Source organism: Cystobacter fuscus DSM 2262, assembly GCF_000335475.2.
In the GTDB taxonomy this organism is placed as follows: Bacteria; Myxococcota; Myxococcia; order Myxococcales; family Myxococcaceae; genus Cystobacter; species Cystobacter fuscus.
This window is the reverse complement of the sequence record NZ_ANAH02000064.1, coordinates 115,343-576,715: the sequence shown is the minus strand read 5'-3', so window position 1 is coordinate 576,715 and position 461,373 is coordinate 115,343. Positions and strand designations below refer to the sequence as shown.

General features: G+C 69.3%; 329 protein-coding genes, 2 tRNA genes and 7 pseudogenes (2 of these 338 only partly in view). 165 read left to right on the top strand and 173 right to left on the bottom strand.

Translation table 11 applies throughout. The features are described from left to right. Positions 1–1,243, bottom strand: the 5' portion of a protein-coding gene (gene tilS / locus D187_RS58980) for a tRNA lysidine(34) synthetase TilS (protein WP_281171825.1). Its footprint begins 104 nt before the window's first position; only the first 1,243 of its 1,347 coding nucleotides appear in the window; its start codon is at positions 1,241–1,243; its stop codon lies off the left edge, out of view. A 466-nt stretch (positions 1,244–1,709) separates the two neighbouring features. Between tilS and D187_RS39510 the strand changes: the two genes are divergently transcribed. Continuing rightward, on the top strand, positions 1,710–1,922 hold the full coding sequence (locus D187_RS39510) for a TIGR04563 family protein (protein ID WP_002628981.1): 213 nt from the start codon (positions 1,710–1,712) through the stop codon (positions 1,920–1,922). A gap of 4 nt (positions 1,923–1,926) precedes the next feature. Then, complete coding sequence (locus D187_RS39505) at positions 1,927–2,145, top strand: TIGR04563 family protein (protein WP_002628980.1); 219 nt, start codon at positions 1,927–1,929, stop codon at positions 2,143–2,145. A gap of 22 nt (positions 2,146–2,167) precedes the next feature. On the opposite strand, the gene D187_RS39500 is transcribed toward D187_RS39505, so the two are convergent. Together D187_RS39500 and D187_RS39495 are read right to left on the bottom strand one after the other, a co-directional pair. Next, positions 2,168–3,004 (bottom strand): 5'-nucleotidase C-terminal domain-containing protein, encoded by an 837-nt coding sequence (locus D187_RS39500; RefSeq protein ID WP_043433740.1) that lies wholly within the window; start codon positions 3,002–3,004, stop codon positions 2,168–2,170. Beyond that, positions 3,004–5,844 carry a TonB-dependent receptor plug domain-containing protein gene (locus D187_RS39495; RefSeq protein ID WP_020918585.1) on the bottom strand — a complete coding sequence of 947 codons (2,841 nt, stop codon included), beginning with the start codon at positions 5,842–5,844 and terminating at the stop codon, positions 3,004–3,006. The genes D187_RS39500 and D187_RS39495 overlap by 1 nt, the downstream gene beginning before the upstream one ends. Before the next feature lie 103 nt (positions 5,845–5,947). Here D187_RS39495 and D187_RS39490 point away from each other — a divergent pair, with 103 nt between their 5' ends. From D187_RS39490 to D187_RS39480, 3 genes are all read left to right on the top strand, one after another. After that, on the top strand, positions 5,948–7,498 hold the full coding sequence (locus tag D187_RS39490) for a ChaN family lipoprotein (RefSeq protein ID WP_002631179.1): 1,551 nt from the start codon (positions 5,948–5,950) through the stop codon (positions 7,496–7,498). A 35-nt stretch (positions 7,499–7,533) separates the two neighbouring features. Continuing rightward, the gene (locus D187_RS39485) at positions 7,534–7,992 is read left to right on the top strand and encodes a YaiI/YqxD family protein (RefSeq protein ID WP_043433957.1); all 459 of its coding nucleotides are present in this window, start codon (positions 7,534–7,536) and stop codon (positions 7,990–7,992) included. Between the two features lie 74 nt (positions 7,993–8,066). Continuing rightward, entirely contained in the window at positions 8,067–9,650 is a 1,584-nt protein-coding gene (locus tag D187_RS39480; protein ID WP_002631182.1) for an acyl-CoA carboxylase subunit beta, read from the top strand. On the opposite strand, the gene D187_RS39475 is transcribed toward D187_RS39480, so the two are convergent. From D187_RS39475 to D187_RS39465, 3 genes are all read right to left on the bottom strand, one after another. Continuing rightward, positions 9,647–12,235, bottom strand: coding sequence for a response regulator (locus tag D187_RS39475; RefSeq protein WP_043433738.1), 2,589 nt, complete (start codon positions 12,233–12,235; stop codon positions 9,647–9,649). The genes D187_RS39480 and D187_RS39475 overlap by 4 nt on opposite strands. A gap of 360 nt (positions 12,236–12,595) precedes the next feature. Further along, positions 12,596–13,975, bottom strand: a complete 1,380-nt coding sequence (locus D187_RS39470) for a DUF4785 family immunoglobulin-like domain-containing protein (RefSeq protein ID WP_002631186.1) — start codon at positions 13,973–13,975, stop codon at positions 12,596–12,598. Positions 13,976–13,998: 23 nt separating this feature from the next. Then, on the bottom strand, positions 13,999–15,381 hold the full coding sequence (locus tag D187_RS39465; protein WP_002631188.1) for a hypothetical protein: 1,383 nt from the start codon (positions 15,379–15,381) through the stop codon (positions 13,999–14,001). A gap of 201 nt (positions 15,382–15,582) precedes the next feature. Between D187_RS39465 and D187_RS39460 the strand changes: the two genes are divergently transcribed. Next, positions 15,583–15,798, top strand: a complete 216-nt coding sequence (locus tag D187_RS39460) for a hypothetical protein (protein ID WP_002631190.1) — start codon at positions 15,583–15,585, stop codon at positions 15,796–15,798. Positions 15,799–15,814: 16 nt separating this feature from the next. Here D187_RS39460 and D187_RS39455 read toward each other — a convergent pair whose 3' ends face one another. The 5 genes from D187_RS39455 to D187_RS39435 all read right to left on the bottom strand — a co-directional run bounded on the left by D187_RS39455 (position 15,815) and on the right by D187_RS39435 (position 21,747). Next, positions 15,815–16,633 carry an SGNH/GDSL hydrolase family protein gene (locus D187_RS39455; RefSeq protein ID WP_002631191.1) on the bottom strand — a complete coding sequence of 273 codons (819 nt, stop codon included), beginning with the start codon at positions 16,631–16,633 and terminating at the stop codon, positions 15,815–15,817. A 75-nt stretch (positions 16,634–16,708) separates the two neighbouring features. Further along, positions 16,709–17,188 carry a hypothetical protein gene (locus D187_RS39450; RefSeq protein WP_002631192.1) on the bottom strand — a complete coding sequence of 160 codons (480 nt, stop codon included), beginning with the start codon at positions 17,186–17,188 and terminating at the stop codon, positions 16,709–16,711. A 67-nt stretch (positions 17,189–17,255) separates the two neighbouring features. Continuing rightward, positions 17,256–20,189 (bottom strand): CHAT domain-containing protein, encoded by a 2,934-nt coding sequence (locus D187_RS39445; protein WP_002631193.1) that lies wholly within the window; start codon positions 20,187–20,189, stop codon positions 17,256–17,258. Beyond that, positions 20,189–20,782, bottom strand: coding sequence for an RNA polymerase sigma factor (locus D187_RS39440; RefSeq protein ID WP_245591935.1), 594 nt, complete (start codon positions 20,780–20,782; stop codon positions 20,189–20,191). Before D187_RS39440 ends, D187_RS39445 begins: the two co-directional genes overlap by 1 nt. A 185-nt stretch (positions 20,783–20,967) precedes the next feature. Then, positions 20,968–21,747 carry a class I SAM-dependent methyltransferase gene (locus D187_RS39435; RefSeq protein ID WP_020918584.1) on the bottom strand — a complete coding sequence of 260 codons (780 nt, stop codon included), beginning with the start codon at positions 21,745–21,747 and terminating at the stop codon, positions 20,968–20,970. Positions 21,748–21,860: 113 nt separating this feature from the next. On the opposite strand from D187_RS39435, the gene D187_RS39430 reads away from it, so the two are divergent. Further along, a complete protein-coding gene (locus D187_RS39430) occupies positions 21,861–22,865 on the top strand; it encodes an alpha/beta fold hydrolase (RefSeq protein WP_002631196.1) in 1,005 nt (334 codons plus the stop codon). Positions 22,866–22,877: 12 nt separating this feature from the next. On the opposite strand, the gene D187_RS39425 is transcribed toward D187_RS39430, so the two are convergent. The 4 genes from D187_RS39425 to D187_RS39410 form a co-directional block, all read right to left on the bottom strand. Further along, on the bottom strand, positions 22,878–24,275 hold the full coding sequence (locus D187_RS39425) for a multicopper oxidase family protein (RefSeq protein WP_002631197.1): 1,398 nt from the start codon (positions 24,273–24,275) through the stop codon (positions 22,878–22,880). Then, positions 24,272–25,642: a TolC family protein gene (locus D187_RS39420; RefSeq protein ID WP_002631198.1), complete on the bottom strand. Its 1,371-nt coding sequence runs from the start codon at positions 25,640–25,642 to the stop codon at positions 24,272–24,274. Before D187_RS39420 ends, D187_RS39425 begins: the two co-directional genes overlap by 4 nt. Then, positions 25,639–26,034 (bottom strand): heavy metal-binding domain-containing protein, encoded by a 396-nt coding sequence (locus tag D187_RS39415; protein ID WP_002631199.1) that lies wholly within the window; start codon positions 26,032–26,034, stop codon positions 25,639–25,641. Before D187_RS39415 ends, D187_RS39420 begins: the two co-directional genes overlap by 4 nt. A 106-nt stretch (positions 26,035–26,140) precedes the next feature. Beyond that, positions 26,141–26,521, bottom strand: coding sequence for a hypothetical protein (locus D187_RS39410; RefSeq protein ID WP_002631200.1), 381 nt, complete (start codon positions 26,519–26,521; stop codon positions 26,141–26,143). 91 nt (positions 26,522–26,612) lie between these two features. Here D187_RS39410 and D187_RS39405 point away from each other — a divergent pair, with 91 nt between their 5' ends. Then, positions 26,613–27,878: a TCR/Tet family MFS transporter gene (locus tag D187_RS39405; RefSeq protein WP_002631201.1), complete on the top strand. Its 1,266-nt coding sequence runs from the start codon at positions 26,613–26,615 to the stop codon at positions 27,876–27,878. A gap of 9 nt (positions 27,879–27,887) precedes the next feature. Here the strand turns inward: D187_RS39405 and D187_RS39400 are convergent, their stop codons facing one another. The 5 genes from D187_RS39400 to D187_RS39380 all read right to left on the bottom strand — a co-directional run bounded on the left by D187_RS39400 (position 27,888) and on the right by D187_RS39380 (position 33,223). After that, on the bottom strand, positions 27,888–28,664 hold the full coding sequence (locus D187_RS39400; protein WP_002631202.1) for an SDR family NAD(P)-dependent oxidoreductase: 777 nt from the start codon (positions 28,662–28,664) through the stop codon (positions 27,888–27,890). A gap of 25 nt (positions 28,665–28,689) precedes the next feature. Beyond that, complete coding sequence (locus tag D187_RS39395; protein ID WP_002631203.1) at positions 28,690–29,178, bottom strand: hypothetical protein; 489 nt, start codon at positions 29,176–29,178, stop codon at positions 28,690–28,692. Positions 29,179–29,220: 42 nt separating this feature from the next. Then, positions 29,221–30,228: an alpha/beta hydrolase gene (locus D187_RS39390; protein WP_043433945.1), complete on the bottom strand. Its 1,008-nt coding sequence runs from the start codon at positions 30,226–30,228 to the stop codon at positions 29,221–29,223. Positions 30,229–30,262: 34 nt separating this feature from the next. Beyond that, a complete protein-coding gene (locus tag D187_RS56865; protein WP_020918583.1) occupies positions 30,263–31,198 on the bottom strand; it encodes a uracil-DNA glycosylase in 936 nt (311 codons plus the stop codon). A gap of 213 nt (positions 31,199–31,411) precedes the next feature. Next, positions 31,412–33,223, bottom strand: a complete 1,812-nt coding sequence (locus D187_RS39380; RefSeq protein ID WP_245591934.1) for an NUDIX hydrolase — start codon at positions 33,221–33,223, stop codon at positions 31,412–31,414. 141 nt (positions 33,224–33,364) lie between these two features. Between D187_RS39380 and D187_RS39375 the strand changes: the two genes are divergently transcribed. Together D187_RS39375 and D187_RS39370 are read left to right on the top strand one after the other, a co-directional pair. Then, on the top strand, positions 33,365–34,396 hold the full coding sequence (locus D187_RS39375; protein WP_002623842.1) for an aldo/keto reductase: 1,032 nt from the start codon (positions 33,365–33,367) through the stop codon (positions 34,394–34,396). Between the two features lie 140 nt (positions 34,397–34,536). After that, positions 34,537–35,127 carry a hypothetical protein gene (locus D187_RS39370; RefSeq protein WP_043433730.1) on the top strand — a complete coding sequence of 197 codons (591 nt, stop codon included), beginning with the start codon at positions 34,537–34,539 and terminating at the stop codon, positions 35,125–35,127. Between the two features lie 22 nt (positions 35,128–35,149). On the opposite strand, the gene D187_RS39365 is transcribed toward D187_RS39370, so the two are convergent. Beyond that, a complete protein-coding gene (locus D187_RS39365; protein WP_002623844.1) occupies positions 35,150–36,019 on the bottom strand; it encodes an alpha/beta fold hydrolase in 870 nt (289 codons plus the stop codon). Positions 36,020–36,269: 250 nt separating this feature from the next. On the opposite strand from D187_RS39365, the gene D187_RS39360 reads away from it, so the two are divergent. After that, a complete protein-coding gene (locus D187_RS39360; protein ID WP_020918582.1) occupies positions 36,270–38,174 on the top strand; it encodes a M4 family metallopeptidase in 1,905 nt (634 codons plus the stop codon). 203 nt (positions 38,175–38,377) lie between these two features. Here D187_RS39360 and D187_RS39355 read toward each other — a convergent pair whose 3' ends face one another. Both D187_RS39355 and D187_RS53280 read right to left on the bottom strand, forming a co-directional pair. Then, on the bottom strand, positions 38,378–39,136 hold the full coding sequence (locus tag D187_RS39355; RefSeq protein WP_043433729.1) for a DUF5953 family protein: 759 nt from the start codon (positions 39,134–39,136) through the stop codon (positions 38,378–38,380). A gap of 1 nt (position 39,137) precedes the next feature. Continuing rightward, a complete protein-coding gene (locus tag D187_RS53280; RefSeq protein WP_076606322.1) occupies positions 39,138–40,112 on the bottom strand; it encodes a DUF6310 domain-containing protein in 975 nt (324 codons plus the stop codon). 513 nt (positions 40,113–40,625) lie between these two features. Between D187_RS53280 and D187_RS39350 the strand changes: the two genes are divergently transcribed. The 6 genes from D187_RS39350 to D187_RS39325 all read left to right on the top strand — a co-directional run bounded on the left by D187_RS39350 (position 40,626) and on the right by D187_RS39325 (position 47,171). Further along, positions 40,626–41,939 carry an IS701 family transposase gene (locus tag D187_RS39350; RefSeq protein WP_002623847.1) on the top strand — a complete coding sequence of 438 codons (1,314 nt, stop codon included), beginning with the start codon at positions 40,626–40,628 and terminating at the stop codon, positions 41,937–41,939. Between the two features lie 461 nt (positions 41,940–42,400). Next, a complete protein-coding gene (locus D187_RS39345) occupies positions 42,401–43,450 on the top strand; it encodes a hypothetical protein (RefSeq protein WP_002623849.1) in 1,050 nt (349 codons plus the stop codon). Next, entirely contained in the window at positions 43,447–43,983 is a 537-nt protein-coding gene (locus D187_RS39340; RefSeq protein ID WP_002623850.1) for a hypothetical protein, read from the top strand. The genes D187_RS39345 and D187_RS39340 overlap by 4 nt, the downstream gene beginning before the upstream one ends. Before the next feature lie 29 nt (positions 43,984–44,012). Next, positions 44,013–44,222: a DUF6640 family protein gene (locus D187_RS55965; RefSeq protein ID WP_002623851.1), complete on the top strand. Its 210-nt coding sequence runs from the start codon at positions 44,013–44,015 to the stop codon at positions 44,220–44,222. A gap of 415 nt (positions 44,223–44,637) precedes the next feature. Further along, a complete protein-coding gene (locus tag D187_RS39330; protein ID WP_002623853.1) occupies positions 44,638–46,044 on the top strand; it encodes a family 43 glycosylhydrolase in 1,407 nt (468 codons plus the stop codon). Between the two features lie 134 nt (positions 46,045–46,178). After that, positions 46,179–47,171, top strand: a complete 993-nt coding sequence (locus tag D187_RS39325; RefSeq protein ID WP_020918581.1) for a cyclase family protein — start codon at positions 46,179–46,181, stop codon at positions 47,169–47,171. 254 nt (positions 47,172–47,425) lie between these two features. On the opposite strand, the gene D187_RS56560 is transcribed toward D187_RS39325, so the two are convergent. Further along, positions 47,426–47,608, bottom strand: a complete 183-nt coding sequence (locus D187_RS56560; RefSeq protein ID WP_020918580.1) for a hypothetical protein — start codon at positions 47,606–47,608, stop codon at positions 47,426–47,428. A gap of 108 nt (positions 47,609–47,716) precedes the next feature. Next, on the bottom strand, positions 47,717–47,974 hold the full coding sequence (locus D187_RS56555) for a hypothetical protein (RefSeq protein WP_043433728.1): 258 nt from the start codon (positions 47,972–47,974) through the stop codon (positions 47,717–47,719). Between the two features lie 101 nt (positions 47,975–48,075). On the opposite strand from D187_RS56555, the gene D187_RS39315 reads away from it, so the two are divergent. From D187_RS39315 to D187_RS39300, 5 genes are all read left to right on the top strand, one after another. Further along, on the top strand, positions 48,076–48,351 hold the full coding sequence (locus tag D187_RS39315; RefSeq protein WP_043433726.1) for a hypothetical protein: 276 nt from the start codon (positions 48,076–48,078) through the stop codon (positions 48,349–48,351). A gap of 109 nt (positions 48,352–48,460) precedes the next feature. Then, positions 48,461–50,914, top strand: coding sequence for a YfhO family protein (locus D187_RS39310; protein ID WP_043433724.1), 2,454 nt, complete (start codon positions 48,461–48,463; stop codon positions 50,912–50,914). A 313-nt stretch (positions 50,915–51,227) separates the two neighbouring features. Further along, positions 51,228–51,371 carry a hypothetical protein gene (locus tag D187_RS55955; protein WP_155893909.1) on the top strand — a complete coding sequence of 48 codons (144 nt, stop codon included), beginning with the start codon at positions 51,228–51,230 and terminating at the stop codon, positions 51,369–51,371. Beyond that, positions 51,368–52,012 carry a TetR/AcrR family transcriptional regulator gene (locus D187_RS39305; protein WP_002623859.1) on the top strand — a complete coding sequence of 215 codons (645 nt, stop codon included), beginning with the start codon at positions 51,368–51,370 and terminating at the stop codon, positions 52,010–52,012. Before D187_RS55955 ends, D187_RS39305 begins: the two co-directional genes overlap by 4 nt. Before the next feature lie 85 nt (positions 52,013–52,097). After that, positions 52,098–52,865 (top strand): SDR family oxidoreductase, encoded by a 768-nt coding sequence (locus D187_RS39300; RefSeq protein WP_002623860.1) that lies wholly within the window; start codon positions 52,098–52,100, stop codon positions 52,863–52,865. On the opposite strand, the gene coaBC is transcribed toward D187_RS39300, so the two are convergent. Then, a complete protein-coding gene (gene coaBC / locus D187_RS39295) occupies positions 52,859–54,085 on the bottom strand; it encodes a bifunctional phosphopantothenoylcysteine decarboxylase/phosphopantothenate--cysteine ligase CoaBC (protein ID WP_002623861.1) in 1,227 nt (408 codons plus the stop codon). The genes D187_RS39300 and coaBC overlap by 7 nt on opposite strands. Positions 54,086–54,341: 256 nt before the next feature. Between coaBC and D187_RS39290 the strand changes: the two genes are divergently transcribed. Then, entirely contained in the window at positions 54,342–54,665 is a 324-nt protein-coding gene (locus D187_RS39290) for a hypothetical protein (protein WP_002623862.1), read from the top strand. Positions 54,666–54,705: 40 nt separating this feature from the next. On the opposite strand, the gene D187_RS39285 is transcribed toward D187_RS39290, so the two are convergent. The 7 genes from D187_RS39285 to D187_RS39255 form a co-directional block, all read right to left on the bottom strand. Then, complete coding sequence (locus tag D187_RS39285) at positions 54,706–55,749, bottom strand: M48 family metalloprotease (protein ID WP_002623863.1); 1,044 nt, start codon at positions 55,747–55,749, stop codon at positions 54,706–54,708. Then, entirely contained in the window at positions 55,749–56,333 is a 585-nt protein-coding gene (locus tag D187_RS39280) for a hypothetical protein (RefSeq protein WP_002623864.1), read from the bottom strand. The genes D187_RS39285 and D187_RS39280 overlap by 1 nt, the downstream gene beginning before the upstream one ends. 1 nt (position 56,334) lies before the next feature. Then, complete coding sequence (locus D187_RS39275; RefSeq protein WP_002623865.1) at positions 56,335–58,698, bottom strand: adenylate/guanylate cyclase domain-containing protein; 2,364 nt, start codon at positions 58,696–58,698, stop codon at positions 56,335–56,337. Between the two features lie 22 nt (positions 58,699–58,720). Then, entirely contained in the window at positions 58,721–61,690 is a 2,970-nt protein-coding gene (locus D187_RS39270; protein ID WP_043433934.1) for a carboxypeptidase regulatory-like domain-containing protein, read from the bottom strand. Between the two features lie 96 nt (positions 61,691–61,786). Then, positions 61,787–63,058, bottom strand: coding sequence for a Stp1/IreP family PP2C-type Ser/Thr phosphatase (locus D187_RS39265; RefSeq protein WP_043433722.1), 1,272 nt, complete (start codon positions 63,056–63,058; stop codon positions 61,787–61,789). Positions 63,059–63,130: 72 nt separating this feature from the next. Continuing rightward, complete coding sequence (locus tag D187_RS39260) at positions 63,131–63,646, bottom strand: FHA domain-containing protein (protein WP_002623868.1); 516 nt, start codon at positions 63,644–63,646, stop codon at positions 63,131–63,133. Between the two features lie 48 nt (positions 63,647–63,694). Further along, complete coding sequence (locus tag D187_RS39255; protein WP_002623869.1) at positions 63,695–64,297, bottom strand: hypothetical protein; 603 nt, start codon at positions 64,295–64,297, stop codon at positions 63,695–63,697. A gap of 120 nt (positions 64,298–64,417) precedes the next feature. Here D187_RS39255 and D187_RS39250 point away from each other — a divergent pair, with 120 nt between their 5' ends. Genes D187_RS39250 through cysQ form a run of 3 tightly spaced genes read left to right on the top strand, consistent with a single transcriptional unit; the run spans position 64,418 to position 67,430 of the window. Beyond that, positions 64,418–64,630, top strand: coding sequence for a hypothetical protein (locus D187_RS39250; RefSeq protein ID WP_002623870.1), 213 nt, complete (start codon positions 64,418–64,420; stop codon positions 64,628–64,630). Between the two features lie 18 nt (positions 64,631–64,648). Continuing rightward, positions 64,649–66,607, top strand: a complete 1,959-nt coding sequence (locus D187_RS39245; RefSeq protein ID WP_002623871.1) for an SDR family NAD(P)-dependent oxidoreductase — start codon at positions 64,649–64,651, stop codon at positions 66,605–66,607. 10 nt (positions 66,608–66,617) lie between these two features. After that, entirely contained in the window at positions 66,618–67,430 is an 813-nt protein-coding gene (gene cysQ, locus D187_RS39240; protein ID WP_020918579.1) for a 3'(2'),5'-bisphosphate nucleotidase CysQ, read from the top strand. 12 nt (positions 67,431–67,442) lie between these two features. Here cysQ and D187_RS55950 read toward each other — a convergent pair whose 3' ends face one another. The 6 genes and pseudogenes from D187_RS55950 to D187_RS59655 form a co-directional block, all read right to left on the bottom strand. Further along, on the bottom strand, positions 67,443–67,610 hold the full coding sequence (locus tag D187_RS55950; RefSeq protein ID WP_155893908.1) for a hypothetical protein: 168 nt from the start codon (positions 67,608–67,610) through the stop codon (positions 67,443–67,445). 183 nt (positions 67,611–67,793) lie between these two features. After that, positions 67,794–69,161: a hypothetical protein gene (locus tag D187_RS39235; protein WP_002623874.1), complete on the bottom strand. Its 1,368-nt coding sequence runs from the start codon at positions 69,159–69,161 to the stop codon at positions 67,794–67,796. Between the two features lie 9 nt (positions 69,162–69,170). Next, positions 69,171–69,572, bottom strand: coding sequence for a hypothetical protein (locus D187_RS39230; protein WP_002623875.1), 402 nt, complete (start codon positions 69,570–69,572; stop codon positions 69,171–69,173). A gap of 22 nt (positions 69,573–69,594) precedes the next feature. Continuing rightward, the gene (locus tag D187_RS39225) at positions 69,595–70,641 is read right to left on the bottom strand and encodes a hypothetical protein (RefSeq protein ID WP_155893907.1); all 1,047 of its coding nucleotides are present in this window, start codon (positions 70,639–70,641) and stop codon (positions 69,595–69,597) included. A 96-nt stretch (positions 70,642–70,737) separates the two neighbouring features. Next, a complete protein-coding gene (locus tag D187_RS39220; RefSeq protein ID WP_002623877.1) occupies positions 70,738–72,498 on the bottom strand; it encodes a hypothetical protein in 1,761 nt (586 codons plus the stop codon). A 402-nt stretch (positions 72,499–72,900) separates the two neighbouring features. After that, positions 72,901–73,416 (bottom strand): annotated as a pseudogene (locus D187_RS59655) (hypothetical protein); the annotation flags it as partial. Positions 73,417–73,671: 255 nt separating this feature from the next. Between D187_RS59655 and D187_RS39205 the strand changes: the two are divergent. The 6 genes from D187_RS39205 (at position 73,672) to D187_RS39180 (ending at position 83,533) form a co-directional block, all read left to right on the top strand. Continuing rightward, positions 73,672–73,745: transfer RNA gene (locus D187_RS39205), tRNA-Ile, on the top strand. A gap of 127 nt (positions 73,746–73,872) precedes the next feature. Continuing rightward, positions 73,873–74,442 carry a hypothetical protein gene (locus D187_RS39200; protein ID WP_002623879.1) on the top strand — a complete coding sequence of 190 codons (570 nt, stop codon included), beginning with the start codon at positions 73,873–73,875 and terminating at the stop codon, positions 74,440–74,442. Positions 74,443–74,584: 142 nt separating this feature from the next. Then, positions 74,585–75,232: a class I SAM-dependent methyltransferase gene (locus tag D187_RS51075; protein ID WP_002623880.1), complete on the top strand. Its 648-nt coding sequence runs from the start codon at positions 74,585–74,587 to the stop codon at positions 75,230–75,232. A gap of 104 nt (positions 75,233–75,336) precedes the next feature. After that, a complete protein-coding gene (locus D187_RS39190; RefSeq protein ID WP_002623881.1) occupies positions 75,337–78,093 on the top strand; it encodes a cation-translocating P-type ATPase in 2,757 nt (918 codons plus the stop codon). Between the two features lie 27 nt (positions 78,094–78,120). Beyond that, positions 78,121–79,662, top strand: a complete 1,542-nt coding sequence (locus D187_RS39185) for an MXAN_5453 family MXYO-CTERM-anchored protein (RefSeq protein WP_002623882.1) — start codon at positions 78,121–78,123, stop codon at positions 79,660–79,662. A gap of 418 nt (positions 79,663–80,080) precedes the next feature. Next, on the top strand, positions 80,081–83,533 hold the full coding sequence (locus D187_RS39180) for a CARDB domain-containing protein (protein WP_002623883.1): 3,453 nt from the start codon (positions 80,081–80,083) through the stop codon (positions 83,531–83,533). A gap of 78 nt (positions 83,534–83,611) precedes the next feature. Here the strand turns inward: D187_RS39180 and D187_RS39175 are convergent, their stop codons facing one another. The 3 genes from D187_RS39175 to D187_RS39165 all read right to left on the bottom strand — a co-directional run bounded on the left by D187_RS39175 (position 83,612) and on the right by D187_RS39165 (position 87,489). Continuing rightward, on the bottom strand, positions 83,612–84,883 hold the full coding sequence (locus D187_RS39175) for an ABC transporter substrate-binding protein (protein WP_002623884.1): 1,272 nt from the start codon (positions 84,881–84,883) through the stop codon (positions 83,612–83,614). 200 nt (positions 84,884–85,083) lie between these two features. Beyond that, positions 85,084–86,868 (bottom strand): glycosyl hydrolase family 28-related protein, encoded by a 1,785-nt coding sequence (locus tag D187_RS39170; RefSeq protein ID WP_051256740.1) that lies wholly within the window; start codon positions 86,866–86,868, stop codon positions 85,084–85,086. An 81-nt stretch (positions 86,869–86,949) separates the two neighbouring features. Then, on the bottom strand, positions 86,950–87,489 hold the full coding sequence (locus tag D187_RS39165; RefSeq protein ID WP_002623886.1) for a TetR/AcrR family transcriptional regulator: 540 nt from the start codon (positions 87,487–87,489) through the stop codon (positions 86,950–86,952). A 155-nt stretch (positions 87,490–87,644) separates the two neighbouring features. Between D187_RS39165 and D187_RS39160 the strand changes: the two genes are divergently transcribed. Beyond that, on the top strand, positions 87,645–88,901 hold the full coding sequence (locus D187_RS39160; protein ID WP_020918576.1) for a serine hydrolase domain-containing protein: 1,257 nt from the start codon (positions 87,645–87,647) through the stop codon (positions 88,899–88,901). Between the two features lie 376 nt (positions 88,902–89,277). Next, on the top strand, positions 89,278–90,534 hold the full coding sequence (locus D187_RS39155) for a serine hydrolase domain-containing protein (protein ID WP_051256739.1): 1,257 nt from the start codon (positions 89,278–89,280) through the stop codon (positions 90,532–90,534). 24 nt (positions 90,535–90,558) lie between these two features. Here D187_RS39155 and D187_RS39150 read toward each other — a convergent pair whose 3' ends face one another. Next, positions 90,559–91,806, bottom strand: coding sequence for a nucleotidyl cyclase domain-containing protein (locus D187_RS39150; RefSeq protein ID WP_002631584.1), 1,248 nt, complete (start codon positions 91,804–91,806; stop codon positions 90,559–90,561). 51 nt (positions 91,807–91,857) lie between these two features. Next, positions 91,858–92,094 (bottom strand): hypothetical protein, encoded by a 237-nt coding sequence (locus tag D187_RS39145; protein WP_155893906.1) that lies wholly within the window; start codon positions 92,092–92,094, stop codon positions 91,858–91,860. Positions 92,095–92,299: 205 nt separating this feature from the next. On the opposite strand from D187_RS39145, the gene D187_RS39140 reads away from it, so the two are divergent. The 6 genes from D187_RS39140 to D187_RS39120 all read left to right on the top strand — a co-directional run bounded on the left by D187_RS39140 (position 92,300) and on the right by D187_RS39120 (position 96,607). Next, positions 92,300–93,112 carry a hypothetical protein gene (locus D187_RS39140; RefSeq protein WP_002631582.1) on the top strand — a complete coding sequence of 271 codons (813 nt, stop codon included), beginning with the start codon at positions 92,300–92,302 and terminating at the stop codon, positions 93,110–93,112. Positions 93,113–93,389: 277 nt separating this feature from the next. Further along, positions 93,390–94,661 (top strand): DUF2380 domain-containing protein, encoded by a 1,272-nt coding sequence (locus D187_RS39135; RefSeq protein WP_002631581.1) that lies wholly within the window; start codon positions 93,390–93,392, stop codon positions 94,659–94,661. After that, the gene (locus D187_RS53270; protein WP_076606311.1) at positions 94,658–95,128 is read left to right on the top strand and encodes an NUDIX hydrolase; all 471 of its coding nucleotides are present in this window, start codon (positions 94,658–94,660) and stop codon (positions 95,126–95,128) included. Before D187_RS39135 ends, D187_RS53270 begins: the two co-directional genes overlap by 4 nt. A gap of 22 nt (positions 95,129–95,150) precedes the next feature. Beyond that, entirely contained in the window at positions 95,151–95,621 is a 471-nt protein-coding gene (locus D187_RS39130; protein WP_002631579.1) for a hypothetical protein, read from the top strand. A 22-nt stretch (positions 95,622–95,643) separates the two neighbouring features. Continuing rightward, positions 95,644–96,114: a hypothetical protein gene (locus D187_RS39125; RefSeq protein WP_043433711.1), complete on the top strand. Its 471-nt coding sequence runs from the start codon at positions 95,644–95,646 to the stop codon at positions 96,112–96,114. Between the two features lie 22 nt (positions 96,115–96,136). Beyond that, positions 96,137–96,607 (top strand): hypothetical protein, encoded by a 471-nt coding sequence (locus D187_RS39120; RefSeq protein WP_043433710.1) that lies wholly within the window; start codon positions 96,137–96,139, stop codon positions 96,605–96,607. A 25-nt stretch (positions 96,608–96,632) separates the two neighbouring features. On the opposite strand, the gene D187_RS58975 is transcribed toward D187_RS39120, so the two are convergent. From D187_RS58975 to D187_RS39105, 3 genes are all read right to left on the bottom strand, one after another. Next, positions 96,633–97,598: a 3-oxoacyl-[acyl-carrier-protein] synthase III C-terminal domain-containing protein gene (locus D187_RS58975; protein WP_002631576.1), complete on the bottom strand. Its 966-nt coding sequence runs from the start codon at positions 97,596–97,598 to the stop codon at positions 96,633–96,635. An 11-nt stretch (positions 97,599–97,609) separates the two neighbouring features. Continuing rightward, positions 97,610–99,484, bottom strand: a complete 1,875-nt coding sequence (locus tag D187_RS39110) for a thiamine pyrophosphate-binding protein (protein WP_002631575.1) — start codon at positions 99,482–99,484, stop codon at positions 97,610–97,612. Between the two features lie 105 nt (positions 99,485–99,589). Beyond that, positions 99,590–100,237, bottom strand: coding sequence for a TetR/AcrR family transcriptional regulator C-terminal domain-containing protein (locus D187_RS39105; RefSeq protein ID WP_002631574.1), 648 nt, complete (start codon positions 100,235–100,237; stop codon positions 99,590–99,592). Positions 100,238–100,310: 73 nt separating this feature from the next. Here D187_RS39105 and D187_RS39100 point away from each other — a divergent pair, with 73 nt between their 5' ends. From D187_RS39100 to D187_RS51070, 3 genes are all read left to right on the top strand, one after another. Then, positions 100,311–101,771 (top strand): FAD-dependent monooxygenase, encoded by a 1,461-nt coding sequence (locus D187_RS39100; RefSeq protein ID WP_002631573.1) that lies wholly within the window; start codon positions 100,311–100,313, stop codon positions 101,769–101,771. 263 nt (positions 101,772–102,034) lie between these two features. Further along, positions 102,035–103,690: an ATP-binding protein gene (locus tag D187_RS39095; protein ID WP_081714029.1), complete on the top strand. Its 1,656-nt coding sequence runs from the start codon at positions 102,035–102,037 to the stop codon at positions 103,688–103,690. 41 nt (positions 103,691–103,731) lie between these two features. Further along, positions 103,732–104,238 carry a hypothetical protein gene (locus D187_RS51070; protein ID WP_162159753.1) on the top strand — a complete coding sequence of 169 codons (507 nt, stop codon included), beginning with the start codon at positions 103,732–103,734 and terminating at the stop codon, positions 104,236–104,238. A gap of 66 nt (positions 104,239–104,304) precedes the next feature. On the opposite strand, the gene D187_RS39085 is transcribed toward D187_RS51070, so the two are convergent. Further along, a complete protein-coding gene (locus tag D187_RS39085) occupies positions 104,305–106,167 on the bottom strand; it encodes a gamma-glutamyltransferase (protein WP_002631570.1) in 1,863 nt (620 codons plus the stop codon). 179 nt (positions 106,168–106,346) lie between these two features. Continuing rightward, a complete protein-coding gene (locus D187_RS39080; protein ID WP_002631569.1) occupies positions 106,347–107,762 on the bottom strand; it encodes a pyridoxal phosphate-dependent decarboxylase family protein in 1,416 nt (471 codons plus the stop codon). Between the two features lie 99 nt (positions 107,763–107,861). Between D187_RS39080 and D187_RS39075 the strand changes: the two genes are divergently transcribed. Further along, positions 107,862–112,874 carry a hypothetical protein gene (locus D187_RS39075; protein WP_020918573.1) on the top strand — a complete coding sequence of 1,671 codons (5,013 nt, stop codon included), beginning with the start codon at positions 107,862–107,864 and terminating at the stop codon, positions 112,872–112,874. Here the strand turns inward: D187_RS39075 and D187_RS39070 are convergent. Beyond that, on the bottom strand, positions 112,858–113,757 hold the full coding sequence (locus D187_RS39070; protein WP_002631567.1) for a bestrophin family protein: 900 nt from the start codon (positions 113,755–113,757) through the stop codon (positions 112,858–112,860). The two genes, D187_RS39075 and D187_RS39070, sit on opposite strands and share 17 nt — an antisense overlap. Before the next feature lie 121 nt (positions 113,758–113,878). Here D187_RS39070 and D187_RS39065 point away from each other — a divergent pair, with 121 nt between their 5' ends. Then, positions 113,879–114,991 (top strand): PAS domain-containing sensor histidine kinase, encoded by a 1,113-nt coding sequence (locus D187_RS39065; protein ID WP_002631566.1) that lies wholly within the window; start codon positions 113,879–113,881, stop codon positions 114,989–114,991. Between the two features lie 9 nt (positions 114,992–115,000). On the opposite strand, the gene D187_RS55945 is transcribed toward D187_RS39065, so the two are convergent. From D187_RS55945 to D187_RS39035, 6 genes are all read right to left on the bottom strand, one after another. After that, positions 115,001–116,941, bottom strand: a complete 1,941-nt coding sequence (locus tag D187_RS55945; protein ID WP_162159752.1) for a CBM96 family carbohydrate-binding protein — start codon at positions 116,939–116,941, stop codon at positions 115,001–115,003. 179 nt (positions 116,942–117,120) lie between these two features. Then, the gene (locus tag D187_RS39055) at positions 117,121–117,900 is read right to left on the bottom strand and encodes a dienelactone hydrolase family protein (RefSeq protein ID WP_002631564.1); all 780 of its coding nucleotides are present in this window, start codon (positions 117,898–117,900) and stop codon (positions 117,121–117,123) included. Between the two features lie 86 nt (positions 117,901–117,986). Then, complete coding sequence (locus D187_RS39050) at positions 117,987–119,324, bottom strand: Dyp-type peroxidase (RefSeq protein ID WP_002631563.1); 1,338 nt, start codon at positions 119,322–119,324, stop codon at positions 117,987–117,989. A gap of 14 nt (positions 119,325–119,338) precedes the next feature. Further along, positions 119,339–120,352: a hypothetical protein gene (locus D187_RS39045; RefSeq protein WP_002631562.1), complete on the bottom strand. Its 1,014-nt coding sequence runs from the start codon at positions 120,350–120,352 to the stop codon at positions 119,339–119,341. Between the two features lie 30 nt (positions 120,353–120,382). After that, on the bottom strand, positions 120,383–120,892 hold the full coding sequence (locus tag D187_RS39040) for a hypothetical protein (RefSeq protein ID WP_002631561.1): 510 nt from the start codon (positions 120,890–120,892) through the stop codon (positions 120,383–120,385). Positions 120,893–121,138: 246 nt separating this feature from the next. Further along, positions 121,139–121,705, bottom strand: a complete 567-nt coding sequence (locus tag D187_RS39035; protein WP_002631560.1) for a TMEM165/GDT1 family protein — start codon at positions 121,703–121,705, stop codon at positions 121,139–121,141. A gap of 347 nt (positions 121,706–122,052) precedes the next feature. On the opposite strand from D187_RS39035, the gene D187_RS39030 reads away from it, so the two are divergent. The 6 genes from D187_RS39030 to D187_RS39010 all read left to right on the top strand — a co-directional run bounded on the left by D187_RS39030 (position 122,053) and on the right by D187_RS39010 (position 127,499). Next, entirely contained in the window at positions 122,053–122,295 is a 243-nt protein-coding gene (locus D187_RS39030) for a ribbon-helix-helix domain-containing protein (RefSeq protein ID WP_002631559.1), read from the top strand. Beyond that, entirely contained in the window at positions 122,292–122,453 is a 162-nt protein-coding gene (locus D187_RS55940) for a hypothetical protein (RefSeq protein WP_002631558.1), read from the top strand. Before D187_RS39030 ends, D187_RS55940 begins: the two co-directional genes overlap by 4 nt. A gap of 73 nt (positions 122,454–122,526) precedes the next feature. Then, a complete protein-coding gene (locus D187_RS39025; RefSeq protein WP_002631556.1) occupies positions 122,527–123,435 on the top strand; it encodes an ABC transporter ATP-binding protein in 909 nt (302 codons plus the stop codon). After that, complete coding sequence (locus tag D187_RS39020) at positions 123,432–124,268, top strand: hypothetical protein (protein WP_043433706.1); 837 nt, start codon at positions 123,432–123,434, stop codon at positions 124,266–124,268. Before D187_RS39025 ends, D187_RS39020 begins: the two co-directional genes overlap by 4 nt. Position 124,269: 1 nt before the next feature. Beyond that, positions 124,270–125,379 carry a hypothetical protein gene (locus D187_RS39015; protein ID WP_002631553.1) on the top strand — a complete coding sequence of 370 codons (1,110 nt, stop codon included), beginning with the start codon at positions 124,270–124,272 and terminating at the stop codon, positions 125,377–125,379. Beyond that, positions 125,376–127,499 (top strand): poly(ethylene terephthalate) hydrolase family protein, encoded by a 2,124-nt coding sequence (locus tag D187_RS39010; protein WP_002631551.1) that lies wholly within the window; start codon positions 125,376–125,378, stop codon positions 127,497–127,499. The genes D187_RS39015 and D187_RS39010 overlap by 4 nt, the downstream gene beginning before the upstream one ends. Here D187_RS39010 and D187_RS39005 read toward each other — a convergent pair. Genes D187_RS39005 through D187_RS38990 form a run of 4 tightly spaced genes read right to left on the bottom strand, consistent with a single transcriptional unit; the run spans position 127,416 to position 150,179 of the window. Then, entirely contained in the window at positions 127,416–128,810 is a 1,395-nt protein-coding gene (locus tag D187_RS39005; protein ID WP_051256735.1) for an MFS transporter, read from the bottom strand. The genes D187_RS39010 and D187_RS39005 overlap by 84 nt on opposite strands. Then, positions 128,807–136,030: a non-ribosomal peptide synthetase gene (locus D187_RS39000; RefSeq protein WP_002631549.1), complete on the bottom strand. Its 7,224-nt coding sequence runs from the start codon at positions 136,028–136,030 to the stop codon at positions 128,807–128,809. The genes D187_RS39005 and D187_RS39000 overlap by 4 nt, the downstream gene beginning before the upstream one ends. Positions 136,031–136,070: 40 nt before the next feature. Next, positions 136,071–137,135, bottom strand: a complete 1,065-nt coding sequence (locus D187_RS38995) for a fatty acid desaturase (RefSeq protein WP_002631547.1) — start codon at positions 137,133–137,135, stop codon at positions 136,071–136,073. Positions 137,136–137,159: 24 nt separating this feature from the next. Further along, positions 137,160–150,179 (bottom strand): non-ribosomal peptide synthetase, encoded by a 13,020-nt coding sequence (locus D187_RS38990; RefSeq protein WP_002631545.1) that lies wholly within the window; start codon positions 150,177–150,179, stop codon positions 137,160–137,162. Positions 150,180–150,348: 169 nt separating this feature from the next. On the opposite strand from D187_RS38990, the gene D187_RS38985 reads away from it, so the two are divergent. Both D187_RS38985 and D187_RS38980 read left to right on the top strand, forming a co-directional pair. Beyond that, positions 150,349–151,686: an HAD family hydrolase gene (locus D187_RS38985; protein ID WP_155893902.1), complete on the top strand. Its 1,338-nt coding sequence runs from the start codon at positions 150,349–150,351 to the stop codon at positions 151,684–151,686. 190 nt (positions 151,687–151,876) lie between these two features. Continuing rightward, positions 151,877–152,713, top strand: coding sequence for a GNAT family N-acetyltransferase (locus D187_RS38980; protein ID WP_002631541.1), 837 nt, complete (start codon positions 151,877–151,879; stop codon positions 152,711–152,713). A gap of 85 nt (positions 152,714–152,798) precedes the next feature. On the opposite strand, the gene D187_RS38975 is transcribed toward D187_RS38980, so the two are convergent. From D187_RS38975 to D187_RS38965, 3 genes are all read right to left on the bottom strand, one after another. Further along, positions 152,799–153,830 (bottom strand): LLM class flavin-dependent oxidoreductase, encoded by a 1,032-nt coding sequence (locus D187_RS38975; protein WP_043433705.1) that lies wholly within the window; start codon positions 153,828–153,830, stop codon positions 152,799–152,801. A 6-nt stretch (positions 153,831–153,836) separates the two neighbouring features. Next, complete coding sequence (locus tag D187_RS38970; protein WP_043433704.1) at positions 153,837–154,871, bottom strand: lysylphosphatidylglycerol synthase transmembrane domain-containing protein; 1,035 nt, start codon at positions 154,869–154,871, stop codon at positions 153,837–153,839. 112 nt (positions 154,872–154,983) lie between these two features. Beyond that, positions 154,984–155,193, bottom strand: coding sequence for a DNA gyrase inhibitor YacG (locus tag D187_RS38965; RefSeq protein ID WP_043433887.1), 210 nt, complete (start codon positions 155,191–155,193; stop codon positions 154,984–154,986). A 61-nt stretch (positions 155,194–155,254) separates the two neighbouring features. Here D187_RS38965 and D187_RS38960 point away from each other — a divergent pair, with 61 nt between their 5' ends. From D187_RS38960 to D187_RS53260, 3 genes are all read left to right on the top strand, one after another. Further along, positions 155,255–156,241 carry a magnesium transporter gene (locus D187_RS38960; protein ID WP_002631534.1) on the top strand — a complete coding sequence of 329 codons (987 nt, stop codon included), beginning with the start codon at positions 155,255–155,257 and terminating at the stop codon, positions 156,239–156,241. A gap of 25 nt (positions 156,242–156,266) precedes the next feature. Then, on the top strand, positions 156,267–157,256 hold the full coding sequence (locus tag D187_RS38955; RefSeq protein ID WP_002631532.1) for an NAD(P)H-quinone oxidoreductase: 990 nt from the start codon (positions 156,267–156,269) through the stop codon (positions 157,254–157,256). 128 nt (positions 157,257–157,384) lie between these two features. Next, positions 157,385–158,401 carry an aquaporin gene (locus D187_RS53260; RefSeq protein ID WP_245591933.1) on the top strand — a complete coding sequence of 339 codons (1,017 nt, stop codon included), beginning with the start codon at positions 157,385–157,387 and terminating at the stop codon, positions 158,399–158,401. Here the strand turns inward: D187_RS53260 and dusA are convergent. After that, positions 158,291–159,424: a tRNA dihydrouridine(20/20a) synthase DusA gene (gene dusA / locus D187_RS38945; protein WP_020918572.1), complete on the bottom strand. Its 1,134-nt coding sequence runs from the start codon at positions 159,422–159,424 to the stop codon at positions 158,291–158,293. The genes D187_RS53260 and dusA overlap by 111 nt on opposite strands. 129 nt (positions 159,425–159,553) lie before the next feature. Here dusA and D187_RS38940 point away from each other — a divergent pair, with 129 nt between their 5' ends. Further along, complete coding sequence (locus D187_RS38940; RefSeq protein WP_002631528.1) at positions 159,554–160,591, top strand: agmatinase family protein; 1,038 nt, start codon at positions 159,554–159,556, stop codon at positions 160,589–160,591. 30 nt (positions 160,592–160,621) lie between these two features. On the opposite strand, the gene D187_RS38935 is transcribed toward D187_RS38940, so the two are convergent. Together D187_RS38935 and D187_RS38930 are read right to left on the bottom strand one after the other, a co-directional pair. Further along, the gene (locus tag D187_RS38935; protein WP_002631526.1) at positions 160,622–162,940 is read right to left on the bottom strand and encodes a GH92 family glycosyl hydrolase; all 2,319 of its coding nucleotides are present in this window, start codon (positions 162,938–162,940) and stop codon (positions 160,622–160,624) included. Between the two features lie 344 nt (positions 162,941–163,284). Then, the gene (locus D187_RS38930; RefSeq protein WP_002631522.1) at positions 163,285–163,488 is read right to left on the bottom strand and encodes a hypothetical protein; all 204 of its coding nucleotides are present in this window, start codon (positions 163,486–163,488) and stop codon (positions 163,285–163,287) included. Between the two features lie 261 nt (positions 163,489–163,749). On the opposite strand from D187_RS38930, the gene D187_RS59455 reads away from it, so the two are divergent. The 3 genes from D187_RS59455 (at position 163,750) to D187_RS38920 (ending at position 169,701) form a co-directional block, all read left to right on the top strand. Beyond that, positions 163,750–163,905 (top strand): class III lanthipeptide, encoded by a 156-nt coding sequence (locus D187_RS59455; protein WP_002631520.1) that lies wholly within the window; start codon positions 163,750–163,752, stop codon positions 163,903–163,905. A gap of 91 nt (positions 163,906–163,996) precedes the next feature. Beyond that, entirely contained in the window at positions 163,997–166,654 is a 2,658-nt protein-coding gene (lanKC, locus tag D187_RS38925; protein ID WP_002631519.1) for a class III lanthionine synthetase LanKC, read from the top strand. 251 nt (positions 166,655–166,905) lie between these two features. After that, positions 166,906–169,701 (top strand): YncE family protein, encoded by a 2,796-nt coding sequence (locus D187_RS38920; RefSeq protein WP_043433699.1) that lies wholly within the window; start codon positions 166,906–166,908, stop codon positions 169,699–169,701. Between the two features lie 33 nt (positions 169,702–169,734). On the opposite strand, the gene D187_RS38915 is transcribed toward D187_RS38920, so the two are convergent. Continuing rightward, on the bottom strand, positions 169,735–170,799 hold the full coding sequence (locus D187_RS38915; protein WP_002631513.1) for a bifunctional UDP-sugar hydrolase/5'-nucleotidase: 1,065 nt from the start codon (positions 170,797–170,799) through the stop codon (positions 169,735–169,737). A gap of 191 nt (positions 170,800–170,990) precedes the next feature. Between D187_RS38915 and D187_RS38910 the strand changes: the two genes are divergently transcribed. The 6 genes from D187_RS38910 to D187_RS38885 all read left to right on the top strand — a co-directional run bounded on the left by D187_RS38910 (position 170,991) and on the right by D187_RS38885 (position 175,148). Further along, on the top strand, positions 170,991–171,455 hold the full coding sequence (locus D187_RS38910; protein WP_002631511.1) for a hypothetical protein: 465 nt from the start codon (positions 170,991–170,993) through the stop codon (positions 171,453–171,455). A 27-nt stretch (positions 171,456–171,482) separates the two neighbouring features. Beyond that, a complete protein-coding gene (locus D187_RS38905; RefSeq protein ID WP_081714026.1) occupies positions 171,483–172,319 on the top strand; it encodes an SH3 domain-containing protein in 837 nt (278 codons plus the stop codon). A 354-nt stretch (positions 172,320–172,673) separates the two neighbouring features. Continuing rightward, positions 172,674–173,486, top strand: coding sequence for a hypothetical protein (locus D187_RS38900; protein ID WP_051256733.1), 813 nt, complete (start codon positions 172,674–172,676; stop codon positions 173,484–173,486). 109 nt (positions 173,487–173,595) lie between these two features. Beyond that, positions 173,596–174,300, top strand: coding sequence for a DUF6249 domain-containing protein (locus D187_RS38895; protein ID WP_002631505.1), 705 nt, complete (start codon positions 173,596–173,598; stop codon positions 174,298–174,300). Between the two features lie 12 nt (positions 174,301–174,312). Then, positions 174,313–174,864, top strand: coding sequence for an RNA polymerase sigma factor (locus tag D187_RS38890; RefSeq protein ID WP_002631503.1), 552 nt, complete (start codon positions 174,313–174,315; stop codon positions 174,862–174,864). Beyond that, positions 174,861–175,148 carry a hypothetical protein gene (locus D187_RS38885; RefSeq protein ID WP_002631501.1) on the top strand — a complete coding sequence of 96 codons (288 nt, stop codon included), beginning with the start codon at positions 174,861–174,863 and terminating at the stop codon, positions 175,146–175,148. The genes D187_RS38890 and D187_RS38885 overlap by 4 nt, the downstream gene beginning before the upstream one ends. A gap of 31 nt (positions 175,149–175,179) precedes the next feature. On the opposite strand, the gene D187_RS38880 is transcribed toward D187_RS38885, so the two are convergent. From D187_RS38880 to D187_RS38870, 3 genes are all read right to left on the bottom strand, one after another. Beyond that, on the bottom strand, positions 175,180–175,767 hold the full coding sequence (locus D187_RS38880) for a hypothetical protein (protein WP_002631499.1): 588 nt from the start codon (positions 175,765–175,767) through the stop codon (positions 175,180–175,182). Between the two features lie 172 nt (positions 175,768–175,939). Continuing rightward, positions 175,940–178,243, bottom strand: a complete 2,304-nt coding sequence (locus tag D187_RS38875) for a putative metal-binding motif-containing protein (RefSeq protein WP_020918570.1) — start codon at positions 178,241–178,243, stop codon at positions 175,940–175,942. A 36-nt stretch (positions 178,244–178,279) separates the two neighbouring features. Continuing rightward, positions 178,280–179,197, bottom strand: coding sequence for a LysR substrate-binding domain-containing protein (locus D187_RS38870; RefSeq protein WP_020918569.1), 918 nt, complete (start codon positions 179,195–179,197; stop codon positions 178,280–178,282). 85 nt (positions 179,198–179,282) lie between these two features. Here D187_RS38870 and D187_RS38865 point away from each other — a divergent pair, with 85 nt between their 5' ends. After that, positions 179,283–180,038, top strand: a complete 756-nt coding sequence (locus D187_RS38865) for a sulfite exporter TauE/SafE family protein (protein WP_020918568.1) — start codon at positions 179,283–179,285, stop codon at positions 180,036–180,038. A 96-nt stretch (positions 180,039–180,134) separates the two neighbouring features. Here D187_RS38865 and D187_RS38860 read toward each other — a convergent pair whose 3' ends face one another. Next, on the bottom strand, positions 180,135–180,977 hold the full coding sequence (locus tag D187_RS38860) for a zinc metalloprotease (RefSeq protein WP_002631447.1): 843 nt from the start codon (positions 180,975–180,977) through the stop codon (positions 180,135–180,137). A 415-nt stretch (positions 180,978–181,392) separates the two neighbouring features. Between D187_RS38860 and D187_RS38850 the strand changes: the two genes are divergently transcribed. Beyond that, entirely contained in the window at positions 181,393–182,802 is a 1,410-nt protein-coding gene (locus D187_RS38850; RefSeq protein ID WP_245591932.1) for a serine/threonine-protein kinase, read from the top strand. A gap of 14 nt (positions 182,803–182,816) precedes the next feature. Here the strand turns inward: D187_RS38850 and D187_RS38845 are convergent, their stop codons facing one another. Continuing rightward, on the bottom strand, positions 182,817–186,650 hold the full coding sequence (locus D187_RS38845; protein WP_002631445.1) for a DEAD/DEAH box helicase family protein: 3,834 nt from the start codon (positions 186,648–186,650) through the stop codon (positions 182,817–182,819). A gap of 206 nt (positions 186,651–186,856) precedes the next feature. Between D187_RS38845 and D187_RS38840 the strand changes: the two genes are divergently transcribed. Continuing rightward, positions 186,857–187,861: a Kelch repeat-containing protein gene (locus D187_RS38840; protein WP_002631443.1), complete on the top strand. Its 1,005-nt coding sequence runs from the start codon at positions 186,857–186,859 to the stop codon at positions 187,859–187,861. Positions 187,862–187,888: 27 nt separating this feature from the next. On the opposite strand, the gene D187_RS38835 is transcribed toward D187_RS38840, so the two are convergent. Continuing rightward, positions 187,889–189,370, bottom strand: coding sequence for an amino acid permease (locus D187_RS38835; RefSeq protein ID WP_002631442.1), 1,482 nt, complete (start codon positions 189,368–189,370; stop codon positions 187,889–187,891). A 145-nt stretch (positions 189,371–189,515) separates the two neighbouring features. On the opposite strand from D187_RS38835, the gene D187_RS38830 reads away from it, so the two are divergent. The 6 genes from D187_RS38830 to D187_RS38805 all read left to right on the top strand — a co-directional run bounded on the left by D187_RS38830 (position 189,516) and on the right by D187_RS38805 (position 200,495). Further along, positions 189,516–190,463 carry a glycoside hydrolase family 43 protein gene (locus D187_RS38830; RefSeq protein ID WP_002631441.1) on the top strand — a complete coding sequence of 316 codons (948 nt, stop codon included), beginning with the start codon at positions 189,516–189,518 and terminating at the stop codon, positions 190,461–190,463. 392 nt (positions 190,464–190,855) lie between these two features. Further along, positions 190,856–193,876, top strand: coding sequence for a hybrid sensor histidine kinase/response regulator (locus tag D187_RS38825; protein ID WP_245591931.1), 3,021 nt, complete (start codon positions 190,856–190,858; stop codon positions 193,874–193,876). After that, positions 193,873–196,818 (top strand): ATP-binding protein, encoded by a 2,946-nt coding sequence (locus tag D187_RS38820; protein WP_002631439.1) that lies wholly within the window; start codon positions 193,873–193,875, stop codon positions 196,816–196,818. Before D187_RS38825 ends, D187_RS38820 begins: the two co-directional genes overlap by 4 nt. Positions 196,819–196,941: 123 nt before the next feature. Further along, a complete protein-coding gene (locus D187_RS51065; protein WP_155893901.1) occupies positions 196,942–198,291 on the top strand; it encodes a hypothetical protein in 1,350 nt (449 codons plus the stop codon). 260 nt (positions 198,292–198,551) lie between these two features. Continuing rightward, a complete protein-coding gene (locus D187_RS38810; RefSeq protein ID WP_020918566.1) occupies positions 198,552–199,085 on the top strand; it encodes an HdeD family acid-resistance protein in 534 nt (177 codons plus the stop codon). A gap of 165 nt (positions 199,086–199,250) precedes the next feature. Beyond that, entirely contained in the window at positions 199,251–200,495 is a 1,245-nt protein-coding gene (locus D187_RS38805; protein WP_002631436.1) for a DUF445 family protein, read from the top strand. A gap of 159 nt (positions 200,496–200,654) precedes the next feature. Here the strand turns inward: D187_RS38805 and D187_RS51060 are convergent, their stop codons facing one another. Further along, positions 200,655–202,157 (bottom strand): PPC domain-containing protein, encoded by a 1,503-nt coding sequence (locus D187_RS51060; protein WP_002631434.1) that lies wholly within the window; start codon positions 202,155–202,157, stop codon positions 200,655–200,657. Positions 202,158–202,285: 128 nt separating this feature from the next. Next, on the bottom strand, positions 202,286–202,717 hold the full coding sequence (locus D187_RS51055) for an ester cyclase (protein WP_002631433.1): 432 nt from the start codon (positions 202,715–202,717) through the stop codon (positions 202,286–202,288). A gap of 381 nt (positions 202,718–203,098) precedes the next feature. Here D187_RS51055 and D187_RS38790 point away from each other — a divergent pair, with 381 nt between their 5' ends. The 3 genes from D187_RS38790 to D187_RS38780 are packed head-to-tail and all read left to right on the top strand — an operon-like array spanning position 203,099 to position 205,631. Next, the gene (locus D187_RS38790; RefSeq protein WP_002631432.1) at positions 203,099–204,070 is read left to right on the top strand and encodes a 3-oxoacyl-ACP synthase III family protein; all 972 of its coding nucleotides are present in this window, start codon (positions 203,099–203,101) and stop codon (positions 204,068–204,070) included. Continuing rightward, on the top strand, positions 204,067–204,819 hold the full coding sequence (locus tag D187_RS38785; RefSeq protein ID WP_002631431.1) for a lysophospholipid acyltransferase family protein: 753 nt from the start codon (positions 204,067–204,069) through the stop codon (positions 204,817–204,819). The genes D187_RS38790 and D187_RS38785 overlap by 4 nt, the downstream gene beginning before the upstream one ends. Further along, positions 204,816–205,631 carry an SDR family NAD(P)-dependent oxidoreductase gene (locus D187_RS38780; RefSeq protein WP_002631430.1) on the top strand — a complete coding sequence of 272 codons (816 nt, stop codon included), beginning with the start codon at positions 204,816–204,818 and terminating at the stop codon, positions 205,629–205,631. Before D187_RS38785 ends, D187_RS38780 begins: the two co-directional genes overlap by 4 nt. Positions 205,632–205,820: 189 nt before the next feature. Here the strand turns inward: D187_RS38780 and D187_RS58970 are convergent. Both D187_RS58970 and D187_RS38775 read right to left on the bottom strand, forming a co-directional pair. Continuing rightward, a pseudogene (locus tag D187_RS58970) lies at positions 205,821–206,291 on the bottom strand (class I SAM-dependent methyltransferase); the annotation flags it as partial. A gap of 191 nt (positions 206,292–206,482) precedes the next feature. After that, positions 206,483–210,130 carry a serine/threonine-protein kinase gene (locus D187_RS38775; protein ID WP_002631429.1) on the bottom strand — a complete coding sequence of 1,216 codons (3,648 nt, stop codon included), beginning with the start codon at positions 210,128–210,130 and terminating at the stop codon, positions 206,483–206,485. 293 nt (positions 210,131–210,423) lie between these two features. On the opposite strand from D187_RS38775, the gene D187_RS38770 reads away from it, so the two are divergent. Continuing rightward, a complete protein-coding gene (locus D187_RS38770) occupies positions 210,424–212,238 on the top strand; it encodes a patatin-like phospholipase family protein (RefSeq protein ID WP_155893900.1) in 1,815 nt (604 codons plus the stop codon). 66 nt (positions 212,239–212,304) lie between these two features. Next, positions 212,305–212,856, top strand: coding sequence for a hypothetical protein (locus D187_RS38765; RefSeq protein WP_002631427.1), 552 nt, complete (start codon positions 212,305–212,307; stop codon positions 212,854–212,856). Between the two features lie 17 nt (positions 212,857–212,873). Here the strand turns inward: D187_RS38765 and D187_RS38760 are convergent, their stop codons facing one another. Beyond that, a complete protein-coding gene (locus D187_RS38760) occupies positions 212,874–213,752 on the bottom strand; it encodes an SAM-dependent methyltransferase (RefSeq protein WP_002631426.1) in 879 nt (292 codons plus the stop codon). A 10-nt stretch (positions 213,753–213,762) separates the two neighbouring features. Next, entirely contained in the window at positions 213,763–214,392 is a 630-nt protein-coding gene (locus D187_RS38755) for an RNA polymerase sigma factor (RefSeq protein ID WP_002631425.1), read from the bottom strand. A 189-nt stretch (positions 214,393–214,581) separates the two neighbouring features. Here D187_RS38755 and D187_RS51050 point away from each other — a divergent pair, with 189 nt between their 5' ends. The 3 genes from D187_RS51050 to D187_RS38740 all read left to right on the top strand — a co-directional run bounded on the left by D187_RS51050 (position 214,582) and on the right by D187_RS38740 (position 217,101). After that, entirely contained in the window at positions 214,582–215,178 is a 597-nt protein-coding gene (locus tag D187_RS51050; protein WP_081714024.1) for a response regulator, read from the top strand. A 174-nt stretch (positions 215,179–215,352) separates the two neighbouring features. Next, positions 215,353–216,075: a fibronectin type III domain-containing protein gene (locus D187_RS38745; protein ID WP_002631423.1), complete on the top strand. Its 723-nt coding sequence runs from the start codon at positions 215,353–215,355 to the stop codon at positions 216,073–216,075. Positions 216,076–216,144: 69 nt separating this feature from the next. Next, positions 216,145–217,101: a carbon-nitrogen hydrolase family protein gene (locus D187_RS38740; RefSeq protein WP_002631422.1), complete on the top strand. Its 957-nt coding sequence runs from the start codon at positions 216,145–216,147 to the stop codon at positions 217,099–217,101. Positions 217,102–217,137: 36 nt separating this feature from the next. Here the strand turns inward: D187_RS38740 and D187_RS38735 are convergent, their stop codons facing one another. Beyond that, on the bottom strand, positions 217,138–218,283 hold the full coding sequence (locus tag D187_RS38735; RefSeq protein WP_002631421.1) for a multicopper oxidase family protein: 1,146 nt from the start codon (positions 218,281–218,283) through the stop codon (positions 217,138–217,140). Further along, positions 218,238–218,654, bottom strand: coding sequence for a cupredoxin domain-containing protein (locus D187_RS55930; RefSeq protein ID WP_155893899.1), 417 nt, complete (start codon positions 218,652–218,654; stop codon positions 218,238–218,240). Before D187_RS55930 ends, D187_RS38735 begins: the two co-directional genes overlap by 46 nt. A gap of 189 nt (positions 218,655–218,843) precedes the next feature. Here D187_RS55930 and D187_RS38730 point away from each other — a divergent pair, with 189 nt between their 5' ends. Both D187_RS38730 and D187_RS38725 read left to right on the top strand, forming a co-directional pair. Beyond that, on the top strand, positions 218,844–220,127 hold the full coding sequence (locus D187_RS38730; protein ID WP_002631420.1) for a hypothetical protein: 1,284 nt from the start codon (positions 218,844–218,846) through the stop codon (positions 220,125–220,127). A gap of 148 nt (positions 220,128–220,275) precedes the next feature. Further along, positions 220,276–221,760, top strand: coding sequence for a hypothetical protein (locus tag D187_RS38725; RefSeq protein ID WP_002631419.1), 1,485 nt, complete (start codon positions 220,276–220,278; stop codon positions 221,758–221,760). Positions 221,761–221,779: 19 nt separating this feature from the next. Here the strand turns inward: D187_RS38725 and D187_RS38720 are convergent, their stop codons facing one another. The 3 genes from D187_RS38720 to D187_RS38710 form a co-directional block, all read right to left on the bottom strand. Continuing rightward, positions 221,780–225,205: an nSTAND1 domain-containing NTPase gene (locus D187_RS38720; protein WP_020918563.1), complete on the bottom strand. Its 3,426-nt coding sequence runs from the start codon at positions 225,203–225,205 to the stop codon at positions 221,780–221,782. After that, entirely contained in the window at positions 225,202–227,037 is a 1,836-nt protein-coding gene (locus D187_RS38715; protein WP_020918562.1) for a CHAT domain-containing protein, read from the bottom strand. Before D187_RS38715 ends, D187_RS38720 begins: the two co-directional genes overlap by 4 nt. A gap of 383 nt (positions 227,038–227,420) precedes the next feature. Further along, on the bottom strand, positions 227,421–227,936 hold the full coding sequence (locus tag D187_RS38710; RefSeq protein WP_043433694.1) for a peptidylprolyl isomerase: 516 nt from the start codon (positions 227,934–227,936) through the stop codon (positions 227,421–227,423). Positions 227,937–228,183: 247 nt separating this feature from the next. On the opposite strand from D187_RS38710, the gene D187_RS38705 reads away from it, so the two are divergent. From D187_RS38705 to D187_RS38695, 4 genes are all read left to right on the top strand, one after another. Beyond that, complete coding sequence (locus tag D187_RS38705; protein ID WP_002622319.1) at positions 228,184–228,984, top strand: hypothetical protein; 801 nt, start codon at positions 228,184–228,186, stop codon at positions 228,982–228,984. A 6-nt stretch (positions 228,985–228,990) separates the two neighbouring features. Then, positions 228,991–230,277 (top strand): PKD domain-containing protein, encoded by a 1,287-nt coding sequence (locus D187_RS38700; protein WP_211241624.1) that lies wholly within the window; start codon positions 228,991–228,993, stop codon positions 230,275–230,277. A 42-nt stretch (positions 230,278–230,319) separates the two neighbouring features. After that, a complete protein-coding gene (locus D187_RS55925) occupies positions 230,320–230,496 on the top strand; it encodes a hypothetical protein (protein ID WP_155893898.1) in 177 nt (58 codons plus the stop codon). Positions 230,497–230,569: 73 nt separating this feature from the next. After that, positions 230,570–231,076: a peroxiredoxin gene (locus tag D187_RS38695; protein ID WP_002622316.1), complete on the top strand. Its 507-nt coding sequence runs from the start codon at positions 230,570–230,572 to the stop codon at positions 231,074–231,076. Here the strand turns inward: D187_RS38695 and D187_RS38690 are convergent. Continuing rightward, positions 231,006–231,818, bottom strand: a complete 813-nt coding sequence (locus D187_RS38690) for a L,D-transpeptidase family protein (RefSeq protein ID WP_063725072.1) — start codon at positions 231,816–231,818, stop codon at positions 231,006–231,008. The two genes, D187_RS38695 and D187_RS38690, sit on opposite strands and share 71 nt — an antisense overlap. Positions 231,819–231,940: 122 nt before the next feature. On the opposite strand from D187_RS38690, the gene D187_RS38685 reads away from it, so the two are divergent. Together D187_RS38685 and D187_RS38680 are read left to right on the top strand one after the other, a co-directional pair. Then, positions 231,941–232,549, top strand: a complete 609-nt coding sequence (locus D187_RS38685; RefSeq protein ID WP_002622315.1) for a glutathione S-transferase family protein — start codon at positions 231,941–231,943, stop codon at positions 232,547–232,549. A gap of 3 nt (positions 232,550–232,552) precedes the next feature. Continuing rightward, a complete protein-coding gene (locus tag D187_RS38680) occupies positions 232,553–233,269 on the top strand; it encodes a hypothetical protein (RefSeq protein ID WP_002622314.1) in 717 nt (238 codons plus the stop codon). A gap of 358 nt (positions 233,270–233,627) precedes the next feature. Here D187_RS38680 and D187_RS38675 read toward each other — a convergent pair whose 3' ends face one another. Beyond that, positions 233,628–237,611: a serine/threonine-protein kinase gene (locus tag D187_RS38675; RefSeq protein WP_002622313.1), complete on the bottom strand. Its 3,984-nt coding sequence runs from the start codon at positions 237,609–237,611 to the stop codon at positions 233,628–233,630. A gap of 119 nt (positions 237,612–237,730) precedes the next feature. On the opposite strand from D187_RS38675, the gene D187_RS38670 reads away from it, so the two are divergent. Next, on the top strand, positions 237,731–238,534 hold the full coding sequence (locus D187_RS38670; RefSeq protein ID WP_002622312.1) for a phytanoyl-CoA dioxygenase family protein: 804 nt from the start codon (positions 237,731–237,733) through the stop codon (positions 238,532–238,534). Here the strand turns inward: D187_RS38670 and D187_RS51045 are convergent. The 7 genes from D187_RS51045 to D187_RS38635 all read right to left on the bottom strand — a co-directional run bounded on the left by D187_RS51045 (position 238,517) and on the right by D187_RS38635 (position 245,891). Beyond that, on the bottom strand, positions 238,517–242,125 hold the full coding sequence (locus D187_RS51045; RefSeq protein ID WP_002622310.1) for a PAS domain S-box protein: 3,609 nt from the start codon (positions 242,123–242,125) through the stop codon (positions 238,517–238,519). The genes D187_RS38670 and D187_RS51045 overlap by 18 nt on opposite strands. A 220-nt stretch (positions 242,126–242,345) precedes the next feature. Next, positions 242,346–243,026 (bottom strand): hypothetical protein, encoded by a 681-nt coding sequence (locus D187_RS56550; protein ID WP_162159751.1) that lies wholly within the window; start codon positions 243,024–243,026, stop codon positions 242,346–242,348. A 165-nt stretch (positions 243,027–243,191) separates the two neighbouring features. Next, positions 243,192–243,767, bottom strand: a complete 576-nt coding sequence (locus D187_RS38655; protein WP_155893897.1) for a hypothetical protein — start codon at positions 243,765–243,767, stop codon at positions 243,192–243,194. 123 nt (positions 243,768–243,890) lie between these two features. Next, the gene (locus D187_RS38650; protein WP_002622304.1) at positions 243,891–244,175 is read right to left on the bottom strand and encodes a DUF5985 family protein; all 285 of its coding nucleotides are present in this window, start codon (positions 244,173–244,175) and stop codon (positions 243,891–243,893) included. Next, positions 244,172–244,429, bottom strand: coding sequence for a DUF5985 family protein (locus D187_RS38645; RefSeq protein ID WP_043433692.1), 258 nt, complete (start codon positions 244,427–244,429; stop codon positions 244,172–244,174). Before D187_RS38645 ends, D187_RS38650 begins: the two co-directional genes overlap by 4 nt. Further along, complete coding sequence (locus D187_RS38640; RefSeq protein ID WP_002622301.1) at positions 244,422–244,823, bottom strand: hypothetical protein; 402 nt, start codon at positions 244,821–244,823, stop codon at positions 244,422–244,424. Before D187_RS38640 ends, D187_RS38645 begins: the two co-directional genes overlap by 8 nt. A 60-nt stretch (positions 244,824–244,883) precedes the next feature. Beyond that, positions 244,884–245,891 carry an ATP-binding response regulator gene (locus D187_RS38635; RefSeq protein WP_002622299.1) on the bottom strand — a complete coding sequence of 336 codons (1,008 nt, stop codon included), beginning with the start codon at positions 245,889–245,891 and terminating at the stop codon, positions 244,884–244,886. Between the two features lie 162 nt (positions 245,892–246,053). Here D187_RS38635 and D187_RS38630 point away from each other — a divergent pair, with 162 nt between their 5' ends. From D187_RS38630 to D187_RS51040, 3 genes are all read left to right on the top strand, one after another. Further along, entirely contained in the window at positions 246,054–247,358 is a 1,305-nt protein-coding gene (locus tag D187_RS38630; protein WP_043433690.1) for a trypsin-like peptidase domain-containing protein, read from the top strand. Between the two features lie 49 nt (positions 247,359–247,407). After that, positions 247,408–249,435 carry a serine/threonine protein kinase gene (locus D187_RS38625; protein ID WP_002622295.1) on the top strand — a complete coding sequence of 676 codons (2,028 nt, stop codon included), beginning with the start codon at positions 247,408–247,410 and terminating at the stop codon, positions 249,433–249,435. A 101-nt stretch (positions 249,436–249,536) separates the two neighbouring features. Next, a complete protein-coding gene (locus D187_RS51040; RefSeq protein WP_002622293.1) occupies positions 249,537–250,490 on the top strand; it encodes a hypothetical protein in 954 nt (317 codons plus the stop codon). 48 nt (positions 250,491–250,538) lie between these two features. On the opposite strand, the gene D187_RS38615 is transcribed toward D187_RS51040, so the two are convergent. Together D187_RS38615 and D187_RS38610 are read right to left on the bottom strand one after the other, a co-directional pair. Beyond that, positions 250,539–251,855, bottom strand: coding sequence for a cyclic di-GMP-binding domain-containing protein, MshE-related (locus D187_RS38615; protein ID WP_002622291.1), 1,317 nt, complete (start codon positions 251,853–251,855; stop codon positions 250,539–250,541). A 67-nt stretch (positions 251,856–251,922) separates the two neighbouring features. Beyond that, positions 251,923–252,318, bottom strand: a complete 396-nt coding sequence (locus tag D187_RS38610; protein ID WP_002622290.1) for a VOC family protein — start codon at positions 252,316–252,318, stop codon at positions 251,923–251,925. 30 nt (positions 252,319–252,348) lie between these two features. Between D187_RS38610 and D187_RS58435 the strand changes: the two genes are divergently transcribed. Continuing rightward, a complete protein-coding gene (locus D187_RS58435; protein ID WP_002622288.1) occupies positions 252,349–254,457 on the top strand; it encodes a response regulator in 2,109 nt (702 codons plus the stop codon). Here D187_RS58435 and D187_RS38595 read toward each other — a convergent pair. The 21 genes and pseudogenes from D187_RS38595 to D187_RS38495 form a co-directional block, all read right to left on the bottom strand. Further along, positions 254,441–256,957, bottom strand: coding sequence for an MYXO-CTERM sorting domain-containing protein (locus D187_RS38595; RefSeq protein ID WP_155893896.1), 2,517 nt, complete (start codon positions 256,955–256,957; stop codon positions 254,441–254,443). The two genes, D187_RS58435 and D187_RS38595, sit on opposite strands and share 17 nt — an antisense overlap. Beyond that, positions 256,914–260,507, bottom strand: coding sequence for a hypothetical protein (locus tag D187_RS38590; RefSeq protein WP_002622285.1), 3,594 nt, complete (start codon positions 260,505–260,507; stop codon positions 256,914–256,916). The genes D187_RS38595 and D187_RS38590 overlap by 44 nt, the downstream gene beginning before the upstream one ends. Then, entirely contained in the window at positions 260,504–262,390 is a 1,887-nt protein-coding gene (locus tag D187_RS38585; RefSeq protein ID WP_002622283.1) for an Ig-like domain-containing protein, read from the bottom strand. The genes D187_RS38590 and D187_RS38585 overlap by 4 nt, the downstream gene beginning before the upstream one ends. Before the next feature lie 138 nt (positions 262,391–262,528). After that, positions 262,529–264,082 carry a TolB family protein gene (locus D187_RS38580; RefSeq protein WP_155893894.1) on the bottom strand — a complete coding sequence of 518 codons (1,554 nt, stop codon included), beginning with the start codon at positions 264,080–264,082 and terminating at the stop codon, positions 262,529–262,531. Between the two features lie 258 nt (positions 264,083–264,340). Beyond that, positions 264,341–265,327 carry a FecR family protein gene (locus D187_RS38575; protein WP_002622279.1) on the bottom strand — a complete coding sequence of 329 codons (987 nt, stop codon included), beginning with the start codon at positions 265,325–265,327 and terminating at the stop codon, positions 264,341–264,343. Between the two features lie 208 nt (positions 265,328–265,535). Then, positions 265,536–266,168, bottom strand: a complete 633-nt coding sequence (locus D187_RS38570; RefSeq protein ID WP_002622277.1) for a pentapeptide repeat-containing protein — start codon at positions 266,166–266,168, stop codon at positions 265,536–265,538. 11 nt (positions 266,169–266,179) lie between these two features. After that, positions 266,180–267,862 (bottom strand): SitA5 family polymorphic toxin, encoded by a 1,683-nt coding sequence (gene sitA5, locus D187_RS55920; RefSeq protein WP_020918560.1) that lies wholly within the window; start codon positions 267,860–267,862, stop codon positions 266,180–266,182. Positions 267,863–268,214: 352 nt separating this feature from the next. Next, positions 268,215–268,610 (bottom strand): sigma factor-like helix-turn-helix DNA-binding protein, encoded by a 396-nt coding sequence (locus tag D187_RS38560; RefSeq protein WP_162159750.1) that lies wholly within the window; start codon positions 268,608–268,610, stop codon positions 268,215–268,217. Positions 268,611–268,844: 234 nt separating this feature from the next. After that, positions 268,845–269,258: pseudogene (locus D187_RS38555) on the bottom strand (SitA5 family polymorphic toxin); the annotation flags it as partial. 225 nt (positions 269,259–269,483) lie between these two features. Next, positions 269,484–270,110: a hypothetical protein gene (locus D187_RS38550; protein ID WP_020918558.1), complete on the bottom strand. Its 627-nt coding sequence runs from the start codon at positions 270,108–270,110 to the stop codon at positions 269,484–269,486. Between the two features lie 115 nt (positions 270,111–270,225). Then, complete coding sequence (locus tag D187_RS38545) at positions 270,226–270,858, bottom strand: pentapeptide repeat-containing protein (protein WP_002632739.1); 633 nt, start codon at positions 270,856–270,858, stop codon at positions 270,226–270,228. Between the two features lie 11 nt (positions 270,859–270,869). Beyond that, a pseudogene (locus tag D187_RS58430) lies at positions 270,870–271,631 on the bottom strand (SitA5 family polymorphic toxin); the annotation flags it as partial. Positions 271,632–271,856: 225 nt separating this feature from the next. Further along, entirely contained in the window at positions 271,857–272,489 is a 633-nt protein-coding gene (locus D187_RS38535) for a hypothetical protein (RefSeq protein WP_020918555.1), read from the bottom strand. Between the two features lie 13 nt (positions 272,490–272,502). Then, a complete protein-coding gene (sitA5, locus tag D187_RS51025) occupies positions 272,503–274,185 on the bottom strand; it encodes a SitA5 family polymorphic toxin (RefSeq protein ID WP_020918554.1) in 1,683 nt (560 codons plus the stop codon). A gap of 150 nt (positions 274,186–274,335) precedes the next feature. Further along, positions 274,336–275,259: a DUF2381 family protein gene (locus tag D187_RS38525; protein ID WP_076606308.1), complete on the bottom strand. Its 924-nt coding sequence runs from the start codon at positions 275,257–275,259 to the stop codon at positions 274,336–274,338. Between the two features lie 110 nt (positions 275,260–275,369). Next, positions 275,370–277,526, bottom strand: a complete 2,157-nt coding sequence (locus tag D187_RS38520; protein WP_081714022.1) for a serine/threonine protein kinase — start codon at positions 277,524–277,526, stop codon at positions 275,370–275,372. Positions 277,527–277,593: 67 nt separating this feature from the next. Then, positions 277,594–277,971 carry a helix-turn-helix domain-containing protein gene (locus D187_RS38515; RefSeq protein ID WP_002630439.1) on the bottom strand — a complete coding sequence of 126 codons (378 nt, stop codon included), beginning with the start codon at positions 277,969–277,971 and terminating at the stop codon, positions 277,594–277,596. 1 nt (position 277,972) lies between these two features. Beyond that, positions 277,973–278,395: a helix-turn-helix transcriptional regulator gene (locus tag D187_RS38510; RefSeq protein ID WP_002630437.1), complete on the bottom strand. Its 423-nt coding sequence runs from the start codon at positions 278,393–278,395 to the stop codon at positions 277,973–277,975. An 8-nt stretch (positions 278,396–278,403) separates the two neighbouring features. Then, the gene (locus D187_RS38505; protein WP_002630435.1) at positions 278,404–279,588 is read right to left on the bottom strand and encodes a protein kinase domain-containing protein; all 1,185 of its coding nucleotides are present in this window, start codon (positions 279,586–279,588) and stop codon (positions 278,404–278,406) included. Between the two features lie 282 nt (positions 279,589–279,870). Further along, positions 279,871–281,712: a sensor histidine kinase gene (locus D187_RS58965; RefSeq protein WP_002630432.1), complete on the bottom strand. Its 1,842-nt coding sequence runs from the start codon at positions 281,710–281,712 to the stop codon at positions 279,871–279,873. Continuing rightward, complete coding sequence (locus tag D187_RS38495; RefSeq protein ID WP_002630429.1) at positions 281,709–285,044, bottom strand: response regulator; 3,336 nt, start codon at positions 285,042–285,044, stop codon at positions 281,709–281,711. The genes D187_RS58965 and D187_RS38495 overlap by 4 nt, the downstream gene beginning before the upstream one ends. A gap of 165 nt (positions 285,045–285,209) precedes the next feature. Here D187_RS38495 and lexA point away from each other — a divergent pair, with 165 nt between their 5' ends. Beyond that, positions 285,210–285,872: a transcriptional repressor LexA gene (gene lexA / locus D187_RS38490; RefSeq protein ID WP_002630426.1), complete on the top strand. Its 663-nt coding sequence runs from the start codon at positions 285,210–285,212 to the stop codon at positions 285,870–285,872. A 49-nt stretch (positions 285,873–285,921) separates the two neighbouring features. Here lexA and D187_RS38485 read toward each other — a convergent pair whose 3' ends face one another. Then, complete coding sequence (locus tag D187_RS38485) at positions 285,922–286,665, bottom strand: ABC transporter ATP-binding protein (protein WP_002630424.1); 744 nt, start codon at positions 286,663–286,665, stop codon at positions 285,922–285,924. Between the two features lie 337 nt (positions 286,666–287,002). Here D187_RS38485 and D187_RS38480 point away from each other — a divergent pair, with 337 nt between their 5' ends. From D187_RS38480 to D187_RS53240, 7 genes are all read left to right on the top strand, one after another. Beyond that, positions 287,003–287,269: a hypothetical protein gene (locus D187_RS38480; protein WP_002630422.1), complete on the top strand. Its 267-nt coding sequence runs from the start codon at positions 287,003–287,005 to the stop codon at positions 287,267–287,269. Positions 287,270–287,346: 77 nt separating this feature from the next. Next, positions 287,347–288,543, top strand: a complete 1,197-nt coding sequence (locus D187_RS38475) for an HEXXH motif-containing putative peptide modification protein (protein WP_002630420.1) — start codon at positions 287,347–287,349, stop codon at positions 288,541–288,543. Continuing rightward, on the top strand, positions 288,540–288,992 hold the full coding sequence (locus D187_RS38470) for a PDZ domain-containing protein (protein ID WP_002630418.1): 453 nt from the start codon (positions 288,540–288,542) through the stop codon (positions 288,990–288,992). Before D187_RS38475 ends, D187_RS38470 begins: the two co-directional genes overlap by 4 nt. A 72-nt stretch (positions 288,993–289,064) precedes the next feature. After that, entirely contained in the window at positions 289,065–289,928 is an 864-nt protein-coding gene (locus D187_RS58415; RefSeq protein ID WP_002630416.1) for a hypothetical protein, read from the top strand. A gap of 70 nt (positions 289,929–289,998) precedes the next feature. Further along, on the top strand, positions 289,999–292,443 hold the full coding sequence (locus D187_RS38460) for an ABC transporter permease (RefSeq protein ID WP_002630414.1): 2,445 nt from the start codon (positions 289,999–290,001) through the stop codon (positions 292,441–292,443). A gap of 177 nt (positions 292,444–292,620) precedes the next feature. Further along, complete coding sequence (locus D187_RS38455) at positions 292,621–293,298, top strand: CHAP domain-containing protein (protein ID WP_155893891.1); 678 nt, start codon at positions 292,621–292,623, stop codon at positions 293,296–293,298. Between the two features lie 159 nt (positions 293,299–293,457). Then, a complete protein-coding gene (locus D187_RS53240; RefSeq protein ID WP_002630410.1) occupies positions 293,458–293,625 on the top strand; it encodes a microviridin/marinostatin family tricyclic proteinase inhibitor in 168 nt (55 codons plus the stop codon). A gap of 9 nt (positions 293,626–293,634) precedes the next feature. Here the strand turns inward: D187_RS53240 and D187_RS38450 are convergent, their stop codons facing one another. The 5 genes from D187_RS38450 to eno all read right to left on the bottom strand — a co-directional run bounded on the left by D187_RS38450 (position 293,635) and on the right by eno (position 298,919). Then, a complete protein-coding gene (locus D187_RS38450; RefSeq protein WP_002630408.1) occupies positions 293,635–294,774 on the bottom strand; it encodes a tetratricopeptide repeat protein in 1,140 nt (379 codons plus the stop codon). Positions 294,775–294,793: 19 nt separating this feature from the next. Further along, positions 294,794–295,819 (bottom strand): hypothetical protein, encoded by a 1,026-nt coding sequence (locus D187_RS38445; RefSeq protein ID WP_020918553.1) that lies wholly within the window; start codon positions 295,817–295,819, stop codon positions 294,794–294,796. A gap of 88 nt (positions 295,820–295,907) precedes the next feature. Continuing rightward, a complete protein-coding gene (locus D187_RS38440) occupies positions 295,908–296,795 on the bottom strand; it encodes a peptidoglycan DD-metalloendopeptidase family protein (RefSeq protein ID WP_002630404.1) in 888 nt (295 codons plus the stop codon). 2 nt (positions 296,796–296,797) lie between these two features. Next, entirely contained in the window at positions 296,798–297,607 is an 810-nt protein-coding gene (surE, locus tag D187_RS38435) for a 5'/3'-nucleotidase SurE (RefSeq protein ID WP_002630402.1), read from the bottom strand. A 16-nt stretch (positions 297,608–297,623) separates the two neighbouring features. Next, positions 297,624–298,919: a phosphopyruvate hydratase gene (gene eno, locus D187_RS38430; protein ID WP_002630400.1), complete on the bottom strand. Its 1,296-nt coding sequence runs from the start codon at positions 298,917–298,919 to the stop codon at positions 297,624–297,626. Positions 298,920–299,004: 85 nt separating this feature from the next. On the opposite strand from eno, the gene D187_RS38425 reads away from it, so the two are divergent. Continuing rightward, positions 299,005–300,069 (top strand): ADP-ribosylglycohydrolase family protein, encoded by a 1,065-nt coding sequence (locus D187_RS38425; RefSeq protein ID WP_002630398.1) that lies wholly within the window; start codon positions 299,005–299,007, stop codon positions 300,067–300,069. Between the two features lie 33 nt (positions 300,070–300,102). Here D187_RS38425 and D187_RS38420 read toward each other — a convergent pair whose 3' ends face one another. From D187_RS38420 to D187_RS38405, 4 genes are all read right to left on the bottom strand, one after another. Then, positions 300,103–300,282 carry a hypothetical protein gene (locus D187_RS38420; protein ID WP_002630396.1) on the bottom strand — a complete coding sequence of 60 codons (180 nt, stop codon included), beginning with the start codon at positions 300,280–300,282 and terminating at the stop codon, positions 300,103–300,105. A 366-nt stretch (positions 300,283–300,648) separates the two neighbouring features. Continuing rightward, positions 300,649–301,074: a type II toxin-antitoxin system RatA family toxin gene (locus D187_RS38415; RefSeq protein WP_002630395.1), complete on the bottom strand. Its 426-nt coding sequence runs from the start codon at positions 301,072–301,074 to the stop codon at positions 300,649–300,651. A 52-nt stretch (positions 301,075–301,126) separates the two neighbouring features. After that, the gene (gene glpX / locus D187_RS38410; RefSeq protein ID WP_002630393.1) at positions 301,127–302,092 is read right to left on the bottom strand and encodes a class II fructose-bisphosphatase; all 966 of its coding nucleotides are present in this window, start codon (positions 302,090–302,092) and stop codon (positions 301,127–301,129) included. A 43-nt stretch (positions 302,093–302,135) separates the two neighbouring features. Beyond that, a complete protein-coding gene (locus D187_RS38405) occupies positions 302,136–302,537 on the bottom strand; it encodes an acyl-CoA thioesterase (RefSeq protein WP_002630391.1) in 402 nt (133 codons plus the stop codon). 96 nt (positions 302,538–302,633) lie between these two features. On the opposite strand from D187_RS38405, the gene D187_RS38400 reads away from it, so the two are divergent. Beyond that, entirely contained in the window at positions 302,634–304,259 is a 1,626-nt protein-coding gene (locus D187_RS38400) for an alkaline phosphatase family protein (RefSeq protein ID WP_002630389.1), read from the top strand. 6 nt (positions 304,260–304,265) lie between these two features. Here D187_RS38400 and nadC read toward each other — a convergent pair whose 3' ends face one another. The 4 genes from nadC to D187_RS38380 all read right to left on the bottom strand — a co-directional run bounded on the left by nadC (position 304,266) and on the right by D187_RS38380 (position 310,905). After that, positions 304,266–305,108 carry a carboxylating nicotinate-nucleotide diphosphorylase gene (nadC, locus tag D187_RS38395; protein WP_002630387.1) on the bottom strand — a complete coding sequence of 281 codons (843 nt, stop codon included), beginning with the start codon at positions 305,106–305,108 and terminating at the stop codon, positions 304,266–304,268. A gap of 24 nt (positions 305,109–305,132) precedes the next feature. Further along, positions 305,133–308,594, bottom strand: coding sequence for a valine--tRNA ligase (locus D187_RS38390; protein WP_002630385.1), 3,462 nt, complete (start codon positions 308,592–308,594; stop codon positions 305,133–305,135). Positions 308,595–308,688: 94 nt separating this feature from the next. After that, positions 308,689–309,969, bottom strand: coding sequence for a response regulator (locus tag D187_RS38385; protein WP_002630383.1), 1,281 nt, complete (start codon positions 309,967–309,969; stop codon positions 308,689–308,691). Positions 309,970–310,092: 123 nt separating this feature from the next. Next, positions 310,093–310,905, bottom strand: coding sequence for a chemotaxis protein CheW (locus D187_RS38380; protein WP_002630382.1), 813 nt, complete (start codon positions 310,903–310,905; stop codon positions 310,093–310,095). 48 nt (positions 310,906–310,953) lie between these two features. Here D187_RS38380 and D187_RS38375 point away from each other — a divergent pair, with 48 nt between their 5' ends. Continuing rightward, positions 310,954–312,330 carry a GGDEF domain-containing response regulator gene (locus D187_RS38375; RefSeq protein WP_043433684.1) on the top strand — a complete coding sequence of 459 codons (1,377 nt, stop codon included), beginning with the start codon at positions 310,954–310,956 and terminating at the stop codon, positions 312,328–312,330. Between the two features lie 109 nt (positions 312,331–312,439). Further along, positions 312,440–314,008 (top strand): hybrid histidine protein kinase/response regulator SinK, encoded by a 1,569-nt coding sequence (gene sinK / locus D187_RS38370; RefSeq protein ID WP_002630379.1) that lies wholly within the window; start codon positions 312,440–312,442, stop codon positions 314,006–314,008. Positions 314,009–314,109: 101 nt separating this feature from the next. Here sinK and groL (D187_RS38365) read toward each other — a convergent pair whose 3' ends face one another. Continuing rightward, the gene (gene groL / locus D187_RS38365; protein WP_002630378.1) at positions 314,110–315,750 is read right to left on the bottom strand and encodes a chaperonin GroEL; all 1,641 of its coding nucleotides are present in this window, start codon (positions 315,748–315,750) and stop codon (positions 314,110–314,112) included. A gap of 168 nt (positions 315,751–315,918) precedes the next feature. Then, complete coding sequence (locus D187_RS38360) at positions 315,919–316,275, bottom strand: response regulator (RefSeq protein ID WP_043433682.1); 357 nt, start codon at positions 316,273–316,275, stop codon at positions 315,919–315,921. Between the two features lie 91 nt (positions 316,276–316,366). Here D187_RS38360 and D187_RS38355 point away from each other — a divergent pair, with 91 nt between their 5' ends. The 14 genes from D187_RS38355 (at position 316,367) to D187_RS38290 (ending at position 333,957) form a co-directional block, all read left to right on the top strand. Further along, positions 316,367–317,443 carry a metallopeptidase family protein gene (locus tag D187_RS38355; protein ID WP_051256752.1) on the top strand — a complete coding sequence of 359 codons (1,077 nt, stop codon included), beginning with the start codon at positions 316,367–316,369 and terminating at the stop codon, positions 317,441–317,443. Between the two features lie 47 nt (positions 317,444–317,490). Beyond that, positions 317,491–317,586 (top strand) — tRNA-Sec (locus tag D187_RS55910). 254 nt (positions 317,587–317,840) lie between these two features. Beyond that, positions 317,841–320,162, top strand: a complete 2,322-nt coding sequence (locus D187_RS38345) for a hypothetical protein (protein ID WP_043433678.1) — start codon at positions 317,841–317,843, stop codon at positions 320,160–320,162. Further along, positions 320,159–321,499, top strand: coding sequence for a hypothetical protein (locus D187_RS38340; RefSeq protein ID WP_002630374.1), 1,341 nt, complete (start codon positions 320,159–320,161; stop codon positions 321,497–321,499). The genes D187_RS38345 and D187_RS38340 overlap by 4 nt, the downstream gene beginning before the upstream one ends. A 675-nt stretch (positions 321,500–322,174) precedes the next feature. Then, a complete protein-coding gene (gene grpE / locus D187_RS55905; protein WP_162159749.1) occupies positions 322,175–322,702 on the top strand; it encodes a nucleotide exchange factor GrpE in 528 nt (175 codons plus the stop codon). Further along, on the top strand, positions 322,699–324,378 hold the full coding sequence (locus tag D187_RS38330) for an Hsp70 family protein (RefSeq protein WP_002630372.1): 1,680 nt from the start codon (positions 322,699–322,701) through the stop codon (positions 324,376–324,378). Before grpE ends, D187_RS38330 begins: the two co-directional genes overlap by 4 nt. Before the next feature lie 3 nt (positions 324,379–324,381). Beyond that, positions 324,382–326,352 (top strand): DUF6109 family natural product biosynthesis protein, encoded by a 1,971-nt coding sequence (locus D187_RS38325; RefSeq protein WP_002630371.1) that lies wholly within the window; start codon positions 324,382–324,384, stop codon positions 326,350–326,352. Position 326,353: 1 nt separating this feature from the next. Beyond that, a complete protein-coding gene (locus D187_RS38320) occupies positions 326,354–326,719 on the top strand; it encodes a J domain-containing protein (protein WP_002630370.1) in 366 nt (121 codons plus the stop codon). A gap of 167 nt (positions 326,720–326,886) precedes the next feature. Next, complete coding sequence (locus tag D187_RS38315; protein WP_002630369.1) at positions 326,887–330,690, top strand: fibronectin type III domain-containing protein; 3,804 nt, start codon at positions 326,887–326,889, stop codon at positions 330,688–330,690. Positions 330,691–330,957: 267 nt separating this feature from the next. Beyond that, positions 330,958–331,566, top strand: coding sequence for a hypothetical protein (locus D187_RS55900; protein ID WP_002630368.1), 609 nt, complete (start codon positions 330,958–330,960; stop codon positions 331,564–331,566). Positions 331,567–331,775: 209 nt separating this feature from the next. Continuing rightward, entirely contained in the window at positions 331,776–332,039 is a 264-nt protein-coding gene (locus D187_RS38305; RefSeq protein ID WP_002630367.1) for a DUF2188 domain-containing protein, read from the top strand. 73 nt (positions 332,040–332,112) lie between these two features. Beyond that, entirely contained in the window at positions 332,113–332,628 is a 516-nt protein-coding gene (locus D187_RS38300; protein WP_002630366.1) for a hypothetical protein, read from the top strand. Positions 332,629–332,823: 195 nt separating this feature from the next. Next, positions 332,824–333,060: a hypothetical protein gene (locus D187_RS38295; RefSeq protein ID WP_002630365.1), complete on the top strand. Its 237-nt coding sequence runs from the start codon at positions 332,824–332,826 to the stop codon at positions 333,058–333,060. A gap of 66 nt (positions 333,061–333,126) precedes the next feature. Further along, positions 333,127–333,957, top strand: coding sequence for an ion transporter (locus tag D187_RS38290; RefSeq protein WP_043433676.1), 831 nt, complete (start codon positions 333,127–333,129; stop codon positions 333,955–333,957). A 10-nt stretch (positions 333,958–333,967) separates the two neighbouring features. On the opposite strand, the gene D187_RS38285 is transcribed toward D187_RS38290, so the two are convergent. Together D187_RS38285 and D187_RS38280 are read right to left on the bottom strand one after the other, a co-directional pair. Then, on the bottom strand, positions 333,968–335,131 hold the full coding sequence (locus D187_RS38285; RefSeq protein ID WP_002630363.1) for a metallophosphoesterase: 1,164 nt from the start codon (positions 335,129–335,131) through the stop codon (positions 333,968–333,970). Positions 335,132–335,189: 58 nt separating this feature from the next. Next, the gene (locus D187_RS38280; RefSeq protein WP_002630362.1) at positions 335,190–335,390 is read right to left on the bottom strand and encodes a hypothetical protein; all 201 of its coding nucleotides are present in this window, start codon (positions 335,388–335,390) and stop codon (positions 335,190–335,192) included. A 196-nt stretch (positions 335,391–335,586) separates the two neighbouring features. Here D187_RS38280 and D187_RS38275 point away from each other — a divergent pair, with 196 nt between their 5' ends. Beyond that, entirely contained in the window at positions 335,587–336,810 is a 1,224-nt protein-coding gene (locus D187_RS38275; protein WP_155893888.1) for a fatty acid desaturase family protein, read from the top strand. A 104-nt stretch (positions 336,811–336,914) separates the two neighbouring features. On the opposite strand, the gene D187_RS51015 is transcribed toward D187_RS38275, so the two are convergent. After that, a complete protein-coding gene (locus D187_RS51015; protein WP_155893887.1) occupies positions 336,915–337,622 on the bottom strand; it encodes a hypothetical protein in 708 nt (235 codons plus the stop codon). 73 nt (positions 337,623–337,695) lie between these two features. On the opposite strand from D187_RS51015, the gene D187_RS38265 reads away from it, so the two are divergent. From D187_RS38265 to D187_RS38255, 3 genes are all read left to right on the top strand, one after another. Continuing rightward, a complete protein-coding gene (locus D187_RS38265; RefSeq protein WP_155893886.1) occupies positions 337,696–338,382 on the top strand; it encodes a hypothetical protein in 687 nt (228 codons plus the stop codon). A 110-nt stretch (positions 338,383–338,492) separates the two neighbouring features. Beyond that, entirely contained in the window at positions 338,493–342,419 is a 3,927-nt protein-coding gene (locus D187_RS38260) for a GH92 family glycosyl hydrolase (protein ID WP_020918550.1), read from the top strand. 177 nt (positions 342,420–342,596) lie between these two features. Further along, on the top strand, positions 342,597–343,184 hold the full coding sequence (locus D187_RS38255; protein WP_002630357.1) for a TetR/AcrR family transcriptional regulator: 588 nt from the start codon (positions 342,597–342,599) through the stop codon (positions 343,182–343,184). 66 nt (positions 343,185–343,250) lie between these two features. Here D187_RS38255 and D187_RS51010 read toward each other — a convergent pair whose 3' ends face one another. Then, positions 343,251–344,582: a sensor histidine kinase gene (locus D187_RS51010; RefSeq protein ID WP_002630356.1), complete on the bottom strand. Its 1,332-nt coding sequence runs from the start codon at positions 344,580–344,582 to the stop codon at positions 343,251–343,253. A gap of 211 nt (positions 344,583–344,793) precedes the next feature. Next, the gene (locus D187_RS38245; RefSeq protein ID WP_002630355.1) at positions 344,794–345,459 is read right to left on the bottom strand and encodes a pyridoxamine 5'-phosphate oxidase family protein; all 666 of its coding nucleotides are present in this window, start codon (positions 345,457–345,459) and stop codon (positions 344,794–344,796) included. A 95-nt stretch (positions 345,460–345,554) separates the two neighbouring features. Between D187_RS38245 and pdxR the strand changes: the two genes are divergently transcribed. After that, the gene (gene pdxR / locus D187_RS38240; protein WP_002630354.1) at positions 345,555–347,024 is read left to right on the top strand and encodes a MocR-like pyridoxine biosynthesis transcription factor PdxR; all 1,470 of its coding nucleotides are present in this window, start codon (positions 345,555–345,557) and stop codon (positions 347,022–347,024) included. Between the two features lie 21 nt (positions 347,025–347,045). On the opposite strand, the gene D187_RS38235 is transcribed toward pdxR, so the two are convergent. Beyond that, complete coding sequence (locus tag D187_RS38235) at positions 347,046–348,353, bottom strand: NAD(P)/FAD-dependent oxidoreductase (protein ID WP_002630353.1); 1,308 nt, start codon at positions 348,351–348,353, stop codon at positions 347,046–347,048. Between the two features lie 325 nt (positions 348,354–348,678). Here D187_RS38235 and D187_RS51005 point away from each other — a divergent pair, with 325 nt between their 5' ends. Next, the gene (locus tag D187_RS51005; RefSeq protein ID WP_002630352.1) at positions 348,679–349,617 is read left to right on the top strand and encodes a type VI immunity family protein; all 939 of its coding nucleotides are present in this window, start codon (positions 348,679–348,681) and stop codon (positions 349,615–349,617) included. Between the two features lie 76 nt (positions 349,618–349,693). Here the strand turns inward: D187_RS51005 and D187_RS38225 are convergent, their stop codons facing one another. Then, the gene (locus D187_RS38225; RefSeq protein ID WP_002630351.1) at positions 349,694–349,936 is read right to left on the bottom strand and encodes a YybH family protein; all 243 of its coding nucleotides are present in this window, start codon (positions 349,934–349,936) and stop codon (positions 349,694–349,696) included. 117 nt (positions 349,937–350,053) lie between these two features. Here D187_RS38225 and D187_RS54380 point away from each other — a divergent pair, with 117 nt between their 5' ends. The 5 genes from D187_RS54380 (at position 350,054) to D187_RS53190 (ending at position 378,673) form a co-directional block, all read left to right on the top strand. After that, complete coding sequence (locus D187_RS54380) at positions 350,054–375,601, top strand: hybrid non-ribosomal peptide synthetase/type I polyketide synthase (protein WP_002630350.1); 25,548 nt, start codon at positions 350,054–350,056, stop codon at positions 375,599–375,601. A gap of 70 nt (positions 375,602–375,671) precedes the next feature. After that, positions 375,672–377,204, top strand: a complete 1,533-nt coding sequence (locus D187_RS38215) for a hypothetical protein (protein ID WP_002630349.1) — start codon at positions 375,672–375,674, stop codon at positions 377,202–377,204. Next, a complete protein-coding gene (locus tag D187_RS38210; protein WP_043433673.1) occupies positions 377,204–377,674 on the top strand; it encodes a hypothetical protein in 471 nt (156 codons plus the stop codon). Before D187_RS38215 ends, D187_RS38210 begins: the two co-directional genes overlap by 1 nt. Positions 377,675–377,696: 22 nt before the next feature. Next, positions 377,697–378,167: a hypothetical protein gene (locus tag D187_RS38205; RefSeq protein ID WP_002630348.1), complete on the top strand. Its 471-nt coding sequence runs from the start codon at positions 377,697–377,699 to the stop codon at positions 378,165–378,167. 35 nt (positions 378,168–378,202) lie between these two features. Continuing rightward, a complete protein-coding gene (locus tag D187_RS53190; RefSeq protein WP_076606307.1) occupies positions 378,203–378,673 on the top strand; it encodes an NUDIX hydrolase in 471 nt (156 codons plus the stop codon). Between the two features lie 140 nt (positions 378,674–378,813). Here D187_RS53190 and D187_RS38200 read toward each other — a convergent pair whose 3' ends face one another. The 4 genes from D187_RS38200 to D187_RS38185 all read right to left on the bottom strand — a co-directional run bounded on the left by D187_RS38200 (position 378,814) and on the right by D187_RS38185 (position 383,604). Continuing rightward, entirely contained in the window at positions 378,814–379,386 is a 573-nt protein-coding gene (locus D187_RS38200) for an imm11 family protein (RefSeq protein WP_043433671.1), read from the bottom strand. Positions 379,387–379,504: 118 nt separating this feature from the next. Continuing rightward, on the bottom strand, positions 379,505–381,250 hold the full coding sequence (locus D187_RS38195) for an ABC transporter ATP-binding protein (protein WP_002630346.1): 1,746 nt from the start codon (positions 381,248–381,250) through the stop codon (positions 379,505–379,507). A gap of 16 nt (positions 381,251–381,266) precedes the next feature. Continuing rightward, positions 381,267–382,298: a nucleotidyltransferase domain-containing protein gene (locus D187_RS38190; protein WP_043433669.1), complete on the bottom strand. Its 1,032-nt coding sequence runs from the start codon at positions 382,296–382,298 to the stop codon at positions 381,267–381,269. Positions 382,299–382,338: 40 nt separating this feature from the next. Beyond that, positions 382,339–383,604, bottom strand: a complete 1,266-nt coding sequence (locus D187_RS38185) for an Ig-like domain-containing protein (RefSeq protein ID WP_002630344.1) — start codon at positions 383,602–383,604, stop codon at positions 382,339–382,341. Between the two features lie 149 nt (positions 383,605–383,753). On the opposite strand from D187_RS38185, the gene D187_RS38180 reads away from it, so the two are divergent. Continuing rightward, on the top strand, positions 383,754–385,346 hold the full coding sequence (locus D187_RS38180) for an MBL fold metallo-hydrolase (protein ID WP_002630343.1): 1,593 nt from the start codon (positions 383,754–383,756) through the stop codon (positions 385,344–385,346). A 6-nt stretch (positions 385,347–385,352) separates the two neighbouring features. On the opposite strand, the gene D187_RS38175 is transcribed toward D187_RS38180, so the two are convergent. From D187_RS38175 to D187_RS38155, 5 genes are all read right to left on the bottom strand, one after another. After that, entirely contained in the window at positions 385,353–387,206 is a 1,854-nt protein-coding gene (locus D187_RS38175) for an ATP-binding protein (protein ID WP_245591930.1), read from the bottom strand. Positions 387,207–387,604: 398 nt separating this feature from the next. Then, positions 387,605–388,816, bottom strand: a complete 1,212-nt coding sequence (locus D187_RS38170) for a hypothetical protein (protein WP_002630340.1) — start codon at positions 388,814–388,816, stop codon at positions 387,605–387,607. After that, entirely contained in the window at positions 388,813–389,535 is a 723-nt protein-coding gene (locus D187_RS38165) for an ImmA/IrrE family metallo-endopeptidase (protein ID WP_043433665.1), read from the bottom strand. Before D187_RS38165 ends, D187_RS38170 begins: the two co-directional genes overlap by 4 nt. Further along, entirely contained in the window at positions 389,532–389,909 is a 378-nt protein-coding gene (locus D187_RS38160) for a hypothetical protein (protein ID WP_002630338.1), read from the bottom strand. Before D187_RS38160 ends, D187_RS38165 begins: the two co-directional genes overlap by 4 nt. Further along, a complete protein-coding gene (locus tag D187_RS38155; RefSeq protein ID WP_002630337.1) occupies positions 389,896–390,504 on the bottom strand; it encodes an RNA polymerase sigma factor in 609 nt (202 codons plus the stop codon). Before D187_RS38155 ends, D187_RS38160 begins: the two co-directional genes overlap by 14 nt. Before the next feature lie 278 nt (positions 390,505–390,782). Between D187_RS38155 and D187_RS38150 the strand changes: the two genes are divergently transcribed. From D187_RS38150 to D187_RS38130, 5 genes are all read left to right on the top strand, one after another. Next, positions 390,783–391,580, top strand: a complete 798-nt coding sequence (locus D187_RS38150) for a GNAT family N-acetyltransferase (protein ID WP_002630336.1) — start codon at positions 390,783–390,785, stop codon at positions 391,578–391,580. A gap of 83 nt (positions 391,581–391,663) precedes the next feature. Continuing rightward, entirely contained in the window at positions 391,664–392,377 is a 714-nt protein-coding gene (locus D187_RS38145) for an iron-containing redox enzyme family protein (RefSeq protein WP_002630335.1), read from the top strand. A gap of 88 nt (positions 392,378–392,465) precedes the next feature. Then, on the top strand, positions 392,466–394,205 hold the full coding sequence (locus tag D187_RS38140) for a DUF6119 family protein (protein WP_245591929.1): 1,740 nt from the start codon (positions 392,466–392,468) through the stop codon (positions 394,203–394,205). Positions 394,206–394,526: 321 nt separating this feature from the next. Continuing rightward, complete coding sequence (locus D187_RS38135) at positions 394,527–395,168, top strand: TetR/AcrR family transcriptional regulator (protein WP_002630333.1); 642 nt, start codon at positions 394,527–394,529, stop codon at positions 395,166–395,168. A 17-nt stretch (positions 395,169–395,185) separates the two neighbouring features. Continuing rightward, entirely contained in the window at positions 395,186–396,079 is an 894-nt protein-coding gene (locus D187_RS38130) for a sterol desaturase family protein (RefSeq protein WP_002630332.1), read from the top strand. A gap of 75 nt (positions 396,080–396,154) precedes the next feature. On the opposite strand, the gene D187_RS38125 is transcribed toward D187_RS38130, so the two are convergent. The 4 genes and pseudogenes from D187_RS38125 to D187_RS38110 all read right to left on the bottom strand — a co-directional run bounded on the left by D187_RS38125 (position 396,155) and on the right by D187_RS38110 (position 398,349). Further along, entirely contained in the window at positions 396,155–396,376 is a 222-nt protein-coding gene (locus D187_RS38125) for a hypothetical protein (protein ID WP_002630331.1), read from the bottom strand. Between the two features lie 11 nt (positions 396,377–396,387). Further along, positions 396,388–396,648 (bottom strand): annotated as a pseudogene (locus D187_RS38120) (hypothetical protein); the annotation flags it as partial. A 134-nt stretch (positions 396,649–396,782) separates the two neighbouring features. Next, complete coding sequence (locus D187_RS38115) at positions 396,783–397,559, bottom strand: sulfite exporter TauE/SafE family protein (protein WP_002630329.1); 777 nt, start codon at positions 397,557–397,559, stop codon at positions 396,783–396,785. Positions 397,560–397,572: 13 nt separating this feature from the next. After that, positions 397,573–398,349, bottom strand: a complete 777-nt coding sequence (locus D187_RS38110) for an MBL fold metallo-hydrolase (RefSeq protein WP_002630328.1) — start codon at positions 398,347–398,349, stop codon at positions 397,573–397,575. Positions 398,350–399,152: 803 nt separating this feature from the next. Between D187_RS38110 and groL (D187_RS38105) the strand changes: the two genes are divergently transcribed. Further along, positions 399,153–400,772, top strand: a complete 1,620-nt coding sequence (gene groL, locus D187_RS38105) for a chaperonin GroEL (RefSeq protein WP_002630326.1) — start codon at positions 399,153–399,155, stop codon at positions 400,770–400,772. A 67-nt stretch (positions 400,773–400,839) separates the two neighbouring features. Here groL (D187_RS38105) and D187_RS38100 read toward each other — a convergent pair whose 3' ends face one another. Next, a complete protein-coding gene (locus tag D187_RS38100) occupies positions 400,840–401,892 on the bottom strand; it encodes an NAD(P)-dependent alcohol dehydrogenase (protein ID WP_002630325.1) in 1,053 nt (350 codons plus the stop codon). Between the two features lie 114 nt (positions 401,893–402,006). Between D187_RS38100 and D187_RS38095 the strand changes: the two genes are divergently transcribed. The 3 genes from D187_RS38095 (at position 402,007) to D187_RS38085 (ending at position 405,754) form a co-directional block, all read left to right on the top strand. After that, entirely contained in the window at positions 402,007–402,924 is a 918-nt protein-coding gene (locus D187_RS38095; protein WP_002630324.1) for a LysR family transcriptional regulator, read from the top strand. Positions 402,925–403,064: 140 nt separating this feature from the next. After that, positions 403,065–403,532 carry a (2Fe-2S)-binding protein gene (locus tag D187_RS38090; protein ID WP_002630323.1) on the top strand — a complete coding sequence of 156 codons (468 nt, stop codon included), beginning with the start codon at positions 403,065–403,067 and terminating at the stop codon, positions 403,530–403,532. After that, positions 403,529–405,754, top strand: a complete 2,226-nt coding sequence (locus D187_RS38085; protein ID WP_002630322.1) for a xanthine dehydrogenase family protein molybdopterin-binding subunit — start codon at positions 403,529–403,531, stop codon at positions 405,752–405,754. The genes D187_RS38090 and D187_RS38085 overlap by 4 nt, the downstream gene beginning before the upstream one ends. Positions 405,755–405,831: 77 nt before the next feature. Here the strand turns inward: D187_RS38085 and D187_RS38080 are convergent, their stop codons facing one another. The 6 genes from D187_RS38080 to D187_RS38055 form a co-directional block, all read right to left on the bottom strand. Next, positions 405,832–406,506: a dienelactone hydrolase family protein gene (locus D187_RS38080; RefSeq protein WP_002630321.1), complete on the bottom strand. Its 675-nt coding sequence runs from the start codon at positions 406,504–406,506 to the stop codon at positions 405,832–405,834. Between the two features lie 20 nt (positions 406,507–406,526). Next, positions 406,527–407,222: a phosphoribosyltransferase gene (locus D187_RS38075; protein WP_043433659.1), complete on the bottom strand. Its 696-nt coding sequence runs from the start codon at positions 407,220–407,222 to the stop codon at positions 406,527–406,529. Between the two features lie 97 nt (positions 407,223–407,319). Continuing rightward, positions 407,320–408,852, bottom strand: a complete 1,533-nt coding sequence (locus D187_RS38070) for an aminopeptidase P family protein (protein ID WP_002630319.1) — start codon at positions 408,850–408,852, stop codon at positions 407,320–407,322. Between the two features lie 49 nt (positions 408,853–408,901). Next, a complete protein-coding gene (locus D187_RS38065; protein WP_043433658.1) occupies positions 408,902–409,573 on the bottom strand; it encodes a hypothetical protein in 672 nt (223 codons plus the stop codon). A 49-nt stretch (positions 409,574–409,622) separates the two neighbouring features. Further along, complete coding sequence (locus D187_RS38060) at positions 409,623–410,735, bottom strand: hypothetical protein (protein ID WP_002630317.1); 1,113 nt, start codon at positions 410,733–410,735, stop codon at positions 409,623–409,625. 165 nt (positions 410,736–410,900) lie between these two features. Next, entirely contained in the window at positions 410,901–411,335 is a 435-nt protein-coding gene (locus tag D187_RS38055; protein ID WP_002630315.1) for a hypothetical protein, read from the bottom strand. A 398-nt stretch (positions 411,336–411,733) separates the two neighbouring features. Here D187_RS38055 and D187_RS51000 point away from each other — a divergent pair, with 398 nt between their 5' ends. Beyond that, the gene (locus D187_RS51000; protein ID WP_162159748.1) at positions 411,734–414,262 is read left to right on the top strand and encodes a CBM96 family carbohydrate-binding protein; all 2,529 of its coding nucleotides are present in this window, start codon (positions 411,734–411,736) and stop codon (positions 414,260–414,262) included. Positions 414,263–414,421: 159 nt separating this feature from the next. On the opposite strand, the gene D187_RS38045 is transcribed toward D187_RS51000, so the two are convergent. After that, a complete protein-coding gene (locus D187_RS38045) occupies positions 414,422–417,424 on the bottom strand; it encodes a serine/threonine-protein kinase (protein WP_002630310.1) in 3,003 nt (1,000 codons plus the stop codon). 412 nt (positions 417,425–417,836) lie between these two features. Here D187_RS38045 and D187_RS38040 point away from each other — a divergent pair, with 412 nt between their 5' ends. The 3 genes from D187_RS38040 to D187_RS38030 all read left to right on the top strand — a co-directional run bounded on the left by D187_RS38040 (position 417,837) and on the right by D187_RS38030 (position 420,463). Continuing rightward, complete coding sequence (locus D187_RS38040) at positions 417,837–418,844, top strand: thiamine pyrophosphate-dependent dehydrogenase E1 component subunit alpha (RefSeq protein ID WP_043433815.1); 1,008 nt, start codon at positions 417,837–417,839, stop codon at positions 418,842–418,844. 3 nt (positions 418,845–418,847) lie between these two features. Continuing rightward, the gene (locus D187_RS38035) at positions 418,848–419,909 is read left to right on the top strand and encodes an alpha-ketoacid dehydrogenase subunit beta (protein WP_002630304.1); all 1,062 of its coding nucleotides are present in this window, start codon (positions 418,848–418,850) and stop codon (positions 419,907–419,909) included. 65 nt (positions 419,910–419,974) lie between these two features. Beyond that, positions 419,975–420,463 (top strand): GNAT family N-acetyltransferase, encoded by a 489-nt coding sequence (locus tag D187_RS38030; protein WP_002630302.1) that lies wholly within the window; start codon positions 419,975–419,977, stop codon positions 420,461–420,463. Positions 420,464–420,489: 26 nt separating this feature from the next. On the opposite strand, the gene D187_RS38025 is transcribed toward D187_RS38030, so the two are convergent. Then, positions 420,490–420,852 (bottom strand): TIGR02266 family protein, encoded by a 363-nt coding sequence (locus D187_RS38025; protein ID WP_043433657.1) that lies wholly within the window; start codon positions 420,850–420,852, stop codon positions 420,490–420,492. Positions 420,853–421,040: 188 nt separating this feature from the next. Here D187_RS38025 and D187_RS38020 point away from each other — a divergent pair, with 188 nt between their 5' ends. Next, positions 421,041–421,904, top strand: coding sequence for a hypothetical protein (locus D187_RS38020; RefSeq protein ID WP_043433656.1), 864 nt, complete (start codon positions 421,041–421,043; stop codon positions 421,902–421,904). A gap of 58 nt (positions 421,905–421,962) precedes the next feature. On the opposite strand, the gene D187_RS38015 is transcribed toward D187_RS38020, so the two are convergent. Both D187_RS38015 and D187_RS38010 read right to left on the bottom strand, forming a co-directional pair. After that, positions 421,963–424,632: a phosphoenolpyruvate carboxylase gene (locus tag D187_RS38015; RefSeq protein WP_002630297.1), complete on the bottom strand. Its 2,670-nt coding sequence runs from the start codon at positions 424,630–424,632 to the stop codon at positions 421,963–421,965. 70 nt (positions 424,633–424,702) lie between these two features. Next, the gene (locus tag D187_RS38010) at positions 424,703–427,261 is read right to left on the bottom strand and encodes a DEAD/DEAH box helicase (protein WP_002630295.1); all 2,559 of its coding nucleotides are present in this window, start codon (positions 427,259–427,261) and stop codon (positions 424,703–424,705) included. 198 nt (positions 427,262–427,459) lie between these two features. Here D187_RS38010 and D187_RS38005 point away from each other — a divergent pair, with 198 nt between their 5' ends. The 3 genes and pseudogenes from D187_RS38005 to D187_RS59650 all read left to right on the top strand — a co-directional run. Beyond that, a complete protein-coding gene (locus D187_RS38005; RefSeq protein ID WP_002630293.1) occupies positions 427,460–428,092 on the top strand; it encodes a DUF2378 family protein in 633 nt (210 codons plus the stop codon). A gap of 895 nt (positions 428,093–428,987) precedes the next feature. Then, positions 428,988–429,464 (top strand): annotated as a pseudogene (locus D187_RS38000) (IS4 family transposase); the annotation flags it as partial. Between the two features lie 406 nt (positions 429,465–429,870). Further along, positions 429,871–430,249, top strand: a pseudogene (locus tag D187_RS59650) (Rpn family recombination-promoting nuclease/putative transposase); the annotation flags it as partial. Positions 430,250–430,262: 13 nt separating this feature from the next. On the opposite strand, the gene D187_RS37995 reads toward D187_RS59650, so the two are convergent. Next, the gene (locus D187_RS37995; RefSeq protein ID WP_002627420.1) at positions 430,263–430,571 is read right to left on the bottom strand and encodes a hypothetical protein; all 309 of its coding nucleotides are present in this window, start codon (positions 430,569–430,571) and stop codon (positions 430,263–430,265) included. A gap of 406 nt (positions 430,572–430,977) precedes the next feature. On the opposite strand from D187_RS37995, the gene D187_RS37990 reads away from it, so the two are divergent. Genes D187_RS37990 through D187_RS37980 form a run of 3 tightly spaced genes read left to right on the top strand, consistent with a single transcriptional unit; the run spans position 430,978 to position 434,359 of the window. Next, positions 430,978–431,922 carry an alpha/beta hydrolase family protein gene (locus tag D187_RS37990; RefSeq protein WP_245591928.1) on the top strand — a complete coding sequence of 315 codons (945 nt, stop codon included), beginning with the start codon at positions 430,978–430,980 and terminating at the stop codon, positions 431,920–431,922. Beyond that, positions 431,919–432,596: a hypothetical protein gene (locus D187_RS37985; protein WP_002627422.1), complete on the top strand. Its 678-nt coding sequence runs from the start codon at positions 431,919–431,921 to the stop codon at positions 432,594–432,596. Before D187_RS37990 ends, D187_RS37985 begins: the two co-directional genes overlap by 4 nt. Then, a complete protein-coding gene (locus tag D187_RS37980) occupies positions 432,593–434,359 on the top strand; it encodes a GMC oxidoreductase (RefSeq protein ID WP_002627423.1) in 1,767 nt (588 codons plus the stop codon). The genes D187_RS37985 and D187_RS37980 overlap by 4 nt, the downstream gene beginning before the upstream one ends. Positions 434,360–434,395: 36 nt before the next feature. Here D187_RS37980 and D187_RS37975 read toward each other — a convergent pair whose 3' ends face one another. Continuing rightward, positions 434,396–438,418 carry a protein kinase domain-containing protein gene (locus D187_RS37975; protein WP_051256719.1) on the bottom strand — a complete coding sequence of 1,341 codons (4,023 nt, stop codon included), beginning with the start codon at positions 438,416–438,418 and terminating at the stop codon, positions 434,396–434,398. Between the two features lie 158 nt (positions 438,419–438,576). Between D187_RS37975 and D187_RS37970 the strand changes: the two genes are divergently transcribed. Continuing rightward, entirely contained in the window at positions 438,577–439,545 is a 969-nt protein-coding gene (locus tag D187_RS37970; RefSeq protein WP_002627425.1) for a D-2-hydroxyacid dehydrogenase, read from the top strand. A 4-nt stretch (positions 439,546–439,549) separates the two neighbouring features. On the opposite strand, the gene D187_RS37965 is transcribed toward D187_RS37970, so the two are convergent. Continuing rightward, a complete protein-coding gene (locus D187_RS37965) occupies positions 439,550–439,795 on the bottom strand; it encodes a hypothetical protein (RefSeq protein WP_002627426.1) in 246 nt (81 codons plus the stop codon). Between the two features lie 61 nt (positions 439,796–439,856). Beyond that, positions 439,857–440,216 carry a MarR family winged helix-turn-helix transcriptional regulator gene (locus tag D187_RS37960; RefSeq protein WP_002627427.1) on the bottom strand — a complete coding sequence of 120 codons (360 nt, stop codon included), beginning with the start codon at positions 440,214–440,216 and terminating at the stop codon, positions 439,857–439,859. A gap of 208 nt (positions 440,217–440,424) precedes the next feature. Between D187_RS37960 and D187_RS37955 the strand changes: the two genes are divergently transcribed. The 3 genes from D187_RS37955 to D187_RS37945 all read left to right on the top strand — a co-directional run bounded on the left by D187_RS37955 (position 440,425) and on the right by D187_RS37945 (position 446,207). Further along, positions 440,425–441,813 (top strand): TolC family protein, encoded by a 1,389-nt coding sequence (locus D187_RS37955; protein ID WP_002627428.1) that lies wholly within the window; start codon positions 440,425–440,427, stop codon positions 441,811–441,813. Then, the gene (locus tag D187_RS37950) at positions 441,801–442,979 is read left to right on the top strand and encodes an efflux RND transporter periplasmic adaptor subunit (protein ID WP_002627429.1); all 1,179 of its coding nucleotides are present in this window, start codon (positions 441,801–441,803) and stop codon (positions 442,977–442,979) included. The genes D187_RS37955 and D187_RS37950 overlap by 13 nt, the downstream gene beginning before the upstream one ends. Positions 442,980–443,057: 78 nt before the next feature. Then, the gene (locus D187_RS37945) at positions 443,058–446,207 is read left to right on the top strand and encodes an efflux RND transporter permease subunit (RefSeq protein WP_002627430.1); all 3,150 of its coding nucleotides are present in this window, start codon (positions 443,058–443,060) and stop codon (positions 446,205–446,207) included. A 131-nt stretch (positions 446,208–446,338) separates the two neighbouring features. Here D187_RS37945 and D187_RS37940 read toward each other — a convergent pair whose 3' ends face one another. Further along, a complete protein-coding gene (locus D187_RS37940; protein ID WP_002627431.1) occupies positions 446,339–447,229 on the bottom strand; it encodes an HNH endonuclease in 891 nt (296 codons plus the stop codon). A 207-nt stretch (positions 447,230–447,436) separates the two neighbouring features. On the opposite strand from D187_RS37940, the gene D187_RS37935 reads away from it, so the two are divergent. The 4 genes from D187_RS37935 to D187_RS50990 all read left to right on the top strand — a co-directional run bounded on the left by D187_RS37935 (position 447,437) and on the right by D187_RS50990 (position 451,569). Then, entirely contained in the window at positions 447,437–447,937 is a 501-nt protein-coding gene (locus D187_RS37935) for a MarR family winged helix-turn-helix transcriptional regulator (RefSeq protein WP_043433651.1), read from the top strand. A gap of 48 nt (positions 447,938–447,985) precedes the next feature. Continuing rightward, the gene (locus tag D187_RS37930; protein WP_002627435.1) at positions 447,986–449,179 is read left to right on the top strand and encodes an FAD-dependent monooxygenase; all 1,194 of its coding nucleotides are present in this window, start codon (positions 447,986–447,988) and stop codon (positions 449,177–449,179) included. Between the two features lie 111 nt (positions 449,180–449,290). Beyond that, positions 449,291–450,931 (top strand): SitA5 family polymorphic toxin, encoded by a 1,641-nt coding sequence (sitA5, locus tag D187_RS50995; protein WP_076606306.1) that lies wholly within the window; start codon positions 449,291–449,293, stop codon positions 450,929–450,931. Positions 450,932–450,942: 11 nt separating this feature from the next. Beyond that, a complete protein-coding gene (locus tag D187_RS50990) occupies positions 450,943–451,569 on the top strand; it encodes a pentapeptide repeat-containing protein (protein ID WP_002627437.1) in 627 nt (208 codons plus the stop codon). 67 nt (positions 451,570–451,636) lie between these two features. On the opposite strand, the gene D187_RS59450 is transcribed toward D187_RS50990, so the two are convergent. The 5 genes from D187_RS59450 to D187_RS37895 form a co-directional block, all read right to left on the bottom strand. Continuing rightward, on the bottom strand, positions 451,637–452,548 hold the full coding sequence (locus D187_RS59450) for a DUF2381 family protein (protein ID WP_043433649.1): 912 nt from the start codon (positions 452,546–452,548) through the stop codon (positions 451,637–451,639). Then, positions 452,548–454,455 (bottom strand): serine/threonine-protein kinase, encoded by a 1,908-nt coding sequence (locus tag D187_RS37910; protein WP_002627439.1) that lies wholly within the window; start codon positions 454,453–454,455, stop codon positions 452,548–452,550. Before D187_RS37910 ends, D187_RS59450 begins: the two co-directional genes overlap by 1 nt. 72 nt (positions 454,456–454,527) lie before the next feature. Beyond that, a complete protein-coding gene (locus D187_RS37905) occupies positions 454,528–455,970 on the bottom strand; it encodes a hypothetical protein (protein ID WP_155893883.1) in 1,443 nt (480 codons plus the stop codon). A 56-nt stretch (positions 455,971–456,026) separates the two neighbouring features. After that, positions 456,027–457,148 (bottom strand): DUF819 family protein, encoded by a 1,122-nt coding sequence (locus tag D187_RS37900; RefSeq protein WP_002627441.1) that lies wholly within the window; start codon positions 457,146–457,148, stop codon positions 456,027–456,029. Beyond that, positions 457,145–458,467 (bottom strand): pyridoxal phosphate-dependent decarboxylase family protein, encoded by a 1,323-nt coding sequence (locus D187_RS37895; protein ID WP_002627442.1) that lies wholly within the window; start codon positions 458,465–458,467, stop codon positions 457,145–457,147. Before D187_RS37895 ends, D187_RS37900 begins: the two co-directional genes overlap by 4 nt. Before the next feature lie 290 nt (positions 458,468–458,757). On the opposite strand from D187_RS37895, the gene D187_RS37890 reads away from it, so the two are divergent. The 3 genes in view from D187_RS37890 to D187_RS37880 are tightly spaced (at most 3 nt apart) and all read left to right on the top strand, a layout consistent with a single transcriptional unit that may run on beyond the window. After that, a complete protein-coding gene (locus D187_RS37890; RefSeq protein ID WP_002627443.1) occupies positions 458,758–459,405 on the top strand; it encodes a (2Fe-2S)-binding protein in 648 nt (215 codons plus the stop codon). 3 nt (positions 459,406–459,408) lie between these two features. After that, complete coding sequence (locus tag D187_RS37885; protein WP_002627444.1) at positions 459,409–460,413, top strand: FAD binding domain-containing protein; 1,005 nt, start codon at positions 459,409–459,411, stop codon at positions 460,411–460,413. Continuing rightward, positions 460,410–461,373: the 5' end (the start) of a xanthine dehydrogenase family protein molybdopterin-binding subunit gene (locus D187_RS37880; protein WP_002627445.1), read on the top strand. Its footprint extends 1,241 nt past the window's final position; the window shows 964 of its 2,205 coding nt (coding positions 1–964); it begins with the start codon at positions 460,410–460,412; the stop codon falls past the right edge of the window. The genes D187_RS37885 and D187_RS37880 overlap by 4 nt, the downstream gene beginning before the upstream one ends.

The following is a 461,373-nucleotide window of genomic DNA, read 5'->3' as shown; positions in this document are numbered from 1 at the left end:
GCACACTCCCCCCGGCGTCCGTGACGACCGGCACCCGGTCCCGGTGCTCGCGGGGAACGCGGCCGTCCACCAGCACGTCCTGCAGCTTCCGGGAGCCGGCCGGACCGCGCACCCGATCCCCGGCCCGGCGCGTCCGCACCGTGAGCGGCCACCGGGTGTCCTCCCGCAGGAACAGGGCGAGCGCTCCCAGGGGCGGTGTCCCGGACCCCACCCCGAAGTGCCATTGCGTTCCGGGCTGGAGGCCCTGGCTCCCCTCTCCTTCCAGGACCAGGCAGGCCGCGGCCTCGTCCGCGGGCCCTTCCCGGCGCACGCAGCGCACGCGTCCCCCCATGGCCATGAGCTGGAGGCCCCCTGGCACGTGTCCTCCGCGCAGCGTCACCGTCCCCCCCTCCCCCACCGCGTCCAGCACCCGGGCGAGCGAGGGCCCATCCACCTCCGCCCCCGCTCCAGTCATCAGGCGGACGAGCACCCGGCGGCGCAGCGCGGGCTCCAGGGCGCGCACGCCCACCGCGTCCAGACTCCCATCCGGCAGCAGCAGCCGGCCCCAGGCCTCGTCGGCCATGCGAGCGAGCAGCGCCTCGTCCTCGGCCGCCAGGCGGGTGAAGGCCGCCAGGTGCGGCACCACGCAGAAGCCCACGGCCGCGGAGAGCGCGGGCAGCAGATCGTGCCTCAGCCGCGCCCGGAGGAAGGTCCGATCCTCGTTCATGCTGTCGTGCACGAAGCCCGTGCCCTGCTCGGCCAGGAACGCCTCCACCTCTTCGCGCGTGCGCTCGATGAGCGGACGGACGAGCGCGGCGCGCGCCCGGTGGATGCCGATGGCGCCGCGCAGGGCGGTGCCTCGTACCAGCCGCATGAGCAGTGTCTCCGCCTGGTCCGTCGCCGTGTGCGCCGTGGCCACCGTGCCCAACCCCCGCTCGCGCCGCAACGCCTCCAGCGCCGCGTAGCGGGCGTGCCGGGCCCGCTCCTCCACCCCTGGACCCGGCCGCAGACCCAATTCGCGGACATGACACGGCAGCCCCCATCGAGCCGCCAGCCGGACGACCGCTTCGGTGTCCCGCCGGGCCTCGGGCCGCAGGCCATGGTCGAGCGTGGCCACCTCCACCCGCAGCGACAGCGCCTCACGCACGAGCGCCGTTCCCACCAGCAGGGCGCACGAGTCCGCGCCCCCCGAGACGGCCAGCAGCACCGAGCCTCCCTCCAGGCCGAGCTGGCGGTAGCACCCCGCGAGGTTCCGCGAAAACAAGAGGCTCGTTTCACCCATGACCGGCATCGAACACGCGAAGGAATCAGAATCGCGCGGGCCGGGTTACACCAGATGCGGCTGGTTGAAGCAGCCGAAGACGATTCCTATGCTCTTCCTGGGGGTCGCGACGGTCGGGGAAAAGAGGGCGGGTGGGAATGGCCGGGCGGCTCGAAGGGTTACAGTGATGGATTTTCAACGGAGTTGGGCCTAGGGGTCCCCCCCCTCCCCCTCTGGGCCCACGGGGCCGCTGGGACACGTCCTGGCGGCCCTTCTTTCCGGAGCGCCCCGGATCCTGCCTGCCAGGATCCGGGGCGTTCTCTTTTCGCGGGTTTTTTACGCACACGCGGAATACCCGGCGGCATACGGTGGGGACACACTCCTAAACCGTTGACCCGTCAGGAGGTCTGTCGGATAACGGCTCCAGTGTGTTCAGGTCGTCACCTCGTATCCGTTCCGGAGACCCAGGATGGCAGGCACCGACAAGCGCAAGCAGTCCCTCTACTTCCCCGAGGAGATGCTCAAGGAGATCCAGGAGGAAGCCAACCGCCAGGACCGTTCGCTCTCGTGGGTCGTCCAGCAGGCCTGGAAGATCGCTCGTGACCGCATCAAGTCATTCCCCGCCGTCAACGACGTGACGGGTGACGAGCGGCAGGACCCACGTGAAGAAGGAAGGTCCTAAGTTCATGGCCGCCACTGATCATCGAAAACAAAGCCTCTACTTCCCCGAAGACATGCTGGATGAAATCCAGCGCGAGGCGACGCGGCAGGATCGCTCGCTGTCGTGGATCGTCCAACAGGCCTGGAAGGTGGCCCGGGGCGATCTGCGCAAGATGCCCTCGCCCAACGACGTCTTCGGCGCCCCGCCGCCGCCCCGCCCCGACAGCTCGTCGGACGGGACGTAGCACCGAAGCACCCTTCCCGGCCCTAGCGCACCACGGGCCGGGAGGGTTTCGCGCAGTTCTCGAAGACGATGCGCTCCTCCTCGAACAAGGGGGGCTTCGGCTCGGCATGTTGGCCGCGCATCCAGGCCTCGGTGAGGGTCACGTCCGTGGTCCGCCCCGCGGACGAGCTCGCCGTGACGGGGTTGCGCGTCACGTCGGAGGCCGCGTCCTTGAAGATGGTGCCGTAGCCGTCTCCGCCCAGCGCCAGGAACGACGACATGGCCACCCGGTAATACGGAGCGTTGTCCCGCGGGGACAAGGACACCGGCCGGCCGCTCACGCTCAGCTCCCGCACGCGCTGTTTCACCGGGCGCGAGCAGTCCACGTGCAGCTTGACGTCCTTGGACACCTGCAGGAAGGCGCCCGAGGGCGCGAGGATGGGCTGGCCCACTGGCGAGAGTCCCTCCACCGAGTGCTCGAACATGGCCACGAGCTGCTGCTCGGAGAGGTCCACCGTCACCACGGAGTTCTCGAAGAGCATCACCTCGTGCAGGAGGCCGTTCTTCAGCGGCCCCTTGGGGATGGACGTGCGGGTGACGCACAGGCCCTCGGCCCGGAGCGCGCCTCCGTTGATGATGCCCAGGTGCGCGGGGGCCGGGGAGCCATCCTCGGCATGGCGTAGCGCGTCCGCGGCGAGCTGCCCGAGCGCGTGGTTGTCATGCCGCGTGTAGATGCGGTCCAGGTAGACCGGGTCGCCCAGGTTGCCGAGGACCGTCTCGGGATCCTCCACCAGGGGCTGGCACTGATCGTTGTAGCGCAGGCAGCCCAGGCCCGGAGCGAGGGCCAGCGCCAGCAGCGCGACGGTGAACGGTCGGGACATCACAGGTGGGCCCTCAAGGTCAGGAAGGCGGACAAGCCCTCGCGGGGAAGCAGGTTGGGGATGCGGTCCGGACGGGGCACATCATCGCGCAGGTCGAAGTCGAAGACGTTCTGCACCAGCAGCGCCAGCTCGAAGTGATCGGCGATGGGCTCGGTGCGCACCTGCGCGGTGATGAGGTTGTAGGCGGGGATCCGGTAGCGGCGCACCAGCTCCAGCACCGAGCGCGTGTTGTTGCGCCGCTCGGCGCCCGCGCGCACCACGAGATCGAAGTTGATGACATCTCCAATGGGCATGGAGATGCCGGCGTTGAAGCGCGCCTGGGGCGTGTCGGTGAGGTAGAGGTGGTTGGCGGGCAGCTCCAGGTCCTCGGCGCGGAAGAGGCTCGCGTTGACCCAGGCGGTGGCGCGCTTGCTGGCCTCCAGCCGGGCCTCGCCCTCCACGCCGTACACGCGCACGCCCAGCTCGCGGTTGCGCACCGGGACGATGTTGCCCGAGGTGTCCACCGCGGCGATGGGATGGGAGAAGGCCTCGTAGAAGGCGTTGCCGCGCAGGCGCACGCGCGCCTCGCCCGCCGTCTGGATGAGGTCCGCGCCCAGCTCGATCGTGTCCACCACGGCGGGCTGCAGGCCCGGGTTCCCCACGAAGCGGCCCTGGTTGTAGTAGGTGTTGGGGATCTGCTCGAGCAGCTCCTGGAGCGTGGGCGGACGGAAGGCCCGGCCGTAGAGCAGCTTGAGCACGAGCGAGTCGGTGGCCGAGAAGACCAGCCCCGCGCGGGGGTTGAGGCTCGTCACCAGGTGCGTGCCGGTGATGGCGAGGCTGTCCTTGTCCATCAGGGGCAACTGGGTCACGTCCGCGCGCAGCCCGAGCGTGAGCGTGAGCGGCTCCACCACCGTCCATTGGTCCTGCACGAAGGCGCCGAACGCCAGCCGCCGCGAGGCCGCGCCCTCGGCGATGTCCTGGATGTCCACGAGCCCCGTCGGTGGCGCCAGCTCGCCACGCCTGCGGCTGTCGGAGGTGTAGTTGGTGAGGTAGGAGTAGTCGTCCAGCGTCTGCAACTCCCCCACCGCGCCGAAGGACAGGCGGTTGCCCTCGAAGAGCGACAGGTCCGCGTCCACGCTGGCGCCCAGGGCGCTCACGGTGACGAGCGTCTGCTCGAGCATGCCCTCGGGGAAGAGCTGGGTGAGGTCATCCGGGCCGGTGCGGAAGTTGTCCGGACCGATCTGGAAGAGCCGGTCCGTGTACTGCCGATCCGCGGACAGGCGCGCGCGCACCCGCATCTGCTCGTTCACCTGGCGCTCGTAGGTGATGTCGCCCAGCAGCATCAGCCACTTGAGGCGCGAGTCCGGACCCATGGTGTCGAACAGGCCCAGGAGCGCGGCGCGCTCCTCGGACATCACCCGCACGGACGCGGTGAAGCGGTTGCGCGAGGAGATGGCGTACTCGGCGCCCAGGCCGAGGTTGAGCAGGAAGCGGTCATCATGGGTGTAGCCCGCGGGATCCAATGGCTCGCGCAGCTTCTGCGCGAGCGTGTCCGCGTCGAGCGCGTCCTTCTCGACGGCCGTCGAGCCACCCTCCTGGTACCAGACGTCCCCATCCCCGAAGATCTTGAGGCGATCCAGGCCAAGGGCACCCGAGAGGTGGAGCTCCGCGGCGGGCGCGAGCCCCTGCTCCACCTTCTTGGGCACACCGCCCACCGAGGCGGAGGAGAACAGGCCTTCCTCGCGCAGGGTGACGAGGTTCACCACGCCCAGGAAGGCCCCCGCGCCATACAGCGACGAGCCCGGACCCCGGATGACCTCGATGCGCTCGAGGTTCTCCACCGGCAGGTTCATCAGCGCCTTGCCGTCGAAGAAGTTGTTGAGCCGGTGGCCGTTGAGCAGGAAGAGCACCTCGGCGTCGTTGCGCAGGCCTCGCACGGCCGTGCGGTGGAAGCCCTGGACGTCGCGGCTGATGGACAGCCCGGGCACCACGTCCAGCACGTCCGCCACCGTGCGCGCCCCGAGTGAGCGGATCTGCTCGCGCCCGAACGAGGCGGCGATGGCGGGCACCTTCTTCACCGACTCCTCGTGCCGCGTGGCCAGCGCCAGCGTGTCCTCGGCGGTGTAGAGCGCCAGATCCTCCTCCATCTGCGAGCGCGTCGACTCGACGGGGGCGGGCTCGGCAGCAGGTGGGCGCGAGGGCCGCTCCGGAGCTGGGGGCGCGGCGGCCGGCTCCGTGTCCGCGGGCAGCTCGGCGTTGAGCGCCGCCATGGCGTCATCGGCGTCGGAGTCGGACTTCCGGGCCGGCTCGGGCTTGCGCGCGGGCTCCGGGCGGGTGGGCTCGGACCGGGTGGGCTCGGGCTTGCGCGCGGACTTCGCGGGCTCGGGGGCTCGGGGAGGCGGGGGCGGGGGCTGACGCGGGGCCGCCGTCGGCTCCGGGGGCGGCCGGGCCGACAGGGGCGGCACCCGGGCCGGAGGCTCCGCGCCCTCGACGAGGACCCGGGCCGGACGCGTGGCGCTCTTGAAGAGCGGCACCCGCTCTCCACCGGGCGTGAAGCCCTCCACGTAGTACTCGACCCCGGGAGCGGCCAGGTGCGTGCCCGGAATGACTCCCCGGTAGAGATCGCCGTACTGCAACTCCATGGGCGCCTCGGTGTAGGGCTCGCCGGAGCCGCGGTAGCGCAGCACCACGCGGAGGATGCGCTGGGTGCCGGTGAGCACGCCATCCACCACCAGGGCCTGGCCGGCTTCGGCCTGATCCGGGGGGTTGTGAAGCAGGGTCGACTTCTCCTGCGAGTGGACAGGCAGCGCCACGAGCAGCACGAGCGCGAGGAGGATGGAGCGGGGGCGTGAGCAGACCACGGGGAATCGGATCGTCCACCGTGGGCCCGGACGCGTCAAGGAAGGGGGACGCGGTCGCTGAATTTTTGCCGGTCCCTCGGGTGCGTGCGAGTGGTGACCGCCCATGCGCGCGTCGCTCGCCCTCCACCTCGCCCTGTTCCGCCGCCAGAAGGCCCAGATCGCCCGGGCCGTCGAAGGACAGTCGGCGGCCTTTCGCGCCTACGAGGCCCGCTACCGCCGGCGGACCTCCGACTACCGCCAGATCCTCTCCGCCCACGCCGTCTCCCAGCAGGTGCGCGCCGCGGACGTCATCTACGTGGGCGACTACCATACGCTGCCGCTCGCGCAGGAGACCTACCTGAACCTCGTGGAGGGCGTCCGGGAGGCGGGCCGCCGGGTGGTGCTCGCGCTCGAGTGCGTGGAGGGCCGGCACCAGGCGTCCGTCGACGCGTACCTCGCCGGACGCCTCACCGAGCGCGCCCTGCTCTCCCGCCTGGGACTCGGCGCGGGACAAGGTGCCTGGTCCGGGGCGCGCACGCTGCTCGCCTACGCCCGGCGCCACCGCCTGCGCGTGGTGGGCATCGACCGCCGCGCCCAGGGCGAGCGCTCGCTCGAGCTCCGGGACGCGTACGCGGCTGAGCGCATCGCCCGGGCCCTCCGGTCCGAGGACTCCCCCCGGGTGGTGGTGCTCGTGGGCCAGTACCACGTGGCACCCTGCCACCTCCCCGCCCAGGTGGAGCGGGCACTCGGCGAGGCGCACGGCCACAAGGGGCTCGTGGTGTACCAGAACGCCGAGGGCGTCTACTGGCGGCTCGCCCGCGAGGGCAAGGTGGGCGCGGCGCAGGCGGTGGAGCTGGCGGATGGGGCGCTGTGCCTGCTCAACGCCTCGCCGGTGGTGTGCCAGCAGAGCTTCCTGGACTACCTCGAGGCCGAGTCGGGGGACTCGCCCCTGCGCGAGCGCGGCGCCGCCGAGCGCTTCCGGGAGATGGCGGGCCTCATCGGACGGCTCGCGGGCGTGCCGGTGGGCCGCTGGCTCGACGAGGCCGAGGTGGTGACGGCGGCGGATGGAGACGCGCTCGAGCGCATCCAGCAGCGGGGCCGCTTCACGCAAGGTGAGCTCGTGCAGCTGCGCCGGTACATCCTCTCGCGCGAGAGCTACTACATCCCCCGGGCGCGCACGGCGTACCTGGCGTCGCTGTCCCTCAACCACGCGGCCGAGGAGGCGGCGCACTTCGTGCGGCACTGCGCCGTGGGCGACGCCATGGAGGCGCCGCGCCGGGCCTCGGATGCCTTCTACGCGCGCTGCGTGGAAGAGGCGCTGGGCTTCTTCGGCTCGAAGCTGGTGAACCCCCGGCGCGTCTGCGTGGGGGCCGGCGAGTGGGCCCTGCGCTTCGGTCAGGCCCGGGGCGTGGAGCGGCAGATCGCCGCGTTCGTGCTCGCGCACAAGGCGGCCGAGGTGGAGGTGCCGGACGAGGCGGTGAAGCTCCTGCCCCTGCGCAAGGATCGGCTCTTCCATGGCGTCAGCCACGCGCTGGGCTACCTGCTGGGCGACGCGCTCTACCAGGGCTTCGAGGCGGGCCGGGTCGAGCGCGCCGAGGTGCGCGCCCTGTTCCGGGATCCCCTCGAGGACCCGCGCGCCACCTACTTCCAGTGGGTGCGCCGCCTCTCCGCCTGAAGACGCGCGGAAGACGTGAGAGGATGGGCGGCGACATGAAACTCTGGGTGGATGCCGATGCCTGTCCCGGTCCCGTGCGGGACATCCTCTTGCGCGCCTCGCAGCGCTTGCGGCTCCCCATCGTCTTCGTGGCCAACAAGACGCTCTCCCTGCCCCGCTCGGAGCTCGTCTCCTCGGTGCGCGTGGGCAGCGGGCTCGACGTCGCGGACCAGTACATCGCGAAGCAGGCCCAGTCCGGCGATCTCGCCGTCACCCAGGACATCCCGCTCGCGGCCCTGCTCGTGCCCAAGGGCGTCGTCGTGCTCGATCCCCGCGGCGAACTGTTCACCGAGGACAACATTTCCGAGCGCCTGTCCGTGCGCAACTTCATGCAGGAGCTGCGCGAGAGCGGCGTGGTGACGGGGGGCCCCAGCGGCTTCTCCTCGCAGGACCGCCAGCAGTTCGCCGCCGCCCTGGACCGCGAACTCGCGCGACTGCACAAGCCACGACCCTAGGCGCCCCTCCCCTCTTCCGGCCTGGCGCGCCGCTCTGGCAAGGTAGCCGCCAGTCCTGCCGGGGAGGCCACACCATGAAGATGAAGGAGCGGGTGGAGAAGCTCGAGGAGCAGCGCCGCCGCAACGAGGGCCTGGGGGGACCGGAGCGCATCGAGCGCCAGCACGCCAAGGGCAAGCTCACCGCCCGCGAGCGCCTCCAGCGGCTCTTCGACGAGAACACCTTCGAGGAGATGGGTCTGCTCGCCGGGGCCGAGGGCCACCTGCCCGAGGAGGAGGACCCGTCCCGGCCCTCGCCCGCGGACGGCGTCATCACCGGCGTAGGGGAGATCGACGGACGGTCCGTGGCGGCGGCCATCTACGACTTCACGGTGTTCGGCGGCTCCATCGGCACGGTGGGCGAGCGCAAGGTGGCGCGCATGCGCGACCTGGCCCTCAAGCACCGCATCCCCATGGTGTGGCTGGTCGACTCGGCGGGCGCGCGCCTGGAGGCGGGTGGCGACGTGGACCCCCGGCGCCTCGCGGGCTTCGCGGACACCGGCTACCTCTTCCGCGAGCAGGTGGTGATGAGCGGCGTGGTGCCCCAGGTCGCCGCCATGGTGGGCCCCGGCGCCGCCGGCACCGCCTACATCCCGGCGCTCGCGGACTTCGTGCCCATGGTCAAGGGCACCAGCTCGCTCGCCCTCGGCGGCCCCTACCTCGTGGAGTCCGTGGTGGGCGAGAAGGTGACGGAGGAGGAGCTGGGCGGCTCGAAGGTGCACACCGAGGTGTCCGGCGTGGCCGACGCCGAGTACCCCGACGACGCCACCTGCCTCGCCGCCATCCGCGAGTACCTGTCCTTCTTCCCCTCGCACTGCGAGGAGCGGCCCCCGCGCCGGCCCACGGCGGATCCGTTCGACAGGCGCGACGAGTCGCTGCTCACCGTGGTGCCCGACAGCCCGCGCCAGGCGTTCGACATGAACAAGGTCATCCTGTCGCTGGTGGATGACCGCAAGTTCTTCCCGCTCAAGCCCCGCTTCGCGCGCAACCTCATCACCGGCCTGGCGCGCATCGACGGCTGGCCCGTGGGCATCGTGGCCAACAACTCCATGTACCTGGGCGGCATCCTGGACGTGAACGCGGCGGACAAAGCGGCGCGCTTCATCAACCTGTGTGACGCCTTCCAGGTGCCGCTGCTCTTCCTCCAGGACGTGCCGGGCTTCATGGTGGGCACCAAGGTGGAGCAGCAGGGCATCATCCGCCACGGGGCGAAGATGATGTACGCGGCCGCCAGCGCCACCGTGCCCAAATTCACCGTGGTGGTGCGCAAGGGCTATGGCGCGGGCTACTACGTCATGAATGGCCGGGCCTTCGAGCCGGATCTGTTCATCGCCTGGCCCGGCGCGGAGATCGGCGTCATGGGCGCCGAGGGCATGGTGGCCATCGCCGCGCGCAAGCTCCTGCAGGGCGCCGAAAGCCCCGAGGCCGCCGAGGCCATGAAGAAGCAGCTCGCCGAGGGCCTGCGCCAGCACATCCGCATCGAGCGCACCGCCGCGCTCGCCATGGTGGACGACGTGGTGGATCCCCGCGACACGCGGCGCCTGCTCGCGCGTGCCCTCAAGCGCTCGGCGAACAAGAAGGTGGAGCGCCCCTTCCGACGCCGGGAGATCTCCCCCGTCTAGAGCCCCTCGCCCACCTGATCCAGCGCGCGCTCGATCTGCTGCAGCGCGTAGGGCTTGGGCAGCACCACGGCGCTCAGGCCCTTGTCCAGGCCCTCGGTCGCGTTCCCATACCCCGAGGCGACGATGACGCGCAGGCCGGGAATGCGCCGCACGGCCTCGCGCGCCAGCTCCACCCCCGACATGCCCGGCAGGCTCACGTCGGTGAACAGCACGTCGAAGCGGCTGGTGGACAGCGCCGTGCGGGCCTCCTCCGCGCTCGGGACCGCCAGCACGTCGTGCCCGAGGATGCCCAGCAACTCGTACGCGGACGTGCGGATGTCCTCGTCGTCCTCCACGAGCAGCACGCGCAGGCGCGTCTTCTTCGGGGGCTCGGGGGCACGCGCGGTCCGGACCCGCTCACGCCGCAGCGCCTGCATGTCCCGCGCGTTCTGCCGCTGCTGACGGTTGCGCAGCATCATGCGGATCTTCCGCGCCAGGTCCTCGCGCCGGTAGGGCTTGACCAGCAACGCGACGCCCGGATCCAGCCGCCCGCCATGGACGATGGCGTTCTCCGTGTAGCCCGAGGTGAACAGCACCTCGAGCTCCGGCAGGGCCTGCCGGGCCTGCCGGGCCAGCTCGGGACTGCGCACCGGTCCGGGCATCACCACGTCGGTGAACAGCAGATCCACCGCCATGCCACTCTGGATGATGGCCAGCGCGCTCTGGGCATCCCCGGCCTTGAGCACCCGGTAGCCCAGCTCCGAGAGCATCTCCACCGCCGTGGCGCGCACCGCGACGTCGTCCTCCACCACCAGGATGGTCTCGTTGCCCCCCTCGATGGGCCCCTCGAGCACCTCGGTCGGCGCCGTCTCCGCCTGGAAGGCACGGGGCAGGTAGATCTTCATCGTCGTGCCGTGGCCCACCTCGCTGTAGATCTTCACGTGGCCCCCCGTCTGCTTGACGAAGCCGTACACCATGCTCAGCCCCAGCCCCGTGCCGCGGCCCTCGGGCTTGGTGGTGAAGAAGGGCTCGAACGCGCGCTCGAGCACCTCGGGAGACATGCCGCAGCCCGTGTCGGAGATGGCCAGCAGCACGTACTGGCCGGGCACCACGTCCTGGTGCAGGTGGGCGTAGTGATCGTCGAGCATGGCGTTGCTCGCCTCGATCGTCAGCCGACCGTGGGACTCCATCGCGTCCCGGGCGTTGATCGCCAGGTTGAGGATGACGTTCTCCAGCTGGTTGGCATCGGCGAACGTGTTCCACAACCCGCCGGTGATGACCGTCTCGACCTCGATGTCCTCGCCCAGCGCGCGGCGCAACAGCTCATCCATGCCGCGCACCAGGCGGCCCAGGTTGATGACCACGGGCTCGAGCGGCTGGCGCCGGGCGAACGCGAGCAGCTGCGCGGCGAGCTTGGCGCCGCGATCCACCGCGCCGACCGCCGTCTGCAGACGCCGCTGGCCCCGCTCATTGCCGGCCACCTCGTTCTGCAACAACTGGAGGTTGCCCCCGATGACCTGCAGCAGGTTGTTGAAGTCGTGCGCCACCCCACCCGTCAGCTTGCCCACCGCCTCCATCTTCTGGGCCTGCCGCAGCGCGGCCTCGGTCTCGCGCCGCTCGGCCTCGCTCTGCTCGAGCGCCTGGGTGCGCTCGCGCACCAGCTCCTCCAGGTGCTCCTGGTAGCGGCGCAGCTCGTCCTGGGCGCGCTTCTGCTCGGTGACGTCCTGCCCCTGGGCGAAGACGCCCGAGATGGTCCCATCCGGCTCGATGATGGGCTGGTACACGAAGTCGACGTACACGTCGCTGAGCGGCGCGTCCGGCGTGCGCTGCAGGCGCACCAGCATGCCCTGGCCGACGAACGGCTCCCCCGTCGTGAGCACCTTCTCCAGCAGCGCCTGGAAGCCCTGCTCCACCGTCTCCGGGAGCGCCTCGCGCAGCGGCTTGCCAATGATGTCCCGGTGGCCCACGAGCTGGTAGTAGGCGGGGTTGCTCATCTCGAAGACGAGGTTGGGCCCGCGCAAGACCGTCACGAAACCCGGTGCCTGCTCGAACAGCCGGCGCAGCCGGTTGCGCTCCTCATCCAGCGTGCGGTTGGCATCCTGGACACTGCGCGCGCGGTGGAGCACGCCGGCCTCGAGTTGAGCCTGGGAGGCCCCGTCTTCCTGCGCCACCCGCACGGCACGCACCGTGCGCTTGAGCTCCTGCAACTCCGTCACGTCCACGGTGTGCTGGAGGATGAAGGCCACCTCGCCCCGCTCGTCGAGCAGCGGCGTGTGGGTGGCACTCCAGAAACGATCCCGGACGACGATGCCCTCGGGCGTATGCAGGGGCACCCGGTAGGGAATGAGCGCCAGCGTGTCCGGGGTCCGCCGCTTCAGCACCCGCTCGAACGACTCGCGCAGCATGCGCGCCGGGAGGTTGTCCGGATCGTTCGGATCGTTGGGAAACGCCGCCAGGACGTACTGACCCACGATGTCCTCGAACCGGCTCGCCGTGACGCTCAGGTAGGCCTCGTTGGCCGCCACGTAGCGCAGCTCACGGTCCAGGATCATGTAGGGGTTGGGCGAGAGGTTGAAGATCCTCTGATAGTCAATAGTCACGGACATATTTCCACGAGGGCCCGCGCCCCCCTCTCCCGTACCTGGGACCAACAACTGATCCAGCCCGGTGGCGCTTTTACCCAAACGTGTCGCTCCCATTCCAGAACCCGGCTCTCGGCGGGTGGATCGTTCATCAGTCCACAAAGAGCACACGAACCCCCCGCGAGGGAAAAGCCTTCCAGTCACCACTCGACTCGGGCGCGGGGGGTGGAGGAACATTTCGGGATTGACAGCGCCTGGCCGCGACCGCTCCCCCGCCCGCTCGGACGAGCGAAGCGCGGGGCGGGGTGTCAGACGCTCGATGGGCGGCCGGGCGCCAGAGGGCCCGACCGCTGGCGGGAGGGCCAGCGGCCGGCCGGCACGGGACTACGGCAGGACGTTGAAGTCGCCCGCCTTCAACCGGTGCTCGATGGCGGGCGTCATCACCGGCGCGGCGAACTCGGCGACGCTCGCCGCCGGCATGCGCAGCTCCAGTCCCCGGCCCAGGCGGTGGTACAAGGCGTTGGTGCCCAGCGAGAAGAGCCGCAGCTCGCGCAGGGCATAGGCGCCTTCCATCCGCGACAGGCCCACGTGGCCCGCGTCGAAGCGCAACGTCACGGTGTGCGAGCCCACGCCGAGCTGGTCCGTCACCTGTGCCTCGGCCACCGGCCGCTCACCGCCCTGGCGATCCGTGGCCACCAGCGTGCCCGACACCTCGTAGCGATCGCGTGCCTGGCTCTCCAGCTCCACGTCCACCTCGAAGGCCGCCACCTTGCCGGCCGCGTCGCGCACCAGGCGCGGACGCCCCGCCGAGACGATGCGCGCCGTGGGCACCGCGAAGCCCACCGACGTCTGCGCCAGGCGGTCGAAGTCCTCGCCCTCCGAGCGACCCGTCGCGCGAACCTCGAGCACCCACGCACCCGGCTCATCCCGCTCGCTCAGCACGCGCGAGACGAGCGCCCGGTACTCCTGGCCCACCCGGACCACCGGCACCGCCCGATCCTTCTCGAAGCGCGGGTTGTAGAGCGTGGCCTCGAAGCGCACCTTCTCCAGCCGGGCCGTGGAGCGCAGGTCCACCGTCACGTGGCCCTCCTCGCCCGGGAAGAACTGCATGGCCGAGGCGGTGAGCGACAGCTCGATGGGAGAGGACGGCAGGCGCACCTCGATGGCCATGCCCACGCGGGCCGCCTCGGCGCCCACCCGCACCTGATAGGCGCCCGCGCCCATGTCCCGGCCCATGCGCATCAGGGTGACGGGCCGGGAGATGCCCTCGGCCTTCAGGCGCGAGGCATTCAGCCCCAGGGCGTCCTCGGCGGAGCGCGCCGCGCGCACGTCCGCGCGCACGCCGCGGGGGTCGAACATCTGCATGTCCCGCAGCGCCCGCTCGCCGCGCTGGGCGTCCGTGCCCTTGGGGATGAACATCACCCAGGCGTCCTCGGGCGTGTCGATGGGCAGCGAGAGCTGCTGGGGCGCCGAGCCCGGGGCCACGTGCAGCACGGTGGACTTGGAGCTCCGGGTCTCTGGCGCGAGGGGCGGCGCGAGCGGCTGCTGGGGCGCGCCGGGGTTGGACACCGAGACGAGGCCCGGAGCGAGGGGCTCACGCACTTCGCGCGGGAACAGACGCGCGGGAGCGACATCGCCCGCGACGCGCCGGGCGCTCGTGGCCAGGCTCATGGAGGGCTCGGGGGCCGTCGGGGTGAAGCCGCCGAGGAGCACCACCGCCAGGGCCCAGCCGGAGGACTGAACGAGGGAGCGTGGAAAGGTCATGGTCTTGGACTCTCGGGGGAGCATCAGTGAAGGGCCTCGACGACGGAGTAGTTCTCGCGGTTCAGGGTGTAGTCCCAGGACAGCGCGCCGCAGAAGTTGGAGCCGCCCGGAGGCGCCTGGACACAGTCATTGGCGCCCGTCGAGCCCACGGCGGCGTCGAAGCCATACTTGGCCACCAGGCACGCGTCGCAGATGCCATCGCCCTGCCACGAGTCGGGGCAGACCTCGCCCGCGGTGGAGTAGCTGGCGGCATTGAGGTACGGGTTCCAGCTCGCCGTGCTCGGGATGCGGTAGGAGCTGGAGTAGCCGTAGGCGACGAGGCAGTCCGGCTCGGGGTAGCCGTTGGTGAGATCCGCGCTGGTGCAGCCATACTTCCAGACCGTGTTTCCGGTGGAGTAGTCGTAGGCGTAGCCCGAGTAGTAGTTGTTGCAGGCCTGACCGGCGGCCAGCACGTTGGTCTCCGGGGGCCACGTCTGCTGCGAGGGCGCGGGGATGGAGGCGTTGGCCACCTTCTTGGCGATGAGCGAGCCGCTGTTGTGGCAGCCCCGGCGCGACTGGTGATGGTTGAGGCGCCCGTCGTCGATGATGATGTTGCCGAAGTAGCCCGAGCTGTCCGCGCCAATGAAGCCGTCGGTGCTGGCGTTCCAGCTGCCCCAGCCGAGCAGCGCCGCCGCCTTGAGGCCCACGGCGTAGAGGTAGCCGCCGCAGTGCGCGTCGCTGGAGAAGAGGTTGGCGTAGACCTTGTTGCCGCGCACCACGGAGATGGGCTTGCCGCCCACCGACGTGGCGCCCTGGGCACCGGCGAAGGTGCCGTTGGAGTTGTACAGGCGCATGTTGTCCGTGCGCTGCTGCACCACGGCCGGGTTGTTGTAGCTGCCACCGCCGAAGAACTCGACGACGCTGTTGGCGATGTTGAGGAAGGAGCCGCTGGTGGTCACCTTGTCGGCCAGCGGCGTGCCCGCCAGGTCCGGCGCCGAGAAGATGACCTGGGAAATCTTGCTCGTCACGGCACTGACGACGTTGCCCTGGGCGCTCACCGCGCCGGTGTGGCCGAGCATGTAGCGCACCGGGCTCGAGCCGTTCGAGTGGGTGATGACGGTGAAGCTGGTGATGCCCTTGGCGTTCACCCAGGGGACGATCTGGTCGACGATGGAGCCCCAGCTGCACTGGCTGAAGCCCGCGCAGCTGGCACCGGGATAGCCCACGACGAGGTAGGGCAGACCATTGCTCATCGTGGTGAGGGCGCTCTGCGTCCAGTAGCCCGTCGTCGCCGAGCTGACCGATTGATCGCCTGTCCCATGGATGAAGACCACGCCGGGACCCGCGGCCTGGGCTTCGCCGTTGACGCAAAGCAGCGCCGCGCAGGCCGTGGCGAGCGCCAGGCCTGACCTGTGAAACAAATGCATGGAGAACCTCCTGGAGAGGCCGTCGAGAGCACGGCCCCGCACAGCGGTCGAGAGAGCAAGCGACTTTAACAGAACGGCGACAGGGATTCTCCAGCCTCCCAGTGAAGGGCGATTGCCTCGACCGGGCGCGTCAAGAATTGATCCCGTGCGGCTCGGAATTGATAGGGTTATCTCCGCCTTCCGCCCCCAAGGAGCAATGCGGTGAACGCCCTTCTCATACGCCTGGTGTGTGGTCTGCTCTTCGCCGCGATGGCGCTCGGTGCCGTGGCCCATCCGCCCAAGGATCTCACCCAGGGACTGGGCATGCTGCTGCCCATGTCCATGCTGCTGGGCTACGCCATCAAGGGGTCACCGCGCCGCTCTTTGATTCCCAAGCGCAAGGCGGCCCCGCCCCCTCCGGACGTCTCGGGCACGTGAAGCTCGCCGCCCCGCGTCACGGGGTGCCGCGCACCAGGGGAGAGGGCACGAGCGAGGTGCTCTCCGCCTCGCGCGAGCCCGTGGGGGCGGCGGCCTGCTCGCGGGGAGCCTCCAGCAACGACATCACCACCGGGTGCACCTTGTTCGCGAAGTAGCGGCCCCCGGCCACGGTGAAGTGCACCCCATCCGTCATGCGCAGCCGCATGGGCTTGCGGAAGCCCTCGACGGGGGCCTCGCGCAACAGGCGGCCCCTGGCATCGACGAAGAAGGGCCGCGTCTCCAGGTGCGTCGACGCGCTGTCGCTCCGCACCGACTCGCGCAGCACCCGGCGGATGATCTCCAGCTTGCGCTCGAAGCGGGGCAGGCCGGTGAAGGGCAACTCCACCCAGAGCACCTTGCGCCCCGGAGCCGACAACGTGCGCAGGAACTCCGTGGCCCGCTGCTGATAGGCGGCCTCCCACCCGGACGCGCCCCACTGCACCTGCGCCCTGCCCTGCTCATCCGTGAGCCCCTGCCCGTCGTTGCCGCCCAGGATGACGACGACGACGTCGGGTTGATGGCGCTCCACTTCCTCCCGCCCGACCTTCATCCAGTCGAAGAAGTCGGGACGGGCCAGTCCCGTGGAGGACTTCGCCCGCCGCACCGCGCGCACTCCCGGCTGCGCGTTCAGCAGTTGTTCGAGAGACTCTCCGAAGCTGGTGACGATCAGGCTGTCACCCAGCAGGAGCACGGTGCGGGAGCGGGCGGCGGCATCGGGTCTCCCCTCCTCCGCCCGCACCGTCACGGACCACAGCAGAGCAAGACACACGAGCGCGCGAATCAGGGCGTTGTCCATCCGGCCCGCACGCTACCGCGCCATTGCCCGGAGGAGAAATGCGCTGCCTCCCCTGGTGGGCGGGGAGCCAGGCACTCAGCGCGTGAGCGCCGGGAGTTGTCCGATGGAAATCACCGTGCCCCCCGAATCGACGGCCCAGACGGCCGCGAGGGCGGCCCGGCGCTCCACGTCGGGCAGCACCCAGATGGGCTCCCCACCCGGAGGCTGGGGCGGAATGGGCTTCTTGTACCCCTCGGGAGTCAGGACGATCTTCGTGTCGGACACACTGCTGAACCCCCCGGTCCTGATCCGGATGTCGATCTCCGCCACGCGCTCCACCAGGACCGCGCTCATCCTGGCGCGGTAGTATCGGTAGATGAGCAGTCCCCGCCCATCCCTCGGCCGCACCGCGAGATCGAAGGTCTCGGGTCCCACGCGCTGGAAGTCATCGTCCTCGGCGGCCGCCCGCGTGAACGCGTTCCCCGAGGGCGGGTTTCTCGCCCAGGCAAGCTCCGCCGCTCCCGCGCTCCCCGCCATGCCGCTCAGCAGAACCACCACGAGAAAACCCTGCTTCATGACCCATCTCCCCTGCTGTTCGAGGTGAACGTCCACCCTCTCTACGCCGGGGGGCGCGGATATTCCCTCATTCGAAAAGCACGAGTTCCGACACCCACGGGGCCGGTCTGTCGCGCAGCCAGACGGAGCGCGTCCTCGCCAGGGCCTGGGCGGGTGTCGCTCCCCGCCCTACCTCGTCGAGCAGGGCCTGGAAGAAGGCGCCTCCTTGCTCATCGGGGATGGGCGAGGCGGGAGCCACCACGGACCGGGCACCCGCCTGGATGAACGCCGCGGGCAGGCTCGCCACGGCGTAGTAGCGCAGGGCGCCCCCATTGGCGCGGCACGCAGCGAGCAGCACCAGCGGCGCGCCCCGGAGCGAAATCCCCTGGAGGTCCGAGACCGTCAACGCGTAGCGGCCGTCGGACTCGGGCGACAGCGCGAGGAAGGACGCGTCGGAGAAGCCCGAGCGGATCAAGCCGTGCGCATGGAACTCCACCTCGGTGGCGTCCTCGAGCTCCGCCAGGACCGCGTCGGGAGTGGCCGACGCACCCCGCAGGAGGAACTCTCCCGGTCGCGGCGCGCGGTTCCACGGCAGCAGGCGCGGCAGACCGAGCGTGGCCGGCGGCTCCACATCCGACACCACCACGTGCTTGGGAGGAAGTCCGGCCTCGGGCACCTTCTGCTCGCCGCCCCCGGGGACCAGGTAGCTCCAGGCCCGCTCGGGTCCCAGCAGTCCGGGACGTCCCAGGATCACGGGCTCGGCGAGCACCCGCACGGCGTCACACCCCGCGAGTTGCTCCAACACCGCCGGGGGCACCGCGGGGAAGTCCTCGAGGAGCGGACGGGTGCGCTGCCCCAGGTACTCGCCCCGCACGTCCCCCCGGGCGCCACGCGCCACGAAGAGGACGCGCTCGTCCTGCCCCGCCACCGCGAGCAGGCACGAGGCCGGCGCGGCGCGCTCCTGTCCGGCGGCGAGCACGCGGAGGGCCTCGTCGAACTCCCCCGCCTTCCCGGCATCCATCACCAGCGTCTGGTGGGCGTAGGACCAGGCCTTGCGCGCCTCGATGTCCGTGGCGCGCAGGGGCAAGGCCGCCGCGATGATCTCGCGCAGGCGTCGCTGCCCCTCGCGCCGATCCGTCTCGATGAGGATGCGCGCCCCCATCTGCTCCAGCAGCAGCCGCGCGCCCGGCGTGAACGACGCCTCCTCGCGCAACAACTCCAGCCGCCGCGCCACGTACGCGCGCTCGTCCCCGGTCGTGCCGAAGCGCAGGAGATCACCGTAGACGGCGAGCTCGAACAGGGAAGGCGGCGCCGCGCACTCGCGAGCCCGCGCCACCTCGCGCCGTGCCGCCTCCACGTCCAGCGCCTCGATGGCCAGGAGCGCGCGTTGATGGTGGTAGTCCGCGCGCCGCTCGCAGTGCTCCGGTGCGCGTTGCAGGTACTCGTCCAGATAGGCCCGGGCGAGCGCGGGCTCGTGGCTCAGGCGCGCGCTGGTGATGAGCGCGAGCACGAGCTCCTCCTCGTGGTGCCAATCCCCGAGGCGGCGCGCCACGTCCAGCGCCGCGCGCGCGGGTCCCATCGCCTCCTGACGGCGATCCAACTGGTTGTAGAGGCCGCTGAGCTCCGCCTGGAGCGACACGCACCGGTACTCCAGCCGGGCCCGGTGGCACTCGTCGATCGCCGCCACGAGCCGCTGCTCGGCCCGGGCGCCATCTCCATGCGACAGATCCTCCGCCACCTGGGCCTTCACCAGCGGCGCGCGGTACCACACGGCCTCGCCCGATTCCTCGACGAGCGCGCGCAGCTCCTCCAGGTGCTGGTGCTCGACGCGCAGCAGGAGGATGGCGCCGAGCAGCAACTCCCGCTCGCCCGCGCGGCGCAGGCGCGTGAGGTACGCCTCCGCCGCCTCGCCCGTCAGCGACCGGGCATCCTCCAGCAGCGCGCGGTACGTGCGGGCCAGCGGCGCGCGGCGCGCGAAGTCGGCCCGGGCCACGCGTTGCACGTAGTCGGACGCGGTGGGGTTCCTGGCCTCGGCGTCCAAGGTGCGGGCCAGCGGCGCCAGCGCGAGCACCTGCTCCCGGGACACCGCGGCGCGAATCGCATGGTAGAGGTAGAGCCGCACCAGGTCCGGGTTGCGGCGGACCATCGCGGCGGGCAGCGCCGTTCCCTCCAACGCGAGCGCCATGCCGGCGGCGTTCATGTCCGTCCACGCACGGCTCCGGGACGCGGCGCTCGCGCGCAACCCCTCCGCCAGCCGCTTCGCCTCCTCGCTCCACCCCGGCTCGCGCCGGTCCGCCACGAGTTGGAACTCCATGGCGGCGGCCAGCTCCAACGACATCGCGCGCAACGCGACACCGCGGTTCCAATGGGCGCGCGGGTGCTCCGGCGCCGCCCTCAGCGCGCGATCCAGCACCACGAGGGCCCGCTCGGGCTCGCCCCGCCCCAGCGCCGCCAACGCGCGGTCGCTGTCCACGTCCGGCGAGGGGGGCAGACGCTCCAGGGCCTTCTCGGCGCGCTCGAACTCACCGGCGAGCAGGTACGCCGTCGCCAGGCCGTGGAAGTCCCCCTGCTCCTCGAGCCGCGCCAGCAGCCGCACGTCCAGCTCCGCGGAACCCGAGGCCCCCTCGCGCAACGTGCCGGAGCTCCGGTAGCCATCCAGGCCCGGGTAGCCGAGCCGACCTTCCAGGGAGCGCGTCGGCGCGAGCGCGAGCAATTGGGCCCCCACGTCGGGGGACGCGGGCCGCATCCACCACGCCGCCAGCAGGCCGAGCAGCACGAGGGCCGCCATGGCCACGCCCGCGCTCCACATCCGGGTGGTGCGGTGGGCCCAGGAGGGGCGGAAGGGCTCGCGGCGTGGGGCACGGCGCGAGGCCGCGGCGGACCGCACGGCGAGACTCGCCTGGAGTTGATCCTCCAGGGAGGCCTGACAGTCGGCGCACCCCGCGAGGTGGGCCTGGAACTCCTCGGCCTCGCTCGTGGACAGCTCCCCATCCACGAAGGCGGCGATCCGCTCGCAAGCCATCACTCGACACCTCCGGGCTGCGCCTGCTCGAGAAGGATGTCCTTGAGCCGCTTGCGCGCCCGGAACAGCCGGGTGCCCACCGTCATGGGGGCGATGCCCAGCTGCTCGGCGATGCGCGCGTACGACAGACCTTCCATGTCCTTCAACCGCACCACGTCCCGGAATTCCTCCGGCAGCTTCTCCACCGCGCGCCAGACGTCCTCCAGCGTATAGCCCGCCCACGTCTCCGCCGGAGCCGCCTCCTCGCTGGCAACGTCCAGGCCCTCGGTGAATTCCTGCTGGGGATGGCGCTTGTCCTGCCGGCACATGTCGAGGAATCGCCTGACGAGGATGGAGGCCAGCCACGGCAGGGGGGGCGCGGAGCGGTCATAGGTATGGAAGGCGCGGAACGCCCGCTCGTAGGTGTCCTGGAGCAGATCCTTCGCATCCGAGGGGTTGCGGCCCCGGCACAGGAAGCGGGCGCGCTCCTCCAGTTGCGGCTGGCAGCGAGCCACCAGTTCCTGGAACTCCCGCGCGGACCCGGGAGCGCCGCTCGCGGGGACGGGGGTCCGTACCGGACTCCGGGTGCGGGTGAATCGGAACGGGAATTCCACGGGGGCACTACTTCGCATGGGACGCATCCCGGCGAAAGGGCCGCCAGGGACTTCCTGCATCGCCTGGGAGCCATTCATGCCGTCATCCTCCAGGGGTCCCGAACTCCCCGCCCCACCGCTGGTACGCCGCGGGGAGGGATTATTCCTGGAGGGGCTGGCGGGGCCTCTTCCCCGCGACGTCCCCGCTACCGGGTGGCGGGCTTGAGCGCCCGGGTGGCGCAGAACCCCGACAGGTACTCCGACAGCCGATCTCCCTCGGAGTGCTTGTCCTCGTAGAAGCCGGTGAGCAGGAAGCCCGCGTCGAGCTGCCCGCCGATCTGATCCTCCAGCGAGTGCGCCACGCACAGGGGCTCGCCCTCGTCGGTGTAGCGGCGCCGCTCCTCGTCGGTGAGGCTCGCCACGTCCGAGTACGGCATGCGGTACTTGAGCCGCGGCCCACCCTGCTTGTCCAACTCCGGGTCGAACAGGAAGACGATGGGGTTGGAGAAGCCCGCGAGCAGCACGCCACCGGGGCGCAGCACCCGGAAGGCCTCGTGCCACACGGGGCGGATCTCCGGCGAGAAGCAGTTGGAGCAGGGATGGAAGATGAGATCGAAGCTCTCGTCCGCGAAGGCGGACAGGTCGCTCATGTCGCCTTCCACGCGGCGGATGCCGAGGCCCTCGCGCTCGGCCACCTCGGCATCCCGCGCGAGCTGGGCGGGCGAGTTGTCGAACACCGTGACGCGTGCCCCGGCGGCGGCGAACACCGGACACTGCTGCCCGCCCGCGCTCGCCAGCCCCAGCACGTCCTTGCCCGCCAGCGAACCGAACCACTCGCGCGGCACGGGCTTGCACGGGGTGAGCACCACGCTCCAATCCCCCCGGCGCGCCGCGGCGATCACCTCGGGTCCCACGGGAATCGTCCACCGATCCCCCTTGGCCACCTGGCGGTTCCAGGCCTCACGGTTGTAGGCACGCAGATCCATACCGCGCTTCCACTCCGTCCCCATGACGGCTCCTTGTTGAACACTGAAGACCGGATCCACGCGATATCACGCTTCCGTGCTCGAAGAGCCCACCGAGGCGGTATTCCTCGGGCATGACCTCCGCGATCCGCTCCGTGTTCACCCTCGCGTTGCTGCTGTGTGCCCTGCCCGCCCTCTCCCAGGAGAAGAAAGCCCCCGAGCCGCTCGGCATCGCGCTCGAGGGCTACGCCTACCCCGCCCCCGTCCAGTTCCTCCCGCTGACCGTTCAGGGCCAGGACGTGCGCATGGCCTACATGGACGTGCCCCCGAGCGGCAAGGCCAACGGGCGCACCGTCGTGCTGTTCCACGGCAAGAACTTCTTCGGCGCCTACTGGCGCGACACCATTCGCGCGCTCGGCCAGGGGGGCTACCGCGTCGTGGTGCCGGATCTGCTCGGCTTCGGCAAGTCCTCCAAGCCGGCCATTGACTACAGCTTCCACCTGCTCGCCGCCCAGACGAAGCGGGTGCTGGAGAAGCTCGGAGTCTCCAAGGCCGCCATCGTGGGGCACTCCATGGGCGGCATGCTCGCCACGCGCTTCGCGCTCCTGTTCCCGGAGACCACCACGCACCTCGTCCTGGAGAATACCCTCGGCCTGGAGGATTACCGCGTCCTCGTGCCCTGGCGCGCCACCGAGGAGCTCTACAAGGGCCAGCTCGACACCACCGAGGAGTCGGTGCGCAAGTACCAGAAGACGTACTACGTCACGTGGCGTCCCGAGTACGATGAGTATGTCCAGGTCATCTACCGCCAGACGCTCGGGGGCGAGTACCCGCGGCTGGCCTGGGTGTCCGCCGCCACCGAGCAGATGATCTACCAGCAGCCGGTGGTGCATGAGTTCCCGCAGGTGACGGCGCCGGTGCTGCTCGTCATCGGGCAGGCGGATCGCACCACGATTGGCCGGGCGCGCGTGTCGCCCGAGGCCCTGACGAAGCTGGGCCAGTTCCCGGAGATGGGCCGGCGCGCCGCGAAGGCCTTCCCCCGCGCCACGCTCGTGGAGATCCCCAACGTGGGGCACATCCCCCACTTGGAGGCCCCCGAGAAGTGGCACGAGGCGCTGCTCGGGTTCCTCGGCAAGTGAGGGGATGGCGGCTCAGGCGCCGCCGTCGGTGAAGCCGGGGTCGGCGTTCACGTCGATGCCGTCGCGCAGCATGTCGGCCTTCTGCGCGGTGCTCGCCAGGGTGGCCACCGGGTTGTCGTACCAGCCCGGATCTCCGTAGCCGTCCAGTTGCTCACGCACCTTGAGCACCGTGAACATGCCCCCCATGGTGATGCCGCCGTAGCGGCCCTTGCCGCCCACCATGGGGATGCTGTTGGCCGGCACGGCCATGCCCATGTCCTCCATCTCCCCCATGCCCGTGTGGCCCATGGTCATGTAGTCCGGCAGGAGCTCGCGCACCTTCTCGTCGAAGCCCTCGGGCTTGAGTCCGATGAGGTTGGGCATGCCGTGCCCCATCTGGTTCATCACGTGGTGGGTCATGTGGCAGTGCATCGCCCAGTCCCCGGGCTCGTCCGCCACGAACTCGATGCCGCGCGTGCTGCCCACCGGCACCAGCACCGTGGTGTCCGACCACTGCGCGGACTCGGGGACGCGGCCCCCGTCCGTCTCGGTGATGCGGAACTGGTAGCCGTGCAGGTGGATGGGGTGATGGTCCATGGGGCCGAGGTTGCCCAGCCGGATGCGCACCCGCTGTCCCTTCTTCACCACCAGCGGCGCCGTGCCCGGGAAGGCCTTGCCGTTGATCGTCAGCAGGTTGAAGTCCGTCATCTCGTTGGGGTTGGGCCGCCGGGCCCCCGGGTCCAGGCGCCACTCGTGCAGCATCAGCGCGAAGTCCCGGTCCACCTTCGGCCCCCGCGGCGGCTGGCGGGGGTGGACGATGAACATGCCCGTCATGCCCAGGGCGATCTGCGTCATCTCGTCGTGGTGCGAGTGGTACATCAGCGTGCCCGACTGACGCAGGGTGAACTCGTACTTGAACGTCTCGCCGGGGGCGATGGCCTTCTGGTTGAGGCCCCCCACTCCATCCATGCCATTGGGCAGGAGCAGCCCGTGCCAGTGCACCGTGGTGGGCGCGGGCAGCCGGTTGGTGACGTAGAAGCGCACGCGATCGCCTTCCACCGCCTCGATGACCGGACCATGCACGCGGCCGTTGTAGCCCCAGCACCGCGCCTGGAGCCCCGGCGCGAACTCGTGCTCCACCTCCTGGGCCACCATGTGGAAGACCTTCACGCCGTCCACCAGCTTCCAGGGCAGCTTCGTCCCGTTGGGCACCACCACCGGCGTGTAGTCCCGACCGGGCCGCCCCGGGGGCAGGTGCTTGCCGCTCGCCTGGGGCCTGCCCGTGTCCGCCGCCGAGCCCTCGCGCGCCGGCGTCCCGGAGAACGGCTCCTGGGCCCGCGCCCGCGTGGCCGACAACAGCGTGGTCCCGGCCATGCCCAGACTACTGGCGACGAGCAAGCGCCGCCGGCTCAATCCCTTCGTCTCGCTCATCGCTTCTCTCCCACGTCGTCCGTCAGCCGGCCACCCACCGCGTTCTCCAGGGCGTTCCGGGCGTTCCAGTAATCCCGCAGCGTCTCCACGTACTCCCGATACGTCCGCACCTCCTCTTGTCGGGCCTCGAGGAGTTGGAACGGGCTCAACACCATGGCGTTGTATTGGAGCTGCGACTGCTCCACGACCCGCCGGCGCACGGGCAACAACTCCATCTTGTAGTGCTCCACCAACCGCCGTGCCGTCTGCAGCGCCGCCCTCCGCTGCCGCACCTCGGAGCGGGCATCGACCGACAGTTGCGCCAGCTTCCGCTCGGCCTGGCGCTGCCGCGCCTCCAGCCCGCCGATGAGAGCCTGCCGCTGGTTGAACAGGGGCAGCTCCAACACGAGGCTCGGGCCGATGAGGCGCAGCCCGTCCGACTCACGCTCGGCGTCCACGCCCACCTCCACCGTGCCGAAGAAGCGCGAGCCGCGCGCCAGCGAGACGCCCTTCTCCATCAACGCCACGTCCTTGCGCGCGGCGTCGATGTCCAGGCGGCGCTCGATCGCGAGCCGCTCCAGGTGCTCCAGGGAGGGCTCCTCGGCGGGCGGCTCGGGCAGGGGCTCGCTCACGGTCCACTCCGTGTCCCCGCCCCACAGCCCGAGCATCCGGTTCAACCGCTCCCGGCTCTCCACGAGCGCCAGCTCCTCCCGGGCGAGGCCCACGCGGGCCTCCTGCCAGGCGGCGCGCGCGAGGGAGAGATCCAGCTCGGGGATGTTGCCCGCCTCGTGCTGCATCCGCGCCAGCTCGGCCGCGGCCGAGAAGACGGCCACGAGCTGCGTCTGGTAGCGCAGCAGCTTGTCGGCCGCCTGGACCGCCGTATAGGCCTCGCGCGTCTCGGCCACCACGGCCAGCGCCTCATGGGCGGTGCGCAGCACGTCCGCCTCGAACTGCTGCCGGGCGATCTGCTTGCGCGCCGGGAGCATGAAGAGATCGAGCACTTCCTGCACGAGGGAGAACTCGAGGCGGGGGCCGACACCTGGCGTGTTCGGGAAGCCAACCGCCGCGCCCAGCGTGGGGTTGCGCAACAGCCCCGCCTCCACCATGTCCGCCTGGGAGACGCCGAGCGATTCGTAGGAGGCCTGGAGCCCCGGGTTGTTCACGAGCGCCAGGCGCACGGCCTCCTCGCGCGTGAGTCCCTCCTGGAGGAGGGCGTGGACGCGCTCGCGCACGGCCTCGGCCGGAGGCGTGCCCTTCTCCCAGCCCGTGGACACTTGCACCCGCTCCTGCACCAGGGCTCCGAGCTCCGCGTGTCCCCGCTCGGGAGACATCGTCGCGCAGCCCATGGCGGACAGGCAGACGGCCGCCGTGAGCAGGAGGCGGTTCATGGGGAACCACCCTGCATGGAGGACGCGCCCGGCGCCGGCGCCTCCCGGGAGGCGCTCTCCTTCGGCGCGGGAGGGGCCTGGAGCACGAGCTTCATCCCGCACTTCGGGCAGCGTCCCGGCTCGTGCGAGGTGACGTCCCGGTGCATGGGACACACGTAGAGATCCTTGGACGGCGTTCCGGCATCCGGGGGGGGCTCGGCCTGGGACAGCGTGGCGGGAGGAGGAGCGGCGGCGGGCGAGCCGTGCAGGGCGAGCATGGCCCGCATGGGGGACTCGGACGCCGCGGGGTTGGAGGGATCCAGCAAGGAAGGGGCACGCTCCGCGGCGCCCAGGGCGCACGCGGACAGACCGAGCGCCAGGGCGCCGGTCAGCAGCTTCATCGAAAGAGACATGGAATGTGTTCCGCGAAAGAGATGGGTTGAGCAACGGTTTCTGGAAGCACGCCTCGCGTGTCCGGAGTGGCGCGAGGCCCTCACGGAGACGGAGTCGGAGACCGGCTCAAATCAACAACTGACGCAGGGAGAGGAACAACCGCTCGCGCGGAGGCGGGTCGTGCCCGGAGCGCAAGCGGAGCCCCGGCTGTTCGGGAGGCGAGGGAGCCGCCCAGTCGATGCCTTCGGGCAGCTCCACCCAGTGGACCTGGACCTGCGCGTCGACGAAGGGCAGGCGGCCAGCCATGTCCACGGGATGACCCTGGCGCAGCTCGCAGCAGTCCTGGGCGAGCAGCCGTGCGTCCTGTACCTGCTTCTTGCCGGGACACGCCGCGCATGGGGCGACGCGACGGCCGGTGTAGCGGCACACCCGCTCACTTCCGCCCGCGAGGGCGGCCTGCCCCGAGATGAGCAGGGCGAGGAGGAGTGCGGCGAACCGGGCAATCACGCTCCTAGCTGTATCGCCCCCGCCGAGGCTTCGCAAGATGGGTGCCCCGCCGAGCATGGAAACGATCAGAAGTGATAGGACGGGGGCGCCCATGACCGCTCCCCTCGCATCCGGGGCCCCACGCCGTGCCGCGTTGGCCTTCATCTTCATCACCGTGCTGCTCGACATCCTGGCGATGGGGATGATCATCCCCGTGCTGCCCAAGCTCCTCGTCGGCTTCATGGACGGGGACACGAGCCGGGCGGCCCAGCTCTTCGGCGTGTTCTCCACGGCCTGGGCGCTCATGCAGTTCGTCTTCTCGCCGGTGCTCGGGGCGTTGTCGGACCGCTACGGCCGCCGCCGGGTCATCCTGCTGTCCAACGTGGGCATGGGGCTGGACTACATCCTCATGGCCTGGGCGCCCACGGTGGGCTGGCTGTTCGCGGGACGCATCATCGCGGGCATCACCGCGGCGAGCATCAGCACGGCGAGCGCCTACATCGCGGACGTGACGCCGAGCGACAAGCGCGCCGCGGGCTTCGGGATGCTCGGGGCGGCGTTCGGGGTGGGCTTCGTGTTGGGGCCCGGACTGGGCGGGCTGCTGGGGGGAATCGATCCGCGCCTGCCCTTCTGGGTGTCGGCCGGGTTGAGCCTGCTCAATGCCCTGTACGGACTGTTCGTCCTGCCCGAGTCCCTGCCGCCCGAGAAGCGCAAGCCCTTCCGCTGGAGCGGGGCCAACCCGGTGGGCGCCCTGCTGCGGCTGCGCGCCACCCCCGAGGTGCTGGGGCTGGTGAGCGTGCACTTCCTCAACAACCTGGCCCACATCGCGCTGCCCAGCGTGTTCGTGCTGTACGCGGGCTACCGCTTCGGCTGGGACGAGCGCGCCGTGGGGCTCGCGCTGGCGGGCTCGGGCCTGTGTTCGCTGGTGGTGCAGGGCGGCCTCGTGCGGCCCGTGGTCAAACGCCTGGGCGAGCGGCGCACGTTGATGATGGGGCTGGTGTTCGGCGCGGTGGGCTTCTCCGTCTACGCGCTGGCCCCCTCCCCCACGCTCTTCTGCGGGCTCGGCATTCCGGTGATGGCCCTGTGGGGGTTCTTCTCGCCGGCGTCGCAGGGGCTGATGACCAGCCGCATCCCGCCCTCCGAGCAAGGTCAGTTCCAGGGCGCGCTCTCCAGCCTCCTGGGCATCGCGGGCCTCATGGGGCCCGGGCTCTTCACGCAGACGTTCGCGTACGCCATCGCCCCCGAGCGCGCCATCCATCAGCCCGGAGCGCCCTTCCTGTGCGCCGCGCTGCTGTTGATGTTCGCCCTGGGGCTGGCGATGCGCGTCACCCGCGAGCGCGAGCAGGCCGTGCTGACGACTCCGGGCCCCCTGGCGTGAGGCGGGGCGTCAGGACTCGTGCAGGACGCGGCCTTCCATGCCGCCGGCCACGGTGATGACCTCGCCGGTGACGTGGCCAGAGACGCGATCGGACGCGAGCGTCACCACCACCCGGGCCACGTCCTCCGGACGGCCCAGCTTGCGCAGGGGCATGGTGCGCGTCACCCGGTTGATGAACACCGGGTCGGTGAGCTTGTCCTGGTGGCGCTCCACCCCCGTCCAGCCGGGGCACACGGTGTTCACCCGGCCGAGCGGAGCGATGCGCGTCAGCTCGTTCTTCAGGCTCTTGAGGAAACCACTGGCCAGCGCGCCCTTGGCGGCCGCGTAGTCCGAGTGGCCCGCCTCGCCGAAGAGGCCCGCCGTGGAGGCGATGAGGATGATGTTGCCCGAGCCCGTCGTCTCCACGTGGCGCAGGAAGGCGCGGCAACTCAGGAAGACACTGTCCAGGTTCTCCGCCAGGGTGCGGCGCCAGCGCGCGAGCGGCATCTTCCACACGGGCTCGTCCGCGGGGGGCCACACGCCCGCGTTGGCCACCAGCACGTCCAGCCGGCCCAGGGCCTTCACCGCCGCGGGCACCAGCGCGTCCACGTCGGCTTCCGAGGTGAGGTCCGCCCGGAGCGCCACGCCGCCGAGCTCCCGCGCCAGGGCCTCCGCCTTGTCCGCGCTCTGGTGGTAGTGCACCGCCACCTTCGCCTGCTCCTCGGCGAAGGCGCGCACCACCGCGCTGCCGATTCCACCCGCGCCCCCGGTGACGAGGACGCCCTTGCCCTGAAGCTGCGTGTCCATGCGCTGCCCCGCTCCCGCGTGAGGCCTACTTGCCCTTCTTCGCGGGCGCGGCCTTGGTGTACGCGACGCTGCCCGCGATCTTCTCCACGAGCGGATCGAACTGCTCCCGCTCCTTCCTGTCCATGTGGAAGACGAGCGACCAGGTCGTCTTCCCGTCGCACCCCACGTACGTCACCGTGCGCACCGACTCCGCCCCATCCGGGGTGGTGTCCGAGTCCACGCGCCGCGCCGCCGGGGCCTTGCCCAGCTTGAGCGGCTTCCAGCCCTCGCTGCCGCCCATGGCGGTGAGGATCTTCTCCAGGCACACCTGCGGCTTCATGCCCGCGGTCTGCACGGCGCCCACGTCCACCAGCACGTACGCATCCCCCGACGGGTCGGCGAAGCGCTGGGTGCCATCCGCCTCGGACTGGGTCCAGTCGGAGGGCAGTTGCAGCGTGAGCGTCTTCACCTCGTGCTTCGTGAGCTCCGCCGGCTCCCCGGCCATGAGCACCGCCATCAACAACGAGCCAAACATCGATGTGCCTCCTGCCTGTGCTGAGTTGGATTGAGCGCGCCGCTAGTCGAGCACGAGCCGCTGGCCGATCACCGCCAGCGAGCGCTCGAAGCGGTAGTTGACGCCCATGTGGCCGTCCTCGAACTCCTCGTGGGTCACCTCGACGCCGCCGTTCTTGAAGTCCTCGGCGATCATCCGCACGCCCCAGCGCAGGTTGAACTCGTCGCGCGTGCCGCAGTCGATGAAGACGGTCTTCATCTTGCGGAACGCGTCCACGAACTTGGGCACGAAGCGCACGGGATCGTGCACGAGCCAGCGGTTCCACACCTCCGGCCGCAGCCGGCCCGTCTGCGTGTCGAAGGGCAGCTCCAGGTTGAGCGGCTCACCCTTCTTGGGCGAGTAGGCGGCGGCCATGGCCAGCGCGCTGATGATGGTGAAGTCCTCGCTGCGCGCCTTGGTCTCCCGGGAGCGCTGGACGAAGTTCGTGTACCAGGCCTCCACCCCGCCCGCCTTGAGCAGCGCCGAGGCCGTCTTGGGCAGATCCGGCAGGTAGCAGTACTCGAAGTAGGCGTCGGGCGACTGGGCGCTCAGGTGCGAGAAGAGATCCGGGTGGTAGCGGCCCATCACCAGCGCGCCGTAGCCGCCCGAGCTGTGGCCCACCACCGCGCGCGACAGCGCCTTGGGCAGCGTGCGGTACGTGCGATCCACGAAGCCCAGCACGTCCTTGGCCAGGAAGTCACGGTAGCGGCCGATGGCGTCGCTGTTCACCCACTGGCTGCCACCCATCGACGTCCACCCGTCCGGGAACACGCCGATGACGGGCGGAATGGCGCCCGCCGCGACGAGCGCGTCCAGCCGCTCGGGCACGCTCAGCGAGAAGGGCGAGAAGTTCGTCCACGTCCTGCCGCTGCCACTATAGGCGTTGAGGAAGTACACCACCGGGTAGCGGCGGGTGCCCGCGGCATAACCGGGTGGCAGGTACACCGTCAGTGCCCGCCGCGCCGGATCTCCCAGCGGGTTGCCCTCCAGCGCCGGTGAGTGCATCTCCTGCGTCTCGAGTACTCCCTTCATGTGCGTCCCCTCCCGGAACAAGCCCATCCTGGGTTCAGCCGCGCTGCCCGGATGGCTTGCCGAAGAACTTCATGACTTGTTGGAGATCCTCCCACGCCTTGCGCTTCTCCGCCGGTTGGCGCAGCAGGTAGGCCGGGTGGAAGGTGGGCATCAGCTGGATGCCCTCGTATTGGCGCCAGGTGCCGCGCAGCCGGGTGATGGGCGTGGTGTCACGCAGCAGCGTCTGCGCCGCGAACTTGCCCAGCGCCACGATGGCCTTGGGCTGGATGGACTTGAGCTGCGCGCGCAGGAACGGCTCGCACGCCGCCACCTCGTCCGACTCGGGATTGCGGTTGTTCGGCGGCCGGCACTTCACCACGTTGCAGATGTAGATGTCGTCGCGGCGGTAGCCCATCGCCTCGATCATCTTCGTGAGCAGCTGGCCCGCGGCGCCCACGAACGGCACGCCCTGCTGATCCTCGGTCTCCCCGGGACCCTCGCCCACGAACACCAGCTCCGCGCGGGGGTTGCCCGAGCCGAAGACGATGTTCTTGCGGCCCGTGCACAGCTTGCACCGGCGGCAGTCCCCCAGCTCGCGCCGGATGTCGTCCAGGAGGGGCCGCTCGCCGTCCACCACGCCCGGCAGCGCGCCCGCGTACGGACGCGTCTGGGCCGGCACCTCGATGAGCGCGGGCGGCGCGGGGGTGAGGAGCCGCGGAGCCGGAGGGCGCTCGGCCTGGGGGGCCGCTGCGCGAGGGGGCGGCGGAGGGGCCGCCGGGGGAGGCGCCTGGGGCGCGGGGGCGGGCTTGCTGGCCACCGGGGGGCGCGCCAGGGCCGCTGGCCGGGGGAGACCCGCGGCGCGTGCTTCCGCTGCCACACGTGCGTCCACCTGGAGGAACCGGCCACCCTCCTCCTGCTGCCAGAGGAGGTGACGGCGCAGATCCTCGAGGACTTCGCTCAACGCTTGCGAGGGATGGGGGGCGTCGCTCACGAGGTGGGTTTACGGGTCCGGGTGACTGGATTCAACCGCCTACCGGGTAGGGTGCCCGCACGCTTACCCCATGACCGGGGGCAGCGCTACCACCAAGCTCCCCGCCCGGGCCCACGTCAAGGGCCCCGGGCTTCCCTCTTCAGGGGGCTGGCCCGGGCCCCTTGCGTCGTGCCCAGGGAGGACCCGATGCGGCCTCCGCCGATGCTTCCCCCGTCACTTCTCGCCCAGTGCTCCGTAGCGCACCACGCGGAAGCGCGCGCCCTGCGCCTCGCGGATGCGGGCGGCGAGCACGTCGTGCAGCTCGGGCGTCCACGTGCTCCAGCGCTCGAAGAACTTCGCGGTGGCTGCCTTGTCGCCCGCGTGCTGGAGCGCGAGTACCTCCTCGAGCAGCGAGCCCACGGTGTCCACGTACCTGTCGTATTGAATCGTGAGGCGCGCCGTCTTCGGATCCGCGCGAATCAGGCCGTGGTCCAGGAACCAGTTGAACTGCAAAAGCTGCATGCGCTGGTAGGGCTGGTCCTCGCGCGGGCGCACGTTCTGCAGGGTGCGACGGATGCCCGAGGCCTGCACGGCACGCAGGCTGGCGGCGTCCAACGAGCCGCTCTTGTTGAAGGCGTGCAGCGCGAAGAGGCTCACCAGGTCCGACTTCATCTCCTCCATGGCGTCCGCGTAGTCCTCCAGCGCCACGTCCAGCGTGCGGCCCTTCGCGTCGCGGTCCGGCCCCAGGTAGTGGCCCACCTCGTGCCAGAGCGTGCGCTGGAAGTTGCCCTCGGAGGTGAGATCCTTCGCGTGCGCGTCCACCGTGGCGGTGCGCCAGATGCGCTCGTCCGCGGCGAAGAGTTCCGGGTTCCTCATGATGTTCTCGCGCAGGAGGATGGTGCGGCCGTAGCGGCGCGAGTAGAGCGGATCATTGGGAAGAATCGTCGCCGTGTTGGTGCCGCGCGCCTGGCCGAAGTCCGCCACCACCTCGTACACGCCCACGGGGATGTCCTCGCGAACCTGCTTCTTCGCGGTGTAGGGCAGCGCGTCCTCCACGCCCTGCAGGCCGCTCAGCCGCTTGCGCAGCTCGCGCGTGGCGTCTTCGTTCAGCAGCAGCACGGACACGCCGTAGAAGGCCTTCACGCCGTAGAGCGCGTCGTCATACGTCTCATACGCACCGAAATGCACGTTGAGCTTCTTGAAGCGGCCCGTCACCCACGCGGCGTCGCCACTCTCGTAGTCGTTGCTGAGCATGTCGCGCGCGCGGTTGCGCAGGTAGCGCGCCAGCTCCTCGTCGCTCGCCCGTACATGCTCCGCCGCGCGCATCAGCAGGCCGTACACCTTCACCATCTCCGGCCCGTAGGCCACCGCGTACGGCACCGCATACAGCGCCTTGGCATCCGGCTGCTTCGCTCGCACCTGGAGCGACTCGCGCAGCCCGGGGTGCAGCGTGTCCAGCACGGGGTGCGCCTGGAGCACCTTGAGATCCTGGCGCAGGTTGTCCGTGGTGGCGCGGCGCACCACCGTCAGCTCGCCCAGGAGGGACTCGCGCTGCTCGGGGTGCGCGGCGAGGTAGGCGTCCACCTCCGCGCGTGTGGCGTCCGGCGGGTAGACGTTGCGCGCCGGCACCTGCGGGTCCACGGGCAGGAAGGGCTCGCGCGCATTGGTCAGCGTGCTCGCGATGGGACCCTGGTAGAGCCGGTACAGAGTGAGCAGCTCCTGCGTGCGCTTGGGGCTGCCCAGCTTCCTGTCCAGCGCCTGGAGCTTCGCGTGCGAGGCGAGCGCCTGGTGATGGCGCGAGGTCTCATAGAGTCCCTGGAGGATCTGTCCCGCCTCGAGCAGCTCCTTCACCGCCGCCTGCTCGTCGGCCGTGAGGCGCGAGAGGTCGGGCGCGAGCCGCACCTCCTCCGTCTTGGCGAGAATCTCCGCCACCTTCTCCTCGGGCCAGTAGCCCGGCGGCAGCGAGGGGGCGGCGGGCGCCGCGGCATGGGCCGCGAGCGTCGCGAGGGCCGTGAGTGACAGGGTCAGCGCGTGGGAAAGTCGCATGGTGCGCGAGTCTGCCATGACGGCACGGGTATTCCCCACGACCGCGGTGGGTTACCCCGTGCCCTGGAGTCCTCCCCGTTCGCTTGGGTAGCGTGGGGGCCGCTCCGCACGAACGCGGGCCCCAACAAGCAGGTCTCCTCCATGGAATTCAGACAACTCGGCGCTTCGGGCTTCAAGGTTCCCGTCCTCAGTCTCGGCACGGGGACGTTCGGAGGCAGCAACGAGTTCTTCAAGGGCTTTGGCAGCAGTGACGTGAAGGAGGCCACCTGGCTCGTCGACATCGCACTCGACTCCGGGCTGAACATGTTCGACTCGGCCGACGTGTACTCGGGCGGAATGGCCGAGGAGATCCTTGGCCAGGCGCTCAAGGGCCGCCGTGAGCGGGCGATCATCTCCACCAAGGCCACCCTCCGCGCGGGCCCCGGTCCCAACGACGTGGGCTCGTCGCGCTACCACCTGATCCGCGCGGTCGAGGGGAGCCTGCGCCGTCTGGGCACCGACTACATCGATCTCTTCCATCTCCACGGCTTCGACCCCATCACCCCCGTCGAGGAGACACTCAACACGCTCGACGACCTCGTGCGCGCCGGGAAGATCCGCTACATCGGCTGCTCGAACTTCCCGGGCTGGCACCTCATGAAGTCGCTGGCCGTGTCGGAGCGCCACAACCTCGCGCGCTACGTGGCCCACCAGGCGTACTACTCGCTCGTCGGGCGCGACTACGAGTGGGAGCTGATGCCGCTGGGGCTCGATCAGAAGGTCAGCGCGGTCGCCTGGAGCCCGTTGGGTTGGGGCCGGTTGACGGGCAGGATCCGCCGCGGCCAGCCCCTGCCCGAGGGCACCCGGCTCCAGAACGCCCAGACGGCCGCGGGCGGCCCCCAGATTCCCGAGGAGCACCTCTACCGGGTCGTGGATGCGCTCGACGAGGTGGCGGCGGAGACCGGCAAGACGGTGCCGCAGGTGGCCATCAACTGGCTGCTGCAGCGGCCGACGGTCGCCAACGTCATCATCGGCGCACGCAACGAGGAGCAACTGCGCCAGAACCTGGGCGCGCTCGGCTGGAACCTCACCCCGAAGCAGGTGGCGAAGCTCGACGCGGCGAGCGCCACGCCCCCCGCCTACCCCTTCTGGCACCATCAGCGGTTCAGCGAGAACAATGCCTTCCTGAGGTAAAAGCTCGACATGGCGAGGGCGGCGCCTCCACCGAGGCGCCCACGGCCTGCACGGGTTCTGCACGAATATTCCTCCGAAGCATCGCTTCATCCGCGGCATGGGGCGCATTAGCTTTTGCCAACCTTCACGGAGGCACGGACATGGCAGACGTCTATGAACAGGGTCACGGGCAGCGCACGCGGCGACCGCGGATCTTCGCTTGGGCAGGCGCCGGGGTGCTGATGCTGCTGCCACTGGTCGCCATGCAGTTCACCGATGAGGTGAAGTGGGACGGGGCCGACTTCGCGTTCTTCGGCGCGCTCCTGCTCGGTGTCGGCGGCACCTATGAGTTGCTGGCGAGGAAGAGCGGCAGCGCCGCCTACCGCGCCGCCGTCGGCGTTGCGCTCGCGGGCGCGTTTCTTCTCGTCTGGGCAAACGCCGCCGTCGGGATCATCGGGAGCGAGGACAATGACGCCAACCTGATGTTTGGCGGAGTGCTCGCCGTTGGCATCATCGGAGCCATCATCGCGCGCTTCCATCCGGCTGGCATGGCGCGCGATTTGTGCGCCATGGCACTCGCCCAGGTGGTGGTGGCCCTCATCGCACTGATTGGCGGCGCTGGCGCCGGTGAGCCGATCCGGCCGAACGACCTGCTGCTGCCGACGGGCTTCTTCGCCACGCTGTGGCTCGCATCCGCCCTGCTGTTCCGGCGAGCGGCACGAGAGCAGAAGCCGACAAACGCAGCGGCCTAGCCCACCCAGGGCTCCTCCCGCGTCAACCGGCCAGGCCCTCCACGGTCTCGAGGTGGTTCAGGAGCGCCGCCGCGAGCGGGGGGACGACCGCGCGTGAAATCGTGTGCCCCATCCCGTCGATGGTCACGAGGGTCGAGCGCGGCAGGGTCTCCGCGAGGAACCGCGAGTTGGACTCGGGATTGGTGGGATCCTCCGGGGTGGTGATGACGAGCGTGGGCACGGTGACGTGAACGAGCTCCGCCCCCCGAGCCAGTCCGGAGGAGTCGGCCCGCGCGTGAGCATCCGAGGTGTCATGACGGCCAGCGTGGGCGATGAGGCGCCGCTCGAGTGCGCGGAACTCCTCGGCGTCGAAGGGAATCTTCCTCCCGTTGAGTCTGCGCCAGTTCTCGACCCGCCATTCGATCTGCGCCTCGCGGTCGCGCGGCTCGAACATATGGCTCCAGAACGCGTACAGGTCCGGATCGATGGGGGCTCGCGCCGTCGCGTTGGCGCGGGCGGGAGCGCCTTCGAGGGCGGGCGCCCCGATGACCGTCGCGCTGAGCAGCCGCTCGGGATGCGCGACCAGGAGCCACTGCACCAGGAAGCCTCCCAGCGACAGCCCCACGACGTGCGCGCGTGCGATGCCGAGCGCATCGAGGATGACCAGCGCGTCCTCGGCCATCCGGGCCGCGGAGTAGGCAACCCTGTCGAAGGCCCAGGTGGACGCGCCCGTGTCCCGGTGGTCATAGCGGATGACCCGGTGCTTCCGGGCCAGGCGCTCGACGAGCTCATCGGGCCACACCCGTCCCGAGACGGTGGAGCCCATGATGAGCAGAACGGCGGGTGCATCCTCTGGACCTCGTGATTCGACCCAGAGCGAGACTCCCTCGGCGACCTCGACGAAGCGTTCCATGGTCCCAGCTTCGCAGGACGGTGCCAGAGGAGGGGTCCTCTTTCTGCTCTCCGGCGCGATACGCATGGGGCGAATGGTTGGAGCGCCTCTCGGGAGAGCCGCATGACGCCAAGGGCTGGCGAGTGTAGCTCCGGAAGCAACAAGGGCCGTGAGCCTGTTTTTCCAGCGCTCGCCTTGCTTCAATGTCTGACTCGCATTCATGCTCTTCCGGCTCGACAGCATGCCGCCGTCGATGGGGAGGAAGACCTGGATGCGTACCCGAATGCTCGCAGCTTGTGTCACGTTCGCGCTCACGGCCTGTGGCACGGAACCGTTGGACCCTTCAGCCGGTGAGGCGAAGGTCGACGCCACCGACCTCGGCTCCACCCAAGACATCCAGGCGGCCCTCGCGGCCTTCCCCTCGACACAGGTGCTCGGCACGCACGAGAACGGCGTTCCGTACATGGTTCGCGGCAACTTCGGCTCGACCGCGCTGTCGCCTCGGGGGCTCGTGGCCCGGGACGCCCACGCGCTCGTCAACTCGGCCCTGGCCGGCATCTCGCCCATGTTCCGCCTGAATGCCGCGGACCTCGTCGTGCGCCAGCTCTCCGTGGACGAGCAGGGCCATACCCATCTCCGCTATGCCCAGACGAAGAACGGGCTGCCGGTCGTGGGCCACGAACTGGTCGTCCACGTGGATGACGAGGGCCGCATCTACGCCGCCAATGGCTCGGCCCGCGATGGCGAGCCGCTCACCTCCCGCGCCCGGATCTCCTCCGAGGCCGCGCGTGTCGTGGCGCTCGAGAGCACTCCCGGAGGAGTCTCCACGGAGACGCCGCGGCTCGTCTACGTGCGTTCCCGTGCGGATGGGCGGTTGAAGCTGGCCTTCGAGACCCTCGTGATGGGCAGGCACGAGGGCAAGCCCGTGAAGGATCACGTCTTCGTCAATGCCCTCGACGGCTCCGTCGTGGAGCGCACCTCGGACATCCACGACGCGCTCAACCGCTCCGTGTACTCGGCCAACAACGGCACCTCGCTGCCCGGCACCCTCAAACGCAGCGAGGGCCAGGCGGCCACCGGTGACTCCGCCGTGGACAAGGTCTATGAAAACATTGGCATCTTCTACAAGTGCTTTTATGACAACTTCGGGCGCGATGGGATCAACGGCACGGGTGTGCAGATACGCGTCACCGTCCACTACAGCCACAACTACGTGAATGCCTACTGGGATGGCACCCAGCTCGTCTGCGGTGACGGAGATGGCGTCAACAGTGGTCCGGTGTGCAACGATCTGGATGTCATCGTCCACGAGCTCACCCACGGGGTGACGGAGACCGATTCCGGCCTCGTCTACGCGGGCGAATCCGGGGGCCTCAATGAGGGCGTGAGCGACATCTTCGCCGCCTATTGCGAGAGCTGGACGCGCAACTGGTCCACGGACCTGGACGTGTGGAAGCTGGGCGAGGACGTCTGGACGCCCGCCACCGCGGGTGACGCGCTCCGCTACATGTACGACCCGGCGCTGGACGGAGCCTCGCTCGACTTCTGGACGAGCAGCGCCGGCAGCAACGACGTGCACTACAGCTCGGGCATCGCCAACCTGGCGTTCAAGCTGCTGTCCACGGGCGGCACACACCCGCGCGGCAAGTCGACCACCGTCGTACCGGGCATTGGAGTGCAGAAGGCGGGCGCCATCTTCTACAAGGCCAACCGGGACATCTTCACGCCGTCCACCACCTTCGCCCAGGCGAAGATCTACACCGAGCAGGCCGCGACGATGCTCCACGGCACCGGTACAGCCGAGGTGGCGGCGGTGACGGCGGCCTGGTCCGCGGTGGGCGTGGGCGCGGTGGTGCCTCCCCCGCCGGCCAGCCCGCTGACCAACGGCGTGGCGAAGACGGGCCTGTCGGGCGCCACGGGCTCCGAGACCTTCTACTACCTGGACGTCCCGGCCGGCGTGGCTTCGACCTTCGCCCTCAGCGGCGGCACGGGTGACGTGGACCTGTATGTGAAGGCGGGCTCCACTCCGACCACGTCCTCGTATGACTGCCGTCCGTACAAAACGGGCAACGCCGAGACGTGCTCCATCGCGGCGAGGACCACGGCCACCCGCATCTACGTGATGCTGCGCGCCTACAGCACGTACGCGAGCGTCTCGCTCAAGGGCAGCTACTGAGCCCCTGCCGCTCATCCGCTCCAAGATGCGGCGCGTGACGAACAACAGGACATCGAGGGGGCGCGCGCGCAGCTCGGCTGCCCCTTGCACCCTCGAGCTATGGGAAGCACAGGGGCCGCGCACCTTCACCCTTGGGGACGTCGAGTTCCCCGAGGGCAAAGCGAAGGGGCCCTGAGTATGGCCAGCGCGAGCCGTGCCGAGTCTCAAGGCGTGGAGCGTCCGCCAATCTCCGGGAAGCGCTCGTAGGCCCGTTTGAGCGCGTCCAGGTGAGCGGGGTTGTCCAGGTCGAGCGGCGCATCGGTGAGCCTGACAACCCACCCGCCCGTCGCAGTACGCCGTGCGCGTGACAGCAGCTCCGCGTCGAGGGCGGGTTCCGGGAAGCCGATGGCCCGTGCGGCAGCAGCCGACCAGTAGTTCAGCCATCCGAGGCGATGCGGAATCTCAGGCGAGCGCATGTGCTCTGCGAGCTTGAGCACTGGTAGCCCCCGTGGCGGGATTCCCGGCTTACGAACCGGATCTCTGGTCTGCCGCGAAATCTCAACAGCCGCGTTGGACGGCGTTGCGTGCCCCCAGAAAGCACAAGCACCTTCCCCGATGGCCGCTAGCACATTCGTCGCCGCTGCAATGCCGGCTTCGTCCAGGTGTAGCGATCCATGGATTTCAAAGTGCGGCGGGCTCCTTGCGGCAAGCCCGTTCGGGTTCTCCCACCCCGTAAGCGTCACCGGGCGGTTTTTGTCATCGTTGCAAAGGAACGGAAACCCGCCGTCTATCTTGTTTGCAGTGACCCACTCATCGCGATGAGGCAGTGCAATGAACTCCTCTTTCTCAGAGAGCGTCCAACCCAGCCGCAAGCCGGGAAGTGCGCCCTCCATTCCATGAATGATAGCGAGAGTCCGCCTATCTTCGCCCACGAGAGCAGGTGCATAAACGATGATGCCAAGTTCATCCGAGAAAACCTCCATATCAGCACCAGTCCATGATTTCAATGTTGAGGTTTGGATCTAATTTCTCAAGAGCGGCTTTATGCGCGGCGCTTTTCACGCCAACGACAAAGTTATAACCGCAGAGTTCTGCGAGCCGTTTCTCGCTTTGTATTTCAGGCAATTTGATCCGGGCAAAAAACCTCTGGGAATGTGGTGAGTGTATATCGAAATCATCAGTTTTTACCTCCCAGAGCGTGCGCGTGACCAGTTGTAGCGCGTCGAAGTTCTTCCCATTCACGAACACATCCCCGCCGGGGAAACTGTTGTTCGGAATTCTGTCGGCGCACTTGTTGTGTAGGTTATTACCGCCAAGATGGTACGGCACTGGGATGGGCTCGCACCTGCGGCGATCTCGCTCCGAAGTCTCGGGTGGCTCCAGAGGCGGGAAAAAATCCGGCCCCTTTGGCTCCGGCTTGGGCTTTTTTTTCGGCGAGGGTTTCTGCGGAGCGGGCTTTGTTTCTGGCACGGGGCGCGTTTCAGGCACGGGCTGCGCTTCCGGCACAGGCCGCGTCTCCGGGACCGGCAGCGTAGGCGGCGGCCGAACCTGGGGACGGCCCCTCTTCTCGTAAGCCTCCAGCGCCTCTGAGATCGCGAAGCCCACCACCACCACGCCCGCCACAACTACCGCGCCCACGATGATCTCCGGTGCGGCCAGCACGCAGACTCCGAGCCCCATTGCAGCGGCCCCCGCAGAGGCAATCGCGCATCTTCCCGTGATGTCGTGAAACTCGATCCGGTCATGGTCGAGGGCCTGATAGCACCGCTCCGCCAGCACGGGCCAGGGCTCGGAAGCTTCGCGGACGGCGCACCGCCCCCCGTCCGTCCAAGGCAGCGTTGCCGCTCGCTGGAGGTTGGCATACCTCGGGCCCCAGTCCACGGGCTCTTCCGGGCTCGGCGCTGACGTAGCGCAGGCGGAGACAGAGAGCAGAAGTGCGATGCACGCTCGGAGACGCATGGCCGGGTCCTCCATTGGAGCTAGGACCTAGCGGGTCCTGGTGGGGCCAGTCGGAGCATGACAGCGCGCCCCGACAGCTACGAACGAGCGCGCCGGGGGCACGGCAGGGGGCCAGGGTGCCGCAGCCGCAGCTCGGGCTTGTAGAGGGCTCCCAGGGCGGTAACGGTGCCAGCCGGGCGCGCTCTAACGGACAGTGCCGGGACAGGCGACCACTTGCCCGTAGCCGGGGGATACGGGGCATCTAGTCCGCTCGCGCCTAAACTGGCGGCCCCGACATCGCTCCGGTTGCGCCCTCACAGCCGTTAAGTTCGAGTTTCGCACTTTTGATGCGCTGAGAGAGGAAGAGAAGAAGGGGCTGAAGAGTGGGCTGCTCCTCATGCGAGCTGGCGGCAGGAGGGCGAGCAGTAGGGGCGAGAGGCGCCACAGGACGTTAGAAGTCATCCTCTGCAAGCTGACGGCGGAGGTGGGGAGCGTCGAGTCGAGCTGGCTGTCCCCTCTCGCCAAGGGGACACCATGTTCTTGCCGGATTCCTTCCTCCAATTGCTCCTGGCGCTGGGCGCCACCATGAACGCGCCCACGCGGGCCTCGTGGGTGACGGTGGTCAAAGGCTGGCTGTTCGCTGGACGCCGCACTCTGACGGGGGTCCTGGTGGCCGCTGGAGCCGTGGGCGACAAGCACCACTCGGCCTATTACCGGGTTTTCGCCACCGCACGCTGGAGCCTGGATGCATTGGGCCTGGCGCTCTTCGCCCTGGCCAGGCCCTTGCTTGAACCGGGCGCAGTGCCCCTCACTCTGGACGATACCCTGGCGCGCAAGCGGGGCGTGAAGATGTTTGGCACGGGCATGCACCATGACCCGTTAGCCAGCAGTCGCCAGTGCGCTGTCCTCAGCTGGGGGCACTCGTGGGTCGTGCTGGCCGTGCGCGTGCAACTGCCTTGTATTCCAGGCCGCTATTTCAGCCTGCCGCTCCTCTTCCGCCTTTATCTCAATCGCAAATCCGCAGCGCGCTGGCGCCTGACTTATCGCACGCGGCCCCAGCTGGCTGTCGAAATGCTCAAGTGCATGAGCAAGGGAGTGCCCGAGCGACGCTTTCACGTGTATGCCGACTCGGCCTACGGCGGACAGAGCGTTCTGGCCCATCTACCTGACCGGTTTGACCTCACCAGCCGAATGCCAGTGGATGCCCGGTTGCACGCCCCTGTCCCCGAGCGCCGGACGACGACTCGGGGTCGGCCTCGCCGGCGTGGGCCTCGCTTGCCCAACCCGGAACAAATGTTGGAGAAGCAGAAGGCGCGGCACCTGACGCTGCGACTGTATGGACGTCAAGACAAGGTGCGTGTCGTCGAGGGGCTGGTGTATTGGTACAGCGTTCCCAACCGTCTGCTCAAGGTCGTCGTCGTCGAGCCCCTGACGGGAAATCGTCCCGTGCAAGCTTTCTACTCCACCGTCTCCACACAGACGGCGGAGGAGGTGTTGCAGGGGTACGCCGGACGAGGGTCCATTGAGGAAGCCTTCCAAGGAAGCAAGAGCCACCTGGGTTTCGAGGAGCCGCAGGGTTGGAGTCGCTTGGCGGTGCGGAGAACCGCTCCTATGGCCATGCTGCTCTACAGCCTGACCGTGCTGTGGTTCGCCAGAGAAGGGCACACCCACTACGAGCCTCCCTTCCGCCCCTGGTACCGCCACAAGGTGCGCCCTTCCTTCGCCGACATGCTCACCACCTTGCGCTACGCCTGTTTGCGCTCGGCATTTTCTACGACCCCGCGCGATGAGCAGGGTCAACAAAAACCGCTCCTACTCCTCCTGGGCTCCTCCCAAGCGGCGGCTTGATCCTCTCCAGAAAGTGCGAAACTCGAACTAAGCCGATGCCCCCTGCCGCAGCAGCTCCGGCACAGGTCCCCGGTAGCTGGGGAGCGAGCTGCACGTTCAGAGGGCCCCGCCAGTCGCACACCGCCCGGCGTGGGGAGGGATGCAGGTGGGGAGGTGGGGCGCATGTGCCCCCAGTGTGCCCCGCCAGCGGGGAAAGGGGTGGAACGCGAGGGAACGGGGCGGGACGGGGCGGGATGACGAATCCGAGGAGAATCAAGGCGATAGCGGGTAACAGCGCGTCCTGCTTAGGGTTTTCCATCGCCTTGTTCACGGGTTCGCTTCCCGCCGCCTCCAATCAAGGTTGCCCGCCGGGCCTTGTCCGCCCGGTGCGCGGCCTGCTCCGCGAACAGCCGCTCGCGCCCGGGGCCAATTCCTCCCAATCCCCGCCCGGTGGTACAGTCTGGCCTCGTCGGCTTCCACACGTGCCCTCCCTCCGCCGCTACCTTCCGCTGGCTGCTTCGACGCTGCTGGCCGCCCTCATTCTCGGTACGACCGCGGCCCGCGCGTACACCATCGAGACGCCGGTGACGGAGGGCTGCCACGAGCGGATCACCGCCGCCGCGCTGGCACGGGCGGGCTGGCCGGACGGAGCGCTGCCGCCCGCGCCGACGGCCGGACAGAAGGTCCTCGTGGACAACCTGCCCTTCCACCTGCCGACGGCTCGCGACGCGTGGACGGTGGCGATGCTGGCCGGGGTCCGGGACAACGACCTCCATGGTGCCGCCGCCACGGATCTGCCCGAGCACGTGGAGGTGGACCTCGCCCCCGCCTCGCAGCCCGAGCACTGCCTGCGGACGTCGGACCAGGACTTCGCGGCCGGAGACGTCCAGGCCGCCCAGGCGTGTCACGACTCCATCCTGGAGCAGGTGGCGCTCGCACTGGGGGACGCCGAGGCCGTCGACCTGGACGCCACCGAGCCGGTCCAGCTCGCCCTCAAGTACCAGCGCGCGCTCGTGCCGCTGCCGCGCTACGCCTACCGGCTCGGGCGCGCCCTTCACGCGCTCCAGGACAGCTTCACCCACATCTACCGCTCGCCCGACATGCGGCGGATCTGGAGCGTCTTCAACTACGTCGACCCCGCGCTCGCCCCCGACTACAACCCGGCACGGGATGGCCGGGCGCACATCTCGGCCTTCGACCGCTGCACGGACGAGGACGCGCCCGGTCAAGCACGAGTGGCCGCGGCCACCCAGGCCTCGGCCGACCTGCTGGCCGCCCTGGCCGACGGGAGCGGGGGACGTCAGGGGCGCCTGGCGCGGGCGGACGCCGTGCTCCAGGGCTACCTCCAGGTCGCGCCCGGGTGCTCCATCGGCAATGACTGGTGCGGCGCGCTGGAGAGCTACGCCACGAGCCCCACCCGCTCCGAAGGGTGCGCCGCCGCGCCCGGCGTGCTCTCCGCGGGCACCCTCCTGGCGGGGCTCGGCCTGCTCCGCCAGCGGCAGCGCCGCGGGGGCCACCGGGGACGGCCATGAAACGGCCCCTGCTGCTCTGGTTCGGTCTGGTCGCAGCCACCCTGCCCTCCGCCGCGCCCGCCGGGACGCCCGAGACGTTCGCTCCCCGCCTCCACGTCGCGGCCGGCGTCTCCCTCGACCGCTCCGCCCTGAGCGCGGACGCGGGCGTCCGCTGGGCACCGCTCGCCCACCTCGCGCTGGGGGTGGATCTGGAGTTCAACCCGTGGATTGATCTGCTCTCCGGCCCCTTCGCGCCCGGGGTCTTGAGCCTGGTGGGCTCGGGCATCTACCGCTGGACGCAGGTGGAGGGCGTGGAGCTGCGCACCACGGTGCACCTGGGGACGAGCCTGCTGCTGTTCAGCGCGGTGGGCGCGCCGATGGGCTCCGTGGGGGCGTACCTGGGCCTGGGCGCCCTGAGCGCGGCCGTCCGGGTGGCACCGAGCACCTGGCTCGAGTTCAAGCCGGACATGGTGGTGCCCGTCCCGCAGCTGCGCGGCACCCCGTTCGCCTACCGCCAGTACCGCCTGATGGTCGGACTCGAATGGGGGCCCTGACGTCGCCCGCCTCCGTACTCCTTCGATCCATGAAACTTCCTCTTGGCAGGTGGCTCATTTCCCTCGTCGCGCTCCTCGCCCTCATCGGACCCTACGGGGCGGACTGGAACGAGACGCACCTCTTCAACCCGCACTGGTCTCCCCACGCGAAGTTCCACGACGCCCAGACGATGCTGCTCGGCACCTTCTGTCCCTCTACTTCCTCTGCTCGAAACCCTGGCGGGAGCGGGGTGGCCTGAGGTTCAACCAACTCGTCATGGATGTGCTGTTCTTGAATGAGCGACGGCATCCCCAGCCACCACGGCGACGCTCGTCCACCCCCAATGCCCCGGGCGAGCGCCGGGTGCCCATCTGCCCTCGCTGGCGCCGCCTCCTGTTCAAGGGGCTGGGATTCGTCGCGCTCATCTCAGGGTAGCGTGTCTGGCCTTGATGGAAACCACCCGAAAGCACGGGAAACACATCACCCAAAAGAGGGAGCGAAGCCTGTGAGATGGCGAGATGCGTCATCAACGAGTGGCCGGGCGACTCGTGGATGAAGGACAGGGGTCCGCTCTGGATTATCATTGAGATCCAGTTTGACCCGGAATACCATGTAATTCCCTCCAGAGAGGGATGTGTCTACGGGAGCGGGCGTGCTCCCATCAGGAGCCATCCATGTCCAAGCGTTGCATGCTGTCGCTGGCGATCGCCGGCGTGTCGCTCGCCGTGTCCCCGGCGGTCGCGCAGACCGTCGGCGACCCACAGAACCCGATCTTCCGCAACATGTACACCGCCGATCCCTCGGCGCATGTCTGGGCCGACGGACGACTCTATGTCTATCCATCGCACGACATCGCCCCACCGCGCGGTGCCGACCTCATGGACGAGTACCATGTCTACTCGACCAACGACATGGTCAACTGGGTCGATCACGGCGAGATCCTGCGCGCCTCCAACGTGCCCTGGGGAAGGCCGGAGGGCGGCTTCATGTGGGCGCCCGATGTGGCCTACAAGAACGGCATCTATTACTTCTACTTCCCCCATCCCAGCGGAACGGACTGGAACAACACCTGGAAGATCGGCGTGGCGACGAGCACGCAGCCGGCCGCGAACTTCACCGTGCAGGGATACATCCAGGGACTCGAGTCGCTGATCGATCCCGCGGTGTTCGTCGATGACGATGGCCAGGCGTATCTGTATTACGGCGGGGGAGGCATCGCCAAGGGGGGCAAGCTCAAGGCCAACATGATGGAGATCGACGGCCAGATGCAGACCATGCAGGGCCTGGTCGACTTCCACGAGGCCTCGTGGGTGCACAAGCGGAACGGGCTCTACTACCTGTCGTACGCGGACAACTACGATCAGAATGGCGACCACAACCGCATGCGCTACGCCACGAGCACGAGCCCGCTCGGTCCATGGACGTATCGTGGCATCTACATCGACTCCACCGACAGCTATACGAACCACGGCTCGATCGTGCAGTACAAGGGGCAGTGGTATGCCTTCTACCACACGAGCATGCTGTCGGGGAATGATTGGCTTCGCTCGGTCAGCGTCGACAAGCTGTATTACAACGGCGACGGCACGATCCAACTGGTCAAGCAGACGAAGCAGCACGGCACGCCACACTTCGCCACGCCGCTGGCGATTCCGGGACAGATCCAGGCGGAGGACTACGACAACGGGGCCCAGGGCGTCGCGTACAGCGATGGCAGTCCGCAGAACGAAGGCGGCGCGTACCGGCCGAACGAGGGCGTCGATGTCGGCGCGATTCCCAGCGGAGGCTTCAACGTCGGTTGGGTGAGCTCCTCGGAATGGGTGGAGTACACGGTGAACGTGGCGACGAGCGGCACGTATACCGTGTCCGCCCGGGTCGCGACGCAGACGGCCAATGGCAGTTCGTTGCGCATCCTGTTCGACGGAAAGAAGGTGGGCACCCTCGCCGTGCCGAACACCGGAGAGTGGCAGACCTATACGACGGTGAGCACGCAGGTGAACCTGGAGGCTGGCAAGCACATCATCCAGCTGCGTTTTGGTGACGCGTTCAATCTCGACTACTTGACGTTCACCAGGCAGTGACGAGGGGTGGAGTTCCCCGGGCCTCCCTCTTCAGGAGGCCGGCCCGGTCCCCTTGCGTCGTGCCCATGAGTGGTGGACCCGATGCGGCTGCATTCTCAGTGGGCAACCGTCCTTCCGGGCGTTATCAGGGCGCCATGAACCTGCTCAAGACCGTTGTCCTCACGGGCGCACTGCTGTGGACGCTGCCGAGCGCGGCCCAGAACAGCGCCGTCGCCACGCCCTTCGCGACCGCGAAGGACATCGACACCTGGATGGAGAAGAACCGGAACTGGCAGCGCTGGGGTCCCGAGGATCAGCTCGGCGCCGCGAACCTGATCTCCGCCGCCAAGCGCAAGGACGCCGCACGGCTCGTCCGGGAAGGCGTCTCCGTCTCCCTCGCGCATCCGCTGGAGACCCAGAAGGCCGAGGATGTCCCGTACCCGCTCGGCCACGACATGCTCTTCACGGGGGAGTCCCCGGACTCCACGTACAGCGCCGACTCCCTGTCCATCGGGTTTCATGGCTTCTCGCACACCCACCTCGATGCGCTCTGCCACGTCTTCCATCAGGGCAAGATGTTCAACGGGTACGACCAGAAGCTCGTCACCGCGAAAGGTTGCGCCACGCTCGCCGTGAGCGCGCTCAAGGAAGGGCTCCTGACGCGCGGAGTGCTCATCGACCTGCCTGTCCTCCAAGGCGTCCCCTACCTGGAGCCAGGCACCGCCATCCACGCGAAGGATCTCGAGGCCTGGGAGAAGAAGACGAAGGTCCGCGTGTCCAGTGGTGACGCCGTCATCATCCGCACGGGCCGCTGGGCCCGCCGCGCCGCCGTGGGCCCCTGGGATGTGTCGAAGCAGTCCGCGGGACTGCACGCCTCCACCGCCGACTGGTTCAAGAAGCGGGGGGTCGCCGTCGTCGCCACGGATGTCGGTCTGGATGTGATTCCCTCCGGCGTGGAGGGCTCCTTTCTTCCGGTGCATTTGATGCTGATCAACAGCCTGGGCATCCACGTCATCGACAACGCCGACCCCGAGGCACTGAGCAAGGCCGCCGCCGAGCGCAAGCGCCATGACTTCTTCCTCGGCATCGCCCCCCTGAACGTGGAAGGCGGCACGGGCTCTCCCGTCAACCCCATCGCGGTCTTCTGAGGTTCAGGCGCTCGGGGGGTGCGGAAGAACGCACGCACGTCCCCGGGCAGCAACTCCGGCGGCGCCTGGCCGCTTGCTTCCCCACGGACGGACAAGACCCGGGGCTCGGCGAAGGCGACCGTCGGCGTGGCCCTGGCTGCCCGCGAACTGGAAGCCCGTCACAAAGCCAGACTCGGCTCTCCATCCATTTGGGCCGGTTTTCCAAATCCTCCCTACCGGAGGAGCCCGAGCCCGAACCACCAACCAGGAGGCCGTCATGAAGAACCGTCGCAAGAAAGGAACTCTTCATGAAGCCAGCCTCCATCTCTCCAGCCCGGATTCGTCAGTTCGGCGATCCAGAAGATGCCACCTTCTGTCTTGTGACAAACAGGGAGTTCATCAGCCAGAAAAATGGGGATCGGTTCAGTGAATTGCTCGCGAAGAAAATCCCGGAGCATGCGCACATCCTGGTGATCTCCCCCAATGCGTTCTTCCAGTCTCCGCGCGCCGAGGAGTTGGGCAGTCGGCGCAAGTTACTCGCCATGGCCTGCAACTCGACGCCCACCTCATGGGACATGATCCCCCGCTTCCTGAAGATCGTCGAGGATACCGACCCGGAAGAGCAGCAGCGCTTCACGGACCGGTTCTTCGCACTGGGAGAGGCCTCCGCCTATCTGGAGTTCGTCGACGAGCGGTACGGCACGCGAGCCAGGCTCGAACATCTCGACGAGCGCTACTTGTGGAACGAGCAGGCGGGATTGCTCAACTGGGGCGGCCAGCAGCTCGCCCCCCTCGGGAGAGATCAGCGTCCTGCCGCTGCACATCTGGGACTTCGATTGCCCTGGCCTCACGGTGCTCACCGACAATGGCCAGGTCGTGCGCGGACGCCGCGGGCCCGTCGGAGCCATGCCACGTGTGCGCGCGGATGGTTGTGGAAGTCTTCGCGCTCAGCGTGGGAGGCTTCACGGGGAGCGGCCAGTTCGCCCTGCTGGCGCTGGCCAAGGAGGGTGTTGCTCCCCTGCTGATCAACCTGGCCATCTTCTCCGCGAGCAGCGAGATAGCGGCGGCGCCCGGCCCGGCGCTGTTGGGGCTGGGGATCCTGGGCGTGTTGACGCTGGCACTGCGTACCGTCCCCATCCTGGTGACGCTGATCGCGTCCACCGCCGCTTTCCTCCTGCTCTTCACGGCGCTGAATCGCTGAGGCCCGGGACGTCGGCGGCGTGGTGCACCGCACCGCCGTCAGAGGTGTTCGCCACCGGAAGTTGTCCGGTAGAGTCCCCCGCCCTCTCCGCCCGTGCGACCTGGAGCCCATGTCCTCCGTCTCCCCAGAGCCCCCCCGGTCCGAAGCGCCCCCGCCCCGATGGCTCGTCCCCACCCTGAGCGTGGGACTCACCTTCCTCTTCTTCCATCGGGCGGTCTTCTCCGCCAACGTCTTCTTCCTGCGCGACGTGCAGCAGGTCTATGTCCCACTGTGGGAATACTGGCGCGAGCGGGTGCTCGGGGGGGAATTTCCCCAGTGGTATCCCTTCGATGGGCTCGGGCAGCCCTACGTGGGCATGGTCGTCTCCGGAGCCTTCCACCCGGCCCAGGTGCTGTCGCTGGTGCTGCCCGGGGCACAGGGCCTCAAGTGGCTCATGCTGCTGTGCTTCCCCGTGGCGTTCCTCGGCATGAGCGCGCTGGGGCGGCGGCTCGGGTGGGGGCTCGGGGCCGCGCTGCTCGCGGCGATGAGCTACTCCTTCAGTGGCTACCTCGTCAGCATCACCAACAACACCCTGTACCTCCTGGCGGCCGTCACCGTGCCCTGGGTGTTCTGGGCGCTGGAGGGCTTGCTCAGGGCGCCCTCGGTGGGACGGGGGCTCGGGGTCGCCGTGCTGCTCGGGCTCGTGCTGCTCGCCGGCGACGTGCAGGGCTACGCGGTCTGTCTGGGCGGGGCACTGCTGTGGAGCGTGAGCCGCCCGGCGTCTGGCGGCACGCCCCGCGCGTTGCTGGGAATGCTGGGGGTGGGGATCGTCTCCCTGCTGCTGTGCGCGGTGCAGATCCTCCCGACGCTGGCGGGGCTGGGTGAAGTGCGCGCCTCGAATCAGACGCTGGCGCAGGCGACGGAGTGGTCCGTCCATCCCGTGCGGCTGGTGGAGCTGCTGCTCGGGCCCCTGTTCGCGGGTGAGTCCGGCGAGCAGGTCCAGGTGGCCATCAGTGCGTGGCTGCTGTCCACGTCGAGGACCGAGCTGTGGGCGGACTCGTTCTATCTCGGCACGCCCGCGCTCGTGATGGCGGGCGTGGCGGTGGTCCGGGTGCGGGGGCCACGCGCGGCCTTGCTGCTCGCCGCCGCCCTGGGGGCGGTGCTGCTGGCGCTCGGCAAGCACACGCCGCTCTACGGCTGGGTGTTCGACTGGGTGCCGCCGTGGCGGGCCTTCCGCTACCCCGAGAAGCTGATGACGTTCGTCACCTTCGCGGTGTGCCTGGCGGCGGGCGTGGGGTGGGAGCGGCTGGAGCACGCGCCCGACGTCCGGCGCCGGATGGGGCGCGGCGCGCTCGGGCTGGGCGGACTGGTGCTCGCGGTGGGCGGCGCGGAGTGGCTCGGCCACGTGTTCTCCGAGGGGATGTTGTCCGGCCTGTGGATGGGGCCGCCGTGGCCCGAGGCCCAGCGGCGCATCGGCGAGCACTTCGTGCTGGGTTGTGGGCTGGCGGGCGGGAGCCTGCTCGCGTTGGGGGGCATCCTCGGCGCGGTGCGCTCGGCGGAGGCGCGGGCCGGGCTCGTGGGGGTCGTGGGCTTCGGAGGGCTGCTGCTGGCCAATGGCGACATCTACAAGGTGGGGGAGCCGGAGCTGTTCGACGAGCCGACGCCCTTCGTCCTGCGCATCCAGCAGGAGCTGCGCGAGCAGGTCGGGCCGCCGCCGCGGGTGTACCGGCTGACGGGCCTCTACTACGCGCCGCGCCCCTTGCCGCTGCCCACCCTGGCGGAGACGAACGCGCTCATCATGGGGGCCTCGCTGATGCCGCTCGTGCCAGCGCTCTTCGGCCTGGAGAGCTCGACCGCGTACATGCCCGCCGTGTCGCGGAGGGTGGCGGACGTGCAGGCGGAGACGAACTCCTGGGTGCGGCACACCGCGGGCCTGTTCCACACGCGCTACTTCATCCTCTCGAGCGAGGTCACCGCGCAACTGGCGGCGGAACCGCTCCGGGTGCTGGAGCGGCTGGACGCCTTCGGGCTGTGGCTGGTGGAGGACCCGAACGCGCTGCCGCGCGCGTACCTCGCCCACCCGCGCTGTGTGGCGGGTCCGCGGGAGGCGCTGCGGCGGCTCGGCGGCGTCCAGGCGCCGCGCGAGGTGGTGGTGGAGTGCGCGGCGCCCCTGCCCGAGCCGCCGCTGGAGGCGCCCCGGGGCGAGGTCACCGCCGCCCGGTTCGCGCCGGAGCGGGTGGAGGTGGAGGTGCGGGCGCGGGGCGGGGAGGTGCTGGTGCTCAACGACGCCTACTACGGGGGGTGGACGGCGAGCGTGGACGGGGAGCCGGTGCCCATCCTGCCCGCCAATGGGGCAGTGCGCGCGGTGGCGGTGCCCCCGGGGGAGCATCAGGTGGTCTTCCGCTACCGCACGCCCGGGCTGGCGGTGGGCACCGGGGTGAGCCTGGGCACGCTGCTCGTGCTGCTCGCCGCGGACGGGGTGCTGCGGCGGCGCCTCACGCCAGGGGCCGGGCGGAAGGGGCCGCGGGCAGCGCCCCCAAGCGGGGGCGGCGCCGAAGCCGCCAGAGACGAGCGTGGCGCCTGAGACAGCCCGGAGCGCGGAAAGGCGCACACCCGCGCGCCGTCAGCCACCGCCGAGGCCTGGCGATTGCCCCGCTCCCCCCGTGGCCCAGATGTTGATGCTCTGGGGAATGGCCGAGGGCAGGAGCACCGGCTGGTGAAGAGCGCGCTGTAACCAGACATTGACTCAATCGTCCCGAGCCAGGGCTGACCGTTCAACGCCGGCCTCCAGGCCCGCCTGTCGCACGTCAGGCGCGCATTTAAGTCAATTGACTTCATCAGTCGTTTGACTTAATCCTCCTCGCGAGGGCTCGAGGACGGGTCACTCTCCGGAGGTCATGATGAGTGCCGACGACAGCCAGCAGGTCCATCCGTTGCGAGCGCCCACCCCGCTGGCGCCGCCCGAGGAAGGGGCCGAGGCGCCGCTCCGCCGCGAGGGGCTCCTCCACGGGGGCCTGGAAAAGGTCCGGGTGCGCGGGTGAGTCCGAGCAAATCCGACCGGGGCAGTGAGACCCGCGAACTGATCCTCGTCACCGCGGAGCGGCTGTTCGCCGAGCACGGCGTGGAGGCCGTCTCCAATCGCCAGGTGAGCGAGGCGGCCGGCCAGTCCAACAACTTCGCCGTCGGCTACCACTTCGGCTCCAAGGAAGAGCTCGTGGTGGCGATCGTGCGCCGGCACTCCGAGTCGATCGAGCGGCGGCGGACCGAGCTGCTCGCGGAGATCTCCGGCTCGCCCGACCTGCGCGACTGGGCATCCTGCCTCGTGCGGCCGACCACCGAGCACCTCGCCTCGCTGGGCAGCCCCTCCTGGTACGCGCGGTTCATCGCCCAGGTGACGACCCATCCCTCCTTCCGGGATCTCGTGATCAACGAGGCGCTCTCCTCGAGTTCGATGCAGCAGACCTCCGAGGGCATGTTCCGGCTGGTGCCACGTCTGCCCGAGGAGGTGCGGCAGGAGCGCGGCTACATGAGCCGGTTGATGATCGTGCACATGTGCGCCGAGCGGGAACGGGCGCTGCACGAGGGCACCGCCCCGCCCCGCTCGACGTGGGAAGCCACCGCGGCCGGACTGGTCGACGCGCTCGTCGGCGTGTGGCTGGCCCCTGTCTCCGCCCGGCGGTGACCCAGGCGAGTGAACCACAAGCCCATGCAGTGCACAGTCCGCATCCAGTCGTTGTCCTGAACCCTCCTCCTCAAGGAACTCCTCCATGAAGAAACTCGAAGGCAAGGTCTCCATCGTCACGGGCGCGGCCTCGGGCCTGGGCCGCTCCATCGCCCGGCTCTTCGCCGCCGAAGGCAGCCGCGTGGTCGCCACCGACATCAACCCGGCGGGGCTCGAGTCCCTGTCCGCGGAAATCCGGGACGCGGGCGGAGTCGTGACACCGCTGCGTGTCGACATCTCCCAGCAGGCGGACCTCGACAAGATGTTCGAGACGACCCTGAGCACCCACGGCACCCTGGACATCCTGGTGAACAACGCGGGCGTCATGGATGACTTCAGCCCGGTGGGTGACGTGACGGACGCGATGTGGGAGCGCCTCATGAGCATCAACCTGACGGCGCCCTTCCGCGCCATGAGGAGCGCCCTGCGCATCATGGCCGAGAAGAAGTCGGGCAACATCATCAACATCGCGTCCGTGGGAGGCCTGCAGGGCGCACGCGCCGGAGCGGCCTACACCGCGAGCAAGCACGCGGTGATCGGCCTCACCAAGAACACCGGGTTCTTCTACGCCAAGGCCGGCATCCGCTGTAACGCCATCGCCCCCGGAGGCATGCTGACCAACATCGCCGCCGGCCTGGACATGAGCAAGGTGCCCGCGGCGGTGATGGAGCGGATGGGGCCCGGCCTGGCGCTCAATGTCCGCAACTCCCATCCGGACGAGGTGGCGCGGGTCGCCCTGTTCCTCGCCTCGGAGGAGTCGTCCTTCGTCAACGGCACGGTCGTGACGGCGGACGGAGGCTGGAGCGCCTACTGAGGCAGCGCGGGCAGGTAGCCGCGCACCAGTTCCAACAGGGCGCGAGCCACCTCGTGCTTGGTGCCGGACAGCGCGTGCTCCCCCCCGTCGCGGGTGAGCACCGTCACCTGGTTGGTGTCCACGCCGAAGCCCGCGCCCGGCGCGGTGACGTCATTGGCCACGATGGCGTCCAGCCCCTTGCGCTCGAGCTTCTGACGCGCGTACTCCACCACCCGCTGCGTCTCCGCCGCGAAGCCCACCAGCGCGGGCCTGCGCTCGCGCCCCGCCACCCGCCGCGAGGCCTCGGCGAGCACGTCTGGCGTGCGCACCAGCGTCAGCGTCTCCGGCCCCTCGGTCTTCTTCACCTTGTGCTCCGCGCGCGTCTGGGGCTTCCAGTCGCTCACCGCCGCGGACGCGATGAAGAGGTCCACGTCCTCCACCCGGGCGAGCACCTCGCGCGCCATGTCCTCCGCGCCCACCACGTCCACCACCTCCAGGCCCGTCCGATCCACCGCGCCCACCGGACCGAGCACCACCGTGACGTGCGCCCCGAGGCTCCGCGCCGCCTGCGCCACCGCCAGCCCCATCTTCCCCGTCGAGGGGTTGGAGATGAAGCGCACGGGGTCCAGGTACTCGCGCGTGGGCCCCGCGGTGAGCAGCACCCGCCGGCCCGCGAGCGGCCCCGGAGCGAAGAGGGCCTTCGCCGCCGCGACGATGTCGCCCACGTCCGCGAGCCGGCCCGCGCCCACGTCTCCGCACGCGAGCAGTCCCGCCCCCGGGCCCACGAAATGGAAGCGGGGGGAGGCGCGCAGCGCGGCGAGGTTCTCCTGGGTCCGCTCGTTGTCCCACATGGCCACGTTCATCGCGGGCGCGAGCAGCACCGGACCCCGGAAGGCGAGCAGCGACGTGGTCACCGCGTCGCCGCCGAGCCCCGCGCGGATGCGCGCCATCAGGTCCGCCGTCGCCGGGGCCACCACGTACAGGTCCGCCCAGCGCGCCAGGTCCAGGTGGCCGAAGTTGCCCTCCTGCGAGGGATCGAAATAGTCCGTGAGCACCGGGTGGCCGCTGAGCGCCTGGAAGGTGAGCGGCGTGACGAACTGCTGGGCCGCCTCCGTCATGGCCACGCGCACCTGAGCCCCGGCGCGGCCCAACTCCCGCACCAGCTCGCACGCCTTGTAAGCCGCGATGCCGCCGCCCACTCCGACGATCACCCGGCGCCCCTGCAATGCCGACGCGTTCATGCCGCGTTCCTTACGCGCCACGGCCCGGGCTCGCAACCTTCTCGCGAACCAGGACCCCCTGGGAGTGTCCTCCCGCGGCACCCGGAAGGTGCCCGTGGCGCCGGGGCCGAGCGCCGCGTGGCGTCGAAGTTGGGAGCGCTGGGCGACGCCCTGCTCCGCGCGACCTATCCGTGACCCAGGAGCGCTCGTCGAGGGCCCCCATCCGGCCATGCCCTTCTTCGTTGTCAACCAAGCACATCGAGATATAGCCTGCCCCATGGCCAAGGACATCAATCCCAAGCAAAAAGAAATCGAACGTTTGTTCAAGGCGGCGGCGAGCCACGAAGAAACACTTCTTGATCTCGATGAGGATGATCCCGAGCTGGACGGCATCCTCGAGGATCTCGAAATCGTCTTCAGGGAAATCATCAAACTCGATCCGAAAAACATCGAAGCCCTGACTCGCCTGGGTGAGTTCTTCCTGGAGCGGGGGGAAGCTGAAGAAGAGGCCTTGATTCATCTGGAGCAAGCTCTTCAGCTCGATCCCAAGAACAAGAAACTTCAAAAGCTCATCAAGAATGCCAAGAAGGCCTTGGGCTGAACGAAGTCCGCCCGCGCCCCCATCCGTGGCGCCGGAGGAGTCAGCGCGTGGCGGTGGGGGCGCGTCGGTTCAGCAGCTCATCCCGGAGGGGCACGACCTTCGTGGCGGACAGATCCACGGGCGAGGTGAAGGCGGGGTCCGCCCCTTGTGCTCGCAGCTGCTCCAGGTGCTTGAGCAGCCGGACCTGCCGCTCCGTCTTCGCCGGATGGGGCGTGGACAGCCCTCCCCGCTCTGGCAGCTTCGCCAGGAAGGACACGTACTCGCCGGGCGCGTAGCCGGCCGCCGCCATGAGCTCCACCGCGTGGAGATCCGCGGCGAACTCGTCCTCCTGGCGGAAGCCCTGGCGGTTCATGCGCTCGATGACGCCCCGGGTGACGGCACGGATGAACTCCCGGCCCGACTCGTCGAAGTCGAAGCCCTTGACCTTGCTGCCCGCCCGCGCGAAGGCCTCTCGCAAGGTACTCGCTGGAAGCACCTGGGACAGGTTCTGGAACCCCTGTCCCAGCCGCTGCCCGGCCTTGGAGACCGCCTGCGCCGTCGCCTCCTGGTACGCGCTCCCCTCCTCGACCTTCGCCGAGTTCTCGCACTGGCCCACGAGATAGTCCTGGTACTCGTGCAGGGCGTGCTTGCCCGTGATGTGGGCGATCTCATGCGCCAGCACGCCCGCGAGCTGGGCCTCGTTGTCCAGCCGCGCGAGCAACCCCTCGGACACGAAGACGTAGCCTCCCGGGCCGCTCACCGCGTTGACGCCCTCGGACTGGAGCACGCCGAACACCCAGGGCAGGTGTGGCCGGCTGGATTGGGCCGCGAGGTTCCTGCCAATCTTGTTGAGCTGCACATGCAGCGCCTCGGGATCGCCCCGGGTGGTCAGGCCCCCGCCCTCGCTCACCCACTGGGCGCTCACCGCGTCTCCAAACGAGCGCTCCTCCTCGAAGGTGATGACCCGCTCGCGCAGGGCCACGCACTCCTGGCGCATCTCGCTCGCGCGGAGCCTGGCCTGCTGGTCCGCCTGGATGAATCGGGAGCAGGAGCCGAAGCCGCACAGCGGCAGACAGACGGCGACGAGCATCAGGTGGCGGCGCATCACTTCTTCCCCTTGCGCTTCTTGTTCTGGGTCTTGGCCGGCCGCGGCGCAGTCACCTGGCCCGAGCCCACCACCTCGGGCAGCCCGGCCGCGCGGGCGTACGCGGCCACCTCGGCGTCCTGCACCTGGCTGGCCAGCTCCGACAGGTGGATGAGCTGCTGGACGCTCTCGGAGTGCTCCAGCGTCTTGCCGAACTCGATGGTGCCGGGGCCGATCGCCTTGATGGCCGCGCCCGAGGAAGCGAAGGCCTCGGGAGACAGGGGCTTCTGCGGATCCTTGCTGAGGACCTCCAGCGCGGGGGGCGAGGCGGAGAGGTTGGCCTGGTAGATGAAGCCCTCGAGCGCTCCCTTGTCGGCCGCCACCGACACGCGGTGCCAGGAGGAGGTGCCCTCGCGTCCGAGGTAGCTCACCGGATGGCCCGGTTGCAGCACCCGGAGAGTGTCCGCGGTGGGGCTGCCCGAGTCCTTCAGGTGGGTGTTCTTCGCCTTGACGTACAGCGTGCGGACGGGCTCGCCGGCCAGGGCCGGGCCGCCGAGGGACAGGCCCACGAGGGCCAGCCAGAAGGAGGGTCGTTGGGGCCTCACGTCACTTCTCCAGGTTCGTCACGCCCTCGAAGGGCATGGCAGGGGGATGGAACACATGGTGCGCGCAGCGCGCGAGGAGCGCCCGGCTGGGGCCGTCCTCCGGGTCCGCCGCGAGCGCCGCCTCCAGCACGCGCACCGCCTGCTCGAAGCAGGCGGCACGGTAGAGCGCGAGCGCCTCGGCGTAGCGCTCCACGGTGGCTCGCCGGGCGGCGGGCAGCGCGCCCTTGCGCGCGAGCAGTTCGTAAAGGGTGACCACCTCCACCTTGCCCGCCACCCGCACCCAATCCAGCTCGCGCGCCTCGATGTGCTCGCGCGCCAGGGCGTAGGTGCGCGGGCCGATGAGGATGACCGTGTCGTACGCCTTGTTGGCGCCCTCCAGCCGGGCGGCCAGGTTCATCCCATCGCCGATGGCGGTGTAGTCCAGCAGGTGCTCGCTGCCGAAGTTGCCCACGAACATCTCCGCGGAGTTGAGGCCCATGCGGGTGTAGACGTCGGGCAGGCCCTCCTGGCGCAGCTCGGCGCGCAGGGCGTCCACCTCGTCGCGCACGGCGAGCGCCGCGTGGCAGGCGCGCACCGCGTGGTCGGCCATGTCCAGGGGAGCGCCGAAGAGGCACACCACCGCGTCGCCGATGTACTTGTCCAGGCAGGCCCCGTGCGCCATGAGCACCGAGCTCACCCGGGTGAGGTAGCGGTTGAGCAGCGCCACCAGGGCCCGGGGATCGTCCTTGAAGCGCTCGCTGAAGGTGGAGAAGCCGCGGATGTCGGAGAAGAAGGCGGTGATTTCCCGCGTCTCGCCTTCCAGCGAGGGCAGCCGCTGCTGCTCGACGAGCTGATCCACCAGCGTCTTGTCCAGGAAACGGTTGAAGGACTGGCGCAGCCGCTCGCGCTCGCGGTTGGCGAACATGTGGTTGACGGCCACCGACGCCAGGGAGGCGAACACGCCCGCGTAGATGGGCATGGCGCTGAGCACGTGCACCCGTCCGTGCTCGAGGAACACACCGGTGAAGAGGAAGAAACCGAAGCAGAGCGCCAGCGGCCAGACGATCTCCAGGAGAGGCGAGCGCGCGAGCGTGAGCAGCGCCACGGACAGGAGTGCCACGGCGCAGGTGAGCAGCAGCGACAGCGCGAAGGGCGCCTGGGTGATGAAGCCCCCGGACAGCAGCGCCTCGAGCACCACCGCCTGCTTGACGAGCCCGGGCGCCTCGCTCTGGAAGGGGGTGGCCTTCACGTCGCTGGTGCCCACCGACAGGCCGCCCACGACGATCACCTTGTCGCGGAACGTGCCCTCGGGGAGCACGGGGACGAAGGACGTGCCCCGCTCGCGATGTTCCCGACGGCGTGCCCAGTCCTCCAACACCGCGTAGACGCTGATCGCCTGGAAGCGCTCCTGCCACGGGCCGCCGAAGTCCAGCTCCGCCGTGCCGTCCAGGTTGATGGGCAGCTCCCGGGCACCGAGGCGCAGCCGGCCCGGCGTGAGCTCCACCCGCTCGGCGCCGAGCAAGTCCACCGCCGCGGCCAGTGGCAGCGTGGCGTACGTATTGGCCCCATCCGAGTACGCGAAGCGCGTGCGGCGCAGCTTTCCATCCGCGTCCTCCTCCATCATCACGAGCCCGAAGCCCGGCACGGTGGGCACCAGCATGGGCAGGGGAGGCACGGGGTGGAGGACAAGCCGGGGCCCGCTGCCACCCGGCTTCTGGACCAGCGGGGGCAACCCGAGACCGGGATGTTCCACGGCAAGCGCGAGCGCCCGCGCCACGTCCTCGGAGGCGAGCGGTGGAGGCTCCTGCGGCTCGGCGAAGGGATCCGCGGCTGGCTCGGCCACGGGGAGCGAGGGAGACGGGCCCTCGCGGGCGGGAGGCCGGGGGAAGCGGTTGACGGGCTCCACCCGGGGGAGGGGCGGCTGGCCCGCGTTGACGCTGAAGCCCAGGGTGAGCGGAATGCCGCGCTCCTCCAGGACCTGGACCAGCGCCAGGTCATTGCTCTCGTCGGTGCCCCGCTCGTCCATCACCCCGTCGAAGACGATGGCGCGGGCGCCCTCGTCCATGAGGTGCTCGAAGACGCGGGCCCACAGGTTGCGCGAGTACGGATAGACGCCGTAGTTGCGCACGTAGCGCGCGTTGTCGCGGATGCCCTGCAGCGTCCGATCGTCGATGCCGACGATGAGCACGTCCCGCGAGCGCTCATGGCCGCGGGTGAAGAAGGTGAGCCCCTGATCATAGGCGGCGAGCTCGGCGTCATGAATCCGCAGCCAGCCGTGGCGTTGGCAGAGCGCCGCGCCTGCGGTGGCGAGCGCCGTCACCAGCAGGATGAACTTCCAGCGGTTGCGCAGCCGCAGGGCATGGACGCGCGAGAGGGGCGGGCGCATGCCCGCGACGCTAGCACTTCACTCAGGGCGTGAGGACCACCTCCGACGAGGAGGGCAGATCCACCGTGCGCACCACGGGGGGCTCTCCTTCGGTGTGCAGGCTCGCCCAGATGACGGTGTAACGCCCCGGAGCGAGGCCCTGCAGGAGGACGCGCTCGCCCGTCGGCTGGAAGATGACCTGCCCGTAGGGCACCCGGTTCAGCTCCTGCTGGGGACGGGTCACCCCGCGCATGTCCCCGGCGACGACCCAGAGCACCCGGCCCCGTCCGGGCTGCAGCACCACCGTCAACGGGCTCGTGCCGGGAGCGGGCCCGAAGTTCACCTGCTGCTCCCCCTCCCCCACCTGGATGAGCAGCACGGTCTGGCCGGAGAAATCGTGTTCCGAGCCCGTCATGAAGCGGTAGTTGCCCGGGGCCACGTCCACGGAGTAGCGCCCATCCGGCCCGGTGACGATGCTCAGCGGCTCCGAGCGCTCCGTGTTGATGGCCTTGACCTGGAGGCCCGCGGCGGGCGTGCCGTTGGCCTGGTACACCGTGCCAGACAGCCGCGTGGCGCGCTTGAGCACCAGCTCCAGCGGGCGGCGCTCCTCGGTCGAGAACGGCGCCGAGGCGCTCAGGCGCCCCTTGCGCGCGGAGACGTTGAACTTCCTCACGAAGGAGGGACTGGCCAGGGTGAAGCTGCCATCCGGCCCCGTCATCACCGAGTCATCGCACGCGTCACACCCCACCACCGCGTCCGCCACGGGCCCTCCGCCCTCGTCGCGCACCCGGCCCGTCACCTGGGCCGCTCGCTGCAGCACCAGATCGCCCAGATCATTGGGCTGGGCCGGCTTGTCCACCGTCAGCGGTACGAAGCCCGGCGCCTCCAGGGACACGATGACGCGCTCCTCCACGACGGACAACGCCACCTCGAAGCGCCCGTCCGCGCTCGTCACCTCGTGCTCTTCCAGCTGGAAGTGGCGCACGGGCTCGCCGTCCTCGGCCACCACGCGGCCGCGGAACAGGGCGCGCGCCTGCATCACCAACCGCACCGGCTCGCCACCGGCCGAGCCCTGCGCGCGCTCGCGCTGGTCGTACGCCGGGTGCCGTGCCTCCACGAGGTAGGGACGCCCGGGGTTGAGGGCGCGCATCTCGAACTGCCCCTGGGCATCGGTCGTCACCGCCTCGGACGCGCGGGGCAGCACCGACACCGTCGCGCCCGCGATGGGCGCGCCCTGGGTGTCCACCACCTCGCCGCGCAGCACGGCCCCGGGCTCGAGCGACACCGTCACGCGCTGCGTCTGCCCGTCCTCCACCACCACGCTCTGCCGGGGCGAGGGCAGGTAGTCCGGGTGCGTGGCCACCAGCGCGTAGGTGCCCGAGGGCAGGCCGCGCATGGGCACCACGCCATCGGAGCCCGAGGTGGAGTCGCTGCGGAAGATGCCCTCGCTCTCCACCCACAACATCACGTCCGCGCCCTCCACCCGGCGCCCCTCGGACGTCACCGTCACCTCCAGCGACGCGCGTGGCTCCAGCTCCAGCTTCACGCCCTCGGCCGGAGCCGTCGCCTTCACCTGTCCGCCGCCCCACTCGGAGTGGTGCGCGTGCAGCTCGTAGAGGCCCGGCGTGGGCACGGGCGCCGAGAAGTGGCCCTCCTCGTCCGCGAGCACCGCGTCCCCGGTGGGCTGCACCAGCACCGACACGTTGGGCGCGGGCCGGCCGTACTGATCCAACACCTGGCCGGAGATGAGCGTGGCGCGCGACATCTCCAGCTCCAACGTCGTCTCGCCCGGCTTGACGCGAGCGGGCAGCTGCGCGTCCTGGTAGCCCGGGGCCTTGCCCTCCAGCACGTAGTCGCCCACGGCCAGGGGGCCGAACTGCACCAGCGCGCCCGTTTGCGGCTTCTGCGTGTGGATGGGCAGGGGGCCACGGGAGGTGCGCAGCATCAGGGTCGGCGAGGGCACCGGCTGCCCGGCCTCGTCCACCACGGTGACGAGCAGCGTGCCAGCCTCTTCCAGCTCGAGCGTCACTTGCGTGAGGCGCTCGCTGAGCGTCAGGGTGCGCGGCTCGGCCCCGAGCGCTCCCGCCTCGGCGGACACCACGAGCGAGTCCGGGTACAGGTCCTCGAAGCGCACCACGCCGCGCTCGGCGCGCGCCTCACGGGCGAGGTGATCCGCCCGCAGCCGCACCGTGGCCTCCACGGGCCGGCCCTGGTGGGTGACGTGCACCTCCAGGGTGCGCGAGGGCTCCAGGCGCAAGCGCACGGGGCGCGGACCCGCCTCCACCTGGTGCTCCACCGAGGGCAGGAAGCCCTGGGCCGAGGCCACGACATAGAAGGGCCCCTCGCCCAGGCCGGACAGGGTGAAGGAGCCATCCGGACCCGTCACCGCCTCGGACGGCACGGGCACCTTGCGCGACACCGCGTACACCCGGGCGCCCGGCATGCCCCGGCCCGCGTCGTCCACCACCTGCCCGCCGATGCTCCGGGGCGAGGACAGGTACAAGTCCACCGGCTCCCCCGGGGCCGCGCGCTCGCGCAGGGCGGCACCGAAGCCCCCGGCCCGGGCCCACACGGAGAAGGACACGCCGACGAGATGATCGAAGCGGAAGCGGCCCTGCGCGTCCGTGCGCGTGCTGGCCCGGGCCTGGAGAAAACCCCGGGCCTGCTCGAAGAAGGCCCATGCGTGAATGCCGCTCTCGCGCGCCGGACAGGCCAGCAGCGCCTGTCCACACTCGTCACAGCGTACCGAGGTGAGCGTCTTCTGCGCGCTCGCGGCAAGCGACACCTCCGCGTCCGGCACGGGCCGGCCGGAGGGATCCAACACCCGCCCGGTGAGGGTGAGCCCCTCGGAAGCGCCGGAGGACACCTCCACCGGCTCGAACTCGGGCAGCGCGCGGATCGCGGGAGCCCCCGCGTTCCCGGTGGACGCCGGGACGCCGGACCGAGGCCACAACACCGCCACCGCCACGGACAGCATGGCGAAGGCCAGACCTATGACGAGCCATTTGCGCATGGTGTGGGCGGACGGCGCGGGGACGTTCACCCCGCGACCGGCCTGCCAACGGACATTCCGGGCCTTTCATTCCGGCCCGGAGTTGTCCCGGGGGCCCTATTCCTCGGCGAAGGGCTGGATGGCCTGGGCCACCGCCAGTTCCTGTCGGGCCTCGCTCAGCTCCGAGTTGGTGGCTCGCAGACGATCCGACAGCACCTGCACGAAGCTCCAGAGCATCTTCACCGCCAGGATGGACTCGCGCTTCATCAACCCCATGAGATCCGAGCGGGAGATGACCATGGTGCGGGTGGGCTCGACCGCTCGCACGGTGGCCGAGCGGGGGGCGTTGTCGATGAGGCCCATCTCCCCGAAGTGCCCGCCCGGGCGCAGCTCGGCGATCTCCACCCCGCTCTTCTCGATGACCACCCGGCCGCGGATGACGACGAAGAGCTCCTCGCCCGGCTGGCCCTCCACGACGATCTCCCGGCCGGCGGGGAAGGTGCGCGTGGTGGCGATGGACAACACCGCCGTCTGCTCCTTGTAGGTGAGGTGGCGGAAGAGCGGAATCTTGCGCAGCGCCTCCATGCGGCTCTGCGCCTCGCTCGTCTCCGCCTCCAGCGTGCCCTCGCCGGACACCTTCACCACCACGGCGGTGATGTTGTCCTTGCCTCCGCGCTCGTTGGCCAGATCCACGAAGCGCTTGGGCAGGTCCACCGGGGTGGAGCCCTGCACGAGCGGCAGCACCTCGTCATCGTCCAGGTAGCCGTGCAGGCCGTCCGAGCACAGCAGGAAGAGATCGCCCGGGAAGAGATCGACGATGAGGGTGTCGACCTGGACGGACTCCTGGATGCCCACCGCGCGGGTGATGACGTTGCGGTACTGGGAGGTGGCGGCCTGTTCCTTGGTGATGGTGCCGGCCTTGAGCTGGGCGGCCACCAGGGTGTGATCCTCGGTGAGCCGGTGGCACTGGCCATGGCGCACCAGGTAGATGCGCGAGTCGCCCACGTGGCCGATGACGCCCTTGTTGCCGCTCACCGCGAGGCACACGAAGGTGGTGCCCATGCCGCGCTTGGACGGGTCCGACAGGGCCATGCGGAAGATGTCCGCGCACGCGCGCTGGATGGCCACCTCCATCAGCGCCTGGGCCGCGTTGCGCGCGTCCTGGCTCGTGTTGGTGCTCAGGTCCTTGAGCAGATGGCGGTTGGACACCATGTGCTGGCGCACCACCTCGGTGGCGCGCGAGCTGGCCACTTCGCCCGCCGCGTGGCCGCCCATGCCATCGGCCACGATGAACAGGCCAAGCGGGGCGTCCACGAGCATCGCATCTTCATTGTGCTGCCGCTTCCGGCCCACATCCGTCAGGCCGAACGCCTCTGTGGTCAATGGCACCGCGAACGCTCCCTGCTCCCTCGTCGAGGGGTCCCATCTTACGTTACGAAGCCCCCGCGAGGGCTGACAAGCTCACGGACCTGGTCGCCGCGCGAGCACCTTCGTGAAGCCACTGGCCAGATAGAACGTCAGCTCCACATGACCGAAGCGCACGCGCGCTCCGTCGTTCAGGGCACACGCGCGCCGTGGCAGCAGGCGAACCCCCTCCACGAACGTGCCGTTCTTCGAGCCCGCGTCGGTGAGCAGATAGCCCCCCTGGCTCTCACGCTGGAACCACGCGTGGAAGCGCGACACCGTACCATCTTCGAGCACCACGTCGTTGTTGCCCGTTCGTCCCACCGTAATGCCACGGCCGAACGCATTCTCCCGCGTCTTGATCACCGGGAACACCACCGGCTCGCCCACCCCCATCATGGGCTTGGACACATGGCTCAGGGTGCGGAATTGACGGTCCGAGTCGGCATCGTCCGGCACCCGCTCCGCCCCGATCGCGGGCGTGAACACCAGTAGCGCGGGGGGCAGCGTCCGCTCGTACTCCGTCCGCTCCCGATGGAACCGGCCGATATGCAGGCTGAGAGGCTCGAGCATCTTCAGTACACACTTCACCCCGCCAGGGGGCACAGGATCCAGTGGGGCCTAGCGCCAGTCCGCGTACAGACCCAGTTGCAGGCCCCCGATGAACGGCCGGGAGCGGCTCGAACGTTTGTAGTTGTAGGGATCACCATACCCTACCGTAATCCCCGAGCCAACGGCACCGAAGCGGTAGCCCATTCGCGCGCGGCCTTCCAGCAGGCCCATCCAGGCAGACTCCCGGGCAGGCGAGGTGGTGAAGCGCCCCCGGGCCCAGGTGGGACCCGTGCTCACCTGGAAGCCCCACTCCAGACCGGACTCGGTGCGGTTGGTGTACCCCACGCCGAACAGGAGCGAGTAGAGCTGGAGCGAGGTGAGCGCGCCGCTGGCGTCCGGGATGGAAGCAGGCCGGGCGGCGGCGAAGGCCACCGAGGGCTCGATGAGCAGCCCGAGCGAATCCTTACGGCTGCGAAAGAACAGCAACTGCCACTGCACGCGGGCCTCGGGCAGCACCGCGCCCTCGCGCAGGGACACGCTCAGCGAGGCGGCCCGGGGAAACCAGGGCGGAGTGACGGAGGCCGACAGCTCGGCGGGACGCGGGGGCTGGGCGCTCGCCGTCGTGCAGAGACAGAGAGTGAACACCAGGACGGTGACGAGGCGGCGATTCATGCCGCTTCCTTACCTCGTTTCCAGGCGGGTCATGTCAAGCGCTTGTCAACGAAGTCCTCCGTTGGCTATAGCACGGAACCCCCCTCCCTGATGGGCGGGTTCAAGGAGTCATCAACCCCCATGCCCAGTGCGTCCGTACGTACAGGCAACACCAAGAAGCGCCCCCTGAGAGCCGATCCGCTGGTCCGCAAGGCGGCCGCGGCGGCCACCGGCCTGCTGGATCACAGCGAGCGCGTGCTGGTCGTCTACGACGAGGGAGGGGCGACCCTCTATTACGAGTCGGACGACGCGGAGGATGGAATAGCCCGCCGCACGCTGCCCCGCGCTTCCTGAGCGCGCGCCCCCACCACCATGAATGCCGAGCAGGACATGCCAGGGGGCTTCTCGCTTCCCTCGTGGCGGCCCACCCTTCCCCCCTCGGCGGCTTGGGACATCCACCGGGCATGCTGGTGGTTGCTGCTGCCCGAGCCCCCCGGACCGGAGGGAATCGGGGCCCGTCTGAAGCAGCGCCTCGAGGAGGCCGGTCAGCGCGTCATCCTGCTCACCCCCGGTCCCCGCCTCGCCCAGCTCGGTGAGAACCACTGGTCGCTCCAGCCCGCGGAGGCGGCGGACTACGATCTGCTGCTGCGCTTGCTGCTCCCCCAAGGGCTCGCGCCCGACCGGGTGCTGCACCTCTGGAGCCTGCTTCCCCCGCGGAACGCCGGAGAGCTGGAGGCGGCCTTCGAGCCGGCCCAGGAGGGGGGCTTCCAGTCCCTCCTGTTCCTGCTCCAGGCGCTCGGACGCCAGGCGCCCCGGCCCCTGTCGCTCGTGGTGCTCACCCACCGCATGCAGGCCCTGGGCGAGGAGAGCCCCTGCCCCGAACGGGCCACGGTGCTCGGCGCCGTGCGCGCCGCGTCCCGCGAGTCCCCGCACGTCACCTGCCGCTCGGTGGATGTGAACCTCCCGGCGCCCGGGAGCTGGCAGGAGGCCCGGCTCGCCGACTGGCTCCTGTCCGAGTGCGCCGCGGCCTCGTCCAGTGAGGACGTCGTGTACCGCGGCCAGCAGCGCCACGTGCGCGCCTTCACGCCCATCGAGCTCCCCACCGCCGCCCAGGCCTCCGCGCGTGCGCCGGGCGCGCTGTCCCCGCGCGAGCGAGGCGTCTACCTCGTGCTCGGCGGCTTCGGCACCCTGGGCTCCAGCCACGCCGAGGCCCTCGCGCGGCACGTCCGGGCACGGCTCGTGCTCGTCAGCCGCTCCTTGATGCCCGAGCGCTCCCACTGGGAGGACTGGCTGGCGACCCACGACGCGGGCGATCCGCTCTCGCGGCGGATCCGCCATGTACGGGCACTCGAGGCCCTGGGCGCCGAGGTGCGGGTGATCAGCGCGGACGTGGGGGATCGGGATCAGCTCCAGAGCGCCCTCGAGGAGACGCTCGCCCACTTCGGCGCGCTCCATGGAGTGGTGTTCTGCGTGGGCTCGATGAATGCCTCGCTCTCGCGTTCCCTCGCGGACCTGACGCCCGACGACGTGCGCGTCCTCTTCCAGAGCCGGGTGCGTGGCCTGTACGCGCTCGAGGAGGTGCTGCGAGGCCGGCCGCTCGACTTCTGCCTGCTCGCCTCGTCGCTCGCGGCGGTGCACGGGCGGGGGGCGAGCGCCGCCTATGCCGCGGCCATGAACTTCATGGATGCGTTCGCCCTGCGCCAGGCGCAGCGCTCGCCGGTGCCGTGGGTGAGTGTGGACTGGGACGGCTGGGCCAGCGACGACGCGGACGCGCTCCACTCGACCGTGGCTCCCCTGGGCTCGCGGCCCATCACGGCGGCCGAGGGCGCCGAGCTGTTCACCGGCGTGCTCTCGCTCGGCGACGTGGCCCGGGTGGCCGTCACCCCGCGAGCCCCGTCCGCCCCCGCCACGGCCCAGCCACCGCCGAGTCCCCCGGAGCAGGGCACGCACCGGGCCGAGCCCGCCGCCTTCGATCCGAGCGCCGCGCGCAAGGCGTCCCGTCCCGACCTGGACACCGCCTATGTGGCTCCGCGCGACGAGGTGGAGGAGTCCATCGCGAAGGTGTGGGAGTCGATGCTGGGCATCACCGGGGTAGGCATCTACGACAACTTCTTCGAGCTGGGGGGCGACTGGCGCACCGGGATGACGGTGATGACCCAGGTGCGAGAGAAGACGGGAGTGCCCCTGCCTCCCGTGAGCCTCCAGGAAGGGCCCACGGTGGAGCTGCTGGCCCAGCGGCTCCGGGCCGCGTCCGAGGGGCTTCCAGACAAGTCCTTCGACCGGCCCCTCGTCCCCTCCTCCGCCGTGAAGCCCTCCGGCGAGGACGACTGAGGGAGCGCGCATGAGCCGGACAGAGGAAGCGTTGATGGTCGCGGTGTGCGACGTGGCGCGTGAGGCGGGGCGTGCCACGCTGCGGTTCCATGGAGGGCCGCTGGACGTCGAGCGCAAGTCGGACGACTCCCCGCTCACGGCGGCGGACAAGGCCGCGCACACCCTCATCGTCGACGCCCTGCGGCGGCTGACGCCCGAGCTGCCGGTGCTGTCCGAGGAATCCGACGAGCGGGAGCTGGCCGAGCGGCGCCAGTGGAGCCGCTACTGGTTGGTGGATCCGCTCGATGGCACCAAGGAGTTCATCAAGGGCAGCGGCGAGTTCACCGTCAACATCGCCCTCATCTCCGGGACGGAGCCCGTGCTGGGGGTGGTGCATGTGCCAGTCTCGGGCGTGACGTACTGGGGGCGGCGGGGCCAGGGTGCCTTCCGGGCGGACGAGGGCCAGGCGCCGGTGGAGCTGCACACGCGGCCCGCCGATCCCGAGCGGCTGGTCATCGTGGCGAGCCGGGATCACGCGGGACCGCGCGTGGAGGCGCTGCTCGCGCGGCTACCCACCGCGAGGACGGCCAACCTGGGCAGCTCGCTCAAGTTCTGCCTCATCGCGGAGGGCAAGGCGGACTTCTACCCCCGGTTCCAGCCCACCAGCGAGTGGGACACCGCGGCGGCGCAGTGCGTGCTGGAAGCGGCGGGCGGCGCGGTGACGGACACCGAGGGCCGCCGGCTGGCCTACAACAAGGAGCGGCTCACCAATCCGTCCTTCCTCGCCTTCGGGGACGCGCGCCAGGACTGGCTGGCGCTGCTGGAGGAGCGAGGCGGCGGGTAGTCGCCCGGTGCCTCACGGGCACTGCGCCATCCCCGCGTCGAGCCGCCCCGCCCTCACGAGCAACCCGAGCGCGATCGCGCGGCCATGGACGAGGCCTTGCGATTCGAGTCTGTCCACGACGGATTCGAAGGACGCGTCCTTGTCGAGCTCCACACACGCCGGCCCACTTCCCCCATCCACCGTCCCGCCTCCTCCACCCGTTGGAGATTCAAAACCGCCCTCGACATCGGTGCCAGTCTGTCTCACGGTATGTTCAGCACACCCAGACAGACAGACACCCAGGGACAACACCAGGAGAGTCCAGCATCCCGTCATCACTCCCACTCCTTGTGGGCGCTTCGCTTGGGATCGCGGTTCTCCAGTTCAGGGATTCAGGAAAGGTTCGAACCCGGTGTGTTCATTCTGAAGCCGTGTCAGGAAAACCTCGATACTCCTGGTAATCTTTGCCTTCTCCCGTGCGGATGTGAAGTAACCGTTGATGAAAATTTCCATATCGCTCCGGTATCCAACGACCGGGTTGTGGCCTGGCCAATCCTGTCCAAGGAGTTTCAGGTTCTGGACGTGGACGTCGTCGAGTGTCACCTTGCGAGCCAAGGGATCATACGTGAAGCCCAGGTGGATGCTGTAGCTCACGGGGATACGGTACTTCCGCCCGCGCGCCGAGAGCATCAGCAGGGTCTCTCCCCGCATGTGAGAACCTGGCGCGAGCGCGATCTTCCGCCCCCTCCAGGACAGGGCATTTCCCTGGATGTCGAAGCGCCAGCGATGCAGGCCCTCCGCCGGATTGACGAATGGAAGCGCGGAACGGATGTTTCGCAAGGAATTCTCGAGCACGAACTCCTGGTCCAGCTTCTGGCGGAGTCGCTCGAAATCGAACTTCGAGTTGAGCTGACGGAGACCGAAATGCGAGCCCTCCACCAGGAAGCCCTCTCCGTCCGCGAAGGACTCCTCCGGGTAGAGCCGCAGCCCCAACCCCCTGATCGCCTCCCCCAGGGAGACCTGCGAGGTGCCGGAGTAACGGCGTGCGATGAGACAGGCCTCTCGATGCCACTCGATTTCCACCTGCTCGCAGTTTCCACCCGCCCAGTAGCGCGCCCGGACGGTGTTGGAGAAGGCCTCGGAGAGATACGGGGTCGCCGTCAGCATGAGCTGCGTGGCATAGGCCCGGAGGTAGACGTAGTGCGCCCTGGGCAGATTCTCCGCGGGATTCATCCGTACGGCCCGCGGGTTGAGGAGCGGAATGCGCGTGATTTCCGCATCGCACTGCGGGCTCACCACGGACCCGAGACAGATGACCCGGGCGTCCACGCTTCCCAGCGAGGCGGGGAAGGTCAACGCCTCACGGATTTGACGGACGTCATAGTCCTTGTTGAAGCGGAGCCTGACCGTCACCCTGTTCACACCATACTCGAACCGGACGTCCACCAACGCCGGATTGTCCTGGGTGAAAAAAGACGACGCGAACTCGAGACGGGTGGGAAGCACATCCACCTTCACCACATCCATGTCATGGACGGCCTCCCCATGACGCGCCCGGAGCAGACCGACGGACTCGCTCCAGCTGGTGACGAACTGAATACTCGCCTCGATCTGCGAGCCGTTCTCCCGCACTGAAATGAACTGCCGTCCGTCCTCCTCCACCACGACCAGGGTGTTGGGGAGGACGACCAGGGGCTCCGCGAGGGCAATCGACGAAAGACTCAGCGACAATGCAACCATGAGGCTGCGCATCAAGGTCTCCTAGATCTCCTCCGGAAGCAGGAGGACTTCCCCGTCGGGGAGGATGGTGACCACGGTCCCTCCCTCGTAGGTGTACTGCGTGGTTCCATCATCGAAGACACGATGAAGTTGAAGCTTGTCGAGTTCGAGCTTGAGCTGCTGCTTCTTTCCCAACACCAGGAAGCGGCCCTCCTCGTTCGAGGGCTCCTCCCTCCGCTGGACCACGGCCTCCTGCGCACGGGACGGCGGCGGGCGCTGCGCCTGACCCTCCTGGGGCTTGCTGGCCTGTCGCGGCGAACGCGCCTCCTTCACCCTCCCGGCGGGCGGGTTCTGCTCGGACACCCACGCGTCCCTCCAGGACATTCCGACGAGCACGAGTATTCCCAAGGGCCCGGCGATGAGCCCCAAGCGCTTCTTCGTCATGATTGGCTCCCTCCTCGACACTTCACGGCTTCACGAGAAACCCGAACGGCCCCACCGCGTCGTTGGACAGCGTGAATCTCACGAGACGCGAGCCCACATCCTCTCCGGCTCCGCACCGGTACACCTGCTGCCCATCGACGAGCTGATAGCAGGCCTCCAGAACGACGTTCACGTGACGCAGCCCGGTCGCGAGTTCATTCGTGAGCACACCTCGATCGATATACGCCGCCACGTCGTCGCTCTCCGCCCAGTGACGAAGCGCGCTCAGCGCCAGGAAGGCCGGCTTCGCGTTTTCATCCTCCACGTTCGTGACGAGCGGAAAGCTCTCGAAATAGTCCCGCGGGGTGGCCTTCGCCTTGACCGCGCTCAGCCAGGCGATGAGGTACTCCTGACGCGGAACCTGGGCGAGCGTGCTGCTTCGCGCGGCATTGAAGCTGGGCTTGCTCGGCTCGAGCAAGGTCGCGAAATTCGCGTAGCTCGGGGTGAGCGTCCCATTGAGCCAGCGGGTGACGCCCGTATAGAGAAACGTACCGTTGTCGTCCGGAATCTCGAAGTTCTCGAACCGGGGAGCGCACTGGACGTACTCCTGCCGGAGGTATTGAGCGAAAAGCGGAGCGTAGGCGATCGCGAGCTCCTGCCTGGCCTCCGCCGAGGCCTCACTCAAGCTCCCGGCGAGGACCGTCCGGTTCGGAACGTTGATGTCCGCCTGCGGGAGGGACAGGTACCACGCCTGGAAGCAGGACAGGTAGGCCCTCTGCTGCGACAGGACATGACGGAATTCGATGGCGAGTTGAAGCCCATTGAGCACGTCCACGTTCATGTTCACGAGGGGGCTGGAGGGCACGGAGACACCACTCGCCGCGAACACATTCAACTGCTTCTGCAAGGCGTTCTTCAGCTCCGGAGAAAGACTGTCCGTCACCTCGGCTCCCGCATGCGACACATGCAGCCGGTAGACGTTTTCCGAGGTCGTCGTACGCCGGAGCTTCCCGACATATTCGGGGAGTTCAGCGGCCAAGGCGGCCGCCGGAAACGCGATCACGGCGACCATCACCCAATGCAAGCGCATGTTCTTCTCCAAGGAGATTGAGTCCAACACAAAGCACTTGGCCAGCCCTCGAGGGGGCTGGCCATTGAACGGCATTCGACTCTCAATAGCTGTGGGTCAGATTTCGTCCGGAAGCGAGACCTCCGGAGGAGGAGGAGGAGGGTTCTCCGACTCGATGTTCCCCTGGTCGTCCAAGGGGGCGTCCTGGTTGCGGTGCTCCGCGCACTCCGGCGTCGTATCGTTCTCGTCGCACAGATAGGAATCCCGTGCTTCCGAATAGGCGTCCTCGACGGGCTGGCTCGTGGTCCACTCCGATGCGGTGCAGGCGAGGTACCGCTTCAGGCCAGGGTTCCAGGCCAGACACATGTCGGCCGTCCCCAACTCGACGTTGATCTGCTTGTTCTGGTCGATGACGATTTCCTGCTCGAACTTCACCGTGTTCAGGTGTTGGATGTTCTGGGTGTTGGTGTGCCAGTAGAAGCGCGCCGCGTTGGAGAAGGCCCCGACAATCGTCCCGATGTACCCGAGGGTGCGCGCGCTCCCGAAGAGACTGGACCATCCGTCGTTGGCCCCCTGGTGACGGTGTGCCGCGATGTCCTGCTGGACCTTGTCCCAGTAGGTCAGCTTCTCGTTATAGGAGAGGGAGACGCGCTCGAAGTACAGGTTCGTGAAGCGCTCTTGCAGCGCCACCAGGGCTTGCGCGTAGACGAGCTGCGCCGCGCTGCCATCTCCCCCCTCGACGTGGACCCGGCACGGCTTGTTCGTCTCCGACACCGACTTCGCCACCATCGAGGTGTAGATGTCATCGTTGAAGATGATCAAGCCATCCTTGATGTCCGTTCGTCCCTGGACGGACCAGCCCGTGGTGAAATCACACGAGAGGCTTGCCCTCAACGCGGGCGGGCGGACCGTCAGTTGGGCCTTGAGCCCCACGGGCACGACGATGGGCGGGGGCGCGGAACTGAACTTCTCGGCACCGTCGAGCGTCAGGTCGAAGTTGTACGTCCCCGAGGAGCCATCCCCGCTGCCCTTCATGGAGCGGAACAGCGGCACGCCGATACGCTGTTGATCATTGCTCCCGGTCATGGTCTCCGCGAGCGAGAAGTACGAAATGCTCTGGATGGGGAGCTTGACCAGGCTCACCTGGTACAGCCCCAGGTCGGCCCGGACCTGCTTGTAGAATTTCAGGTACTCGATCTCCTCCGGGGTGAAGCCCGAGTAGACGTTGCCGGAGAAGATACCGCCATTGGACTGGCTGAGATCTCCCAGCTGCTTCGTGCGCACCGACACGTCCTTGACGTCAGCGGACGAGAGCGGGAACCCGGACAGGCCGAAGAGATCCGCCATGCGACCGTACTTGGCGTCCAGCACGTAGGCGGGCAGCTCACCCTCGTTGTTCTGGGCACGGTTCTTGAGTGCTTCCAACTCCGCCGCGAGCTTGGTCCGAGCCGCGTTGATGGTATCGCGCTCTTGTTGGGTCAACTTCGGATCCTGGAGCTTGGCCGTGAGGACCGAGTAGGCCCTGCGGATCGCCATGAACTCCTCGGTGGACAGCAGGCTGATTTCCTTGCTGATGGTGTCGATCTCGCTGCGACGCGCGATGGCCGAATCATTCGCGACCACGGTCGCCGCGCCCGCGGGGTTGGGTGACACCCGGAACGTGGGCGAGTAATAGAACTTCGTCGGATCCGCGTGATCCTGGTAGGTGCCCAGGCTCAGGATGAACTTCAGCGCGTTCTTGCCCTGATCCGTCTCCGCCAACTTGAGGAGGACCCGATTCTCCTGAGGGAGCGCCTCGGTCATCGTCTTGGGCACCGCGAGCGCGGACCCCGCGGAGAGTACGACCCCCAACACCATCAACCCCTGCTTTGCTTTCATGACATCTTCCCCATCCCCATGCCGAATTGACTCACGCGTGTTTCCTTCGTGCGTTCGCTCAACTCGATCAGCAATTCAGAGCGGCAGCCGCCCGCATGACGCGGCAGCGCCTCCGCTCCTCATGCACCATTGAACTTCAACCCACTACGAGAACTCCATTCGCCTACAGCAAGCACACAAGCCCACCCGTCCCTACGACGCACATGGTCGACACAGGGACGCGATGCATCAATTCTGTTCTTCGGTGCCGATGAGTTCTCGGGCTCTGAACAAGAGGGTGAAGGGCAGGCGCCATCTCACACGTTCGCAGGAGAAGCAGCCTTGTCCAGGGGACGGAATCGTCCGGGAGGGTCGCCTGGCGAAGGAACGCTCACCGCCCGGCATACCGTCAGTGTCCACCGTCGCCGTGTTGTCGAGCGCCACCGTGGCCAGCATGGCGAACGCACGCGACGCGTTGCGGCCCATCACCTTGCCGTACCGCTGCGCAGTTCGTTGAACGTGACGGCCCGATCCGCCTCGTCCATCAGCCGCTTGAAGCCCACGACGAGGCCCCAGAAGGTGTCGACGCCCACATAGCAGATGAGGGTGGCGGTCATCACCGCCGCGAGGCCCTTGGAGACCGTCACGTCGGGAATCGAGATGAGGACCATCCGGTGCGCTCGCACCAGCACACCGCGCCTCGACCTCGAACAACTTCCGGGCGGCTTCCTGGGGCCGAGTGGAGGGCCGAACCTCTCTGGCCCGCTTCACCACGGCCTCCTTGAACTCGTCGCCGTTCAACTTCACCGGCTCGGCACCGGGGCGTGGTGTGAAGACGAGAGTGTCGGCCTGGCCCGTGTCCAGGCGCACGACCCGAGAAGCGGTAGAAGAGCGCCCGTGCGTCGGAACAAGGGCCTTGGCGGGCATTGCCGCTGACATGCTGGCTGGTCGGCGAGTTCGTCTTCATCCAAATCCACCCGAGGAGCAGCGGCCTTGGCCTCCTGGACACGGGCCACGCAGGCAGCCGGACCACGCCAGAAGAGGGCCCACCCGGCGAGCGCACCTTCTCGTTGCCCCCGGCGAGCCCTGTGGTATAGAGCCGCCCGTGGTCGCGCCCGAGCCCACCCGCTCGCCCGGATTCAGTAGTTGCATGGCGGCGGGAGGAGAAGTAGAAGGGCGCCGCCATTACCTGATGGCCAGGTAGCTCACCTGGTTAGAGCGGCGGTCTCATAATCCGCAGGTAGTCGGTTCAAGTCCGACCCTGGCCAAGGCCCCGGAGTCACTCTCTGAGTGATTCCGGGGTTTTCTTTTGCCCCGAGCGTCCGGACGGGTTCGGAGCCGCTCGCCGCCGCTACCCGGCTCACCACCTCCGCAGCGGAGGTGGAGGACCCGGACATGCAGCTCGCCCTCCTGCGTCTCGCCGGCCCACGGCTTGAGGCCGCCCTGCTCGGCTTCGCGGATATGGGGCGCTGGCAGCAGCGGCTCGAGCCCGCCATGACGACGCTCTCCTCGCTGGAGCCAGGACAGGTGGAGGCCGCGGCGCAAGTCGTCCCCGTGCTGGTTGGCCACCTTACCGGCGAGTTCACCGCCACCCTCGAGACCGCGAGCAAGGGAGCGGAGAACGTCGCCAAGGTGATGGTGTTCAAGGAGGCCATCGAGGCACTTACCCTGCTCTCGTCGTTGAAGCTCTCGCTGCCCTCGGTGCCTCCGTCCGCTCCCGCCCTGCTTGGCATGGGCCTGGTAGTGGGAGGCAACGGGGTGATGATGGGCACGCGCATTGTGGTTTCCGCCGAGTGGGTGGAGATGATGCGCCACCTGGTGCGGGCAGGCGTCCTTTCCCTGCCCGTCGGCAGTGCCGCCGTGCGGATTCAGGCGGGACAGGTCACGCCGCCGCCTCCCGGCTGGCGCCCGCTCGGCCCCGACGACGAACTCCTGCGTACGCTCCTGCCCGACGAAGGCGTTTGACTCCCCTACGCATGCAGGGAAAAGCCCGTCCGAGGCTCCAACTGTTCAGCAGGCGCAAGTGCCCGAAACAGGACCATTGCCTCGAAACATGCCGGGTCGCCACCGTGTCCGCGCTTCGACCCCGCAGCGGGAGGCATCCACCATGAAGACGGAAACGATCCACCGGGCCTATGGGCAGGCCTCGCAGTACGAGCAGGTCATGAAGACGGAGTGGGAGCCCATCACCCCCCGGGCCCAGACCATGGAGTGGCTGGAGCTCCAGCCGGGGGGCCGCCTGCTGGAGGCGTGCGTGGGCAGCGGCCTCAACTTCGCCTACTACCCGCCCAAGGTGAATGTCGTCGGCATCGACTTCACCCCCGAGATGCTCGCCCTCGCCGCCTCCAAGCTGCCCATCGCGGGACGGAGCATCGAGCTCATGCACATGGACGCCACCCACATGAGCTTCGCCGACGAGAGCTTCGACGCCGTGCTGGAGACCTACGCCTTGTGCGTCGTGCCCAGGCCGCTGGAGGTCCTCCGGGAGATGGCGCGCGTCTGCAAGCGGGGCGGCAAGGTCGTCCTCTTCGACTGCATCCGCTCCGAACTGCCCGTGGTGGCCAGGAACCAGGAGCTCATCAAGCCCTTCTGCATGGAGACGGGCATCCCCGCCGGAGTCATCGTCTGGGATCCCACCCGGGACTATCTGGAGCTGGCCCGGGACATCCCCGAGCTGGAGCTCAGCCGCATCGTCCGCTTCAACCAGGATGACGTCTTCGCCTCCCGCTGCCTCATCCAATTCACCCGGAAGTAGACACCCCGCGTCCACTCTCGCGCGACGAGAACCCAACTCCTGGTAGCACCCGCTCCAGGAGCCAGGGCATCCTCGGGACTTCCCCGGAGTGAGGAGCGCGCGCGATGCAGGATCCCACGACGTCCCAGGAGCAGACGGGCACCCGGCCCCCGCCGGGCACGTCCGGACACTCGGCTCACTGGCATGCCCTCCCCCCCGAGTCCGTGCTGTCCCGGGTGGAGAGCACGGAGGCCGGGCTCACGCACGAGCAGGCCCGGGAGCGGCTCGCCCGCCATGGACCCAATGTGCTCAAGCGCGAGCGGGGCGATGGCGTGCTCACCCTGCTGTGGCGGCAGGTCAACAGCCCCCTCATCTGGGTGCTCATCGCCTCCGCGGTACTCGCCGTCCTGCTGGGCAAGGTGACGGACGGGCTGGTGGTGGCCGCCGTGGTGGTCCTCAACACGCTCGTGGGCTTCGTGCAGGAGTACCGCGCCGGCAAGGCCATCGAGGCGCTCAGCCAGATGGTGCCGCAGACCACGCCCGTGCTGCGCGGTGGGCACAAGCAGTCCGTGCCGGCCGCGGACCTGGTGCCCGGGGACGTGGTGCTCCTGGAGTCCGGAGACCGGGTGCCCGCGGATCTCCGGTTGCTGCACGCGCGCAACCTCCAGATCGAGGAGGCCGCGCTCACCGGCGAGTCCGTGCCCTCGCGCAAGCAGGTGGACGCCGTCGCGGAGGACGCGGAGCTGGGGGATCGCGCGAGCGTGGTCTTCGGCGGCACGCTGGTGACATCCGGGACGGCGACCGCGGTGGTGGTGGCCACTGGCGGAGCCACCGAGCTGGGCCGCATCTCCCACCTGCTGGCGCAGGCCACCGACTTGCGCACGCCCATGACCCTGGCGCTCGAGCACATCGGCAAGCTCATCACCGGCGCCATCATCGTCCTGTCCGGGGTGCTCCTGGGCGTGGGGTTGCTGCGCGGCTACGACATCAGCGAGGCCGTCCTGGTGGCCATCACCCTGGCGGTGGCCGCGATTCCCGAGGGCCTGCCCGCCATCGTCACCATCGCGATGGCCATCGGCGTGCAGCGCATGGCGGCCCGCCGCGCCGTCATCCGCAAGCTGCCGGCCGTGGAGACCCTGGGCAGCACCACCGTCATCTGCACGGACAAGACGGGTACCCTCACGCGCAACGAGATGACGGTGCAGGCGATGTGGACTCCTCGCGGGCGCTACACCCTGAGCGGAGTGGGCTATGCGCCACAAGGGCAGCTCCAGGTGGAGGGCCAGCCGGTGGAGCACCCACCCGAGGACGTGCGCGCGCTGCTGCTCGCGGGCGCGTTGTGCAACGACGCCGCGCTCCACTCCCGGGAGGGTCGCTGGGAGATGACGGGAGACCCCACCGAGGGCGCGCTGGTGGTGGCCGCGGAGAAGGTCGGCCTGCGCATGGAGGCGGAGCGCGCGCGCCACGTCCGCGTGGACGCCATCCCCTTCGAGTCGGAGCACCAGTTCATGGCCACGCTCCACTCGGGGGAGCCCGAGGGCCGGCGCATCCTCCTCAAGGGCGCTCCCGAGGTGGTGCTGCGCCGCTGCGCATTGGAGGGCGGAGCGGAGCCGGTGCTGGCGGAGGTGGAGCGCCTGGCGCGCCAGGGCATGCGCGTGCTCGCGGTGGCCCAGAAGGCCGCGCCCTCGTCCGGGGACGACTTGCGGATGGAGGACGCGGAGGGGGGCTTCACGCTGCTCGGGCTGGAGGGAATGATCGATCCGCCCCGCGAGGAGGCGCTCGCGGCGGTGAAGGCCTGCCACGCCGCCGGCATTCGCGTGAAGATGATGACCGGCGACCACCAGGCCACGGCGGAGGCCATCGGGGTACAGCTGGGCATCCACGCCCCGGATCGGCCGGGGATGACGGGCGCGCGGCTGTCCGCCGTGGATGACGCGCGCCTCACCGAGGTCGTGGCGGACACGAACGTGTTCGCGCGGGTGGCGCCCGAGCACAAGCTGCGGCTGGTGCGCGCGCTCCAGGCGAAGGGGCAGGTGGTGGCCATGACGGGCGATGGCGTCAACGACGCGCCCGCGCTCAAGCAGGCCAACATCGGCGTGGCCATGGGCATCACCGGCACGGCGGTGTCCAAGGAGGCGGCGGACCTGGTGCTCACGGACGACAACTTCGCCTCCATCGTCGCGGCGGTGGAGGAAGGCCGGCGCGTCTACGACAACCTCATCAAGTCGCTCGCCTTCGTGCTGCCCACCAACCTGGGCCTCGCGCTCATCCTCATGTTCGGGGTGGCCTTCTTCCCCATCCAGCACGTCGAGGGGAAGTGGGTGCCGTTGATGGCCATGCTTCCCACGCAACTGCTGTGGATCAACCTGGTGGCCACCGTCACCCTGGCGCTGCCCCTGGCGTTCGAGGTGCGTGAGCGCGACGTGATGCAACGCCCGCCGAGGGCCCCGGACGCGCCCGTGCTCAGCCACTTCGTGGTGATGCGCACGGGCCTGGTGGCGCTGCTGATGGCCGCGGGAGCGATCGGGCTGTTCCTCTGGGCCTACCGCCAGGACGGCGCCGGACAGCCCGCACGGGCCCTGGCCCATGCGCAGACGATGGCGGTCAACACCGTCATCAGCTTCCAGATCTTCTACCTGTGGCTGTGCCGCACGCTGGTGGGCTCCCTGAGGAGCGTGGGCCTGTTCAGCAACCACACCCTCTTCGTGGGCATCGGGATCCTGGTGCTGCTCCAGGCCGCCTTCATGTACGTGCCCTTCCTGCAACGGCTCTTCGGCTCCGCGCCCCTGTCGCTCCAGGATGTCGGCCTCTCGGTGCTCGCGGGAATGGTGGTATTGCCGGTGGTGGGCCTGGAGAAGTGGCTGCGCTCGCGCGGCAAGTGATTTCCCGCACAGGAGAGGTGGAACGCCATGAGACGTGGTGCACTGGTTGATCGGAATCGCCTGTTCGCGGCCCTGGGGACGCTCCTGCTGGCGGGGCCGGCCCTCGCCGCGCTGCCGGAGTACACCTTCCAGCTCCAGGCCCGGACCAACATGCTGGGCAATGCCTCCGGGGCCTACAACCTGGAGCCGGGCGCCCTGCTCTCCGGCAGCTATACGCTTCCCCTCACGAAGGACCGGCGGGTGGGCTTCACCCTGGCCATCACGCCCGAGGGCGCCCCGAGTCTCTGGTATGGCGTGGAGGGAAAGGGGGAGCGGATCTACACCCTGCCGAGCATCGGAGTGGATGCCCGCATGGGGGATCCCAGCCTCGACTCACGAGGCAACGTGGTGTTCGCCGTCACGGGCGCGGACTCCAACGCGGACAATGGCATCTACCTGTTGAACGTGGACGACCCGAAGCAGGTCCGTGTCATTCGCGAGCCGCTGGGCTCCTCCTCCTGGTCGAGCCTCGTGCTCAACGAGGCACAGCAGTTCGCGGCCCGCGTCCGGGTCGGCATCGGCAACGCATACACCCTGTACACCCCTCGGGAGGGGCGCTACGAGGTGACGCTCATCGCCACGGACCGCGAACTCGACGCGGCCAGTCCCTATACCTATCTCTACTCGCCCAACCTCAACGATCTGGGGCAGATCGTGGCCGCGGTGGATCTCCAGCCCTACTCCACCGAGTGGTTCCAGGAGCTGCGCGTGTGGAAGCCGGATGGGACGTCCCACCTCCTCGCGGAGTCCCGCGGACGCAATCCCTCATCATCCATCTTCCGCTTCGCCTCGGTCCAACCCGCGCTCAACAACCACGGACAGGTCGCGTTCCTGGCGACGGTGCTCGATGCGTCGAAGCAGAAATCCACCGCGCTCCTCCTATGGAATGGGGCCGAGTTGAAGACGCTCGCGCAAGACGGTCAGGGGGACATCAAGGCGTTGGAGAGCTTCCCGCCGGACATCAATGATCAAGGGCTCGTCGTCTTCCGTGCCTTCCGCGCCGATGGATTGCGCGCGGTGTGGGTGAGCGACGGCTCGTCGCTCAAGCCCGTGGTGACGGAGCACGACGAGCTCCCCTCGGATCTCGGCCTCGCGCGCGTGGACCAGGAGACGCCCTCGAATCCCGTCTTCGGTGGCTCCCCGATGATCAACAGCCGCGGGGACGTCTCCTTCTGCGCGGGACTGGCCCCGCCCAAGGACGACCAGGAGGAATGGGGCTCCGCCATCTACGTCGCCCAGTCCTCGTTCGCGCCGCCGGGAGAGAGCGATGGAGGCGTGGATCCCGACGCGGGAACGGAGCCGGATGGCGGAGGCAACCCCCCGTCCGACGCGGGAACGGAGCCGGACGGCGGCACCCATGCGCCGGACGCGGGCTCCGGCAATCCCGATCCCGGCGAGCCCGGCTCACCCTCGGGCTGTGGCTGCCAGGCGGCGGCGTCCGCGGCGCTGTGGCCCTGGGCCCTCGTGGGCCTGCTGCGTCTGGCCCGGTCGCGGCGAGCCCGTCGCCAGGACGGCTCGCGGCTCGACTGACCCCTGGGGCGCGGCCCATCGCGCCCCCCCGGAAGGCACCCCCTCCCCTTCGCCGGACGAACGCCCAGACGGGTCTTGAACGATTCAAGACCCGAATGCGCTCCCATGGCTTGAATGTCGACTGCCTGACGACAGGATGAGTTCGACCTCAACGCCTACCGCTCCGACATAAATTTCTCTATCTGCTGGAATTTCATTCATTCCAGTTCTAACTCGTTTAACCCGTAAAAATGATTTATACGCTCTATCGCGCCTGCTGAAGGACACAGGCTGCGTTTCGGACGAGCAACTTTCCAACGCACCCGGTGGATAAAAGCAGGCGTGTGAATTGCCTTACCCCCTGGAGGTCGCGTTGAAAGACAGGTACGCAACGAGCTGGGCCCGCACCGGGCCCGGTGCTGGATTGATTTTGCTTCAGATGCTGACTGCCTGCGGTCCCCAGCAGCAGCCGTCCACTCCTCCCGACACAGGCGTGGTGGCTTCGAAGCTGGACCAGAACGTCGCGCTCGGAAAGAGCATCACGACCTCCGGTTATACACAGGTTTATGTCGCGGCGAACGCGAACGATGGCAACCGGAGCACCTACTGGGAGGGCGCGCCCAATGCCTATCCCAATACCCTGACGGTGAACCTCGGCGCCAGCTACACGGTCAGTGCCGTGGTGCTGCAGCTCAACCCGGACAGCGCCTGGAGCACCCGGACCCAGAACATCACGGTGCTGGGGCGCAGCTCGGCGAGCGGCACCTTCGCCACCCTGGCGGCCGCGGCGAACTACACCTTCGATCCCGCGAGCGGCAATCAGGTGACCATTCCCCTGACCACCACCGCGAGCGAGATCCAGTTGCGCTTCGCGTCGAACACCGGCGCCCCCGGCGCGCAGGTCGCGGAGTTCCAGGTCCTCGGCTCGCCCACCGGTGGAACGGCGACCTATGCCCTGACGGTCAACAACGGCACGGGCGGCGGCACCTACGCGGCCGACACCGTGGTGAACATCTCGGCCAACCCAGCCCCCTCCGGTCAGGTCTTCAGCTCCTGGTCGGGTGGCGTCGCGGCCAACTTCGGCAACATCTACTCGGCGTCCACCACGTACAAGACGACCGCGGCCGCGGCCACCCTCACCGCCAACTACACGTCGACGGGCACGGGCGGCTCCAAGTACGAGGCGGAAGCGGCGACCCTGAGCGGCGGCGCGGTGCCCACCACCAACCACGCCAACTACAGCGGCTCGGGCTTCGTGGAGGGCTACTGGGCCCAGGGCGCGAGCACCCGCTTCAACGTCTCCGTCACCAGCGCGGGCTGGTATGACGTGGGCCTGCGCTACGGCAACGGCTTCACGGACTCCAACATCTCCGTCTACGTGAATGGCACGCGCGGCGCGCAGAGCGCCCTGCCCACCACCGGCAACTGGGACGTCTGGGCCACCAAGGTCGAGACCTTCTACCTGAACGCCGGTGGCAACTCGATCGCCTACCAGTACGACGCGGGCGACATCGCGAACATCAACCTGGACTACATCACCGTCGGAGCCACGGCCGCCAAGAAGGCCGACCTGACCGTGGCCGACATCCAGTGGAGCGCGGCGAGCAACCCGCCCAAGGAGGGCGAGGCCATCACCCTCAAGGCCGTGGTGAGGAACGCCGGCACCGCCGCCAGCCCGAGCGGCGTCCACAAGGTCTCCTTCCGCGTGAACAACCAGGAGATCGCCGCCTCGACGCTGCCCACCACGACGTCCATCGCGGCCGGCGCGAGCGCCACCCTGACGGCCAACGCCACCTGGTCCACCGCCAACGGCACCTACGCCATCACCGCCGTCGTGGACCCGGACAACGCCATCGCCGAGTTCAACGACGCCAACAACAGCGCCACCAAGAACCTCACGGTGACGCAGCAGCCCGGCCCGGACCTCGTGGTGAAGTCCATCTCCCAGAACCCGGCCAACCCCTCCGCGGGCAGCCCGGTCACCTTCAACGTGACCGTCGCCAACCAGGGCCTCGACGCGGCCGGCAGCTCCGCCGCCATCAAGCTGACCATCGACGGAACGACGAGCCTCTCGGGCGTCACCTCCACGGCGCTCGCCGCGGGCGCCTCGGCCGTCGTGAGCCTCGGCGGCTCCTGGACGGCCACCAACGGCAACCACACCCTGGTCGCGACGATCGATCCCGCCAACGCCATCTCCGAGGCCGTGGAGAGCAACAACACCCTGAACTCCAGCTTCTACGTCGGCCGGGGCGCCCGCGTGCCGTGGATCGAGTACGAGGCCGAGGACGGGTCGACCAACGCCCAGGTCCAGGGTCCCAGCCGCGCGCTCGGCACCATCCCGGGCGAGGCCTCCGGTCGCAAGGCCGTGGTGCTCAGCTCGACCGGCCACTACGTGCAGTGGACCACCACCGCGCCCGCCAACGCCATCGTCATCCGCAACAGCATCCCCGACGCGCCTGGCGGCGGCGGCACCCGGGCCACCATCAGCCTCTACGTCAACGGCAGCAAGGTGGACACCCTCACCCTCTCCTCCAAGGAGGCCTGGGTCTACGGGGACGACGCCACCCAGTACAACAACCCCTCGGCGGGCCCCCCGCGCCGCATCTACGACGAGTCCAACAAGCTGCTGAAGACCACCATCCCCGCGGGTGCCACCGTGCGCCTGCAGAAGGACTCGGGCGACGCCTCCCCGTACTACGCCATCGACTTCATCGACCTCGAGCTCGTCGCGGCGCCGCTTCCCAAGCCCGAGGGCTACGTCGACGTCACCCAGGCCGGCAATGGCTGGGAGCCCGCCATCCCCAACGACGGCATCGCCGACGACAACGCCATCAGCCAGGCCATCTGGGCGGTCCAGGCCGGCAAGTTCAAGGGCGTCTACCTGCCGCCGGGCGTCTACGATCAGACGAACAAGATCCAGGTCAAGGGCGTCACCATCCAGGGCGCGGGCCTGTGGCACACCCGGCTCTACAACGCCAGCCTGGCCGAGGACGCGGGCTGGGGACAGACGGGCTTCATCATCACCGGCGATGACTCGAAGTTCCGCGACTTCGCCATCTTCGGCAACACCGACGGCCTGCGCACCCAGGGTGGCAAGGCCTGGGTGAACTCGGCCTTCAAGAACACCGTCATCGAGAACATGTGGATCGAGCACGTCCACTGCGGCTACTGGGTCGGCGGCCCCTCCGAGTCGACGAACCTGCGCATCAGCAACATCCGCATCCGCAACACCGGCGCGGACGGCATCAACCTGTGCAACGGCACCAAGGACAGCGTCATCGAGAACTCGCACGCCCGGAACACCGGTGATGACGCCTTCGCCATCTGGTCCGCGACCGACCTCTACCCGCAGCCGGATCGCAACAACGTCATCCGCAACTGCAGCGTGCAGATCGTCTGGCGCGCCGCCGCCTACGCCATCTACGGCGGCGTCGGCAACCGCATCGAGAACAGCACCGCCGCGGATGTGCTCACCTACCCCGGCCTGACGGTGAGCTCCGAGTTCAACCCCTACCCCATGGAGTCCGCGACGATCGACGGGCTGACCCTCACCCGCTCCGGTGGCACCTACTGGGGTGGTCAGCAGTTCGGCGCCATCTGGCTGCGCGGCGACCAGAACCCCACCAACGGCATCACCATCAAGAACGTCGACATCATCGACCCGACCTACCAGGGCATCAGCATCCAGAACAACGGGGGCGCCTTCACCAACGTGTTGTTCGATCACATCACCATCACCAACCCCACCACCTACGGCGTCCAGGTGCTGTCCACGGCCAAGGGTGGCGCCACCTTCAGCAACGTGACGGTGAACAACGCCCCCAGCGGCAAGGTGGTCAACCAGAGCAACGGTGGCTTCACCATCACCAACGGCGGCGGCAACAACTGGTAGCCTGACGCCTCCCCCTGAAAAACATCGGGCCGCCCCTGGAGACAGGGGCGGCCCTTTTTCTTCACGCCAGGGGCGAACTCACCACTTGCCGTTCTTGCCCATGCGCTCGAGCTTCTTCTGCAGATCCTTCACCTTGGCGTCGGCCTGCGCCGGGCCGCCGGAGAGGATGGAGTGCACGGTGTTGCGGAAGTCCGCGCTCACGCGGCTGTACTTGGCCCCCGTCACCTTCGCCGGCCGGGCGACCGCGTTGGTGAAGGTGTCCAGGAGCGTGCCGAAGAAGGGATTGGCCTTCAGCACGTCCGCGTCCTTGTAGAGGCTGACGATGGTGGGGTTGAAGGAGCCGAGGATGGCGCGGCGCTTCTGCTCCTCGGTGCTCGTGAGGTACTTCACCAGGTCCGCGGCGATCTCCGGGTGCTTGGAGTACTTCGACACCGACAGGTTCCACCCGCCCAGGGCGCCGGTGGACTTGCCGTCCGCGCCGCCCTTGGGGAGCGCCACCACGCCCACCTTGCCGTTGATGGGGCTGTCCGGCGAGTTGGCCAGCGCCCACGCGTAGGGCCAGTTGCGCATGAACACGGCGTTGCCCGACTGGAAGACGCCGCGCGCGCCCTCCTCTTCGTAGCTGAGCACGCCCTGGGGCGCGATGGTGCCAATCCACGAGGCCGCCGTCTTCAGCGCCTCCACCGCCTTCGGGTTGTCGATGGTGACCTTGCCATCCTTGCCGACGATGGCCCCGCCCCCGAAGGAGTCGATCCACTCCAGCGCGTTGCAGGTGAGCGCCTCGGCCGCCTTCGCCTGGAAGACGAAGCCCACCATCTTGTCGTTGCCGCCCTTGCGCTCGGCGTCCTGCACCAGCTTGGCCGTCGTGGCCAGCTCCTGCCAGGTGGTGGGGGGCTTCTGCTTGTGCTTCTCCAGCAAGTCCTTGCGGTAGTACAGCACGCCCGCGTCCGTGAAGAACGGCATCGCCACGAGCTTGCCGTTCACCATGTTGTTCTCCACGATGGCCGGGAAGTGCTGCTTCACCACGTCGTCCGGAATGTATGGCTTCAGGTCGATGAAGTGATCCCCGAGGATGCCGGGCCACACCGCGTCCACCCGGAAGACGTCGATGTCCGGGGAGCCCGCGGACAATTGCTGCTGGAATACCGTCAACTGCTCGCTGGCATCCGTGGAGCCACTGACGAGCTTCACCTGGTGGCCGCTCTTCTTGGCCCAGGCCTCCGCACCCTGTTTGCAGAGCTCGAACTCCTTGCCCACGGTGCCGCAAGAAATGGCCACGGTCTCCGCGGCGGCGACGGTGGGAACAACCAGGGTGGCGGCGACACTGATCGCCATCAGCACGTGACGCATTCGGTTCTGCCTCCTGTGGGGGTAACGCGCGCGGGAGCATCCCCAATTTCCCCGGCGAACCCAACGAATTCGGCGCCAGCCAATGTCAAACAGTGGGCGGAGTTGACCCCGCGTGCAACTTGCCGCCCCGCGTCAAGCACAAGCGGCCCCGCCGGCCCGGCGGAGGGCCGAACCGGGAGGCCGTCCTCTCGGCGCTGGTGCTACCAGCCCATGTTGCCCGAGCGCTTGTCGAAGAAGAGCGCTGGCACGCCCGGGGCGTGGAGGGCGCCCTTCCCGGAGTCCTTCACCACCACGTCCTCGAAGCTCGCCCGTCCCCCGGCCCCGTCGATGACCTCGAGGCCGTAGGTGCGCGAGCCCGTGACGAAGACGTTCTCGAGCAGGATGTTGGAGAACGTGGCGCCCTGGCTGTCCGGGTGGTTCTGGAACTGGATGCCCGCGAACGTCGAATCGAAGATGTCGATGTTCTTCGCGGTGATGTCGTTGACGGGGCCCTGGCGCGTGTAGAACCGGAGCGCGCCGTGGTTTCCGCCAAACATGGGGCCCCCCGCGCGGATGAGGGAGATGTCCTCGAGGGTCGTCGTCGGGGCGAACGGGTGCGCGTCGAACTCGTTGTCGATGAGGAGGCCCGAGTAGGTCAGCACGTCCTCGCACACGCTCTTCTCGATGGTGTTGTTGTAGCCCCCGTAGAGGGCGAAGCAGTTGGCCCGCCAGGGCATCTGCACCGTGTTGTAGCGGTAGACGTTGTCATGGCTCGCGGGATCGCCTGCCCCCTTGTTGGACCACATGGCCATGGCATCGTCCCCGGTGTTGCGGAAGTGGCAGTGCTCGACCACGGAGTTGCGCGTGCCGTTGGCCAGATTGATGCCGTCCGCGTAGAGATTGCGGAAGCGCGAGTGGCGCACCACCAGGCCATCCGTGCCGTAGGGGTCCGCGTCCGTGCCGCACCAGAAGCCCACCTTGACGTGCTCCACCCAGACGTTCTCGATGCTCGTGTTCTTGCCCACCCCGCCGTTGAAGCCGTTGTTCGGGATGTCATCGTCGCGGAAGTCGACCTCGCCGAGGATGGAGAAGTCGGAGAAGCGGCAGCCGCCCTCCCCCCAGCAATAGAAGGTGGCCTTGGCGCCCTTGAGCTGGGTGTACCACATGCCCGCGCCCCGGATTTCGATGCCCTTGAGCGACAGGCCCAGCTGGCCTTGCTTCACCTCGTTGACGAGATAGGTGCCTCGGGGAATCCACAGCCCCTTCTTCCCTTCCCCCACGGCCGCGTCGATGGCGTTCTGGATCGCCTCGCCGTCGTCCACGTTGTCGTCCGGAAGCGCGCCATACTCGGTGACGGACACCAGGTCCGCGGGCTTCTCGAGCGGCGCGGCGACCTGCTCCAGGTCGATGAGGTCGATGACGTAGAACGCCGCGGTGTCCTGGGCGTCCTTCTGGAGCTTCACCTCCGCGCCAGCCGGAATCGGCTCGAGCAGCGCCCGCGTCTCGTCGAAGAAGGCATGCGGCTCGCCAGCGCTGGGCGTGTTGGGAGTGCGCAGCACCTCGCCGCCGTAGACCCATGAGTAGCGCGAGGTCACCTCCAGCGTCTTGACGCGCTGGCCATTCACATAGAGGCCCAGGGTCGAGTCGATGCCACCGCCCTCCGGCGAGTCCGGAATCGACAGCCGCACGACGATGGAATTGGCCGCCTTCTTCGCGGTGATGGCCACGTAGTCGCCCGTCTTGTCCAGGCGGACCGCCTTGCGCCCGATGGCCTCGGCCTCGATGAACGCCTGATCGTAGCGCGTCCGGTTGGGTCCGAGCACCATCGCGTTCGTCTTGCCATCCTCCGCCTCGTACTCCGTCCAGGGGACGTTGGCGCCCCGTCTGCCAGTCGCATCCGTGGAATCGGAGCACGCGCCACTGCCCAGGCAGAGCGCCAGCAGGCCCACCGTCAGGCGCGCGTGGAAGGGAGCGGGGCGGGGTTCAACGCGAGTGTTTCGCTTCATCGATGAATGACCGTCCTTGTTGAACTCCTCCCCCTTTACCCGAAGAGCGAACCCGCTGGGCAGGTCCGACACCTCCACCTGTCACCTCCGGGGAAAGCGCGACAGCGCGAGCGTGACGATCTTCCGCAGCTCCTCCTCGCTCGCGCCGTCCCGGGCCTGCACGGACATGCCCTGGAGGATGGCGCCATAGAACCGGGCGAGGCCCTCGGCATCCGTGGAGGAAGGCAGCTCGCCCTCGGCGATGGCCCGCTGGAACCGGGCCCGGAGCTGCGCCAGCGAGGCATCGCGCAGCCCCGCCACGTACCGGGCCACCGGTTGGTTCTCCGTCGCGCAGTTGAGCACCGCCGTCGAGACCATGCACCCGGGCGGATGCCGAGGGTCGGCGAACGCACGCGCGGCCTCCTCCAACACGCGGGCCATGGCACCCCGCGCCGTCGGCTCCTCCACCAGGGCGGGCGCGCCCGGCGACCCATGCGTCCGCTGGTAGAGCTCCAGGGCTTCCCGGTACAGCTCCGCCTTGGAGGTGAAGGCCCCATACAGGCTGGGGGTGGTGATGCCCATCGCCTCGGTGAGATCCGTGATGGACGTGCCCTCGTAGCCCCGCTCCCAGAACACCTCCATGGCCCGCTCCAACGCGGCACTCCGATCGAACTCCCGAGGCCGACCCCGGCCCCGGCCCCCCGTGGAATTAGCTTTTTTCATAACGATCACTCTGAAATTCCCCCGACCCGCCTCTATTTTCGGAACGTTCACTACGAATATAGGGAGGTTCGTCGATGCGCACGAAGGTTGGAAGCTCATTCACCGCCGTCACGCTGGGGCTCCTGCTGAGCGGGCTGGCTGTCGCCGAGGAACGTTCGGTGTCGGCGCGGTTGGATGCGGTCATCGAGCAAGCGTTGGCCGACAAGCGGGTGGTCGGCACGGTGGTGGTGGTGGCTCGGGATGGGCAGGTCATCTACCACCGGGCCGCGGGAGAGGCGGATCGCGAGGCGCATACCCCCATGCGCGAGGACACCATCTTCCGGTTCGCCTCGATGAGCAAACCCCTGGTGTCCGCGGCCGCGCTGGCGCTCGTGGACCAGGGCAAGCTGGGGCTGGAGGATCCCGTGACGCGGTGGCTGCCCGACTTCCGGCCCCGGCTCGCGGATGGACGCGAGGCCGTCATCACGGTGCGTCAGTTGCTGACGCATACCGCGGGACTCAACTACGGCTTCCTCGAGCCGGAGGACGGCCCCTATCACCGCGCGGGCGTCTCGAACGGGATGGATGCGCCCGGGCTGGGCCTGGAGGAGAACCTGCGCCGCATCGCCTCGGTGCCCCTGGCGTACGAGCCCGGAACGCGCTGGGGGTACTCCGTGGCCACGGACGTGCTGGGCGCGGTGGTGGCTCGCGCGGGAGGCGCCCCGCTGCCCAAGGTCGTCGAGCGGCTCGTCACCCGTCCCCTGGGCCTGCGTGACACCGGCTTCACGGTGAAGGAGCCCAAGCGGCTCGCCACGCCCTACGCGGACGGCAAGCCCGAGCCGGTGCGCATGGGTGAACTCCACGTCGTGCCCTGGGGCGCCAGTAGCATGCGCTTCGTTCCCGGGCGGGTGTTCAACGCCCGCTCGTTTGCCTCGGGGGGCGGCGGCATGGTGGGCACGGCGGGGGACTTCCTGAAGTTCCTGGAGGCGGTACGCACGGGCGGCGCACCGGTGCTCAAGCCCGCGACGGCCACCCTGGTGTCGACCGGCCAGATCGGTGCGCTGGAGATGCCCGGAAGCCCGGGGTGGACGTTCGGCTTCGGCGCCTCGGTGCTCGTGGATGCCACCCAGGCGGGCACGCCCCAATCCGTGGGCACCTGGCAGTGGGGAGGCGCCTACGGGCATCACTGGTTCGTCGATCCGAAGCGGCGCCTGAGCGTCGTCGTGCTGACGAACACGGCCATCGAGGGCCTGCCCGGGGCGTTCCCGGCCGCCATCCGGGATGCCCTCTACGTGGGGCCGCCGGAGCAGGACGCCGCCCAGGTTCCCACGGGAGCGCCCCCCGCCCGGTGAGCGGGGAGGACGGCGCGCCGGGCCTCAGCCCTCGTGGAAGGTGAGCGCCACGCCGGAGACGGTGGCGCTCCTCTCGATGAAGCCCCCCGGTCCACGTGTTCCGCCAGGGCCTCGCTCAGGTACACAGGGCATCTGCACCGTGTTGTAGCGGTGATGCCCATCGCCCCGGTGAGATCGGCGATGGACGCACCCTCGTAACCCCGCTCCCAGAACACCTCCATGGCCCGCTCCAACGCGGCACTCCGCTGGAACTCCCGAGGCCGACCCCAGCCTCGGCCCTCCGTGGGATTAGCTTTTTTCATAGCGATCACTCTGAAAATCCCGGACCCCGCCTCTATTTCCTGAACGTTCACTACGAATATAGGGAGGTTCGTCGATGCGCACGAAGGTTGGAAACTCATTCACCGTCGTCATGCTGGGGCTCCTGCTGAGCGGGCTGGCCGCCGCCGAGGAACGTTCGGTGTCGGCGCGGTTGGATGCGGTCATCGAGCAAGCGCTGGCCGACAAGCGGGTGGTCGGCACGGTGGTGGTGGTGGCTCGGGATGGACAGGTCATCTACCACCGGGCCGCGGGAGAGGCGGATCGCGAGGCGCATACCCCCATGCGCGAGGACGCCGTCTTCCGGTTCGCCTCGATGAGCAAACCCCTGGTGTCCGCGGCCGCGCTGGCGCTCGTGGACCAGGGCAAGCTGGGACTGGAGGATCCCGTGACGCGGTGGCTGCCCGACTTCCGGCCCCGGCTCGCGGATGGACGCGAGGCCGTCATCACGGTGCGTCAGTTGCTGACGCATACCGCGGGACTCAGCTACGGCTTCCTGGAGCCGGAGGACGGCCCCTATCACCGCGCGGGTGTCTCGGACGGCATGGATGCGCCCGGACTGTCCCTGGAGGAGAACCTGCGCCGCATCGCCTCGGTCCCCCTGGCGTACGAGCCCGGAACGCGCTGGGGGTACTCCGTGGCCACGGACGTGCTGGGCGCGGTGGTGGCTCGCGCGGGAGGCGCCCCGCTGCCCAAGGTCGTCGAGCGGCTCGTCACCCGTCCGCTGGGCCTGCGCGACACCGGCTTCACGGTGAAGGAGCCCAAGCGGCTCGCCACGCCCTACACGGACGGCAAGCCCGAGCCGGTGCGAATGGGCGAACTCCACGTCGTGCCCTGGGGCGCCAGTGGCGTGCGCTTCGTTCCCGGGCGGGTGTTCAACGCCCGCTCGTTTGCCTCGGGGGGCGCCGGCATGGTGGGCACGGCGGGGGACTTCCTGAAGTTCCTGGAGGCGGTGCGCACGGGCGGCGCACCGATGCTGAAGCCCGCGACGGCCTCCCTGGTGTCGACCGGCCAGATCGGCGCGCTGGAGATGCCCAACAACCCGGGGTGGACGTTCGGCTTCGGCGCCTCGGTGCTCGTGGATGCCACCCAGGCGGGCACGCCCCAGTCCGTGGGCACCTGGCAGTGGGGAGGCGCCTACGGGCATAGCTGGTTCGTCGATCCGAAGCGGCGCCTGAGCGTCGTCGTGCTGACGAACACGGCCTTCGAGGGCATGTCCGGGGCGTTCCCGGCCGCCATCCGGGATGCCCTCTACGCGGGGCCGCCGGAGCAGGACGCCGCCCAGGCCCCCTCGGGAACGACCCCCGCCCGGTGAGCGGGGAGGACGGCGCGCCGGGCCTCAGCCCTCGTGGAAGGTGAGCGCCACGCCGGAGACGGTGGCGCGCCGCTCGGTGAAGCCCTCCAGGTCCACGTGCCGTGCCAGGGCCTCGCTCAGGTACAACCCGCCCGGGCGGCCCAGGTCCTGCGCCAGCTTCGAGGCGATGTTCACCGGCATGCCCGCGATGTCCCGGCCTCCCGAGGGCAGGTCGAACAGGAGGACCGGCCCCACGTCGATGCCGATGCGGCAGGAGATGTCCTCGCGCGCGAGCTCGCGGCGGAAGAGCTGGGCGAAGCCGAGCGCCGCGGGGATGGCGTCGAACACGTAGATGCCCAGGGGCCCCACCACCTTCACCTCCTCGCCCTGGTGCGAGGAGAGGTGCCGCAGGCCCGTGTCCTTCATCCTCGCGGACAGCGAGAGGTTGTCGAACAGGGCCAGCTCGGGTGTTTCCGCCTGCTGGGCCTCGCGCTCGATGAGCACGACCGTCTTGTGCTGGAGGTACTTGTCGGCCAGGTGCTTGCCGAAGGCCACGTCCTCCAGGCGCGACTGGTAGGCGAGCAGCTCCGCGTGGAAGGCCTGGGAGTACGGGATGGGATAGGGCTCGCTCGAGCGCCGGAGGTCCGTCAGGCGGGGCCCCTCCACCACCCTCCAACACGGGTCGAGCAGCGAGGGCGGCGCCTCCTTGGGTTCCAGGGTGAAGGCGTGCCCCTCCGGCAGCAGCTCGCGCAGGGCCTGGGAGATGACGATCTCCCCGCCCTCGGTGTGGTTCTCCGCCAGCTCCTCGATGGCGTCGGACTGCGCGCCGTACAAGCCCCCGCTCAGGCCGTAGAACTCGCCGAAGTGCGCGCCCAGGCCGATGCGGATCTGACAGCCGCGCTGGACCTCGTCCTGGACCGTCAACAGCATGGACACGAGCGACTCGGCGCGCACCGAGGGCGGGTAGAACATCTGGGTATTGTCGGCCGCCCAGATGCCCACGCCCCGCCCTCCCAGCGAGGTACCCAGCCCATGGACGAGCTGCTTGGGCTGATCGATGAGCGCCAGGATCTCGATGAGTCCCCGCTGCCGGGACAAGCGCGTCAGTCCCGCCGAGTCCGAGACGACGTTGTAGCCCCTGACCTGGAAGGACTGGAGCAGGCGCAGCGCGTCCGCGTGGGTCTGCTCGCTGCCCAGCCACTGCTCGATGAGCTTGATCGGCAGGCCCCCGATGATGTCCTGCGCGACATCGAAGAGCGAGGGGGAGTACTGCCCCTTGGTGCGTCTGGCCATGGTGGGGGACCTCCAGAAGTCGGGGACCCATACCACGCCCGGCCGATGGGATCAGGGGACGCTGGGATGATCAGGGGGCCGACGGTTCCTGGAGATCTTCACGGTGTAGGCCACGAAGGCCGCCACGGCCACGGCGAGCATCACCACCCAGGACCAGGTCAGGGGACTGCGAGCAACCTGCTCGTTCAAGGACTCTTCACCGGTGGAGGCCCCGCTCTGTGCGAAGGCCATCACGGGGGCGAGCAGCAACAACATCCAACCAGGGGCCGTCCGAAGTTGTCGTTCCATGTGTTGGAACCTGGGCATGCGGGGCACCGTTCTCAAGCGCTCCACCGTGTGGACAGGGCATCCGAGAAAACAGGCCCTGGGCGGGCCCACACCCCGTCGCCGGTCAGCTCGTCCTCGAATCTACGAAGGGCTTCGTTGATTTCTACGAAGAAGTTCGTATATTGGACCGGGTCCATCGCGGCGTCCGCCCGGAGGAGTCCGTCCCATGAAAGTCACGTCCCTCTTCTTTTCGCTGCTCACGTGGGTGCTGCTCACCGCCTCCCCCGTGTTCGCCGAGCCGTCCATCACCGGAACCTGGACGGCCGACGTCAAGAAAGACACGCTCGAGCTGTTCCTGCGCACGTCGTCGGAGAAGCCAAAGACAACTCAGCAGTTGAACATGAAGGTGCCCCTCACCTCCTTCCAGGGCCTGTCGACCGCGGATGGCGGCACGGCACCCTTCCGGCTCGAGCGAGAGGCGGGAGTCTTCTCCTTCGAGGGGCGATTCTCCGACGCGAAGGGCGCGGGACACCTGCGCTTCGAGCCCAAAGAGGAATACGTCCGGGCCATGACCGCGCTGGGCTATCCGGCCATCGCTCCGGACAAACACTACCTGCTGGCCGTCTTCGACATCACCCCGGCACGGGTGAAGGAATTGTCGACGCTCGGTTTCAAGGACATTGCCCTGGAGGAGCTCGTCCAGGTGGGCATCTTCCAGGTGACGCCCGGGTACATCCAGTCGCTCGCCCAGCACGGCTACACGAAGCTGACGCTCGCGAAGCTCATCCAGTCGCGCATCCATGGCGTGACGCCCGAGCGCATCCGCGCGCTGGCGGCCGAGGGCTACAAGGCCCTGGAGCTGGAGGATCTCCTCGCCATGAGCATCCACGGGGTGACGCCGGAGTTCATCCGGGAGATGCGCGAGGCGGGGTACGCGAAGCTGACGCCACAGGAGTTGGTGAAGCTGCGCATCCACGGCATCGACGCGAAGTTCGTGCGCGACCTGTCCGACGGGAGAGACACACGTAAGAAGGAGTAGAGTGTGGCCGGGGGCCTTCGCCTCCGTGGCGCTGGGGGGGTGGACCATGAGTGATGACTCGTCGCGGGCCCTGTGGCTACTCGCCCTGGCCCTGCTGTCCACCGGCTGTGTGTCGCTGTCACCACCCAGTAGGGGAATGAGCCTGCGTTACACGGCGCCGCCCATATCGACAGCGGGGTCCAGCATCGAGACTCCCGGCGCCCTCCCCTCACCGTCCGAGCCCGAAGCACCGCTGCGGCCACACCGTCGCCCGGCCTCCCGGCAGGAGTCAACGGCGGTGGGCCTGAACAGTTCCGAGAGAGCCACGCGGCAGAGCGCCCTCGCGGCTCAGCTGGCCTTTCGCCGTGCCCTTCTCGACGTGTCGGGCTCCACCCGCCGCCTCTCCGCCGAGTTCTCCAGACTCCAGGCCCGTGGGCGGAACATTGGCGGCAACGGCGTCTTCGTCCGCTACGTGGATGATGGCGTCCGGCAACTGCGGTGGATGGAGGTCCAACTCGCCGCCGCCACCCGGCTCGCCACCGCCGCCTCGCAGGTGGAGGATCCGGACATGCAGCTCGCCCTGCTGCGCCTCGCCGGCCCCCGGCTCGAGGCCACCCTGCTCGGCTCGCTCCTGCTCTCCGTCTGGCTCGACTTGCTCCACCTCGCCGACGCCGTGTGCACCCAGCACTTCTACAGCGTGGAGCGCATGTTCGCGGACCTGGGGCGCTGGCAGCAACAGCTCGAGCCCGCCATGACGGCGCTCTCCTCGCTGGAGCCCGGGCAGGTGGAGGCCGCGGCGCGAGATGTACCCGTGCTGATGGGCCACCTCTCCGGCGAGTTCACGGCAACCCTCGAGACTTCGCGGAAGGGGGCGGAGCGTGTCGCGAAGGTGCTGGTGTTCAAGGAGACCATCGAGGCGCTCTCCCTGCTCTCGGCGTTGAAGTTCTCGCTGCCCTCGGTGCCTCTGTCCGCTCCCGCCCTGATTGGCGTGAGCCTGGTAGTGGGAGGAGACGGGGTGATGGTGGGCACGCGCCTGGTCGTGTCCGCCGAGTGGGTGGAGATGATGCGCCACCTGGTGCGGGCGGGCGTCCTCTCCGTCCCCGTCGTCAGTGCCGCCGTGCGGATTCAGGCGGGCCAGGTGATGCTGGCACAGACGCACGGCGAGCTGCCCAGGGGCGTGCGAGAGGCCCTCGGCGACGGGCCCGAAGTACGAGGCATGCGCGTGACGGGCAGAGCGGGGGCTGGCATGAACGAGCCCCCGCGACACCACGTCCTGCCCAAGGAGTTCCGCGCGTGGTTCGAGAAGCGTGGCTTCACCGGCGAGATGGACATCGACCAGTTCTGCGTCGAGATGCAGCAGGCACATCACGAGGCCATCCACGGCGGTGGGAACTGGAAGCTGGGCCGCCAATGGCCCGGAGAATGGAACCGGATGATCATGAAGGCGCTGTGGGACGCTGAACTCAGGCTGAACCGACTGTTGACGCGGAACGAGGTGCTGGACATCGTCGCGGAGCGTATGAAGGTGTACAAGCTCCCGATGAATTTCACGCGCTGGGGTGGACGATGAGCGAGGATCGTTCCTGGGAGGGCAATTGGAAAGTCCGCTTGTACGAGCGGGTTCGCGAACGTGGTTACGATTCGCTCACCGCCTTCGCCGAGGCGCGCCCCACCGCTTCGCTGGTGGCATTGGCCGAGGAGCTTGGTCCGGACGATATCGCCGGTGTGCAGGTGTTCAGCGGACTGGTGGCCGAAGCGGAGCGGAACCATCAGGTCACACGTCTTGTGCGCGGACAACTCGTGCGAGAATTGTGCACGTGTCTCCCAAATGGCTGGCCGGCCGTGCTCGACGACGCCAACCGTTTCAAGGTCGCCAAGGCACTCGGATTGTGGAGTTCCTTTACCCCAACAACCCACGAGGAGCGCGTAAGGAGGGCTGGCGACGCGCTCCTTGCAACACCACCTCCTCCAGGCTGGCGACCTCTCGGTCCCGACGACGAGTTGCTGCGCACGCTCCTGCCCGATGAGGAAGCCTGAATTTCACCTCCTGGAGAGGACCATGGGCAAGGAGCGTTACTGGGAAGGCAACTGGAGGGTACGTCTGTATGCGCGGATCCGTGAGCGCGGCTACGATTCGCTCACCGCCTTCGCGAACGCCCACCCCACTGCCTCGCTGGTGGCGCTAGCAGAGGAGCTTGGTGAGGACGATGTCGTCGGAGTGCAGGTGCTGAGCGGGTTGCTCGCCGAGGCGGAGCAGCGCAAGCAGGTCACACGCTTCGTGCGTGATGTGCTTGTACGCGAATTGTCCGAGTGTCTTCCCAACGGCTGGCCAGCCGTGCTGGATGACGCCAACCGCTTCAAGGTTGCCAAGGCGCTCGGCTCGTGGATTGCCGATACCCCAGAAACTCACAAGGAGCGTGTCAGGCAGGTCAGAACAGCCCTCCTCTCCACGCCACCACCCCCAGGCTGGCACCCCCTCGGGCCCGACGACGAGTTGCTGCTCACTCTTCTGCCTGACACGGAAGTCTGAATTTCGCCCCTTGGAGAGAAAGATGAGCAACGGACGTGCCTGGCAGGGCAACGTGAAAGCCCGCCTGTACGAGCGGGTTCGTGAACGTGGTTACGCTTCACTCACCGCCTTCGCTGATGCGCGCCCCTCTGTCCCGCTGCACTTGCTGGCCGAGGAACTGGGCAAGGACGACGTTGCTGGGGTACAAGTGTTGAGCGGTCTGCTCGCCGAGGCCGAGCGGCGCAATCAGGTCACACGTTTTGTGCGCGATGTATTTACACGCCTGTGGACACAGAGCGTCCCCGATGGTTGGCCGGCAGTGCTGGACGACACCAACCGTTTCAAGGTTGCCGAAGCGCTCGGCTCGTGGATTGCCTACACTCCGGAAACTCATAAGGAGCGTGCCGACAAAGCCGGCGACGCGCTCCTTGCAACCCCACCACCGCCCGGGTGGCGGCCGCTCGGACCCGACGACGAGCTGCTGCGCACGCTCCTGCCTGACGAGGAAGTCTGAACTTCACCCCTTGGAGAGGACCATGAGCGACGGAAGTGCTTGGCAGGGAAGCGTGAAGGCGCGCCTGTACGAGCGGGTTCGCGAACGTGGTTACGATTCTCTCACTGCCTTCGCTGATGCTCGCCCTGCCGTGCCCCTGTATTTGCTGGCCGAGGAACTGGGCAAGGATGACGTTGCCGCCGTTCAGATATTGAGCGGGTTGCTCGCTGAGGCCGAACAGCGCAAGCAGGTCACGCGCTTTGTTCGCGACGTGCTTGTTCGCGAACTGTCCGATAGTCTCCCCAACGGCTGGCCGGCTGTCCTGGACGATGAAAACCGTGGAGAAGTTGCCATGGCGCTCGGCACGTGGACTGCTTATGCCCCAACAACCCATGAGGAGCACGTGAGGAGGGCCGGCGACGCGCTCCTTGCAATCCCACCGCCGCCCGGGTGGCGCCCACTCGGCCCCGACGACGAATTGCTGCGCACGCTCCTGCCCGACGAGGAAACCTGAACTTCACCCCTTGGTGACACGGGAATCAGACACGCACGAGCAGGGCGAACTGGTGCGCGCCGATGCCCAGCCCCACCATCACCAGGTACTTCGTGCGCAGTTCGCGATGGAAGCGCGCCAGCGTCACGGGGAGCGAGGCGTGGACCATGTTGCCGAAGTCCTCGTAGGTGTCCAGGTACTCGCGCGGGCGGAGCTGCGCGGCCCAGTGGTCCATCAGCTTGCGCGTGGCCTGGTGGGAGATGAGCGTGACGTCGTCGCGGTGGATGCCATGTCTGGCGAGCAACCGCGCCACGAGCCTCGGCGGCCCGTCCATCCCCGAGGACAGGAAGGCCTGGATGCCCGCGTCCGGCGCAATCCCATACGTGGGATGCTCCACCCCCGAACCAGGACGTGACGCCATGGTCATCGCGCCGTACTCGCCACTGAAGGTGTCCGCCGCCCAGTCCACCAACACCAGGCGCTCGCCCGCGCCCACCACCGCCGCGCCCGCCCCATCCCCGATGCCGATGGCATGGCCCTGCCCATAGTCCACGTTGCGCGTCCACCCCGAGCCCACCGCCACCAGCGCGTGCCGGATGCTCCCCGCCCGCAACGCCTCCCACGCCAGCACCACGCCCATCAGGAAGTTGGCGAAGTCCGCCTGCACCGGGATGACCAGCGCCTCCTGCCCCAACCCCAGCTCGCGGTGCACCGCGTAGAGCGCGTTGGGCGAGATGAACTCCGACACGGACACGTAGCCATACAGCCGCTCCACCGCCTCGGGCCGTACCCCCGCGTCCTCCAGCGCCGCCCGCCCCGCCCGCGCCGTGAGCGCCGCCAGCGACTCCCCGGGCGCCAACACCCGGCGCTCCCGGTTGCCATAGAAGAGCGCATGCTCTCCTCCTCCCCGGACCGCGGCGCGCCGCAACGGCTCGAAAAGGGGATCATCATTGCGGCGCACCTGCTCCGGCACCGCGGCGCCCACACCCAACAGCGCGAAGTCACTCGACATGGTGCGCGTCCCTACCGGCCGTCCGACGCCACCGCGGCGAAACGATCCCCGTACGGCGGCACCTCGCGGTAGTCGACGCGCGCGATGATGACCTGCGGCTGTCCCAGCTCGTCCGCGCGGCGCAGCACCTCGGGCAGCAGCGCCGCGAGCTGCCCCGGCCCATCCACGGTATACGCGCGCGCGCCGAGCGACTCGGCGAAGGCGGCGAGGTCCGGATCCCCCAGGCCGTAGAAGTCGTCCTCCAGCGGCACGGTGGTGTCCTGCGCGTGCTCCCCGTGGTTGACCATGCCGAGGAAGTTGTCATTGAGCACCAGCGTCACCGTGCCCACCCGGTAGCGCGACGCCGTCAAGAGCTCCGTGCCATTCATCAGGAACGCGCCATCCCCGGTGATGGCCACCGCGGCCCGCTCCGGCCGGCCCAGCTTGCCGCCGATGACGGCCCCGCAGGACCAGCCCATGGAGGACAGGCCGCACGGAAAGAAGATGCGCGTGGGGGGCGTGAGCCGCAGCAGGTGCGATGCCCAGCCCGTGCAGTTGCCCATGTCGATGTACAGGTCCATGTTCGGACGCAGGTGCGCGTTCAGCTCGGCCATGAGCTGCTGCGGCTTCACCATGCCCTCGGCCTGGGGCGCGCGGGGGCTCGGCACGGGCTCGCGCGACTCCACCATCCGCGACCAGCGCTCGCGCAGCCGCTCTCCCCCGGGAGGCCCGCTCCTCCGCCCCCGCTCCACCAGGCCCGCCACCACCGAGCCCACGTCCGCGACGATGGGCAGGCGCACCGGCAGGAACTGCCCGATGTGGGCCGACTGGGCATCCACCTGGATGACACTGTCGATGGCCTGCAGGTGCTTGTTGAAGCCCCGGCTGGCCCACTCCCCCATCCGGCTGCCCAGCACGAGCAGCACGTCCACGCCCTCGCGCACATACGCCTCCGCGCGCCGGCTGCCCGCCAGCCCCAGCACGCCCAACGACAGCGGCTCGGTCTCGGAGAACAGCCCCTTGCCGCGCAGGCTCGTGGCCACCGGAATGCCCTGCTCGGAGACGAAGGCGGTGAAGGCCTCGCCGTGGGTGCCCAGGGCCTCGCGCGCCCCAGAGCCCAGGACGATGAGCGGCCGGCGGGCGGCGCGCAGCAGTTGGAAGGTCTCGTCCAGATCCTCGGGAGCCGCCGCGGGCGGGCGCGCGCGGAAGGCGCCACGGGTGGTGGGCAGCAGGGCGTGGCGGATGCGCTGGCGCGCGATGTTGGAGGGGATGCTCAGGTGCGCGGCCCCACCGGGCAGCCCGTGCACCACCCGCAGCACCCGCGCCAGCAGACGCTGGAAGCTCTGCGCGTCCACGATGCCCGCCGACATGGCGCTCGCCTGGCGGAACAGCTCCACCGTGTTCACCCCGTGCGTGCCCGTGCTCTCCTGGATGGCGTTGAGGCCGAAGCGATCCGTGGCCACCTGCCCGCTGATGGCCAGCAGCGGCACGCCGTCCAGGTGCGCCGAGGCCACGCCCGTGAGCGCGTTGGTGGCCCCCGGGCCCGCCGTCACCAGGCACACGCCCAGCTTGCCCGTGGCGCGCGCGTAGCCGTCCGCCATGAAGGCCGCGCCCCCCTCATGCGAGGCGATGACGAAGCGGATGGCGCCATGCCGGCGCAGCGCCTGCTGGAAGGGCGCGATGTTGCCCCCCGGAATCCCGAAGACGGCGTCCACCTCTTCCGCCTCCAGGTGCGCCACCACGCAGTCCGTGACGGACACCTCCTCCACCCGCCGGAAGCCCACGCCCCGCGCCTCCCACTCCCGGGGAACCCCACCCCCCACGCCCGGGGCCTCCACGGCCAGCAAGCCAGGGGGCAGCGCGGGGGACGAATCGACCTGAAACTCGATGTGCGAGGAGAAGGACATGGGCCGGGGGTCGCCTTACGACGGGGGTGTAAAAATCCAGCCCCAATACACCAAGCAGGCACGACCGACAAGCCGCGTCATCATCATTTCGCACTCCTGCTGGAATCAGGACAGAGACGCGCCGGGGAGATCTGCCCGCAGGCCGGTGAGGAGCCGCTCGAGGCCGAAGGCGAAGCGCGTGTCGAGGTCCGTGTCGAAGATGTCGTCGAGCGCCGCGAGCACGTGGGGGAAGCGCTCCTGGGGGAAGGAGGCGAAGCGCGCGCGGCCCCGGGGCAGGTCCACGGGCTCGGGGTTGAAGCGTGGATCCAGCGCCTGTTCCTCCATGCTGAAGCCAATCACGTAATAGACGAGCGAGAAGCTGCCCCAGGCGGCCACGCGGGACGAGGCGCCCGCGCGCCGCAACGCCCCCATCAGGGCCTCGCTCACGCGCAGGATGTTCTCCGTGACGATGTAGGTGCCCGCGAAGACGCGCGCCCCATCCCGGCGCGACAGCAGCGCCCGCCGCAGCTCTCCCGCCACCCGCCGCAGTACCTCGTCCCAGGGCCGCGTGGGCTCCACATCGCGCGCCACCGGCTCCACCAGCGCGTCCGCCATCCCATCCAACAGCGCCTGCTTGTTGGCGAAGTGCCAGTAGAGCGACGGCGCCTGGATCTCCAGGCGCTGCGCCAGCTTGCGCATCGTCACCCCCTCGATTCCCGCCTCGTCCAACAACGCCAGCGCCTCCCGCACCACCTGCTCCCTCTGAATGCGCATGACTCCTCCGGGCCCGCGCTTGACAGCCTAACACCGTTAGTCCACAACTAACGGTGTTAGATTGGAGGCAGCGATGACACGAGAGCAGGTGGAAGTGGCCGTCGTGGGTGGAGGCCCGGTGGGGTTGATGCTGGCGAGCGAGCTCGCCCTGGTGGGCGTGAAGGTGGCGGTGTTCGAGCGGAGGAAAGAGCGGGTCGCGCAGTCACGCGCCCTGTCCGTGCACCCGCGCACGCTGGAGATCCTGGCGCTCCGGGGGCTGGCGGAGCGCTTCCTGGCGCGCGGCACGCCCCTGCCGACGGGGCACTACGCCGGGCTGGACACGCGCCTGGACTTCTCGGCGCTGGACACGACGTTCCCCTATTCGCTGTTCATCCCCCAGACGCTCACCGAGGCGCTCCTGGAGGAGCGCGCGCGGGAGGTGGGCGTGGCGTTGCACCGCGGCTACCGCGTCGGCGGGCTGTGGCAGGACGCCGAGGGCGTGCGGCTCGAGGGGGAGCGGGAGGACGGGACGTTCCAGGTGCGGGCGCGGTACGTGGTGGGCGCGGATGGCGCGCGCAGCGCGGTGCGTACGCTCACGGGCATCCCCTTCCCGGGCACCGACGTGACGAGCACCCAGATGCTGGGGGACGTCATCCTCGCCGAGCCTCCCCCCCGGCCCGTGATGTCGCTCACGCGCCCGAGCGGCGGCGTGATGCTCGTGCCCCTGGGAGACGGCGTCCATCACCGCATCGTGGTGCTTTCTCCCGGCCGCCAGCACGTCCCGCTGTCCGAGCCCGTCACCCTGGAGGAGTTGGCGGGGGCGGTCCGCGAGGTGGTGGGCACGGACTTCGGGATGCACTCGCCCCTGTGGCTGTCACGCTTCGGCAACGAGACGCGCCATGCCAGCCGCTACCGCGAGGGCCGCGTGTTCCTGGTGGGTGACGCCGCCCACATCCACATGCCGGCGGGTGGACAGGGGCTCAACGTGGGGCTCCAGGACGCGATGAACCTGGGGTGGAAGCTGGCGGGCGTGCTGCGGGGCCTCGCGCCCGCGTCGCTCCTCGACACCTACCACCACGAGCGCCACCCCGTGGGCGCGCGGCTCATCCAGAACACGCTGAGCCAGACGGCGCTCATGACCCAGTTGAACCCGGCGGGAATGGCCCTGCGCGACACCTTCTGCGCGCTGCTCACCCAGCCCCCCGTCAACCGCGTGCTCGCCGAGCAGATCTCCGCCTTCGACGTGGCCTACCCGGCCCCTCCCCTCCCGGCCCCGGAGGGACTGAAGGTGGAGCCCGCCGTCTGTGGCACGCGCCTGGCCGATCAGCCCCTGCGCCTGGAGGGAGGCGCCCCGCGTTCGCTCTACTCCCTGCTGCACGAGGGCAAGTGGCTGCTGCTGCGCCGGCCCGCCTCCGCGCGCGTCGAGCTGCCCGCGTCCTGGAGCGGCTGGACGAGCCAACTCACCGCCGAGCTGTCGCGCGAGGTGCCAGGCCTGGGCGCCTGGAGCGCGCTCCTGGTGCGTCCCGACGGGCACCTGGGTTATGTCTCGCGGTGAGGCCACCCGCCGCCCTGTCTCTCCTTCCTCTCGTCGAGCCGCCCACCAGACGGGCAATCCCTGACATCTCGTATAACTCCGCCCGCCCCCGCGTCTGCCATCTCCACCGAGGACACAGGCTTCCTCACGCCTTGTCTCTCCTTGGAGGAGGAACAGGCGGGTCTCGGTTTCCAATCGCGCGAGAATATGCCATTGTGGCCGGATTCTCGCACGAGCACCCGGCGCGGGGCAGCGTATCGATTGAGAGTCGAAGGAGAGGATTGATGGGTACGACGGCGTCCGGAAGCGCTGGGTCCGAGAATCCAGAGGATGCCGTCCGGAGGGTCTCCTCGGAAGCAGCGCTCCAGGTGCTGCTGTCCAGGCGTCGATCGGGCACGGACCCCACGCTCCTGCACGGGCTCGTCCGACATGTCGCCGAAGTTTTCGGCGTCACCAGTGCCGTGCTCGTGCGGCGGAGCCCCGGCGAGGAGCTGCTCCACCCGCTCGCGCTCTGGAGCCGGGGCCAGTCCCACGAGGAGCCCGCCGTCACGCCCCAGGGCAGCGTGCTGGACGAGGTCTTGCGCCAGGACGTCTTTCATTGCCCCGAGGACGCGCACGCGCGGTTTCCCGAGGATGGATGGCTGCGGCGCCTGGGCCCCCAGGGCGTGCTGGGCATGAGTGTGAGGAATTCACGGGAGGAAGTGCTCGGGGCCCTGGTCCTGATGCATGACGCGCCCTTGAAGGTGGCCTCCACGGATCTCGCCTGGCTGAGGGCCTTCACCCTGCTGGCGAGCACGTCCCTGGAGTATCTCCAGACCCGGGCCGAGCTGGACGAGGCCCGTGACTTCCTGCACAAGACACTCAACGCCATCCAGAAGCCTGTCTTCGTGAAGGACAGGCAACACCGGTTCGTCCTCGCCAACGAGGCGTTCCGCCGCTTCATGGGGGTCTCCGAGGAGAGCCTGCTCGGCAGGTCCGACCATGACTTCGTGCCCCCCCACGAGGCGGACGTCTTCCGGCAACAGGATGAACGGGTCTTCACCACCGGCCAGTCCAACGAGAACGAGGAGACCTACACGGACGGCGCGCGGGGCACCCGCACCCTCGTCACCCAGAAGGCGCGCTTCACCAGTGCCAGGGGCCAGCCCTTCCTCGTCGGCGTCATCCGCGACGTGAGCGAGCACAAGCGCATGGAGGCCCATCTGCGGATGGCGGACCGGATGGTGACCGTGGGCACCCTGGCCGCGAGCGTCGCGCACGAAATCAACAACCCGCTGTCCTATGTCAACGCGAGCCTCAACTTCCTGCGCGAGCAGCTCGCCCAGGAGGACGCCTCGCGGCTGTCCCTGGACGAGCTGCGCGAGGCGGTGGCCGATGCGCTCGAGGGCACGGGGCGCGTGCGCACCATCGTGCAGGACCTGAGGACCTTCGCGCGCGCGGATGACGAGCGGGCCGAGCCCATGGACATCCACCAGGTCATCGGCAGCGCGCTGCGCATGGTGCGCCACCAGTTGCAGGAGCACGCGCACTGGGAGCTCGAGCTGGAGTCGGTGCCACAGGTGCTGGGCAATCCGGCCCGGCTGGGTCAGGTGCTGGTGAACCTGCTGGTCAACGCGCTCCAGGCCTTCGTCCAGAGCGCGCCCAAGCGCAATCGGATCCGCATCGCGTCGCGGGTGAGTGACACGGGCCAGGTGGTGGTGGAGGTGGAGGACAATGGGCGGGGCATGGCACCCGAGGTGCTCGCGCGCCTCTTCACCCCCTTCTTCACCACCAAGCCCGCGGGCGAGGGCACGGGACTGGGACTCAACATCTCCCAGTCCATCATCCAGGCCATGGGGGGACGCATCGAGGTGAGCAGTACCCCCGGTCAGGGCAGCACCTTCCGGCTGCTGCTGCCCCGCCTCCAGGAGCCGGACCTGACCTCCGGCTCCTCGACCTGAGCTAGCGTCCGTGACGGCAACGGGGTGTGGCGCGCCGGTTCGTGGTAGTGCCCTACGGCACCACCCGCCGCTACGCGGCCACCTACTTCCCCGAGGTCAACGTGCTGGAGCCACTCCACGGCGTCGCGGACAACAACCGCACGCCCATGTCCAAGTCGATCATCTGGTGGGCCGCGGGAGCCGCCCTGCTGCTCGGAGCCGGTTGCGCCACGCCCCGGGGCACGCCGCCCACCGCCCCGGCGCCCACGGCTCCCGCGAGCTTCATCAACCGGGTCTGGAAGGTCGACACCTCGCCCACCATCCAGAAGGGACAGTTGTACGTGTTCCTCTCGGAGGGGACGCTGGTGGTCGCCGCGACGAATGGAACCCCCTCGCTGGGCACGTGGCGCTACCAGAAAGGGGCGCTCACGATGGTGGAGGAGTCCATCGCCTACCCGGTGGACATTCTGGAGCTGACCGCGGACACGTTCCGCATCCGCGTGCGCAACCCGGGCGAGCCCGTGGAGATGACGCTCGTGCCGGCGGACGACGTGCCGCTGTCGCGGTAGGGATACCAGGACCCCCGCCGGCGGTTATCGAACCCGAGGCAGGTGTTTGAAATCGATTCGCCTGTCTCAGTAGGCCAGGGCCACGCCATCCTTGCGCATCTCCGTGGCCGCGCCGTAACGGCCCGGCCGGCGCTCGATGCACTGGTAGCCGCCAAAGCCCCCGTCCGGCTCGCCCAGCTTCCACCCGAGCGCCACCAGAGCCTTCCTCGTCGCCTCGGGCACGCCCGTCTCCAGCCGCAACAGGCCCGGCGTCTGTTGCGCCTCGCCCGTGGGCTCGGACGAGCCCTCGTGGTGCCAGCGGGGACTGTCCCCAGCCGCCTGCAGGTCCAGGCCGTAGTCCACCATGTTGATGATGATCTGCGCCTGTCCCTGGGGCTGCATGTCTCCCCCCATGACGCCGAACGCCAGCCATGGCTCGCCCCCGCGCACCGCGAAGCCCGGGATGATCGTCTGGAAGGGCCGCTTGCCGGGCGCATACAGGTTGGGGTGCCCGTCGGTCAGTGAGAACAGCTCGCCCCGATCCTGGAACATGAAGCCCAGCGTGGGATGGCCCGTCCCCGTTCCGTCCGGCACCAGACCCGAGCCCATGCCCCGGAAGTTGGACTGGATGAGCGACACCATCATCCCGTTCTTGTCCGAGGTGCAGAGATAGGTGGTGTCGCCCCGGCTCGGCGCGTCCATCGGCATCACGCGCTCCATCACCCGATCGGCGCGGATGAGCCGGGCACGCTCGGCCGCGTAGGCGGGGCTGTTGAGCTGCTCCAGCGGCGCGCGGAAGAAGGTGGGGTCGGCGAAGTAGCGGGCCCGGTCCTCGAACGCCAGCCGCTTGGCCTCCACCTGATGGTGGATGGATTGCGCACTCTGGAATCCCATGCCGCGCAGGTCGAAGTGGCGCAGGATGCCGAGCATCTGCAGGGTGCTCAGCCCCTGGCTGTTGGGTGCCAGCCCGTAGACGTCCACACCGCGATAGTCGGTGGACAGCGGCTCGGTCCACTCCGAGCGGTGGGCGGACAGGTCCGCTCGGGTCATCCAGCCCCCAATGCGGCGGAAGTAGCGCTCGATGGCCTGCGCGATCGGACCCGCGTAGAAGGCATCCCGCCCGCCCCGAGCGATGAGCTGGTAGGTGCGCGCCAGATCCGGGTTGCGCCAGACCTCGCCCTCGGCCGCCGCGGCGCCCGGACCGTAGACGCGCTCGGCATTGGCCGTCTCCTCGACTCCCGAGCCCGGCTTCAGGAAGCGCGCGAGGTTGCGGCCGAGGTAGTAGCCGATCGTCTGCACCTGGGGGACTCCCGCCTGCGCGTGGGCGATGGCCGGCTGGAACAGCTCCGCCCACTTCAGCCGGCCATAACGCTGGTGCAGGGACCACCACGCCTCCACCGCGCCGGGCACGCTGACCGACGTCATGCCCACCCGGGGGACGTGACCGTCGACCGCGCGTCGGCGCACCTCCTCCAGGGACAGGCCTCGGGGCGAGCGGCCCGAGCCATTCAGTCCCACCACCTTGCGCGTCTTGGGATCCCACAGCATGGCGAAGCAGTCCCCGCCAATTCCGCAGCTCACTGGCTCGACGAAGCCCAACACCGCGTTGGCGGCGATGGCCGCGTCCACCGCCGAGCCCCCCGCGCGCAGGATGTCGATGGCGGCCAGGGTGGCCAGGGGATGCGCCGTGGCGGCCGCGCCATTCACGCCCCAGGCGGCCGAGCGGCTGGCGTAGCTCGCCCCGGCGATGCGATCCCCGGAACGCACGTCGGGCCGCTTCAGGTTCGGATTCACGGCTCCGGCGTCCGCCCGGGAGGGAGCCGGCGCGGGAGCGTCATCGGTGGTGCGCGCGGGCGCGGAGGGCGGAGTGGGCCTGGGCTGCTCCGATGTCGCCTGGGCGACGGCCGAAAGACCCACGGGAAGAGCGGCGAGGAAGGTTCGGCGGCGCATGGCGGCTCCCATCAAAAGGTCCACCACTATAGAGGCAGGCAGGTGGACAGCGCCCCGTCCGCCCCCCGGCATCTCTTGCCGTGGGGTGGCAGGGCCCTCCGCCGACGACAAGCCCGCGCGGGACAAATCGCCCCGGGGCGGGTGAAGCACGGGGCGACGGTCCGCGCGCCCGCCGTGGCTCACCTGACAGGCGCCGCACGACCCTGGGAGGCCGTCTCCAGCAGGGCGGACCAAGCGGTCTCGATGTCCCGCTCCGTGGTCCTCCAGTTGGAGAGGGCGGCACGCATCCCCGGCACCCCGTCGAGAGCGGTCGGCGAGAGGAAGACCCGCCCATCATCGCGGAGCCGATCCAGGAAGGCCCGGATGCTCTCCTGGGTCGCGCCCCCCTCCTGGCGCAGGGTGAAGCAGACGATGTTCAGCCGCACGGGGGCCAGCAGCTCGAAGGCGGTGGAGCCCGCGATGCGCTCGCCCAACATGCGCGCGAGCCGGCAGTCGCGCTCGATGATGTCCCGATACCCCGAGCGGCCATAGGCCATCAGGGTCAACCACGCGGGCAACGCCCGGAAACGGCGCGAGTTCTCCGGCCCCTGATCCGCGAACGGCGCGGGCCCCTGCCGCACGTCGAGATAGGGCGCGTTGTTGCGGAAGATCTCCAGCAACAGCTCCGGGTGGCGGGTGAACTGCAAGGCGGAGTCATACGGGACGTTCAGCCACTTGTGCGCGTCCACCGTCACCGAGTCCGCCAGCTCCATGCCGCGCGTCAGATGGGCGAGCTCGGGCGAGCACGCCACGAGACCTCCGAAGGCGCCATCGACATGCAACCAGAACGGATGGCGCTCCTTGAGCCGACCAATCGCCTCCAGGTCATCGTAATCCCCGGTGTTCACCGTCCCGGCGCTGGCCACGACGATGCAAGGCTTGCCGCCCAGGGAGTCGAGCTGGGCACGGAGCGCCTCGACCTCCATGGCCTCTCGCCCCGGCTGGCCGCGCACCCGGACCAGGGAGCCGCGTCCCATGCCGAGCATGGACAGCGCCTTGAGGGTGCTGGAATGAGGCGTGGCGCTCAGGGTGGGAATGGGCCCCAGCGCGTACAGCCCCTGCTCGGCCACGTCCACGCCGAGTTGACGGGCCACCCATTGTCTCGCGCAGGCCAGGCCCACGAAGTTCGACATGGTCGCCCCCGACACGAAACTACCGGAGAAGGTCTCGGGCAGGGCCAGGAGCTGGCGCAGCATTTCGAGCGTCTCCTGTTCCACCTGGGGCGCGGCGGAGCTTCCCGGGTGAGAGGAGTTGAGATCGAACGTGCTCGCCATCCAATCCCCCGCCAGGGCCGCGGGGGTGGTCCCACCCTGGACGAAACCAAAATAGCGGGGCCCCGTGCTCCCACCCAGCTCCTGCCCATACCGGTCCATGAAGAGCCGCAGGGACGGCTCCGCGCCCAGCCCTTGCTCGGGCAGGGACAGGGCGTCCCGAGGCGTGGCCTTCACCGCGGGAGGCAGTTCATCGAGCCGGTTCAGGAAGGAGGCGGCCTCCGTCTTCGTCCGCTCCAACAACGCCTCCAACCCCCGCAGGTCCGCCATCAGGTTCTTGTCCATGGCGGGCTTCTATACCGTCCACCCACGGGGCGGCACGAGCGCATGGGGAGCCCCCCGCTTTCGAGCCGGAGGGCAAACCGTCTAGTCTTGTCCGCGCCCATGCTCTGTCTGACCTGCGCCGAACCCCGCATCGAGGCGCCCGAGTCCACCTGTCCGGTGTGTGGCGCCTCGCTCCAACCCCTCACCTCGGACAGCCTGGAGTCGCTCGTCCAGGAGCGGCTCCAGCGGAAGATCTCCGCCCTGCGCGCCACGCGGCTGATCGATGAGCCCACCGCGACCCGGCTCTCCGATGCCCTGGTGGGCGCCACCGCCGTGAGCGTCGCGGCCCCCCTCCTCGAGGAGCCACCGACGCTGGAACAGAAGGCCGACGCGCTCGCCGACAAGCTCGCGGCGCTCGAGGACTGGCGCCCCACCTGGGGCCGCTCGTTCTTCCAGTCGCTGGAGGACAGGGCCCGCGAGGAGCGCGAGGCCCGGCAACAGGCGCTCCGGCGCGAGCGCCGTGCCCACGATCATGAGGACGGTCTCGACCTCGCCTCGGACTCGGGACAGGCGCTCTTCCACCGCGTGGACGCGGGCGCGCTGGGCGGCCTGGAGGCCATGGCCGCGCTCGATGGCGACACGGCGGACACGAGCGACTCGGCGCCCAAGCTGCACGAGTATGTCTGGTGGTTCCTCGGCGCGGTGCTGGTGCTCGGCGGCTCGCTGATGGGCGTGCGCGAGGCATGGCGGGCACTCGGGGGCGTGCCCCGGCAACTGCTCGTCACGGGCGCCCTCTTCGCCTACCACGCGGCCTTCATCGGGCTCGGCGTGTTCCTCTCCCGGCGCTCGGCCTCGGTGGGACGGGTGCTCGCGAGCATCGGCATCGCGCTGCTGCCGGTCGTCTACGTCGCGCTGTCCTCCCTCGTGGCGCTGGAGCCCCTGTTGGGAGGCGCCGTGGCCGCCGGGCTCACCGGGCTATGTCTCGTCACCCTGCGGCCCACGGCGCGGCTGCTGTACGGAGCGTCCCCGGTGTCGCTCGGGGGGGCGCTGATTCCCTCGCTCCTGGCCGGACTGCCGTTGATGGCGTTGGACGAGGCCCCCGGGGCCCGTACCCTCTGCGCCTTCGTGGGCGTGGCGGCGCTGGCGGGCTCGGTGTGGCGCGTCCGGAAGGAAGCCGCGAGCCGGGCCGCGCTGGCGGTCCTCTCCACCGGCCTCTACGGCGCCGCCGCGCTGGCGCTCTTCACGGTGGCGAGCGCGCCGGAGGGCTTCGCCGCCCTCTCCCCGGGCAATCCGCTCCTGAGTGGCATGACACTCTGGGGCATGGCGCTCGCCACCGTGGTCGCGGGCGCGGCGATCCAGCCGAGGGCGCACGAACTCCATCCGCGAACGGCCCCGGTGGTGGAGACGATCGCATACGCGGTGGTGGCCTGCGGGGCGCTCGCCAGTGCCACCGTGGCCCTCGGCCTGTCGCCTGGAGTGACACCCAACGTGGACCTCGCCTCGGCCCTCTCCCCCCTGGCGGCGTCGCTGGCCTTCTTCGTCATCGGGTCCGCGCGCCCCGCGCTCGTGCATCCCGGGGTGCTGTCCCTGGCACTGGCCAGCGTCCTGCTGGCGCGGTTGGGGATCCCCGGAGTGCCCCAGGCCTGGATGGTGGGACTCGCGGTCGTGGGCGCGGGGCTGCTGCCCGTGGCGCGCGTGAGTGAATCGAGCAGGCTGCGCTCCCGGTTGCTGGGTTGGGGCGTGGTGCTCTCGGTGGCCTCGCTGGCCCTGACCTCGTTCGATGTCCTGGGCGAGGGCTTGGACGATCCGAGGCCATCCATCATGGCGGGTGCGCTGGTGGCCCTCTCCGCGCACCTCACGGGAGGCTTTCGCTGGAGGGGCCTGCACTACCTGGGAGGACTCGGGGCGCTCGTGAGTGGACTGGCGCTCGTCGACATGCTCGGGGTGCCCGGCCCCGCTCCGGCCCTGGGACTGCTCGGCGTGATGGCGGCGCTCTACGCCGGAGCCGGTCTGCTCCAGGACGCGTGGCTGCGTCGCGCGGGCAAGACGGATGAGTTCCTGCCCCTGGATGATCTCTCGCTCGTGGTGGCCGCGCTGGGGGCCCTGCGCTCCACGGTGTTGCTCGACATGGGCGCGAACTGGTTCCCGCCGCACGCGCCCCTCACGATGGACGCGCTCCAGGACGTCGTCCTGGGTTGTGCGCCGGCCCTCTTCCTCTCGGGGCTCCTGCTGCTGCGGGCGAGACGGGATCGCAGCCGGCTCGTCAGCGCCCTGGCGGCCTGGGCGCTCGCCACCGCGGTCTGGCTGCCCCTCTTCCACTTCGTCCCGGTGGGCATGCTCCTCGATGTCCGCGCCCTGCACCTCGCGGGCGTGGCGCTGGGGTTTTCCCTCATCGCGTCACCGCGTCACGGAGAGGCCAGCTCCCGGGAGCCGCGCCCCAAGGCCCGGCGGCTGATCGGATGGTTCCGGCTGCCGTTCCCCGAATCCGGCCGGGCGCTGTACACCGATGGCTTCGCCTCCGTGGCCCTCATGGGGAGCGTGTTCTCCCTCCTGTTGCTGACGACGTGGATGGTGTCTCCCACGGAGCAGGGCCGCCCCAACGTCGTGCTCGCGGGCGCGCTGCTCGTGGCGGGCGCGGCGCTGGCCTTCCTGTCGCGAGGCTTCGTCACGTGGCGTCTGCGCGGCTCGGTGGGAACGCTCGCCGCCGTGGGGCTCTTCATCGCGCTCACCGCGGTGCTCAACCGCCTGGGGCGCCCGTTGCCTCCCGACGTGGTCGCCCTGAAGCTGACGTGCATCGGTGGGGGGCTCTGGTTGCTGGCGCTCGCCACGCGGCGCTTCGGCCCGGCCCTCGGGCTCCTCCTGGAGAACGAGCGCCATGGCCCCCTGTACCAGTACGTCCCCTTCGCGGGAGTGGCCGTGTTGGGGCTGGTGCTCGCGGGAAATCCCCTGCACATGGGCGGGCCCGTCCTGACCCGTGCGCTGACGGTGGTGCCGCCCCTGTTTCCCCTGGGGGCCGCGCTCCTGGCCCTGCTGCTCGCCACGGCCTTCGAGTCGCGGCCGCTCGTGAAGGCGGCCCTGCTGCTGGGTCTGCCGGGCGCCGCGCTGTGGGCCGTCCAGGGCACGCCCCTGGGACATGCGCTCGTGGCGATGGATCCACCGGGAGGCCGGTGGATTCGCGCCGACACCCTGGAGCTCACCCGGGACCTGTCATGGCTCGCCCGTGGGGCGTGGCTGAAGTCCGGAGAAACCATCGCCTCGGTGTGGTACCGCGCCTTCGGGGGCATCGCCGCGGCGGGGTTCGTCTATGCCGGCGTGGGCCAGGTGCTCACCGGGGTGGAGGCGCGGCATCGCTTCCTTCCCAGTCTCGCGAACCTCTTCCAGCGGTGGGCGGGTATCGCCGCGGGGCTCGTCTTCGTGGCAGCGTTCTTCCAGCCCGGGCTGGAGGCGGCCGTGCTCACGCTCGGGGCCGGACTGCTGCTGCTGAGCGCGAGCCGGGCGCGAGCCCTGGGCCGTCTGGTGTGCGCGGGGGGGCTGCTGTTGCTCGTCCACGCCCTGGCGCACCGTGAGCCCCGGTTCGCCGTCTGGCCGGGGCCGGTGCTCGCGTTCGTGGGGCTCCTGGCGGTGTTCCTGAGCCCCCACGTGGCCCGGTGGAGGAAGCACAACCCGGAGCGCTCGCGGGTCCAGGCCCAGCTCGGGGCGCTGTTCTACGGGGTCCATGCACTGCTGTACGCCCTGGCCACCGGGGGAAGTCCGAAGCCGGAAGTGGCCATGCCCTGGGTGCTGATCGAGGCCGTCGTGCGGAGCTGGGACGCGGCCTGGAGCCAGAGCGTGGCCCTGCCCGTGACCCTGGCGCTGCTCGCCACCACGCTGTTCCTCGGCGCGGCGCAGTGGAAGGGCGCCCTGGCCGGCCTGGGCGCGGCGTGGGGCACGATGCTCGCGGGCCTCGCGGCGGTGACGGGACTCTCGGTGGCACTCGTGGCGTTCGTCGCCGGGCTCGGCACCAGCAACGCGTACTCGGCCCTGCTCACCCTGCACGGCCCCGCGCTCACGCTCGGCGTGGCGGGAGTCGCGGCGCTCGCGCACGCCGCGGGCCGCTGGCTGCGCGCCACCCGGGAGGATCTCACCGGGGGGCTCGTCTGGGGCCGGGATGCGTGGCTGGTGCTCACCGGTGCCCTGCTCGCGCTGATGGCGGCGCAGGGAAGCCCGCCGGACGAGAGCGCCCTGCCGCTGGCGTTGGGCGCCCTTGGACTGGCGGTGGCGGTGGCGCTGCACTGCGCCTGGCGCGAGCGGACGGGCCGGCACGTGTACTTCGTGCAGGTGGCGGCGGTGGGGCTGTACGCGCTCGTGCGGCTCTTGTACGCGCGGGATCTGCGCCCCGAGCACGATGCGCTCTTCGCCCTGGTGCTCGGCTTCGTGCTGGTGGGGGTGACGGTGCTGACGCGGCGGGCGGGCATTCCCCCGGTGGCGCGAGCGACGCGCCGGTTCGCGGCGTTGCTGCCCCTGGGCATGGCCCTGGTGCTCCCGAGCGAGGCCACGGGCGAAGCGGCGCTGCTGGCGGGCGGCTCGAGCCTCTTGTACGCGGCGCTGGGCGCGGTGGAGCGCAGCCGCCTGTTCGGCTCGCTCGCGGCGGCCGCCTGCAACGCGGCGCTGCTCGTGGCCGCGCTCTCCATGGACCTGGAGGGCATCGAGGTCTACCTGGCGCCGCTCGGCCTGCTGCTGTTGATGCTGGGCCAGCTCTTCACGAGCAGCCTCCCCCAGGCGGCGAGGAACGCCGTGCGCGTGGTGGGCGGCCTGCTGCTGTACGTGCCCGCGGCGGCGAAGCTGACGCTGCGGCTCGGGCTCGCCGAGGACGGCACGTACGCCGTCCTCTTCGGCGCGGTGTGTCTGCTGGGAGTAATGGTGGGCATGGCCCTGCGCATCCGCGCCTACCTGGCGCTGGGCACGCTGTTCCTCACGCTCGACGTGGCGGCCACGCTCGTGCACGCCGGGCTGAGGGATCACCGTGTCGGCTTCGGGGTGATGACGCTCACGGGGCTCGCCATCGTGGGCGGCCGGGTGCTCGCCACCCTCCACCGCCAGCGGGTGGACCTGCTGTGGCGACGCGCGAGCGTGGCCATCAGGGGGTGGGACTGACCGGGGGCGCGCCCCCTTCGTCGGGCAGGAGCGCCGTCAGGTTCTTCTGGATGGTGTCGCAGATGCGCTCGAGGGGCAGATCGTTGTCGTCGTTGCCGAAGGGATCTTCGATCTCCACGCCGATCTCCTCGATGCCGAAGAAGAGGTAGGCGACGACGAACGTGGCCGGCACCGTGGCCCACCCGAACGAGTCCACCAGGGCCAGGGGCAGCGAGAAGCAATACAGGACGAGCGCTCGGCGCAGGTGCAGCATGTACGCGAAGGGCATGGGCGTCTTGTGGATGCGCTCACAGCCGCCCAGGTAGTCGATGAGCAACTGGACGTTCTGGTCGAGCTGCAACTGGACGTATTCGGCGTAGTAGCCGCGGCGCCGGCCCTCATCGAGCACCTCGCTCATCCGCCGCGCCACGGCGAGCGGCACGTGCTGGGCGCCACGCACCTGGGCCACCTGCTCGGTCGACAGCCCGGCCGCGCTGGGCCCCAGATCGACCGGGCTCCCCCGAAGCGCCGCGGCGGACGCGTACGGGAAGGCCGTGGTCCAGCGCACCAGCGCGCCGTAGAGGGCGGCGTCGCCGCGCAGGAAGACGCCAGCGGCGCGCGCCAGGTTGCGCGTCTCGTTGACGATGCCACCCCACAGCTTCCGCCCCTCCCAGAAGCGGTCATAGGAGGAGTTGGTGCGGAAGACGAGCAGGAGGCTCAACGAGATGCCCGCCAGCGTGTGCACGGTGGCCGGGATGTCCATGGGGCGGACATGCAGATGGACGGCCGTCACCCCCACGGACCACAGCACACAGGCCAGCACCCGGTAGACGATCTCCTTGATCATCGAGCCCCGGAGGTAATGGAGGTACGTCCACCAGCGATGCGGGTCGTAGTCGATCATGCGCGGGGATGCCTATGCCGTGCCGGCTCACGTCAAGGCAAGTGCTCTCCGTGGGTTGCTTTACAGCCCCCAGGCGCCTACCTACGATGAGTCGGCCGAGCGCTCACGGGGGCAAGACATCATGAAAGCGAGCAGTGGGCCCGAGGCGGAGGCGCGGAACTCCTCCCCGGAGGAGGAGCTCTTCGGGGTGCGGGAGCTGCTCGCCCAGGCGCCTGGCTACATGTTCACCTGCGATCTGGACGGGCGCATCCGCTTCATCAACCACGTCCAACCCCAGCTCCCGCTGGAGCGCGTGGTGGGCAAGCCCCTCTACGACTGGCTCAACCCCGAGGCGGCCGAGTCGTGCCGCCGGGCCTTCCTCGAGGTGCGCTCCACCGGGAAGCCCTACCCGTTCGAGGTCCAGAGCCGGTTCGAGGTGGGTTCCGAATGGTACGCGGGACAGGTGGGCCCCATCTCGCGGGACGGCCAGGTGGTGGGCTTCACCGTCATCGTCACCGACATCACCCAGCACAAGGTGACCCAGCAGCGCCTGGAGCGCTCCAGACGGGAGCTGGAGCGCTTCGCCCACGTGGTGTCGCACGATCTTCAGGAGCCCCTGCGCAAGCTCCAGACCTTCGGCGAGCGGCTGACGAAGCTCGCCTCCGGGGCGCTGGGTCCCGAGGGCCGCGAATGCCTCGAGCGGATGCAGGGGACCTCGGCGCTCATGCGCCGGCTGCTCGACGATCTGCTCACCTACTCCCGGGTGTCATCCAGGGCCCGGCCCTTCACCCGGGTGGACCTGTCCGTCGTCGCCCGCGAGGTGCTGGAGGAGCTGAAGACCGCCGTCGAGCAGACGGGGGCGAGTGTCACGCTCGAGGCCCTGCCCGTGCTCGAGGCCGACGCCACGCAGATGCGCCAGCTGCTGCGCCACCTGATGGGCAATGCCCTCAAGTTCCGCCGAGAGGGAGTGACTCCCCTGCTGCGCGTCCACGGAAAGGTGGACGCCCGGGGCCAGTGGTGCGTCCTGGTGGTGGAGGACAACGGCATCGGCTTCGACGAGAAATACACCGACCGCCTCTTCCAGCTATTCCAGCGCCTGCACGGCCGCGAGCGGTACGAGGGCACGGGGATTGGCCTCGCCATCTGCCGGAAGATCGCCGAGCAGCATGGCGGGGGCATCGAGGTGAGCAGCAGGGCTGGAGAGGGCTCGACCTTCCGTGTCACCCTGCCGCTCGAACAACACATTCCCCGGTGACCACGCCCCTCAAGGCGCCAGCCGCAGCCACAGCGAGTCCGATGCCCCCACGGGGGTGTACGTCGTGCCGGCGAACGTCATCGGCCCCTGGAGGGGACCCCCGACGAGCGTCTCGCCCGAGGGCCGCACGCCCAGCAGGGAGAGCTCCCGCCACGAGTCCAGGCTCCGGGACCAGCGGTGCTCGCCGGTGGGGCCATAGCTGGCCACGAAGCCGTGGACGTCGTACCAGGAGGGGCTGATCGCTCCGCCCCCGAGGTCCGCGACGCCCGAGGCGACCCCCATCACCACGAGGTTGCCCGCCGCGTCCGTGGCCAGCCGCCGCGGGTACTCCGAGGCCTCCTCCCCGCCATACCGGCGGGCCCAGCGAGCCGCGCCCTGTGCATCCAGGATGCCCAGCAGGAGGTCCGACGACGGGGAGCTGGACACCGTCTGCTCGTCGAAGGTGAAGGCTCCGCTGAACTGCCCGGTGAAGGCCACCGCGTCCCGGGCCAGCACGGCCAGTCCCTTCACGAGCCCGCTGGCACCATTGAGCGGCCGCGACCATTGCTGCTGGCCATCGGCCGGGGAGAACGAGGCGATGAAGGGGGTCCGCGCGCCCGTGGCCCCCAGTTCGCTAGAGCCGGTGGTGAAGTCCGGGCTCGCCACGCCACCGAGCAGCACGTTGCCCGCGCTGTCCGTCGCCAGCGCATGCCCCTCGGTGCCCAGGCTGCCCGCGTCCCAGGCGCGGGACCAGAGGTGCTCACCCTCCCAGGAGAACCGGGCGAGGAACATCCCCGGAAGCAGGAAGGGCTCGCGGCTGCGGACCCCCGCGTCCAGGGTGGCGCCGCCCAGGTTCATGGCGCCGTGGAAGTACCCGGTGACGAGCAGGCTGCCCTGGGCATCGGTGGCCACGGCGAAGGCGAAGGCGGACGAGGGCGTGCGCCCATCGCCCGTACCGAAGCCCTTGAGCCACACCGGCCTGCCGGTGGGCGTGAACTTGGCGATGAAGAGGTTCGATCCGAGGGCCGCGGGGAGCGGCCCGGTGCCCAGCTCGGGCGAGCCCGCGTAATGGCCCACCACGAGGATGTTGCCCAGGGGGGTGATCGTCACCCGGGAGGGGTTCAGGGACGAGCCGTTCTCGAGGGAGAAGACGCGCGACCACTCCTGGGACCCATCCGCGCGATAGCGCGAGAGCGTCAGCCCCCGCCGGTCCGTGCGGGACTCGCCCGCGATGACGAACCCCCCGTTCGCATCCACGGCCAGGTCCCTCGCCTGTTCGTCCCCCGGACCGCCTTCTCGCGAGACGCCGATGACGGTCCCCCCGCTGCCCTGACGGGTGCAGGCGCTGGTGGTGAAGGTGAGCACGAGCACCGGCTGCAACTCGTACCGGGGCTCCTCCTTCGAGTAGAAGTCCGTGCCATCGCCACTGTCGGGCACGAGGACGAAGGCGTGCGCGCTGCCCCCGTTCGCCACGGCGGCGGTCACGTCGTATTCCACCTGTGCGCCCGCGGTGACGGCGCCCAGGTTGCCCAGGGCCTGTCCTCGTGGAGCCGGGCGCGTATTCCACGTCAGCGCGTTCTCGTTCCAGGTGGACTCGGTGGCATACAGCGCGGGGCCATCGGAGGAACCGTCCGCGACATGGAGGATCAACCGGGCCCGCTGGAAGCCCTTGAAGGCGGTGGTGAAGCGCAGGTACGCCTCCTGCCGGGGATTGGCGTCGGACAGCAGCGTCCGGGACATCCCGAAGAACGAGCGGGGCGCGTCCGCGGTGGCGGAGGTGTCATCCGAGGGATGCACCTGGACATCGTAGGAGAAGGTCTCGGGCTCGCACGCCGGGGTGGGCGTGCCGCTCCTGGCCTGCGCCTGGGACTTCAGCGGGTCCCACGGCTCCTCGGGCGAGGCGCCTTCTCCACACCCGCCCAGCATCGCCAGGCCCCACACGACGCCCACCGCCAGCGACCCTCTGCTCACGTGCACCCGCGCCTCCCGGCTCCTCGTCCGTCCGGCGGCCGATGCACTTGAAGTGCCGGGTGAACCCTCCACCCCTCGCACTGGGAGCGAACAGGGCGAGGGGAAACTCCTTGCCCTGTCGGAAGACATTTCCTACCCACGAAGGGCTCGCGGAGGGAACACGCGAGCCCTCGCGTTCGCTACTTCGCGAAGGCCTCGGCGAAGAAGTTGTTCATCGCGAGGTAGGCGCGTTTGGCCACCTTGGCGTCGTACTGGAACTGACCCGGGGCATTGGCGTCCAGGTCGGTGAAGCTGTGCACGGCGCCGCCGTAGGACACCAGCTCCCAGTCGGCCTTGGCCTTGCGCATCTCCTCCTCGAAGCCCTTCACCTCGGCGGGGGGGACGAAGGGATCCTCGGCCCCGTGCAGCGCGAGCACCTTGGCGGTGAGGGCTCCCTCGGCGGCGGGAAGAGGCGCGTCCAGACCACCATGGAAGGACACCACGCCGGCGACGGGAGCGCCGCTGCGTGCCAGCTCCAGCACCGTGGTGCCGCCCAGGCAGAAGCCGATGGCGCCCAGCTTCTTCGCGTCGAGCCCCACCGCCTTGCCCTCGGTGCGCAGCACGTCCAGGGCCTTGTTCACACGCGCGCGCATGAGCTTGCGATCGCCCTTCACCGCGCCGGCGGCCTTGGCCGCCTCGTCGGGGTTCTTGGGGCGCACGCCCTGGCCGTACAGGTCGGTGACGAAGATGACGTACTGCTTGCCCGCCACCAGGACCGCCTGCTTCACGTTGGGCTCGTTGACGCCCAGCCAGTTGGGCACCAGCACCAGCCCCGGACGGGGGGTCTTCACGGCGTCGTCGTAGACGAGCACGCCCTCGAACTTCGTTCCCTCCAGCTCATACACCACCGGCTTCTGCACGGGCTTGGCCGTCGCCGTCAGCGCCAGCAGGCCGACCATTACACCCAGCACTCGCTTCATGTCGTCGTCTCCTCGGGTGGGGAAAACGCGCGATTGAGTGTTCCGGGCCCCCGCGGTTTGCAAGCGGATTCGTCACACCGGCCTCTTCATGTCCGAAGGTCCGCGAGCCAGCGCAGGGCGCGCAGTCCGGGCATGAAGCCGTACTCACCGCCCCGGGTGACGACGAACCGCGGCAGGCCCTGCAGGCGCCTCGGAATCGGCCGGCGCGGGATGGAGAAGGAGCCCGCACCGTCGCTGGCCCCGACAATGGGATCCTTGATGGTCCCCAGTCCGAGGAAATCACCGCTGTCGACCCACTCCGACTGGACGAACTCGAACTGCCGGCCCAGATGAGCCCCGATGAAGGCGAACATCAGCCCCCGGTCGGCGCCATCGTCCTCGAGGACACCTTCCGGGAGCGCCGGGCCATAGGCGGTTCCGCGGCGGATCATCCGGTGCAAGCGGACGACGCCCGCCACGGAAGCGTCTCGCGGATTCGCCCGCCGGATATGACATCCGGGAGGAGTCACGTATCCCGTCGGGTCCTCCTGCCGGTAGAGGAAGTCATTGTTGCGCCGAGGGTCGGCACCCAGCTCGGGGGCGTCATGGAACGGACAGAGCGCCAGGGGAGCGCCGCTGCGCCAGCGCCCCATCAGCTTGGCCGCGAGGAGTTCCTCATCCTCGGGGCTGGAGGAGTTCGCTCGCAGGTATTGACGGAACGCCGCCACGCGCTGATGCAGCTTGCGGAAGGCGACGTACGTCCCGTTGCGCCCCAGGACCTCGGGCAGGGGCATCGGGGGGAGGCCACCCATCTCGTCGGGGTAGCCGAGGACGAACTCACCGGCCTTCAACGGACTCTCCCGGGAGTTGGTCCCGGGGATGCCGCTCCCCTCGATGGCGGGGTAGCTGATGCCATCCCGGAACCCGAAGGGCTCCCGCTGGGTGGGCAGCGCATGGCAGTCCTGGCGCCAGATCGCCTCGACTCCCTCCAACGCCTCGAGCGCATTGCGCGCGCGCGCGAGCGCCGCTTCCAACCGCCGCGTGTCCGGCGCGAGGGCCACGAGTACGACGTGGACGTCCGGCGTCCCGAGCGGCTTCTCCCAGTGCTCGGGACTGCTCTCGCCCGTGTCTCCCAGCGCCTTGGCGCGCGCGGCCATTCCCTGCCTGAACTCCCACGCGAAGCTCTCGAGTGAAGCCCGCGGGACCCCCAGGGCCTTCAATCCGTGGAACGTGAGCGCGACGCTCAGCCAGGTATCGCCCACCGGGTCACGCGAGTTGCCCGCCGAGGCCACCACGGTGCTCAGCCGTTCCATCAGCTTCCGCCCCGCCTCGCGGTCGTCGATCCGGAGCAGGATGTAGGTCGCCGCATAGGGAGTGGGCCGAGGGCGGAGGGTTCCGCTCTGGATGTCATCCAGCTCGAGAGGTGTGTCCGTGACGTCACGCATGGCCCCTCCTGGCTTCAGTTCGCCGTGGCGAGGTTCCTCCAGAAGCGCTCCAGGCTCTCGTCGTGACCGAACAAGGTGCTGAAGACCGTGGAGTCGGCCACCAGCACATCCCCGCCCCGGTTGCCGCTCGGCGGCATCCAGACGAGCGCATTGAACTCCTGGTTGCCGGCCAGCGTGAACGGATGCGGCCTGGACGTGTCGATGGGCTGCCGGGCCAGGACATGGATGGCCTCCGTCGCTCCGTCCGTCACCGCGTAGTGCGGCAGATGCTGGTGGAAGTTGAAGTTCGTGACTCCCTCGAGCCAGCCGCGCGTATCCAGCTCCCGCATGACCGTCAGCGGAGCAATCCGGCGGCTCCCGGCCATCACCGCGGGACGGAGACCGTGCCGATTCTCGACGGGGATTCCGAGCCCCCGCATCAACGAGCGCGTGTACCGCCCGAACCGCTGCTGGCGGGGCACCAATGCGTCGCCATGGTGGGCGTACTCCATCGCGCGCTCCGCCATCTCCGGCGAGGCCCCGACGTCATGATGGGGACCGATGATGAGGCAGGTGCCCTCCCGCTCGAGGAAGTTCCGGACGGCCTCGATCTCCTCCGTGGAGGCCTCCTGCTCGGTGACCATGTGGTCCAACCCGAAGACCAGCAACGTGTCGGCGTCAGCGAGGACCCGCTCGTCGAGCGGGAGCCTGAAGCCGGCCTGATCGACGCGCTGGAACACGGGGACCCCGTGCCCGGTGGTCTCCTGGATGACCTGTTGGAACCGCACCCAGGCCCAGAAGAACAACTCCAGCGAGCCCGTGATCCCCTGCTGGAACATCGACGGGTCCGCGAACCTCGGTGACTCATACTCGGGCCAGAGCACCCGGCGGACCTCGGTCATGGTCGAGTAGCGGTTGTCCATCTCGGTCACATCCCGGTTGGCTTCACCCGGGTAGCTCCATGAGATGTAGACGCTGACGCGGCGCCGACCCTTGACGTACTTCCGCGGCACATGCTCCTGGTTGTACGTCCGCGCGGGTTCGCTCATGACCGTGTCCTCACTGCGGCGCCATACGCCTCATTGCATCTGTTCGATCATCTCGGAGAAGGCGGCCTTGAGCTTCAGGGCCTTCTTGATTTCGTCGGAGGTGACATACGGATACTCTCCGTATTCCATGAAGCTCGGGCACTGGTGCTTCCGGACGAACTTGGTGAACGCCTCGGGGTTCGTCTTCCAGTCCATCGGGAAGCCCTCGAGGTTCTCGAAGACCGTGTCGACGCCAGCCTTCTTGAAGAGCACGATCGCGTCATCGGTGTACTTGTCGAAGTCGGTATCGAAGATGCCCTGGTACATGAACCGCGTGTCGTCGTCGAAGAGCACCCAGCGCAGGTAGTGGAGCTTGAGTGGAGCGAGCAGCTCGGGGTCACCCTCCAGCGCCTTCGCCAGCTTGTGCCCATAGCCACGGATGGCCTCCGCTCTCCCCGGCTTGACGTTGGCGATGAGGGTGAAGCCGTAACACGCCGGGGTCTTCGGCCAGATGGGGCCGTATTTCCCGACCGCCCACGCGTCATCGTGTTTTGGAATCAAGACCGCCGCTGGTTTCATACAAGAGAACGTGTTGTTCCGGCCCGAACGCGTCAAGGCGTGGCGGCCTCGATGAAGACGCCTGGTCTCCCGTGCTCGTCCGAGCAAGGAAGGCAGGCATTGGTCGGCGGCGTGCCAACGCTCGGCGGAGGTGAGCAGGGCAACCGCGCGAGGGCGGGCGGGAGCCGACGGACCGTGAGCCCCGCCGGCTGCCAGCGTCTCTCGTCCTCTCCCCGGGTGCGGTTGGGCTCAGACGCCCCGCACCGCGGCCAGCAGGGAGACGATGCCGAAGAAGAAGAAGAGCGCGGCGGCCGTCCAGCGCACCCACTTCATCTGGACCTTGGCCGCCAGCTTGTCGCCGAGGAACACCGCCGGACCATTGGCGGCCATCATCCCCAGCGTGGTGCCCACCGTCACCAGCGTGAGCGACTGGTAGCGCGCCGCCATCACCACCGTGGCCAGTTGCGTCTTGTCCCCCATCTCCGCCAGGAAGAAGAGCACCACGGTCGTCACGAAGGGGCCGAAGCGCGCCGGGCTCGTCGTGTCCTCGATGGTGTCGGGCTTGAGCGTCCACAGTCCGAAGGCGATGAAGAGCACCGCCAGGATGCCCGCCATCACCCGCTCCGGGACATACGAGGACACGATGTCTCCCACCGCCGCGGCCAGGGCGTGGTTGGCCAGCGTGGCCACGAAGATGCCCGCGAGCACCACCCACGGCTTGCGGAAGCGCGACGCCAGCGAGAAGGCCAACAGCTGGGTCTTGTCCCCCATCTCACTGGCGGCCACGAGGATGAATGAACCGATAATCGCTTCCATCGCCACGACACTCCTTGTCGCACCACTCGGGCCGAGGATGTCGTTGGGAGCGCTCGCGCGCACGACGGACCTCGGCCAGGTTGAACCCTGTCCGAAGGTCTCGTTCGCCTCGCGCGCTGGCGAGGTGGGGGCCCGGGCCCTCACGGGCCAGTGTGTCGAGCTCCCCGGCGCCGTTCACTCCCGGCGCGAACTACTCCCCTTACTGGAATCGGCAGGTAGCAGGCGGCTCGCGCGGGCGTCAAGTGCGCGCCCGGAGAAGTGGTTTTTTTGACGGCTCCCCTGCCTGCCCCCCTAATGCCGCCCACAGGCCGGTAGTGGCCTGTAGCAGTAACGAGGAGGTAGTTCCGATGCAGGATGCCAGCGCCAGCCCGATGAGCCCCGAGGCCACCCCGGCTTCGGCCGATTCGAACGGTCCCGACGCCTCGGAGTCCGTGGTCTCCACCCACGTGCTCGTCCCCATCGAGCAGGTCCACAAGCTGCGTGAGCTCGCCCGCCGCACCCGGATCCACCAGAGCGAGTACCTGCGTGAGGCCGTGGAGGATCTGCTCGCCAAGTACGTCCGTCCTCCCAACGGGGAAGGCACGCCGTGAGGGCGCCCACGCCGCAGTCGTCCCGTCACCCGGCCATGGGCCGCGACAAGGCCCCGGTGTACGCCGAGGTGGAGCGGCTCTTCGGCGCGCGGCCCCCCTCGGACCGCCCCGGCTCCCTGCGCGAGGCCATCGTCCGCTGGCTCAACGAGGAGCTCTGACCGGCCGTCGCCCCCCCAGCGCCGAGCCCCCCCTGCTCGACAAGCGCCCACGGCCGGGAAAGACTCACGGTCCGTGTCGGCCATCGAAGTGACGGGGTTGAGGAAGAGGTACCGGCGTCTGTTGCGTCCGCCGGTTGACGCCCTGCGAGGGGTGGATCTGAGCGTGCCGGAGGGCAGTGCCTTCGGACTCATCGGCCCCAACGGCGCGGGCAAGACGACCTTCATCAAGAGCCTGCTGGGCATCATCCAACCCACGGACGGCACCGTGCGCGTGCTGGGAGGCTCGCCTCTGGACGCCCACGTCCGCGCGCGCATCGGCTACCTGCCCGAGCGCCTGCACCTGCCCAACTCCTGGAGCGCCCTCGGCTTCCTGGACATGATGGCCCGCTTCAAGGACCTGGTGCCCGACGCCCGCGCGCACGGCCAGCTCCTCGAGCGCGTGGGCCTGGCCGCGGCCGCGCGCCAGCGCATCGGTGAGTTCTCCAAGGGCATGCGCCAGCGCCTGGGCCTCGCCTCCGCGCTGCTGGGCAACCCCGAGCTGCTCATCCTCGACGAGCCCACGGATGGAATCGATCCCATGGGCCGGGTGGAGGTGCGGCGCATCCTCCAGGAGGAGGTGCGGCGCGGGGCCACGCTCTTCCTCAACTCGCACCTGCTGGCGGAGACCGAGCGGGTGTGCGACCGGGTGGCCATCCTCTCGGGAGGCCAGGTGGTGCGGCAGGGCCGGCTGGAGGAGCTGCTGCGCGGCGGGGTGCGCTGGGCGGTGCGCTTCGCCCCGGGCGTGGACGCGGGCGCGCTGGCGGCCGCGGGCTTCGCGCCGGGAGACAGCGAGGGTCTCTACCACCTGGAGGCACCGGGGCTGCCGGAGCTGAACGCGGCGCTGGACCGGGCCCGGGCCTCGGGCGCGCTGATGATGGAATTGCGGCGCGAGGGCCAGGATCTGGAGCAGGTGTTGCTGTCCACCGTGGGAGTCGCGGCATGAGGCACGTGCTGAGAGTGGCGCTGTACGTCCTGCGCGAGGCGGTGGCGCGCAAGCTCATCCTGGCCTTCCTCCTGGGCATCACCTGGGTGCTCATCCTGATGGCCATCGGCCTGCGGCTGGAGGTGGTGGACGGAGCACTGGCCGCCACGCGCCTGTTCGGCGGACCCCTGGGCATCGAGGTGAACGCGGTGGACGTGGCGCTGCGGCCCGTCTTCGTGGCCGCCGCCTACGGCCTCTTCTACTGGGGCCTGCTCTTCGGAATCGTCGCGTGCGCGGACTTCGCACCCTCGCTGCTGTCGCCCGGCCGCATCGAGCACCTGCTCGCCCTGCCCCTGCAGCGCTGGCACCTGATCGCTGGCACCTTCCTGGGCGTCATGACGCTGGCGGTGGGCGGCGCGCTCTACGGAGCCGGCGGGCTCACCGTGCTGCTGGGCTTCAAGACGGGCGTGTGGATGCCGGGCCTGCTCCAGTCGTCGCTGCTGGCGTGCGCGGCCTTCGCGCCCGTGTACGCGGTGATGTTGACCACGGCCACCTTCGCGCGCAGTGCCTCCTTGAGCGCGGCGTTCGGGCTGTTCGCGCTCGGCGGAGGCGTGGTGGCGGGCAAGCGCGACGCGATCGCCCCGATGATCAACGAGGGGCTGCTGCGCGACGGCTTCCTCCTGTTGACGATGCCGCAGCCCCGGCTGTCCACCCTCGCCTCCACCGGCGCGGCGCTGGCCGGAGCCGAGCCCTTCGTGCCCGGCGTGCTCGGGCTGCTGCTCGTGGGGGCCTTCACCTACGCGCTGGCGGTGATGGGGGTGGGCTGCTGGTGGTTCGAGGGAAAGGACTACTGACATGAACCGGCGACGTTGGCCGTGGCTCGTCCTGGCGCTGGTGCTGCTCGCCCTGGGCATCATCGCGATGCGCCTCACGGAGGACACACCCCCGCCTCCACCCCGGCGCCCGGTGCGCTTCGCCGCGGCGAACTCGGACGAGGCGATGCGGCGCAGGCTCGCCCGGACCACCTATGTGCGCCCGGCCGCGCACGACGCGGGCACCGAGCCCCCCAAACCGGTGGATCCCTTCCTCGAGGCCCTGCCGCGCGGCGAGAACCACACCGCCGTCGTCATCGAGGCCAACGCGGTGCGGCACTCGCCCCTGGGGGAGATGTTGCTGGAGTGCCTGCTGATGCAGCCCCAGGCCCGCGAGAAGTTGGAGGCCTTCCGCCAGCACACGGGCGTGGATCCGCTCGAGGGCGTGGACCGGGTGGCCGTCATGGATGATGGGCTCGCCATCTCCGGGCAGTTCGGCCAGGCGCGCATGGAGTCGATGCTGCCCGGGGAGTGGCGGGCCTCGGCGCATGGCGACAAGGGCCGCGTCTACGCGCCAGCCAGGCCCCCCACCCCGAGTCAGGGCGACATGGCGGCGGTGGGCACCTGGGGCGACTCGATGCTGGTGATCGGCCGGACGCCAGAGGAGGTCCACGGCATCCTGGATCGCATCGAGGGCCGGGGCTCCTCGGAGCCCCCGGTGTTCGGCGGCTCGTACGCCTATGGAGACGTGTATGGCGTGGTCTCCGTGGAGCGGCTGGCGGACAGCCTGCCACCGGAGCAGCGGGCCCTGGGGGAGCGGCTGAAGCAACTGGCGCCCCGCGCGCATCTGAACCTGGACGTGAGCTCGGACTTCGCCCTGTCGGTGCGCCTGCAGGGGCCGGACGCGGAGCGCACGGCGGACATGGCGAAGGCCATCGGCGCGGCCATGGCCCTGGCTCGCTTCGAGGCCCAGAGCCAGGGTCAGACGGAGCTCGCCCGCGTCCTGGAGTACGCGGGGACGAGCGCGATGGACGACCACCTCGGCGTCCAGCTCGCGGTGCCCCTGGAAGTCCTCCGCCAGGAACTCTCCTGGTGCCGGGGCGCCAGCGCCTCCGGGAGCACGGACGCGGGCACGCCGGAGCCCTCGCGATGACCTCCGACGCCAGACCCGTGAGGATGTGGCGCGGCGCGAGCATCGGAGCGCTGCTCGTGGGCGCCGGGCTGGCGGTGCTGCTGGGTCTGTCGCTCGACACCGGGCTGGGGTTCCTGGTGGACGCCCTGTTGGGGTTGCTGTGCGTGGCACTGGCCTCCGCGCTGCTGGGAGGCGCGGTGGCCCTGCTGTGGCGCTGGGCCCGTGCCCTCCCCCTGCTCGTGGCGCTCGCCGTCACGGGCCCCGCCCTGACCCTGGCCCTGCTCGACACCGTCGTGGCGGTGCCGCTGATCCTCGCCGGTGCCCTGCTCGGCGCCACGGTGGGCCTGCTCTCCGAGCGGAGGGCGCCCCGGTGGGCCCGGCTCCTCGCCCTCGTGGGCGGGCTCGCGGTGCTGACCCCCACCGTGCTGCTGCTCGCGGGCCCGGGGACCCGGGGGCCCCCCGTCCCCGTGACTCCGCTTCCGGACATCCAGCCCCTCGCGCTCCCCCATCCCGGCCAGCGTGGCCCCCTCTCCTTCCAGTCCCTCTTCTATGGAAGCGGGAGCGGCCGACGGCCCGAGTACGGCGCCGCGGTGGCCCTGAAGACGGCGCCCGTGGATGCCTCGGCACTGCTGCCCGAGTGGAGTGGCGCCGACGGCGATGCGCGCACCTGGTACTGGGGCTTCGACGCGAGCGCCCTGCCGCTCAACGCCCACGTCTTCCTCCCCGAGGGCGCGGGGCCGTTCCCCCTGGTGCTCGTCGCGCATGGCAACCGGTACATGACGGACTTCTCCGAGCCGGGGTACGCGTACCTGGGCGAGCACCTCGCCAGCCATGGCTTCCTCACCGTGCTCGTGGACGAGAACTTCCTCAACGAGTCCTTCTTCGCGGACTTCCAGGAGGAGATCCCCGCGCGGGCCTGGCTGCTGCTCCAACACCTGCGGCAGTGGAAGAGCTGGAACGAGCTGCCCGGCCATCCCTTCCAGGGCCGCGTCGACCTGGAGCGCATCGCCCTGGTGGGCCACTCGCGCGGCGGCGAGGCGGTGGCCCTGGCGGCGGCCCTCAATCGGCTGCCCCACCTGCCCTCGGACGCGCGCGTTCCCCTCGCCTTCGGCTTCGGCATCCAGGCGGTGGCGGCGCTGGCACCCACGGAGCTCTACCGCCCCTCGGCCCGGAGCGTGACGATGGAGGATGTCAGCTACCTCGTGGTGCAGGGCGGACACGACGCCGACATCTCCGCCTTCGCCGGCCTGCGGGCGTACGCGCGCACCCGCTTCACGGACGGACGCTACCGCCTCAAATCGGCCGTCTACGCCTTCCGGGCCAACCACAGCCAGTTCAACTCGGGCTGGGGAGCCCTGGATCGCTACCCCCCCGAGGGCTGGGTGGAGAACCGCGCGCCCCGCCTGGACGCGGAGGCCCAGCGCCAGGCCGCACGCGTCTACGTCACCGCGTTCCTGCACGCCACGCTCGGCGAGCGCCGGGAGTATGTCCCCCTGCTCCGGGACGCGCGGCTGGCGCCGGGCTGGCTCCCGGAGGACGTCTACGTCACGCGCTTCGAGGATTCCACGCTGCGGCCCATCGCCACCTTCGAGGAGGATGTCCGGGCGGATACCGTGACGCTGCCCGGAGCGAGCGCGCTCGGCCAGGAGTTGACCACGTGGCGCGAGGAGCCCCTCACCCTGCGCGACACGCGGCGCACCCCCCAGGGCACCACCGCGGTGGTGCTCGGCTGGAACCACCCCGCGAGCTATGAGCTGCTCCTGCCTCCGTCCGCCGGAGCACTCCTCACGCCCGCTCCCTCCGGACGGCTGTGCCTGTCCCTAGGCACGCGCACCCCGGCGTCCGTCGATCCGATCGTGGAGCTGGTCGACGCGCTGGGGCACACGGCCGCGCTCCCGCTGAGCCGCTTCGGTGCGCTTCCGTCGCCCCTGCCCACCCGGCTCTCCAAGGCCGAGTGGCTGGACGACTTCGGAGCCGCGCCGCGCGCCGAGCAACTCCTGCAGAGCTACGCCCTGCCCTGGTCCGCGTTCACCGCCCGGACGCCGGAGCTCGAGCTGTCACGACTCTCGCGCATCCGCCTGCGGTTGGACGGCGACGGCACGCTGCTCCTGGACGACGTGGGGTTCTGCACCTCGCCGTGAGTCCTCGGGCCGGGCCGGGCCGCCCACCGCCTCGTCATGGAGCGCATCGGGCAGCTCCTGCTCGAGCCGGCGCACGCGCGGGTGCAGCAGCCCCACGGCCGCGGCGATGAACGTATTGAGCCCCAGGAGGATGAAGAGGAACCCGACGCCCCGGCCCGGGCCCACGCCAATCACCGCGCCGACGCTCGAGGCCAGCGCGCCGCCGGGCATGAGCAGGGGCTCGAAGACGCGGTCCGCCAGGGGTCCGGCGACGAGGTACCCCAGGGGCGTGAGCAGGGAGTCCACCATGTCCCGGAGCGCGAAGACGCGCCCCTGGAAGGCCAGCGGCGTCTTGCGCTGCCAGAGGGAGTTGTTGCACCCGAGGATGATGGGGAAGACGAACGAGAAGCCGAACACCCCCGTCGCGGCGACGAGCGCCGAGGGCGTGAGGCCCCCGAGCAGGAACATGGCTCCCTGGACGGGGAACAAGCCGAGCATGCCGGCCATGAGAGCCCTGGGTCCTCCCCAGACGCTCATGAGCACGCTGCCACCCAGCATCCCCACCCCTCCCGCGGTCATCACCACGCCGAGCTGCGCGGGCGAGCCGAAGGACAAGACGAGGGGCGTCAGCAACACCTCCGCCATTCCCAGATTGAAGAAGACGAAGGAGAACACGAGCAGCAGTCCCACCAGTCCGGGCCGGCTGCGCAGCTCGTGCCAGCCCGCGCCGAGCTGACGCCAGATCGACTCCTTCCGCTCGCGCTGGACGAGGGGCTGGGGAATGCGCAGCGTCATCAAGGTGAGCACGGCGACGAGGAACGTGCCCATGTCGATGGCGATGATGGTCTCCAGGCCCGCCAGTCCCAACAGCGAGCCGGCCAACAGGGGGGCGATGAGCTGCGCCGCGGCGTACTGCCCCTGCACCACCCCGTTGACCCGTCCGAGCTGCTCCTTGGGCACGAGCAGCGGATAGGACGCCTTGTAGGCCACCGAGTGCACGCCCCCGGAGGCGGCGCCCAGCATGACCAGGACATTGATGAGCCAGAGGTTCAAGGCTCCGGAGGTCGTGAGCACGCCGTACAGGGCGAGCGTGCACAGCGCCGAGGCCGTGTCGGCCAGCAGCATCACCTTGCGCCGGCTCCACCGGTCCACCAGCACCCCCGCGAAGGGCAGCACCAGGAGCCGGGGGAGCAGAAGACTGAGCGAGATGAACGCGAAGTCATTCACCGCGCCGGTGCGCTGGTAGACCCAGACTCCGATCGCGAAGCGCGTCAACTCGGAGCCGATGGACGACAGGAGCTGGCCGATCCACAGGATGAAGAAGGGCCTCACGCTCCCGCCGCCCGTCCGGAGGACCGTGCCACCCCAGCCTCCTGCTCCGCCTCGTCGAGACACGCACGCAGCCACGCGGCCAACCGCTGGACGTGGGGCGCACGCAGCAGCCCGTAGTGGTGGGTCTCCAGCGTGGAGGCGCGCACCTCGCCCTGGGCCAGCCGCTTCCAGGTTTCCTCCATGGCCGCGTCCGGATCATCCGTCGAGCGCAGCAGGAAGAGCGTTCCCGGATAGGGCCGGGCCACGTACTGGTCGAGCGCCCGGGCATGGGCACGGAAGACCTCGAAGAGGCTCCGCCCCCGCTGCGCGTCCACGCCCACGGCCTCGAGAACCGGCGCGAGTTCCTCCACTCGGCTCACGTCCCCCGGCGCCCAGGCGTCGACCGAGCGCCCCTCCAGCGCCGTCACGTCCTGGAGGAACCCCGTGAGCAGCTCGGCGGACGAGGCTTCCTCCGAGGGCGTGGAACTCAGGTAGCTGTCGATGAGCACCAGGGCCACCGGCTCGCCCGCGCGCAGGAACTGCTGGGCCATCTCGAAGGCCACCACGCCGCCCAGGGACCAGCCGCCCAGGAGATAGGGCCCGAGGGGACGCACCCGGCGGATCTCCTCGACATAGGCCGCCGCCATCTCCTCGATCCGCTCGCGCGGCGGGGCCTCTCCCTCCAGACCCCGCGCTTGCAGGGCCAGGAAGGGACGCTGGGGATCGAGGCTCCGGGCCAGCTCGGCGTAGCAGAAGACGCTGCCCCCGATGGGGTGCACCGCGAAGAAGGGCGCCTTGTGTCCGCCCTCGCGCAACGTGACGAGCGCTCCGCCCTTGGGGGACACGGGCCGCTCGATGCGCCGCGCGAGCGCCTCGACGGTGGGCGCCTCGAAGATGGCCTTGAGGGGCAGTTGGATGCCCAGCGTGTCCCGCAGCGCCGCGAACACCCGGACGGCGCTGAGCGAGTGCCCACCCAGCTCGAAGAACGTCTCGGTGACCCCCACGCGAGGCAGTCCGAGCACCTCGGCGAACACCCGGGCCACGGCCGCTTCCCGCTCGTTGCGCGGAGCCACCTGCTCCTGACGGCGGGGGGCTTCCGGAGGCGGGAGCACGCGCCAGTCCACCTTGCCGTTGGCGGTGAGCGGCAGCGCCTCGAGCGTCACGAAGAACGTGGGCACCATGTACTCCGGCAGCTTCGTGCGCAGGAAGGCGCGCATCTCCTCCACCGAGGGTCCGGGCCGTGCGGCCGGCACCACGTAGGCCACCAGTTGCTTGTCACCCGGGCGGTCCTCGCGCGCGAGCACCACCGTCTCCACCAACGCGGGGTGCCCGGTGAGCACCTCCTCGATTTCCCCCAGCTCGATCCGGAAGCCACGGATCTTCACCTGGTGGTCCACGCGGCCGTTGAACTCGATGACGCCATCGGTGCGCCAGCGCGCCAGGTCGCCCGTGCGGTACATGCGCGCCCCGGGTTGGCGCGCGAAGGGGTCTGGCAGGAAGCGCTCCGCGGTGAGTCCCGGCTTGCGCAGGTAGCCGCGCGCCAGGTTGTCACCCGAGATGTACAACTCCCCGGGCACTCCGGGCGGCACGAGTTGCAGATGCCGATCCAGGATGTAGGCCCGCATGTTGGAGATGGGGCGCCCGATGGGGACGGTGGTGGCCTTGGGATCCGGCACACACGGATGCACGGTGCACCAGACGGTCGACTCGGTGGGGCCGTACTCGTTGAAGAGCAGGGCCTGGGGCACCACGCGGGCATGGCGCTCGAGCAGCGCGGGAGGGCTCGCCTCGCTGGCCACGATGATGAGCCGCAGGGAGCGGAGCTGCTCGGGCGAGGCCAGCTCCAGCACCGCGCTGTAGAGCGACGGCGTGAAGCTCAAATGACTGATGCGATGCCGCTCGATGAGGCGGGGAATCTCCGAGGCACTCTCCCGCAGCGCATCCGGCGGCAGCACCAGCGTGCCTCCATTGATCAGCGTCCAGAAGATGCCGCACACGGACGGATCAAAGGAGAACGGCGCCAACATCAGGTAGCTCTCGGGCCTCGTGGGGAAGGCGATGTGCCGGGCGAACGTGGAGTTGAGCACGCTGGCATGGCTCACCTGCACGCCCTTGGGCTGACCCGTCGAGCCCGACGTGTAGATGACATACGCGCCGTGGCGGCCATCGAGTGCCGGCGAGGTGAAGTCCGCCTCCGGGAAGTCCTCCGGCACATCCAGACACAGCACCTCGCCCGCGAAGAAGGACAGCCGGGGCTTCAGTGCGCGCTGGGTGAGCAGCAGCCGCGTCTGGCTGTCCCCCATCATGTATGCCAGTCGCTCCTGGGGCAGCGCGGGGTCCATGGGCACATAACTGCCCCCCGCCTCGAGCACGCCCAGCAGACCCACCACTCCCTCCACCGAGCGCTCCACCACCAGGCCCACCGTCACCTCGGGCCCCACTCCTCGCGCCTGGAGCGCGGCGGCCACCCGTCTCGCCCCTGCCCTCAGCTCGCGGAAGGTGAGGGACTGCTCCTCGAACACCACCGCCGGCTTGTCCGGCGTGCGCTCGGCCTGCTGCATCACCCACTCATGGATGAAGGGCGCTCGCGGCAACTCCCGCTCTGTTGCGTTCCACCCCTCCAGGATCTCTCGCTGCTCCTGCTCGTCCACCAGCGGTAGCGCCGTGATCGGGCGCTCGGGTTGTTTCACCGCCGCTTGGAGCAGTGCCTGGAAGTGGCGCGCCATGCGCGCGATGCTCTCCTGCTCGAACAGGTCCGTGTTGAACTCGAATGAGCCCTGGAGCGCGCCGTCCACCTCCGTGAGCGCCAGCGTCAGGTCGAACTGCGCCGTCTGGCTCTCCGAGCCCTCCACCTCGCGCAGCGTCAGCCCCTCCACCTGGAGCTGCTCCTCGGGCGTGTTCTGCAACGCGAACATCACCTGGAACAGCGGCGAGACGCTCGTGTCCCGCTCGGGCTGCAAGCGCTCCACCAGCTTCTCGAAGGGCACGTCCTGGTGGCTGAAGGCATCCAGCGCCACCTCCTTCACCCGCTCCAGCAGCCCCCGGAAGCTCGGTGCTCCGGACAAGTCGGTGCGCAGCACCAGCGTGTTGACGAAGAAGCCGATGAGCCCCTCGGTCTCCATCCTCGGCCGGTGCGCCGTGGGCGTGCCCACCACCACGTCCTCTTGCCTCGCATAGCGCGAGAGCAGCAGTTGGAACACCGCCAGCAGGCCCATGAACAGCGTGGCGCCCTGCTGACGGCACACGCCCTGGAGCTCCTGGGTCAACTCCGCCGACAGCCGGATGTCCTGCCGCGCGCCCCGGTGCGTCTGGACCGCGGGCCGCTTCCGGTCCGTCGGCAACTCCAGCACCCGAGGCGCCCCCGCCAGGCGCTTGGTCCAGTGCGCCAGGGCCTCTTCCAGCGCCTGTCCCGACAACTGCGACTGCTGCCAGAGCGCGTAGTCCGCGTACTGCACCGGCAGCGGCGCGAGCTGAGCGGGGTGCCCGGTGCGCTGCTCCTGGTAGAGCGCCGCCATTTCCCGCACCAGCACGCCCACGGACCAGCCGTCCGAGATGATGTGGTGCAGCGTGTACAGCAACACGTGCTCTCGCTCGCCCAGCCGCAGCAGCCGCGCGCGCACGAGTGGTCCGCGCATCAGGTCGAACGGCCGCGAGGCCTCTTCTCGGCGTGCCGTGCGAAGCGCCTGCTCCTTGTCCTCCGCGCTCAGTCCACTCCAGTCACTCAGCGGCAGCGGCACGAGCAACTCGGGGTGGATGACCTGGAAGGGCTTGCCCTCAAGGGAGTCGAAGGTGGTGCGCAGCGCCTCGTGCCGGCGCACGACTCCATGGAGCGCCTTCTCCAGCGCGGCCGCATCCAACTCGCCCGTGAGCCGCACCGCGGCTGGCATGTTGTACGCCGTGTTCCCAGGCTCCAACTGCTCCAGGAACCACAGCCTCTGCTGCGCGAAGGACAGCGGGAGCATTCCTTCCCTGCTCGCCGAGAGGATCGGGGACAAGGCAGCCCGGGCCGAGGGCAGCACCGCGGCCACCCTTTGCGCCTGGGTCTCCACCGTCGAGGACTCGAAGAGCGCGCGCAAGGGCAGCTCCACCCCGAATGTCTGCCGGATGCGGGTGTGCAACTGCGTGGCCAGCAGCGAGTGACCTCCCAACTCGAAGAAACGATCCCTCACCCCGACCCGCTCCAGGTGGAGGAGCTGGGCCCAGATGGACGTGAGCTTCTCCTCGAGCTCATCGCGCGGGGCGACATAGGACTCACTCGAGCCGGCTTCGGGCGCGGGCAGCGCGCGCCAGTCCACCTTGCCATTGGAGGTGAGCGGCAGCGCCTCGAGCGTCACGAAGAACGCGGGCACCATGTACTCGGGTAGCTTCGTGCGCAGGAAGGCGCGCAGCTCCTCGGCGGAGGCTCCGGGCTGTGCGGCCGGCACCACGTAGGCCACCAGTTGCTTGTCGCCCGGACGGTCCTCGCGCGCGAGCACCACCGTCTCCACCAGGCCCGGGTGCCCCGTGAGCACCTCCTCGATTTCCCCCAGCTCGATCCGGAAGCCGCGGATCTTCACCTGGTGGTCCACGCGGCCGTGGAACTCGATGACGCCGTCGGTGCGCCAACGCGCCAGGTCGCCCGTGCGGTACATGCGTGCCCCGGGTTGGCGAGCGAAGGGGTCCGGCAGGAAGCGCTCCGCGGTGAGTCCCGGCTTGCGCAGGTAGCCGCGCGCCAGGTTGTCACCGGCGATGTACAGCTCACCGGGAATCCCGGGCGGCACGAGTTGCAGGTGCCGGTCCAGGATGTAGGCCCGCATGTTGGAAGGGGGGCTTCCAATGGGAACGGTGGTGGCCTTGGGGTCCGGCACGCACGGATGCCGGGTGGACCAGACGGTCGACTCGGTGGGGCCGTACTCGTTGAAGAGCAGGGCCTGGGGTGCCAGGCGGGCATGGCGCTCGAGCAGCGCGGGGGGACTCGCCTCGCTGCCCACGATGATGAGCCGCAGGGAGCGGAGCTGCTCGGGTGTGGCCAGCTCCAACACCGCGCTGTAGAGCGACGGCGTGAAGCTCAAGTGGGTGGCACGGTGCCGCTCGATGAGGCGGGGAATCTCCGAGGCACTCTCTCGCAGCGCATCCGGCGGCAGCACCAGCGTGCCGCCGTTGGCCAGCGTCCAGAAGATGCCGCACACCGACGAGTCGAAGGTGAACGGAGACAGCATCAAGTAGCACTCGGGCGCCATCGGGTAGCTGTGGCGACGAGCGAACGTGGAGTTGAGCACGTTGGCGTGACTCACCTGCACGCCCTTGGGCTGACCCGTCGAGCCCGAGGTGTAGATGACATACGCACTGCTGTGGCCATGGAGTACCGGCGGGGTGAAGTCGGCCTCCGGGAAGTCCTCCGGCACATCCAGACACAGCACCTCGCCCGCGAAGAAGGACAGCCGGGGCTTCAGCCTGTGCTGGGTGAGGAGCAGCCGCGTCTGGCTGTCCCCCATCATGTACGCCAGCCGCTCCTGGGGCGCCGCGGGATCCATGGGAACATAGCTGCCCCCCGCCTCGAGCACGCCCAGCAGGCCCACCACCGCCTCCACCGAGCGCTCCACTACCAGGCCCACCGTCACCTCGGGGCCTACCCCTCGCGCCTGGAGCGCGGCGGCCACCCGCCTCACCCCTGCCCTCAGCTCACGAAAGGTGAGGGACTGCTCCTCGAACATCACCGCCGGCTTGTCCGGTGTGTGCTCGGCCTGCTGCATCACCCACTCATGGATGAAGGGCGCTCGCGGCAACTCCCGCTCCGTCCCGTTCCACCCCTCCAGGATTTCCCGCCGCTGCTGCTCGTCCACCAGCGGCAGCGCCGTGATGGACTTGTCGGGCTGCTGCACCGCGGCCTTCAGCAGGGCCTGGAAGTGGCGCGCCATGCGCGCGATGCTCTCCTGCTCGAACAGGTCCGTGTTGAACTCGAACGCTCCCTGGAGCGCGCCATTCACTTCCGTGAGCGCCAGGGTCAGGTCGAACTGCGCCGTCTGACTCTCCGAACCCTCCACCTCACGCAGCGTCAGCCCCTCCACCTGGAGCTGCCCCTCGGGCGTGTTCTGCAACGCGAACATCACCTGGAACAGTGGCGAGACACTCGTGTCCCGCTCGGGTTGCAAGCGCTCCACCAGCTTCTCGAAGGGCACGTCCTGGTGGCTGAAGGCATCCAGCGCCACCTCCTTCACCCGCTCCAGCAGCCCCCGGAAGCTCGGTGCTCCGGACAAGTCGGTGCGCAGCACCAGCGTGTTGACGAAGAAGCCGATGAGCCCCTCGGTCTCCATCCTCGGCCGGTGCGCCGTGGGCGTGCCCACCACGACGTCCTCCTGCCTCGCATAGCGCGAGAGCAACAGTTGGAACACCGCCAGCAAGCCCATGAACAGCGTGGCGCCCTGCTGGCGGCACACGCCCTGGAGCGCCTGCGTCAGCTCCGCCGACAGCCGCACTTCCTGCCGCGCGCCTCGGTGCGTCTGGACCGCGGGCCGCTTCCGGTCTGTCGGCAACTCCAGCACCCGAGGTGCTCCGGCCAGGCGCTTGGTCCAGTGCGCCAGGGCCTCTTCCAGGGCCTGTCCGGACAGCTGCGACTGCTGCCAGAGCGCGTAGTCCGCGTACTGCACCGGCAGCGGCGCGAGCTGAGCGGGCCGGCCGGTGCGCTGCTCCTGGTAGAGCGCCGCCATTTCCCGCACCAGCACGCCCACGGACCAGCCATCCGAGATGATGTGGTGCAGCGTGTACAGCAACACGTGCACCCGCTCCCCCAGCCGCAGCAGCCGCGCTCGCACCAGCGGTCCGCGCACCAGGTCGAACGGCCGCGCGCTCTCCTCCCGCCGCGCCTCTCGCAGCGCCCGTTCCTGCTCTTCCCTCCCCCACCCGCTCCAGTCACTCAGCGGCAGCGGCACGAGCAACTCGGGGTGGATGACCTGGAAGGGCTTGCCCTCGTGGGCGTCGAAGGTGGTGCGCAGCGCCTCGTGCCGGCGCACGACTCCATGGAGCGCCTTTTCCAGGGCCCGCACATCCAACTCGCCCGTGAGCCGCACCGCGGCCGGCACGTTGTACGCCGTGTTCCCGGGCTCCAACTGCTCCAGGAACCACAGCCTCTGCTGCGCGAAGGACAAGGGGAGCGGGGAAGAAGATCCCGAGCGGGGCAGCAACGCCCCCGGCGCCGCCTGCTTCGAGGCGCGGCGCTGCTGCATCATCTTCTCGAGCAACTTCTTCCGGTTCAGCTCGGACATACGAAAGGCACTCCCTGAAGACAGTCCGGGGGGGTGAGGCTCAGCCGGCGTGGGCCGTGATGGAGACAGAGGCGGGCCGCGAGCCCGGAGTCGACTCCGCATGGGCGATGGCCATGGGGCAACGTCCCCGCCAGCAGTCGACGATCGCGTGCTTCCCGAAGAAGTAGCCGTCACAATGGTGGCTCGACGCGTACCACGGCAGGTTCATGCAGTAGGCGTGAGCCCGAGGCAGGGCATGGAAGGGAATGCGCGGATCCAGGTGGTGGAGCAGGTGATAGCCATTGTTGCGCGGGTGGAAGAAGAGCTTTCCCAGCCCCGAGCGGGGCGAGTTCCGGCTGAAGCCCTTGAGCGAGCCCGGACGCAGGCCGACGTGGTCGGTGATCTCCCGGAACGTGGTGATGAAGTGGAAGACCGTGGCCCTGGCCGCCAGCCACAGGCCCAGGAACCCCGCGGCGCCCCACGGACCCGACACCAGGGCGAGCACCCCCAGCACCACGGCCCACCACGCGCCAATCACCGCCCGCTCCTTCCAGGAGATGCGCGGCAGGTGCCCCACCACGGAGCCCTTCCACGTCGGCCAGGAGAACACGTTGATCGCGAGGATCCTCGGCCAGGACATCTGATGGAACTCGTCCCGGTGGATGTAGTCCGGATCATCCTGGAGCGAGCCCAGGTGGCGGTGATGGGTGCGGTGGCTGTCCCGGTACAGGCCCGTGGCGTTGAAGAGCGGCGGCGCCAGGAAGAAGCGAACCCAGAAGTCGTTCTTGCCGCTCTCGTCGGCCAGGCTCCAGTGGCCGCCATCGTGGAGGAGGTTGCCGAGCGAGCGTTGCCGGTTGCCGATGATCAGCACCGCCAGCGGCGCCAGCCAGGGTGACACGTACAGGCACGCCGCCCAGACCGCGAAGACGAGCGCCCAGTCCACCAGGATGGCCTGCGCCGTCTGGACCGAGGAGCGGGCCTCGAACTGCTTCAGCCCCGAGAGCATGTCCTGCGTCGCGAGCGCGGCGCGGAACTCGGACAGGTCCGCGGTGACGCCCGCTTGATAGGGACAATCGCGCCGTTCGGCGACGGGGGTCGGATCGAAGAATGCTGGAAGTGTTTCCATGGGATTCAACCTCGGGAAAAAGAGCTACTCCGTCCCTTCGCGCTCGGCCTCTTCCATCTCGCGCAGCCGCCGCTCGACTTCCTCGTCCGAGAGCTGGGAGATCTCCTCTCCCAACTCGGCCTCCAACCTCGCCGCTTCCCGCGCGAGCAACTCGTCGATGAGCACTCCCAGCCCGGCCACGGTCGGTGTCTGGAAGGCATCACGCAGTTGGATGGGAACATCGAACCGGGCACGCAACCGGGCGAGCAACTGCGTCGCCAGGAGTGAATGACCGCCCAGCTCGAAGAAGTTGTCGTGGATGCCCACCGACGGCACACCCAGCACCGAGGCGAACATCTCCCCGAGCACTTCCTCGGTGAGCGTGCGAGGCGACACCGGTCCCGTCTGGGTCTTCACCTCGCGCACGGGCGCGGGCAGGGCCGCGCGATCCACCTTGCCGTTGGCCGTCAGGGGCAGCGCCTCCAGGACGCTGAACCAAGCCGGCACCATGTAGTGGGGCAGCTTCGTGGCCAGGAAGGACTTCAACTCCTCCCCGGACAGGGACTGCCCGGACCTGGGCGTGACGTACGCCACGAGCTGCCGTCCACCGGGCAGATCCTCGCGCGTCGTCACGGCGGCGGCGGCCACGGCGGGATGCCGCTCGAGCGTGGACTGGATCTCCTCCAGCTCGATGCGGAAGCCGCGGATCTTCACCTGCTGATCCGCGCGGCCGAGGAAGTCCAGGTTGCCGTCCGGCAGGTACCGGGCCAGGTCTCCCGTGCGGTACAGGCGCGCGCCGGGCAGGCCGCTGAACGGATCCGGTCCGAAGCGCTCGGCGGTGAGGTCGGGCCGGCCCAGGTAGCCCCGGGCCACTCCCGCGCCGCCGATGTACAGCTCGCCCACCACGCCCACGGGGACGGGCCGCAGATGCGCATCCAGCACGTACAGCCGCGTGTCGAGGATGGGTCTGCCAATGGGGATCGCGCCCGTGGACGGATGGTGGGCGGGAACCTCGAAGGTGCAGCAGCCGACGACGGTCTCGGTCGGCCCGTACTCGTTGATGAGCCGGGTGGCGGGTGCATGCTCGCGCCAGAACTGGAGCCCCTCGGCGACCAGGGCCTCGCCTCCGATGACGAGGGTGCGTGCCCTGCCCGCCTCCTCGGGCGTCAGCTCGTGCCGCAGCAGCTCCAGGTGGGCCGGGGTCAACTTCACCAGGCTGAAGGGCTCGCCTTCCCGCAGTGCCCGCAGCAGCCCGTCCACTTCCTGGCCCGCGGGGATGAGCACCACCCTTCGCCCCGCGAGCAGCGGCGCGAAGAGGCTGGTCACGGTGAGATCGAACCCGATGGGCGAGTGGACCGGAGCCCCCGCGCCACTGCCGGGGCCGTAGGCCTCGGCGCACCACGCGAGGTAGTTGGCCAGGCCTCCATGCGTCACCATCACGCCCTTGGGCGCACCGGTGGAGCCCGAGGTGTAGAGGACATAGGCCAGGTTCTCCGGAGAGACGCCACTGGCGACGGGGCGCTCCTCCACTCCCGACGGCGGCGTCTCGGAATCGACGAGAACGACGGACACCGGATGCTCGGCGAGCGCTCCGCCCAGGGCCGTCGACGTGAGCGCGACGGACACCGAGGCCTGTTGGAGCAGGAAGGCCAGCCGCTCGCGGGGGAGGCTCGGATCGAGTGGCAGATAGGCGCCGCCCGCCTTGAGCACGGCGAGCAGGGCGATCACCAGCTCGTTCGAGCGCTCCAGGAAGAGCCCCACGCGGGCATCCGGACCCACGCCCCGCTCGCGCAGCGCGCGGGCCAGCCGGTTCGCGCGCGACTCCAGCTCCCGGTAGGTGAGCCGGGACGCGCCACACTCCACGGCCACCGCCTCCGGCGTGCGCGCCACCTGGGCCTCGAACAGCTCGTGGGCCAGGGGTTGCGGTCCCCGTCTGGCGGGGCCGGAGCTGAACTCGGTGAGGAGCTGGCGCTGCTCGTCCGGGGACAGCAACGGCAGCCGGGACAAGGGCCGCTCGGGCTGGACCAGGGCCTCGGAGAGCAGGGACGAGAAGTGCCCGTGCATCCGCCGGATGGTGGCGGCGTCGAACAGGTCCGTGCGGTACTCCCACGAGGCGAGGAAGCGCCCGTCCTCCTCTTCCAGGAAGAGGGTGAGATCGAACTTCGCCGTGGCGCTGTCGGTGGCCAGCGGGGTGAGCGTGAGCCCATTCACCGAGAGCTCGGGGAGGGGCGCGTTCTGCACCACCAGCATCACCTGGAAGAAGGGCGTGCGCCCCAGGTCCCGGCTCGGCTGGAGCGCCTCCACGAGGAACTCGAAGGGGATGTCCTGGTGGGCATAGGCGCCCAGCGTGGCCTCGCGCGTGCGGGCCAGCAGCGCGCGGAACGCCGGATCGCCGGACAGGTCGGTGCGCAGCGCCAGCGTGTTGACGAAGAAGCCCACCAGTGGCTCCACCTCGGCCCGGTGACGGTTGGCGATCGGCGTGCCGATGACGACGTCCGTCTGTCCCGAGTAGCGGTGGAGCAGCGCGCCGAAGGCCGACAGCAGGACCATGAAGGGCGTGACGCCCTCGTCACGGGCCAGGGCGTGGATGGCCCGGGTCTGCTCCGCCGTCAGCGTCAGCCGCTCCGTGGCGCCCTGGGCACTCGCGAGGGCCGGGCGGGGCTTGGAGGTGGGGAGCTGAAGCACCGGCGGCGCTCCGGAGAGCTGGGTGCGCCAGTAGGACAACTGCCGCTCCAGCACCTCGCCCTGGAGGAGCTGGCGCTGCCAGGCCGCGTAGTCCGCGTACTGGACGGGCAGCGCGGGCAGCGCGGGCTGCTCGCCGAGCGCATGGGCCATGTACGCCCCACCCAGCTCGCGCACCAGCACGCCCATGGACCAGCCATCCGCGATGATGTGGTGCAGCGTCAGCAGGAGGACGTGCTCCTGCTCCTCCATCGCGACGAGGCAGGCGCGCAGCAGCGGCCCCCCCGACAGGTCGAAGGAACGCCGTGCCTCCTCGGCCAGCACGCGCGTCAGGGACTCCTCGCGCGCGCTGTCCGCCACGCCGCGCAGATCCACCCGGTCCAGGTGGACGCCGGGCGTGGGCAAGAGCCGCAATGCCGGCTTGCCCTCCTCGGTCGGGAACACCGTGCGCAGGGTCTCGTGGCGCTGGACGAGCGTCTCGAACGCCCGCTGCAGGGCCGCGATGTCCAGCGCTCCGCGCAGCCGCAGCGCCAGGGGGATGTTGTAGGCGGCGCTTCCCGGCTCGAGCTGATCGAGGAACCACAGCCGCTGCTGGGCGAAGGAGAGCGGTGCCTTCTGCGTCTCCTCGCGAGGCCGGATCACTCCCACCTCCGGCGTCCCCGGCCGCAGGAGCAGCTGGATGCGCTCGCTCAAGCCCGCGATGGTGGGGGCCTCGAAAAGCGTGCGCAGGGGCAATTCCACGCGCAGCGCCTCGCGCAGCCGCGACACCACCTGCGTGGCCTTGAGCGAGTGACCGCCCACCTCGAAGAAGCTGTCCTCGACGCCCACCTGGGGCAGGCCGAGCACCTCGGCCCAGATGCGAGCCACCACCTCCTCGGTGGCGTTGCGCGGGGCGATGAGGGGCCGCTCCAGTGTCTCGCGCTCCAGCACCGGCGCTGGCAGCTTGCTCCGGTCCGCCTTGCCGTTGGGCGACAGCGGCATCGCCTCCAGGAAGACGAAGGAGGACGGGATGAGGTAGTCGGGCAGCGAGCGCCCGAGGAAGCGGCGCAGCTCTCCCACCGAGGGCTGGGTGGCGCCCACGCGGAGCACCAGGTACGCCACCAACCGGGCCTCTCCGGTGTCCATGCGCGGGACGACCACCTTGTCCCGGATGTCCGGGTGGGCCTCCAGCGCGGCCTCCACCTCCGCGGGCTCGATGCGGAAGCCGCGAATCTTCACCTGATGATCCGCGCGCCCGAGGAACTCGATGGCTCCATCCGGGCGGTACCGGGCGAGATCTCCCGTGCGGTACATGCGTCCGCCCGGCCGCGGCGCGTGGGGATCCGGCAGGAAGCGCTCGGCGGTCAACTCGGGCCGGCGGTAGTAGCCGCGCGCCAGGTTGTCACCGCGCAGGTAGAGCTCGCCCATGAGGCCGGGGGGGACGAGGTTCAAGCGCTCGTCGAGGATGAGCGCCTGCATGTTGGTGAGTGCCCGGCCGATGGGGACATGGCGCGCGCCGGGCTCGGGCAGACAGAGGTGCACCGTGCCCCAGATGGTGAACTCCGTGGGGCCGTACTCGTTGAAGAGGACGGCCTGGGGCACCACGCGGTGGTGGCGCTCCACGAGCGCGGGGGGCAGTGCCTCGCCCGCCACGATGACCAGTTCGAGCGTCGCGAGCTGCCGCGGATCCGCCACGTCCAGCACCGCGCTGTAGAGCGAGGGCGTGAAGCTCAGGTGGCTGATGCGGTGGTGCTCGATGAGGCGGGGGATCTCCAGCGCGTTCTCGCGCAGGGCCTCGGGGGGGAGCACCAGCGCGCCGCCCGTCTGCAACGTCCAGTAGATGCCGCAGCCGGCCGCGTCGAACGAGAAGGGCGCCAGCAGCAGGTAGGCCTTGGGGTTGCTCGGCAGCGCGAAGTAGCGGGCGAAGGTGGAGTTGGCGATGTTGCGGTGGGTGACCTGCACGCCCTTGGGCCGCCCCGTGGAGCCCGACGTGTAGATGACGTAGGCGGGCCAATCCAGGTCGATCGTGAGCGGCGGCAGCGGCGCCACGTCATCCAGCAGGCCGGGCTCGTCCAGGCACACCGTCTCTCCCGCGTGCGGGGGGAGCCGCTCCACGAGCTTGCGCTGGGTGAGGATGACCGGCGAGCGCGCGTCACCGATCATGTAGGCGATGCGATCGGCCGGGTAGGACGGATCGATGGGCACGTAGGCGCCACCGGACTTGAGCACGCCGAACGTGCCGATCATCGACTCCAGGGAGCGGTCGAAGAACAGCCCCACGGTGGTCTCGGGGCCGATGCCCCGGGCCCGGAGGAACGCGGCGAGCCGGTCCGAGCGATCCTTGAGCCCGGCGTAATCCAGGCTCTGCTCCTCGAACACCACGGCCGGGGCGTTGGGCGTCTTGGTGGCCCAGTCGTCGATGCGCGCGAAGACGGTCTCTTCCGGCATGGGCCGCTGCGTGCGGTTCCACGCCTCGAGCCGCTCCTGGGCCTGGCCACGCACCCACCGCAGTTGAGCGGGCGTCGCGGCCGGCTGCTCGGCGATGGTCTCCAACAACTCGACGAAGCGATGGAGCATCAGCTCCACCCAGGGCTGGTTCACCGCGGTGAGATCCGCCACCAGGAGGAAGCGCAGCTCCGGTTGCGGGAAGACATAGAGCACCAGCGGGTAGTCGAGCTGGGCCTCGAAGTCCGAGGGCAGCAGCTTCAGCCCGCCCAGCCCGCGCTCGAGGAACTGATCCAGCGGGTAGTCCTCGAAGACGATCACCGTCTCGTAGAGATCGTAGAGCGCGCTGACGCGGGGCACCTCGCTCCAGGAGCGCACCATGGCGAGCGGGGTGAACTCGAAGCGCCGGACCTCTTCCTGCTGCCGCTGGAAGGACTGCAACAGCTCGGAGACGGGCTGCGAGGGTGAGACGCGCACCCGGCGCGGCAGCGTGTTCATGAAGCAGCCGACGATGGACTCGACGCCCTCCAGGGCCGGAGGACGGCCGGAGGTGGTGCTCCCGAAGACGATGTCCCGCTGCCCCGAGTAGCGCGACAGCAACAGCGCCCAGGCGCCCTGCACCAGCGTGCTCAACGTGACGCGGTGCTGACGCGCCACCTCGCGCAAGCGGGTCTGGAGCCCGGCGTCCACCCGGGCCTCGGTCCTGCCCACGGCACCCGTGCCGGCGTGCACCTGGGCCCCCCCCTGCATCAACCGGACGGGGGTGGTGAAGCCCTGGAGCTGCTGGCGCCAGAACGCCTCCGCGGCCTGGAGGTCCTGCTGCTTCTGCCAGGCGAGGTAGTCGCGGTACGGACGGGGCGAGTCCAGCGCCACCGGCCGTCCGGCGGCGAGCGCCGTGTAGAGGACGTCCAGCTCACGGACGACCACCGGGAGCGAGTACCCATCGATGATGAGGTGGTGGTGGCTCCACACCACCTCCCACTCGGAGTCCGAGCGGCGGATGAGGAACAGCCGCATCAGGGGCGGGCGGCTCAGCTCGTAGCCCCGCGTGCGGTCCGCCTCCAGCAGCGCCTGGAGGGACTGCCGCGCCTGCTCGGGCGACTGAGCGCGCCAGTCGAGCCGCTCGATGGGCAGCGCCACGCCGCCGTGGACGACCTGCACCGGATGCGGCAGGCCCTGCCAGTGCACCGTGGCGCGCAGGCTCGGGTGCCGCTCGAAGATGGTGCGCCACGCCTGCTCGAACGCCTCCACGTTCAGCGCGCCGACCACGCGGAACACGGACTGCTCCACGGTGACCGCCGAGTCGGGCGAATAGAGGTGGTGGAAGAGCATGCTCTCCTGCACCGGAGAGAGCGGATAGACGTCCTCGAAGCCCTCGCGGCTCGCTGCGAGCGTCTGGAGCGTCGCGGCCGGCAGCCCCGCGAGCGGGAAGTCCGCGGGATCGATCAGCCGGGACGAAGCCGAGAGCGCCGCCTCCACCAGGGACTCGAGCTCGGAGAGCAACTGCCCGGAGAGGCGGACCAGGGTCTCGCGGTGATGGACGTCGAGCGAGAAGCCCCAGGTGAGCCGGAGCTGTCCCGCCTGCACGGCGCAGTCCAGGGTGAGCGGGTGGGAGCGCGCCGACGTCGGGCTTCGTGGCGAGCCGAGCCGGGCCTCAAGGGGCGTGAACAGCTCCGAGCCTCGCGCATCCAGATCGAGCTGCCCCAGGTAGTTGAAGAGCAGGGACGCTCCACGGCTCCCCTCCCCCACGGTACCGTTCGCGCGCAGCGGGCCGTAACCCCGCCCGCGCTCCGGCACGGCGCGCATGGCCGCCTTGACGTGGGCGAGCAGCTCCAGCGGCTCCTGGACGGGCCCGTCCAGACGGAACGGGAACACGGAGGTGAACCAACCCACCGTGCGCGAGAGATCGATGGACTCACCCACCGGTTCGCGTCCGTGGCCTTCCACGTCCACCACCACCGATGGATGACCGCTCCAGCGCGTGAGCACCCGGGTGAGCGCCGCCAGCAGCACGTCCTGCACGGAGAGCCGGTGACGGGCGGGCACCGCCTGCACGAGCCGCTGGGTGAGCTCGGGGCTCACGTTCACCGTCAGCTCCTCGGCGGAGGACTCGACGTTGGGCCCCGCTCCATCCCGGGGTAGCTCCAGCGTCGCGCCCCGCCACCGCTCGCGCCAGTAGGCCGCCTGGGACTGGACGGACTCCTCGCGCGCATGTGCCTCGAGCGCGCGGCTCCACCGTTGGTAGGACGCCGTGGGCGACGGCAGGTCCACGGACTGGCCCGCCTGGAGCTGACGGTAGGCCAGCGCCAGATCATCCAGGAGGATGCGCCAGGAGACGGCATCGACGATCAGGTGGTGGATGGCGATGAACAGCTCGCGGCCCGCGAGCGCGGCGCCACAGAGCGGACCCCGCGACAGCTCCAACGACGACCGCACGGCCCGAGCCGTCTTCTCGGAGACCTCCGCCTCCTCGGCGTCGAACCACGCCAGCGTGCGAGCCGGCGCGGGCGCATGGAACTGGCGCCCCCCTTCCCCGCTCCGCTCGAACCGGAGCCGGAAGGCGTCGTGCGCGCCCACCACGGCCTCGAGCGCGCGTCGCAGCACGGAGGGATCGACCTGGGGTGACAGACCCAGCAGCACCTCCTGGTTCCAGTGGTGGGGCTCGCGGGTCTCCAGGGCGAAGAAGTCCCGCTGGATGGGCGTGAGCGGCACCTCGCCCTCGGGACGAGGCTCGGTGGCCGGGACAGCCAGCGGCACCGCCACTTCGGCCAGCCGGGCGATGGTCTGGTGCTGGAAGATCTGCGCGGTGGTGAGCCCGAGGCCCACCTGCCGCATCCGGCTGATGAGCTGGATGGCGAGCAGCGACTCTCCGCCGAGATCGAAGAAGTTGTCATCGATCCCCACCTCCTCCACCCGCAGGACGGACTTCCACACCTCGACGAGCGACCGCTCGACGGGGGTGCGCGGGGGAGAGACGGACTTGCGCTCCGTGCGCTCCGGGGCGGGCAGGGAGCGGTGGTCCACCTTGCCATTCGGGAGCTTCGGCAGCGCGGAGAGCACGCCGAAGGCGGAGGGAACCAGGTAGCCGGGGAGCTTGCGCGCCAGCGACTCCTGGAGCCGAGCCAACGAGAAGGTCTCGGGAGCGGCCGGAACGAGGTAGGCCACCAGCCGCGCCGGGCCTCCATCCTGTCGCGCCACCACCACCCACTCGCGCAGCGAGGGCTCCGTGGCGAGCGCGGCCTCCACCTCGGCGGGCTCGATGCGGAAGCCACGCACCTTGACCTGCTGATCCGCGCGGCCCACGAATTCGAGCGTCCCATCGGCGCGGGTGCGCGCCAGGTCGCCCGTGCGGTACATGCGCGCGCCCTCTTCACGTGCGTGCGGATCCGGGAGGAACGACTCGGCGGTGAGATCGGGCCGGCCGAGATAGCCCCGCGCGAGGCCGCTCCCCGAGAGGTAGAGCTCCCCCAGGACGCCGGGAGGAACGAGGTTGAGTTCCCGGTCGAGCACCCGGGCCTCGACGTTGTCGAGCGGTCCACCGATGGGCAGGCCCGTGCCCACGAGCGGAGCGCGGTGCTCATGGGTGGTGGCGGTGACGGCGCTCTCGGTCGGGCCATAGGCGTTGATGAGCCGGACGCCACTCAAGCCCAGCGAGTCCCAGGCCCGCACCCGGTCCGCGCGAACCGCTTCGCTGCCCACCACCACGAGCCGGACGGCATCGGGCCAGGGCAGGCGCTCCTCCACGAGCGCGGTGACCAACTCATGCCAGTAGGAGGCCGGCAGGTTGAGCACGGTCACCCCCTGGGCGCGCACGAAGTCCAGGAACGCGCGCACATCGCCCACGTCGTCCGGACGCACGACGATCGCCGCGCCGCCGAGCAACGTGGGGAAGATCTCCTCCACGGCGACATCGAACGACACCGAGGCGAAGTGCAGCACGCGATCCGTGGGAGAGAGCGCATACAGCCGGCGGACGGCCTCCGCGTGGTTGTGCATCGCCTCGCACGAGACCATGACGCCCTTGGGCCGCCCGGTGGAGCCCGACGTGTAGCTCACATAGGCCAGGTGTTCCGGAGCCGGGGACACATGGGACGCCGCGGTGCTCGAGCCACCCAGGACGACGACGAGCGACTCGTCGACGGGAAGGCGAACGGCGTCGGGCGCATCCAGCGCGCCCACGTGGGCTCCGGAGGAGATGATGACCCGGAGGTCCGCGCTCCTCACGATGTCGCGCAGCCGCTCGGCGGGGTGAGCGGGGTCCAGCGCCACGAAGGCGGCACCCGCCTCCAGCGTGGCGAGCGCGGCGGAGATGAACTCCGCGGAGCGCGGCAGGAGCAGACCCACCCGCTGGTCGGGGCCCACGCCCTGGGCGGAGAGCTGGGCGGCCAGGCGCGAGACACTGGCGCGCAGTCCCTGGCGCGTGAGCACCCGGGCGCTGGAGAGCACCGCGGGCGCCTCGGGCGATTCATCCGCCTGGGCGGCGATGCGCTGCACCAGGGACCCGGCGGGAAGCTCGCGCGGGGCGCCCCGGCTCGCGCGCAGCAGGCGCTCGCGCTGCTCGTTGCGCAGCAGGGGCAGGGCCATCACGGGATCACCCGGCGTGCGCCCCGCGGCCTCCACGAGCGTGGCGAAGCCCTGCAACAGACGATCGACGGTGTCGGCGCTGAAGAGGGCGGTGTCGTACTCCATCACGAGCGAGAGCCCATCGGGCCGCTCCGTGGCCGCCAGGGTCAGCTCGAACTGCGCCGCGCTCTGCGGGAGCGCGAACGGGGTGAGCACGAGCGGACCGAAGGCAATGGGCTGGCCCTGGCCCGTGCCGTGCGCGAGCGCGGTGAGCCCTTCCTCCTCGCGCTGGGGAGCGCGCTGGAGATCGAACATCACCTGGAAGATGGGAGAGCGGCCCGCGGTGCGCGGCAGCTCCAGCTTCGCGGGGAGGAGCGAGAAGGGGTAATCACCCTCGGAGAGCGCGGAGGCCACGGTGGACTTCAGCCCCTGGAGCAGCTCGAAGAACGTCATTCCCTCCGAGAAGCGGGTGCGCATCGGCAGGGAGTTGATGAAGTAGCCCACCACGCGCGACGTCCATTCGCGCCCGCGGCCCGCGAAGGGCGAGCCCACCACGATGTCGTCCTGGCCGCTGTGGCGGTGGAGCAGCAACTGGAAGCACGCGAGCAGCGCCGTGTAGAGCGTGGTGCCAGTGGCCTCGGCGAGGGTGCGGATGGCCTTGGCCACGCGCGGAGACAGCAGCAACGTGCGGGAGTCTCCGGCGAAGGCGGGCGCCTCGGGACGAGGGAAGTCCGTCGGCAGCTCGAGCACCGGCAGGGGGCCGCGCAGGGCCTCCTTCCAGGACGAGAAGCTCGCCTCCCCTTCCCCGGACGCCAGCCACTGACGCTGCCACGCGAGGTGGTCCACGTAGCGGTGCGTGACGGCGAGCAGGCGCGGCTCACGGCCCTCGACCCGGGCGGTGTAGAGCGTGCGCAGCTCGTCGAACACGAGCCCCAGGGACCAGAAGTCGCAGACGATGTGGTGCACGTTGAGCACCAGCAGGGCCTGCTCGTCCCCCAGGGAGAACAGCTTCGCGCGGAGCAGCGGACCGGCCTCGAGGTCGAACGGCTCGGCGGCCCAGGTGCTCGCGCGGCGACGAAGCTCCGCGTCGGCGAGTCCCCGCGCCTGTTCCTGCTCGAGCTGGAAGCGGCCGTGCGGCTGGATCACCCGGCGAGGCGAGCCGTCCACCGCCGGGAAGACGGTGCGCAGCGCCTCATGGCGCGCGATCACCTCCACGAAGGCCCGCTCGAGCGCCTCCGCCTTGACCCCTCCGGAGATCCGCACCGCGCGGCTCACGTGGTAGGCGGTGCTCCGGGGCGAGAGCCGCTGCAGGAACCAGAGCGCCCGCTCACCCTCGGAGAGAAGGACCTCGTCCTCGGGCCTGGCGCGGACGGCCTGGGTCGCGCGGGCCGAGACGATCTCCGCGGCCAGGGCGGAGAGGCTCGGCGCCACCAGGTAGCGCGCCAGGGGAAGCGCCACCCCCAACTCCTGCTCCACGTCGTGCGCCAGGTTGACGGTGCCGAGCGAGTCGATCCCGAAGCTGGCCAGCGGGGACGCCGCGGAGGCACCGGGCGGCATCCGGCCCCCGGCCCGCATGCGCTCGAGCAGCCAGCGGGTGACCTCCGCCGCGTCGAGGACCCGGCGAGGGGCCTCGGCCTCCTCGGCGGGAGGAGCGGCGGCCGGCGCGAGCGTGCCCATGCGCCCCACCTCTTCCAGCGTCGCGGTGAGGTAGCCCTCCTTGCACGCGCGGCGCTGCACCTTGCCGCTCGACGTCTTGGGCAGGGCCCCGGGCGCGAGCAGCACCACGTCGTGGAGCTGGAGCTCGTGCGCCTCGGAGACGGCGCGAAGCACCTCGGGGTAGAGGGATTCGGGCGAGCTGTCGGGCCGCACCTCGGCCGCGACCACCAACCGCTCTTCGCCGCCCACCTCCACGGGAAACGCCGCGCAGCAGCCACCGCGAATGGCCGGGTGGCAGACCTCCACCGTGCGCTCGATGTCCTGCGGGTAGTGGTTGCGCCCGCGGATGATGATCAGATCCTTGAGCCGCCCGGTGACGACCAGCTCCGGTCCCGACAGGAAGCCCAGGTCCCCGGTCCGCAGGAAGGGCCCTTCGCCGCTCGTCAGGGTGGCACCGAAGGTCGCCCGCGACTCCTCGGGCCGTTGCCAGTACCCCTGGGCCACGCTCGGACCCGACACCCAGATCTCCCCCACCCGCTCGGGAGGGCACACGGCGCGCGTCTCGGGATCCACGATGAGCAGACGCTGCTCTCGCGGCGAGGTGCCACAGCCCACCAGCGTCGTCACCGGAGTGCCCTCGGTGGAGGGCCGCACCTCGTTGCGCCGCAGGGCCTCGGCATCGAGCGGCAGGAGCACGGGGGGCTGGCCGCGCTGGGCGCCCGTGATGAACAGGGTTCCCTCGGCCAGACCGTAGCAGGGGAAGAAGGACTCGCGCCGGAAGCCGCTCGGCGCGAACGCCTCGACGAAGGCCTCGAGCGTGCGCGGCCGGATCGGCTCCGCGCCGGAGAAGGCCACCTCCCACGCGCGCAAGTCCAGGCGGGAGCGCTCCTCGGGCGTGGATTTACGGACGCAGAGATCGTAGGCGAAGTTCGGGCCGCCGCTGATGGAGGCCTGGGTGCGCGAGATGGCCTCCAACCAGCGCAGGGGCCGCTCGAGGAACGCCAGCGGGGACATGAGCGTGGCGGGGAAGCCACCGAAGAGCGGCTGCATGAGCCCACCGATGAGTCCCATGTCGTGGTACGGCGGCAGCCAGATGACGAGCCGGGAAGCGGGCCCCGTGCCGAACGCGCGGGAGGTGACCTCCAGGTTGTGCAGCAGGTTGCCGTGGGTCAGCACCACGCCCTTGGGCGCGGAGGTGGAGCCGGAGGTGTACTGGAGGAACGCCACGCTCTCGCGCCCCACCTCGGGGGCCTTCCAGCCCAGCGCATCCCGCTCCGAGACGTCATCCACCGCGAGCCAGGTGGCCCGGGCGAAGACGGATCCGGGCTCGGCCATGCCCATGAGCCCCTCCTTCATCTCCAGGATGGGGGTGGTGGTGAGCACCACCGTCGTGCGCGCGTCCTCCGCGACGGCTTGCAACCGGGGGAGCGTCCGCTCCAGCCGCATGGGGTTGGGGGGGTAGGCGGGAACCGCGGCCACGCGCGCATAGAGGCAGCCGAAGAAGGCCGCGATGTAATCGAGCCCGGGCTCGCACAGCAGGAGGGCACGATCTCCAGGCGCCGCCACCTGGGCGAGCCGGACCGCCACGGCACGCGCACGCGCCGCGAGCTGCGCGTACGTGAAGACCCGCGAATCCTGCTCACCGTCGAGGAGAAACGTGTACAGCGGAGCGTCCGGATGGGCCGCGGCGCGGCGCTCCAGGAGCTCCACCAGGGAGGCACCAACCTGGGCTGAAACCATGGGCTGCTGTCTACAGAGGAGGGCTGACTTTGCCCAGCCCTGCTCTCGGAGCTGTCACGATTTACCAGGTTGACGCGTCGCGTCCGCCAAGCCGGCGAGCGGACGAGTTGCACGGCATGCCGAGGTGGCCCTGATTGATGTGACTCGGGTGGGATTCGACAATGCGCCCATGCCGACTCCCCGCTCCGTTCCCATGTCCGGGCCGCTCTCCCTTCTCGTCCTGGCCGGCTGTCTCGCCAGCGCGCCCCTCGCGTGCACGGGCCCGCAGGGTCCCGAAGGGCCCACGGGTCCCAAGGGCGCTGACGGCCCTGTCACGCCCCGGCGGCTGCTGGATGACAAGCTCGGACGCTGGCTGCCGGACAACCGCGAGCGGCTCAACGCGCTGATTCGGGACGTGGGGATCGCCAGCCCGACGTTCGACCCCAGGAACCGCCCCGTGGCCGTGTTCGACTGGGACAACACCCTGGTGAAGAACGACCTCGGGGACGCCACCTTCTTCTGGATGCTCCGGCACGACAAGGTGCTCCAACCCGCGGGCAAGGACTGGAGCACCACCAGCCGTCACCTGACCGCGGAGGCCCGGGCGGCCCTCACCTCCGCGTGTGATCCGGCCGGCGAGCCGGGGCAACCCCTGCGCACGAGCGAACACGCCGCGTGCGCCGACGAGCTCGTCAGCATCTACTCCAGCGGCAAGACGCGCGCGGCCCAGGCGGCCTGGGACAAGCAGCTCACCCTCACCCTCAATACCTCCTACGCCTGGGTGGCCCAGCTCCAGGCGGGCCACACCCCCGAGGAGGTTCGCGGCTTCGCCCGGTCCGCCTACGCGGAGAACGCATTCAATCCCGTCGGCACCACGCAGACGGTGGGGAGCGTCACGGGGCTCGCCTACCACGTGCGGGTGTACGAGGAGATGGTGGACCTCGTGGAGACGATGCAGGACAACGGCTTCGACGTCTGGGTGCTCACCGCCTCGCCCCAGTTCGTCATCGACGCCGTCTCCGAGCAGCTCATCGGCGTCAAGCCCAACCGGGTGGTGGGCATCCGCTCGGTGACGGACGCCCAGGGCCAGCTGACGGCGCACCTGCAGGGCTGCGGGCCCATGGCCGATGGCGAGGACACCCTCATCACCTACGACCAGGGCAAGCGCTGCTGGATCAACAAGGTCATCTACCACCAGCCCGCGGAGCAGCAGCTCGCGCGTCAGCCGGACGAGCACCAGCGCCAGGTCTTCGCGGCGGGAGACTCGGACACGGACCTGGCCTTCCTGCAGGACGCGACGCGGCTCAAGCTCGTCCTCAACCGCAACAAGGTCCAGCTCATGTGCAACGCCTACGCGAACGCCCGGGGCACGTGGCTCGTGCAACCCATGTTCGTGCGGCCCGCCGCCCAGGCCGCCAACCCGTACCCCTGCACCACCGCGGTGGACGCGGCCGGCCAGCCCCTCGTCGACGAGGACGGCCACCGCTTCACCGAGGACTTCGAGGATCGCGTCTTCCTGTTGCCTTGAGCCGCGTTGAACCCACCTGGGTGCTGGAGCTGTCGCGGAGCGAGGGCTACGCGGCCTTCACGCTCGACAGGGTCGCCGCGCGCGAAGGTGGGAAAGCAGACCATCTACCGTTGGTGGTCCTCGAAGGGAGCGCTGATCGTCACGACAGAGAGCGTGGCCGGTGCACATTGTAGGAGGCAGGGAGCACCCCATGCCCACGCAACCCATTGTCGAAAGCAAGCAGCAAGCCGAGCGCCATGCACTGCACGAGTCCCACGAGCAGCTCTACAAGGCGTGGAGCCATCATGCTCGGCACTGCCCTCACGGCGAGGTAATCGAGCGGCCGGAGGTGTTGATTGCCTCGGCGAACGTGCAGTGGTTCGTGTTCAATACGGCCTTCCTGCCGGCCCCCGCCTGCTCGGAGCAAGAGTTGGAGGAGGCCGTCGCGGCGGCAACCGACTACTTCACGCGACAGGGGCGGAGGTGGATGCTGGTGCTGAGCGAGGACCGGCTGGCCGGAGCGCTGCGGCCGAGGGCCCGGCAGGTGCTCGATGGGCTCGGCCTATCGCCGATGTTCTCGCTCACGGGCATGGTGGCCGAACGGCTAGCTCCGGCGCGGAGGCCACCTCCGGAGTTGGAAGTCCGTGAGATGGCGGACGCGGAGGAGCGCCAGCACCTGAGCGATCTCAATGCGATCAGCCATGAGGTTCCGCTGGCGTGGGGAAGAGAGCTGCTTGGGTGGGAGGGGCTGTATGAGGGCAATGGGCGAGGCTACGTAGGGTACTGCCAGGGTGAGGCGGTCTCGGGCGCGGCGGTGTTCGCGTTGGAGGGCGTGAGCTACGTGGCGGTGGTGGCCACACGGCCGGAGTACCGGCGGCGGGGTTTCGCCGAGGCGGTGCTCCGCCACGGTCTGGCCGAGGCCAGGCGCAGCTGGGGCCTGGAGCGCACCGTGCTGCATGCCTCGGAGGTCGGCTATCAGCTCTACCTGCACTTGGGCTACCGCCCGGTGGCGCGCTTCCAGTTCTATCTCGCCGCGACCCAGGCTTGAGAAGCACCACGTGCTCGACGAGAAGCTGGACGTGGAAGTCATCCACGGCCGCGGAGCCGTGCGCTGGGAGAGGCCCGCGAGGACCTCAGCCGAGCATGTCCCGCACGAGGGGAACGACCTCGCGGCCATACAGCTCGATGCAGCGCATGAGCTTGTCGTGCGGCAGCGGGCCCGCGCTGTACTTCAGGTCGAAGCGAGACAGGCCGAGGGCCTTGGCCGTCGCGGCGATCTTGCGCGCGACGGTCTCGGGCGAGCCGAGGTAGAGCGAGCCCTGCTCGACCTCCCGCTCGAACTCCGCCGCGCTCATCGGGGGCCAGCCGCGCTCGGCGCCAATCCGATCGCGCATCCGCTTGTAGTGCGGCCAGAACTCCTCGCGCGCCGCCGCGTCCGTCCTGGCCACATAGCCGGGTGAATGGACGCCGATCGGCTGGGCGGGGCGCTCGAGCTGTCCGAAGGCACGGTGGTAGAGCTCGACATAGGGCCTGAAGCGCACGGGGTCGCCGCCGATGATGGCCAGCATCATGGGCAGGTCATAGTGAGCCGCGCGCACCACCGACTCCGGACTTCCACCCACGCCGATCCAGGTCTTGAGCGAGCCGGTCTCGATCCTCGGGAACACGCGTTGCCCCTGGAGGGCGGCGCGCGTCGTGCCCCGCCACGTCACGGCTTCCTCGCGCAGCAGCGCCGCGAAGAGGTCGAGCTTCTCCTCGAACAGCGTCTCGTACTGGCGCAGCTCGTAGCCGAAGAGAGGAAAGGACTCGGTGAAGGAGCCGCGCCCGAGGATCACCTCGGCACGCCCCTTGGCCAGGGCATCGAGCGTGGAGAAGCGCTGGAACACGCGCACGGGATCGTCCGAGCTCAGCACCGTCACGGCCGAGCCGAGGTGGATGCGGTTCGTGCGCGTGGCGATCCCCGCGAGCACGACCTCGGGCGCGGAGACGGCGAAGTCGGCCCGGTGGTGCTCACCCACGCCGAAGAAGTCGAGGCCGAGCTCGTCGGCGAGGACGGCCTGCGCCACGACGTCGCGGATGACCTGGGCCTGCGAGAGCGGCTCGCCGTCGGGGCCAAGGGTGACATCCCCGAAGGTGTCCAATCCAAGTTCCAGAGGTCTTGCCATGCGAGCTCAGGCCGAGGGCAGCGAGGAGGCCTGTTGCTCCTTGTTCAGCTTGCCGGCGATGTCCTTGAAGGACTGGTGGCCCGCGTTCATCAGCAGGAGTCCGAAGCCCACCTGCTGCAGCGTCTGGCACAGCCACAGCACGTTCGCGTACGCCAGCCCGCTGCTGTTGACCACCGAGGCGGGGAGGAACAGCGACAGGCCCACCTTGATGGCGGCATGGAAGGTGCCGAGCATGCCGGGTGCGGCGGGAATCATGATGCCCACCACCAGCACGCAGTTGAGCACGTAGGCCTGGAACAGCGTCAGGCTCAGGGCGCCGAACGCGCGCGACAGCACGGCCATGCCCGCGCCGTTGAGTCCCCAGTAGAGGAGCGTGTAGAGGAAGAAGCCCACCATCTGGCGAGGCCCGGGCAACTGCCGCATGGCGCCCACGAACGTGTCCACCACGTCCGCCACCTTGTCCGCGAGGGCCGGAACCACCCGGCCCACCGTCGAGCGCACCAGCCGCACCGCGCGCTCCTGGTGCCACAGCGCGAACAGCAGGAAGACGAGCAATCCGCCGAACCCCGCGAACATCAGGTTGGCACCCAGCTTCACGTAGCGCATCCCCGGCACGTTCGTCGGCACGAAGAAGAGCAGCAGGCGCATCATCACGGCCACGAACATGCCGTCCGTGATGCGCTCGAGCACCACCGAGGTCATCGCCGCGCTGCGCCGGATGGAGCTGCGCTGGGCGATGAGCAGGGGCCGGGCGAACTCACCCAATCGGAAGGGCAGCACCAGCAGCATCATGAAGCCGATGCCCGACGCCTCGTTCAGCTTGCCAAAGGGCACCCGCTCCATCCCCGACAACAGGCAGCCCCAGCGCAAGGTGCGCGCCACGTGGATGAGCGTCAGGATGCCGAAGTACGGCACCACCCACGCGTAGTTGGCCGACTTCAGGACGGACAGCTGTGACTCCCAGTCCGCATCCTGGAACGCCCACCAGAAGAAGAGCAGGGTCACGATCAGACTGGCGACGAGTTTCACGGCACGTTTCACGCCCGCCCATATACCGCCCCCCTCGCCCGGACTCCAGGGGTTCCCCGTCTATTCCCCTGCCAGGAGACCAGGGCCCCGGCCACGGGGCACCCTACGGTCCCGCCGGCAACGCTCAAGCGTCTCCTGGCGTCCGGTCCGGGTGCTGCTCCGTCGGCAGCTCGTCTTCCTGCTCGTCCACCTGACGATCCGGGACCCGGTACTCCTCGCCGAGCCAGCGCCCCAGGTCCACCATGCGGCAGCGCTTGGAGCAGAACGGGAACGCCGGGTTCTCGGCACGCGGAGCGACCGGCTTCTTGCAGATGGAACACTCTCGAACATTCATGGCCACGGCGTACTCATAAGCCTTGGTGTCGCCCACGGCCAGCGCGTTTAGAGTCCCGCGCGTGGACGCCCCCGGTGAAGCGCACTTCCTCCTGCAAGGTGACCGGCTCTCCCGCGACTTCGTCTCGGTGGGCGTCGAGGACACCGTCGCCCAGGCGCTGGAGAAGATGCGCGCGGCGCCCGGCAGCAACGAGATCTTCTACTGCTACGCGTGCGATCCCTCGGGCCGCCTGGTGGGCGTGGTGCCCATCCGCAAGCTCATCCGCGCGGCGCCCGACGAGCGCATCGCCTCGCTCATGTTCACCCGCGTGGTGAAGCTGCCGGTGGACGCGCCGGACTCGCTGGTGGAGGACTTCTTCGTCACCTACCGCTTCCTGGCCTTCCCGGTGGTGGACGCCGAGGGCCGCATCGTCGGCGTGGTGGAGGTGGGCAACTTCGTCGACGCCTTCTCCGACACCCTCTTCGACGAGGTGGAGGGCCGCGTGCGCGACGAGGTGTTCCGCTTCGTCGGTCTACCGGAGAACGAGCTGGTGCAGACGCACCCGGTGCGCATGGCCCTGCGGCGCTTTCCCTGGCTGCTCGTCAACATCGGCGGCGGCTTCCTCGCGGCCACCGTGTCGCGGCTCTTCGAGCAGACGGTGGAGCGGCTCGTCGTGGTGGCCGCCTTCATCCCCATGGTGCTCGTGCTCTCCGAGAGCCTGGGCGTGCAGACCACCGCCGTGTCCGCGTCGATGATCGCCAACCAGCGCGTGGACGTGCCCCAGGTGCGCCGCGAGGTGCTCGGCACGAGCCTCGCCGGGATGATGGCCGCCGGGGTGGTGGCCCTGCTGGGCAGCCTCTACTCCCCGCACCTCGCCTTCCCCTTCGTGCTCTTCATCGCCATCACCCTCTCCACCTCGCTCGCCGCGGGGCTGGGCGCCCTGCTGCCCTTCGCCTTCCAGCGCTTCCGGGTGGATCCGCACCTGGCCTCGGCCCCGCTGGTGCTCGCCATTTCCGACAACATCACCCTGCTCACGTACTTCACCCTCGTCACCCGCCTGCTCGGCTAGAGGCGCGCTCCCGGAGAACCCTTCCATGCAGGTCCTTCGCATCACCCGTCCTGGCGGCCCCGAGGTGCTCGAGTTCGAGGAGCGCCCCGCGCCCACCCCCATCGGCTCGGAGCTGCTCGTGCGCGTGCGCGCCACGGCGCTCAACCGCGCCGATCTGCTTCAAATCCACGGCAGGTACGCCGCGCCGCCGGGAGTCCCCGCGGACGTGGCGGGCCTGGAGTACGCGGGCGAGGTGTTGGCCGTGGGCCCGGCGGTGCGCCGCTTCCAGGTGGGCGACCGGGTGATGGGGCTGGTGGGCGGCGGGGCCTTCTCCGAGCAGCTCGTCACCCACGAGCGCGAGGCCATGCACGTGCCCACTCCGCTCGACTTCACCCAGGCCGCGGCGCTGCCCGAGGCGTACCTCACCGCCTTCGACGCGCTCGTGCTCCAGGGCGGCCTGCGCATGGGCGAGTCCGTGCTCATCCACGCGGTGGCCAGTGGCGTGGGCTCGGCGGCGGCGCAGATCTGCCGCGCCATGGGGGCGCGGGCGCTCGGCACGGGGCGCAACGCCCAGAAGCTCGCGCGGGCCACCGAGTGGGGCGTGGAGAAGACGGTGCTGTGTGACACCCAGCCCCCGCGCTTCGCGGACGCCGTGAAGGAGGCCACGGGCGGGCGCGGCGTGGACCTGGCGCTGGACCTGGTGGGCGGGGACTACCTGCCAGAGACACTGCGCGCCATGGCCCTCCAGGGACGGGTGCTGCTGGTGGGACTCGTGGCGGGCCGGCAGGCGGAAGTGGATCTGGATGTCGTCCTCGCCCGCCGGCTGCACATCACCGGCACGGTGCTGCGCAGCCGCCAGCCCGAGGAGAAGATGGCCCTCGTCCAGGCCGCCGAGCGCAGCCTCCTGCCCCTTTTCCACTCGAGGGCGCTCACCCCCGTGGTGGACGCCATCTACCCCATGAAGCAGGCGCGCGAGGCCATCACCCGCATGGCGCGCAACGAGACGGTGGGCAAGCTCGTGCTGCGGTGGGAGTGAACAGACGCGCACGTCCCGCTTTGATCCCTCCCGGAGCGTGACATACCGTCCGAGGCCTCCCCCCTTGAGCGGAGAGCCATGCCATGGTCTCAGCGAAACCGGCCCTCGCGACCCCCACCGAGGAACACGTGAACAGACCCCGCCGCCTCGTGGTCGAGGCATTGGGCTGTGGACTGCTGGTGTTGGCGCTGGAGGGGGCCCACCATGGCGCCGAGCACCTGGGCATGAGCGCCCTGGCGGGCCGGCTCTTCATGGCGCTGGCGGCGGGCGCGGTGCTCGCGTGCCTCACGCTGGTGTTGCGGCCCTTCTCGGGCGCCCACTTCAATCCCGCCCTCACCTTCGCCGACGCGCTGGAGGATGGCACCCCCTGGAAGGACGTCCCCCTCTACGTGTTCGCCCAGTTCTCGGGAGGACTGGCGGGCCGGTTGATCGCCCACCGCATGTGCGGCGAGCCCCTGCTGCTCACCGCCCTCGCGCCCGCGGCCACCTCGGCGCGCTTCCTCACGGAGCTCGTCTGCACCTTCGGGCTGCTCGTCGTGGTGCGCGGGTGCGCGCGCAACCGCCCCTCGACCACGCCCTTCGCGGTGGCCGCCTACGTGGCCGCCACCGTGTGGTTCACCGACTCGCGCTCCCTGGCCAACCCCGCCCTCGTCCTCGCGCGCGCGGCGAGCAGCCAGACGAGCGCCGTGCACCCGCTGGACGTGGAGACCCTCGTCGTCTCCCAATTGCTGGGCGCGGCGCTCGCGGTCTGCCTCTTCCGCTGGCTCCAGCGGCCCACCCGCGCCTCGCCGCCGGGACCCTGGACGATCCTCTGTCTGTCTCCCCAGGAGGGCGTCGCCGAGCTCGCGGCCTCCCTGCTCAACGGGCTCGCGGCCCCGGCGCGCGTGCAGGCCATCGCCTCGCCTTCCGACGAAGGGTCCGTGGGGGCCCAGGCCTGCGCGCGGCAGGCGATCCTCGTGCTGCGGCTCATTCCGGCGGGGGCCTCGCGGGACGCGGCCCTCCTCGGAGAAGTCTGGCAACTGTCCCCGATCGAGCTACGCGCGGTGCTGCGCGGACGGCTCCAGCGCTTCCTGCGCGAGCGTGGCTGGTTGCGCCTGTACGCCGTCGGAGATCCCTTCGCTCCGGGGCCCGGGGACAGCCGCTGACGGGGGCGGCGTGGCGGGCGCGTCCAGGACGTGGGCCGGCACCTGCGCGAGCGCATCGCGCAGCACCTCCAGGCCCGCCCCGGGCTTGTTGGCGCGCTCGCTCAGCACCCGCCGCCAGCCCCGCGCTCCCGGCAGCCCCGCGAACAGCCCCAGGATGTGGCGCGTGACGCGCGACAGGTACTCGCCCCGCGCGAGCAGCTCCTCCACATAGGGCTGGAGCGACTCGACCACCTGGCGCCGCGTGGGCGCGGGAGCCGTCTCGCCGAAGATGACCGAGTCCGCCAGGGCGAGCATGTAGGGGTTCTGGTACGCCTCGCGGCCGATCATCACCCCATCCGCCCACTCCAGGTGTGCCCGGGCCTCCGCCAGGGACTTCACGCCCCCGTTGAGGGAGAGGGTCAGGTGGGGGAAGTCCGTCTTGAGCTGGCGCACCCACTCGTAGCGCAGCGGGGGAATCTCCCGGTTCTCCTTGGGGCTGAGACCCTGGAGGAAGGCCTTGCGCGCGTGCACGATGAAGGTGTCGCACCCCGCCCCGCTCACCGTGCGCACGAAGTGGGTCAGCAGCTCGTACGAGTCGAGGTCATCGATGCCCAGCCGGTGCTTGACGGTGACGGGCAACCGGGTCGCGCCGCGCATGGCCTCGACACAGCGGGCCACGAGGTCCGGCTTCGCCATGAGGCACGCGCCGAACATCCCGTTCTGCACGCGATCCGAGGGGCAGCCGACGTTGAGGTTCACCTCGTCATAGCCCCACTGCTCGGCGATGCGCACACACTCGGCGAGCTGGGCCGGATCGCTGCCGCCGAGCTGCAACGCCAGCGGGTGCTCCTCCTGGGAGAAGTCCAGGTGCCGGGGCTTGTCGCCGTACAGGATGGCGCCCGTGGTGACCATCTCGGTGTACAGCCGCGTGCGCTTGGAGATGAGGCGCAGGAAGTAGCGGTCATGCCGGTCGGTCCAATCCATCATCGGCGCGACGGAGAGTCGGTGGCTCGGAAGGGTGGACGCGGGCGGGCGGGCGGTCATCCCACCATCCATGCCGGGCTTCGGGCGTCCATGCAAGGCCGCACGGGGCCTGGCGGCCCCTTGGGCGGGCGAAGAGGCCCCACGGGACCGTTGCGCTGGCCACCCAGCCCCTTATCCTCCGCCGCCACCATGCCCGCCGCCTTCGATCCCAGCGCCGCCGCTCCCCAGGACTCCGGCATCTTCGGCCTCCCCCACACGCCCGAGGAGGCCCACGTCGTCCTCATCCCCGTGCCCTTCGAGGCCACCACCAGCTATGGCGGGGGCACCTCGGACGGTCCCTCGGCCGTGCTCCAGGCCAGCCGGCAGGTGGACCTGTTCGACGTGGACACCGGCCGTCCCTACGAGCGGGGCATCGCCCTGCTGCCCGAGCCCGAGCAGTGGCGTGCGTGGAACACCCGCGCCAAGGAGCGCGCCGTGCCCATCATCGAGGCGGGTGGCATCGACGCCTCCCAGCCCGAGCTCATGGCCGCCTCCAAGGAGGTCAACGGCCTGTGCGAGCAGCTCCACGAGGCGGTGTACCAGACGGCGAAGGAGTGGCTCGACAAGGGCAAGCGGGTGGGCGCCGTGGGTGGGGACCACTCCATCTCCTACGGCATCATCCGGGCGCACGCGGAGAAGTATCCCGGCCTGGGCGTGCTGCACCTGGACGCGCACGCGGACCTGCGCGACGCGTACGAGGGCTTCGCCTGGTCGCACGCGTCCATCATGCACAACGTGGCCGAGCGCATTCCCGGGGTGAAGAGCCTCGTGCAGGTGGCCATCCGGGACATGAGCGAGGACGAGCACCGCTACATCGAGGCCTCGGGTGGCCGCGTGAAGGCCTTCTTCGACACGGAGCTCCAGCGCAAGCGCTTCGATGGCATTCCGTGGAACCGCCAGGTGGATGAGATCGTCCAGCAGCTCCCCCAGCAGGTGTACCTGTCCTTCGACATCGACGGGCTGGATCCCACGCTGTGCCCGCACACGGGGACGCCGGTGCCGGGCGGACTGTCCTTCCCCGAGGCGGTGGCGCTCATCTCCGGGGTGGTGCGCTCGGGGCGGACCATCGTCGGGTTCGACCTCACCGAGGTCGCCCCGGATCCCGAGGGCGGCGAGTGGGACGGCAACGTGGGCGCCCGGCTGCTCTACAAGATGATCGGCTGGATGCTGAAGTCCGAGCGGCCGTAGCGGACCGCTCGACCTCCCGACGGCGCCCTGCTACGGCGCCTTGTTCATCGGCCTCGCCTGGGGTTTGGTCGCCCAGGAAGTATTGGGTTTGGCCTGCATGGAGAAGTGCAGGCTTCCTCCCGCCAGAAGCTCCTCGTGGCGGAGGAAGCCGCGCTCCAGCGGGCGGCCGTTCAAGGACACCTTGCCGACATAGACATTGGCATCCGAGAGGCCCTCGGCCGTCACGGTGAAGCGCTTGCCATTGGGCAGGTTCAGCGCCGCGCGCTCCACGAAGGGTCGGCCGATGACATACTCATTCGAGCCGGGCGCGACGGGATAGAAACCGAGCGCAGTGAAGACCAGCCAGGAGGACATCTGGCCCAGGTCGTCATTGCCCGACAGCCCGTCCGGCGTGGGCTTGTACTGGCTGTCGACGATCTGCTTGAGCCGGGCCTGGGTGCGCCACGGCGCCCCGGCGAAGGAATACATATACGCGACATGGTGGCTGGGCTCGTTGCCATGGATGTACTGGCCGATCAGCCCGGCGATGTCCTCGGCGTGCGAGTAGTCCAGCTTCGAGTTGTCGTAGTCGAACATGGTGTCGAGCTTCTTGACGACCGCCGCGTCGCCTCCCATGGCCTTGATCAAACCACCCAGGTCCTGCGGCACGAACCAGGAATACTGCCAGGCGTTGCCCTCGGTGTAATCGCTGCCATAGTTGATGGCGGTGGGATCGAAGGGCGTGCGGAAGGCCCCGTCCGCCCGGCGGGCACGGATGAAGCCGCTCTTGGCATCGAAGGTGTTGCGCCAGTTGCCCGCGCGGGCCTCGAAGGTCCGGGCGATGTCCTCCTTGCCCAGGGCGCGGGCCATGCGGGCGATGGTCCAGTCGTCATAGGCATACTCGACGGTCTTGGACGCGGCCTCCGGCTCCCTGTCGATGGGGACGTAGCCCAGGGACGTGTAGTCCCCGAGCCCGCCATAGGGAGCGTAGGTCGCGCTCTGGACCATGGCGTCCAGCGCGGCGTTCGCGTCGAAGCCCCGGATGCCCTTGAGCCAGGCATCGGCGATCACCGGCACGGCGTGATAGCCAATCATCGTCCAGGTCTCGAGCCCGTGGAACTGCCAGACGGGCAGGATGCCGTAGGGGCTGTGCCGCTGGGAGGCGAGCAGCGAATTCACCATGTCGCTGTTGCGCTTCTCCGGCTGGACCAGGAGCAGCAGCGGGTGCTCGGCCCGGAAGGTGTCCCACAGGGAGAAGGTCGAGTGGAAGGTGAAGCCCTCGGCCTCGTGCACCTGATCATCCGGGCCGCGGTAGCGGCCATCGGCGTCGGCGAACACGCTGGGGGCGATCAGGCTGTGATAGAGGGCCGTATAGACGCTGGTGCGCATCGGCGCGGGTGCGTCGAGCTCCACCGCCCCCAGCGCCTGCTCCCAGGCCGCGCGGGTGGCACCGCGCAGGGCCTCGAAGTCGAAACCGGCCTGTTCGCTGTCCAGGTTGAGCAGGGCGTTGTCCTCGCTGACCGCGGAAATGGCGACCTTGACGATGAGCGGTCCATCCAGCGCACCGAACTCGAAGACGCCCTCCAGCGCGCGGCCCTCGAGCTGCGCCCTGTCCGCTGGGCTCCTCCCCGGCTGGCGGAAGCCCTTGTAGACGATCGCCTCGTCGCGATCGTGCAGGGCGTGGGAGACGAGCGGCTTGTTGAAGCGGATGGCGAAGAAGAGCTTGCGCCCGGGGGCCCAGCCGCGCGTCTCGCGGTAGCCGGTCACCGTGCCATCCCGCGCCACGCGCACGCGCGACCACAGCACCTTGCCCGGGTAGTTGTAGATGGACGAGCGCAGATCCAGCAGCACGCCCGCCGGCGCCTTGCCCTCGAAGGTGTAGCGGTGCATGCCGGTGCGCAGCCCCGCCGTCAGCTCGGCGCGCACGCGCGAGTCCGACAGGGTGACGGCGTAGTAGCCCGGCCGTGCGACCTCCCCTTCGTGGCTGAAGCGCGAGCGGTAGCCCGAGCCCGGCTTGTCCGCCTCGCCCGGATCCAGCTTCACCGCGCCCGAGAACGGGGTGAGCAACACGTCGCCCAGGTCCGAGTGGCCGGCGCCGGAGAAGTGGGTGTGCGAGAAGCCCAGGATCGTCGGATCATCGTGGCGATACCCCGCGGCCCAGTCGTAGCTCTGCTTGAACGGGCGCACGTCGGTGTCGGGGCTGAGCTGCACCATGCCGAAGGGCGCGACCGCGCCGGGAAAGGTGTGGCCCTTGCCACCCGTTCCAATGAACGGATCGACCGCGTCATAGGCGGACGGGGCCGCCGCCCTCGCCTCACCGCTCATCGCCCCCAGCAGGGCACCCACCGCGCAGAACATCCCGAGCCGCATCCGTTCACCCCTCGTCGAAGAACATCGCACTCTCATGCCTAGCACGGCCGGCACGGAAACTGGGACAAGGAGTACCTGGAGGCCCTGGAGCAGACCCAGCCCGCACCGGCGCTGGACATCCTGCTGAACGCTCACATCCTCGAGGTCTACGTCTCGGGACGGGAAGGCACCTGGAACGCGACGCTAACGATTGTCTCGGACACGGCCGGAGTGCAGTGGGTGCGGCGGGACAAGGGCACCTTCTCGTACGTCCGCCCTGGTACGACGACGTTTCGCGTCGAGTATCAGGGAGCCATCACGGAGCGTACCATCACCCTTGCTTGAGAAGGCGCCCCGTCCCGGGGTCAGTGGTCGTGCTTGCGCGCGCCTTTACCCTTGCCCTTGTGCCGACACTGGTCTCCATCCCAGTACTCGCTGGGATGACACTGCGGCCGGGACTGGGAGCGGACTCCCTTCCTGGAGGAAGAAGAATGGGTGGCGTCACGGACGTAGATGCAGCCCGGCAGCACGAGCATGAGGGCGGGGATGAGGCAGAAGATGGGTTTCATGGGGTGCGCAGTCTAGCAGACGTCCGATATCCGCATGAAGGGGAGCCCCGACAGGCCCTCGCGCCCTTCCCTCGTCGCTCGGAAACCCACGAACCCGGCCAGCTCCTCTGGCGACCCCGCCCTGCCCACGGAGATGGAGAAAGGCCAGACTGTCTCCCAATGGATAGTCTCCGGCACCGAAGTACCAGCCGTTGAATTCTTGTTTCCCCACTCATACGCTCAGCATGACTCGCCGTGGTGGCGAGTTGAAAGGATCTGGTCATGAACAACGTACTCGCATTGCAGAAGCTCTCCTCGGATACGGGCGAGGAGGCAGTCGGAGACAACTCAGCGGATGGAGGGCAGGAGCCCGCTGCCTCCAACATCAGCCTGGTTGATTGTGAAATGGGTTCGGGCCTGAGTCTCCTGTTGTGCTAGTGAGCAGGCGCCAGTCGAAGTGTGGCGCCACCTGTTGACAGAGAATCATCCCCCGAGGGCATCTGCCTTCGGGGGTGCTGGGAGAGGGAACATGCGCGGCATCGAGCGGCGGGCACGGGAAAACATCCATCTCTTCACGCTTCTGCATCCAGATCGTTATGGGAGCCTGGATGCTTATCAATCGAAGAGCGCCGGGTTCCGGGAACTCCTGATTCGCCTGCTGCCGGCATCCTGGACGGTCGGAAGGAAGTCGGGGATCTGGTGCGAGGCCCAACCCCCCGAGCCCTCCATCCCAGACACTGGCTTCAAGATCCATGTGTCCACGGCGCACGATCGCGCCCGGGAACTCCTGACGGCGGTCGTCCCCCTGCTCGTCGCCGAGCGGGTGGTCTTCAAGGTCCTCGTCGACGAGCTCGTGCTCGACTTGAGCAATTCACACATGTGGGCACGGGGCGCGAGCGGGAAATTCATCACCATCTATCCCGCGGATGTCGGTCAGATGAAGCGGCTCATGGAGCAACTGCACGGCATCACGAAGGACTTCGTGGGCCCCTATATCCTGTCGGACAAGCGGTACGAAGGCAGCCACGTCCTCTTCTATCGTTACGGTGCGTTCCGGAGCCTGGGGCGCCTCAACGCCTACGGAGAGCAGGTGCCCCACCTGCGGATGACCGATGGCCGCCTGCTTCCGGACCCACGCCCTCCGTTCTTCACCCTGCCCCCGGGCGTGGACGATCCCTTCCCGGATGACGATCGGGGGCCCGCCGAGGAGCCCATCCTCCATGGCCGATACAAGGCGCTCTCGGCCATGAGTTCTTCCTCCAAGGGAGGAGTCTATCGGTGCCTCGATCTGACGTCCCGGGTGGAGGTGGTGCTCAAGGAGGCCCGGCCCCTGGTGAACCGGGGGCGCAAGAACCCCTGCGACGCCGTCGATTGTCTCCAGAACGAGTACCGGATCCTCAAGCGGCTGGAGACAACGGGACTGGCTCCCCGTGCGCTCGACTTCTTCCAGGACTGGGAGCACAGCTTTCTCGTCATGGAGCTCGTGCGCGGCAAGAAGCTCAGTGCCCACATGGCCTCCGGACAACTGTCCCTCCTCGCGTCGCCCGCTCCGAGTGCCGACGAGGTGCGGCGCTTCGGTGAGACCTTCCTCGCGGTGTCCAGGAAGCTCATCTCCGCGCTGCGTACCATCCACGCGCAGGGCGTGGTCATCCAGGACATCTCCCCGAAGAACATCCTGTTCGACCTGGAGCGCGATCAGCTCACGTTCATCGACTTCGAGGCCGCGCTCGACCTCCAGAACCCGGAGCAGGGTCCCGTCATCCGGCTGTTCACCCCCGGCTTCGGGGTGGATAAGCCCACGGGCCCGGTTCCCACCTTCCAGGAGGATCACCAGGCCTTGAGCCGGGTTCTCGGTGATTTCCTCTACCCTCCCACCCCCTTCTTCACGCTCGCCTCCCACCAGCGCGAGCCCATGCTCGAGCACTTCGCCCGGGAGAAGGGCATCCCGGAAGCCTTCGTGCGGCTCATCTTTGGAATCGAGCAGGACTTCCAGCGGGCGGACGAACTGCTGGCCGAGGCGGAGCGCAGCTTGGAGGGCATCCGCTCGGTGCAGCGGCTCCCTCCCCGTCGAGACGACAACGCATTGCGCGACTCCCTCGATGGGATCATCCGATACATCGCCGACCAGATCCACACGGGGACGGATCCCCTGGATCTCCCCACGGATTACCGCCGCTTCACCACCAATCGCTTGAGTGCCGCGTATGGAGCGTCTGGCATCGCGCTCTTCCTCCACCGCGTGGGAAGGCCGCTTCCCGAGGTCTTCCTCGAGGCCCTGCTTCGCGAGTCCTCCCAGGTCGACAACCAGCGCTACGCGCCCGGTCTCTATATCGGCAGTGCCGGAATCGCCTGGACGCTCCTGGAACTGGGGCGGAGGAAGGAGGCCGAGGACCTCCTGGACATCGCTGGGCGCTCTCCCCTGCTCTTCGAGAGCGCCGACCTCTTCTATGGAAGCGGCGGATTCGGGCTCACGAACCTGTTCTTCTTCGACCGGCTCGGGGAGGAGAAGTATCTCCAGCGGGCCATGCATGTCTTCGACACGCTGAAGCCAGGCATCCAGTCATCCGAGCAAGGGGACTTCTTCGAAAACAACGGAGATGTCTACCATGGCCTGGCACATGGCGCCTCCGGGCTCGGCTATTTCTGCCTGAAGCTCCACCAGGCGACCGGGCGGCAGGAGCACCTCGAGGCCGCGATCCGGCTCCTGGACTTCGATCTGTCGAGTGCCGATTGGAAGAAGGGTCATCCACGGTTCCACCGTTCCCGGCGGGAATCGGTGTTCTATCCGTACTGGCACATTGGGAGCGCGGGCATTGGCTGTGTCGCGCTGCGCTTCTACGACGTGCTCAGGGACGAGCGGTACGCCCGGCAGGCCCAGGACATCGCGGCGTCGCTCGCGGGCAACTACTCCGTGTTTCCCACGAACTTCGCGGGCATGGCGGGCCTGGGAGGATTCTTCGTGGACCTCCATCGATATACCGGCGCGGAGGTCTGGCGAACGGAGGCCCGGCGGTTCCTGGATCGGGTCATGCTGTTCGCGCTCGAGCGGCCCGCCGGCCTCGTCTTCCCTGGCGAGGATCTCCTCCGCGTCTCCACGGATTACGGCACGGGTTCCGCGGGGACCGGCTCGTTCATCCACCGGCTTCTCACGGGCGGTGGCATTCCCTATCTGGACTTCTCCGCATGAGCAGATGAGCTTGTCGCGGAAGCCGAATACCTGAGCCGGCCCTCGCTCCGTGCCTGTCGTTGGCCGAGGGCATACGCGATGTCCTCGCTCACCTCACAAAGGGTCCCACTCACGCTAGACAAGCGGCGAGCAGGTGCTCGTTCTTTATTCCCCGGCCTTTACAGAACACCTCGCGACAGCGCACCATCACGGTCATTCTTTTGCCTCGCTGTATCCGCGAACGGGGGATTCGCACTCGGCGTGGAGGTGGCATGAAAGCCAGAGACATGGCGTTGCAGTGTGATGTTTGGAAAGCGTTCTTGGCCGCGATGTTCCTCTTGGGAAGCCTGGTGGGCCACGAGGTGTCCGCGGCGCCCTTCACCCTCTTCGAAAGCGGTCAGGTCCGGCCGCTTGCCCTCTCGCCCTCGGGCACCCGCCTCTTCGCCGTCAACACCCCGGACAATCGGCTCGAGGTCTTCCAGGTCCTGCCCACGGGCCTGCTCCACATCTCCTCGGTGGTCGTCGGACTGGAGCCCGTCGCGGTGGCGGCGCGCAGTGACAACGAGGTCTGGGTCGTCAATCACTTGTCCGACAGCGTGAGCGTCGTGGATCTCTCCCCGAATGGGCACGGCGGCTCCGTGGTGCGCACCCTGCTCGTGGGCGACGAGCCTCGCGACATCGTCTTCGCCGGACCGGGCAAGAGCCGCGCCTTCATCACCGCCGCCCACCGCGGGCAGAACGTGCCCTTCAACCCCCAGTTCGCCACGCCGGGCATCGGCCGGGCCGATGTCTGGGTGTTCGATGCCAACAACCTGGGCACCTCGCTCGCGGGCAACCCGCTGTCGATCGTCACCCTCTTCAGTGATACCCCGCGCGCGCTCGCCGCGACGCCCGATGGCTCGCGCGTCTACGCCGCCGCGTTCCACTCGGGCAACCGCACCAGCATCGTCCACGAGATCCTCGTGCCCAACGGTGGCGAGTCGGTGGGCGGCGTCCCCGGCCCCAACGTCAACTTCGAGGGAAAGCCAGCGCCGGAGACCGGCGTCCTCGTGAAGTTCAACGGCACGGACTGGCTCGACTCGCTGGGCCGCTCCTGGACGGACAAGGTGCGCTTCTCCCTGCCGGACAAGGACGTGTTCGTCATCGATGCCACCGCCAATCCCCCGGCGCAGCTCGCGGGCCCGTCTGGCTTCTACTCCGGCGTGGGCACCATCCTGTTCAACATGGCCGTCAACCCGGTGAGCGGCAAGGTGTACGTGAGCAACACCGAGGCCCGGAATGATCTGCGCTTCGAGGGGCCGGGCACCTTCGCCGGCAGCAGCCTGCGGGGCCACCTGCACGAGAGCCGCATCTCGGTGCTCGGCTCCTCGGGCGTCGCGCCCAGGCACCTCAACAAGCACATCAACTACGCCGCCTGCTGCGCCGCCCTTCCCAACGCCGAGAACGACAAGAGCCTCGCCCAGCCACTCGGCATGGTGGTGACCGCCGACGGTGCCACCCTGTACGTGGCCGCGTTCGGCTCCTCGAAGCTCGGCGTCTATTCCACCGCCGCGCTCGAGGCCGACACCTTCGTGCCCGACACCGCCAACCAGATTCCCCTGAGCGGCGGCGGCCCCACCGGCATGGTGTTGGATGAAACCAACGGGCGCATGTACGTGCTGACGCGCTTCGACAACGCCATCTCCGTCGTCGACACCGCCACGAAGCAGGAGGTCGCCCACCTGCCCCTGTTCAACCCCGAGCCGCCGAGCGTGGTGGCCGGCCGCCCCTATCTCTATGACGCGCGCAAGAGCTCGAGCCATGGCGACTCGTCCTGCGCGAGCTGCCACATCTTCGGCGACTTCGACAGCCTGGACTGGGACCTGGGCAATCCGGATGCGGCCTACAAGCTCAACAAGAACCCCATCGTCACGACGCCGCCCGAGTTCGGCACCGATCCCACCTTTGGCCAGGATCCCAACTTCCACCCGGTGAAGGGCCCGCTGGCGACCCAGAGCCTGCGCGGCATGGCCAACCACGGTCCGATGCACTGGCGGGGGGACCGCTCCGGCGGGGAGCTGGCGACGAGCGCCCAGCCAGACAGCGGCGCGTTCAACGAGACCGAGGCGTTCAAGCAGTTCAACCCGGCGTTCATGGATCTGCTCGGACGCTCCGCCCAGCTCACTCCGGCGGAGATGCAGCGGTTCTCGGAGTTCATCCTCCAGGTCGTCTACCCGCCCAATCCCGTGCGCAACCTGGACAACTCGCTCACGTCGGCGCAGCAGGCGGGCAAGGACTTCTTCTTCAACACCACGAGCTTCTTCCATGGCTCGTGCCAGTCCTGCCACCGGCTGGATCCCAACGCCAACCCCGGCGCGGGTCCCTTCAAGGGCTTCTTCGGAACGGATGGCCGCTCGGCGTTCGTCGCGACGGCGCTCTTCCCCAAGGTGCCGCACCTGCGCAACCTGTACCAGAAGGTCGGCATGTTCGGCGTGGCCTACCCCTTCGGCTTCCTCCCCCCGGACCCCTTCATGGGCGATCAGATCCGTGGCTTCGGCTTCAACAGCGACGGCTCGATCGACACGATGATGCGCTTCAACAGCGGGTTCGACCATGATCCGATCTTCAACTCGGTCGGCATCCCGAACACGCCCGCGGGCCACCAGGCCAAGCTGGACATGGCGGAGTACCTCCTCGCCTTCGACACCAACCTGGCGCCCATCGTCGGGCAGCAGGTGACGCTCACCCCCCTCAACGCGATGGTGGCCGGCCCCCGCGTCAACCTCCTGATGGCGCGCGCGAACGTCGGCGAGTGCGACCTGGTGGCCAAGGGCCGCAACGCCCAGAACGAGGTGGGCTTCGCCTACGTGGGCAACGGGCTGTTCAAGAGCGACCGGAAATCCGATCCCCTCCTGGCCGACGCGGCCCTGCGCCTGATGGTGACCACGGGGCTGGGGGCGCTGACCTACACCTGCACGCCTCCGGGCTCGGGCCAGCGCATCGGCATCGATCGCGACCTCGACGGGCACCTGGACGGCGATGAGCGGCTCAACGGGACCGATCCCGCCAACCCCCTCAGCCATCCCTGAGCGACCCGGAAGACCGCGCGGTGGACGCGCCCGTCAGTGCTCGGGCGCCCCACCCGCATGGAGCTTCTCCACCCGCGCCGCGAGCTCGGGGTCTTCGGCCACGCTCGGCCCGAGCACCAGGGCGGACAGGGAGAAGCTCCGGCCGGTCCGCCCGCGCAGTTGGGTGAGATGGGCCCGTGCCTGGGCCTGGCGCTCCTCGAGACCCTTCTGGGTTTCCTGGGAGACCCCCCGACCACGCGCCTCGGAGAGCTGCTGTTCCAACAGCGCCAGGGATTGCTCGGCGCGGGCGAGCTCCGCGGAGTCCACCAGGGGCCCCTCGCCCGAGAGTTTCAACTCCAGGCTCGCCATCCGCTGTCCCAGCTCTCCGGTGGAGACGACGAAGTTGGCGTGATCGTGCCGCGCCACGGTGGGCCGCTTCGAGTCTCCGGACTGGAGGATGAAATCCACGCGCGCTCCCGCCTCCTTCGACAGGCGGAGCGCTTCCTCCATGGGAAGCGACGCCAGCACGAGGCGCAGATCCACCTGGCCCTCGAGCTTCTCGAGTTCGGCGAGGGCCGCGGGAATCGGGGGAGTGCCCACCAGCCCGGGATGCCCCTCGAGACCGGAGAACGCGGGCCCCACCCCCACCACGCCAATCCTCCAGCCTCCCTGGGTGATGATCATCGAGGGCGCGAAGAGCCGCTTGCCCTTCCAGGTGAGGTTGGCCGACAGCGGCTTCATGTTCGCCTTCCTCGCCGCGTCCTGGAGGAACTCGGGACCCGCCGAGAGCTCCAACCGGCCCACGGCCATCGCGGCGGTCCCCAGCCTTCCCATCGTTTCGAGAATGAAGCGGGCCTTGTGCCTGGACGCCTCATCGGCGGTCTCGTTCTTGAAGAGCGCGTTGCCGGTGTCGAGCAGCAGCAGGGGTCCCCTGGCTCGCGCCTGATCGACCACGATCTTGCGCCGGGCGAGCCCCCCCGCGGGCTGATGATCACAGCCACATTGGGCGATCTCTCCCCGGTTGTCCCCTGTCACCAGAAGGGTCAGCTTCGGCTCCTGGGCGCGCGCCACGAAGGCGAGCAACACCCCCAGCACCATCACCGGGACACACCGCTTCATCACGATTCTCCTCCCGCGCCCGGGCTGCCGGGCACGCCGCGCGACGCCCCGGCACCAGGGCCTCGTCGAAAGGAAGGATACCCAAGGAACGGCAAGCTTTTCTTGTTTTATGATTATTTATTGAATACAGTGTTTTCCACATTCGAGGGGCCCGCGCGCGGGCCTTCCAAGCTCCTCAGGAGAACGCCCCCATGTACCGGCACCTGCTCATTGGCGTGACGATCCACGCGGCCCTGGCCCTCACCGGCTGCGGGCCCACGGACGAAGAGGGCTCGACGGAGGGCTCGACGGAGGGACTGGCGGTGCAGGAGGAGGAGCTCATCAGCTGTGACGGACCGCAGGGGGACGCCTACGGCAACGGTCCGGATGGGCCCGCCGTGGTGCGGGAGATCCGCAAGTGGTTCGGGGACGGGGCGCGCGGGGACACCGCGCTCAGGATCGCCCGCTGTGAGAGCGGGTACTGGGCGAACTGCTGTGCGTCCGGCGGAGGGACTCGGGCGCACTACCAGCAGTCCAGCGAGTACAAGGGGCTCTTCCAGATGGGCGCGGCCGAACGGGAGAAGTACGGGTTCACCTGGTGCGCGCCCGCTCAGGTCAAGGCGGCCTTCCATATGTGGCAGGACCGGGGTTTCTCGCCCTGGAGCGCCTGCCTCTGAACCGGTCTCAACGAGCGAGGGGAACACATGCGTCACGCCCGATACATGATCCTGCTCCTGATGGCCGCCTGCGGAGGGGAGCCGGGAGGAGTCGCGAGCCAGACGCTGGTGGGCTCGGATGAGAGCGCCGAGCTACGAGGCCTGGGGCCCGATGGTTCCACCACCGTCGCGCTCCACACCGAGCTCGGAGTGGGCGCTCCCATCAACCTGCGCGAGGCGCCCGCGCCGGACGCGCGGATCCTGATGGTCCTTCCCCAGGGGGCCACCGTGACCGTGGTGGAGCGGACCACCCCCGACAAGGGCTACTACCGCGTGGAGTACTTCGGCCGGACGGGCTGGGCGTACGGGCACCACCTGGAGCTGGCGCTGGTCGCGACGTCGTCCGCGCTGACGGATGAGCAGCAGGAGAACATCCTGGAGCGGGCGCGCCGGTCGGTCGGCTACTCGTATTGGTGGGGAGGCGGCCGCTTCGGATGTGACCTGGGCAGGGGGGACTGCAATGGCTCCTGCCCCGGCTGCACCCACGTGGGTGAAGGGGGCGCGGACTGCTCGGGCATGGTGGCCAAGGCCTGGGCCGTCCCGGCCTCGGCGCCCGGCACGTGTGTGAACGGCCACCCGTACAGCACCGGCGACTTCTCCGGCGCGTCCTACCATTGGCGCACCATCGAGCGGGCGAACATCGCGCCCGCCGATGCCTTCGTCACCCGGGGGAGCGGCCACATCATGATCCGCGGCAGGGGCGTGAGCAGCGCCGGTTGGCCAAACATCATCGAGTGCTCGGGCTGTGCCGCGGGTTGCATCCACCACTACCGCGCGGTCAGCAGCGACGACTACAAGGTCATCCGCCGCGACGCGGAACTCTGAGGTGATGGACCGACTCGTCCAGCCATGAAGACCGCCGCTCCTCGAAGACGCCTCCTGCTCGCCGCGTTGCTCCTCGTGCTCGCGGTGGGCCTTGCCCTTCTCGGGCGAGGGGTGTTCTCACCAGACGCCTCACCCGCAACGGCGAAGGTCTCCGCACGGGGACCGGACTCCCGTCCGGACGGTCCCGCCGCGGACGCTCCCAGGGCCGAGACGGGGCCGAAGACGGGGCCGGTAGCGGAGCCCGCCTCCCGGCGGCCAAGCCCCGAGGGAAACGTCCTGTTCACCGCGAGCTGGGGCCCGGGCAGGGAGCAGTTGGGCCGTCTGAGCGCCCGGGAATCCAATCCCGAGGCCCCCATGTCGCTTTCGGTGGATCGCCAGGGCACGGTGTACGTGCTGGATCAGGTCAACGGGCGCATCTCCCGCCTCGACAAGGACGGACGGCTCCTGGAGCCCCTCGCCGTGTCGCAGCAGGTGCCCCGCGACCTGGTGGTGTCACCCACGGGGAGCGTGCTCGTGATGGACAACCTGCGCGACAACTCCGTCTCGGTCATGGCTCCCAACGGGGAGTTGCTCGGCGAGCTCCCCATCGTCGGCAAGAATCTCGAGCGGGGCGGCCAGGCCGTGGGAATGTTCGCCGACACGAGCGGTGTCTACGTCGAGCGGGGCGAGGGAATGGCCGTACGCGTGGGCGACGCCGCGGGCATGGCGGATCCGGAGCGGCCCCTGCTGGACGGCCGTCCCAGCCGGGACGGTCAGTCGCTGCTGTCCATGGCGGTGATCCAGATGCCAGCGGGGCGGTTCTGGGTGCGCGCCGTGGATCGCGCGAGTGGCCAGATGAAGTTCATGCGCGAGTACACGCTCCCCACTCCGCTGCTCTACCTCGGCCTGCTGGACAGTGATCTGACGGGCCGCATCTATGTCGCCGCCCATGTCGGGCGCGAGCTGCCCATTGATCCAGCCACGGGCCAGGGCGGCACGTGGGCCGATCAGAGCGTCCAGGTGCTGTGTTTGAGCCCGATGGGCGAGGTGCTCAAGACGCTCTCGCTGCCCCCCAACACCATGGCCGAGGAGAGCGTGCGCGATCTGGCCGTGCGCGAGGATGGCCTCCTCCTCTACATGCACCGCACCCAGGAAGGCGTGCGGATCCTCCAGTACACCTGCGAGTGATCCGTGCCACGGCCCCGCGAGGTGCCGGACGCGAAAAAATCCGGGGTTGAATCCAAGAAACCAGGTCCGGGAGTCCTCCCGTCGATAAAACCGACGAGAGGACGCCCTCATGAAATCCCAGCTGCTCACCCTGTGCCTCCTGGCCACCCTCCCCGCCTGGGCCCAGTCCACACCCGCCCCCGAGGCGCCTGAAGCATCCGAAGCGCCCGTCGCCACCCCTCCTCCCGCCGTGCCGCGGTCTCCTCGGCTCGAGGCCCAGCGGCAGGCGCTGGAGGAGCGCCGGAGCGCCCTCGAGGCCCAACGTCAGGCGCTGGAGGCGGACATCCAGCGGTTGGAGTCCGAGGCCCAGCGGATCGACCCCGAGGGCCGACTCGATTCCAATCAGCTCTTCGAGCTCCTCAAGGAGCGCGAGCGGCGGGCGCGCGAGAGCGAGCCCGACATCGCCCCCGTCATCATCTGCATCTCCCTCTTCAGCTGCGTGCTGATGGGGTTCCTCGCGTGGCTGCTGGCCCGCAACCGCAAGCACCACCAGCTCCACCAGACGGTGCGCATGATGGTGGAGAAGGGGGCGGAGATTCCTCCTGGGCTGCTCGCGCCCGCGCCCAAGAAGCCCTCGGATCTGCGGCGGGGCATCATCCTGTCCACGACGGGCGTGGGGCTGACGATCTTCCTGGCCGCCCTTCCCGACTCGGAGGGCGCCTGGGGCGTGGGGGTGACGCTCTTCTTCCTCGGCCTGGGACATCTGCTCGTCTGGCGCCTGCAGCAGGGCCGGAGTCCGCTCGCGACGCACCTCTCGCCCGAGTCCCCGCTGTAGCCGCCGAGAGCCATGTCCTCGCCTCCTGAAACCCCTTCGGATTCCGAGCTCATCACGCGCGTGCTCACGCGGGATGACCGGAGCGCCTTTGGCGAGCTGGTGGCGCGGCACCAGTCCGCGGTGCGCGGCCTGCTACGGCGGCTGACCGGGGGAGACGTGGCGCAGGCGGATGATCTGGCGCAGGAGACCTTCCTGCGGGCCTACCGGGGGCTGCGCGGCTACCGGGGCGGGGCGAAGTTCTCCTCCTGGCTCTACCGCATCGCCTGCAACGCGTACTTCAGCCACGATCGAAGCAGCCGGAACGAGCCCCTGGCGCTGCCCACGGTGGAGGAGGAACTCCCCTCCGCGGTCCACCTGCCGGACGCGCTCATGGATCGCTACGATCTGGAGCGGGCGCTCTCCACGCTCAAGCCACGCGAGCGGGCCGCGCTCGTGCTCACCTACGCCAACGAGCTGACCCACGAGGAGGCGGCGGTCGTCCTCGACTGCCCGCTGGGCACGCTCAAGACCCACGTCGCGCGCGCGAAGGAGAAGCTGCGCCGACGCTTCGAGGAGAACCCATGAACGGCCATGATGACGAGGCCTGGATCCAATCGATGATCCAGCGGCGGCCTCCGTCCGAGTTGTCCGATGGCGGTTTCCAGCACCGGGTGCTCCAGCGCCTGCCCCGGCGCGAGCGGCCCGTGAGACGCCTGCTCGCCCTGGTCACCACCTGGGGAGTGACGGCCGCGTTCTCTCTGCTGTCCTGGGACGCGGGGGTGTTCTCCGCCTCGGGAGGGGTGGCCCCCGTCGTCTCCTTCAGCCTCGGGACGGCCCTGCTCTGGTATGTCGTCGACGCCCTGACGTGAGCCCGGGAAGCGGGCCCACGCGAGGCGTGGGCTAACGCAGGAAGCGCATGGGCTCCGCGCGAATCACCCGCGCCGTGGGCTCGCCCGCGTCCTCCACGTAGGCCACGCGGGCCTCGGTGCCCTCGCTCAGGGCCTCGGGAGGCAGGGCCTTGCCCGCCTGCACGGTGCAGGTGACCTCATCCGTGCGCAGCTTCACGGGCCCCTTGCCCGGCACGTCGACCACCACCAGCCCGTTGGAGCGGAAGTTGATGATGCCGGAGACCACCATGACCTGCTCGGGGGAGTTCAGCGCGTTGGCGCACAGGTGCTTCTCCTCCGCCGAGCCGCCCGAGCCGCCCACGCCCTCGTCCAGGCTCTTGGGCTGCTCGCGCTCGATGTTCAGCTCCCGGGCCACCTGCTCGTAGAGTTCGTGCTTCGCCCCGGCGGGCTCCGCCACGGTGTTCTCCTCCGAGGGGAACTGCCCCGTGTCCACAGTGGCACTGCCACCGCCGCCGACGCTCACCGCGACGGGAGCGGCCTCGTCCGCGCTCGTGGGCGCGGGTGAACGGGCCAACTGACTCGCACACGCCATCGCGCTCGCGCTCAACACCATGCAGCCCACCCGCATCCAGTGCCTCATCGGTCCCTCCCCATGTGGATTGCGAAGACCTCTCGGAGCCGTCCTGATGAACTAGGCATTCCCTCGCCGAGGGGCTACTCCGCCCCACACCCTGAGCCTTCACCCAGGGCACCGCCCGCTCGTCCGCCCGCCCTGGAGGCGATGTGCTGCGCTGTCCTGTCCCCAACGGGGCTCACTGGGGCCAGTGGTAGCGCTTGCCTTTATCGCCCACGACCCAGATGTCCCCCGGATTGTTCGCCGCGATGTCTCGGAACTGACCGGGTGTTGCCGAGCCGAGATCGAACGCCTTCATCCACGCACTGCCGTTGTAACGGTAGACCCTTCCGAGCAGCGTGGAGATGTAGATGGAACGGCTCCCAAAGGCCACTACCGAGCTGAGATGTTCACCCGGCGGAGCGGGCAAGAACTTGCTCCAGTTGGAACCATTCCAACTGAACATGGTTCCATTGTTGCCCACGGCATAGGCCAGCTTGGGATTCACGACCCAGACACCCAGGAGGCTGCCTGCTGCGCTGGGAATGGTCTCTGGACTCCAGTTCCCCGAGGTTTTGTCGAACCGGTAGATACTGGACGTGTTTGCCCCACCGACGGCGAACAGCGTGTCTTGTGAGAGGCCATGCACGTCCGTCAGTTCCTCGTACATAGACTGGGTGTTGTAGCTGGTGCCTTGGGGCATGAGCATCCGGAACGCACGTCCTTTGTCTGGGCCATACGTGTTGAATCCCACGAAATGGGCTTCGATGTCGTTTCCAACGGGGATGGCGGTGACACCCTTGATGTGCGCATCTACGGACTTCTTCCCGGGGTCTACACACTGCATGTTGCTCGGGTCGTACCGCGCCATGAACCCGTCGTTCCCTCCGAGCAGGGCGTCCCCTGAGCCCGGATTCGCGGCAACGCTGTACACGCTCGCCCCTGCCGTGCAGGTGCTGAGGTCCTGGAAGCTCGCCTCTCCAGGTTTGCGCTGATGGAAATTGTCACCGCCAGCGACCCACACGCCTCCATTTCCATAGAGCGCCACGGAATACCAGGTCTCCAAACCTGACGAGGGATAATTCGTCCAAGCTGGAGTCGCAGGACACACGTCCCCTTCATCCTTCTCGGTGTCGCAATCGTTGTCCTCCAGATCGCACACCTCGGCCGCATTAGGGTGGGTGAACCGGTTGCCGTCGTTGCAGTCCCCACCTTGGGTAACGTATCCGGCACCTGGCGTGCCGCACGTCTGGATGACCGAGTTGTTTTCACCGTATTGATCGAGGTCAGTGTCCGCGTAGTACTGCGTGGGCGGCGTCGTGGGTTTGCACAGACTGCTTTTTCCATCACTCGAACACTGCTTCGTGCCCGTGCACGCATAGCCCGCGTCGCACGTTGCGCCTACATCGAAGCCTTCATCCTTCTGGTTGTTGCAGTTGTTGTCCAGCGTGTCGCAGAGTTCCGAGGCGCCAGTGAAGACGTTGTTCTTCGTGTCATCGCAGTCATCCGAGCTGGCGACGTAGCCATTGGGCGCAGTGGAGCCGCAGACCTTCGTCGCCGCGCCTGTTGCGCCATGGCCATCCTGGTCCCCGTCCGGGTACCAGGTGCTCGTCACGACCTTGCACTCGGCCTGGGTAGTCGTGGCACATGCAACCGTGCCTCCACATCCGAGTTCGCCCACGCAGGATGACCCCGTGTTGAATCCCTCATCGATGAGTCCATCACAATTGTCGTTCACCCCATTGCACAGCTCGACAGCGGCTCGGTAGCGCTCCTTGCGGGTATCGTCACAATCGAAGCTGTTGTTCACGTAGCCCGCCGGGTGGGAGCACTGGCTCAGACCCTGTTGAGGATCGCCTTCACCGTCCCCATCCTGGTCGCGGTACCACTGGGGGATGACCCCCTGGCAGCTCATCGCGCCCTGAGGGTCGCAGGCCCAGGTCTGGCATACGGGCCCCGTGCCACACTGCTCGCCGACCTTCTCGAAGCCCTCGTTCAACTTGCCATCGCAGTTGTCATCCCGGGTATTGCACAGCTCCATCTGTCCGGGGTGCACCGCGGCCTCGTCGTCATTGCAATCGGTTCCGCCAGTGACCTTGGAGACATACCCGTCCTCGTCCGCGTCATCCGCCACGAGTGTCAGCGCCATCGAGGAGTAGCCCTGGCCCACGTTGATGGAATCCGACGTGGTGAACACGGGCCTGTCCGAGCACTGCTGTTCGAACGCCTCCGCGGTGATGGTGATCGTCGGCCCCCACCCCTCCTTCGCGGGGAGCACCGCCACCTTCACCTGCTCGCCACGCTTCTTCCCCGCGAGCGCGTGCTGGATTTCCGACGTGCGCTCCCCGCCCACGCCTTGCTTATCCTTGACGGTCACCCGGATGCAGCCGGGTTTGAAGTTCGGAAAGGAGATGGTGAGCTTCACCCCTCCCTCTCCCTCGTTACGACAGCCAACGCCCATGCAGGCCATCAGGCCCACCAGCAATACGAGACGTGAGAACATGGCCGGGCATCATGCCCTACTTCAACGCACGGCCCATCAAATGGCTCGCCCCCGTCCACCCCGGCTGGACCCGTCCGCCCGGAGTGTCTCGACGAGCAACCGGGCCTGGACGGACAGGGCCGCGTGGTCGCGCACGCACAGGATGAGCCGGCGCGTGGCCCAGGCGTCACTCAACGCCACCCGGCGGATCGCCATCGAGCGCTGGCAGCGCCGGGCCGCCGCCTCCGGAATCACCCCCACGCCCACGCCGCGCTCCACCATGCGGCAGAGCGCGTCGAAGCTGCGCAGGCGCACCCGGTAGCGCGGCCGCCGTCCGAGCCGCGCCGCATGCCACGCCAGGTGCTCCTGGAGCGCGCTGCCCTCGCCCAGGCCCACGAAGGGCTCGTCGAGCACCTCGGCGAAGGCGACTGTCCGGCGCGCCGCGAGCGGGTGCCCTCGCGCCATCACCACCACCAGCCGGTCCTCCTGGAACGCGAACGTCTCCAGCGCGCCGAGCTCCACCGTGTCCGCCACGAGCCCCACCTCGGCCCGCCCCTCGGCCACCGCCTGGACGATCTCGTGGCTGAGCCGCTCCTCCAGCTCCACATCCACCTCGGGATGCGCGGTGAGGAAGGCGCTGAGCGCCTCGGGGAGGAACTCGGTGAGGGCCGCGGTGTTGGACAGCAGGCGAACCTGGCCCCGCACCCCACCCGCGTAGCCACCGAGCTCACCGCGCAGGTTCTCCACCTGCCGCAGCACGGCGCGGGCCTGCTGGGCCAGCGCCCGGCCCGCCGGCGTGGGCCGCACCCCGCGCCGCTCGCGCTCCAGCAGCGCCACCCCCAGCTCGTCCTCCAGGCCGCGGATGCGCGCGCTGGCCGAGGCGAGCGCGAGGTGGGCCCGCTCCGCCCCGTGGGTGATGCTGCCCGCCTCCACCACGAGGAGGAACAGCCGCAGATCCGTCAGGTCCAAGCCCATCGCTCCTCCTGCCTTCGTGGAAAGCGAAGGCTGCCCGCGTTTCTTCCACATTGTCTGGAGGGAGGGACGTCCGCAAGCTCACGCCATGAACCTGCTCTCCACGACCCCCTGGCTCCTCGGCGCGGGCCTGCTCGCGGGGGCCATGAACGCCGTGGCGGGAGGTGGCACGTTCGTCACCCTCCCCGCCCTCGTCCTGGCCGGTGTGCCTTCGGTCGTCGCGAATGCATCCAGTACCGTCGCCCTCTTCCCGGGAGGACTCGCCAGCACCTGGGCCTATCGCGCCGACCTCTCGCCCCCGCGAGGCGTGTCGCTCCGCGCCCTGGTGGCGGTGAGTCTGGCCGGGGGGCTCGTGGGCGCGCTGCTGCTGGTGCTCACCCCCCGAGCCGCCTTCGACCAGCTCCTGCCATGGCTGCTCCTGCTGGCCAGCGGCGTGTTCGTGCTCGGGGCCCGGCCGGGCCTCATGCCTGGCCCGCGGGTCCGCTCCTCTCCCGCCGTGCTGCTCTCGCTTCAATTCCTGCTCGCCATCTATGGCGGCTACTTCGGGGGCGCGGTCGGCATCATGATGATGGCGGTCTGGAGCCTGCTGGGCCGCTCGGACTTGAAGGTCCTCAACCCCCTCAAGGCGCTGCTGGTGACCGCCACCAACACCATCGCCGTGCTCTGCTTCGTCGTGCTGGGCGCGGTGTCCTGGCCCGAGACCCTGCTCGTGCTGGGAGCCGCCGTGGTGGGGGGCTACGCGGGCGCGCGGCTCGCCCGGCGGATGGACTCCCGGCACCTGCGGCTCGGCGTCACCGGGTTGTCCCTCCTGCTGACGATCGCGTACTTCCTCCGGGCCGGATGAGCGGTGCCGCGCCTGGAAACGCGCTCGGGATGAAAAGCAAAACGCCGGAGCGCGTGGAGCGCCCCGGCGTCGGTCCTTCGGAAACTCAGGCTCGAATCACAGACCGCGGTACTGAATCACCAGCGAGTCCATGCGGTCGTTCTGACCGGTGGAGAAGGTGTTCATGCACGAGTCGTCGGTGTAGTCCATGAAGTTGGTGATGGGATCCACGCCCGCGGTGGTGCAGGTGTCGCGGCCGCTCGGGCAGCCGTAGGCGGCGGAGGACTCGGCCGGGGTGTCGTTCACGTAGTCACCCGTGGCGGTGCAGCCGCCCTGGAACGTGTGGTACAGGCCCAGCCAGTGGCCGACCTCGTGGGTGGCCGTGTCGCCCTCGTTGTAGGGGGCCGCGGTGCCACCGGGCAGCGAGCTGTAGAGGATGACCACGCCGTCCAGGCTCGGCTGCGAGGCGTAGCTGGAGGGGAAGGTCGCCCAGCCCAGCAGGCCCTGGCCCATGTTGTTGGAGTAGACGTTGAGGTCGGCCGCGGTGCCCTTGCGCAGCGCCGCCTTCATCTTCTTCTCACAGGCGCCACCGCTGCACGTGTACCAGGAGGAGTTGGTGGTGCGGTCCGTGCCCACCAGGGTGAACGTGAAGGGCGTCGTCTTGTAGGCGGCGTTGAGCACGGAGATCTGGCTGGCGATATCCGCGTCCGAGATGTTGCCCTGCGAGGTGCTGGTGCCGTTGTTGATGACGTGCCAGTAGACCTTGATGTTGACCGAGCCCGCGGCGCGCGCCTGCGCCCGCACTCGGCCGGCCAGGGCCTGCTCCACGCTCTGCTTCTCCTCGGCGCTCAGCTCCTGGGTCGCGCAGCCGCGCACCACTTCCTGCTGCGTCGCCTCCTCCGCGGGCGCCTGCTCCACCTCGGTGCACCCACCGAGCGCCAGCACAGAACCCAGAACCACCGCGAACTTTCCACTCATCGAGACAACGCCACGGAACATTCCAGCTCCTCGGGAAAAGTTGGAAGTACTTATATCTCAAGAAAAGAGAATCAACAATGGAGAATCTGCTCTTACTGAAAAAATCCTCCATCACGGAGAGAGCAGGAAGAAAGGCTGACAGTGAAGAACAGGCGCCGGGGTGTATGGACTACCCTGGCACACAGGGGACGACCTGCCGCGGGTTGGGATTGCCCTCCGGGAAGGTGACGCCCAGCGCCGCGGCGACGGAGCCCTGCCCCTCCGGGATGGGAAGCGGTTCAATGGGCCAGACGGAGGAGGTAAGCTCCCAGGAGCGACTCGGGAGGTGGGGCGAATGCGCGGGGTGATGACGCGGCCCTCGATTCCACCGGAAGCACTGCTCAAGGAGTGTCTGCGCATGAACCCTGGAAAGATGGCCGTGTATCCGGACTCCCTGGAGCCAGGAACGCGAGTGGGCCGTTGGCGCGTGGTGGAGTCCTTGGGCGTGGGCGGCCAGGGCGCCGTCTACCGCGTGGAGGACATGGACCACCCGGGAGATTTCCATGCACTCAAGCTCGCCCTGCATGCGCGTGATGGACGGGCCGAGCGAGAGGTGGCGTTGATGCAGGCCCGGGCCGCGCACCCCCATGTGGTGGGCTTCCACGGCTGTGTGCGCTGGCCCCACCCACACGAGGGCGGCCTGGGCTTCGTCATGGACTGGGTGCCCGGCCTGGCCTTGCACCAGTGGGCCGAGACGGGCGACACCACCTTCCGACAGCTCACCACCGTGGGCGCCACGGTGGCGCTCACCTTGGGCGAGCTGCACGCCCGGGGCGTCCTGCACCGCGATCTCAAACCCGAGCACATCCTCATCCGGGCGTCGGATGGGCAACCGGTGCTACTCGACTTCGGCGTGGGCTGGTACGAGGGCGCCGCTCCGCTCACCACCGGCCCGCTGCCGCCGGCCACCCTATACTTGCTCAGTCCCGAGGCCATTCGCTTCCTCTGGGACAGCCCCCGACGCCCCGGCGCGCACTACGCCTTCCAGGCGGGTGATGACCTGTATGCCCTGGGCGTGAGCCTGTACCGGGCCACCACCGGGCATTACCCCTTCTCCGAGTGGCTGCCGCCGGACCTGTTGCAGTACGCCATCGTCCATCAGCGAGTGCCCGCCCCCATGGACGTCAACCCCCGTGTGCCTCACGCCTTGAGTGAGGTGATTGTGCGCCTGCTGGCGAAGAACCCACTGGAGCGCTACGCGAGTGGCGCGGCGGTCCACGCGGCGCTGGTCGACGCGGCTTCGCGTGCGCCGGGGGAATGGGACGTTCCCATCTTCATCACCGAAGAGGAGCCGCCTGGGCAGGAAGGAGACAAGCCCCAGCGGCGCATCCTGCGGCCCGAGAGACCCAGACCCGCCTGGACGTTCTCGCCCCCTCCGCCCCTGCCCCATGCAGCCCGCGAGGAGAGAAGAGGCCATTGGCCGCGGAGGCTCGCGCTCGCCACGGCGATGCTGCTGGCGATGGTGCCCATGACACTCGCTCGCAGAGACGCCAGGGTCGACGGGAGTTGGGTGGCGGATGTCCATGTTGACCCCGCCGCCGAGCCATCCACGGAGGCCCCCTTGCCCATGAAGAACCAGAAGCGGGCCCCGTGCACGGCGAGGCTCGAAGTGGAGGTCTCCGGCGCGTGCTGGCTTCGGCTCTGGGACAGGCCGCCGAACTGCCCACCCCAGACAGTCGCATATGGCGGGAAGTGTCTCTGGCCCGTTCCAAAACCCCACCCCGACATCCCCACCAGCGTCGACGCGGGGACGCCAGAGGCCCAGTGAGAGACAGAGAAGACCTATCTGACATCGAAAGGAGCGCCGAGCGCCTTCCATGTATCGGAGTCGACGGGCTCAGGAAGAACCCAGGCTCCCTCACTCTCATTCCAGCGTGCAACCCCGGCGTACCTCCAGGAGCCACCAGGTTCCATGCGCGTCAACACGAAGGCGGTCTCCGCTGGATTTCGAACGGAGATGATCGGTTCGAGGCGATCGGGTGTCTTGAGGCGGCCCGGCTGGTCGACGCAGAGGAACAAATGGCCATGGTAACGCCCCGTTTTCGGGGCCGAGGGGAGTCCGAACGCGCTCATGACTCCCTCGTCGTCGAGCAGCACGCCAGCAAAGGGACCCAGTCGCTCTGGTGGAATGACCTCCACGAGCTGCGCGATGGGCTTCACCTCCTCCGTGACCTCGATAGAAGGATGCTCTGGGTTTTCGGAGCGAAGCAGCCAGTGCGTGCCGTGCCGGACGATGCGTTTGACCTGATAGGCATGACCCGAGGTGTCCGGTACCTGGAGGAGCGCGACATGTCCGCTCAGCGCGCCAACACCCATGCCCCGGACGTACCGCATCACCAACCAGTCCCCGTCCCGGATGGGCCGCTCTCCACCCATCATGGAATCGCCCGACGCACGTACGGCGAAGAGGTCATCCGAGCTCGACGTCAGCGGTAGCTGAACGCGTCCCTCCTCCGGTGCGCCCGCCAGTGAGTCATTGGCTGCTCCCGCGGCGGCTTTCAGGCTGGGGAATGCAACGAGAGCCCTCCTGGACAGGAGTGGAGTGATCGATGCACCGAGTGGCTCGAGATGCCAGCCGCTCGTGTCCTGAGTGAACCGCACCTGGAAGGCGGTTCCCGAGGCACCCGCCTTGGGACCAAACCATTGGCGAAGCAACTCTGGCAAACGATTGGTCTCCCTGGCCAGACCCGCTGGCCAGGCCTTGTTGACGGCGATCTTCACGAAGAGGAACTTCCATCGGCTGCCATCAGGCAGTGTGACGATGACCGGCCCCTCCTTCTTGCTGTCGGGGATGCCCGGCCGTCCACTTCGGGAAGGCAGCATCAGGATGGGCATATCGCTGGAGTTGTGGATCACCTTGGCGTCGAAGCCATCTGGATGGGTGTTCGCGTGCCCTTGGCCCACGAACCTCGCCAACCGGTAATCCACCAGCTCCTGGGTCATGGCATGGAAAGCATCCCGTGTTTCCACTCCGATGGGGAGGAGAGGAACAAGACGCTCCCCATCGACACGGAACAAGACCTGGTCATCGAGGGCCTTGACCCCTTCCAGGTCCTTGCCAAGCTCGGGACGCTGTCGGAGCAGGAGCAAGCTGCTTGAGGCCAGCTCCGCGAGTGGCATTCCTCCTTCGAGCGCATGGGCATCCAGGAGCACCTGGAGAACCACCATCTTGAAGCTCTTGCTCATCGGGGTGCTCTCGAGAGCCTCGAACCAGTCCTTGCCTCGATTCTCCAGGGCCTTCGCTTCCGCGCTCGTCAAATCTCCCTGGCTCCCGACGAACTGGAACCAGCCCTGCTTCAGGGCCGACGGTAGATAGCCCAGGCGGTACAGCTCTCCCATCGTGGGTCGTCTTCCCCAGGCGTGCCGAAGCTCGCGATACATCCGCGCGACTTCGCTGCTCCCCTTGGGCACCATCTTCGCCAACAACCTCTTGGCTTCCAACTCCACTTGGACGGAACAGCCCGGCGGAAGGGTGGGCTCCTTGTCATGGACAAGGAAATCCTGGAGCAATGGGGTCGAGGGACCCATCCCAAGGGAGAGCAGGGTTTGGACACGGTCCAGGAACATCCGGTGGTTGCCCACGAAGTCGATGATCGTGACGGACGTCTTCTTGTCGGCCTTGCGCAGACCTCGCCCGAGTTGCTGCATGAAGACCACGGGGGACTCAGTGGGGCGCAGCATCACCACCCGGTCCACGGTTGGAAGATCGATTCCCTCGTTGAAGATGTCCACGGCGCAGATGGCATCGAGGCCGCCGTTGACCAGACTGGACAGGGCCTCCGCGCGGTCATCCGATTCCGCTCCGGAATGGACCGCCACGGTCCGTACACCCTTCTGTCGCAACCAGTCACGGACATACTCGGCATGAGGCACGGAAGCGCAGAACACCAGGGTCCGGGTCGCCGGGTGTTGCTCCCAGGCCTCCCACATCTTCCGCATTCGAGCTTCTGTTTGTACCGCCGCCGCCAATTTCGCTGGATCGAAACGCCGGTTGCGCCACGGAATGTTCTCGTAGGCGACGTCATCCTTCAATCCATGATAGGCGAAGGGCACCAACAGCTCGCGTGAAATGCCTTCCGCGAGGTCGGCCCGGTAGACGACATTGTCCTCGAACAGGCCGAAGATGTCCCCTGCATCCGTCCGCTCGGGGGTCGCGGTCAGCCCGAGCAGGAAGGTGGTCCGCAAGCACGCCAGGATGCCACGGTAGCCTGGCGCCGAGGCATGGTGGACCTCGTCGATGACGACGTAATCGAAAGGCGGAACCCCGCTCAGCCATGCGAGGTTTTCAGGGCGCGAGAGCTTCTGTACCGAGGCGAAGAGCACATCGGCGTCCAGTTCCCTCCGGGCGCCGACGAACCAACCAAATTCCGAGTGCGGGAGGTAGGAGCGGAGCGTCGTCGCGGCTTGCATCAGCAATTCGGAGCGGTGCACGAGGAACAGGACGCGAGCGCGCCGTCCCAACGCGGCCTCGACTTTCGCGATGTCGATTGCCGCCACGAGGGTCTTGCCCAGGCCCGTCGCCATGATGACGAGCGCTCGCCGCCGCCCACTCTGTCGGCTGCTCTCGAGCGCGGCGAGTGCTTCACGCTGAATCCCGTGGGGCTCGCGTGTCCTGGGCACGGGCACCGGCTCTTCCACGAGTCCTTCCGCTTCGGGTGGCGGGGACTGACGCGGTGGTCGTGACTGAGCCGCTTCCCGCTCGTACCGGGTGATCCACGCCGCGTCGAAGCGTCTGGCCCGCAACCACCACGCCTCGAAGGCGTCCACCGCATCCTGGTAGGCCCGGGGGTTCTGATCACGCTCGACGGGAAGGTTCCATTCGACACCTGTCTTCAACGCCGAGTGGGAAACGTTGCTCGAGCCCACGAACGCGACCGCCAGTTCGGGTCCCTCGAAGCGCCAGGACTTCGGATGGAATGCGCGGCCGATGTCCTTCACCTCCACTATCCGCGCTTCGAACACGCCCGCGCCCTCTTCTCGCTGCGCCTGGTTCGCGTTCATCCAGTCCAGGAGTTGGCGAAGAGCGGATGCCCCGGTGATGGACATGTAATCCCCGGTCAGCAGCCGGACCCGCGCGCCTCGCGACAAGGCGTCCTGGACCAAGGCGTACAGCACCGCGAGCCCGCTTTCCTGCACGAAGGCAGCCAATACCGACACATCCGTGGCCTGGGCGAAGAGCGGCTCCAGGTGCCAGAGGAAGGGATCCTTCACGCCTCCCGTGGCCAGTGGCTTCGCCGGAGTCCGGAGATAGTTCCCCTTGCTGGGAATCACATGCCGCACCCCACCCCTCGGGTCCGCCATGTCCCCCTGGTGACGTGGAATCACATGCACATGCAGGTGCGGTACCGTCTGCCCCGCCGCACCTCCCACGTTGATGCCCAGGTTGTACCCGTCCGGCTTCGGGTCAGTTCCATCCAGCCCGCGCTTCACCACATCGACCAGCTCGAAGAGCGCCCGCTGTTCCTCGGGCGTGGCCTCGAACCAGGAGGCCACGAGCCGGCGCGGAATCACCAGCGTGTGCCCCGGACTCACCGGGTACTTGTCCCGGATGGCGAAGGACAGGGTGTTGGACGCCACCCAACTGGACTCGGGCACATCGAGGAAGGGGGAACTCACGCGTGAACCCTACTCCACGTGGTCTGTTCCCCAGAACCACCGCACCAGCTCTCTTCTCGATGACGAGGCCGTGCAGTGGATGGCCTCCGGCACGAGGGACGGGCTCATGCACGCCATGCATGCCGAGCATTCACCCGTTTGATTGGTGCCACGAACGCGAAGGGCGCAGATTCGCGAGCGTCATTCCTCCACCCAGGAAGCGCCACATGCGTCCCCTCTCCACCCTCTGCTTGTCCCTCTGTCTCTCCCTGCTCTCGCTCGCCTGCGGCGACGGCAACCCACCCGGACCCGGTACGCCCCCCTCGGACTCGTCGCGCTGGACCGGGCTCGCTCCCCTCCAGAACGGCCCGCGTCAGGAGCACGGCGTCGTCGCGCTCGGCGGCAAGGTCTACGTCATCGCCGGTGTCGATACGGCGAACACGGGGCGCGTCTCCGTCTACGATCCCCCCTCCAATACCTGGTCCGAGGCCGCTCCCCTGCCCCTGCCGATGAACCATCCGAACATCGCGGTGGTGGGTGAGAAGATCTACGTCGTCGGCGGCATGGTCAGCGACTTCCCCTGGACGGCCGTCGGCAACGTGTTCGAGTTCGATCCTCGGACGAACCTCTGGACGGAGCTGGCTCCCATGCCCGCGGGCACGGAGCGCGGCAGCGCGGCCGTCGGCGTGAGTGGCACGAAGATCTACCTCGCGGGCGGGCTGCGTTCGCTCGCACCCGAGTTCCAGGACACGGTGGCGACCTTCTCGTCGTACGACGTCGCCCAGGACACCTGGGAGGCCCTGCCAAACCTGCCCGAGCCGCGCGATCACGTCGGCGGCGCCGTCGTGGACGGCACGTTCTACGTGCTCGGTGGGCGAGCCAACGGCGTCGAGAACGTCAAGGGCACCGTCTTCGCGTACAACCTCTCGACGGGGACCTGGTCGTCGCGCGCGATGATGCCAACCCCTCGCGGCGGGGTCGCCGCGGCCGCGGTCGGCACGAAGATCTACGTCATCGGCGGCGAGGGCAACCCGGCCCCGGGCTCCCTGGGCGTCTACGCTGACACCGAGGCCTATGACACCGTGAGCGACTCCTGGCAGGTGCTCGCGCCCATGCCGACGCCGCGCCACGGGACTGGCGCGGCCACCATCGGCTCGACCATCTACGTCCCGGGCGGCGCGGTGCAGACGCGGCTCGGGCCGGGCGTCGCCAACGAGGCGTTCACGCCCTGATTGCCCGAGGAGCGTCCCTCCCTCTCCTTAGAGCGTCCCGCCGGGACCGGCCGACGCGGACGCCTCGTGGCCGATGCGCGAGTGCTTGTGGCCATAACCGAAGTAGAGGACGAGGCCGAGCGCCATCCACACCACGAGCCGCAGCCAGGTCGGCAGGCCCAGGCCCAGCATGAGGCTGCCGCACGTGAGGATGCCGAGCGCGGGCACCAGCGGCACGAAAGGCGTGCGGAAGGGCCGGTGCAGCTCCGGCCGCCGGTAGCGCAGCACGAGCACGCCCGCGCACACGACGATGAAGGCGAACAGGGTGCCGATGGACACCAGCTCTCCCAACAGGCCGATGGGGAACAACCCCGCCACCGCCATGGCCACGCCCCCCGTGATGAGGGAGGCGACATGGGGCGTCTGGAATCGCGGGTGCATGTGGCCGAAGAAAGCAGGCAGCAGACCGTCACGAGACATCGCGTAGAAGATGCGCGCCTGGCCCATCAGCATGACGAGCACCACCGAGGCCAGTCCGGCGATGGCTCCCAGGCTCACGATGGGCCGCAGCCACCCCAGCGAGGGCCCCGCCCTGGCGATGGCCACGTACACCGGCTCGGCGACGTTGAGGGTGTGGTAGGGCGCCAGCCCCGTCATCACCAGTGACATCAGCATGTACAGCAGCGTGCAGACGGCGAGCGCTCCCAGGATGCCCACGGGCAGATCCTTCTGGGGATGGCGCGTCTCCTGCGCGGCCGTGGAGACGGCATCGAAGCCGATATAGGCGAAGAAGATGACGCCCGCCCCCGCCAGCACCCCGCTCCAGCCGAACTGACCGAAGGTGCCCGTGTTCTCCGGGATGAAGGGCTTCCAGTTGGCGGGCTCCACATGGGGCGCGCCAAAGCCAATGACGAGCAGCACCACCGCCAGCTTCAGGAAGACGATGATGTTGTTGGCGCGGGCCGACTCGCGGATGCCCGTGATGAGCAGCAGGGTCATCACCCCCACCAGCACCACGGCGGGCAGGTTGATGAGGGCCCCCGTGGCATGGGGGAGGTGCCCTCCTGGCGCCACGTCGAACGGAGCGTTCACCAGTGCATGTGGCAACTCGATGTGCAGGTGGTCACGCAGGAAGGAGGTGAAGTACCCGGACCAGCCCACCGCCACCGCCGACGAGGCGAAGAGGTACTCGAGCATGAGATCCCACCCGATGAGCCACGCGACCAGCTCGCCCATCGTGGCGTACCCATAGGTGTACGCGCTCCCGGCGACCGGAATCATCGCCGCGAACTCGGCGTAGCACAGCCCGGCGAACAGGCAGCCCACCCCCGCCAGCACGAAGGACAAGATGATGGCGGGCCCCGAGTGCTGGGCCGCCACCGTGCCCGTCACCACGAAGATGCCCGCGCCAATGATCGCGCCCACTCCCAGCATCACCAGGTTGAGGCCGTTGAGCGAGCGACGCAGTCCCTGCCCATCACCTTCCTCTTGCTGTAATTGCGCGATGCTCTTCTTCGACCAGATTCCCATGGGCGGCAGTGAACGCGACCCTCCTCGCCTCAGCAACAACGGCCCACGGAGCGCTCTCCGATTATCCGCTGGAGAGCGAATGCCGCCCCGCGTCGAGTGAATCCCCTCGTGGCGGACGAAGCCCTCACGTTGTAGTCATCGCCTCATGCCCATTCGCTACCGCAATCCGGTGTACGACGCCTACTTCGCGGATCCCTTCGTCCTGCGGGTCGGGGAGGGCTATGTCGCCTACGGCACCGGCCGGGTGGTCGACGGGCGCGCCTTCGAGGTGCTCACCTCCTCCGATCTCGTCACCTGGCGCAGCGTGGGGGGCGCCCTCGAGCTGCTGCCCCCGGAGCTGGGCGGCGACTATTGGGCGCCCGAAGTCGCCGAGGCGGATGGCCGCTGGTGGATGTACTACTCCGTGGGCCATGGGGACGTCGGCCACCACCTGCGCGTCGCCGTCGCCGATCACCCGACGGGCCCGTTCGTCGACCAGGGCGTCAACCTCTCCCCGGACGAGCGCTTCGCCATCGACGCGAGCCCCTTCCGGGACGAGGACGGCACCTGGTACCTCTTCCACGCCCGGGACGTGCTCGAGGGCGATCGGGTCGGCACCATGCTCGCCGTGGACGTGCTCGACGGCATGACCCGGCTGCGCGGGCAGTCCCGCACCATCCTGCGGCCCAGTGACGACTGGCAGGTGTTCCTGCGCCAGCGGAAGATGTACGGGCAGCTCTACGACTGGCACACGCTCGAAGGCCCATTCGTCCGCAAGTACGGGGGCCGCTATTACTGCTTCTACTCCGGCGGCGCCTGGCTGGAGCCCACGTACGGCGTCGCCTACGCCGTGGCCGATCACCCGCTCGGGCCCTGGGTCGAGCCGACCGGCGCCCCTCCGCTGCTGCGGACCGTGACGGACCGGGTGATCGGCCCCGGGCACAACTGCGTGGTCACCGGCCCCGACGGGCAGGACGTCATCGTCTACCATGCGTGGAATCCAGAGCGGACGGCTCGCCGGATGTGCATCGATCCCATCCTGTGGAGCCCGGACGGCCCCCGCGTGCTCGGGCCATCCTTCACGCCGACCTGGCTCCCCCGCTCGGACGAATGAGCGGGAGGCGAGAGCCCAGCGGCCACGGGGACAACGTGTCCCACGGGCCGAAGCAAGTCCTGTCACATCCAACGCCCGGGGACCTCCACCCATCGCGGCCATCGAGGGCCGCTCCTCGTGCATGGCAGAGGGGATGGCCTGGCGCTGCTCGTCGGAGGATGAGGCCCCCCTGCCCGCTCAGCGACTGGGGTGCCTTCCGCGCCCCGACAACCCTGGCCAGGCCCTCCTGACAAGACGGAGGGCCTTCGAAGGAGCGAGCAACCTGCCGCTCCTGGAGACTCTCACCGAATGTCCTCGCACGAACACGACTCCCGCGAGAACCCGTGGTTTACAGAGTGGAGGATGAGCACCCTGGCTGGTACTTGACGTCAACGAAGTCACCTCCCAGCGGAATGAGCCAGAATCCCCCAGACTCCCAGGCGCCCGCCACCACTGCGACTGCGGAAGTGTTCGCGGGCGGCGGGCAGATGGGCGCGCTCATGCGCACCATCGACTGGTCGCGCACGGAACTTGGACCCGTGGACACCTGGCCCTCCGCCCTGCGCACCATGGTGGGCGTGGTGCTGGGCAGCCGCTTCCCCATGTTGATGTGGTGGGGAGAGCATCTGGTCCAGCTCTACAACGATGGCTACCGGCCCATCCTGGGAGACAAGCACCCCGCGTCCATGGGCGCGCCGGGCGCGGAAGTCTGGAGGGAGATATGGTCCACGATCGGTCCCATGGCCGAGAGCGTCCTCCGGGGCGGCCCCGCCACCTGGTCCGAGCACCTGCTGCTGCTCATGAACCGCAAGGGCTTCTTCGAGGAGACCTACTTCACCTTCTCGTACAGCCCCATTCCCGATGAAGCCGGAGGGCGAGGCGGCGTCCTCGTCACCGTCCAGGAGACGAGCAGTCAGGTGCTGGGAGAACGGCGGCTGTACACCCTGCAGCGAATGGCGGCGGACTCGTTCCAGGCCCGGAGCGTGGAGCAGGCCGCACGGCTGGCGATGCACGCGCTCGACGGCAACCCGAATGATCTACCCTTCTCGCTTCTGTACCTGTGCGACGCGGAGGGCAGACATGCGTCGCGGGTGGCGGCCCGGGGACTCCGGGAGGAGGGCCTCTCCACGCTCCCGCCCGTGCTGGACCTGGCCACCGCCCAAGAGGATTGGCCCGTGCACGAAGTCTTCACCACGCACCAACCCGTCCAGGTGGCGCCACTGCCCCAGCGCCTGCTCCCGGCGCTCGCGGGTGAGGGCCCCCTGGTGCCCACCCGGGCCCTCGTGCTGCCCGTGGAGGGCGAGACCGGACAGTTCCCGGCGGGCTTTCTCGTGGTGGGCCTGAGCCCCCGGCTCGAATTCGACGACCAGTACCAGGGCTTCCTGCGGCTCGTGGCGAGCCACCTGTCCACCGCCCTCGCCCACGCACGCGCCTACGAGGAGCAGAAGAAGCGCGCGGAGGCCCTCGCCGAGCTGGACCGGGCCAAGACGGCCTTCTTCAGCAACGTCAGCCACGAGTTCCGCACGCCCCTGACGCTGATGCTCGGCCCGCTGGAAGACTTGCTGGCCACGGGCCGGCTGCCGGACGAGGCACGACAGACGCTCGAGCTCGTCCACCGCAATGGCCTGCGCCTGTTCAAGCTGGTCAACACGCTCCTGGACTTCAGCCGCATCGAGGCGGGCCGCGTTCAGGCCAGCTACCAGCCCACGGACCTCTCCGTCCTCACCGCGGGGCTCGCCAGCGCCTTCGACTCGGCCATGGAGAAGGCGGGACTGCGCCTCCGGGTGGAGTGCGAGCCCCTGCCAGAGCCCATCTGGGTGGACCGGGAGATGTGGGAGAAGGTTGTCCTCAACCTCATCTCCAATGCGTTCAAGTTCACTTTCGAGGGGGAGATCGCCGTGCGCCTGCGCTGGCGGGGCGATCACGTGGAGCTGTGCGTGAGTGACACCGGCACGGGCATCCCCCCCGAGGAGCAGTCACGCATCTTCGAGCGCTTCCACCAGGTGCGGGGCGCGCGGGGCCGCAGCCACGAGGGCAGCGGCATCGGCCTGTCGCTGGTGCGCGAGCTCGTCAAGCTGCACGGCGGCGGCATGCGCGTGGACAGCACGCCGGGCCAGGGCAGCACCTTCACCGTGTGCATTCCCACCGGCTCCGCCCACCTGCCGCGTGAGCGGCTCGAGTCCTCACGCCCACGGGAGTCGACCGGACTCGGCGCGACGCCCTTCCTCGACGAGGCCTCGAGCTGGCTCGCCTCCCCTCCCCCTGCCCCCGTGCATGCGTCCACCGCGCCGGAGGCGCCCCCCGGGCGAGGCCTGGCCCCGGGCGGCCACATCCTGCTCGCCGACGACAACGTGGACATGCGCGACTACGTGCGCCGTCTCCTGGAGATGCGCTTCACGGTCGAGGCGGTGGCGGATGGACGGGCGGCGCTCGCGGCGATCCGGGCGCGGCCGCCGGACCTCGTGCTCTCGGACGTGATGATGCCGGGGCTGGATGGCCTGGGCCTGCTGCGTGCGCTCCGGGCGGACCCCAGCACCGCGACCCTTCCCATCATCCTCCTGTCCGCGCGCGCCGGCGAGGAGGCCACGGTGGAAGGCATCCAGTCCGGAGCGGATGACTACCTCGTGAAGCCCTTCAGCGCCCGCGAGCTGCTGGCGCGCGTGGAAGGCGCCCTGCGTCTGGCGCGCGAGCGGGCCGAGCGCGAGCGGTTGGCCCTGGATCGCGCCGAGTTCGAGCAGCACCTCATCGGCATCGTCAGCCATGACCTGCGCAACCCCCTGGCCGCCATCACCCTGACGGCCACGACGCTGCTGCGCGGCACGGTGCTGGAGGAGCGGCAGAGCAAGTCGCTCGGGCGCATCTTCTCGTCGGCGGAGCGCGCCAACCGGATGATCCGGGATCTGCTCGACTTCACCAAGGCCCGCCTGGGTGGGGGCCTGCCCATCCACCCCGCGCCCCTCGACTCCCATGCCCTCGGCCGACAGGTGGTGGACGAGCTCCAGGTCGCCCACCCCGATCGCGTCATCCTGCTCGAGCAGCGCGGCGACGGTCAGGCCCATTGGGATGGGGACCGGATGGCCCAGGTGCTCACCAACCTCATCGGCAATGCCCTGCACTACAGTGCCCCCGGAACCTCCGTCCAGGTGATGGTCCACGGAGAAGCGGAGACCGTCGTGTTCGAGGTGCACAACGAGGGCCCTCCCATTCCGGAGGAGCTGCTGCCCCGGCTCTTCCAGCCCATGCAGCGCGGAGAGAAGGCGGGGGACAACGCGAGCCGCAACGTGGGGCTGGGGCTCTACATCGTGGACCACATCGTGCGGGCGCATGGCGGCACCATCGAGGTCCGCTCGCGCGTGGGCGAGGGAACCACCTTCCGGGTGCGCCTGCCCCGCATGGCCCCGATGTCCCCCGCCCAGGAAGGAACACCCCCATGAGCGACACGGACACGGTGCTCGCGGGTGGAGGCGAGATGGGCGCGATCCTGCGCTCCCTGGACTGGAGCCGCACGCCGCTGGGTCCCGTCGAGGGCTGGCCCGCGTCCCTGCGCACCTTGGTCAGCACCATGCTCGGCTCGCCCTATCCCATCGCGCTGTGCTGGGGGCCCGAGTACGTCATGATGTACAACGACGCCTTCCGTCCCCTGCTCGGAAGCAAGCACCCCGCCTCCGTCGGTGTGCCCGCGCGGCAGGCGCTCGCCGAGGCGTGGGACATGCTGGAACCCATGCTCGAGGGGGCGAGGACCACCTGGACCCCATGCTACATGCGGGACCTGTGCGTCTTCCTGGAGCGCCGGGGCTTCGCGGAGGAGTGCTTCTTCACCTGGTCCTATATCCCGACTCGCGACGAGACCGGGCGCTTCGTGGCCATCTTCACCATCGCGAGCGAGACGACGCGCCAGGTGCTCGGCGACCGGCGCTTCAAGACGATCCGCGAGCTGTCCATCCGCACCTCGCTCGACAAGAAGGAGGAGGACGTCTTCCGCTCCCTGGAGCAGGTGCTCGCCCAGGCCGGCGCGGACGTGCCCTTCGCGCTGCTCTACGCGGTGGAGACGGACAAGGCCCGGCTCGTCGCCAGCACGAGCGTGGAGCGTGGCGGAAGGGCCGCTCCGGTGCAGCTGGCGCTCGCGGAGAATGCGCCCTGGCCCCTGAACGAGGCCCTGCGCTCGGGCCGCGAGGTGCTCGTCGAGGACCTGGGCTCGCGCTTCGGAGCGCTGCCCGGAGGACCCTGGCCCGAGCCGACGACCCGCGCGCTGCTGCTCCCCATGTCCCTGGGCTCGAGCGGAGGCGCCGACGCGGTGCTCGTGGTGGGGCTCAGCCCCCGGCTGCCCCTGGATGAGGGCTACCGCGACTTCCTGCAACTGCTCGCGCGGCAGGTGGCGGCGGACGCGGCCCGCGCCCGGGCCTACGAACAGGAGAAGCGGCGCGCCGAGCAGCTCGCGGAGCTGGACCGGGCCAAGACGGCCTTCTTCAGCAACGTCAGCCACGAGTTCCGCACGCCCCTGACGCTGATGCTCGGCCCGCTCGAGGACGCGCTCGCCGACACGGAGGAAACCCTGACCTCCCGCCAGCGCGAGCGCCTGTCGCTCGTGCACCGCAGCGGAATGCGCCTCTTCAAGCTCGTCAACAGCCTGCTGGACTTCTCCCGGCTGGAGGCGGGCCGGGCGAAGGTGGCCTTCCAGCCCACGGATCTCCCGGCCTTCACCGCCGAGCTCGTGAGCCACTTCGAGTCGGCCGCCCGGCGCGCGGGGCTCCTGCTCACCGTGGACCTGCGGGAGATCGCCGAGCCCGTCTGGTTGGATCGCGAGGCCTGGGAGAAGGTCGTCTTCAACCTGCTGTCCAATGCGCTCAAGTACACCTTCGAGGGAGGCATCACGGTCAGTCTGCGCATGGAGGGCGCCGAGGCCGTCCTGCGGGTGCGCGACACCGGCACCGGCATTCCCGAGCAGGCCCTGCCCCATATCTTCGAGCGCTTCCAACGGGTGGAGGGCGCGCGCGCGCGCAGCCACGAGGGCAGCGGCATCGGGCTCGCCCTGGTGCAGGAGCTCGTCAAGCTGCACGGTGGAAGCGTCCACGCGCGCAGCGTCCTCGGCGAGGGCAGCACCTTCTCCGTCCACCTGCCCCTGGGCACCGCCCACCTTCCCAACGAGCGCGTGCTCGCGGAGGAAGAGGCCGGAGCGACGGCGGCACGCGCCGAGCCCTACGTCGACGAGGCGTTGGGCTGGATGCGCTCGGAAGCGGACTCGCGGCGAGAGCAGCCCTCCGCCCCCACCGGCCCCCGGGCCCGCGTGCTCGTCGTGGACGACAACGCGGACATGCGCGCCTACGTCACGGGGTTGCTGCACCCCACCTTCGAGGTGGTAGCCGTGGGGGACGGCGCCCGGGCCCTGGCGTTGATGCGGGCCCACCCACCGGACATCATCCTCTCGGATGTGATGATGCCCCGGCTGGGCGGCTTCGGCCTGCTGCGCGAGGTGCGGGCGACGGAGTCCCTCAAGACCGTGCCCTTCATCCTGCTGTCCGCCCGCGCGGGTGAGGAGGCCTCCGTCGAGGGGCTCGAGGCCGGTGCGGACGACTACCTGGTGAAGCCCTTCAGCGCGCGGGAGTTGCTGGCACGGGTGCAGTCCCACCTGGAGCTGGCGCGCATGCGCCGGAAAGCCGCGGCGCACGAGGCCCGCGAGGTGGGCCTGCGAGAAGCCGTCCACGCGCGTGACGACTTCCTGTCGGTGGCGAGCCATGAGCTCAAGACGCCCCTGGCCGCCTTGCGACTTCAACTCGAGAGCCTGGAGCGGACGCTGCCCGGCGAGGTGCGGGCGCTCGTGAGCGAGCGGCTCTTCGCGGTGCGCCGGCAGATCCAACGGCTCGCGGGCCTCGTCGAGACGATGCTGGACGTGTCCCTGGTGGCCGCGGGCCGGTTGAAATTGAAGCTGGAGCCGGTGAATCTGGCCGTGCTCGTCGCGGACGGCGTCGCGCAGATGCGCGAGGAACTGGCGCGGCAGGAGTGCCCCCTCTCGCTCGAGTCGGAGGCGAGCCTGCCCGGCCGGCTCGACGTCACCCGCCTGGGGCAGCTCTTGCGCAACCTCCTGTCGAACGCGGCCCGGTATGGCGCGGGCAAGCCGGTGCAGGTGCGGCTGCGCCGGGAGGGACGCCACGCCCGCCTGGACGTGGTGGACCACGGCATGGGCGTGAAGCCCGAGCACCAGGAGCGCATCTTCAACCGCTTCGAGCGCGCCGTCTCCGCGCGTCACTTCGGGGGCCTGGGTCTGGGGTTGTGGGTGTCGCGCCAGGTGGTCGAGGCGCACGGGGGCTCCATCTCCGTGACGGACACGCCCGGAGGCGGAGCGACCTTCACGGTGGAACTGCCACTTCTCGAGGGATGAGGAGCCTTTACGGCATCGAGCCCATGACCGAAGCTGACGCGAATGGCGAAATACACGGTCAAGCTCTCCAAGGCGCCACGCGGTCATGAGGTTCCTCCGCTGCTCGAGGACGTCGGCGACTGGATGGGTCAGCAGCTCCACGGAACGCTGGGCTGGTTCGATGCGCTCGTGGCCGAGGCCATTCCGAAGGAGTGGAACCCCGAGAAGGCGGACCGGCTTCGCCGCGACGCCTTCGCGTTCCTGAGTCTTCCCGACGGTTCGCTGCTCGCGCTCGTGAACACCGGAGCCAAGGCTCCGCACGCGGTGGCGCTGCTCGGTTCGGAGGGCGAGGCGCGGACGGTAGCGAACAGCCTCGAGGAGTTCCTGCTCCTATGGTCTCGGGGGGAGACGGAGATCGCCGAGCTCGACGACGAAGAGGGGGCGTCCGGGCGGAAGGCACTGGCTTCGTGGCTGAAAGCGAAGAAGGTCAAGGCGCCGAAGGCGAAGGACTTCGATTTCGCGGCCTGGCTCGACGGCGACGCCGCGCTCCCTCCCCCGGCGGAGGCGCCGGCCGTTGCCGAACACACGTTCGCGCCGACCCCGGTGATGAAGAAGCTCGGCCCGAAGACGCAGCGGCTGGCGTCACTCCTCGGACGGCGCGCGGATGCCCCCGAGGTCATCGCCTACGTGACCGGGGTGCTCGGCAAGAAGGTTCCACCGTCCACCAGCGAGAACAACGACTCGGTGAACGTCGAGGCGGCGAAGCACGGCGTCGAACTCGTCTTCTCTCACGACATCCTGAACGATGCCTTTCCGCCGATCCCGAAGACATCCAAGACGTTCATCCCCTACGTCTGCTCCGCGTGGGTGAGGGCGGGGATCGGCGAGAATGTCCTGGACGTGCCGTGGAAGGTGACCACGGAAGCGGAGATCACCCGGTTGCTCGGCCCGCCCACCGGTCGCCAGGCCGCCTTCGCGGACGAGGATGAACTCACCGTCGCCTACTGGACCTGGCCGCTCGACACCGCGGGGCACGTGTGGCTCGAGTTGTCGTTCGAGGAGTCCCTCACGGTCACCCTCGCCGTGAAGAGCGCGGGCGCGCTCGTGCGGTATCCAGACGTCACGACCGGGCTCTTCGTCGGTTACGCCGTGACACGAGGCTTGCTCGACACCTCGCGGTTCCCGGCGCATCGTGCGCTGCTCGCGGCGGTCGAGACACGCGAGGCGAAGGGGTCGGAGTTCGTGAAGCAGGCGCTTGCGCGTGGCCTCTGGGATGACCACCTCCGCGATGTGCCGGGGCTGCACGAAGTGGCATGGCGCTGGTTCCACAACATGAACGGTCTCTGGATTACGGCCGACCTCAAGAAGACGTTCGGAAAGCGCGCGGGCCCATTCGGTCACGACGAGCCGAAGCTCGATGACGACAGCTGGGACGCCGTCGACAAGGCGGCTCCACTGCTCGACAAGCGCTTCGCGGCGTGGATTGCGAAATAGACGAGTCTCGATCGCCCCATGGTGGGAGGCAGGCAGGCATCGAGTGAAGCGCATCGGCAGGCAAGAGGTGGAGCCACCGCGCGCAACGCGGCCCTCCCCCCTTCCCAAGGAGCCTCCGCCCTCCCGTGGCCTCTTCCGTCGCTTGTCGGGCCCGCGGAACACTTCCAGATTCGTGGGGGTGAAATCCAACACTCTCCACGAGGCCCATCATGGCAATCACTAGCTCCAACATCGGTTCAGGCACGACTCCGCAACGAAGCATGTCGGGACTCTGGGGGGGTCCCTTCGTCATGGGTCTGTTGATCACCCTGCTTGGCATCGTGGCGCTGGGCGCGGTGGTGGTCACCAGCGTCGCCTCGGTCATCTTCTTCGGCTCCATGCTGGTGGTGGCGGGGGTCTTCGAAATCGTCCACGCCTTCCGCGTCCGCAAGACGGGCCCCTTCCTGATGTTCCTGCTGGGAGGCGTCCTCTCCATCGTGGTGGGAGCGATGCTCCTCTCACGGCCGGGTTCCGGGCTGGTGGCGATGACACTGCTGCTGGCCGGGTACTTCTTCGCCAGCGGGCTCTTCCGGGGCATCACCTCCCTCGTCGACCGCTACGCGGGGTGGGGCTGGGACTTCGCCTACGGCATCGTGTCCGTAGTGCTGGGCGTCAGCATCTCCACCCAGATGCCCGCTTCCACCCTGTGGGCGTTGGGGCTCGTGGTGGGCGTGGAAATCCTCAGCCGCGGCATCTCCATCATGGCGGGTGCGCTCGCGGTGCGCGGGGCGATGCAACGCCTCGCCCACCCATGACTTCCGGTGTGAACGAGCCTCTCTGAACTTTCATCGGAGCGACAATGAACGCTCCCCTGAAGGTCATATCGGGATCCAAGGGATTTCCCTATCCATGCGTTGCGGCAAGAGCATCCCGCTGGCTTGCCGCTTCCGCGGTTCCACCGTATCGGGGGGGTTCCTTCAATGAGCAGCGAAAAGTTCTCAACCCAGGAGCAGCAGGCGATTGGCGAGTCTCTCAAGGAGCGCATCACGGATGCGGTCCGCGAGCGTGTCGTGTCAGCTCTCGAGGATGGTCTCGGTGACGAGATTCGCGAGCGCGTCGGCGAGGCGCTGCGCTGCGCGCAAGCCGAGCGCTCGCCGCTGATGCAGGAACAGCCCGTTCTGCTCGACCCCGAGAACATCTCGGACGCCATCCACAAGCGCCTCTCCGAGGCCATCCGCGATCGCATCAGCTCCGGCGTGCACGAGCGCGTGCGTGAGGTCCTCAAGGATCGGCTGGGGGAGGCCCTGCGCACCGCGCTGGTCGAGCACTGGATGATCGCCCAGCAGGGCTATGGCCAGGTCGACCCCGAGCGCCTCGCGGAGAAGGTCCGCAACCGTCTCGAGGATGCGCTGCGGGAGCGGATCGGCTCCGTCGTACGCGAGCGTGTCCGCGAGGCGCTCCGAGAGCAGTTGGCGGACGCGCTGCGCTCCGCGGTGGCCGAGCGCCGGATGGGGCCGCAGGGCTTCGGCCAGGTCGACCCCGAGCGTCTCGCGGACGCCATCCGCGGACGCCTGGCCGATGAACTCCACGAGCGGCTCGCCTACGCCGTGCGCGAGCGCGTGCGCGAGGCGCTCAAGGAGCGGCTGGCGGACGCGCTGCGCTCCGCGGTGGCCGAGCGCCGGATGGGGCCGCAGGGCCTCGGCCAGGTCGACCCCGAGCGCCTCGCGGACACCATTCGCGAGCGCATCGTGGAGGGGATCCGCGAGAAGGTCCACACCGCCCTGCGCGAGCGCGTCCGTGAAGCGCTCCGGGAGCGGTTGGCGGACGCGCTGCGCTCCGCGATGGCCGAGCGCCGGATGGGGCCGCAGGGCAATGGCCAGCTCCAGCCCGAGCGCCTCGCGGACGCCCTTCGTGGACGCCTGGTCGACGCCCTCCACGAGCGGCTCGCGCGCAACCTCCGCGAGCAGTTGGAAGAGGTGCTCCGGGAGCGGCTGACCGATTCGCTCCGCGACGTGCTGGGCGGGGCTCAGCAACCAGGCATGGGTGAGCCCTGGATGGGCGCCCAGCCCGGCTTCGGTCAGATCGACACCGAGCGCATCGTGAGCGCCATCCGCGAGAGGGTCGGCGAGGAGATCCGCGCGCGCGTGGCGGAGACGGTCGGTGAGCGCGTAGGCGAGGCGGTCCGCCGGGAGCTGAGGAGCAGCGCCCAGCATCCACAGGCCTGACCCGCACCACCTCTGACGGGAGCCAGAGGGTTATGACCGCTCACGCTTGTCGATGATGCGCGGTGACACCCCGCTCCTCGTGCGCCAGGAAGCCATGTCCTTCGTGGTGGGGGCACTGGCCCTGGCGCGGCCGGCCAGAGGGTCCTCGCGACAGTCGGCTCAAGGGCCGTAGACGGCCTTCAACTGGACGCCGGAGTAGTCCGAGTACCCCTTGAGCATCACGTAATAGGTGCCAGGAAGGGGGGAGCCTTCGTAGCAGCGCTCATAGGTCCCGCCGGCCAGGGAACGACAGTCGTAGTTGGACTCGTCGGGCCGCAGGTCCTTGCGGACGTACAGGTCGGCGTCACCCGACCCCCCTTCGGCGGTCACCTCCAGGTAGGACTTGCCGTCCGGCACCGTGATGGTCCAGTACCTGAACGAGCCCGTGGCGCCCGACAGGTTGAGGACCGCCTGGTTGTTCACCAGCACCCCGTTCCCGCCACCGCCGCTCGTGACATAGGTCCCTCGCAACGTCACCCCCGAGAGCGTCCCGGACGAGGACGCGTTGTAGACCCGCACATGCCAGGTGCCCGCCTGCGGGGACGTGAAGGTGCAGGTGGAGGTGCCCGACGTCGAGGCACAGTCATACGAGGACAGCGTCGGCGCGGAGCCCCGCTTCACATACAGGTGCGAGCTTGCTCCAGAGCCCCCGTAGCCCGAGAACGTGAGGCTGGTCGCCCCCGAGGGGACCTCGAGCGTGTAGTCGCAGGAGAAGGTGCTGGCGGGTGCCCCCACGTTGCTCACGGGCGTATTGTTGACGAGCGCGCTCGTGGTGGTGCAGCCGGGATACCCTGTCAGCGAATACAGGCCCGTCAGGCTCGCCCCGGAGAACGTGCCATAGCCATACAGCCGCGCGTAGTAGACGCCCGTGCGCGGCATGTCGATGGTGCAGACCTCATCCGTTCCATAGCCCGTCGACTTGCAGTCGTAGGTGGTGTCGTTCGGCGAGGAGCCGTAGCGCACGTACAGGTCCCCGTCCCCACTGCCCCCCGAGGAGACGAACGTGACGCGGGTCGACCCCGACGGGACATAGAAGCTGTAGATGCACGACCAGCTTCCCCCCGACACGCCGATGTTGTTCACCGGGACGCCGTTGGAGAGCGTCGTCGTGCTGGTGCAGCCCGCCGGACCGCTGGCGAGGAACGAACCGGTCAGGCTGAGCCCGGAGAACGCCTTACTGCCATAGACCTTCACGTGGTAGGTCCCCGCCTGGGCGGTGGGGATGTCGCAGGTCTCGTAGTTGGTGCTCCCATTGGCGATACAGTCATACACGCCCAGGGTCGGCTCGGAGCCGAACTTCACGTACAGGTCCCCATCCCCGGAACCACTGGTCGTGGTGAACTTGAGTTTGGTGGCCCCCGACGGAACACTCAGGGTGTAGTTGCAGGACCACTCGCCCGCCGAGGCACTGATATTCGTCACCGGGGTGCCGCTGACGAGGGTGCTCGGTCCCGTACAGCTCGAGGCGAGTGCCTGCACCTGCTCCGGGAGCGGCGAACCCTTCTCCGCCAGGGGCCCGGCCCCGTCCGTCGGCTCCTCGGGAGCCGACGTCTCGGGACCACACCCCACCAGGGCCAACGTGAGCCATGACGCCGTGAAAGCCTTCCGTGCAAAACGCTTCAAGGGATTCTCCTGACTCCAAGAACTGACTTCGTCTGGTGCACCGCGAAACACGTTGTCGTCGCGGGCGTTCCGACGAAGGGAGATACTAGGAGTCAGGTCTGACACGTACCCCAGGTTTTACCGGGAAATCAGGCCGCCTGTACGGCGGAGGGAAGCGCGCCGAGTTGCTGCAGCAGGGACATCATGTCCAGCTGATCCCAGATTTCGACCACCTTGCCGTCGTGCAGCCGGAAGTGGGGATGGTCGGTGATCTCCACGCGCCGCCCGGTGGGGGCGATGCCCATGAAGCTGCCGGTGTGCACGCCCGTCACCAGCAGGCGCACGGCCACCATGCCCTGATCATACAGGAAGGAATGGATGGTGAATTGAATGTCCGAGAAGGACTCCAACCACACGCGCGCCATGAGCTTCAATCCCGGCACGCCCGCCGGGACGCCAGCGGGCAGGGGTTGCGCCACGACGTCGGGAGAGAAGAAGTCCGTCATGCTCTCGACATCGCGCTGGACATAGAGGCGAGTCAGGTACCGCTCGTAGAGTTCCCGGGCCTGCTGGGCGTTCATGAGATGTCCTTCCGCGTGAGACAGGGGACCGTCATGGTGCTGAACCGCGCGAGAATCTCAATCACCCGAGCGAGAAGGCGTGCAGTAGCGCGCAAGCCATGGCCCTGGAGGGCCGTGCAGTGACCTCTGTCCAACGGCCCGTGCGTGTCTTCGTCAACGGTTGGCCATCACGCCCCCGCACACCGCCAGGCGACGAAGGTGTTGGCGGGTGCCTCCGCCCTCGCCCACCTGTTTTGATGCTGGGGCTGAGCAGAAGACCACACTTGCCCCTTCGTGCGACTGCTAAAGGAGCGCACCTGAAGGAAAGCTGCTCTTCGTGGGCCACACACCAAAGGGGCGACCATGAGGGCAGCGGCGCGGGAGGGCCCGCACGAAGACGTGATGTTGCCGGTGCGTATCCTGGGCACGGCCAGTGTGCTCCCTGAGCGTGCGGTGACCACGGCGGAGCTGGCACGGGCCGTGGGATGCGAGCCTCAGGCGATCGAGCAGAAGACTGGAATCCGCACCCGCCATTGGGCCGCACCGGGCGCGAGGATGGCCGACCTGGGAGTCCAGGCCCTTCGCCTGGCCCTGAAGCGCGCGGGGCTGGCCGCCACCGAGCTGCGTCGCATCCTCTTCGTCACCTCGACCGGTGGAGATGCGCTCGTCCCCGCCACCGCGAACCGGGTGGCCGCCGCGCTCGGGCTCTCCGGCTCGTGTGACGGGTTCGATCTCAACAATGCTTGCATGGGATTCCTGTCCGCCTTCGATATCGCCGCGCGCTCGGTGGTGACCGGACTGTCCCCGGTCGCCATCGTCACGGTGGAGTTCAACTCCCGGGCGCTCGCCCCGACTGAACCCCGTCCCTATCTCGTGTTCGGGGATGCGGCCACGGCCGCGGTGCTGGCTCCAGCCCAGACGCCGGACGAGGGCGTGCTCGCGGTGGCGTTCGGCAACGATGGAACCCTGCCCCCCGACACCCAGATCGACCACCCCCTCCTCACCGGGCGCCCAGAGGGGTTCCGGTTCCATACCTCTCCCCGTGACATGGTTCGCGCGGTCTTCGACGTCCTGGACCGGGCCACCTCGCAGATCACGGAGCGTTCGAGAGTCAGGCTCGACGACATCGAGTGGGTGCTGCCCCACCAACCCAATGGGGCGATGCTCCGAGGCATCGCCGAGCGGTACGGTTTCGAGTCCACCCGGCTCATGCCCGTGGTGGAGGACATTGGCAGCGTGGCGGCGGCCTCCATCCCCTTCAGTCTGGATCTGCTCCTGCGCACCCGCCCGGTGCGCCCAGGAGACCGCGTGCTGATGCTCGGCGTGGGAGCGGGAGTGTCCTATGGCGCCCTCTTGTACCGGGTAGGCGCATGAGGCGCGCCAGCAACCTTCCCCAGGCCGCCTGGCTGGCAGCCTTCGGACTGCTGCGTCACTATCACCGCTACCAGCTCATTGGTCTGGAGACACTGCTCGAGCCAGGAGCACGGCTCATCGTCGCCTACCATGGTCGGCCCCTCGCCTTCGATCAATGCATGCTCACGGTCGTCCTGCACGAGCAACTGGGCTACCTCCCCCACGGCATCATCCACGGGGCCATCGACCAGAATCCAGTGTCGCGCTGGTTCAGGGAGTGCCTCGGCTTCCTGACGCGGGATGAGCCGGAGTTGGAAGCAGCGGTGGCGCGCGGCGAACACATCCTCGTCCAGCCAGGAGGCACGCGCGAGGGCTGCCGGAGCTTCCGTCACCGCTACCGGGTGGACTGGGGCGAGCGGGTGGGCTACCTGCGCCTGGCCATCAAATATGGCCTCCCCATCGTCCCCGTTGCCGGGTACGGCATGGATGACGCCTTCATCGGGCTCAATGATGGGTACGAACTCGGCCATCGCCTCGGTGCGCCCTGGGGGTTGCCCATCTGGTTGGGCTTGGGTGCCACCGGGCTCTGGCCCTTCTCCCTCCCCTTGCCCGTGAGGATGACGCAGTGGGTGGGCCAACCCATCCACCGACACCTGGGGGGACGGATCGCTCCTGATGACCGGGCATCGTTGCTGGACCTGCACCGGGAGGTCCGCGCCGAGGTCCAGTCGCTGTTGGACCGTGCGCGGGGTCTGGGAGGAAACACATGAGCGAGGGTCGGTGGGCAATCATCCTGGGCGCGTCATCGGGAACGGGCGCCGCCATCGCCCATCAGGTGGCGCGGCGGCCCGGACTGCATGTCTTCGGAATGCACCGGGGCCGCTATCCCGAGCAAGCCGCGGAGGTGGAGCGCCAGGTGCTCGCCACCGGTCAGCGCATGGTGATGATGAGAGAGGATGCTGGCACCCCGGAGGGCGCGGCACGGGGAGCGGACGCCTTGCTCGCCGTCGCGGGCCCCCGCTCCCTCAAGCTCTTCGTCCATTCGCTCGCCAGCGGCTCCGTGGGGCGCTTGCTCTCCAACGGAGACGAGAGGCTCCATCCCCGCCAACTCGCACGTACTTTCGAGGCCATGGCCCACTCCTTCGTCTACTGGGCCCAGGCCCTCGAGGAGAGGGAGCTCCTCGCCCCCTCGGCCCGCCTGCTGGGCCTGACCAACCCACTCACCGAGTCGCTCCTGCACAACTGCGGTGCCATCACCGCCGCCAAGGCCGCGCTGGAAATCTACGTGCGTCACCTGGCGCTGGAGCTCGGCCCGCTGGGGCATCGGGTGAACCTGCTCAAGTTCGGAACGGTGATGACGCCCGCCATCCGCCACGTCTATGCACCGGACGTACTGGCGCGGCTCGAAGAGGCCCACCGCCAGATGAACCCGGCCGGGAGGTTATGCACCCTGGAGGAAGTGGCCCGCTTCGTCTCCTCTCTCGTGGGAGACGACACGGAGTGGTTCAACGGGGCCACCATCGACTTCACCGGCGGAATGACGCTGCGCCTGCTCGACATCATCCTCAACGAGCGGCGCTGATCGGCGCGTGCGCGGCATCCGGAAGGAGAGGCAGAAGTAGAAGCGGCTGATCTGCTCCTCGGTGATGTCCACCGCCTCGGAGGGCAGCAACGCCCGGGGGCTGTGCGCCCGCCGCGTGTAGAAGGTGAGCAACCGGAACGCCAGCCGGTCGCGCAGGGTGCGCGCACGTGCGTCGAGTTGCTCGTCCACCACCACCAGCGGGGTTCCGGGCCGAGCCACCCGCGCCATCTCCGCGAGCGCACGCCCTGGATCCCGATAGCCGTTGATCCCTCCAATCTCGAACACCCGGTCGAAGGCATGATCCGGGAATGGCAGGGCATGAGCATCCCCCAGGAGCAGGCGCACGCCGCGGTGACCCTCTCGCTCCAGACGTTCGCGGCAACAGCCCAGCATGCCCTCGCTGAGATCCACCCCCCACACTTCCACCTCGAGCCCCGGAGGCAGCTCCCGCGCGATGAGCGGGAGGTTGGCGCCGGCCCCCATGCCCACCTCCAGGAGACGCAACGGTGGCCCCCCCGGACGTGGCGACAGGGCGCCCAACTCGAGCCGGGACACATAGCCCTCGCGCAGCTCCTCCTCCGAGATGCCCTGCAAGACGGGGGTCAGCAAGGCGGTGAGTGGATCATGCAGGGAGGGCAGCCCGTCGTAGAGGACACGCATCAAGCGATCCTTCCCGCGGACCTCCTGCTCCCGAAACAAGCGGGGCAGCCCGTCCACCACCGGCCAGGAGGCGCGGCAGCCACCGCAGCGAAGCCAACCCACCTCGAGCAAGTCCCCCCGCGACCTTCCGGCCCAGGCCAGCTCTCCCCGGCAAGCGGGGCACGCGAGCAGCGCGACATCCGTGAGCGTCATCACGTTCCCTTCCGGGCCAGTTCCGCCTCGACACGCAGCAGGTCGTCGACCGCGCCAAGCTCCGCGAAGAACTCCCGCGCGCGCAACAGTTGGGTGCGCCGGCCGGGCTCTCCCAGGGCCAGATGGCGCCCCAACTCGAGCCACGCACGGCCCTCCTCATAGGGCATCTCCAATGCCCTGGAGCGCTCGATACAACGCCGCCAGTTCCGGCGAGCGGCCCTGGCCCGCCCGGACAGCCAGGCCTCGAGCCCGTCGAATAGCAAGGAGAACGGCGCTCCAAAGGCGAAGGCTCGGCCGAACGCCCTCAGGGCCTTGCAGGCCTCACGCGCCTCGCGGACCGGCGACTGCACGCCGGGACGTTCCACCGCTTGGTGCTGCTCCCAGACCGTCAGATACACCTCGGCGACCTGGGTCACTCCCGTGAATAGCCAGTACGCGACCGGCTTCATTCCTCGCAGCAATGCCAGCCCCCTGCCCGCCACCTCGAGCGCCCGCTCCTCCTGTCCCTGCCTCAGCAAAGCCAGGGCCAGTGCCCCCTGGATGATGACCGTCTCCGAGGCGCCCGCGTGGGCCTCGAACCAGGGAAGCTCCTCCTGCAGCTCGCCAATGGCCTGCTCCACACGACCCAGGCGCACCAGCGAACCCGCCCGGCACATCGGCCCCCAGTGCCTCGTCTGCTCGGCGCCCCGCTGACGCGCGCTCTGCTCCATCTGGTCCGCCACTTCGATGGCTCGCCAGTAGCGCCCCTGGTATTGCAACGAGAGCGTCATCACGACACGGCTCTCCTCCGATTGCCGGAAGTCCCGGCCGGCATCGGCGATCCTCCGGGCACGCTCCGACCAGCCCTCCACGTCCTTCCACCGGGCATAGCCGATACCGCAGACGGCACAACGCACCAACGTATACGTGAGGTCCGCGGGAGTCCCCACGCGCTCCGCCATGTCCACGGCGCGCGCGCACCAGGACTCGACCACTGGACGCAGCTCGGGGAGGCTGCTCAACCTCGTCGCCATGACGATGTAGCCACGCGCCAGGCACTGCGAGGGTCCGCCAGGCTCCAACACGTTGATCAACCGCAGGCTCGACCAGAAGAGCCGGGTGGCGTCCTGGAGGTAGAAGAGAACCTCACTCAACCGGACCAACAGCCGCCCGGCCTCCAGACGGCACTCCCGCGCCTCTGGCGACGTCTCCACGAAGGCCCGGGGCACGACGGATTGCAGGAACCGCTCGAGCATCTGGCGCGCGACCCCTAGACGCCAGCCCCACCGGCCGCGAGGGACTGCCCAGCCGAGACATGCCAGGGCCCGTTCGGCATGGGCGCGGCATTCCGGCATGTTCCCCGCGAGGTAGTAGGTCTCGGCCAGCCGCGCCTCGAGCAGTCCCAGCCGCCGGGCGCCTTCCGACCTGGACTCGGCGATGGCCAGGGACCGCTTGAAGTACGGAATGGCCACGCTGCAGGCATAGACGGCCATGGCCTGGTCGCCCGCCTTCTCGGAGTAATGCTCCTCCCGGGCCTCATCCCCCACCTGTCCCCAGTGGTAGGCGAGCGCCGCCATCCACGCCCCCACGTCCGGATACACCGACTCGATGGCCTCCGCCGCCTTCTGGTGCAGCGCGCGGGTCACCTCCGGGGCCAGACTGTCCAGCAAGCCCTCGCGCAGCTTGTCATGGGCGAAGCGCCAGCGATTGCCGGCCACCTCGAGCACCACGGCGTCCGAGCACTCTCCCAGCCAACTCCGCACATCCAGCGAGGGCTCGGCCACGCGCAACAGCTCTTCATGGATTTCCCGCCCGAGAATCGCCGCGAGCCGCAGCAACCGGCTTGCCTCCGGCGAGACCTTCTCGAGCCTGCGCTGGACGATGGACCTCATCCCACCGACAAAAGCCTTGTCGGGCAGGGGCTCCCGGCCAATTCGATCCAACCGCCCGCTCTGCTCCGCCAGGGCGCGGATCACCTCGACGAGGAAGAAGGGATTGCCCTCCGTCTCATGCTCGAGCAGTGAGAGCACGCGCGGCTCCCGGCCGCCCGCCCCCATCATTGATTCGCTCAGCGCGGCGATCTCCGCGGGTTCGAGCCGTGGCAGTTTCATCACCTGGAGCAAGGGCACCCGCTGGGGCAACCTGGGGCACTCATCGTCCCGGTAACTGCCCAACAGCAGCAACTGTGCCTTCGAGACGCTTCCGGCGAGCCGCTCCAGTAGGGACAGGGTGGCACTATCCGCCCACTGCAGATCCTCCAGGATGATCACCGTGGGCCGTGGCACCCGGAGGAAGACCTCCACCACGGTGGACATCAGGCGCACGTGGGCGGCGTCCGGGCCCAGCGATTCAAGCTCGGGAATGTCTCGCTGGAGCAGCTCTCCGATGTCGGGCACGAGTGGCCTGAAGATGGCGGCCTCCCGGGCTTCCAACCCGGTGAGGAGGATCAGCCGACGGAGCACCTCTCGCCAGGGATGGTAGGCGCCGCCACCACTGGTAATGGCTTGCCCCCGTAACACCACCGTGCTCCGGACCATCGCCAGGATGCGGAACTCGGCCAACAGGCGCGACTTGCCCACGCCACTCTCACCCGCGATCAACCAGGCACTTCCCTGCTTCTTCGCCTCCACCTGGTCGAGCGCGAGGATCAACCGCTCCATTTCATGCTCCCGCCCGACGAAACGGGCCCCCTGCAAGAAGCTCTCGCGGGTCGCCACGGTCTCGGCCGGCGGGGGATGGCCCGTTGCCTCGCAAAGCGAGGCGATCGCCGCCTCGGCATTCGGGAACCGATCCTTGGGCTCCGGGGCAAGCAGCCCTCGAAGAAATCGGGCGAGCCCAGGCTCGACCGTTTCAGGGATCTCCACGGGCTCACGAGACACCAAGGCCTCGGACTCCTCGATGCCAGGGGTGGACCTCCTGCTGACGAACCAGGCGAGATCCGACTCCAGACTGTCCACCTGGCTGTCCGGCTGGTGGGAGAGGCGGGGAGAGCGCAGCGCATACGGAGGCCTTCCCACGAGGAGTTCATAGGCCATCACACCCACCGAATAGAGATCGGATCTGACGGAGGGAGGCTCGCCTTGAAGCACCTCTGGAGAGAGATAGCCCCGCGTGCCCGAGCAGATGGCGCGGAGCTGTTGTTCCAGGCTGATCGCCAATCCGAAGTCGAGCAGCTTGACGTGCCCATCCACCACCAGGACATTGGCCGGCTTGAGGTCACGGTGAATGATTCCGCGCCGATGCAGATAAACGAGCGCCTGGAGTACTTGGAACAGCAGCGACACGTGCTCGGACCGGGGTCGCTCCCACCCTGCCTCGGTCAGCGTCTGTGCACCATCGAGGAACTCGAGCACCAGGTAGGGCCGCTGCTGCCCATCGACTCCATGGTCGAGCACGCTGATGATGTTCGGGTGACGCAGCGAGGCGAGGATCTCGAACTCGTGTGCCAACTCCAGGGCCGATTTGTAGCCCCTCCCCTTGAGAAGGAGCCCGCTGCGCTCGAGGAGTTCATTCACGCCGGAACTGTAGCGGCCCGAGTGAAGCTGCTTGATGGCCACCAGACCATCGAGCCGATCCCTCGCGAGGTAGACCGTTCCGAACCCACCGCGACCCAGGAGCAGCAGGGGCAGATAGCGCCTGCCCACCTCGGGAAGGTTTGGAAGATCCAAGCGCGCATTCCCAGCGAACGGCGGAGACTGCTCGAATGTCGAGGTCTGTTCAGTCATCCCTATGATCTCAAATTCAGCCGTGACTCATTTCATCTATCAACGACCGAGCCCGCGTAGGTGAGAGCAGGGAGCCGACCCGCGCTCCGGCGGTCTCTGGGACGCACGAGGGAACACCCTCTTCACAAACTCCCGCGCTCATCTCTCTCGACCCAGAGCCATGAGAGGGAGATATGACGATGAACGACATGGGCGTGCAACAGGCTCATTCCAAGAGGACTCACGAGCCTGAGAATGTGAAGAATCCCTTGTTGGAGGAGGGGCGGGCCCTGGCCGCGCTCAGCCGCTCGGAGCTGGGCGGACTCGGGCCATCGCAGCTCTTGCGGATGTACAGATCGGGCCGGGCGCGGTGGTATGCGCCGGGAGAGCGGCTCAGTGAGCAGGGCCCTGGCTTCTGGGTGGTGCTGGACGGCCAGCTGGAACTCTGGACCCGGGACGACAAGCTGCTCGCCACGCTGGGAAGAAGCTCCATCTGTGGCGTGGAGGAGGGTCTCGAGGGAGGAGCGGAGGGCGCCTGGGTACTCTTCGTCGAGAATCACGACGCCCGCGGACGGCTTCCGCGAACCAGGTCCCAGCGCGCCTCCACCATCAACTACCTCCATCTGCCCTCGACCGAGCGCCCTCTCGTGTGCGAGGTAATCCAATTGCGGAGCCGGAAGCGGCTGAACCTGGGCACCCTGCTGGAGCTGCTCGCGAAAACCCTCGTCAACGACTTCAAGGAAAAAGTGGTCATCGTAGGCAAGGGAACGCGCCCGAAGCGTCCTCCAGGCAGGCCGACGCCCCCCTACTTGTTCCACGCCTCGATCGAAGAGGTCAAAAGCACCTCCTGGCTCGAGGAGTTCGACTACGTCTTCGCCGCCGACGAGGAAGCCGCCAGGGTCCTCAAGCAACATCATCACGAGTTCCAGCACACCACCATCGAACTCACCCGAGACCCGCCGACGCGGAGTTCACCACGGCCCGGAGAAGACATCCTCCGCACCCATCTGCTGCCCGTGTCGCCCAGTCCGGTGCACGGTGGTCTGGAGGGCTCGGCCAACCCAGGGGAACTCCTCCTGGGTCAGCGCAGTTGCTGGCTCCACCTTCCAGACGACATCCTCTCGGGAGCACGCACCGAGTTCGAGACGCTGGATGAACGGACGAGGGAGCACCTCTCCCGATGGGCCCGGGTGATCACCCACCGCCAGGTGGGCCTGGGTCTGAGTGGAGGAGGGGCCTGGGGCTTCTACCACTACGTCGTCCTGGAAAAGCTGACGCGCGAGAAGATTCCCATCGATATCATCACCGGCAGCAGCATCGGTTCGGTGATGGGGGCGTACTACAGCGTCCACGGAATGGACGGGCTGGAGCATTTTCGCAACCGGTGCTCGAGAGGAGAGCTCAACCAGCTCACCTGGCTGAACATGCTGTCCACCAGCCCGCTGGAGACGCTGCTCAGGAAGGATCTGAACAATGCCCAGCTCGATCAGTTGTCCCTGCGCATGCACCCGGTGGCCATCAACCTCAGCACGGGTGAAACGACCACCTTCACCCGTGGGCCCCTGAGCCTGGCGGTCCGTGCCAGCAGCTCGGCGCCAGGCCTGTGGGGACCCACGCTCCTCAACCCACGCCACTTCGTGGACGGCGCCGCGGCGGACAATCTCCCCGCCCTATGGCTCCCACACCTGGGAGCGGATCTGACCTTCTCCTGCAATTGCTACCCGGCTCAACTCCGGCCCTATCGCCAGCTCATTCCGGGCCCCATCGGGCGTCTCTTGAAGGAACTCAACCCGGTGGAGCGTTTGATGGATCTGGTCTCCAGCGGCAGCACGCTTCTCCATGCGAGCGGCAGTCTCGGCGCCAGGATGAGTACCCGGGCCTTCCAGAAGTCACCGATGGAGAACTCCCTGCTGCGCTCCATCGACTTCCGCCGGGCGAAAGAGATCATCGAGCACGCGAGGCAAGACCTCGCCTTGAATGAAAGCCTCGAACGATTCGTGGCGGACTGGGAGAAGCTCCGTACCCGGCACAGGCAGGTCCGTGGGCCAGAACTGCAATACGCCATCCATTGATGAGACGGTTGATTAAACGGTGCGGACCCGGGTGTTGATCGAACAAGCCCTCGAGAGGAGGACACGATGCTTGAAGACTCGATCATCCAGCAGTTGACTCCCAAAGAAGAAAGCGGCACCGCCGGTACGGCCCCCATCCAGGGAATCCTCGGAGGTGATGAACTCAAGAACCTTCGCAATCACTTCAAGGAAGAAGAGCTGTGCGACCTGGCAAGGGTCCTCGGCGAGAAGCTCCCGGACTCGAAGTGGTTCGTCAACGGGCTCCTCGACCAGTTCTTCACGCCGGCGGCGCACCCAACCCCCGAGGAGTACAAGCAGGCCGCGATCCAGCGCGAAAGCCAGCTCATCACCCTCTTCCTGGTCTTCTCCCACGGGCAGGGGATCTTCCTGGGCATTCATTTTTATTGGGGGTTGATGATGGGCCTGAGTCCCGAGGATCTCTCGCGGCACGTCATGCTGGTGGGCATGTACGGAGGCATCCAGCTCCTCAACGCCGCGCTGACCACGCTGGAGCGCACGCTCAATCTCTTGAAGAGGCTGGCGTGGTCGAACAACCCCATCCCAGGAGAAGTCGTGCGCGAGATCGAGGGAGGGCTCGGCCCCCCCCTCAACAAGTAACCCGAGGCCCGCGCCTCTCACCTCAAGGGCTTCACGCCGGTGGCGAGGACATAGTCGAACGTGCTCCGCACCAGCCGTGCATACCACCAGGGTCGGCTCACCAACCGGAGAAGGGGGTTCATCCGGTGCACGAGCTCCGGAGCATCCAGACGTCGGCCGAGAAACCGCAACAGGGGCTCGTAGACGTGCTCACGGATGGAGTGGACCTCCACTGCCTCGAATCCCGCGGCCACCAACCGCGCGCGGTAGATCTCCCGGCAGTAGAGGTTCTCCCCGGGAATCTGCCACACGGCCTGGAACAGGCGGCTGAAGCGGTGCCCGGGCAGTGGAAGAATGTCCGTCAGGGCCAGCCTCCCCCCGGGCCGCAGGACCCGCCAGGCCTCGGTGAAGAAGTCCTCGCGCGTATCGAAGTGGAAAGAGGACTCGAGCGCCACCACCTTGTCGAAGCATCTGGCGGGAAAGGGCATCCGCGTGGCCGAGCCCTCCTGGAGCAGCACCCGGCTCGCCAGCCCGGCACGTACCATCCGCTCGCGCGCGACCTCGACATGCAGCGGCATGAGGTCGAGCCCGGTGAGCCGCCGGGGATGGAAGCTCCCGGCCCAGTAGAGGATCTGGTCTCCGAAACCGAACCCCACGTCCAACACTTCGTCCCCAGGACCCAGCCGGGCCGTCTGTCCGAGCAGAGCCGTGAGCGCGCGGCTGGCCTCGTCAAGTGTCCGCACCCCGGAGTCAGCCCAGTACCCCAGGTTCATGAACAGGCTGTGCTCGGACAGCAGGTTGTGGGTGGACAGGAGCGTGTAGAAACGCTCCGGCCGTCCGCTCGATGGCCCCAGAACGAGCCGTAGCAGCGCCGCGCCTTCCAGGACGGCACGGGGCCAGGAGCCCTCGTAGCGCACGGATGTTTCGTTAGAGGGGAGCCTGCTCTTCGGACGAGAGCATTTCCGCTTGTCGTGCGAGTTCCTTGAGCCGCTCCTTGATTCGCCGGAACTGTTGCCGCAACACGGCGGCTTTGCGGTCGAGCGCCTCGCGAGACGGGAACTCGTCCGGGCCGGAGATCGCCCTGGCCACGTCGTGCCACGACATCCGCCGATCCACCCGGAGTTCCAGGAGGGTCCTTTCGTGGGGGGAGAGCTGCTCGCGCAACACCCTGAAACGCTCCTTGACGGAGCTTTGGAGCCAGGGCTTCGGCAGGCTCGGTTCGGGTTGTGCCTCGTCACGCAAAACCCCGAGGCTCGCCGGCTGCTCGCGTGCGGCCGGCGAAGCGATCATGCGATAGGCGACATGGCGTGCGACCTGGTAGGCCCACGTCCGGAAGGAGCAATCCCAGCGAAAGGCTGGGAGCGCCGTCAGCAGACTCTCGGCAAGGGAGCTGTAGGCCTCTCGTGCCTGCTCCCGATCGTGAAGAATGGACCCCATCAGCCGCATGAACTCGGGTCCATAACCCTCCAGCGCGGCCTGGACGGCGAGTCCCGTCTCGCCTCGCATACAGAGCTCACGGATCCGCTGCTCCAGCGCCTGGCGTGCGCTCGGCTCCATGTCTCCCCCCCAAAGAAGATGCGGATGGACCTCATTCGAGGGAAAGCTAGGCACCCCCGCTGGGGATGACGAGTGCCGCGCGGGGAGCAGCTCTCACGTTCACTGAACCGAGCAAGCGTGAAGCCAGCCCTTTTCGCGGGATGGCGTTCACATCGGAGCGCTCACGGACCGATCCAGTTGGATAGCGGCATGGAGCCGTCCGCCCGAAAAGAGAGACCCATGAGCAGCATTCTGCTGATCGATGATGATCCGGATCTGATCGAGATCTACACAGAGTTGCTGGAACAGATGGGCCAGAGCGTCATGAGCGCTCCGGATGGTCAGACGGGATTGAAACTGGCGCGGGAGCACCAGCCCGACCTCATCATCACGGATGTCTGCATGCCTCACATGAACGGGCTCGAGCTGTGCCGTCGGCTGCGCACGGACGCGAGGCTGCGCGCCATTCCACGCATCATCCACAGCAGCGAGGTGAATCTCCTGCTGCCGAAGGGCGAGGTGTTCCTGCCCAAGCCTTGTGAGCCGCGAAGCCTCATGGCCTTGGTGGAACTGCTCCTCGCGAATGCGCGGCCAGCCCGCGGCAAACCTCCATCCCGGAAGCGCTCGGCCGGTGGCTCGTCACCGCCGGTTGGGACCGAGCCCCAGGCCGCCCCGCCTGGGGCTTTCAGATCCCCTTCCAGCCAGAGCCCACCCCCAGCACTTCCTCCAACGACTCCCGAAGCGCCTGATCCAACCCCGCCACCGATACCCCCCTCGGGCAGCGCTCAGAGTTCCGCGAAGAACTGACAGGGCCGGGCCAGGGTGCCACCGCCCCCTCGAGCTGCCCCTCGGTGGCACCCGCCGCGAAGCCCGAGGTTCACCCCGCGCGTTGGTGAGCGGACTCGGGGGCACCGGGGCTAGCGCCCCGCGGTCTTCTTGAGGAGGCTGCGGGGCACGTCGTGCTCATTCCTGGAGGAATCCGTGTTCCCTCGTGCCCTCGGCGGCGGCCTGGCCGCCAGTCTCGTCCTTCTCCCGCTCGCTGCCTGGAGCCAACAAACGGACACCTCGCCACCTCGTCCGGGGACCGTCCTGGATGGAATCGGCATCGACAAGGACGAGCAGGACTACGCCGGCATCCTCCAGAGCGATTGGGGCCAGCCGCCTGGCTTCTCCGATCCCGAGTCGAGCATCATTGGCTATTCGCTCGCCGTCGGTACCCGGCCGTGTGGCACCGAGGTGCGCGGGTTCGAACCCGTCGGGCTGGTCCTGTCGTACACCCTGTACGATCTCAACCTCCTCCCCGGACAGCGCTACTACGTCACCATTCGCGCGACCAACGGCGCGGGACTGGCTACCTATGTGTCCTCGGACGGTGTCCTCATCCTGCCCAAGGACGGAAACACGGGCGAAGCACCCGCGCCGCTTCCCGGCGGGGAGTGCACCCCGGGAGGTTCCACCCCCACCCCCGACGCGGGGACCGATGGCGGTACTCCGGATACTCCGCCGGACGCGGGCACCCCTCCCGACGCGGGCACCCCTCCCGACGCGGGCACCCCTCCCGACGCGGGCACCCCCGATGATGGCGGCACGCTGGAGGCGCCCCTGGGCTGGGGCTGCACCACGGGCGGCCCCGGGGGACTCGCGATGATGGCCCTGTCGGTGCTCGGGCTCGTCATCCGCCTCCGGCGTGTCCAGCCGCGGTAGCCGCCCTTCCCCGCCCTGGAGCAGCCAGGGCGGTAGGACACGTGTCGGCCGAAGAGGTACAGAGGGGCGATGACGACTCCTCCCCGATTCAAGGCCGCGGCCGTGCAGGCCGCTCCCGCGTTCCTCGACCTCGACGCCGGTGTGGACAAGGCCGAGCGTCTCATCGCCGAGGCCGCCAGCCAGGGTGCCTCGCTCATCGCCTTCCCGGAGACGTGGCTGCCCGGCTATCCGTTCTGGATCTGGCTCGGCGCGCCCGCGTGGGGCATGCGCTTCGTGCAGCGCTACTTCGACCAATCGCTCACGGTGGAGGGCCCCCACATGGCGCGGCTGCGCGACGCGGCCCGGCGGCATGGCATCCACGTGGTGATGGGCTACAGCGAGCGCTCCGGGTCCAGCCTCTACATGGGCCAGGCCCTCATCGGCCCGGAGGGCGGGCTCATCGCCGCGCGGCGCAAGCTCAAGCCCACGCACGCCGAGCGCACGGTGTTCGGCGAGGGCGATGGTGGGGACCTGAAGGTGCACGACACGGCGCTCGGCCGGCTGGGGGCGCTCAACTGCTGGGAGCACGTCCAACCCCTGGTGAAGCAGGCGATGTTCACCCAGGGCGAGCAGCTCCACGTGGGCTCCTGGCCCAGCTTCTCGCTCTACCGCGACATGGCATACGCGCTCGGCCCCGAGGTGAACCTCGCCGCCAGCCGGATGTACGCGGTGGAGGGCAGTTGCTTCGTCATCGGCTCGTGCGCCACGGTCTCCCAGGAGATGACGGAGCTGCTGTGTGATTCACCGGACCGGGCGAAGATGCTGCTGCCCGGAGGCGGCTTCTCGATGATCTACGGCCCGGATGGCCGGCCCCTGGCGCAGCCACTGGACGAGCGCGCCGAGGGGCTCTTGTACGCGGACATCGACCTGGGGCTCATCCCGCTCGCCAAGGCCGTGGCCGACCCGGTGGGGCACTACTCGCGTCCGGACGTGCTCCGGCTGATGTTCAATGACACCCCCCGCCGGATCATGGAGCGCTTCGAATAAGGCGCCCGCCGACTTCCATGGCCAACGGCCTCGGCTTCAGTGATGCTTGATCATCACCTTGTTGGGGACGACCTGGATCAACTGCATCATTCCGTGGTCCTCGTGGATGAGGATGTGGCAGTGGAGGACGAACTGGCCGGGGAAGTCGTCGAAACGGGTTCGTACCTTCACATGGCCGGGGACGTCCCCCTTGTCCGTGCCCCGTGCCGCTGGAATCGCGATCGTGTCCCGCCAGACATAAGGTTTCTCGAGGGGTGGTTTGCACGACTTCCAGGTGGAGGGGTCATCGATCTTGTAACACTCCGTATTATTCGGATCCTGCTCTTGGGGGTCGTTGGGATCAAAGACCTCGATCACCTGGAATGGATTGACGTGGATGTGGAAGGGATGCGCGACGCCCGGTGGAGGGCGAGTCGTGTTGACGAGCGTCCATTCCTCCGCGGTGTCCTGAAGCATGGATTGAGAGATCGTCTGGTCCTTGAACAGCTCACCGTTGATCGTTTCATCTATCAGGTCAGGCTTGTCCTGGACTGGCGTCTCCTTGGTGTTGAAGGTGACTTCTCGCGATATGTGGATCGTCGCGGGGTCGATGTCCTTCAGGAAGCTGGGGAGCTTGGGAAAGTCCTGCTCGGAAGGGAACGGCATGTCCACGCTGGGGGCTGCTGAAACCTGGATGGTCAGGAGGATCGGATCATTGACCTTGTCCTGTGGGGTGTTGGTGCTGATGGCATCGGCGAACCGCAGATCATACCTCCCAGCAACCGCGGGAGCCTTGACGAGCAGGTCCACCCGGTTCCCGGGCGACAACAGGAAGGGTGAATTGTCCTTCGCGGCTCTCGCGTAGTTTTCCGGGCTGAGTTGGATGCCATCTCGCGCGGTCTGGCGCCACTCGGTGGTATTCTTGGGGTCATAGCTCTTCGGGTCGAAGAATTGAACGCCACTCACCCAGGCGGCGTTCACGAAGCGCCACAACTGGACCTCGCCCGGCTTCATCTGGATGACGGGCTGGCGCCGGCCATTGATGGACAAAAAGGGCCGGGGGTCTTCCCGCGGAGCAATCAGGCGGGAAGAGACGCCGATCTGCTGGATGACGAGCACCTGTTCCGTCAACCCTCCCTTGGGCTTGTAGAAAGCCCTCAGCGTGTCGTCGTACTCCCCCTCGATGATGAAGGCTCCGGCCATGCCATTGGCGACGTTGAGGGCCGACGAGCCGTGCTTGTGTGCGTGATACCAGTAGGTCCCCGGGGCAGCCCCTGCGCCGATGGGGAGCTCTTTGCATACTCGAGCTCGGTGTCCTCCTTGACTGCATCGGGAGAGAACGCGATGTCGGACGTCGCACCTGGCGGAATCTCATGGGACATATAGCCCATCTTGTCCGGCTGCCCGTTCCGGATCGGAGCCGGCCAGTGAGCCACGGTATCGTTGTTCTTCCAGTTGATGACATCTCCCGCCAGGGCTTCCTGGGGATTGGGAGTGAAGTCGATACGAGAGAGCCTGGAGGCCTTTCTTCTTCTCTTGCTCTTCCTTTCAATCTTGATCATCCAGTCTGGCATGGGGGCTCCTCCTTTGAGCGCCCAAGGAGGTGACATCCATCCGCGAGGAACACCATGGGTGGCCATCGCACAGTGTTCACCCATGGTGAAGGCTGTGCGACCAGGTGTCCCTGGCTCACGAATGCCCTGCCCTCCTGGCCCGCTGGCCGAGTCCTGTTCTCGGGGCGAGATTCGGGCGGGGGTTCATTCATGATTGTCGCTGTCCTGGCACTCGTCATGGCTCAGACGCCAGAGCCATGTCTGGAGCGCTATCGCGCACTGCAACCCATTTGTCCTGGAGCGGCGAGCTGCCCCTCGAATGAGCAGGAGGCCTGTGCCCGCCTGAGCAGCACCTTCGCGGTGGATGAATCGCGCCTCGGGCTTCGCCTCCAGGAGGACGAAGCCGTCGAGGTCGTGAATCGCGAGGCGATTCAACCGGTTCTCGGTGCCGGACTCGCCGGCACGCCCGGCCAGATCGATGCCCCGGCCCAGGTCCAGACGGTCGGGCTCGCGGGGGCCTCGCTGGGCATCGTCGCCACTCCATCCAACCGCGTCGGGCTCTTCTCCTTCTCGGTCAACCCGCTCGCCATCGCGAGCCAGGGCCGAGGCTCCTTCGTGCGGCTCTCGCGTCTCTTCGATGTCAGCGTCGTGCTGCCCGCGCTCTTCATGGAACTGCCCCGCGACGCCTTCCTCGGCTTGAGGGCCAACCTCGACTTCGTCGGCGCCGCGAGGGCCCACCGCGAGTTCGAGACCCTGTCGGCCACGCTGCTCCAGGCCTCGCGGCAGGTGTTCACCACGGAGGGCTGGTTTCGCGAGGACTTGAGGCGCGCGCTCGACACGCTCACTCCCGAGCAGCGTGCACGGTGTCTCGACGCCCTCTTCACGACGCCCGTCACGCTCGACGGGCTCGCCGCCTGCTCCCCGGAGCTTCCCGCCCGCCTCCTGGCCGCGGCGTCCGCGAGAGCCCCGTACCAGAAGGCCCTCGCTGGCTACCAGGACGCGCTCGACTCTTCTCATGGAGGGCTCAACGTGCAGTTGGATGTTCCCGCGACCCGGTCCAGCACCGTGCCCTTTCGAGCGGCGCTCCTGGGCGCCGGGACGTTCGGCCTCGTCGGGGATGCGCGCGCGCCGTGGAGGATAGACGCCATGGCCTCGCTCGGCCCGGACTGCCTGCTTCCGCCTGGCGACAGTGCCCTGGGCCTGAGCCTGGCCGCCGCGCTGGCCGTGAAGGCACGGCTCCCGCGAGGCCTGCCGAGACTGCATTCGAGCCTCGGGTTGAGGGGCCATCTCGGCCAGGACTCACAGGTGCGTGTCCTCAGCCTCGCGAGCCGGCCTGGCAACTACCTGCAGGCCCAGTGGGGTGCCAGCCTTCCCCTCGGGCGGAGCGGGGTGGCCGTGTCCGGCGGCGTGAACTGGACCCTCGTGGGGAGGCAGTCCGGAGAGGTGGCGTTGGCCATGAACCTCCTCTATTCGCTGCCGGGCGGGGAGCGATGACCCCGGGCTCACCCGGTGGGTTTCTTCGAACCGCGGCAGCTCGCCCGGAGCCAGTGTGTTCCTTCCATCCATCATCCAGACATAGATGGAGTTCAGCCCAACGTTGAAGTGACAAGACTCCCAGGGGAAGGCCACCAAGAGAAGCGTCATGGGCACGCCGCAACGTACACCCCCGTCGGAACCACTCCGGGAAACACTCGAACTCCTGCTCGCCAGGGCCGATGATCACCAGCCCAGCCTGCCCTCCGGGCTCGATCCGGCGTCCGTGCAGAGCGCCCCCCGGCCCGAGCGGCTGCCGCGCCGAGCGGAGGTCCCCCTGCTCGACAGACCCGACGCGGACCCCAATGCACTGCCCGAGCAGCGCTGGGGCGTGATCTCGCCCGAGGGGGACGAGGGCGACCGGCTGCTGCGAGCCATTGCCCCACTGGTGGAGCACCGGGCGCGGCAACAGGACGCGGAGGTGAAGATCTACCGGGTGCACCCGGACATGGACGCGGCCCAGGCAGTCACCTGGAGAGAGCGGGTGTATCGGGACGAGCGCGTCCCCGCGGAGGAGCGGCCCAGGTACCTGTTGGTGCTCGGAAGCCCGCAGCAGGTCTCCTTCGAACTCCAGCACGTGTTGGCCCAGGGCGCCTTCGTGGGACGGTTGCACTTCGCGACACCGGAGGGAACACCGGATCTCGCCAGCCATGGTGCCTATGTGGACAAGGTGCTGGCCCACGAGCACTCCTCAGAGCAGGCCGAGGCCGCGGACGTCCTGCTCTACACGGCCTCGGATGGCTCGCGGGCCACCGTTCAGGGCCACCAGCTCCTGATGGAGCCCTGCCGGAAGATGGTGGAGGCGAGATGGCTCCCCAAGCAGCTGGCGAGGCGGCTCGAGGTCCTCCTCGGCGAGGAGGCGGAGGAGCTGCCGAGCGTGGCTGGCACGGTGCGCTCGGGAGTGTTGCTCTCGGTGTCACATGGGTTGGGGGCGCCGAGTGGAGGATGGGCCTCCGCCGAGCAGCAGCGGGCGAGGCAGGGAGCACTCTGTCTGGCGCCCGAGCGGGAGCTCACCGCGGACATGGTCCGGCAGTCGCCGTTCCTCCCCGGGGGCATGTGGTTCTGCGTGGCGTGTTTCGGGGCGGCGACTCCGCGCAAGAGTGCCTTCCACGCCTGGCTGTCGATGATGGCGAAGCAAAAGCGCTTCCCGGGCCGCCCCGAGGCCGTGCTCGACAACCTGCCCCGGCCCGGAGAGCCCCCCTTCCTCGCCGCGCTTCCCCAGGCCCTGCTGGCCAATCCGCTCGGTCCCCTGGCCTTCGTGGGGCACAGTGACCTGGCCTGGAACTTCGGCTTCGCCAACCCGGACAATCTCGCCGAGAGCCGAGCGTCCCGCATCCTCTCGGCGCTCGAGGTCCTGGCGAAGGGCAGCCGGGTGGGGGTCGCGCTCGATGCCCTGATGCGCTCCTTCCGCGACGTGAATGACAGCCTGATGTCCGCCTACCAGGAGCGGCAGGAAGCACTCGAGGAGGAGCGGCCGGACCCCATCGATCCCAAACGGCTCGGCTACCTCTGGATGCTCCGCAATGACTTGCGAGGCTATCTCCTGCTGGGAGATCCGGCGGTCCGGCTCCAGCTCCGGCGAGCCACGAAGTAGAGAGGGGCGCTCCGCGCGATCAGGAGGCAGTGCGGCCCTGGGAGCGCTCGCAGTCGGCGTAACGCTTGCGGGCCCGCGCTTCGCGCTCGTTGAGGTAGGTCTCGCGCAGGTCCGGCGTCAGGCAGTCCTTGTTGTCATGACGCAGATGTCGCTGGAGTTCAGGGATCGAGAGGAGGGTCCAGATCCTCGCGGTCCTGTCAGCGCCGGCTGTCACGAGTTGCCGACCATCCGGGCTGAAGGCAACGAATTGGACCGGCCCGGTGTGTCCTTTCAGGAGAAGGGGCTCGCCCGTCCCATCCGCCCGCCATACCCGCGCGGTCCCATCATCTCCCGAAGTGGCGATGCGCTGGCCGTCCGGGCTGAAGGCGGCGGACCGGATCGGCCCTTGGCGCCCATCCAGCACGAGGGGCTCGCCCGTCCCATCCGCCCGCCATACGCGTACCGTCCCGTCAGCGCCCGAGGTGATGACACGCTGGCCCTCCGGGCTGAAGGCGGCGGAGCTGACCTGTCCCTCGTGCCCTCGCAGCACGAGGGGCGCGCCCGTCCCATCCGCCCGCCACACCCGCACCGTCCCGTCATTTCCCGAGGTGACGATGCGCTGCCCCTCCGGGCTGAAGGCGGCGGAAATGACCACTCCCTCGTGTCCCCGGAGCACGAGGGGCTCGCCCGTCCCATCCGCTCGCCACACCCGCGCCGTTCCGTCGAAGCCTGCCGTGACGATGCGCTGGCCCTCCGGGCTGAAGGCGGCGGAAATGACCACTCCCTCGTGTCCCCGGAGCACGAGGGGCTCGCCCGTCCCATCCGCCCGCCACACCCGCGCCGTGCCGTCCCACGAAGCGGTGACGATGCTTTGGCCGTCCGGGCTGAAGGCGGCGGATTGCACCCGCTCCTTGTGCCCTCGCAACACCACGGGTTCGCCCGTCCCGTCCGACCGCCACACGCGCGCCGTGCCGTCCCACGAAGCGGTGACGACGCGCTGCCCATCCGGGCTGAAGGCAGCGGAGGTGACTGCGTCCGCGTGCCGACGGAGCATCCTCGGCTCCGTCGGGCCGTCGGCCCGCCACACGCGCGCCGTGCCGTCCCACGAGGCGGTGACGACGCGCTGCCCATCCGGGCTGAAGACGGCGGACGTGATCAGCGCCTTGTGCCCCTCGAGCACCACGGGCCGGCCCGTTCCATCCGCCCACCACACGCGCGCTGTCCCGTCAGCACCCGAGGTGGCGACGCGCTGCCCATCCGGGCTGAAGACGGCGGACTGCACCTGCGCCGTGTGTCCCCTGAGCTCCACGGGCTGGCCCGCTCCATCCGCCCGCCACACCCGCGCCGTCCCGTCGGTGCTTGCCGTGACGACGCGCTGCCCATCCGGGCTGAAGGCGGCGGAGATGACCTTTCCCACATGCCCTCGCAGCACTCGGGGCTGGCCCGTTCCATCCGCCCGCCACACCCGCGCAGTCCTGTCCCACGAGGCGGTGACGATGTGCTGCCCATCCGGGCTGAAGGCGGCGGACAAGACTTCTTGCGTGTGCCCCGCGAGCACGAGGGGCTTGCCCCTCCCATCGGTTCGCCATACGCGTGCCGTCCCGTCAACTCCCGAGGTGACGATGCGCTGGCCCTCCGGGCTGAAGGCGGCGGAGGTGACTGTTCCCGCGTGTCCCCGGAGCACGAGGGGCTCGCCCGTCCCATCCGCTCGCCATACCCGCGCTGTCCCGTCGATGGACGCGGTGACGACGTTCTGCCCATCCGGGCTGAAGGCGGCGGACGCAATCGCGCCGGTGTGTCCCTTCAACTCCACGACCTGGCCCGTCCCGTCCACGCGCCACACCCGCGCCGTGCCGTCCCACGAGGAAGTGACGACGAACTGACCATCCGGAGAAAAAGCCACGGAGATGAGACGCGCCCCTTGCCCCTTCAACTCCACGGGCTGGCCCGTGCCATCCGTCCGCCACACCTGGACTGTCCCCTCCTCGCTGGCGGTGACGACGTGCTGGCCATCCGGGCTTACGCGTGCCGCGGAGAGCGCTCCCGAGGCGCGGAACGTCACCTCTGGCGCGCTCTGTGCCAGGGCTCCGTACGCGAGGGTCGCCCACCCCCGGATCCGCTCCGGCCGATGGACTTCTAGCAATAGCTTCATGACCATCGCGGATTGGCCGCGCTCGAGCAGCTCCCGCGACCCCGACATCAGGGACTGGTTGCGGGCCCGCTCCGCCTGTGCACGTGCCCACAGGAACAAGCCCCCCATCACCACGGCCACCGCCAGGGCCACCACGGAGATGAGCCGCAACCGCCGCCAGCGGGCACGCTCCCGCTCGAGTTCCCGTTGGGACGCCTCGTCCCGAATCCGCTCCCGCCGCAGCTCGAAGACCTTCCTCGCCAGCCAGTCGTGGCCGAGCTCGAAGTAGCGGCTGCCGTGGTGCTCTCCGGCCAGCAGCACCGCGGTGCCCTCCAGGGCGGTCAGCACCCGCTCGGCCTGTCCCGGCGGGAGCGCGGCCTGGGCCTGCCGCTCCGTCAGCAACGCCCGGCTCCCATCGCTGGCCACCAGGTGCTCCTCCAGCAGCCGCCGGGCATCCCCCGCCAGGGGCCCCAGCCCCTCCAACGTCGCATCCAGGTAGCGATGCAGGATGGGCTCGGCCGCCACCGGCCCCCGCACCTCCTTCCCAGCGGCACGCTCCTCCCAAAGGGCGCGGCAGACGATCTGCGCGAAGGCGGCCTGGACCTCCGCCTCCTCCGTGGCGTCCTGTCCTGGCACCCGGACCTGAAGCATCAGCTCCAGCAGTTCGGGCGGGAGCCAGTGCTGCGCGGGGGTGCCGGAGGCCGCCAGCCTGCGCGCCACCTCCCCCATTTCGCGCACCGTGAGCGGGCCGAGCCGGCTGCCGTGCTCCAGCAGCTCCGCCGCGCTACGCAATCGCTCCCGGAAGCGCCCCAGGTAGTCCTCGCGCAGCAGCAGCACGAGCTGCAGTCCCCGGAAGGGGCTGCGGACCAGGCGCACCAGGCCCTCGAGCAGCGCGTCCGTCTGCTCCGAGTCGCGTCCGGGCAGGAGGAGTTGCTCGAGCTGATCCAGGTAGAGCAACACCGGCCGGTTCGAGCGCCGCTCCGCCAGCCGCACCGCTTCCTCGAGTGCCTCGTCCGGTCGCATCCCCGCGGGCGGCGCGCCGAGCCGCAGATCCGCGAACATCGCCTGGACGAGCCACTCGAGGGGCCCGTGGCTGGCCAGCCAGCCCTCGACGCGGACCACACGGAACTCATGCTTCTCCTCCAGCAGGGGAATCACTCCGGCCCGCATCAACGAGGACTTGCCTGCTCCCGAGGGTCCGAAGAGCAGGAAGCAGGGCCAGGAAAGGATGCCTTGCACCAGCCTGCGCGTGGACTCCTCCCGGCCGAAGAAGCGGTCCCGTTCGCTCGCGCGGTAGGGCTGGGGTCCCAGGAAGGGATTGGCGGAGCCACTCATCCTGTCCCCCCGGCCGCCAGCGCCTCGAGCCAGGCCGCCAGTTGCTCATCCGTCGATTCGAGCGCCCTCACCCCGGTCCTTCCAGGCAGTCCCCTGCCCTCCTCCCACAACTCCTGCTCGCGGCTTTTGGGATCGAGCACGGCCATGCTGCCGCGCATCAGCGTGCGCCTGCCAAAGAGCTGGTAGAGCAGCATCCGGTGGCTCCAGTCCAACATGGACATCCCGACGAGCAGGAGCGGACGCAGGCTCAGGGCACTCTGGATGGGCTCGACGAGTTCGAAGGGCAGCAGGCTCGACAGGCCGCGGACGCCCAGCAGGTAATCATCCTCGGTGAGCAGTGGATGGCTGAAGAGATGCGCCGGCAGGTAGCCGGAGCAGAGCCGGAGCACCACCACGTCCCGCTCGGTATCCAATTCGCTCGGGACCTTGCGCAACCGCTCCCAGCGGACACCGCCCGCCTCGCGCCGCATCATCACGGCGCGTCCGTCGGCGTTCGAGGAAGGCTGGAGGACGTAGAGCGTGAGCCGTGGATGCAGCTCGGCGATGGCCTGCTCCAGTAGGGGCAGACGCAACAGGGTGATGTGCACTCCGGTCCCGAGCCGCCGTGCCAACAGACGCATCAGGGGAGGCTTGAAGTCCGACTGGCCGAACACCTCCTGGAACTCGTAGTCCAGCTCCTCCTGCCCGATGCGCAGCGCGAAGTGCTCCGCCAGGGTGCTCATGGGCAGTTCCTGTGGCACGGAGAGCGCCTTCTGGATGAGCTCGCCCTGAAGCCGCTCACGCAGACCTCGGAAGTCGGGCGCCTCCTCCTCCCAGCGATTTCCCAACAGCAGCGAGAAGGGCTGCTCCAGGAACTGCCCCAGGACCGGAGGCGGGGGGGACGCCTCCGTCCGCGCGGCCACGAGGGGTGGAGGCGAGACCTTGCGCGCCTTGAAATCGAACAGCACCGGATCGCGTCCGCGCAGGTACAGCACGGGGGAGAACGCCTCAGCACTGCCCTCCAGCTCCGCCAGGACGCTGCGCCGGGCCTCGTTGAGGCTGAGCGCCACGTCTCCCTCCTCCCGGGCCGCCCGCGTGAGCGCGCGGTAGAACACACGCGAGCAGCGCAGGGCCACGTCCATCCTCACCGGCCAGAGGTAGGCGAGGACGGCATCCGCCGCGGTGCGCGCCAGCAGCTCCGCCGCGCTCTCCAGGGCGCCAGGGCTCGCTCCCTCACAGGCCTCCAGGACGATGAGCCGCAGGGGGCCCTGGCCCCACGCCCCATGGAGCTGCTGCGCCAGCAACTCCACCGAGACCCAGCTCTCCTCGTCCTCCTCGTCCGCCAGCCGCAGGACGGGCCTTCCCTCGTGCAGGCCCCCGTGTCCGATGAAGTGGATGATGTGGGGCTCGGGCTGGCGCCTCAGGCGCTCGAAGAGGGCGGCCTTGCGGGACCTCGGTCCCGTGAGGGGCTCGAGCCACTCGACCTCGCCCGAGGCGAGACTCTCGTGAAGCGTCGCCTGCAACCGGGGGAGGGAGTGAGGGTGCAGCGGCGCGATGGCGAGCAGCCGCACCGCGCCCCGCACCTCGCGCGGTTGCCAGGGCTCGGGCGAGCGCACGCCACGCACTGGCAGCAGGCTCGCCGAGTTCCCCAGGAACTCGAACTCCCTTCCGGGCTCGCAAAGGGCCTCCCAGGGGAAGCTTTGAAGGTCCGTATCCTGGAGCATGAAGCGCAGCAGGACGGGCCCTCCATCGGAGGCCTCGCGCAGCCGAGCAAGTACCGACTGGAGATCTCCCTGGAGAAGGGCGCGGTGGAGCGCCTGGACCTGCCGTGCGAGCTCGGGCTCGAGCGGCATGCCTTTCTCGGCCGCTGTCTTCAGACGCCTGGCGAGCGCATGCAGCGCGTCCGCATCGAAGCCGGGGCCGAGCAGGTGCGCGCCGGGCTGCTCCTGACGGCAACCCAGACCCCGGGCCCTCAGCTCGGTACCACTCCGCTCGACGTCGATTTCCAGCCAGTTCCTGGCAGAAATGGAATCCTCCCGGGTGCGCTCCCTTCGTGGGGAAAGGACACACGGGAAACCTGTGTAGCCCTCGAAGCCGACGGAACGGTGTCCAGGGACTCGGCTGGCCGAAGAGCAGCCGATGAATCGAGGCGTGGCCCATGGGGGCACGCCTCCCCGCGGCGGGTGCTGGGAGAAGTCCGGCACCTGCCGCGGTCAGGCGTTGGCGGTAGCGCCGATCAGGCCTTGACGTCCGCCGCGACCTTCATGGAGACGATCTTGTCGGGATCCACGACGGGCTCGCCGCGCTTGATCTTGTCGACGTTCTCCATGCCCTCGATCACCTGTCCCCAGACGGTGTACTGACGGTCCAGGAAGGACGCGTCGTCGAAGACGATGAAGAACTGCGAGTTGGCGGAGTTGGGGTTCTGCGCGCGCGCCATCGAGCACGCCCCGCGGCCGTGTTTGGCGCTGCTGAACTCGGCCTTCAGGTCCGGCTTGGAGGAGCCGCCCATGCCGGCGCGGCCCGGGTTGAAGTCGGGGCCCGTGGACTTGCCGAACTTGACGTCGCCGGTCTGCGCCATGAATTTCTCGATCACGCGGTGGAAGACGACGCCGTCATAGGCGCCCTCCCGCGTCAGTTCCTTGATGCGGGCCACATGGCCCGGAGCGAGATCGGGGCGGAGCTCGATGACGACCTTTCCCTTGGTCGTCTCCATGATGATGGTGTTTTCCGGATCCTTGATGTTCGCCATTTTTCCTTCCTTCTTTCGCGAGGTGGTCATCGGACGCGGTGCGCACGCGGATCGTGGGCGCCGAGTCGGCGACCGTCGCACTTTGTCGATCGCCCTCGGGTTTGTCGACCCGATCCATTCCGTTCGACGCGAGGTGTCAGGAGGAATACCTCCCCGTGCCCCGTGAGGGGTCCCTCGTGCCGCGCGTGGCCGTGCTCGTCCCCCTGCCCTCCATGTAGCATCCACCCTCCTTCCCGGGAGGGTCCGCATGCCACGCAGTTGGAGAACCGCCGTCGTCTCGTTGGGGTTGCTGCTCGCCATGACGGGCACCGCCCGCGCCGACGGCCTCGGACACATCCCCTATGGCGACAACTGTTGGGGAAGCGGCACGGACGCCGATCGCGATGGGCTCAACGACGACTGTGAGGACCAGGTCGCCTCCGGGTTCATGCCGCTCTTCTGGTTCGACAGCGGCGAGAGCGGCCACGCGCGGCGTCCCTACTTCGCGGTGAAGAGCACCAGCTTCGCCACCCGCACGCTACAGATCTTCTACCTGGACACCTTCTTCGACGACACCGGTGTCACCACCGGACACGACGGAGACCCCGAGTTCCAGATCTTCGAGGTCCATTACTCCGCCGGCCGGTGGTACCTCGACTGGGTCTACCTGTCCGCCCATCGCAAGAGCAGCTGTGACTCGTCGGCCTGGTACTCCCACGATCAGCTCGAGTACGACACCGCGAGCGACCCGCGCAATGCCCACCGGGGCTGGCCCACGCTCTACGTCGCCGAGGACAAGCACGCCACCTACAACACCCTGAGCACCTGCGACCAGGGCTGCTTCCTCCAGGACTACTGCAGCCGCCATACCGCGCAGCTCCTCGATCCCACGAACCGGCTCGTCTCGCGCAACGTGGGCTCGACCACGGTGCAGCTGATCAACGCCATCACCCTCGAGGGCAAGACCGAGCGCCTGCTCGACGACGCCGCTTTCAAGGGGTGGGATGACCAGTGGTACCGGCCCAACTCGCAGGGGTATGGCCGCCACCTGACGGAATTCGGCTTCTAGCGTCCCGTGAGCCACGCTCCCGAGCCACCCGGCCCCCGCGCACGTCCCGGCGCCCGTCTGGCCCTCGTGGGGATGGGGGCCGCGGCGCTGCTGCTGGCCTTGCTCGTCCCCGCGTGGCTCCGGCCCGGTGGACCGCGGCCCACCGTGCTGTCCGAACCCGCGGAGCGCGGCGCTCCCGCGACGAAGGCACCCCCCGCGAGACCTCTCGCGGCACCGCCCCCCGCTCCCCACTCCGCTCCGCCCGCCAGCACGCCCGGAGACGCCCTCGCCACGGCCCTGGGCGAGGAGCGGGTGTCGCTGGCCTCCAGCGTCCGCATCGAGGGCATCGAGCTGGAGCGCGAGTGGGTGTGCGCGGGCGAGGTGATGGGCCTGTCCGCCCGCCTCGAGGGGGTGCCCGAGCCGGGCGCGGTCTCCCGGTGGGTCTGGCCCATCACTGGAGGCGGTGCCGAGTTGCACCCTGGCCCGACACTCCAGTGGCGGGCGCCGCCGGTCGCCGGCAGATACCCCGTGCGCTTCCAGGTGTGCACGGATCTCGGAGGCCGGCGCGTCGGCGTGCTGGCCGAGCGGGAGATCACGCTCGAGGTGCGGCCGTGCGCGCAGGGCGAGGGACAGCGGCACGAGCCCCTGCGCATCGGGCTCACCCAGCGAGGCCAGGGCCGCTTCACCTTCCAGGCGCTGTACCAGGGCGGCGAGCGCGTCTCGGCGTACGTGTGGAGCTTCGGCGATGGCTCCAGCGCGACCACGGCCGAACCCGGGATCGAGCACACCTATGCACTCGCGGAGCTCGGTCCCGAGCAGACGCGGAGCTTCACCGTGAGGCTCCAGGCGCGCCTGGAGCGAGGACCCCCGCTGGAGGCCACCGTGTTCGCGCTCACGCGCGGGCAACCCGCGAGCGAACCGCCTCCCGTCGCGCTCCAGGTCTCCCGGTGGCGCCCGAACACCGAGGCGGATGAGGCGGATGGCTGGCGGAGCGACGTGGTGGTGCGCGCTCCGGAAGGCACGGACGTCACCTGGGAGCGTCTCGAGCGCGTGTTCCTGCGCTGGGAGGGCGAGCCCGACATCGACACGCGGCCCTGGCGCGAGCGGGTCCACGTGGAAGAGGAACTCGGACACGGCGGCTGGCGGGGCTACGTCACGGTGAGCGCCGCCGAGGCCGCGCCGGAGATCAAACAGATCCTCGACTCCCTCCACGGACGCGACGCGACGGGCCAGGAGGTAGTGGTGTCCTGGAGCCCCTTCAAGCGCGAACCGTCAGAGCGGCCGACCGGGGCCCCGGCTTCGCCCGTGAAGTAGTTGGAGCACGGCTCCATGCTCATGCGCTAAAGACGCAGGAGGGTGATTCGCCCGCTCGCGAAACTGGGCGTCCAGCGCCATCTGCGCTTCGGACTCTATGTGGGGGCTAAAGACAGCTTCGCTCCCTGTCTTTCCTTCGCCGCGGAGGATCTGGAGTTCTTCGCGCGCTTGGGTGTGGAGGTCGATGTCCTGGGCTATCCCGTGAGCGACGAGGACTGAGTGGATCTCGAGGGCTTGTGGAATCCTCGGGGACGGCCCACGATGTGGACCGTTTTTTCTCTTGGAGCCAGCGATGATCAAGATTGGTGACGCACTGCCCGCGGTGACCCTGCAGGAGTACTCGGAGGTGGAGGGGAATGGTTGCAGCATCGGCCCGAACCCGGTGAACGTGACGCAGGCCGCGGCGGGCAAGACCATCGCGGTGTTCGCCTTGCCGGGTGCCTTCACGCCCACCTGCTCGGCCAAGCATGTGCCCGGCTTCATCCAGAAGGCCCAGGACTTCAAGCAGGCCGGTGTCGATGAGATCTGGTGCGTGAGCGTCAACGACGCCTTCGTCATGGGCGCCTGGGCGCGCGACCAGAAGACCGATGGGAAGATTCGCATGCTGGCCGATGGCAGCGCGGAGTTCGCCAAGGCCATGGGGCTGAGCCTGGACCTCTCCGCCCGGGGCATGGGCGTGCGCAGCCGCCGTTACTCGCTCCTGGCGAAGGACGGCAAGGTGGTCAGCCTCAATGTCGAGGCACCCGGCGAGTACAAAGTGAGCGATGCCGACACGCTGCTGACGCAGATCGGGGCCTGAACGGCCCGCGGCTCACGCGCGCGGGCTGGACCGCATAGGCCCCCGTGCGCGAGTCCACCGTCACCCGGGGGGGGCGGCGGGTCTGCTCGAAGAGGCGCCACCCGGGCTCCAGCCCTCGCCAGAAGGCGCGCAGTTCGGGGGTGGCCTCGGGCAGCGACTCCAGGGCCTCGAGTCCCGCGGCGTCCAGCCGGCGGGGGAAGATGTGGAAGGGCACATCCCGCTTCATGCGCGCGCGCGCCTCCAGCACCATCAGGTACAGCTCCTCGATGGGGCCATCCTCGATGGCGATGCAGCCGATGCTCACGCAGTTGCCATGCACGTAGATGGCCCCGCCCAGCGGCCGCTGCCCCAGCCGCCGGTCCGACTCGTTGGGGTAGCTCACCCGCATGGACAGGTGGAAGTTGCTGTACGGGTTGAACTGGTCGAGCGTGTAGAAACCCTCGGGCACCTGCAGGTCCCCCTCGCGCCGCTTGGGCCCCTCCACCCCCGAGGCCGCGCAGACGGGGTACGTCTTCACCCGGCGCAGGGGCTGGCCCCGGTCGCCCCCCCACACCTCCAATCGGCGCTCGTGCTTGAAGGCGCGCACGAACAGCTCCTCGGGAGGCCAGGCCACCCCCGCGTCGCGGAAGGCCTTGACCACCACGGCCGTCTTGTCGCGCCGCGCTCGCTCCACCCGGTCCGCCGCCCCCGCGGGCAAGGCCCCCAGCACCAACAATCCCCACAGCCACAGTCGTTTCATCATGGCCGCGTGGACACCCGGGGCCGCCCATCCGTTCCACCAAGGTGATTTCCTTCTTGCCGGGTGGTTGGCCCAACTCCTCACGGGCTTGCCCTATGCTGTCGGCGTCACGAACGAGGGTTCCGGTGATCAAGATCCATAACTTTCCGCGTGGAGCACGTGGCCTGCGCGTGATGTGGCTGTGCGAGGAGATGGGGCTGCCCTACCAGGTGGAGAAGGTCTCCTTTCCGACGAGTGAGGCCTACCGCGCCCTCAACGCCATGGGCACGGTGCCGTTCCTCGAGGACGAGGGGGGCGTGGCGATCAACGAGTCCGTCGCCATGCTGCTCTACGTGGCGCAGCGGTATGGCCCCACGCCGCTGTTGCCCGGGAAGGAGGACCCGGCGCTCGCGCGCGTGCTGCAACTCACGGTGTTCAGCGAGGCCACGTTCGGGGCGGGCATGAATCCCCTCATGGACGCGCACTTCGGGGCGCCGGAGGCCGACAAGCGCAATTGGTCGGTGCGCACGTTGGAGGGACGCGTCGCGAAGGCCGTGAAGTTCCTGTCCGATCAGCTCGGCGCGGGCCCCTTCCTCGTGGGCTCCCAGCTCACGCTCGCCGACATCGCCCTGTGCACCGCGCTGGGCATCTGGCGCGGGGCCCTGGACAGGACGCCGCCAGACAATCTCGCCGCCTACTGGGAGCGGCTGAAGGCGCGCCCGGCGTACCAACGCGCGATGCAGGCGAACACCTAGCCGATGTTCGAGTACAGTCCGGCCTGGCCGCACGGAACGCTCGAGGCCGCGTTCCCCGAGGTGTTCGTCGTCGTCGGGACCAACAAGACGTCCCACGCTGGCGTCGACTACCAGACCAGCCGGACGATGACCGTGGTCCGCGAGGCCGGCGAGCTGACGCTGCTGAACACGGTCCGACTCGACGACGACGGGCTGCGCGCGCTCGAGGGCCTCGGCGAGGTCCGCCACGTCGTCCGACTGGGAGCGTTCCACGGCCGCGACGACCCGTTCTACTGCGACCGCTACGGCGCGACGCTGTGGGCGCTGCCAGCGGCGACCCACGCCGACGGCCGCGCGACCGGGTGCCCGCTGGCCGAGAACGGCCCGTTCCCGCTCGCGAACGGCGCGGCGTTCGTGTTCGCGTCGGCGCGCTTTCCCGAGGCCGCGGTCCTGCTCGCCCGCGAGGGCGGCATCTTGATCACCTGTGACGCGATCCAGAACTGGACGCACGTCGACCGCTTCTTCTCGCCGGAGTGCGGGGCGATGTTCGCCGCGCAGGGGCTGATCCGCCCCGCGAACCTCCCGTCGACGTGGCTCGGCGCCTGCGAGCCGCGCGCGGATGACTTCCGCCGCCTGCTCGCGCTGCCGTTCCGCCACCTGATCAGCGCCCACGGCGAGCCGCTGCGCGACGAGGCCCACGCCCGCATCGCCGCGAGCGTCGCCACGGCGTTCCCGGGTTGAGCCATCCACCCAGACGTTGCCCGACCAAGAGGAATCCGGCGAACCATGAACGAGTGCAGTCGCACGGACCTTCAATCGGGTGCGCTTCTTCTCCGGGTGGAACACCAGATAGTGCGCGGGACTGATGGAACTGATGGAGCGGGCCATGGTCCAAAGCCAATGGCCTTTGTTCGTCACTGCTTGCTCAGCCTCGTGGCGGTGGGGTGTCCACCGCTCCTGAGCCGCTAGACGGACAGGCCGATGCAACTGGGAGTGGGCACAGGGCGAGCAGGACGCTGACGCAGCGTCCGCCTCACGTCCTCTTCCGGCTCGGCAGGCCGCTTCCTCTCCTCGCCAAACATTACCGCTGAGCTTCTTTCTACGCCGTGGCTTCGCCCCAGTGCAGGCGGGCCAGCTCCAGCGTCCAGGCGTTCTCTGGCACCTGGCGCAGGAAGCGTTCGCGGGCCTCAAGCTCGGGGATGTCGCTGGCGCGGACCCTCACGCACCGCAGGGCCTTGTGCAGGGCCGCCTTCCCCGCCTCCGGCTCGTCCCCCGCGAAGCAGGCTTCCGCCAGCGCCAGGTGCATGCCCACCGCGTAGACGCCCTCGCAGCCCATCCGCTCCAACTCCCGCACGCCCAGCTCCGCCACCTGTCGGGCCTCCGCGGCGCTCCCCTGGGCTCTCAGCACGGTACTGAGGACCGTGCGCGCGAACACCTGGTGGAGCGGCATCGGCATCAGGATTTCACACGCCTTGCGTGCATGAGACTCGGCTTCGCCCGGTGCACCCCCCGCCGCGATCATCCGCGCCAGCAGGGCATGCCTCATTCCCAAAACGAAGACCTGGGCGCACTCTCCCCCGAGCGCATCGAGCACCGAGGTGTAGGCCTCCTGCCGATCCATCGGCTCGGGACTGTCGGCCAGCACCACGCACAAGAAGAGGGAGGTGCTCTCGGCCAGCAGATGTTGCTCCGTACGTCTGGCCGTGGCCAACGCCTCCCGCAGCAGCCCCACGGCCCTCGGAAACTCTCCCATTGTCGCCAGGCCCACCCCCCACATGAGCTGCAACATGTTCGCGTTGCGCTCCGCGCCGACCGCGTTGAAATCATTCAACGCCTGCTCGGCCAGCTTGACGTGCCGCCAGGGGTGGGGCTCGAGCAGGTACAAGGTGTTGTTCCTCAACATGCCCATCAAACCCCGCGCCATGGGAGAATGGGCCATCACATCGGCGCCTACTTCCATGAGCCGCTCAATCAGTGCATTGACCTTCTGGCGCTCGCCGAGCGAGGTGAACGTGTGTCCCATGATGGGGATGGCCTCGAGATAGGCATCGACCGCTTCGGGCTCCGGCGTGGTGTGCATCAACAACTCACCCAGCCTGAGCGTCAGCTCCGGACGTGTTGAACTGGAGCTCCCAACGATGAGGCCGCTGATCAACCTGCACCACAACGGGCTGCCGGCCTTCAGTCCGGCCAACGCCAGAATGCCCAGCTCCACGGCCTTGGGCACCTGTGCCATCCAGAAGAACACCAAGGCTTGAAGTGCCTGCAACCGGGCGAGGAGCTCGCCACTCACACCACAGGCCCGGGCCGACTCCACGCACCGCATCGTCCCCTGCAGATCATGCCGCTCCAAGAGCCGCTCGGCGGCCCGGGTGTAGAAGGGGGCGGCCCGCTCCGGCTGCTGCCCCAACTGGAAGTGCGCGGCGAGCACCAGCGCATCCGGCTCGCCCATTTGCTCCAGCCAGGCTCCCGCGAGCTGGTGGCCCATGGGCCGGTGGCTCTCGGGCACCAGGCCATAGGCCGCATCCCGCACCAGCTCATGGCGGAAACGGTACTCCGTCACGGTGGGAAAGCGGCTGTCGGGCAGCGGCTCGATGACCTCCTGCTCCACCAGCAGCCGCAGGTGCTGCTCCCACAGCGCCTGCTCCGTCTGGCGGCCCAACAGCGCCCCCACCCCCTCCGGCCAGAAGGCGCGGCCGAAGATGCTGGCGGCCATCAACACCTGGCGCACCCCATGCTCCATCCGCAGCAGGCGGACCCGCAGCACCGCCAGCACCGTCTCCGGTGCCTCCTTCCCGCGCCCTTCCGCCACCATGCGGATGAGCTCCTCCAGGAAGAGGGCATTGCCGTCGGATTGCTCCACCGTCCGCCGCACCACGGACTCGGGCACCCACGGCCCCAACACGTCACGCACCAGCCGCGCACAGGCTTTGTGGCTCAGCCCATGGAGCGACAGTTCTTGCAGGCGCCTCGCCCACAGTCCCGGGAAGAGTTCCTTCACCTCGGGCCGTGCCAGCGCCAGCACCAGGAAGGGCTGCCCGGCCAGCTCCCGCAGCAGCCCGTCCACCAGCCTCACCGTCAGCTCATCACTCCAGTGCAGGTCCTCCAGCACCAGCAGCACCGGCTGCCGGGCACACTCGGCCTTCAGGAAGGTCACCAGGGCCCGGCCCACCTGCGCGCTCATCAACCGCGGGTCGCCACGCGCCGCGCGCAGCCGGGGACTGCCCTCCTCGGAGAAGGAAATGGCGCACAGCTCGCCCAGGAACTCCACCGCTTCCCGAGCCTTCGCCTCGGGCAGGTGCAGGGCCACCCGCTGGTACAGCCGGGCCCGCCGCGCCTCCAGTCCCTCGCCGCCTCCCCATCCGCACAGTCTCCGCAGCGCCTGGCCCAGCAATCCGTACGAGCCTGTCGTGCTCATCGGGTCCCCACGCCCCAGCAGCACCAACGGCGGCTGTTCCCTGCCCTCCACCCGGCGGAGGAATTCGTGGAGCAGCCGGGACTTGCCCGTACCCGGAGGGGCCGTCACCAACAGGGCCCGGGCTGCGGACTCCTCGACACAGGTGGTGAAGGTGAAGTCGAGCAGCGCCAGCTCTTGTTCCCGGCCCACGCAAGGCGTGGGCTTGCCCAACAACGGACGGGAGGCGTCGGCATCGAGCTGCTCGCCTCGCAGCACGAAAGTGCCCGAATCGCAGCGGGAGAGCTGGAAGCCCGGCCCGAGCAGTCCGGCCGTCACATCGTCCATCAACACGCAGGAGGCGGGCGCGCGCTCGAGCTGGCTCAGCAGCCGCCCCGCCCTGTCCATGGCCTCGCCCACCGGCAGCCGCTCGTTGAGGACGCCCAGCCCCGTGGTCAGCACCACCGCGGCTTCGGGCCAGCGCTCCTTCAGGGTGAGGGCACAGCGCGCCGCCAGCGCCGCCTGATCCGTGGCCGTGCCGTGCTCCGGCACCAGCGTGGCCACCAACGAGCCATCCGCCAGCAGTTCCACCCGCGCGCCGGGAAGCGGCGCCAGCTCCAGGCGCAGCGAGTCGCGCAACGCCATGCCCTGGTCCCAATCCGCCGTTTCCTCGGGGGACCTGACACCGAGCGACACCAGCAGAACGCTGACCAGCGTCTGCTCGGCCTGGGTCCCGCTGTCGAAGCGCGGCTCCGTCCCGACCCGCGGCGGCAGCAGGTCGGGGAAGGACTCCAGGGCCCCGAGCGCTTTCAACAGGCTGGAGGCATCCGGCAACCTCCGCCGCGGATCCTTGGCCAACATCTGGTCCACCAGCACCTGCAGGCCCGCGGGCAGGCCTGGGCGCAACGTCTCCAAGCGAGCCGGACTGGCGTGCAGAATCTTGGCCAGCGTGGCCGCGAAGTGCGGCGCCGCGAAAGGAGGCTGGCCCGTGAGGCACTCGTACAGCACGCACCCCAGCGAGAAGATGTCCGCCGCGGGAGGAATCTCCGGCGCACTGGAGGCCTGCTCCGGTGCCATGTACCCCGGCGTGCCCACCACCGTGCCCGTGCCCGTCACCGCCATCCGCGCTCGTGTGACGTAGCGGGCCAGGCCAAAGTCCAGCAGCACCACCTCTTCGGGCCGGCCCCCTCTCAGGAAGAGGTTGGAGGGTTTGAGATCGCGGTGGACGATGCCCTGTTGGTGGGCCGTGGCGAGTGCCTCGGCGGCCCGGCGCAGCAGGCAGAGCGTTTCGGACAGGCCAAGTGGCTGGCGGGCCATGCGCCGTGACAGCTCCTCCCCTTCGAGCCACTCCATGGCCAGGTAGGGCTGACCCGTCCCGGTGGAGCCATGCGCCACGTAGGAGACGATACCGGGGTGACGCAGCTCGGCCAGCAGCACGGCCTCCCGGTTGAAGCGGTAGGCGCTCTCCGAGGAGGAGGCGCCATGGAGCAGCTTGAGGGCGACCGTTGCGCCCGTGGAGGAATCCATGGCGCGGTAGACGAAGCCCATTCCTCCCCAGCCCGCCAGGGACTCGAGGATGAAGCGGCCCGCGATGATCGTTCCCTCGGGCAGCGTTCCGGGTGGGGTGGTGGTTGAGGTGGCCGTCTTGTCGTCGTCCATGAAGGTGCGCCCGCGCTCCGATGGCAACATACCCGAGGCCCCATTCATGCCCGAGCCCGACCTGGGCCCCCCTCCGTGGACAGAGCGGCCTCCCAGGGCACCGACTTCGCCCGTAAAGTCATGGGCGCACGACTATCGAGGGAGACCCCATGCCTCCAGAGCAGAACGCACGAGGGCTGAGCGATGCGCAGGTCCAGCGCTTCATCGATGAGGGGTTCGTCAGGATCGACGAGGCCTTTCCCCGGCAACTGGCCGATGAGGCCCGTGCCATCCTGTGGCGGGACACGGGCTGCCATCCAGAGGAGCCGTCCACCTGGACCAGGCCGGTCATCCGGCTGAACCACTATGGACAGGCGCCCTTCGTCGAGGCCGCCAATACGCCCATCCTGCATCGGGCCTTTGATCAGTTGGTCGGACCGGAACGGTGGGCGCCACTCGGTATGCTCGGCACCTTCCCCATCCGCTTCCCCTCCTCCGCGGATCCCGGAGATGCTGGCTGGCACATCGATGTCAGCTTTGGCACCGAGGAGCCCGACTTCATGTCCTGGCGCGCGAACGTCACGTCAAGAGGACGGGCGCTGCTGATGCTCTTCCTGTTCTCCGATGTTGGAGAGAAGGATGCGCCCACGCGGATCCGGGCCGGCTCCCATTTGGAGATGGCCCGCAGGTTGGCGCCCGCGGGAGAGGCCGGTCTCACCCTGCGCGAGTTGGCCGCCAACGGCTTCGCCGAAACGGAGGCCCTGCCAGAAGTGCTGGCCACCGGGGAGGCGGGAACCGTCTATCTCTGCCATCCGTTTCTTGTTCATTCGGCGCAGCCCCATCACGGGACGCGACCGCGGTTCCTCGCGCAGCCGCCGCTGCTTCCCACGCAGCCGCTGCGGCTCGAGCGGCCGGACGCCGCCTATTCGCCCGTCGAACGGGCCATCCGCGACGCCCTACGAATGACCTCCTGAGGAGGCACAGCCCGGCGGGTGCGTGCTCTCCGGGTGCCTTGGCAGGCGCACGGAGAAGGTGGTGCCCTCCTCCGGCGTCGAGCGCACGTGGATGTCCCCGCCATGGGCGAGAACGATCTGCCGGGTGATGAAGAGCCCCAGCCCGAGGCTGCCCTGCCCCGCCTCGACCTTGGGCCCCCGCCGGTAGGGCTCGAAGAGGGTCGACAGCACCTCGGGGGGGATGGCGCCCCCCTTGTTCTCGTTGTGCACCTCGAGCAGGACGCTCGCGCCCTCGCTCCGGGTGGACACCCGCACGGGTGAGCCGGGTGGACTGTGCTGGAGCGCATTGCCCACGAGGTTGGTCACCACCTGAGCCAATCGGTCCCCATCCCATTCACCCCGCCCTTCTCCGCTGGCGTGGAACCCGATGTACCTGTCTGGATGGGCGAGCCGCACCTCCTTCACCACCCGCAGGACCTGGGCGTGGAAGTCCAAGAACTCGCGGTGGACGGGGACGCCGTTCATGCGTGCCTGGTTGAAGTCGAGCAGGTCTCGGATCATCCGGGTGGCCCGGTCCGCCGCCGAGCGGATGCGGCCGACCGCCGTGGTGGTGCGCTTGTCCAGGTTCTCGCGCTTGAGCAGGGCCGTGGCCGACAAGCTGATGGCATTGAGGGGCGTGCGCAGGTCATGGCTGACAATGGCCACCACGTCCTCGCGTACCCGGATGGCGTCCTGGGCCTCCTGGTAGAGGCGCGCGTTGTCCAGCGCCAGGGCCGCGCGATCGGCCACGCCCCGGGCCACCTCCAGGTCCGTCGTGGCGCACGTGGGGCGGGGCTGGCTCCAGGCGAAGGAGAGGAGGCCGAGCTCACGACCCCGAGCCACCAGTGGGACGAAGAGGAGGGATTTCACGTCGAGCGCCTCCAGGAAGGCCCGGTGCTTCGGGTCGCCAACGAGGTCGTCCAGCCACTCGGGGGAGGGCTCCGGCTCGGCCACGGGCACGCCGCCCTCCAGGATGCGCCGCAACAGGCTGGAGTCCAGTTGGAGGGAGGCGGGCAGCGAGCGGCGGAGGAACGACTGGCGCTCGGGGTCCCGTGCCGCCACCTCCAGCAGCCGCAACTGCTCGTCCTCCCCCAGCAGGGCCACCATGCAGTAGTCGGCCAAATGAGAGACGACGAGCGAGGCGAGGCTCTTGAGCGTGGTGGGGACGTCGAGTGATTGCGACAGCAGCGTCCCCACTCGGACGAACAGCGCCTGGGCCTCCTCGGCGTGCTTGCGCGCGGAGATGTCGCGCACCAGGCAGGTGAAGAAGCGTCCCTGGGACAGGCGGGTCTCTCCAACGGACAACTCCAGGGGGAAGAGGCTGCCGTCCTCACGACGGCCCCGCACCTCGCGCCCGCTGCCGAACGGCTTGCGCGCTCCGGGTTGGATGTTGCCGCTCAGGTAGGGCTCGGGCAACAAGTGGAGGAAGTCCTGACCGAGGAGCTTTTCGGGGGAATGGCCGAAGATGCGCACGGTGGCCGGATTGATGCTCTGGATCCTGCCCAGCTCGTCGATGGTGAGGATGCCATCCACCGCGGTCTCCAGGATGGCCTCCAGGCGCTGGGTGGTCGCGCGCAGCGTCTCCTCGGCTTGCCGACGTGAAGAAATATCGCGGGCAATCATGGCGAAGCCCCGCGGATTTCCCCGCTCGTCGCGCAGGGCGGTGAGCAGGACATCCGCCCAGAAGCGGCTGCCGTCCTTGCGCACCAGGGGCATCTCCGCGCGGTGCTGTCCCTCGGTGGCGGCGAGTTGCAGGGCCTCTTCGGGAACGCCGGCCACCACGTCTCCGGGGAGGTAGAAGAGGGACAGGGAGCGGCCGAGGATCTCCGACGCCTTCCAGCCCTTGATGCGCTCGGCGCCCGGATTCCAGCTCGTCACCCGGCCCTGGGGGTCGAGCATGAAGATGGCATAGTCCTCCACGCCCTCCACCAGCAGGCGGAAGCGCTCCTCGGTCGCGCTCTCGGCGCGTTTGCGCTCGGTGATGTCCAGCGCCACGCTGGCCACGAGGACGACCTCGCCGGCCTGGTTGCGTACCGGGGCGTGGTTGAAGAGCCAGTGGTGGACCTCTCCGCCATTGATGGGGTAGGCGCACGTCACTTCCTGGCCGAGGACGGGCTGCCCCGTCTCCAACACCTGGCGGCGCATGGGCGAGACCAGGGGGGCCAGGACGGGGTGGAGTTCTTCCAGGCAACGACCCAGGATATGCTCGATGGGGCGATTCAAGGAGTTGGCCATCATCTGGTTGACACGCACGTAGCGCAGCTCGCGGTCGAGGAAGGTCATCGCCACCGGCGCGGTGTTGAGCAGGGTGTCCAGGAGCGCCAAGGCCTCCTCCGCCCTTCGGCGCTCACGCACCAACTCCGTCACTTCCACCACATGCGCGAAGACGCCATCCACCGCTCCGTCCGGTCCATGGGTGGGTGTGTAGACGTAGTTGAAGAAAGACTCCTTGGGCGCCTCCCCTTCGAGTGGGACCAACCACAGCGGGGCCTCGTTGGCCACGGCGGGCTGTCCCGTGCGGTAGACGTTGTCGATCAACTCGCCATAGCCCTGCTCCACGAGCTCGGGAATCGCCTCACGCAGGGGCTTGCCCACCAGCTCCCGGCCACCGAGGCGACGGACCGTGAGGGGATTGGCCAGGCTCAGGAGGTGCTCGGGCCCCCGCATCACGAAGATGAAGGCGGGCGAATGTTGGAAGAGCGAGTTCAGGCGCTCGAGTTGGGCTTCGGCCTCGCGCAGCAGTCGGGCGCGAACGGCCTCGGCATCCTTGCGCTCGGTGATGTCGGTGGCGATGCCGCCAATGGCCGCGGGCGTGCCCTCGTCTCCCGGCAGGGGAAACTTCGTGGCCAGGAAGGTGCGCGGCCCGGAGGGATAGTAGACCACCTCCTCGGAGACGTTGGTGTGCCCGGCCAGCGCCTGGGCGTCATTGGCCTGGAATTGCCTGGCGATTTCCTCGGGGAAGAAGGCGAAGACGTCCTGGCCGAGCACTTCCTCGCGCGGGCGCCCTATCAGTGCCTCCACCACGTAGCGGTTGGCGACGATGAATCGGCCCTCGGCGTCCTTGGCGAAGATGGCGACGGGGGCATGGTCCAACAGCGCCTGGAGCCGGAGTTCGTCGAGCCGCTGCGCGGCATCCCGCTGACGGGTGTACTCGTCCACCGCACTGGCGATGCCGTGGACGATGAAGGAGGCGAGCGCACGCTGTTCGGCCAGGGTGACGCGTGAGCCCGTCTGCTCGACCGAGTCGAGGATGCACTCGTGCAGCACGCCGTACTCCCGCACCAGCACCGCCAGGTCGAAGCCGACGCGGAGCCGCTGGCGGCCGTGCTCCCGGGCGGCGGTGCGCTCCTCCGGTACCGTGGCGGCGCCTTCCTGGCCGGCCCGATGCAGCATTGCCGTCAGTTCCCGGAGGTAGTCACCGATGTGATCCTCCAGCACGCACTGGGGACGGGGCGGGGCCAGCTCCGCGCCCAGCCGCTCCACCCAATAGCGGATGATGTCGTCCTGATGGGACTCCAGCACGTCCGCCAGTGACGCGGGCGGGGACTCTGGCCGAGGTGTCTCGAGATTCACGGCGGCATTCCTCTCCCAGCAGTGGAGACAGCGGCTCCATCCCGATGGACCATGCGATGGAGATAAGCAGCGCATGGGAAGAGGACTGCCCCCGAGCCAGCGGGCGGACATGTGAGAGCATTCCCGCTCGACGACGCCGCCCCGGAGGGCAGGTCCCGCGCGTTCCGCCATGCTTCCGGCCGCCCCCTTGCCTGGCGGGGCGGGCCCATGGGGCCCAGCGCTATTCGATGTAGACCGCGACGGTCGCACCGCACGCCGTGTTGGCGGCGCAACCCACCCGGATCTGGTAGTACCCGGCGGAGGGAATGGCGTAGACGATCTCGGCCGCGCTCGAGCAGAGTGCTCCCGCGTTGTCGTTGTTCGCGACCTCGGTCGTGTAGCCGCCGTTGCGCTGCTGGAAGAGCCGCAGGAGGGTGTCCCCACTGGCGCTGGCACCAAAGGCCGTCGTGCCGCAGGTGCTGACGCGGAGGACCTCTCCTCCGTTGAAGTAATACTGCTTGTTGAAGGTGTTGACGGTCGCGTCGTGGGTGTTGCGCAAGCTGGGAGCGGCGAAGGTCGCCTTGCGGCGCGAGAGCGCGACCGTGCCCGAGCAGGCGCCGACGTCGAAGCATCCCGCCCGGAGCGTGTAGATCCCCGCGACCGGGGCCGTATAGACGATTCTGGAGCCCACGGAGTCCAGTCCACAGGATTCGGAGTCATCGTTGGCGGCCACCTGGACCGATGAACCATAGAGGCGAAGGTAGGTGTCGCCCGTGAACGCGCTGTCGGTCAACCCGCAGGTCCCCAGCATGACCGTCTCCCCCTTGGTCAGGGAGATCTCACTGCTCGCCGAGTTGTCGGGGTCCTGCGCGCTATTCGTGTGGGAGGCGCTGTAGTCGAAGAACGCCAATTCGTTCTTCACGGTCCCTGGCCCCGGGTCTTCCTCCTGGGGTGGCGCCACACCTCCCCCACAACCCGCGGCCAGCAGAAACACTTCAAGGATGAGCAGGCGGCGCATCATGACAGTCCCTCGGTGATGGAGAGCCTTTCGGCCCTTCGTTATCAACACCCGTGCGAGGCCAGGGGATCACGGCAGGCCATCGCAGCTGCCTGGGAGCAGTTCCCTGCGGAAGACCTCGGTGCCATTCCACGTGCAGACGAAGCTCCGATTGGGATTGTTCGCGGCGTTGAGGGCGCAGTTGTCCAGCGCGTCCTGGCAGGGGGTATTGTTGGTCGTGATGAAGTTGTGAGAACCGCAGATGTAGCCCCGGTACGTGCCGGTTCCCGAGGAAATCTGACAGACGAGCGGATTGCAGGCCCCGGCGTCCACCTCCTCGCGGTAGACGAGCCGATCATTCCACGTACAGTAGAAGCTCGTCCCAGGATTGGCCTCGGCCTTGCGCGTGCATTTGCGGCGCGCATCCTGACAGGAGATGCGCTCGGTGGTGATGAAGTGGGTCGAACCGCCGCACGTATAGCCCTTGTAGGTGCCCGGGCCCGTGGCGTCCGCGCAAGGATCCGCGAGCGCGGGCGGCTCGGGAATCAAAGCCTCTCCCAGCCTCGCGCCACTCCTTGCCTGATGGTCCAGCGGCACCTCGGAGTCACAGCCCCCCAGGAGGGCGGCCAATGACAAAACGACGGCGGCGCGATGCGGTGTCGGCATGGTTGTCTCCTGGTACAAGGAAATGAATAGCACCAGGCCCCGCGAACACCCCTCTGTCCTGGAGTGCCTGCCGTCGTTGGATTTGAACCATTCACGCGCGGAGCGGCCCGCGCGGTGGGCGCCTCACCTCGCCGGCCGGCGCTTGCCGCGAGGCCTCGCCCAATTCTTGTCCGCGATGGCCACCAGGATGAGCACGAAGGAGAGCAGCCGGATGAGATACACCTTGAGGACGTGCTCGTTCTCGCTGTCCCTCAGGAGCATCATCATCACCCGGTGCAATGCCATCATCCCGAAGGAGGCGGCGAAGAACCCGAAGAAGCGATCACCCGTCTTCCTCCAGAAGCGGAGGAAGAACAGCCCCGCGACGAGGCACAGACCCGAGGTCATGCCGGAGAGGAAGTCGTTCATTCGGAATCCCACACGAGGCCATACACCAGGAGCGCGAGCGCCAGGAACCCGGACAGGTTGCGGAACAACAGCAGATCCCGGCCGGGGAGGATCAGCTTGTCCAGCACCAGCAGCGCGTTGTTCACCGTCAGCCCGACGAAGCACAGGCTGCTCCACAGCAGCAGGCGCACCCGGTTGCGGGCATAGCCGCGCAGGAGCAGCACCGCGCAGGCCAGGCTCGTCGCCGCGCACAAAAGGAAGACCACGTCAGCCATTGTCATCCCCCTTCTTCCGCAGCTGGAAGGCGTCGGCGAAGGTTCGAATCTTGTCGACCGGTTTGGAGAAGATGAGGTTGATGACGGTCACCCGGCGCGTGGGATACGCCGTGGCCAGCCCGCGCACCGCCGCATCCAGCGCGGCACTCTCCGGACCATAGCGATACCCGGCCTCGCTCCCCTCGGCCCGGGCCAGGAACCCGTCGTAGGTCAGGTCCTCCAGCCGTTCACCCGCGGAGATCGGGGAGATCCGCAGCTCGCGAGCCACCGACTCCGCGTTCCAGTTCCTGTCCGGGTGCTGCAACAACAGCAGGAGAATCTCCAGTTGCTCCACGGAGTCGATGTTCTCGGCGATGAGCCGCCGGACATCCTCGGGAAGATCGCCAGCCCGCAACAGTCATCCCACCCTTTCTCCCCACGAACCTGGGGCAGGCGCTCGTGCCACCACCGCCGCTCAGCCCCGGGGCAGGACCACGCTGAACGTCGTGCCCTCGCTGCCCGTGGACTCCACCGACAGCCCCCCTCCATGCAGCCGCGCCAGCTCCGAGGCGATATACAGCCCCAGCCGTCCCGTCGAGCCCTGGGCCCGGAAGGGCTCGAAGAGCCGCTGTCGCTCCTCCTCCGTCAGCTCCGGCCCCTGATCCCTCACCCGCATCGTCACCATCGCGGGAGTGGACTCCACCTCCACCCGGACCTCGCCCCCATGCCGCCCCGCCTGCTCCAGCAGCGCGTCCAGCATGCGCTGTACGCGCTCCGGATCGAAGCGCAGCTCCACCGGCTCGCTCGGCACATGCACGTTCCAGAGCACCCCGGGCTGGCGCTGGCGCGAGGTCTCCCACGCCTGGCGCAACCGGGCACTCAGGTCCGCCATCACCGGCCGCAGCGTCACCGCGTGCGCCGCCAGGTGCGCCGCCTCCTGGAAGTCGCGCGTCAGGCCCTCCAGCGTCCGCAGATGCTCGCCGATCCGGTGCAGCGAGTCGCCGTTCGCCCGCCCCTGCTCCCGCAGCCGCTCCAGCTCGGAGCGCGCCGAGGACAGCGGCCGCGCGAAGCCCTCGGCCACCCAATCCCCCAGCCGCTCCACCGCGGACGTGCCCTCCAGTGGCTTGGGCTTGGGCGCATGCGCCAGCGCCTTGCGCACCAACCCCTCGAAGTCCGTGATTTCGAAGGGCTTGTGGAGGAAGGCGTAGGCCTCGGGCGCTCCGTGCGGAAGCACCGCGCTCAACAGGATGATGGGCACCCGGCCCAGCAGCTCGTCGCCGCGCATCCGCCGACACAGATCCAGGCCGCTCAGGCGCGGCATCATGTGGTCCGTCACCACCAGTTGGGGCCGGCGCGCGCGCGCGAGGCTCCAGGCCTCCTCGCCATCACGCGCCTGGATCACATCGTGACCCAGATCCTCCACCACCTGACTGAGAACCTCGAGCACCGCGGGCTCATCGTCCACCACCAGGACGAGACTCATAGGGCTCCCATCCAGTCAGGCGGCCCCCCCACCCGTCCAGCCCCGTTTTGGGAATGCCGCTATCATTGCGGAGTTCCCGACATTCAACGGGCGGCCCGCCTCCCGCGGGGCGTCCGAGCAACAGAGGAGACCAAGGACGTGAAGACGACCCAAACAGTGCGGATGGGCCTGGGGATGCTCGCGGTGCTGGCGATGGTGGGAGGCGGAGGCGAGGAGGCCCGGGCGGACCTGGCCCGGCGGCGCAACGAGGTGGTGGAGGTGGTGCAGAAGGTGTCCCCCGCCGTCGTCTTCATCGGGACCGAGCAGGAGGTGGAGTCCCCGTTCCGCGGACGGCGCTCCATCATGGAGGAGTTCTTCGGCGCGCCGCCGCAAGCCCAGCGCACCCAGGGGCTGGGCAGCGGGGTGCTCGTGGACGCAAGCGGCGTCATCATCACCAATGATCACGTCATCCGGGGCGCCTCCGCCATCCACGTGGTGCTGGCCGACGGGCGTGAGCTGGAGGCCGAGGTGGTGGGCAGCGACGCCAACAACGATCTGGCCGTGCTCAAGGTGAACTCCAAGCAGCCCCTGCCCGCGGCGAAGCTGGGCACCAGCGCGGATCTGATGATCGGCGAGACGGTGGTGGCCATTGGCAGCCCCTTCGGGTTGAGCAAGACGGTGACGTCGGGCGTGGTGAGCGCCACCGGCCGCACCTTCAAGGCGGACGGGCGCACCTACAACGACTTCATCCAGACGGACGCGGCCATCAACCCCGGCAACTCGGGCGGGCCGCTGCTCAACGTGGACGGAGATGTCATCGGCATCAACACCGCCATCTTCGCGAGCGCCCAGGGCATTGGCTTCGCCATCCCCGCGGACAAGGTGCGCCGCATCATGGACGAGCTCACCCGCTTCGGAAAGGTGCGCCCCGCCTGGGTCGGCCTGGAGGTGGAGGGGCTGTCGCCGCGGCTGGCCCGGCAGCTCGGCTGGGATCGCACCTACGGCGTCGTCGCCCGGGAGGTGGAGCCAGGCAGCCCCGCCGAGCAGGCGGGCGTGCGCCGGGGCGATGTGGTCGCCGAGATGGGCGGCGCCCGCATCTCCGATGCCGAGGACTACGTCACCCGCGCCCGCGGCTACCCCGCGCGCGCCGCCTTCCCCCTCGTCGTCTTCCGGGATGGCGAGTCGAAGACACTCCAGGTGACACCCGTGGAGTTTCCTCCCCAGCTCGTGGAGGCGCTGGGATGGAACCGCCTGGGACTGCGGGTGAAGCCGGTGCGCGGCGCCATGGCGGTGCAGTCGGTGCGTCCCGGCTCGGCGGCGGACGAGGTGGGCCTGGAGCCGGGGGATCTCATCACGCGCATCAACAACCAGCCCACCACCGAGCCCGCGGCCTTCCAGGAAGCGCTGCTGTCGGCCCGGGGCAGCCGCAGCGTGCTGCTGGTCGTGCGACGTGGCCGCTACGGCTACCACGTCACCCTGCCTTTCTAGGCAGGGGCCCTAGCGAAGCCCGGCCCGGGACCTCTAGCATGGGGCTCCAATGAATTCGGTTCGCTACCATTCCCTGGGGCCACTTCTCTCGGGAGAGGGCTCGCGGGCCTTCCTCGGGCTCGCGCTCGAGGAGGGCCGGGCGCCCCGGCCGGTGGTGCTCGTGTGGGCACCGCCCGATGTGGCCCGGGACGCGGAGCTGTCCGTGCAGCTCAAGCGCGAGACCCAGCGCGCCTCCGCGCTCGAGCACCCCAACATCCTGCGCGTGCACGGCCTGGCCCAGCTCGAGCCCGGCCTCGCGCGCATCACCGAGTTCGCCAACGGCGAGTCCCTGCGCCGGGTGCTGGAGGTGCGTCCGCGCATCCCCCCCGCCTTCGCCGCGCTCATCGCCTCGGACGTGGCCATGGGGCTGCACTACGCGCACCTGGCGGGCAACGACGATGGCTCGCCGCTGGTGCACGGGGACGTGCGGCCGGAGACGGTGATGGTCTCCTTCAGTGGTGTGTGCAAGGTGACGGGCTATGGCGCCCTGAGCGTCGCGCCCCGCGAGCGCACGGGCCGGCGCGTGCGCAACCGCCGCAACTACAGCGCCCCCGAACAGCTCAACGGCGGCCGGGGGGCGATGACCCCGAGCACCGACGTGTTCCTCCTGGGGCTGCTGCTGCACGAGTGCCTGTCGGGGCACATGCCCTTCCACGACGCGCCGGATGGGGATCAGGCCGTCCTCACCGCGCAACTGCCCGCCCTGCCGAACGATGTGCCGCGCGCGCTCGCCGCGGTGGTGACGCGCGCCACCGCCAAGCGCGTCCACGAGCGCTACGCCAACGCGCTCGAGTTCCGCGAGGCCCTGGTGGCCGCCGTCGATGGCGTCATCCCCCCGGCCAGTGTCTTCGCCGAGTTCCTCGCCCAGCTCTTCCCGCCGGACCGCGACGCGCGGGCCACGCGGCACCAGATGCTGGAGATGGGGCTGGCGGAAGTGGGACGCCGCGCCTCGCCCGTGAGCTCGGGAGCGATGCTGGCCGTCACGGCCCCACCGCGGCGGCCCTCGGGCGCCATGGCGGCCCCGCTTCCCTCCGCCGAGCCGGAAATCGCGGTCGACGTGAGTACCGACTTCGTGGACGTGCCCTTCGAGAACGAGGACGCGGACGCCGTGGACTCGGTGCTGGAGATCACCGGCCGGCATGCCCGTCCGGGCGTGGCCAAGCCCCTGCCCCGCGAGGAGCCGGAGCCCGCGCCCGTCCGCCCGCGGCAGCGCCCCCCGTCCCCCGCGCCGAAGCAGGAGCAGGCCCCGGCGCCCGCGCCACGCAAGCCCCGCTCGCACCTGCCCCTGATCGTCGGCGCGCTGGCCATCGCGTTCGCCGTCGTGGCCGCGGGAGGCCTCTTCGTGTGGAGCACGCGCGAGCGGGTGCCGCCCGCCGCGCCCGAGGCCCCACCTGTCGCCACCGTCGCGCCCTCCGCGCAGCCACTCCCCCAGACCGAGCCCCCGCCGGAAGCGATGGCCCCAGCGCCCGCCGAACCGGCCCCGGCGCCGGGCGCGCCCTCGGACACGGTCCCCGCCATGGCCACCGCGCCGGACACCGAGGCTCCCGCGACCTCGGACTCCGTGGTGCTCGCCGCGGGCACGTTTCCCTCGCCGCCCGCGCCCGGGGACGCGGAGGCGCCCACGGTCGGGAGCGCCCCGGTGACCACCCGGCTCCAGCTCTTCGTGCTCCCCGAGGTGGAGGTGTCGCTCGGAGGCAAGCCACTGGGCCACACGCCCCTGACGGTGCCGCTGCCGCCCGGTGCCCACACGCTGGAGTTGAGCATCCCCACCAAGGGCGTGCGCACCACCCGCACCCTCACCGTGAAACCCCAGGGCGTGACGACCGAGCGCTTCCTGTTGGGCCGGGGCTCGGTGCAGGTGAACGCGCCTCCGGGCGCCGTCATCCTGCTCGACGGACACAAGGCGGGGCGCAAGCTGTCTCCGTGGGAGGGAGAACACCAGCTCGTCGTCACCTCCGGGGAGGGCCGCTGGGAGAAGACCTTCCGGCTGGAGCCCGACCAGCAGTTGACCTTCGACGCGACGCCCACCCCGCCGTGACGCGCCGAGGCATGGGCGGTGGAGCTGGAAGATTCCGCTCTGTTTGACAATAAACAGATCCCTCCTTTATAGGTTCGAGGACCTACGAGGGGGTAGAGACCATGCGGATGTGGAAGCTCGGCGCGTATGTGCTGGCGCTGATGGCAGCGGCTTGCGGTGGAGCAACGGAAACCGAAACACAGACGCCGGAGACGGAAGGCGCGTTGACGCTTCCCCTGACGGCGACGAGCGCGGACGGCAAGGTTTTCAAGCTGGTGGGCGCGGCGTTCGAAATCATGGGCCCCCAGCAGAACATCCTCATCACGGACACGTCGGCGGATACCGTGAGCGTACCGCTCGCCATCGGGGCCTATTCCATCCGGCTGCATAGCGGGTGGGCGCTGGAGCGCGCGAATGAGCCGGGCCAGCGGGTGCAGGCGGAGTTGATCTCGCCCAACCCCCTGTCGTTCTCCATCGAGAAGGGAGCGACGTCCAAGGTGCGTTTCCTGTTCAAGCTGCAGGGCGAGGGAAGCGCGGACGTGGGCATCCACGTGGACAGCGGAGGCTCCATCTCGGGCGACATCCAGTTCCAGGCCGCATCCTCGGATCCCCAGGATGGCCTCCTGTTCGACTCACTGGTGGGTCAGACGGTGCCCTTCACCCTGAGCTTCGAGACCTCCACGATCACCAGGTCGAGCGATGGATACGTGCGCCGGCTGCACGTGACCACTGGCCCCGTCACCCTGCAGTTCGGAGGAATGCCTTCCGAGGCCCTGACGGGCCGCGTCGCTCCGGCCCTGAATGGCACGACGGCCGAGTTCGTCCTGGAAGCCGCGCCCCATGGGGAGGTTCGCTTCCTGGGCCTTCGCCTCGGGATGGGGAACCCTGGCACTCCCGATGACGATCGCCAGTTCTTCTTCACCCTGCGCGAGCAGGAGCTCCTCGAGTCCGTGCTCGACAGCGAGGGTTATCCCTCCGCGAAGCCCTTCCAGGTGAACTCGTTGGTCTCCATCGAGAAGCCCTACTCGGGCAGCCGGGCGGATGGCCACGGGCTCTTCCGCATCACGCCGTACTAGCCAGGCCGCGGGGGCGAGAGGGGAGCGCCACTCTGCCCCGCTCGCGCCTCACGCGCTCTTGCGGCGGCGGATCATCGCCTCGTACGAGCGGCCCACGCCCTGCGAGAGGATGAGCAACTCGCCCACGTCGGGCGGGGTGAGCTGCCCCGGGCCATTGTCCACGTACAGCATGTGCACCAGCTTGCCCCTCACGAGCAGCGGCAGGATGACGGCCGTCGTCGGATAGTCCCCGGTGAGCAGCTTGTAGAAGAGGCCCGAGGCCGCGTCCCGCCGCACCGGCCCCACGTAGTGCGCGCGCGTGTCGCGCACCAGCCGGAACGTGCTCGGCCCCTGCAGGCCAATGCCCATGCGCCGCACCGCCGCCTCGCGCACCCCCTGCCCCATCCCTCGCCACCCCGTCACCAGGCTGCCCTGCACGCTCAACAACAGACACCGCTTCCACTTGCCCAGCGCGAAGCGCAGCACCGTCGTCGCCACCTGCTCGCGATCCACGCTGCGCGACAGCTCCGCCTGGGCCTCGGCGAAGGTGAGCGGCGTGTACACCTGCTCCGGCGCGGGCACCCTCGGGCGCGGCGTGTCCTCCAGCTCCAGCACCGACATGCGCCGCGGCGCCTCGCGGTGCGGGGACGGCACGGGCTCGGGCGGCGTCTCGGGCTCGGCGAGCGGCTCGGGCTCGAGCACCTCCTCCTCGAGGAGGGTCTCGGCGGGCTCGAGCACGGGCTCGGCGACCGGCTCGGGCGCGACCTCCTCCTCCACCGTCTCCACGAGATCCAACACCGGCTCTTCCTGGCCCGCCGCGCTCCCGCCCTTGAGCGCCTGGGCGTAGAGCGACTGGAACTCCTCCTCGCTGATGAGATCTCCGTTCTGCGCGCGGGAAATCTCCTTCTCCTTCTCCTGCTGCGCCCGCGAGGGCCGCACCGCGTTCATGTCGATGGAACGCATCGCGCGGAACGCCTTGCAGTAGCGCCGCAGGAGCTGGTTCATCCGGAACTCGGGGATGATCACCGGCACCACGCGCTTGCCCGTCTTGAACGCCAGCGCGTCCCGCGTGGCGATGTCCCCCGGGTTGAGCATCGCCACGCTCATGCGCGTGGCATCCACCCGCATGGGCAGGTAGTCCTTGTCGTCCGCGTCGCTCGGGTCCACCAGCGCCAGCGCTCGCGGGTCCGGCACCATCTCGCCCGAGGCCGCGGACACGCCGTGCTGCTGGCCGAGCACGCGCGCCAGCTCCTGCTCGGACAGCAGGCCCAGCTCAACGAGGTTCGTCCCCAGCCGTCCACCGTGGACGACCTGGGACTCGAGCGCTTCCTCCAGCGCCTCGGGGGTAATGAGCTTTTCGTGGAGAAGCAGTTCGCCCAGGCGCATGACGGCCTGGGCTTGTAGCCGCCCGCTGGCGCTCTCCGCAAGAAGCGCCCGTCGGCCATCCGCTTTCTCAGGAGATCGGATCCTCCGGGTGATGACTGAGCGCCACCCGGTTGCCCTCGGGATCCCGGACGTACACCGTCCAGCGCGTTTCGTGCTCCAAGGGGATGCCGGCACGCGCGAAGGTCTCCACCGCCCGGGCCCGCTCGGCCGGGGCGATGCGCAGGGCGAGCAGCAACAGGCCCGGCCGCTCGTGGCGGAAGGAGCCCGCCTCGGGCTCGCCCGCCACCGCTTCCAGGGCGAGGAAGCCGCCGCCGGGAACCCCGACCCACACGCTGCGCAGCGAGCCGTCCGCCCGGAAGTGGCGCTGCAGTTCTCTCAGACCCAGGACGTCCCGATAGAAGGCGGTGACCCGCTCCACGTCGCGTACCTGGATGGCCAGATGATGGAAGCCCTGAACGTCCATGACGCGGATGCTATATGGTGCCCCGCCCCCATGGCGCGACTGCTGATCGTCGAGGATCACCCCGAGCTGGCTTCCCTCATGGTCGCCGCGGCCGAAAGCCGCGGCCATGAGGCCACGGCCGTCCACACCGGCGAAGCCGCGCTGGCCCTCGTGCGTCCGCATGCCTTCGAGGCGGCCGTGGTGGATCTGCTCCTGCCCGACATGCGGGGCAGCGCCGTGCTCTCCGCGCTCCGGGACAACGCCATTCCCGCCATCGCCGTCAGCGGTGTCTTCAAGGGCGATCGCTTCGCCCGCGAGGCCACCGAGGTGTACGGCGCGCGCGCCTTCTTCGAGAAGCCCTTCGAGCTGCTGCACCTGCTGGAGTACGTCGAGCAGCTGTGCGGCCTGGACAGCCCCCCGCCCGCTCCCCCCTCCGACGATGACTCCGACGAGGTCGTCGTCTTCGAGGACGCCACGCTCATGGAGCTGGACGACGAGCCGGGCTTCGCCGTCACCGAGGAGGATGAGCCCCTCTTCGCGCCCGCCGAGCCCTCGTCCCCCGTCATCCCGGGACTCACCGTCATCGAGGAGGCGGGGGATCCGCTGAGCGACGAGCGCCCCCTTCCTCCTCCGCTCCCGCCCGCCCCGCCCCGCTCCTCCTATGTGGAGTCCGCCCCCGCGTTCGTCCGGGAGACCCCCATCACCCTCAGGACGGTGGAGCTCGCGGGGCTCGTGGATCTCTCCTCGCTCGAGTCCCCCGACGCGCGGGAAGAACCCCTCGTCCCGGAGGAGCCGCCCGAGGAGGAGCTGCAGGAGCTGGAGATGCTCGACCCGGAGGACGAGGAGCCACTTCCGGCGACCACCGTCCCCGTCGACGAGTACGCGCCCCTCGAGGAACCCGGGCCGGACACGGCGCCACCTCCGACCCCCGCCATCTCCTCCGAGGAGCTCCAAGCCCTGGAAGCGCTCGGAGCGGACGAGGGGCCGCCTCCGACCCCCAGCATCTCCTCCGAGGAGCTCCAGGCCCTGGAAGCACTCGGGGCGGACGAGGCGCCACCTCCAACGCCCACCATCTCCTCCGAGGAGCTCCAGGCCCTGGAAACACTCGGGCCCGCCGAGCAACCGTCCCACCCCGAGCCCTCCGCCGAGGAGCACCAGGCCCTGGAGGCGCTCGGACCCACCGAGGAGTCGCCCTCCACGTCCGTCGTCTCCGCCGAGGAGCTCCAGGCCCTGGAGGCGCTCGGGCCCGCCGAGGAGCCGCCCTTCCCCGAGCCCTCCGTCCACGATCTCCCCCCACGGGAGACCTCCGCCGAGCCGCTGGAGCCCGAGCCCGGACTCGCCCTGCCCTTCGGGGAGCGCGAGAAGGTGTGGAGCAAGACGCCCAGCACCGCGCCCCGCACGCGCGCGCCTCCCGCGTGGTCGCTCTCCGGAAACCTCAAGGACACCAGCGTCCCCCGCCTGCTCAACGCCTACTACGAGGCGCGCCACAGCGGAGAGCTCAAGCTGCGGCAGGGCACCACCCAGAAGGTCGTCTACTTCGAGGCCGGGCGGCCGGTGTACGCCGCCTCCAACCTCGCCCCGGAGCGCTTCCTGCGCTTCTGCGTGCGCCGCGGCGTGGTGAGCGAGGCCCAGGCCCAGGCGGCGTTCGCGCTCGCCCGGGAACAGAACCTGCGCTCGAGCGAGGCGCTCGCGCGGCTGGGGTTCGTGGACGCCAGGCGGCGCCAGCAGGTGCTCGAGGAGCAGGTGAAGGAGGTGCTCTGGTCCACCTTCCCATGGACGGAAGGCGCCTATGGCTTCAGCGCCCTGCGCCCCCCCAGCGCGGGACGGGTGGCCCTGTCGCTCTTCCCCGGCGATCTCATCCTCGAGGGCATCCAACGCTCCGAGCCCCTGGTGGCGCTGCGCCAGCACATGCCGCGCTCCCGCCGGCTCTTCCCCTCGGCCGCGCCCCCCTACGCCCTGCACGAGCTGAAGCTGAAGGGACAGCAGGCCCTGCTGCTGGCGTACGCGGACGGCACCAAGACGGTGGAGGATCTGCTCACCCTCACGGAGCTGCCCGAGCGCGAGGGGCTCGCCACCCTGCGGGGCCTGGAGCTGCTCGGCGTGCTGGAGGAGCGGCGCGAGGAGCCCGGCAGCCGCCGCCGCATCAGCTTCGGGCTGTAGAGCGGCGGCGCAGGGCCGCTCCCATCGCGGCGAGCACGAAGAGCATCGGCCCCGACTCCGCGCTGGCGCACCCACAGCCAGACGGACGCGGCTCGTTCCCCTCGGACACGGAGAGGCGCACGTCGCCCTTGCTGGCCTCGCCCCACATGCGGCGCTCGCCCACCAGGAGCGGCCGCGCCACGTAGCTGAGCGTCCGGGTGGCGCCGCCCGCCAGCAGCAGCCCGTCCACCTGGAGCGCGTCGCCATTCCAGTGCGTCTCCACGGGCACTCCGTCGAGCGTCGCGCTGCCCTCCACGTAGGCGAGTCCCTCCAGGTGCTCCACGTAGCGCGCCCCACTCACGTCGCACGCCGTGGTGTTGGTGAGATCCACCAGCACGCCCACGAGTCCCGTCTCCGAGGCGACGGGCAGCTCGGAGCGGCGGCCCACCTTCACGAAGGGATCCACGGAGATGGGCACGTCGAACGACAGCTCCGTGCGCGCGGGCCCCTTGCTCGCCGTCACGCCCACCCGCACGGAGCCGCCGAGCAGCGCATCCAGCTCCTTCGCCTTCGAGGCGAGCCGCACCGTGCCATCCGGCTCGGAGAGCTGCTCGAACTCCAGGGCCGACTCATACGTCCAGGAGTAGTCCGGCGTCTGGCAGAACCCCGGCGTGGGGGTGACGAGGGTCGAGAGGGACACGGTCGCGCCCTGGCCACAGACGGCCTTCATCCCGTTCTGGGGTCGAGGCTCCAGGGACACGCCCCGGCCGGGCAGCACCATCGAGCGCTCCTGCTGCTCCACGGAGCTGCCCGTGGCGTCCTCCAGGGTGGCGCGCAAATGGTAGCGCCCGCAGTCCAGATCCGTCAGCGACCACTCGCCCGGCACATCCACCCTCGCCGTCCGGGTCGGCACGTTCGCGTCCTCCGGTTCCAGCCGGAGGTCCGCGCGCAGCCCGCGCTCCACCTCGCACTCGAGGGGCGAGTCCACCCGCAGCGTCTGGGCGCTCTGGCTCAACGACACCTGGAGCGAGTCAGGCTTCAGCGGCGTCCAGACCACCCTCACCGGCATCGTGCGCCGGACCTCGTGCGCCGCCAGGCCATCGGAGGCCGTCAGCTCGAAGTGGCCCGCCTCAGTCGTCTGGCAGATGGGACTCGTGGAGATCTCCATCACCACGGGCTCGCCTGGCTCCGCGGACACCGGCTTCACCTCCCACGAACCCGTGACCGAGTACGAAGTGGTGAGCCGCACCGGATCGCCGTCGGGGTCCTTGCCCAGGAACGTCAGCTTGTAGTTCTTGCCCCTCTCGAACTCCATCGCCGTGACCACCTCGCCGTCCGCGTCCCACACCGAGATCTCGGGGCTCGCGTCATTGGAGTAGGAGAAGACGTTGTGCACCGTCTCGCCCGGAGCGGAGAGGACGCAGAAGGACGCGCCATGACAGGCCACCTGCTTGAGCTTCGCCGTCATGTTCTTCATGACGTCCGGTGGAATCACGCGCGGGCGCCAGACGGTGCCCGCGAGCGCCTTGGTTTGCATGGGCACCGGACTCATCACCTGGAGGCCGCCATCCGCCCGCGCCACGAGCGCCATGCCGAACCCATGGCCTCCATCTCCCCCCTCCCGCACGTTCATGGACAGGGCGACGAGTTCCTCGCCCGCCGCCAGTCGTTGGACCGCGTCGAGCCGAGGGGTCTCGTTGTCGAGCGAGCCCTGGATGAAGGCATGACGCGTGCCCACCATCGCGAAGGGGACGGACGCGCCCTCGACGGGAAACAGCTCCACCGCCTGCACTGGGCCCGCATCCAGAGCGCCGAGCACCCAGCGTCCCGAATCCTTGAAGGGAATGGTTTCCCACCTGCCTTCGGTCGTCGAGCCCAGGACGCCGATGACGGAGTAGACCGAGTCGCCCACCCGCATCACGGCCAACGGGGCGCCCCGTGTCGAGCCCTGCTCCAGGGCCAACACCGGGGAGAAGGTATTCGCTGGCGTGGCGAGCCCCGCGTCCGAGAGGAGGAGCGTGTGTTGGTTGTTGCCGTAGGTCGCCGCGGCGGCGCCGCCCCCCACCGCGTGCTTCACCCGTTGAAGGCCCTCGTCCGAATGGTTGTTGATGCTGGGCGTGCTGGGATTGATGCCTCCACACAGCCCCCCATCCGCTCCGAGCGAGGTGCGCTGTCCGTACTGGTCGACGCTCACGAAGCAGTCCGTGTCCGGCTGGTAGGAGGTCCCCACCGAGGCGCTCGCCTCGAAGGCGTTGAACCTGCGCGCCACGCCACCATCCACGAACAGGTAGGCGCCCCCCCGGCCATCGCCCATGAAGCCCAGCGAGAACGTCCCGTTGCCCCACACGTCGAGCGTCGCGTTGGGCCGCTCCGGCATGGAGGTCACCTCGCGCCATCCCGCGTGCGCACGGGACGCGGCCAGCATCGCCAGCACCCCCGCCGCGGCCAGACACACGAGCCGCGCGCGTGTGCGCCACCTAGTAGGCGAACTCCGCTCGAAGGTAGAGCCTGTCGGACTCATTCTGGGTCTCCTGTGACAAATCCGCTCCGGTGAACCCCAGCAGGGTGTAGCCCACGCCCACCCGCATCCGGTCATCCACCCGCCAGGCGATCTCGCCTCGGAGCGAACCCAGGGATTCATGGTCGGTCGACACCGACCGCCCCACGCCCTCCACCGCCACTTCCAGTCCGCCCACCACTCGCACCGAGGGGCGCAACGAGCCGGTGAGCACCCATATCGCAACCGCGCCCCGGTTGCTGCGGCTCGCGTGCAGACCCGCCGCCAGTGCGAGGCGATCTCCCAGACGCATGGCCGGCAGGAGTGAAATGATCTGCTGCACCCGCTCGCCGAACACCCGGCGCTCCCCGGGCGACAGCTCCCGGTTGATGCCGTAGCGCGCCACCACCGTGAAGGGCCCGGGCCTCCAGGAGAGGGCGGCGTACCCCTCGAGCAGCCGAGCCTCCATCCGCCCGCCTTCCCGCTCGCCCGTGTGGCTGAAGTTCATCCGGCCCGAGAGCGACAGGTCCTCGCGCAGCACGGCCTCCGCGGCGAGCATCGCCACCGTCTGGAGGCGATCCACCGGCGCGCTCGAGCCTCGTCCGGGCGTGCCCCGCTCGAAGCGCAGCTCCAGGTGGCTTCCCAGCCGGAGGCGCTCCAGGACGAGCTGTCCGGACACCCCCGCCGCATCCCGCCGCAGCGTGTCCGGCACGTCGAGCACGCCGCGCACGCCCCGCTCGTAGCGCGCGCTCAGGTCCAGGGCGCCGAAGACGGTGCGCTGGAAGCCCACCGCGCGCGCCAGCCGCATGCCCTGGGTGTCATGGGAGGCGACGTCCTCCACGAAGACGCTCGTGCCATCCGCCAGTTGGGTGCTCGCTCCGCTCACCACGCGGCGCGCGCCGAAGTCCGGCCCGTCCACGTCCACCGAATAGCCGCCGTAGTAGACGTCCTCGCCCCGCTTCCAACCGCCCCGCACCCACGCGAGCGGCCCCAGCTCGGGCCCCCACCCTCCGCGCACCCCCAACGTGGCGTCGCCCGACGTCACGTCCGCGCCCACCGCGGCGAAGGTGTCCGCCACCCGGCCGAGTCCGTCGCCATGCAGGCCCACCGTCTGCTGGTGGCTGGCCGACACCCGCAGCCAGTCATTCACCCGGTAGTGCCCCTCGAGCCCCACCGAGGTCCGTCCTCCCTCGAGCAGGGTGTCCCCGCCGGGCAGCACGCTGGCGCGCAGACGCGCGTCGCGCACCTGCGCGCTCACGCCCCACCGCTCCCACTCGTAGCCCAGCCCCAGCCCCAGCGTGCGCGCCCCCACCTCCCCCGGCTCGAAGGGACGCCGCGGATCCGCCGTGAGGCGATCATCCCCGAGCAGCGTGAGGCGCCACGGCCCCAGGGGCTGCACGGCGCGCAGGGAGAGCTGACGCGAGGACTGGAGATCGGCGTGGGCGCCATCGGAGAACCCCGCGGTGCGCCGGCGGAAGGCCGCGTCCACGGAGCCTCGCCCGAAGAGGCCCGGCCCACGCACGCGCACGCTCAAGGCGTCCCCTCCGGCCGGCGCCCAGGCCAGCGAGGGCCGCAGGAAGGAGAGTCCCCCGTCATCCGAGACACCGAAGGACTCCGGCGGCACCGCCGCGCCCTCGCTGCGCGCCACCTCGGCCAGCAGCGTGTAGGCGCCCAGGGTGGCGCGCCCATGCCCGGTGAGCAGTTGGTAGGCCCGCCCTCCCCGGGGCTCGCGCACGGCCGACACGGACACCCGTCCGCCCTTCCACTCGGCCCAGGCCTCGCCGCCCACCGCGTCCGTGGGCGCGCCGGAGCGCAGCACCGCGTACTCCACGCACAACACGGGCTCCGGCGCGGCCGTCGGAGCGGCGGCGCTCAGCAGCGCCTCGCCCGACACGAAGGACAACGGCCGCGCCAGGAGGATGCGCCCCGACACGTAGTCGATGTCGTAGTCCCGGTGCCGCACCAGGTGCCGCTCGGCGAGCGGCAGGCCGGTGAGGCCATCGCGCAGCTCCACGCGCACGACCTCGGAGCCCTCGGCCATGGGCACCGAGCCCAGGTAGTAGAGGCTGCCGCCGGTGGCGCGCAGCTCCTCGTACGCGGGCCGGGCGGCGATAGCGCGCAGGGGATCCGCCAGTCCCCCGGCGAAGCCCGTCACGCCCGCGCGCACCGGGCCCAGCTCCGCCGCCAGCTCCGCGTAGGGGCCGAACAGGGGACGGTGGTAGCGGCCCACCTCGCCCTCCTCCCACCGGGCCCGGTACGTGCCCAGGCCCACGCGGCCCACGGCGTCGTGACGCAGCTCCAGCCGCAGTCGGCTCTCGGCCGGATTGGGGGTGAGGCCCACGGAGGTGTCACCCCACTCGGGCAGCACCCAATCCGGATCCGGCACCCGGTCCAACCGGGGAAGCTGGGGGCGCAGCGCATCCACCAGCGGGCGTCCGCGCAAGGCGTCCACGTCCGTGTCGCGCACGTCCAGCTCGCCCACCAGGGAGAAGGGCCCCCGGTACGCCTCCACATGGGCCGAGCCCCGTCCCCGCAGGCGCACGCCCCCCGTGGACGGCGAATACGTGGCCTCCACGTCCAACAAGGCCACCGCGAAGTCCCGCCGCACCGCCTCCACGGGCACCGTCATCTTCCAGGCGGGCTCGCCGGGCGGTTGCACCTCCAGGACGACGGGATTGCCGCCCGGGGCGAGCTCCAAGGGCAGCAGCGCGGAGCCGTCGCGGCCCACCGTCACCTCGCCCTCGGACGAGCGCACGCGCGTGCCCGGGGGAAACTCGGCGTTCAACGACGTGGGGCCACTGGCCGGTGGACGCTCCTTGCTTCCCGGCAGCCGCAGCACACCGCGGGGCTCGGGCGCGCGGGGGATGACGAGCACGCCGACCTCGCGGGGCACCACGTCGACGCGCTGCTGGAAGAGGCGCAGCGCGCCCTCGGTGCCGCGCACCACGAGCGGCAGCACGTTCTCCCCGGGCACCAGTTGGACACGGGCGCTCCAGTCCCCCCGGGCGTCCACGCTCGCGCTCACGCCGCCGACCGTCACCTCCTCGTGCGGCTCCACGTGGCCCGCCAGGAGGAACTCCACCCCGCCCGGCACGTTCCGCGCGGCGGGCGGCGACGCGTCATAGGCGAGCCGCAGGGTGGGCAGCGTCTCGCCCTGGAGGCGCACCGCGAAGTCCTGGAGCACCCCGGCGGCCCAGGGCACCTCGAGCGTGACGGCCTCGAGCGAGGGCACGCTGTCGGCGGGCAGGGTGCGCGTGTCCAGGCGCAGCCGCTGACGGCCGGGACGCAGGTGCAGGCCGCCCGTCGCGTCCGGGCCGCGCGCGTCCACCTGGGTGAAGTGGTAGCGGCCCTGGGCGTCCGTGAGCACCTCGCGGCCCGAGGCCAGCACCAGGCGGATGCCGGGCAGGCCCGGCTCGCCGGGAGCACACCGCCCATCCGCGTCCTCGTCGCGACACACGCGCCCGGTGATGGCCGCCGCCAGTTCCGGAGGCTCCTGCCGCGGGAGCTGCGCCCGGACGGCGCCCGGCCCCACCAGCACGCCCACCGCCGCGCCGAAGAGGAGCCTCCGCCTCAAGGACGCACCTCCGCCATCGCCGTGACACCGGTGGCCACGTCCGCCACGGACACGCTCAGGGGGCCCGGGTTCTTCACGACGAAGCTGCCGCGTCCCCCCTCCACCTCCACCGCGCTCTTCTCCCCAGCGGACAACCAGACATGGGCCTCGCGTCCCTCCAGCACCCGGCCCGTCGCGTCCTCCATCCAATACGTCACCCGCGCGCCGTCCACCTTCAACCGCACGTTCACCGGGGCCTCGGGCGCCAGCCGCACCCGCCGCGTCTCCCGGGGGGCGCGCGGGGACGGATCGACGGGGAACACCGGCCCGCCCTCGGCCAGCACGTCGAGGGTGCGCCGCAGTCCCGGCCACCGCTCGTGGAACACTTCCAGCCGGCCCGGGCGCGCGGGGCCGAGCACCCCCGTGCCATCCGCCCCCGTCACGAGCCGCGCGTCGCCCACGCGCAGCGGCTGCTCCGGCACGGGCAGGCCACACGAATCCGTCACGCCCGCGTACAGCACGCCCTCGTCCACCCAGACGCTCAGCCGCGCGGGCTCCGTGCCGACCGGGCCATACGCGAGCACCTCCAGCGTCGTCTCGTGCTCCCGCGCGAGCGGCGGCAGGCTCCAGGAGTGCTCGACGACTCCGGGCGTCTGCTCCCGGGGGGCGGAGAACGTGCCCAGGGGCGAGCGCGGCACCACCACGGCCCCGGGCCTGCGCTGGCCGGCGGCGTCCCAGGCGCGCGTCGTCACGCGCACCGTCGAGCCAAGGTGCACCAGCGGCTCGGCCAGCTCCAGGGCGACCCGCGCCACCGGCCCCTGCTCGAGTTGCAGGGGCAACTCCTCGCGCGAGCCCGCGCCGCGCTCCGGCCACGTGGCCAGCAGCCGCTCCGGCGTCCTGGGTGGAGAGGCTGGCGCGGTGTAGCGCCACTCGAGCAGTCCCCCTGGCGCGTGCGTCGGCCCGCGCAGGGTGCCATGGCGGGCACTCACCTCCACGCGCGCCTGGTGCACCGGTTGGCCCAGCGAGTCGCTGGTGGCGCACAGCAGCCGGGCCTGGGAGACGCCGTCGGGGGGAAGCCGCTGCGGGTGGAGCACGCACGCCAGCCCGTCCGTGGGCGGCAGCCCCAGGTTCATCTTCGTGCGCCGCACGTTGCCCGCCTTGTCCACCGCGCTCGCCTGGGCGGTGTCATGGCCGGGCGGAACGATGACGGGCAGGCGGAAGCGCCCATCCGCGGCGGCCTTCACGGGCCCGAAGTCCACCCCGGCGATGGAGACGGACAGCTGCGCGTTCGGCTCGGTGCGGCCGGGCAGCTCCACCGCGGCGGCCAGCGGCACCAGCACCCGGCCATAGGCGCCGTGGATGGACTGGGGGTGGGGCCACGCCGACAGGGCGACGAGCACGGCCACCTCCGGGAAGCGGGTATCCGGGAGCACGTAGCGGGCCGTCCAGGTGCCCGGCCCCGCGCGCACCAGCTCCTCCACCCGTCCCACGTTGGCCCGCAGCACGGGCGGCGCCCCGGAGTCCTCCGGCGTGCCGTCCGGCTGGAGGATGCGCACCGTGAGCCGCGCCTCCTTGTCCCGTCCCTTCACGGGCGCGGACGGCTCCAACGACAGCGAGACGTGGGTGGCGGGCGGGCCCAGGGAGAAGTCGGCCTCGCTCCTCGCCTCCCCGGCCTGGGCGGACACCCGCACCCGCCGCACGCCCGGCTCCGGGACGACGAGGAACGTGCGCAGCGGCGGCTGCCCGGTGCCGGGCAACAGGCGCGCTCCGCTCGCGGACACGGCGGCGTCCTCGGCGGACACGAGGCTGCCCGAGGCGTCCCGTCGCACCAGGGCGATGGAAAACCCCTCGGGCGCCACGGCCGCCGATGGCCCCAGGATGTCGAGCGTGTCCGCCGAGGCCACCGTGCCCGCGAGCAGCAGGACTGACAGGAAACGGATCAGAGTGTCGGTAATTTATCAGCGTCCATGCCGCGCCCGAAATGCTATCGCCGGGGCGCGGCACGTTTCCCCACCCCCCTCGTGGAGGCGGGCGGCACTCACCTACCGCCAGGCGACTCCGGTCTCGTCCCCCAAGCGCACGAAGTAGCGCGAGCCGCCCATGCGGGCGTACTGGATGTCCAGGCGCTCCGGGCGGCGTGCCTCGCCCTGGCGGACCTCGGTGGGCTGGAAGGTGGCGTCCTGCGCCGCCACCTCGCACACCAGGGAGCCGTAGAAGCGCACCCGGAAGGTGCTTCCTTCCTGCCCCCGCGCCTCGGCGGACAGCGAGCGCGAGCCCTGGAGCGGAACCTTGCGGGCCACGCCCGCCGGCACCTGGGTGAAGTCGTGGGGATCCACCGCCACGCCCTCGCCGAGCCACACCCACCCGGAGGTGGCGGCCGGGCCCCCGTGGCCATTGTCCACGCACACCACCCCCGTGCCATGACCGGAGATGGGGGTGGAGACCGGCGCCGGCTGCCCGGCGGCGTGCGTCACCTGGAGCACCCCCTGCAACTGGCGGTTGCCGGGCGTGGCGCACACCGTCTGCGCGCTCTCGGTCCTGGGCGCCTCGTGACAGTCAATCGGCAGGCGGAACTCGTAGGCGTAGACGTTGTACTCGCCGTTCTGGCGCATCGCCCAGGCCAGGCGCACCTGGCCATTCGCGCCATAGCTGATGTCGCTGAGCGACTCGCTGCCCGGGGTCTCGGTGAGCCGGTAGGTCATCCGCGTGCGCAGATCGTACAGGTGGATGTCGTAGTTGGGCGTCGGGCTGGTCGCCTCCCAGTGCTCGAAGGCGATGAGCGGACCGCTGATGGAGGGGTTGGTGTCCGTGCCGGGCAGGGACAGGCGGTGGGCATCCCCCCCCTCCAGGGACGTCCAGGCGATGTCCGACTCCAACACGCCATTGATCCAGGCGCGGCTCACGTACACCACCACCTCGCCATTGGTGTCCGGCTGCGTCTCCTCCCCTTCGGAGCCGGTGAGCTGACGGATGTGGTAGCCCGCCGACAACTCGCGCGCCGCCCAGATGTCGCACCCATCCACGCTGGTGGCGCACTTCGACCACACCACCGCCCGTCCGTCCTCGCTGACGGCGGGGGTGCGATCCACGCTCGCGTCGGCGGTGAGCCGGGTGAGCGCGAGCGTGTTCTGGTTGTAGACGTGGATCTCCGGGGAGAGGGCGCTCGGGCTGATGGCCACGTCCTGCCAGGCCACCGTGTGCCCACCCACCGTGGCGGTGCGGCGATCCGTGCCGGGCCGCGGCGCGATCTCCTCGGCCACGCCGCCCACGCGCACGTCGAAGCGGTGGATGTGGTTGGTGGCGTCGGTGGGGCGCGTGCGGGTGAACACCACCTGGTGGCCCTGGATGTCGGCGAGCGAGTCGAGCCCTCCCCCGGTGGGCAGGGGCAGATCCGCGCCCGTGGTCAGGTGGTGGTAGCGGATTTCACTGACGTCGCGGACCGGCTGGTTCGTGTAGACCACCCACTCGCCGCTCACGTGGGGATCCGTCTGATCTCCCGGCGAGGTGTTGACCACCCGGGGCGCTCCCACCAGGGCGCCTCCGGCCTCCTGCCCCAACGCCCACGCGGGTATCAGGCACAACAGAGCAGCAACCATCCGCGGCATCGTGAGGGACCTCCGGCTCGAAGAAGAGGGGACTCCCTGTGCCTGGGCTCAACCCCGTGCCCGCCGCTCGCGGCACCGCCCCAACCCCTCCCCTGGAGGACTTCGGCCCCGCGACTCGCGTCTCATGGCCTCGTGCTCCAGGACGCCGACCTGGATTGTCCCTGTGCAGGAATTCCCGCTGAGGTGTTGGATTGTGCAAACTACAGACCACACCACCAGGGGTCAACACACTCATTAGAAGGGCTGCGCTCAAGGCGGTGGCGGAGCGGGGTCATTCCAGAGTCCTGGGTCGACGGTGACCGCCTTGGGCGGCGTGGTGTCTACCTGGAGTGCGCGTTGTTCCTCCTGCCGTAGACCGCCCACGGAGCGGACCTGGACGTGCACGGGGTTGGAGCCCTCCTTGAGGGTGAGGGGGAAGGAGAAGCGGCCCTGGGCGTCGGGAAGCACGCCCTCGCCGTTGGCGAGCACCTGGGTGCCGGGCTCGGTCTGTCCTGAGACGAGGATCTGCCGGCGGGGACGATCGGGCCAGTTCACCTTGAGCAGGAGGCTGGTGGGGATGGGGGTGGGGGCGGAGGGAGCCTGACCGGGGCGGACGACGGACTGCTGGCCCGCGAGGACGAGGACACTGCGCTGCTGGCCGGACAGCGTGGTCTGCCCCTCGAGCGTGGCCAGGGCGACGGTGCCCGCGCCGTTGTTGCTCACGGTGAACGCGCCGCCTTGCGAGCGGGCGACGGCGTCGCTGCCGGTGGCCGTCATCTCCAGGGCATGAGGGGAGCCGGAGTCGGCGCGCACCCGAGCCGTCGTCATGCCCTTGTCGAGCAACAGCCGCGAGAGCTTGTCGGTGAGCTCCGCCACGGTCACCTCGGTGCCGGGCTCCATGCGCACTTCCACGGCCTCGCCGCCGATGAGCACCGCGTAGGAGCCCGCGAGCGTGCGCACCGCGTCGGAGGCGCGCAGGGCCTCGCCCACGCTGGCACCGCGCCACGCGCCGCCGCCCCGGCGCACCTCGACGGTGCCGCGGATCTCCTGCAGCGTCAGCTCCACCAGGCGCGGAGGCTCCGGGGCGGGCGGAGGTGGGGGCGCGCTCACCTCGGGGACGGGCGCGGGAGCGCTGACCGGGGCGGGGGCCGGAGCGTCGTGGAGGAAGAGGAAATAGCCCACGGGCAACGCCGTGAGGATGGCGAGGAGTCCGACCAGGAAGGGCGCGCGGCGCCGGCGAGAGCGGGAAGCGTCCATACGGGGCCGCAAGCTACCTCAGCCGGGGGCGCGCGCCTCACGCCATCGGTGGCCACACGGTCAGGCAGGCGCCCTGCCCCACTTCCGTGCTCGGCTCGAGGGTTCCCCCTCCTCACTGACCACCCGAAAGGGGTCGCTCGCCTCCTTCGCCGTCGAAGGCTCGTTCTTCATCAATTCCGCCGCGCGCCGCGGATCAGACCCTGGGTCGTCAGTAGACGATGCAGTCGAACTTCTCGACGACGGCTCGGAGTTCTTCCGGAGTGGTGTCAAACCGCTTCGCGATGGCGGTGGCATCCTCGGTCAAGGCCACGGTGCCGGGCGGCTGCTTTTGCAGCGTTTCGATAATGATAGGGCCGACTTGTCCAGGCCACTGGACGCTGTTGAGCTCACGGCTTCTGCCAATGGGGTCCAGGAGGGTGAAGCAGGGCCACTTGGGAAAGCGCAGGGTGGCGGGGTCCGCGCCCATGATGCGGCAGCCAGTCATTCGGGCCTCGGTGAAGTCGCAGTCCTCGATGGCCCCGTGCTGATACCACGGCAGGTTCATGTATTCAGGCCAGTACCCGAAGTCACACCCCGTCAGGCGCCCCTTGAAGCGGCAGCCCTTCAGGGACGCGGCCACCCAGCTCTGGTAATTCTTCAACTCCTGCTTCACCTCGAAGGTGCAGTCGATGAAGCGAGGCTGCTTGAGGCTGAGGCGCCGGGCGGACACCTTCAGCACGATGGTGCAGTTCCTCATCGTCAGGCTGGGGCCAAGGATGTAGTTGGCCTTCGTATCCGTCAGCTCCAACCGCTCGTTTTCAATTTCCCGATCTTTGAAGACGATGTTCCCGAGCGAATCCACCGCCGCCCCTTTCAGAAGGTGAGCATCCGGAAGAACTCGCCCGCCATGCGCCGACCATGGCGGGCCAGATTGGACGCCGTTCCGGAGAGAATCTCGTACTTGTAGCCTCCAGCAACTACCACGTCGACGCCCTTGCTCAGGCTGAAGTTGTAGAGGTGCTCGAACTGCGCTTTCACCTTGAGTTGGACGTAGCGCCCTCGAGCCTCTCTTTCGAGCAGTCGCGCCAGCCAGTACTCGCCGTTCTTTTGGGCCTGTTCGATGGCAATTTGCTCTTGGCGGCTGAGCCTATGAGGTCCCCACTCGTTGGCGGCCTGGGTGACGGCCTCCTGGAGCATGTCCCCTACCTTGTCCTCGGCGGGAATGTCCGCGGCCGACTTGCCGCGGGGCAAGTGCCAACGCTGGCCGTCGCTGAGTTCCACTTGCCGGTTGCCGCCCCGGTGGCGGATGACGGTTTCGGCGGAGCGGCCCCCAGGAGCCTGTCCCCCGCTACTACCCTGCCCCTTCTTGAGCAGGACCACGGCCAGGGGGCCCTGCGGGGAGGTGGCCACCGTGTCCACCGCCGCCACCGCCTGGGCCAGGGCGCCCTCCGTCGCGAGCGCCTCCTCCGTCACCTCCAGGCGCCCCATGACGCTGGCGCCGCCCTGCGCCTCGAACTGCTTCCCCGCGAGGTTGAAGCGCGGAAGCGACTTTACCCGCGGCAGCACCTGCCCCAGCGTGTGCCCACCCAGCGTGGCCACGGCGAGAATCATGGCCCGGGCCGCGTCCTCTCCCAGCACCTTGCCGAACTCCGCACCCGCCGCGCGCAACTCCTCGAAGGTGGTGGCGTGGTGCGCCGTGTCGGCCAGGCGAGCCCACCCGTCCATGAGCCCGTACACCGTGCTGAGGCCCAGATAGCCCATCAGCAGGAGCGTCATGCCGGCGGCCAGGGCCTTGCTCGTCGGCTCGGGCACCACCCACATCATGCAGTAAAGGGTGACCGTCCAGATCACCGTGGAGACGAGCATCCGCACGTCCAGCAGCTCATGCACCAGGGCTTGGCGCGTCTCGTCGAGGACGTGGCCGAAGGCCAGCGCCAGAGCGAAGGCCCGCCGGTCGTCCGTGCGCAAGTAGGGCCCGTCGTCCAGCAGGCCCAGGCAGTCGCCGCCTCCACGGGGCACACACCACTGGAGGTACCTGGCCCTCAAGGCTTCATCCGCCGCGGGGGTGAGCACCACCGGGCCCTCCTGGCGCTCGGGCACCAGTGTGTAGGCCTGGTCGCGGTACACCTCCAGCAGCCAGTCTCCCTGGCTGTCCACGGTCTCAACGCCCTTGGGTGGCGGCAGCAGGTGAAGCATCTCCCGAGCTGCCGCTTGTGGAGTCTTCGTCCCCAGGCGCACGTCGCGCGAGAGGCGCAGGAAGGCTCGTTGGAACTCGGCCTTGGGGATGGGCACCGGCCGGGTGGCGATGGCTCCGGGCTCCAGGAAGTCCACGTCGTACACGGTGGCCGACTCGAAGCCGGGCTCTGCCATGGCAGCCACACGCTCCTTGGGCGCCGGTGGAGGCGTCAGCGAGTGGTAGCGGTAGCCGGCAATCCCCCCGTGGGGGATGCCCGTGGCGCATGAGAACTGGAAGAGGACGACGAGGAGGGCCCAGACACCAACGCGGGGGCTCTGACGCGCGTCCTTGGGACGAGCGCCAGGAAGACGGGTAGACACAGCGCACCTCCGGAAGCGACGTGACCGCAAAGCTGTCGCTCTGGAATTACATGGAAATGTGGTTATACCCGTCAAGTCATTGGGTTGGGCAGGGGTTGGAGAATGCAACAGGTGAGTTTCAGGCGCGGCGCCTCCGGTCACGGGGCGACGCTACGGGAACGTCACGTTCTCCAGAATGATTGAGCGCCCGTCTGCATCCCACAGCGTCAGGGTATACGAACCCTGGGCCTGCTGCGTGGTGGCCTCGAGTTCCACCATGACGCGACTAAGTAGGTAGCGAGAAGTCCTCGACACCTACAGGGCCCATTTCCCTCTGGGAATGAGCCCTTTGTGTAAAGGAACTTTTGGTCACCTACTTAGAGAAGCCGGGGAGGATGGAAACCGGTGTCGCGTCCGGAAGTGGCGTCAGTTCCTCGCCCTTGGCCCCACGCAGCATGGCACCCGCGAGCGTCCAGGGCTTCGTCCCCGGGTTCTTCAACTCCAGTTCCACCGCGACACGGCCCTTCTCCACATTCCCGGCGCGAGAGGACCACGCCACCACCTTGCCTTCGTCCGCGAACAGCAGCGCCGTGAGCGCCGCGTCGTCGTCCAGCTCCGGCGGCAGCGGCCAGCTCCTCAGCTTCGCCGCTTGGGCCCGGTACAGGTAACGATTCACCGTGCCCACGCCGATTCCCAGGCTCCGGGCAATCTCCCGCACCGACAGCTTCAGCTCCAACCTCTGCCTCAACAGCTCTCTGAGCTTGCGCATGGACAGTCTCTCTGCCGCCATCAACACCTCCTTCGGGGGGAGGGCAGAGGCGGCGGCTCGTCCAGCACCGTCAACGCTCCACTGTGTCGCCCTTCCTCCGGCCTACCTCCTGGGTGCGTTCCACAACCCCGGAGTCGGTGTTCCACATGGCCGGAATGGGCGTTCCACTTGCTCCGGAATCAGTGTTCCACTTGCCACGGAATCGGTGTTCCACTTGCTCCGGTGCACGCATACGGGAATGTCCGCGGCCGACTTGCCCCGGGGCACGTGCCAGCGCTGGCCGTCGCTCAGTTCCACCTGCCGGTTGCCGCCCCGGTGGCGGATGACGGTTTCCGCGAAGCGGCCCCCAGGCGCCTGTCCCCCGCTGCGGCCCTGCCCCTTCTTGAGCATCACCACGGCCAGGGGGCCCTGGGGTGAGGTGGCCACCGTGTCCACCGCCGCCACGGCTTGGGCCAGGGCCCCCTCCGTCGCCAGCGACGCCTCCGTCACCTCCAGGCGCCCCATGACGCTAGCGCCGCCCTGCGCCTCGAATTGCTTGCCCGCGAGGTTGAAGCGCGGCAGCGACTTCACTCGCGGCAGCACCTGCCCCAGCGTGTGCCCGCCCAGCGTGGCCACCGCGAGAATCATCGCCCTCGCCGCGTCCTCTCCCTCTGGAATCAGTGTTCCACTTCCCCCGGAATCGGTGTTCCACATGCTCCGGTGCACGCACGCAGTGCTGTAGCTGAACTGCCGCACTCCGAGCCAGCAAGGCTCATGCGGTGCGAACGGGGGCCTCGGGCTGTTTCGAGGTGGTGCATGCGGTGACGCCCCTCCCCGCGGCAGTTATTCGTCGCTTCGTGGCCCTTCGACAGGGCGACGTCCCGCACCGTCCCGTCAGTAGGCGATGCAGTCGAACTTCTCGATGACGGCTCGAAGTTCCTCGGGCGTGGTCTCGAAACGCTCGGCAGCGGAGGGAGCGTAGTAGCTCAGGGCCTGGGTGGACGGCGGGTGGGTATGCAGGTTGTCCACGACGACCTCGCCGAAGCTCCCCGGCCATTTGACGCTGCGCAGTTCGGGGGCTCGGCCAATGGGGTCCAGGAAGGTGAAGCAGGGCCACCTGGGGAAGCGCAGGGTGTTGATGTCGCCACCGTGAAACCGACAACCTGCCAGCCGGGCCTCGGTGAAGTCGCAGTCCTCGATGGACCCGTGCTCCCACCCTGTGCCGTACTCGGGCCAGTGGCCGAAGTCGCACCCCGAGAAGCGCCCCTTGAACTGGCAGCCCTTGAGGGCGGCCTTCACCCATTGCTGGTGGTTCTTCAACTCCTGCCTCACCTCGAAAGTGCAGTTGATGAACCGTGCTCCAATGATGATCAAACTCCTGGCGGACACCTTCAGGATGACGGTGCAGTTCCTGAGCGACAGGTTGGGGCCAAGGAAATAGAGCGAGTTCTTGTCCGACAACTCCAGCCGCTCGTTTTCAATCTCCTTGTTCTCAAGGAGGACGTTCTCCAACCACTCCATGATTGCTCCTCTCAGAAGGTGAGCATCCGGAAGAACTCGCCCGCCATGCGCCTGCCGCGCCAGGGTCGACTCCGTTCCGGAACCGTGGGAGAGCCACTATGGTCAGGCGCACGCATCAGTAGACGATGCAATCGAACTGCTCAACGACCGCTTTGAATGCTTCCTCGGTGGTCTCTCGTCGTTTGGCGAGGGCCGGAGCGTAGAGCGTTACGGCCCTTGTGCAGGGAGGATCCCTGTACTGACCCTCCACGATGATCGGGCGAAAACCTCCCGGCCACTGGACGCTGTTGAGTTCGCGGGCTCGGCCAATGGGGTCCAGGAGGGTGAAACAGGGCCACTTGGGAAAGCGGAGGGTGGCAGGGTCACAGCCCATGATGCGGCAGCCATCCAGGCGGGCCTCGGTGAAGTCACAGTCCTCGATGGACCCAAGCTGACACCATGGCAGGCTGCTGTACTCGGGCCAGTGGCCGAAATCGCACCCCGTCAGACGCCCCTTGAAGCGGCATCCCTTGAGGGATGCCCCTATCCAGTCTTGATAGTTCTTCAACTCCTGCTTCACCTCGAAGGCGCAATCGACGAACTGGGCCCTGTCGATGGACAGGCGCCGAGAGGCCACCTTCAGCACAAGGGTGCAGTTCTTCAGCGTCAGGTTGGGTCCGAGAATGTAGTTCGCATCCTTGTCCGTCAGTTCCAGCCGTTCGTTTTCGATTTCCCGGTCCTTGAAGACGATGTTACCGAGCCAGTCCATGACCGTCCCTTTTAGAAGGTGAGCATCCGGAACAATTCGCCCGCCATACGGCGGCCATGCCGCGCCAGGTTCGTTTGTGTGCCGGAAAGAATCTCGTACTTGTATCCGCCCGGTGAGAGGTCAACCACATCGACCCCTTGCTGGTTGAAGCGATAGAGATGTTGGAATTGTCGTTTTAGCTCTTCATGCACGTAGCGCCCCCGGGCCTCGCGCTCCAGCAGTCTCGCCAGCCAGTACTCGCCCTTCTTCAGGGCTTCGTCGATGGCGTCTCGCTCGGCGCGCGAGAGCCTGTGAGGTCCCCACTCGTTCGCGGCCTGGGTAACGGCCTGCTGGAGCATGTCGCCCACCTTGTCCTCGGCGGGTATGTCCGCGGCCGACTTGCCTCGGGGCACGTGCCAGCGCTGGCCGTCGCTCAGTTCCACCTGCCGGTTGCCACCCCGGTGGCGGATGACGGTTTCCGCGAAGCGGCCCCCAGGCGCCTGTCCCCTACTGCTGCCCTGCCCCTTCTTGAGCATCACCACGGCCAGGGGGCCCTGGGGTGAGGTGGCCACCGTGTCCACCGCCACCACGGCTTGGGCCAGGGCGCCCTCCGTCGCCAGCGCCTCCTCCGTCACCTCCAGGCGCCCCATGACGCCGGCGCCGCCCTGCGCCTCGAATTGCTTGCCCGCGAGGTTGAAGCGCGGCAGCGACTTCACTCGCGGCAGCACCTGCCCCAGCGTGTGCCCGCCCAGCGTGGCCACCGCGAGAATCATCGCCCTCGCCGCATCCTCTCCCTCTGGAATCAGTGTTCCACTTCCCCTGGAATCGGTGTTCCACATGGTCCGGTGCACGCACGCGGTGCTGTAGCTGACCTGCCGCACTCCGAGCCGGCAGGGCTCATGCGGTGCGAACGGGGGCCTCGGGCTGTTTCGAGGTGGTGCATGCGGTGACGCCCCTCCCCGCGGCAGTTATTCGTCGCTTCGTGGCCCTTCGACAGGGCGACGTCCCGCACCGTCCCGTCAGTAGGCGATGCAGTCGAACTTCTCGATGACGGCTCGGAGTTCCTCGGGCGTGGTCTCGAAACGCTCGGCAGCGGAGGGAGCGTAATAAGTCAAGGCCTGGGTGGACGGCGGGTGGGTATGCAGGTTGTCCACGACGACCTCGCCGAAGCTCCCCGGCCATTTGACGCTGCGCAGTTCGGGGGCTCGGCCAATGGGGTCCAGGAAGGTGAAGCAAGGCCACTTGGGGAAGCGCAGGGTGTTGATGTCGCCACCGTGAAACCGACAACCTGCCAGCCGGGCCTCGGTGAAGTCGCAGTCCTCGATGGAGCCGTGCTGAAACCCCGGCAGGCTCATGTACTCGGGCCAGTGCCCGAAGTCGCACCCCGACAGTCGCCCCTTGAACCGACAGCCCTTCAGCGACGCCGCCAGCCATTGCTGGTGGTTCTTCAGTTCCTGCTTCACCTCGAAGGTGCAGTTGATGAAGCGCGCTCCATCGAAGAAGAGACGCGGGGCGGACACCTTCAGCACGAGGGTGCAGTTCTTCACCGTCAGGTTGGGGCCCAGGAAGTAATGCGCCTCCTTATCCATCAACTCCAGCCGCTCGTTTTCAATCTCCGTGTTCTCGAAGAGGACGTTACCGAACCGGTCCATGGCACCGCCCCTTTCAGAAGGTGAGCATCCGGAAGAACTCGCCCGCCATACGCCTGCCGTGCCGTGCCAAGTTCGACTCCGTGCCAGCGAGAATCTCGTACTGGCGGTTGTTCGTCAGATCAACCACGTCGACGCCCTGGTGGTTGAACCGAAAGCGACCTTTGAATTGCGCCTCTACCTTGGCATGCACGAACCGCCCCCGGGCCTCGCGCTCCAACAAGCGCGCCAGCCAGTATTCGCCCTTCTTTTTGGCCTGCTCGATGGCGTCTTTTTCGTTCGGCGAGAGTCTATGGGGCCCCCATTCGTTGGCAACCTTGGAGACGGCCTCCTGGAGCATGTCGCCCACCTTGTCCTCGGCGGGAATGTCCGCGGCCGACTTGCCCCGGGGCACGTGCCAGCGCTGGCCGTCGCTCAGTTCCACCTGCCGGTTGCCGCCCCGGTGGCGGATGACGGTTTCCGCGAAGCGGCCCCCAGGCGCCTGTCCCCTACTGCTGCCCTGCCCCTTCTTGAGCATCACCACGGCCAGGGGGCCCTGGGGTGAGGTGGCCACCGTGTCCACCGCCACCACGGCTTGGGCCAGGGCGCCCTCCGTCGCCAGCGCCTCCTCCGTCACCTCCAGGCGCCCCATGACGCCGGCGCCGCCCTGCGCCTCGAATTGCTTCCCCGCGAGGTTGAAGCGCGGCAGCGACTTCACTCGCGGCAGCACCTGCCCCAGCGTGTGCCCGCCCAGCGTGGCCACCGCGAGAATCATCGCCCTCGCCGCGTCCTCTCCCAGTACCTTGCCAAACTCCGCACCCGCCGCGCGCAACTCCTCGAAGGTGCTGGCGTGGTGCGCCGTGTCGGCCAGGCGGGCCCATCCGTCCATGAGCCCGTACACCGTGCTGAGGCCCAGATAGCCCATCAGCAGGAGCGTCATGCCGGCGGCCAGGGCCTTGCTCGTCGGCTCGGGCACCACCCACAGCATGCAGTAGAGCGCCACCGTCCAGACGACCGTGGACACCATCATCCGCACGTCCAGCAACTCGTGCACCAGGGCCTGGCGCGTCTCGTCGAGCACGTGGCCAAACGCCAGCGCCAGGGCGAACGTCCGCCGGTCGTCCGTGCGCAGGTAGGGCCCGTCGTCCAGCAGGCCCAGGCAATCACCGCCTCCCCGAGGCACACACCACTGGAGGTACCTGGCCCTCAGGGCTTCCTCCGCCGCGGGGGTGAGCACCACCGGGCCCTCCTGGCGCTCGGGCACCAGGGTGTAGGCCTGGTCGCGGTACACCTCCAGCAGCCAGTCTCCCTGACTGTCCACCGTCTCCACGCCCTCGGGGGGTGGCAGCAGGTGGAGCAACTCCCGGGCGGCCGCCTGGGGACTCTTCGTCCCCAGCCGCACGTCGCGCGAGAGGCGCAGGAAGGCCCGTTGGAACTCGGCCCGGGGTATGCGCACCGGCCGGGTGGCGATGGCGCCAGGCTCCAGGCAGTCCGCGTCGTACACGGTGGCGGACTCGAAGCCGGGCTCCGCCGTGGCGGCCACACGCTCCTTGGGCGCCGGTGGGGGCGTCAGCGAGGGGGAGCGGTAGCCGGCAAACCCCCCGTGGGGGCGGCCCGTGGCGCATGAGAACTGGAAGAAGACGACGAGGAGGGCCCAGACACCAACGCGGGGGCTCTGACGCGCGTCCTTGGGACGAGCGCCAGGAAGACGGGTAGACACAGCGCACCTCCGGAAGCGACGTGACCGCAAAGCTGTCGCTCTGGAATTACATGGAAATGTGGTTATACCCGTCAAGTCATTGGGTTGGGCAGGGGTTGGAGAATGCAACAGGTGAGTTTCAGGCGCGGCGCCACCCGTCACGGGGCGGTGCTACGGGAACGTCACGTTCTCCAGGATGACGGAGCGCCCGTCCACGTCCCACAGCGTCAGGGTGTACGCGCCCTGGGCCTGCTTCGTCGTCGCCTCGAACTCCACCAGGACGCGACCAGGGAAGCCGGGGAGGATGGAAACCGGTGTCGCGTCCGGAAGGGGCGTCAGTTCCTCGCCCTTGGCCCCACGCAGCACGGCACCGGCGAGCGTCCAGGACTTCGTCCCCGGGTTCTCCAGCTGCAGTTCCACCGCGACTCGGCCCCTCTTCGCAGTTCCAGCGCGGAACGACCACGCCTCCACGAGGGCCAGCGCAGCTCGCGGCCTCGGCTTGAGGTATTTGGTGAGGTGTTTAGCGGGGACACCGATCTCATTGTTCAGGAGGCCCACAGCGTGAAGGCCCCGGAGTCCGCCCGGCCCGCCCTGCTCGGCATGGAGGCGCGCCCTCTCCTCCTCGCAGCGCTGGGCCTTCGACTCCGCATCCCGCGCCTTCTCCTCGTAGAAGGCCACGGGGCGCGTCTGCCGGATGACGTCCACCTGCCGCGCGGCCCGCGCGGGGTGTACCACCAGGAGAAAGGTGACACTCTCCGGGGCCGCTCCATCCGCGAAGTAGACCGTTACCCGCTGCGGCTCCAGGTCGCGCATTCCCTCCGAGGGAACGACCATGAACGAGTCGACCGCCTCCGCCACCCGGCGGAAGTGCTCGCGCCCCTCCAGCTCCACGCGCGCCAGCTTCGCGTCGAAAAGGAAGTTGCTGGTGAGGTCCGGAGTAACGCACAGCGTTGACACCCCAGTCGGCGCGTCGGCTCCCACGTCCAGGCGTACATCACCCGCCTCGCATGGGGGCAGTGGCGTTCGCTCGGAGGCATCAGCGGTCGAGGTGAGCAGTGCCAGGGACAGGAAGCCAGCGGAGGATGCGAGGGGCACGGGAGGTCAACCTCTCTGAGGGCGCGCGGCGGCCCCCTTCGGGGTTGGCCTCTACCACAGCTCGCCATGTGGGGGGCCCGAGCCTCCGTGCTGTCGAGCACCCGGGTGTCCTACTCGAAGGAGGACACGGGATACAGCAGCACTCGGGCGTGGACCTTGACGGCATCCGATCCGGCATCGCCCTCGATGGGCGCGCCCTTCCTTCCTGCCTCCCGAATCTCCATGCACACCGGGTACACCTTCCCTCGGGGCGTTTGCGCCCGCGTGAAGCGGCCGTAGAGGCGCGTCTCCCCGAGGAAGAGTCTCCCAGTAAGCACGGTGCCAATCCTCAACTCGCCATACGTCGAGTTCAACGTGACGGCTGCGTCGCCGGCGCGCACCGTGACGTGCTCCCCTCGGGTGCCGGGTGGAATGTCGACGCTAAGTCCTTCATCAATGGAGAGGTTCAATTCCCCCTCCATGGTTCGCACGGCGCCAGAGGGGCACTCGTCGGGCTCGGGCGTGGAGCGCACCTGGGGGCCGCTGGTGCAGGCGACCAGTACCCAGCCGCAGCTCGCGGCGAGGCACTGCCACTTCTTGCAGCGCCCTCGCTGGGGCCGGGGGGCGGGCTTCTGCTGGGGCGGCAAACGGGACTCCTGCTTGCGAAGAGGCATGGCGGTGGCGAGCGCGGGGGTGGGGGCCACGAGTGGCGCCGCGCTCCCTCCAGCTTCAGCCGCTTCCAGGGAAGCCGCCAATTCAGCGACGGGGCACGCCCGGGAAGTGAGGCATTCTGGCCGGCTCCCTTCAGGTAGGAATGCCGCCGCGGAAGGTGACGCGGTGGGCACCGGGGCAGGTAGCGACACGGGCGCCACGCGCGGCCGGACGACGAAGGCCGCGACCCAGGCCAGCGTCACCACCGCCAGGACAGCCACCACCTGGGCCGCGGGCTTCACCGCCTCCACCACCACGGAGCGCACCGGCAGCGCGCCGACACTGGTGGGCAGGAGGCGGGAGAGGCCTCGCCTCAATGTGCCAGGGGGCGATGGCGCGGCCCTGGAATCAGGGCGGGCAACGTCGGCCACGGGCGGTGGCAGGGCGCCGCCTCGGGGGGCGGGAGGTACGTCCGCGAGGAGTGCCGCGAGGGCCTCCGGAGACGGCACGGGCTCCTCGGCCACCTGTCCCCGTGCGGGCAGCTCGGCGGCCAGGCGCGGAGCCGGAGCCGCCACCCCGGGCGTGCGCTGCTTCTCCCCTTCCGGGCCCGGCTTCCGCCCGGCCTTGCGTCCACGCCGGGGGCGGGCCACGTTCCACTGGAGGACCTCCAGCGCCTCCGCGTCACGCGGCGCCTTGTCGGCATCCCGCGCGGTGGGAGCCCTGTCCGGAGCGTCCGGGTCCAACAGCGGCAAGTCCCAGGAGCCGTCCAGCTCGGCCGAGGCCAGGGCGGCCTCCAGCGCGCGGCACAGCTCGGCGCAGTCGGCGAAGCGCTCGGCGCGCTCCTTCGCCAGCATGCGCATGCAGAGGGTGGAGAGCGCCTCGGGCACACGCGGGTTCAACTCGCGCGGGGCCTTGGGGGTGAGGGTGAGAATCCTGTCGTTCAACCCTCCCTCGCGCCGGGTGCCGAAGGGCAGCACGTCCGTCAGCAACCAGTAGAAGGTGACGGCCATGGCCCACAAGTCATCCCCCTCGTCGGGCCGGTAGTGCGTGCCCTTGTTGGCGGGGTTTCTGTCGTAGCGGATGGCCTCGGGGCCGCGGTACTCGCACGTGCCGGGAGGAAGGGTGTCCCGCGTCACGGTGGGCTCGCCCGCGAGCCACCCGATCCCGAAGTCCACGAGAATGGGCCGCGCGTCCGCGTCGCGAATGAGGAGGTTGTCGCGCTTCAAGTCCCGGTGGAACACGCCCCGCGCGTGCACCGCCGCGAGCGCGAGGAGCACCTCGAGGAGGACACGGGCCACCTGGCGCGCGGAGGGGTTTTCGTCCAGCGCCCAGTCCTCCAGCGTCCGGCCCTCCACGAAGTCCATGACGAAGTAGAGGTAGCCGTACAAGGGCACGGGCCACCTGTCGTAGGCGTGGAAGCCGACGACGTTGGGGTGCGCCAGGTGCCGCAGGATGTTGATTTCCCGCTGGCCCCAGCCCTCCAGCGCACGGGCCCGGAGCAGCTTGAGCGCGAAGAAGAGCCCGGCGCGCTCCACCTTGTAGACGACGCCGAAGCCGCCCTCGCCCAGCACTTCGACGACGCGGTACTCCCCCACCCTGTCGCCTTTTTTCGGGGGAGTGAAGGGCGGGACTCGCATGGGTGGAGACAACCTCCAGGACGCGGAAGCTAATTAGCACGGGCCATCAACCCCACACGCGGCGCCCTCACTCCTCCTCGGGGGCGTTTTCGATGGAGCGGAGAATGCGGTTGAGGAGCTTCACCCGGCCGGCGGGCCAGCCGCGCAACATGCGCACCGTCCGCCGCAGCTCCGGGGGCAGGTTGCCCTCGGGGGTGGGTGCATCCACCGCGGGCGCCACCTGCGCGGGGGTGAGCGCGAGCAGCACGTCGGCGGAGAGGCCGAGCACCATGGCGAGGCGGCGCAGCGTGGGGACGGCGGGCATCATGTGGCCGCGCTCGATGCGGCCGTAGACGTTGGGGGCGAGGCCTGTCTGCCGCGCCACCTGGGCCTGGGTGAGCCCCAGCCGCTCGCGGGCGAGGCGGGCCACCTCCCCGAGGGACTTCGAGAGCCTTTCGTATTCCATGTCAGTGCGCGCGCTGCCTGGCCTCGCGTGGGGCCGATGCGGCTGGGGCAGGCAGCATCGCGCTGGCCGCGCGACTCAGGGCGGCGAGCTGGCGCGGCTTCAACTGGCGGAGCGTGCGCAGCAGGCGGCGCATCGCGGGGGGCTCGTCCACGGCGGGAGCGTCCAGCGTGAGCCATGCGGGCGGCCGCGACGAGGAAAATCCCAGCAGGGGGTTGGCGTCCAGGGCCAGGGCCCGGCACAGCCGCAGCAGGGTGGGAAGGCTCGGGAGCATCTTGCCGCGCTCCAGGCGTCCGTACACATCCGTCGCCAGGCCAATCCGCTCGGCGGCTTCCGCCTGGGTCAGCGCGGCTTTGTGACGCGCCTCGCGAGCCACCCTTCCCAGGTGACGGGCGAGCGCGGCCGGTGTCTTGGGGAGTTGGGTCATGGTGCGCCTCAATCGTCGAACTCGTCGGAGCCTTCGAGCGTCATGTCCGGAGGCAATGGGAGGACGCCCCGCTCGACAATGGGGTAGGCCCCCAACCGCTCCAGGTCCGAGGCTTGATGGAACAGGGCATTCGCCTCCGCCTTCGCCTCCTTCGCGCCGAAAGGTTTCCGCTGTTCCGGGCGGCCGAGGAAGGCGCGCAGCTCGTCGCGCATCTGCCCCGCCGTCTGGTAACGCTCGTCCGGATGGGGGCGCAGCGCCTTGGAGAGAATCCGCTGCAACGGCGCGGGCAGCTCCTCGGCGGCACGCTGTACCTCCTCCGGGCCGAAGTGCAGCACGCGGTTGGCGAGTGTCTCCAGGGGAAGGAGCGAGGAGCGCTCCCCGCGCACCTCGGGCGGAAAGCGCCTCTCCACGTCCAGCCAGAGGGTGTCAGGTGGATCCAACGGGTAGCGGGCCAGCAGCATTTCGAGCAGGACGAGCCCCAGGGAGAAGACGTCGGCCCGTCCGTCCAGCTTCCTGGGGGTGAGCGGATCCGTCTGGCTCGCCTCGGGCTTGCAGAAGCCGAGGAGGATTTCCGGGGCGATGTAGGCCGGGTCTCCCCGGAGCAGGTCCGGGGGCGTGCGGATGCGGCCGAGCAGCTCCGAGTAGGCGGCGCCAAAGTTGGTGAGCTGGATGCGTCCGTCGTCGCCCACGCGGATGCGCATGGGCCCCACGGCCCGGTGCACGAGGTGGAGGGGACGGCCCTCTTCGTCCACGGCGCGGTGCGCGCAGTCGAGCGCGTCCGCCACCTCGGCGGCGACATAGGCCGCGAAGTCGTGCGTGAGCTTCCGGTTGACGGACACGGCGGCGTCCATGAGGGAGAGCAGGAAGCGGCCATGCCCCATGTCCATGACGACGTAGGCCACCTCGTGGTGCACCGCGGAGCCGAGCACGGGGGCGATGTTGCGGTGGCGCAGGGACTTGGAGAGCCGCACTTCCTCCATGGCTCGCGTGCGGGCCTCACGCCCGTGCTCCAGGAGAACGGGCTTGAGGACAACCAGCTTGAAGGGGCCCCCCTTGGCGAGTTGGCGCGAGGAGAGCAGCAGGGTGTCGTAGTCGGGGTGCGACACCAGGGGCCGCTGAATGGAGTAGAGGTAGCCGCCCGACTCGAAAGTGAGTTGAGACGGGGACCCGCCAGAATCCGACGGCTGGGACATGCGTGGCTCCAAGCAATACTCCATGGGTTTCGTCCAGGAGGTGCCCAGACGGGTAACACGGCCCATGGACAAAGGAAAGCCCAATCCAACCGCGCAGGTCATGACTCCGACCCGACTCGCCAGAGCGGCACAAGCGCCTTTTCGGGCGTTGTGCGCCAACCCCGGCGAAATGTGGATGGATGAGTGAGCCAGCACGACCTGACTTCTCAGGTCATGCGTGGACACAGCCGGACGGCACAGCGGAAGAGGCTGGAGGCCAATCAGATCATCATGAGGCGCGCCTCACGCCTTGGGCAGCCACACGGTGAAGCAGGTGCCCTGCCCCACTTCCGTGCGCAGCTCGATGGTGCCCCCCGCCTCGCTCACCACCCGCCAGGCGACGGACAGCCCCAGGCCCACGTTGCTCCACACGTCCTTGGTGGTGAAGAAGGGCTCGAAGACGCGCGAGCGGTGCTCGGGCGCAATGCCCTTGCCCGTGTCCTCCACCTCGAAGAAGCCCTGCCCGTCGCGCTCCCCGGTGCGCAGCGTGAGCCGGCGCTGCTCGGACTTCATCATCGCGGTGCGCGCGTTGGACACCAGCGCCAGCACCACCTGCGACAGGTGCCCCGGATCCGCCCGCACCCGCACGGGCGGGCTCGCCAGCTCCATGGCGAGCTGGATGCCCTCCGCCTGAATCTGGTTCTCCGTGAGCGAGAGCGCGTCGCGCAGCACGCCCCCCAGGTCCACCGGGCGCAGCTCGGGCCGCGCGCGTTGCTGGGAGAAGCGCAGCAGGTTCTGGGTGATGTCCTTGCACCGCTTGGCGCTCAGCTCGATCTTCCGCAACGTCTCGAAGTCCGGATCCTTCTCGCCGCGCTCGAGCATCAGAAGCTGCGTGTTGCCGAGGATGCCGGCCAGGGGGTTGTTGATCTCGTGTGCCACGCCGGCGCCGAGCTGACCCACCGCCGCGAGCTTCTGGGCCTCGAGCAATTGGCTCTGCGCGGTCTTCAGCTCCGCGGTGGCCTCGTCCACGCGGACCTTGAGCTCGTCGTTCCAGCGCAGCATCCGCTCCTGGGCCCGCTCCAGCTCGCCGCCCATGGCATTGAAGGTGGAAGCCAGGTCGCTCAGCTCGTCATCGCCATCCACCTGGACACGCTGGTGCAGCTCGCCCCGGCTGAACGCCTCGGCGCCGGACACCACGCGGGCCAGCCGGCGGTTGAGCCGGCGGGTGAAGAGCGCCCCCACGCCAAGCAGCACCACGAAAGCTCCCAGGATGAACAGCAGCACCGTGCGGCGCATGGCGCGCACCGGGGCCAGCGCGGACGCCTCGTCCAGGGACACCACCACCGCGAAGTCGGGCACCTGGGGCACCCGCGCGGTGCTCACCCTCAGGGCGAGCGGCTCCACCCGGAAGCTCCGCCCCTCCGTGCCGCTCGCGGCCGCCAGGGGCGAGGCCAACGCCGACTCCAATGACTGCAAGCGGCGTCCGGCCTGGGTGCTGAGCAGGATGCTTCCGGCCGACACCTTCACCAGCTCGAGCCGTCCGAGCTCGGGCCGCGCGCGCCGCGCCAGGAGCGACTCCAGCTCGGAGAAGACGACCTCGGCGAGCGCGAAGGAGGAGTTCTCGCCATCGGCGAGCTTCACCGCCATGGCCATCGCCGTCTGGCCGGAGGGCTGGTGCGCGTAGACACCGCCCAGGAAGACCTGGCCCCGCTCCGCCTGGCGCAGCGAGCGCACCGGCACGGCCTGGGCGAGCGCCAGCGCCGCGGTGGGCTCGAACCGTGGATGGTCGTTCTCTCCCTCCGCCTGGTAGAGCGGCGCCCCCCGGGGCTTGCCCTCCGCGTCGACCGCCAGCACCGCGCTCACCGCGTAGGACTGCCCGTAGAGCAACTTCAGCCCGCCCTCGAACTCCGCGGGGGTGATGTGCTCCCAGTCGATGAGTCCCGCCGAGCGCCCGAGCGCCTCCGCCGTCTTCATCAGCTCCCCGGAGAGCGCCTCGGCGGTGGTCTCGGCGATGAGGCCCTGCTCGGAGACGATGCGGCGAGTCAGCTCCGACTCGGCTTCCGACAGCAGCGAGAAGCCCACGGCCGCCAGGGGCAGCACCGAGGCGGCCAGCATGAAGAGGACGAGTTGCTGGTAGAGTCTCATCCCACGCTCGTCCGCACGAAGGCCTGTTCGCGATCACTGCGCAGGTAGACCGAGCCCGGAATGGACTTGGCGCGCTTCTTCAGGTCCGAGGCCCGCCGCGCCAGCTCCGTGAGCGCCTGGCCGGGCACGCTGTCGCCGAGCACCGCCACCACCGACACGCTCATGATGGGACAGCGGCGCGTGTCCCCATAGCGCCCCTGTGTCTCGATGTAGCCGCGCTCCCGGTCCTGCTTGTCGTAGTAGAGCGGGATGAGCCGATCGAAGACCTCGAGCGCGCGCTGGCACACCCGGTCCACGCTCTCGGCGGAGGTGACGAAGACGAAGTCATCTCCCGTCATGTGCCCGAGGAAGTCGCCGGGCAGCCCCTCGCGGGCGAGCACCTCGCGCAGGAGATCTCCCGTCTGGCGGATGACGCCATCGGCCTTCGCCAGGCCGTAGTAGTCCTGGTAGGCCTTGAGGTTGTCCAGGTCCAGGTAGCAGTAGGCGAACGGGGTGCGCTCGGCGCAGCGGCGTTGGATCTCCCGCTCGATGGCGCCCGGGCCGGGCAGTTGCGTGGTGGGCGAAGCGCCGCGCTCGCGCTGCTTGCGGCGCAGCACCGCCTCCACGCGCGAGCCGAGCGTCAACGCGTCGAAGGGCCTGGCGAGCACGTCATCGGCGCCGCGCTTCAGGGCGCGCACCTTGATGGACGTGTCGGCCGAGGGGGCGAGGAAGAGCACGGAGATGGAGCCGCTGGCGCGCTCGGCCTTGATCTCCTCGAGGAAGTGGTAGCCATCGCCGTCGGGCAGTTGCGCGTTGAGCAGCAGCACGTCCGGGCGGTGCTCGCCCAGGGCGCGGTGGGCGAGCGCCAGGGAGGTGGCCACGCGCACCTCGTAGCCGAGGCCGCCGAGCGCCTCGTGGCAGAGCGAGGCCATCTTCTCGTCGGCGTCCGCGAGGAGCACGCGCCCCTGGGACTTGCCGGCGCGTCCGCGCACGAGCGAGTCCGTGGTGGCCAAAAGGCTCTCGGCGCTCAGGGGCATGGACAGGAAGGCATCCGCCCCGGCCCGGAAGGCGCGCGGGCGCTCGTCGAAGGCGGACAGGACGAGCACGGGCAGCAGGCGCGTGCGCGGATCCTGCCGGAGCAGCTCCGTGAGCCGCAGCCCATCGATGACGGGCAGCCGGGCATCCACGAGCATCGCGTCCGGCGGCCGGGTGCGCGCGAGTGACAGGGCCTCCTCGGCGTTGGGCACGATGCGCACCGCGTAGCCGCGCGCGCGCAGCAGCGCCTTGGTGATGAAGGCGATGTTCCGATCGGACTCCACGAGCACCAGGTGGCCGCGCGGCGCGGCGTCCTGCTTGCGCGGGGAGTCCAGCTCCTCGGGCCGGGGCGGCTCGGAGCCGGGCTCCAGGGGGAACACCGCGATGAAGCGCACCCCATCCGCGCACGGCTCGCTCCAGATGTGGCCGCCGTGCGACTGCACGATGTTGCGGCAGATGGCCAGCCCCAGCCCCGTGCCGCGCACGGTGCGGTTGGCCTGGGTGCGCGCCTGCTCGAAGCGGTCGAAGATGCGCTCCAGGTTCTCCTCGGCGATGGGCTCGCCGCTGTTCCAGCACGACAGGGCGAAGTAGCCGGGCACCGCCGAGGTGCTCTTGAGCGCCAGCCGCATCTGGCCGCCCTCGGGGGTGAACTTGGCGGCGTTGGTGAGCAGGTTGTTGAGCACCTGGGTGATGCGGTTGGGATCCACCTGGGCGCGCTGGCCATGTTGCGGCAGGGCGGTGGTCATCGTCACGCCGCGCGCCTGGAACGCCGGGCCGTACTTCTCCACCGCGCGGCGCACCAGCTCGTCCACGTACGTCCACTCGAAGTTCATCCGCAGCCGGCCCTTGGCGAACTTGGCCAGGTCCAGCAGGTCATCCACGATGGCGTTGAGCTTCTCCGTCGAGTCGCGCGCGAGCATGAGGTAGCGCCGCTGCTTCTCGTTCATGTCCGTGGTGAGGAAGTTGAGCACCAGGTCCAACGAGCCGGAGATGGAGGTGAGGGGCGTGCGCAGCTCGTGGCTCACCATGTGGACGAACTCGTCCTTGCGCTCCTCGAGCTGCTTTTGCTCGGTGACGTCGCGCAGCACCACGCACACGCCGCGCAGCGCGCCCCGCCCGTCGTGCACCGGGGTCACCGTGGTGTGGATGGTGCGCGCATCCAGCGTGAGCTCCTCGCGCAGCACCTGGGTGCTGCCCGCCTCCCAGCCGTGCACCAGCTCGAAGGGATCGAACCCGAGCCGCTCGCGCAGCCGCGGTCCGGCGTCCTGGAGGGCGCCGTCCTCCAGCCGCAGCAGGCGGCGCGCGGCGGGGTTGAGCACCACCACCTCGTTCTTCTCGTCGGTGAGCAGCACGCCATCGGCCATGGACTGCACCATGCGCTCCATGCGCTGGCGCGACGCCTCCTCGGAGGCGCGCAGGGACTGGATGGCGGCGGCCGTCTGGTTGGCCAGGGTGTCGAGCAGCGCGCCATCCTCCTCGGAGTAGGCGTTCGCGCGCTCGGAGAAGAGCGACAGGAGCCCCACCGGACGGCCCTCGGCGGTGAGGGCCACGGTGAGCTGGCTGCCCCAGACGATGGGGGCGGCGGTGTCCGGGGACGTGGAGCCCTCGACGTGGGAGATGACGCGGTCCTCGGACAACATCAGCCCCGAGCGCGTGCTCCAGGCGCCCAGCATGGACTCCTTGACGCCGATCAGCGCCTGCTCGCCCACGGCCAGCCCCTGGCAGCGCAGGCGCAGGGTGGCCGTGCGATCCCACCCCACCGCGATGAGGGCCGCCCCACAGTCGTACGGCAGCACGCGCGACACCGCCACGAGCACCCGATCGATGATGGCGTCGTAGTCGAGCGGCTCCCCGGCGCTCGCGCGGCTCACCTCGTAGAGCACGTCCAGCGCCTCCACCCGCTGGTGCAGCTGGCGCAAGAGCCGCTCCTTGTCGCGCCGCAGCTGGGTGTAGTCCACCGCGTTCTTCACGGTGAAGACGAGGTCGTTCAGGTCCCACGGCTTGGTGATGTAGCGGTAGACCTGCCCCCGGTTGATGGCCGCGATGATGTCCTCGGGGTTGGTGTAGCCGGTGAGCAGCAGCGCCGTGACGTCGAGGCCCTCGGCGCGCGCGGCCGTCACCAGCTCGATGCCCGTCATCTCCGGCATGCGCTGGTCGGTGATGAGCACGTCCACGGGGTGGCGCCGCAGCAGCTCCAGGGCCTCGCGGCCCGAGGAGGCCGAGAGCACCTGGTAGCGCTTGTGGAACATGCGCTGGAGGAGATCGATGACATCCGGCTCGTCATCGACCAACAGCAGGGTATGTCGGGTGTCGGACACGGTTGGCCAAGTCTACGCCCAGCCGGGGTGCCCCCTCAGCATCCGTCCTCGGGGGGCCGGAGCACCCTTGAACGCATTGACTCTATACGTATGTTCAGGGAGCATGCGGGAACTGAAAGCCTGTTTCGCAGGTGGGTTGCCCACCAGCCGAGGGAGCCGGGCATCATGGAAGAGCTGACCGAACGTCAACGGGAAATCCTCGCCTTCATCGTGAAGGAGACCGAGTCGCGGGGCTTCCCGCCGACCATCCGGGAGATCGGCGAGGAGATGGACATCCGCTCGACCAACGGGGTGAACGATCACCTCAAGGCGCTCGAGCGCAAGGGCTACCTCAACCGGGGCGAGCAGCAGAGCCGCTCGCTGGTGCCCACCAAGCGGGCGCGCCTGCTGCTGGGACTGGGAGTGAAGAAGGAGTCGGGGATGGTGGAAGTCCCCCTGCTCGGCAAGGTGGCGGCCGGCGCTCCCCTGCTCGCCCAGGAGAACGCGGAGGACTCGGTCCGCATCGACAGCTTCCTGTTGGGGGGCAACGGGCGCGAGGTGTTCGCGCTCCGGGTCAAGGGCCAGTCGATGATCGACGACGGCATCTTCGACGGGGACTACCTCTTCGTGCGCAAGGCGGCGCAGGCGCAGCCCGGCGACATCGTGGTGGCGCTCATCGAGGACGAGGCCACGGTCAAGCGCTACTACCCCGAGGGCGATCGCATCCGCTTCCAGCCGGCCAACGCCACCATGCAGCCCATCTACGTGAACCGGGCGGACTTCCGCTCCACGATGATCCTCGGCCAGGTGGTGGGCGTGTACCGCAAGCTGCCGGGCGGCAAGAACTGAGGCGTCACGGGGCCCCCTCCCTTCGGGGCCCCCCGCTCTTCGAGGCCGCTCAGCGCAGGCGCTCGTCCTGGACGATGCGGCCATCGAAGAGGCTCACCTGACGCGTCCCGAGCCGCGCCTGATTCGGATCATGGGTCACCATGATCAGGGTGGCGCCGCCCTGGTGCAGCTCGGTGAGCAGTTGCATCACCTGCGCTCCATTCTTCGAGTCGAGGTTGCCGGTGGGCTCGTCCGCCAGGAGCAGGAGGGGCTCGCCCGCCACGGCGCGCGCCACGGCCACGCGCTGCTGCTGGCCGCCGGAGATCTGCCCGGGCATGTGCCGCGCCCGGTGGCTCATGCCCACGCGCTCCAGGGCCCGCTCCACCCGGGCATGGCGCTCGTCCGCCGCCATGTCGCGATAGGTCAGCGGCAGCTCCACGTTCTCGTAGACGGACAGGTCGCCAATCAGGTTGAAGCTCTGGAAGATGAAGCCGATGTGCTGGTTGCGCACCAGCGCCCGCTGCGCCGGGGACAGCTCCAACACCGGCTGCCCATCCAGCAGGTAGCGCCCCCGGGAGACCGTGTCCAACAACCCCAGTACCGCCAGCAGGCTCGACTTGCCCGAGCCCGAGGGCCCCACGATGGACACCCACTCGCCCTGGCCCACCGAGAGGTTCACCTCCGAGAGCGCGTGCGTCTCCATCTCGTCCGTCTCGAAGACCTTGGTGAGGCCCTCGAGCCGCAACAGCTCCTTCGCCGGCTCCTCTCGCGGCTGCTCGTCGCGCGCCCGCGTTTGCCCCGCTCCGCTCGTCATCGCCATCTCCCGCGGCAGATCAGACGCCTCCCAGATTCTTCCTCAAAACGATGAACTCTCGAAACAGTGGAGGGACGGGTAGGAGGCTTCACCCGGGGAAACCACAGGTGTCCGCGAGGGGCGTCCAGGAGCCGGAGGGCCCGCGGACCGGATAGTCCCCGAGTCCCGTTCCGGTTGATTTGACAATCATGACGCGAATTACCAAGTGCTGTTGACTGGCAGTAGTTTTGTTTCTATAACTTTCCTCACCGTTTGCGCGGCTGTGACTCAGCCCCCTGAACAGCAGACGCGCCAGGCGGTTTCGTAGCGCCCTCTACCAACGACAAGGGAGTGCCTCATGAAGAAGCTCAACTGCGCCGCTGCCATCGCCTCGCTCGCTGTTGCCGCTGGTCCCCTCGCCATCGACGCGTCCGTCGACAGCGACAAGACCCTGACCCTGAGCGCCGAGCAGTCCGAAGTCTCGTTGGCGTTGGAGATCGAGGGCTACAACGACCTGCTCGCGGCCTCCAGCCAGCAGCAGCAGCAGCAGCAGCAGCAGACCCGCTCGCAGCGCGACAGCGCGGGCATCCAGTTCGCCCCCAGCGACAGCGGCTTCGCGGTCTGATTCTGCTGTAGGGAAAGGCCCCGGGTCCAACGGCCCGAGGCCTTTTTTTTTCACTCCAGCCGTGGGGTGCCTTCCTGATGTTGCAGATCATCTATTCATTGACCGCTGGTGGTTCCTGCCCACCCCTCATTGACAATCAGGTCGAGCACTTCGTCCAGAAGCTCAAGTTCCAGTTCGAGGATCTCCTGTGGTTGACGCGGCTCTCCTCGGCGGAGATGGCGCGGGAGGCGAGCGCCGCCTACGAGGCGCTGAGCGCGCGGGAGCGGTATGCCTTCTTCCTGTCGCCGGCGGTCTTCTCGGAGATGTTCCGTCAGCAGCGCTCGGGCAAGACGCCGGATCTCCGGGGCCTGATCGAGCTGTGCGTGGGTGAGAGCGCCCTCGAGGCGTCCGCCCGGGGCCAGGCGCGAGAGCGTTGGAATCCCCTGTTCGCCAAGGCGGTCCACGCCGGGGGAGTCGAGGGCAACACCTATGCGGCGCCGCTGCTGGGTGGTTCGGTGACGGTGGATCTGTCGAGCCCCTTCTGCCGGCGCTCGGACATGACGAGCCCCGTGTTCTTTGGCGACTTCGTGCCCTTCACCGAGGAGGAGAAGGCCCAGGTCCTGAGCAAGCTTTCCGCGGCCTTCGCCGAGATCGAGGCCACCGCGCCCATCTTCGCGCGCATCATCCGCAACTACACGCGCGTGGCGTGCGTGCGCAAGCGCGAGGGCGCCCTGCCCGCCTCCGAGCAGGTCTCCGATGAGATTGGCGCGATCCGCCTGCTCAACGTGCACAAGCCGGAGTACTCGCACGAGCAGTTGATGGATGATTTGATCCACGAGTCCGTGCACAACCTGCTGTCGACGTATGAGTACCTGGAGCATCCGTTCCAAATCGTCGGAGGCGAGTCGGACGGCGACGCGCGCCCCGTGTCGCCCTGGTCGATGCGCCCCATCCGGGTGCTTCCCTTCCTGCACGCGGTGTTCGTCTATTTCGCCATCCTCCACTACACGCTCAAGCGCATGGAGCGCGGAGAGCTCTCCGCCGAGCAGCAGCGCCTGGCCCTGAAGCGGCGCAATCGCTACGCCTCGGGCTTCCTGATGCCGGGCAAGCTGAGCGACTACGTGAAACCTTTCTCGAACGTGGATCCACGCACGCTGCATGCGATGGATCAGATGCAGCAGATCATCCGCCGGAAGTTCTCGCCCCCGTCCGAGTCCCGCCCGGAGAACGTGGCCGTGGCTCCGGCGGGTGGCGCGCAATACCAACCGCCCGTCCAGAAGGGAGCAACCCCGTGACGACGACCTCCGCGCTGTTCGTGGGTTTTTTCATGCTCGCGTTCGCTCCGGGCGACCCATCCAAGCCGTCCAGTGAGTCCCCAGGAGGCAAACAGGTGAGCACCCGACTGACCGCGCAGACGGACCGGGCCCAGATCCAGGCGGGAACGGCCTCGCTGGTGCTCGAGTCCAAGACGCAAGGCGTGGTCGCCACCCAGTCGACGCCGACGGGGTTCTGGCCATTCCAGGTAGGGGATGTGGTGAGGCGCATCGATGGCCGCGTCATCAGCAGGCCCTCGGATGCCCTGTTCGTCTGGCGGGAGAGCGCCGGCTCGGTGTTCAACTTCGAGGTGCTGCGCAACGGCCAGGTCGTCACCTTCCGGGCCGGCCCCTCGGACTTCCCCGGGCTCAACCTGCCCCCCACCCCCGAGCCCCCCGCCCCGCCGCCCCCTCCGGGGACGATGCGCTAAGCGCCCGGGAAGACCGGGAGCTGGCCAGGAGCCACCGCGCGGGCACGTTCCCGCCAGCCTGCTGGAGCCTTTGTGGAGATTCTTGTCATCTCGGACGATGCCGTCGAAGAGCAGATTTCCCGTTCACTGGAGGCGAGCCCGAGCCTGCCCTGGCGCATCTCGCGCTCGAAGGTCAGTGACTTCCTGCGCGCCAGCGGCGCCACGTTCAGCGACGAGGACGGGCTGTTCCACCACCAGCAGCCCACCGCCGGGGGCTCCGCGTCCGCCCAGCCCATCATCCTCAACCGGGTGGTGGAGATCTCGGATCAAACCCTGAAGGCCCTGGGGGGGGAGAACTCGCTGCTCGCCCGGGGGCTCGTCACCAGCGCGCTCGACCACGTGCTGCGCGGGTACAAGAAGGTCATCGGCGCCCCGGGCGTGTGCTCGCCGGTGGGCCACCTGGTGCCGCTGGTCAGCCAGTGGAAGCTCATCGGGAAGAAGGTCCCCGGGCTGCGCACGCCCGAGTACAAGTACGGCTATGGGCCCGAGCCCATCGACTCCGCCCCCTTCACGCGGCCGATCTGGAAGAGCCCCTTCGACTTCTACTCGTGGAAGGTGTCGGACGCGCCTCCCGCGGTGCATTGGGACTCGTTCGTGGTGAACAGGCCCGAGGGCACGCCGCTGCTGCTGTACTTCTTCGGCAAGGCGTGGGACGCGCAATTGCTGGCCCCGGGCCAGGCGCTGCCCGAGGAGTTGAAGGGACGGCTGCGCGAGCTGGTTCCCGCGCTCCAGGAGACGTTTGGCGCGTTCTCGGGTGAGAGCCTGCTGTTCGTCGATGGCCCGGTGCTCACCTTCGCCTCCTTCTCGCATTACTTCAGCGCGGCCTGCCGCCAGGCCCACTTCCAGAACGTGCTGCTGGAAGGACTCGCCGCGGAGCTGCCACTGGCGCGCGGGTGAAGCAGGCGCCAGCCGCCTGGTGGGGGGGACCCGGGGATTTGCTAGAGTCCAGCGGGACGAGGTGCGACGGGTGCGTTTGAGCAAATGGTGGGAGGACGTCGCGCGCGATCTGCGCTTCGCCGCGCGCATGCTCCGCAAGAGCCCAGGCTTCACGGCCGTGGCGGTGTTGTGCCTGGCCTTCGGCATTGGCGCCAACGCGGCCATCTTCAGCGTGGTGGACTCGGTGCTCCTGCGCCCGCTGCCCTACCGCGATCCCGAGCGGCTCGTGCGGCTCTACGAGACCCAGCCGGCGAGGGATCCCGACTGGAGGGGCTCGGTGTCGTGGCCCAACTACCAGGACTGGACGGCGCAGCTGCGCGGCTTCAGCGGCATCGCCGCCTACGAGATGCAGGGCCGCAACCTGACGAGCCCGGAGGGCGCGGAGCGGCTCAAGGCGGTGGCGGCCACGGCCAACCTCTTCCAGGTGCTGGGCATCGTCCCCAAGCTCGGCCGGGGCTTCTCCGCGGACGAGGACAAGCCGGGCGCCGCGCCCGTGGTGGTGATGAGCGAGCGGCTGTGGCGCCGCCGCTTCAGCGCCAATCCGGCGCTGCTGGGCCAGACGCTGTCGCTGGATGGCCGGCCGCACACGGTCATCGGCATCCTCCCGGACACGGTGCGCTTTCCGGCGGGCTCGCAGGCGGAGCTGTGGCTTGCCCACGTGCCCGCGGAGGGCCGGGTGGACAACCGGGGCTCGCACTACCTGGGTGTCATCGCGCGGCTGGCCCCGGGCATGACGCCGCAGCGGGCCAACACCGAGCTGCGCCAGGTGGCCCAACGCATCGCGGAGGCGTATCCCGCGCAGCAGACGGGGCGCAGCGCCGCGGCCGTGGCGTTGACGGAGACGGTGGTGGGCAAGGTGCGGCCCGCGCTGCTCATCCTCCAGGGAGCGGTGCTGCTCGTGCTGCTCATCGCGTGCGCCAACGTGGCCAACCTGCTGCTGGCGCGCGCGGCCGCGAGGCAGCAGGAGGTGACGGTGCGCTTCGCCCTCGGGGCGAGCCGGGGCCGCATCGTCCAACAGATGCTCGTGGAGAGTCTGCTGCTGTCGCTGCTGGGCGCGGTGCTGGGCTGGCTGCTGGCCGCCTGGGGACTGGGCGCGCTGAGCCCCCTGGTGCGCGACTCGCTCCCGCTCGCCGGGGAGCTGACGCTCCAGGGCCGCGTCTTCGGCTTCCTGCTGCTGGTGGCCGCGGGCAGCGCGGTCCTCTTCGGGTTGACGCCCGCGCTGCAGGCCACGCGCGGCGAGCTGAGCGCCGTGCTCGCCCAACCGGGCACCAAGACGTCCGCCTCACGCTCCCAGCACGCCTTCCGCAACGGGCTCGTGGTGGCGGAGATCGCGCTCTCGCTCGTGCTGCTCGTGGGGGCGGGGCTGCTGCTGCGCGGCTTCGTGAACCTGCTCGGGACCAAGACCGGGCTGAACGAGCGCCATGTGCTCACCGCCCACCTGCCCATTCCGGGCAACAAGTACGCGCCAGAGCAGCTCACCGAGCGCCTGCTCAAGCCGGTGCTCGAGCGCGCGCGCGCCCTTCCCGGCGTCAGGTCCGCGGCCCTCATCTCGCTGCTGCCCATCCAGGACGCCTGGACCAATGGGGACTACACGGTGGAAGGAGAGCCGCCTCCGCCACCCGGCAAGGAGTTCTTCGCCGAGCACCGGGTCACCAGTCCGGGCTTCTTCCAGTCCCTGGGCATCCCGCTGCTCGCCGGGCGGGACTTCGCCGAGGAGGATGGCCAGCGCCGCGAGCAGGTGATCATCATCAACCAGACGCTGGCGCGGCGGCATTTCGCGGGCCGGGACGCGGTGGGGCGGCGGTTGATGCTGGGAGGCGATTCCGCGGAGATCATCGGCGTGGTGGGCGACGTGCGGCAGGCGGGGTTGGATCAAAAGCCGCTGCCCGAGGTGCACCTGCCCTACAACCACCCGCTCTCCCAGCGGTGGTTGTTCCAGGAGGCGACGTTGGTGCTGAAGACGTCGGTGGAGCCGCTTGGCCTGACGTCCGCCCTGCGCGACGCGGTGCGCGGCGTGGACTCGGATCAGCCGATCTCCGAAGTGGCGACCATGGAGCAGATCATCTCGCGTTCGGTCGCGGGGCGGCGGTTGAACCTGGCGCTGCTGGGGACCTTCGCCCTCATCGCGCTGGTGCTCGCCACCGCGGGCCTCTACGGCGTCATCTCGTATGTCGTCGCCCAGCGCACGCGGGAGATCGGCATCCGGATGGCGCTGGGCGCCCAGCCGGGCGACGTGGTGCGGTTGGTGATGCGCCAGGGCGTGGTGTTGGCGTCGCTCGGGGTGGGCATCGGCGTGCTCGTGGCGCTCAGCCTCTCGCGGTTCGTGGAGAGCCTGCTCTACGGCGTGAGCGCCCGGGATCCCCTCACCTTCGGCGTGCTCTCGGTGCTGCTCGGTGGCGTGGCGCTGCTGGCCACGTGGCTGCCCGCCCGGCGCGCGTCGCGGGTGGATCCGATCATCGCCATGCGCGGCGAGTGAGCCGTCCTCGCGCACGAGGCCACGGTCCGTTTCTCGCGTGACGAGCGGATCGTGCCTACCTTGGAAGCGAGAGGAGATGGAGGCCACGCCCTGTTGCCTGATGGACAGGTGGGCGGGACTCGCCGGGACGCGCCGCGTGGGAATGAATCGCCGAAGCGGGGGCTCGTCCAGAACGCCATGACGTGTCGTCCGCTCCTGCTGGCCTGCCTGCTGGGCGTGTTCTTCGCGCCTCCCGTGTTGGGGGCGCCCCGCGCGTCCGCGAAGTCCGCCGCGGCCAGCACCCTCACGAAGAAGTCCACGAAGTCCACGCCCGCGAAGACGAAGCGCAAGGCCGTGCCGCTCTCCCGGGGTCGGCGGGTGGCCCAGCGTGCCGTGGGTCTGGTGGGCGCGTCTCTCTCCTCCTACCGCGTCCCGGATGATTGTTCGGGACTCGTGCGGCTCGCCTATCAGTCCGTGGGGGTGGAGCTGCTCTCGCACGGCACCCGCACGGGAGAGAACGCGGCGAGCGCCATGTACCGGCGCGCCCAGGCCAAGGGGGCGCTGCACCGCAAGACGCCCCAGCCCGGCGACATCATCTTCTTCCGCGAGACGTATGACCGCAACCGCGATGGCCTGCGCAACGACGGGGTGACGCACGTGGGCGTCATCGAGTCGGTGGCCCGCGATGGCACCGTCGTCTTCGTGCACCGGGGTGGCAAGGGCGTGGGACGGGCACGGATGAACCTGCGCAATGCCAGGCACCAGGGCATGGGGGGACGCGTCCTCAACGACTACATCCGCCGGGCCGAGCAGGGAGAGAGCGCGCGCCTCACGAGCGAGCTGTTCGTCGGGTACGCGTCGTCCAGCCGCCTGTAGGTGCGCATTCCCTCCAGGGTGCCCCCAGGTCATCAGACCGCCGTCCAGGCGGGAGAGCCTGTGGAGGCCAGGCGGCGACTTTCCCCGCGTCCCCCCGGGTTCCTCCTTCATCCACCCAGGCCGGCGAGACAGTGAGCCCTCGCCTCACGGAGGCGCACCATGAAGCAGGAGACGAAGCAGAAACCCTTCTTCGCGCGGTTGCTCGAGGGGCAGGGAACCGAGCCCTCCACGAACGGACAGCACGCGACGCGGAAGTACCCCTCGGACAACGACGAGGAGCAGACGCTGAAGTACCCCTCGGACGGAGACGACCTCGGAGGGGCCTGAGCCCCGCCCTCAGGGGCACTTCGTTGGCGTGCCCCCATCCCCCGCGAGGCGCGCGCACGCGGCGCGCACTACGGCCTCGTCCTTCAACTCCCGGGCGAGTGCCGCGGTGCGCCGCTGCAGCTCCGCGTCCCGGGCATGGTCCGGCTCGGCGCTCAGGTTGGTGAGGATGCGCAGCGCATCCGGCTTGCGCCCGAGCGTCGAGAGCAGCCCGGCCAGCTCCATGAGCTCGCGCACGTCCGAGCCCGACACCGTCTCGAGCGCCTTGCCCAGCTCCTCCTCCGCCGCCTCGCGCTCGCCGCGGCCCAGGTGGATGCGCGCGATGGCCACGTGGATGATGGCCCGCTCCTTCACCCGCAGGGACTCACGGTAGGCCGCGAGCGCATCGCCCGGCTTGTCCAGGCGCGTGTAGATTTCCCCGACGAGCTCCCACAGCGTGGGATCCCTCGGCGACCGGCGCGCCGCCTCGCGGTAGGACTCGGCCGCGGGGAGCAGTTGCCCGGCGCGCACCTGCTCGTCTCCCAGCGCCGAGAGCAACGCCGGATCCTTCACACCCTTGGGGCCCGTCCACTCCCCGAGCATCAACAGGGCCTCGGCGTGGCGCCCCTCGGCGATGAACACCTCGGCGGCGCGCAGCACGAGCGGGGCCTTGCTGGCATCCGGGCTCGCGTCGGCCGCGAGCAGGAAGTGCTTCACGGCGGAGTCCTTCTCGCCGCGCTTGAAATCCAACTCCCCGAGCTGCTCCAGGGCGTTGAAGTCCCGGGGGTAGATGGCCAGGGCCTTGCGCAGGGCGCTCTGGGCCTCCTCGGTGTGACCGAGCTGGGCGTGGATGAAGCCCACCCGGCTCCAGTTGGTGGAGCGCTTGGGATCGCGCTGGAGGGCGAGCTGGAACTGGGCGAGCGCCTCGTTGAGCTTGCCCATGGACAGGTAGACCTCGCCGATGGCGGCGGGCAGGCGGGGGTCGTCCGGGGACAGCTCCTTCATGGAGGCGAAGGAGGCCAGGGCCTGCTCGAAGTTGCCCTGGAGGTACTCGGTGGTGCCCTTGATGTAGTAGCCCTCCGCCCGCTCCTTGGGGCCGGGCTTGGGAGGGCCGTCCTCGCAGCCCGCGAGCAGGAGGACGAGCAGGGACAGGACGCGCCAGCGCGGATGCATGGGAGGGTGGGCTCCAGGCTCAGAAGTGCCAGACGATGCCGGCGTTGAGATCGAGGTTGAGGCCACTGCCCAGCCCCCCGTCCGTCAGGCCGAGCGCCGCCTGGGCGATGTTGGTGGAGGCCTCGAGCTGCACGCCGAGGTGATTGAAGAAGAGGTACTCGAGGCCCACGAACCCGATGACGGTGGGCAACGGGCCCGTCTGCCGGAAGATGCCGAACTCGCCGAAGGACAGTTGCACGCCCAGCCCCAGACCCCAGTACGGACGCAGGGGGTTCTCGATGCCGTGGTAGTGGCGCAGCCCGAGCACGCCGGGCACCACGTTGAGGCCGCCCTTGGAGCCCGTCTGCGTGGAGGTGACGAAGGTGAGGCCCAGTTGGCCGAACACCACCCACTCGGGATGGAACTGGTAGCCGAGCTCCACGTCACCGCCGGGGTTGAACGAGGAGAGGTTGGAGATGAGGCTGTTGTTGATGCGCACGCCAGCGAGAAACGAGCCCTGGCTCGGGCGGGATTCCTCGGGTACGGGCGACGTGGCACGCGCGTTGGGGTCCGGCACGAGCGTGGCGAGGATCTGATCCGCCAGGGACACGGCGGCGCGAGGCAGGGCCTCGCGGGCGGCCACCTCGGCGCGGGGCCGGAGCAGGGCACGCCCGCTCTCCGAGTCCACCAGGGTGGCGGTGAGCAGGAAGCGCGAGCCGAAGGCATCGAGCCGGCCGGTGACGACGTAGCGGGCCTTGGTGGCGCGCGCGGCTTCCTGCTCGCACGAGCCATCCGCGCACGCACCCGCGGTGCGCACGGCCTGGACATCCGACTCGGTGGACACCGCGAGGCGGGGGGACTCGGCGAGCCGGCTCGCCATGAGCGCCGTCAGGCCAGGAGCATCCTCGCGTGCATCCGCGTCGGCCTTGAGGGGCAGGAGCACGAGGCGCATGGGCGCGGGAGTCTCCGCCTCGGGGGCGGGAGGCGCCGGGGACTCGGAGGCGGGCCGGGCGTGGACGGCCGGGGCGAGCAGGAGCAGGAGGAGCAGCAGCGGGAAACGGCACACGCGCGCCACTCTAGTGCCAGACGCTTCCGGATGGGGCACGGAGCGAGGCGCCCCGCCCGTTCGGTCCATCATCGGACTCACATGAGACTCACGAGGAGGGTAGCGCGCCCAGGTAGTCGAGCGGATCCACCGGCTTGCCATCCACGCGCACCTCGAAGTGCAGCTGGGGGCCGCTCGTCTTGCCCGACTCTCCCACCATGGCGAGCACCTGCCCGCGGCGCACCTTCTGGCCGGTGCGCACGCGCAGGTCGCGGTTGTGCGCGTAGAGCGTGATGAGGCGCGCGGAGTGCTGGATGATGATGATGAGGCCGTAGCCGCGCTGTTCCCCCGCGTACAGCACCTCGCCCTCCTGGGCGGTCTTCACCGGAGTGCCCACGGGGACCGCCAGGTCGATGCCGTCATGGGGCTCGCGGCCCTTCTTGCCGAAGCGCGCGTAGAGGACACCGCGCAGGGGCCAATCCAGCGTGCCCTTCGTCTCCGGGACGGGCTTGGGAGGCTTCTGGGGCAGGGGTCGACCCGCCGGGCGGCGCGACGGCGACGAGACGAGGGGCCCCCGGGACGACGCGGTGGGGCTGGACGTCGAGGGCGGGCGCGCGGGCGGCGGCGAGGACTCGGTGGCCACGGGAATGGGCCGGGCGGCACCGGGAATCACCAGCTCCTGGCCCACGGAGAGCGTGCGCGGATCCTTGATGCCATTGGCCGTGGCGAGCTGCTCCACGCTCAGTTGGTGGTTGACGGCGATGCGGTAGAGCGTCTCGCCCGGGGCCACCGTGTGGGTGCGCGAGGAGGGCACGGGGGGCTCGGAGACGAGCTCCAGCTCCGGGTGGGGCTCGTGCAGCTCGGCGAGCTCGATGGGAGGCACGGCGGAGGAGCGCGCGTCGGAGGGGCGCACGGACGAGGGCACCACGGCGCAGCCAGAGGCCGTCAGGAGCGCGAACAGCGCGAGCAGTGCCGGACTGGCCGCCGCGCCCCGCAACCTCAATCCCCTCCCCTGCCCGCGCCCGGGAAGCCCTCGAGGGTCCAGCCCGAGAGGTCCTTCAGCATGGGGGTGTCGGTGAGCTCGAAGTTGAGAGGTGTGACGGAGATGAGGCGCTCGTCGTGCACGGCGTTGCAGTCGCTGCCGGGCAGGTCCTCGTGCGCGTAGGTGCTGCCGCCGATCCAGTAGTACTTGCGGCCGCGCGGGTCTTCCTTCTCCACCACGTCATAGCCGTACGAGTGCCGGCCGAGGCGGGTGATGGCGTAGCCCCGGGGCTCGCCCGAGGGCACGTTGACGCTCAAGAGCATCCGGGGGGGCAGCTGGGGCTGGGCGAGCGCGGCGGCCACCAGCGAGCGGGCGAAGCGCGCCGCGTGCGTGAAATCGAACGGGGCGCGCGACACCAGGCTGAAGGCGATGGAGGGAATGCCCAGCAGCGCCGCCTCGCGGGCGGCCGCCACCGTTCCCGAGTAGTTGACGTCGTCGGCCAGGTTGGCCCCGTGGTTGATGCCGGACACCATGATCTTCGGGCGATCATCCTTCAGGAGGTGATGGATCGCCAGATAAGCGCTGTCCGCGGGGGTGCCATCCACGGAGAACCAGCGCTCGCGGATCTCCGTGAGGCGCAGGGGACGCCAGAGGGAGATGGCGTGCGAGGCCGCGCTCTGCTCGCGGTCGGGCGCCACCACCCACACCTCGCCCAGGGGACTGACCGCGTCCACCAGGGCCCTGAGCCCCTCGGAGAAGTAGCCGTCATCGTTACACACCAGGATGCGGGGTTGCTGCGTGCCGGCCACTTCTCCGCCTTTCTTCAAGGTTGTCGACCTGGGCCTACTTGGCCTTCAGACCCTTGATGGACTTCATGCCCGCGTACCGGGCGCCCGCGCCCAGTTCCTGCTCGATGCGCAGGAGCTGGTTGTACTTGGCGATACGGTCCGAGCGCGAGGCCGAGCCCGTCTTGATCTGTCCACAATCGAGCGCGACGGCCAGGTCCGCGATGGTGGTGTCCTCGGTCTCGCCCGAGCGGTGGCTCATCACCGAGGTGAAGCCGGCCTTGTGGGCCATGCGCACCGCGTCGAAGGTCTCCGTGAGGCTGCCGATCTGGTTGACCTTCACCAGGATGGAGTTGGCGGTGCCCGCCTCGATGCCGCGGCTCAGGCGCTCCACGTTGGTGACGAAGAGATCATCTCCCACCAGCTGGATCTTCCCGCCGAGCACGTCGGTGATCTTCTTCCAGCCGTCCCAGTCGTCCTCGGCCATGCCGTCCTCGATGGAGACGATGGGGTAGCGCGACACGAGCTGCTGGTAGTAGTCGAGCAGGCCCGAGGCGTCGAACTCCTTGCCCTCGCCCTTGAGCTTGTACTTCTTGGAGCCCTTGTCGAAGAACTCGCTCGCCGCCACGTCCATGGCGAGGAACACCTGCTCACCGGCCTTGAAGCCCGCGGCGGAGATGGCCTCCATGATGAGCTTGAGCGCCTCCTCGTTGGCCGGCAGGTCCGGGGCATAGCCGCCCTCGTCGCCCACGGCGGTGTTGAGCTTGCGGCCCTTGAGGATCTTCTTGAGCGCGTGGAAGATCTCCGCGCCCCAGCGCAGGCCCTCGGAGAAGGAGGGAGCGCCCGCGGGCACCACCATGAACTCCTGCACGTCCACGCGGGTGTCGGCGTGGGCGCCGCCGTTGAGGATGTTCATCAGGGGCACCGGCAGGGTGCGCGCCTGGGAGCCGCCGATGTAGCGGTAGAGGGGCAGACCGTGGGCATCCGCCGCGGCGCGCGCCGTGGCCATGGACACCGCGAGGATGGCGTTGGCGCCCAGCTTGCCCTTGGTGGGCGTGCCGTCCAGCTCGATCATCTGCTGGTCCACGGCGTACTGATCCGCCGCGTCCATGCCCACCAGCTCGGGGGCGATCTTCTCGGTGATGTGCTCGACGGCCTTGCGCACGCCCTTGCCCAGGTAGCGGCCCTTGTCGCCGTCGCGCAGCTCCAGCGCCTCGTGCTCGCCGGTGGAGGCGCCCGAGGGCACCGCCGCACGGCCCTTGGCCCCACCCGCCAGCAACACCTCGGCCTCCACGGTGGGGTTTCCGCGGGAATCGAGTACTTCACGCGCCACGATTTGAGCGATCTCAGTCATGGCGCGGGGTTCTAGAGGACGTCCCCCAGGCTCGCAAGCAGACTGCTACACTTCGCGGACACTTCACCCCCACCCCTCTCCCGCCATGCCCCCGCGCCGCCCCACCGCCCCCCCTCCCGACATCTACCCACGCCTGCGAGGCCGGGGCGCGCTCCTGGGCCTCGCCGTCGGGGACGCACTGGGCACCACGCTCAAGGGCCGGCGGCTGGTCGCCCCGGCCTTCCCGCGCCTGTCCGACGGAGTCCACCGGAACATGCGCGGGGGAGGCCCGTTCTCCCTCAAGCCGGGACAGGTGGGCGAGAGCGGCCAGATGGCTTGCTGCCTGGCCGGGGGCCTGCGGGAATCCGGCACCTACGACACGGAAGCCCAGATGCGCCGCTACCTGAAGTGGCGCCCGCACGCCGTGGGCATGGACGACTACACCCGGGAGGTGTTGACCGAGATGGCCGAGTCGACCCTGCCCAAGGCGAACGCCGCGCAGCGCCTGTGGCTGAAGGATGGGCGCAAGCGGGCGCTCAACGGCAGCCTGGCGCGCACCGCGCCCCTCGGCGTGTTCTACTCCAAGGACGCCCCGACGCGTGCCATGGCCTCGTTCGCCGACAGCATGCTCACGCACTTCGATCCGCACTGTCTGCTCGCGTGCGCCACCCTCAACGCGTCCATCGCCCATGCGCTCCACGCGGGGGAGAAGCTGACCAAGGAGGACCTGTTCAAGGCCACGCTGCGCGAGCTGGCCGTGATGAGCGCGCAGCTCGGGCGCACCCTCGGCGACTTCGTCAAGGAAATCTCCGCCGCCACCGCCGACGTCCGGGAAGACCTCTCGGTCTCCAACCAGAACGATCCGCTGCTGTACTGGCCGGAGCTGCACATGCACCGCAAGCTGGACCATGTGCGCGTGGCGTTCCGCCTGGCCTACTGGGAGCTGTGGCACGCGCCCTCGTTCGAGGCGGCGCTGGTCGACGTCGTCAACCGGGGAGGAGACTCGGACGTGAACGGCGCCGTCACCGGAGCGCTGCTGGGCGCTTTCTACGGAGAGGACGCCATTCCCGCGCTCTGGCGCCAGGTCGTCCTGGAGGCACTCAACTTCCGGGCCGGGCCGCTGTGGACCCTCTACCACCCGAAGGACATGCTGCTGCTCGTGCCGGGCTGAAGGGCCACCCCGGGGCCTGCCCTGCCCCGGGCATCAGCCGAGCAGATCAATGATGACGACGCCGCGTGGCGGCTTCTCGTCATCCTCGGCGTCCGAGCGGCGCCGGGGGCGCTCATCGGGCCGAGGCAGGGGGATTTCCAGCACGGGACGATCCCGGTCATCCCGGTGCCGTTCCCGGCGCTTGATTTCCTCGATGATGAAGGCGTCGAGCATGGGTTCGGTCTCTCCCTCAACCTACGTACCCCAGTGGACGCTCGTCACTCCCTCGGGAGGGGCCGCCGCCACGGGTGCTTCAACTGCAAAGTAAGGGCCCCACTCACGATTGGAGGACTCCAGGGCTGACAAGCCCGCTTGTCCGTCCTCCACCCGACAGCCGGACCCGGTGGAACGTTCCTCGGTCCGAGGGTCGTCCACCCACGGACATTCAGGACGTGAGGTAGATTGTAATGAACTTGTACGGGCCCGCAAGCGATGCATGGGGCCCCGTTCCGCTCTGCCTGGAATGACAGGGACGACGGGAAGGGGGCCCGGTCTCCCGCTCGCTCCTTGGAGGACCGAGGGGAGGAGCTGGGAGGGGTGCTAGGTGGCCTCGGCGCGGCGCTTGAAGGACTCCAGCATCTTGGGCAGGGACGTCTCGGTGAGGGCGTTGACGATGGCCTTGGGGACGAGAGGCCCCAGGGCGAGTTCCGCCGTGTAGGTGGCCTTGGTGCGGCCCTCGCCGTCGGGCTCGAGCACCCAGCTGCCCTTGTTGTCCTTCATCACCTCCCCCTCGACGAAGGTCCAGGACATGCGCTTGGGGCGCTCCTCGGTGACGAGGATGGTGTAGCGGATGGTCTTGATGACATCCACCTCGTACTGGACCTTGACCGTGTTCTCCTTGCGCTCGAGGACGCGGATCTTCTTCACCTCGGAGAGGAACTCCGGGTACTTCTCGTACTGGGTGATGACGTCGAAGAGCTTCTCGGGGGGAGCGTTGATGACGATGGAGCGGGAGGCGCCAGCCATGGTGTGTGTCTCCGAGGGGTGAAGAGGTTCTCTGAAGAGGTGGAGCGACTGCCTAGAAGTTGTAGCCCGGCTTCTTGTCGAACTTGTGGCGGGACTGGATGAAGCGCACCGTGCCGGTCTTGCTGCGCATGACCACCGAGTGCGTCTCGCACCCGCCGCCGAAGAAGCGCACACCGCGCAGGAAGTCGCCAGAAGTAACGCCCGTGGCGGCGAACATCACGTCGCCGCTGGCCAGATCCTCGGCGGAGTAGATCTTGGACATGTCGGAGATGCCCATGCGCGCGGCGCGGGCGACTTCCTCGGCGTTGCGCGGCACGAGCCGCCCCTGCATGTCCCCGCCCACCGAGCGCACGGCCGCGGCGGCGATGACGCCCTCGGGCGCGCCGCCGGTGCCCATGAGCACGTCCACGCCCGTGTCCTCGAAGCAGGTGGCGATGGCGCCCGCCACGTCCCCGTCATCGATGAGGCGGATGCGCGCGCCCGCGGCCCGCACCTCCTTGATGAGCTCCACGTGGCGCTCGCGCTCGAGGATGATGACGGTGAGGTCGGCCACGTAGACCTTCATGCGCTCGGCGATGGAGCGCAGGTTCTCCGTGGGGCTGCGGCGCAGATCGATGGCGCCCCGGGCGCGCGGCCCCACGGCGATCTTCTCCATGTACGTGTCCGGCGCGTTGAGCAGCTTGCCCTTGTCGGCCATGGCCACCACGGCGATGGCGCCCGGGCGGCCGTAGGCGCACAGGTTGGTGCCCTCGAGGGGATCCAACGCGATGTCCACCGAGGGATCATCCGCGTGGCGCCGGCCCACCTCCTCGCCGATGTAGAGCATGGGGGCCTCGTCGCGCTCGCCCTCGCCGATGACCACCGTGCCGTTGATCTGCAGGGCGTCGAAGGCGCGGCGCATGGCGTCCACGGCGGCCTGGTCCGACTCGTTCTTGCCGCCGCGGCCCATCAGCCGCGCCGAGGCGATGGCCGCCATCTCGGTGACGCGCACGACCTCCATGGCCAGGTTGCGATCCATTGTGGGTTCCTCCTGAGGAAACAGGGTGTGAAGAGGTGGAGACTCAAGCCGCCGTTTGCAACAACCGCACGATCACGGGCGGCAGGCGCGTCGGCCTGCCGTCACGGCCCACGCACGCATGGACGGTCTGTCCGGTGCACAGCAGGGTCTCGGGAGCCCCCTCGCGCCGGACGTCATAATGGAAGGTCAGCGAGGCCCGCTTGAGCTCGCTCACCCGGACGTGCACCAGCAGCACGTCGTCATAGCGCGCGGGGGACTTGTAGGCGATGGAGGCTTCCACCACGGGCAGCATCAGTCCCTCGCGCTCCACGTCCCGGTAGCTGCCGCCCCGCGCGCGGAAGTACTCGCCCCGGGCGAACTCGAAGTAGCGAAAATAATTGGCGTGATACACGACACCCATCTGGTCCGTGTCGCCGTAGATGACTCGGATTCGTGCCTCGACCATGAGTCCCGCCGACCGTAACAAGGCAGTGTCCGACCGGGAAGCAGGAGCCCTGGGAGTTGGTTGCTTCTGAGCACGAGGCGTGGAGGATGAGCGCCCATGTTCCGCCCCCGCGCTCCCCTCCCCCTGCTGCTGCTCCTCCTCGCGCTGCCCGCCTGGGCGAAGCCGCCCCGGTTGACGCTCTTCATCACCGTGGACGCGATGGGCTCGGATCTGCTGCTGCGCACCCGGCCCCGGCTCCAGGGGGGCCTGGGCAAGCTGCTCGACTCGGGGGCCTTCTACCCGTACGCGCGCTACGACTACGCCAAGCCGCGCACCGCGCCGGGCCACGCGACGCTCGCCACCGGCGCCAACCCGTGGCGCCACGGCATCGTGGACAACCGTGTCATCGATCGGGCCACGGGCAAGCCCGCGCGCGTCTTCCCGGACGCGCAGCACCCGGTGCTGGAGGCGCCCCTGTCCGAGGAGGACGTGAGTCCGGCCAACCTCCTGGCGGAGACGCTCGCGGACCGGCTGCGGCTGGCCACCAACGAGCAGGGCAAGGCGGTGGCCCTGTCGGGCAAGGCGCGCTCGGCCATTCCGCTCGCGGGCCGGCTCGGCCAGGCGTACTGGTTCGACGAGACCGTGGGGAAGTTCGTCACGGGCACCTGGTACACGAAGGAGCTGCCCGGCTGGCTCAAGGACTTCAACGCGGCCAACCCGCCCACCACCTGGTTCGGCAAGACGTGGGAGCCGGTGCGCAAGCGCACCGAGTACCTGGGCGAGGATGAGCGTCCCTACGAGGGCGAGTACTACGGGCTCGGGCGCGTCTTCCCCCACCCGCTCACCGGAGGGCTCACGGAGCCGGGTCCCCAGGCCTACAGCGCCTTCGCCATCTCCCCGTTGTCGCTCGACCTGGTGGTGCGCGCCGCCGGGGCCGCCATCGCCGGCGAGGGGCTGGGCAAGGACGAGGTGCCGGATCTGCTCGCGGTGAGCTTCAGCGCCACGGATCGCGTCTACCACCAGTACGGCCCGAACTCCTGGGAGATGCAGGACACGATGTTCCGCCTGGACAAGGCGGTGGGAGACCTGGTGGCGCTCGCCGAGCGCGCCGCGGGGGGCCGCGCGAACCTGCTGGTGGTGCTCTCGGCGGACCATGGCGGCGCGGCGGCGCCCGAGCACTGGACGGCCCAGGGCATGGAGGCGCGGCGCGTGAACCCGAGGGAGCTGTCCAAGGGACTGACCGAGGCGCTGCGCCAGCGGTTCGGCGGAGACGTGACGGCCACCGTCGAGGAGCTGGACGTGTACCTGGGAGGCAAGACGCTGGAGGGCGGCAAGGTGGACGGGGCGGCGGTGCGGCGCGCCGCGGCGGACTGGCTGAGGAAGCAGCCCGCCATCTCCCTGGCGGTGGCGAGCGATGATCTGCCCACACTGCCGGACATGGCGGGGCTCGCGACGGCCCTGCGGCGCGGCTACTACCCGGGACGCAGCGGCGACGTGCTCTTCGTGGTGAAGCCCTTCCACGTCATGAGCGCGGACACCGTCGGCACCAACCACGGCGCGCCCTACGCGTATGATCAACTGGTGCCCTTCGTGCTCGCGGGCAAGGGCGTGCGCCCGGGCACCTACACACAGCAGATCAGCACCACCGACGTGGCGCCCACCGTGGCGGCGGCGCTGGAGATGAACCTCCCCGCGTCCGCCGAGGGACACCCCCGCTCGGAGGCGCTCGGAACCGGACGCTGAGGCGGCTCACGAGGCCTGGAGGATCTCCAGGGACAGGTCCATGGCGCGCGCCGAGTGGGTGAGCGCCCCCATGGACACGAAGTCCACGCCGAGCTTCGCCAGCCGGGGCAGCCGCTCCAGGGTGATGCCGCCGGAGACCTCGAGGGGAATACGGCCGGCCGTCAACTCCACCGCGCGGCTGATCTGCGCGTCGTCCATGTTGTCGAGCATCACCACGTCGGCGCCTTCCTCGAGCGCCTCGGCGAGCTGCTCCAGGTGGGTGACCTCGATTTCGATCTTCACGAGCTGGGGGGCGTTGGCCCGGGCGCGGCGGAGCGCCTCGCGAACCGAGCCCCCCACGGCCGCGATGTGGTTGTCCTTGATGAGGATGCCGTCGAAGAGGCCGAAGCGGTGGTTGAAGGCCCCACCCGCCTTGATGGCCAGCTTGGACAGCGAGCGCATGCCCGGGGACGTCTTGCGCGTGTCGAGCACGCGCAGGCGGGTGCCCTTCACGGTGTCCATGACCTGGCGGGCCATGGTGGCCATGCCCGAGGTGCGCTGGACGATGTTGAGGGCGGTGCGCTCGGCGGTGAGCAGCGAGCGCAGCCGACCATGAACCCGGGCCACGAGCGCCCGATCCTGGACCTCCTGGCCATCCGACGAGAGCAGCTCGATGCGGACGTCGGAGTCCACCCGCTGGAAGACGCGGGCGAAGGCGTCCAGTCCGGCGAGGACGAGCCGCTCCTTGGCGATCAGCTCGGCGGAGCCCAGGGCCTCCGCCGGAACGAGCGCGTGGGTGGTGATGTCCCCCGCCGCCCCGAGGTCTTCCTCCAGGGCGAGCGAGATGAGGCGATCCAGGAAGGCATCCATGCGCGTCGTATCTCCCGTGGCTCTCTACCGGCGAGACTTCGCCGGCTTTCCCTTGGCCTGCTTGCGCGCGGGCGCCTTGGACTTCGCCGGAGCCTTCTTGGCCGGGGCCTTCTTCGTCGGCGCCGACTTCTTCGCCGCCGCCTTCTTGGCCGGAGCCTTCTTGGCTGGAGCCTTCTTCGCAGGCACCTTCTTGGCCGGAGCCTTCTTCGCGGGCACCTTCTTGGCTGGAGCCTTCTTGGCCGACGCCGCCTTCTTGGCCGGAGCCTTCTTCGCGGGCGCCGCCTTCTTCGCGGGCGCCTTCTTGGCTGGAGCCTTCTTCGCGGGCGCCGCCTTCTTCGCGGGCGCCTTCTTGGCCGGAGCCTTCACCGGTCTGGAAGACCCGGACTTCCGGGCGGGAGGCGCCGCGGGCTCCGGCTCCTCCTCGTCGGCAATGGCCTCGACGACGTCGTCCTCATCGTCTTCCTCGGTATCGACGACGGCTTCGACGACATCGTCCTCATCGTCCTCCTCGGTGTCGACGACGGCCTCGACGACGTCGTCCTCATCGTCCTCCTCGACGACCGCTTCGGAGGAGATGACCTCCGCCTGGACGAGCTGGGCCTCGACGACGTCGTCCTTGACGACTTCGGCGGTGACGGGCTGGGACGCGGGAGTGGGAACGGGCGCGGAGTCCCGGCCCTCTAAGTCCGCCACCGTCTGTCCGGAGGTGGGCTCCGCGGCCTGGGGCGAGAGCCGCACCAGGTTGTCCCGGAGCTTGGTCACGCGGGCCTCGAGCTCCTCGACGCGGGCGCGATCCTTCTCCACCACGTCCGGGGGCGCCTTGGCGACGAAGCTGGGGTTGTCCAGCTTGCGCTTGATGCCACCGAGCTCCTGCTCGGAGCGGGTGATCTCCTTGCCCAGGCGCTCGCGCTCGGCGTCCACGTCGATGAGGCCCGCGAGCGGCACGAAGATCTCCATCTGCGCGCTGACGAAGGCCGCGGACAGGGGCGGCTTGGTGCCCGGCGCGGCGATGTGCAGCTCACCGAGGCCGGCCAGACGTGTGACATCCCCGCGCCACCGCTCGAGCAGCTCGCGGGTGCGCGCGTCGGCGCTCTGCACGTGCGCGGTGATGCGGGCCGAGGGCGCCAGGTTGCTCTCGCCGCGGATGTTGCGCAGCCCCTCGATGGCGGTGATGACGGTGCCGATCTCCGCCTCGGCGGCGGTGTCCTCGAGCGACACATCCGGCTCGGGGAACGGGGCGATCATGATGGAGTCCGTCTGCCGGGTGAGGGGCAGCTTCTGCCAGATCTCCTCGGTGATGAAGGGCATGAACGGGTGGAGCAGCCGCAGGATGCGCTCCAGGCAGTACACGAGCACCGCGCGGGTGGTGTCCTTGGCCTGGGCGTCCTCGCCGTAGAGCGAGCCCTTGGCCAGCTCGATGTACCAGTCACAGAACTCGCTCCAGAGGAACTGGTAGAGCGTGGAGGCGGCCTCGGCGAAGGCGTAGGCCTCCAGGGAAGCGCGCGTCACGGCGATGGCGCGCTGCAGCCGCGAGAGGATCCACCGGTCGGCGAGCGTGAGGGGGCGCTCGGTGAGGGGCCGGGAGTCCAGGGTGAAGTCGCCCATGTTCATGAGGGCGAAGCGGCTGGCGTTCCACAGCTTGTTGCCGAAGGCCTTGTAGCCGGCCACGCGGTCCAGCGAGAGCTTGATGTCGCGGCCCTGCTGGGTGAGCGAGGCCAGGGTGAAGCGCAGCGCGTCCGCGCCGTGCGCGGGCATGCCCTGGGGGTACTTGTTGCGCAGGTTCTTGTTGAGCTGCTCGGGGGGCGCGCCGAGGATGATGTCGAGGGGATCGATCACGTTCCCCTTCGTCTTGGACATCTTCTCGCCCTTCTCGTCGCGCACCATGGCGTGCAGGTAGATGGTGCGGAAGGGCACGTCCTTCATGAAGTGCAGGCCGAACATCATCATCCGGGCGACCCAGAAGAAGAGGATGTCGTGGCCCGTCTCCATGACGGAGTTCGGGTAGAAGGCGCGCAGGTCGGCGGTCTGCTCGGGCCAGCCCAGGGTGCTGAAGGGCCACAGGCCAGAGGAGAACCACGTGTCGAGCACGTCCGGGTCCTGCGTGAGCCGCGAGCCCGAGCACTTGGAGCACTTGTCCGGCGCGGTGCGCGCCACGATGGGCTCGGCGCGCGAGTAGTCGATGGTGCCGGTGGCCTCCAGGCGCGGGCTGCACTCCTCGCAGTACCAGGCGGGAATCTGGTGGCCCCACCACAGCTGGCGGCTGATGGTCCAGTCGTGGATGTTGCGCATCCAGTGGAAGTACGTGTTGGTCCACGACTCCGGGATGATCTTCGTGCGGCCCTGCTCCACCGCTTCGATGGCGGGCTTCGCCAACGGCTCGATCTTCACGAACCACTGCGGAGACAGGCGCGGCTCCACCACGGTGGCGCAGCGCTGGCAGCCGCCCACCGACAGCTTGTGCGGCTCCTCCTTCTCCAGCAGGCCCTGCTCGGTGAGATCCTCGACGATCTTCTTGCGCGCGGCGTAGCGATCCATGCCCGCGTAGGGGCCGCCCTCGCTGGTGATGCGCGCGGCCTCATCCAGGATGTTGATCTGCGGCAGCTTGTGGCGCAGGCCCGTCTGGTAGTCGTTGAAGTCGTGGGCGGGCGTCACCTTCACCACGCCGGTGCCGAAGGCGGGATCCACCAGATCGGCGTCGACGATGATGGGGATTTCGCGGCCGAGCAGCGGCAGCACCACCGTCTGGCCCGCGAGCCCCTGGTAGCGCGGATCGTCCGGGTGGATGGCCAGGGCGGTGTCACCGAGCATCGTCTCCGGCCGGGTGGTGGCGACGGTGAGCCGCCGGTCGCTGCCCTTCACCGGGTAGTGGATGTGCCAGAGCGAGCCCTGCTTCTCCTCGTGCTCGACCTCCAGGTCGCTGAGCGCGGTGAGGCACGAGGGGCACCAGTTGATGAGCTTCTGGGCCCGGTAGATGAGGCCCTCCTCGTACAGCCGCACGAAGACCTCGCGCACGGCGGCCGAGACGCCCGGATCCATGGTGAAGCGCTCGCGGCTCCAGTCCAGACTGGCGCCGAGCACCTTCTGCTGCTCGTTGATGCGCTGGCCGTACTTGTCCTTCCACTCCCAGACGCGCTCGAGGAACTTCTCGCGGCCCAGGTCATGGCGGCTCTTCTTCTCCGTCTGCTTGAGCTCGCGCTCCACCACCATCTGCGTGGCGATGCCGGCGTGGTCCGTGCCCGGCACCCAGAGCGTCTTGAAGCCGCTCATGCGCTTCCAGCGCACGAGGATGTCCTGGATGGTGGCGGTGAGCGCGTGGCCCAGGTGCAGGCTACCCGTCACGTTGGGCGGAGGCAGCACGATGCTGAAGGCGGGCTTGTCGGCGTCGGCGTCGGCGCGGAAATAGCCGCGCTCCTGCCAGCAGGCATACCAACGGGCCTCGACCTCCTTGGCGTCATAGGACTTCGGCAGTTCGGTCGTGTCGCTCATAGAAAAAACACAACCGGCCCCACGGGCCGGTGAAAGGACCGGCCCGACGAGGGCCGGTCGGGGTGAAAAACCACGGATGGAGCGGGCTGGACACTCAGTGCTTCGTCTCGCGATCCTTGATGAGCCGCTCCAGCTCCTCGCGGATGATCGTCTCGGCGAGCTGGGGAACGACTTCCCAGGCGATCTTCTCGATGACCTCGCGGGAGGCCTTCGAGAGGGCCTCGCGCAGGAGCGCCTCGCCACCATCGGCGGAAGGCGCGGAGGGGGCTGGCGCCGCGGGCCTGTACTCGGGGGCCGCGACGGGCTCCGGAGCGATGGGCTCATCGAGCGACAGCTCCTCCAGGCCATTGGCCTCGACAGGCTGCGGCGCGACGGGCGCGGGCTGCGGCGCGCCGCCTCCCAGGCCGAAGGGATCCCGTCCCCGGCCCGCGGGGGCACCCGGCAGCGGCGCGGCCCCGGGAGGACGCGGCAGACCGCCGGCCATGCCCGGAGGAGGAGCGCCCGGTCCCGGAGGACCACCGGGCCGAGCCATGCCCGGAGGCGGAGCCCCAGGGCCCGGCATGCCCGGACGCGCACCCGGAGCCATGCCCGGAGGCGGAGCCCCAGGCCCCGGCATACCCGGCCGAGCCATGCCCGGAAGCGGCGCCCCCGGCGCGGGCGGCATGCCCGGACGCGGACCCATGCCCGGAGGCGGCGCACCCGGTCCCGGAGGACCGCCCGGCCGAGCCATGCCCGGAGGCGGAGCGCCCGGTCCCGGAGGACCGCCCGGCCGCGCCATGCCCGGAGGCGCCCCACCAGGCCCTGGCATGCCTGGACGGGCCATGCCCGGAGGCGGCGCACCCGGTCCCGGAGGACCGCCCGGACGGGCCATGCCCGGAGGCGGCGCACCCGGTCCGGGCGGACGCGGCGCGCCAGGACCCGGAGGGGCGGCGGGCGCACGGGGCTGGGCGGCGACGGGACTGGGAGCCGTCACCTGCGTGGCGGCGGACGCGGGCATGGTGTTGGACTTCTGACCCACCAGCGTCTTGACCTTGTCCAGCAGGACCTGGCTCTCGAAGGGCTTGGTGATGTGATCGTCCGCCCGGGCGGCGCGCGAGCGGGCCTCGTCGAAGGCCTCGAAGGTGCCCGCCAGCAACATCACGGGAATGTGCTGCGTGGCCGGATCATGCTTGAGCGCCTCGCAGACCTCGTAGCCGTTCTTGCCCGGCATCATCACATCCGCGAGCACCACATCCGGGCGCAGCTCCCGCGACCGGCTGATGGCGTCCAGCCCGTTGTCGACCGCGGTGACCTGGAAGTCCTCGGTCGCGAAGATCATCCCGATCACCTTGCGGATGGTGAGCGAATCATCGGCGACCAGCAGAGTCTTGGGCATCGGTTCGGGCCTCGGGGGAGCACTCCCCCCTCAGAATTCGGTGAACGGGGGCACGTCACGTGCCACCGGCAGGCCGGGCAGCTTACGGTTGCCTACCCACGCCTTCAAGAAAACAAGCGGGGTTCAGGAAAACATGCGCCACAGGTCCACGAAGAGGATGGGGTCCGGCACACCGGTGACGGTGAACTCCCCCGGGTTTCCGGTGGGATCGAAGCGCGGGTAGACACCAATCACCCGCGAGGCGCACAGGCCCAGGGTACGTCCTTCCACCTCGGCGAGCACCAGGAAGTCCTCCGCGGCGGCCCGGCCCCCCAGCAGCGCCGGCACCGAGTAGAGGGGCCAGAGCACCTGACCATGGGGCATGAGCCCCGCGATGGCGCCTCCCCGTCCGGGCAGCGCGCTGAAGGACTCGCCGCGCATCACCACCTGGGAGATGAAGGGCAGCGGCAGACCGAACAGCCGCCCCTGGGACTCGAAGACGAGCGAGCGCTCGGGGGGAAAGCCGAACAGGTGGAGGGTAGGCAGGGGGGGAGGCGTGACGACGCCGGGCTCGTGGGGCAGCACGTCCGCGCCGAGCTCCAGGTACAGCCGCCCCTTGTGCATGACCGCGCTGTGGCTGAGCGCGGCCAGCGAGTCGCCCAACCCCGAGGGCAGCACGAAGTGGACGGCCCGGGTCACGTCGGCCACCTCGACGACGGAACTCACGCGCACCGCCAACGTGGGGCTCACGTCCAGCACCACGACCATGCCGGGGGTCGGCTCGGGCTCTCCCCCCAGCAGCACCGAGAGATCCTGAACCTCCAGCACGCCGCGCAGGCTCGTCTGGTCGGGGTCCGGTGCGGCCACTTCCGTGACGGAGGTGGCCTCGACGCTGAAGCGCGTGCCGCCCGCTTCCAACAGAAGACAGAGCCGGCGTCCGCTTTCGAAGAGGGGCACCCGGGCAGGCTAGCAGCGTTGGGACCTTGGTGCTAAGCCCCGCGTGCGATGGCGCGTCTCCTCCTCGTCGATGACGACAAGATGGCTCGGGTCCTCTATGGGGACTCCCTGCGGGGAGTGGGCCATGAGGTCTCCACGGTCGCCACCATCGCCGAGGCCAAGGAGGCCCTGGAGCACGGTCGCTACGACGTGGTGGTGACGGACCTGCTGCTGCCCGAGGGCAGTGGCATGGAGGTGCTGCGCTACACCAAGGAGCACCACCCGGGCATCGAGGTGGTGGTCATCACCGGCCTGGACAAGGTGGACCCCGCGGTACGCGCCCTCAAGAGCGGCGCCGCGGAGTACCTCGTCAAGCCCGTGGCCCCCGAGGTCCTCCAGCACGCGGTGAACCGGGCGCTCGCCACGCGCGAGCTGCTGCAGGAGAACGCCGCGTTGCGCCGCTACGTCTCGCTGTTGGAAACCGGACAGCGCATCTCCACCACGCTCGATCGTGGCCGGTTGGTGACGACCACGTGCGCGGCCTTCGTCGGCCTGGCCGCGGCCAGCGCGGTGATGCTCGTGCAGCGCGATGCCCAGGGCAAGGCGCGGGTGCTGGGCACGCAGAACCTGATGGGCTCCTCCCACGAGAACACGCTCCTGACCCGGCTCGCCCCGTACCTGCCGACGTTGAGCGAGGCGCGTCTCTTGGAGGGACTGCCCGGCGCCTGGCCCTGCGGTCTGGCCGTCCCCGCGCAGGATGGGGAGGATCTGCTCGGGTGCGCCCTGCTGCTCTACCCCTCCCGGCCTCCCTCGGACATCGCCGAGGCCACGAGCTTCCTGGCGCGCAGCCTCGCGCTCGCCCTGCGCAACCAGGGCCGTCTCGCCCAGGTGGAGGATCTGGCCTACCTGGACGACCTCACCCACCTCTTCAACACCCGCTACCTGCACCTGGTGCTGGACCGCGAGGTGAAGAGCGCCCAGCAGACCCACGGCGCCTTCAGCCTGCTCTTCCTGGACCTGGACTACTTCAAGACAGTCAACGACACCCTCGGCCACCTCATGGGCTCGCAGCTGCTCGTGGAGATGGCGCACGTGCTCAAGGGGTGCGTGAGGGATCGCGACGTGGCGGTGCGCTACGGCGGGGACGAGTACGTGGTGCTGCTGCGCGGCACCGACTCGAGCGCGGCCCTGAAGGTGGCCGAGCGCATCCGCCGCGCCGTGGAGAAGCACCGCTTCCTCGTCCCCGAGGGCCATGCGCTGTCGCTGTCCACCTGCATCGGCGTGGCCAGCTTCCCCGAGCACACCCAGGACAAGGCCACGCTGCTGGATCTGGCGGATCGGGCCATGTACCGGGGCAAGAAGGGCAGCCGGAACGTCGTGTACCTGGCCGGCGAGAATCTGGAGGCCACGCCTCCGGCACGCCACAGCCAGCCCACCGGCGGCTGAGTCCAGGACGAGCGGCCAGCCAGGGGCCCGCCCCAGGCGACGCCGGGCCTCGGAATCCAGGCCCCCCGCGTTTGCGGCCAGGCCAGCGGCTCGGTCATGCTGAGACGCCATGGACACCCCGGCTCCGCTCGCGCTTCTGCTCCAGGCCCTGGAGGCTGGTGACCTGCGGGCCGCCAGGGCCGCCGCCGCGGAGCTGCAACGCACCCGCCAGGGCTCCACCCAGCTCGCCGCCGAGGTGCTGCACGAGCTGCGTCAGCCGTTGCTCGGCGTGAAGGCCTATACCCAGATGCTCACCGAGGAGATCGGCTCGCGCGGCGCCCTGCGGCAGATGCTCGCCCAGGTGGAGCGGATGGAGCAGATCATCTCCGACTTCACGCGCCTGGCCAGCGAGCGCCCCGCTCCCCAACAAGCCGTGTCGCTGGTGGCGCACGTGCAGGCCGCCACGCGCGCCTTCGCCCTCAACCCCGATTCCGCGCGCATCCACCTCGAGGTGGAGGCCCGCGAGGAGCTCACCGTCCACGGCAATGGCCGGCTGTTGGAGCAGCTCGCCCTCAACCTGCTCAACAACGCGCGCGACGCGGTGACGGGGCGCGGGCTGGTGAAGGTGGTGCTCACGCACGAGGACCGCGCGCCGGTGATGTACGTGGCCGACTGGGGCCGGGGCATCCCGGACGCCGTGCTTCCCCGCCTCTTCGAGCCCTATGTGACGGGCAGCAAGCGCGGCACGGGGCTCGGGCTCGCGGTGTGCCGCCGCATCGCGCAGGAGCACCACGCCCAGCTCGAGATCGTCCCGCCCTCGGTGCTGTCCCTCCAGCCCGCCCCCACCACCGTCTTCCGTGTCCGCTTCCCTCCCCCGGAGCCGACGCCCGCCACCCTCCCGGCGCCCGCGCCCCTCTCGCCCTCCCCCGCCCCGGCCACGCTCCGCCGCCGCCTGCTGGTGGTGGATGACGAGGAGATCATCCGCAGCGTCTTCAAGGACTTGATGGGCCGGGAGTGCGAGGTGCTCGAGGCAGCCCACACCGAGGATGCCCTCGCGCTCCTGGAGCGCGGGCGCGTGGACCTCATCCTCACCGACAAGAACCTGCCGGGCCTGTCGGGCCTGGAGCTCGCGCGACGCGCCCGCCAGCTCGATCCCCACTCCCGCGTCATCCTCATGACGGGCTACCCCTCGCTCGTGACGGCCCAGGAGGCGCTCGAGCTCGGACTGCTCGACTACCTGCTCAAGCCCTTCGACGACATCCGCGAGGTGCGCGTCCGGCTGCGCGAGGCCCTCACCGGCGCCGCCCCGCTCCCCCGGGGACTGCGCCCCGGCAACCGCCGCGTGGACGTGCTCGAGGACAGCCCGGTCTCCGCGCGACGGCTCACCGAGGCGCTCGCCCTGCTGGGGTTGGAGGCTCGGGTGCTCGCCACCGCCCCCGCCGAGCCCGCGGCCGAATCTCCCGTCGAGCCTCCCGCCGCCGTGGTGGTGAGCTGGGACCTCGCCGCCGCCCATGGACGGCAGGCCCTCGCCCTGGCGAGACAGCTGAGTCAGGGGGCACCCTTCGTGGTGCTCGCCGAGTACCTCTCCCAGGAGACGATGCTGGAGTCGCTGCGCGCCGGCGCCTCCGGGTGCCTGCCCCGGGAGCTGGAGACGCCGGAGCTCAGCCGCGAGCTGTCCCGCCTGCTCCGCGCCACCTGAGCGCCCCCAGCGTCCACCATGAAAAACCACGGCCCCGAGCACCTTCCCGTGAGGGAGGTACCCGGGGCCGCGAACCTCATGAGCCCGTGGGGACGAGCGGCTCAGTAGTCCATGTCATCGCCGCCGTAGTCCGGCGTGCCACCGGCCGACGCGCCCTTGCCCTTCTTCTTCGGGCGCTCGGCCACCATGGCCTCCGTGGTCAACAGCAGCGAGGCGACCGAGGCGGCGTTCTGCAGCGCGGTGCGCTCCACCTTCGTCGGATCGATGACGCCGGCCTTCTCCAGGTCCTCGAACACGTCCGTGCGGGCGTTGTAGCCGTACGCGCCCTGGCCCTCGCGCACCTTGTTGATGATGACGGGGCCCTCGAGGCCCGCGTTGCTGGCGATCTTGCGCAGCGGCTCCTGCAGGGCCTTCTTGATGATGTCCACGCCGAAGTCCTGCTCACCGCCCAGCTTGAGCTTCTCCAGCGCCGGGAGGCAGCGCAGGTAGGCCACGCCACCGCCGGGGACGATGCCCTCCTCCACGGCCGCGCGGGTCGCGTGCAGGGCGTCCTCGACGCGCGCCTTCTTCTCCTTCATCTCCGTCTCGGTCGCCGCGCCCACGTGGATGACCGCCACGCCGCCGGCCAGCTTCGCCAGCCGCTCCTGCAGCTTCTCGCGGTCGTAGTCGCTCGTGGTCGTCTCCGTCTGCGAGCGGATGAGCTTGATGCGGCCCTCGATCTCCTCGCGCTTGCCCGCGCCGTCGACGATCGTGGTGTTGTCCTTGTCGATGGTGATGCGCTTGGCGCGGCCCAGGTCGTTGAGCGTCAGGGCGTCGTACTTGTGGCCCAGCTCCTCGCTCACCACCGAGCCGCCCGTCAGCGTGGCCAGGTCCTTGAGCAGCTCCTTGCGACGGTCACCGAAGCCCGGCGCCTTCACCGCCGCCACGTTGAGCACGCCGCGGATCTTGTTCACCACCAGCGTGGCCAGCGCCTCGCCCTCCACGTCCTCGGCGATGATGAGCAACGGCTTGCCCGCGCGCGCCACCTGCTCGAGGATGGGGATCATGTCCTGCATCGACGAGACCTTCTTCTCGCTGATGAGGATGTAGGCGTCCTCGAGCACCGTCTCCATGCGCTCGCGGTTCGTCACGAAGTAGGGCGAGAGGTAGCCGCGGTCGAACTGCATGCCCTCGACCACGTCCAGGGTGGTCTCCAGGCCCTTGGCCTCCTCCACCGTGATGACGCCCTCCTTGCCCACCTTCTCCATGGCATCGGCGATGATGTTGCCAATCGTCTCGTCGCCGTTGGCGGAGATGGTGCCCACCTGGGCAATGGCCTTCTTGTCGGCGGTGCTCTTGGAGAGCTTCTTGAGCTCCGCCACCACCACCTCGACGGCCTTGTCGATGCCGCGCTTGAGGTCCATCGGGCTGTGGCCCGCGGCCACCAGCTTCAGGCCCTCCTCGTAGATGGCGCGCGCGAGCACCGTCGCCGTCGTGGTGCCGTCACCCGCCTTGTCGCTGGTCTTGGAGGCGACCTCCTTGACCATCTGGGCGCCCATGTTCTCGAACCGGTTCTCGAGATCGATCTCCTTGGCGACCGTCACACCGTCCTTGGTCACCGTGGGCGAGCCGAACGACTTCTCGATGACCACGTTGCGGCCCTTGGGACCGAGCGTCACCGCCACCGCGTCCGAGAGGATCCGCACACCCCGCAGAATCGCCTCGCGCGCCGACTGGTGGAAGAAAATCTCCTTCGCTGCCATCGTAACCTCCTGAAAAAATTAATGAATGTACGTCGTGGGCCAGGAGCCCTTGAGTTAGCACTCGACCCAGGCGAGCGCCAAAATAAGAGACGGTCCGGGGTTGTCAACACGGAACGGCTGACATGTGGGGGAGCGGACGGCCGGCGGGACGCCCGGGCGCCCCGAGCGCTACTCGGCGAAACGCACCAGGTTGAGCAGCTGGTTGAAGTCCAGGGGCTTCTCCAGGGTCATCGCCACGCCCTTGCGCAGGCCCTTGTCCTGCACGTTGCCATCGGCGTTGCCCGTCATGAGGATGACGGAGGTGCCCTGGTGCCGGGGGTCCGCCTTGAGCATCCCCGTGAACTGGATGCCGTCCATGTGGGGCATCCGGTAGTCGCTGATGATGAGCCCCACGTCATGGCGCTCGAGGATGTCCAGGGCCTGCAGGGCATCGGACGCGGAATAGACGGTGTACCCGTGCTTCTCGAGGAAGCGCGAGAGCAGGGTGCACAGCTCGACATCATCATCCACGACCAGAATGTTCACGGACCCTTATGAGCGGTGTGCGGAGGGGGCGGAAGGTAACAGCCGAGAGCTACGTTGACAACGCGCGGAAGGGATTCGTATGTCGCCGAGCATGGGGAAGCGGACGTCGAAGCGGGGGGCGCCGGCGGATTGGGAGGCCCGGCTCGAGGGGGTGGCGGCGGCCTTCGACCGGGGCGCCCACCAGGAGGCCCTGGCCGGAGCGGACGCGCTGCTGGCCGAGGACGACTCTCTCACCGAGGCCCTGCACTGGCGCGCGGCGGCCCTCACCGAGCTGGGACGGCTCGACGAGGCCCTGGAGACCTACTCGCGCGCCGTGAAGGTCGCCCCGGATGACATGGAGCTGCTGCTGTCGGCCACTGAATGCCTGGTGGGCCGGGTGGGAGACGATCGCGAGGCGGTGGAGGACGGGCTCGCCCTGTGCGCCCGCGGACGCAAGCTCGCCCAGCGCGCCGGGGACGTTGAGCTGCTCTTCGAGTTCCTCTTGTGGGAGGGCATTGGACTCAATCAGGTAGGGGAATGTGCGCGGGCGCTGACGAGCCTGGAGGCGGCGCTCGGGCATGTGCCGCGCTCGGTGGAGGCGAGGCTGGAGCGGACCATTGCCCTGTTCGAGCTGTGCCGCTTCGGCGAGGCGGACGCGGCGCTCGAGGAGCTGTTGGGCGATGCGCCGGACGAGCCGTGGGCGCACCACTACCTGGGGCTGCTGGCGGAGCGGCGGGGGGATGGCAAGGGGGCGCTCGGGCACTTCGCGAGGGCGCGCGCCCTGGCGCCCGAGGAGTTCCCGCCCCCGGTGGAGCTGGGGGAGGAGGCGTTCGACAAGGCCGTCGAGGACGCGGTGAAGGCACTGCCGAGACACGTGAAGGAGTACCTGGACAACGTGACGCTCGCGGTGGAGGAGATTCCCAAGGACGAGGACTTGATGGGCGAGTCCCCTCCCCTCTCCCCGTGCATCCTGGGGGTGTTCCGGGGCTCGCCGGTGGGCGAGCGCCACAGCATCCTGGGCACGTTCGACCCCTACCCGGCCTCCATCGTGCTGTACCAGAAGAACCTGGAGCGCTTCGCCCGGACGCGCGAGGAGCTCATCGAGCAGATCGGCATCACGGTGATGCACGAGGTCGGACACTTGATGGGGCTCGACGAGGAGGACCTGTGGCAGCGGGGGCTGGACTGAGACGCGGGCGTTGACGGAGCACCGCGCTCGTGGCGGTAATCGCGCGCGGTAGGACCACTGGACCTGGTGGCTGGCCCGGTCTTCAAAACCGGTGGGGGGCGTGGAAGCACGTCCCCGGGAGGTTCGATTCCTCTGTCCTACCGACCCCTCTTCTCCTCTGAAAACGGGCGTTCGCGGTGGGTGAACCATCGGACCCAGGTGTCGAAGAGTGAGGCCCCCTTGCTCCCCCGCTACGATGGTTTCATGACGTCCACACTGCTGGTGCTGCTGTCCCAGGCAGAACAGCCTGCGGCCTCCAGCGCTGGGGTCGTGCCTGCACTCGCGGCTTCAACGGTGGGTAGGTGGAGCAACCTGCTGCAACACCACCTGTCCCTCTCCCTAGGCCTGGGGGTGGACCATGCGCGCTGAGGCCCGGGCGCACGGGTGGGCGGCGCTGCTGGCGGCTGTGCTGCTCTCCACCGGCTGCGTCACACTGGCGCCGCGACAGGGCGGCAGCCTCGCGGAGGACTCCCTCGCCTTCTCCAGGTTGCGAGACACGGCGGCCACCTCGCCCCCGCGTGAGGCGCCCTCGCCTCTCGCGTCTACCGAGCTGGGCGAGCACATCCTCTCCGCCGAGCCGGGCGAGCAGCAGCGGATGCACCGCCGCCGCAGCGCCCGCGGGCTGGGCCCGGACGCGGCCCTAGCAAACTCGGGCGAGGCGCCCGTGTACGAGGTGGCCAGCGCGGGGCCCGCCCGCCAGGAGCCGCCCTCGTGCGGAGGGCAGGCCGTGCCCCCAGGCTGGCCCGACTTGTCCTCCAGCCGAGAGGCGCTGCTGGCCCCCTTCCTCACCTGCACCTCGCCCGGGGAGGTCCTCGCCCTCCAGGAGAGGGTGGACATGCCCCGCATTCTGGAGGCACTGGACGACTGGCGCGCCGTGCGACTCGGCGCCCTGGGCCCACCGCGCGAGGACATTGCCCGCCAGCTCAACGAGAAGCGCAAGTCCCTCCTCGTGAAGGCCCCCGAGGCCTATGGGCGCCTCAACGGGCAGGTGCTTGCCGTCTACAGCGTCGACTCCGCCTATGACGATGACCTGAGGGAGATTCTCTTCTTGCTGGCCCAGGACAAGCGGCTGGCGGAAACCCTCGCGCTGCTGCCCGCGTTTCAGGTGGCATTGGAGAAGCGGGGTCTGAAACCCACGGCCCGCGTGGACCGGGACTCCGAGTTCGGAGACATGGGCCGGGGCCTGGTCCGAGCTGGGAAGGACGTTCTCTCCAGCTCACTCATGGCCGGGGGCGGACGGGACTTCGCCTTCCTCCCCATACGACTCCAACTGCCGCCGGAGTACCAGGAGGCCCTCGCCACGGCCGAGCAGGAGTGGGTGCGCAACGCCTCGGCGGACAGCATGGCGGTGAGTGCTTTTGACGACCTCACCTTTGGTGTGCCGCTGGGCGCCTACCACTCTGTCGCCACCACCCTCCATGGCGGGAAGTTGCTTTGGCGGGGAGAGCTCGAGGAGGGCACGCGCGAGGTGGCTCCGGCACTGGTGCTGGGCCTCATCGCGGGTGGCAAGGGTCTGCGCTACCTCGCCAAGGGAGAAGGCGCCGCGGGTGTGCGCTCGCGCATCGTCTCCGGGGTTGAGGTCGCGGAAGCGCGCCTGCGGGCCCTGACAGAGACGGCACGGCAGTTCAAAGGAGCGATGAGCCTGGAGGGCTTGCGGGAGTTGGTGCGGGAGGTTCGAGCGAGCCGGGAGGCAGGCCGCATCGTCGCCGTGGGCGGGGCCGATGCCGCGTTGGCGCTGCATGAGGCCGGGGGAGATGTGGCCAGGGCTCGGCCGCTCATGTCCAGGGCGAAGCCCGGGGCTACGGGCTCCCAGCCCCTGAAGGCTGGCGCGGAGACCGGTGCCGGGGAGGCCGCACGCCCCTCCGCTACGAAGGCCGGTGCCGCGGGGCGCCTGGGCACACTGGCCTCGCTCGTAGACGAGAGAGTCGGCCACACGCCGGCAGTGGTGGAGGCGAAGCTCGCGGCCGCGGAACTCGAGGCCACGGGCCCGCGTCTTCCCATGGACGTGGGCGTGCTGGAGAAGCACCGTCCCTCCCTCGACGCCCCGCCGCCCGAGGCCCGGGGCAACCCGCGCTGGCGCGAGTACGTCGACTACTACGAGAAGCGCCAGCGGGAGGTGGAGAAGGGCACGGCCACCGAGGGCCCCCTCAGGTGGGAGCCCTACGAGCGGATGCGCGCTTGGTTTGCCCGGGGGATGGCCTTCGAGGCCGACATGGTGAAGCTGCTGAAGGCTGACGCGACGAAGCCTCGGGCCCAGCGCCGCTTCCTCGGGGACTTCGACAAGCCCCGCGTTGAAACGCAGGTGGGCGTAAGGAAGCCGGGCCCCGGCCTGCGCTACGCGGATGTGCTCGTTATTGAAGAGGGCGAACTCGGCGGGCAGCCACGGCGTGTGGAGGCGTTCAGCTTCAAGAGCCGAGATCTCTCGGGGCTGGGGAGAGACGCTTTGACGGCGCAGATGATTGAGGACGCGAGGGAGGCTCTGTCCAAGTACGGCGAGAGGCTGGACATCCGTCGGGACTCCCTCCAGCGCCTTCTCCCAGAGGGCAGCGAGGTGCCCGTCCACCGGGTTCGCCTTATCTATGAAGGGGGCGCGCTCAAGCCCACGAATCCAGACTACTTGAAAGCAGCCGTGATCGAAACCAAGAGAAAGGTTCTGGGAGTGGAGGTGATGTTCCAATGAAGGTGCTAGAGTTTTACGGCGTGAAGCCGGAGGACAGCCTCCTGCTAATCTTCAACGGTGCATTCAATCCACAAGCGGCACTCGAAAGCGAGCTGGAGCCTTTCCTCGACGCGCTTGAGAAGTACGCCGACGGGTGGATGCCGGACGTTGTCAACGGCAAGCGGCAACGCAAATACGCTCGCGCAGCCATTTGGAAGGCGCTGGAAGAGCGGCGCGATGGGGACAGCACGGCCCTTGGTCTCTATCGGACGAAGTGGCCCGCGCTGGACGGTCGGCTTTCGCTGTGGCTCCCACCGCAGTCGCCTCAACTGGACCTCACCATCAACGTGAAGCCGCTCTCCTTCTTCGCGGAAGCGGATCGCTGCCGCCATTTCATGGAGATGGTGCGCGCCTGGGCCTCCCGCTACCCCGTCATTCATGCTTGGGCACACAGCAGTGATGACGCGGTGTTGGCGGGCTCTCCCAATTTCGGCCGCGATGACGAGACATTGTTCAGAGACGGTTTCGACAGAATCTACGAGGTGTGCTGGCTCAACGTCTTCGGCCCCAAGCTGGTGGAAACCGTGGGCCGCGAGCGCATATTGTCCACGCCGGCCCACCGGGTGGAGGAACTGTCTAATGGCTGCGTCCTCCTGGTGACGTGGCCCACCGTGGCGGATTTCGCCAGCAAGGAAGCCCGGCTCGCTCAGGCCCGCGCTCATGCCCATCTCCGGCCGGACCTCGACTTCGACACCGTGCTGCGCGCCTTACATGGGCGCAGTGTCATGCTCACTCCCGTGGAGCCCCGCTTTCACCCGGACCTGGCCACACTCCTCTCGCGCGTGGTGGACCGCGTTCCCAGTCACGAGCGCCAGCGCAGAATCGCTGAGCTCAACGCATGGCGCCCGCCCGAGCCCGAGGAGTGGCGTCCCGCCGACTGCGCCCTCCCCCCAGACGTGGAGGACGTCGGGCGCGCGCGCGAGCATTACAGCACCCTCGCCGAGCATCTCGTGGCGCTGCTGCACTCGGAGGTGCCCTCCGTCTACGCGGCGACACCCGAGTCGATCACGGACGCCGACTTCTACTTCTGGCGGGAGGAATTCCCGAAGAGCCGCCTGCGGGAAGCCATCGAGGAGCACGCGGTGCCCGCTATTGGCGCGTACCTGGGCGAAGTGCTGGTGCGCAACCTCGGCGGCAGGTGGATACCGCGCCAGAAGCTCGAGGAGGCGCAGGTGCTGGTGGGCAACCGAGTCTGGCTTCCCTTCGTCCGGGCCCGCAACTACATGCGCTCGCGACAGTCGCTCCTGGACTACTCCCTCACCTACCTCTACCGCGTGGCCGAGCGGCATCGGGGTTGAAGAGGAACTGAATCCGTGCGGTGCGCTCGTCTCTGCGCCGTATGCGCACCGGCCTGTTCCCCGCGGGAACGTCACGTTGCCGAGGGTGCGGCTCCAGTTGGCTCGTCACCACGTGTGGCGGCCACCCGCCCCTTGGGGACCGGCGGGGGCGTGAGCGAGTGGTGGCGGTAACCCGCAAGGAGGCTGCCGTGTGGGGGTCCGTGGCACGCGAGGATCGACGAAGCACCCCACCCTATAGGGTGGACCAGGGGGGTGACGCCCCAGGTGGTCCTTCAAAGGGAAGGCGAGTTCTGGTTGAAGGTGGGGAGTGAGCACCACCTCGAGGCAGAAGCCGGAGCAAGGGCAGTTGCTGCCGCGGTATGCGGCTTCACTCCGTCTCACTCTCAACAACAGACATCCTTTACCTGTACCCGATCATGGGAGAGGGCGTTCCCAAGGGGGATGAAAGCGAGGAGGAAGTACTGGACATGACGGGCGAGGTCATGCCATGGATCTCCACGGGAGAAGTAGGACCCAGGAATGCCCGTATCGAGAGAAGAATGGGAGACACATCCGCGCGAGCGGGAGGGGTCATCGCGGGCTCCGATTCTGTTTTTCATGGAGCGCCGGTCGGAAACGAGCGGCGTTGATTCGATGTTCACCTGGCTGAGACGCCTGTTCATTGGACGTTCAGGAGTGCCCGGACTCCCCGGGGCCACACGACCTGCCGAGTCGCCTCCCACCTGGGGCACCCTGCTTCTGGATGTCGTCCAGAAGTCCTCCCGGGCTCAGGCCCGTCTGACCCTCCATGTCGAGGATCTGGAGCGCAAGCTGGAAGGGGGACTCGCGGAGCTGAGGGGCTCGCTCTCATCTCTCCGCGGAGCTACGTCGGGCAACTCTCCGGAGCGCGAGCCCCCCTGGGACGAGATCCTGGATGCCCTGGATCTGCTCGAAGAAGCCTCCCGCGTCGCGGCGGATGCGGCGCTCGCATCGGGACTCATGGGTGTGGCGGCTCGGCTCGAGCGCTTTCTGACCTCCTCCGGGATCACGCGCCTGACGTCCATCGGTCACATCCCCGACGGGCGCCTGTTCCGGATTGTAGGCACTCAGCCACACCCCAGCTTCGCCGAGGGCGCCATTGCCCGCGTGGTTCGCGCCGCCGCCCTGCGGGGCGAGCGCCTCATTCGCGAGGGCGAAGCCATCATCGTGAGGAATACCCCTTGAGCCATGTCTTTGGAATCGATCTCGGTACGACCAACTCCGTCATCGCCCACCTGGTGGAGGGCCGCCCGGTGGCCGTGCCAGTGGAAGGCAGTCGCATCGTCCCCTCGGTGGTCCTCTACGAGGACCATCGTGTCGTCGTGGGTCGCGAGGCGCGCAACCTCGAGATGCTGAGGCCCGAACGGTGCATCCGCTCGGCCAAGCGCAAGATGGGGACGCTCCACCGCTACGCCATCGCCGGGCGCGAGGTATCTCCCGAGGAGGTCTCCGCCGAAATCCTGTCCGCGCTCAAGCAGGGAGCCGAGAAGGCCACCGGCGTCCCCGTGCGTGACGTGGTCATTACCGTGCCTGCCTACTTCGATGACGCCCAGCGCCGCGCGACCCTCGAGGCCGGCCAGCGCGCAGGGCTGCACGTGTTGCGGCTGCTCAATGAGCCCACCAGCGCCTCGCTCCTGTATGAGCGCGTGCTGCATCCCGAGGCCCTCCGTGTGGCCGAGCCCGAGATCCTCCTCGTCTACGATCTGGGGGGCGGCACGTTCGACGTGTCGGTGCTCGAGGTGTTCCAGGGGGTGCGCGAGGTGCGCTCCACCACGGGCAACACCCACCTGGGCGGGGACGACTTCGACGACAAGCTCGTTCAGCTCTTCCTCGAGGAGCTCAAGAAGCAGGGCGTGGAGCCTCGCGAGGACGTGCGGGCCATGGCGCGCCTGCGCCAGCTGGCCGAGGAGACGAAGATCCGTCTGTCCGCGGACATCTCCGTGCACGTGAAGGAGGAGTTCCTCACCCAGGCGCAAGGCAGGCCCATCCACCTCGAGATGGAGGTGCGGCGGCGCGTCTTCGAGGTGCTCATCGAGCCGCTGCTCGAGTCCACCGTGGCCCTGACCCGACAGGCCCTGGCGGAGGCCCGGCTCGAGGGGCAATCGCTGTCCAAGATATGCCTGGTGGGGGGCTCGACGCGGATCCCCCGGGTCCGCCAGCTGCTGGAGGAGGCCTTCGGAGTAGACATCCATGAGGAAGTGGATCCGGACCTGGCCGTGGGGCTGGGCGCGGCCATCCAGGCCGGTATGTTGTCCGGCGAGCCGGTGGGACGCATCCTCGTGGATGTGGCGTCGCATAGCCTGGGCATGCGCGTCATCGGAGAGGACGACATCGGGAGCGCCACGCCGGATACCTTTGCCCCGGTCCTCCGCCGCAACACGGTGTTGCCGACAACGAAGGTGGAGGAGTTCTACACCCAGGTGCCCGAGCAGGAGCTCGTCCAGGTGGAGGTGTTTCAGGGCGAGTCGCGCCGAGCCTCGGAGAACACGCGGGTGGGGGCCTTCGACTTCCCGCTCGAGCCCCGGCCCGCGAACTCACCGGTGCGGGTGGAGTTCGCCTACGATCTCAACGGGGTGGTGAAGGTATCCGTCAGCCAGCCCGGCACGACGAACGCCAAGACGGTGGCTCTCTCGGTGGCGGACGTGGGCAAGGCCGTCCCGGCCCTGGCGCCGGGGCAGAGCGCGGTGGAGCGCAAGGGGCACGCCCTGCTCGAGCGGCTCCCTCCCGAACTCCGCGCCGAGTTGAAGCGGCTTCTTGACCAGTACGCTCAGGCCCAGGGCGTGGCGCGCGAGCGCGCGGAGGAGGCGCTCCTGGATTTCTTCCTCGACCTCGAACATGGGTCGCAACCCCTGGAGCCCTGAGCCATGGTGAAGCACGACCGCACCGGGCGCCAGCACCGCCAGTGGCTGGAGGATGCCCGAAAGTACCAGAAACGGGGGGACCTGGAGGGGATGCTGTCCGCGCTACTGCGGCTGCCGCCGCCGCTGAGAGAGGAACTGCTCCCCAGCGGCGCCGCCCTCTTCCGGCAGGCCGTCCGGGAGCAGCACCGCCGCGGATCCTGGAGGATGCTCAGCACCCAGGCCGTGCACGCGGACGCCGAGCCCGGCCTGGTGGAGCGAGGCGCGGCTCCAGAGGAGGCCCGGGCCACGTACTGGCCACTGGTATGGGCAGCGGGCCACGCCCACGATTGGGAGCGCGCGCGGCGGCTGTGGCAACCCCTCACCGACCCGGCGCGAGCGCATGCGCCCCTTCTGGCCAGGGCGATGGATGGCTGGCTCTCCTCCGAGGGGAACCCCGCTCCAGAATTCATCGCCCCGGCGCTCGAGCACCTGCCCCCGGTGGATTCGCTCCTGGGAATCGAACCGCCGAGACAGCGCGTCTCCCTGCCGCCGCCCCGCTCACGGGAGGAGGTGGAAGGGGCGCTGCTCGCCCTGTGCGCGCTCGAGCCCTTCCCCGTCTTCGCCAGTCGCGCCGAGGCGTGGGCACGAGCGGCACCCGTCGAGGTAGCTCGGGCGATATGGGAGCTGGCGGGACAACTGGCGGCGCGAGAGCTGTGGCTTCGGGCGGCGGAGGGCAAGGGGCACGCCGCTCTCTCGGAGTCAGCCTCGCTGTTGGCCCGGGCGGTGCGTGAGGGAGGCGCCCCCGAGGCCCTGTCCGCTCCTACGTTGCAGGCGCTGCGGGTGGTAGCCGCGGGGCTCGCGCGGACGGTCGTCTCGCGCATCGAGGAGGCCGAACCCCTCTGCAGCCTGGCTCGGGCCGCGGCGCTCCAACCGTCAGCCCAGCCCTGGGTGGTGCAGGCGGTGTCCGGGCTTCGCTTCGAGGGGCCGGCCCTGCCGCGGGCGCTGGGCCTCTACCAGGAATTGCTGGCCCGGAGCGCGAACGCGCCCCTCTGGGCTCGGGCCTTCCTGGCCTGGTGTGAGCAGAACCCGGAGGCGCCAAACGCACCCGGGTGGCTCCAGGAAGGCTTGGGCCGGCTGGTCTCCACGGAGGCCCCTTCCCTGCTGTCCTGGCTGGGTGGGGCCATGCCCTCTGAGCGTATGAAGTTGATCGAATGCGTGGCCTCCACCTGCGCACCGGGCCTGGTGGAGTCATGGGTGGATGTCTGCTGGGAGGACGCGAACGAGGAGCTCCGGAGGGAACTCAGCGAAGCCGTCCGTATCCTGCTGGACCGCAGTCGGATGAAGGAGGGAGGACGGCAGTTGGAACGGCTGCTGCGCGGCGCGCGGAACATGGCGGATGCGGAGCAGCTGCTGATGGGGGTGGAGGAAGCGATGGAGCTGACCGGGGACGGCCTGCGCATCTGGCGCCGGTTCGCGCCCAGGGTGCTGACCTATCAAGTGGAGTTCCTCGAGGAGGCGGTGCGCCATGCTTCCTCGGACGCCGAGGCATGGGATGCCGCCGTACGGTACCTGGAGGCCCATCCTGGGAACACGGGGCATATCGAGGCGCTCCGGACGATGGATGTGTCCGGTCGGGAGGCGCTCGCCAGGCGCATTCTGGAACGCTGGCTGGAGCGCCGCGCCGCCAATGTGCTGGCGCTCGCCGAGGCGGTGGTGGCCGCCGGGAGGATGAACACCCCTTGCAAGTACCTCCACCCGGTGCTGAAAGCTTTCATGCTGGCCCTGTTGGAGCAGTTACCCGCTGTCCATGCCCCGGTGGTGGAGCAGGCGCGGGTGTTGGCGCACGAGCATGGGTACCGGCTGCGCAAGCGCGGGGCTTCGCGGAAGAAGAAGGCCGCGAGCGCCACGGCGCGCCGTACCTCACGCTCGAAGAAGAAGTCCGAGAGCAGCCCCCCAAAGGCTGTCTCTCCGGAGGATGGGGAGGAGAGCAGCTGATATGACGCCCGAAGAGCCGTTCGCCGTATTGGGGTTGGCACCTACGATAGACCCGGTCGCCGTCAAGAGCGCATACTTCGACGCGCTGGCGCGGCACCCACCTCACCAGGATCTGGAGGGGTTCCAGCGGTTGCGTCGCGCCTACGAGGCGCTCACCCGACCGGGAGGACTGGCGGTGGCATACCTGACCAGCCCCGTGGACGTACAGAAGCTGGCCAGGGATGCGCGCGAGCGTTTCGATGCACCGCTCGAGAAGGCCGCCGTGGTTGCACGGGCCGCGCGAACAGGAGAGGAAACCGTGGCGCGGTGGGTGGAGCGGTGCTCCCGGATGAGCTGGGATGAGGCGCTCCGGGCTTTTGCCAGGTGATGCGGCCCGCAGAACCCCATGGTCGAGCGACACCACGGCTGAATCCGTCAGATTCCGCTCTTTACCCGAACGATTGCCGCGATGCGGCAAATCCTTTCTCATCAGAAAACGAGAAAAGCCCGGGTGGCTCCACTAGGGTGCGCCTCCTCTTACCCCAGAGGACCCCCATGCATCGAGTGAAGCCGTCGGTAGGGCTCGCCCTGTCGGCACTGTTGCTGTGCGCCACGCCCGCGAGCGCGCAGATCGCCGCCGCCCACGTCTACCACAACCACATGCCCAACTTCTGGGCCTACTACGACCTGAGCCAATACGCGTCCACGCCCACCGGCGGCCCCATCCGGTACATGTATGACGCGCAGGTCATCAACCTGAAGAAGAACCCCCCGTCCAATTACACCTATTACCTGCCATCGGGCGCGCCCATGCCGCACGATGACCTCGTCACCTATTACTCGCACAACGCCAAGACTGGCGCCTACCTGTACTGGCCCCCGAGCGTCGCCTCGGACATGAAGACCAACGCCCCCACCGGCCAGGTGCACGTCACCATGTCCGGCGCCGTGGTGAACAATGTCCAGGATCTCGTCACCCTGAAGAACGTCCCCGGCTACGACAACCCCAACTGGGGCTCCTCCTGGAAGGACCGCTACAGCACGCTGCTCACCCCCGCGGGCAACCACACCCTGGACCTCATCCACTTCACCGGCCACCACTCCATGGGGCCCCTGGTCGGTCCGGACTACTTCCTCAAGGATCTCATCTACCAGAGCGCCACGCTCGCCCAGCCCTACTTCCTCGGCGGCTCCTTCCAGTCCTCCAAGGGCTTCTTCCCCACCGAGCTCGGCTTCTCCGAGCGCCTCATTCCCACCCTCTCCAAGCTCGGCGTGCAGTGGGCCGTCATCGGTGACAACCACTTCTCGCGCACGCTCAAGGACTATCCCTACCTCAACGAGCCGGGCTCCGACACGCTCGTCTCCCCGCCCAACCGCGCCGATCTCCAGAACACCAGCTCCGTGGGCTCCTGGGTGAGCGCGCAGATGGCCCACGAGCAGCAGGTCATCAAGAACAAGTACCCCTTCGCCTCCACCCCCCACTGGGTGCGCTACGTGGACCCCGCCTCGGGCGCCGAGTCGCGCATCGTCGGCGTCCCCGTCAACCAGAACGGCTCCTGGCTCGAGGGCTGGGAAGGCGAGGCCACCGTCGACGTCGTCAACCTCAAGAGCTTCGAGGGACTCGTTCCCCAACGGCAGTTCTTCGTCATCGCACATGATGGCGACAACTCGAGCGGACGCGCCGGCTCCGACTCCACCTGGTACAACGGCCGCTCCGTCACCTGCGCCAATGGTGTGCAGTGCGTGGGCATCTCCGAGTACCTCGTCAACCACACCCCCGCCACCACCGACGTGGTGCACGTCCAGGACGGCTCGTGGGTGGACACGCGCGACTCCTCCTCGGATCCCCAGTGGCACCACTGGAAGCTGCCCTTCGGCATCTGGAAAGGTCAGTTCCCCGCCTTCAACGCCGCCACCGGACTCAATCTCTCCCCCAAGACGAACCTCAACGGCGTCCAGGAGGGCATGACCGTCTCCCTCGAGCACGGCTGGCACTACCTCGAGCGCAACTTCGCCCTGCTCCAGGCCGCCCTCAACCACGCGAAGACCGCCGAGCAACTCTGGCTCGACGCGCACCCCAACCACTGGTCGCCCACCTCCGCGATCGACAAGCAGATCACCCACACCGGCAACCAGCTCAACCCGTGGATGATGTCCTTCCCCATCAAGGGGGACGTGAACAATGACTGGGCGGGCGGCGCCAACCCCGCGGAACTCGCCTGGTACTTCCTGCTGCCCGCCATGGACTCGGGCTTCGGCTACTACGACGAGAACCAGGACGACAACGTCAAGCCCACGCTGTCCTTCAATCAATCCCTCTACTTCTCCAAGCCCTACGTGCAGCAGCGCCTCGCCCAGGACAAGACGGGCCCCTCCGTCTGGTGGGCCCAGCGCTGGCCCTACAACCCCGGCAGCGCCAACACCGACAAGTCCGAGGGCTGGACGCTCCACTTCTTCAACAACCACTTCGCCCTCTACACCTACGCCTACGACGTGAGCGGCATCTCCTCCATCAAGGCCCGCGTCCGCGTGCACACCAACAAGAGCATCGACCCGCTCGACAACACCCCCAAGGTCTATGATCCGGCGGCGCGCAAGGCCGCGGGTGTTCCCAACATCGATCCTTCCCGCGTGGGCGCCTGGGTGGACTACCCGCTCACCCGGCGCGACCTGAAGCCCGTGATGAATGGCGTCTCCTGGCAGCCGGCCTACCTGCCCGTCATGGCCAAGGTGCCCGCGCAGGAGATCGGCGATCTCTACTACGTCTACCTGGGCAACTACCGTGACCAGCTCCTCGACTACTACATCGAGGCCACCGACAGCCGGGGCAACGTCACCCGAGGGGAAATCCAGTCCGTCTACGTGGGCTCGGGCCGGTACAACCTGGTGGGCGGCAAGTACATCGAGGACCCCAACGGCACGGTGCAGGGGACGCATCCCTTCCTCGTGGTGGACACCACCGCGCCCTCCGTCCCCTCGGGACTGACCGCCACGGCGAAGACGGATCGCTCGGTGACCCTGGGCTGGAGCGCGTCCTCGGACAACGTGGCGGTGAGCGGCTATGATGTCTTCCGCGATGGCACGCAGGTGGGCTCGAGCACCAGCACGGCCTATACCGACAGCGGCCTCTCCCCGGGCACCCAATACAGCTACACCGTGCGCGCCCGGGACGCGGCGGGCAACACGTCCGCCCAGGGCTCCGCGCTCAACGTCGCCACCCTTCCGCCGGACACCACCCCGCCCTCCACTCCCTCGGGGCTGACGGCGTCGGGCACGACGAGCTCCTCGGTGGCCCTCGCCTGGACGGCCTCCACCGACAACTACGGCGTCGCGGGCTACGAGGTGCTCCGCAATGGCACCCAGGTCGCTTCCGTCCCGGGCACGACCTACTCGGACACCGGCCTCTCGCCGAGCACCGCCTACAGCTACACCGTGCGCGCCCGGGACGCGGCGGGCAATGTCTCCGCGCCCAGCGCCGCCCTGTCCGTCACCACCCAGACGGGCAACAGCACCACCGTCTATTATTCCAACAACAACTTCACCCTCAAATACATCCACTTCCGCATCGGCAGCGGCACGTGGACGACCGTGCCCGGCAACGTCATGGCCAACTCCGAGGTGCCGGGCTACGCCAAATACACCGTCAACCTGGGAGCGGCCACCCAGCTCGAGTGTGTCTTCAACGATGGCAAGGGCACCTGGGACAACAACAAGGGCACCAACTACCTCCTGCCCGTGGGCATCTCCACGGTAAAGGACGGTGTCGTCACCCGCGGGGCTCCCGCGCTCGACACCACCCCGCCCTCCGTCCCCTCCGGCCTGACGGCGGCGTCCAAGACAGCCTCCTCCGTGTCGCTCACCTGGAGCGCCTCCACGGACGCCAGCGGCATCGCCGGATATGACGTGTACCGCGATGGCGCGCTGGTGGGCTCACCCGTCTCCGCCAGCTACACCGACAGCGACCTGAGTGCCGGCACGGCCTACCGCTACACCGTGCGCGCGCGTGACACCGCGGGCAATGCCTCCGCCCAGAGCACCGCCCTGAGCGTCACCACGAACACCACCTCGGCCACCTCCGTCACCTTCAACGTGACGGCCAGCACCGTCGTGGGACAGAACGTCTACCTCGTGGGCAACCATGCCGCGATCGGCAACTGGAACACCGCCGCCGCCATCCTCCTGTCCTCGGCCAGCTACCCGAAGTGGAGCGTGACGCTCAACCTGCCCGGCTCGACGGCCCTCGAATACAAGTACATCAAGAAGGACGGCTCCGGGAACGTCACCTGGGAGAGCGGCGCCAACCGCGCGACCACGATCCCCGCCTCAGGGACCGCGACCCTCAACGACACCTGGAAGTAGCCGGACCGGGGCCTGGCGCGCGAAGTCACCCGGCGGCTCGCGCCAGGCCTCACCCTGCCCTCGCACGGCCCGCCGCCGCAGTCTCCAGGCAGGCCCATTCCCGCGGGTCACCCCATTCTATTCCCAGCAGCCATTCCGCTCCCCAGGCAGCAAGCCCGCTGGGACGACAGACGGCACCACCGAGCGTGAGGTGTGTCTTCACGACCAATGCACCCTTGCAGAGCCATACCTAGCCTCCTGGGGTCCAACTGGAGGAGAGGAAACGTCATGAAACACATCAAGACGGTGGTGGTGGGTGCGTTGTCCGCGGCTCTGCTCTTCGGCGTGGGCTGTAAGACGGCGGGCGGTGCTGGGGATCAAGGAACGAGCGGGACCGATACATCGCAGGGCGGCTCCACGACCGGATCCGGAACGAGTGGAGGAGGAACAACAGGAACCGGAACGACCGGAGACACCACGGGAGGTGGTGACACCACGGGCGGAGGCACCGGAGGAACGGGTGCTGGTGACATCAGCGGCTCGAGCAGTGGCAGCACCGGCTCGGGCAGTGATCTGGGCGGCTCGGGTGCTGGCGGCACGGGCTCGGACGTGGGCAGCGGAAGCACGGGCTCGGGCAGTGATCTCGGTGGATCCAACTCCGGCAGCACGGGCTCCGGTAGTGACGTGGGCGGCACCGGCGGCTCGGGCGTGAACAGTGAACCGGGCGGTTTCAGCCCCGACCCCTCGGGCGTGGACAGTGACCTGGGCGGCTCCGGCAGTGACGTGGGCGGATCCGACAGCGGAAGCACGAACTCGCGCAGAGACCTGGGCGGCTCCGGCAGCGTGGGCCCCGGCGGCAGCACGAGCGGCACGGGCGAAGACGACATCAACCGCTGATGCCGTGCACCGTGGCTCACGTTGACTCGCTGGCGGAGCCCGTGTGCCGGGCAGGAGGAGTGCTCCGGGGGCCGTTGGAGTCCCCGGGGCCCCCAGCCCACGGCGGGAACCATTGTGGCCGCGACCCGGTGCCCTCCCGGAGGAGCTGAATCCGCGCCCCTGATCCCTGGGACAATGCGACCTCCACTCCGGGTTGACAGTTTGTTTTCATGAGCCTGGCAAGACGCAAAGAGAGCGAGCAGGACGAGGTGGGCTCCGTCACGAGCCAGCGGCGGGTGATCGTGGCGGCGGACGGCCGGGGTTGGTACGTCCGGTTCGAGAGCAGCCGTCAGCTCGGCCGCTACTCCAACGTGACCCAGGCCATTCACGGCGGGCGCAGGCTGGCTCGCCAGCACAAGCCAGCGGGCCTCGTCGTGCGCTACCTGGACGGAGAAGAAGAGGAATCCTGGTACGGGGAGCGTGAGGATCCTTGAGAGGGCCCCATTCCAAAATCAGGGACCACTCCTTATTTCTAAAACATCCCAGTCACGCAGGCAGGAGAGAGCCATGGGGAGAACCTACAGTTTCGAACCCTTCTTGTCGCAGCAACCCGCGCAGACCTACAAAGGCTCGGGTCCCCGGCTCGGCAATGACGAACACAAGATCGCCCTCACCAAGGAGGAGGAGAAGGCGGCCCTGCCCGACGCGCCCACCGGTTATGGACAGGCCCACGCCGAGACCGTGAAGCGCTACCGCGCCCGCGCGGCGAAGAAGCGCACGGAGCCCAAGGCCCCCGCGGCCAAGGCGAAGAAGGCCACCACCCAGGCGAAGCCCGCGGCCACCCAGGCGAAGTCCGCCCGGAAGGTGACAACAGGTCAGGTCACCGCCAAGGCCCCCACCCGTCAAGAGCGGGAGGAGACCGAGACGAAGGCCCCCGCGCGCAAGAAGCTGACCGCCACGGGGCTGGTGAGCAGCATCGGGCGCAAGGTGGTGACCCGGGCCGCGGTCGCGGCGAAGAAGACCGTGGCGCGCGCCGTGAAGTCCGCCACCGCGCGCAAGTCGGCCAAGGCCAAGAAGCGCTGAGCCTTCGGCGGGGGCCGGCCACGAGCCCGGTCCCCGCTGGTGCTCCATGCGGCGAGGGGGACTCCATCAGCCGAGCTGGCAATGGCGGTCGCCCCTCCAGACGCCCGGCGGCCCGCCCGCCCTGCGGAGCGGCGGCACCGCCGAGCCACTCCCGTCCTCCATCCCCATGTTTCCTCCAGGAAACGGAGGTGCCCGATGGCACAGAAGCAGGACAGGGAGAAGCTGCATTCCGACGAGGACAAGGAGAAGTTGTATCCGAAGGTCGACTCGGGTGACGTCTCGGGTCAGGGCCGCGAGCGGCGGCCCGACGAGGAATATCCCAAGCAGCGCAACGCGGGCGAGTTCGGCACCCACGGCGGTCCCAACAAGGGCGGCAAGGAAGACCGGCGGCAACTGCATGCCCCCGGCAGCTCCAAGGCGGGCTCCCAGTAGCCGGCGAGTCGCGGCGGGCGGACAGCATTCCGCCCCCGCCGCGCCGTGGAGGGCTAGAGTGCCCTCGTGCCACATCCATCCGAGCAGAGCGCTCCGTCGGGACTCCGGGCGCGGTTGCACACCATCATCTTCGAGTCGGACACCCCAGCCGGTCGCGCCTTCGATGTGGGACTGCTGTGGGCCATCGTGCTCAGCGTCCTCGCGGTGATGCTCGAGAGCGTGGAGTCCATCCGCGTCCAGCATGGGCAGGCCATCCGCGTGCTCGAGTGGTGCTTCACCGTGCTCTTCACGCTGGAGTACGTGCTGCGGCTGCTGTCGGTGAACCGGCCCCTGCTCTACGCGTCGAGCTTCTTCGGGCTGGTGGACCTGCTGGCCATCCTGCCCTCGGTGCTGAGCCTGGTGCTGCCCGGCATGCAGTCCCTGCTGGTGGTGCGGGTGCTGCGCCTGCTGCGCGTCTTCCGCGTGCTCAAGCTCGCCAGCTTCCTCGGGGAGGCGGACGTGCTGCTCACCGCGCTGCGGGCCAGCCGGCAGAAGATCATCGTCTTCCTCGGGGCCGTGCTGAGCACGGTCGTCATCATGGGCTCGGTGATGTACATGGTGGAGGGGAGCGCCAACGGCTTCGACAGCATCCCGCGTGGGATGTACTGGGCCGTCGTGACGATGACCACGGTGGGCTATGGAGACCTGTCGCCCAAGACGGTGCCCGGACAGTTCATCGCCTCGGTGTTGATGATCATGGGCTACGGCATCCTCGCGGTGCCCACGGGCATCGTGTCCGTGGAACTCGCCCAGGCGACCCGGCAGCACGCCATCGACCCGCGCGCCTGTCCCGGCTGCGGCCTCGAGGGCCACGACCTGGACGCACGCCACTGCAAGCGCTGCGGCAACGTCCTCTGAGCCGCGGCGCCTACGCCGTCAGCACCAGCTTGACGATCTCCGGGGGGCTGCCCACGCGCATCGGCGGGCCCCAGAAGCCGCAGCCCCGGCTCACGAAGATCCGCGAGTCCCCATGCTGGTACAGCCCCGCCGTGTACTCCCACTCCAGGCCGATGAGGAACGTCATGGGCGGCAGTTGTCCCCCGTGCGTGTGTCCGGAGATCTGCGCGTCGATGCCCCGGGCCGCCGCGACGGGGAAGTTGGCCGGCTGGTGCGCGAGCAGCACCGCGGCCCGGTCGGGATCGCGCCCCTCGAGTGCCTGATCGAGATCATAGCCCCGCCGGTTGAAGCGCTTCCCACCGCTCCAGTCGTCCACGCCGACCAGGTCCAGCGAGCCGCCCGCGTCGCCAATCCGCACATGGCGGTTGCGCAGCGCCTGGATGCCGAGCGACTCGAGGAACGCCACCCACTCCACGTCCCCCGAATAGTAGTCGTGGTTGCCGGTGACGAAGAAGCCGCCGAAGCGCGAGCGCAGGGCGCCGAGCGCCGCGACGTGAGCGCCGAGCGTGGGCACGTCCCCATCCACCAGGTCCCCCGTGATGGCCACGAGGTCCGGCCGCAGCGCGTTGGTGCGGCGCACCAGCTCGTCCATGTACCGCCGCTGGATGAAGGGCCCCACGTGGATGTCCGTGAGCTGCACGATGCTCAGTCCGTCCAGCGCCCGGGGCAGCCGGGGAATCTTCAGCACCACCTCCGTCACCTGGGGCGGAGTGAGCGCCCGCCAGCTCCCGTAGGCGGCCGTCCCTCCTCCCGACACGAGCGCACCACCCGCCACCGTGCGCGCCAGGAAGCGCCGCCGCTCCACGTCCACCGGCGGAGCGCGTGACACCCGCCACCCCACCGTCACCAATCCCCGGCCCAGGTCCAGCACCAGCAACGCGAGCACCACGAACAGCGCCGCGCCCATCCACGCGTACAACACCACCGAGACCGGCTCCTCGAAGCTCTCGGGCAGCACGTCTCGCAGCACGCGCCGCAGCAGCATCAGCAGACCCATGGCGCAGAACAACCCCACGATCCCCCGCCGCAGGGCCGGGCTGGCCACCAGGTGCCGCACCAGGCGGCGGTACAGGTACACGTGCCCCAGCACCGCGCCGAGCAGGATGAGCGTCGAGATGAAGGAGAAGCGGATCACCGGGGGACCCCCTCGGAGGATGTCACGTGCGAAGGAGCCCTGAGGGGTAGCACCCGGCTCACCCCCAGGCCAGCGTGTTCAGATCGAACTGGTACCAACCGGTGCCCACGATGGCGTGGAGGATGGAGACACGGCCCACGACGGTGCCAGTCGAGAGGGACTCGCCCGTGGGCAGACTCACGGTGAACTCGCGGGGCTTCGTGAGCGACTCGGCACCGTCCGTGGAGTAGCAGGCCCAGGCTGGCTCGCTCAGCAGCACCTGTCGCCAAGGCCGCGCGCCCAGCCTGGCGGCGGAATGGACAGGTGGCTTGCTGTCCGAGGTGCCGCCGCGGGAAAGGACCGATCCCGGAGCCGAGCGTGTTACGCAAGAACTCGTCACTGAGCTGGGAGATGGAACCGGTGGGGATTCTCCCCGCACTCCATGGAGCCATCGGTGGCCCGAGAGCGGGTGGACGGTGGCGCAGGCGACGAAGGCAAGGTTTCTCGAGGCGGGGCCCTTTCATCAAGCACTCAAGACGCGGGTCGACACCTATCTCCAGCGGAGTGGACGCGCGCCGCGCGACCTGCCGGGCATGTACGCCAAGACGGCGGCCCTGCTCGCATGGTTCGTGGCCTCCTACGTCTTCCTCGCCTTCGTGGCGGCCGGACCCTGGAGCGCGCTCCTCGGGTGCGTGTCGCTCGGACTGGCGATGGCGGGGATCGGCTTCAGCGTCCAGCACGATGCGAACCACGGAGGCTACTCGGAGCGGCGCCCCCTCAACCAACTGCTCGCGGGCACGCTCGACATGCTCGGCGCCTCCTCCTACGTGTGGAGCTGGAAGCACAACGTCTTCCACCACAGCCACCCCAACGTCGTCGGGCTCGACGCGGACATCGACATCCAGCCCTTCTGCCGGGTCGCTCCGGGCCAGCGCCTGCGCCCGGCCCACCGCTTCCAGCACTTCTACATCTGGATGCTCTACGGACTGCTCACGGTGAAGTGGCAGCTCGTGGATGACTTCGCGAACGTGATCAAGGGCCGGGTCGGACAGCAGAAGATGCCTCGTCCCACCGGGCGCAAGCTGGTGGGCATGCTCGGCGGAAAGCTGTTCTTCTTCGCCTGGGCCCTGGGGGTACCCTCCTTCTTCCATCCCGTGTGGAAGGTCGCGCTCTGCTACGCGCTGACCTCGTTCATCCTCGGGCTCACGCTCGCGACCGTGTTCCAGCTCGCACACTGCGTGGAGGAGGCGGACTTTCCCGAGGTTCCCCAAGGCGGTGGCGGCTCCTTCTCGCGCGAATGGGCCGTGCACCAGGTGGAGACGACCGTCGACTTCGCGCGCGGCAACCGCTGGCTCTGCTGGTACCTCGGCGGGCTCAACTTCCAGGTGGTGCACCACCTGTTCCCCAAGGTGTGCCACCTGCACTACCCGGCGCTCTCACGGATCATCGAACAGACCTGTGTGGAGCACGGCGTGCGCTACCGCACCCAGGACAGCGTGCGCGCCGCGCTGGGCAGCCACGTGCGCTGGCTCAAGCGCATGGGCCAGCCCGCGCAGTTGGCCCGCATCGAGGCCGACGTGGCCTTCACCACCCTGCTGCGACGGCTGCCCGGACTGCGCCTGGACGTCCCGCCCGAGTCAGTGCAATGGCGGGCCAACATGATCCTCCGGGGCCTGCAACGGCTCCCCGTCGCCTTCTGACGGGCGACAGGGCCACGCGAGGATTGGGCGGGCGTGCTCGAGAACACGGGAGGCCGTAAGTCCCCGTGCACACCGGTGCGCCAGGGCATGCACACCCGTGCCACTCAGAACAGGCCGCTCAACCCCAGCACCGCGCCGCTCGGGGTGACGGCCAGCAACGGCTGGAGCCTCCCGCGCGCCGCCCACCGGCGCGGCTCGTGCTGGGACAGCTCGTACCCGACGATGCAGCCCGCCATGCCCAACAGTGGAAGGCTGGCCGTGGCCAGGGGCGAGAGTTCCCCACCCTGACCCGAGGCCCGGATCGCGGCAACCCCCAGCACCATCCCTCCCGCGAGCGTTCCCACCAGGCCGCCCGCGAGCGTGGCGAGCAGAGAGCCATTGCCTCCCACCGCCTCCCCCGCCCACCACACGCCCAGGGGAAAGCCAACCGCCACGCCCACGAGGGCACCCAGGCCGGCGGGAATGAGGCAGATGAGCTTGTCCAGGTCGTCGTTGGCGGAGCCCAGGCAGAGCAGACCGCCCGTGAGCCCACCGGCGAGCCCCAGGGCCGCCGAGGTGACCAGTCCTCCCCCCACCTCCGCGAGGATGCGCACCCCCCGGGGGGCTCCCGAACGCACGGGCTCGCCCGAGTCGTCCTCGTACCCCTCCTCCGTCATCAATCGCCGCGGTGCATCATCCTGGCGCCCGGGAAGCGCGCGCTCCTCGGCCGCGATGGGGGGAGCGGACTCCTGGGCGGCCCGACCCACGCCGGGCAACACGAGCCCCGCGCACAACAGCAACGACACGCACCACCTGTAAATCGGAAGGGTCATGGGCTCCAGCAATGTGCAACGCCCACGCCAGGTGGCCAGCATCATCCCGGATGGAATCGGGCAAGCTGCGCGCATGCGAATGACACCCACCGTCCTCGGACTGCTGCTCTCCCTGTCTCTTCCCGCCCTGGCGCAGGAGCCCACTCCCCTCGAGCTCTCCAAGGTTCCCCAGCAGGGGAAGACACCCCAGGACTTCGTTCCCTCGGGCTGGAAGATCGAGGACACCGTGCGTGGGGACCTCGACAAGAATGGCAGCGAGGACGTCGTCCTCCAGTTGGTCGAAGCGGGGCCAGACAGCGACTCCGAGGGAGCGGCGATCGAGCACGCCCGCGCCCTGCTCGTCCTGCTCACCGACGGCGCGACGCTGCGCCGGGCGGGCGCCTCCAACCAGGTCCTCTATTGCACCACCTGCGCGGGCACGCTGAGCACGCCGGGCGCCGTGGGACAGGTGAAGCTGCAGAAGGGCGTCCTCCTCGTCGAGCAGAACAGCGGCTCGCGGGAGATGACCCACTCGCTGCTGCGCTTCCGCTTCGAGCCCAAGGACAAACGCTTCCTGCTCATCGGCGAGGACATCGAGCACGTCGACCGGGCGACCGGCAGCATCGACAAGACCAGCACCAATCTGCTCACCGGACAACGGATCTCCGAGAAGCTCCAGTTCGACGAGAAGAAGAACAAGAACGTCCCCCTCTCCACCAAGAAGGAGAAGGTGCCCGTGAAGAAGGTGTTCCTGGAGGACGTCAATATCTCCAGGTACTGAACCCGAGTGAGCCTGGCCCGGTTTGTTGGCGCTCCCGCGTTTTACGCGGCGCCCCGGAGAGTGTGCTTCGTCTAGGATGCACGGCCCCCCATGCTTCCAAGGGTTCATGCATGATCGGTCGCACTCTCTTGTTCACCCTCGCTGTTGTTTCAACCATCGGCTGCGGCCCCCCGTCCAGCCCCGGGGCCGACGCCGGGAGCGACATCGACGCGGGCTCCGATAACGACGCGGGAACCGATGGCGGGTCCCCTGGCACGCCTCCCCCCGACTTCTACACGTCCTTCGAGGACGAGCAGCCGCAGCCCACCTGGGTCTCCACGGTCGAACTCGACGCGGCGGGGCAGAAGAAGTCCTCCGGGGTCACCGGAGAGCAGGACACGCGGATCCGCGGCAACATCATGGGTCAGGTGACCGAGGTGACCGCCAACGGCGAAAACCCTCCCGACGAGACCGCGGACCGCGTCGCCGACGGCGAGGTCACCTCGAAGTGGTTGACGTTCACGAAGACGGGCTGGGTGCAGTTCAAGCTCGAGCAACCCGTCGCCGTGAAGCGCTACGCCCTCTCCTCCGCCAACGACGCGCCCGAGCGCGACCCCACCGCCTGGACGCTCGAGGGCTCGCAGGACGGAACGAGCTGGACCGCGCTCGACCAGCGCAGCGGCGAGTCGTTCGCCGCGCGCTTCGAGACCAAAACCTACGAGTTCACCAACACCACCGCCTATCCCTATTACCGGCTCAACGTCACCGCCAACCGCAGCGGCAACATCGTGCAGCTCGCCGAGCTCCAGCTCTCCAATGGTGATGACACGCCGCCGCCGGTGACCGACATGAAGAGCGAGGTCGGCAGCGGCCCGGGCGCCTCGTGGAACTCCAAGATCGGCGCCGGGTTCACCGGCACGCACGCGCTGCGCTTCGCGGGCGCGGTCACGGCGAGCGGCCGCGGCTACTCCTACAACAAGCTCTTCGACGTCGACGTTCGGGTCACGCCGACGACGGAGCTGTCGTATCTGCTCTTCGTCGACTCGGCGACCAACAACCCGAACTACCCGAGCACCTACGCGGCGCTCGACCTCGCCTTCGACGACGGCACCTACCTGAGTGAGCTGAACGCCGTCGACCAGCACCACGCGGTGCTGAGCCCCGCGGGCCAGGGCGCCTCGCGCACGCTCTACCCCAACGAGTGGAACTACAAGGTCTCACGCATCGGTGACGTCGCCGCCGGCAAGACGATCAAGCGCATCCTGATTGGCTACGACCAACCGCAGGGGCCGGTCGCGGGTTTCGGTGGCTGGATCGACGACGTGCGGATCACCGCCACGCCCGTGCACGCGAAGCCCACGCATCTGTCGGACTACGTGACCACCCTGCGCGGCACCCACTCGAGCGGCAGCTACTCGCGCGGCAACAACTTCCCCGCGACGGCCATCCCGCACGGTTTCAACTTCTGGACCCCGGTGACCGACGCGAGCTCGGCGAGCTGGCTCTACGCGTACCACCGCGGCAACAACGCCAACAACCGCCCGGCGCTCCAGGCGCTCTCCCTGAGCCACGAGCCGAGCCCGTGGATGGGTGACCGGCAGAGCTTCCAGGTCTTGCCCTCGGTGGCCAAGAGCGCACCGAACGCCAACCGCGCCTCGCGCGCCCTCGCCTTCCAGCACGAGAACGAGATCGCGCGGCCCTACTACTACGGCGTGAAGTTCGACAACGGCGTCCAGGCCGAGCTCACCCCCACCGACCACGCCGCGCTCTTCCGCTTCACGTTCCCCGGCGACGACGCGAGCCTCATCTTCGACAACGTCAACAACAATGGCGGGCTCACGCTCGACCCCGCGGCGCGCACGATCACGGGCTACTCCGACGCGCGCAGCGGCCTGTCGGTGGGCGCCTCGCGGATGTTCGTCTACGCCACGTTCGACCGGCCGGTGGCCACGAGCGGCATGCTCTCCGGCGGCGGCGGCGCGAACGTGACCGGCTACTTCCGCTTCACCGTCCCGGCGGACGACCGCACCGTGACCATGCGCATCGCCACCTCGCTCATCAGCGTCGAGCAGGCCAGGAAGAACCTCGCGCTCGAGATCGCGGAGGGCGACCGCTTCGAGGACGTGAAGGCACGCGCCCAGAAGCTCTGGGACCAGAAGCTCGGCATCGTCGAGGTCCAGGGCGCCAGTGAGGACCAGCTCACCACGCTCTATTCCAACCTGTACCGGCTGTTCCTCTACCCGAACTCGGGCTTCGAGAACACCGGCACGGCGGCCGAGCCCGTCTACCAGCACGCGAGCCCGGTGACGAACCCGAGCGGCACCAGCACCCCCACGCAGACCGGCGCGAAGATCGTGAGCGGCAAGATCTACGTGAACAACGGCTTCTGGGACACCTACCGGGTGACCTGGCCGGCCTACGCGCTGTTCACGCCGAGCACCGCGGGCGAGCTGATCGACGGCTTCGCGCAGCACTACAGGGAAGGCGGCTGGATCGCGCGCTGGTCCTCGCCCGGCTACGCCGATCTCATGACTGGCACGAGCTCGGATGTGGCCTTCGCCGACGCCTACGTGAAGGGCGTGCGCAACTTCGACGCGGAGGCGATCTACGACGCGGCCGTGCGCAACGCCACGGTCCCGCCGACCAGCAGCGGCGTCGGGCGCAAGGGACTCGAGTCGTCGATCTTCCTCGGCTACACCCCGACCTCCCTCGGCTATGGCCTGTCGTGGGCGATGGCCGGCTATCTGAACGACTTCGGCATCGCGAACATGGCGCGCGCGCTCGCCACGGACACGAACCACCCCCGCCACCAGGAGTTCGCCGAGAGCGCGGAGTACTTCCTCGATCGCGCGCAGCAGTACGTGAACCTGTTCGATCCGTCGATCCAGTTCTTCCAGGGCAGGTCGGCGAACGGCGTGTTCGCGAAGTCCAAGAGCCAGTACGATCCGCGCGTCTGGGGCCACGACTACACCGAGACCAACGGCTGGAACATGGCCTTCGACGCGCCGCACGACGGCCTCGGCCTCGCGGCCCTGTACGGCGGCAGGGCCGGGCTCGGCGCGAAGCTCGACGAGTTCTTCGCCACGCCGGAGACCGCGAGCTTCGGAGGCTCCTACGGCGGAGTCATCCACGAGATGGTCGAGGCGCGTGACGTGCGCATGGGGCAGCTCGGGCTGAGCAACCAGCCCTCGTTCCACATCCCGTACATGTACGTTCACGCCGGTCAGCCGGCGAAGACGCAGGAGAAGGTCCGCGACGCACTCGCGCGTCTCTTCGTCGGCAGCAACATCGGCCAGGGCTACCTCGGCGATGAGGACAATGGCGCGACGTCGGCGTGGCACATCTTCAGCGCGCTCGGCTTCTACCCGCTCGGGGTGGGAAGCGAGAACTACGTCATCGGCTCACCGCTCTTCACCCAGGCCGTCATCCACCTCGAGAACGGCAAGGACATCACCATCAACGCCCCGAACAACGGCCCGAAGAACGTCTACGTGCAGGCGCTGAAGGTCAACGGTCAGGCGCAGACGAAGACCTACCTGACGCACGAGCAGCTCACCGCTGGTATCACGCTCGACTTCGACATGGGCCCCGCCCCTTCCGCGTGGGGCACCGGTGCCGAGGACGCGCCGCCCTCGATCACCACCGGGGGCAACGCCCCGAACCCGTTGCGCGACACCGCGACGGGCGGCACGGCCACGTCGAGCGATGCCACGAACATCAGCAAGCTCTTCGATGACACCTCGGCCACGAACGTGAGCTTCACCGCGGCGAACCCCGTGCTGCAGTACCAGTTCGCCTCGGGCGGGCGGCAGGTCACCTTCTACACGCTGACGTCGGGCACCGGCACGGTCGACCCGACCGGCTGGACGCTGAGCGGCTCGAACGACGGGGTGAACTTCACGACCCTCGACCAGCGCGGCGCCCAGACGTTCCGCTGGCGCACGCAGACGCGCGCCTTCCGGGTCGCGACCCCTGGCAGCTACGCGTACTACCGCCTCGAGCTGACCGGCGCGGCGGGCATGTCGCTCGCCGAGGTCGAGCTGCTCGCCAGACCCTGAGAAACAGCCGTCCGAAGGAGGACTCCACCTCATCGCGTTCACACCGTTGAGCGCGATGAGGTGGAGCGTCCCACCCCTTCCCTCGGCGCACGTCCTCTCGGCTCGACCATCGCGGCGCATGTACACAACCGTGTACTTCACTGGACACGACCCGATCGCCGTCATAAGTAAACCGTCGTGTACATACCCCGAGCCCCCGAGCCCAGGAAGCCGACGCGCCCGCGTGATGCCGAGCGCACGCGCACCGCGATCCTCGATGCCGCGCAGACGCTGTTCGCCACGCGAGGCTTCGCCAACACCGGCGTGCGCGAGGTGGCGGAGTTGGCCGGGGTGAATTCCTCGCTCGTCGGCCGCTACTTCGGCTCGAAGGAAGGGCTATTCCGGGCGACGTTGGACCGGGCGCTCTACATCACCCCGCTGCTGCATGGAGACAGGCGCCGCTTCGGCGTGGACGTGGTGGCGCTCTTCTTCGACACGCGGGAGCTGCCAGGCCCCATGGCGATGATGATCCTCTCGGCGGCGGACCCCGAGGCACACGCGGCGAGCGTCGAGCTGATGCAGACGAAGGTGATCGCGCCGTTGGCCAGGTGGCTGGGGCCGCCGGACGAAGAGGGGCGCGCGGCGCGGCTCAACATCCTCTGGGGCGGCTTCCTCACCAGTTGGAAGCTGCTGCCCATCCAGCCGCTCGCCAAGGCGCGCATCGCCTCCACCCGCCGCTGGCTGGAGGCCACGACCCAGGCGATCGTCGACGAAGGCTCGGCCTGAGCGCGGCCCCGTGCACCGGGGAGGCTGGCCCGGGCAGGTGCATGCGGGGGCACCTGCTGGCGCCCCTCACGAGAGGCGAGGCATCGAACCGGTCGGAGGAGACACGGATGTGGCCGGGGACTCTTCCTCCCGCGCCAGAGGCAACTCGACGGTGAAGGTGGCGCCCTGCCCGGGAGCGCTGGACGCGATGATGCCGCCACCGCTCGATTCGACAATCTTCCGGGTGATGTAGAGCCCCAGCCCCAGGCCGCCATAGTGCCTGCCGGACACCGCCCGCTCGAAGCGGTGGAAGATGCGCTCGAGCGCCGCGCTGGGGATGCCAATGCCCTCGTCGCGGACCGTCAGCAGCGCGCGTCCCTCCAGCGGCTCGAGCCGCACGCGGATGGGCTTGCCCGCCCCGTACTTGAGGGCGTTGGACAGCAGGTTGTCGAGCACCTGCTCGAACCGGAAGGGATCCACCCAGGCCGTGAGCGGCTGGGGAGCCTCCAGCTCGAGGGTATACCCGGCGCGGGCAGCCTCTGGCTCGAAGCGCCGCACGACTTCCCGGAGCAGCGCCGCGAGCTCCACCTTCTCGGGGTGCAACTCCAACCGTCCCGCGCCAATGCGCGACACATCGAGCAGGTCGTCCACCAACTCCACGAGCTTCTTCACCTGGCGCTGCGCCATCTCGATGTGGCCCAGGGCGCGCTCGGGAGAGGAGGAAGCAGAGGCCCCCGACAGCTCGCGCCGGAGCGCTTGCAGCTTGAGGCTCAGCGGCGTGAGCGGCGTCTTGAGTTCGTGGCTGGCCACCGAGAGGAACTCGTCCCGGATGGCCACCGCCTGCTCCGCGCGCGCCAGGCTCTGGCGCAGCCGGAGAGCATCCACCCACATCATCCGCAGCATCAGCCCCACGCTCGCCATCTCCGCCAGGGCGATCACCCAGCGCTGGAGCGCTGGCGGGGGTTGCTCGACGAGCGGCGGCAGGAGGACATCCACCCCCACCACCCAGACGACGACGCCGAAGGCGGCGAACATGTAGCGGGCGAGCGCGGGCCGCTCGGCATAGGGCTGCACCAGCACGACCCCGGCGATGGCCATCACCACCAGGGCGGCGAACAGGAAGTGCACGAAGATCGCTCCGAGGGCCACCATCACCAGCAGCGCGTAGCCACTCAGGAGAGCCGCGCGCTCCGATTGCCCTCGGGCCACCAACCGCCGGGAGCGCGCGAGCGCCAGCGTATACACCAGCACCGCCCCCGTTCCGCCCACCAGGGACACGCTGCGCAGCACCACCGCGAAGACGGCGTAGAGCAGGAGGAAGCCCACCGCGATGGGCCACATGAACTGGAGGAACTGTCCGAGCCGCAGGTGCTTCAGCTCTTCTTCGGAGAACTCAGGAATCCGGGATGGGCTCGTCATTCGGCACCGCTCGGGCGACGCAATCACGAATGCCCGCCCCTGTCACCGAGGCCCCCGGGACGATGGTTGATTGATGGATGAACGGGGATACACCCACGCATCAGGCGGAGGCCCAGGTCGCCCAGCGAGCCAGTGGGCGAGGACCCGAGTCATCCGCTCCCGCCCCAGCGAGCCGCTGACGGCTCGTCCCACCCGGTGGTTCATCCGGGTTTCACGAGGACCCCTGCCTGACGCGGTACTCGAGCAGGGCCGCAGAGGGATGGATGCCCTCGCGGAGATCCGGAGCGGGCTCGGGTGGAAGCGTCAGGAGGCGCAACGGGAGCACCCCCGCCCAACACTCCAGTGGCAGATCCTCGTCATCGTCGCGAGGCGGTCCGGTGCGAACCTTCGCCGAGGCCTCGTCCAGGGGCAGCCGCAGCACGGACGTCGCCTTCCTCTCCTGGGCGTTGGGTGGGCGCACCTCGGCCCAGCGGCCGCGCAGGGCGTGATCCGTGAGGGCCTCGAGCGCCCGCGTCTTCTCCTCGTCGTCCGTCACCAGCACCGCCGTGCCGAGTGCCACCACGGAGCGGTAGTTCGCGCTGTGGTGGAACGCGGAGCGCGCGAGGACGAGGCCATCCAGCAACGTCACCGTGAGGCAGACCGGTACGCCCTGGGCGAGTTGCCGGGCCAGCCGGCTCACCGAGGCGCCATGAAGGTACAGGTGCCGTCCGATGCGGCCGTAGATCATGGGAATGACATACGGCTGGCCCTCCACCGCCACCCCCACGTGGGCCACCAGGCCCTCATCGAGGATGGAGTGGATGACGGCCTCCTCGTAGGAGGCGCGCTGCGGGAGCCGGCGGACGGTGCCGCGTTCACTGGGAGGCGGTGTGTTCATGCACCCTTTCATCACTCCGAACTGGTCCGTCCAACAGGCCCAGTTCCTCCAATTCCCATGGACCAGTGCCCGCCGCCTGGTACAGGCTCTTCCCCATGAAGGGCTGGGACCTGACGCTCGACCTCCATGCGCCGTCACCGACTCCCCTCTTCGTGCGCATCGCCCGCGCACTGGAAGAGGACATCCGCCGCGGCCGGCTCCCGCCCGGCGCGTCGCTGCCCGGGAGCCGTACCCTCGCCAAGTCCCTGGGCGTGCACCGCAACACGGTGCTCGCCGCCTACCAGGAGCTGGCGACGCAGGGCTGGGTCACCACCTCGGCGGCGCGAGCCACCTCCGTTTCTCCCACGCTGCCGGACGTGCCCGCCCGCGCTACGACTGGCGCCCCCCGTGCGGCCATGCCCTCTCGGGTGGGCTTCTCCCTCCCCGCCTCCTCCCCCCTTCGCCGCGAGCGCCTCGAGTCCCCGCGCGGCGCGCTCGTCATGGTGGGAGGTGAGCCCGACGTCCGGCTCCTGCCCTCCTCCGCCCTCGCGCGCGCCTACCGCCGGGCGTTGAAGATCGGTGGCAAGCGGCTGCTCGGCTACGGCGACGCGCGCGGTCACCCGCGCCTGCGCGCCGCGCTCGCCGAGATGCTCTCCTCCCTGCGCGGGCTCGCCGTCCACGCGGACGAGCTCGTCATCACCCGGGGCAGTCAGGGGGCGTTGGATCTCGTGGCTCGCACCCTCTTGCGCCCCGGGGACACCGTGGCGGTGGAGGCCATTGGCTACCGTCCCGCCTGGCACGCGCTCCAGCTCGCCGGAGCCCGCCTCGCGCCCGTCCCGGTGGATGGCGAGGGACTGCGCGTGGAGGCGCTCGAGACGCTCTCCCGGCGCACGCCGGTGCGCGCGGTGTACCTCACCCCCCACCACCACTACCCCACCACCGTGACGCTCTCCCCGGCGCGGCGGCTCGCGTTGATGGCGTGGGCGCGCGCCCACCGCGTGGCCCTCATCGAGGACGATTACGATCACGAGTTCCACTACGACGGCCACCCCGTGCTGCCGTTGGCGAGCGCGGATCGGGACGGGCTGGTGCTGTACGTGGGCACGCTGTCCAAGGTGCTGGCGCCCGGTTTGCGCCTGGGTTTCCTCGCCGCGCCACGCCCCTTCCTGGAGCACGCCCTCGGGGTGCGCGAGGCGGTGGACCGGCAGGGAGACTTCGCCGTGGAGCTGGCCGTGGCCGAGATGTTGGAGGAGGGCGAGGTGCAGCGCCACGTGCGCAAGCTCCGAGGCGTCTACCGGGACCGGCGCGATGCCCTGGTGGGGGCGCTCGAGCGGGAGCTGGCGGGGGCGCTCACCGTTTCGCCACCCGCGGGGGGAATGGCCCTGTGGGCACCGTGTGCGCCGGACGTGGATGCCGACGCCTGGGCCCGCGCGGGACGGGAGGCAGGCGTGGTCTTCACCCCGGGGAGCACCTACAGCTTCGACGGGCGCCCCGTGCCCGCCGTGCGGCTGGGCTTCGCGGCCCTGAAGGAGTCCGAACTCGTGGAGGCCGTGCGGCGCATGGTGCGCGCGCGGACGCGCCCGTAAGACTTCTGTATGTGTTCACGCTCAGCCGCGTGGGCTGGAGATGAGCCGACGCAAATCGCCTGTGAGGCCACGCGCCAAGGCCCCGAGAAGAACGCCCGGCGGGGCCCACGCCTCCGGGTCGATCCGGCGCGCGAGCAGAAGAGAGAAGCGCCGCATGTACTCGCTGTCGGTCATCGTCCACCGGAGCACGCTCCGAGCCGCCCAGGAGGGCAGCTCGGTGTAGATCTCCCGCTTCACCCGATCGAGCGTGGCGTGGAACATGGAGCGGGTGGCCGAGAGCGCTTCCCGTTCGTAGCGCTCGATGGCTTGTTCCCAGCTGATGGCTCCCTGCTTCCAGTCGACCAGCGCGGCCGCGAGCAGCTTGCTCTCGAGCAGGGCGTCATAGATGCCCTGCGCATCGATGGAGTCTTTCTGGTGGAAGGCGTCACCGACGAGCACCCAGCCGGGACCACCCGCCTGACGGTACAGGTTTCCCATCCGCTTGATGCCGCGGATGGAAGACACCTGGGTGGCGTGGGCCAGGCGCCGCCAGAGCGCGGGATAGCGGCGGAGACCCTCGAGGTAATAGGTCTGGGCATCACCGGTGACATTGAAGCGGTCCGAGCGCCCCTGGAAGACGACGCCGGCACGGCCCTGGGTGGTCGGCATGACGATCATGCAGAACCCGTCCCCCTCGGTGTGGATCTGGATGCCGGTGGGATCCGCGTCGTAGGGCGCGTATCCGGACCAATAGGCATACAGCGCCGAGGTATCGACATCCGTGCGCTGCTCGGTGACGCGCGCACCGGCCTGGCGCGCGACCAGGCTGTAGCGCCCATCGGCGCCGACGACACAGCGGCCCTCGACCACCTGCTCCACGCCGTCCTCGAGGCGGAGCTTGACCCCGGAGACCCGCCCGGAGGTGTCGCGCTCGAGCGAGAGGACATGGGCGCCCTCGAGCCGCGTGACGGAGTCGAAACGGGCGAGGTGGTTCCAAAGGCAGCCGTCGAGGCGTTCACGATCGACGGTGTAGATGTAATCGCGGCCACCCACCTCGGAGACGGCGTAGTGGGCGCGGAAGTAGTCCTTGTACTCGACGAAGAAGTGGCGCAGGCGCGGCGCGTCGTGTGCGTACTCGGACTCGGGGACCGCGAGTTCGTCGAGCAGACTCATGGAGCTGTTCATGAGGAACGGCACCGAGACGGGCGGCGCGCTGGGGAAGTTCGCCCGATCGATGATCAGGACGCGCATGCCCTGGCGGCCCAGACGCATGGCGAGGCTGGCTCCCGCGGGTCGTCCGCCGACGATGATGGCGTCATAGGTCTCTGGGGTGGGTCGCATGGTGCTCATGGAGGCTCCTGGTGTGCCGAGCATGGGTTCGCGCGACCTGGACTGTCAAAGCGATCCGCGCGGCACGGTGCGCCAGTCGCTCAGGCCGGGGGGCTCATGGGCCGAGCGTGCCACGTATCCCCTGCCAGTCACCTCCCCTTCCCGAGTTCCTTCCTTGCCGCGGCCCCAGGCGCTACGCTCGCCTCGCTCCAAAGGGCCTCGACTCCCTCGAAGAATGAACGCTCCCTATCCACGCATCCGTCATCGCGGCACTGCGCTCATTCGCCGGAGGCTCTCCGAGGAAGCTCCGCCTCGTGGGAGGAGAGAACTTCTCGCGCGAGACGTGGTGCACCTCGCCTTCTACCTCCCGCACGATCATCCGGACATCGCATCTGGAGTGAATCATGCGGTCGAGAGCTATCTGCGTGCAGTCGGGCAGGGTCCCGGAACGCTCCATCATGCCGTCATCAATGACGACGAAGGCGACGCACTCACCGAGGAGCGCTGGAGCTACATCCGCGAACTTCTCCTTCCCGAACGACCGTTCCGCTTCATCGAGGAGTTGGACGAGGCGACTGCTCGCCGGCTGGAAAAGAGGGGCTACGCCACTCAACTGCTTCTGGATGGAGGATTGCGTGGTCGCAACGGCTACCAACTTTGGTACCAAGCCCGCCTTCCCTGGCGTATCCCCTCGCCAGACTCCGTGAGCCTCCTCACCGCGACGCTCCCCACCGAGTACCTGGAGTCGCATGGCCCCATGAAGGTGCGCGAACTGGCCCTGGACATGGCGTCTCAGCTTCGATTCGCCTCGGGTCACGTGGGCCTTGCTCTCCACTTCTACTGGATGCTGAGTGCCATGGACGAACCCCTCCGCGCCGAACTCGCCCGATACCCGGGGATTGATCTGCGCACGGCCTGGCTTCCTCCGACGCGTCTCGGCACCCGAGTCGATGGCGTCCATTGGCTCAATTTCCTCGCGCAGCCCGTGCTCGGCCAGCTCGGTGGAGCCGCTGCCCTTCGTTCCCGCCTCCATGCTCCGGAAACGACCGTGCACGAACTCGATGGGGAGCGCGTCATTGTCTCTCTGGGCGAGCGCCCCGAGGCGGGAGACCTGTCCATCGGACAGACCCTTCCCGCGTACCGCGACCTCGCGCGACTGCTGGAGCCCTGGCTCGAGCCCCTGAGCTTGTCGGAAAGGACCTTGTCCGATAAGCCGCCGCGTTACTCCGACATGCGCTTTACCGCAGACGAGGCACGTCGCTGGTGGAGGCGATTACTGGACTGAACGAGAAGCATCGGTAGTCGCCAGACTTCGCGCGGTTGAGCAGCGATTGGAGGTTTGTTTGAAGAACCACCAGGACTCAGGGGGAGGCCGACAGGGGAACGCTGTGGGCGAGAACCATCCGCCATCGTCCTCCGCGTCTGAGAGCGATATCCGTGAAGGTGCCTACATCGTCCACGATCGTGCCGTCCTCCAACCGCACCCGGGCGTGCTGCCGGCCCGTGAGGACTCCGACGTCTCCGTAGACATGGACTCGCAGGTCATCGGACTCGACGGACAGGATGGTGCCAGGAATGGCGAGGATGTCCTCTCGGTCGGCCATTCTACCCAGACGAGAAGCCAGGCCCAGGGCTCCTGCCTCGCCGATGTCACCCCGAAGTGACGTAGTCTTCACCCCCAGATACGTCCGCTTCGACACTCCAGCCCCCGCCCCCCGCTCATGTCCCAGCCCCGCTCCCTCGTTGATCTGCTCGAAGAGCGCAGTTCCACCCGTGCCGAGCAGCGCCTGTACACCTTCCTGGATGACGAGGGAGCAGACGAAGCCGCCCTGACCTACGGCGAGCTGTTCACCCGCGCGCGGCGCATCGGGGCCGCCCTCCAGGAGCTGGCTCCCCCCGGCGAGCGCGCCGTGCTGCTCTATCCCCCCGGCACCGACTACGTCTCCGGCTTCTTCGGCACCCTCTTCTCCGGCCTCGTCGCCGTGCCCGCCTATCCGCCGGATCCCTCGCGTCTGGAGCGCACGCTGCCGCGCCTGCGCGCCATCATCCACGACGCCCGCGCCACCGTGGTGCTCACCACCTCCTTCGTCCTGTCCATGGTGGAGGCGCTCTTCCAGGACGCCCCCGACCTGAAGGCCCTGCGCTGGGTGGCCACCGATACCCTCTCCCCCGGCGGCGAGACGCTCTGGCGCAAACCCTCCGCGGGCCCCGAGTCGCTCGCCTTCCTCCAGTACACCTCCGGCTCCACCGGCACGCCCCGGGGCGTGATGCTCAGCCACGCCAATCTGTTGCACAATCTGGCGCTCATCCGCGGCGCCTTCCAGACGCGCGACGACAGCGTGGGCGTCATCTGGCTGCCGCCCTACCACGACATGGGGCTCATCGGCGGCATCCTCGTGCCCCTCGCCCAGGGCTTCCACACCGCCCTCCTGTCGCCGCTGTCCTTCCTCAAGCGCCCTCGCGCCTGGTTGGAGGCCATCACCCGCCTCGGCGGCACCATCAGCGGCGGCCCCAACTTCGCCTTCGAGCTGTGCGTGCGCCGCATCCCCCCCGAGCAGCGCGAGGGGCTCGACCTGAGCCGCTGGCAAATCGCCTTCTGCGGCGCCGAGCCCATCCGCCCCGCCACGCTCGACCGCTTCACCGAGGCCTTCTCCCCCCACGGCTTCCGCCGCGAGGCCTTCTATCCCTGCTATGGCCTCGCCGAGGCCACCCTCATCGTCTCGGGAGGCCTCGCCTCCGCTCCCCCCCTCCTGCGCGACGTGGACGCCTCCTCGCTGGAGCGGGGCCTCGCCGTGGTTCCCCCCACCCACGAGGCCGCACGGACGCTGGTCGGTTGTGGCACGTCGCTCCAGGACCAGCGCATCGCCATCGTCGAGCCGGAGTCCCTCCGCGAGCTGCCCCCGGGCGAGGTCGGCGAAATCTGGGTGAAGGGCCCCAGCGTCGCCCAGGGCTACTGGCAACAGCCCGAGGAGTCCGTGCTCGGCTTCTCCGCCCACACCGCCAGCGGCGAGGGCCCCTTCCTGCGCACCGGGGACCTCGGGTTCCTCGATGGACACGAGCTGTATGTGACCGGACGGCGCAAGGATCTGCTCATCCTGCGCGGCCGCAACCTCTATTCCCAGGACCTCGAGTTCACCGTCGAGCAGAGCCACCCCGCGCTCCGGCCCGGCTGCGGCGCCGCCTTCGGCATCGAGGAGGACGGCGAGGAGCGTCTCGTCGTCGTGCAGGAGGTGGACGCGCGCAAGCTCGACGGCACCGTGGAGGAGCTCGCCGCCCTCCTCCGGCAACGCCTCGCCGAGCGGCATGAGGTGCGGCCCCACGCGCTCGTGCTCATCCAGCCCGGCAGTCTGCCCAAGACGTCCAGCGGCAAGGTGCAGCGCCGCGCCTGCCGTGCCGCGTTCCTCGCCGGTGAGCTGCGCGCCGTCCACGTCTGGCGGGCCTCGGAGCCCACGCCCCCTCCCTCCGCGTCACCCGCCTCTCCGGCCGCTCCCGCCGACTCCGTGGAGGCCCGCGTGCTGGCGCTCATCGCCACGCGGCTAGGCGCTCGCGCCCACTCCCTTGAGCCGCACCAGCCCCTCACCCGGCTGGGACTGGACTCCCTCGCCGCGGTGGAACTCGCGCACGCGCTGGAGCAGGACCTGGGCGTCGCCCTGCCCATGGAGACCCTGCTGCGGGGCGTGAGCGCCTCCGAGCTGGCCCGGGAGATCTCCGCGCGCCAGGCCTCCGCCTCTCCCCGGGGCTCCATCCCCCGCGCGCCTCGCGACCGGCCCCTGCCCCTCTCCTTCGCCCAGCAGCGGCTGTGGTTCCTCGATCGGCTCGAGCCCGGCAGCGCCTTCTACAACGTCCCCGTGGTCTCCCGCGTGACGGGCCCCCTCGACGTGTCCGCCCTGGAGAAGAGTCTCCAGGCCCTCGTGCGCCGCCATGAGACGCTCCGCACCGTGTTCCGCGAGGAGCGCGGCGAGCCCTCCCAGCACATCCTCGAGGAGCTGGTCCTGGCCCTCGGCGTCGTCGACCTGAGCGCCCTGCCCGAGAACGCCCGCGAGCGGGAAGCCCAACGGCTCGCGCGCGAGGAGGCCCGGCGCCCCTTCGACCTCTCTCGCGGACCGCTGCTCCGCGCCACCCTGGTGCGGCTCGGCGCCGAGCGGCATCTGCTGCTGCTCACGCCCCACCACATCATCTCCGATGGCTGGTCCCTGCGCGTCCTCGTGCGCGAACTGGAGGCGCTCTACTCGGCCCTCTCCACCGGCCGCACGCCCTCCCTTCCCGCCCTGCCCCTGCAATACGCCGACTACGCCGTCTGGCAGCGCGAGTCGCTGCGCGGCGCGCGGCTCGAGGCGCTGCTCGGCTGGTGGCGCACGTACCTCGCCGGCGCCCCGCCCGTGCTGGAGCTGCCCGGGGATCGCCCCCGGCCCCCGTCCCAGTCCTACCAGGGCGCCCACGTGGTGCACCGCCTCGAGCACGAGTCCTGGGCCCGCGTGAAGGCGCTCGCCCACCGCGAGTGCACCACCCCCTTCGTCGCCCTGCTCGCCGGCTTCCAGCTCCTGCTGCACCGCTACTCCGGCCAGGAGGAGCTCGTCGTCGGCGTGGACCTCGCCCACCGCACGCGGCCCGAAATCGCTGGACTCATCGGCCTCTTCGTCAATCCGCTCCCCGTTCGTGGAGATCTGCGCGGCGCCCCCTCCTTCCGTGAGCTGCTCGCCCGGGTCCACGCGGGCGTGCTCGGCGTCCAGGCCCACCAGGACCTGCCCTTCGACGAGCTGGTGCGCGCGCTCAACCCCGAGCGCAGCCTCGCCCACGCGCCCCTCTTCCAGGTGAAGCTCGTGCTCCAGGACGCCCCCTCCACGCCTCCGGGCGCGAGCCTCGTCCTCGACAGCTCCCTCGGGGACACCGGCGCCACCAAGCTCGACCTCACCCTCTCCGTCACCGAGTCCGCCCACGGCCTGGAGCTGCTGGGCGAGTACGCCACCGATCTCTTCGACGCGAGCACCGTCTCGCGCATGCTCGCGCACCTGTGTCTGCTGCTCGAAGGGGCCGCCGCCGCTCCGGAGCGCCCCGTGCACGCGCTGCCCCTGCTCTCCGCGCCCGAGCGCCACCGCGCCCTCGTGGAGTGGAGCCACACCGCGCCCGCGACTCCCGACTCCTGTGCGCACCTCCTCTTCGAGGAGCAGGTCCGCCGCACCCCCGACGCTCCCGCCGTCTCCCTCGGCACCAGCACCCTGTCCTACCGGCAGCTCGACGCGCGCGCCAACCAGCTCGCCTGGCACCTGGCCTCGCTCGGCGTCGGGCCGGAGATGGTGGTGGGCGTTCACCTGGAGCGCACGCCCGAGTGGGCCATCGCCGTGCTCGGCGTGCTCAAGGCCGGCGGCGCCTTCCTGCCGCTCGATCCCAGCTACCCCTCCGCCCGTCTCGCGCTGATGCTCCGGGAAGCCCAGGTGCCCGTGATCATCTCCCGCGAGGCCCTGGCCGATCAGCTCGCCTCCCAAGGTGAGCTGCTGGTGCTCCTGGATGGGGATGGTCCGGCCCTGGACGCACAGCCCGAGACGGCGCTGTCGCCCGCACCCGCCGTCACCCCCGGGCACCTCGCCTACGTCATCTTCACCTCCGGCTCCACCGGCACGCCCAAGGGCACCCTGCTGGAACACCGCGGCCTGTGCAACACCGCCCGCGCCACCCACGAGGCACTCGGCCTGCGCCCTGGCGAACGGATGCTGCAGATGGCGTCCATCGGCTTCGATGCCTCCGTCAGCGAGCTCTTCTCCACGCTGCTCTCCGGCGCCCACCTGGTGCTCGCTCCGCCCGAGTCGCTGCTGCCCGGGCCCCCGCTCCAGAAGGTGCTCGCCGACGAGCGCATCACCGTCATCACCGCCACGCCCACCTCGCTCGCCCCGCTGGAGCCCGAGGCCCTGCCCCACCTGCACGTGGTGGCCTCCGTGGGCGAGGCCTGCACCCCGGAGCTGGCCCGACGCTGGAAGCCCGGCCGCCGCTTCCTCAATGCCTACGGCCCCACCGAGGCAAGCGTCTGCGCCACGATCGACCCCGACGTGGATCCCCGCCAGCCGTCCATCGGCCGGCCCATCGCGGGCGCCCGGACGTACGTGCTCGACGCACGCCTGGAGCCCGTGCCCGTGGGCGTCCCCGGAGAGCTGTACGTGGGCGGCGCTGGCGTGGCCCGGGGCTACCTCCACCGCCCCACGCTCACCGCCGAGCGCTTCGTTCCCCACCCCTTCTCCTCCATCCCCGGTGCGCGGCTGTACCGGACGGGGGACCGCGTGCGCCTGTCGCCGGATGGGCGGCTGGAGTTCCTCGGCCGGCGCGATGCCCAGGTGAAGGTGCGCGGCGTGCGCGTGGAGCTCGGCGAGGTGGAAGCCGCGCTGGCCCAGCACCCCGGCGTGCGTCAGGTCGTGGTGCTCGTGCGGGAGCACGCTGGCGAGTCGCGGCTGGTGGCCTATGTCGTGGCCGGCGAGGACGTGGAGCCCGCGGCCCTCCGGCGCTTCCTGCGCGAGCGGCTTCCCGACGCGCTCGTGCCCTCCGCCATCGTCCGGTTGGACGCGCTGCCCCTCTCCCCGGGCGGCAAGGTGGATCGTCAGGCGCTGCCCTCGCCCGAGCAGGCCAGCCCCGTGCCCCCGGCACCCTCCACCGAGCCCCGCTCCGAGCTGGAGCAGCGCATCGCCTCCGTCTGGGCGCGCGTGCTCCAGGTGCCCCACGTGGGGCCGCATGACCACTTCTTCGATGACCTGGGCGGCAGCTCGCTGCTCGTGGTGAAGGCGAGCACGCACCTGCGCGACGAGCTGGGCCACGACGTCCCCGTCACCCACCTCTTCGAGCACCCCACCGTGAGCGCCCTCGCGGCGCGGCTCCAGAGCGAGCGTCCGGCCCCCGCCGCCGAGCCCCGGCGCACGGCTTCCGACGAGGACTCCCACGACATCGCCCTCATCGGCATGGCCGGGCGCTTCCCGGGCGCCGCCGATGTGCACGCCTTCTGGGAGAACCTGCGCCAGGGCGTGGAGTCCATCTCGCGCTTCGCCCCGGAGGAGCTGGAGCCCTCGCCCCTGTTCTCCGAGGCACTGCGCACCCATCCGGACTTCGTCCCCGCCGGCGGCATCCTCGAGGGCGCCGAGGGCTTCGATGCCGGCTTCTTCGAGCTGTCCCCCCGCGAGGCGACGTGGATGGATCCGCAGCAGCGGCTCTTCCTCCAGTGCGCCTGGCACGCGCTCGAGGACGCCGGCCATGACCCGGAGCGCTTCCACGAGCCCATCTCCCTCTACGCCGGCGCGGGCAGCTCGAGCACGCACGTGCTGGCGGTGCTCGGGCAGACCCGGAAGGATCCCGCCTCGCTGTTCGAGGCGCTGGGCACCACCACCGGCGAGAACGTGGCCACCAAGACGGCCTACAAGCTCCAGCTCGGCGGCGAGAGCCTCAACGTCTACACCGCCTGCTCCACGGGGCTCGTGGCCGTGCACCTCGCCTGCCAGAGCCTGCGCACCCGCCAGTCGGACCTCGCGCTGGCCGGCGCGGTGAAGGTGTCCCTGCCCCAGCGCACCGGCTACCTCTTCCAGGAAGGGATGATCCTCTCCCCCGACGGCCACTGCCGCGCGTTCGACGCGAGCGCCCGGGGCACCGTGCTCGGCAACGGCCTGGGCGTGGTGGTGCTCAAGCGGCTCGCGGACGCCGTGCGCGACGGGGACTCCATCTACGCCGTCATCAAGGGCTCGGCGCTCAACAACGACGCCGCCGCCAAGGTCAGTTACACCGCGCCCAGCGTCCAGGGACAGAGCCAGGTCATCTCCCGCGCGCTCGCCTCGGCCGGCGTCGACGCCTCCAGCATCGGCTACGTGGAGGCCCACGGCACCGGCACCTCGCTGGGAGATCCGATCGAGATCGCCGCGCTCACCCGCGCCTTCCGCGCCCAGACGAGCCTCACCGGCTACTGCGCCATCGGCTCGGTGAAGACCAACATCGGGCACCTGGACACCGCCGCGGGCATCGCCGGTCTCATCAAGGCCGCCCTCGCGCTGCACCACGGAGAAATCCCCCCGAGCCTCCACTTCGAGCGCCCCAATCCGGAGATCGACTTCGAGCGCGGTCCGTTCTTCGTCAACACCGCCCCCCGCCCCTGGACGCGCACCGAGGGCCCCAGGCGGGCCGGAGTCAGCTCGTTCGGCATCGGTGGCACCAACGCCCACGTGGTGCTGGAAGAGGCGCCGCGACAGGACGGCGGGCAGGGCAGCCACCGCCCCCGGCAGCTCGTCACCCTGTCCGCCCGGAGCGCCTCCGCCCTGGAGGCGATGGGCCGCGCGCTGGCCGGCTTCGTGGAGAAACACCCGGAGGTGAACCTCGCGGACCTGGCCTTCACCCAGCACGTGGGGCGCAAGGCCTTCGAGTTCCGCCGGGCACTCGTCGTGGAGGACGCCGCGGGACTCGTGCGCGCGCTGGAGGAGGCCGGCCCTCCGTCCGAGGTACGTGAGCTGAACGCCGCCCGCTCGCGCCGCGTGGCCTTCCTCTTCCCCGGTCAGGGCGCGCAGTCCGTGCGCATGGCCCAGGAGCTGTACGCCGCCGAGCCCCTCTTCCGGAAGGAGCTGGACGCGTGCCTCGCGCTCCTGCCCGCCGCGGGCCTGACGGAGCCGCTGCTCCCGGTGCTCTTCCCCGAGCCGGGTGCCGAGGCCGCCGCCGAGTCCCTCCTCTCCTCTCCCCGCATCGCGCTGCCCGCGCTGCTGGCCGTGGAGCTCGCCCTCGCCCGACTGTGGCGGAGCTTCGGCTTCGAGCCGTCCGCGCTGCTCGGCCACAGCTTCGGTGAGTACGCGGCGGCGTGTGTGTCGGGCGTGCTCTCCCTGGAGGACGCGCTCCGGCTGGCCGTCATCCGCGGGGAGCTCATGGCCCAGCTCCCCCCGGGCGGCATGCTCGCGGTGGGGCTCTCCGCCGAGGCCCTGGCGCCGCTCCTGCCCGAGGCCGTGGAGCTCTCCGCCCTCAACGGCCCGGATCGCTGCACGGTGTCCGGTCCTCTCGAGGCCCTGGACGCCCTGGAGCGCACGCTGGCCGGGCGGCACGTGGGCCTGATGCGCCTGTCCTCGGCGCATGCGTTCCACTCGCGCGCCGTGGAGCCGTTGATGGCTGGCCTGGAGCGCGTCGTGGCCGGGCTCACCCTGAATCCCCCCTCCATCCCCTACATCTCCAGCCTCACCGGCACGTGGATCCGCCCCGAGGAGGCGACGTCCCCGCGTTACTGGGCCCGGCAGATGCGCGAGCCCGTGCGCTTCGCCTCGGGCTTGAGCACGCTCGTGGAGGCGGGCTGGAGCTGGTTCATCGAGACCGGCCCGGACCAGAACCTCACCGCGCTCGCCCGGCCCCGGCTGCGCGCCGAGCGCACGGCACTCGGAGTGCCCTCGCTGCGCCGCAGTGGCACGTCCGCCTCCGACTCCCAGACGCTGCTGGAGTCACTGGGCTCGCTCTGGCGCGCGGGCGCGGCCGTGGACTGGAACGGCTTCCACGCCCACGAGCGCCGCCGCCGCATCCCGCTCCCGGGCTACCCGTTCGAGGAGACCCGCTTCCCCCTGGAGCAGCGGCCCGCCACGCCCACCGAGTCCCTCCCCGGGGTGGCGGCTGTCCCGACGCCTCCGCCGCCCCCCGCGCCCGTGCCCGCCGCCGAAGCCCCCGTGCGCCGCGCGCCCCTCGGCGACATCCAGCAACGGCTGACGGAGCTGTGGCGGGAGCGGCTGGGCGTGGAGGACATCGGCCCGGACGACAACTTCCTCGACCTGGGCGGCAACTCGCTGATGGCGGCGCAGTTGCTCACCCGGTTGCGCGAGACCTTCCAGGCCCAGATTCCGCTCAATGATCTGTTCGAGGCGCCCACCATCGCCACCCTGGCCGCGCGCATCGAGGCCCGGCTCCAGGTGGAGCCGCGCTCGGGCGAGGCAACCGCGACGGCGATGCGGCCCGTTCCCCGCCCCGAGCCCATTCCCCTGTCCTACGTGCAGGAGCGCGTCTGGGAGATGGAGCTGCGCGAGCCGGGCAGCTCCCTGTTCAACGAGCCCCTCGCGGTCCGGCTCTCCGGCGCGCTGCGTCCCGAGCTGCTGGAGCGCGGCATCAACGAGGTGCTCCGCCGGCACGAGTCGCTGCGCACCGTCTTCCCCCAGGTGGACGGCAAGGCCTGGCCGCGCATCCTTCCCGAGGTGCGCGTGTCCCTGCCGGTGGTGGATCTGAGCGGCTTCGCCGGGGACCGGGAGGCCGAGGCGATGCGACTGGCCCGCCTCGCGCCCACCGCGCCGTTCCCGCTCGCCCAGGGTCCGCTGGTCCGGGTGCAACTGCTGCGGATGGCCGAGGCCGAGCACGTGCTGCTGCTCACCATCCATCACCTCGTGGCGGACACGATCTCCCTGGTGAACTTCATCGGGGAGGCGATGGTCTTCTACAGCGGGCTGCTCACCGGCCAGCCCGTGCCCGTGCCCGCGCTGCCCCTCCAGTACATCGACTTCACCCTCTGGCAGCGCCGCGCCCTGGCCGATGGCTCGCTCGCGGCCCAGCAGACCTACTGGCGCCAGCAGCTCGCGCGGCGTCCCGGACCCCTCCCCCTGCTCCTGGATCGCCCGCGCGTGCCTGGTACGCGCCGCCGGGGCGCCCGTCACGCGTTCGCCTTCCCCCGGGCGCTCGGCGCCGCCCTCCACGCCTTCGGCCAGCGCGAGGGCCTCACGCCGTACATGACGCTGCTCGCGGGCTTCAAGGCCTGGCTGGCCCGGTGCACGGGTCAGGACGACATCGTCGTCGGCACTTCCATCGGCAACCGGACCCGCCCCGAGCTGGAGCCGCAGATCGGCTATGTGGCCCATGCCCTGGCGCTGCGCACTTCCCTGGCCAGCGACCCGAGCTTCCGCGCGCTCGCGCTGCGCGTGCGCGACACCACCCTCTCCGCCTTCGCCCACCCGGACGTGCCCTACGAGCAACTCCTCGGAGAGCTGGAGCCCGGTGAGGAGGCCCGGCTGTCGCGCCTGTTCGACGCCATCTTCCTGCTGCACACCCAGGGCGTGTCCGCGCCCCTGCTCGAGCTGCCCGGCCCGAAGTTGAGCTACTTCGACGTCACGGAGTTGCCCGCTCAGTACGGCACCTCGCTCGCGGACATGTCGCTGCTCATGCGCGAGGACGCCCAGGGCTTCTCCGGCACGCTGGAGTACGCCGTCGATCTGTTCGACACCTCCACCATCGTCCGGCTGCTCTCGCAACTGGAGGCCTTGCTCACCGACGCGCTGGCCTCGCCGGACAAGCCCCTGTCCCAGCTCTCCCTCGACGGGCCCCCGCGAGCAACGCAGCTGCCCGGCGCCTCCGCCTCCCAGGGCACCTCCCTGCCCGCCCTGCTGTCCACCCAGGCCGGACGCACTCCGGACGCGGTGGCGATCCGCCAGGGAGACCAGACCCTGAGCTGGCGGGCCCTGCGTGCCCACGCGCTCGCGCTCGCCTCCCGGCTGCGGACGCGCGGCGTGGGGCCGGGGATTCCCGTGGCCGTGGACCTGGAGCCCTCTGCCGAGCGGGCCGTGGCCCTGTGGGGCGTGCTGGCCGCTGGTGGCGCCTATGCCCTCGTCTCGCCGTCCGAGGAGCTGTCCGCGCTCGGCCGGGAAGAGGCCACCCCCCTCCTTATTACGAGCCCCTCGGCACCGCTGCCTCCGGGGCTGGACGAGGCCCACCTCCTGCGCCTTGAGCTGTCCGATGCGCGCCCTCCCGAGACCCTCGCGCCGGCCGTGGACGGCAACGGCCTGGCCTGCCTGGTGCGCGAGCCGGAGCACGGCGAGCGGGCCCGGGTCATGTGGAGCCACCACAACCTGCTCGAGCGCTTCTCCGCGCTGGATGCCCGCGTCGAGGCCCGCCCGGGCGAGACCTGGTGGTGCCTCCCGGACGCCGCCGATCCCTCGGGCCTGGAGCTGCTCTGGGCGCTCACCCGGGGACTCCAGGTCGTCTTCCCGGCACGTGCTCCGTCGCGGCTCGTGGCGTTGCGTCCGGAGCCGTCCGCGACGCGGCCCCTGGACTTCAGCCTCTTCTACTTCGCCAATGACGCGGAGGCCTCGGGGCGGCGCAAGTACCAGCTCCTGCTGGACGGGGCGAGGTTCGCCGACACGCACGGCTTCAGCGCGGTGTGGACACCCGAGCGGCACTTCCATGCCTTCGGCGGCCCCTACCCGAGCCCCACCGCCACCAGCGCGGCGCTGGCGATGATCACCGAGCGGGTGTCCCTGCGCGCGGGCAGCGTGGTGCTTCCGCTGCATGATCCCATCCGCGTGGCCGAGGAGTGGTCCGTCATCGACAACCTCTCCAACGGCCGGGCCGGCGTGTCCTTCGCCACGGGGTGGAACCCCAACGACTTCGTCTTCGCGCCGGAGAACTTCCAGCAGCGCCCCGAGGCCCTGCGGCGGGGACTCGAGGAGATCCGCACCCTCTGGAAGGGCGGCGGCGTGCGCCGGACCAACGGCGCCGGCAACGAGGTGGACATCACCATCCGCCCCCGCCCGGTGCAGGCGGAACTGCCCGTGTGGATCACCGCCGCCTTCAACCCAGACACCTTCCGGCTGGCCGGAGCGCTGGGCGCGGGACTGCTCACCAACGTGCTGGGGCTCGGACAGGACTTCGAGGAGCTGGCGCGGAAGATCGCCCTCTACCGGCAGGCGCGGCGCGAGGCGGGGCATGACCGGGGCCACGTGGTGCTGATGCTCCACACCTTCGTGGCGGGCAGCCCGGAGGACGTGAAGCGCCAGGCGCGCGAGCCGCTCATGCGCTACTTCCGCAGCTCGGTGGAGCTGTTCAACGGGCTGGTGGCCAGCCAGGGACTGGGGCTCGACGTGCGCGACCTCACGCCCCAGGACGTGGAGGTGCTGCTGGAGCGGGGCGTCTCGCGCTACCTGGAGGCGGGGGGGATGTTCGGCACGCCCCAGACGCTCGCGTCCCGGGTGGAGCAGTTGCGCCGGGCGGACGTGGACGAGGTGGCCTGCCTCGTCGACTTCGGCCTGGGCCATGAGGCCGCGATGGAGGGGCTGCGGCACCTGGACGTGCTGCGCCGCCAGAGCCAGGAGCCGGTGGCCGGGCCCACCGCACCCGTGCTCGTGGAGGCCGATGGCATCCAGCTCCTCGCGGAGTCGTTGAAGCGAAGTCCTCCCGCGCACCTGCGTGGCACTGTCGCGCTCGTCGAGGCCCTCGCGCGGATGCCGGAGGCCGCCGAGGTGCTCGGTCCGGTGCGCACGCTGGTGCTGGACGGGGCCGACGCACTCCCCGCCCACCTGGCCACGACGCTCCAGCGAGTGGCCTCCGCGCGCGTGGTGGCGCCCGCGCCCCTGTTGCCCGGTACGCACGAGGACGACTCGCGCGCCTCCCGTGTCGTGCTGGACGCCGCCGGACGCCGCGCCCCGGTGGGCGTGGTGGGCGAGCTGTTCCTGGGGGGCGACGCGGTGCCGCTCGGCTTCTGGAAGGCGCCCGAGGTGACGCGTGCCCGGCTCCGCTCCTCGCCCGATGGCACGGGAGCCCGCCTGTACGGCACCGGCGCCCCCGCCCGCTACCGCGCGGACGGTGAGGTGGAAGTCCTCTCGACCCTGGCCCGGCAACGTCCCGCCTCCCGGGAACTGCCCTCTGTGCCTGTCGCTCCTCCCCCCGCGCCCGTCCCGGTCCACACCGAGGCTCCCGCGATCCAGGGCGAGGTCATCCCCCGCGTGTCCCGCGCGGCACCCCCGCCGCTGTCATTCGCGCAGCAGCGGCTGTGGTTCCTCGACCAGTACCAACCGGGCAGCGCGCTCTACAACATGCCCGCGGCGATGCGCCTGGAGGGCTCGCTCGACGTGGCCGCCCTGGGACGCGCCTTCGCCGAGTTGACGCGCCGCCACGAGGCCCTGCACACGACCTTCCAGGCCCGGGAGGGCGCTCCGGTCCAGGTGATCTCCCTCCCCGAGCAGCGCGCGCTGGAGGTGGAGGACCTCGGCGCGCTGGCCCCGGCCGAGCGGTGGGCCGAGGGACTGCGCCTGGCGCGCGAGGAGGCATGCCGGCCGTTCGATCTCGCCCATGGGCCGCTGTTGCGTACGCGCGTGCTGCGGCTCACGGAGAACGAGCACCTGCTGCTGGTGACGATGCACCACATCGTCTCGGACAGCTGGTCCATCGCGGTGCTGGTACGCGAGGTGGTGGCGCTCTATGAGGCGTTCGCCGCGGGGAAGTCCTCGCCCCTGCCCGAGCTGCCCATTCAATACGCGGACTACGCCGTGTGGCAGCGCGAGTGGCTGCGCGGGCCCACGCTCGCGGGACAGGTGGAGTACTGGAGGAAGCAGCTCGCGGATGCGCCCCCCGCACTGGAGTTGCCCACCGACTGGCCCCACACCGCGAACACGAGCAACCCGGGCACCTCGCTCCGGGTGACGTTCCCGCGTGCCCTGACGCAGGGGCTGAGGACGCTGTGCCGGCATGAGAAGGGCACCCTGTTCATGGGACTGCTGGCGGGCCTCCAGGCGCTGCTGGCGCGCTACACCGGGCAGGAGGACATCTGTGTCGGAGCGCCCATCGCGGGCCGCACCCAGCCCCAGACGGAGGCGTTGATTGGCTTCTTCGTCAACACGCTGGTACTGCGCACGCGGCTGGAGGGCAACCCCACCTTCCGTGAGCTGCTCGGCCGCGTGCGGGAGGTGACGCTCGGGGCCTATGCCCACCAGGACGTGCCCTTCGAGAAGCTCGTCGAGGAGTTGCAGCCTCCGCGTCAGCCCGAGCGCACGCCCTTCTTCCAGGTCGCGCTCGTGTTGATCAACACCCCCTCCGCGGAGATCTCCACGCGAGGACTCACCTTCCACCCCCTGGAGGTGGACAGCGGGACCTCCAAGTTCGACTTCACCCTGATCCTCACCGAGTCACCCCAGGGAATGAGTGGAGCCCTGGAGTACCGGAGCGATCTGTTCTCGGCCGCCACGGCGGCGCGGATGGTGGAGCACCTGCGTCTGTTGTTGGAGGACGCCGTAGCCCATCCCGAGCGCCGCCTGTCCTCGCTCGCCCTTCTGCCCGAGACGGAGCGGCGTCAAGTATTGGTGGAGTGGAATGCGCGCACCGCGGACGTCCCTCCTCCCGCGCTCGTGCATCAGCTCTTCGAGGCCCAGTCCGCTCGCACTCCCGACGCCCTCGCCGTGGTGTTCGAGGACTCCCAACTCACCTACGCCCGCCTGGAGCGTCAGGCCAACCGCCTCGCCCATCACCTGCGCTCCCTCGGCGTGCGCGCGGGGGACCGCGTCGCGCTGTGCGTGGAGCGTTCTCTGGAGTTGGCGGTGGGCGTGCTGGGCGTGCTCAAGGCAGGTGCGGCCTATGTGCCCCTCGACCCGGCCTACCCCGCCGAGCGTCTGGCCTTCATGCTCCAGGACGCGGGCTCGCCTCTCGTCCTTACCCACTCCCGTCTCCGCTCCTCGCTGCATGCCGGCACTCGGGCCCTGTGTCTGGACACCGAGGCCGAGGCCCTCTCGCGCCAGCCCACCTACGCGCCCGCGCTGGAGCTATCGCCCGAGGCGCCGTGCTACCTGCTGTACACCTCGGGCAGCACTGGCCGGCCCAAGGGCGTGCTCCTTCCGCACCGGGCTCTGTCTCATCTGCTGCACTGGCAGTCGCTCCAGTCCTCTCTGCCCTCGGCCACCACCCTCCAGTTCTCCGCGCTGAGCTTCGACGTCTCCTTCCAGGAGCTTTTCTCCACCTGGTGCTCCGGCGGCACCCTCGTGTTGCCCTCCTCCGAGGTGCGCCGCGACATGCCCGCCCTCCTGGCTCTCATGGCCCGCCAGGGCGTGCAGCGTCTCTTCCTGCCTTTCGTTGCCCTCCAGGCCCTCACCGATGCCGTCTCTCACGGCGCTCCTCTTCCCGAGCGTCTGCGCGAAGTGGTGACAGCCGGAGAGCAACTCCAAGTCACTCCCGCCCTCGTCTCCTTCTTCCAGCGCCTGCCGCAGTGCGTGCTGGAGAACCAGTACGGCCCCACCGAGAGCCACGTGGTGAGCGCCTACCGGCTGCGCGGCGCTCCGACTGATTGGCCCCGTCTGCCGCCCATCGGCTCGCCGCTGCCCCATTGCCCGCTCTACGTCCTGGACGCGCAGGGCCAGCCGTGTGCCCCTGGCGTCCCCGGTGAGCTGTTCATCGGTGGCGAGCAACTCGCCCTCGGCTACCACGCCCGTCCCGCACTCACCGCCGAGCGCTTCGTCCCCGACCCCTTCTCCTCCTCCCCGGGCGCCCGCCTGTACCGCACCGGAGACCGGGCCCGGTGGAACGCCGAGGGAGAGCTGGAGTACCTCGGCCGCCTGGATGGACAGGTGAAGGTGCGTGGCTTTCGCATTGAAACGGGTGAGGTGGAGGCCGCCCTGCGCGAGGCCCCCGGTGTCACGGACGCGGCGGCCGTGGTGCGCGAGGACTCCCCCGGCGACAAGCGCCTGGTGGGCTACGTCGTGCTCGTGCCTTCCACCGCCTGGGAGCCCGAGGCCCTGCGTCAAACCCTGGCCCGACGTCTGCCCGAGTACATGCTGCCCTCGGCCCTGGTGCGTCTGGACGCCCTGCCCCTGACGCCCAGTGGCAAGCTGGCTCGCCGTCTGCTGCCCGCCCCCGACGCCGACCATCTGCGCGGCGCCGCGCCCTTCGTCGCGCCCTCCACGCCCTTGGAGCAGACGCTGGTGGACACCTTTGCCCAGGTGCTGGGCGTGGCGCGCGTGAGCGTGGACGACCACTTCTTCAACCTCGGCGGCCACTCCCTGCTGGCCACCCAGGTGGTGTCTCGTCTGCGCAGCGCCCTCGGTGTGGACCTGCCCCTGCGCGAGTTGTTCGAGGCCCCCACCGTTCGCGCCCTCTCCCGACGCATTCAAGCCCTCGCGTCCACGGATCAGCGGGAGACTCGCGCGCCCGTGCGAGTGGCTCGCACGGGGCTGACGGAAGCGGAGTTGTCGTTCGCGCAGCAGCGGCTGTGGTTCCTCGACCAGTACCAACCGGGCAGCGCGCTCTACAACATGCCCGCCGCGCTGCGCGTCGAGGGAACGATCGACGTGGCCGCCCTGGAGCGAGCCTTCACCGGATTGATCCACCGTCATGAAGTGCTGCGCACCTCCTTCCAGGTCCGCGAGGGCAAACCCCTCCAGGTCATCGCGCCCGCGGCGGCCTGGACGCTGGAGCTCGAGGACCTCGGGCATCTCCCGCCGGAGCAGCGGCGGGCCGAGGCTCTGCGTCTGGCACACGAGGACGCGCGCCAGCCGTTCGATCTCGCGCGGGGCACCCTGCTGCGCACGCGGCTCCTGCGCCTGTCGGAGCGCGAGCACCTGTTGCCCATCACGCTGCACCACATCATCTCGGATGGCTGGTCCATCGCCGTGCTGATCCGGGACATGGTGGCCCTCTACGAGTCCTGCATCACCGGCAGGCCGTCGCCGCTGCCAGAGCTGCCCATCCAGTACGTGGACTACACCGTGTGGCAGCGCGAGTGGCTCCAGGGCGAGGTGCTGAAGCAACAGCTCGACTACTGGAGAACGCAGCTCGCGGACGTCCCGCCCGCGCTGGAGCTGCCCACCGACTGGCCGCACACCGCGGAGACTCGCCACCCAGGTGCCTCGATGCGGGTGGAGCTGCCGCATGCGCTGATCCAGGGACTCGGAGCGCTGTGCCAGCGCGAGGGCGCCACGTTGTTCATGGGTCTGCTGGCGGGTCTGCAAACCCTGCTGGCGCGCTACACCGGGCAGGAGGACATCTGTGTCGGAGCGCCCATCGCCGGCCGCACGCAGACCCAGACCGAGGGACTCGTCGGCTTCTTCGTCAACACGCTGGTGCTGCGCACGCGGCTGGAGGGCAACCCCACCTTCCGCGAGCTGCTCGGCCGCGTGCGGGAAGTGACGCTCGGAGCCTATGCCCACCAGGACGTGCCCTTCGAGAAGCTCGTCGAGGAGCTCCAGCCTCCGCGTCAGCCCGAGCGCACACCCTTCTTCCAGGTCGCGCTCGTGTTGCTCAACGCGCCCAGCGCGCGGCTCAGCGTGCCCGGGCTCGAACTCGAGATGTTGGACCTGGACACGGGCACGTCCAAGTTCGACTTCACCCTGCTGCTCACCGAGACCCCGGGCGGCTTGAACGCCACGCTGGAGTACCGGAGCGATCTGTTCTCGGCCGCCACGGCGGCGCGGATGATGGAGCACCTGCGTCTGCTGTTGGAGGACGCCGTGGCCCATCCCGAGCGCCGCCTGTCCTCGCTGTCTCTCTTCTCCGAGGTGGAGCGGCGTCAGGTGTTGGTGGAGTGGAATGCACGCACCGAGGACTTTCCGCCTCCCGCGCTCGTGCATCAGCTCTTCGAGGCGCAGTCCGCTCGGACTCCGGACGCTCTGGCCGTGGTGTTCGAGGACTCCCAGCTCACCTACGCCCGCCTGGAGCGTCAGGCCAACCGCCTCGCTCATCACCTGCGCAGCCTCGGCGTGCGTCCCGGTGATCGCGTGGGCCTGTGCGTGGAACGCTCGCTGGAGTTGGCGGTGGGCGTGCTGGGCGTGCTCAAGGCCGGTGCGGCCTACGTGCCCCTCGACCCGGCCTACCCCTCCGAGCGTCTGGCCTTCATGCTCCAGGACGCGGGCTCGCCTCTCGTCCTCACCCACTCGCGCCTCCTGTCCTCACTGCCCTCGGGCTCCCGGACCCTGTGTCTGGACACCGAGGCCGAGGCCCTCTCGCGCCAGCCCACCTACGCGCCCGCGCTGGAGCTGTCGCCCGAGGCCCCGTGCTACCTGCTGTACACCTCGGGCAGCACCGGCCAGCCCAAGGGTGTGCTCCTTCCGCATCGGGCCTTGAGCCACCTGCTGCACTGGCAGTCGCTGCAGTCACCCCTGCCCTCGGCCACCACCCTCCAGTTCTCCGCCCTCAGCTTCGACGTCTCCTTCCAGGAGCTTTTCTCCACCTGGTGCTCCGGTGGCACCCTCGTGTTGCCCTCCTCCGAGGTGCGCCGCGACATGCCCGCCCTCCTGGGCCTCATGGCCCGCCAGGGCGTGCAGCGTCTCTTCCTGCCTTTCGTCGCCCTCCAGTCCCTCGCCGACGCCGTCTCCCACGGCGCTCCTCTTCCCGAGCACCTGCGCGAAGTCGTCACCGCGGGCGAGCAACTCCAGGTGACACCCGCCCTCGTCTCCTTCTTCCAGCGCCTGCCGCAATGCGTGCTGGAGAACCAGTACGGCCCCACCGAGAGCCATGTGGTGAGCGCCTACCGGCTCCAGGGAGCGCCCTCCGACTGGCCGCGTCTGCCACCCATCGGCTCGCCCCTGCCGCACTGCCCGCTCTACGTGCTGGACCCGCAGGGCCAACCATGCGCACCCGGCGTCCCCGGTGAGCTGTTCATCGGTGGCGAACAACTGGCCCTCGGCTACCACGCCCGCCCTGCGCTCACCGCCGAGCGCTTCGTCCCCGACCCCTTCTCCTCCTCCCCCGGTGCCCGTCTGTACCGCACCGGAGACCGGGCCCGGTGGAACGCGGAGGGAGTGCTGGAGTACCTCGGCCGCCTGGATGGACAGGTGAAGGTGCGTGGCTTTCGCATTGAAACGGGTGAGGTGGAGGCCGCCCTGCGCGAGGCCCCCGGTGTCACGGACGCGGCGTCCGTGGTGCGCGAGGACTCCCCCGGCGACAAGCGCCTGGTGGGCTACGTCGTGCTCGTGCCTTCCACCGCCTGGGAGCCCGAGGCCCTGCGTCAAACCCTGGCCCGCCGTCTGCCCGAGTACATGCTGCCCTCGGCCCTGGTGCGTCTGGACGCCCTGCCCCTGACGCCCAGTGGCAAGCTGGCCCGCCGTCTGCTGCCCGCCCCCGACGCCGACCGTCTGCGCGGCGCCACGCCCTTCGTCGCGCCCTCCACTCCGTTGGAGCAGACGCTGGTGGACACCTTCGCCCAGGTGCTGGGCGTGGCGCGCGTGAGCGTGGACGACCACTTCTTCAACCTCGGCGGCCACTCCCTGCTCGCCACCCAGGTGGTGTCTCGTCTGCGCTCGACCCTCGGTGTGGACCTGCCCCTGCGCGAGCTGTTCGAAGCCCCCACCGTTCGCGCTCTCGCCCAGCGCCTCCAGGCAATCCTCCCAGCCCCGACTCGCCGGGTGTCCGCTCCGGTGATCGTCCCCCGCTCGGTGGAGGCGGAGCTGTCGTTCGCGCAGCAGCGGTTGTGGTTCCTCGACCAGTACCAGCCGGGCACCGCGCTCTACAACATGCCCGCCGCGCTGCGCCTGGAGGGCCCGCTCGACGTGACCGCCCTGCGCAACACGTTCACCGAGCTGGTGCGTCGCCATCAGGTGCTGCGCACCACCTTCCGGCTCCGCGATGAAATCGCCCGCCAGGTCATCGCGCCCGCGACGGGCTGGACGCTGGAACTCGAGGACCTGGGGCAACTCCTCCCGGAGCAGCGGCGGGCCGAGGCCCTGCGTCTGGCCCGTGACGAGGCCCGCCTGCCCTTCGATCTCGCGCGAGGCCCGCTGCTGCGCACGCGCGTGCTGCGGCTGTCTCCCCGGGAGCACCTGCTGCTGGTGACGATGCACCACATCATCTCGGATGGCTGGTCCATGGCCGTGCTGATCCGCGAGGTGGTGGCGCTCTACGAGGCCTTCTCCACGGGCAAGCCATCGCCGCTGCCGGAGCTGCCCATTCAGTACGTGGACTACGCCGTGTGGCAGCGCGAGTGGCTCCAGGGGGAGGTGCTGGAGCAGCAACTCACCTACTGGAAACAGCAACTCGAGGACGTCCCGCCCGCGCTGGAGCTGCCCACCGACTGGCCACGCACCGCGGAGCCGCTCAACCCAGGCGCCTCGCTGAAGGTCGAGCTGTCGCCGAGGTTGATGCACGGGCTGAAGGCGCTGTGCCAGCGCGAGGGCGCCACGCTGTTCATGGGACTGCTGGCGGGCTTCCAGCTCCTGCTCGCGCGCTACAGCGGGCAGGAGGACCTGTGCGTGGGAGCGCCCATCGCCGGCCGCACGCAGGCGCAGACCGAGGGGCTCATCGGCTTCTTCGTCAACACGCTGGTGCTGCGCACGCGGCTGGAGGGCAACCCCACCTTCCGTGAGCTGCTCGGCCGCGTGCGCGAAGTCACGCTCGGCGCCTATGCCCACCAGGACGTGCCCTTCGAGAAGCTCGTCGAGGTGCTGCAACCCCCGCGTCAGCTCGGACGTACGCCCTTCTTCCAGGTGATGCTGGCCCTGCTCAACACGCCCTCGGAGACGCTGTCCGTCTCCGGGCTGAGGATCGAGCCGATGCCCCTGGACAGTGGCACGTCCCGGTTCGACTTCTCGCTCTCCCTCACCGAGACCCCGGGCGGGCTGAGTGGCGAGCTCGAGTACCGGACGGATCTGTTCTCGGCCGGCACGGCGGCGCGGATGATGGAGCACCTGCGCCTGCTGCTGGAGGACGCGGTGGCGCATCCCGAGCGCCGTGTGTCCTCGCTGTCCTTCCTGTCCGAGACGGAGCGGCGCCAGGTGCTGGTGGAATGGAACGCCACCGCGGCGGACTTCCCACGGGACACCCTCGTCCACTCGCTCTTCGAGGCCCAGGCCGCGCGCACGCCCGAGGCGGTGGCGGTGGAGTTCCAGGGCGCTACCCTCACCTATGCCCAGTTGGAGCGGCGCGCGCGCCGGCTCGCCCAGCACCTGCGAGGGCTCGGCGTGCGCGCGGGAGACCGGGTCGCGCTGTGCGTGGAGCGTTCACTGGAGATGATGGTGGGCCTGGTGGGCATCCTCCAGGCGGGCGCCGCGTACGTCCCGATGGATCCCTCCACGCCCCCCGAGCGCCTCGCCTTCATGCTGGCGGATACCGGCGCGCCCGTGCTGCTCACCCAGGAACACCTGCGCGCCACCGTGCCTTCCTTCGCGGGCCACCTCGTGACGCTCGAGTCGGGCGAGTGGATGCGCTCGGACGACGCGCCCGCGCCGCTCGACTCCGGCGTGACGGCGGAGCATCCCGCCTACGTCATCTACACCTCCGGGAGCACGGGCCAGCCCAAGGGCACGCTGCTGAGCCACCGGAGCCTGGTCAACAACATGACGTGGCTCATCTCCACGTTCGGCCTGAGCGCCGGGGATCGGGTGCTCCAGAAGACGACCCTGAGCTTCGACGCCGCCGTGTCGGAGTGCTGGGCCTCGCTGCTGGTCGGCGGTCCGCTGGTGCTCGCCCCGCCCACGGCCCACCGGGACCCCACCGCGCTGGTGGACTGCGTGGTGCGCGAGCGCATCCACGTGCTGCAACTGGTGCCCTCGCTGCTGCGCTTCATGTTGGAGGAGCCCGGCCTCTCCCGGGCCACGCACCTGCGCTTGATTCTCTGCGGCGGTGAAGCGCTGAGCGCGGAACTGGGCGTGCGCCTGCGCGCGATCCTGCCCCAGGTCCGGCTGGCCAACCTCTACGGCCCCACCGAGACCACCATCGATGCCACCTGGGCCCCCGTCTCGGGAGGGGAGTCCGCCGGGGTCCCCCTGCCCATCGGGCGGCCGGTGACCAACACCCAGGTGTACGTGCTGGACGGCGCGGGGAGCCCCGTGCCCGTGGGCGTGCCCGGAGAGCTGTACATCGGCGGCGTACAACTGGCCCACGGCTACCTGGGCCGGCCCGCGCTCACCGCCGAGCGCTTCGTGCCCCATCCCTTCAGCCCGGAGCCCGGAGCGCGGCTGTACCGCACGGGAGACCGGGCCCGGTGGTCGCCGGACGGGCAGCTCCAGTTCCTCGGGCGTGTCGACTTCCAGGTGAAGCTGCGCGGGCTGCGCATCGAGCTGGGGGAGATCGAGAGCGTGCTCTCCCGCCACCCGGCGGTGCGGGAGGTGGCGGTGCTGGCGCGCGAGGATCTCCCGGGAGGCGAGGGCCTGGTGGCCTATGTCACCCCGCGTCCGGGCCACGTGCTGGAGGAGGCCGCCCTGCGTGCCGTCCTGCGCCAGAGCCTGCCCGAGTACATGGTGCCCGCGGCCTTCGTGGTGCTGGACGCCCTGCCCCTCACGCGCAGCGGCAAGTTGGATCGCAAGGCGCTCCCGGCGCCCGTGGCGTCTGCCTCCGGGGAGACCTTCCTCGCGCCGGACACGGAGACCGGCAAGCGGCTCGCCGCGCTCTGGGGGGAGCTGCTCGGCCTGGAGCGGGTGGGCGCGCGGGATGACTTCTTCGCGCTGGGTGGCCACTCGCTGCTCGCCACGCGGTTGCAGTCGCGCATCCGCGGGGCCTTCGAGGTGGAGCTGCCCCTCCAGGCGCTCTTCGAGGCGAGGACCCTGGAGCAGCAGGCCGCGCGCGTGGAGGCGCTCATGGGGCTGGCCCGGCCGCTCGAGGCGCCCCCGCTGCGGCCCATGCCTCGCCAGGCGCTCATGCCGCTGTCCTTCGCCCAGCAGCGGCTGTGGTTCCTGGAACAGCTCGAGCTGGGCCTGCCCACCTTCAACGTCCCCATCGTCCTGCGGCTGCGGGGTGTGCTGGACGTGGCGGGGCTCGAGCAGTCCTTCCAGGAGATCTTGCGCCGGCACGAGGCACTCCGGACGTGCTTCGAGCAGGGGCCGGAGGGTCCCGCGCAGCGGGTGCTCCCCTCGGTGGAGTGGGGGCTCGGCCGGGTGGACCTGAGAGCGATGCCCACCGAGGCGCGTGAGCGTGAGGAGCGGCGGCTGGCGAATGAGGAGGCACGCAAGCCCTTCGTGCTGACCGAGGGGAGACTCCTGCGCGCCTCGTTGCTGTGGCTCCAGGACGAGGAGCACCTGCTGCTGTTGACCCTGCACCACATCGTCTCGGACGGCTGGAGCCTGGGCGTGCTGGTGCGCGAGCTGATGGAGCTGTACGCGGCGCGCTACGAGGGGAGGACGGCGCGGCTGCCCGCGCTGCCGGTGCAGTACGTGGACTACGCGGCCTGGCAGCGGCAGTGGCTGCGGGACGAGGTGCTGGAGGAGCAGCTCGGGTACTGGCGGCGGCGGTTGGAGGGAGCGCCGGCGGTGCTGGAGCTGCCGGCGGATCGACCCCGGCCCGCGGCGCGCACGTACCGGGGAGGCCGGCTCTTGTCGAGGTGGAGCGGAGAGCTGACACGGAAGATGGAGGCGCTCGCCCTGCACGAGCACTCCACGCTCTTCATGGTGCTGCTGGCGGGCTTCCACACGCTGCTGCACCGCTATACGGGGCAGACGGACGTGGTGGTGGGCACGGACGTGGCCAACCGCAACCGCCTGGAGACCGAGCCGCTCATCGGCTTCTTCATCAACCAGCTCGTGCTCCGACTGGGACTGGAGGGCAACCCCACCTTCGGCGAGCTGCTCGCCCAGGCGAAGCGGGTGTCGATGGAGGCCCAAGCGCACCAGGACGTGCCCTTCGAGGAGGTGGTGCGCGCGCTCAACCCGGAGCGCAGCACGGCCCACGCGCCGCTCTTCCAGGTGAAGCTGGTGCTGCAGAACGCCCCCCTGCCGATGCCCAGGCTGCCCGGATTGACGCTGAGCAACGAGCACCCGGCCGAGTCGATGTCCAAGCTGGATCTGACGCTGCTGGTGAACCCCACGGCCGAGGGCCTGGTGTGCGAGTGGATGTACAGCACGGACCTCTTCGACGCCTCCACGGTGGAGCGCATGGCCCGGCACTTCGAGCGCCTGATGGAGGGCGTGGTGGCCGGGGGAGAACGCTCACGGCTGTCCGAGCTGCCGCTGCTGACGGAGGAGGAGCGGCGGCGGGTGCTGGTGGAGTGGAACGATACCGCGAGGCCCTACGCGCGGCGGTGCCTGCATGAGCTCGTCTCCGAGCAGGCGGCGAGGACGCCCGAGGCGGTGGCGGTGAGCGCGGGCGGCGAGCGGCTCACCTACGGGGAACTGGAGCGGCGGGCCAACCAGCTCGCGCACTGGCTCCAGGCATTGGGAGTGGGAGCGGAGACGCGGGTGGGCCTGTTCGTGGAGCGGCGGGTGCACGCGCTGGTGGGCCTGCTGGGCATCCTCAAGGCGGGAGGGGCCTACGTGGCGTTGGATCCCTCGGCCGCGCGGGTGCCGGCGCGGGTGCGGCACGTGCTCGAGGACGCACGCATCCAGATCATCGTCACCGAGGAGTCCCTGGCGAACGAACTGCCCGCCCAGGGCGAGTTCCTGGTGAGCCTGGACGCCGGGGACGGGTTGCTGGAGGCCCAACCCGAGGAGGCCCCCGAGTCCCGGGCCGGGCCGGACAACGTGGCGTACGTCATCTACACGTCCGGGAGCACGGGGCAGCCCAAGGGGGTGTGCATCGAGCACCAACACCTGGCGAGCTACGTGGCGGCGGTGAGCGAGCGCCTGGAGCTGCCCCGGGGGATGAGCTTCGCCTCGGTGTCGACGCTGGCGGCGGACCTGGGCCACACGGCGCTCTTCCCCACGCTGTGCGCGGGGGGCGCGGTGCACCTGGTGGACAAGGAGACGGCCTCGGACGCGGCGCGGATGGCGGCCCACGGGCGCGAGCACGGCGTGGAGGGATTGAAGATTGTCCCGACGCACCTGGAGGCGCTGATGTCGGGAGCGGACGCCGCGGCGGTGCTGCCGCGCCGGCGCCTGGTGCTGGGGGGGGATCGCTCGGAGTGGGCGCTGGTGGAGAAGGTGCATGCCCTGGCGCCGGAGTGCGAGGTGTTCAACCACTACGGCCCGACGGAGACGACGGTGGGAGTGCTCGCGGACAAGGTCGAGCGCGGGGCCCGGGGCGCGGGAACGGTGCCGCTGGGCCGGCCGCTGGGGAACGTGAAGGCCTACGTGCTGGACGGGTACGGCCAGCCCGTGCCACCGGGCGTGCCGGGCGAGCTGTTCATCGGCGGGCGGAGCGTGGGCCGGGGCTACCAGGGCCGGCCAGACCTGACGGCGGAGCGCTTCGTTCCGGACGGCTTCAGTGGGGAGGCCGGAGCGCGGCTGTACCGGACGGGAGACCGGGTGCGGTGGCTGGAGACGGGCCGCATCGAGTTCCTCGGCCGAGTGGATCACCAGTTGAAGATCCGCGGCTACCGGGTGGAGCTGGGCGAGGTGGAGGCGGAGCTGGGCCAGCACCCCGGCGTGGGCGAGTGCGTGGTGGTGGCGCGCGAGGAGGCCGGAGGGAACAAGCACCTGGTGGCGTACGCGGTGGGCAAGCCGGGGCACGCGCTCGAAGAGCGAGGACTGTGCGTGTTCCTGGAGCAGCGGCTGCCGGATTACATGGTGCCCGCGGCCTTCGTGGTGCTGGAGACGATGCCGCTCACCTCGAATGGCAAGGTGGATCGCAAGGCACTGCCCGCTCCCGCCCAGCGGGAGGCGAGCGAGGCGTACGTGGAGCCGCGCACGGAGACGGAGCGGAAGCTGGCGGAGCTGTGGCGGGAGTTGCTCGGCGTGCCGCGCGTGGGCGTGCACGACGACTTCTTCGAGCTGGGCGGACACTCGCTGCTGGCCACGCAGGTGGTAGCGCGTGTGGGCACCCTGTTCCACGCGCGGCTCGCGGTGATCGATCTGTTCGAGGCCCCGCGGCTGGAGGCCCTGGCGGCGCGCATCGACTCGGGCATCACGTCGGACTCACCGCTGGTGGCGCTGAGGAAGGGAGGCGGCGCGAGGCCCTTCTTCTGCGTGCACGGCGTGGACGGCGACGCGATGACCTATCTGGAGCTGGCGAAGCGGATGGACGCGGACCAGCCCTTCTACGCCCTCCGGTCGCTGGAGAACGGGACCGAGAAGACGGTGGAGGAGATGGCCGCGCGCTACCTGGAAGCCATCCAGGAGGTGCAGCCCGAGGGCCCCTACCTGTTGGGCGGCTGGTCCATGGGGGCGCGCGTGGTCTACGAGATGGCGCGGCAGCTCGAGGAGCGGGGCGAGCGGGTGGGCCTGCTGGTCATCATGGACGCGCGTGCCAATGACGGCGGCTTCAAGCTGGAGGCGCTCGAACCGGGGATGATGAACCCGGCGGTGTTCAAGTTCACCAACCACCTGCGGCGGATAGGAGCACACCACTCGCGGGCGGCGGACCTCCTCCAGCGGTTGGATTCGGCGGAACTGTGGTCGGTGCTGGACGGGCCTCCCGAGGCGAGCGCCGCGCTCCAATTGGACGAGGCGGCGTGCGCGGAGCTGCGGACCCTGTGGCGGGTGTACGAGCGCAACTGGACCGCCGCGCGGATGTACGACCCGAAGCCGTACGGAGGCCCGCTGGTGCTGCTGCGCGCCAGCGACGCCTACCCCGGCGAGAAGGCGGTGCCGGTGGCGGAGTACGGCTGGGAGCCGCTCGCCCGGGGTGGCGTGGAGGTGCACGATCAGCCGGGCACGCACATCGGCATCGTCACCCTGCCCCTGGTGGAGCACCTGGCCGCGCGGCTGAGGAGCCTGCTCGAGCGGGCGCGGGAGCCAGGAACGGAGGCCGGGTAGCGCAGGGGCCGTCCGCAGGCGGCTCTCTCGCCTTTTGTGGCTTCGACGGTAGCGGAGGAGACGTTCAACAATGCGCGCTGAGCGACCAGGGGCAAGGGGAACAGGGCTGTTGATCGCCTTGGCCCTGCTGTCCAACGCCTGTGCATCGCGGAGGCCACCGCCTGGCCGGGGGATGAGCCTGCACTACACGCCGCGCGAGGCCATGGGGACCGCGCTCACCGGAGGGCCGGGCGAGGCGTCTCCGCTCGCTCGAGCCTCCCCGCCCGAGTCCGACAGTGCGGAGCAGCCGCACCGGCGCCGGGACTCGCGAGAGGCCGTGACGGCGGCGGGTCCTGGCCGGGTGGAGGGGAATGCGTGGCCGAGCGCCCTCGCGGCCCACGTGGCGTTTCTCGGTGCCGTGGACGAGGTCTCCACCTCCTCGCGCCGCGTCTCCAGCGAACTTTCCAGGCTCAAGGCCAACCACCTGGGCATCGCTGGCGTAGGCAGCGGCATCTTCGTCCGCTACCTCGAATATGGCGAACGTCAACGGCGGTGGGTTGACGCCGAGCTCGCCGCCGCCACCCGGCTGGCCATTGCCGCCTCGGAGGTGGAGGACTCGGACATGCGGCTCGCTCTGCTGCGTCTGGCCGGCCCACGTCTGGAAGCCGCCATGCTGGGCTCCATTCTCCTGGCCGTCTGGGTTGACATCCTCCACCTCACCGACGTCGCGCTCTCCGGACACCTCCATGGCGTGGAGACGCTGTTCATGAATCTGGACCGCATCCAGAAGATGCTCGAGCCCACCATGACGGCACTCTCCTCGTTGGAGCCGGAGCAGGTGGAGGCCGCGGCGCAAAACGTCCCCGCCCTGGTGGGCCACCTCACCGGCGAGTTCGCCGCACTCCGAGAGGCCATGCGCAAGGGGGCGGAAGTCCTCCAGAAGGCGCTGGCACTGAAGGAAGCCATGGAGGCACTCACCACGCTGTCGGCACTGAAGTTCTCCCTGCCCCGGCTGCTGCCACGAGCCGGCCCCGCCACGCTCGGAGTGGGCTTCATGGTGGGAGCCAACGGCGTGATGATGGGCACACGGCTCGTCGTCTCCGCCGAGTGGGTGGAGATGATGCGCCAGTTGGTGCGAGCGGGCGTCCTCTCCGTGCCCGCTGTCAGCGCCGCCGTGCGGATTCAGGCGGGCCAGGTGATGATGGCCGAGGCGCACGGCGAACTACCCAGGGGCGTACGCGAAGCGCTGGGCGACAGCCCCGAGGTGCGGGGCATGCGCGTGACGGGCAAAACGGGGGCCGGAATGGCCGAGCCACCCCGGCACCACGTCCTGCCCAAGGAGTTCCGCGAGTGGTTCGAGAAGCGCGGCTTCACCGGCGAGATGGAGATTGACCAGTTCTGCGTCAGGCTGGAGCAGGCGCACCACGAGGCCATTCACGGTGGGGGCGACTGGAAGCTGGGGCGCACATGGCCCGGTGAGTGGAACCGGATGATCATGGAAGCGCTGCTTGATGCCGAGGCCGAAGCTGGCCGGATGTTGACTCGGAACGAGATATTGAAGCTCGTCTCGAAGCGTATGAAGTTCTACGACATCCCGATGAACTTCACTCCTTGGGGAAGGTAATGACCGACGGACGTTCCTGGGAGGGCAACTGGGTGGCACGCCTGTACGAGCGGGTCCGCGAGCGCGGTTACGACTCGTTGACCGCCTTTGCCGAAGCGCGCCCCGCCGTTCCTCTGAATTTGCTGGCCGAGGAGCTTGGTCCGGACGACATCGCCGGGGTGCAGGTGTTCAGAGGGTTGCTTGCCGAGGCGGAGCGAAGCCATCGGGTCACACGCTTCGTGCGTGATGTTCTCGTGCGCGAACTTGCAGAGAGCCTCCCTGACGGCTGGCCGGCCGTGCTGGACGACACAAGCCGTGGAGAGATTGCCATGGCGCTCGGCACGTGGAGCGCCGACACCCCAGAAACGCATAAGGAGCGTGTCAGGCAAGCCCGCGCAGCTCTGCGTGCCACGCCACCACCGCCCGGCTGGCGCCCACTCAGCCCTGACGATGAACTGCTGCTCACGCTCCTGCCTGACGAGGAAGTCTGAATTTCATCCCCTGGAGAGGGCCATGAGCGACGGACATCCTTTTCAGGGCAACTGGGTGGCACGCCTGTACGAGCGGGTCCGCGAGCGGGGTTACGATTCGCTCACCGCCTTCGCGGATGCACGCCCCACCATGCCACTGCATTTGCTGGCCAAGGAACTGGGCAAGGACGACGTTGCTGGGGTGCAGGTGCTGCGCGGGCTGCTCGCCGAGGCGGAGCGGCGCAAGCAGGTCACACGCTTTGTGCGCGATGTATTCGTACGCCTCTGGACCCAGAGCGTCCCCGAGGGTTGGCCGGTAGTGCTGGACGACGCCAACCGTTTCAAGGTTGCCGAGGCACTCGGCCGATGGTCCGCGTACACCCCTGAAACCCACGAGGAGCGCGTCACGAAGGCCGGCGATGCGCTCCTTGCTACGCCACCGCCGCCCGGGTGGCGCCCGCTCGGCCCCGACGACGGGTTGCTGCTCACGATCCTGCCTGACGAGGAAGTTTGATCCTCCCCTGTGAACCTCACCCGCTGAAGAGGGCCATGAGCGACAGACATCCTTTTCAGGGCAACTGGGTGGCACGACTGTACGAGCGGGTCCGCGAGCGAGGTTACGATTCACTCACGGCTTTCGCCGAGGCGCGCCCCACTGCCTCGTTGGTGGCGCTGGCCAAGGAACTTGGCAAGGACGATATTGCCGGAGTGCAGGTGTTCCAAGGACTGGTGGCCGAAGCGGAACGAAGCCATGAGCTCACCCGCTTGGTGCGCGGCCAATTCGTGCGTGAACTGTACGAGAGCCTCCCCGACGGCTGGCCCACCGTGATGAATGACGCAAACCGTTTCAAGGTTGCAAAGGCGCTCGGCTCGTGGACTGCATTCACCCCAGAAAGCCATGAGGAGCGAGTCAGGCAGGCTAGGTCGGTGCTCCGGGCAACGCCGCCTCCGCCCGGTTGGCGACCACTCGGCCCTGACGACGAACTGCTCCTCTCACTTCTACCCGACGAGGAAGTCTGACCTTCGCTAGCTGGAGACTTCACCTTACAAACATGCTTCCCCATTCAGCTCGCTTGACGACCCCTGCCGCTGAGAGCAGAGGCCGTCTGGCTGATTGACTACGCGCGAGCAAGATGAGTGGGAGTGCTCCCCTGCCCGGCTCATACCGGGGTGAAGTCGATGCCGGTGATGCCTTCGTCTTCCATCGCCTGCTTGACGCGCTCGGAGACGAGGAACGCCACCAGCCAGCCCCAGGGGCGGAAGATGTTGGCGCCTCCAATCTTCTCTGGATCCACCTTGAGCCCGCGGACGTTCTGGTACTCGCCCAGCTTGTCCGGACGCTCGTCCTCCGGCTGCCAATAAAAGACCTCCTCACACCGGGCGTCGTCGATGCAGCGGATGACTTGAAGGGTATTGATGATGAACCAGGGTTCTGTCTGCCCCTCCACCTCGGCGGGAAGGAACTGGACTTCCCGGTCGAGACCCAGACGCTCGAAGAGGGAGACAACCCGGCGATGGACGACGGGAATCCCCATGGACAGCGTGTACTCGAGCACGACGCCCGTGGGCCTCACCGGGAAGCGGATCGGCCCCGGGATGTCGAGAACCCTTCCCTCATTAAACTGCCAGGTATCTATCCACTCGCCTTGGGCGTCGAAAGGCATGCGCAAATGCCAGCGCTTACGGATGCGCATGTTGTCATGCAATCGATAGTATTTCACCTGCGTGTTCATGGAGTCTTCGTAGCCAGCTTATTGAGTTTGGAACTGGGCACGCAGACTTCACCTGCGATCTTGTCGAGCATCTTCGTGAGTAGAACTCGGCATTCGGTTTTCGTTTTCCGCGGCTGCCTCAAGCGGCCACGAACTGCCGCGCGACCAGGCGGCGGTAGAGTCCCTCCTGGGTCATGAGGGTGGCATGACTGCCGCTCTGCACCACTCGACCGCCCTCCACCACCAGCACCCGGTCCGCGCCCGTCACCGTGGACAGGCGATGGGCGATGATGAGCGTGGTGCGCCCCCGCATGAGTCGCTCCAGCGCCTCCTGCACCAGGTGCTCGCTCTCGGCGTCCAGGGCGCTGGTGGCCTCGTCGAGCACCAGCAGGCGCGGATCCTTGAGCACCGCGCGGGCGATGGCGATGCGCTGCTTCTGCCCGCCGGACAGCTGCACCCCGCGCTCTCCCACGTGGGTGCGGTAGCCCTCGGGGAAGCGGGAGATGAACTCGTGAGCGTTGGCGGCGCGGGCGGCGGCCTCCACCTCGGCGTCGGTGGCGTCCATGCGGCCGTAGCGGATGTTGTCCGCGATGGAGTCGGAGAAGAGCAACGGCTCCTGCGCCACCGAGCCCACCTGCTGGCGCAGCCACTCCGGATCCAGCGTGCGCAAATCCACGCCATCCAGCAACACGCGCCCCCCTTGAGGGTCGTACAGGCGCACCAGCAGGCTGGCGATGGTGGACTTGCCTCCGCCCGAGGGGCCGACCAGGGCCACCACCTCGCCCGGTTGGAGCTCCAGCTCGATCTCCTGGAGCACGGGCACGTCCGGGCGCGCGGGATAGGCGAAGCGCACCGCCTGGTAGGTGACGCGGCCCCTCACCTCCGGGAGCCGCTCGCCACCCTCGGAGGGGATGGCGGGGACGCGATCGATCATCTCGAAGACGCGCTCGGCCGAGCCGGAGGCCCGCAGCAGCTCCGCCCACAGGTCCGTCAGCCCGCTCAGGGCCACGGAGACGAGCGTGGTGTAGACGAGGAAGGAGGTGAGGCTGCCCATGGTGAGCTCGCCCCGCAGCATCAACCGGGTGCCGTACCACAGCACCAGGGCCGCGGCGGCGAGTCCTCCGAACGAGGTGCCCACGACGTAACCCGTGGACAGGCGCGTGCGCTCGCGCGCCAGCTCGAAGGCGGTGCCCAGCCGTTGACGGTATCGGCCCACCTCATGGCGCTCGGCGGCGAAGGCACGCACCGTGCGGATGCCGGAGAGGATCTCGTCCGCCACGCCGGTGGCCTCGGCGAGCGCGGCGTGCACCCGGCGCGAGCTCAGCCGGATGCGGCGGCCGAAGAGCACGGTGGTGATGACCAGGGGCGGCACCACGGCCAGCATCAACAGGGTGAGCCGGGGCGAGGTGTAGAGGAGCATCGCGAGCCCGCCCACCACCTGCGCGCCGCTGCGCAGCGCCGTGGCGATGTTGGCGCTCACCACGTTCTGCAACACCGTGGTGTCCGCGCTCAGACGGCTGGTGAGCTCTCCCGTCTTGTGCTGATCGAAGAAGCCCACTTCCTGGGCCACGAGGCGCGAGAACAGCTCGTGCCGCAGCCGGGTCACGATGCGCTCACCCGTCTGGGTGAAGAAGTAGTAGCGCAGCGAATCGGCACCAGCCTGCACCGCGAAGACGGCGATCATGGAGAGCGCGACCCGGTCGATGAGGGCGGCGTCCTTCGACCCGAGCGCCTCGTCGATGATGAAGCGCACGGCCTGGGGGAAGACGAGGGACAAGCCGCTGCCGAGCAGCAGGAAGAACACGCCCGCGCACAGGGTCCGCCACTCGGGCTGGACCAGGGCCAGGAGGCGGCGCACGACGCCGGAGGAGGAGTCCTGGGACATGAGACGGAGGCCCCGCTCAGACCGCGGGCGCGGGGGGAGAGGAGTATCGGGCGATGCGGCGGAGCGACTCCCGGGCGGCCTCGCGCACTTCCGGCTCGGGCGCCTCCTCCAGCCGCTTCAAGGCGGTGGGGACCTCGTCGCCGGGATAGAGGATGTCGCCCAACCGCCGGGCCGCCAGCGCCCGGGGGCCCACCCCACCCCGCTCCAACTCGGCCAGCAGGAAGTCCCTGTAGAGGGCCAGGAACCGGTTCTCCGCGTCCAGCATGCCCTCGCACAGCGAGCGCAGATAAGCCCGGTCCTCCGCACCGGTCGGCACCTGATAGCCCCAACGCGCGCGGCAGTCATAGATGCGCTCGAACAGGAGCGACCGCTCGTCGTTCACGTGCCGGCGGTGCGCCTCGATGGAAGCGCGCTTGAAGAAGGCCTGGGCTCCGGACTTCAGCGCCGCCTCGGCCGCCGCGATCCGGGCCGCGATGGAGACGAGCTCCTTGAAGCCCGGCTGGGGCTGGCCCCGCGAGTCCATCACCGCGGAGTAGTCGTAGCCGTGGAAAGCTCCGCGCGGATCCGGATACGCGAGGGGGTAGCGCAGCGGCTCGCCCTCGGCGCGCGAGCGGGCGCGCTCCATGAAGTTGTAGGGACGGTGCATGGCGACGCGCACCCACTCCTCGGCGGGCATCAGCGGAATGCGCTCGCGGAGGTCCTCTCCCGCGAGGAACAGCGAGGCCTGCTTGAGGTTGACGGCCCCATCGCGCAACAGCCGGGACTCCTCCACCGCGCTCGAGTCCACGGGGATGCGGCTCAACAGGCCCACGGACTGGCGCAGGCGCTCGTGCCGCGCCTGCTCGCCCTCGAGGAAGCGGTCCTTGAAGACCAGGGTCACGTCGAGGTCGCTGTCGGCCACGGCTTCGCCCATGGCGTGGCTGCCCAGCAGGTAGCAGGCCCGGAGTCGCCCCGGGAAGGCCATCTGACACAGGCTGATGAAGCCGTAGAGGACGGAGTTGGCCGCCATGTCCTCCGTCATGCCGACCAACGACAGCTCTTCATCCATCACACGGCTCCCTCGTGCCCACCGGCTCGCAGTCTATCGACTAGTTGTCGAGCGCGCCCGCGAGGATCCACGAGCGGATCTGCGTGAGCTCTCCCGGGTTGGAATCGAAGTAGTCGGAATTGCCCATGGGCATCCGGATGCCGCACTCCTCGCCGCTGATGCGCCTGACCAGCAGGGACTCCTCGGGACGGCCGGGCGAGACCCGGGCGCCCGAGGCACACGCCCCCACCCCCGACGCCATCAGCGAGGCGTGGGACTTACCCACCAGCAGGTTCAGTCCCTCGAGGCCATTCTCGTTGTGGCAGCTCGAGCACCTCGCGCTCCACAGGGGCTCGATGTCCCGGGCATAGGAGGGAACGCCCACCTGCACGGGCACCGAGCGGGTCTCCGAGCTGGTGCCATCGGACACGGTGACCTTCACGGTGTAGGAGGCGGGCTGGCTGAGTTCCCCCGAGCGCCACTCGGAGAGGGGCTGGTCCGGATGGGTGAAGACGCCCGCTCCGGGGGGCTCCGTCGTCCAGGAATAGGTGAGCGGATCCCCATCCGGATCCCTCGCGGAGATGAAGAAGGGGTGCGACCTGCCCGCGATGAGCGCCTCGGGCTCCTCGAGCATGTCCACGCTGGGTGCCTGGTTGAGGGCGGGGACGTTCACGACGGTGACCGACACCGTGCCCTGGGTCGAGCCGCCCCTCCCATCCGAGACCGTCACCTTCAGGAGGAAGGTCGTGTCGCGGGAGATGAACGGCGCGGTCCACGAGGGGGTGGCGTTGCTGCCTTCGGCGAACGTCCCCAGGGGCGCGAACGGACTCTGGGTCCAGGAATAGGTGAGCGTGTCGCCATCGGGATCCGTGGCGGTCACCGCGAGGCTCGCGGCGGAGCCCTCGTCGAGGGTCTTCCGTGTCGTGGTCACCGGACCGAGCGTGGGAGCGCGGTTGGCCGCCAGGACGGTGATGGCGATGGGCGAGGAGAGGGCGCTGTTGCCCGCGGCGTCCTGGGCCTTCACGGTGAGCTGGTGGTCGCCCGTGGGGGTGGTGGACGAGTCCCAGGTGCACGAGAAGGTCGAACCGGAGCGCCGTGCGATGTCGTCCACGCACACCGGCGAGCCGGCGACGGAGAACTCCACCCGGGCCACCGTGCCCGAGTTGTCCTCGGCGGTGGCCCGGAGGATTCGTGAGCCCGAGACGCGCTCGCCGGGCGTCACCCCCTCCACCACCCGGACATTCACCGGCGCGACGGAGTCCGCGTCTCCGCCACACCCCAGCAGCCCCAAGACAAGACAGCCCGCGACGAGCCGAAGCGTTTTCATGGGGCGACACTATCGCATGCCCCAAAGGCCTTTCCGCATCCGCTCCGGGCCCCGCGACCATGTGGGATGGCGGCGCTCCGGCGAGTGCGAACCGGGTACACTGCCGCTCCTGGTGGTTGCGCGGGGCCACGTCCCGCCGAGGAACACGCATGTCTTCGTCGCCCATGTACCTGAAGCAGAACGTCGTCTCCGAGCCGCTCTACAACCAGTGGTACGCGTGGTGGTTCCTGGCCTCGCCGATGACGGCCCCGCTCTTCGTGGCCAACCTGCACCTCAAGGTCATGGAGTCCTTCGTGGCCAACCCGGCCATCCACGTGGCGGCCCTGAAGAGTCCCGCCCTGCGGGGGGGGCCGTACATCAACTACGGCGTGGACAAGGTGAAGGAAGTCCAGGCGTTGCTGGAGCGCACGCGCAAGGAAGAGGCGCTGTCCTTGCGGTACGCGCAAGCCATGTTGGAGTTGCACAAGCTGCTGGACATGGCGGAGGGCTTCTCGCTGGAGGAGCTGTACCCGCGGGTGCCGGACCTGCTGCGCGGCTACGTGGAGCTCACGTATGACCTGAACCACCGGGCCTCGCCGCGCTTCTTCGAGTCGCTGCTCTACCGCGGCCCCTTCCACCGCGAGTCCTCGCAGAGCCTGTCCATGCGGCTCATCCACGAGGACGCCCGGCCATATGTCTTCAGCACGCCCCGGCTGGATTCGGTGGACGGCGCCCTGCAGATCAAACGGCCCTACCGGGACGCGGCCCTGGATCGGCTCTACGCCATGACGCGCACACCCGGGCCGGTGGAGCCGGTGCGCGAGGCCCTGGGCATCGAGCCGAGGGACCACGACACCTTCGCCTCCTTCTTCACGCCCGAGCCCCCGCGCCCCGCGCCCCGGTACGACGGCGAGGGGGTACGCGTGCGCTACTTCGGCCACGCGTGCGTGCTCATCGAGTCGCGCGGCGTCAGCCTGATGACGGATCCGGTCATCAGCTATGACTTCCCCTCGGAGCTGCCGCGCTACACCTTCGCGGATCTTCCCGAGCGCATCGACTACGTCCTCATCACCCACGGGCACGCGGACCACCTGATGTTCGAGCCGCTGCTGCAACTGCGCCACCGCATCGGCACCATCGTGGTGCCCGCGAGCAGCGGCGGTGGGCTGGCGGACCCCTCGCTCAAGCTGATGCTCAAGCATGCCGGCTTCAACAACGTGGTGGCGTTGTCGGAGATGGATTCGCTGCCGCTGCCGGGGGGGGAGCTCATCGGCCTGCCCTTCATCGGCGAGCACGGGGATCTCAACATCCAGGCGAAGATCGCCCACCTGGTGCGGCTGGAGGGCAAGAACCTGCTGATGGCGGCGGACTCCAACGCGCTCGAGCCGCGCCTGTACGAGCACGTGCACCGCGAGGTGGGCGACATCGACATGCTGTGGCTGGGCATGGAGTCGGAGGGAGGCCCGCTGAGCTGGATGTATGGTCCGCTGCTGCCCGCCCCCATCCAGCGCAAGATGGATCAATCGCGGCGGCTCAACGGCTCCAACGCGGCGCGCGCCATCGACATCGTCCAGCGGCTCAATCCCAAGCAGGTGCGCATCTACGCCATGGGCCGCGAGCCCTGGCTCGGCCATGTCATGGTGATGGGCTACCACGAGAACTCGCCGCAGCTCGTGGAGGCACGCAAGCTGCTCGAGTACTGCCGCGAGCGGGGCATCTCCGGGGAGATGCCCTACGGTCAGGCCGAGCTGTTGCTGCGCTGAGTGGTCTCAGTCCACGAGCTGGCGCTTCACGGGGGCGGGGTCCACCGCGACCATCAACGGCCGGGTGAAGTTGCTGAAGGAGACGATGGCCTGACCGGGAGCGAGCTGGGAAACCCGCTCCCACAGGCCCGCGTCAATGCTGCCCACGGTCCGTTGCATGCGGGAGATGACGGAGCTGTCCGTGATCTTGTGGATGATGAAGTTGTTGAGCAGACCCAGCACCTCGTTGGGGAGGTGCTGCGGCAACTGGGTGACGAAGACGAGCCCCAACCAGCGCTTGCGTCCGCGCTTGGCGATGCGCGCCACCTGCTCGAACAACACCGGCATCTGTGAGATGCGGCTGGCGGACAGGAACTCGTGTGCCTCCTCGAGGATGATGAGGACCGGAGTGACGGGCTTCCCTCCGGCGCTCGCCCGCTGGTAGCGCGCCTCCTGGGTCTCCTGGAGCCCCCGGAGGATGTCGGCGATGACGAGGTTGTTGAGCTGAGGCGAATCCGTGTCCGACAGATCGATCACCGACACCCGCCCGGGCGTGAGCATGGAGTCATGGTCCACGCCGGGGGCCGTGGCGACGTCGAAGATCTTCAGCCGGCGCAACTGGTGGAGCTTGCCCGCCAGCGCCTTCCAGCTGATCTCGTTCTTGCTGCTCTGGGCGTGGACGCGGGCCATCACACGGCCCACGTTGCGGCCGAACTCGCTGAGCATGCGGGGGCCACGAGGAGTGGGATCCTCGAACACCCCATCGCTCCCCTCGTCCGGGTCGGACGACTCCTCGGAAGCACCCTTGCGCTTGGACGGGGAGCGCGACCTGCTCCGGCCTTCGCCCTTGCCTTCATCGCTGAGGCTGTAGAGGTACGCGCTCACGACGTCCAGCAGGTGCTGAAGGGTCATTTGGGGATAGCCCGTGGTGAGCTCGTCGACATCCAGCATTCGCTGCCGGTCTTCCTCGCTCCGAGGCCGGGGGAAGATCTCGAAGTCCTCCAGGAGCAGCTTCGTGACGTCATAGGCCTTGTGGAAGCGCTCCTGCTGTGCCTCGGAGAGATTGAGAATCTCCGCGATGGCATAGGGCGAAAGGCTGGAGAAGTTCAGCGAGAAGCCGTGCAGGTTGTCGTGATCAGGATTGCGGCTGTCGCGGCCCGTGAGGTGGTGGATGTGGAGCTCCTTGACACCCTCGGCCTTCTGACCCCGGCGCTCGAGGGCCTCGAGCATCGCCGCGTGGTCCGTGGGTTCATCCACGTGCGTGTACTCTCCCTCCACATCGAAGACGATGGTCGCGATGCCCGCGGCCTGGGCGCGGTGGATGAGGGTGGCGACCGTGGTGGACTTGCCACCGCCGGTCGTCCCGATGATGCCCGTGTGCCGGGGGAGGATGGACTTGTCCCGGGGATTGAGGCGGGCCTCCATCTGGTCGTAACCCGAGACCATTCCCAGACAGAGATCGCCCGCCATGCCGAGGACCGCCGCGCTCTCTTTCTCTCCCAACAGGAAGACAGGACTCTTGGGCCGGGGCCGACGTCCCGGAGGGACCAGCTTGCCCCCCGCCGTCTCCTCTCCCAGGATTTCGACCTCCGCGCGCCCATGGTAGTCGAAGGTGAAGGCGATCTTCTTGCCCTGCGACACCACGCCGATGGCCATGGTGGAACTGGCGGAGACGGCATCGGGCTCGGCGAACGGCCCGCGCACGATCACTCCCAGGTAGGAGCGCTTGTCTTCCCTCGATTTGATCCGGACGAGCGTCTGGGAGGCGAGCTGGAGGAGATCCTCCCGGGTCATCAGGACGGTGACGAGATTGTCGTGGCTCCCTGCGGAGTCGAAGTGGGTGAAGCCCACGGCATCCTTCGACTCGGGATCCACCAGCATGAGTTTGGGCCGGGCTTCGATTTCGGTGAGCGCCTTCAGCGCCTCTGCGGGAAGGGGATCCAGGGACCCATTGGGATGAGCCACCGAGGGAGGAGACGATCGTGGGGCCTCTCGGTTGGAGATGGACGCGGGCGGCTTTCCGGGCTGCGGGAGCGAACGGGTGCTCTCGGCTCGCCCGGCGTTGACGACAGGAGGAGCGGACGTCCGAATGGGAACAGGGGACGCGGGAGCCGGGGCCCTGACTCCTGGTGGAGGGGTCGTCCGGGGAGGTTCGCCGCGAGGTCCACCCACGCTCGCCGTGGGAGGCGACCTCGGGGCGGATACCGGATTCGTTCGAGCAGGCGCACCGGGCGCGCCTGGAGCTTGCAGTGTCTTTTCATCGGCCATGACCGTGTCTCCTATCGGCGCCGCTTGTGCGCTCTGAGGTAGTGAAACTTCGCGCCCGCATGGGTGTAGGCGTCATGCATCAAGCCCATGAAGCCTTCCGCTCCGAAGGCTCCCCGGCACGCCACCTCCGCGACATCCAGGAGCATGGGGAAACCCCGCTCGGAGCGCAGGATGCTGTCGGCCAAGGCCACATGGGCCGCGAGGTGGACGTGCTCCCGATGCGCATAGAAGAGGTACGGTGGAGCGTTGTCGGACGCACGGAAGAGCCCCCGGAGGACCAGCGGGCCGCACTCCCTGACGAACTGACGTGCCTCGTTCTGTCCCCGGTTCTCGTAGTCCCACCGGTCCACGATGCGGAGACTGTCCGCCTCCACCGTATCGAGGATGAGGTACTCCCCCACGTTCAATGCGTTGCCCAGGGTCAGCAGACCGATATCGTGCAGCGAATCGGAGACGAAGACGAACTTCGGGTGTTTCTCGAGCAGGTTGCGCAACAACCCCAGGGAGACGGTGAGCAGGCTCGTGTACCCGGAGCCCGAGAGCAGCTCGGGGGCGAAGGGATTGCCATACCCCATGCGCCACTCCGCGGTCGCCCGCTCCAGGAGGATGGCTCGCTCGGCGTACGTCCGGATGCCCCGCCGGGCCAGCGTCGAGAGTTCATCCCTCCGGCCCGCTCCAGAGCGTGCCTGGCGCTTCTGGATGAAGGCAATGGCCTCCGCCAATCCATCCACCTGCGCGGCCATCTCCTTGCGAAAGAGGCGCTGGGAGAAGACTCCCGTGGTGGCATTGTAACTGACGATGGCGACGCCAATCTGGGTGACGCTGATGGGCAGGCTGTCGTGGGAGACCACCGTGCTGTTCACGGCTTCGACCAGCCCCTGATACAGCAACTGCTCCCGGATGGTGTCCAACCACGAGAGGTCGGCCGGGAAGACGCCCGCGCCGTCGGGTGCGAGCTTCGCCGACTTGATCTGGTGGAAGAGTTGCTTCCGGATGATGGACCGGAGGCTCTCCTCCTTGTTCACGGACTGGGAGACCTGCGTCTTGAACTCGGCGAACAGGCGCTTGAAATCATGCCCGGCTTCCCAGGACACCATGTCGAGCACGGCGGATAGTTCCTGGCCAAAGCCCGACCGGAAATCCCCGTCCCGGATGAACCCTCTCTCCGCCTCGGGACCATCTCCGTCTCCATCGTCTGGAGCGTCCCCCTCATCCATGCTCATTCATCATCCTCCTCTCCAAGATATTTCCGGATACAAAAACCCTGGTGCTCGGACCCGAGCATCAGGTGGGCGTAGGCGCGAGCCTTGAGTCGGGGCAGTCCGAACTGGGTCTCCAGCAGAGCCACGGCCTCATCCCGGGGAAGGCCCTTCACCCTGGGCAGGACGTACTTCGCGGGAGCCAGGAGTTCGAAGGCCACGCGATCCGCCCGGTACTCCGCTTCATCAATCGTCCCTCTTTCGATTTCACCCTCGTCGCTCCGCTCCATGACGGACTCCTGCTGGAGCGGAACACCCGCGAGGATGGAGTACAGGGCATCCCCGGCAGAAGGCTCGCGGCCTTTGTCGAACACCTGGAGGGCGCTCTCACCCAACGCGAGTTGTGCCCGCTCACGGGGCAGTAGATACTCCAACACGAAGTGGCCCAGTTCATGCGCCACGGTAAAGTTCTGAACGTGGGCTTCGTCGGTACTGTCACAGAAGATGAACCCAAAGCCCCTGCCCACGGCCATGCACCCATGCATATGGCGATCGAAGTAGGAGTGATCGACCCGAAAGCCCAATTTGGACAGCCAGATCTTCACCTTCTCAGGTGTGATCCGGGGGATGCGCTCCACATGGACGACGCGCAGGACCCATACCCTGTTCATCACCCGGGGAAACGAGGGTGAATACGGCTCCTTGCACGCCGCGACGGCTTCCTGCAACCAGCGAGGATTCATGAGTCCTTCTTGTCCGGGGAGCGGTCACGCGCCGCGAGCAGTTTGATGGACGAACCATTCGAGCGCTCCTCGCCGTCACTCTCCTCGGAGACGGTACGCAGGATCTTCGCGAGCAGAAGCACGGGAGCAAGCCGGTTGGGATCCACGTTGAACCGCTGCGTGATGACGCTCAGTTCCTCGGCGAACCGCTCCTCACTGGGAACACGGCAGAGCGAGAGCCAGTCCAGCGTCTCCAGCGAGCAACCCAGTTCCTCCGCCAACTCCTCGGAGGACTTGTTCTTGAACTGCCGGTATCTCTTGAAGATGAAGCCGAGCGTCCAGTCCTCGTCCGCACTCCGCCGGACCGCGGCTTTCAACCAGCTAGGCTGGGTCATTGGACTCCTCCTTTCCGAAGCGCTCCAGGAGCTTCATGAGCCGATCCCGATGGCGCTTCACCTGCTGCTGTAACTGTTCCCATGGCAATCGGCCCAACCCCAGAGTCGCCGCCACGAGACGGGTGGACCCCTCGCCACTCAGCACCAGTCGGAGATGCTCGACCTCCTGCTCATTCTTCAGCCGACCGCTCTCGAGGAACCGTTTCAGCAAGAGCTTCGCCTCCACGAAATCCTCCATTTTCTCCTTCGGACTCCTCGCCGGATCTTCGACACGGCGGTCGTAATAATTTTGATCCCCCCTCTGTAGCGCGGCCGCGGATCTGCGCCGGTCCAACGCCTTGTACCTGGCCGCCTTGATGAGGTAGGTAATCAAACTACCTTTACCCGGCTCGTAGCGCTCGGGGTTCTTCAAGTAGGCGACCACTGCGTCGACCATGGCGTCGTGGGCCGTTTCCGTGTCGCACACCCGGTCATGCAGGAGGGCCTTGATGATGCGCTCCGCGAAGAACAGGTAGACGTCGACGGATGCCACGTTGTCGCGTTTGAGAACCCGCGCATGCAGCTCCGACTCCTCGATCGGTGGTGGAATGCTCATCCCCTCTCCTCGCCAGGCGTACTTCGCCTTCGCATTCACTGCGTCTGGCCTGGTCCTTCGTCACCGGGCAGTGGAGTTCGACGCGCGGTACAGCCTTGACGCACGGGAGGTTGATCCACCTCGTGGACAAAAGTCCATCCCCCCTAAGAGGTAGGGGGAAAGGTCGGGGACGAAATCCAAAAAAGAACACGGCGCGGCGAACTTCGGTTTCCGGTGACGAATGTGTCAGGGAAGACACGGCGAGACGCCGCGTCTCTCATTCCCTACGGAGGGGAACCATGACACCGCTGTCTTGTCGCGTCGCCACGACCCAGCATGAGCTGGACGATGCGCTGCGCATCCGCTGGGCTGTCTTTGGCGCGGAGATGGGGCTGCTCGGAAACACCATCCCGCCCGCGCCCCGGGAGGTGAACTGCTTCGACACGCTGGAGACCACCGTGCATCTCATCGTCTACGCGGGCGACGAGCCGGTGGCCACCTCGCGGCTGCTGTTGCCCAACCCCGAGGTGGCGCGCACCCTGGGCGGGCGGCTGGGGATCGACCTGGAGCGCAAGCTGGACCTGTCGGCGATGGAGGGCCCGGGGCTCCTGTTCGCGGAGACCACGCGCCTGTGCGTCCTCAAGCCCTGGCGCAACTCCGAGGCGACCCTGTGGTTGCAGGCGGGGATCTACCGGGAGAGCCGCCACCGGGGGGTGACGCATTGGATTGCCTCGGCGAACATGGACACGGATTGGGCGGAGGATGCATGGCTCGCCGCCCAGGTGGCCTCGCATCGGGGACTGATCAGTCCGAGATGGCGGGCCCGGGCCCTCGCGCCCCAGACGTCTCCGGCCGCCGCGGACACGCCCATCTACACGGAGCAGGAGCGCGAGCACGCTCGGCGAGGGCACTTCGAGGGACTGCGGCTGCCCCGGGTCCTGTCCTTCCTCGCCGACAAGATGGGCGCGCGCTTCATCGCCGACCCGCTCTATGACTCCAGCTTCCGGCGCTTCTCCCTGCCGCTGGTCGCGGCGCTGGATGAGGTTCCGGCCCGTACCCTGGCGCACTTCGAGTCCCTGAACGTCCGCGAGTCCTGAACCGGACGCCTTTTCGTCACCCCTCCCCTCACCCCTTCACCCCACGAACGGGACCGCACCACGGCCCCGAACAGGAGACGTACATGCACACGCAGAATGGAACGCAGTCACGGATGGATTGGATGGAGACCCTGGAGCACGAGGCGCGCACGCTGGTGGAGGACCTGGAGGTGCACCCCACCGCGCGGAGGCTCTTCGACGGCAGCATCGACGCGGCCAGCTACACCCGCTACCTGGTGCAGGCCTACCACTACGTGCGGTGGACGACGCCGTTGTTGATGGAGTCGGGCGAGCGCATGAAGCGCACGGGAAGCCACACCGCGCTCGGGGAGTTGTTCCTGCACAAGGCGGCCGAGGAGCGGGGCCACGAGCGCTGGCTGCTCTCGGACCTGAGGAACCTGGGCTGGTCGGCCGAGCGGGTCACGGCGGCGGGCCGTTGCCCGGCGGTCAACGCCTACATCGCCTGGAACCGGTACACGGCGCTGGCGGGCATCCCCCTGGCCTTCCTGGGTACCGCGTATGTGTTGGAGTACCTCGCCGTGCATCGCGCTCCCCAGGCGGTGGAGCGGTTGCTCAAGGCCCGGAACATCCCCAACATCCACAAGGCCGTCACCTTCTTGCGCGGGCATGGGGAGGCGGATGGAGAGCACGTGGCCGAGCTGACCCGGCTGTTGCGCTCGATGAAGGACCCGCGGGAGCAGTCCGCCATGCTCCTGTCCGCGCGCACCACCCGCTCGATCTACCTGGGGCTCTTCTCCAGTGATGCGCGGAGGGCTCCGGAGCACACTACATCCTAAGGGGTACAGACGCCGCCGGCCCCGCGGTGCATCTTGCTTCGCGTGAACTCACCGGACACGTGAGTCCACGGCTTGCATCGCCCGGCCGGTGGCGTCCGCCGTGCCGGGCGAACGGGCATCCCTCCTCCAAGCTGGCAACAGCCCACCGCGCCGGCGTCTCGCCGCCCTCTTCCGTGCCTCAATGAAAAAAACACCTTCCGGCTCGATCCGAAAAGCCAAGACCCGGAACCTGACCTTCCTGCTCATCCGCAAGGAGTTCAAGTCACCAGCGGAGGCGCTCAAGGTCGCCGAACCGCTCGACGAGTGGCCTCTTCCGGGGGACTTCGAGTTCGAGGGAAGCCTCCATGTCTCGAAGCCGCCGCTCAAGGAGCCGCGCTGGGCCTCCTTCGTCAAGGAGGGTTTCCCGGAGGAGATTGAATTCGCCCAGAGCGCCACGGCGGCCGCGGTGTTGTTCATCAAGACGGACTCCCGGATGTTCGCGGTGACCTTCGGACAAGGACGTCACCTCCTCAAGCCCGACACCTACGAGATCGACTTCGGCTTGAAGGTCACCTTGAACACGGTGGACCAACAGAAATTGCGCAGCCTCGACCTGCGCACCTTCGAGGAGTTGACGGTCCATACCCGGCGTCAGGTCAGCCGCAGTTCCTCGCTCGAGGCCTTCAGTGTCGACGTCTTTCGGGATCTGCTCGGTTCGGTGACCGGTGAACCCTCGGATGAGTCGCTCGCCAGGCGGCTCACGGGTCGTGATGCACTCGCCTTCTCGGGTGCCATCGCTTTCGCGGACCTGGCCGACAAGTGCAAGACGCTCCTCGCGCATTACAAGAGCGAACGCTACAAGACGAATTTCTCGTGGGTCGACAACGTCCGTCAAATCAGGGACGTCGGCACCCTTGATCGTCTCAACGACAAGCTGGTTCACGCCATCAATGCCCATGACACGGAGCGGATCCACCTGGCGCCACCAGAGGTCATCGAATGGAACGACGTGAGCTTCCTCTACCCCGGTGAACGTCTCGGTACGGTGGAGGCCCATACGGATCTCGACCTGGACAACTGCCTGGCCGCGCTCGCCAACCGCGAGGGCGTGGAACCGGAAGACTTCCGTTTGTCACTGGAGACGCTCAAGCAGCAGAAGATCCGCACGGTCTCCGAGGATTCCTCCCTGCTCCCGGAGAGATGGTCGCTCTACAAATGCCTGGTCGCGGAACTGAACGCAGAAGGAGCGCTGTGCATCCTCTCGGCCGGGCAATGGTTCAAGGTCGAGAAGACCTTCGCGGCCCAAACGCTCGAGGACACGGTCGCCCTCGTCAAGGACATCAAGCATCTGCCTGTCGCCCTGCGCAACGAGGAGGAAGGTAACTACAACGAGCGGGCGGCCGGTTCACGCAAGCACCTGGTGCTTCTCGACAGGAAGAACAAGAAGGCCAAGGGGGCGCGTACAGCCATCGAGGCCTGCGACCTGTTCTCCGCGACCGGACAGTTCATCCACGTCAAACGGAAGCTGCGTTCCGCATCATTGAGCCACCTGTTCTCGCAAGGGACCGTCGCGGCGGAAACGTTCCTCGGAGATGAGAAGTTCAGGAAGGACGTCAAGAAGGCGGTCGCGGATCAAAACCCCGGGATCGCCGGGCGGCTGGGCGAGCCCGCGAAGAGACCCGAACCCAGCCACTACGAAGTCGTCTTCGCGATCGTGACGGCCACGCCCCAGGCGAAGTGGCCACAAGCCCTCCCCTTCTTCAGCCAGCTCAATCTCGTCCGGAAAGCGGCGCACCTGCGGCTGTTGGGTTTTCAGGTGGCCCTGTATCGGATCGAAGAGCGGAAGTAGCGCGAGGCGCGCCGGGCCTTCACGAGCGTGTGGTCCGGAGCATGAGCGCGGCCCGGTACATGAGCGCGGCCCGGCCATGGGGCGGATGGATTCAGGGTGGAGACGCACAACGCCATCGAGTCCGAGGGGAGCAGGCGAGACAGGGGCTGCCTCGCTCGCTGGAACGCCTCCTCGTGAGCCTTGCTCCAGGCGTCTTCCCTCCCCCTTTCTGCGCCTCCGAGGAGCCATGCCCCAAGGACCTACCTCCAGAGAAACGAGCGCTTCCAAACAGGAAGTGAGTACTCACTTTCTTTTTGGATCGGAGCCACTCATACTTCTGACATGTCTGATTCTTTCCTCCGCATCGACGACGCGCCGCCCGCCCGGCGCACCCAGCAGGAGCGCCGGGATGCCACGCGCCAGAAGCTGCTGGACGCCACCGTCGAGTGCCTCGTGGAGCTGGGCTATGCGCGGACGACCACGATCGCGGTCGCCCAGCGGGCCGAGGTGTCCCACGGGGCCCTGTTCAAGCACTTCCCCACCAAGGCGGCGCTGCTGGCCGCGGCGGTCGAGCGCCTGTTCCCCCTGCTCATCGCCCGCTACCGCGCCGAGCTCGCCGACCTCCCGGCCGTGCCGGAGGATCGCATCGCCGAGGCCATCGAGCGGCTGTGGTTCATCTACCAGCGGCCCGAGCTGCTCGCCGCCATCGAGCTGTACGTCGCCGCGCGCACCGACGCCGAGCTGGCCGCGGCCCTGAGCGTGGTGGACCCGCCCCACCGCCGCCACCTGCACCGCGTGGCGCGCGAGCTCTTCCCCGAAGTCGCCGCCGCCCACCCCGGTTTCGATGCGCTCATCGAGCTCATCCTCAACGCCGTGCAGGGAGCGGCCGTGGGCGGCGCGGCCCTGCCCGCCAATCCGGACCACCGGGCGATGCTCACCCTGCTCGTCCAGCTCTCCCGCCGCGCCTTTTCCTCCCCCGCATAAGCAGAAGGAGCCACCCCATGGCCGACACGCCCATCGATCTCACCCTGTACGCCATCCCGGCGTTCATCTTCCTGATGGCCGTGGAAGGGCTCTACCTCTGGCGCCACCGCGAGTCGGGTCTCCAGGGCTATGCCGCCCGGGACACCGCGGCCAGCTTGTCCATGGGGCTCGGCTACTCGGCCATCAACATGGTGTGGAAGGGCATCGCCTTCGCCTTCTACACCGCGCTCTACCAGCTCACCCCGCTGCGGCTGGGCACCGGGCCGCTCGTCTGGGTTGCCCTGCTGTTCGCCGACGATCTCTGCTACTACTGGTTCCACCGCATCCATCACGAGTCGCGCTTCTTCTGGGCCTCGCACGTGGTGCACCACTCCAGCCAGCACTACAACCTGTCCACCGCCCTGCGCCAGACGTGGACGCCCATGACGAACACGCTGTTCTGGGCCCCGCTCGCCCTGCTCGGCTTCCACCCGGTGATGATCGTCACCCAGCAGGCCATCAGCCTGCTCTACCAGTTCTGGATCCACACCGAGGCGGTCAACCGGCTGGGGCCCCTGGAGTGGGTGCTCAACACGCCCTCGCACCACCGCGTGCACCACGGCGCCAACCCGCGCTACCTGGACCGCAACTACGCGGGCATCTTCATCCTCTGGGATCGGCTCTTCGGCACCTTCCAGGCCGAGGACGAGCGCCCCGTCTACGGCCTCACCCACAACCTGAAGACATACAACCCGGTGCGCATCGCCTTCCACGAGTTCGCCGCCATCCTGCGCGACGTGCGCCGCCCCGCCCCGCTGCGCGTGCGTCTGGGCCTCGTGTTCCGCGGGCCCGCCTGGAAGGCCCCCGGTGACAACCCCGAGGCCCTCCCGGCCCCTCAGTCCCCCGCGAGCGAGCACGTCTCCTCCGCGTGAGTGGACTCTTCGGTCGCGTCGCGGCCCTTCAACAGAGGGCTCTCCGCGAGGCCCCGCGCGACCCCGGACCGCCCCTCAGTAGAGGATGCAGTCAAACCTTTCGACGATGGCGCGGAATTCTTCCGGGTTGGCGTCGTATCGCCGCGCCTCGGTTGGAGCGAAGAGTGTCAGGACGACGGTGCAGTTGCGCAGCGTCAAGCCCGTGCTGAGGAAGTAGAGGGAGTTGTTGTCCGTCAGTTCCAGCCGCTCGTTGGCAATCTCCTGGTTCTTGAAGATGACGTTCTCCAACCACCCCATGGCCGCCCCTTTCAGAAGGTGAGCATCCGGAAGAACTCGCCCGCCATGCGGCGACCATGACGGGCCAGGTTCGACTCCGTTCCGGCGAGAATCTCGTACTGGCGGCCCGTCTTGGGGTCAACCACGTCGACGCCCTGATGCTTGAACTGAAGCGGTCCGTCAAATCGTTGTTTCAACCTGGCATGGACGAAGCGTCCCCGGGCCTCACGCTCCAGCAGCCGCGCCAGCCAGTATTCGCCCTGCTTTTCTGCGTCTCTGATGGCAGCTCTCTCCGTCTGGAGGCCCAGGTAGCCCATCAGCAGGAGCGTCATGCCGGCCGCCAAGGGCGTGCACCCCGGCGCCAACCCGCGCTACCCTCGAGACAGAAACAAAAGGGAGGGTGTCCCTTCCGGAGCGTGGGCTCCACTCACCCCCGGGAGAGCAGCGTCCGCGCCACCATTCCGGCTCCAACGAGGATGACGAACCACGCGAACGCGCTCCGCAGGCGCTGCGGATGCATCCGCGTGGCGATGCGATGTCCCACGACGGCTCCCACCAGGGCGGCGGCCGTGAAGGCAATCGTCAGCCCCAGCGAGAGTCGGCTCCCTCCCGGGTGGCCGATGAAGCCCGCGGCCGAGTTGAGGGCAATGACGTACAGGGATGTACCGACCGCGTGCTCGATGGGCAGCCGGCAAAAGAGCACCAGCGCCGGGACGACGAGGAAGCCTCCTCCCACCCCGAGGAATCCCGTCAGCCCGCCCACCCCCAACCCAGCCACCAGCGTCAGCACCAGGTGGGGTTTCCGGCCCTCGGACTGCTCGCTGCCCGCCACCAACCGCTGCGTGAAGGGGGCCAGCATCCAGCTGCCCACCACCAGCATGAGGAGCGCGAACAGGAGCAACAGGACACGCCCGGAGATGAGGTGGGTCAGCTTCGCGCCGAACCAGGCCCCGCCCATGCCCGCCGCACCAAAGAGGAGCGCCGCCTTGAGGCTCACCCGGCCACTGCCTTGGTGGAGCAGCCCCGCCACCAGGCTCGTCGTCCCCACGATGGCGAGCGACATGGGCACGGCGGCGTGGGGCGTCACCCCGGCCACGTAGACGAGGACGGGCACGGCCAGGATGGAGCCCCCTCCCCCCAGCAGCCCGAGACTCAACCCGATGACGCTCGAGAGGGCGATGGCGAGGATGAGGTGGAATGGCATGAGCGCGCGCCTCCTACGCCCGCCCATCCGGCGCCGGAACCCCCTGCTCCGACCTGCTGCCTACCTGGTGCAGGTGCGCCAGCGCCTCCGAGGGGCACTCCCCGCACTGACGGTTGGCGGGCACGGCGAGGTCCATCTTCTTCGGGTAGGCGAGCTTCAGGTTCGCCATCAGGGCGATGAACTCCTCGAGCGTCCTGCCGCCACCGAGGCGGGGGTTGCGCTCGCGCTCCTGCGCTACCGTCGAGACATGGCGGTGCTGGTAGTCGTGCGCCGGATAGACCAGGGTGTCGCCCGGCAGCGAGAAGAGCTTCTCGTGGATGGACCGGTAGAGCGCCGCCGGGTCCCCGCTCTGGAAGTCCGTGCGGCCGCAGCCGTCAATCAGGAGCGCATCCCCGGTGAAGACGCGCAGGACCCCGGGCAACTCGACCAGATAGCCGTGGTGCGTGTCCGTGTGCCCCGGGGTGAAGAGGGGCTGGAAGCACACGCTCCCCACGCGCAACGGTTGCTTCTCATCGATGCCGAGGTCGGCGCAGGACAGCCGCTCCATCGCCGGGACCGCGAGCTTGCATCCCGTGAGGCGGCGCAACCGGCAGGCGGACGTGACGTGGTCCGCATGGATGTGCGTTTCCAGGACGTACGCGAGCTTCAACTCCAGCGTCTGGAGCACCTGGAGGTCGCGCTCGAGCGTTTCGACCACCGGGTCGATCAGCACGGCCTGCCCCGTCTCCGGGCAGCCCAAGAGGTAGGTGTACGTAGAGGATTCGGGCTCGAAGAGCTGGCGGAAGATCATGTCGCCTCCTGTGCTGGCCCGCGGCCGGGGCTCGGCGCTACCGCTCGCCGCCGACGTACCGCCGGAAAGAGGGACCTGGTTTTCAGCCACTCGAACAGCAGGGCCATTTCCCGCGCCTGCCACCACGCTCGCCACCCGTTCCCGTGCGCGCATCACAGTGAAACGCTAGGCGCGGTGCGCCTCGATCGGAACTGGCTCGGCCTGGGGCACCCGAACGCCCGGCCGGACAACTGGTGCCGCGCGTGCCCAGTCAGCATCAGGAGGCCGCCGAACCTCTACTCGGCCCAGACGAGAGGACTTCGCACACCCAGTCCGGGGCGAGCTCGTAGTGCTCCGGGGCGTCTTCTCCTCCAACGGCCCGCGGCGGGCGCTCGCGCTTCCATCCAGCGATGTCCGGCACGCGCTTGTCCGGCCGGGGGCCGAGGTGCAGCTCGGGCTGGACCCCTCCGCCGGACAAGAAGGGCATCGAGAGCAAGGCGCCCAGGCGCGGCGCCGCGTTGGTGGGCTGGCGGGCTGGGCGAGGGCCGAGGCGCGGCTCGCCGTCGAGGATTCTCCGCCACCCTCCGAGGAGCCATGAATGGAAGATGAATCATGCCCCGTGCACCGTGCCATCACGGCGCCGTCCAGAGTGGGGACCCCCACCCGGACAACCGAGGGGAACGTCAGCGTGTCTCGGGGGAGACGCGAGGGTGTGGGCCTTCGCGCGCCAGTACGGCCGCCATCGAGCCAGTTGCGTCGGCATGTCGTGGACCCAAAGGTTGCCCCAAGCGAGCCAAGCCGCTGGCTCGCGGGGGAACACGACCATGGCCTACAAACAAATTCATTTCCGCTCGGCTGCCCGGGAGAAGGTGCTGAACGGCGCAACCCTGCTGGCCGACGCGGTGCGGGTGACGCTCGGTCCCAAGTCCAGGTGCGTCCTGCTCGACAAGAAATATGGGCCCCCCATCGTGTGCAATGACGGGGTCACCGTGGCGAAGGAGGTGGAGTTGAAGGACCCGGAGGAGAACCTCGGCGCGCGGATGGTGCGCCAGGCGGCGGAGAAGACGGGCGACGTCGTGGGAGATGGGACGACGACGGCGACCCTGCTCGCGCACGCGCTCTTCGCCGAGGGGGTGCGCAACGTCGTCGCGGGCGCGAGCGCGGTGGACGTGAAGCGCGGGTTCGAGCGAGGGCTCCAGGTCGCGGTGGAGGCCATCCGCAAGCTCTCCCGGCCCGTGGCGAGCCGCAAGGAGAAGGCGCAAGTGGCCACCGTGGCCGCGCACAACGACCCCGCGCTCGGGGAGCTCGTGGCGGACGCCATCGAGCGGGTGGGCGGGGAGGGAGTCGTGACGCTGGAGGAGGCCAAGGGCACCGAGACCGTGCTCGAGGTCGTGGAGGGCATGCAGTTCGACCATGGCTATCTCTCCCCCTACTTCGTCACCGATCCGGCCAGGATGGAGTGCGTCCTCGAGCAGCCGGTGATCCTGCTGCACGAGCCGAAGATTGGAGTCATGAAGGACCTCGTCCCGCTGCTCGAGCAGGTGGTCCAGATGGGCAGGCCCCTGCTCATCATCGCGGAGGACGTGGAGGGCGAGGCGCTCGCCACGTTGGTGGTCAACAAGCTGCGGGGGATGCTCCACTGCGTGGCGGTGAAGGCGCCCGGCTTCGGAGACCGGCGCAAGGCGATACTCGAGGACATCGCCGTGCTCACGGGCGGCAGGGTGGTGGCCCAGGAGCTGGGCAAGAAGCTCGAACACGTGGGCCCCGACGACCTCGGCCGGGCCGAGCGGGTGGTGGTGACACAGGAGGACACCACCCTCGTCGGCGGGGCCGGGGACAAGAAGGCCATCCAGGCGCGTGCCGCGCTGCTGCGCCAGCAGAAGCAGGAGACGACGAGCGACTACGACCGTGAGAAGCTGGAGGAGCGCATCGCCAAGCTGGTGGGCGGTGTCGCGGTGATTCGCGTGGGAGCCCCCACCGAGGCCGCGATGAAGAGCCACAAGGAGGCGCTGGATGACGCCATCCACTCCACTCAGGCCGCGGTGGCCGAGGGGGTGGTGCCCGGGTGCGGCCTCGCCCTGCTGCGCGCGAGCGACGCCGTGGCCCAGGAGGAGGCACGGACGGAGGGGGACGAGAAGGTGGGCCTGCGCATCCTGCGCCACGCGCTCGAGGCCCCCACGCGGCAGATCGCCGAGAACTCCGGGGTGGACGGGGGCGTGGTGGTGGAGCGGATGCGCACCGGCCAGGGCAGCTTCGGCTTCGACGCCGCGCACTCCACGTACGTGGATCTGCTGGAGGCGGGCATCATCGATCCGACGAAGGTGGTGCGCGTGGCGCTGGAGAACGCGGTGTCGGTGGCGGGCACGCTGCTGCTCACCGAGGCGACCCTCACCGAGGTACCGGAGCGCAAGCCCGAGCCCGCGTCGGCGCTCGAGGAGATGTGAGGAGCGAGGGGGTGCCCCCGGGCGCCACGGTCTTCATCCACCGCCGCGCCGAGCGGACGCACTCGCGCTACGCGCGCTCGAGGCTCGCGATGTCGATGACGAAGCGGTAGCGCACGTCGCCCTTCATCATGCGCTCGTAGGCCTCGTTGATCTTCTGGATGGGGATGATCTCGATGTCCGACACGATGTTGTGCTTCGCGCAGTAGTCGAGCATCTCCTGCGTCTCGGCGATGCCGCCGATCATCGACCCGACCAGGCGCTTGTTCCCGCCGATGAGCGAGAACGCGTGCACGGGCACCGCCTCCGGCGGCACGCCGACCACCACCAGCGTGCCCTGGGGGCGCAGCATGCCCAGGTACTGGTTGTAGTCATGCGGGGCGGAGATGGTGTCGATGATGAGATCGAAGCGGCCCGACAGCTTCTTGAAGGTGTCCGCGTCCTTGGTGACCTCGAAGCCCTGGGCGCCCAGGCGGCGCGCGTCGGCCTCCTTGGTGCGGGACGTGCTGAGCACCGTCACCTCCGCGCCCATGGACGCGGCGAGCTTCACGGCCATGTGGCCCAGCCCGCCCAGGCCCACCACGCCCACGCGGTCACCCTTCTTGCAGTTCCACTGGCGCAGCGGCGAGTACGTGGTGATGCCGGCGCACAACAGCGGCGCGGCGGCGGCGGGGTCGAGCCCCGCGGGCACCTTCAGCGCGAAGTGCTCGGTGACGACGATGCGGGACGCGTAGCCGCCGTAGGTCGGCGTCTTCCGGTCCATGTACGTGCCGTTGTACGTGGAGGCCATGCCCCGCTCGCAGAACTGCTCCAGGTCGCGGCGGCACGTCTGGCAGTCGCGGCACGAGTCCACCATGCAGCCGACGCCCGCCATGTCGCCCACCTTCAGCTTCGTGACGTGCTGGCCCACCTGCTTGACGCGGCCGATGATCTCGTGGCCCGGCACCATGGGGAAGATGGCGCCGCCCCACTCGTCACGGGCCTGGTGGATGTCGGAGTGGCAGACCCCGCTGTAGAGGATGTCGATGAGCACGTCATGGGGGCCGACCTCGCGCTGCTCGAACGAGAAGGGCGCCAGCGGCTTTCCAGCGGCGGGGGCGGCATAGGCAGGAGTCTTCGGCATGGGGTTGTCCTTGGAGTTTTCGTGACCTGGGGGCCACTCGCCCCCAGTTATGCGCTCCGGGGCCAGTGGGCGAAAGTGGCGGGATCCACATGGGCCATTTAGAAATACTTCAAGATGGCCTTCACCCCGCTCAATGCCCTGAATGCGTTCCTCGTCGTGGCCCGGAAGCGCGGCTTCACGGCCGCCGCCGCCGAACTCGGCGTCTCTCCCTCCGCGCTGAGCCAGTCCGTCCGCCAGCTCGAGGAGAGGCTTGGCGTCCCCCTGCTCACGCGGACCTCCCGGAGCGTGGCGCTGACGGAGGCGGGGCGGCGCCTGCTGGAGAACGCCGGGCCGGCGATGGACCAGGCGATGGAGGCGCTGAAGACGGCCGCGGTGCAGCCAGGGGAGGTAACGGGCCGGGTGCGGCTGACGGTTCCCACCATCGCGGTGTCCACCCTCATCGCGCCGCTGCTGCCACGGTTCCTCGCGCGCTACCCGAAGGTGGAGGTGGACGTCCGGGTGGAGGACCGCTTCGTGGACATCGTGGCCGAGGGGCTGGACGCGGGGATCCGGCTGACGGAGTCCATCGAGCGGGACATGGTGCAGGTCCGGCTGTCGGACGCGTGCCGGTTCGTGGTGGTGGCCGCGCCCTCTTACCTGGAGCGCAGGGGCACGCCGGAGACGCCGGACGACCTGCTGTCCCATGACTGCATCTGCATCCGCTCCCCCACGACGTCAGGCATCTACCAGTGGGAGCTGGAGCGCGGGCCGCGGAGCTGGCGCGTGCCGGTGCGGGGGCCCGTCATCACCTCGGACACCCACCTGCTGCTGCGGATGGCGGAGGCCGGGGTGGGGCTCGCCTACGCGTTCGAGCCCATGGTGACGGAGGAACTGCGGCGAGGCACCCTGCGCGTGGTGCTGGAGCCCTACGCGGCGTTGGTGCCGGGCCTGTTCCTCTACTTCCCCAGCCGTGCGCAGGTATCGCCCGCGCTGCGGGCCTTCGTGGACGTGGCCCGCGAGGCGGCTCCACGGAAGAAGAGGCCGCGTGCCTGATGGGCGCGAACCCACGAACGAGGTGGGCCAGCCTCACGAGCCCCGCGGACGAGCACGTCTCCTCCTCGCGAGTGGACACTTCACCGGGTTCTCCTCGCCAGCGTGAGGGCGGGGGAAATGGGGATTGTTAGGCTCCGGCCATGGCCTTCACGCTGACCGTCAATGGAGCGACCCACTCCATCGACACCGACGAGGACACGCCCCTGCTCTACGTCCTGCGCGACGAGCTGGGGCTCAATGGCGCCAGATATGGATGCGGCGTGGGCCAGTGTGGCGCCTGCACCGTGCTGAGCGATGGCGCTCCCCTGCGCTCGTGTTTCGTTCCCGCCGCCTCGCTGAGTGGCCGCGCGATCACCACGCTCGAGGGTCTGCGCGCACCGGATGGGACGCCGCACCCGCTCCAGCGCGCCTTCCTGGCCGAGCAGGCGGGACAGTGCGCGTACTGCATTCCGGGGATGATCCTCGCGGCCGAGGCGCTGCTGCGGGAAAAGCCCGCGCCGAGCGAGGCGGAGATCCGCACCGCCCTGGACGCCAATCTGTGCCGGTGTGGCTCGCACAACCGCATCGTGCGCGCCATCCAGCGCGCCGCGGCGGAGCGTCAGCGATGAGCACGCGCATCGAGCGGCGAGCGGTGCTCCAGGGCGCGCTGGTGCTGGCCTTCTCCCTCGCGGGTCCGCCGGGACTCGGAGCGCAGACGGCACCCGGGAAGCTCCCGGGAGATCTCCAGCGCAATCCCCAGCTCGACGCCTGGTTGCGCATCGGCGCGGACGGCGCGGTCACGCTCAAGACGGGCAAGGTGGAGCTGGGCCAGGGCATCCTGACGGCCTTCGCGCAGCTGTGCGCCGACGAGCTGGACGTCGAGCTGTCCCGGCTGGTCATCGTCTCCGGTGACACCCGGCACTCGCCCCGCCAGGGGGCCACGGCGGGGAGCATGTCCATGCCCGAAGGAGGCGTGGCGGTGCGCGCCGCCGCCGCCGAGGCGCGCTCTCTCCTGCTGGCCATGGCCGGCGAGCGGCTGGGCGTTCCCGTCTCCCGGTTGACGGTCCAGGACGGCACCGTCACCGATTCCACCGGGGGCAAGTCCATCACCTATTGGCGCTTGATGGGGGGACGCACCTGGAACCGGAAGGCCACGGGCACCGTCGCGCCCAAGCCCGCCTCCGCGCGGCGCTACATCGGCCAGCCCATCGCGCGCGTGGATCTTCCCGGCAAGCTCACCGGCGAGCCGAGCTTCGTGCAGGATCTGCGTCCCGACCAACTGGCGCATGGCCGTGTCGTGCGGGCCCCTTCCCAGGGCGCCACGCTCCTCGAGGCCGACGTGGCCTCCGTGCGGGACATGCCGGGAGTGCTCGGGGTGGTGCGCGACGGGGACTTCCTGGGCGTCATCGCGGAGAAGGAGTGGCAGGCCCACAAGGCGGCGACGCGCCTCGCGGCGAGCGCCCGGTGGCGAGAACACGCCCGTCTTCCGGAGGACCCCTACGCCTGGCTGCTGGGACAGAAGACCCAGGACACGGTCATCGACCACGCCGAGCGCCCGGAGGGTCCCGCCCCGGCGCGGACCCTGGAGGCGAGCTACCGCCGCCCGTATGTGATGCACGGCTCCATCGGCCCGTCCTGCGCGGTGGCGCACTGGGACGGAGACGTGCTGACGCTCCACTGCCACAGCCAGACCATCTTCGAGACGAGCGCGGCGATCGCGAAGATGCTGGGCCTGCCCGCGGAGAAGGTGTGGGGAAGGCACCTGAGTGGCTCGGGCTGCTATGGCCACAACGGGGCGGATGATGCCGCCGCGGACGCCGCGCTCCTCGCTCGCGCCCTGCCCGGCCGCCCCGTCCGGGTGCAGTGGTCGCGCCAGGACGAGCACATGTGCGAGCCCTATGGCCCGGCGATGGTGACGAAGGTGCGCGCCAGCGTGGACGCGGCGGGCCACGTGCTCGACTGGACGTACGAGCTGTGGTCCACGTCGCATGGCACGCGGCCGGGGGGTGAGCCCGGCAACCTGCTCGCGGGCCGGTCCCTGGCCAAACCCTTTCCCCAGCCCACCCCCAGGAATGGCGGGCCGCCCAACTACGCCGCCGACCGCAACGCCATTCCGCTCTACGCGTTTCCCGGGCGGCGGGTGACCACGCACTTCGTCACCGAGATGCCCGTGCGGACCTCGTCCCACCGCAGTCTCGGCGCCCTCGCGAATGTCTTCTCCATCGAGAGCTTCATGGACGAGCTGGCCCATGCGGCGGGCGTGGCGCCGCTCGACTACCGGCTGCACCACCTGGAGGATCCCCGCGCGAAGGACGTCCTGCGCAAGGCGGCCGAACTCCTGGGCGGCTCCGCGCGTCCCCTGCCCCCCCACCATGGGCGGGGCCTTGGCTTCGCGCGCTACAAGAACCTCGCGAGCTACTGCGCCGTGGGACTCGAGGTCTTCGTGGAGCCCACCACCCACGCGCTCCGGGTGACGCGGGCCGTGCTGGCCGCCGACGCCGGAGAGATCGTCAACCCCGACGGGCTCACCAACCAGCTCGAGGGCGGCCTCATCCAGACCCTGAGCTGGTGTCTCAAGGAGGAGGTCCGTCACGACGCGCGGCGCATCCTCTCGCGCGATTGGAGCAGCTACCCGGTGCTCACCTTCTCGGAGGTGCCGCCCGTGGAGGTCGCGCTCATCGACCGCCCGGGCGAGCCCTTCCTGGGAGCCGGAGAGGCCACGCAGGGGCCCACGGCGGCGGCCCTGGCCAACGCCGTCTTCGACGCGACGGGCCTCCGGGCGCGGGAGTTGCCCCTGACGCCCCAGCGCCTGGCCGCGCTCCGCGAGGCGGCCCGGCCGCTCAACCCTTGATGCACGTGCGAAGGTGGCCCCAGGAGCGTTCCCCACCGCCGGGCGGCTGCGTTCGCGCGTGCAGGGTGGGCCGCGCCTCAGGGCCTCGTCTCGAGTTCCAGCGTGCCGCCGAGGAAGTGCACGAACCAGCCCCCCGCTATCGCCGCCACCCGCTCCAGCGCGCCCGGTTCGGGGAACAGGTGCGTCGCCCCCGGAATCACCTCCAGCGCCTTGGGCGAGCGCAGCCGCTCCAGCGCCTCCTGGTTCAGCTCCAGCACGACGTCATCCGCCCCGCCCACGAGGAGCAGCGTCGGCGCCCGCACCCGCGCCAGTGCGCCCCCCGCCAGGTCCGGCCTGCCTCCCCGCGACACCACCGCCCCAATGGCCTCCGTCCGCTCCGCCGCCGCCACCAGCGCCGCCGCCGCCCCCGTGCTCGAGCCGAAGTAGCCCACCCGCAGGCGGCTCAACTCCGGATGCCGGAACACCCAGTCCGTCACCTCCCCCAGCCGCCCCGCCAGGAAGTCGATGTCGAAGCGTAGCGCCTCCGTGACCTCGTCCTCCGCCTCCTCGTCCTCCGTCAGCAGATCGAACAGCAGCGTCCCCAACCCCACCGTCCGCAACGAGTACGCCACGTAGCGGTTGCGCGGGCTGTGCCGGCTGCTCCCACTGCCATGCGCGAAGATGACCAGCCCCTGAGCTCCCTCCGGTACCGCGAGCGTCCCGCCCAGCCTCGCCTCTCCCGCCATCACCTCGACTTCCCGTTCCACCGCCATGTCGCGCCTCCTGTCCGCGCTCAAGTCCACCAGGTGTACCCGCCCTCCCTCTCCGCACCGGCACGGCTCGCCTCCGGGCGCTCACCCCACGCCCGCGCCAGCAGTTCCCGCACCTCCTCGTCCGAGGTCTGGCGGAAGTCGTCGTAGAATTCACCCACCGCCATCATGAACTCGGCTGGGTACACGCAGACCAGGTCGTCCACCTCGGCGCGCAGCGACTCCAGCGACTCCACCGCGCCCACCGGCACCGCGAGGACGATCTTCCCCGGCCGCCGCGCCCTCAACGCCCCGATGGCCGCGCGCATCGTGCCGCCCGTGGCCACGCCGTCGTCCACCAGGAGGAGCGTGCGTCCCTCGAGCTCCGGCGCGGGATGCGAGCCCCGGAAGCGCGCGACGCGAGCCGTCACCTCGTCCGCCTCGCGCTCGGCCTCCCGCATCACCGCCGTCTCGGAGTAGCCCAGCGAGCGCATCATCCCCCGGTCCAGGAAGAGCACCCCGCCCTCGGCCACCGCGCCCAACCCCAGTTCCTCGTGTCCTGGCGCCCCCACCTTGCGCACCACCCATACGTCCAGCGGCGCTCCGAGCGTCCGGGCGACCTCGTAGGCCACGGGAACACCACCGCGCGGCAGGCCGAGCACCAGGGGCGACTCGGCCCGGTACCCTGTCAGCAGGGCCGCCAATCGCCGGCCCGCGTCCGTCCTGTTTCGAAAACGCATGGGGTCCTCAGAGGCAAAGGTCTGCCTCTAAGAGAAGCATGGCATGCGCCATTGGCTCCCGACGCCCCTTCGAGGGCCCAGCCCCCCGGAGCTTGGACTAGCGCTTCTTCCCAGCCCCGCGCTTGCCGCCCGCCTTCTTGTCGCTCTCCTTCCAGACGCGGGCCATCCAGTCCTCGATCTCGTCCGCCTCGCGGGGGATGTCCTCGGAGAGGTTGCGCATGCCCCGCGCGGTGACCACGACGTCGTCCTCGATGCGCACGCCGATGCCGCGGTACTTCGCCGGCACGGTCAGGTCATCTCTCTGGAAGTACAGGCCGGGCTCCACGGTGAGCACCATGCCGGGCTGGAGCTTGCCGTACTTGTAGGCCTCCTGCCGCGCCTGCGCGCAGTCATGCACGTCCAGCCCGAGCATGTGGCTGATGTTGTGCAGCGAGTAGCGCTTGTAGAACTGGTTCTCGTCCTTGAGCGCCTCCTCGGCGGAGGTGGGCAGGATGCGCAGGCGCTCCAGGCCCTGAGCGAGCACCCGCATCGCCACGCGGTTGGGCTCCATGAAGTCGACGCCCGGTTTGATGGCCTTGAACGCCGCCTTCTGGGCCTCGAACACCAGCGTGTAGATCTCCCGCTGCTCCTTGGTGAAGCGGCCACTGATGGGCATCGTGCGGGTGATGTCCGCGGTGTAGAGCGAGTTGCCCTCCACGCCCGCGTCCAGCAGCAACAGCTCTCCCGGCTGGAGCTTGCCGTCATTGCGCGTCCAATGGAGCACGCAGGCGTGCTGGCCGGAGGCGGCGATGGTGCCGTAGCCCACGTCGTTGCCCTCTTCCCGGGCGCGCAGGTTGAAGATGCCCTCCACCGTGCGCTCGCTCTGGGCGGAGCGTAGCGAGCGGATCACGTCCTCGAAGCCCCGGTGCGTGGAGGCGATGGCCGCGGACAGCTCACGCAACTCCTGGGCGTCCTTGAGGAGCCGCATCTCGGAGAGCGCCGTGGCGAGCGCCCGATCCCTCTCGGTCTGCTCGGGCAGCACGCCGTCCACCTTCGCGGAGAAGCCCCGGAGCACGCGCCAGGGATGGATCGCCGCGCCCCGCAGGGACGACAGCCGCGCGGACAGCTCGGGCAGCCCCCGGCACTCCTCGATGCCGAAGCGGGCCTTGCTCTGCTCCACGCCCAGCCGGGGGCCGACCCACAGCTCGCCCTTCACGCGATCCGTGAAGAAGGTGGTGTCGCTCCGGCCGGGGTTGGGCTCCACGAACAGGATGTCCGTGTGGCCGCCGCCCTGCTTGGGCTCCATCACCAGCACGCAGTCCGGCTCCAGGTTGCCCGTCAGGTAGTAGAAGTCACTGCCAGGGCGGAAGCGGTAGGTGGTGTCGTTGGCGCGCACCTTCTCGTGCCCGGTGGGAATGACGAGCGTCTCTCCGGGAAACAGCTTGGACAGGGCCCGGCGCCGCGCCAGGAAGGACTCCGCGTGCTTGAGGCGGGGCGGCGGCTTCGTGGAGGCCGGCTTCCAGTCCTTCATCATGAAGTCCAGCAGCGCCGGCGGGGGCGTGCTGTCGTAGCTGTTCTGCCTCGGCGGGGACGCCGGCTGCTGGGGCTCGGACGTCACGGGCTGTTCGAGGGCGAGCGGTTTGTCTTGCATGGTTGGTCTCCTGAACAATCAGGTGGAGTGCTTCGAATTCCCGGAGCGCTCAGGGCTCCGGACAGTGGGCCCCGGTGTCGATCCACGCCTGGAGGAGCTCCCCGAAGGCCCGCTGCGTGCCGGGCACCGCCTGGAGCCCGGGCCCCGGATCCCACCCCCAGGCGACCAGCACGTCCTCGGCCATGTGGTGGTGCAACCGTGCCAGGTCCTTGCCGCCGTTGCGCGCCGGATCCTTGAGCTGCGCGCAGATGGAGCCCAGGGACCTGCCCACCCACGCCATCTCCGCCGGAGCCAGGGCCCACTTGGGATTGCCGGGGACGCCGCGCAGCGTCTCGCCCACCACGGGGAGGTTGGTCGCCTGATGGCACGCCGTGCAGGGCAGTCCCGGAGGGCCATGGCCGCTCTCCCCACCGGAGACCGCGGGCAGATGGCGCCGCTGCTCCAGCCCCTGGCGCGGCACGCCGTCCGCCGGGTGGCAGTTGGTGCAGCGCGGATGGGTGATGACCCGGCCGGCCTCGGTGAAGAGCGCGATCGAACGGGCCCGGGGATCGGCGATGGTGGAGAAGTCCGACACGGGCCGGAGCGGCGGGAGAAGCTCCTCCTCGCGTCCGGTGCGCGGAGCCGGCTCCGGGGGCGGAGGTGGCCGCGCGGTGTTCTTGCACCCCACGAGGAGCACGGTGGCCGCGCTCAACACCCGAAGCATGACGGGGAGGACTCGCATGCGGCGCGAGCCTGTCACAGGCCCGGAGTCACGGCCAGGGCCGAAACGCTCAGTCCCGGCAGCAGGCGATGGCCCCGTCCTGCGAGCGGAAGAAGGCCGTGGTCAGCTCCCGCCCCACCCAGCCGCACAACACCTCGTAGGTGCGCCGCCGGGCGCCCCCCACGCGCGCCGCCTCGCGGCTGAGCGTCTCCGGGTGCCGGATGAAGACGTTGTAGCCGAGGATGAAGCCATCCGAGCGCAGCACGGTGATGCCGTCGGTGGCCATCATCCCGCGCAGCAGTTGCGCCATGGCGCTCACCGCCGAAGCGGACTCCACCTCCGGCGACCCGTGGTGGCGCATCACCCGCGCCACCATGTCGATGGGCGTCTCCAGCAGCACGCCGTCCACGAAGAGCGGCAGGGCCGAGCCCCCCTTGGGCAGCACCGCCACCAGCGTGCCGTGCGAGGACTGCATGGCCTCGAAGAGGACGCGCCGGTAGAAGTCGCGCGTGAGGCCGCGTGCCGGCTCGCGCACGTCCGCCGTCAGCCCCAGCGCCAGCTCATCCATGGCCACCGTGGGCAGCAGGTTCTCCGCCCGCGCGCCCGACAGGAACACGTGCCGCGTGAGTCCGCCCAGCGCGCGCAGCTCGACGACGTTCTCCGCCAGTTGCAGCACCCCCACCATGCGCGAGGCGCCATCGCCCGCGCGCCGCATGCGCTCCAGCGGCGTCTCCACCAGCGGCGAGGGCTCGGTGCGGAAGATGCCGTAGCGGAAGCCCTCGGGCACGAGCAGCAGGTACAGCGACCACCAGCGTCCCTGGCCGAGCGGCGCGCACTGCTTGAGCGCCCGCTGCACCGTCTCGCGCGTGCGGGGACCCGTTCCCACCGCCACCGGATCCTTGCCGTTGAGCACCCGCATCATCCCGTCCAGGTCCTCCCCCAGGAACGCCACCGGGAAGAGCGGCTCGCCCTCCTCCCGGTAGCGCGACAGCGTCACGAGCAGCTCGCTGATGGGCTCGCCCACCTGCGCGGAGCCCAGCCCGGCCTCGGACAGGAAGGAGGAGATCGCCTCCGACAGCAGGTGGCGAAAGGACAGCACCGTCGAGGCACCCGGATCCACGGGACCCAGGTTCGACCGGGGGCCCGGAACATTCGACTCATCGTCTGAAGCCAGGAAGAGCATGGGGAGACACCGCGGCGACCGGCCAGGGCCTGGAATGAATTATCCATCCTTCAGGCCCTTCGCGCTCCCTCCGAATTTCCCGGGGACGCGCGATGCCGGCAAGCCCTCCAGGCATCCGGGCACTCCGGATGATGGCGGGGTGACACTCCCGCCTCTCTCCAGGGGTCAGGGGTGGAAGCGCTCGAGGATGCTCGCGGCGGCCTCGGCGTGGCCCGCTTCCCTCAGCCGGGCCGTGGCCCATGCCACCGCCCGTGCCATGTCCTGCACGGCGACATAAGGCGTGGGCATGGGCATGAGGTGGAAGACGGTGCTCATCGTCAGCCGGATGAGGGGCGAGGTGATGATGAACGCGCAGCCGAGCAGCAGCTCGCGCATGGGCTGCTCGTGTTGGCGCAGCCACTCGAATTGGCGCTGGCGCTGGCGCACCGTGGGCAGGGAGAGCCGCACCGTGTCGAGCACACTGACGTACGGCTCGCCGCGCCGCAGGTAGAGCGACCCCTGGAGGAGGTACTCCTCATAGGCCTCGTCCGAGACCTGTCCCTCGAAGCGGGACACGAGCAGCGGCCAGAGTGAGTCGTCGAAGATGATGGACGCGGCCATGCTCCCTACGCACCTGGCTCCGGGAAATGGCGGCCATCCCTGTTCCTCGGAACCGCGACGCACCGCGTGAACGTCATGCCGCCTACGCTATCTCCAAGTCCCGTCCCGCCAGAAGCAACGATGCGAGCGAGGCACCTCGAAGGGCGAGGAGACGAACCGCCGCCGCCCACCTTCCCCGGGCGGATGCTCGGCCTCGGAAATCTGATTCCTCGAACAGACTCCATCCCTCGCCCTCCAGGGCACTGCGCTTCTCCGCGTGGGCCGCGCGCGACACGAACGTGACAGGAGGCCACCCGTCCCGAAGCGCCACTGTCGTCCATCCGGATGACACTCACGGGCACAGTGGGTGCATACCCCGCGTGTGCGGCGGACGAGCCGCATCACGAGGTGGGCACGAGATGAGACGTGGATTGGGGTGGGGCGCGAGGTGGATGGGCGGAGTGGCGGCGGTGGCGTTGTTGACCCACTGCGGCACGGGGGAGAGCGGGCAGGCGGAGGCGCGGAGCGCGGCGCCCACCTCGCGGGTGGAGCAGGCCCTGGTCACGACGGTGACCTTCACGCCGAGCGCGGATGCGGTCGCGCGCCGGGACTCGCCCGAGCAGAACTTCGGGAGCGAGGAGACGCTGAGCGTGGACCAGTCACCCGAGGAGAGCGGGTATCTGCGCTTCAACGTCACCGGACTGACGGGCACGGTGACCCACGCGAGGTTGCGCCTGTATGTCACGGACAGCACCACGGACGGACCGCGGCTCTACGGCACGCGCAACTGGGACTGGCAGGAATCGACACTCACCTGGTACCGGTCGCCGTACGCCTCCGAGCAGCAGTTGCTGGAAGACAAGGCGGCGCTCTCCAGTGGCACCTGGGCGGACTTCAACGTGTCGGCCGCGGTGCATGGCGATGGCGACTACACCTTCATCCTGGAGGCCACCTCGGCGGATGGCGTGGACTTCGCCTCGCGCGAGAACAGCCGGGCAGACAGAAGGCCCCAGCTCGTGCTCACGGTGGACTCCGAGCCCACCTGCCTGCCGCGCGTCTACACGAAGACCCGCACCGAGCAACCGTACGGGGACACCTCCGTGTCCGAGGCCCAGCCCACGCAACGCTTCGGAAGCGAGTCCGTGTTGCTCGTGGACTCGAACCCCACGCGCTTGGAGTCCTACCTGTTCTTCTCCAACGAGTACATCTACGACCTCGACGCGTGGAACGTGAAGCGGGCCACGGTGCGGCTGTTCGCCACGGAGGGCACCTCCAACGGTCCGCGGGTGCACACCACCCAGGGCGGCTGGAGCTGGCCGTCCTATGACTTCGATTGGAACACCCGGCCGACCGTCGTGGGCCCGCCGCTGGCGGATCTCGGCGCCATCTCGGCCAACACCTGGGTGGAGGCGGACGTCACGAGCGTCGCGGCCAGACAACGAGGCGCCCTCTTCTTCGGGCTCCTGTCGGATTCGGGCGATGGGGTGGACTTCGTGTCGGCGAACGCGGCGGCGGCCGAGCGGCATCCCCAGCTGCGCGTCGAGCTGGAATCGGGCCCCTACTGCACCTACCGGGGCACGGCGGGGGGCCGCACGAGCTACACCCGGCACTACGGCGGCGCGGGCGACGAGCGGCTGATGGCGCTGAGCGCCGACTCCCATGGCGGCCTCGTGGCGGCGGGCCGCTTTGGCGACGCTCCCTTCCCGGAGGGAACGGGCTTCGCCCTCGCGCACTACGACGCGGCGGGCCGTGCCCTGTGGACCCGGCAGGTGACCACCGCGAACGTCCATCCCCAGTCGCTCACCGTCACGCCCGAGGGCAACATCCTCGTGGTGGGCACCTACTCCGGCGCGCCCGACCTCGGCACGGGCGCACTGACCACGGTGCCCGGGTCGTGGGCCGCGGGGACGTTCATCGCGAAGTTCTCTCCCTCCGGCCAGCCCGTGTGGAGCCACGGCTTCGTCGCCACCTACTTCTACGTGCCGGACCAGCAGCTCCAGTACTGGCCCGTCCAGGCGGCGGCGGTGGCCACGGATGCCCAGGGCAGTCTCATCGTCACGGGTAACTTCCATGGCGAGGTGGATTTCGGAGGCGGCGTGCTCTTCGCGGGTCGCAACAGCGTCTATAGCGAGGATGCCTATCCGGGCAGCTTCATCGCGAAGTTCGACTGGCGGGGCCAGCATGTCTGGTCCCGTGCCACCGAGGGGGCTGCTTCCGAACCCACGGCGGAGACCCGGGCGGTGAGCACCGACAACGCGGGCAATGTCTTCGTGGCGGGCCGGGCCAACTCCGGCGCGGATCTCGGTGATGGGCAGCCGATCGCTTGGAGCTCGCCCTACCTCGCGAAGTACGACGGCGCCACGGGTGCGCTCCAGTGGAAGCGGGTGTTCCAGGGCCCCTCCTGGGTCTTCGGCGAGGTCATCGCCGTCCGGCCGCTGCCCAATGGCGACGTGGCCTTTGGCGCCAACCTGGGCGGCACCTTCCGCTTCGGGGGAGGCACGTATACCGGAGGCGATCCGTCGGATCAGGGCTACCCGGAAAACGTCAATGGCTTCACGGGCACGCTGAGCGCCACGGGCGGCGACAAGGCCCTGCGCGATCTCAAGGAGACCCGGCTCCAGAACCTCGTCGCGACGAGCGATGACACCTACACGGTCTCGGGTTTTGGCACCAATGTCGACCTGGGCGGCGGTGTCGTGGGCCCGGACGCGTACGTCTCGAACTCGGCCTTCGTGGCGCGCTACACCGCGACGGGCGCGCACCTCTGGTCCCGCTCGCTCGAGCCGCAGTTCACGGGGGACGACTACGGGCCCCGGATGCTCCTGGCTCCGACGACCGGCAGTGACGTGTTGCTCGGGGGCGACTTCGCCCAGCCCTTCCAGCATGACGGGGTGACGTACACGCCGCGCGGAGCCTCCGACCTGTTCTACCTGCGGCTCACTCCCTAGTCCCAAGTGACGGGGAGACGCGCGGGCGTCTCCCCGTTGCCGCTGCCCGGCCCTCGGCGCACACGGGCAAGAAAGTCAGTCAAGGTGCGCTCCCCCCCACCCCGCTCGAAGTCCAGCAGGGCGCGTTTGAACTCGAGCCCACCCACGTGGCCCGTGGACTCAAGGCGTGACGGGCTCGCGCGCCCGCGCGATGGCCACCACTTCCTGGCCCGGCACCGCCATGACCCGCCGCGACCAGGTGGGATGCTGGGGGCAGCTCACGCGCACCTCCAACTCCCGGCCGGCCTCGATGGGCAGGGAGACCGGAGTCTTGCCTGGCGCCATGCGGCCATCCACCTCGACGAGACAGCCCGCGGGCTCGCTCACCTTCAACGTGCCCTGGCTGCCCGGCACGGGCTGGGTCTCGGTGAGGGTGTGCACGTCGAGGACGTCCTCACGCACCGCGAGGCCGAAGCGGCGCAGGCGGCCCTCCACCGAGGTGGAGATGATGCGCTGGCGCACCTCCTTCGGATCGAGCGCCTGGGCATCCTCCACCCGCAGACCGGCGACGTAGAGTTGCTCCCCAGGCTCCCGATTGAGCACCTCGACGCTCGCTCCCGAACGGCTCGCGGCCACGGCCACCGCGATCAAGCTCAGCAGTCCGAGGACGCCGGCCACGACCCAGCGCACGGGGAAGGCGCGCGAGGCCGCGGGCACCACCTCCATCGGGGGGGGCGTGGCTGGGGTGGCGGGCGGTGCCGACGCGACCTTGGGCGGAGGAGCGGCCAAGGCGGCGGGCGGAGGGGCGGCCGGGGCCGGCGAGACCGGAGGCGGAGCGGCCGGGGTGGCGGGCGGAACGGGCGCCGTCAGGACGGCGGAGAGGGCCGTGCCGGGGGGCGGAGGAACCATGGGGGTCTCCCCGGTGGAGCCCCTCAGGATGGGCGAGGGTCCGGTCCAGTTCGGGCTTTTCAAGGCCGTCCCGGGGGGCGGAGGATCCATCGAGGTCTCTCCGGTGGACCCCTTCAAGATGGGCGAGGGTCCGGTCCGGGTCGGGCTGTTCGAGGCCGACACCACGGCGGGGAACGAGCCGGTGGCGGGCGAGATGGGGCCGAACTCCGCGAGCCGCTCCCCCAGCGTGTTGAGGAAGAACCGGGCCACTTCCGCGGGGGAGGAGTGCAGGCCGTGGCGGGCCATGACCGCCTCGATCTCCTCGCGCAGGGCGGCGGCCGAGGGGGTGCGGCGCATGCGGTCCTTCTCCAGGGTGCGCAGGATGACCTCCGACACGTCCTGGGGAATCTCCGGCTTGAGCTGCGAGGGCACGGGAGCGGGGTCGCGCACGATGGCGCTGAGCGTGGCCGCGTCGTGGTCGCGCTTGAAGGGGAGCTGGCCAGTGAGCAGCTCGAAGAAGACCACGCCGAGCGAGAACACGTCGTTGCGCGCGTCCAGGGGCCGGCCGGCGGCGGCCTCCGGGGAGATGTAGGAAATCTTCCCCTTGACCACGCCCGAGCGGGCGACTTCCTCGCCCTGCACCTTGGCGATGCCGAAGTCGCCCAGCTTGATGGCGCCATCGAGCGACACGAGGATGTTGTGGGGGCTGACGTCGCAGTGCACCACGGGGTGGGACACGCCGGCCGGATCCACGTAGCTGTGGGCGTAGTGCAGGCCGGCGGCCGTCTCGGAGATGATGCGCAGCGCGTGCTCGAGCGGCAGGGAGATGCCCTTGCGCTTCATCTCCGTCATGAGCCGCTTGAGGTCCGGCCCGCGCACGTACTCCATGAGGATGTACGCCACGCCCTCGGACATGCCCATGTCGAACGTCTGCACGACGTTGGGGTGGGTGAGGCGCGCGTTGGCGCGGGCCTCGGCGAAGAGCATGTCGACGAAGTCGGTGTTCTCCGCGTACTGGGACAGCACCTTCTTCATCACCACGTACTTCTCGAAGCCCTTCACCCCCACCTGCCGGGCGAGGAACACCTCGGCCATGCCGCCCTGCCCCAACCGCCGCAGCACGCGCAGCCGGGTGGCGCCAATGTCGTTGTTGAGGTCCGAGGTGCTTTCCTTGCCCTCGTTCTCCGAGGGCTCGGTGTTCGTGGAGAAGAGGTACTGGCTGAGGGCGCGCGGCTCGAGCGCCTCGATGTCCTCCAGGCGCGTCTCCACCAGGGGGGTCTGGCCGAGCAGCTGCACGAGCTGGGGGATGGCGGGCAGGCGCGCGGTGCCGCCGCACACGGGGCACTCGCGCTCGGGGCTGGCGTTGGTGAGCAGCCGGGCGAGGTACTCGGAGGCCAGGGTGCGCTGGGGGTTCTCGTTGCCGCAGTGGCGGCACTCGCTGGGCAGCCACAGGGTGTTGATGCGCGCGGCGAGCGGCCGGCCGAAGCGCGCGAGGGCGGTGAGCGCGGGCGGCGTGACGCGGCAGAGCACCACCTGGGCGCCGCGCGAGGCGGTGTCGAGCACCTGCTCCAGCTTGGGGATGGCGTCGGGCTCCACGCGCGAGACGTGGGAGAAGTCGAAGGCGACGCGCCCCTCCAGGCCCGTGGCCAGCCGCCGCACGTTCAGGTCCCCCGTCAGCTCGCTGGCCAGGGTGATGTAGGTGATGTCGTCCTGGACGATCTTCAGGTGGGTGGTGAGCGGCACGGGGGCGCTGGGCATGATGGCGCGCAGGTAGCGCATCACCAGCGGGTCCACCGTGCCGAAGTGCTGGCGCCGGGCGTGGTCGAAGAACTCGCTCGGCAGGTCCGCGAACTCCAGCTTGCCGGCGCATACCGGGCAGGTGTGCACGGGGGCGCGGCCCTCGGCGATCACCGCCGCCTCGGCCTGCAGGTCCACCAGCCGCAGCCGGTCCTCGCCACAGGCGCGGCACAGGTAGGGGGCCAGCACGGACAGCACCCGCGCCACGCCCGCGAAGCCCTCCACCATGTTGAGCTGATCCACCATCACCGGGGGCGTGTTCACCAGATAGAGCGACAAGGCCCCGGGGGGCAGCTTGCTGGTGAACTCGATCCACTTGCTGACGCCGAAGGAGCTGATGCGCTCCACCTGGCCCAGATCGAGGACGATGAAGCCGACGAGATCCCTGATCTTCGAGGTCAGCGGGAACGTTTCATCGATGACGCCCGCGATGCGGACGTGGTGGATGGTGCCCACGCGCACGCGGTTGATCGTGGCACTGCAGCCCTGCGTCTCCACCGGCCCAACTCCTCGCGAGTCCAGAACATCCCATCCGGCGCGGGGGGCACGCGCACGGCGTCATCCAGCAGTCATGGGAAACCTGGGGACTGTAGCGTATTTTCCCCGGCACGTGAGGACGGACCGGACCTGGGCGGGAGGGGCCGTGGGCGGATCCAGGGAAGTGCTTGACGCCCCCGCCGCTCCTCGTTCTCGGGGGGCGGCCCCTCGCGCGCCCCCGCGGGCCTCCAGCGAACCTGGCGAGCGAGCATCCCCACCGGGGGTGGCGCCGTGGAGCACGCGTGGCGCGGGCTCCGTCGGTGCCGCGTTGCGGCATGTTTCCCAGAGGGAGGCCCGCGGTTCACGAGGCAGATTCCGGAGCCCCTTTGGGGTATAGGGGGCGCGTTCTCCTTCCATGAACCGAGAGACGCACGTGTCCAAACCCCGCCTGATCAACCGCGAAGAGGAAAGGCTCCCGCTCGACCGGGAACTGCTGGTCCGGATGCATGACCTGATGGTGAAGGCGCGTGTGCTCGAGGAGCGCCTCATCCAGATGTACAAGCAGGGGCATGGCTACTTCTGGATTGGTGGCCCCGGCGAGGAGGCCTTCAACGTGCCGCTGGGCCTGCTGATGAAGAGGGGCCAGGGCCCGGCCTACGACTACCTGCACGCGCACTACCGGCAGTCGGCCACGATGTTGGCACTGGGCGAGGAGCCCCTCGGCTCCTTGCGGCAGATGAAGAACACGGCGTCGGACCCGTACTCGGGGGGCCGCAACTTCGCGGGCCACTATTCCAAGCGCGAGTGGAACATCGCCCCGGTCTCCTCGCCCATCGAGGTGCAGTACACGATGGCGCCGGGCACGGCCCTGGCGCAGAAGCGCCACGGGGGCGACGGCATCACCATCGTCACCGGCGGAGACGCGGGCACGGCCGAGGGGGATTTCGCCTCGTGCCTGGTGTGGAGCTCGCGCCCGGGCATGGAGCTGCCCCTGCTCATCATCGTCACCAACAACAAGTGGGGCATCTCCACGCCGGCCAACACCCAGCACGGCGAGACGCACGTCGCCGACCGCGGCAAGGCCTTCAACATCCGCACCCGGACGATCGACGGCAATGATCCGATCGTCGCCTACCAGGAGCTGAAGGAGGCCATGGAGTACGTGCGCCGCGAGCGCAAGCCCTTCCTCCTGGAGGCCATGGTGTCGCGCCTGTACGGCCACTCGTCGGCGTCGGGAGCGAACATGGTGGGCGGCGAGCTGGACTGCCTGACGCGCTTCGAGGAGCGCCTGGAGAAGCAGGGCGTGCTCACGCGGGCGGAAATGGACGCGCTGCGCGGCCGCTACACCGAGGACATCGCCGCCCTGGCCCGCCAGGTGCGCGAGGAGCCGCTGCCGGCCCCCGAGACCATCTGGAACCACATCTTCGCGGAGAGGAAGTAACCCATGGCCAACATGGCTCAAGCCATTCGCATGGCGCTGCACTACGCCGAGGAGAACCTGGGCGTCACCGACATCTTCGGCGAGGACGTGGGCGCCCCCCTGGGCGGCGTCTTCACCGTGACGCAGGGGCTCAAGACGGCGTGGAACTCGCCCCTGGACGAGCGCGGCATCATCGGCATGGCCATTGGTCTGGCCATGGCCGGCCAGCGTCCCGTCGCGGAGATCCAGTTCGCCGACTACATCTACAACACCATCGATCTGCTGAAGATCGCCGGCAACACCTGCTGGGCGAGCCATGGGGACTGGAACCTGCCCATGGTGGTGAAGACCCCGGTGGGCAGCGGCATCCGCGGCTCGCTCTACCACTCGCATTCCTTCGACGCGACGGCCACCCACATCCCGGGCTGGAAGATCGTCATCCCCTCCAATCCGCTGGATGCGTACGGCCTGATGATCTCCGCGTGCCAGGAGATCAACCCCGTCATGTACCTGGAGCCCAAGGCGCTCTTGCGCATCAAGGGCGAGGAGCGCATCCCGGGCGAGCCCGACGACGACAAGCAGCTGTCGCGCCTCATCGACGCGCCCCTGGGCGATCAGCGCTCGCAGTGGAAGCCGCAGTGGCCCGAGGGGCTCGGGGCGTACGCGGTGCCCATTGGCAAGGGCAAGGTGGTGCGCCCGGGCTCGCAGGTGACGGTGGTGAGCTACGGCCGCACCCTGCCCCTGTGCAAGAAGGCCGCGGACGAGCTGGCGAGCGAGGGAGTGGACGCCGAGGTCATCGATCTGCGCTCGCTCTGGCCCTATGACTGGGAGCTCATCCGGGGCTCCATCGAGAAGACGGGCCGGGTGCTCTTCGTCAACGAGGACACCGAGGTGACCAACTTCGGCGAGCACCTGGTGCGCCGCACGGTGGAGGAGCTGTTCTTCAAGCTGCTCGCGCCGCCGCGGCTGCTGGCCGGCAAGTTCGTGCCGGGCATTGGCCTGGCCGACACGCTGGAGATGGCCTCGGTGCCCCAACTGGGGGACATCACCGCCGCCGTGCGCGCGCTGGCCGCCGAGCAGCCCTGATTTTCCCGCCCCCCCAGCCCAGGGCTTTGCGAGGGGGGCGGATCCATGGTGTAGACTGAGGTGCCGTGCAACCGACGCCCACCCGAAACCCCGCTCCCGACGCGCCGTCCTTCCGCATCCGCCGTGCGCGCCGGGGAGACGCCGAGAGCCTCGCCACGCTGCTGCGTGAGATGGGCTACCCCCATGGCTCGGATGCCCAGACGGTCCACTGGGTCATCAGCCATCCGGAAATCGAAATCTTCGTGGCGGCCGACGCACAGGATCGTCCCGTGGGGATGGTGTCCCTGTCGCACCGGCCGCAGCTGCGGCTGCGCGGGCGCATCGCCACGGTGGACGAGCTGGTGGTGACGGAGAGCTGGCGGCGCCGCGGCGTGGGCCGGGCCCTCATCCAGCAGGTCATCGAGCGGTGTGGCGCCCGGGCCCTGAGCGTCAAGCGCATCGAGGTGAGCGCCTATGCCCAGGAGCCACTCCAGAACTTCTACGCGTCGTGCGGCTTCCAATTCGTGGACCGCACGGTGATGCGCTACACCGAGTTCGAGGGCCAGCACGGCTGACGCGCCGTGGCGGCCCTCGCGGGCGGCTAGCGCTTGAAGCTGCCCACCACGCGCTGCAGGCGCAGCTGGTCCTCTTCCCTCACGTCCACGAAGCGCACGCCGATCGCCTCGGCGTCATCTCGCACCCACGAGATGATGCCCTCGAGTTCGAAGTCCTCGCCGCTCACGGACATCTGCAGGCGCACGCGCGAGCCCACGTCGTAGGAGCGGCGCGTGCGCAGGCACAGGCCCCCCGCCGAGAGGTTGAGCGAGTAGGCCCGCAGGGCTCGCGCCGCGTCCTGGGTCTGCTCGAAGCGGACATCGAACGTCGCGGCCACCCGCTCGTGAGATCTCCGGTTGGCGTACAACGCCGCCGGTGACTCCGTCATATCGGCAGACTTGGTGGACATGCGCACTGATTCCCTCGGGCGTGTGAGTCGGTGAGGTCCTTTTATAGGGAGCCCCGTACGGAGGCGCATCCACTCGAGGACCTCGAAGTGAAGAGAAGTGTCCGCTGTCCTCCATGTCCCGTTCAAGGGGGGGCCGTTTCTCCTCGGACGTCTTATTAGTCCCGTTCGTCTCTGCAACGGGAGCGTCAATGCGAGCGGATTTGTTCGTGTGCAGCGGTGTCCTCATTGTCGGGCTGATGGTGGCTTGCCGCGGCGATGTCCTCACTCCGGATGCGGGCACGGGCGCTGATTCCGGAGTGTTCCGGGATGGAGGACTCCCGGACCCGGGCAAGGAAACGGATTGCGACGTGGCGGCGCAGACGGGCTGCGAGGCCGGCGCGGTGTGCCTGCGGGGAGTGCTCGCGGATGGGGGCCTGGGAAACCTGTGCTTCACGGGAGAGTGCGATCCGGTGGCGCAGAACTGTCCCGAGGGCAACCGGTGCGCCTACGTGCGGCACGACAACGTGACGGCTCGCCGCTGCATCCCGGCGAGCACGGGCACGGTGGCCGAGGGGGGCGCCTGCCAGAGCGTCGCGACGGCCGAGGGCGACTTCTATGACACGTGCGCGCCGGGACTGTCCTGTACGGATCGCTCCACCTCGTCGGGGGGAACCACGTTCACCTGCCAACGCCTGTGCCACGGCGGTGAGCAGTGCACGGCGCCCCGCGACTGCATCGACGTGCTGCGCTTCGAGGGCTCCAACGAGCGGCCGAGGGTGTGTGGCGCTCCGGGCACCACGTGCGACGTGCTCGCGCGTGACTGCACGGACTCGCGCGGGTGCTACCCCTCGCCGAAGAGCGGCGGCGTGTGCGTGACGGCGGGGACGATCGCCGAGGGCGAGCCGTGCACGTACGTGAATGACTGCCAGGAGGGCAGCGCCTGCGTGAAGGACGGGGCCGGCCAGGTGTGCCGCCGGTTGTGCCGCGCGCCCTCGGGCTCGCCGGGCTGTGACGGCGAACAGACGTGCCGGCCCCTCCAGGACTACCCTGGCGTGGGCGTCTGCGTGCGCTAGCGCGCCCTTCCCTGCTCCTCCGGGGCCTCGGATGACGGGAGGCCCCGGAGGCGTGGCCTCACCCCGTGTTGCGCATGCCCACGGCGATGCCGGCGAGCGTGAGCAACAGGGGCCGATCGCAGTGGTCCTCCCCCGCGCGCTTACGCCGCATCAGCTCCACCTGGAGGAAGGACATGGGATCGATGTAGGGATTGCGCAGGGCGATGCTCTGCTGGAGCTGGCGGTTGTTGGCGAGCAGGCGCTTCTCGCCCGTCACCTGCTTCACCCAACGGCGGGTGCGCGAGTACTCGGCGCGGATGCGCTCCCACAAGGGCCGCGTGGACTCGGGAGCCAGCGCCGCATAGCGCGAGGCGATAGCGATGTCCGACTTGGCGAGCACCATGGCCACGTTGTCGATGACGGCGCGGAAGTAGGGCCACTGCCGGTACATGCGCGTGAGCAGCGTGAGCCCTCCGGGCCGAGAGCCCAGCTCCTCCAGCGCCGAGCCCACCCCGTACCAGCCGGGGAGGATGGCGCGGTTCTGCGTCCAGGAGAACACCCAGGGGATGGCGCGCAGGGACTCGAGACCGCCGGCGGCGCGCTTGCTCGGACGCGAGCCGATGGGCAGCGCGGAGATCTCCTCGATGGGGGTGGCCGCCTGGAAGAAGGGCACGAAGCGCTCGTCCTCCCAGACGAGCGCACGGTAGGCGCGGCGGCCCACCTCCGCCAGCTCGTCGAAGGTGGCGCGGAAGGCGGGCTCCTCCTCCGGGGCCAGGCGCGGCTGCGCGTCGAGCGAGTGCAGCAGCACGCCGCCGAGCACCAGCTCCAGCGTGCGCCGGGCCAGCTCGGGCCGGGCGTATTTGTGATCCAACGCCTCGCCCTGCTCGGTGGCCTTGTAGGTGCCGCCGACGCTGCCCGGGGGTAGCGCGAGGATGGCCTGCTGGGCGGGACCACCGCCGCGCGCCACCGTCTCACCGCGGCCATGGAAGAGGCGCAGCCGCACCCCCGCCTCACGCGCCACCTGGGTGAGCGCGGACTGGGCGCGGTAGAGCGCGGCGCTCGCGGCGAGCAGCCCCACCTCCTTGCCCGAGTCGCTGTAGCCCACCATCACCTCCTGGACGCCCCGGGCCGACAGGTGCCGGCGGTACTCGGCATGGGTGAACAGCTCACGCAGCACGCGCGGCCCATCATCCAGTGCGCCGAGCTGCTCGAAGAGCGGCACCACGTCCACGGTGGCGCACCCGCGCGCCTCGTCCCACAACCCCGAGGCCCGCGCGCACTCGAATGCCGCCAGCACGTCCTCGGCGCTGGAGGCCATGGAGAGGATGAGCGTGCGGCAGCAGCCCTCGCCCGACTCGGACTGGGCCTCGCGCATGCGCTGGAGCACGGCCAGCAGGCGCTTGCCGCCCTCGGTCGGCGCGGGGCCGCCCTTGAGGGACGCGGCGGCGCTGCGCGCGTCCTCGGCGGGGGCGCGCACCTCCAGCTCGGCCAGGTGGAAGCCCACGGCGCGCACCAGGGCGGTGAGGCGTTGGATCTTCCGCACGCCCGCGTGTCCCGCCTTGGCCTCCACCAGCGAGCGCTCGAGCAGGTGCAGGTCCGCGAGCAGATCCGCGGGCGAGCGGTAGGCGGCGTCGGGAAGCGGCTCGGAGCGGCCCGCGCGACGGCCCTCGACGTAGACCAGGGCGGCCTGGAGCCGGCCCTCGATGAAGCGCAGCTTGCGGCGCCAGGGCTCGCCCTCGGTGCGCGCGCCGTAGCGGGCCACCACCTCGGGCAGGTCGCGGGCGTCCTGCTCGAGCGAGGCCTGGAGTTCCTTGGAGACATGGGTATGGCGCTCGGACTGGGTGAGCACCCAACCCAGCCGGGCGATCTGCGTGCGCAGGGCGCGCAGTCCGCGGGCACGGTGGGCACGCAGGGTGTCGGCGAACACCTCGGGAGTCACCAGCGGGTTGCCATCCATGTCCCCGCCCACCCACGAGTGCAGACGCACGGGGGTGGCGAGCACCCCCAGCGGCTCGCCATAGGCGCGCTCGAAGGCCCAATCGAGCGTCTCGGGCATGAGCGAGAGCTGCTCGGCGAGCACCTCCTCCACGTACCAGAGGACGTTCTTCACCTCGTCGCCCACGGTGGGGCGCTCGCGCCGCAGCTCGTCCGTCTGCCAGAGGGCGGAGATCTCCTCGCGCATGGCCGCGTGGGTGTCCGCCTTCTCGCGCGGGGTGAGCTGGCAGCGGTCGCGGTTCTCGAGGAGCCGGGCGAGGCGGTACGTCTTCTCCAGCACCGTGCGGCGAGCGGCCTGGGTGGGGTGCGCGGTGAGGGTGAGGGTGACGCGCATGGACTGGAGCACCTCGCGCAGCCGCGCGGCGCTCACGCCCGCTTGCCGCAGGGAGTGCATCACCGCCTCGAGCGAGCCCCGCTGGGGGCCCCGGGAGCCGGCGACCTCATGCTCGCGGGTGCGGCGGATGCGGTGGTTCTGCTCGGCGAGGTTGACGAGGCGGAAGTACGTGGAGAAGGCGCGCAGCACGGGCTCGGCCTGGCTCAGGGGCATACGGCGCAACAGCGCGGCCAGCTCCGAGGCGGCGGCCCGGCGTCCGGACTTGGGACCCCGCCGCCGATCGATGGAGAGGCGCCGCACGCGCTCCTCCAGTTCGAAGACGGCCTGGCCCTCCTGCTCGATGATCACTTCTCCGAGCAGTCGGCCCAAGAGCCGGACGTCCTGGCGCAACGGCAGATCGACATGACGAATGGGAGGCATGTCGCGCCACGCTAGGCCGCCCCCATGCGCCGATCCACTGGGAATCGGAACTATCCAGGTGCCAACGCCATTACGTGCCGATGCGGCGCAGGATGAGCAGCGGCCCGTCATCCACCTTGCGGCCGGTCAGGTCGATGGCGCAGTCGAGCATCCAGTCGCCATGGCCCTCGGGATCCAGCAGGCGCTGCTGGGCGTCCCACTGCCGCGGACCCGTCTCCTTGAGCAGGGTGTACGCGGGCCGGCGGGCCTGGGGCGTGAGCACCACGCTGCCGTGCTCCTCGAAGTAGGGCGCCATGGCCGCCTCCAGCTTCGCCGCGGTCCACGCCTCGCCCCCCGCGTCCAGACGCAGCAGCGCCACCGCGTCGGCGTAGCGCCGCAGGCCGAGCATGCGCACCAGCCGGTACAGCTCGTTGCGCACGTGCGCCGCGAAGGCCCGGGGATCGTCGGTGAGCTCCTGGGGGCGGCGCTCGGGGGCCTCGGCGCGGGGGAGGAGCGCCTCGCCCGGGTTCTTCAGCCGCTCCCACTCGTCCAGCAGGCTCTGGTCCACGTGGCGGATCATCGCCCGCAACCACTCGATGATGTCCTTGAGCTCGTCGTTGCGGTAGCGCTCGGGGATCGTCTGGGTGAGGGCCTTGTAGCAGTCACCCAGGTAGCGCATGAGCACGCCCTCGCTGCGCTGCAGGCCGTACTCGCGCACGTAGTCGTGGAACGTCATGTACCGCTCGTACATGTCGCGCAGGATGGACTTGGGCCGGATGTTCTCCGCGCCCACCCACGGGTGCTTGTCCGCGAAGGCGTTGAAGGTGGTGTAGATGAAGTCGCGGTTGGGCTTGGGCCACTCGAGCTTGTCCAGCTCCGCCATCCGCTCGTCGTACTCCATGCCCCGCGCCTTCATCTCGGCGATCTTCTCGCCCTTGAGCTCGTGGAGCTGCGCGTAGAGCACCACCTCGGGGTTCTCCAGGATGGACTCCGCGAGCGTCACCACGTCCAGCGCGTACGTCTCCGCCTCGTGGTCCAGCTTGTTGAGCGTGTCCAGGAGGTAGAGCGACAGCGTCTGGTTGAGCGAGAAGTCTCGCTGCAGGCCCGGCGCCACCGCCACGCTCGCGCTCGAGCCACCCTCCCCCTTGTTCACGATCACCAGCCCCGCGTTGCGCAGGGTGCGGAAGCACGCCGCGGCCTCCTTGATGTTGCGCCGCTTGATGTACTCCGAGCCATGCGAGCGGAAGATGAGCCGCACCAGGCGTTGATAGCCCTCGGCGCCGCCCACCATCTCGCTCTGCAAGAGGTTGAGCAGGAAGCCGTGTGTCACCTCGAAGCGGGACTCGAGCGGCTCGGGCAGTCCGGTCTGTAGCCGGTCGAAGGTGTTCTTGTCGTAGTTGACGAAACCCTTCTGGGGCGGAGGCTTGCGCGGCAGCCGCTTGCCGCCCTTGGCCTCCTTCTGGGCGATCTTCACGTTCTCGATGACGTGCTCGGGCGCCTGGGCCACCACGCTGCCCTGGGTGTCGAAGCCCTTGCGGCCCGCGCGGCCGGCGATCTGCTGGAAGTCGCGCACGCTCAGCGTGGCGAGCTTCTCGCCGTTGAACTTGAAGAGCTGGGTGAAGAGCACCGTGCGGATGGGGATGTTCACCCCCACGCCCAGGGTGTCCGTACCGCTGATGACCTTGAGCAGACCCGTCTGCGCCAGCCGCTCCACGAGCAGCCGGTACTTGGGCAAGAGGCCCGCGTGGTGCATGCCGATGCCGTGGCGCAGGAAGCGCTGGAAGTCCTTGCCGTAGGGCGTGTCGAAGGGAGCCTCCAAGAGCGCCTGACGGATGGCCTCCTTCTCCTCCTTGGTGGAGAAGTCCACGCTCATCAGGTTCTGCGCCTGCTCGGCCGCGGCGCGCTGCGAGAAGTTCACCAGGTAGATGGGCGCCTTGCCCAGCCGGATGAGATCCTGGAGGGTCTCGTGCAGGGGCGTCTCGCGGTACTCGAAGTCCAGCGGCACCGGGCGCACGGCGCTGCGCACGCTCGCCACCTCGCGGCCGGTGAACTCCTGGAGCTTCTCCTCGATGAGGTGCGTGTCACCCAGCGTGGCCGACATCATCAGGAACGTGGTGGACGGCAGGGTGATGAGCGGCAGCTGCCAGGCGATGCCGCGCTCGCGGTCCGCGTAGTAGTGGAACTCGTCCATCACCACGTAGTCGGCGCGCAGCATGGCGTCGCGCAGGGCGAGGTTGGAGAGGATCTCCGCGGTGCAGCAGATGATGGGCGCCTCGCGGTTGATGGCCGCGTCGCCGGTGAGCAGTCCCACGTTCTCCGCGCCGAAGGCCTCGCACAGGGCGAAGAACTTCTCGTTGACGAGCGCCTTGATGGGACAGGTGTAGAAGGACACCTTGCCCTCGGCCATGGCCTTGAAGTGCAGCGCCATGGCGACGAGCGACTTGCCCGAACCGGTGGGCGTCTTGAGGAACAGGTGCTTGCCCCCGAGCAGCTCGAGGATGGCCTCCTCCTGCGCCGGGTAGAGGGACAGGCCCGTGGACTCCACCCAGCCGACGAAGCGGGTGAGGATGTCGTCGGAGGCCAGGGGGCCGGCGGAGCGGTCGGGGAGCAGGGCCGCGAGCGGCGCCCGGGGGGTTTCAATCGTCTGCATGGAGAAGGGAAGTCTAGGCGGGTGACTCTCTCGGCCGCCGGGAAAAGTGCATCCCCGCTCGCTGATCTCCCCACATGAGAACACGCCGCGGGGAGGCTGAATCAGCGCACCAGGGAATACACAAAGGGTACATAACTGCACGCTTGCTGAACAGGCATGTAGCTTTGGACCCGCGAGACCGGTTATACCTGCATTCCTATGACCGGCGACAAGCTCGTCTACGCAGGAACCGTCGAAGCGCTCTTTCTCCGAGCCCTCGAGAACCGCCTCACGCCCGCATGCAGACAGCGGCTGGCGGACGCGGGGTTGGATCTCGAGCAGAAGCTCTCTCCCACCTACACCCTCGAGCAATGGAAGCAGTTCCTGCGGATCGCGGCCGACCACGTCTACGCGGGGATGCCCGCGGAGGCGGCGTACTACTCGCTCGGTGAGCGGTTCATCGACGGCTACTTCTCCACCCTCTTCGGGCGCGCGCTGCTCGGGATGGCCCGGCTGATGGGGCCCCGGCGGACGCTGACGCAGGCCCGGCTGTGCTTCCGTACGAGCGCCAATTGCAGTGAGGTGCGAATCGTGGAGCGCGGGGCGACGGAGGTGGAGGTGTGGCTGACGGACATCGGCGCGGATCTGCCGACGTTCGTGGCGGGAGTGCTGGCCCGGACGGCGGAGCTGTCCGGAGGCCAGCGCGTGGTCGCGTTGCCCGAGGGCTTCGACGGCCAGTCCGCCACCTACCACGTGCGCTGGGCCGAGCAGACCGACACCGCCGTGGACGCCGCACTCGTGCCTCCCCCCTCCGTGGGCCGGCAGGGCTCAGAGTCCCAGCCTCCGGCGTAACTGCTTCTCCCGTGGGGCGCACGTGAGCGAGGAGCCGAGCAGCGCTCCCGCCCGTGCTCCCTGACCAGAGGTGAGACCAGGCAAGCGCGGCAGGTGGCCGCCACCGGGGTCTCCCCCTTCGTCACCATGGACATTCCACACTCTTACGGAAGTTCATCACCAGCAGCGCAAACCGCATGCCATAGGAGGAGCTACCTATGGCTTTGTATCTTGCTGGCCTCCGTGCTTTTGACGGGTTGCGCTTCGCGAAGCGTAGGAGGGCACCCGCCTAGGGGATTGCTGTCCGGCTACAAGTACCGACCACTGACGCCCCCTGAATCTCCAGAGTCTGAAGACCAGAAAGTTCACAAGCGGCCTGCCAGTTTCAGGTCTGCTCAGACAGGACGCTCAGGGTTCAATGCCTACTTGGTACACACCAGCGCGGAGGTTCACGGCAGTTCATCCGTGCCGCGGCCCGTACCACTTTCGCCAGTTTTCGAAACTCCTGGTGAGCCTGCATCCCCGCCTCGGCTCACACCAACCCCGACTCCGGCGCAGCCCATTCGGCTACCGACGCCTGTTATTCCTCCGCGCCAAATACCTCCTCTTGGTACTGCTCGGCCTATCACCTTTCCCATGCCATTTTGGGCAAGGCTTGCCTTACTCGTGCTACTGCCGTCAACTGCCCATGCGCCAGAGCACGCCCTGGAGTGCAGTTCGCCTTCATCCCACAAGAATGAGCACCTTGCGGGCCAGAAGCATCCTGTGACAGGGGTTGAATTCAACGAAAAGAGCTATCCCATTTTCGATTCAATCTTTGACGTCACCCTTCCCGAAAACCTTCGTGGCGAAGAAGTGAGTGATACACGACAATTTGACGAATGTGCCTGCGGAGAAGATGGGAGCCTTAGCGGTAGCCGAGTTGTATAGGGGCCGCTGGAAGATAGAGGGAATGTTCGGAGAGTTGGAAGCAGTGCTGGAAAGTGAAGGGCGAAGTCTGGGACAGCCGAAGGCGGCGCTGTTGGCGTTTGGGGTAGCAGTGATGGCGTACAATGTACTGTCGGTGGTGAAAGCCGCAGTGGAAGTCGGCCAAGAAGAGGAAGCCGCCAAGCGTGGATGGCAAGTCTCCACCTTTTACATTGCGACCGAGGTGAAGGCGACCTACAGCGGGATGATGACGGCGGTAGAACCGCAAGAGTGGAGCGGACAGGGAGAAGAATCCGCGGAGCAACTCAGCGAGGTGCTGCTGGAATTGGCGAAGCAGGTGAAACTCTCCACACTGCGCAAGCACCCGCGAGCGGCCAAGAAGAAAGTGAAGAAAGGCTATGTGTCGGCAGAGGAGGCGAGAAAACACGTGGCGACAGCGCGCGTGCTCAAGGGAGAGAAGCCCTGAGCCCAAGGGGACGGCGAAGAAGTGAGACAACCCAGAGGACCAGAGTACCCCAGGGGCGTCCAGCATCGGGCGTTCATGGGGAAGATGTATCCAATGAACGCCCCGATTGGGGCGGTTGGCTACTTCCACCCCGTCCAATTTATCGCGCGGGATGCCTGCCAATCGACCTTGAAAGGGGTGGGCCCTAGACCCTGCCGACGATGAGGCGGGGCCGCCGGAAGCAGCCCGCCCGGCACCGTCCAGCAAGCGCAGCCGACCACGCACGGAGCGCGCCGCGCCTGACAAACAGAGGGGGAGCAAGCGGGACAAACGCGGTGGTTGATCTTGAGAAGAGCGCGCCAGGGCCGGGCAGGCGAAGCTCGGGCCAGTGGAGGCCACCAGGGCAGCACGGCAGCCCCAGCGGGCACCGCGATTCGAGTACCTGCTCGATGACTTGACGGCCGAGCGGGAAGAAGCGCTGAGCGCACGCCCCGGCCCGCCGCTGGCCCGGTTGGCGTGGCTGGTGCTGCGTTACGGACGCACCGGGGAACTGGCCCGGAAGCTGCCGGATTGGGGGGTGCTCTTCTCGCAGGTCCACGCAGACGCCGAGGGAGCCGAGCATCTGGTGGCCGTCATTCGTTACCTGCTGTGGGTGGAGGAGGATGCGGCCATCCACACAGCGGGTCGGCGAAGCGGCTCGCCAGCGAATCCTCACCTGTACGGACCTGGCGACCCTCTACCGCTGGTTCGATCGTTCTCTGAACGCCACCTCCCTCTCCGAGGTGCTGGACGGCCTCGCCCAGTAGGCGGGGACACGGCTCAGGCCACCGCCGAGGGGCACTCCCGGGCCACGGGCAGCAACAGGACGAAGCGGGCGCCGTCCACGTCCAGACGCACGACGCCCTCGAGCCATCGCGCGCCCACGGCGATCTGGGCCTGTCGCGCGGGTTGGGCCGACTCCACCGCGTCCACCGCGTCCACCGCGTTGAGCAACAGGTTCAACAGCACCTGCACCAGGTGCCGGTGGCCCAGCCGCACTCCGGGCAGTTCCGGCGCGAGGCCCATGTGCACCCGGGGGGACATCCAGCCCCGGCCCAGGGCCAGGTGCTCGCCGAGACGAACGCCCACGACAAGGGATTGAATACCCAGACATCTGGGTGAGGCGTGGCGAAGGGATGAGGTTCATCCAATCACGCGAGGAGCGTGACCGCGAACGGCCGGCTTCCCGAGGGCTCTTCGCCCTCTGTCCGCGTTGGATAGGACCTTTCGTCACATCCGCCGTGGCGGCTGTCCATCGGTGAGAAAGCGCCCTGTCCCCCAAGGCGGTCAGGGAGGCGGGCCCTGTGCAATGCCGTGTCAGCGGGCGTGTGCAGTGCCAATCATCTAAGCGTAGGGGGAGTTTTCCATAATGCGTGCCAATGCCGCAACCTATTCCCACCCTCGTGAGGAAGTCGTGAACTTCCGTGCGGGTGATGGCAAGCAACTGAATCTCATCCGAGTCCTAGGCACTCGCGCTCCAGTCAAGGGGCCCGTGATGCTCGTGCATGGCGCGGGCGTACGCGCCAACATCTTCCGCGCCCCCATTCCGCGGACGCTCGTCGATACCCTCGTCGCCGACGGCTACGATGTCTGGCTGGAGAACTGGCGGGCCAGCATCGACGTCGCGCCCAACGAGTGGACGCTCGACCAGGCGGCCGTCCATGACCACCCCAAGGCCATCGAGACGATCGTCCAGAAGACGGGCTGGAACGAGGTCAAGGCCATCGTCCATTGCCAGGGCGCGTCGAGCTTCGTCCTCTCGGCGGTCGCCGGGCTGCTTCCCCAGGTGAAGCTGATCATCAGCAACGCCGTCTCCCTGCACCCGGTGATGTCGCTCGCCACGCACCTCAAGCTGCGCCAGCTCGTTCCCCTGCTCTCGCGGTGGACGCCCTACCTGAATCCGCAGTGGGGCCTCGGCGCCAAGGGTCTGATCCCCCGGGCGCTCACCCTCGCGGCGCGAGCCACCCATCACGAGTGCGACAACACCGTGTGCAAGATGGTGAGCATCATCTACGGCTACGGCCTGGGCCACTCCACGCTCTGGAGTCACGAGAACCTCAATCCGCAAACCCATGAATGGGTGAAGCAGGAGTTCGCCCAGGTGCCCCTCTCCTTCTTCCGGCAGATGCTCGAGAGCCTGCGGGCGGGCTACACCGTTCCCGTCGAGGGCTACCGGGAGCTGCCCCAGGACGTGGCCCTGCGCCGTCCCCAGACGGATGCCCGGTTCGTCTTCATGGCCGGCCGCGGCAACCGGTGCTTCCTCGCCGAGAGCCAGCGGCGCTCCTACGAGGCCATGTCCCGCTACCGGCGCGGCTACCACTCGCTGCACGTGGTGCCGGGCTACGGCCACCTCGATGTCTTCATGGGCAGGAACGCGCCCTGGGACATCTTCCCCCTCATCCAGGCCGAGCTGAACCGGCCCACGCAGGAGCGCGCATGACGCTGGACGAACATGGAGAAATCCGGGACTCCGCTCCCGAGCTCTTCTTCCGCGAGACCATGTCGGGAGGGCTGTCGCTGGGAACCACGGACCCCCGCCAGGGTGCCGCCCGGGGCCGGCGCACGCCTTTCACCTTCCACGCCACCATCCTCGTGGACGACGTGGAGGCCTTCCTCGAGAACCCGCAGCACACGGCCCGGCTGCTGGCCCGTGCCTCCTATGCGCCCCTCGGCCAGGAGCTGCTCGTGGAGCGGGGGCGCTTCAACCTGTTCCGGCCCGCGGACGCACCAGGCAGCCGGTTGATGACCTATGGCCTGCCCTTCGTGAGCGGAGCGCGCGCGTATTACCTGTCGGGCACCAAGACCGTCCGTGACGACCAGGGCTGGGATCTGTGGCGCGACACCACCCGGCTTTCCTGCCGGCTCCACGAGGGCGAGGACGAGCGCGGCCCGATCGTGGGCGCGGGAGTGCTCTCGCTGGGACTGCGGGACGTGCTCGCGATCATGGCGTCCATGGGTTCCCGCCTCCCGGAGCCCATGGGCCTCCAGGTCCGGCTGCGCTTTGGCGAGTTCTTCCTCGGCTCCCTCTGGCGGCTCTACGCCCCCAAGGTGCTGGCCCTCCGCAACGCGGGCCGCCCCTCCATCCCCTTCCCCCCGCGACTGGAATCCCCATGAGTCCAAGACAACAACGACGAGAACATTTCGATGTCATCATCGTGGGGTCTGGCTTTGGCGGCTCGGTGATGGCCTGGCGTCTGGCCGAGGCGGGCCTGAGTGTCTGTCTCCTGGAGCGAGGCAAGGCCTATCCCCCCGGCTCGTTCCCGCGCAGCCCCTATGGCATGCGCCGCAACTTCTGGGATCCCCACCAGGGGCTGCATGGGCTCTTCAACATCTGGTCCTTTCCCGGGCTCGCGGGCGTGGTGTCGAGCGGGCTCGGCGGGGGCTCGCTCATCTACGCCAACGTGCTGCTGCGCAAGGACGAGAAGACCTTCGTGCGCGAGTCTCCCCGCCACGGGGGCTACGAGTACTGGCCCGTCAACCGCGAGGAGTTGGAGTCGCATTACGACGCCGTGGAGAAGATGCTCGGCGCCCAGCGCTACCCGTTCGCTCAGGAGCCCTACCGCCACACCGCCAAGACGATCGCGATGAAGCTCGCCGCCGAGCGCATGGGGCTCAAGAACGACTGGGAGTTGCCACCCCTGGCGGTGACGTTCGGCAACCCCGGACAGCCCCCCGTTCCAGGCGAGCCCATCCACGAGCCCCAGGGCAACCTGCACGGGCGCACCCGCCTGACGTGCCGGCTGTGCGGCGAGTGCGACATCGGCTGCAACTACGGCAGCAAGAACACGCTCGACTACACGTACCTGTCGGCCGCCAAACGGGCCGGGGCGGAGCTGCGCGCGCGCTGCGAGGTGCGCTCCTTCTGGCATGAGCGCGATGGCTATGCCGTCGAGTACCTGGACCATTCCCAGGCCCGGGAGGGCGATCCTCCCCAGGTGCCCCTGTCCGACCAGCCAGGCAGGATCATCACCGCGGACAAGCTCGTGCTGTCGGCGGGCACCTTCGGCACCACGTTTCTGCTGCTCAAGGGCCAGGCGGCGCTGCCGGGGCTCAGCACCCGGCTCGGCACGCAGTTCAGCGGCAATGGAGACATGGTGTCCTTCGTCTCCAAGTGCGTCCAGAAGGGCAACCGGGGATACGAGCCCCGCCTGCTCGATGGGGGCCATGGCCCGGTCATCACCAGCAGCCTGCGCATTCGCGACGCGTCCCAAGGGGGCACCGGCCGTGGCTTCTACATCCAGGACGCGGGCTACCCGGAGTTCGTCAACTGGCTCCACGAGGGACTCAACCAGGCCGCCCTCACGCACCGCCTCGCCCGGCTGGGGCTCCGGCTCGCCCAGGGTTGGCTCGGCTTGAACAAGGACACCGACGTGAGCGCGGAGATCGCCGATGCGATCGGCGACTGCGTGGGCTCTTCCAGTTCACTGCCGCTGCTCGCCATGGGCCGGGATCTGCCCACCGGACGCATGTCCCTCAACGAGGAGGACATGCTGACGGTGGACTGGAAGATGCGCGGCTCGTCGGCCTACTTCCAGCGCGTGCAGCGGACCATGGCCCGGGTGGCCCGCGTGCTCGGGGGAAGGTTCATCCAGAATCCGCTCAGCTACCTCAGCCGCATCATCGTCGCGCACCCGCTCGGGGGCTGCCCCATGGGCCGCTCCGTGGCCGACGGCGTGGTGGACTCCCATGGCGAGGTCTTCAACCACCCCGGCCTCTACGTGGCGGATGGTTCGGTGCTACCGGGCCCCACGGGCGTCAACCCGAGCCTCACCATCGCGGCGCTCGCCGATCGTTTCGCCGAGCACCTCATCGAGCACTCGCGCCACCCCACCCGCTCCCGCGTCCCCGGACACGCGGAGCCAATGGCCCTCCACTGACTGAAGGAAGGCGGCGCCCGGCGAGGGGACCGCGGCTCATTCGTGGACGTGCCGCGCCGCCTCCTCGGGCTCCGCCTCGTGTGACTCCAGGAGCCGCAGGGCGCGCTGCTCGAACAGCCCGGCGCCCTGTTCCCGCGCGATGTGCACGGCCCGCTGGAGGAATTCGCGTGCCCGCTCCTCCTCGCCCAGCGCCCGCCACGCCTGGGCGCCGACGCGGTACACCTCCGCCTCGTAGAAGTGCTCGCCCTCCGACTCCACCCACCGCAGGGCCGCGTTCACCGCGCGCAGGGCTTCCTGGGGCCGCCCCCGCCGCAAGTGCACCTGCGCCAGCAGGCCCACGAAGTAGGGCATCGCCGAGTGCATGCCCACGAGGCGCCACCGGCTCAACCCCAGGCGCATCTGCGCCAGGCTCCCCTCGGGAAAGCCCAGCTCGGAGAGCGCCCAGGCACGCAGCAGGCCGATCTGCATCACCCATTCCACCAGCAGGCGCACCCGGTGCTCGTGCGCGATCTCGAGACAGGCCTCGGCCAGCGCGAGGGTCCCCCGCGCATCGCCACGCATCTGACAGGCCACCGCGGAGTAGAGGAGCACATAGGCACGCGTCAGGGGATGACCGATGCGCTCGGCGAGCGAAAGCGCGTCCCTGCCCCAGCGCAGGGCTTCCTCGTGCTGGCCGAGCACCGATTGAATGACGGCGCCGTGGGCGAGCGCCACCGCCGTGGGATTCAACCAGTGGCGCACGGCCAACCGCATGTGCTCCGCCAGGGGAAAGTCCGAGCACGCCACGGCGCGCTCCGCGCGGTCGAGCGCCTCGCGCATCCGCCCCCAGGTGAAGAGCATGGTGGCCATCATGCGGTAGCCCAGGACGAGTAATTCCTGGTGCCGCTGGCGGGAGCCCACCGCCACGAGCAGTTCGCCCAGGGCGTAGGCCTCACGGTACTCGGCGCGGCAGTAGGAATAGGAGAACGGCCCCCAGTAGGACACCTCCAGGGTTGGCAGCGCGTCGCCCACGAGGGGGAACAGCTCGCGCACCCGGGCGTAGGTGCGCTTCACCTCGGGGGCGCTCAAGCCGCGCACCTGGGTCAGTGGAATGCACAAGGCGGTGAGCAACTGCAGCTCCTGCTGGGTGCGTTGAGGCGTGTCGGGTTGGGTGCCGAGCAGCGTGAGCGCCTGGTGCAGGTGGTTCACGGCCTCCTGGTTCGCCGAACGCAGCAGGGCGCGCATCCCGGCGCTCCGCCAGTGGACGATGGCCCGCGTGGGAACCCCGGCCTCGGTGTAGTGGTGGGCGAGCAACTCCGGTTGGGTCTGCACCACCTTGGGGAACTGCTCTTCCAGGGCCTGGGCGATCCGCCGGTGGTGGTGACGCCGGGGGCCCCGGGGAAGGGATTGGTAGGCGGCCTCCTGGAAGAGGGCATGGCGGAACTGGTAGGCGACGCCCTCCTCCACGTCTTCACTCCGCTGGAGCACACCCGAGGCCACCAGCGCATCCAGGTCGTCGCGCAACGAGGACGGCTCGCGCCGGGTCAGCGACGTCATCAACGTCCGGGTGAAGCCGCGGCCCACCACGGCGCACAGTTGGGCCAGGGTCTTGAGTCGCACCGGCAGCGCATCCAGCCGGGCCAGCAACAACCCATGCAGGGTGAGGGGCAGGGCGGGCACGCTGCCGCCGGCGGCCACCTGACGTGTCAGCTCCTCCACGAAGAGGGGCACTCCCTCCGTCCTCTCCACCAGCAGTCGGACCGTCTCCTCCGGCAGCGCCGTGCCCGCCGCCTCGCGCACCAGACGGGCCGTGAGGGGCGCTGGCAGCCGATTCAACGCCAGGTGGTGGAAGGACAGCCGCTCGGTCTGAAGACGGGGGCCGTCCGCGTCGCGGGTGCTCGCGACGACGAGCATCCGCGCGTGCCCCACCCGGCCGAGCACCGTGTCGAGCAGATCCCGGGTGGAGGGATCCGCCCAGTGCAGGTCCTCCACCAGGAGGAGCACGGGCCGCGCGCGGGACAGGTGGAGCAGCAGCGCCGTGAGCGCCTCGCGGGTGCGCTCCTTTCGCTGCTCCGGCGACAGGGGGAAGCGTGGAGCGGCGCCCCCCGAGGGGAGCGAGAGGAAGGCGGCGAGAAGCTCGCGCTGCTCCTCTTCCAGGCCCCACTCCGTCAGGCGCGCGTCCAGCTCGCGGCGGTTGTCCTGGGGCGAGCCCTCCGGCGCCAGCCTGAGCAACCCCTGCATCATCTCGATGATGGGGTGGAAGGCGCTCTGGGTGAATTGGCTCCAGCATTGGCAACGCAGCAGGGTGCACGAGGACGGCGGTATTCGCTGGCGCATCTCCTGGAGGAGCCGGGACTTGCCGAGGCCCGCCTCACCCGAGAGCAGCACGAAGGAGCCTCGGCCTTCCTGGGCCTCCTTCCAGAAGCCGAGCAGCCGACGCAGCTCCTCCTCGCGGCCCACCAGGGGGGTGAGCGCCCCGGCGGCCAACGTGCGATCGAAGCGGAACACCGTCTCTCGCGCGCGCACCACCCGCCACAGCGGCATCGAGCGCGCCTTGGAAAACCCCTCGAAGGAGCGCTCGCCGAGGGGAGAAGCGTCGAAGGCCGGTCGCACCAGGGCATGCGTGGCCGGGCTGAGGACGACGGTGCCGGGGCGGGCCTGCCGGGCGAGCCACGCGGCGATACGGGGCGCCTCGCCCTGGATGGTGGGCGCGCGGCCATGAAGCTGCGGAAGACTGTCATCCAACACCACCGTCTCCGTATGCAGGCCCACCTGGAGGGTGAGCCCGTTCGCGGAGAGTTCGAGCGCCGCCGCCACGGCGTGCTCGGCGTCCTCCTCGTGGGCCACCGGGTAGCCGAAGCAGGCCAGCACTTCCTCCCCCATGCAGCTCGTGATGGAGCCCCCATGTGCCTGGGTGATCTCCGAGCAGCGCTTGTGGAAGGTGGCCTCCAGCTCGCTCAGATCCTCGGGATCGGACGTCTCGGCCCCCCCCTGCGCGCCCACCAGGAGGCAGGACATCAGCGTCACCGCCCGGCGCTGCGGCACCACCGCCCGGGGTTCCTCGCGCCAGGGACCCAGGCCCTCCTGCAGTTGGCGCAGCCGCGCCAGGAGTTGATGGGCGGAGGGCAGACGCGCCTCGGGCGCCTTCGCCAGGAGCGAGGCCAGCAGGGCCTCCACTTCCTCGGGCACCTCCGGACATCGGGTGCGCACCAAGGGCACCGGCTCGGGCGAGGTGACGTGCTCGCGCAGCACATCCAACCCCTCGTACGGATAGGGCAGATCTCCACACAGCATCTCGTACAGCAGGATACCCGCGGACCAGAGATCACTGCGCGCGTCCTGCGCGCCGCCCCGCCACTGCTCGGGGGACATATAGGCGGGCGTCCCGGCCATGGGCAGGAAGGCCGAGGCGGCGTCGTCGGCGAGACGAGACCAGGCGAGCCCGAAGTCGAACAGCTTCACGCGCCCCTGGGGACTGATGAAGACATTGCTCGGCTTGAGGTCGCGGTGGAGGATGTGGCGCTCGTGCGCGTGCGCCAGACCGGCCGCCACCCCCTCCATCACCTCCAGGGCACGCCGCACGCCTGGCCGCCGATCCCGCCGCAACAGGGACGCGAGCGATTCGCCCTCCAAGCACTCCATGATGAGGAAGGGAATCCGGGGCTCCCACGAGGCGCCCACCCATTCGGCCACGTCGAAGACCCGGATGATGTTCTCGTGATCCAGCCGCGCGATGGCCCGTGACTCCTGCCGCAACAGCTCCAGGGAGGAACCATCGGTTCCGGCCTCCGCCCGGGGCCGGAAGAACTTGAGGGCCACCACGCGCTGCAGCTCCGCGTCGCGCGCGCGGAATACCTGCCCCATGCCCCCCTGCCCCAGCTCTCCGAGGATCTCGAAGCGCCGCCCATCCGAGCCGCCCAGCCGTTCCCCGATGGCTGGCTTGCGGAAGAAGCCGGGGCCCTCGGCCACGGCCCGCAGGAGGGAATCATCGAACTCGGAATCATCCAGCCCGGCGGTCTGGCTTCCTGGCACCGGACTCGAAGAGGGATTGTCGGTGCTGTCCGGGGTCCCATCAGCCATGCCCTACCCCCAATCGGCTTGCCCCCTCCCGTCGAGGCCAGAGCCCCGATGAGTAGAAGGTAGGGGTCCACTGGCCCACGGACCAGCATGCCTCTGGCGAAGGCAGGTCCACGGGCGCCCAGGCGAGTCGGCATGGGACTGATAGGGTCGGCGGCCCCATGAACGTCGAACATCTGCTGGTCCTCGCGGATCCCTCGTCCCCCGCCGTGTCCGCCCTGCGGCGGTTGGCGCCGGGCCTGCGCCTCACCGTCGGCCTCTCCGAGGAGCACCTGGCCCCGGCCATCGAGCAGGCCCAGGTGTTGCTGTTGGGCGCGCAGAAGAAGGAGGTGCTGCGCGCGCTGCTGCCACGGGCCCGCTCCCTGCGGTGGATCCACGCGCTCTCCGCGGGGGTGGAGAACCTCCTCTTCGAGGAACTCATCCAGAGTCCCCTCCCCCTCACCAACTCCAAGGGCGTCTACAGCGGTTCGCTCGGCGAGTTCGCCCTGGCCGCGATGTTGTTCTTCGCCAAGGACTTGCGCCGCCTGGTGCGCCAGCAGCGCGAGGCGCGCTGGGAACAGTTCTCGCCCGTGGAGCTGCGCGGACAGACCCTGGGCATCCTCGGGTATGGGGACATCGGCCGCGCGGTGGCGGAACGGGCCAGGCCCTTCGGCATGCGCGTCCTGGCCTGTCGGCGCCAGCCGTCGCGCAGCGCGGGGGACACGCTCGTGGACGAGCTGTTCCCCCTCGAGCGCGGGCACGAGATGATCGCCGCCTCGGACTACCTGCTGCTCGCCCTGCCCCACACGTCCGGAACGCATCGGCTGATGGGCGAGCCGGAGCTGCGCGCCATGAAGCCGGGCGCCGTGCTCATCAACATCGGCCGCGGGAGCACCGTGGACGAGCCGGCGCTGGTGAAGGCCCTGGAAGAAGGACGCCTGCGCGGGGCCGCGCTGGATGTCTTCGAGACCGAGCCGCTGCCGGCGGGACATGCCTTCTGGCGGCTCGACAACGTCCTGCTCTCACCGCACTGCGCCGATCAAACGCCCACCTGGCGCGAGGACGCCGTGGTGCTCTTCCTGAAGAACCTCGAGCGCTTCGAGAAGGGCGAGCCGCTGCTGAACGTCGTCGACAAGGCGGCGGGCTACTGACGGGCTACATCTCGTCCGCCGACTGCATCACCTTGTCGTCGAAATTCTCGCGGACCCGAACCACGGGGCTCCATCTCGGGACGCACCCGCGCCGGAGCTCGGTCGGCTCGAGGTCCAGCGCCTCATCCTCGAACTCGATGACCGTGCGCCGAGGGCTCTCCGCCGGGAGCGTCGGGGCCGTCTGCTCCGCGCCCTGGGCGAGCACCTGCGCGGACAGGGCGAGTGGGAGCACGGCGAGCAGCGTCTTCATCGAGCGGCCTCCTCGGAGTGTCCCCGCATGATGCGGGAACCCGGGGGCGGCCTCAATCGACTCACTCCGCCAGCTGCTTCTCGTTGACGACCGTGTTCGGAGGACTGAGCGCCACGTGCACCTTGTCCAGCAGGCGCTTCAACTCGCTCATCTCCTCGGCCGTCAGGTGCTTCGCCACCTCCTCGTCCACGCGCCGCACCTCGTCCTCCAGCACCTCCACCTCCGGCCAGCACGCGTTGGTCACCTGGAGCCGAACACAGCGGCGATCCGCTCCCGCCTCGCGCGTCACCAGCCCGTCCTCCTGAAGCCGATCCACCAGCCGGCTCACGGCGGGGGCGTCGATGAGCAGCCGCTCCGCCAGCTGCGCCTGGGTGTGCACCCCCCGCAGGGCGATGACCTTGAGGGCCACCAGTTGGTGCAACGACCGACGCGTCCGCGAACTCAGGCGGCGGACCAACAGCCGGTGCGTGCCCCGGCGCACAGATGCGAGTTGCTCACAGAGACTCATTTGACGTAGACAATGCTTGTGGTCGACAATAGTTGTCAACCGCCGCAACGCGCGGGTTCTTCCGGGGTGCACCCGGACGGCACGCACCGCGTCCAACTTCTCTCCGGGTGTCCTCCCCTGTATGACTTCCCGTCTCGCCCTACTCGTCCTCGCGCTCACCGCGGCCCCGCCCCTGGCGGTGGCGCAGGAGCCGACGGCCGCGCCCCCGCCGTTCCAACCCCAGGTGAATGATCCGATGCTGGCTCCGGTGGAGCCCGCCCCCCGGAGGGTGACGACGTGGCAGGAGGCCCTGGCGCTGGTGCGCGAGCGCTCCACGGACCTGAGGACCGCCGAGGCCAACGTGCAGCGCGCCGAGGGCCGCTGGCGCCAGTCCCTGTCGCTGCTCTTGCCCAACGCGCGCCTGAGCGCGGGCGTCTCGACGGATCTGCTCCACCCGGGCCTCGCCGTGGGCCTCACCGGCGCGCCCATCATCCCCCAGGGCAACCAGCCCATCCCCACGGTGCCGCTGGCGAGCGCCACGGCGTCCCTCTCCCAGTCCCTGGTGGACGTGAGCGCCTGGCGCGGGCTGCACTCGGCCCAGTTCGCCGAGACGAGCGCCCGGGAGAGCCTCAAGGACGTCCAGCGGCGCCTCACCCTGGGGCTCGCCCGCTCACTCGTGGCCACGGTGGCCGCCGAGCGCTCGGCCGAGCTCAACCGGGTCGGCCTGCTCCGGGCCCTCGAGCGGGCGGCGCTTACCGAGCGCTCCTTCCAGCTCGGCGTGGGCACCCAGCTCGACGTGGTGCGCGTGCAGCAGGACGTGGAGATCGCCCGGCAGGCCCTCATCTCCGGAGACGAGCAGCTGCGCCGCACCCGGGAGGCCCTCGGCCTCGCACTCGGCCTTCCCCAGGAGGTGGGTGTGGAGCCCACCTTCCAGCTCCAGGGGCTGGTGGATGAGGCGATCAGTGAGTGCGCCGCCCTGGAGAGCGCCGACAAGCGCTCGGACGTGGAGTCGGCGCGTGCCCAGCTCCACTCGGCCCGGGACAGCAGGCAGCAGGCCACCGCGGGCTACCTCCCCACCCTGACGCTCAACAGCAGCCTCAACGGCTACACGACGTCCGATCCGGCACCGGCGACGCTGACCACCTGGAGCCTCGCCGCCGTGCTGTCCGTGCCCCTCTGGGAGGGCGGCCTGCGGGGTGGGCTCGTGCGCGAGCGCCGGGGCGTGGAGCAGCAGTCGGCGGAGACGCTGGAGAGCACGCGGCGCAACGTGGAGGTGGAGGTGTCACGGGCGAAGCGCAACGTGGGGGTGTCGGAGTCGTTGGTGAAGACCTCGGCCGCGTCGCGGGAGCTGGCCGCGAGGACGGATCAACTCACCCGGCGTGCCTACGAGGTGGGCCGCGGGAGCAGTTTGGAATTGGTGCAGAGCGGCGCGGCGTTGCGGCAGGCGGAGCTGTCGCTGGTTCTGCGTGAATTCGAGCTCGTCCAGGCACGCCTGGACGCATTCTTGACGGAGGCCCGGTGCGACTGGTGAAAAAGGGACGCCCCCTGAAGGCGATGATGATGGGTGTGTGGGGAGCCGCGATGTTGGCGGGGAGCGTGGGATGTGGTGGCAAGCCCCCCGCCAAGCCGCCTCCGCCGCCGCGCGAGGTGGAGGTGGTGCGGCTGGCGCCGGGCGAGGTGCGTGACACCGGGGAGTACCTGGGCACGCTCCTGTCGCGGCAGAGCGTCAACGTGCTGTCGCAGGTGCCCGGCTACGTGCGCAAGATCCACGTGCGTCCCGGCCAGAAGGTGGAGCAGGGAGACGCGCTGCTGGACGTGGACTCGCGCGAGGCGAGCGCCGCGCTCGACAGCGCCCGGGCCCAGCGTGCCTCCTCGGAGGTGAACCTCGAGCAGGCCCGCCGCACGCGCGCCCGCATCGAGTCGCTCTACAAGGAGGGCCTCGCCAGCGCCCAGGAGCTGGAGCAGGCACGGGCGCAGGTGGACGCGCTGGAGGCCAGCACGCGCGCCGCGGCGGCCCAGGAGACGCAGCGCGCGGTGCAGCTGCAGTACAACACCGTGCGCTCGCCCTTCGCCGGTACGGTGGGTGACGTGCTCGTGCGCCTGGGTGACTTCGTGGGCACCACCACCCCGCTCACCAGCGTGGCCCAGGCGGACGTGCTGGAAGTGAGCGTGGCGGTGCCCTCCGAGCGCGCGCGCTCGCTGCGGCCCGAGACGCCGCTCGAGGTGCTCGACTCCAACGGACAGGTGCTCGTCTCCAGCCCCCTCTTCTTCGTGGCACCCCAGGCGGATCCGCGCACGCAGCTGGTGGAGGTGAAGGCCGCCTTCCGCAACACCGTGGGCCTGCGCCCGAGCGAGCTGGTGCGCGCGCGCGTCATCTACTCCACGCGCAGCGCGCTGCAGCTGCCCGCGCTCGCCGTGCTGCGCCAGAGCGGCCAGCCCTTCGCGCTCGTGGTGACGGAGAAGGAGGGGAAGACGGTGGTGAACCGCCGGCCCATCCAGCTCGGCGCGCTCGGCGCCATGGCCTATGTCGTGGAGGAGGGCCTGCAGCCGGGAGATCGCGTGGCCGTCAGCTCGCTGCAGGCGCTGCGCGATGGCTCGCCGGTGAAGGTCAAGGAGCCGGCGCCCGCGGCGCCGCCCGCCCAGGCCGAGAAGGCCATCCCAGCCAACGGCGGCGGTGCCGCCGGGGGCAGCCGCTAGTCACACCCGTGGAAGCCGGGCGCGCCCCAAAGGGACGCCGCGCCCGGCTTCCGCCGAGAGAATGAGGGCCTCACCGCCGTGTTCGTCGACTTCTTCATCCGCAGACCCGTCTTCGCCGCCGTCTGTTCCATCCTGCTGACGCTGGCGGGGGTGGTCGCCTTTCCCACCCTGCCCATCTCCCAGTATCCGGACCTGGCGCCGCCCCAGGTGACCGTCACCAGCACCTACGTCGGCGCGAGCGCCGAGGTGGTGGAGAGCGCCGTCACCATTCCGCTCGAGCAGGAGATCAACGGCGTGGAGGGCATGCGCTACATGTCCTCCACGAGCAGCAATGACGGCACCAGCTCCATCACCGTCACCTTCGAGCCCACGCGCGACATCGAGGTGGCGGCCGTCGACGTGCAGAACCGCGTGAGCCGCGCCGCCTCGCGCCTGCCCTCGCTGGTGAACCAGACGGGCATCGTCGTGAACAAGGCCTCCAGCCAGATGCTCCTGACGGTGGGTCTGTCCAGCCCCGACAACCGCTACGACGCGAAGTTCATGAGCAACTACGCGGACGTGAACCTCAAGGACGCCATCAAGCGCGTGCGCGGCGTGGGCGAGGTGCGCATCTTCGGCGAGCGCAAGTTCTCCATGCGCCTGTGGCTCAACCCCACGGCGCTCGCCAGCCGAGGCCTCACGCCCCAGGACGTGACGCGCGCCCTGCAGGAGCAGAACCTCCAGGTGGCCGCGGGCCAGGTGGGCCAGCCCCCCTCCGCCACCGAGCAGCCCTATCAGATGGCGGTGCGCGCCCATGGCCGGCTCATGGAGCCCGAGGAGTTCGCCGAGGTGGTCGTGCAGCGCGGCACGGACGGGCGGATGGTGCGCGTGAAGGACCTGGGCCGCGTGGAGATGGGCGCGGAGAACTACGGCACGCTCCTGCGCTTCAACGGCAAGCCGGGCGTGGGCCTGGCCATCTTCCAGCTGCCCACCGCCAACGCGCTCGACGTGCGCGACGGCGTCTACCGGGAGCTGGAGCGGCTGAGCAAGCAGTTCCCCCCGGGACTCGAGTTCAAGACGGGCACGGACACCACGCTCGCGGTGCGCGCCTCCATCAACGAGGTGATCCACACGCTCATCGAGGCCATCGCCCTCGTCATCCTCGTCATCTTCCTGTTCCTGCACGGCTGGCGCAGCGTGCTCATCACCGCCATCACCCTGCCGGTGTCGCTGGTGGGCACCTTCGCCTTCGTCTACCTGATGGGCTTCTCCATCAACACGCTCACCCTGTTCGGCCTGACGCTGGCCACGGGTCTCGTGGTGGACGACGCCATCGTGGTCATCGAGAACATCGAGCGGCTCATGGCCGAGCGGGGCCTGTCGCCCTTCGAGGCGGCGCGCGAGGGCATGAAGGAAGTGGCGGGCGCGGTGGTGGCCATCTCCATCGTGCTGGTGGCGGTGTTCGTCCCGGTGGCGCTGTTCCCGGGCACCACGGGCGCCATCTACCGCCAGTTCGCGCTCACCATCGCCGCGTCCGTGGGACTGTCCACCTTCTGCGCCCTCACGCTGACGCCCGCCCTGAGCGCGCGTCTGCTGCGCCACCACCACGGGGAGAAGTGGGTGTTCTTCCGCATGGTGGACAAGGCGCTCGACTGGACGCGTGACACGTACAGCCGCGGCCTGCACGCCGTGCTGCGCTACCCCCTGCTCATCCTCGTCGCCTTCCTCCTGTGCATCGCGGCCACGGGGCTGCTCTTCCGCTCGGCGCCCACCGGCTTCATCCCGGACGAGGACCAGGGCTACATCATCGTCTCCATCCAGGGCCCCGAGGGCATGTCGCTCACCCAGACGGAGAAGGTGCTCATGGACGTGGAGAAGGTGCTCAAGGAGCAGCCCGAGGTCATCACCATGTTCGCCATCGGTGGCTTCTCCATGCAGGGCAACGGCTCCAACTACGCCACCGTCTTCACCCTGCTCAAGCCGTGGGAGGAGCGGCTCGGCAAGGATCAATCCGTGGCGGCGCTCGTCGAGCGGCTGCGCGGGCCGTTCAGCCGCATTGGCGGGGCGCGCGTGCTGCCCTTCCAGCCTCCGGCCATCCGCGGCGTGGGCAGCGTGGGCGGCTTCCAGTACATCGTCCAGGACACCGCGGGCACGCGCACGCTGGACGAGATCGCGGCGTCCACGCAGGACCTGGTGGTGAGCGGCAACGAGGAAGGCCGCCTGCGCGGCGTCTTCAGCTCCTTCAACGCCGACACGCCGCTGCTCGACGTGGAGGTGGACCGGCAGAAGGCCAAGGCGCTCGGCGTGCCCGTGGAGCAGATCTTCAGCACGATGCAGATCTACATGGGCAGCCAGTACGTCAACGACTTCAACTACGCCAACCGCACCTACCGCGTGTACATGCAGGCCGAGCAGCAGTTCCGCGACACGCCCGAGGACATCGGCTCGTTCTACGTGCGCAGTGACAGCGGCGCGATGATTCCCCTGGAGTCGCTGGTGAAGGTGACGCCCACGGTGTCCGCCCAGGTCATCCGGCACTACAACCTGTTCCGCTCGGCGGAGATCAACGGCCAGGGCGCGCCGGGAGTCTCCTCGGGCCAGGCGCTCGAGGCGATGGAGTCGCTCGCCCTGGAGCGGCTGCCGCAGGGCATGAGCGCGGAGTGGACGGGCATCAGCCTCGAGCAGAAGGAGAGCGGAGGCCAGACGGTCATCATCTTCGCCCTGGGCATCCTGTTCGTGTTCCTGGTGCTCGCGGCGCAGTACGAGAGCTTCACCCTGCCCTTCGTCATCATCCTGTCGGTGCCGCTGGCGATCATGGGCGCCATCGGGTTGCAGCTGGCGCGGGGCTTCGCCAACGACGTGTTCTGCCAGGTGGGACTGGTGATGCTGGTGGGTCTGGCGAGCAAGAACGCCATCCTCATCGTGGAGTTCGCCGAGCAGCTGCGCGCGAGTGGCAAGAGCGCGGCGGACGCGGTGGTGGAGGCGGCGGCGGTGCGCTTGCGGCCCATCCTGATGACGTCCATCGCGTTCCTGTTGGGCGTGGTGCCGCTGATGACGGCCACGGGCGCGGGCGCCGCCTCGCGCAACTCGCTGGGCACGGCGGTGTTCGGCGGAATGCTCGTGTCCACGGTGGTCAACTTCCTCTTCATCCCCGGCCTGTACGTGTTGATGCAGCGGCTGCGGGGGGAGACGAAGCCCGAGTCCGAGCCGCACCACGGGGAGCCCGTCCTCCCCGCTCCGTCGCCCTGAAGCACGGCCGACGGTTGGAGTTTCCCCGCCGCGTCCTCTCCTCACGGAGGGGGCGCGGTTTGTTTTTGAGCGCCTCCCAAGAGCGACAACCCCGCGAAAGAGAAGCGCACCGTAACCCGTTGACGGCCAACTCACTGGCCCTTGAAGACGTGCTCCCGGTGGAATTTCAGGTAGCTGGCGTGGGGCCACCACTCCTGCCGCCGGGGCAGCCGCAAGGGACGATGGGGTTGGAGCAACCCGCCCATGCCCTCGGGCAGTCCGCCGCGGGCCACCAGGAGCCGGTGGTCGTCATCTACGGAGATGAGCCCTCGATCGAAGAGCCAGTGCACGGTGCCGGTCAGGGCAAGGCCGTTGCGCACCGAGTCCGGTCCGTGCCGGGCCACCGGCTGGATGTGCGCGGCCTGCACCTCGGGACGTCCCCCGCCATTGATGAGCCTCAGCCCCGACACGGCGCAGGTGTTGTCATAGGCCTCGCGCACGTGGCGACGGAAGGCCTCGTCCCGGAAGGGCCGCGACACCACCTGGGTGACGATCGGCCGCTCCGCGTAGGTGATGGCGGGCTCCGCGACCCCGGAGACGAGCCGCTCCCATGGCTCGAGTTCCCGCGTGAAGCCCGCGCGCAGGATGGCCTCGAACTCGGCCTCGTCGAGGTTGCGGACCGCGCGGCCAAAGGCGCCCTTGTTGGTGCTGCCGTCCGGCTTGCGCAAGGCGCTCTCGTAGTACAGGTCTCCTTCCCGAAAGGGCACCGGGCGATCGAACTCGAGGTAGTCCTCGACGTAGGCGTAGGAGTGGTCGGGTGTGGCCTCGTCCCGCTCCACGCGCTGGAGCCGGGCCACGGCGAAGTAGGCCTGACGGCCCGTGGTGCTCCGGGGCCCCTGCGTGCGGCGAGGCTCGTAGTAGAGGATCAGATCGCCCAGGGCGGCCTCGGCCTGGCGCAGGTAGGTCTTCGGAAAGTGGTAACGGACCTCGGGCTGGTCGTCGTACGCGGAACTCTCCGAGGTCGTGAAGATCGCCTTCGCCATGGGCCTGTCACCGGGATGCGTCCGTGCGCCAGGTTAGCGCCACGACCTGGCGGGATGCACACCGGGGGGCCTCGGGAACGGACCTGGTGGGTCTCCCCCACGCTCGGGACGAATCCGCCTCCACATGGATTCCCTTGCCCCTTGGCTAACGGCCATTATATTCAACCTACTTGATAGCTAACTAAGTTAATCAACCTTGAGGATGCCATGGCGAGAGGTCGTCTCCCCCCGGATCCGCCCGAGGCTGCGCTGGAGCAGTTGCGACTCGCGGGAGGTGAAATCGGCGATCGCCTGCGGCTCGTCGCGGTCCTCACGCGGAGGATCGAGCAGCGCATGGGCGAGCACCTGGGCGTCAACCTGACGGATCTCTCCGCCATGGAGCACCTGATCTCCAATGGGCCGTTGACCCCCAGCGATCTGGCCTCGCGCCTGGAGGTGTCGACCGCGGCCAGCACGCACATCGTCGATCGGCTGGAGCGGGCCGGACACGTCTCGCGCGAACGCGACGCCGAGGACCGCCGCAAGGTGCTCGTCGTCCCGGCCGAGGCGTCCGTCGCCCGGGTCATCCAGCAATTGACGCCGATGCTCCAGAGCCTGGACGCGGTCGTGGCCGGACTGAGCGAGGCCGACCGCGCCGTGGTCGAGCGGTTCCTCGGCCAGGTCATCGACGCCTATGTCGCCGCGCTCGAGCACCCCTCCGGCACCTGAGCGCCCGCCGTACGCCCTCCCCCTCGCGGCACGAAAAGGAATCACCCCATGGCTGAACGAAATGTCCTCATCTGCGGAGCCAGCATCGCGGGTCCGGCTCTCGCGTTCTGGTTGAAACGCCACGGCATGCGCCCGGTCATCGTCGAGCGGGCTCCGGAGCTGCGCACCGGGGGGCAGTCGGTGGACGTGCGCGGCGCGGGGCAGGAGGTCGTGCGCCGGATGAACCTCGAGCAGGCGATCCGCGCCCGGACGACCCATGAGACAGGCCTCGCCTTCGTGGACTCGGAGGGGCGGGTGAAGGCGCGCATCAGCTCCGAGGCGCTGGACGGCAAGGGACCGACAGCCGAGCTGGAGATCCTGCGCGGCGAGTTCGCCCGGGTCCTCTACGACGCCACCCGGGAGGACACCGAGTACCTGTTCGGCGATCGGGTGGCCTCCCTCACCGACACCGGCGACCGGGTCCGGGTGGGCTTCCTCCACGGCCCCGAGCGCGAGTTCGATCTCGTCATCGCCGCGGATGGAATCGGCTCGAAGACGCGGCAGCTCGTGTTCGGGGACGAGGCGAGGATCCGCTCGCTGGGCCTCTACATCGCCTACTTCACGATTCCCCGGGAGCCGTCGGATGACGACTGGGCGCGCTGGTACAACGCCCCGGGCAGCCGCAGCCTGACCCTGCGACCGGACAACGTCGGCACGACCCGGGCCCTGCTGACGTTCCTCAGTCCGCCCCGCGGCTATGAGCGGCTCGGACAGGACGAGCAGAAGGACGTGCTCCGGCGGGTGTTCGCCGATGCCGGGTGGCAGGTGCCCCGGGCCCTGGCGGGGCTGGCCGGGACGACGGACTTCTACTTCGAGGCGATCGGCCAGGTGCGCATGCCCCGCTGGTCGCGAGGGCGGGTGGCGCTGGTGGGCGATGCGGCCTATTGCGCCTCGCCCATCAGCGGCATGGGGACGAGCCTGGCGCTGGTGGGCGCCTACGTCCTCGCGGGAGAGCTCTCCCGGCATGCGGACCATGCCGAGGCGTTCGCGGCCTACGAGCGGGTGATGCGCCCCTACGTCGCGCGGGCGCAGGATGTCCCCTCGGTGGCACCGAGGCTCGCCAATCCGAAGACCCGGGCCGGCATCGCCCTCAGCCACACCGTGCTGCGCTTCGCCACCGCGCCCGGGGTGCGCCAGCTGCTCGGCCGGCTCCTGACGCCCCCCGCCGAGACCATCACCCTGCCGGACTACGGCGTGTCCTGATGACACGGGCAGCCGCGGCAAGCCTCCGCGGTGGGTTTGACGGGCACACCCGAATCTCCGTTTGATTCCAGAGCGACGACTCTCCCCCCTCGTCGCCACTGGAGGTGTGTCGTGTCCACCCGTCTTGTCGGTCCGCGTCCACCTGGCGCACGGCCACGCCCCGTGCTGGGCGGCTGGTTTCTTCTCTCGCTCTTCCTTCAGTCCGCCTGCGCTCCGGGTGTCCCCGGGGTCAAGCTCACGACGGGCGACGGCCACGAGTCACGAGGCCTTGAGTCGGCCATCGTGTACGACGTGGACGTCATGGAGCCTGGCGCCGTTTCCACCCGGCCCGTGCCCATCCACAAGGCGGAGTTCCAACAGGCCTTTCAACGGCTCGCCCGCGACGTTCCGTTGCGGCATGGCAGTGCACGACAGGCCGCCCGTGAATTGCTCGACCTCATGCCGCAACCGCCACCCGAGGTTGAAAGGGTAGCGAGCACGGGGGATTGGGTCCTGGAAACCTACCGCGGCCAGGGCTACACGCTCGTGCCAGAACAGCAGAACGGCCCGGTGTGCCTCACTCCCGAGGCGGATGAAGCCTTGAAGGAGAAGTACCTCCGCTGGTGTGAGCACCAGGGCGGAGGCGACTGCCTGGGCCTCCTGGACGACGGGCCCGTGCTGCGCACCGACGACCGGCGCGTGCTGGCCCTGGCCCTCGCCTTGGGCTCCGTGCTCAACGAGACGCGCGAGGCACTGGTCCATGAGTTGCTGAACGTCCAGGCAATCGTGTCCATGGTCGTCTGGACCGTGGCTCTCTATTGCATGATGTGGGTAGTGCCCGAGCCAACGAGCAAGGCCTTGGCTGCCGGCATGACCCTCCTCCTGATGGGCTACGTGGGCCTCGAGACGATGTACGGGCTGATGAATGGATGGGCCCGCATGGCCGACACGGCGCACCACGCCACCACCTTCGAGGAACTGCGCGCGGCGGGGAAGGAATTCGGGAAGGTGCTGGGCGAGGACGCGGCGAGGGCCATGATTCTCGCGGTGGCCACGCTTAGCGGTCACACGCTGGGGCAGGTTGCCGCGCGGGTGACGTCGCTACCGGGCTACAGGATCGCGAGAGCGCAGTTCGATGCGCAGGGCGGCGCCGCTGTCATGGGGCGTATGGAGGCCGTGGAGGTGGCACTCGCGCGGGAAGGAGCCCTCGCCCGGGCCGTGGTGGCGGTGGACGTGGTGGCCACCTCTCCGCAAGGCCCCATGGCCCTGGTGATGCTCAAGAAAGGGCCGGGCGGCGCAGTGGGTAAGGCCCCTGGGGGCCGCGCCTTCGCAACCGTCCTACGTCACCGGGGTGGCAACCAGCAAGTGGAACTCAGCGACGGCCAGCGCTGGCACCTGCCACGCGGCAAATCGGTGGCGGACCTTCCCACCAAGGACAAGGTGGGGGACATGCTCCAGGAGGCGGTCACCAAGGCCGCGAAGGCGTGGGGGCCCGACAAACTCAGTCGCAACGAGAGAGCGGCCATCGAAGAAGCCCAGAAAGCGGGAGAGTACTGGCTGGCACGGCTATTGGAACGCGAGGCCCGGGGGCGCTACGTGGAGAATCAGGTGAGACTCCAATTCGAGCGTCTCTATGATTTCAGCCGGAACAAGGGCGTGGACGTGATTGACCCAAATGGCTACCGATACGAGATTCTCTCTGGCACGGATTCGAATCTGGCCCGGCATGGCAGACGCATGGCGGGCGAGTTCTTCCGAATGCTCACCTTCTGAGAGGGCGGCGGATGCTCTACAACAAGGTCTTCTTCGAGAGCCGAACAATCGAAAAAGAGCGACTGGAACTGACAGACAAGGGTTCACTCTACTTCTTTGGTTCCGACGTGACCTTCAGGAACTGCACTCTCGTGCTGAAGGTCTCCGGAAGGAACCTGCTCATTCACGGAGGCGCGCGGTTCATCGACTGTGCCTTCGAGGTGAAACAGGAGTTGAAGAACCACCAGGAATGGGTGAAGGCCTCCCTCAAGGGTTGCCAATTCAAGGGGCGTCTGTCCGGGTGCGACTTCGGCCACTGGCCCGGTTACAGCCCAGGTTGGGAGCACGGCTCCATCGAGGACTGCGACTTCACCGAGGCCCAACTGGACGGCTGTCGATTCATGGGTTGCGATCCTCGCACCCTGCGCTTTCCCAAGTGGCCCTGCTTCACCATCCTGGACCCTGTTGGCAGAAGCAATGAACTCAACAGCGTCCCGTGGCCGGGCCGAGTGGGCCCCATTATCATTGAGACGCTGCGCAAGGAGCCTCCCCTCACGGCAGCCTTGACCGAACACGCCCTCTCCATCGCGAAGCGATACGAGACCACCCCGGAAGAACTAAGGGCCGTCATCGAGAAGTTCGACTGCATCGTCTACTGACCGGATGGCCTTTGGAACGGAGCCGGCGGGTCTCCCTCACTCCCGGAACGAAGCACTGGGCGGGGAGCTACTCCGTGGAGGGGAAGTTCACCTGCCGGAGGGTGACGATTCGGGCCCTCCCCTCTTCCCAGAGTTCGAGCCCGCAGGGGCAACGCAGTCGCGCGGGAGCCCGTTGGACACCGACCACGACCACGCCCTCCCCCCCCGGGGCGATAGGCCCCTGCTGCCACACCAACAGCTCGAGCTTCCTTCCCGAGCCATCCGACAGCACCGCGCCCGCCGCGCGCCAGGGAGTGGATGCCTGGTTCAGGAGGTGAACCCGGACCGCCACACTCTCCGCCTGGCGGTGACTCCTGGCCTTCGTGGAGTGAAGAGTGCTTCCGGGGACTCGGATGAGGGAGCGTGAAAGCGCCTTCCATTGACGGTCTTGTTCACGCTCGAGCCATGCGATCCCCATGAGTCCACCTGGAGACTCACGCTCCGCCAGGAGGCGCGCCTTGTCTTGCTGGCATTGGCGCACTTCGGCCCTCGCTTCATTGACCTCCCGCCATGACCCGTCCGGTGGTCGCTCATGGCGGAATACTTCCACCCTTCGTGCGCCCTGTGATGGATGACCCACCAGCCAGAACTCCGCCCGGGCTGGCTCCGCGTTCCCCGCGAAGAGCACCTTGAGTTTGACGCGCTCACCCGCCAGGAGATCCGCGCGAGGAAGCACCATGACACTCCGGCCTTCCCTCCCCTGGGCCCAATCGGCCAATCGTTCTTCTGGTTCAACCTTCACGGCACCCCATGCCAGGGGGGAGTCGAAAACCAGGGTGGTCGGCTGAGCCGGGCTGACACACACTTGGTGCACGGCTCGGGTAGAGGCCTCCCCCAGGTCTACCCGAGAGGACGCGGCGCAGTCGGCAACCCCCTCCGGTGCGGCGGCTCGCACGCGCCCCGAGAGCAAGACCAGCGCCAGGAGGACGCCGCGGGTCATCACTCTTCCCCGAAGTTCTTCGTCGTCCCCACGGTGAAGCGCTGCCAGAGCCGCACATGGCCCGGTGGCGTACTTCCGTCCGCCGGGCAGAGGCCAATTCCCGGACGCTCACAATAATCGGCTGGCCCGTAGAGCAAGGCTTGAACGCAGATCGGGTAGCGCCGCCCCTCTTGCGTCTGGGCATGATCGAAGCGGCCGAAGATTCGGAATTCTCCAAACCTGTTCTCCCCAAACTTGAAGGTCCCGGTGAAGACAGTGCCTCGCGGCATCCGCGCCCAACGTTCGCCCAACATCACGGTCACGGGGCCCTCCTTCACCTCGGCGGTCATCCCCATCTCCCCATCCGTCCCCACTTGCACGACCTCGATGTCCATGCGGCGCAGTCCAAACAGCTCATGGGTTTCCTTCCAGCCAGCGGGGCACTCGATGACGGGCGGGGGCGAGGGGCGCACCTGGGGCGCCGTCGCGCCCGTGCAGCCTTCGAGCACCGCACCGGCCAGGGCGCCCAGGGCGACCGTCTTCCAGCAGGAACGCCCCACCTCACCGCGGGGAGGAGTGGACTGCCGGGACGGGGTCTGATTCACATCGGCGGAATGGGACATGGGTGTCTGGGATGACGCGGGGGGTTGTGCCCTGTCAGGCGCCGCGTCCGGTTGAGCTTGGGATGGCTCCCCCGCCCGCGCCATTTCATGGACAAACATGGCCTGTTCCGTTTCCCTACCCTGGGTGGACGTGACAGGTGGGGAGCTCGCTCGATGCCAGAGCGCCACGGCGCAGACCGCGAGCACGAGTCCCAGCAGCATCCACCCCCACGTCCATGGAGGCGTCTTCTTCCCGCCCGGCACGCGCTGCTCCCCAGCCGGAGCCACCCCGGGCCCGGAACGCTCCTCCCACGTCCCCTGCCCCCGCCGGCGCCTGGGCGCCCTCCCCGGAAACCCGCTCTCGTCCCCCTCCAGGTCCGAGCCGCCCTCCCCTTCCAGCCGCGGCGGCTCGGGGTCGAGCAATGGCTGGTCCCAGCTCACCTCCCCTTCGGAGCCCGCGAGCAGCTCCTCCAACGCCACGAGGAGCGCCTCGTGGGTTTGAAACCGCGCCCGGGGCTCCTTCTCCAACATGCGCAGACACAGCCGGCCGACCGCCTCGGGAACCCGGGGGTTGAGCACGTGGGGCGCCAGGGGCGTCTCCAGGCGGATGCGGTCATTCAACCCCGGCGTGTTCCGGGAGCCGAAGGGCAGCGTGTCCGTGAGCAGCCAGTACAGCAGCACCCCCGCCGCCCACAGCTCGTCGGACAGGCCATACGTGTACGTCAGCGCCCGGGACTCGCCCCGGACGAAGCGCACGGCCTCGGGGCTGCGGTACTCCGGCGTTCCCGGCGGCAGCATGCCCGGCACCGTCCGCATCGGGTCTCCCCGCACGGCGCTGAAGCCGAAGTCGATCAACACCGGCTCGCCGTCATGCTCCCGGATGAGGATGTTGGACGCCTTGATGTCCCGGTGCAGCACCCCGAGCTCGAAGATGTCCTCGAGCGCCATCACCGCCTTGTGGAAGACGGTCAGCACGGCGCGGACCGAGGGATTGAGGCGCCGCGCCCAGTCCTCCAGCGACGGGCCGGGGACGAACTCCATGACGATGCACGGGTAGCCCACCTCCGCGTCCGGCCACCGGTCGAACGACTTGAAGCGCACCACGTTGTCCAGGGACAGCCGCAGCATGGCCGCGAGCTCGCGCCGGGACCAACCGCCCTCCTCCAGGGTGTCGAGCACCTTGATGGCGTAGAAGCGCCCGCCCCGCTCCGCCTTGTAGACGTGGCCCGAGCCTCCCCGGCCCAGCTTCTCGATGATGCGATAGGCGCCCACCATGGCGCCGGGTTGGGGCAGGCAGATGACCAGGACGTAGACCTCCGAAGTCACCGACTCTAGCAGAACCCAACCGCGCCAGTGGGACCGGCGGAGACGACGGCTGCTGTCCTCTCCCCGTCTCCGCTAGGAGACGCGTGCCGAGCGCCGCAGCCACACGCAGCCGAGCGCCAGCAGGGCGGGATACCACAGCGCGCGCTTGGGCATGTCCGTCGTGGGAATCATCCGGTACGCGTGCAGCAGGGACCAGGGGTGGGTCCAGGCCTCGGCCCGGAGGCAGCGCCAGTACAGCGCGGAGGTTTCCGGCGAGTCCGGCCCGGGGCACATCCCCTGGTCGACGAACAGCGCGTTGAGCAGCTCGTTGGATCGGTAGATGCTCACCAGGTGGGGCATGGCGGCCACCATCAGGACGAGCGCCAGCAGGGCCGCCCTCATCGGCGTGACCACGAGGGGGCGGAGCAGGGACTCGGCCGTCCCGGCATACGCGTACAGCAGCACGAGCAGGGCCGCGGGCAGCCAGGGAATCACCAGGCGCGAGCCCCAGGCCCACCAGCCGAAGGGGGCCCACCAGCGCGACAGCAGGACGCACAGCAGGCCCACCAGCGCGACCACGCCCACCAGGGGAAGCGCCGAGACCGCCGCTGCTTCACCGCGCCACACCCGCCGCGTCACCGCGATCGCGAGCGCGGCCAGCAGCACCGCCAGGAAGGGCCAGAAGAAGAGGAGCCCCGCGTTGGGTGCCACCCACAACGCGACCAGCTGCTCCAGTTGAACCAGCACGGAGGGACCCCACCCCGCTTCCTCCAGGTAGCGCGCGTTGTAGGGAGTGCCGAAGCGGAAGAGATTGAACGCGGCCGACAACGCCCCGCTGAGCACCACGGCGGCGGCGCTGCCCACCAGACGTCCGCGCTCGGCGCGCAGCAGCTCGCGCCACGGCTGGCCCGGCACCTGGTGCACCGCCACGCACGTGGCCCCCAACAGGGCGATGAAGGGGAACGCCGTCTCCTTGGTGAGCCCGAGGACGAACGCCAGCGTGGCCACGAGTCCCGGACTCCGGCGGCTCACCCAGGCCGCGGCGAAGGCCGCCGCCGCGAAGGTGGCCCCCATCTCCCCGAACGAGCGCGTGGCGTAGTGGAAGAGCAGTCCACTGGCCAGCACGAGCACCGCCGCCACCGCCACCGGGCGCGAGCGCGCGCTCAAGGTGCGCCACGTCATGGCGAGCAGCGCGAAGAAGGAGACGAGGCTCAGGTAGCAGAGCACCTGCCCCGCCGCCTCCGTCGAGCCCCCGGCCAGACGCGTCAGGAGCGCGGGCACGTATTGCAACAGGGGCCATTTGCCGGCCTCGGTGCAACCCGCCCAGCGCCCCGCGGCCAGGCACTCGCGCACCCCGTCGGCGCACCGGAGCAGATCCTCCGTGTCTCCGTCGAGGAAGAGCTGCCTCGCCATGATCCGCGCCAGGGACGCCACGCCGACGAGCCCCAGCACCCATCCGGCCCAGGCCCTCGGCGTCAGCAGGAGGGACAGGGCCGTGGAGCGTGACGCGGAGGAAGGGGGGGGCGGAGTGGACATGAGGGCGCGCTCCCCCGTGCTCATACCGCCTCGCGCGAGCGGATTGAAGAAGTGCTTCAGGGCCGCAGCAACCAGGCCACGGCCAGACCCAGGTAGGTTCCCACCGCGTAGCCCATGAGTCCCGTGGTGAGCCCGGACACCACGAGCTCGCGGTTGCGCAGCGCGCGCGCCACCGGACCGATGAAGGGCGGCCCGAAGATGGTGGCCGTGGAGGTGATGAGCGCGGTGTCCGCGTCGATGCGGAAGAGCGCCGCGAGCGCGAAGTGCAGCCCCACGGACACCCCCACCACCGCCGCGCAGAAGGCGAAGACGAACAGGCTCGCCTCCCCCAGGCGGCTGGCGTCCGCGAGCGTGCCCACCGCCACGCAGAAGACGAGCAGCGCGTAGTCCCCCAGCGCGTAGCTGGGCAGGTGGCGCACCGCCGGGAGGAAGGACGCGGCCAGGCTCAACGAGGTCAGCACCAGCAACACCAGCGGCGGCTCCAAGCCCCCCATCACCACCTGGGACGCCCCCACCGACAGGCCCACGAGCGCCGCCGCCAGCAGCAGGGCCAGCACCATGCCCCCCACCTGTCGCCGCGGGCAGAGCTCCGCCCGCCCCTGCTCCGGCGCGTCGTCCCAGCCCGTGGCCCTGGGAAAAGGCGGCAGGAACTTCAGGGCGAGCCGCTGCGCCACCGTCACGAGGAAGAGCAGGTACACGGCCCCCACGACGATGTCCGCGGTGTTCAAGAGGATGAGCGTCTCCTCGCGCACCCGGAGCGCCAGCCCGATGGCGTTCATGTTGGCGGTGCCCCCCGTGTAGACGCCCACCAGCATGCCGGACATCTTCCACCACTCGTCCGAGCGCTCCCGGACCAGGAGGCCCACGAGCGCCGAGCCCGCCATGGCCGACGCACACGCCAGGACGAACGACAGCAACGTGGAGCGCGCCAGCCGCCACCACCGGCGCACGTCCGTGGAGAACAGCAGCAGGGGGATGGCGAGCGGCACGGCGGCCTCGCTCACCGACAGGCTCAGCCGCTCCGACAGCACCACGCCCGGCACGTTGCCCAGCAGGATGCCAAAGGCGTAGCAGACGACCACCGGCCCCACCCACGCCACCTGTTTGACGTGGCGCGCGGCGAGCAGGGCCAGTGCCGGAAAGCCCACCAGGGCCAGGACTTGAAGAGGTCCGATCATTCCGCCGAGTACAGCCCGTCCATGAACTGCAGGAGGAAGCCCTCGGCCTGGGCGCGGTCGGGAATGGAGCCCAGCATGCCGTACATGGCGGCGCTGCCATCCGGTGCGGGCGCGCCGGAGGCGAGCAGCGCGGCACACGCGCGCAAGTCCGCGAGGAAGGGCTGTACCACCGCCGCATGGGCGGGCGTCACCATCAGGTGCAGCGCGGGCGGCGACATCTGCCGGTCCAGCTTCCAGCCCCGCGCCTCCATGGCATCCCCCAGGGCGTAGACATCCAGCGAGTCCGAGGAGAACGCGAAGATGCTCAGCGAGGGATCCCCCAGCAGCTTCAACCCGGGCACCGCGGCGATGCCCTCGCGCAGGGCCCGGGAGGTGTCGAGCACCTGGCGCGACAGCCGCAGGTAGCCCTCCTCGCCGAGGTACTTGAGCACGGCCCAGGCCGCGGCGATGGCGCCTCCGGGGCGCGTGCCCGCCATGGAGGGCGAGGCGTAGAGGCCGCCGCTCCACCCGGCGAAGGTGAAGAACTGGTACCGGCGCAGCTCGGGCGTGCGGTAGAGGACGACGGACGCGCCCTTGGCCGCGTAGCCGTACTTGTGCAGGTCCGCCGAGATGCTGGTGACCCCGGGCACCGCGAAGTCGAACTCGGGGATGGCATGGCCGAGCCGTCGCGCGAAGGGCAGCAGGAAGCCGCCCAGGCACGCATCCACGTGGAAGAGCACGCCTTTCTCCTGGGCCAAGGCGGCCAGCTCGGAGATGGGATCCACCACCCCGTGCGGATAGGAGGGCGCCGAGCCGACGACGAGCACCGTGCGCGGACCAATGGCGGCGCGCATGGCCTCCACGTCGGCGCGCAGATCCGCCCCGACGGGGATGTTCAACGCCTTGACCCCGAAGTAGTGCGCCGCCTTCTGGAAGGCGGGGTGCACCGAGGCGGGCAACACCATCTCCGGCTCGGTGATGCCACGCTCGGCCCGGGCGAAGTCACGCGCCGTCTTGATGGCCATGAGGATGGACTCGGTGCCACCGGACGTCATGGTGCCGGCGGCCGTGTCTCCGTGAAACAGCTCCGCCGCGATCGTCAGCACCTCGGCCTCGAAGCGCCTCAGGCTGGGGAAGGCCAGGGGGCTCAGGCCATTTTCGGACATGAACTCGGTATAGGCCTCGGCGGCCACCCGGCGGAGCTCCTCGCCCGCGTTGTAGACGAGGCTCCACGTGCGGCCCTCCTGCCAGCGGGCATCGTCGGTGCGCATCGCGCGCATCCGCGCGAGCACGTCCTGGTGGCTCATTCCCTGGGAAGCCAGATGGGCACTCTTCGACATCACTGCTCCGAAAGTGGGAGGTGTTGAAAATCCCACTATAGGTGAATTTCCGTAACCACTGCGCGGGGGGGGGCGAGCCTCTGTCGCGCCTCTTCGGCGCGAGGGGCCTTGACGCGAGGCGGCGAAGCGATGCAGCGCCTCCGCGCCCCGCCACTCCGCATTGTTCGTGGATCCTGAAAGGTGAAGACAATCTCCCTCGTCTTCTCCGGGCCACCGCGTCCCTCTATCCATATGCGGCCCGGGTGATCGAACCGGGCCCACACGGCGATGACCCGCTCCCGGGGACGCACATGAAGACACCTGAGACACCCGACACGCCGGACGCCAGCGCCGAGCCAAAGGCAGACCTTCCTCTCTCCCGACGCGAGTTCACCGTGGGCACCCTCGCCGTGGCGGTCTCGGCCGGCGGAGTGTCGGCGCTCGGAACGGCCTGTACGGCTCCCGACAGGCCGGTGAACAACCCGAGGACGACCACCCGGCTCCTCGTCAATGGAACGACGACCGAGCTCGAGCTCGATCCGCGCTCGTCCCTGCTGGATGTCCTGCGCGAGCAACTCCAACTGACTGGTGCCAAGAAGGGCTGTGACCATGGCCAGTGTGGGGCCTGCACCGTCCACCTCGGGGGCCGCCGTGTCGCGTCCTGCCTCACCGTCGCCGTCCAGGCCGATGAGCAGGAGCTCACGACGATCGAGGGGCTGTCACCGAAGGACGGGCCGCTGCACCCCATGCAGCAGGCCTTCATCGATCACGATGCCCTGCAGTGCGGCTATTGCACACCCGGGCAGATCATGGCGGCGGTGGCCTGTGTTCGCGAGGGCCACGCCACGTCCCCGGAGCAGATCCGCGAGTACATGAGCGGCAACCTGTGCCGCTGCGGTGCGTACGCGGGAATCCTCGCCGCCATCCAGCAAGCCGCCCCGAAGATGGGAGGGACCTGAGCCATGCAACGCTTCACGTACGTGCGGCCCTCGACTCCCGCGGAAGCCATCCGGGCCATGGCCGACGGCGGACCCGGCACCCGGTTCCTGGCCGGCGGCACCACGCTCTTCGATCTCATGAAGCTGGGCGCGGAGGCCCCCCGCACCCTCATCGACGTGTCCCGCTTGGACATGCTCGCGCGCGTCGATACCTCCGGGTCGCATGAGCTGGTCTTCGGGGCGCTGGCCCGGATGAGTGACGTCGCCGCCGATCTCCGGCTGCGCGAGGACTATCCCGCGCTGTCGGAGTCCCTGGCCAAGGCCGCCTCGCAGCAGTTGCGCAACATGGCCCGGGTCGGTCCGAATCTGTTGCAGCGCACCCGCTGTGCCTATTTCCGCGGCGGAGAGGTGTTTCCCTGCAACAAGCGCGCTCCCGGCAGCGGCTGCGCGGCACGCGAGGGCCTGGATCGGGGCCACGCGATCCTCGGCGCGAGCGACGCTTGCAGCGCGGTGTATCCAGGGGACTGGGCCATCGCCCTGCTGGCCTTCGATGCGGTGGTGGACACGCTGAGCCCGCGAGGCGAGCGCTCCATCCCGCTGCGCGAGCTGCATCGGGAGCCGGGCTCCACGCCCGACATCGAAACGGTGCTCGCCCCCGACGAATTGCTCGTCCGTATTCGTGTGCCGACGTCCCGGGCGGGCCGTGGGTCGACCTATCACAAGATCCGTGACCGGGAGTCCTATGCGTTCGCGCTCACGTCGGCGGCCGTCGCCGTCCGGCTCGAGGGCGGCGTGGTCACCGAGGCGCGGGTCGCCCTGGGCGGCGTGGCGACCCGGCCCTGGCGGTCGCCGGAGGCCGAGAACGTGCTGCTCGGCCAACTCCTGACCGAGGACGTCGCACGACGCGCGGGCCAGGCCGCGTTCGCGGCCGCGAAACCAGGCCGTCAGAACGCATTCAAGGTCGAGCTGGGGGCGCGCACGGTCACGGACGCGTTGTTGATCGCACGAAGAAGGGCGGAACCGTCATGAATGCTCGAGGCAGTCATCCAGACATTCCCCGCGTCGATGCGCGCGACAAGGTTCGCGGCGCGACACGGTACGCCGCCGACCATGTCGGTCCCGGGCTCGCCCACGCGTGGCTCGCGGTGGCCACCATTGGCCGTGGCCGCCTCACGAGCCTCGACACGGAAGCGGCCCTCGCCGTGCCTGGCGTGCGCCGGGTGCTGACCCACCTCGACACGGCGGGCATGCGGTCCGCCGGGTTCTTGATGAGCGGCGGGTACAGCGTCCAGAGCCTGCAACCCCTGCTGGACACGGCGATCGCCCATCGCGGGCAACCCATCGCCCTGGTGGTGGCCGACACGCTCGAGGCGGCACGCGAGGGCGCGGCGCTCGTTCGCGCCACGTACGAACAGGAATCCATCAGCGTGACGCTGGACGCGCCCGGTGCGGAAATCCTCCCCCAGGCGGACTCGCCCCTGCCCAAGCCCGCCTACGCGGACAAGGTCGTGGGCGATGCGGACGGAGCACTGGCGTCGGCCGCGGTACGCGTGGACGCGACCTTCCGGGGTCCACCCCAGCACCAGAACCCCATGGAGCTATTGACCACCGTGGCGGAGTGGTCCGACGGAACCCTCACGGTCTGTGAGCCGACGCAGAACGCCGAGGCGGTCCGGCACGGGCTGGCCAGGGTGTTCGGCTTGTCACCGGACAAGATCAAGGTGTTCTCCCCCACGGTGGGCGGAGGCTTCGGTCAGAAGAACGCGATGCAGGCGCATACGCCGCTGGTCGCCCTGGCCGCGCGCGAGCTCGGCCGGCCGGTCAAGCTGGTGCTCACCCGAGGGCAGATCTACAACATCGCCAGCTTCCGCCCCGCCAGCCGCCATACGGTGCGGCTGGGCGCGGAGGTGTCGGGCCACATGGTGGCCGCCGTGTACGAGGCCGACCACCAGACCTCGCGCCATGACCTCTTCCCCCTGTCCTACGCGG

Coding starts and splice junctions, on each gene's coding strand:
- D187_RS39510 (WP_002628981.1), top strand. CDS start 1,710: ATGGCAGGCACCGACAAGCGCAAGCAGTCCCTCTACTTCCCCGAGGAG.
- D187_RS39505 (WP_002628980.1), top strand. CDS start 1,927: ATGGCCGCCACTGATCATCGAAAACAAAGCCTCTACTTCCCCGAAGAC.
- D187_RS39500 (WP_043433740.1), bottom strand. CDS start 3,004: ATGTCCCGACCGTTCACCGTCGCGCTGCTGGCGCTGGCCCTCGCTCCG.
- D187_RS39490 (WP_002631179.1), top strand. CDS start 5,948: ATGCGCGCGTCGCTCGCCCTCCACCTCGCCCTGTTCCGCCGCCAGAAG.
- D187_RS39485 (WP_043433957.1), top strand. CDS start 7,534: ATGAAACTCTGGGTGGATGCCGATGCCTGTCCCGGTCCCGTGCGGGAC.
- D187_RS39480 (WP_002631182.1), top strand. CDS start 8,067: ATGAAGATGAAGGAGCGGGTGGAGAAGCTCGAGGAGCAGCGCCGCCGC.
- D187_RS39475 (WP_043433738.1), bottom strand. CDS start 12,235: ATGTCCGTGACTATTGACTATCAGAGGATCTTCAACCTCTCGCCCAAC.
- D187_RS39470 (WP_002631186.1), bottom strand. CDS start 13,975: ATGACCTTTCCACGCTCCCTCGTTCAGTCCTCCGGCTGGGCCCTGGCG.
- D187_RS39465 (WP_002631188.1), bottom strand. CDS start 15,381: ATGCATTTGTTTCACAGGTCAGGCCTGGCGCTCGCCACGGCCTGCGCG.
- D187_RS39455 (WP_002631191.1), bottom strand. CDS start 16,633: ATGGACAACGCCCTGATTCGCGCGCTCGTGTGTCTTGCTCTGCTGTGG.
- D187_RS39450 (WP_002631192.1), bottom strand. CDS start 17,188: ATGAAGCAGGGTTTTCTCGTGGTGGTTCTGCTGAGCGGCATGGCGGGG.
- D187_RS39445 (WP_002631193.1), bottom strand. CDS start 20,189: ATGGCTTGCGAGCGGATCGCCGCCTTCGTGGATGGGGAGCTGTCCACG.
- D187_RS39435 (WP_020918584.1), bottom strand. CDS start 21,747: ATGGATCTGCGTGCCTACAACCGTGAGGCCTGGAACCGCCAGGTGGCC.
- D187_RS39430 (WP_002631196.1), top strand. CDS start 21,861: ATGACCTCCGCGATCCGCTCCGTGTTCACCCTCGCGTTGCTGCTGTGT.
- D187_RS39425 (WP_002631197.1), bottom strand. CDS start 24,275: ATGAGCGAGACGAAGGGATTGAGCCGGCGGCGCTTGCTCGTCGCCAGT.
- D187_RS39420 (WP_002631198.1), bottom strand. CDS start 25,642: ATGAACCGCCTCCTGCTCACGGCGGCCGTCTGCCTGTCCGCCATGGGC.
- D187_RS39415 (WP_002631199.1), bottom strand. CDS start 26,034: ATGTCTCTTTCGATGAAGCTGCTGACCGGCGCCCTGGCGCTCGGTCTG.
- D187_RS39405 (WP_002631201.1), top strand. CDS start 26,613: ATGACCGCTCCCCTCGCATCCGGGGCCCCACGCCGTGCCGCGTTGGCC.
- D187_RS39400 (WP_002631202.1), bottom strand. CDS start 28,664: ATGGACACGCAGCTTCAGGGCAAGGGCGTCCTCGTCACCGGGGGCGCG.
- D187_RS39395 (WP_002631203.1), bottom strand. CDS start 29,178: ATGTTTGGCTCGTTGTTGATGGCGGTGCTCATGGCCGGGGAGCCGGCG.
- D187_RS39390 (WP_043433945.1), bottom strand. CDS start 30,228: ATGAAGGGAGTACTCGAGACGCAGGAGATGCACTCACCGGCGCTGGAG.
- D187_RS39380 (WP_245591934.1), bottom strand. CDS start 33,223: ATGCGACTTTCCCACGCGCTGACCCTGTCACTCACGGCCCTCGCGACG.
- D187_RS39375 (WP_002623842.1), top strand. CDS start 33,365: ATGGAATTCAGACAACTCGGCGCTTCGGGCTTCAAGGTTCCCGTCCTC.
- D187_RS39370 (WP_043433730.1), top strand. CDS start 34,537: ATGGCAGACGTCTATGAACAGGGTCACGGGCAGCGCACGCGGCGACCG.
- D187_RS39365 (WP_002623844.1), bottom strand. CDS start 36,019: ATGGAACGCTTCGTCGAGGTCGCCGAGGGAGTCTCGCTCTGGGTCGAA.
- D187_RS39360 (WP_020918582.1), top strand. CDS start 36,270: ATGCGTACCCGAATGCTCGCAGCTTGTGTCACGTTCGCGCTCACGGCC.
- D187_RS39355 (WP_043433729.1), bottom strand. CDS start 39,136: ATGGAGGTTTTCTCGGATGAACTTGGCATCATCGTTTATGCACCTGCT.
- D187_RS53280 (WP_076606322.1), bottom strand. CDS start 40,112: ATGCGTCTCCGAGCGTGCATCGCACTTCTGCTCTCTGTCTCCGCCTGC.
- D187_RS39350 (WP_002623847.1), top strand. CDS start 40,626: ATGTTCTTGCCGGATTCCTTCCTCCAATTGCTCCTGGCGCTGGGCGCC.
- D187_RS39340 (WP_002623850.1), top strand. CDS start 43,447: ATGAAACGGCCCCTGCTGCTCTGGTTCGGTCTGGTCGCAGCCACCCTG.
- D187_RS55965 (WP_002623851.1), top strand. CDS start 44,013: ATGAAACTTCCTCTTGGCAGGTGGCTCATTTCCCTCGTCGCGCTCCTC.
- D187_RS39330 (WP_002623853.1), top strand. CDS start 44,638: ATGTCCAAGCGTTGCATGCTGTCGCTGGCGATCGCCGGCGTGTCGCTC.
- D187_RS39325 (WP_020918581.1), top strand. CDS start 46,179: ATGAACCTGCTCAAGACCGTTGTCCTCACGGGCGCACTGCTGTGGACG.
- D187_RS56560 (WP_020918580.1), bottom strand. CDS start 47,608: ATGCTCCGGGATTTTCTTCGCGAGCAATTCACTGAACCGATCCCCATT.
- D187_RS56555 (WP_043433728.1), bottom strand. CDS start 47,974: ATGTGCAGCGGCAGGACGCTGATCTCTCCCGAGGGGGGCGAGCTGCTG.
- D187_RS39315 (WP_043433726.1), top strand. CDS start 48,076: ATGGTTGTGGAAGTCTTCGCGCTCAGCGTGGGAGGCTTCACGGGGAGC.
- D187_RS39310 (WP_043433724.1), top strand. CDS start 48,461: ATGTCCTCCGTCTCCCCAGAGCCCCCCCGGTCCGAAGCGCCCCCGCCC.
- D187_RS55955 (WP_155893909.1), top strand. CDS start 51,228: ATGATGAGTGCCGACGACAGCCAGCAGGTCCATCCGTTGCGAGCGCCC.
- D187_RS39300 (WP_002623860.1), top strand. CDS start 52,098: ATGAAGAAACTCGAAGGCAAGGTCTCCATCGTCACGGGCGCGGCCTCG.
- coaBC (WP_002623861.1), bottom strand. CDS start 54,085: ATGAACGCGTCGGCATTGCAGGGGCGCCGGGTGATCGTCGGAGTGGGC.
- D187_RS39290 (WP_002623862.1), top strand. CDS start 54,342: ATGGCCAAGGACATCAATCCCAAGCAAAAAGAAATCGAACGTTTGTTC.
- D187_RS39285 (WP_002623863.1), bottom strand. CDS start 55,749: ATGCGCCGCCACCTGATGCTCGTCGCCGTCTGTCTGCCGCTGTGCGGC.
- D187_RS39275 (WP_002623865.1), bottom strand. CDS start 58,698: ATGCGCCCGCCCCTCTCGCGCGTCCATGCCCTGCGGCTGCGCAACCGC.
- D187_RS39270 (WP_043433934.1), bottom strand. CDS start 61,690: ATGCGCAAATGGCTCGTCATAGGTCTGGCCTTCGCCATGCTGTCCGTG.
- D187_RS39260 (WP_002623868.1), bottom strand. CDS start 63,646: ATGCTCGAGCCTCTCAGCCTGCATATCGGCCGGTTCCATCGGGAGCGG.
- D187_RS39255 (WP_002623869.1), bottom strand. CDS start 64,297: ATGAATCGCCGCCTCGTCACCGTCCTGGTGTTCACTCTCTGTCTCTGC.
- D187_RS39250 (WP_002623870.1), top strand. CDS start 64,418: ATGCCCAGTGCGTCCGTACGTACAGGCAACACCAAGAAGCGCCCCCTG.
- D187_RS39245 (WP_002623871.1), top strand. CDS start 64,649: ATGAATGCCGAGCAGGACATGCCAGGGGGCTTCTCGCTTCCCTCGTGG.
- cysQ (WP_020918579.1), top strand. CDS start 66,618: ATGAGCCGGACAGAGGAAGCGTTGATGGTCGCGGTGTGCGACGTGGCG.
- D187_RS39235 (WP_002623874.1), bottom strand. CDS start 69,161: ATGCGCAGCCTCATGGTTGCATTGTCGCTGAGTCTTTCGTCGATTGCC.
- D187_RS39230 (WP_002623875.1), bottom strand. CDS start 69,572: ATGACGAAGAAGCGCTTGGGGCTCATCGCCGGGCCCTTGGGAATACTC.
- D187_RS39225 (WP_155893907.1), bottom strand. CDS start 70,641: ATGCGCTTGCATTGGGTGATGGTCGCCGTGATCGCGTTTCCGGCGGCC.
- D187_RS39220 (WP_002623877.1), bottom strand. CDS start 72,498: ATGAAAGCAAAGCAGGGGTTGATGGTGTTGGGGGTCGTACTCTCCGCG.
- D187_RS39200 (WP_002623879.1), top strand. CDS start 73,873: ATGCAGCTCGCCCTCCTGCGTCTCGCCGGCCCACGGCTTGAGGCCGCC.
- D187_RS51075 (WP_002623880.1), top strand. CDS start 74,585: ATGAAGACGGAAACGATCCACCGGGCCTATGGGCAGGCCTCGCAGTAC.
- D187_RS39190 (WP_002623881.1), top strand. CDS start 75,337: ATGCAGGATCCCACGACGTCCCAGGAGCAGACGGGCACCCGGCCCCCG.
- D187_RS39185 (WP_002623882.1), top strand. CDS start 78,121: ATGAGACGTGGTGCACTGGTTGATCGGAATCGCCTGTTCGCGGCCCTG.
- D187_RS39180 (WP_002623883.1), top strand. CDS start 80,081: ATGCTGACTGCCTGCGGTCCCCAGCAGCAGCCGTCCACTCCTCCCGAC.
- D187_RS39175 (WP_002623884.1), bottom strand. CDS start 84,883: ATGCGTCACGTGCTGATGGCGATCAGTGTCGCCGCCACCCTGGTTGTT.
- D187_RS39170 (WP_051256740.1), bottom strand. CDS start 86,868: ATGAAGCGAAACACTCGCGTTGAACCCCGCCCCGCTCCCTTCCACGCG.
- D187_RS39165 (WP_002623886.1), bottom strand. CDS start 87,489: ATGGAGGTGTTCTGGGAGCGGGGCTACGAGGGCACGTCCATCACGGAT.
- D187_RS39160 (WP_020918576.1), top strand. CDS start 87,645: ATGCGCACGAAGGTTGGAAGCTCATTCACCGCCGTCACGCTGGGGCTC.
- D187_RS39155 (WP_051256739.1), top strand. CDS start 89,278: ATGCGCACGAAGGTTGGAAACTCATTCACCGTCGTCATGCTGGGGCTC.
- D187_RS39150 (WP_002631584.1), bottom strand. CDS start 91,806: ATGGCCAGACGCACCAAGGGGCAGTACTCCCCCTCGCTCTTCGATGTC.
- D187_RS39145 (WP_155893906.1), bottom strand. CDS start 92,094: ATGGAACGACAACTTCGGACGGCCCCTGGTTGGATGTTGTTGCTGCTC.
- D187_RS39140 (WP_002631582.1), top strand. CDS start 92,300: ATGAAAGTCACGTCCCTCTTCTTTTCGCTGCTCACGTGGGTGCTGCTC.
- D187_RS53270 (WP_076606311.1), top strand. CDS start 94,658: ATGAGCGAGGATCGTTCCTGGGAGGGCAATTGGAAAGTCCGCTTGTAC.
- D187_RS39130 (WP_002631579.1), top strand. CDS start 95,151: ATGGGCAAGGAGCGTTACTGGGAAGGCAACTGGAGGGTACGTCTGTAT.
- D187_RS39125 (WP_043433711.1), top strand. CDS start 95,644: ATGAGCAACGGACGTGCCTGGCAGGGCAACGTGAAAGCCCGCCTGTAC.
- D187_RS39120 (WP_043433710.1), top strand. CDS start 96,137: ATGAGCGACGGAAGTGCTTGGCAGGGAAGCGTGAAGGCGCGCCTGTAC.
- D187_RS58975 (WP_002631576.1), bottom strand. CDS start 97,598: ATGTCGAGTGACTTCGCGCTGTTGGGTGTGGGCGCCGCGGTGCCGGAG.
- D187_RS39110 (WP_002631575.1), bottom strand. CDS start 99,484: ATGTCCTTCTCCTCGCACATCGAGTTTCAGGTCGATTCGTCCCCCGCG.
- D187_RS39105 (WP_002631574.1), bottom strand. CDS start 100,237: ATGCGCATTCAGAGGGAGCAGGTGGTGCGGGAGGCGCTGGCGTTGTTG.
- D187_RS39100 (WP_002631573.1), top strand. CDS start 100,311: ATGACACGAGAGCAGGTGGAAGTGGCCGTCGTGGGTGGAGGCCCGGTG.
- D187_RS39095 (WP_081714029.1), top strand. CDS start 102,035: ATGGGTACGACGGCGTCCGGAAGCGCTGGGTCCGAGAATCCAGAGGAT.
- D187_RS39085 (WP_002631570.1), bottom strand. CDS start 106,167: ATGCGCCGCCGAACCTTCCTCGCCGCTCTTCCCGTGGGTCTTTCGGCC.
- D187_RS39080 (WP_002631569.1), bottom strand. CDS start 107,762: ATGGACAAGAACCTGATGGCGGACCTGCGGGGGTTGGAGGCGTTGTTG.
- D187_RS39075 (WP_020918573.1), top strand. CDS start 107,862: ATGCTCTGTCTGACCTGCGCCGAACCCCGCATCGAGGCGCCCGAGTCC.
- D187_RS39070 (WP_002631567.1), bottom strand. CDS start 113,757: ATGATCGACTACGACCCGCATCGCTGGTGGACGTACCTCCATTACCTC.
- D187_RS39065 (WP_002631566.1), top strand. CDS start 113,879: ATGAAAGCGAGCAGTGGGCCCGAGGCGGAGGCGCGGAACTCCTCCCCG.
- D187_RS39055 (WP_002631564.1), bottom strand. CDS start 117,900: ATGAAGCGAGTGCTGGGTGTAATGGTCGGCCTGCTGGCGCTGACGGCG.
- D187_RS39050 (WP_002631563.1), bottom strand. CDS start 119,324: ATGCGTGACGTCACGGACACACCTCTCGAGCTGGATGACATCCAGAGC.
- D187_RS39045 (WP_002631562.1), bottom strand. CDS start 120,352: ATGAGCGAACCCGCGCGGACGTACAACCAGGAGCATGTGCCGCGGAAG.
- D187_RS39035 (WP_002631560.1), bottom strand. CDS start 121,705: ATGGAAGCGATTATCGGTTCATTCATCCTCGTGGCCGCCAGTGAGATG.
- D187_RS39030 (WP_002631559.1), top strand. CDS start 122,053: ATGCAGGATGCCAGCGCCAGCCCGATGAGCCCCGAGGCCACCCCGGCT.
- D187_RS39020 (WP_043433706.1), top strand. CDS start 123,432: ATGAGGCACGTGCTGAGAGTGGCGCTGTACGTCCTGCGCGAGGCGGTG.
- D187_RS39015 (WP_002631553.1), top strand. CDS start 124,270: ATGAACCGGCGACGTTGGCCGTGGCTCGTCCTGGCGCTGGTGCTGCTC.
- D187_RS39010 (WP_002631551.1), top strand. CDS start 125,376: ATGACCTCCGACGCCAGACCCGTGAGGATGTGGCGCGGCGCGAGCATC.
- D187_RS39000 (WP_002631549.1), bottom strand. CDS start 136,030: ATGTCCGAGCTGAACCGGAAGAAGTTGCTCGAGAAGATGATGCAGCAG.
- D187_RS38995 (WP_002631547.1), bottom strand. CDS start 137,135: ATGGAAACACTTCCAGCATTCTTCGATCCGACCCCCGTCGCCGAACGG.
- D187_RS38990 (WP_002631545.1), bottom strand. CDS start 150,179: ATGGTTTCAGCCCAGGTTGGTGCCTCCCTGGTGGAGCTCCTGGAGCGC.
- D187_RS38985 (WP_155893902.1), top strand. CDS start 150,349: ATGCCGACTCCCCGCTCCGTTCCCATGTCCGGGCCGCTCTCCCTTCTC.
- D187_RS38980 (WP_002631541.1), top strand. CDS start 151,877: ATGCCCACGCAACCCATTGTCGAAAGCAAGCAGCAAGCCGAGCGCCAT.
- D187_RS38975 (WP_043433705.1), bottom strand. CDS start 153,830: ATGGCAAGACCTCTGGAACTTGGATTGGACACCTTCGGGGATGTCACC.
- D187_RS38965 (WP_043433887.1), bottom strand. CDS start 155,193: ATGAATGTTCGAGAGTGTTCCATCTGCAAGAAGCCGGTCGCTCCGCGT.
- D187_RS38955 (WP_002631532.1), top strand. CDS start 156,267: ATGCAGGTCCTTCGCATCACCCGTCCTGGCGGCCCCGAGGTGCTCGAG.
- dusA (WP_020918572.1), bottom strand. CDS start 159,424: ATGACCGCCCGCCCGCCCGCGTCCACCCTTCCGAGCCACCGACTCTCC.
- D187_RS38940 (WP_002631528.1), top strand. CDS start 159,554: ATGCCCGCCGCCTTCGATCCCAGCGCCGCCGCTCCCCAGGACTCCGGC.
- D187_RS38935 (WP_002631526.1), bottom strand. CDS start 162,940: ATGCGGCTCGGGATGTTCTGCGCGGTGGGTGCCCTGCTGGGGGCGATG.
- D187_RS38930 (WP_002631522.1), bottom strand. CDS start 163,488: ATGAAACCCATCTTCTGCCTCATCCCCGCCCTCATGCTCGTGCTGCCG.
- D187_RS59455 (WP_002631520.1), top strand. CDS start 163,750: ATGAACAACGTACTCGCATTGCAGAAGCTCTCCTCGGATACGGGCGAG.
- lanKC (WP_002631519.1), top strand. CDS start 163,997: ATGCGCGGCATCGAGCGGCGGGCACGGGAAAACATCCATCTCTTCACG.
- D187_RS38920 (WP_043433699.1), top strand. CDS start 166,906: ATGAAAGCCAGAGACATGGCGTTGCAGTGTGATGTTTGGAAAGCGTTC.
- D187_RS38915 (WP_002631513.1), bottom strand. CDS start 170,799: ATGAAGCGGTGTGTCCCGGTGATGGTGCTGGGGGTGTTGCTCGCCTTC.
- D187_RS38910 (WP_002631511.1), top strand. CDS start 170,991: ATGTACCGGCACCTGCTCATTGGCGTGACGATCCACGCGGCCCTGGCC.
- D187_RS38905 (WP_081714026.1), top strand. CDS start 171,483: ATGCGTCACGCCCGATACATGATCCTGCTCCTGATGGCCGCCTGCGGA.
- D187_RS38900 (WP_051256733.1), top strand. CDS start 172,674: ATGTCGCTTTCGGTGGATCGCCAGGGCACGGTGTACGTGCTGGATCAG.
- D187_RS38895 (WP_002631505.1), top strand. CDS start 173,596: ATGAAATCCCAGCTGCTCACCCTGTGCCTCCTGGCCACCCTCCCCGCC.
- D187_RS38890 (WP_002631503.1), top strand. CDS start 174,313: ATGTCCTCGCCTCCTGAAACCCCTTCGGATTCCGAGCTCATCACGCGC.
- D187_RS38885 (WP_002631501.1), top strand. CDS start 174,861: ATGAACGGCCATGATGACGAGGCCTGGATCCAATCGATGATCCAGCGG.
- D187_RS38880 (WP_002631499.1), bottom strand. CDS start 175,767: ATGAGGCACTGGATGCGGGTGGGCTGCATGGTGTTGAGCGCGAGCGCG.
- D187_RS38875 (WP_020918570.1), bottom strand. CDS start 178,243: ATGTTCTCACGTCTCGTATTGCTGGTGGGCCTGATGGCCTGCATGGGC.
- D187_RS38870 (WP_020918569.1), bottom strand. CDS start 179,197: ATGGGCTTGGACCTGACGGATCTGCGGCTGTTCCTCCTCGTGGTGGAG.
- D187_RS38865 (WP_020918568.1), top strand. CDS start 179,283: ATGAACCTGCTCTCCACGACCCCCTGGCTCCTCGGCGCGGGCCTGCTC.
- D187_RS38850 (WP_245591932.1), top strand. CDS start 181,393: ATGAACCCTGGAAAGATGGCCGTGTATCCGGACTCCCTGGAGCCAGGA.
- D187_RS38840 (WP_002631443.1), top strand. CDS start 186,857: ATGCGTCCCCTCTCCACCCTCTGCTTGTCCCTCTGTCTCTCCCTGCTC.
- D187_RS38835 (WP_002631442.1), bottom strand. CDS start 189,370: ATGGGAATCTGGTCGAAGAAGAGCATCGCGCAATTACAGCAAGAGGAA.
- D187_RS38830 (WP_002631441.1), top strand. CDS start 189,516: ATGCCCATTCGCTACCGCAATCCGGTGTACGACGCCTACTTCGCGGAT.
- D187_RS38825 (WP_245591931.1), top strand. CDS start 190,856: ATGAGCCAGAATCCCCCAGACTCCCAGGCGCCCGCCACCACTGCGACT.
- D187_RS38820 (WP_002631439.1), top strand. CDS start 193,873: ATGAGCGACACGGACACGGTGCTCGCGGGTGGAGGCGAGATGGGCGCG.
- D187_RS51065 (WP_155893901.1), top strand. CDS start 196,942: ATGGGTCAGCAGCTCCACGGAACGCTGGGCTGGTTCGATGCGCTCGTG.
- D187_RS38810 (WP_020918566.1), top strand. CDS start 198,552: ATGTCGGGACTCTGGGGGGGTCCCTTCGTCATGGGTCTGTTGATCACC.
- D187_RS38805 (WP_002631436.1), top strand. CDS start 199,251: ATGAGCAGCGAAAAGTTCTCAACCCAGGAGCAGCAGGCGATTGGCGAG.
- D187_RS51055 (WP_002631433.1), bottom strand. CDS start 202,717: ATGAACGCCCAGCAGGCCCGGGAACTCTACGAGCGGTACCTGACTCGC.
- D187_RS38790 (WP_002631432.1), top strand. CDS start 203,099: ATGTTGCCGGTGCGTATCCTGGGCACGGCCAGTGTGCTCCCTGAGCGT.
- D187_RS38785 (WP_002631431.1), top strand. CDS start 204,067: ATGAGGCGCGCCAGCAACCTTCCCCAGGCCGCCTGGCTGGCAGCCTTC.
- D187_RS38780 (WP_002631430.1), top strand. CDS start 204,816: ATGAGCGAGGGTCGGTGGGCAATCATCCTGGGCGCGTCATCGGGAACG.
- D187_RS38765 (WP_002631427.1), top strand. CDS start 212,305: ATGCTTGAAGACTCGATCATCCAGCAGTTGACTCCCAAAGAAGAAAGC.
- D187_RS38755 (WP_002631425.1), bottom strand. CDS start 214,392: ATGGAGCCGAGCGCACGCCAGGCGCTGGAGCAGCGGATCCGTGAGCTC.
- D187_RS51050 (WP_081714024.1), top strand. CDS start 214,582: ATGGAGCCGTCCGCCCGAAAAGAGAGACCCATGAGCAGCATTCTGCTG.
- D187_RS38740 (WP_002631422.1), top strand. CDS start 216,145: ATGACGACTCCTCCCCGATTCAAGGCCGCGGCCGTGCAGGCCGCTCCC.
- D187_RS38735 (WP_002631421.1), bottom strand. CDS start 218,283: ATGGCCGGAGCCTTCATCATCGAGGGGGAGTACGACGACACGCTGAGG.
- D187_RS55930 (WP_155893899.1), bottom strand. CDS start 218,654: ATGCCAGACTGGATGATCAAGATTGAAAGGAAGAGCAAGAGAAGAAGA.
- D187_RS38730 (WP_002631420.1), top strand. CDS start 218,844: ATGATTGTCGCTGTCCTGGCACTCGTCATGGCTCAGACGCCAGAGCCA.
- D187_RS38725 (WP_002631419.1), top strand. CDS start 220,276: ATGGGCACGCCGCAACGTACACCCCCGTCGGAACCACTCCGGGAAACA.
- D187_RS38720 (WP_020918563.1), bottom strand. CDS start 225,205: ATGAGTGGCTCCGCCAATCCCTTCCTGGGACCCCAGCCCTACCGCGCG.
- D187_RS38715 (WP_020918562.1), bottom strand. CDS start 227,037: ATGCCGCTCGAGCCCGAGCTCGCACGGCAGGTCCAGGCGCTCCACCGC.
- D187_RS38710 (WP_043433694.1), bottom strand. CDS start 227,936: ATGGCGAACATCAAGGATCCGGAAAACACCATCATCATGGAGACGACC.
- D187_RS38705 (WP_002622319.1), top strand. CDS start 228,184: ATGCCACGCAGTTGGAGAACCGCCGTCGTCTCGTTGGGGTTGCTGCTC.
- D187_RS38695 (WP_002622316.1), top strand. CDS start 230,570: ATGATCAAGATTGGTGACGCACTGCCCGCGGTGACCCTGCAGGAGTAC.
- D187_RS38690 (WP_063725072.1), bottom strand. CDS start 231,818: ATGATGAAACGACTGTGGCTGTGGGGATTGTTGGTGCTGGGGGCCTTG.
- D187_RS38680 (WP_002622314.1), top strand. CDS start 232,553: ATGTTCGAGTACAGTCCGGCCTGGCCGCACGGAACGCTCGAGGCCGCG.
- D187_RS38675 (WP_002622313.1), bottom strand. CDS start 237,611: ATGTTGCCATCGGAGCGCGGGCGCACCTTCATGGACGACGACAAGACG.
- D187_RS38670 (WP_002622312.1), top strand. CDS start 237,731: ATGCCTCCAGAGCAGAACGCACGAGGGCTGAGCGATGCGCAGGTCCAG.
- D187_RS38655 (WP_155893897.1), bottom strand. CDS start 243,767: ATGCCGACACCGCATCGCGCCGCCGTCGTTTTGTCATTGGCCGCCCTC.
- D187_RS38650 (WP_002622304.1), bottom strand. CDS start 244,175: ATGAACGACTTCCTCTCCGGCATGACCTCGGGTCTGTGCCTCGTCGCG.
- D187_RS38645 (WP_043433692.1), bottom strand. CDS start 244,429: ATGGCTGACGTGGTCTTCCTTTTGTGCGCGGCGACGAGCCTGGCCTGC.
- D187_RS38635 (WP_002622299.1), bottom strand. CDS start 245,891: ATGAGTCTCGTCCTGGTGGTGGACGATGAGCCCGCGGTGCTCGAGGTT.
- D187_RS38630 (WP_043433690.1), top strand. CDS start 246,054: ATGGGCCTGGGGATGCTCGCGGTGCTGGCGATGGTGGGAGGCGGAGGC.
- D187_RS38625 (WP_002622295.1), top strand. CDS start 247,408: ATGAATTCGGTTCGCTACCATTCCCTGGGGCCACTTCTCTCGGGAGAG.
- D187_RS51040 (WP_002622293.1), top strand. CDS start 249,537: ATGCGGATGTGGAAGCTCGGCGCGTATGTGCTGGCGCTGATGGCAGCG.
- D187_RS38615 (WP_002622291.1), bottom strand. CDS start 251,855: ATGCGCCTGGGCGAACTGCTTCTCCACGAAAAGCTCATTACCCCCGAG.
- D187_RS38610 (WP_002622290.1), bottom strand. CDS start 252,318: ATGGACGTTCAGGGCTTCCATCATCTGGCCATCCAGGTACGCGACGTG.
- D187_RS58435 (WP_002622288.1), top strand. CDS start 252,349: ATGGCGCGACTGCTGATCGTCGAGGATCACCCCGAGCTGGCTTCCCTC.
- D187_RS38595 (WP_155893896.1), bottom strand. CDS start 256,957: ATGAGTCCGACAGGCTCTACCTTCGAGCGGAGTTCGCCTACTAGGTGG.
- D187_RS38580 (WP_155893894.1), bottom strand. CDS start 264,082: ATGGTTGCTGCTCTGTTGTGCCTGATACCCGCGTGGGCGTTGGGGCAG.
- D187_RS38575 (WP_002622279.1), bottom strand. CDS start 265,327: ATGGACGCTTCCCGCTCTCGCCGGCGCCGCGCGCCCTTCCTGGTCGGA.
- D187_RS38560 (WP_162159750.1), bottom strand. CDS start 268,610: ATGCGCAAGCTCAGAGAGCTGTTGAGGCAGAGGTTGGAGCTGAAGCTG.
- D187_RS38550 (WP_020918558.1), bottom strand. CDS start 270,110: ATGGAGTGGTTGGAGAACGTCCTCCTTGAGAACAAGGAGATTGAAAAC.
- D187_RS38545 (WP_002632739.1), bottom strand. CDS start 270,858: ATGGACTGGCTCGGTAACATCGTCTTCAAGGACCGGGAAATCGAAAAC.
- D187_RS38535 (WP_020918555.1), bottom strand. CDS start 272,489: ATGGACCGGTTCGGTAACGTCCTCTTCGAGAACACGGAGATTGAAAAC.
- D187_RS38520 (WP_081714022.1), bottom strand. CDS start 277,526: ATGCGAGTCCCGCCCTTCACTCCCCCGAAAAAAGGCGACAGGGTGGGG.
- D187_RS38515 (WP_002630439.1), bottom strand. CDS start 277,971: ATGGAATACGAAAGGCTCTCGAAGTCCCTCGGGGAGGTGGCCCGCCTC.
- D187_RS38510 (WP_002630437.1), bottom strand. CDS start 278,395: ATGACCCAACTCCCCAAGACACCGGCCGCGCTCGCCCGTCACCTGGGA.
- D187_RS38505 (WP_002630435.1), bottom strand. CDS start 279,588: ATGTCCCAGCCGTCGGATTCTGGCGGGTCCCCGTCTCAACTCACTTTC.
- D187_RS58965 (WP_002630432.1), bottom strand. CDS start 281,712: ATGAGACTCTACCAGCAACTCGTCCTCTTCATGCTGGCCGCCTCGGTG.
- lexA (WP_002630426.1), top strand. CDS start 285,210: ATGGAAGAGCTGACCGAACGTCAACGGGAAATCCTCGCCTTCATCGTG.
- D187_RS38485 (WP_002630424.1), bottom strand. CDS start 286,665: ATGACGAGCGGAGCGGGGCAAACGCGGGCGCGCGACGAGCAGCCGCGA.
- D187_RS38480 (WP_002630422.1), top strand. CDS start 287,003: ATGAAGAAGCTCAACTGCGCCGCTGCCATCGCCTCGCTCGCTGTTGCC.
- D187_RS38475 (WP_002630420.1), top strand. CDS start 287,347: ATGTTGCAGATCATCTATTCATTGACCGCTGGTGGTTCCTGCCCACCC.
- D187_RS38455 (WP_155893891.1), top strand. CDS start 292,621: ATGACGTGTCGTCCGCTCCTGCTGGCCTGCCTGCTGGGCGTGTTCTTC.
- D187_RS53240 (WP_002630410.1), top strand. CDS start 293,458: ATGAAGCAGGAGACGAAGCAGAAACCCTTCTTCGCGCGGTTGCTCGAG.
- D187_RS38450 (WP_002630408.1), bottom strand. CDS start 294,774: ATGCATCCGCGCTGGCGCGTCCTGTCCCTGCTCGTCCTCCTGCTCGCG.
- eno (WP_002630400.1), bottom strand. CDS start 298,919: ATGACTGAGATCGCTCAAATCGTGGCGCGTGAAGTACTCGATTCCCGC.
- D187_RS38425 (WP_002630398.1), top strand. CDS start 299,005: ATGCCCCCGCGCCGCCCCACCGCCCCCCCTCCCGACATCTACCCACGC.
- D187_RS38420 (WP_002630396.1), bottom strand. CDS start 300,282: ATGCTCGACGCCTTCATCATCGAGGAAATCAAGCGCCGGGAACGGCAC.
- D187_RS38415 (WP_002630395.1), bottom strand. CDS start 301,074: ATGGCTGGCGCCTCCCGCTCCATCGTCATCAACGCTCCCCCCGAGAAG.
- glpX (WP_002630393.1), bottom strand. CDS start 302,092: ATGGATCGCAACCTGGCCATGGAGGTCGTGCGCGTCACCGAGATGGCG.
- D187_RS38405 (WP_002630391.1), bottom strand. CDS start 302,537: ATGGTCGAGGCACGAATCCGAGTCATCTACGGCGACACGGACCAGATG.
- D187_RS38400 (WP_002630389.1), top strand. CDS start 302,634: ATGTTCCGCCCCCGCGCTCCCCTCCCCCTGCTGCTGCTCCTCCTCGCG.
- nadC (WP_002630387.1), bottom strand. CDS start 305,108: ATGGATGCCTTCCTGGATCGCCTCATCTCGCTCGCCCTGGAGGAAGAC.
- D187_RS38390 (WP_002630385.1), bottom strand. CDS start 308,594: ATGAGCGACACGACCGAACTGCCGAAGTCCTATGACGCCAAGGAGGTC.
- D187_RS38385 (WP_002630383.1), bottom strand. CDS start 309,969: ATGCCCAAGACTCTGCTGGTCGCCGATGATTCGCTCACCATCCGCAAG.
- D187_RS38375 (WP_043433684.1), top strand. CDS start 310,954: ATGGCGCGTCTCCTCCTCGTCGATGACGACAAGATGGCTCGGGTCCTC.
- sinK (WP_002630379.1), top strand. CDS start 312,440: ATGGACACCCCGGCTCCGCTCGCGCTTCTGCTCCAGGCCCTGGAGGCT.
- groL (WP_002630378.1), bottom strand. CDS start 315,750: ATGGCAGCGAAGGAGATTTTCTTCCACCAGTCGGCGCGCGAGGCGATT.
- D187_RS38355 (WP_051256752.1), top strand. CDS start 316,367: ATGGGGAAGCGGACGTCGAAGCGGGGGGCGCCGGCGGATTGGGAGGCC.
- D187_RS38345 (WP_043433678.1), top strand. CDS start 317,841: ATGCGCGCTGAGGCCCGGGCGCACGGGTGGGCGGCGCTGCTGGCGGCT.
- D187_RS38340 (WP_002630374.1), top strand. CDS start 320,159: ATGAAGGTGCTAGAGTTTTACGGCGTGAAGCCGGAGGACAGCCTCCTG.
- D187_RS38325 (WP_002630371.1), top strand. CDS start 324,382: ATGGTGAAGCACGACCGCACCGGGCGCCAGCACCGCCAGTGGCTGGAG.
- D187_RS38320 (WP_002630370.1), top strand. CDS start 326,354: ATGACGCCCGAAGAGCCGTTCGCCGTATTGGGGTTGGCACCTACGATA.
- D187_RS38315 (WP_002630369.1), top strand. CDS start 326,887: ATGCATCGAGTGAAGCCGTCGGTAGGGCTCGCCCTGTCGGCACTGTTG.
- D187_RS55900 (WP_002630368.1), top strand. CDS start 330,958: ATGAAACACATCAAGACGGTGGTGGTGGGTGCGTTGTCCGCGGCTCTG.
- D187_RS38305 (WP_002630367.1), top strand. CDS start 331,776: ATGAGCCTGGCAAGACGCAAAGAGAGCGAGCAGGACGAGGTGGGCTCC.
- D187_RS38300 (WP_002630366.1), top strand. CDS start 332,113: ATGGGGAGAACCTACAGTTTCGAACCCTTCTTGTCGCAGCAACCCGCG.
- D187_RS38295 (WP_002630365.1), top strand. CDS start 332,824: ATGGCACAGAAGCAGGACAGGGAGAAGCTGCATTCCGACGAGGACAAG.
- D187_RS51015 (WP_155893887.1), bottom strand. CDS start 337,622: ATGACCCTTCCGATTTACAGGTGGTGCGTGTCGTTGCTGTTGTGCGCG.
- D187_RS38265 (WP_155893886.1), top strand. CDS start 337,696: ATGCGAATGACACCCACCGTCCTCGGACTGCTGCTCTCCCTGTCTCTT.
- D187_RS38260 (WP_020918550.1), top strand. CDS start 338,493: ATGATCGGTCGCACTCTCTTGTTCACCCTCGCTGTTGTTTCAACCATC.
- D187_RS51010 (WP_002630356.1), bottom strand. CDS start 344,582: ATGACGAGCCCATCCCGGATTCCTGAGTTCTCCGAAGAAGAGCTGAAG.
- D187_RS38245 (WP_002630355.1), bottom strand. CDS start 345,459: ATGAACACACCGCCTCCCAGTGAACGCGGCACCGTCCGCCGGCTCCCG.
- pdxR (WP_002630354.1), top strand. CDS start 345,555: ATGAAGGGCTGGGACCTGACGCTCGACCTCCATGCGCCGTCACCGACT.
- D187_RS38235 (WP_002630353.1), bottom strand. CDS start 348,353: ATGAGCACCATGCGACCCACCCCAGAGACCTATGACGCCATCATCGTC.
- D187_RS38225 (WP_002630351.1), bottom strand. CDS start 349,936: ATGGCCGACCGAGAGGACATCCTCGCCATTCCTGGCACCATCCTGTCC.
- D187_RS54380 (WP_002630350.1), top strand. CDS start 350,054: ATGTCCCAGCCCCGCTCCCTCGTTGATCTGCTCGAAGAGCGCAGTTCC.
- D187_RS38215 (WP_002630349.1), top strand. CDS start 375,672: ATGCGCGCTGAGCGACCAGGGGCAAGGGGAACAGGGCTGTTGATCGCC.
- D187_RS38210 (WP_043433673.1), top strand. CDS start 377,204: ATGACCGACGGACGTTCCTGGGAGGGCAACTGGGTGGCACGCCTGTAC.
- D187_RS38205 (WP_002630348.1), top strand. CDS start 377,697: ATGAGCGACGGACATCCTTTTCAGGGCAACTGGGTGGCACGCCTGTAC.
- D187_RS53190 (WP_076606307.1), top strand. CDS start 378,203: ATGAGCGACAGACATCCTTTTCAGGGCAACTGGGTGGCACGACTGTAC.
- D187_RS38200 (WP_043433671.1), bottom strand. CDS start 379,386: ATGAACACGCAGGTGAAATACTATCGATTGCATGACAACATGCGCATC.
- D187_RS38195 (WP_002630346.1), bottom strand. CDS start 381,250: ATGTCCCAGGACTCCTCCTCCGGCGTCGTGCGCCGCCTCCTGGCCCTG.
- D187_RS38190 (WP_043433669.1), bottom strand. CDS start 382,298: ATGGATGAAGAGCTGTCGTTGGTCGGCATGACGGAGGACATGGCGGCC.
- D187_RS38185 (WP_002630344.1), bottom strand. CDS start 383,604: ATGAAAACGCTTCGGCTCGTCGCGGGCTGTCTTGTCTTGGGGCTGCTG.
- D187_RS38180 (WP_002630343.1), top strand. CDS start 383,754: ATGTCTTCGTCGCCCATGTACCTGAAGCAGAACGTCGTCTCCGAGCCG.
- D187_RS38175 (WP_245591930.1), bottom strand. CDS start 387,206: ATGCTGGTGGATCCCGAGTCGAAGGATGCCGTGGGCTTCACCCACTTC.
- D187_RS38170 (WP_002630340.1), bottom strand. CDS start 388,816: ATGAGCATGGATGAGGGGGACGCTCCAGACGATGGAGACGGAGATGGT.
- D187_RS38165 (WP_043433665.1), bottom strand. CDS start 389,535: ATGAATCCTCGCTGGTTGCAGGAAGCCGTCGCGGCGTGCAAGGAGCCG.
- D187_RS38160 (WP_002630338.1), bottom strand. CDS start 389,909: ATGACCCAGCCTAGCTGGTTGAAAGCCGCGGTCCGGCGGAGTGCGGAC.
- D187_RS38155 (WP_002630337.1), bottom strand. CDS start 390,504: ATGAGCATTCCACCACCGATCGAGGAGTCGGAGCTGCATGCGCGGGTT.
- D187_RS38150 (WP_002630336.1), top strand. CDS start 390,783: ATGACACCGCTGTCTTGTCGCGTCGCCACGACCCAGCATGAGCTGGAC.
- D187_RS38145 (WP_002630335.1), top strand. CDS start 391,664: ATGCACACGCAGAATGGAACGCAGTCACGGATGGATTGGATGGAGACC.
- D187_RS38135 (WP_002630333.1), top strand. CDS start 394,527: ATGTCTGATTCTTTCCTCCGCATCGACGACGCGCCGCCCGCCCGGCGC.
- D187_RS38130 (WP_002630332.1), top strand. CDS start 395,186: ATGGCCGACACGCCCATCGATCTCACCCTGTACGCCATCCCGGCGTTC.
- D187_RS38125 (WP_002630331.1), bottom strand. CDS start 396,376: ATGGGGTGGTTGGAGAACGTCATCTTCAAGAACCAGGAGATTGCCAAC.
- D187_RS38115 (WP_002630329.1), bottom strand. CDS start 397,559: ATGCCATTCCACCTCATCCTCGCCATCGCCCTCTCGAGCGTCATCGGG.
- D187_RS38110 (WP_002630328.1), bottom strand. CDS start 398,349: ATGATCTTCCGCCAGCTCTTCGAGCCCGAATCCTCTACGTACACCTAC.
- groL (WP_002630326.1), top strand. CDS start 399,153: ATGGCCTACAAACAAATTCATTTCCGCTCGGCTGCCCGGGAGAAGGTG.
- D187_RS38100 (WP_002630325.1), bottom strand. CDS start 401,892: ATGCCGAAGACTCCTGCCTATGCCGCCCCCGCCGCTGGAAAGCCGCTG.
- D187_RS38095 (WP_002630324.1), top strand. CDS start 402,007: ATGGCCTTCACCCCGCTCAATGCCCTGAATGCGTTCCTCGTCGTGGCC.
- D187_RS38090 (WP_002630323.1), top strand. CDS start 403,065: ATGGCCTTCACGCTGACCGTCAATGGAGCGACCCACTCCATCGACACC.
- D187_RS38085 (WP_002630322.1), top strand. CDS start 403,529: ATGAGCACGCGCATCGAGCGGCGAGCGGTGCTCCAGGGCGCGCTGGTG.
- D187_RS38080 (WP_002630321.1), bottom strand. CDS start 406,506: ATGGCGGTGGAACGGGAAGTCGAGGTGATGGCGGGAGAGGCGAGGCTG.
- D187_RS38075 (WP_043433659.1), bottom strand. CDS start 407,222: ATGCGTTTTCGAAACAGGACGGACGCGGGCCGGCGATTGGCGGCCCTG.
- D187_RS38070 (WP_002630319.1), bottom strand. CDS start 408,852: ATGCAAGACAAACCGCTCGCCCTCGAACAGCCCGTGACGTCCGAGCCC.
- D187_RS38065 (WP_043433658.1), bottom strand. CDS start 409,573: ATGCGAGTCCTCCCCGTCATGCTTCGGGTGTTGAGCGCGGCCACCGTG.
- D187_RS38060 (WP_002630317.1), bottom strand. CDS start 410,735: ATGCTCTTCCTGGCTTCAGACGATGAGTCGAATGTTCCGGGCCCCCGG.
- D187_RS38055 (WP_002630315.1), bottom strand. CDS start 411,335: ATGGCCGCGTCCATCATCTTCGACGACTCACTCTGGCCGCTGCTCGTG.
- D187_RS51000 (WP_162159748.1), top strand. CDS start 411,734: ATGAGACGTGGATTGGGGTGGGGCGCGAGGTGGATGGGCGGAGTGGCG.
- D187_RS38035 (WP_002630304.1), top strand. CDS start 418,848: ATGGCCAACATGGCTCAAGCCATTCGCATGGCGCTGCACTACGCCGAG.
- D187_RS38025 (WP_043433657.1), bottom strand. CDS start 420,852: ATGTCCACCAAGTCTGCCGATATGACGGAGTCACCGGCGGCGTTGTAC.
- D187_RS38020 (WP_043433656.1), top strand. CDS start 421,041: ATGCGAGCGGATTTGTTCGTGTGCAGCGGTGTCCTCATTGTCGGGCTG.
- D187_RS38015 (WP_002630297.1), bottom strand. CDS start 424,632: ATGCCTCCCATTCGTCATGTCGATCTGCCGTTGCGCCAGGACGTCCGG.
- D187_RS38010 (WP_002630295.1), bottom strand. CDS start 427,261: ATGCAGACGATTGAAACCCCCCGGGCGCCGCTCGCGGCCCTGCTCCCC.
- D187_RS38005 (WP_002630293.1), top strand. CDS start 427,460: ATGACCGGCGACAAGCTCGTCTACGCAGGAACCGTCGAAGCGCTCTTT.
- D187_RS37990 (WP_245591928.1), top strand. CDS start 430,978: ATGCTCGTGCATGGCGCGGGCGTACGCGCCAACATCTTCCGCGCCCCC.
- D187_RS37985 (WP_002627422.1), top strand. CDS start 431,919: ATGACGCTGGACGAACATGGAGAAATCCGGGACTCCGCTCCCGAGCTC.
- D187_RS37980 (WP_002627423.1), top strand. CDS start 432,593: ATGAGTCCAAGACAACAACGACGAGAACATTTCGATGTCATCATCGTG.
- D187_RS37975 (WP_051256719.1), bottom strand. CDS start 438,418: ATGGCTGATGGGACCCCGGACAGCACCGACAATCCCTCTTCGAGTCCG.
- D187_RS37970 (WP_002627425.1), top strand. CDS start 438,577: ATGAACGTCGAACATCTGCTGGTCCTCGCGGATCCCTCGTCCCCCGCC.
- D187_RS37965 (WP_002627426.1), bottom strand. CDS start 439,795: ATGAAGACGCTGCTCGCCGTGCTCCCACTCGCCCTGTCCGCGCAGGTG.
- D187_RS37955 (WP_002627428.1), top strand. CDS start 440,425: ATGACTTCCCGTCTCGCCCTACTCGTCCTCGCGCTCACCGCGGCCCCG.
- D187_RS37940 (WP_002627431.1), bottom strand. CDS start 447,229: ATGGCGAAGGCGATCTTCACGACCTCGGAGAGTTCCGCGTACGACGAC.
- D187_RS37935 (WP_043433651.1), top strand. CDS start 447,437: ATGGCGAGAGGTCGTCTCCCCCCGGATCCGCCCGAGGCTGCGCTGGAG.
- D187_RS37930 (WP_002627435.1), top strand. CDS start 447,986: ATGGCTGAACGAAATGTCCTCATCTGCGGAGCCAGCATCGCGGGTCCG.
- D187_RS50990 (WP_002627437.1), top strand. CDS start 450,943: ATGCTCTACAACAAGGTCTTCTTCGAGAGCCGAACAATCGAAAAAGAG.
- D187_RS59450 (WP_043433649.1), bottom strand. CDS start 452,548: ATGACCCGCGGCGTCCTCCTGGCGCTGGTCTTGCTCTCGGGGCGCGTG.
- D187_RS37905 (WP_155893883.1), bottom strand. CDS start 455,970: ATGTCCACTCCGCCCCCCCCTTCCTCCGCGTCACGCTCCACGGCCCTG.
- D187_RS37900 (WP_002627441.1), bottom strand. CDS start 457,148: ATGATCGGACCTCTTCAAGTCCTGGCCCTGGTGGGCTTTCCGGCACTG.
- D187_RS37895 (WP_002627442.1), bottom strand. CDS start 458,467: ATGTCGAAGAGTGCCCATCTGGCTTCCCAGGGAATGAGCCACCAGGAC.
- D187_RS37890 (WP_002627443.1), top strand. CDS start 458,758: ATGAAGACACCTGAGACACCCGACACGCCGGACGCCAGCGCCGAGCCA.
- D187_RS37885 (WP_002627444.1), top strand. CDS start 459,409: ATGCAACGCTTCACGTACGTGCGGCCCTCGACTCCCGCGGAAGCCATC.